The organism is Bradyrhizobium sp. WCU1 (genome assembly GCF_053474805.1).
The window spans coordinates 5,440,529-5,885,041 of record NZ_CM130280.1; the positions used below are offsets into that span (position 1 = coordinate 5,440,529).

General features: G+C 63.6%; 464 protein-coding genes, 1 tRNA gene, 2 other RNA genes and 5 pseudogenes (2 of these 472 only partly in view). 300 read left to right on the forward strand and 172 right to left on the reverse strand.

The annotated features are described in order from the left end of the window. The 4 genes from ACTUWL_RS25120 to ACTUWL_RS25135 form a co-directional block, all read left to right on the forward strand. A protein-coding gene (locus ACTUWL_RS25120) for a response regulator (RefSeq protein WP_035650273.1) crosses the window boundary here: on the forward strand, positions 1 to 359 show its 3' portion. It extends 25 nt beyond the left edge of the window; 359 of the gene's 384 nt are visible here — the last part of the coding sequence; its start codon lies off the left edge, out of view; its stop codon occupies positions 357 to 359. Positions 360 to 508: 149 nt separating this feature from the next. Further along, a complete protein-coding gene (locus tag ACTUWL_RS25125) occupies positions 509 to 703 on the forward strand; it encodes a hypothetical protein (RefSeq protein ID WP_021077265.1) in 195 nt (64 codons plus the stop codon). Positions 704 to 794: 91 nt separating this feature from the next. Beyond that, positions 795 to 1,499 carry an SDR family oxidoreductase gene (locus tag ACTUWL_RS25130; protein WP_021077264.1) on the forward strand — a complete coding sequence of 235 codons (705 nt, stop codon included), beginning with the start codon at positions 795 to 797 and terminating at the stop codon, positions 1,497 to 1,499. 379 nt (positions 1,500 to 1,878) lie between these two features. Beyond that, positions 1,879 to 4,551, forward strand: coding sequence for a flavin-containing monooxygenase (locus ACTUWL_RS25135; protein ID WP_021077263.1), 2,673 nt, complete (start codon positions 1,879 to 1,881; stop codon positions 4,549 to 4,551). A 169-nt stretch (positions 4,552 to 4,720) separates the two neighbouring features. Here the strand turns inward: ACTUWL_RS25135 and ACTUWL_RS25140 are convergent, their stop codons facing one another. The 3 genes from ACTUWL_RS25140 to ACTUWL_RS25150 all read right to left on the reverse strand — a co-directional run bounded on the left by ACTUWL_RS25140 (position 4,721) and on the right by ACTUWL_RS25150 (position 6,780). Next, positions 4,721 to 5,014, reverse strand: a complete 294-nt coding sequence (locus tag ACTUWL_RS25140; RefSeq protein WP_021077262.1) for a hypothetical protein — start codon at positions 5,012 to 5,014, stop codon at positions 4,721 to 4,723. Between the two features lie 157 nt (positions 5,015 to 5,171). Continuing rightward, entirely contained in the window at positions 5,172 to 6,014 is an 843-nt protein-coding gene (locus ACTUWL_RS25145) for a GNAT family N-acetyltransferase (RefSeq protein ID WP_021077261.1), read from the reverse strand. Positions 6,015 to 6,135: 121 nt separating this feature from the next. Then, positions 6,136 to 6,780: a TetR/AcrR family transcriptional regulator gene (locus ACTUWL_RS25150; RefSeq protein ID WP_021077260.1), complete on the reverse strand. Its 645-nt coding sequence runs from the start codon at positions 6,778 to 6,780 to the stop codon at positions 6,136 to 6,138. Between the two features lie 242 nt (positions 6,781 to 7,022). Between ACTUWL_RS25150 and ACTUWL_RS25155 the strand changes: the two genes are divergently transcribed. From ACTUWL_RS25155 to ACTUWL_RS25170, 4 genes are all read left to right on the forward strand, one after another. After that, on the forward strand, positions 7,023 to 8,255 hold the full coding sequence (locus ACTUWL_RS25155; protein ID WP_021077259.1) for an HlyD family secretion protein: 1,233 nt from the start codon (positions 7,023 to 7,025) through the stop codon (positions 8,253 to 8,255). A gap of 48 nt (positions 8,256 to 8,303) precedes the next feature. After that, positions 8,304 to 9,893 carry a DHA2 family efflux MFS transporter permease subunit gene (locus ACTUWL_RS25160; protein ID WP_021077258.1) on the forward strand — a complete coding sequence of 530 codons (1,590 nt, stop codon included), beginning with the start codon at positions 8,304 to 8,306 and terminating at the stop codon, positions 9,891 to 9,893. Between the two features lie 354 nt (positions 9,894 to 10,247). After that, complete coding sequence (locus tag ACTUWL_RS25165) at positions 10,248 to 11,951, forward strand: ABC transporter ATP-binding protein (RefSeq protein ID WP_021077257.1); 1,704 nt, start codon at positions 10,248 to 10,250, stop codon at positions 11,949 to 11,951. An 84-nt stretch (positions 11,952 to 12,035) separates the two neighbouring features. Next, on the forward strand, positions 12,036 to 13,421 hold the full coding sequence (locus ACTUWL_RS25170) for an MATE family efflux transporter (RefSeq protein ID WP_021077256.1): 1,386 nt from the start codon (positions 12,036 to 12,038) through the stop codon (positions 13,419 to 13,421). Between the two features lie 30 nt (positions 13,422 to 13,451). On the opposite strand, the gene ACTUWL_RS25175 is transcribed toward ACTUWL_RS25170, so the two are convergent. After that, positions 13,452 to 14,195, reverse strand: coding sequence for a sulfite exporter TauE/SafE family protein (locus ACTUWL_RS25175; RefSeq protein ID WP_021077255.1), 744 nt, complete (start codon positions 14,193 to 14,195; stop codon positions 13,452 to 13,454). A gap of 107 nt (positions 14,196 to 14,302) precedes the next feature. Between ACTUWL_RS25175 and ACTUWL_RS25180 the strand changes: the two genes are divergently transcribed. The 3 genes from ACTUWL_RS25180 (at position 14,303) to ACTUWL_RS25190 (ending at position 17,693) form a co-directional block, all read left to right on the forward strand. Beyond that, positions 14,303 to 15,043 carry an alpha/beta fold hydrolase gene (locus ACTUWL_RS25180; protein WP_021077254.1) on the forward strand — a complete coding sequence of 247 codons (741 nt, stop codon included), beginning with the start codon at positions 14,303 to 14,305 and terminating at the stop codon, positions 15,041 to 15,043. Positions 15,044 to 15,214: 171 nt separating this feature from the next. Further along, complete coding sequence (locus ACTUWL_RS25185) at positions 15,215 to 16,234, forward strand: patatin-like phospholipase family protein (RefSeq protein WP_021077253.1); 1,020 nt, start codon at positions 15,215 to 15,217, stop codon at positions 16,232 to 16,234. A gap of 4 nt (positions 16,235 to 16,238) precedes the next feature. Next, positions 16,239 to 17,693, forward strand: a complete 1,455-nt coding sequence (locus tag ACTUWL_RS25190; RefSeq protein WP_021077252.1) for a GntP family permease — start codon at positions 16,239 to 16,241, stop codon at positions 17,691 to 17,693. Positions 17,694 to 17,888: 195 nt separating this feature from the next. Here the strand turns inward: ACTUWL_RS25190 and ACTUWL_RS25195 are convergent, their stop codons facing one another. From ACTUWL_RS25195 to rnpB, 3 genes are all read right to left on the reverse strand, one after another. Then, positions 17,889 to 18,416: a hypothetical protein gene (locus tag ACTUWL_RS25195; protein WP_021077251.1), complete on the reverse strand. Its 528-nt coding sequence runs from the start codon at positions 18,414 to 18,416 to the stop codon at positions 17,889 to 17,891. A gap of 68 nt (positions 18,417 to 18,484) precedes the next feature. Next, positions 18,485 to 18,664 (reverse strand): hypothetical protein, encoded by a 180-nt coding sequence (locus ACTUWL_RS25200; RefSeq protein ID WP_021077250.1) that lies wholly within the window; start codon positions 18,662 to 18,664, stop codon positions 18,485 to 18,487. A gap of 103 nt (positions 18,665 to 18,767) precedes the next feature. Further along, an RNA gene (gene rnpB / locus ACTUWL_RS25205) (RNase P RNA component class A) lies at positions 18,768 to 19,182 on the reverse strand. A 147-nt stretch (positions 19,183 to 19,329) separates the two neighbouring features. Between rnpB and ACTUWL_RS25210 the strand changes: the two genes are divergently transcribed. Next, positions 19,330 to 19,689, forward strand: coding sequence for a YciI family protein (locus ACTUWL_RS25210; protein WP_021077249.1), 360 nt, complete (start codon positions 19,330 to 19,332; stop codon positions 19,687 to 19,689). 68 nt (positions 19,690 to 19,757) lie between these two features. Further along, complete coding sequence (locus tag ACTUWL_RS25215) at positions 19,758 to 20,993, forward strand: RNA polymerase sigma factor (protein ID WP_035650295.1); 1,236 nt, start codon at positions 19,758 to 19,760, stop codon at positions 20,991 to 20,993. Positions 20,994 to 21,064: 71 nt separating this feature from the next. Here the strand turns inward: ACTUWL_RS25215 and ACTUWL_RS25220 are convergent, their stop codons facing one another. Further along, on the reverse strand, positions 21,065 to 21,937 hold the full coding sequence (locus ACTUWL_RS25220; RefSeq protein ID WP_021077247.1) for an N-acetylmuramoyl-L-alanine amidase: 873 nt from the start codon (positions 21,935 to 21,937) through the stop codon (positions 21,065 to 21,067). Positions 21,938 to 22,422: 485 nt separating this feature from the next. Between ACTUWL_RS25220 and rsmH the strand changes: the two genes are divergently transcribed. From rsmH to ligA, 21 genes and pseudogenes are all read left to right on the forward strand, one after another. Beyond that, complete coding sequence (gene rsmH / locus ACTUWL_RS25225; protein ID WP_021077246.1) at positions 22,423 to 23,418, forward strand: 16S rRNA (cytosine(1402)-N(4))-methyltransferase RsmH; 996 nt, start codon at positions 22,423 to 22,425, stop codon at positions 23,416 to 23,418. Between the two features lie 2 nt (positions 23,419 to 23,420). Continuing rightward, complete coding sequence (ftsL, locus tag ACTUWL_RS25230) at positions 23,421 to 23,870, forward strand: cell division protein FtsL (RefSeq protein WP_021077245.1); 450 nt, start codon at positions 23,421 to 23,423, stop codon at positions 23,868 to 23,870. Between the two features lie 11 nt (positions 23,871 to 23,881). Continuing rightward, positions 23,882 to 25,639: a peptidoglycan D,D-transpeptidase FtsI family protein gene (locus ACTUWL_RS25235; RefSeq protein ID WP_035650265.1), complete on the forward strand. Its 1,758-nt coding sequence runs from the start codon at positions 23,882 to 23,884 to the stop codon at positions 25,637 to 25,639. Between the two features lie 49 nt (positions 25,640 to 25,688). Then, positions 25,689 to 27,158, forward strand: coding sequence for a UDP-N-acetylmuramoyl-L-alanyl-D-glutamate--2,6-diaminopimelate ligase (locus tag ACTUWL_RS25240; protein ID WP_021077243.1), 1,470 nt, complete (start codon positions 25,689 to 25,691; stop codon positions 27,156 to 27,158). Beyond that, the gene (locus ACTUWL_RS25245; RefSeq protein WP_021077242.1) at positions 27,155 to 28,588 is read left to right on the forward strand and encodes a UDP-N-acetylmuramoylalanyl-D-glutamyl-2,6-diaminopimelate--D-alanyl-D-alanine ligase; all 1,434 of its coding nucleotides are present in this window, start codon (positions 27,155 to 27,157) and stop codon (positions 28,586 to 28,588) included. The genes ACTUWL_RS25240 and ACTUWL_RS25245 overlap by 4 nt, the downstream gene beginning before the upstream one ends. A 10-nt stretch (positions 28,589 to 28,598) precedes the next feature. Continuing rightward, positions 28,599 to 29,705: a phospho-N-acetylmuramoyl-pentapeptide-transferase gene (gene mraY / locus ACTUWL_RS25250; protein ID WP_021077241.1), complete on the forward strand. Its 1,107-nt coding sequence runs from the start codon at positions 28,599 to 28,601 to the stop codon at positions 29,703 to 29,705. An 8-nt stretch (positions 29,706 to 29,713) separates the two neighbouring features. Continuing rightward, positions 29,714 to 31,114: a UDP-N-acetylmuramoyl-L-alanine--D-glutamate ligase gene (gene murD / locus ACTUWL_RS25255; protein WP_021077240.1), complete on the forward strand. Its 1,401-nt coding sequence runs from the start codon at positions 29,714 to 29,716 to the stop codon at positions 31,112 to 31,114. A 390-nt stretch (positions 31,115 to 31,504) separates the two neighbouring features. Then, entirely contained in the window at positions 31,505 to 32,656 is a 1,152-nt protein-coding gene (ftsW, locus tag ACTUWL_RS25260) for a putative lipid II flippase FtsW (RefSeq protein ID WP_021077239.1), read from the forward strand. A 35-nt stretch (positions 32,657 to 32,691) separates the two neighbouring features. Beyond that, entirely contained in the window at positions 32,692 to 33,792 is a 1,101-nt protein-coding gene (gene murG, locus ACTUWL_RS25265) for an undecaprenyldiphospho-muramoylpentapeptide beta-N-acetylglucosaminyltransferase (RefSeq protein ID WP_021077238.1), read from the forward strand. Between the two features lie 9 nt (positions 33,793 to 33,801). Beyond that, positions 33,802 to 34,491 (forward strand): hypothetical protein, encoded by a 690-nt coding sequence (locus tag ACTUWL_RS25270; RefSeq protein WP_021077237.1) that lies wholly within the window; start codon positions 33,802 to 33,804, stop codon positions 34,489 to 34,491. A gap of 24 nt (positions 34,492 to 34,515) precedes the next feature. Further along, complete coding sequence (murC, locus tag ACTUWL_RS25275) at positions 34,516 to 35,919, forward strand: UDP-N-acetylmuramate--L-alanine ligase (RefSeq protein ID WP_021077236.1); 1,404 nt, start codon at positions 34,516 to 34,518, stop codon at positions 35,917 to 35,919. Positions 35,920 to 36,190: 271 nt separating this feature from the next. Then, entirely contained in the window at positions 36,191 to 37,108 is a 918-nt protein-coding gene (gene murB / locus ACTUWL_RS25280; RefSeq protein WP_021077235.1) for a UDP-N-acetylmuramate dehydrogenase, read from the forward strand. Continuing rightward, complete coding sequence (locus ACTUWL_RS25285; protein WP_021077234.1) at positions 37,108 to 38,094, forward strand: D-alanine--D-alanine ligase family protein; 987 nt, start codon at positions 37,108 to 37,110, stop codon at positions 38,092 to 38,094. The genes murB and ACTUWL_RS25285 overlap by 1 nt, the downstream gene beginning before the upstream one ends. Positions 38,095 to 38,219: 125 nt before the next feature. Beyond that, positions 38,220 to 38,487: pseudogene (locus ACTUWL_RS25290) on the forward strand (hypothetical protein); the annotation flags it as partial. After that, positions 38,427 to 39,434, forward strand: coding sequence for a cell division protein FtsQ/DivIB (locus ACTUWL_RS25295; RefSeq protein WP_035650259.1), 1,008 nt, complete (start codon positions 38,427 to 38,429; stop codon positions 39,432 to 39,434). The pseudogene ACTUWL_RS25290 and the gene ACTUWL_RS25295, both read left to right, overlap by 61 nt. Continuing rightward, on the forward strand, positions 39,431 to 40,747 hold the full coding sequence (ftsA, locus tag ACTUWL_RS25300; RefSeq protein WP_021077232.1) for a cell division protein FtsA: 1,317 nt from the start codon (positions 39,431 to 39,433) through the stop codon (positions 40,745 to 40,747). Before ACTUWL_RS25295 ends, ftsA begins: the two co-directional genes overlap by 4 nt. A gap of 89 nt (positions 40,748 to 40,836) precedes the next feature. Continuing rightward, positions 40,837 to 42,618, forward strand: coding sequence for a cell division protein FtsZ (ftsZ, locus tag ACTUWL_RS25305; RefSeq protein ID WP_021077231.1), 1,782 nt, complete (start codon positions 40,837 to 40,839; stop codon positions 42,616 to 42,618). Between the two features lie 349 nt (positions 42,619 to 42,967). Then, positions 42,968 to 43,930 carry a UDP-3-O-acyl-N-acetylglucosamine deacetylase gene (gene lpxC, locus ACTUWL_RS25310; RefSeq protein WP_021077230.1) on the forward strand — a complete coding sequence of 321 codons (963 nt, stop codon included), beginning with the start codon at positions 42,968 to 42,970 and terminating at the stop codon, positions 43,928 to 43,930. A 318-nt stretch (positions 43,931 to 44,248) separates the two neighbouring features. Beyond that, a complete protein-coding gene (locus ACTUWL_RS25315; protein WP_021077229.1) occupies positions 44,249 to 45,157 on the forward strand; it encodes an outer membrane protein assembly factor BamD in 909 nt (302 codons plus the stop codon). Positions 45,158 to 45,170: 13 nt separating this feature from the next. Next, positions 45,171 to 46,841, forward strand: coding sequence for a DNA repair protein RecN (gene recN, locus ACTUWL_RS25320; RefSeq protein ID WP_021077228.1), 1,671 nt, complete (start codon positions 45,171 to 45,173; stop codon positions 46,839 to 46,841). 7 nt (positions 46,842 to 46,848) lie between these two features. Then, the gene (gene ligA, locus ACTUWL_RS25325) at positions 46,849 to 49,002 is read left to right on the forward strand and encodes an NAD-dependent DNA ligase LigA (protein WP_021077227.1); all 2,154 of its coding nucleotides are present in this window, start codon (positions 46,849 to 46,851) and stop codon (positions 49,000 to 49,002) included. Positions 49,003 to 49,072: 70 nt separating this feature from the next. On the opposite strand, the gene ACTUWL_RS25330 is transcribed toward ligA, so the two are convergent. Next, positions 49,073 to 50,365, reverse strand: a complete 1,293-nt coding sequence (locus ACTUWL_RS25330; RefSeq protein ID WP_021077226.1) for a multidrug effflux MFS transporter — start codon at positions 50,363 to 50,365, stop codon at positions 49,073 to 49,075. Between the two features lie 279 nt (positions 50,366 to 50,644). Then, entirely contained in the window at positions 50,645 to 52,474 is a 1,830-nt protein-coding gene (locus tag ACTUWL_RS25335) for an aminopeptidase P family protein (protein WP_021077225.1), read from the reverse strand. Positions 52,475 to 52,661: 187 nt separating this feature from the next. On the opposite strand from ACTUWL_RS25335, the gene ACTUWL_RS25340 reads away from it, so the two are divergent. Continuing rightward, positions 52,662 to 52,847, forward strand: a complete 186-nt coding sequence (locus tag ACTUWL_RS25340; protein WP_021077224.1) for a hypothetical protein — start codon at positions 52,662 to 52,664, stop codon at positions 52,845 to 52,847. Between the two features lie 18 nt (positions 52,848 to 52,865). On the opposite strand, the gene ACTUWL_RS25345 is transcribed toward ACTUWL_RS25340, so the two are convergent. After that, the gene (locus tag ACTUWL_RS25345; protein WP_021077223.1) at positions 52,866 to 53,372 is read right to left on the reverse strand and encodes a hypothetical protein; all 507 of its coding nucleotides are present in this window, start codon (positions 53,370 to 53,372) and stop codon (positions 52,866 to 52,868) included. Further along, positions 53,369 to 54,253 carry a 50S ribosomal protein L11 methyltransferase gene (locus ACTUWL_RS25350; RefSeq protein ID WP_021077222.1) on the reverse strand — a complete coding sequence of 295 codons (885 nt, stop codon included), beginning with the start codon at positions 54,251 to 54,253 and terminating at the stop codon, positions 53,369 to 53,371. Before ACTUWL_RS25350 ends, ACTUWL_RS25345 begins: the two co-directional genes overlap by 4 nt. Before the next feature lie 144 nt (positions 54,254 to 54,397). Between ACTUWL_RS25350 and ACTUWL_RS25355 the strand changes: the two genes are divergently transcribed. Then, positions 54,398 to 54,562 (forward strand): Flp family type IVb pilin, encoded by a 165-nt coding sequence (locus ACTUWL_RS25355; protein ID WP_021077221.1) that lies wholly within the window; start codon positions 54,398 to 54,400, stop codon positions 54,560 to 54,562. Between the two features lie 251 nt (positions 54,563 to 54,813). Here the strand turns inward: ACTUWL_RS25355 and ACTUWL_RS25360 are convergent, their stop codons facing one another. Continuing rightward, positions 54,814 to 56,415 (reverse strand): phytoene desaturase family protein, encoded by a 1,602-nt coding sequence (locus ACTUWL_RS25360; protein ID WP_021077220.1) that lies wholly within the window; start codon positions 56,413 to 56,415, stop codon positions 54,814 to 54,816. A 241-nt stretch (positions 56,416 to 56,656) separates the two neighbouring features. Here ACTUWL_RS25360 and ACTUWL_RS25365 point away from each other — a divergent pair, with 241 nt between their 5' ends. After that, positions 56,657 to 58,921 carry a spermidine synthase gene (locus ACTUWL_RS25365; protein ID WP_021077219.1) on the forward strand — a complete coding sequence of 755 codons (2,265 nt, stop codon included), beginning with the start codon at positions 56,657 to 56,659 and terminating at the stop codon, positions 58,919 to 58,921. A gap of 53 nt (positions 58,922 to 58,974) precedes the next feature. Further along, on the forward strand, positions 58,975 to 59,472 hold the full coding sequence (locus ACTUWL_RS25370; RefSeq protein WP_106940285.1) for a DUF308 domain-containing protein: 498 nt from the start codon (positions 58,975 to 58,977) through the stop codon (positions 59,470 to 59,472). A 48-nt stretch (positions 59,473 to 59,520) separates the two neighbouring features. Here the strand turns inward: ACTUWL_RS25370 and ACTUWL_RS25375 are convergent, their stop codons facing one another. Both ACTUWL_RS25375 and ACTUWL_RS25380 read right to left on the reverse strand, forming a co-directional pair. Next, positions 59,521 to 60,366: an alpha/beta hydrolase gene (locus ACTUWL_RS25375; protein ID WP_021077217.1), complete on the reverse strand. Its 846-nt coding sequence runs from the start codon at positions 60,364 to 60,366 to the stop codon at positions 59,521 to 59,523. Between the two features lie 260 nt (positions 60,367 to 60,626). Beyond that, positions 60,627 to 61,418: a L,D-transpeptidase gene (locus tag ACTUWL_RS25380; RefSeq protein ID WP_021077216.1), complete on the reverse strand. Its 792-nt coding sequence runs from the start codon at positions 61,416 to 61,418 to the stop codon at positions 60,627 to 60,629. 287 nt (positions 61,419 to 61,705) lie between these two features. Between ACTUWL_RS25380 and ACTUWL_RS25385 the strand changes: the two genes are divergently transcribed. Beyond that, positions 61,706 to 62,035: a hypothetical protein gene (locus tag ACTUWL_RS25385; RefSeq protein ID WP_021077215.1), complete on the forward strand. Its 330-nt coding sequence runs from the start codon at positions 61,706 to 61,708 to the stop codon at positions 62,033 to 62,035. 103 nt (positions 62,036 to 62,138) lie between these two features. Here the strand turns inward: ACTUWL_RS25385 and ACTUWL_RS25390 are convergent, their stop codons facing one another. The 5 genes from ACTUWL_RS25390 to ACTUWL_RS25410 all read right to left on the reverse strand — a co-directional run bounded on the left by ACTUWL_RS25390 (position 62,139) and on the right by ACTUWL_RS25410 (position 67,625). Beyond that, positions 62,139 to 62,900, reverse strand: a complete 762-nt coding sequence (locus ACTUWL_RS25390; RefSeq protein WP_021077214.1) for an ABC transporter permease — start codon at positions 62,898 to 62,900, stop codon at positions 62,139 to 62,141. After that, positions 62,897 to 63,820, reverse strand: a complete 924-nt coding sequence (locus tag ACTUWL_RS25395) for an ABC transporter ATP-binding protein (protein WP_021077213.1) — start codon at positions 63,818 to 63,820, stop codon at positions 62,897 to 62,899. Before ACTUWL_RS25395 ends, ACTUWL_RS25390 begins: the two co-directional genes overlap by 4 nt. A 152-nt stretch (positions 63,821 to 63,972) precedes the next feature. After that, positions 63,973 to 64,635: an OmpA family protein gene (locus tag ACTUWL_RS25400; protein WP_021077212.1), complete on the reverse strand. Its 663-nt coding sequence runs from the start codon at positions 64,633 to 64,635 to the stop codon at positions 63,973 to 63,975. Continuing rightward, positions 64,635 to 65,048 (reverse strand): hypothetical protein, encoded by a 414-nt coding sequence (locus ACTUWL_RS25405; protein WP_021077211.1) that lies wholly within the window; start codon positions 65,046 to 65,048, stop codon positions 64,635 to 64,637. Before ACTUWL_RS25405 ends, ACTUWL_RS25400 begins: the two co-directional genes overlap by 1 nt. A 63-nt stretch (positions 65,049 to 65,111) precedes the next feature. Then, positions 65,112 to 67,625 carry an ATP-dependent helicase gene (locus ACTUWL_RS25410; protein ID WP_021077210.1) on the reverse strand — a complete coding sequence of 838 codons (2,514 nt, stop codon included), beginning with the start codon at positions 67,623 to 67,625 and terminating at the stop codon, positions 65,112 to 65,114. A 281-nt stretch (positions 67,626 to 67,906) separates the two neighbouring features. On the opposite strand from ACTUWL_RS25410, the gene ACTUWL_RS25415 reads away from it, so the two are divergent. After that, complete coding sequence (locus ACTUWL_RS25415) at positions 67,907 to 68,080, forward strand: DUF1328 domain-containing protein (protein ID WP_021077209.1); 174 nt, start codon at positions 67,907 to 67,909, stop codon at positions 68,078 to 68,080. Between the two features lie 10 nt (positions 68,081 to 68,090). Here the strand turns inward: ACTUWL_RS25415 and ACTUWL_RS25420 are convergent, their stop codons facing one another. Then, entirely contained in the window at positions 68,091 to 68,606 is a 516-nt protein-coding gene (locus ACTUWL_RS25420; protein WP_021077208.1) for a thioesterase family protein, read from the reverse strand. Positions 68,607 to 68,739: 133 nt separating this feature from the next. Between ACTUWL_RS25420 and ACTUWL_RS25425 the strand changes: the two genes are divergently transcribed. Further along, entirely contained in the window at positions 68,740 to 70,164 is a 1,425-nt protein-coding gene (locus ACTUWL_RS25425) for an FAD-binding oxidoreductase (protein ID WP_021077207.1), read from the forward strand. Positions 70,165 to 70,612: 448 nt separating this feature from the next. Beyond that, the gene (locus ACTUWL_RS25430) at positions 70,613 to 70,786 is read left to right on the forward strand and encodes a hypothetical protein (RefSeq protein ID WP_021077206.1); all 174 of its coding nucleotides are present in this window, start codon (positions 70,613 to 70,615) and stop codon (positions 70,784 to 70,786) included. A 256-nt stretch (positions 70,787 to 71,042) separates the two neighbouring features. Here the strand turns inward: ACTUWL_RS25430 and ACTUWL_RS25435 are convergent, their stop codons facing one another. From ACTUWL_RS25435 to ACTUWL_RS25480, 10 genes are all read right to left on the reverse strand, one after another. Then, positions 71,043 to 72,731: a SulP family inorganic anion transporter gene (locus tag ACTUWL_RS25435; protein ID WP_021077205.1), complete on the reverse strand. Its 1,689-nt coding sequence runs from the start codon at positions 72,729 to 72,731 to the stop codon at positions 71,043 to 71,045. Between the two features lie 97 nt (positions 72,732 to 72,828). Further along, complete coding sequence (locus tag ACTUWL_RS25440; RefSeq protein WP_021077204.1) at positions 72,829 to 73,818, reverse strand: 50S ribosomal protein L27; 990 nt, start codon at positions 73,816 to 73,818, stop codon at positions 72,829 to 72,831. Beyond that, the gene (locus ACTUWL_RS25445; protein ID WP_021077203.1) at positions 73,815 to 74,591 is read right to left on the reverse strand and encodes a creatininase family protein; all 777 of its coding nucleotides are present in this window, start codon (positions 74,589 to 74,591) and stop codon (positions 73,815 to 73,817) included. The genes ACTUWL_RS25440 and ACTUWL_RS25445 overlap by 4 nt, the downstream gene beginning before the upstream one ends. A gap of 9 nt (positions 74,592 to 74,600) precedes the next feature. Beyond that, positions 74,601 to 75,386: an HvfC/BufC N-terminal domain-containing protein gene (locus ACTUWL_RS25450; RefSeq protein ID WP_021077202.1), complete on the reverse strand. Its 786-nt coding sequence runs from the start codon at positions 75,384 to 75,386 to the stop codon at positions 74,601 to 74,603. Continuing rightward, entirely contained in the window at positions 75,383 to 76,282 is a 900-nt protein-coding gene (bufB, locus tag ACTUWL_RS25455) for an MNIO family bufferin maturase (protein WP_021077201.1), read from the reverse strand. Before bufB ends, ACTUWL_RS25450 begins: the two co-directional genes overlap by 4 nt. Before the next feature lie 104 nt (positions 76,283 to 76,386). Further along, positions 76,387 to 76,644 carry a BufA2 family periplasmic bufferin-type metallophore gene (gene bufA2 / locus ACTUWL_RS25460; protein ID WP_021077200.1) on the reverse strand — a complete coding sequence of 86 codons (258 nt, stop codon included), beginning with the start codon at positions 76,642 to 76,644 and terminating at the stop codon, positions 76,387 to 76,389. 184 nt (positions 76,645 to 76,828) lie between these two features. Next, entirely contained in the window at positions 76,829 to 77,092 is a 264-nt protein-coding gene (gene bufA2, locus ACTUWL_RS25465) for a BufA2 family periplasmic bufferin-type metallophore (protein ID WP_021077199.1), read from the reverse strand. Between the two features lie 321 nt (positions 77,093 to 77,413). Beyond that, positions 77,414 to 79,204 (reverse strand): thioredoxin domain-containing protein, encoded by a 1,791-nt coding sequence (locus ACTUWL_RS25470; RefSeq protein ID WP_021077198.1) that lies wholly within the window; start codon positions 79,202 to 79,204, stop codon positions 77,414 to 77,416. Between the two features lie 89 nt (positions 79,205 to 79,293). After that, on the reverse strand, positions 79,294 to 79,758 hold the full coding sequence (locus tag ACTUWL_RS25475; protein ID WP_021077197.1) for a DoxX family protein: 465 nt from the start codon (positions 79,756 to 79,758) through the stop codon (positions 79,294 to 79,296). A gap of 135 nt (positions 79,759 to 79,893) precedes the next feature. Beyond that, positions 79,894 to 80,625 carry a cytochrome c biogenesis CcdA family protein gene (locus tag ACTUWL_RS25480; RefSeq protein ID WP_021077196.1) on the reverse strand — a complete coding sequence of 244 codons (732 nt, stop codon included), beginning with the start codon at positions 80,623 to 80,625 and terminating at the stop codon, positions 79,894 to 79,896. 190 nt (positions 80,626 to 80,815) lie between these two features. Between ACTUWL_RS25480 and ACTUWL_RS25485 the strand changes: the two genes are divergently transcribed. Further along, entirely contained in the window at positions 80,816 to 82,861 is a 2,046-nt protein-coding gene (locus tag ACTUWL_RS25485; RefSeq protein ID WP_021077195.1) for an adenylate/guanylate cyclase domain-containing protein, read from the forward strand. 45 nt (positions 82,862 to 82,906) lie between these two features. Here ACTUWL_RS25485 and ACTUWL_RS25490 read toward each other — a convergent pair whose 3' ends face one another. Further along, the gene (locus ACTUWL_RS25490) at positions 82,907 to 83,653 is read right to left on the reverse strand and encodes a FadR/GntR family transcriptional regulator (RefSeq protein WP_021077194.1); all 747 of its coding nucleotides are present in this window, start codon (positions 83,651 to 83,653) and stop codon (positions 82,907 to 82,909) included. Positions 83,654 to 83,808: 155 nt separating this feature from the next. Between ACTUWL_RS25490 and ACTUWL_RS25495 the strand changes: the two genes are divergently transcribed. From ACTUWL_RS25495 to ACTUWL_RS25530, 8 genes are all read left to right on the forward strand, one after another. Beyond that, the gene (locus ACTUWL_RS25495; RefSeq protein WP_021077193.1) at positions 83,809 to 84,840 is read left to right on the forward strand and encodes a TRAP transporter substrate-binding protein; all 1,032 of its coding nucleotides are present in this window, start codon (positions 83,809 to 83,811) and stop codon (positions 84,838 to 84,840) included. Between the two features lie 8 nt (positions 84,841 to 84,848). Beyond that, a complete protein-coding gene (locus ACTUWL_RS25500) occupies positions 84,849 to 86,705 on the forward strand; it encodes a TRAP transporter large permease (RefSeq protein WP_021077192.1) in 1,857 nt (618 codons plus the stop codon). 10 nt (positions 86,706 to 86,715) lie between these two features. Then, positions 86,716 to 87,699, forward strand: a complete 984-nt coding sequence (locus ACTUWL_RS25505; RefSeq protein ID WP_021077191.1) for an NAD(P)-dependent oxidoreductase — start codon at positions 86,716 to 86,718, stop codon at positions 87,697 to 87,699. A 163-nt stretch (positions 87,700 to 87,862) separates the two neighbouring features. After that, complete coding sequence (locus tag ACTUWL_RS25510) at positions 87,863 to 89,059, forward strand: ABC transporter substrate-binding protein (RefSeq protein WP_021077190.1); 1,197 nt, start codon at positions 87,863 to 87,865, stop codon at positions 89,057 to 89,059. 19 nt (positions 89,060 to 89,078) lie between these two features. After that, the gene (locus tag ACTUWL_RS25515; RefSeq protein ID WP_021077189.1) at positions 89,079 to 89,936 is read left to right on the forward strand and encodes a branched-chain amino acid ABC transporter permease; all 858 of its coding nucleotides are present in this window, start codon (positions 89,079 to 89,081) and stop codon (positions 89,934 to 89,936) included. Then, a complete protein-coding gene (locus ACTUWL_RS25520; RefSeq protein ID WP_021077188.1) occupies positions 89,936 to 91,735 on the forward strand; it encodes a branched-chain amino acid ABC transporter ATP-binding protein/permease in 1,800 nt (599 codons plus the stop codon). Before ACTUWL_RS25515 ends, ACTUWL_RS25520 begins: the two co-directional genes overlap by 1 nt. After that, complete coding sequence (locus tag ACTUWL_RS25525) at positions 91,716 to 92,462, forward strand: ABC transporter ATP-binding protein (RefSeq protein ID WP_021077187.1); 747 nt, start codon at positions 91,716 to 91,718, stop codon at positions 92,460 to 92,462. The genes ACTUWL_RS25520 and ACTUWL_RS25525 overlap by 20 nt, the downstream gene beginning before the upstream one ends. A gap of 50 nt (positions 92,463 to 92,512) precedes the next feature. Further along, positions 92,513 to 93,805: an MFS transporter gene (locus ACTUWL_RS25530; protein WP_021077186.1), complete on the forward strand. Its 1,293-nt coding sequence runs from the start codon at positions 92,513 to 92,515 to the stop codon at positions 93,803 to 93,805. Between the two features lie 65 nt (positions 93,806 to 93,870). On the opposite strand, the gene ACTUWL_RS25535 is transcribed toward ACTUWL_RS25530, so the two are convergent. Continuing rightward, positions 93,871 to 94,482 carry a TetR/AcrR family transcriptional regulator gene (locus tag ACTUWL_RS25535; RefSeq protein ID WP_035650249.1) on the reverse strand — a complete coding sequence of 204 codons (612 nt, stop codon included), beginning with the start codon at positions 94,480 to 94,482 and terminating at the stop codon, positions 93,871 to 93,873. A gap of 148 nt (positions 94,483 to 94,630) precedes the next feature. On the opposite strand from ACTUWL_RS25535, the gene ACTUWL_RS25540 reads away from it, so the two are divergent. Both ACTUWL_RS25540 and ACTUWL_RS25545 read left to right on the forward strand, forming a co-directional pair. Next, positions 94,631 to 95,863 carry a cytochrome P450 gene (locus tag ACTUWL_RS25540; RefSeq protein ID WP_168471130.1) on the forward strand — a complete coding sequence of 411 codons (1,233 nt, stop codon included), beginning with the start codon at positions 94,631 to 94,633 and terminating at the stop codon, positions 95,861 to 95,863. Between the two features lie 209 nt (positions 95,864 to 96,072). Beyond that, the gene (locus ACTUWL_RS25545; RefSeq protein ID WP_021077183.1) at positions 96,073 to 99,795 is read left to right on the forward strand and encodes an AsmA family protein; all 3,723 of its coding nucleotides are present in this window, start codon (positions 96,073 to 96,075) and stop codon (positions 99,793 to 99,795) included. A gap of 65 nt (positions 99,796 to 99,860) precedes the next feature. On the opposite strand, the gene ACTUWL_RS25550 is transcribed toward ACTUWL_RS25545, so the two are convergent. The 6 genes from ACTUWL_RS25550 to ssrA all read right to left on the reverse strand — a co-directional run bounded on the left by ACTUWL_RS25550 (position 99,861) and on the right by ssrA (position 103,641). Further along, entirely contained in the window at positions 99,861 to 100,214 is a 354-nt protein-coding gene (locus tag ACTUWL_RS25550; RefSeq protein ID WP_021077182.1) for a VOC family protein, read from the reverse strand. Positions 100,215 to 100,270: 56 nt separating this feature from the next. Beyond that, a complete protein-coding gene (locus ACTUWL_RS25555) occupies positions 100,271 to 100,546 on the reverse strand; it encodes a ribbon-helix-helix domain-containing protein (RefSeq protein WP_021077181.1) in 276 nt (91 codons plus the stop codon). After that, entirely contained in the window at positions 100,543 to 100,746 is a 204-nt protein-coding gene (locus tag ACTUWL_RS25560; RefSeq protein ID WP_021077180.1) for a DUF4169 family protein, read from the reverse strand. The genes ACTUWL_RS25555 and ACTUWL_RS25560 overlap by 4 nt, the downstream gene beginning before the upstream one ends. A 276-nt stretch (positions 100,747 to 101,022) precedes the next feature. Further along, complete coding sequence (gene fumC, locus ACTUWL_RS25565) at positions 101,023 to 102,438, reverse strand: class II fumarate hydratase (RefSeq protein ID WP_021077179.1); 1,416 nt, start codon at positions 102,436 to 102,438, stop codon at positions 101,023 to 101,025. Between the two features lie 175 nt (positions 102,439 to 102,613). Beyond that, a complete protein-coding gene (locus ACTUWL_RS25570) occupies positions 102,614 to 103,135 on the reverse strand; it encodes an SspB family protein (protein WP_021077178.1) in 522 nt (173 codons plus the stop codon). A 144-nt stretch (positions 103,136 to 103,279) separates the two neighbouring features. Continuing rightward, positions 103,280 to 103,641: a transfer-messenger RNA gene (gene ssrA, locus ACTUWL_RS25575) on the reverse strand. A gap of 77 nt (positions 103,642 to 103,718) precedes the next feature. Here ssrA and ACTUWL_RS25580 point away from each other — a divergent pair. The 12 genes from ACTUWL_RS25580 to ACTUWL_RS25635 all read left to right on the forward strand — a co-directional run bounded on the left by ACTUWL_RS25580 (position 103,719) and on the right by ACTUWL_RS25635 (position 114,211). Continuing rightward, on the forward strand, positions 103,719 to 104,330 hold the full coding sequence (locus ACTUWL_RS25580; RefSeq protein WP_021077177.1) for a chromate transporter: 612 nt from the start codon (positions 103,719 to 103,721) through the stop codon (positions 104,328 to 104,330). Further along, the gene (locus ACTUWL_RS25585) at positions 104,327 to 104,860 is read left to right on the forward strand and encodes a chromate transporter (protein WP_021077176.1); all 534 of its coding nucleotides are present in this window, start codon (positions 104,327 to 104,329) and stop codon (positions 104,858 to 104,860) included. The genes ACTUWL_RS25580 and ACTUWL_RS25585 overlap by 4 nt, the downstream gene beginning before the upstream one ends. A gap of 92 nt (positions 104,861 to 104,952) precedes the next feature. Next, a complete protein-coding gene (locus ACTUWL_RS25590; protein WP_021077175.1) occupies positions 104,953 to 105,453 on the forward strand; it encodes a tripartite tricarboxylate transporter TctB family protein in 501 nt (166 codons plus the stop codon). Between the two features lie 7 nt (positions 105,454 to 105,460). Next, positions 105,461 to 106,975: a tripartite tricarboxylate transporter permease gene (locus tag ACTUWL_RS25595; protein ID WP_021077174.1), complete on the forward strand. Its 1,515-nt coding sequence runs from the start codon at positions 105,461 to 105,463 to the stop codon at positions 106,973 to 106,975. Positions 106,976 to 107,109: 134 nt separating this feature from the next. Next, positions 107,110 to 108,090, forward strand: a complete 981-nt coding sequence (locus ACTUWL_RS25600) for a tripartite tricarboxylate transporter substrate binding protein BugD (protein ID WP_021077173.1) — start codon at positions 107,110 to 107,112, stop codon at positions 108,088 to 108,090. A gap of 174 nt (positions 108,091 to 108,264) precedes the next feature. Next, positions 108,265 to 109,059, forward strand: coding sequence for a thymidylate synthase (locus tag ACTUWL_RS25605; protein WP_021077172.1), 795 nt, complete (start codon positions 108,265 to 108,267; stop codon positions 109,057 to 109,059). Continuing rightward, complete coding sequence (locus ACTUWL_RS25610) at positions 109,059 to 109,544, forward strand: GNAT family N-acetyltransferase (RefSeq protein ID WP_021077171.1); 486 nt, start codon at positions 109,059 to 109,061, stop codon at positions 109,542 to 109,544. The genes ACTUWL_RS25605 and ACTUWL_RS25610 overlap by 1 nt, the downstream gene beginning before the upstream one ends. Beyond that, positions 109,544 to 110,056: a dihydrofolate reductase gene (locus ACTUWL_RS25615; RefSeq protein ID WP_021077170.1), complete on the forward strand. Its 513-nt coding sequence runs from the start codon at positions 109,544 to 109,546 to the stop codon at positions 110,054 to 110,056. Before ACTUWL_RS25610 ends, ACTUWL_RS25615 begins: the two co-directional genes overlap by 1 nt. Before the next feature lie 144 nt (positions 110,057 to 110,200). After that, positions 110,201 to 111,346: an FtsH protease activity modulator HflK gene (gene hflK, locus ACTUWL_RS25620; RefSeq protein WP_021077169.1), complete on the forward strand. Its 1,146-nt coding sequence runs from the start codon at positions 110,201 to 110,203 to the stop codon at positions 111,344 to 111,346. Then, entirely contained in the window at positions 111,343 to 112,242 is a 900-nt protein-coding gene (gene hflC, locus ACTUWL_RS25625) for a protease modulator HflC (protein ID WP_021077168.1), read from the forward strand. The genes hflK and hflC overlap by 4 nt, the downstream gene beginning before the upstream one ends. A gap of 81 nt (positions 112,243 to 112,323) precedes the next feature. Further along, positions 112,324 to 112,524 carry a DUF2065 domain-containing protein gene (locus ACTUWL_RS25630; RefSeq protein ID WP_021077167.1) on the forward strand — a complete coding sequence of 67 codons (201 nt, stop codon included), beginning with the start codon at positions 112,324 to 112,326 and terminating at the stop codon, positions 112,522 to 112,524. A 187-nt stretch (positions 112,525 to 112,711) separates the two neighbouring features. After that, a complete protein-coding gene (locus ACTUWL_RS25635) occupies positions 112,712 to 114,211 on the forward strand; it encodes a Do family serine endopeptidase (protein WP_021077166.1) in 1,500 nt (499 codons plus the stop codon). A gap of 223 nt (positions 114,212 to 114,434) precedes the next feature. Here the strand turns inward: ACTUWL_RS25635 and serB are convergent, their stop codons facing one another. Further along, positions 114,435 to 115,340, reverse strand: coding sequence for a phosphoserine phosphatase SerB (gene serB / locus ACTUWL_RS25640; RefSeq protein ID WP_021077165.1), 906 nt, complete (start codon positions 115,338 to 115,340; stop codon positions 114,435 to 114,437). On the opposite strand from serB, the gene miaA reads away from it, so the two are divergent. The 8 genes from miaA (at position 115,339) to ilvC (ending at position 123,367) form a co-directional block, all read left to right on the forward strand. Then, a complete protein-coding gene (gene miaA / locus ACTUWL_RS25645; protein WP_035650246.1) occupies positions 115,339 to 116,268 on the forward strand; it encodes a tRNA (adenosine(37)-N6)-dimethylallyltransferase MiaA in 930 nt (309 codons plus the stop codon). The two genes, serB and miaA, sit on opposite strands and share 2 nt — an antisense overlap. A gap of 362 nt (positions 116,269 to 116,630) precedes the next feature. Next, a complete protein-coding gene (locus ACTUWL_RS25650) occupies positions 116,631 to 118,406 on the forward strand; it encodes an acetolactate synthase 3 large subunit (RefSeq protein ID WP_021077163.1) in 1,776 nt (591 codons plus the stop codon). A 14-nt stretch (positions 118,407 to 118,420) separates the two neighbouring features. After that, a complete protein-coding gene (locus tag ACTUWL_RS25655; RefSeq protein WP_021077162.1) occupies positions 118,421 to 119,407 on the forward strand; it encodes a threonine dehydratase in 987 nt (328 codons plus the stop codon). Positions 119,408 to 119,428: 21 nt separating this feature from the next. Beyond that, positions 119,429 to 119,971, forward strand: a complete 543-nt coding sequence (gene ilvN / locus ACTUWL_RS25660; protein WP_021077161.1) for an acetolactate synthase small subunit — start codon at positions 119,429 to 119,431, stop codon at positions 119,969 to 119,971. A gap of 3 nt (positions 119,972 to 119,974) precedes the next feature. Then, positions 119,975 to 120,670: a class I SAM-dependent methyltransferase gene (locus tag ACTUWL_RS25665; protein WP_021077160.1), complete on the forward strand. Its 696-nt coding sequence runs from the start codon at positions 119,975 to 119,977 to the stop codon at positions 120,668 to 120,670. Positions 120,671 to 120,705: 35 nt separating this feature from the next. After that, positions 120,706 to 121,581 (forward strand): EamA family transporter, encoded by an 876-nt coding sequence (locus tag ACTUWL_RS25670; RefSeq protein ID WP_021077159.1) that lies wholly within the window; start codon positions 120,706 to 120,708, stop codon positions 121,579 to 121,581. 7 nt (positions 121,582 to 121,588) lie between these two features. Next, complete coding sequence (locus ACTUWL_RS25675) at positions 121,589 to 122,197, forward strand: LysE family translocator (protein ID WP_021077158.1); 609 nt, start codon at positions 121,589 to 121,591, stop codon at positions 122,195 to 122,197. Positions 122,198 to 122,347: 150 nt separating this feature from the next. Next, positions 122,348 to 123,367 (forward strand): ketol-acid reductoisomerase, encoded by a 1,020-nt coding sequence (gene ilvC / locus ACTUWL_RS25680; protein WP_021077157.1) that lies wholly within the window; start codon positions 122,348 to 122,350, stop codon positions 123,365 to 123,367. A gap of 122 nt (positions 123,368 to 123,489) precedes the next feature. Here the strand turns inward: ilvC and ACTUWL_RS25685 are convergent, their stop codons facing one another. Both ACTUWL_RS25685 and ACTUWL_RS25690 read right to left on the reverse strand, forming a co-directional pair. Next, positions 123,490 to 124,596, reverse strand: a complete 1,107-nt coding sequence (locus ACTUWL_RS25685; protein WP_021077156.1) for a DUF2336 domain-containing protein — start codon at positions 124,594 to 124,596, stop codon at positions 123,490 to 123,492. A 190-nt stretch (positions 124,597 to 124,786) separates the two neighbouring features. Continuing rightward, positions 124,787 to 125,806: an adenylate/guanylate cyclase domain-containing protein gene (locus ACTUWL_RS25690; RefSeq protein ID WP_021077155.1), complete on the reverse strand. Its 1,020-nt coding sequence runs from the start codon at positions 125,804 to 125,806 to the stop codon at positions 124,787 to 124,789. Positions 125,807 to 126,023: 217 nt separating this feature from the next. Here ACTUWL_RS25690 and ACTUWL_RS25695 point away from each other — a divergent pair, with 217 nt between their 5' ends. Further along, positions 126,024 to 126,257 (forward strand): hypothetical protein, encoded by a 234-nt coding sequence (locus ACTUWL_RS25695; RefSeq protein WP_021077154.1) that lies wholly within the window; start codon positions 126,024 to 126,026, stop codon positions 126,255 to 126,257. 12 nt (positions 126,258 to 126,269) lie between these two features. On the opposite strand, the gene ACTUWL_RS25700 is transcribed toward ACTUWL_RS25695, so the two are convergent. After that, positions 126,270 to 126,890, reverse strand: coding sequence for a hypothetical protein (locus ACTUWL_RS25700; RefSeq protein ID WP_021077153.1), 621 nt, complete (start codon positions 126,888 to 126,890; stop codon positions 126,270 to 126,272). Positions 126,891 to 127,061: 171 nt separating this feature from the next. On the opposite strand from ACTUWL_RS25700, the gene ACTUWL_RS25705 reads away from it, so the two are divergent. Both ACTUWL_RS25705 and ACTUWL_RS25710 read left to right on the forward strand, forming a co-directional pair. Beyond that, positions 127,062 to 127,772 (forward strand): TetR/AcrR family transcriptional regulator, encoded by a 711-nt coding sequence (locus tag ACTUWL_RS25705; protein WP_021077152.1) that lies wholly within the window; start codon positions 127,062 to 127,064, stop codon positions 127,770 to 127,772. Positions 127,773 to 127,942: 170 nt separating this feature from the next. Continuing rightward, entirely contained in the window at positions 127,943 to 129,655 is a 1,713-nt protein-coding gene (locus ACTUWL_RS25710; protein ID WP_021077151.1) for a sulfatase-like hydrolase/transferase, read from the forward strand. 94 nt (positions 129,656 to 129,749) lie between these two features. Here ACTUWL_RS25710 and ACTUWL_RS25715 read toward each other — a convergent pair whose 3' ends face one another. The 3 genes from ACTUWL_RS25715 to ACTUWL_RS25725 all read right to left on the reverse strand — a co-directional run bounded on the left by ACTUWL_RS25715 (position 129,750) and on the right by ACTUWL_RS25725 (position 132,473). Next, on the reverse strand, positions 129,750 to 131,300 hold the full coding sequence (locus tag ACTUWL_RS25715) for an ABC transporter permease/substrate-binding protein (protein ID WP_021077150.1): 1,551 nt from the start codon (positions 131,298 to 131,300) through the stop codon (positions 129,750 to 129,752). Next, positions 131,297 to 132,085 (reverse strand): ATP-binding cassette domain-containing protein, encoded by a 789-nt coding sequence (locus ACTUWL_RS25720; RefSeq protein WP_021077149.1) that lies wholly within the window; start codon positions 132,083 to 132,085, stop codon positions 131,297 to 131,299. Before ACTUWL_RS25720 ends, ACTUWL_RS25715 begins: the two co-directional genes overlap by 4 nt. Positions 132,086 to 132,257: 172 nt before the next feature. Further along, positions 132,258 to 132,473: a hypothetical protein gene (locus ACTUWL_RS25725; RefSeq protein WP_021077148.1), complete on the reverse strand. Its 216-nt coding sequence runs from the start codon at positions 132,471 to 132,473 to the stop codon at positions 132,258 to 132,260. A gap of 228 nt (positions 132,474 to 132,701) precedes the next feature. Here ACTUWL_RS25725 and ACTUWL_RS25730 point away from each other — a divergent pair, with 228 nt between their 5' ends. From ACTUWL_RS25730 to ACTUWL_RS25750, 5 genes are all read left to right on the forward strand, one after another. After that, entirely contained in the window at positions 132,702 to 133,538 is an 837-nt protein-coding gene (locus ACTUWL_RS25730; RefSeq protein WP_021077147.1) for a hypothetical protein, read from the forward strand. 129 nt (positions 133,539 to 133,667) lie between these two features. Further along, positions 133,668 to 134,378: a hypothetical protein gene (locus ACTUWL_RS25735; RefSeq protein ID WP_021077146.1), complete on the forward strand. Its 711-nt coding sequence runs from the start codon at positions 133,668 to 133,670 to the stop codon at positions 134,376 to 134,378. Between the two features lie 41 nt (positions 134,379 to 134,419). Beyond that, positions 134,420 to 134,692 carry a DUF3551 domain-containing protein gene (locus ACTUWL_RS25740; protein ID WP_021077145.1) on the forward strand — a complete coding sequence of 91 codons (273 nt, stop codon included), beginning with the start codon at positions 134,420 to 134,422 and terminating at the stop codon, positions 134,690 to 134,692. A gap of 218 nt (positions 134,693 to 134,910) precedes the next feature. Then, entirely contained in the window at positions 134,911 to 135,180 is a 270-nt protein-coding gene (locus ACTUWL_RS25745; RefSeq protein ID WP_021077144.1) for a DUF3551 domain-containing protein, read from the forward strand. 583 nt (positions 135,181 to 135,763) lie between these two features. Further along, on the forward strand, positions 135,764 to 139,531 hold the full coding sequence (locus ACTUWL_RS25750) for a C2 family cysteine protease (protein ID WP_106940279.1): 3,768 nt from the start codon (positions 135,764 to 135,766) through the stop codon (positions 139,529 to 139,531). Between the two features lie 426 nt (positions 139,532 to 139,957). Here the strand turns inward: ACTUWL_RS25750 and ACTUWL_RS25755 are convergent, their stop codons facing one another. Both ACTUWL_RS25755 and ACTUWL_RS25760 read right to left on the reverse strand, forming a co-directional pair. Further along, complete coding sequence (locus tag ACTUWL_RS25755) at positions 139,958 to 140,338, reverse strand: DUF1330 domain-containing protein (protein WP_021077140.1); 381 nt, start codon at positions 140,336 to 140,338, stop codon at positions 139,958 to 139,960. 305 nt (positions 140,339 to 140,643) lie between these two features. Then, positions 140,644 to 141,567, reverse strand: coding sequence for a ketopantoate reductase family protein (locus ACTUWL_RS25760; RefSeq protein WP_021077139.1), 924 nt, complete (start codon positions 141,565 to 141,567; stop codon positions 140,644 to 140,646). Between the two features lie 205 nt (positions 141,568 to 141,772). On the opposite strand from ACTUWL_RS25760, the gene ACTUWL_RS25765 reads away from it, so the two are divergent. After that, entirely contained in the window at positions 141,773 to 142,588 is an 816-nt protein-coding gene (locus ACTUWL_RS25765; RefSeq protein WP_021077138.1) for an ABC transporter ATP-binding protein, read from the forward strand. Next, a complete protein-coding gene (locus ACTUWL_RS25770; RefSeq protein WP_021077137.1) occupies positions 142,588 to 143,373 on the forward strand; it encodes an ABC transporter permease in 786 nt (261 codons plus the stop codon). Before ACTUWL_RS25765 ends, ACTUWL_RS25770 begins: the two co-directional genes overlap by 1 nt. A gap of 5 nt (positions 143,374 to 143,378) precedes the next feature. Here ACTUWL_RS25770 and ACTUWL_RS25775 read toward each other — a convergent pair whose 3' ends face one another. Then, the gene (locus ACTUWL_RS25775) at positions 143,379 to 143,960 is read right to left on the reverse strand and encodes a GNAT family N-acetyltransferase (RefSeq protein ID WP_035650240.1); all 582 of its coding nucleotides are present in this window, start codon (positions 143,958 to 143,960) and stop codon (positions 143,379 to 143,381) included. 57 nt (positions 143,961 to 144,017) lie between these two features. Then, positions 144,018 to 144,866, reverse strand: coding sequence for a helix-turn-helix transcriptional regulator (locus tag ACTUWL_RS25780; protein ID WP_021077135.1), 849 nt, complete (start codon positions 144,864 to 144,866; stop codon positions 144,018 to 144,020). Positions 144,867 to 144,957: 91 nt separating this feature from the next. On the opposite strand from ACTUWL_RS25780, the gene ACTUWL_RS25785 reads away from it, so the two are divergent. Together ACTUWL_RS25785 and ACTUWL_RS25790 are read left to right on the forward strand one after the other, a co-directional pair. Then, positions 144,958 to 145,851 carry an SDR family oxidoreductase gene (locus ACTUWL_RS25785; protein WP_021077134.1) on the forward strand — a complete coding sequence of 298 codons (894 nt, stop codon included), beginning with the start codon at positions 144,958 to 144,960 and terminating at the stop codon, positions 145,849 to 145,851. Positions 145,852 to 145,867: 16 nt separating this feature from the next. Beyond that, complete coding sequence (locus ACTUWL_RS25790) at positions 145,868 to 146,590, forward strand: SDR family oxidoreductase (protein ID WP_021077133.1); 723 nt, start codon at positions 145,868 to 145,870, stop codon at positions 146,588 to 146,590. Between the two features lie 6 nt (positions 146,591 to 146,596). Here ACTUWL_RS25790 and ACTUWL_RS25795 read toward each other — a convergent pair whose 3' ends face one another. After that, positions 146,597 to 147,922, reverse strand: coding sequence for a 4Fe-4S binding protein (locus tag ACTUWL_RS25795; RefSeq protein ID WP_021077132.1), 1,326 nt, complete (start codon positions 147,920 to 147,922; stop codon positions 146,597 to 146,599). 349 nt (positions 147,923 to 148,271) lie between these two features. After that, a complete protein-coding gene (locus tag ACTUWL_RS25800) occupies positions 148,272 to 148,721 on the reverse strand; it encodes a cupin domain-containing protein (protein ID WP_021077131.1) in 450 nt (149 codons plus the stop codon). A gap of 156 nt (positions 148,722 to 148,877) precedes the next feature. On the opposite strand from ACTUWL_RS25800, the gene ACTUWL_RS25805 reads away from it, so the two are divergent. The 8 genes from ACTUWL_RS25805 (at position 148,878) to ACTUWL_RS25840 (ending at position 156,700) form a co-directional block, all read left to right on the forward strand. After that, the gene (locus ACTUWL_RS25805) at positions 148,878 to 149,903 is read left to right on the forward strand and encodes an ABC transporter substrate-binding protein (RefSeq protein WP_021077130.1); all 1,026 of its coding nucleotides are present in this window, start codon (positions 148,878 to 148,880) and stop codon (positions 149,901 to 149,903) included. Positions 149,904 to 149,945: 42 nt separating this feature from the next. Further along, positions 149,946 to 150,647 carry an NUDIX hydrolase gene (locus tag ACTUWL_RS25810; protein ID WP_021077129.1) on the forward strand — a complete coding sequence of 234 codons (702 nt, stop codon included), beginning with the start codon at positions 149,946 to 149,948 and terminating at the stop codon, positions 150,645 to 150,647. 331 nt (positions 150,648 to 150,978) lie between these two features. Next, a complete protein-coding gene (locus tag ACTUWL_RS25815; RefSeq protein ID WP_021077128.1) occupies positions 150,979 to 151,752 on the forward strand; it encodes an ABC transporter ATP-binding protein in 774 nt (257 codons plus the stop codon). 5 nt (positions 151,753 to 151,757) lie between these two features. After that, positions 151,758 to 152,462 (forward strand): ABC transporter ATP-binding protein, encoded by a 705-nt coding sequence (locus ACTUWL_RS25820; RefSeq protein WP_035650238.1) that lies wholly within the window; start codon positions 151,758 to 151,760, stop codon positions 152,460 to 152,462. Positions 152,463 to 152,649: 187 nt separating this feature from the next. Beyond that, entirely contained in the window at positions 152,650 to 153,531 is an 882-nt protein-coding gene (locus tag ACTUWL_RS25825) for a branched-chain amino acid ABC transporter permease (RefSeq protein WP_021077126.1), read from the forward strand. Next, positions 153,528 to 154,538, forward strand: a complete 1,011-nt coding sequence (locus ACTUWL_RS25830; protein WP_021077125.1) for a branched-chain amino acid ABC transporter permease — start codon at positions 153,528 to 153,530, stop codon at positions 154,536 to 154,538. The genes ACTUWL_RS25825 and ACTUWL_RS25830 overlap by 4 nt, the downstream gene beginning before the upstream one ends. Continuing rightward, entirely contained in the window at positions 154,504 to 155,439 is a 936-nt protein-coding gene (locus ACTUWL_RS25835; RefSeq protein ID WP_021077124.1) for a polyphosphate kinase 2 family protein, read from the forward strand. Before ACTUWL_RS25830 ends, ACTUWL_RS25835 begins: the two co-directional genes overlap by 35 nt. A gap of 178 nt (positions 155,440 to 155,617) precedes the next feature. Then, complete coding sequence (locus ACTUWL_RS25840) at positions 155,618 to 156,700, forward strand: ISAs1 family transposase (RefSeq protein ID WP_106940577.1); 1,083 nt, start codon at positions 155,618 to 155,620, stop codon at positions 156,698 to 156,700. 195 nt (positions 156,701 to 156,895) lie between these two features. On the opposite strand, the gene ACTUWL_RS25845 is transcribed toward ACTUWL_RS25840, so the two are convergent. The 3 genes from ACTUWL_RS25845 to ACTUWL_RS25855 form a co-directional block, all read right to left on the reverse strand. Continuing rightward, positions 156,896 to 159,103, reverse strand: a complete 2,208-nt coding sequence (locus tag ACTUWL_RS25845; protein ID WP_021082501.1) for a spermine/spermidine synthase domain-containing protein — start codon at positions 159,101 to 159,103, stop codon at positions 156,896 to 156,898. Between the two features lie 413 nt (positions 159,104 to 159,516). Beyond that, positions 159,517 to 160,599 carry an ISAs1 family transposase gene (locus ACTUWL_RS25850; RefSeq protein ID WP_106940577.1) on the reverse strand — a complete coding sequence of 361 codons (1,083 nt, stop codon included), beginning with the start codon at positions 160,597 to 160,599 and terminating at the stop codon, positions 159,517 to 159,519. A gap of 172 nt (positions 160,600 to 160,771) precedes the next feature. Next, a complete protein-coding gene (locus tag ACTUWL_RS25855; protein ID WP_106940158.1) occupies positions 160,772 to 161,137 on the reverse strand; it encodes a nuclear transport factor 2 family protein in 366 nt (121 codons plus the stop codon). A 745-nt stretch (positions 161,138 to 161,882) separates the two neighbouring features. Between ACTUWL_RS25855 and ACTUWL_RS25860 the strand changes: the two genes are divergently transcribed. Together ACTUWL_RS25860 and ACTUWL_RS25865 are read left to right on the forward strand one after the other, a co-directional pair. Continuing rightward, the gene (locus ACTUWL_RS25860) at positions 161,883 to 163,442 is read left to right on the forward strand and encodes a 2-isopropylmalate synthase (protein ID WP_021078992.1); all 1,560 of its coding nucleotides are present in this window, start codon (positions 161,883 to 161,885) and stop codon (positions 163,440 to 163,442) included. 190 nt (positions 163,443 to 163,632) lie between these two features. After that, complete coding sequence (locus tag ACTUWL_RS25865) at positions 163,633 to 163,821, forward strand: hypothetical protein (protein ID WP_021078991.1); 189 nt, start codon at positions 163,633 to 163,635, stop codon at positions 163,819 to 163,821. 12 nt (positions 163,822 to 163,833) lie between these two features. On the opposite strand, the gene mobA is transcribed toward ACTUWL_RS25865, so the two are convergent. Both mobA and ACTUWL_RS25875 read right to left on the reverse strand, forming a co-directional pair. Beyond that, positions 163,834 to 164,451 (reverse strand): molybdenum cofactor guanylyltransferase MobA, encoded by a 618-nt coding sequence (mobA, locus tag ACTUWL_RS25870; protein ID WP_021078990.1) that lies wholly within the window; start codon positions 164,449 to 164,451, stop codon positions 163,834 to 163,836. Beyond that, the gene (locus ACTUWL_RS25875; protein WP_021078989.1) at positions 164,444 to 165,328 is read right to left on the reverse strand and encodes a formate dehydrogenase accessory sulfurtransferase FdhD; all 885 of its coding nucleotides are present in this window, start codon (positions 165,326 to 165,328) and stop codon (positions 164,444 to 164,446) included. Before ACTUWL_RS25875 ends, mobA begins: the two co-directional genes overlap by 8 nt. 184 nt (positions 165,329 to 165,512) lie before the next feature. Here ACTUWL_RS25875 and ACTUWL_RS25880 point away from each other — a divergent pair, with 184 nt between their 5' ends. The 5 genes from ACTUWL_RS25880 (at position 165,513) to ACTUWL_RS25900 (ending at position 173,053) form a co-directional block, all read left to right on the forward strand. Continuing rightward, positions 165,513 to 166,766: a molybdopterin molybdotransferase MoeA gene (locus ACTUWL_RS25880; protein WP_021078988.1), complete on the forward strand. Its 1,254-nt coding sequence runs from the start codon at positions 165,513 to 165,515 to the stop codon at positions 166,764 to 166,766. Between the two features lie 200 nt (positions 166,767 to 166,966). Beyond that, the gene (locus ACTUWL_RS25885; protein ID WP_021078987.1) at positions 166,967 to 168,679 is read left to right on the forward strand and encodes an NADH-ubiquinone oxidoreductase-F iron-sulfur binding region domain-containing protein; all 1,713 of its coding nucleotides are present in this window, start codon (positions 166,967 to 166,969) and stop codon (positions 168,677 to 168,679) included. Between the two features lie 36 nt (positions 168,680 to 168,715). Then, positions 168,716 to 171,502: a formate dehydrogenase subunit alpha gene (fdhF, locus tag ACTUWL_RS25890; protein WP_021078986.1), complete on the forward strand. Its 2,787-nt coding sequence runs from the start codon at positions 168,716 to 168,718 to the stop codon at positions 171,500 to 171,502. A gap of 34 nt (positions 171,503 to 171,536) precedes the next feature. After that, the gene (locus tag ACTUWL_RS25895; protein ID WP_021078985.1) at positions 171,537 to 172,331 is read left to right on the forward strand and encodes a dienelactone hydrolase family protein; all 795 of its coding nucleotides are present in this window, start codon (positions 171,537 to 171,539) and stop codon (positions 172,329 to 172,331) included. 17 nt (positions 172,332 to 172,348) lie between these two features. Then, a complete protein-coding gene (locus ACTUWL_RS25900; RefSeq protein ID WP_021078984.1) occupies positions 172,349 to 173,053 on the forward strand; it encodes a substrate-binding domain-containing protein in 705 nt (234 codons plus the stop codon). 53 nt (positions 173,054 to 173,106) lie between these two features. On the opposite strand, the gene ACTUWL_RS25905 is transcribed toward ACTUWL_RS25900, so the two are convergent. Beyond that, positions 173,107 to 173,628, reverse strand: coding sequence for a hypothetical protein (locus ACTUWL_RS25905; RefSeq protein ID WP_021078983.1), 522 nt, complete (start codon positions 173,626 to 173,628; stop codon positions 173,107 to 173,109). Positions 173,629 to 173,716: 88 nt separating this feature from the next. Between ACTUWL_RS25905 and ACTUWL_RS25910 the strand changes: the two genes are divergently transcribed. The 8 genes from ACTUWL_RS25910 to ACTUWL_RS25945 all read left to right on the forward strand — a co-directional run bounded on the left by ACTUWL_RS25910 (position 173,717) and on the right by ACTUWL_RS25945 (position 180,109). Further along, on the forward strand, positions 173,717 to 174,304 hold the full coding sequence (locus ACTUWL_RS25910) for an exopolysaccharide biosynthesis protein (RefSeq protein ID WP_021078982.1): 588 nt from the start codon (positions 173,717 to 173,719) through the stop codon (positions 174,302 to 174,304). Between the two features lie 113 nt (positions 174,305 to 174,417). Continuing rightward, positions 174,418 to 175,629 carry an ABC transporter substrate-binding protein gene (locus ACTUWL_RS25915; protein WP_021078981.1) on the forward strand — a complete coding sequence of 404 codons (1,212 nt, stop codon included), beginning with the start codon at positions 174,418 to 174,420 and terminating at the stop codon, positions 175,627 to 175,629. 149 nt (positions 175,630 to 175,778) lie between these two features. Continuing rightward, positions 175,779 to 176,006 carry a hypothetical protein gene (locus ACTUWL_RS25920; protein WP_146160353.1) on the forward strand — a complete coding sequence of 76 codons (228 nt, stop codon included), beginning with the start codon at positions 175,779 to 175,781 and terminating at the stop codon, positions 176,004 to 176,006. 58 nt (positions 176,007 to 176,064) lie between these two features. After that, positions 176,065 to 177,069 (forward strand): TRAP transporter substrate-binding protein, encoded by a 1,005-nt coding sequence (locus ACTUWL_RS25925; protein WP_021078980.1) that lies wholly within the window; start codon positions 176,065 to 176,067, stop codon positions 177,067 to 177,069. A 201-nt stretch (positions 177,070 to 177,270) separates the two neighbouring features. Next, positions 177,271 to 177,843, forward strand: coding sequence for a TRAP transporter small permease (locus ACTUWL_RS25930; protein WP_021078979.1), 573 nt, complete (start codon positions 177,271 to 177,273; stop codon positions 177,841 to 177,843). Then, on the forward strand, positions 177,843 to 179,126 hold the full coding sequence (locus tag ACTUWL_RS25935; RefSeq protein WP_021078978.1) for a TRAP transporter large permease: 1,284 nt from the start codon (positions 177,843 to 177,845) through the stop codon (positions 179,124 to 179,126). The genes ACTUWL_RS25930 and ACTUWL_RS25935 overlap by 1 nt, the downstream gene beginning before the upstream one ends. Before the next feature lie 148 nt (positions 179,127 to 179,274). After that, on the forward strand, positions 179,275 to 179,856 hold the full coding sequence (locus ACTUWL_RS25940) for a Spy/CpxP family protein refolding chaperone (protein ID WP_021078977.1): 582 nt from the start codon (positions 179,275 to 179,277) through the stop codon (positions 179,854 to 179,856). A 177-nt stretch (positions 179,857 to 180,033) separates the two neighbouring features. After that, positions 180,034 to 180,109, forward strand: a tRNA-Lys gene (locus ACTUWL_RS25945). Between the two features lie 39 nt (positions 180,110 to 180,148). On the opposite strand, the gene ACTUWL_RS25950 is transcribed toward ACTUWL_RS25945, so the two are convergent. The 24 genes from ACTUWL_RS25950 to ACTUWL_RS26065 form a co-directional block, all read right to left on the reverse strand. Beyond that, the gene (locus tag ACTUWL_RS25950; RefSeq protein ID WP_063739361.1) at positions 180,149 to 181,276 is read right to left on the reverse strand and encodes a tyrosine-type recombinase/integrase; all 1,128 of its coding nucleotides are present in this window, start codon (positions 181,274 to 181,276) and stop codon (positions 180,149 to 180,151) included. Between the two features lie 275 nt (positions 181,277 to 181,551). Beyond that, positions 181,552 to 181,857 (reverse strand): hypothetical protein, encoded by a 306-nt coding sequence (locus tag ACTUWL_RS25955; RefSeq protein WP_030529752.1) that lies wholly within the window; start codon positions 181,855 to 181,857, stop codon positions 181,552 to 181,554. Continuing rightward, positions 181,854 to 182,114, reverse strand: a complete 261-nt coding sequence (locus ACTUWL_RS25960) for a hypothetical protein (protein WP_030529751.1) — start codon at positions 182,112 to 182,114, stop codon at positions 181,854 to 181,856. The genes ACTUWL_RS25955 and ACTUWL_RS25960 overlap by 4 nt, the downstream gene beginning before the upstream one ends. Then, complete coding sequence (locus ACTUWL_RS25965) at positions 182,111 to 182,254, reverse strand: hypothetical protein (protein WP_157852804.1); 144 nt, start codon at positions 182,252 to 182,254, stop codon at positions 182,111 to 182,113. The genes ACTUWL_RS25960 and ACTUWL_RS25965 overlap by 4 nt, the downstream gene beginning before the upstream one ends. Continuing rightward, the gene (locus ACTUWL_RS25970; RefSeq protein ID WP_112921572.1) at positions 182,254 to 184,044 is read right to left on the reverse strand and encodes a hypothetical protein; all 1,791 of its coding nucleotides are present in this window, start codon (positions 184,042 to 184,044) and stop codon (positions 182,254 to 182,256) included. Before ACTUWL_RS25970 ends, ACTUWL_RS25965 begins: the two co-directional genes overlap by 1 nt. A 190-nt stretch (positions 184,045 to 184,234) precedes the next feature. Beyond that, positions 184,235 to 184,426: a hypothetical protein gene (locus ACTUWL_RS25975; RefSeq protein WP_030529749.1), complete on the reverse strand. Its 192-nt coding sequence runs from the start codon at positions 184,424 to 184,426 to the stop codon at positions 184,235 to 184,237. A gap of 21 nt (positions 184,427 to 184,447) precedes the next feature. Continuing rightward, positions 184,448 to 184,945 (reverse strand): RNA polymerase sigma factor, encoded by a 498-nt coding sequence (locus ACTUWL_RS25980; protein ID WP_030529748.1) that lies wholly within the window; start codon positions 184,943 to 184,945, stop codon positions 184,448 to 184,450. Positions 184,946 to 184,949: 4 nt separating this feature from the next. Beyond that, complete coding sequence (locus tag ACTUWL_RS25985; protein WP_078625693.1) at positions 184,950 to 187,238, reverse strand: DNA polymerase; 2,289 nt, start codon at positions 187,236 to 187,238, stop codon at positions 184,950 to 184,952. Further along, on the reverse strand, positions 187,228 to 187,815 hold the full coding sequence (locus ACTUWL_RS25990) for an SAM-dependent DNA methyltransferase (RefSeq protein WP_112921570.1): 588 nt from the start codon (positions 187,813 to 187,815) through the stop codon (positions 187,228 to 187,230). The genes ACTUWL_RS25985 and ACTUWL_RS25990 overlap by 11 nt, the downstream gene beginning before the upstream one ends. A gap of 166 nt (positions 187,816 to 187,981) precedes the next feature. Beyond that, positions 187,982 to 188,311 carry a hypothetical protein gene (locus ACTUWL_RS25995; RefSeq protein ID WP_030529779.1) on the reverse strand — a complete coding sequence of 110 codons (330 nt, stop codon included), beginning with the start codon at positions 188,309 to 188,311 and terminating at the stop codon, positions 187,982 to 187,984. Beyond that, on the reverse strand, positions 188,304 to 188,534 hold the full coding sequence (locus ACTUWL_RS26000; protein WP_030529778.1) for a hypothetical protein: 231 nt from the start codon (positions 188,532 to 188,534) through the stop codon (positions 188,304 to 188,306). The genes ACTUWL_RS25995 and ACTUWL_RS26000 overlap by 8 nt, the downstream gene beginning before the upstream one ends. Beyond that, positions 188,534 to 189,193, reverse strand: a complete 660-nt coding sequence (locus tag ACTUWL_RS26005; RefSeq protein WP_031028000.1) for an ssDNA-binding protein — start codon at positions 189,191 to 189,193, stop codon at positions 188,534 to 188,536. Before ACTUWL_RS26005 ends, ACTUWL_RS26000 begins: the two co-directional genes overlap by 1 nt. Positions 189,194 to 189,305: 112 nt before the next feature. Then, entirely contained in the window at positions 189,306 to 189,542 is a 237-nt protein-coding gene (locus ACTUWL_RS26010) for a hypothetical protein (protein ID WP_096766524.1), read from the reverse strand. Continuing rightward, entirely contained in the window at positions 189,535 to 190,761 is a 1,227-nt protein-coding gene (locus ACTUWL_RS26015) for a DUF2800 domain-containing protein (RefSeq protein WP_448212339.1), read from the reverse strand. Before ACTUWL_RS26015 ends, ACTUWL_RS26010 begins: the two co-directional genes overlap by 8 nt. Positions 190,762 to 190,826: 65 nt before the next feature. Then, positions 190,827 to 191,099 carry a hypothetical protein gene (locus ACTUWL_RS26020; protein WP_096772443.1) on the reverse strand — a complete coding sequence of 91 codons (273 nt, stop codon included), beginning with the start codon at positions 191,097 to 191,099 and terminating at the stop codon, positions 190,827 to 190,829. Next, complete coding sequence (locus ACTUWL_RS26025; RefSeq protein WP_030529775.1) at positions 191,096 to 191,527, reverse strand: hypothetical protein; 432 nt, start codon at positions 191,525 to 191,527, stop codon at positions 191,096 to 191,098. The genes ACTUWL_RS26020 and ACTUWL_RS26025 overlap by 4 nt, the downstream gene beginning before the upstream one ends. Then, on the reverse strand, positions 191,527 to 191,817 hold the full coding sequence (locus ACTUWL_RS26030) for a hypothetical protein (protein ID WP_030529774.1): 291 nt from the start codon (positions 191,815 to 191,817) through the stop codon (positions 191,527 to 191,529). The genes ACTUWL_RS26025 and ACTUWL_RS26030 overlap by 1 nt, the downstream gene beginning before the upstream one ends. A gap of 26 nt (positions 191,818 to 191,843) precedes the next feature. After that, positions 191,844 to 192,161: a hypothetical protein gene (locus ACTUWL_RS26035; protein ID WP_112921569.1), complete on the reverse strand. Its 318-nt coding sequence runs from the start codon at positions 192,159 to 192,161 to the stop codon at positions 191,844 to 191,846. Between the two features lie 71 nt (positions 192,162 to 192,232). Next, the gene (locus ACTUWL_RS26040; protein ID WP_030529772.1) at positions 192,233 to 192,748 is read right to left on the reverse strand and encodes a hypothetical protein; all 516 of its coding nucleotides are present in this window, start codon (positions 192,746 to 192,748) and stop codon (positions 192,233 to 192,235) included. A 51-nt stretch (positions 192,749 to 192,799) separates the two neighbouring features. Continuing rightward, positions 192,800 to 193,324 (reverse strand): hypothetical protein, encoded by a 525-nt coding sequence (locus ACTUWL_RS26045; RefSeq protein ID WP_030529771.1) that lies wholly within the window; start codon positions 193,322 to 193,324, stop codon positions 192,800 to 192,802. Between the two features lie 50 nt (positions 193,325 to 193,374). Beyond that, positions 193,375 to 194,616 carry an SNF2-related protein gene (locus tag ACTUWL_RS26050; RefSeq protein ID WP_157852807.1) on the reverse strand — a complete coding sequence of 414 codons (1,242 nt, stop codon included), beginning with the start codon at positions 194,614 to 194,616 and terminating at the stop codon, positions 193,375 to 193,377. Between the two features lie 149 nt (positions 194,617 to 194,765). Continuing rightward, entirely contained in the window at positions 194,766 to 195,152 is a 387-nt protein-coding gene (locus ACTUWL_RS26055) for a hypothetical protein (protein WP_096772449.1), read from the reverse strand. Beyond that, entirely contained in the window at positions 195,145 to 195,660 is a 516-nt protein-coding gene (locus ACTUWL_RS26060; RefSeq protein ID WP_030529768.1) for a hypothetical protein, read from the reverse strand. The genes ACTUWL_RS26055 and ACTUWL_RS26060 overlap by 8 nt, the downstream gene beginning before the upstream one ends. 17 nt (positions 195,661 to 195,677) lie before the next feature. Next, positions 195,678 to 196,151, reverse strand: a complete 474-nt coding sequence (locus ACTUWL_RS26065; protein WP_030529767.1) for a hypothetical protein — start codon at positions 196,149 to 196,151, stop codon at positions 195,678 to 195,680. A 187-nt stretch (positions 196,152 to 196,338) separates the two neighbouring features. Between ACTUWL_RS26065 and ACTUWL_RS26070 the strand changes: the two genes are divergently transcribed. From ACTUWL_RS26070 to ACTUWL_RS26170, 21 genes are all read left to right on the forward strand, one after another. Then, complete coding sequence (locus tag ACTUWL_RS26070) at positions 196,339 to 197,556, forward strand: DUF932 domain-containing protein (protein ID WP_050513936.1); 1,218 nt, start codon at positions 196,339 to 196,341, stop codon at positions 197,554 to 197,556. A gap of 84 nt (positions 197,557 to 197,640) precedes the next feature. Beyond that, a complete protein-coding gene (locus tag ACTUWL_RS26075) occupies positions 197,641 to 198,045 on the forward strand; it encodes a hypothetical protein (protein WP_030529765.1) in 405 nt (134 codons plus the stop codon). A 74-nt stretch (positions 198,046 to 198,119) separates the two neighbouring features. Beyond that, complete coding sequence (locus ACTUWL_RS26080) at positions 198,120 to 198,455, forward strand: hypothetical protein (RefSeq protein WP_030529764.1); 336 nt, start codon at positions 198,120 to 198,122, stop codon at positions 198,453 to 198,455. A 1-nt stretch (position 198,456) separates the two neighbouring features. Next, on the forward strand, positions 198,457 to 198,600 hold the full coding sequence (locus tag ACTUWL_RS26085) for a hypothetical protein (RefSeq protein WP_157577736.1): 144 nt from the start codon (positions 198,457 to 198,459) through the stop codon (positions 198,598 to 198,600). Positions 198,601 to 198,688: 88 nt separating this feature from the next. Then, complete coding sequence (locus tag ACTUWL_RS26090) at positions 198,689 to 199,165, forward strand: hypothetical protein (RefSeq protein ID WP_030529811.1); 477 nt, start codon at positions 198,689 to 198,691, stop codon at positions 199,163 to 199,165. Between the two features lie 3 nt (positions 199,166 to 199,168). Beyond that, positions 199,169 to 199,435 carry a hypothetical protein gene (locus ACTUWL_RS26095; protein ID WP_030529812.1) on the forward strand — a complete coding sequence of 89 codons (267 nt, stop codon included), beginning with the start codon at positions 199,169 to 199,171 and terminating at the stop codon, positions 199,433 to 199,435. Further along, positions 199,432 to 199,851 (forward strand): hypothetical protein, encoded by a 420-nt coding sequence (locus ACTUWL_RS26100; RefSeq protein WP_031027990.1) that lies wholly within the window; start codon positions 199,432 to 199,434, stop codon positions 199,849 to 199,851. The genes ACTUWL_RS26095 and ACTUWL_RS26100 overlap by 4 nt, the downstream gene beginning before the upstream one ends. A gap of 9 nt (positions 199,852 to 199,860) precedes the next feature. After that, positions 199,861 to 200,487: a hypothetical protein gene (locus tag ACTUWL_RS26105; protein ID WP_031027988.1), complete on the forward strand. Its 627-nt coding sequence runs from the start codon at positions 199,861 to 199,863 to the stop codon at positions 200,485 to 200,487. A gap of 188 nt (positions 200,488 to 200,675) precedes the next feature. Continuing rightward, a complete protein-coding gene (locus ACTUWL_RS26110) occupies positions 200,676 to 202,991 on the forward strand; it encodes an AAA family ATPase (RefSeq protein WP_031027987.1) in 2,316 nt (771 codons plus the stop codon). Positions 202,992 to 203,000: 9 nt separating this feature from the next. Further along, on the forward strand, positions 203,001 to 203,270 hold the full coding sequence (locus ACTUWL_RS26115) for a hypothetical protein (RefSeq protein ID WP_096772853.1): 270 nt from the start codon (positions 203,001 to 203,003) through the stop codon (positions 203,268 to 203,270). A 120-nt stretch (positions 203,271 to 203,390) separates the two neighbouring features. After that, positions 203,391 to 203,690: a hypothetical protein gene (locus ACTUWL_RS26120; RefSeq protein ID WP_096772854.1), complete on the forward strand. Its 300-nt coding sequence runs from the start codon at positions 203,391 to 203,393 to the stop codon at positions 203,688 to 203,690. A gap of 11 nt (positions 203,691 to 203,701) precedes the next feature. Then, entirely contained in the window at positions 203,702 to 204,214 is a 513-nt protein-coding gene (locus ACTUWL_RS26125; protein ID WP_030529698.1) for a hypothetical protein, read from the forward strand. A gap of 11 nt (positions 204,215 to 204,225) precedes the next feature. Beyond that, a complete protein-coding gene (locus ACTUWL_RS26130) occupies positions 204,226 to 204,432 on the forward strand; it encodes a hypothetical protein (protein WP_030529699.1) in 207 nt (68 codons plus the stop codon). A gap of 710 nt (positions 204,433 to 205,142) precedes the next feature. Further along, on the forward strand, positions 205,143 to 205,478 hold the full coding sequence (locus ACTUWL_RS26135; protein ID WP_112921568.1) for a hypothetical protein: 336 nt from the start codon (positions 205,143 to 205,145) through the stop codon (positions 205,476 to 205,478). After that, positions 205,478 to 206,122 (forward strand): hypothetical protein, encoded by a 645-nt coding sequence (locus ACTUWL_RS26140; protein ID WP_030529701.1) that lies wholly within the window; start codon positions 205,478 to 205,480, stop codon positions 206,120 to 206,122. Before ACTUWL_RS26135 ends, ACTUWL_RS26140 begins: the two co-directional genes overlap by 1 nt. Next, on the forward strand, positions 206,122 to 206,253 hold the full coding sequence (locus ACTUWL_RS26145; RefSeq protein ID WP_257797618.1) for a hypothetical protein: 132 nt from the start codon (positions 206,122 to 206,124) through the stop codon (positions 206,251 to 206,253). The genes ACTUWL_RS26140 and ACTUWL_RS26145 overlap by 1 nt, the downstream gene beginning before the upstream one ends. Positions 206,254 to 206,267: 14 nt before the next feature. Further along, a complete protein-coding gene (locus tag ACTUWL_RS26150) occupies positions 206,268 to 206,411 on the forward strand; it encodes a hypothetical protein (protein ID WP_152922249.1) in 144 nt (47 codons plus the stop codon). A 3-nt stretch (positions 206,412 to 206,414) separates the two neighbouring features. Beyond that, positions 206,415 to 206,963, forward strand: coding sequence for a hypothetical protein (locus tag ACTUWL_RS26155; protein ID WP_050513935.1), 549 nt, complete (start codon positions 206,415 to 206,417; stop codon positions 206,961 to 206,963). A gap of 210 nt (positions 206,964 to 207,173) precedes the next feature. Continuing rightward, on the forward strand, positions 207,174 to 207,359 hold the full coding sequence (locus tag ACTUWL_RS26160; RefSeq protein ID WP_030529703.1) for a hypothetical protein: 186 nt from the start codon (positions 207,174 to 207,176) through the stop codon (positions 207,357 to 207,359). A gap of 67 nt (positions 207,360 to 207,426) precedes the next feature. After that, entirely contained in the window at positions 207,427 to 208,038 is a 612-nt protein-coding gene (locus ACTUWL_RS26165; RefSeq protein ID WP_159183298.1) for a hypothetical protein, read from the forward strand. 12 nt (positions 208,039 to 208,050) lie between these two features. Next, positions 208,051 to 208,698 (forward strand): hypothetical protein, encoded by a 648-nt coding sequence (locus ACTUWL_RS26170; RefSeq protein ID WP_030529705.1) that lies wholly within the window; start codon positions 208,051 to 208,053, stop codon positions 208,696 to 208,698. 1,048 nt (positions 208,699 to 209,746) lie between these two features. Here the strand turns inward: ACTUWL_RS26170 and ACTUWL_RS26175 are convergent. The 7 genes from ACTUWL_RS26175 to ACTUWL_RS26205 form a co-directional block, all read right to left on the reverse strand. Next, positions 209,747 to 209,929 (reverse strand): hypothetical protein, encoded by a 183-nt coding sequence (locus tag ACTUWL_RS26175; RefSeq protein WP_112921567.1) that lies wholly within the window; start codon positions 209,927 to 209,929, stop codon positions 209,747 to 209,749. 78 nt (positions 209,930 to 210,007) lie between these two features. Then, a complete protein-coding gene (locus ACTUWL_RS26180; protein ID WP_112921566.1) occupies positions 210,008 to 210,280 on the reverse strand; it encodes a hypothetical protein in 273 nt (90 codons plus the stop codon). Positions 210,281 to 210,283: 3 nt separating this feature from the next. Then, entirely contained in the window at positions 210,284 to 210,526 is a 243-nt protein-coding gene (locus ACTUWL_RS26185) for a hypothetical protein (protein ID WP_030529706.1), read from the reverse strand. 4 nt (positions 210,527 to 210,530) lie between these two features. Then, entirely contained in the window at positions 210,531 to 210,923 is a 393-nt protein-coding gene (locus ACTUWL_RS26190; RefSeq protein WP_096766528.1) for a hypothetical protein, read from the reverse strand. Between the two features lie 355 nt (positions 210,924 to 211,278). Further along, on the reverse strand, positions 211,279 to 211,716 hold the full coding sequence (locus ACTUWL_RS26195; protein ID WP_050513934.1) for a hypothetical protein: 438 nt from the start codon (positions 211,714 to 211,716) through the stop codon (positions 211,279 to 211,281). Between the two features lie 4 nt (positions 211,717 to 211,720). Next, positions 211,721 to 212,131 carry a hypothetical protein gene (locus ACTUWL_RS26200; RefSeq protein WP_096772439.1) on the reverse strand — a complete coding sequence of 137 codons (411 nt, stop codon included), beginning with the start codon at positions 212,129 to 212,131 and terminating at the stop codon, positions 211,721 to 211,723. A 353-nt stretch (positions 212,132 to 212,484) separates the two neighbouring features. After that, positions 212,485 to 212,742, reverse strand: coding sequence for a hypothetical protein (locus ACTUWL_RS26205; RefSeq protein ID WP_124777247.1), 258 nt, complete (start codon positions 212,740 to 212,742; stop codon positions 212,485 to 212,487). Between the two features lie 509 nt (positions 212,743 to 213,251). Here ACTUWL_RS26205 and ACTUWL_RS26210 point away from each other — a divergent pair. The 34 genes from ACTUWL_RS26210 (at position 213,252) to ACTUWL_RS26375 (ending at position 241,860) form a co-directional block, all read left to right on the forward strand. Then, positions 213,252 to 213,635: a hypothetical protein gene (locus ACTUWL_RS26210; protein WP_096772437.1), complete on the forward strand. Its 384-nt coding sequence runs from the start codon at positions 213,252 to 213,254 to the stop codon at positions 213,633 to 213,635. Beyond that, positions 213,628 to 214,269, forward strand: coding sequence for a hypothetical protein (locus tag ACTUWL_RS26215; RefSeq protein ID WP_030529709.1), 642 nt, complete (start codon positions 213,628 to 213,630; stop codon positions 214,267 to 214,269). The genes ACTUWL_RS26210 and ACTUWL_RS26215 overlap by 8 nt, the downstream gene beginning before the upstream one ends. Continuing rightward, positions 214,259 to 216,118 carry a phage terminase large subunit family protein gene (locus tag ACTUWL_RS26220; protein WP_211992265.1) on the forward strand — a complete coding sequence of 620 codons (1,860 nt, stop codon included), beginning with the start codon at positions 214,259 to 214,261 and terminating at the stop codon, positions 216,116 to 216,118. Before ACTUWL_RS26215 ends, ACTUWL_RS26220 begins: the two co-directional genes overlap by 11 nt. 18 nt (positions 216,119 to 216,136) lie before the next feature. Continuing rightward, entirely contained in the window at positions 216,137 to 216,448 is a 312-nt protein-coding gene (locus ACTUWL_RS26225; RefSeq protein ID WP_096766529.1) for a hypothetical protein, read from the forward strand. Beyond that, the gene (locus ACTUWL_RS26230) at positions 216,442 to 218,055 is read left to right on the forward strand and encodes a phage portal protein (protein WP_157852806.1); all 1,614 of its coding nucleotides are present in this window, start codon (positions 216,442 to 216,444) and stop codon (positions 218,053 to 218,055) included. The genes ACTUWL_RS26225 and ACTUWL_RS26230 overlap by 7 nt, the downstream gene beginning before the upstream one ends. Then, the gene (locus ACTUWL_RS26235; RefSeq protein WP_050513933.1) at positions 218,055 to 219,398 is read left to right on the forward strand and encodes a S49 family peptidase; all 1,344 of its coding nucleotides are present in this window, start codon (positions 218,055 to 218,057) and stop codon (positions 219,396 to 219,398) included. The genes ACTUWL_RS26230 and ACTUWL_RS26235 overlap by 1 nt, the downstream gene beginning before the upstream one ends. Positions 219,399 to 219,426: 28 nt before the next feature. Beyond that, on the forward strand, positions 219,427 to 219,834 hold the full coding sequence (locus ACTUWL_RS26240; RefSeq protein WP_050513932.1) for a head decoration protein: 408 nt from the start codon (positions 219,427 to 219,429) through the stop codon (positions 219,832 to 219,834). Positions 219,835 to 219,889: 55 nt separating this feature from the next. Next, positions 219,890 to 220,975, forward strand: a complete 1,086-nt coding sequence (locus tag ACTUWL_RS26245) for a major capsid protein (RefSeq protein ID WP_448212357.1) — start codon at positions 219,890 to 219,892, stop codon at positions 220,973 to 220,975. A gap of 81 nt (positions 220,976 to 221,056) precedes the next feature. Beyond that, on the forward strand, positions 221,057 to 221,341 hold the full coding sequence (locus ACTUWL_RS26250; RefSeq protein WP_030529715.1) for a hypothetical protein: 285 nt from the start codon (positions 221,057 to 221,059) through the stop codon (positions 221,339 to 221,341). Positions 221,342 to 221,402: 61 nt separating this feature from the next. Next, entirely contained in the window at positions 221,403 to 221,645 is a 243-nt protein-coding gene (locus tag ACTUWL_RS26255) for a hypothetical protein (RefSeq protein WP_030529716.1), read from the forward strand. Between the two features lie 3 nt (positions 221,646 to 221,648). Beyond that, positions 221,649 to 222,086 (forward strand): hypothetical protein, encoded by a 438-nt coding sequence (locus ACTUWL_RS26260; protein WP_096766521.1) that lies wholly within the window; start codon positions 221,649 to 221,651, stop codon positions 222,084 to 222,086. Further along, positions 222,064 to 222,456, forward strand: a complete 393-nt coding sequence (locus ACTUWL_RS26265) for a head-tail joining protein (RefSeq protein WP_030529718.1) — start codon at positions 222,064 to 222,066, stop codon at positions 222,454 to 222,456. The genes ACTUWL_RS26260 and ACTUWL_RS26265 overlap by 23 nt, the downstream gene beginning before the upstream one ends. Beyond that, entirely contained in the window at positions 222,453 to 223,298 is an 846-nt protein-coding gene (locus tag ACTUWL_RS26270) for a hypothetical protein (protein WP_030529719.1), read from the forward strand. Before ACTUWL_RS26265 ends, ACTUWL_RS26270 begins: the two co-directional genes overlap by 4 nt. Positions 223,299 to 223,366: 68 nt before the next feature. Beyond that, positions 223,367 to 223,483, forward strand: a complete 117-nt coding sequence (locus ACTUWL_RS26275) for a DUF2635 domain-containing protein (RefSeq protein WP_448212361.1) — start codon at positions 223,367 to 223,369, stop codon at positions 223,481 to 223,483. Positions 223,484 to 223,505: 22 nt separating this feature from the next. Next, entirely contained in the window at positions 223,506 to 224,984 is a 1,479-nt protein-coding gene (locus tag ACTUWL_RS26280; RefSeq protein WP_030529721.1) for a phage tail sheath subtilisin-like domain-containing protein, read from the forward strand. Between the two features lie 91 nt (positions 224,985 to 225,075). Continuing rightward, positions 225,076 to 225,453, forward strand: coding sequence for a phage tail tube protein (locus ACTUWL_RS26285; protein WP_030529722.1), 378 nt, complete (start codon positions 225,076 to 225,078; stop codon positions 225,451 to 225,453). Positions 225,454 to 225,463: 10 nt separating this feature from the next. Next, the gene (locus ACTUWL_RS26290; protein WP_030529723.1) at positions 225,464 to 225,760 is read left to right on the forward strand and encodes a phage tail assembly protein; all 297 of its coding nucleotides are present in this window, start codon (positions 225,464 to 225,466) and stop codon (positions 225,758 to 225,760) included. A 140-nt stretch (positions 225,761 to 225,900) separates the two neighbouring features. Continuing rightward, positions 225,901 to 228,198 carry a phage tail tape measure protein gene (locus ACTUWL_RS26295; protein ID WP_030529724.1) on the forward strand — a complete coding sequence of 766 codons (2,298 nt, stop codon included), beginning with the start codon at positions 225,901 to 225,903 and terminating at the stop codon, positions 228,196 to 228,198. Next, positions 228,199 to 229,557, forward strand: coding sequence for a DNA circularization N-terminal domain-containing protein (locus ACTUWL_RS26300; protein ID WP_030529725.1), 1,359 nt, complete (start codon positions 228,199 to 228,201; stop codon positions 229,555 to 229,557). Between the two features lie 36 nt (positions 229,558 to 229,593). Beyond that, the gene (locus tag ACTUWL_RS26305; protein WP_030529726.1) at positions 229,594 to 230,676 is read left to right on the forward strand and encodes a phage baseplate assembly protein; all 1,083 of its coding nucleotides are present in this window, start codon (positions 229,594 to 229,596) and stop codon (positions 230,674 to 230,676) included. Position 230,677: 1 nt separating this feature from the next. Next, on the forward strand, positions 230,678 to 231,178 hold the full coding sequence (locus ACTUWL_RS26310) for a phage baseplate assembly protein (RefSeq protein ID WP_030529727.1): 501 nt from the start codon (positions 230,678 to 230,680) through the stop codon (positions 231,176 to 231,178). 7 nt (positions 231,179 to 231,185) lie between these two features. Beyond that, positions 231,186 to 231,725 carry a phage GP46 family protein gene (locus tag ACTUWL_RS26315; protein ID WP_050513931.1) on the forward strand — a complete coding sequence of 180 codons (540 nt, stop codon included), beginning with the start codon at positions 231,186 to 231,188 and terminating at the stop codon, positions 231,723 to 231,725. Continuing rightward, on the forward strand, positions 231,725 to 232,819 hold the full coding sequence (locus ACTUWL_RS26320) for a baseplate J/gp47 family protein (protein WP_050513930.1): 1,095 nt from the start codon (positions 231,725 to 231,727) through the stop codon (positions 232,817 to 232,819). The genes ACTUWL_RS26315 and ACTUWL_RS26320 overlap by 1 nt, the downstream gene beginning before the upstream one ends. 8 nt (positions 232,820 to 232,827) lie before the next feature. Further along, complete coding sequence (locus tag ACTUWL_RS26325) at positions 232,828 to 233,928, forward strand: hypothetical protein (protein ID WP_112921574.1); 1,101 nt, start codon at positions 232,828 to 232,830, stop codon at positions 233,926 to 233,928. Beyond that, a complete protein-coding gene (locus ACTUWL_RS26330; RefSeq protein WP_448212367.1) occupies positions 233,925 to 235,403 on the forward strand; it encodes a hypothetical protein in 1,479 nt (492 codons plus the stop codon). Before ACTUWL_RS26325 ends, ACTUWL_RS26330 begins: the two co-directional genes overlap by 4 nt. A 42-nt stretch (positions 235,404 to 235,445) precedes the next feature. Beyond that, positions 235,446 to 236,522: a hypothetical protein gene (locus tag ACTUWL_RS26335; RefSeq protein WP_448212369.1), complete on the forward strand. Its 1,077-nt coding sequence runs from the start codon at positions 235,446 to 235,448 to the stop codon at positions 236,520 to 236,522. After that, entirely contained in the window at positions 236,519 to 237,028 is a 510-nt protein-coding gene (locus ACTUWL_RS26340) for a hypothetical protein (RefSeq protein WP_211961912.1), read from the forward strand. The genes ACTUWL_RS26335 and ACTUWL_RS26340 overlap by 4 nt, the downstream gene beginning before the upstream one ends. Positions 237,029 to 237,100: 72 nt before the next feature. Continuing rightward, positions 237,101 to 237,325 carry a DUF7940 domain-containing protein gene (locus ACTUWL_RS26345; protein WP_030529760.1) on the forward strand — a complete coding sequence of 75 codons (225 nt, stop codon included), beginning with the start codon at positions 237,101 to 237,103 and terminating at the stop codon, positions 237,323 to 237,325. 1 nt (position 237,326) lies between these two features. Further along, positions 237,327 to 237,851: a lysozyme gene (locus tag ACTUWL_RS26350; protein ID WP_050513929.1), complete on the forward strand. Its 525-nt coding sequence runs from the start codon at positions 237,327 to 237,329 to the stop codon at positions 237,849 to 237,851. Then, positions 237,848 to 238,354: a hypothetical protein gene (locus ACTUWL_RS26355; protein ID WP_030529758.1), complete on the forward strand. Its 507-nt coding sequence runs from the start codon at positions 237,848 to 237,850 to the stop codon at positions 238,352 to 238,354. Before ACTUWL_RS26350 ends, ACTUWL_RS26355 begins: the two co-directional genes overlap by 4 nt. A gap of 315 nt (positions 238,355 to 238,669) precedes the next feature. Further along, entirely contained in the window at positions 238,670 to 239,995 is a 1,326-nt protein-coding gene (locus ACTUWL_RS26360) for a hypothetical protein (RefSeq protein WP_030529757.1), read from the forward strand. A gap of 13 nt (positions 239,996 to 240,008) precedes the next feature. Beyond that, positions 240,009 to 240,524, forward strand: coding sequence for a TIGR02594 family protein (locus ACTUWL_RS26365; protein ID WP_078625696.1), 516 nt, complete (start codon positions 240,009 to 240,011; stop codon positions 240,522 to 240,524). Positions 240,525 to 240,765: 241 nt separating this feature from the next. Further along, entirely contained in the window at positions 240,766 to 241,179 is a 414-nt protein-coding gene (locus ACTUWL_RS26370; RefSeq protein WP_030529756.1) for a helix-turn-helix domain-containing protein, read from the forward strand. A gap of 297 nt (positions 241,180 to 241,476) precedes the next feature. Next, a complete protein-coding gene (locus ACTUWL_RS26375; RefSeq protein WP_096772425.1) occupies positions 241,477 to 241,860 on the forward strand; it encodes a hypothetical protein in 384 nt (127 codons plus the stop codon). Here ACTUWL_RS26375 and ACTUWL_RS26380 read toward each other — a convergent pair. The 3 genes from ACTUWL_RS26380 to ACTUWL_RS26390 form a co-directional block, all read right to left on the reverse strand. Beyond that, positions 241,857 to 242,054, reverse strand: coding sequence for a hypothetical protein (locus tag ACTUWL_RS26380; protein ID WP_030529755.1), 198 nt, complete (start codon positions 242,052 to 242,054; stop codon positions 241,857 to 241,859). The genes ACTUWL_RS26375 and ACTUWL_RS26380 overlap by 4 nt on opposite strands. 150 nt (positions 242,055 to 242,204) lie before the next feature. After that, positions 242,205 to 242,384: a hypothetical protein gene (locus ACTUWL_RS26385; RefSeq protein ID WP_096772426.1), complete on the reverse strand. Its 180-nt coding sequence runs from the start codon at positions 242,382 to 242,384 to the stop codon at positions 242,205 to 242,207. Next, entirely contained in the window at positions 242,375 to 242,851 is a 477-nt protein-coding gene (locus tag ACTUWL_RS26390; protein ID WP_030529754.1) for a hypothetical protein, read from the reverse strand. Before ACTUWL_RS26390 ends, ACTUWL_RS26385 begins: the two co-directional genes overlap by 10 nt. A gap of 808 nt (positions 242,852 to 243,659) precedes the next feature. Between ACTUWL_RS26390 and ACTUWL_RS26395 the strand changes: the two genes are divergently transcribed. The 24 genes and pseudogenes from ACTUWL_RS26395 to ACTUWL_RS26510 form a co-directional block, all read left to right on the forward strand. Further along, entirely contained in the window at positions 243,660 to 245,360 is a 1,701-nt protein-coding gene (locus ACTUWL_RS26395) for a putative bifunctional diguanylate cyclase/phosphodiesterase (protein ID WP_021078976.1), read from the forward strand. After that, positions 245,350 to 246,504, forward strand: a complete 1,155-nt coding sequence (locus ACTUWL_RS26400; RefSeq protein WP_021078975.1) for a DUF2336 domain-containing protein — start codon at positions 245,350 to 245,352, stop codon at positions 246,502 to 246,504. Before ACTUWL_RS26395 ends, ACTUWL_RS26400 begins: the two co-directional genes overlap by 11 nt. Before the next feature lie 193 nt (positions 246,505 to 246,697). Beyond that, positions 246,698 to 248,140 (forward strand): sigma-54 dependent transcriptional regulator, encoded by a 1,443-nt coding sequence (locus ACTUWL_RS26405; RefSeq protein WP_021078974.1) that lies wholly within the window; start codon positions 246,698 to 246,700, stop codon positions 248,138 to 248,140. A gap of 8 nt (positions 248,141 to 248,148) precedes the next feature. Further along, positions 248,149 to 248,394: a hypothetical protein gene (locus ACTUWL_RS26410; RefSeq protein ID WP_021078973.1), complete on the forward strand. Its 246-nt coding sequence runs from the start codon at positions 248,149 to 248,151 to the stop codon at positions 248,392 to 248,394. A gap of 339 nt (positions 248,395 to 248,733) precedes the next feature. Next, on the forward strand, positions 248,734 to 249,696 hold the full coding sequence (locus tag ACTUWL_RS26415) for an NADH-quinone oxidoreductase subunit B family protein (protein ID WP_021078972.1): 963 nt from the start codon (positions 248,734 to 248,736) through the stop codon (positions 249,694 to 249,696). A 64-nt stretch (positions 249,697 to 249,760) separates the two neighbouring features. Continuing rightward, the gene (locus ACTUWL_RS26420; RefSeq protein WP_021078971.1) at positions 249,761 to 251,359 is read left to right on the forward strand and encodes a nickel-dependent hydrogenase large subunit; all 1,599 of its coding nucleotides are present in this window, start codon (positions 249,761 to 249,763) and stop codon (positions 251,357 to 251,359) included. Between the two features lie 115 nt (positions 251,360 to 251,474). Next, on the forward strand, positions 251,475 to 251,765 hold the full coding sequence (locus ACTUWL_RS26425) for a hypothetical protein (RefSeq protein WP_373010381.1): 291 nt from the start codon (positions 251,475 to 251,477) through the stop codon (positions 251,763 to 251,765). Positions 251,766 to 251,803: 38 nt separating this feature from the next. Next, positions 251,804 to 252,112 carry a hypothetical protein gene (locus ACTUWL_RS26430; protein ID WP_021078969.1) on the forward strand — a complete coding sequence of 103 codons (309 nt, stop codon included), beginning with the start codon at positions 251,804 to 251,806 and terminating at the stop codon, positions 252,110 to 252,112. A 78-nt stretch (positions 252,113 to 252,190) separates the two neighbouring features. Further along, complete coding sequence (locus ACTUWL_RS26435; RefSeq protein ID WP_021078968.1) at positions 252,191 to 252,679, forward strand: hydrogenase maturation protease; 489 nt, start codon at positions 252,191 to 252,193, stop codon at positions 252,677 to 252,679. Further along, positions 252,676 to 252,996, forward strand: a complete 321-nt coding sequence (locus tag ACTUWL_RS26440) for a hypothetical protein (RefSeq protein WP_021078967.1) — start codon at positions 252,676 to 252,678, stop codon at positions 252,994 to 252,996. Before ACTUWL_RS26435 ends, ACTUWL_RS26440 begins: the two co-directional genes overlap by 4 nt. Positions 252,997 to 253,092: 96 nt before the next feature. After that, on the forward strand, positions 253,093 to 254,127 hold the full coding sequence (locus tag ACTUWL_RS26445) for a hypothetical protein (protein ID WP_106940166.1): 1,035 nt from the start codon (positions 253,093 to 253,095) through the stop codon (positions 254,125 to 254,127). Then, positions 254,124 to 254,333 carry a hypothetical protein gene (locus ACTUWL_RS26450; RefSeq protein WP_021078965.1) on the forward strand — a complete coding sequence of 70 codons (210 nt, stop codon included), beginning with the start codon at positions 254,124 to 254,126 and terminating at the stop codon, positions 254,331 to 254,333. The genes ACTUWL_RS26445 and ACTUWL_RS26450 overlap by 4 nt, the downstream gene beginning before the upstream one ends. Positions 254,334 to 254,354: 21 nt before the next feature. Next, a complete protein-coding gene (locus ACTUWL_RS26455; protein ID WP_291731710.1) occupies positions 254,355 to 254,570 on the forward strand; it encodes a hypothetical protein in 216 nt (71 codons plus the stop codon). Next, positions 254,492 to 255,469, forward strand: a complete 978-nt coding sequence (locus ACTUWL_RS26460) for a NifU family protein (protein WP_307756274.1) — start codon at positions 254,492 to 254,494, stop codon at positions 255,467 to 255,469. Before ACTUWL_RS26455 ends, ACTUWL_RS26460 begins: the two co-directional genes overlap by 79 nt. A gap of 2 nt (positions 255,470 to 255,471) precedes the next feature. Further along, on the forward strand, positions 255,472 to 256,674 hold the full coding sequence (locus ACTUWL_RS26465) for an NHL repeat-containing protein (RefSeq protein WP_021078962.1): 1,203 nt from the start codon (positions 255,472 to 255,474) through the stop codon (positions 256,672 to 256,674). After that, positions 256,671 to 259,142 carry a carbamoyltransferase HypF gene (hypF, locus tag ACTUWL_RS26470; protein WP_021078961.1) on the forward strand — a complete coding sequence of 824 codons (2,472 nt, stop codon included), beginning with the start codon at positions 256,671 to 256,673 and terminating at the stop codon, positions 259,140 to 259,142. The genes ACTUWL_RS26465 and hypF overlap by 4 nt, the downstream gene beginning before the upstream one ends. Beyond that, positions 259,112 to 259,393: a HypC/HybG/HupF family hydrogenase formation chaperone gene (locus tag ACTUWL_RS26475; RefSeq protein ID WP_021078960.1), complete on the forward strand. Its 282-nt coding sequence runs from the start codon at positions 259,112 to 259,114 to the stop codon at positions 259,391 to 259,393. Before hypF ends, ACTUWL_RS26475 begins: the two co-directional genes overlap by 31 nt. Positions 259,394 to 259,405: 12 nt before the next feature. Continuing rightward, positions 259,406 to 260,098: a D-sedoheptulose-7-phosphate isomerase gene (locus ACTUWL_RS26480; RefSeq protein ID WP_021078959.1), complete on the forward strand. Its 693-nt coding sequence runs from the start codon at positions 259,406 to 259,408 to the stop codon at positions 260,096 to 260,098. Beyond that, on the forward strand, positions 260,095 to 261,228 hold the full coding sequence (hypD, locus tag ACTUWL_RS26485; RefSeq protein ID WP_021078958.1) for a hydrogenase formation protein HypD: 1,134 nt from the start codon (positions 260,095 to 260,097) through the stop codon (positions 261,226 to 261,228). The genes ACTUWL_RS26480 and hypD overlap by 4 nt, the downstream gene beginning before the upstream one ends. Further along, complete coding sequence (gene hypE / locus ACTUWL_RS26490) at positions 261,225 to 262,292, forward strand: hydrogenase expression/formation protein HypE (protein ID WP_021078957.1); 1,068 nt, start codon at positions 261,225 to 261,227, stop codon at positions 262,290 to 262,292. The genes hypD and hypE overlap by 4 nt, the downstream gene beginning before the upstream one ends. Before the next feature lie 10 nt (positions 262,293 to 262,302). Next, on the forward strand, positions 262,303 to 262,644 hold the full coding sequence (locus ACTUWL_RS26495) for a hydrogenase maturation nickel metallochaperone HypA/HybF (protein ID WP_021078956.1): 342 nt from the start codon (positions 262,303 to 262,305) through the stop codon (positions 262,642 to 262,644). Next, the gene (hypB, locus tag ACTUWL_RS26500) at positions 262,644 to 263,687 is read left to right on the forward strand and encodes a hydrogenase nickel incorporation protein HypB (RefSeq protein WP_035651366.1); all 1,044 of its coding nucleotides are present in this window, start codon (positions 262,644 to 262,646) and stop codon (positions 263,685 to 263,687) included. Before ACTUWL_RS26495 ends, hypB begins: the two co-directional genes overlap by 1 nt. Before the next feature lie 34 nt (positions 263,688 to 263,721). Next, a complete protein-coding gene (locus tag ACTUWL_RS26505; RefSeq protein WP_021078953.1) occupies positions 263,722 to 264,420 on the forward strand; it encodes a HoxN/HupN/NixA family nickel/cobalt transporter in 699 nt (232 codons plus the stop codon). A gap of 8 nt (positions 264,421 to 264,428) precedes the next feature. Next, positions 264,429 to 264,779 (forward strand): annotated as a pseudogene (locus ACTUWL_RS26510) (TonB-dependent receptor); the annotation flags it as partial. A 137-nt stretch (positions 264,780 to 264,916) separates the two neighbouring features. Here ACTUWL_RS26510 and ACTUWL_RS26515 read toward each other — a convergent pair. Continuing rightward, positions 264,917 to 265,762, reverse strand: a complete 846-nt coding sequence (locus ACTUWL_RS26515; protein ID WP_021078951.1) for a fumarylacetoacetate hydrolase family protein — start codon at positions 265,760 to 265,762, stop codon at positions 264,917 to 264,919. A gap of 21 nt (positions 265,763 to 265,783) precedes the next feature. After that, positions 265,784 to 267,298, reverse strand: a complete 1,515-nt coding sequence (gene mhpA, locus ACTUWL_RS26520; RefSeq protein WP_021078950.1) for a bifunctional 3-(3-hydroxy-phenyl)propionate/3-hydroxycinnamic acid hydroxylase MhpA — start codon at positions 267,296 to 267,298, stop codon at positions 265,784 to 265,786. A 247-nt stretch (positions 267,299 to 267,545) separates the two neighbouring features. Between mhpA and ACTUWL_RS26525 the strand changes: the two genes are divergently transcribed. Beyond that, on the forward strand, positions 267,546 to 268,655 hold the full coding sequence (locus ACTUWL_RS26525) for an ABC transporter substrate-binding protein (protein WP_291731690.1): 1,110 nt from the start codon (positions 267,546 to 267,548) through the stop codon (positions 268,653 to 268,655). A 27-nt stretch (positions 268,656 to 268,682) separates the two neighbouring features. Then, positions 268,683 to 269,864: a cytochrome P450 gene (locus ACTUWL_RS26530; RefSeq protein ID WP_021078948.1), complete on the forward strand. Its 1,182-nt coding sequence runs from the start codon at positions 268,683 to 268,685 to the stop codon at positions 269,862 to 269,864. Here ACTUWL_RS26530 and ACTUWL_RS26535 read toward each other — a convergent pair. Next, positions 269,861 to 270,652, reverse strand: coding sequence for a DNA-binding transcriptional regulator (locus ACTUWL_RS26535; RefSeq protein WP_021078947.1), 792 nt, complete (start codon positions 270,650 to 270,652; stop codon positions 269,861 to 269,863). The two genes, ACTUWL_RS26530 and ACTUWL_RS26535, sit on opposite strands and share 4 nt — an antisense overlap. Positions 270,653 to 270,813: 161 nt before the next feature. On the opposite strand from ACTUWL_RS26535, the gene ACTUWL_RS26540 reads away from it, so the two are divergent. Next, a complete protein-coding gene (locus ACTUWL_RS26540) occupies positions 270,814 to 271,797 on the forward strand; it encodes a VOC family protein (RefSeq protein ID WP_021078946.1) in 984 nt (327 codons plus the stop codon). Positions 271,798 to 271,920: 123 nt separating this feature from the next. Here ACTUWL_RS26540 and ACTUWL_RS26545 read toward each other — a convergent pair whose 3' ends face one another. The 4 genes from ACTUWL_RS26545 to ACTUWL_RS26560 all read right to left on the reverse strand — a co-directional run bounded on the left by ACTUWL_RS26545 (position 271,921) and on the right by ACTUWL_RS26560 (position 276,832). After that, the gene (locus tag ACTUWL_RS26545; protein ID WP_021078945.1) at positions 271,921 to 272,925 is read right to left on the reverse strand and encodes a Csu type fimbrial protein; all 1,005 of its coding nucleotides are present in this window, start codon (positions 272,923 to 272,925) and stop codon (positions 271,921 to 271,923) included. Positions 272,926 to 273,010: 85 nt separating this feature from the next. Beyond that, a complete protein-coding gene (locus tag ACTUWL_RS26550) occupies positions 273,011 to 275,416 on the reverse strand; it encodes a fimbria/pilus outer membrane usher protein (protein WP_158267763.1) in 2,406 nt (801 codons plus the stop codon). Between the two features lie 40 nt (positions 275,417 to 275,456). Then, positions 275,457 to 276,257, reverse strand: coding sequence for a fimbrial biogenesis chaperone (locus tag ACTUWL_RS26555; protein WP_106940164.1), 801 nt, complete (start codon positions 276,255 to 276,257; stop codon positions 275,457 to 275,459). Between the two features lie 23 nt (positions 276,258 to 276,280). Next, positions 276,281 to 276,832 (reverse strand): Csu type fimbrial protein, encoded by a 552-nt coding sequence (locus tag ACTUWL_RS26560; protein WP_021078942.1) that lies wholly within the window; start codon positions 276,830 to 276,832, stop codon positions 276,281 to 276,283. Between the two features lie 1,021 nt (positions 276,833 to 277,853). Here ACTUWL_RS26560 and ACTUWL_RS26565 point away from each other — a divergent pair. From ACTUWL_RS26565 to ACTUWL_RS26585, 5 genes and pseudogenes are all read left to right on the forward strand, one after another. After that, positions 277,854 to 278,117 (forward strand): annotated as a pseudogene (locus ACTUWL_RS26565) (helix-turn-helix domain-containing protein); the annotation flags it as partial. 233 nt (positions 278,118 to 278,350) lie between these two features. Beyond that, complete coding sequence (locus ACTUWL_RS26570; RefSeq protein ID WP_021078940.1) at positions 278,351 to 279,601, forward strand: acetyl-CoA C-acetyltransferase; 1,251 nt, start codon at positions 278,351 to 278,353, stop codon at positions 279,599 to 279,601. Between the two features lie 18 nt (positions 279,602 to 279,619). Further along, entirely contained in the window at positions 279,620 to 280,402 is a 783-nt protein-coding gene (locus ACTUWL_RS26575; RefSeq protein ID WP_021078939.1) for an SDR family NAD(P)-dependent oxidoreductase, read from the forward strand. A gap of 80 nt (positions 280,403 to 280,482) precedes the next feature. Next, positions 280,483 to 281,250: a crotonase/enoyl-CoA hydratase family protein gene (locus tag ACTUWL_RS26580; protein WP_021078938.1), complete on the forward strand. Its 768-nt coding sequence runs from the start codon at positions 280,483 to 280,485 to the stop codon at positions 281,248 to 281,250. Positions 281,251 to 281,351: 101 nt separating this feature from the next. Beyond that, the gene (locus ACTUWL_RS26585; RefSeq protein ID WP_021078937.1) at positions 281,352 to 282,512 is read left to right on the forward strand and encodes an acyl-CoA dehydrogenase family protein; all 1,161 of its coding nucleotides are present in this window, start codon (positions 281,352 to 281,354) and stop codon (positions 282,510 to 282,512) included. A gap of 36 nt (positions 282,513 to 282,548) precedes the next feature. Here ACTUWL_RS26585 and ACTUWL_RS26590 read toward each other — a convergent pair whose 3' ends face one another. Beyond that, positions 282,549 to 283,226, reverse strand: a complete 678-nt coding sequence (locus ACTUWL_RS26590; protein ID WP_021078936.1) for a GntR family transcriptional regulator — start codon at positions 283,224 to 283,226, stop codon at positions 282,549 to 282,551. 222 nt (positions 283,227 to 283,448) lie between these two features. Between ACTUWL_RS26590 and ACTUWL_RS26595 the strand changes: the two genes are divergently transcribed. The 4 genes from ACTUWL_RS26595 (at position 283,449) to ACTUWL_RS26610 (ending at position 289,858) form a co-directional block, all read left to right on the forward strand. After that, positions 283,449 to 286,772 carry a molybdopterin-dependent oxidoreductase gene (locus tag ACTUWL_RS26595; protein WP_448212388.1) on the forward strand — a complete coding sequence of 1,108 codons (3,324 nt, stop codon included), beginning with the start codon at positions 283,449 to 283,451 and terminating at the stop codon, positions 286,770 to 286,772. Between the two features lie 51 nt (positions 286,773 to 286,823). Then, positions 286,824 to 288,278 carry a short-chain fatty acid transporter gene (locus ACTUWL_RS26600; RefSeq protein WP_021078934.1) on the forward strand — a complete coding sequence of 485 codons (1,455 nt, stop codon included), beginning with the start codon at positions 286,824 to 286,826 and terminating at the stop codon, positions 288,276 to 288,278. A gap of 364 nt (positions 288,279 to 288,642) precedes the next feature. Then, entirely contained in the window at positions 288,643 to 288,894 is a 252-nt protein-coding gene (locus ACTUWL_RS26605; protein WP_021078933.1) for a hypothetical protein, read from the forward strand. Between the two features lie 10 nt (positions 288,895 to 288,904). After that, positions 288,905 to 289,858, forward strand: a complete 954-nt coding sequence (locus ACTUWL_RS26610; RefSeq protein WP_021078932.1) for an aliphatic sulfonate ABC transporter substrate-binding protein — start codon at positions 288,905 to 288,907, stop codon at positions 289,856 to 289,858. A 96-nt stretch (positions 289,859 to 289,954) separates the two neighbouring features. Here ACTUWL_RS26610 and ACTUWL_RS26615 read toward each other — a convergent pair whose 3' ends face one another. Then, the gene (locus ACTUWL_RS26615) at positions 289,955 to 290,371 is read right to left on the reverse strand and encodes a hypothetical protein (RefSeq protein WP_307756288.1); all 417 of its coding nucleotides are present in this window, start codon (positions 290,369 to 290,371) and stop codon (positions 289,955 to 289,957) included. Between the two features lie 363 nt (positions 290,372 to 290,734). On the opposite strand from ACTUWL_RS26615, the gene ACTUWL_RS26620 reads away from it, so the two are divergent. Then, on the forward strand, positions 290,735 to 293,788 hold the full coding sequence (locus ACTUWL_RS26620; protein ID WP_021078930.1) for an ATP-binding protein: 3,054 nt from the start codon (positions 290,735 to 290,737) through the stop codon (positions 293,786 to 293,788). Here ACTUWL_RS26620 and ACTUWL_RS26625 read toward each other — a convergent pair. From ACTUWL_RS26625 to ACTUWL_RS26635, 3 genes are all read right to left on the reverse strand, one after another. Beyond that, positions 293,785 to 294,510 (reverse strand): formyltransferase family protein, encoded by a 726-nt coding sequence (locus ACTUWL_RS26625; protein WP_035651356.1) that lies wholly within the window; start codon positions 294,508 to 294,510, stop codon positions 293,785 to 293,787. The genes ACTUWL_RS26620 and ACTUWL_RS26625 overlap by 4 nt on opposite strands. Before the next feature lie 32 nt (positions 294,511 to 294,542). After that, complete coding sequence (locus ACTUWL_RS26630; protein ID WP_448212392.1) at positions 294,543 to 295,823, reverse strand: hypothetical protein; 1,281 nt, start codon at positions 295,821 to 295,823, stop codon at positions 294,543 to 294,545. Positions 295,824 to 295,959: 136 nt separating this feature from the next. Continuing rightward, the gene (locus ACTUWL_RS26635) at positions 295,960 to 298,305 is read right to left on the reverse strand and encodes a type I pantothenate kinase (protein ID WP_021078927.1); all 2,346 of its coding nucleotides are present in this window, start codon (positions 298,303 to 298,305) and stop codon (positions 295,960 to 295,962) included. A 667-nt stretch (positions 298,306 to 298,972) separates the two neighbouring features. On the opposite strand from ACTUWL_RS26635, the gene ACTUWL_RS26640 reads away from it, so the two are divergent. From ACTUWL_RS26640 to ACTUWL_RS26690, 11 genes are all read left to right on the forward strand, one after another. Beyond that, a complete protein-coding gene (locus tag ACTUWL_RS26640; protein WP_021078926.1) occupies positions 298,973 to 299,674 on the forward strand; it encodes an RNA polymerase sigma factor in 702 nt (233 codons plus the stop codon). Positions 299,675 to 299,814: 140 nt separating this feature from the next. Beyond that, positions 299,815 to 300,639, forward strand: a complete 825-nt coding sequence (locus tag ACTUWL_RS26645; RefSeq protein ID WP_021078925.1) for a flagellin — start codon at positions 299,815 to 299,817, stop codon at positions 300,637 to 300,639. A 63-nt stretch (positions 300,640 to 300,702) separates the two neighbouring features. Then, the gene (fliD, locus tag ACTUWL_RS26650; protein WP_021078924.1) at positions 300,703 to 302,409 is read left to right on the forward strand and encodes a flagellar filament capping protein FliD; all 1,707 of its coding nucleotides are present in this window, start codon (positions 300,703 to 300,705) and stop codon (positions 302,407 to 302,409) included. Then, positions 302,409 to 302,852, forward strand: coding sequence for a flagellar export chaperone FliS (locus ACTUWL_RS26655; RefSeq protein WP_021078923.1), 444 nt, complete (start codon positions 302,409 to 302,411; stop codon positions 302,850 to 302,852). Before fliD ends, ACTUWL_RS26655 begins: the two co-directional genes overlap by 1 nt. Positions 302,853 to 302,955: 103 nt before the next feature. Beyond that, positions 302,956 to 303,507, forward strand: coding sequence for a hypothetical protein (locus ACTUWL_RS26660; protein WP_307756286.1), 552 nt, complete (start codon positions 302,956 to 302,958; stop codon positions 303,505 to 303,507). Positions 303,508 to 303,743: 236 nt separating this feature from the next. Further along, a complete protein-coding gene (locus ACTUWL_RS26665; RefSeq protein WP_035651351.1) occupies positions 303,744 to 304,412 on the forward strand; it encodes a flagellar hook assembly protein FlgD in 669 nt (222 codons plus the stop codon). Positions 304,413 to 304,431: 19 nt separating this feature from the next. Further along, positions 304,432 to 305,739, forward strand: coding sequence for a flagellar hook protein FlgE (gene flgE, locus ACTUWL_RS26670; RefSeq protein ID WP_021078920.1), 1,308 nt, complete (start codon positions 304,432 to 304,434; stop codon positions 305,737 to 305,739). Further along, entirely contained in the window at positions 305,736 to 305,993 is a 258-nt protein-coding gene (locus ACTUWL_RS26675; RefSeq protein ID WP_021078919.1) for a hypothetical protein, read from the forward strand. The genes flgE and ACTUWL_RS26675 overlap by 4 nt, the downstream gene beginning before the upstream one ends. A 19-nt stretch (positions 305,994 to 306,012) precedes the next feature. Next, positions 306,013 to 306,468 carry a hypothetical protein gene (locus tag ACTUWL_RS26680; protein ID WP_021078918.1) on the forward strand — a complete coding sequence of 152 codons (456 nt, stop codon included), beginning with the start codon at positions 306,013 to 306,015 and terminating at the stop codon, positions 306,466 to 306,468. A 27-nt stretch (positions 306,469 to 306,495) separates the two neighbouring features. Then, the gene (gene flgK, locus ACTUWL_RS26685) at positions 306,496 to 308,274 is read left to right on the forward strand and encodes a flagellar hook-associated protein FlgK (RefSeq protein ID WP_021078917.1); all 1,779 of its coding nucleotides are present in this window, start codon (positions 306,496 to 306,498) and stop codon (positions 308,272 to 308,274) included. Positions 308,275 to 308,284: 10 nt separating this feature from the next. Further along, on the forward strand, positions 308,285 to 309,193 hold the full coding sequence (locus ACTUWL_RS26690) for a flagellin (protein WP_021078916.1): 909 nt from the start codon (positions 308,285 to 308,287) through the stop codon (positions 309,191 to 309,193). Between the two features lie 18 nt (positions 309,194 to 309,211). Here ACTUWL_RS26690 and ACTUWL_RS26695 read toward each other — a convergent pair whose 3' ends face one another. From ACTUWL_RS26695 to ACTUWL_RS26705, 3 genes are all read right to left on the reverse strand, one after another. Then, positions 309,212 to 310,138, reverse strand: coding sequence for a substrate-binding periplasmic protein (locus ACTUWL_RS26695; RefSeq protein ID WP_021078915.1), 927 nt, complete (start codon positions 310,136 to 310,138; stop codon positions 309,212 to 309,214). Beyond that, positions 310,135 to 310,428, reverse strand: coding sequence for a c-type cytochrome (locus tag ACTUWL_RS26700; RefSeq protein ID WP_291735351.1), 294 nt, complete (start codon positions 310,426 to 310,428; stop codon positions 310,135 to 310,137). Before ACTUWL_RS26700 ends, ACTUWL_RS26695 begins: the two co-directional genes overlap by 4 nt. Positions 310,429 to 310,498: 70 nt before the next feature. Beyond that, complete coding sequence (locus tag ACTUWL_RS26705) at positions 310,499 to 312,163, reverse strand: methanol/ethanol family PQQ-dependent dehydrogenase (protein WP_021078913.1); 1,665 nt, start codon at positions 312,161 to 312,163, stop codon at positions 310,499 to 310,501. Between the two features lie 258 nt (positions 312,164 to 312,421). Here ACTUWL_RS26705 and ACTUWL_RS26710 point away from each other — a divergent pair, with 258 nt between their 5' ends. The 4 genes from ACTUWL_RS26710 (at position 312,422) to ACTUWL_RS26725 (ending at position 314,662) form a co-directional block, all read left to right on the forward strand. Then, the gene (locus ACTUWL_RS26710) at positions 312,422 to 312,724 is read left to right on the forward strand and encodes an EF-hand domain-containing protein (protein ID WP_021078912.1); all 303 of its coding nucleotides are present in this window, start codon (positions 312,422 to 312,424) and stop codon (positions 312,722 to 312,724) included. A 331-nt stretch (positions 312,725 to 313,055) separates the two neighbouring features. Further along, entirely contained in the window at positions 313,056 to 313,136 is an 81-nt protein-coding gene (gene pqqA / locus ACTUWL_RS26715; protein ID WP_012029362.1) for a pyrroloquinoline quinone precursor peptide PqqA, read from the forward strand. 316 nt (positions 313,137 to 313,452) lie between these two features. Beyond that, positions 313,453 to 314,307 carry a hypothetical protein gene (locus ACTUWL_RS26720; protein ID WP_021078911.1) on the forward strand — a complete coding sequence of 285 codons (855 nt, stop codon included), beginning with the start codon at positions 313,453 to 313,455 and terminating at the stop codon, positions 314,305 to 314,307. Positions 314,308 to 314,425: 118 nt separating this feature from the next. Beyond that, complete coding sequence (locus ACTUWL_RS26725; RefSeq protein ID WP_021078910.1) at positions 314,426 to 314,662, forward strand: hypothetical protein; 237 nt, start codon at positions 314,426 to 314,428, stop codon at positions 314,660 to 314,662. Positions 314,663 to 314,665: 3 nt separating this feature from the next. Here the strand turns inward: ACTUWL_RS26725 and ACTUWL_RS26730 are convergent, their stop codons facing one another. Genes ACTUWL_RS26730 through ACTUWL_RS26745 form a run of 4 tightly spaced genes read right to left on the reverse strand, consistent with a single transcriptional unit; the run spans position 314,666 to position 317,433 of the window. Then, positions 314,666 to 315,019: a hypothetical protein gene (locus tag ACTUWL_RS26730; protein WP_021078909.1), complete on the reverse strand. Its 354-nt coding sequence runs from the start codon at positions 315,017 to 315,019 to the stop codon at positions 314,666 to 314,668. A gap of 41 nt (positions 315,020 to 315,060) precedes the next feature. Further along, complete coding sequence (locus ACTUWL_RS26735; protein ID WP_021078908.1) at positions 315,061 to 315,771, reverse strand: ABC transporter ATP-binding protein; 711 nt, start codon at positions 315,769 to 315,771, stop codon at positions 315,061 to 315,063. Next, entirely contained in the window at positions 315,761 to 316,498 is a 738-nt protein-coding gene (locus ACTUWL_RS26740) for an ABC transporter permease (RefSeq protein WP_021078907.1), read from the reverse strand. The genes ACTUWL_RS26735 and ACTUWL_RS26740 overlap by 11 nt, the downstream gene beginning before the upstream one ends. A gap of 2 nt (positions 316,499 to 316,500) precedes the next feature. Next, positions 316,501 to 317,433: an ABC transporter substrate-binding protein gene (locus tag ACTUWL_RS26745; RefSeq protein ID WP_291735345.1), complete on the reverse strand. Its 933-nt coding sequence runs from the start codon at positions 317,431 to 317,433 to the stop codon at positions 316,501 to 316,503. 149 nt (positions 317,434 to 317,582) lie between these two features. Here ACTUWL_RS26745 and ACTUWL_RS26750 point away from each other — a divergent pair, with 149 nt between their 5' ends. Further along, positions 317,583 to 317,939, forward strand: a complete 357-nt coding sequence (locus ACTUWL_RS26750) for a hypothetical protein (RefSeq protein WP_021078905.1) — start codon at positions 317,583 to 317,585, stop codon at positions 317,937 to 317,939. Positions 317,940 to 317,964: 25 nt separating this feature from the next. Here ACTUWL_RS26750 and ACTUWL_RS26755 read toward each other — a convergent pair whose 3' ends face one another. Continuing rightward, the gene (locus ACTUWL_RS26755; RefSeq protein ID WP_021078904.1) at positions 317,965 to 318,789 is read right to left on the reverse strand and encodes a quinoprotein dehydrogenase-associated SoxYZ-like carrier; all 825 of its coding nucleotides are present in this window, start codon (positions 318,787 to 318,789) and stop codon (positions 317,965 to 317,967) included. Positions 318,790 to 318,832: 43 nt separating this feature from the next. Beyond that, positions 318,833 to 319,723 (reverse strand): quinoprotein relay system zinc metallohydrolase 2, encoded by an 891-nt coding sequence (locus ACTUWL_RS26760; protein WP_373010461.1) that lies wholly within the window; start codon positions 319,721 to 319,723, stop codon positions 318,833 to 318,835. Between the two features lie 203 nt (positions 319,724 to 319,926). On the opposite strand from ACTUWL_RS26760, the gene ACTUWL_RS26765 reads away from it, so the two are divergent. Beyond that, complete coding sequence (locus tag ACTUWL_RS26765) at positions 319,927 to 320,808, forward strand: substrate-binding domain-containing protein (protein WP_021078902.1); 882 nt, start codon at positions 319,927 to 319,929, stop codon at positions 320,806 to 320,808. Continuing rightward, positions 320,805 to 321,359 carry a PQQ-dependent catabolism-associated CXXCW motif protein gene (locus ACTUWL_RS26770; protein WP_021078901.1) on the forward strand — a complete coding sequence of 185 codons (555 nt, stop codon included), beginning with the start codon at positions 320,805 to 320,807 and terminating at the stop codon, positions 321,357 to 321,359. The genes ACTUWL_RS26765 and ACTUWL_RS26770 overlap by 4 nt, the downstream gene beginning before the upstream one ends. Positions 321,360 to 321,383: 24 nt before the next feature. Here the strand turns inward: ACTUWL_RS26770 and ACTUWL_RS26775 are convergent, their stop codons facing one another. From ACTUWL_RS26775 to ACTUWL_RS26800, 6 genes are all read right to left on the reverse strand, one after another. Beyond that, the gene (locus ACTUWL_RS26775) at positions 321,384 to 321,680 is read right to left on the reverse strand and encodes a copper-binding protein (protein WP_021078900.1); all 297 of its coding nucleotides are present in this window, start codon (positions 321,678 to 321,680) and stop codon (positions 321,384 to 321,386) included. Between the two features lie 125 nt (positions 321,681 to 321,805). Next, positions 321,806 to 322,384 carry a hypothetical protein gene (locus ACTUWL_RS26780; protein WP_035651336.1) on the reverse strand — a complete coding sequence of 193 codons (579 nt, stop codon included), beginning with the start codon at positions 322,382 to 322,384 and terminating at the stop codon, positions 321,806 to 321,808. Positions 322,385 to 322,419: 35 nt separating this feature from the next. After that, positions 322,420 to 323,268 (reverse strand): ABC transporter permease, encoded by an 849-nt coding sequence (locus ACTUWL_RS26785; protein ID WP_021078898.1) that lies wholly within the window; start codon positions 323,266 to 323,268, stop codon positions 322,420 to 322,422. Continuing rightward, on the reverse strand, positions 323,265 to 324,080 hold the full coding sequence (locus tag ACTUWL_RS26790) for an ABC transporter ATP-binding protein (protein ID WP_021078897.1): 816 nt from the start codon (positions 324,078 to 324,080) through the stop codon (positions 323,265 to 323,267). The genes ACTUWL_RS26785 and ACTUWL_RS26790 overlap by 4 nt, the downstream gene beginning before the upstream one ends. Next, positions 324,077 to 325,054, reverse strand: coding sequence for a YVTN family beta-propeller repeat protein (locus ACTUWL_RS26795; protein ID WP_035651334.1), 978 nt, complete (start codon positions 325,052 to 325,054; stop codon positions 324,077 to 324,079). The genes ACTUWL_RS26790 and ACTUWL_RS26795 overlap by 4 nt, the downstream gene beginning before the upstream one ends. A gap of 5 nt (positions 325,055 to 325,059) precedes the next feature. Further along, complete coding sequence (locus ACTUWL_RS26800) at positions 325,060 to 326,241, reverse strand: ABC transporter substrate-binding protein (RefSeq protein WP_021078895.1); 1,182 nt, start codon at positions 326,239 to 326,241, stop codon at positions 325,060 to 325,062. A 177-nt stretch (positions 326,242 to 326,418) separates the two neighbouring features. Here ACTUWL_RS26800 and ACTUWL_RS26805 point away from each other — a divergent pair, with 177 nt between their 5' ends. Then, entirely contained in the window at positions 326,419 to 326,898 is a 480-nt protein-coding gene (locus ACTUWL_RS26805) for a DUF3280 domain-containing protein (protein ID WP_035651400.1), read from the forward strand. A gap of 150 nt (positions 326,899 to 327,048) precedes the next feature. Here the strand turns inward: ACTUWL_RS26805 and fghA are convergent, their stop codons facing one another. Then, on the reverse strand, positions 327,049 to 327,888 hold the full coding sequence (gene fghA, locus ACTUWL_RS26810) for an S-formylglutathione hydrolase (RefSeq protein ID WP_021078893.1): 840 nt from the start codon (positions 327,886 to 327,888) through the stop codon (positions 327,049 to 327,051). A 30-nt stretch (positions 327,889 to 327,918) separates the two neighbouring features. Next, complete coding sequence (locus ACTUWL_RS26815) at positions 327,919 to 328,539, reverse strand: response regulator transcription factor (protein ID WP_021078892.1); 621 nt, start codon at positions 328,537 to 328,539, stop codon at positions 327,919 to 327,921. Positions 328,540 to 328,720: 181 nt separating this feature from the next. Between ACTUWL_RS26815 and ACTUWL_RS26820 the strand changes: the two genes are divergently transcribed. Beyond that, positions 328,721 to 330,094, forward strand: a complete 1,374-nt coding sequence (locus ACTUWL_RS26820; RefSeq protein ID WP_021078891.1) for a histidine kinase — start codon at positions 328,721 to 328,723, stop codon at positions 330,092 to 330,094. Here ACTUWL_RS26820 and ACTUWL_RS26825 read toward each other — a convergent pair. Both ACTUWL_RS26825 and ACTUWL_RS26830 read right to left on the reverse strand, forming a co-directional pair. Further along, the gene (locus ACTUWL_RS26825; RefSeq protein WP_021078890.1) at positions 330,075 to 330,488 is read right to left on the reverse strand and encodes a YkvA family protein; all 414 of its coding nucleotides are present in this window, start codon (positions 330,486 to 330,488) and stop codon (positions 330,075 to 330,077) included. The two genes, ACTUWL_RS26820 and ACTUWL_RS26825, sit on opposite strands and share 20 nt — an antisense overlap. 30 nt (positions 330,489 to 330,518) lie before the next feature. Further along, the gene (locus ACTUWL_RS26830; RefSeq protein WP_035651394.1) at positions 330,519 to 331,493 is read right to left on the reverse strand and encodes a helix-turn-helix domain-containing protein; all 975 of its coding nucleotides are present in this window, start codon (positions 331,491 to 331,493) and stop codon (positions 330,519 to 330,521) included. A gap of 420 nt (positions 331,494 to 331,913) precedes the next feature. Between ACTUWL_RS26830 and xoxF5 the strand changes: the two genes are divergently transcribed. The 7 genes from xoxF5 to ACTUWL_RS26865 all read left to right on the forward strand — a co-directional run bounded on the left by xoxF5 (position 331,914) and on the right by ACTUWL_RS26865 (position 340,130). After that, on the forward strand, positions 331,914 to 333,719 hold the full coding sequence (gene xoxF5 / locus ACTUWL_RS26835; RefSeq protein WP_021078888.1) for a lanthanide-dependent methanol dehydrogenase XoxF5: 1,806 nt from the start codon (positions 331,914 to 331,916) through the stop codon (positions 333,717 to 333,719). Positions 333,720 to 333,843: 124 nt separating this feature from the next. Further along, entirely contained in the window at positions 333,844 to 334,326 is a 483-nt protein-coding gene (locus ACTUWL_RS26840) for a c-type cytochrome, methanol metabolism-related (protein ID WP_035651332.1), read from the forward strand. A gap of 50 nt (positions 334,327 to 334,376) precedes the next feature. After that, the gene (locus ACTUWL_RS26845) at positions 334,377 to 335,486 is read left to right on the forward strand and encodes an S-(hydroxymethyl)glutathione dehydrogenase/class III alcohol dehydrogenase (RefSeq protein ID WP_021078886.1); all 1,110 of its coding nucleotides are present in this window, start codon (positions 334,377 to 334,379) and stop codon (positions 335,484 to 335,486) included. Positions 335,487 to 335,519: 33 nt separating this feature from the next. Further along, entirely contained in the window at positions 335,520 to 336,083 is a 564-nt protein-coding gene (gene gfa, locus ACTUWL_RS26850; RefSeq protein ID WP_021078885.1) for an S-(hydroxymethyl)glutathione synthase, read from the forward strand. Between the two features lie 109 nt (positions 336,084 to 336,192). Next, positions 336,193 to 337,146 carry a hypothetical protein gene (locus ACTUWL_RS26855; RefSeq protein WP_021078884.1) on the forward strand — a complete coding sequence of 318 codons (954 nt, stop codon included), beginning with the start codon at positions 336,193 to 336,195 and terminating at the stop codon, positions 337,144 to 337,146. 75 nt (positions 337,147 to 337,221) lie between these two features. After that, positions 337,222 to 338,364, forward strand: coding sequence for an epoxide hydrolase family protein (locus ACTUWL_RS26860; protein WP_021078883.1), 1,143 nt, complete (start codon positions 337,222 to 337,224; stop codon positions 338,362 to 338,364). Between the two features lie 44 nt (positions 338,365 to 338,408). Then, positions 338,409 to 340,130 (forward strand): metallophosphoesterase family protein, encoded by a 1,722-nt coding sequence (locus ACTUWL_RS26865; RefSeq protein WP_021078882.1) that lies wholly within the window; start codon positions 338,409 to 338,411, stop codon positions 340,128 to 340,130. A gap of 97 nt (positions 340,131 to 340,227) precedes the next feature. On the opposite strand, the gene ACTUWL_RS26870 is transcribed toward ACTUWL_RS26865, so the two are convergent. From ACTUWL_RS26870 to ACTUWL_RS26950, 17 genes are all read right to left on the reverse strand, one after another. After that, the gene (locus tag ACTUWL_RS26870; RefSeq protein ID WP_021078881.1) at positions 340,228 to 341,265 is read right to left on the reverse strand and encodes an AI-2E family transporter; all 1,038 of its coding nucleotides are present in this window, start codon (positions 341,263 to 341,265) and stop codon (positions 340,228 to 340,230) included. A gap of 57 nt (positions 341,266 to 341,322) precedes the next feature. Continuing rightward, complete coding sequence (locus ACTUWL_RS26875) at positions 341,323 to 342,336, reverse strand: ABC transporter ATP-binding protein (RefSeq protein WP_021078880.1); 1,014 nt, start codon at positions 342,334 to 342,336, stop codon at positions 341,323 to 341,325. Next, on the reverse strand, positions 342,329 to 343,309 hold the full coding sequence (locus ACTUWL_RS26880) for an ABC transporter ATP-binding protein (protein WP_106940152.1): 981 nt from the start codon (positions 343,307 to 343,309) through the stop codon (positions 342,329 to 342,331). The genes ACTUWL_RS26875 and ACTUWL_RS26880 overlap by 8 nt, the downstream gene beginning before the upstream one ends. After that, the gene (locus ACTUWL_RS26885; protein WP_021080306.1) at positions 343,306 to 344,127 is read right to left on the reverse strand and encodes an ABC transporter permease; all 822 of its coding nucleotides are present in this window, start codon (positions 344,125 to 344,127) and stop codon (positions 343,306 to 343,308) included. Before ACTUWL_RS26885 ends, ACTUWL_RS26880 begins: the two co-directional genes overlap by 4 nt. A gap of 67 nt (positions 344,128 to 344,194) precedes the next feature. Continuing rightward, a complete protein-coding gene (locus ACTUWL_RS26890; protein ID WP_021080307.1) occupies positions 344,195 to 345,130 on the reverse strand; it encodes an ABC transporter permease in 936 nt (311 codons plus the stop codon). A gap of 56 nt (positions 345,131 to 345,186) precedes the next feature. Continuing rightward, positions 345,187 to 346,776 (reverse strand): ABC transporter substrate-binding protein, encoded by a 1,590-nt coding sequence (locus tag ACTUWL_RS26895; RefSeq protein ID WP_106940161.1) that lies wholly within the window; start codon positions 346,774 to 346,776, stop codon positions 345,187 to 345,189. Positions 346,777 to 347,097: 321 nt separating this feature from the next. Beyond that, positions 347,098 to 347,562, reverse strand: coding sequence for a GNAT family N-acetyltransferase (locus ACTUWL_RS26900; RefSeq protein ID WP_021080309.1), 465 nt, complete (start codon positions 347,560 to 347,562; stop codon positions 347,098 to 347,100). 278 nt (positions 347,563 to 347,840) lie between these two features. Continuing rightward, entirely contained in the window at positions 347,841 to 348,815 is a 975-nt protein-coding gene (locus ACTUWL_RS26905; RefSeq protein WP_021080310.1) for an efflux RND transporter periplasmic adaptor subunit, read from the reverse strand. Beyond that, the gene (locus tag ACTUWL_RS26910) at positions 348,812 to 349,021 is read right to left on the reverse strand and encodes a DUF1656 domain-containing protein (RefSeq protein WP_021080311.1); all 210 of its coding nucleotides are present in this window, start codon (positions 349,019 to 349,021) and stop codon (positions 348,812 to 348,814) included. The genes ACTUWL_RS26905 and ACTUWL_RS26910 overlap by 4 nt, the downstream gene beginning before the upstream one ends. Beyond that, on the reverse strand, positions 349,018 to 351,072 hold the full coding sequence (locus ACTUWL_RS26915) for an FUSC family protein (protein WP_021080312.1): 2,055 nt from the start codon (positions 351,070 to 351,072) through the stop codon (positions 349,018 to 349,020). Before ACTUWL_RS26915 ends, ACTUWL_RS26910 begins: the two co-directional genes overlap by 4 nt. 56 nt (positions 351,073 to 351,128) lie before the next feature. Then, positions 351,129 to 352,451: an epoxide hydrolase family protein gene (locus tag ACTUWL_RS26920; protein WP_021080313.1), complete on the reverse strand. Its 1,323-nt coding sequence runs from the start codon at positions 352,449 to 352,451 to the stop codon at positions 351,129 to 351,131. Beyond that, a complete protein-coding gene (locus tag ACTUWL_RS26925; protein ID WP_021080314.1) occupies positions 352,432 to 352,617 on the reverse strand; it encodes a hypothetical protein in 186 nt (61 codons plus the stop codon). The genes ACTUWL_RS26920 and ACTUWL_RS26925 overlap by 20 nt, the downstream gene beginning before the upstream one ends. Further along, positions 352,614 to 353,402, reverse strand: coding sequence for an ATP-binding protein (locus ACTUWL_RS26930; protein WP_021080315.1), 789 nt, complete (start codon positions 353,400 to 353,402; stop codon positions 352,614 to 352,616). Before ACTUWL_RS26930 ends, ACTUWL_RS26925 begins: the two co-directional genes overlap by 4 nt. Positions 353,403 to 353,802: 400 nt before the next feature. Then, on the reverse strand, positions 353,803 to 354,801 hold the full coding sequence (locus ACTUWL_RS26935; RefSeq protein WP_021080316.1) for a helix-turn-helix domain-containing protein: 999 nt from the start codon (positions 354,799 to 354,801) through the stop codon (positions 353,803 to 353,805). A gap of 68 nt (positions 354,802 to 354,869) precedes the next feature. After that, entirely contained in the window at positions 354,870 to 355,007 is a 138-nt protein-coding gene (locus ACTUWL_RS26940; protein WP_021080317.1) for a hypothetical protein, read from the reverse strand. A gap of 132 nt (positions 355,008 to 355,139) precedes the next feature. Then, positions 355,140 to 355,616: a hypothetical protein gene (locus ACTUWL_RS26945; RefSeq protein WP_021080318.1), complete on the reverse strand. Its 477-nt coding sequence runs from the start codon at positions 355,614 to 355,616 to the stop codon at positions 355,140 to 355,142. Between the two features lie 47 nt (positions 355,617 to 355,663). Continuing rightward, on the reverse strand, positions 355,664 to 355,990 hold the full coding sequence (locus ACTUWL_RS26950) for a hypothetical protein (protein WP_021080319.1): 327 nt from the start codon (positions 355,988 to 355,990) through the stop codon (positions 355,664 to 355,666). A 113-nt stretch (positions 355,991 to 356,103) separates the two neighbouring features. Between ACTUWL_RS26950 and ACTUWL_RS26955 the strand changes: the two genes are divergently transcribed. Continuing rightward, the gene (locus tag ACTUWL_RS26955) at positions 356,104 to 357,036 is read left to right on the forward strand and encodes a LysR family transcriptional regulator (protein ID WP_021080320.1); all 933 of its coding nucleotides are present in this window, start codon (positions 356,104 to 356,106) and stop codon (positions 357,034 to 357,036) included. Positions 357,037 to 357,257: 221 nt separating this feature from the next. Here the strand turns inward: ACTUWL_RS26955 and ACTUWL_RS26960 are convergent, their stop codons facing one another. After that, positions 357,258 to 358,052: a class II aldolase/adducin family protein gene (locus ACTUWL_RS26960; RefSeq protein WP_021080321.1), complete on the reverse strand. Its 795-nt coding sequence runs from the start codon at positions 358,050 to 358,052 to the stop codon at positions 357,258 to 357,260. A 187-nt stretch (positions 358,053 to 358,239) separates the two neighbouring features. Here ACTUWL_RS26960 and ACTUWL_RS26965 point away from each other — a divergent pair, with 187 nt between their 5' ends. Next, positions 358,240 to 359,736: a M81 family metallopeptidase gene (locus tag ACTUWL_RS26965; protein WP_021080322.1), complete on the forward strand. Its 1,497-nt coding sequence runs from the start codon at positions 358,240 to 358,242 to the stop codon at positions 359,734 to 359,736. Further along, complete coding sequence (locus tag ACTUWL_RS26970; RefSeq protein WP_021080323.1) at positions 359,733 to 360,743, forward strand: glutathione S-transferase C-terminal domain-containing protein; 1,011 nt, start codon at positions 359,733 to 359,735, stop codon at positions 360,741 to 360,743. The genes ACTUWL_RS26965 and ACTUWL_RS26970 overlap by 4 nt, the downstream gene beginning before the upstream one ends. Before the next feature lie 39 nt (positions 360,744 to 360,782). Here the strand turns inward: ACTUWL_RS26970 and ACTUWL_RS26975 are convergent, their stop codons facing one another. The 5 genes from ACTUWL_RS26975 to ACTUWL_RS26995 form a co-directional block, all read right to left on the reverse strand. Further along, the gene (locus ACTUWL_RS26975) at positions 360,783 to 361,412 is read right to left on the reverse strand and encodes a 2-hydroxychromene-2-carboxylate isomerase (protein WP_021080324.1); all 630 of its coding nucleotides are present in this window, start codon (positions 361,410 to 361,412) and stop codon (positions 360,783 to 360,785) included. Between the two features lie 505 nt (positions 361,413 to 361,917). Then, the gene (locus tag ACTUWL_RS26980; protein WP_021080325.1) at positions 361,918 to 363,840 is read right to left on the reverse strand and encodes a flavin-containing monooxygenase; all 1,923 of its coding nucleotides are present in this window, start codon (positions 363,838 to 363,840) and stop codon (positions 361,918 to 361,920) included. Between the two features lie 9 nt (positions 363,841 to 363,849). Continuing rightward, on the reverse strand, positions 363,850 to 364,623 hold the full coding sequence (locus ACTUWL_RS26985; RefSeq protein WP_021080326.1) for an SDR family NAD(P)-dependent oxidoreductase: 774 nt from the start codon (positions 364,621 to 364,623) through the stop codon (positions 363,850 to 363,852). Beyond that, positions 364,620 to 365,261, reverse strand: a complete 642-nt coding sequence (locus ACTUWL_RS26990) for a TetR/AcrR family transcriptional regulator (protein WP_021080327.1) — start codon at positions 365,259 to 365,261, stop codon at positions 364,620 to 364,622. Before ACTUWL_RS26990 ends, ACTUWL_RS26985 begins: the two co-directional genes overlap by 4 nt. Next, complete coding sequence (locus ACTUWL_RS26995) at positions 365,258 to 366,754, reverse strand: AMP-binding protein (RefSeq protein ID WP_021080328.1); 1,497 nt, start codon at positions 366,752 to 366,754, stop codon at positions 365,258 to 365,260. Before ACTUWL_RS26995 ends, ACTUWL_RS26990 begins: the two co-directional genes overlap by 4 nt. A gap of 170 nt (positions 366,755 to 366,924) precedes the next feature. Between ACTUWL_RS26995 and ACTUWL_RS27000 the strand changes: the two genes are divergently transcribed. From ACTUWL_RS27000 to ACTUWL_RS27040, 9 genes are all read left to right on the forward strand, one after another. After that, positions 366,925 to 368,184 (forward strand): ABC transporter substrate-binding protein, encoded by a 1,260-nt coding sequence (locus ACTUWL_RS27000; RefSeq protein WP_021080329.1) that lies wholly within the window; start codon positions 366,925 to 366,927, stop codon positions 368,182 to 368,184. Between the two features lie 96 nt (positions 368,185 to 368,280). Beyond that, positions 368,281 to 369,183, forward strand: a complete 903-nt coding sequence (locus ACTUWL_RS27005) for a branched-chain amino acid ABC transporter permease (protein ID WP_035652286.1) — start codon at positions 368,281 to 368,283, stop codon at positions 369,181 to 369,183. Continuing rightward, positions 369,180 to 370,199 (forward strand): branched-chain amino acid ABC transporter permease, encoded by a 1,020-nt coding sequence (locus ACTUWL_RS27010; protein ID WP_021080331.1) that lies wholly within the window; start codon positions 369,180 to 369,182, stop codon positions 370,197 to 370,199. Before ACTUWL_RS27005 ends, ACTUWL_RS27010 begins: the two co-directional genes overlap by 4 nt. 2 nt (positions 370,200 to 370,201) lie before the next feature. Further along, positions 370,202 to 370,960: an ABC transporter ATP-binding protein gene (locus tag ACTUWL_RS27015; protein ID WP_021080332.1), complete on the forward strand. Its 759-nt coding sequence runs from the start codon at positions 370,202 to 370,204 to the stop codon at positions 370,958 to 370,960. Next, positions 370,957 to 371,673 (forward strand): ABC transporter ATP-binding protein, encoded by a 717-nt coding sequence (locus tag ACTUWL_RS27020; protein ID WP_021080333.1) that lies wholly within the window; start codon positions 370,957 to 370,959, stop codon positions 371,671 to 371,673. The genes ACTUWL_RS27015 and ACTUWL_RS27020 overlap by 4 nt, the downstream gene beginning before the upstream one ends. Positions 371,674 to 371,700: 27 nt before the next feature. Beyond that, positions 371,701 to 372,927: a CaiB/BaiF CoA transferase family protein gene (locus ACTUWL_RS27025; RefSeq protein WP_021080334.1), complete on the forward strand. Its 1,227-nt coding sequence runs from the start codon at positions 371,701 to 371,703 to the stop codon at positions 372,925 to 372,927. Continuing rightward, positions 372,924 to 373,700 carry an enoyl-CoA hydratase/isomerase family protein gene (locus ACTUWL_RS27030; RefSeq protein ID WP_021080335.1) on the forward strand — a complete coding sequence of 259 codons (777 nt, stop codon included), beginning with the start codon at positions 372,924 to 372,926 and terminating at the stop codon, positions 373,698 to 373,700. The genes ACTUWL_RS27025 and ACTUWL_RS27030 overlap by 4 nt, the downstream gene beginning before the upstream one ends. Further along, complete coding sequence (locus tag ACTUWL_RS27035) at positions 373,701 to 374,156, forward strand: MaoC family dehydratase (RefSeq protein WP_021080336.1); 456 nt, start codon at positions 373,701 to 373,703, stop codon at positions 374,154 to 374,156. Positions 374,157 to 374,159: 3 nt separating this feature from the next. Next, positions 374,160 to 375,014: an HpcH/HpaI aldolase/citrate lyase family protein gene (locus ACTUWL_RS27040; protein WP_021080337.1), complete on the forward strand. Its 855-nt coding sequence runs from the start codon at positions 374,160 to 374,162 to the stop codon at positions 375,012 to 375,014. Here the strand turns inward: ACTUWL_RS27040 and ACTUWL_RS27045 are convergent, their stop codons facing one another. The 8 genes from ACTUWL_RS27045 to ACTUWL_RS27080 form a co-directional block, all read right to left on the reverse strand. Further along, the gene (locus tag ACTUWL_RS27045) at positions 375,015 to 376,214 is read right to left on the reverse strand and encodes a CaiB/BaiF CoA transferase family protein (RefSeq protein WP_021080338.1); all 1,200 of its coding nucleotides are present in this window, start codon (positions 376,212 to 376,214) and stop codon (positions 375,015 to 375,017) included. A gap of 35 nt (positions 376,215 to 376,249) precedes the next feature. Further along, a complete protein-coding gene (locus ACTUWL_RS27050) occupies positions 376,250 to 377,287 on the reverse strand; it encodes a TRAP transporter substrate-binding protein (RefSeq protein ID WP_021080339.1) in 1,038 nt (345 codons plus the stop codon). A gap of 40 nt (positions 377,288 to 377,327) precedes the next feature. After that, complete coding sequence (locus tag ACTUWL_RS27055) at positions 377,328 to 378,617, reverse strand: TRAP transporter large permease (protein ID WP_021080340.1); 1,290 nt, start codon at positions 378,615 to 378,617, stop codon at positions 377,328 to 377,330. Next, positions 378,614 to 379,174, reverse strand: a complete 561-nt coding sequence (locus ACTUWL_RS27060; protein WP_021080341.1) for a TRAP transporter small permease — start codon at positions 379,172 to 379,174, stop codon at positions 378,614 to 378,616. Before ACTUWL_RS27060 ends, ACTUWL_RS27055 begins: the two co-directional genes overlap by 4 nt. 17 nt (positions 379,175 to 379,191) lie before the next feature. Continuing rightward, positions 379,192 to 380,223 carry a TRAP transporter substrate-binding protein gene (locus tag ACTUWL_RS27065; protein WP_021080342.1) on the reverse strand — a complete coding sequence of 344 codons (1,032 nt, stop codon included), beginning with the start codon at positions 380,221 to 380,223 and terminating at the stop codon, positions 379,192 to 379,194. After that, positions 380,199 to 380,348: a hypothetical protein gene (locus ACTUWL_RS27070; protein WP_158267762.1), complete on the reverse strand. Its 150-nt coding sequence runs from the start codon at positions 380,346 to 380,348 to the stop codon at positions 380,199 to 380,201. Before ACTUWL_RS27070 ends, ACTUWL_RS27065 begins: the two co-directional genes overlap by 25 nt. A gap of 85 nt (positions 380,349 to 380,433) precedes the next feature. Beyond that, positions 380,434 to 382,026, reverse strand: a complete 1,593-nt coding sequence (locus ACTUWL_RS27075; protein WP_021080343.1) for an ATP-binding protein — start codon at positions 382,024 to 382,026, stop codon at positions 380,434 to 380,436. Then, complete coding sequence (locus tag ACTUWL_RS27080) at positions 382,023 to 382,727, reverse strand: response regulator transcription factor (RefSeq protein ID WP_035652297.1); 705 nt, start codon at positions 382,725 to 382,727, stop codon at positions 382,023 to 382,025. The genes ACTUWL_RS27075 and ACTUWL_RS27080 overlap by 4 nt, the downstream gene beginning before the upstream one ends. 319 nt (positions 382,728 to 383,046) lie before the next feature. On the opposite strand from ACTUWL_RS27080, the gene ACTUWL_RS27085 reads away from it, so the two are divergent. Then, positions 383,047 to 384,351 (forward strand): glycoside hydrolase family 3 N-terminal domain-containing protein, encoded by a 1,305-nt coding sequence (locus ACTUWL_RS27085; protein ID WP_021080345.1) that lies wholly within the window; start codon positions 383,047 to 383,049, stop codon positions 384,349 to 384,351. 38 nt (positions 384,352 to 384,389) lie between these two features. Here ACTUWL_RS27085 and ACTUWL_RS27090 read toward each other — a convergent pair whose 3' ends face one another. The 3 genes from ACTUWL_RS27090 to ACTUWL_RS27100 all read right to left on the reverse strand — a co-directional run bounded on the left by ACTUWL_RS27090 (position 384,390) and on the right by ACTUWL_RS27100 (position 386,781). Then, a complete protein-coding gene (locus ACTUWL_RS27090; protein WP_021080346.1) occupies positions 384,390 to 385,544 on the reverse strand; it encodes an OpgC domain-containing protein in 1,155 nt (384 codons plus the stop codon). 166 nt (positions 385,545 to 385,710) lie between these two features. Continuing rightward, complete coding sequence (locus ACTUWL_RS27095) at positions 385,711 to 385,986, reverse strand: hypothetical protein (RefSeq protein WP_021080347.1); 276 nt, start codon at positions 385,984 to 385,986, stop codon at positions 385,711 to 385,713. Positions 385,987 to 386,145: 159 nt separating this feature from the next. Continuing rightward, positions 386,146 to 386,781: a LexA family transcriptional regulator gene (locus tag ACTUWL_RS27100; RefSeq protein ID WP_021080348.1), complete on the reverse strand. Its 636-nt coding sequence runs from the start codon at positions 386,779 to 386,781 to the stop codon at positions 386,146 to 386,148. A 127-nt stretch (positions 386,782 to 386,908) separates the two neighbouring features. Here ACTUWL_RS27100 and ACTUWL_RS27105 point away from each other — a divergent pair, with 127 nt between their 5' ends. From ACTUWL_RS27105 to ACTUWL_RS27120, 4 genes are all read left to right on the forward strand, one after another. Beyond that, the gene (locus ACTUWL_RS27105; protein ID WP_106940151.1) at positions 386,909 to 387,469 is read left to right on the forward strand and encodes a GcrA family cell cycle regulator; all 561 of its coding nucleotides are present in this window, start codon (positions 386,909 to 386,911) and stop codon (positions 387,467 to 387,469) included. Positions 387,470 to 387,561: 92 nt separating this feature from the next. Further along, complete coding sequence (locus ACTUWL_RS27110) at positions 387,562 to 388,134, forward strand: DUF6456 domain-containing protein (RefSeq protein WP_021080350.1); 573 nt, start codon at positions 387,562 to 387,564, stop codon at positions 388,132 to 388,134. Between the two features lie 357 nt (positions 388,135 to 388,491). Beyond that, positions 388,492 to 388,914, forward strand: coding sequence for a GFA family protein (locus tag ACTUWL_RS27115; protein ID WP_021080351.1), 423 nt, complete (start codon positions 388,492 to 388,494; stop codon positions 388,912 to 388,914). A gap of 305 nt (positions 388,915 to 389,219) precedes the next feature. Next, complete coding sequence (locus tag ACTUWL_RS27120) at positions 389,220 to 390,482, forward strand: CaiB/BaiF CoA transferase family protein (RefSeq protein ID WP_035652206.1); 1,263 nt, start codon at positions 389,220 to 389,222, stop codon at positions 390,480 to 390,482. Positions 390,483 to 390,628: 146 nt separating this feature from the next. Here the strand turns inward: ACTUWL_RS27120 and ACTUWL_RS27125 are convergent, their stop codons facing one another. Continuing rightward, positions 390,629 to 390,814, reverse strand: coding sequence for a hypothetical protein (locus ACTUWL_RS27125; RefSeq protein WP_021080353.1), 186 nt, complete (start codon positions 390,812 to 390,814; stop codon positions 390,629 to 390,631). Between the two features lie 25 nt (positions 390,815 to 390,839). On the opposite strand from ACTUWL_RS27125, the pseudogene ACTUWL_RS27130 reads away from it, so the two are divergent. Then, positions 390,840 to 391,023, forward strand: a pseudogene (locus ACTUWL_RS27130) (hypothetical protein). Positions 391,024 to 391,045: 22 nt separating this feature from the next. Here ACTUWL_RS27130 and ACTUWL_RS27135 read toward each other — a convergent pair. From ACTUWL_RS27135 to ACTUWL_RS27150, 4 genes are read right to left on the reverse strand one after another with little or no spacing between them, the layout of a single operon-like run. Further along, positions 391,046 to 391,366 carry a cupin domain-containing protein gene (locus ACTUWL_RS27135; RefSeq protein WP_021080354.1) on the reverse strand — a complete coding sequence of 107 codons (321 nt, stop codon included), beginning with the start codon at positions 391,364 to 391,366 and terminating at the stop codon, positions 391,046 to 391,048. Next, complete coding sequence (locus tag ACTUWL_RS27140; RefSeq protein ID WP_299113703.1) at positions 391,363 to 392,103, reverse strand: YqcI/YcgG family protein; 741 nt, start codon at positions 392,101 to 392,103, stop codon at positions 391,363 to 391,365. Before ACTUWL_RS27140 ends, ACTUWL_RS27135 begins: the two co-directional genes overlap by 4 nt. A gap of 40 nt (positions 392,104 to 392,143) precedes the next feature. After that, complete coding sequence (locus ACTUWL_RS27145; RefSeq protein WP_021080356.1) at positions 392,144 to 393,436, reverse strand: MFS transporter; 1,293 nt, start codon at positions 393,434 to 393,436, stop codon at positions 392,144 to 392,146. Continuing rightward, positions 393,436 to 394,149: a hypothetical protein gene (locus ACTUWL_RS27150; RefSeq protein ID WP_021080357.1), complete on the reverse strand. Its 714-nt coding sequence runs from the start codon at positions 394,147 to 394,149 to the stop codon at positions 393,436 to 393,438. Before ACTUWL_RS27150 ends, ACTUWL_RS27145 begins: the two co-directional genes overlap by 1 nt. Positions 394,150 to 394,212: 63 nt before the next feature. On the opposite strand from ACTUWL_RS27150, the gene ACTUWL_RS27155 reads away from it, so the two are divergent. From ACTUWL_RS27155 to ACTUWL_RS27165, 3 genes are all read left to right on the forward strand, one after another. Next, on the forward strand, positions 394,213 to 395,232 hold the full coding sequence (locus ACTUWL_RS27155; protein WP_021080358.1) for a GlxA family transcriptional regulator: 1,020 nt from the start codon (positions 394,213 to 394,215) through the stop codon (positions 395,230 to 395,232). A gap of 150 nt (positions 395,233 to 395,382) precedes the next feature. Further along, positions 395,383 to 396,516, forward strand: coding sequence for an alpha-hydroxy acid oxidase (locus tag ACTUWL_RS27160; RefSeq protein ID WP_021080359.1), 1,134 nt, complete (start codon positions 395,383 to 395,385; stop codon positions 396,514 to 396,516). Positions 396,517 to 396,659: 143 nt separating this feature from the next. Next, the gene (locus tag ACTUWL_RS27165; protein ID WP_035652208.1) at positions 396,660 to 396,863 is read left to right on the forward strand and encodes a hypothetical protein; all 204 of its coding nucleotides are present in this window, start codon (positions 396,660 to 396,662) and stop codon (positions 396,861 to 396,863) included. A gap of 13 nt (positions 396,864 to 396,876) precedes the next feature. Here the strand turns inward: ACTUWL_RS27165 and ACTUWL_RS27170 are convergent, their stop codons facing one another. After that, the gene (locus ACTUWL_RS27170) at positions 396,877 to 397,062 is read right to left on the reverse strand and encodes a hypothetical protein (protein WP_035652212.1); all 186 of its coding nucleotides are present in this window, start codon (positions 397,060 to 397,062) and stop codon (positions 396,877 to 396,879) included. A gap of 195 nt (positions 397,063 to 397,257) precedes the next feature. Between ACTUWL_RS27170 and ACTUWL_RS27175 the strand changes: the two genes are divergently transcribed. Further along, complete coding sequence (locus ACTUWL_RS27175; protein WP_021080362.1) at positions 397,258 to 397,611, forward strand: phasin; 354 nt, start codon at positions 397,258 to 397,260, stop codon at positions 397,609 to 397,611. Between the two features lie 29 nt (positions 397,612 to 397,640). On the opposite strand, the gene ACTUWL_RS27180 is transcribed toward ACTUWL_RS27175, so the two are convergent. Further along, entirely contained in the window at positions 397,641 to 397,901 is a 261-nt protein-coding gene (locus ACTUWL_RS27180) for a hypothetical protein (protein WP_021080363.1), read from the reverse strand. Between the two features lie 200 nt (positions 397,902 to 398,101). Between ACTUWL_RS27180 and ACTUWL_RS27185 the strand changes: the two genes are divergently transcribed. Next, positions 398,102 to 398,404: a hypothetical protein gene (locus tag ACTUWL_RS27185; protein ID WP_035652307.1), complete on the forward strand. Its 303-nt coding sequence runs from the start codon at positions 398,102 to 398,104 to the stop codon at positions 398,402 to 398,404. A 94-nt stretch (positions 398,405 to 398,498) separates the two neighbouring features. Here the strand turns inward: ACTUWL_RS27185 and ACTUWL_RS27190 are convergent, their stop codons facing one another. Beyond that, the gene (locus ACTUWL_RS27190) at positions 398,499 to 398,684 is read right to left on the reverse strand and encodes a hypothetical protein (protein ID WP_021080365.1); all 186 of its coding nucleotides are present in this window, start codon (positions 398,682 to 398,684) and stop codon (positions 398,499 to 398,501) included. Positions 398,685 to 399,144: 460 nt separating this feature from the next. On the opposite strand from ACTUWL_RS27190, the gene ACTUWL_RS27195 reads away from it, so the two are divergent. From ACTUWL_RS27195 to ACTUWL_RS27230, 8 genes are all read left to right on the forward strand, one after another. After that, on the forward strand, positions 399,145 to 399,483 hold the full coding sequence (locus ACTUWL_RS27195; protein ID WP_035652214.1) for a hypothetical protein: 339 nt from the start codon (positions 399,145 to 399,147) through the stop codon (positions 399,481 to 399,483). A gap of 253 nt (positions 399,484 to 399,736) precedes the next feature. Continuing rightward, positions 399,737 to 400,099: a hypothetical protein gene (locus tag ACTUWL_RS27200; RefSeq protein ID WP_021080366.1), complete on the forward strand. Its 363-nt coding sequence runs from the start codon at positions 399,737 to 399,739 to the stop codon at positions 400,097 to 400,099. A gap of 48 nt (positions 400,100 to 400,147) precedes the next feature. Then, complete coding sequence (locus ACTUWL_RS27205; RefSeq protein WP_021080367.1) at positions 400,148 to 401,377, forward strand: hypothetical protein; 1,230 nt, start codon at positions 400,148 to 400,150, stop codon at positions 401,375 to 401,377. 606 nt (positions 401,378 to 401,983) lie between these two features. Beyond that, entirely contained in the window at positions 401,984 to 402,145 is a 162-nt protein-coding gene (locus ACTUWL_RS27210; RefSeq protein ID WP_021080368.1) for a hypothetical protein, read from the forward strand. Between the two features lies 1 nt (position 402,146). Next, a complete protein-coding gene (locus tag ACTUWL_RS27215) occupies positions 402,147 to 402,401 on the forward strand; it encodes a hypothetical protein (RefSeq protein WP_021080369.1) in 255 nt (84 codons plus the stop codon). 467 nt (positions 402,402 to 402,868) lie between these two features. Next, the gene (locus tag ACTUWL_RS27220) at positions 402,869 to 403,120 is read left to right on the forward strand and encodes a hypothetical protein (RefSeq protein ID WP_035652220.1); all 252 of its coding nucleotides are present in this window, start codon (positions 402,869 to 402,871) and stop codon (positions 403,118 to 403,120) included. 216 nt (positions 403,121 to 403,336) lie between these two features. Further along, the gene (locus ACTUWL_RS27225) at positions 403,337 to 404,113 is read left to right on the forward strand and encodes a hypothetical protein (RefSeq protein ID WP_021080370.1); all 777 of its coding nucleotides are present in this window, start codon (positions 403,337 to 403,339) and stop codon (positions 404,111 to 404,113) included. Positions 404,114 to 404,180: 67 nt separating this feature from the next. Continuing rightward, entirely contained in the window at positions 404,181 to 405,467 is a 1,287-nt protein-coding gene (locus tag ACTUWL_RS27230) for a PBSX family phage terminase large subunit (protein WP_021080371.1), read from the forward strand. A gap of 41 nt (positions 405,468 to 405,508) precedes the next feature. Here ACTUWL_RS27230 and ACTUWL_RS27235 read toward each other — a convergent pair whose 3' ends face one another. Then, positions 405,509 to 406,372: a hypothetical protein gene (locus tag ACTUWL_RS27235; RefSeq protein WP_021080372.1), complete on the reverse strand. Its 864-nt coding sequence runs from the start codon at positions 406,370 to 406,372 to the stop codon at positions 405,509 to 405,511. Between the two features lie 129 nt (positions 406,373 to 406,501). Between ACTUWL_RS27235 and ACTUWL_RS27240 the strand changes: the two genes are divergently transcribed. After that, positions 406,502 to 407,431 (forward strand): M23 family metallopeptidase, encoded by a 930-nt coding sequence (locus ACTUWL_RS27240; protein WP_106940150.1) that lies wholly within the window; start codon positions 406,502 to 406,504, stop codon positions 407,429 to 407,431. Positions 407,432 to 407,607: 176 nt separating this feature from the next. On the opposite strand, the gene ACTUWL_RS27245 is transcribed toward ACTUWL_RS27240, so the two are convergent. Continuing rightward, entirely contained in the window at positions 407,608 to 408,024 is a 417-nt protein-coding gene (locus ACTUWL_RS27245) for a hypothetical protein (protein ID WP_035652222.1), read from the reverse strand. 413 nt (positions 408,025 to 408,437) lie between these two features. Here ACTUWL_RS27245 and ACTUWL_RS27250 point away from each other — a divergent pair, with 413 nt between their 5' ends. Beyond that, positions 408,438 to 409,010, forward strand: a complete 573-nt coding sequence (locus tag ACTUWL_RS27250; RefSeq protein ID WP_021080374.1) for a portal protein — start codon at positions 408,438 to 408,440, stop codon at positions 409,008 to 409,010. Between the two features lie 92 nt (positions 409,011 to 409,102). After that, on the forward strand, positions 409,103 to 410,113 hold the full coding sequence (locus ACTUWL_RS27255; RefSeq protein ID WP_021080375.1) for a hypothetical protein: 1,011 nt from the start codon (positions 409,103 to 409,105) through the stop codon (positions 410,111 to 410,113). Between the two features lie 17 nt (positions 410,114 to 410,130). Here ACTUWL_RS27255 and ACTUWL_RS27260 read toward each other — a convergent pair whose 3' ends face one another. Together ACTUWL_RS27260 and ACTUWL_RS27265 are read right to left on the reverse strand one after the other, a co-directional pair. Continuing rightward, complete coding sequence (locus ACTUWL_RS27260; RefSeq protein WP_146160351.1) at positions 410,131 to 410,445, reverse strand: hypothetical protein; 315 nt, start codon at positions 410,443 to 410,445, stop codon at positions 410,131 to 410,133. 292 nt (positions 410,446 to 410,737) lie between these two features. Then, positions 410,738 to 410,968, reverse strand: coding sequence for a hypothetical protein (locus ACTUWL_RS27265; RefSeq protein ID WP_021080376.1), 231 nt, complete (start codon positions 410,966 to 410,968; stop codon positions 410,738 to 410,740). A gap of 857 nt (positions 410,969 to 411,825) precedes the next feature. On the opposite strand from ACTUWL_RS27265, the gene ACTUWL_RS27270 reads away from it, so the two are divergent. The 28 genes from ACTUWL_RS27270 (at position 411,826) to ACTUWL_RS27405 (ending at position 434,520) form a co-directional block, all read left to right on the forward strand. Continuing rightward, a complete protein-coding gene (locus tag ACTUWL_RS27270) occupies positions 411,826 to 412,194 on the forward strand; it encodes a hypothetical protein (protein ID WP_021080377.1) in 369 nt (122 codons plus the stop codon). Positions 412,195 to 413,200: 1,006 nt separating this feature from the next. Next, complete coding sequence (locus ACTUWL_RS27275; RefSeq protein ID WP_146160350.1) at positions 413,201 to 414,856, forward strand: portal protein; 1,656 nt, start codon at positions 413,201 to 413,203, stop codon at positions 414,854 to 414,856. Beyond that, positions 414,849 to 415,739: a NucA/NucB deoxyribonuclease domain-containing protein gene (locus tag ACTUWL_RS27280; protein WP_021080381.1), complete on the forward strand. Its 891-nt coding sequence runs from the start codon at positions 414,849 to 414,851 to the stop codon at positions 415,737 to 415,739. Before ACTUWL_RS27275 ends, ACTUWL_RS27280 begins: the two co-directional genes overlap by 8 nt. Positions 415,740 to 415,780: 41 nt before the next feature. After that, positions 415,781 to 416,260, forward strand: coding sequence for a competence protein ComJ (gene comJ, locus ACTUWL_RS27285; protein WP_021080382.1), 480 nt, complete (start codon positions 415,781 to 415,783; stop codon positions 416,258 to 416,260). A gap of 161 nt (positions 416,261 to 416,421) precedes the next feature. Then, on the forward strand, positions 416,422 to 416,775 hold the full coding sequence (locus tag ACTUWL_RS27290; protein WP_035652231.1) for a portal protein: 354 nt from the start codon (positions 416,422 to 416,424) through the stop codon (positions 416,773 to 416,775). Positions 416,776 to 417,001: 226 nt separating this feature from the next. Then, positions 417,002 to 417,553 (forward strand): hypothetical protein, encoded by a 552-nt coding sequence (locus ACTUWL_RS27295; protein ID WP_106940148.1) that lies wholly within the window; start codon positions 417,002 to 417,004, stop codon positions 417,551 to 417,553. A gap of 52 nt (positions 417,554 to 417,605) precedes the next feature. Next, entirely contained in the window at positions 417,606 to 417,911 is a 306-nt protein-coding gene (locus ACTUWL_RS27300; protein ID WP_021080384.1) for a hypothetical protein, read from the forward strand. Positions 417,912 to 417,979: 68 nt separating this feature from the next. Further along, on the forward strand, positions 417,980 to 418,414 hold the full coding sequence (locus ACTUWL_RS27305; RefSeq protein WP_021080385.1) for a hypothetical protein: 435 nt from the start codon (positions 417,980 to 417,982) through the stop codon (positions 418,412 to 418,414). Positions 418,415 to 418,918: 504 nt separating this feature from the next. Beyond that, positions 418,919 to 419,881 carry a DUF5309 domain-containing protein gene (locus ACTUWL_RS27310; protein ID WP_021080386.1) on the forward strand — a complete coding sequence of 321 codons (963 nt, stop codon included), beginning with the start codon at positions 418,919 to 418,921 and terminating at the stop codon, positions 419,879 to 419,881. Between the two features lie 77 nt (positions 419,882 to 419,958). After that, positions 419,959 to 420,321: a hypothetical protein gene (locus ACTUWL_RS27315; RefSeq protein ID WP_021080387.1), complete on the forward strand. Its 363-nt coding sequence runs from the start codon at positions 419,959 to 419,961 to the stop codon at positions 420,319 to 420,321. Beyond that, positions 420,321 to 420,632 (forward strand): hypothetical protein, encoded by a 312-nt coding sequence (locus ACTUWL_RS27320; protein ID WP_021080388.1) that lies wholly within the window; start codon positions 420,321 to 420,323, stop codon positions 420,630 to 420,632. The genes ACTUWL_RS27315 and ACTUWL_RS27320 overlap by 1 nt, the downstream gene beginning before the upstream one ends. Further along, on the forward strand, positions 420,632 to 420,964 hold the full coding sequence (locus tag ACTUWL_RS27325) for a hypothetical protein (RefSeq protein WP_021080389.1): 333 nt from the start codon (positions 420,632 to 420,634) through the stop codon (positions 420,962 to 420,964). Before ACTUWL_RS27320 ends, ACTUWL_RS27325 begins: the two co-directional genes overlap by 1 nt. Beyond that, positions 420,961 to 421,614 (forward strand): phage adaptor protein, encoded by a 654-nt coding sequence (locus ACTUWL_RS27330; RefSeq protein WP_035652314.1) that lies wholly within the window; start codon positions 420,961 to 420,963, stop codon positions 421,612 to 421,614. The genes ACTUWL_RS27325 and ACTUWL_RS27330 overlap by 4 nt, the downstream gene beginning before the upstream one ends. Positions 421,615 to 421,627: 13 nt before the next feature. Continuing rightward, on the forward strand, positions 421,628 to 422,059 hold the full coding sequence (locus ACTUWL_RS27335) for a hypothetical protein (RefSeq protein ID WP_021080391.1): 432 nt from the start codon (positions 421,628 to 421,630) through the stop codon (positions 422,057 to 422,059). Position 422,060: 1 nt separating this feature from the next. Next, complete coding sequence (locus ACTUWL_RS27340; RefSeq protein WP_021080392.1) at positions 422,061 to 422,879, forward strand: hypothetical protein; 819 nt, start codon at positions 422,061 to 422,063, stop codon at positions 422,877 to 422,879. A 105-nt stretch (positions 422,880 to 422,984) separates the two neighbouring features. Further along, positions 422,985 to 423,548 (forward strand): hypothetical protein, encoded by a 564-nt coding sequence (locus tag ACTUWL_RS27345; protein WP_021080393.1) that lies wholly within the window; start codon positions 422,985 to 422,987, stop codon positions 423,546 to 423,548. Between the two features lie 207 nt (positions 423,549 to 423,755). After that, on the forward strand, positions 423,756 to 425,231 hold the full coding sequence (locus tag ACTUWL_RS27350; protein WP_021080394.1) for a hypothetical protein: 1,476 nt from the start codon (positions 423,756 to 423,758) through the stop codon (positions 425,229 to 425,231). Further along, positions 425,228 to 425,542, forward strand: a complete 315-nt coding sequence (locus tag ACTUWL_RS27355; protein WP_021080395.1) for a hypothetical protein — start codon at positions 425,228 to 425,230, stop codon at positions 425,540 to 425,542. Before ACTUWL_RS27350 ends, ACTUWL_RS27355 begins: the two co-directional genes overlap by 4 nt. Positions 425,543 to 426,515: 973 nt before the next feature. Further along, entirely contained in the window at positions 426,516 to 427,100 is a 585-nt protein-coding gene (locus ACTUWL_RS27360) for a tetratricopeptide repeat protein (protein ID WP_146160349.1), read from the forward strand. A 153-nt stretch (positions 427,101 to 427,253) separates the two neighbouring features. Then, positions 427,254 to 427,610 (forward strand): hypothetical protein, encoded by a 357-nt coding sequence (locus ACTUWL_RS27365; RefSeq protein ID WP_299106099.1) that lies wholly within the window; start codon positions 427,254 to 427,256, stop codon positions 427,608 to 427,610. Between the two features lie 68 nt (positions 427,611 to 427,678). After that, a complete protein-coding gene (locus ACTUWL_RS27370; protein ID WP_021080398.1) occupies positions 427,679 to 428,071 on the forward strand; it encodes a hypothetical protein in 393 nt (130 codons plus the stop codon). A gap of 67 nt (positions 428,072 to 428,138) precedes the next feature. Continuing rightward, positions 428,139 to 428,525, forward strand: coding sequence for a hypothetical protein (locus ACTUWL_RS27375; protein ID WP_021080399.1), 387 nt, complete (start codon positions 428,139 to 428,141; stop codon positions 428,523 to 428,525). A 78-nt stretch (positions 428,526 to 428,603) separates the two neighbouring features. Beyond that, on the forward strand, positions 428,604 to 428,984 hold the full coding sequence (locus ACTUWL_RS27380; protein ID WP_035652239.1) for a hypothetical protein: 381 nt from the start codon (positions 428,604 to 428,606) through the stop codon (positions 428,982 to 428,984). Between the two features lie 646 nt (positions 428,985 to 429,630). Next, positions 429,631 to 430,632: a tail fiber domain-containing protein gene (locus tag ACTUWL_RS27385; protein WP_299106106.1), complete on the forward strand. Its 1,002-nt coding sequence runs from the start codon at positions 429,631 to 429,633 to the stop codon at positions 430,630 to 430,632. A gap of 564 nt (positions 430,633 to 431,196) precedes the next feature. Then, positions 431,197 to 432,390 (forward strand): hypothetical protein, encoded by a 1,194-nt coding sequence (locus ACTUWL_RS27390; RefSeq protein WP_021080402.1) that lies wholly within the window; start codon positions 431,197 to 431,199, stop codon positions 432,388 to 432,390. Between the two features lie 160 nt (positions 432,391 to 432,550). Then, positions 432,551 to 432,814: a hypothetical protein gene (locus ACTUWL_RS27395; protein ID WP_021080403.1), complete on the forward strand. Its 264-nt coding sequence runs from the start codon at positions 432,551 to 432,553 to the stop codon at positions 432,812 to 432,814. 8 nt (positions 432,815 to 432,822) lie between these two features. Next, positions 432,823 to 433,329: a hypothetical protein gene (locus tag ACTUWL_RS27400; protein WP_035652242.1), complete on the forward strand. Its 507-nt coding sequence runs from the start codon at positions 432,823 to 432,825 to the stop codon at positions 433,327 to 433,329. A 201-nt stretch (positions 433,330 to 433,530) separates the two neighbouring features. After that, positions 433,531 to 434,520 (forward strand): phage tail protein, encoded by a 990-nt coding sequence (locus ACTUWL_RS27405; protein ID WP_021080404.1) that lies wholly within the window; start codon positions 433,531 to 433,533, stop codon positions 434,518 to 434,520. Here the strand turns inward: ACTUWL_RS27405 and ACTUWL_RS27410 are convergent. Further along, complete coding sequence (locus ACTUWL_RS27410) at positions 434,517 to 435,149, reverse strand: SGNH/GDSL hydrolase family protein (RefSeq protein WP_021080405.1); 633 nt, start codon at positions 435,147 to 435,149, stop codon at positions 434,517 to 434,519. The two genes, ACTUWL_RS27405 and ACTUWL_RS27410, sit on opposite strands and share 4 nt — an antisense overlap. A gap of 132 nt (positions 435,150 to 435,281) precedes the next feature. On the opposite strand from ACTUWL_RS27410, the gene ACTUWL_RS27415 reads away from it, so the two are divergent. From ACTUWL_RS27415 to ACTUWL_RS27450, 8 genes and pseudogenes are all read left to right on the forward strand, one after another. Continuing rightward, positions 435,282 to 435,986, forward strand: coding sequence for a thioredoxin reductase (locus ACTUWL_RS27415; RefSeq protein ID WP_021080406.1), 705 nt, complete (start codon positions 435,282 to 435,284; stop codon positions 435,984 to 435,986). Positions 435,987 to 435,988: 2 nt separating this feature from the next. After that, positions 435,989 to 436,345, forward strand: coding sequence for a hypothetical protein (locus ACTUWL_RS27420; protein WP_035652326.1), 357 nt, complete (start codon positions 435,989 to 435,991; stop codon positions 436,343 to 436,345). A gap of 9 nt (positions 436,346 to 436,354) precedes the next feature. Then, positions 436,355 to 436,732 carry a hypothetical protein gene (locus ACTUWL_RS27425; RefSeq protein ID WP_307756260.1) on the forward strand — a complete coding sequence of 126 codons (378 nt, stop codon included), beginning with the start codon at positions 436,355 to 436,357 and terminating at the stop codon, positions 436,730 to 436,732. A 4-nt stretch (positions 436,733 to 436,736) separates the two neighbouring features. Next, positions 436,737 to 437,030 (forward strand): hypothetical protein, encoded by a 294-nt coding sequence (locus ACTUWL_RS27430; protein ID WP_021080409.1) that lies wholly within the window; start codon positions 436,737 to 436,739, stop codon positions 437,028 to 437,030. A gap of 83 nt (positions 437,031 to 437,113) precedes the next feature. Further along, complete coding sequence (locus ACTUWL_RS27435; protein ID WP_021080410.1) at positions 437,114 to 437,560, forward strand: GNAT family N-acetyltransferase; 447 nt, start codon at positions 437,114 to 437,116, stop codon at positions 437,558 to 437,560. A gap of 300 nt (positions 437,561 to 437,860) precedes the next feature. Then, a pseudogene (locus ACTUWL_RS27440) lies at positions 437,861 to 439,082 on the forward strand (acyl-CoA dehydrogenase family protein). Positions 439,083 to 439,092: 10 nt separating this feature from the next. Next, positions 439,093 to 439,647: a flavin reductase family protein gene (locus ACTUWL_RS27445; protein ID WP_021080413.1), complete on the forward strand. Its 555-nt coding sequence runs from the start codon at positions 439,093 to 439,095 to the stop codon at positions 439,645 to 439,647. Next, positions 439,644 to 440,330: a TetR/AcrR family transcriptional regulator gene (locus ACTUWL_RS27450; protein ID WP_021080414.1), complete on the forward strand. Its 687-nt coding sequence runs from the start codon at positions 439,644 to 439,646 to the stop codon at positions 440,328 to 440,330. Before ACTUWL_RS27445 ends, ACTUWL_RS27450 begins: the two co-directional genes overlap by 4 nt. A gap of 6 nt (positions 440,331 to 440,336) precedes the next feature. Here the strand turns inward: ACTUWL_RS27450 and ACTUWL_RS27455 are convergent, their stop codons facing one another. Continuing rightward, positions 440,337 to 441,212: a polysaccharide deacetylase family protein gene (locus ACTUWL_RS27455; RefSeq protein WP_021080415.1), complete on the reverse strand. Its 876-nt coding sequence runs from the start codon at positions 441,210 to 441,212 to the stop codon at positions 440,337 to 440,339. Between the two features lie 12 nt (positions 441,213 to 441,224). Continuing rightward, on the reverse strand, positions 441,225 to 442,322 hold the full coding sequence (locus ACTUWL_RS27460) for an LLM class flavin-dependent oxidoreductase (protein ID WP_021080416.1): 1,098 nt from the start codon (positions 442,320 to 442,322) through the stop codon (positions 441,225 to 441,227). A 168-nt stretch (positions 442,323 to 442,490) separates the two neighbouring features. Between ACTUWL_RS27460 and ACTUWL_RS27465 the strand changes: the two genes are divergently transcribed. The 3 genes in view from ACTUWL_RS27465 to ACTUWL_RS27475 are tightly spaced (each overlapping or abutting the next) and all read left to right on the forward strand, a layout consistent with a single transcriptional unit that may run on beyond the window. Beyond that, complete coding sequence (locus tag ACTUWL_RS27465) at positions 442,491 to 443,372, forward strand: FAD binding domain-containing protein (RefSeq protein WP_021080417.1); 882 nt, start codon at positions 442,491 to 442,493, stop codon at positions 443,370 to 443,372. Next, entirely contained in the window at positions 443,369 to 443,854 is a 486-nt protein-coding gene (locus ACTUWL_RS27470) for a (2Fe-2S)-binding protein (protein WP_021080418.1), read from the forward strand. Before ACTUWL_RS27465 ends, ACTUWL_RS27470 begins: the two co-directional genes overlap by 4 nt. Further along, positions 443,851 to 444,513, forward strand: the 5' end (the start) of a protein-coding gene (locus tag ACTUWL_RS27475; RefSeq protein ID WP_021080419.1) for a xanthine dehydrogenase family protein molybdopterin-binding subunit. Its footprint extends 1,728 nt past the window's final position; only the first 663 of its 2,391 coding nucleotides appear in the window; it begins with the start codon at positions 443,851 to 443,853; the stop codon falls past the right edge of the window. Before ACTUWL_RS27470 ends, ACTUWL_RS27475 begins: the two co-directional genes overlap by 4 nt.

A 444,513-nucleotide genomic window follows, 5' to 3' on the forward strand; every position in this document is an offset into this window, starting at 1 on the left:
TCATCGAAGACGATCGTGATCTTCAGATGATGGTGGAAGACGCCCTGAAGGACGGCGGCTACGAGCCGGCGATCGCAGGCTCGGGCGAGGAAGCGTTGACGTTGCTGAAGGCATTCCGCACCAAGTACAGCGCGCTGGTTACCGACATCCGCCTGCTCGGCCGGCTCGACGGCTGGCGTGTCGCGCGTGGTGCCCGCGAGATCGATCCATCGTTCCCGGTGCTCTACATCACCGGCGGTGGCGGCGACGAGTGGCCGACCAGGGGCGTGCCGGACAGCGTGCTGCTGAACAAGCCGTTCTCGCCCGATGAGCTGGTTGCGGCCATCGCGAAGCTGCTCAAGAACGGCGCGCCGGCCTGACGGCTGATTCGATCGGCCCGTGACGCGGCCGCTACTTATTCCGCGCTTATAAGAAGTCGAAGCAGACCTTCTCGAATTCATACATCCTCAAGCTCATCTTCGCGCTCGGGCATCGCTGCGGCGGAGTTCGCAACGGCCGGAGAACGAAGATGACGACCTATCGCGCATATATCGTTGGGCAACACAGCCGATCCATCGGCGTGGTCAACATGGATTGCGCCGACGACGACCAGGCCATCACGTCGGCCGGCCGTCTCGTCGACGCCCACGACATCGAGCTGTGGCAGATGGACCGGCCGGTGGCCAGGTTCGACGCCGGATCGAAACAGGTGTTCAGGAAGTAGTGCGCCATCGTGCGGCAGGCCGGGTGTCGCGCTGCCTGATCCCAGATGATAGACCTTGCGTCAACTTCGTCATCAAATGGGAAATCAGATCATGGCTTTGGAGAAGGTCGCACTCGTCACCGCGGGCGGCAGCGGCATGGGCGCAGCGGCGGCGCGGCGTTTGGCTGCGGATGGCTTTCGCGTCGCGATCCTGTCGTCGTCCGGCAAGGGCGAGGCGCTGGCGAGTGAACTCGGTGGCCTCGGCTTCACCGGCTCGAACCGCTCGAACGACGACCTGAAGCGCGCCGTCGACGGCGTGATGGCGCGCTGGGGCCGCATCGATGCGCTGGTCAACAGCGCCGGTCACGGCCCGCGCGCCGGCGTGCTCGAACTGACCGATGAGCAGTGGCACACCGGCCTCGACGTCTATCTGATGAACGTGATCCGTCCGACGCGCCTGGTCGCACCTCACATGCAGGCGCAGAAGTCCGGCGCGATCGTCAACATCTCCACCGCCTGGGCCTTCGAGCCGAGCGCGATGTTTCCGACGTCAGCGGTGTTCCGCGCCGGGCTCGCCGCGTTCACAAAGCTGTTCACCGACAGCTACGCCGCCAGCAATGTCCGCATGAACAATGTGCTGCCGGGCTGGATCGACAGCCTGCCGGCGACCGAGGAGCGGCGCGACGCCGTGCCGATGAAGCGCTACGGCAAGGCGGAGGAGATCGCGGCAACCATCGCCTTCCTCGTCTCCGACGGCGCCGGCTACATCACCGGCCAGAACATCCGCGTCGATGGCGGTCTGATGCGGTCGATCTGAGGGCGTGTGCCCAACCCGTCATCTAGAGCAAGTGAGTTTTTGATCACGACCGGCACTGAATATTCGGTGTCGTGCCGGCGAAGGCCGGGATCCATAACCACCGATGGTCATTGTTGCGCGCCGGTGGAACGACGCGTCTCGCCCACAACATCCGCGACGGAGTATGGGTCCCGGCTTTCGCCGGGACGACGTTGTAGTGTGTGACGCCGTTTATTGCGCTCCCCACATCCTTCGTCGCCACTTGCGTCCACACGCTGCGCATCCTGCTACAGGCCGCGGGCGTCACAATTGCGGCGACCTCAGATTGCGTTTGTCGTGATGACAAACTGAAAGGGCAGGGCTAGCCTTCCGTCAAATCAAAACATACGGGAGGAATGGCATGCCAGACGCAGCAGTTGCAGCACGCGCTTCGGACTCCACCCACAGCGGAACCACGCAGCAAGTCGACGTCGCGGTGGTCGGCGCCGGTTTCGCCGGTCTCTATCTGCTGCACCGCTTGCGCAAGGCGGGCTTCTCGGCGGTGGCGCTTGAAGAAGGCGGCGACGTCGGCGGCACCTGGTACTGGAACCGGTATCCAGGCGCGCGCTGCGACATCCAGACCATCGACTACAGCTACACCTTCGATCCCGAGCTCGATCGAGCGTGGACCTGGTCGGAGAAATACGCCACCCAGCCGGAGATCCTGCGCTATCTCGGCTTCGTTGCCGACCGCTACGACCTGCGTCGCGATATCAGGTTCGGCACCAAGGTGACGCAGGCGACCTGGGATGATGCGACGTCGCGCTGGCTGATCTCGACCAATAACGGCGCCAATGTCTCGTGCCGCTACTACATCATGGCGACCGGCTGCCTGTCGTCGCCGAAGCCGCCGGAGATCGACGGCGTCAAAGATTTCAAGGGCGAGATCTACTTCACCGGCCGCTGGCCGCATCAGGGCGTCGATCTCAAGGGCAAGCGCGTCGCCGTGATCGGCACCGGATCGTCGGGCATCCAGTCGATCCCTCTGATCGCCGAGCAGGCCGCGCAACTCACCGTGTTCCAGCGCACGCCGAATTTCGCATTGCCTGCCGGCAACGGTCCGGTGCCGGATGATCGCAAGGCGTTCTTCGAGAGCGATCGCGCAGCCTACCGCGAGCAGGCGCGCTGGTCGATGGCCGGCGTGCCCTATCCGCAGCAGACCGTGGTGAGCTGGCAATTGAGCGACGCCGAGCGCCGTGAGCGGTTCGAGAAGGCGTGGGCGGCGGGTGACCTCGTCCACATCTTGAGCCAGCTCTGGGCCGACCAGGCGGTCGATGTCGACGGCAACAAGGTGGTCGCCGATCTGATCCGCGAGAAGATCGGTGCCGTGGTCAAGGATCCGGAGATCGCCGCCGCGCTGGCCCCGCACGATCATCCGTTCGGCGCCAAGCGTCCCTGCCTCGATACCAATTACTATGCGACCTACAATCGCCCGAACGTCACGCTGGTCAATTTGCGCCAGGAGCCGATCAAGGCGATCACGGCGAGCGGCATCTCGACCGACAAGCGCAGCTTCGATGTCGATGTCATCGTCTTCGCCACCGGTTTCGACGCGATGACCGGCGCGATCATGGCGGTGCATCCGATCTCCGGCCGCGGCGGCAAGTCGCTGTCGGACGTCTGGGCGCACGGACCGCAGACCTATCTCGGCGTCACCGTCGCGGGCTTCCCCAATCTGTTCATGATCACCGGCCCCGGCAGCCCATCGGTGCTGTCGAACATGGCGGTCTCGATCGAGCAGCATGTCGACTGGGTGGTCGAACGCATCGCCGCGCTGCGCGACGCCGGCTTCACTACGATGGAGGCGACCGACACCGCGCAGGCCGGCTGGGAACGCCACATGGCCGACTGCGCGACGCTGACGCTGCACCGGCTCGCCAACACCTGGTACACGGGCGCCAACGTGCCCGGCAAGCCGCAGGGCGTGATGCCCTATACCGGCGGCGTCGGCCCGTATCGCAGCATCTGCAACGAGGTGGTCGGCCGCGGCATGCTCGGCTTCAGGCTCACCGGTCCCGGCGTTGCCGAGCAGTGCAATGACGGCGAGGTGGTGCGGTTGCAGCCGGACGTGCGGCTTGTGCTCGGCATGCTGGCGGAGATGAACCTGCCGCCGATCGAGACGATGGGCGCGCAGGGCGCGCGCGATTTCCTCACCGAGTTCAACAAGGGCCGTCCTGCAGGACGACCGGTCGGCGAGGTCGGCACCGGCATGCTGCAGGGCGCGGACGGGCCGCTGCCTTACAAGCTGTACCGGCCGGCGACGGCCGGGCCGCATCCGATCGTGGTGTACTTCCACGGCGGCGGCTGGGTGCTCGGCGACGAGCTGTCGGATGATCCGTTCTGCCGCGATCTGTGCCGGCGCACCGGCATGATCATCGTCAGCGTCGGCTATCGCCACGCACCCGAGCATCGCTTCCCGGCCGCGGCCGAGGACGGCTATGCGGCGACGCGCTGGATCGCCGCCCACGCCGACGAGCTCGGCGGCAGGCCCGGGCCGGTGCTGGTCGCGGGCTGGAGCGCCGGCGGCAACATCGCGGCCGTTACCTGCCAGCTCGCGCGCGATCGCGGCGGACCCGAGATCTCAGGCCAGCTGTTGATCTGCCCGGTCACCGACTCGACCTTCGACCGCCAGTCCTATGTCGACAACGCAGCCGGATATTTCCTGACTCGGGGGCTGATGTTCTGGTTCTGGGACCTGTACTGCTCTCCGGCCGACCGCACCGATCCGCGCGTCGCGCCGCTGCGCGGCAAGCTCGAAGGCCTGCCCCCGGCATTCATTGCGACGGCGGAGTTCGACCCGCTGCGCGACGAGGGCAATGCCTATGGCGACGCGCTCGCGAAAGCCGGCGTCAAGGTCGAGCAACTCAAGGGCAACGGCCACTTCCACTCGTCGTTCGTGATGGTCGACGTCATCATCACCGGCGTCGCCGGCCGCGTGAAGATGGCGAAGGCGCTGCGCCGCTTCGCCGGACTGCCGGAGGAGGTGGAGCAGGACAACGTCGCCACGCCGCAAGTCAACGCGGCGGCGAATTAGAGCATGATCCGGAAAAGTGCGAAGCGGTTTTCCGAAAAGATCATGCTCAAACAAGGAGCTAAAGCGCGATGACGATTCAACCCAATCTCATCGCGCTTTAGGGAACGCAAATCCCCGCGGTTGACCCGCGGGGATTTCGCACGTCTTGCTTCAATCAGAGCCGGGAGCCCTACAGGAAGGCGAGGTGCTCCACCTTGTTGACGACGTCGTCGAGCGTCTGCTTGGTAGCCGCGGTATCGCCGCCGGCCATGAACACCTGCCAGAACTGCCGATCGACATTGTGCAGATGCAGGATGGACACGCGAACGCCGTTCTTGTTGCCGGCGACCTCCGACTGGGTGTTGACGACGTCGGTGAAGCCGCTCTGCTTCAGCGTGTTGGCGACGACGCCCTTGAGTTCGCCGACATTGGCGAGCGCCTCGCTGAGGCTCATGCTGCGGAAATTGAAGAACAGGAACGCCATATGACACCTCCTTGCGGACGAGCACAGTGCGCGGAAGTGCGCCGGGCTGGCTCCTTCGCTCAACCAGAAGTATATTGCGTTGTCGAATAACCGCGTTATGAGCGGCTTCACAGGAACCGTGTTTGCGATCCTGCGTCATTTGAACGCACAGGCGGCGCTAGCCGAGCTCGAAAGTCGTGACGCCGAACACGCGGTCGATCCGCAAGGGAGGAATCGCGCCGGTGTACATCCGCGCAGTCTCGAACACCGGTGACAGCCCAAGGCCTTGCGCGAGCGCAACGGCATCACGATTGATCGCGGGGACATCGAGGAATATCTCGCCGCCGCCCGCGCTCGCGAGCAATGCGGAGAGAATGCTTTCGGCGCCGGCGCGATTGTCGGCGACAAGCGGACCAATTTTGTGGCCGCTCCGGCACGGACGGATCACGCCCCAGCCGGCGAGCCTGCCGTCGCGTATCAACGCGCGCCCGACATGTCCCGAATTGTTGATCCAGGCGCGCAGGAAGGCCGGGCGCGGGGCCGGAAACACCGTGGCGTCGTCGGCCTCGATCTGCGCCAGGGGCAAATCGGTGAGCGCGACGATGTTGGGGTTTGCTGCCGACGGTGCGGCAACCGTGCCGCCGTAGCGCACATTGGCGTAAGCCAGCGCGAAGCCTGACTTCTGGTAGTTCGCCTGCTGCGCCACCACGCCGTCGAGCCCGATCACGCGCGGACGCGCATGCGCGATGGCCGCATTCCAGATCTTCAGGCCATGGCCGCGGCCGCGCAGATCCGGGCGCACGATGTAGAAGCCGAGAAAGGCAAACTGCGCGCCGTAATTGACACAGGAGATCACGGCCGCTGGCTCGCCGTCGAGCTCGCCGATGAAGAAGCCCTGCGGGTCTTCGGCGGCAAAGCAGGGCGCATCCGCGAGACCGGGATTCCATCCCTCCGCCGCGGCCCAGTCGACCGCCAGTGCGATCTCGTCAGGCCGCATGTTTCGGATGGTGAGGTCGTTCATGGCAGATGATCACCTCGAATTGGCGTCGGGCTCGGCCATGGTAGCGCGCCTTTAGGTCCCCGTCATTGCGAGCCATCGGGCGCGCGTTCGCACGACCCGTTGGCTCGCAATGACGAAGAGATCAGTTCGCTTGCTTCGGCCGGTACGCTGCGAAGAACACGCGCGTCGCGCTGTCGACGACGGTCGCGATCCGCTCCGGTGAGGGCGACGGATTGGCCTGGAAGATGAATGCCTGGAACAGCGTCGCCTGGCACATCTGCATGAACTGCCAGGCCGCGAGCTGGGTGTCGTCCATCACGAGTTCGCCGAGCGCGGCGCGCGCCTCCAGATAGGCGGCGAAGCGGTCGACGGTGTGGGCGATCACATGGGTGTAGAACCGGCTGCCGAGCTCGGGCATCCGCTCGGCGATCGCCATCACGGTGCGGATCGCCGAGCCGCCGCCGGGCCGGCACAGCAAGGCGATATAGGCGCGGCCGAACTCGGGGAGGGTGGTGTCGACGTCGCGCGCCGGGTCGAAGTTGAAGGAGACCTTGCCCTGTTCGAGCTTTTCCTCCTCGACGATCGCCGCGAACAGCCCGGCCTTGTCGGGGAAGTACACGTAGAGCGTGCCCTTGGAGACGGCGGCGGCGCGGGCGATCTCGCCCATGCTGGCACCGTCGAAGCCGAGCTCCAGGAATACCTTGCGGGCGCCGTCCAGGATCTGGCGGCGTTTCGAAGATTCCTCCTCGCCGACGGCTTGGAGCGAGGTTCGGGGGGCTGCAACCATTGATTTAGCTTCTCGCGAAAGAACTCAACCCGGAATGAACCAACGGGACAATCGAACCATTATAAACCGCCGGGTAGGAATATAGATTGACCGAACCGTTCGGTCAATGGTATTGGAAGGAGTGGCGATGCGCCGCACGGCCCGTATTCCGCCATCGCGGGCCTCAAGATTTTTTGTGGGGAGCCTCGGTTATGGCCGCAGCACGAGATCAGGCTGCACGCATTGTTCGTTCCGAGCCTGAGATGGCCGGGGACGCGATGGCGCGCGACGCATCGGCCGATCTCGGCGAGCAGGCGAGGGCCGACGAAGCCAAGAGCCCGGCTGAAGCGCCACCCGCTGCTGCGCCCGAGCAGCCGGCGGCTTCGCCCGCCACCGCTGCGCCGAAATCCGGCAAGCGCCGATTCGTGTTGATGGGCATTGTCGGCCTGCTCGCGCTCGCCGCCGCAAGCTATGCCGCCTATTACCTGATGGTCGGGCGCTTCTACATCTCGACCGACGATGCCTATGTCCGCGCCAACAACACCATGCTCGGCGCGCGCGTCGCGGGCCATATCGCGGCGATCCTGCCCGGCGACAATGCGCTGGTGCGGGCCGGCGATGTGATCTTCCGGATCGATGACGGCGACTATCGCATCGCGGTCGATGCCGCGCGCACGCGGATCGCGACCCAGCAGGCAACGATCGAGCGCATCGGTCGCCAGGTCGCGGCGGCCGAAAGCTCGGTCGAGCAGGCGCAGGCGCAGCTCGTCTCCGCCCAGGCCGGTTTGAAGCGCGCCGATCTCGATTACGATCGCCAGCAGGCGCTGAGCACCAAGGGCTTTGCCTCGCGCGCCACCTTCGAAGTCTCCGAAGCGGGCCGTGATCAAGGCGCGGCCGCGGTGCGGTCGGCGCAGGCTGCCTACGACGCCGCAAAGAGCAACGTCGATGTCACCAAGGCGCAGCAGGCCGAGGCCCGCGCCCAGCTCGCCGAATTGCAGACCCAGCTCGCCAAGGCCGAGCGCGATCTCGAATTCACCAAGGTGCGCGCGCCGGTCGACGGCACCTTCTCCAACCGGTTGGTCAACACCGGCGATTACATCAATGTCGGGCAGCGGCTCGGCAATGTGGTGCCGCTCGCCGGCGTCTTCATCGACGCCAACTACAAGGAGACCCAGCTCAAGCGCATCCGCACCGGACAGCGGGTGACGATCAAGGTCGACGCCTACGGCTTCCGCAAGTTCACCGGCATCGTCGACAGCATCTCGCCGGCGGCGGGCTCGGTGTTCACCCTGCTGCCGCCCGACAACGCGACCGGCAATTTCACCAAGATCGTGCAGCGCCTGCCGGTCCGCATCCGCGTGCCTGACAGCGTCGCCAAACAGGGCCTGCTGCGCGCCGGCATGTCGGTCTACACCACGGTCGACACCAGCGAGGGCGCGGCCGATGCCGACGCCGATACCGACCTCGACTCGCCGATGATGATCCATCCGCAATGATGCCTTGACGCTTCGGACGCAGTCCGAGGCTCGGAGCCTGATGAGCCCATGGCCGACGCGACCACTGCCTCGCCCTCGATGATGACCGGCGCTTCGGATTCCGAGCGCATCCAGCCAAAGCGGCTGTTTGCCTTCATCATCATGGTGTTCGGTATGTTCATGGCGATCCTGGACATCCAGGTCGTCTCGGCCTCGCTCACCGAGATCCAGGCCGGCCTGTCGGCGTCGTCGACCGAAGTGTCGTGGGTGCAGACCGCCTATCTGATCGCGGAGGTGATCGCGATCCCGCTGTCCGGCTTCCTGTCGCGCGCGCTCGGCACCCGGCTGCTGTTTGCAATCTCGGCGTTCGGCTTCACGGCATCGAGCCTGCTGTGCGGCTTTGCCTCCTCGATCGAGCAGATGATCCTGTGGCGCGCGCTGCAGGGCTTCCTCGGCGCCGGCATGATCCCGACGGTGTTCGCCTCCGCCTACACCATCTTCCCGCGCTCCAAGTTCTATATCGTGGCGCCGGTCATCGGGCTGGTCGCGACGCTGGCGCCGACCGTGGGCCCGACCGTCGGCGGCTACATCACCGACCTGATGTCGTGGCACTGGCTGTTCTTCATCAACATCGTGCCCGGTGTCATCATCACCGTCGGCGTGCTGGCGTTGGTCGATTTCGATCAGCCCAACTTCGCGCTGCTCGACCGCTTCGACTGGTGGGGCCTGATCTTCATGGGCGGCTTCCTCGGCTCGCTCGAATATGTGCTGGAGGAAGGCCCGCAATATGAATGGCTGCAGGACACCTCGGTGGCGATCTGCGCCGCGATCTGCTTCGTCTCGGCGATCGCCTTCTTCTGGCGGGTGCTGACCGCGGAGGAGCCGATCGTCGATCTCTACGCCTTCTCCAACCGCAACTTCGCGGTCGGCTGCGTGCTGCAGTTCTGCATCGGTGTCGGGCTCTACGGCCTCACCTACGTCTATCCGCGCTATCTCGCCGAGATCCGCGGCTACAGCGCGCTGATGATCGGCGAGACCATGTTCATCTCCGGCATGACCATGTTCTTCATGGCGCCGGTGGTCGGCCGGCTGATGCAGAAGGTCGACCTGCGCTACATCATCGCTTTCGGCCTCGTCACCTTCGCGCTCGGCTCCTGGCAGATGACCTGGATTACCCGCGAGTACGATTTCTACGAGCTGCTGCTGCCGCAGATCCTGCGCGGCATCGGCATGATGTGCGCGATGGTGCCGACCAACAACATCGCGCTCGCGACGCTGCAGCCGGACCGCGTCAAGAATGCGTCGGGCCTGTTCAACCTGATGCGCAACCTCGGCGGCGCGGTCGGGCTCGCCGTCATCAACGAGGTGCTCAACGATCGTACCGATCTGCACATCTCGCGGCTGCAGGATCGCGTGACCTGGGGCAATACGATGGCGGTGGAGACCCTCAACAACTTCGCCCAGCGCCTGCAGGGCATGGGCGACTCCACCTTGATGGCGATGAAGCAGCTCTCGCAGCTCGTGCACCGCCAGGCCGCGGTGATGGGTTATGGCGACGCCTTCTTCATGCTGTCGCTGTTCTACGTCGCGCTCAGCCTCCTGGTGCTGTTCGTCAACAAGCCGCCGTCGATGGCCGCCGGCGGCGGCGACGCGCATTGAGTGGATCGCGGCGTGCACCCGTTGGCGTGAATAGCCGACATCGTCGACACATTGACGCACTCACGCGGATGTCATCTTGCCAATCGCGCATGATGCATTTATAAGCAGCGCCATCGTTTCACGAACCGGGGAGATGCACATGATGTCGTTTGTTTCGCAGACCGTGCGCCCGCGTTCGTTGCTGCTGGGCGCTCTCGCGCATTAGGTCCCGGCGCTGATCGGGCTCGATGCCCGATCATCCAAACTTCCCAACACATTACCGATTGTTTTCAGCGACGCCTGCGGCCGGATTCTGTCCGCGCGTTGCCCCAGATGGAGCCGGCTTGCGCTGCAAAAGCGTGGCCGGAATGGACCATGACCACTCAAACGACCAAGCGACCGGCGGCGATCCGGATCGTGCTGCCATTCGTGTTCCGCCATTGGCTGGAACAGCCGTTCCGCGCCTCCGCCGTGACCGCGGGCTTCCTCGGCGCGACCGCTGCCGACCTGTTCATGCCGGTATTTTCAGGCCATCTGGTCGACGCGCTGACCGCGGGCGCCACCGATGCGATGGCGCGCCATGCGGCGATGCTGGCGTTCGGCGCCATCGTCGGCCTCGGCGCGCTGTCGCTGCTGACCGACTGGCACGCCAATTCGTTCGCGGGCTCCACCGTGCGCAAGATCACACGCGGCATGTGGGCGCTCGATCTGTTGAACGACACCATCCTGATGGCGTTGCTGCCGTCGCTCATCGTGCTGGTCGGCTCGATGATCCTGCTCGGCATGCATTGGCCGCAGCTCGGCGCGGTGATCGCGGTCGGTTCGGTGATCTATGTCGCGATGACCATGCTGTTCCAGGTGTATTACGTCGCGCCGGCCGCGCGCGTCTCCAATGCCTGGGACACCAAGGTCGGCGGCACGTTGGCCGACGCCTTGACCTGCAACGCGGTGGTGAAGTCGTTCGGCGCCGAGGCGCGCGAGGATGGCAGGCTCGACGGCGTCATCAGCCGCTGGCGCCGGCGGGTGCGGCGGACCTGGTTCCGCTACAACCACACCTCGACGGCGCAGCTCGTGGTGCTGCTGTGCTTCCGCGCGTCGGTGATCGGCGGCGCAATCCTGCTGTGGGCGCAAGGCCACGCCACGCCGGGTGACGTCACCTATGTGCTGACCAGCTACTACATCATCCACGCCTACCTGCGGGATGTCGGCATGCACATCAACAACCTGCAGCGTTCGGTGAACGACATGGAGGAGCTGGTGCAGATCCATGGCGAGCCGCTCGGCATCGTCGATGCTGACGATGCCGGGACGATCGACATCCAGGGCGGCCGCATCGTGTTCGACGACGTCACGTTCCACTATGGCGGCCATCGCCGGCCGCTCTATGACGGGCTGTCGGTCGACATCGATGCCGGCGAGCGCGTCGGTCTGGTCGGGCGCTCCGGCTCCGGCAAGACGACCTTCGTCAAGCTGGTGCAGCGGCTGTACGACGTCTCCGGCGGAAAGATCCTGATCGACGGTCAGGACATCGCCAAGGCGACGCAGCAATCGCTGCGCAGTCAGATTGCGATCGTGCAGCAGGAGCCGATCCTGTTCCATCGCACGCTGGCGGAGAACATCGCCTATGGCCGGCCGGGCGCCAGCATGGCGGCGATCGAGCAGGCGGCGCGGCTTGCCAATGCGCACGACTTCATCATGCGGCTGCCGAAGGATTACGGCACGCTGGTGGGCGAGCGCGGCGTCAAGCTGTCGGGCGGCGAGCGGCAGCGCGTGGCGCTGGCGCGCGCCTTCCTGGCGGATGCGCCGATCCTGATCCTGGACGAGGCGACCTCGAGCCTGGATTCGGAGTCCGAGGCGCTGATCCAGCAGGCGATGGAGCGGCTGATGAAGGGCCGGACCTCGATCGTGATCGCACACCGGCTGTCGACGGTGCGCAGCATGGATCGCATCCTGGTGTTCGATCGCGGCCAGATCGTCGAGCAGGGCACGCACGAGGTGCTTGCCGCGCGGCCGGGCGGCATCTACCGCGGCCTGTTCGAGCGCCAGGCGACCGAGTTCGGCGAGGTCGCGGCGGAATGATGCAAGGGCGCGTGGCTGATGGGCTCATGTTCTTCAGCCACGCGCCGGAATTGATACGAGAATCGATTTGAGATTGGAATTGTAATGAAAGACCTCACGCGAGGCTCCATCGTGAGCCACATATTGACCATGGCGCCTCCGATCGTGGTTGGCATGATCACGATCATGATCTGTCAATTGGTCGACCTCTATTTTGTCGCGGGTCTCGGCGATGCCGCCGTGGCGGGCGTGGCGGCAGCCGGCAATGCGGGTTTTCTCGTCAACGCGCTGATGCAAGTGCTGGGCGTCGGCACCGTCGCACTGATCGCGCATGCCGTGGGCCGCACCGATCGCGCCGATGCCAATCTTGTGTTCAATCAGTCGATCGTGCTGTCGGTGCTGTGCGGGCTGTTGACGCTGGTCGCGGGCGTCGTGCTGTCGCGCCCTTACATGCGCGCGGTCGCGGCCGACCAGGCCACCGTTGACGCGGGCACCACCTATCTGCTGTGGTTCATGCCGGCGCTGGCGCTGCAGTTCCTCATTCAGGTGATGGCGTCAGCGCTGCGGGCGACCGGCATCGTGCGGCCCAGCATGCTGGTGCAGGCGGTCGCGGTCATCATCAACATCGCGCTGGCGCCGGTGCTGATCGCGGGCTGGGGCACCGGTCATGCGTTCGGCGTTGCCGGGGCTGGTCTGGCAAGTTCGATCGCCGTCCTCATCGGCGTGCTGATGTTGTTCGCGTATTTCCGCAAGCTGGAGCGCTATGTCGGGTTCGATCCCGCGCAGTGGCGCCCGCAACTCCGCCAGTGGACGCGCATCTTCAATGTCGGCCTGCCTGCCGGCGGCGAGTTCGCGCTGATCTTTGCCTGGATGGGCGTGATCTATTACGTGCTGCGCGATTTCGGCCCGGCGGCCCAGGCCGGCTTCGGCATCGGGACGCGCGTGCTCGGTCTGATCCAGATGCCGGCATTGGCGGTCGCGCTCGCTGCCGGCCCGATCGCCGGTCAGAATTTCGGCGCAGGCAATGCCGGGCGCGTGCGGGAGACCTTCATCAAGGCGGTGTCGATCGGCACCGTCGTCATGATCGCGATCACGATCCTCGCGCAGTGGAAGCCGGGGCTGTTGCTCGACGGCTTCTCGAACGATCGCGAGACCATGGCGGTCGCCGCCCAGTTCCTGCACTTCGTGTCCATGAATCTGGTGGCGCAGGGGCTGGTCTTTACCTGCAACAGCATGTTCCAGGGCCTCGGCAACACCCGCCCGGTGCTGCTGAGCTCGTTCGTGCGCCTCTTCGCCTATGCGGTGCCGGTGATCTGGCTCTCGACGCGTGCCGGCTTCCGGATCGAGCACGTGTGGTACCTGTCGATCGTGTCGACGTGGCTGCAGGCCGGTCTGAGCTTGTGGTTGCTGCGTCGCGAACTCAGCAAGCGTCTCGCGCCGCCGGCGCGGGAAGCCACTCCGGAGCGCGCTGGTCTCGAGCCGGTCGGATGACCGGCTCAGCCAATCTGCGACGGCGGCTGATTATCGCGGCGCCAGCCCGTTCCACACCAGCGCCACGCCGGACAGGAACAGCAGCACCAGCACGACGTCGGAGAAATTGCGGTCGCTGAGCGCGTGATAGAGCCGCGAGCCGAGCCAGGCGCCGAGCAGCGTTCCCGGAAATGCGCAGGCCGTCAGCCAGATCAGTTCCGTCGTCACCAGCCCGCTTGCGATCTGGATCAGCAGCGCGGCGGCGAGGATCGTGAAGTTGAAGATCTGGAACACGCCGCGGCGCTGCTGCTTGCCCCAGCCGCGCACGCTCGCCCACAGGATCGGCAGCGGGCCGGACAATCCGGCGAGGCCGCCGAGGATGCCGCCGGCAAATCCGATCGCGCCGTCGGCCCATGTGCCGCCAAACGAAATCGACATCGGCTTGCGTTGCAGGAACAGCAAGGTCGGAAACACCAGCAGGAAGACGCCGATCGTCAGCTTGAAGACGTCGGGGTCGGCGCGGGCGATCAGCAAAATGCCGATCGGCACGCCGGCGAGGCCGCAGATGACGAACGGCCAGACCAGGCGAAAGTCGATCGTCTTCCAGATCGACGGCAGCGTCGAAACCTGCGCGATCACCGAGCAGACCAGCACCAGCGGCACCGCAAGTGTCGGCGGCAGCACATAGAGCCAGATGCCGAGTGCCATCAGCGCGGTACCGAAGCCGGCGAGACCGGAGACGAAACCGCCGGCAAGCGCGCCGAAGAACAGTATGGCGTAGCTCGCCGTGGTCATTCCTCATCTCGTTCTTATGATCGTTGCCGGGACGTTTACACGACGGTGGCTGTGGGTACACTTCAAAATCGCGGCTCATCAACGATAATCGGAATGGAAGCGTGCCCATGACTGCAAGTGTGTCGACTGCGAACCCGCCAAAAACCTTTCTGGTCTGTCACGGCGCCTGGTCGGCGGGATGGGCGTGGAAGAAGATGCATCCCTTGATGCAGGCCGCCGGGCACCGGCTGATCACGCCGAGCTACACCGGACTCGGCGAGCGCGCGCACCTTGCGCATCAGGCGCTCGACCTGGAAGCGCATATCCAGGACGTGCTCAACGTCATTTCATACGAAGACCTGCGCGACATCGTGCTGGTCGGCCATTCCTATGGCGGCATGGTCGCGACCGGCGTCGCCGACCGGGTGCGCGAGCGTATCGCGCAGATGATCTATATCGACGCCTTCGTGCCGCGTGACGGCCAGTCGCTGTTCGATCTCAACGAAGCGGCCATCGAGACCATGCGTGAACTCGCGAGCGACGGCGACGGCTGGCGCATTCCGCCGATGCCGACGCCGCCGGACACGTCTCCCGCAGATGTCGAATGGCTGACCGCGCGCAGGGTCGACATGCCGATCAAATGCTTCGAGCAGAAGCTGCAGTTGAAGCGCGGCGAGACCGACCTGCCGCGCAGTTATATCTATGCCACCCGTGCCACGCAGGCCGACACGTTCGGCCAGTTTGCCAGGCGAACGAAGCACGAGTCCGGCTGGCGCTACTTCGAGATCGACGCCAGCCACTCGCCGAACGTCACCGCGCCGGAGGCGCTGATGGCGATGCTCGAGGAGATCACGGCCCAGGCTGGGTAGCAGCAGGTCTACCGACGCCGTATCCGTGTGTCGCTTTTTTGAACAATGTCGGGCAAAGCTGATGTCACGAACCATCGTTTGACGTCAACGGCGACGGCAACTTGATCTCGCTTGTTCAGGCGATCTGCGACATAATCCGAGCGCGGCGTGAAACGATGTGGGCGTGGACCGATGAACCGAAGCCCCGTACTCGTGGACTTGGCGCTTCAAGGTGGCGGATCGCATGGCGCGTTCACGTGGGGCGTCCTGGACCGGCTGCTGGAAGAGCCGTGGTTTCAGATCGCGGGCATTTCCGGAACATCGGCCGGCGCAATGAATGCCGCCGTGCTGGCGGATGGCTGGGCCGCGGCCGGCGCCACCGGCGCGCGCGAGGCCCTCGAAAAATACTGGCGCAGCGTTTCGCGTGCCGCCGCGTTCAGTCCGCTGCAACGCTCGCCGCTCGACCGCCTGATGGGACGATGGTCGCTCGACAACTCTCCGGCCTATTTCTTCACCGATTTGATATCGCGGGTGCTCTCGCCTTACGATCTCAATCCTCTCGGCTTCAATCCGCTACGCCGGATCCTGGCAGAGAGCATCGATTTCGAGCGCCTCGCGCGCGCACCGATCAAGCTGTTCGTGACCGCCACGCGCGTGCGGACGGGGCGCGGACGAATCTTTCGTAATGCGGAGATTACCGCCGATGTCCTGCTCGCGTCGGCCTGCCTGCCGACGATGTTTCGGGCCGTCGAGATCGACGGTGAGCCATATTGGGACGGCGGCTATGCCGGAAACCCGACGATCACGCCGCTGGTCCGTGAGACCGACGCGCGGGACACCATCGTCGTCCAGATCAATCCGACCGAGCGGCCGGAGGAGCCGCGCTCCGCCGCTGATATCCTCAACCGCCTCAACGAAATCTCGTTCAATTCGCCACTGGCAAAGGAGCTGCGGATGATCGCGCTGCTCCGTCAGGTCGCCGATCCCGGCACCGGCGAGGGGGCGCGCTGGGCGCAGATGAAGACACATCGGATCAAGAGCGACTTGCTCGCGACGTTCGGTTCGTCGTCCAAGCTCAATGCAGAATGGGCATTCGTCGCCAAGCTGCAGGAGGAAGGACGGCGCGCCGCCGGCGAATTCCTCGATGCGCACGGCGTGGATATTGGCCAGCGTTCGACGGCCGATCTCGACATCCTGCTGACGGAGTGCTGAGGCGATGGGGCTTCTCGGCATTCTCGTCGGGCTCGGCCTGCTGGTCTGTCTCGCGTTCCGCGGCTGGAGTGTCCTCTTGCTGGCGCCGCTCTGTGGGCTGGTGGCCGCGGCATTCGGCGGTCAGCCCTTGCTCGCGAGCTGGACGCAGACCTTCATGACCAGCGCGGCGGAATTTCTCGCGCAGTTCTTTCCGATTTTTCTGCTCGGGGCCGTGTTCGGCAAGCTGATGGACGACAGCGGCGCGGTGGCAGCGGTCGCAGGCTTCATGACCGAGCGGTTGGGCGAGCGCCGAGTCATCCTTGCGGTCGTGCTTGCCGGTGCATTGGTCACCTATGGCGGCGTCAGCCTGTTCGTGGCGTTCTTTGTCATCGTGCCGATGGCCCAATCGCTGTTTCGCACGGCGGGGATTCCGCGCCGCCTGGTGCCGGCGGCGGTCATCCTCGGAACTTCGACCTTCACGATGTCGGCGCTGCCGGGCACGCCGTCGATCCAGAATGCGATCCCCATGCCGTTCTTCGGCACGACGCCGTTCGCGGCGCCCGGCCTAGGCATCGTGGCCGCGATCGTCATGCTCGGCATCGGGCTGTGGTGGTTGCTGCGGGCGGAGAAGACGGCCCGCCGCGCAAACGAGGGCTATGGCGCCGAGCCGCCGCCGGCGTCCGGCGACGCAGCCGATGATGAGCTGGTGCGCGAGCGGGCGACGACGGCGCGGGAATTCGACCCGGCGGAGATACGCCACGGGCATCGCAGCGAAGCGGCCGTCCCGATCTTCAACGCCGTGCTGCCCCTGATCGTCGTCGTCGCCGTCAACCTGGCGATGTCGCTTCTCATCCTGCCGCGGCTTGATTTCGCATTCCTGGCCGAGCAGCGCTGGGGAAGCACGTCGCTGCCGGCGGTCGCCGGCGTTTGGTCGGTCGTCGTCGCGCTGGCGGCCGCGATTGCAACCGTCATCCTGTGCAACTGGACGAGACTGGCCGCGCTGCGGCGAACCATGGACGCCGGCGCCAATGCGTCCGTCCTGCCGGCGTTGAGCGTTGCGAGCCTGGTTGGTTTCGGCGCGGTTATCGCGTCGCTGCCCGCCTTCGGCGCGGTGCGCGACTGGGTGCTGGGAATCGAAGGCGGCCCGCTGGTGTCACTTGCGGTGGCGACGAACATGCTTGCCGCGCTGACGGGATCGGCCTCCGGCGGCTTGACGATCGCACTCGATGCGCTGGGGCCGACATATATGGAACTTGCCGCGCAGACAGGCATCGAGCCCGGCCTTTTGCACCGTGTGGCGGTGATTGGCTCCGGAACTTTGGACATCCTGCCGCACAATGGCGCGGTTGTCAGCCTGCTCGCGATCTGCGGCCTTACGCATCGCGACAGCTATCTCGACATCGTCATGGTCGGGATCATGAACTCCGTCATCGCACTCATCGCGGTGATCGCAATCGGCACCGCGTTCGGGTCGTTTTGACGCGCCGACCGCCGCGCAGATGGGCCTGGCGACGCAGGACGGCGACGGCTGGCGCTCTTTCGAGATCGACGCCAGCCACTCGCCGAACGTCACCGCGCCCGAGGCGCTGATGGCCAACGCTGCAGGAGATCGTGTCCTGACGAGCCGCAATTTTGGGAGCGATGCCAGGCACCGCCCGGAACCAACAAGACGGCGTCAAGCACCACGCGCGTCGCGCACGGCTTGGGCGACTTTGGTCGCCTGCGACACCCGTCCGATCTTCGTGCCTGCAATGATCTTTCGTCGGCGTTCACTTGGCTTCGGCGCCATGCCTTCGCTCGCGGTGGCACCGGCCGGGGGACGCGTCGTGAAGTTCGCGGCCCGGTGCAGCGCGAGGGCCTTACGGGCGGCTTCGACATGCGCCGTCCGGGTCGCCAGATTGTGCTGGCGCCTGAGCTCCGTGTTCACCCGCTTCAGCGCCGCCGCAAATACTTGCTTCCGTTCCGAAGCATGCGCGGCGGTTCCCGGAAAGCTCGTCCCGCGCGCCTCGGTCTTGCCGCGGCTCTCACGCTGCTTGTGGCGGCCGACCGTTCGCTCCTTGTCGCGCATCTTGCGCAAGCGGGGTCGCATCGCCTCGAGCTCAGCCACCTCGACGCCGTAGATGGCGGGGTGATGTGTCAGGCGGATGGCCTCGTATTCCTCGTGGCTGAGAATGCTGCGTTCGAACTTGCAGGCGACAGACATTACCATTCCTCCTCTTGATTTTCTTGAATCTCGGGCAGACGGACACGTCCAGTTCCAGCGAGTGGCTGTTACTTTTCTGCTTCGTCGTCCTTGAGGCGAATTCCCTCGGTCCGCAGAGCCGCGAAGAGAGTCGCGATGTCTTCGGGCTCCATACTGTTCGGGCACAGGCCGTTGAGTTGTTCGGTCGTGATCGTGCCGGTGCTCTTGGCGACGTCTCGGGCCTTCGCCATGATCTTCTGAAGATCCATCTGCGATCCTCCGCGAAGCGGGTAGTCTAGCAGATGAGGCGCGATTGTGGTGCCGGATATGGCGAGGGGCCCGGCGTGTTGCGCCGGGCCCCTCATACTCCAAAGTATCAGCCGGCCTGTAAGCCGGGTTCTGTAGGGCACCGTTCTTTCGAATGGTACGTGACGGCCATTCCTCTGGGACAAGGTTTGCACCTTGCCTCGAGCAACCTACCCGGACAGCGGGCCTGACATCGCCCTGCGGTGTTATCGCGCATGCGCGAACTAACCGCGTTGCCGTCCCTATTCGGTTTTGCTCCCGGTGTGGTTTGCCATGCCGTCTCCGTTGCCGGACACGCGGTGCGCTCTTACCGCACCTTTTCACCCTTACTTCCTCCGAGGAGGGAGCGGTTCGTTCTCTGTGGCACTTTCCCTGGGGTTGCCCCCGCCGGACGTTATCCGGCACCGTATGTCGATGGAGCCCGGACTTTCCTCCCCCGCGGCCTTTCGGCACCAGCGGGAGCGGCCGTCCGGCCGACTGACGTCCATGGCATGGGCGTTTCGGGCGGTCCCGTCAAGCCGGATTAGCCCCGCCAGGGCCGCCAAAATAATTTATCCTGAACAGTCGTCCCGCCTGCCGCCCGTTCGACTGGGTGTCGGCGATCCAGCCGATCAAGAGGAGAGATGAGATGCAGTACCTGTTGCTGATCTACCGGAGCGACGCGGAATATGGCCGTATGAATGCCGACGACCGCAAGGCGGTGACGGCGGAGTACGGCGCTTACACCCAGTCCATCATCCAGAGCGGGCACTTCAAGGCTGGCGACGGGCTGCAGCCGGTGTCGACGGCGACCACGGTGCGGGTCCGCGATGGCAAGACGCTGACGACCGACGGGCCGTTCGCCGAAACGCGCGAACAACTCGGCGGCTACTATCTGGTCGAGGCCAAGGATCTCGACACTGCGCTCGGCCTCGCGGCGCGGATTCCCGGTGCCAAGACCGGCTCGATCGAAGTCAGGCCTGTCATGATCTACGACAACCCGCGATAGCGCCGTCATCTCCGATGAACACGGCGGTCGCGTCGCCGGGCGCGGCCGCCGAGCAACGATCGATGGTCATGACCCCGAGCCAGATCGAAAAAGTGTTTCGCGACGAGGCGGGCCGGGCGCTCGCCACGCTGATCCGCCTCGTCGGCGATTTCGATCTGGCCGAGGATGCGCTGCAGGATGCCTTCGCGGTCGCGCTGCAGCGCTGGCCGATCGGTGAATTCCCCGCCAATCCGCGCGCCTGGCTGGTCAATGTCGGACGCAACAAGGCGATCGACCGCGTCCGCCGCGCGGTGACGTTTCGCGGCAAGCAGCAGGAGTTGACGCATCAATTGTTGCTGGATGCGGAGCCATCGTCCGAGCCGGCCGATGCGACGCTCGACGACGATATGCTGCGGCTGATCTTCACCTGCTGCCACCCATCCTTTGCCGCCGAGGTGCAGGTTGCGCTGACCTTGCGCACGGTGTGCGGGCTGACGACGGCGCAGGTCGCGCGCGCCTTCCTGGTGAGCGAAGACACGATGGCGCAGCGCCTGCTGCGCGCCAAGCAGAAGATCAAGCTCGCCGGCATTCCCTATGAGGTGCCGGAGCGCGAGGCGCTGGAGCCGCGGCTGTCAGGCGTGCTCGCGGTGATCTATCTCGTCTTCACCGAAGGCTACGCCGCGACCGCCGGGGAGGACCTGATGCGGCCCGATCTTGCGCGCGAGGCGATCCGGCTGGCGCGGCTGCTCGATGGATTGATTCCGGCGCGGGGCGAGATCAAGGGCCTGTTGGCGCTGATGCTGCTGCATGATGCGCGCCGCGCCGGCCGCCAGACCGCCGGCGGCGACATCGTGCTGCTCGAGGAGCAGGACCGTTCGCTGTGGGATGTAGAGCAGATCGCCGACGGTGTCAGGCTGGTCGAGGCGGCGCTGCAGCTGCCGGGCCGGCCGCAATCCTATGCGGTGCAGGCCGCGATTGCCGCACTGCATGCGCGTGCGCCAAGTTACAAGGACACCGACTGGCCGCAGATCGCCGGCCTCTATGAGGTGCTGCTCCGCATCAGCCCATCGCCGGTGATCGAGCTCAATCACGCCGCTGCGGTGTCGATGGTCGACGGTCCGGCGCGCGCGCTCGATCTGATCGATGCGCTGGATGCGCGCGGCACCTTGAAGGGATATGACCAGCTGCCCGCGGTGCGCGCCGACCTGCTGCGCCGCCTCGGCCGCAAGGACGAAGCGCGGCAGGCGTATCTCGCGGCCACCGCGGCGACGCAACTCGAGCCGCTGCGGCGGCTCTATGCACGCCGGATCGCCGAGCTGGGGTGATCGTCGCGTCACTCTCCGTCATAGCTTCGCCGCTTCGCTGGCAATGACGATGGAGCGCGCGATCGCTGGTGCTACTTCGCCTTCGCCGCGACTTGCGCCGCCGCATCCGGCGGCAGGCTCTCGAGCAGCGCGTGCAGCGTCGCCATGGTGGAGCGGTCGGCGATCCCGTCGACGCGCTCGGGGCGGAAATGACGCTGGAAGGCGGTGACGACCTCCATGGTGGGGCCATCGAACTTGCCGTTGGTCGGGATGTTGTAGCCGTAACGGCGGAACGCAGCCTGCATGTTGGAGACGTTGTCGCTGATCGCACCGAGCTGCAGCGCGTCGCCACGCACGATCGGCGCCGGCTGCACCCAGTGCCCGACGCCGGAATTAGCCAGCGAGTGCCACGGGAATTTCTCGCCGGGATCCTTCTTGCGCCCCGGCGCCACGTCGGAATGGCCGAGCACGCGATGCGGCGCCACCCTGCGGCGAAGCATGATGCCGCGGCACAGCGCGATGACGGCCGCGATCTGGCGCAGCGGGAAGTCGGGATAGCCCCAATCGTGGCCGCGATTGATGATCTCGACGCCGATCGAGCAGGAATTGATGTCCTCCTCGCCGGCCCAGGCGGAGACGCCGGCGTGCCAGGCGCGCTTGCTCTCCGGCACGCATTGCACGATGCGGCCGTCCTCGAGCACGATGTAATGCGCCGAGACCTCGGTGCCGGCGGTGCAGAGCTGGGCGATTGCGCCCTCGACATCGGGCATGCCGGTGTAGTGCAGCAGGATCATGTCGGGCTGCCGGTCGCCCGCGCGGTCGCCGAAATTGACCGACGGGATGACGTCGGAGGCGATCGAGGAATCCGGCGTGAACGTCTTCACGTCGGCCACGCCCTTCGGAACAGGAAGGACGCGCTGACGCTTCGAATCAGCGTTGCCGGACGAGGACGAACCAGAAGCCATACGAATCACTCAAACCCAAACTTGGAGTACGCATTTTGACATATCGATAAACAAATAGGCGTTTACTATTCCTTTACCGTGCAGGGCCGCGCAATCGGCCTCTCGGGTTCCATCGGCTGCAGGTTGCCCGCGCGCTGGATGCCCGGAGCGAACGCCGAGGCTATCACTCGAAAGCCGATCAAAGTCGCGCGATTCCGCTAACCGATCATCAACGTTTTCTTAACGTTAAGTGCCGTTACTGAGAGGTGAAGTGCCGAACCGGTCTCGGGGGACGGCCAAGGTCCGCTGTTGCGCGAAATCCCATGGAAACCCTCCCAATTCCGGTCGGATATCAGGATTTGCGGCCGAGGACGGGAGTTGGCGCTGGGATCACGCAGCGGCTTTTTCACCGGAATGGTCGGGTAAGGCGCGAGGATTCGAGACGCAATGAGTCGGCGCGCAGCCAGCTTGCATGCCAGTTACGCGGCCCCGTCCGGGGGCGGCGCATGAGCGAGCGTGCGCCCCGCCACATTTCGGTGCTGGGCCGCGAGGCGGTCGCGTATCTCGCGCCGCGCGCCGACGGCGTCTATGTCGACGCCACCTTCGGCGCCGGCGGCTACAGCCGCATGATCCTCGATCTCGCAGGAACCCGCGTCATCGGCATCGACCGCGACCGCACCGCGATCGCGGGCGGTTTCGACCTGGTCGACGGTGCAGGCGGCCGCCTGACGCTGGTCGAGGCGCGCTTCTCTGATCTTGCCGAGGTCTGCGCCGCGCAGGGCGCAGAGACGGTCGACGGCGTCGTGATGGATGTCGGCGTCTCCTCGATGCAGCTCGACCAGGCCGAGCGCGGATTCTCCTTCCGCCTGGGCGGCCCGCTCGACATGCGAATGGGGCAGAACGGCCCGACCGCGGCGGACGTGGTGGCCACCGCGACCGAAAAGCAGCTCGCCGACATCATCTACATCTTCGGCGAGGAGCGCCATTCGCGCGGCGTCGCACGCGCCATCGTCGCCGCGCGCAGGGATGCGCCGATCACGACGACGGACGCGCTGGCCGACATTGTCGCGAAAGTCGTGCGCGCCAAGCCGAACGAGATCCATCCGGCGACGCGGACCTTTCAGGCGCTGCGCATCTTCGTCAATGAAGAACTCGACGAGCTCTATCTGGCGCTCGCGGCGGCCGAGCGCGTGCTGAAGCCCGGCGGCCGGCTCGCCGTGGTCTCGTTCCATTCGCTTGAAGACCGTATCGTCAAGAATTTCCTCAGCGAGCGCGGCAAGGTTTCGGCCGGGTCGCGGCATCTGCCCGAGGTCGCACAGGCGGCGCCGAGCTTTCAGATCCTGACCAAGCGTCCGGTGGTGCCCGGCGAGGCCGAGATCGCGGCCAATCCGCGCGCGCGTTCCGCAAAACTGCGCGCAGCCGAACGCACCGCGACGCCGGCGCATGCGGACGACGACTTGCCGTCCTGGCCGCGCCTCGCCGACCTGAAGCGAGGAGGCTGACGATGCGCCTCCTTCATCTCCTCGTCATCGGCATGCTGATCTTCGCGGCGTCCTACGTCTACCGCATCAAGATGGAATCGACCGCGCGCGTCGAACGCGTGCTGCAGCTCAATGCCGAGATCCGCGAGCAGCGCAACGCGATCGCCACCCTGCGCGCCGAATGGGCCAAGCTCGATGCGCCGCTCAGGTTGCAGGGACTGGCCGAGCGGCATCTGCCGCTGAAGCCGGTCAACGCCAACCAGTATGATTCCCTGAAGAACCTGCCGGAGCGGCCGCCGAGCTTCACGCGGCCCGGTTCGCGCGATCCGATCGGCGCGATGATCGACACCATCGAGGCCGCCGTCGCGCCCGACAGCACGACCGGATCGATCGACAAGGCGGCGGCCGACCAGCCAGCCGCCGACCAGCCCGCGTCCGATGAGTCCGGGCAGGGCGGCGGAGACCAGCAATGACCGGACCAGCCATGATCGATCCGGCGCCCGCCAACAAACCGGCAGCGAAATCCGCCGAGCCGCTGCGCCAGCGGCTGATCCGCTCGCTGTTGTACGGCAGCAATGTCGACCGTGCCGCCAAGGCGCGCGCGCGCGTCGGTCTTGCGATCCTCGCTTTCGCCGCGGTCTATTGCGTGCTGGCCGGGCGGCTCATGCTGTTCGCGGTCGGCGCCGACAGCCATGGTGCGCGGCGCACCGCCTCGCAGGACGCGATCGCGACCGCCAGGCCCGACATCACCGATCGCAACGGCGCGATCCTCGCGACCGACGTCAAGGCGCCGAGCCTGTTCGCCGAGCCGCGCCGGCTGATCGACAAGGACGAGGCGATCGAGCTCTTGACCGGGGCCTTGCCCGATCTGGACACCAGCGAGGTGCGCGACCGCCTGTCGTCGCGCAAGGGCTTCGTCTGGCTGAAGCGCGAGATCACACCGAAGCAGCAGCTCGACATCCACCGCCTCGGTCTTCCCGGCGTCGGCTTCCTGCGCGAGAACAAGCGCGTCTACCCGACCGGCAACGAGGTCGCCCACCTGATCGGCCTCGTTAACATCGACAACCAGGGCATCGCCGGCATGGAGAAGTGGCTGGACAATAACGGTCTGGCCGATCTGCACCGCGCGGGCTTCGCCACCGACCGGCTGCAGAAGCCGGTCGAATTGTCGATCGACCTCCGCGTCGAGCACGCGCTGCGCGACGAACTGATCAAGGCCAAGGAGAAATTCAAGGCCAAGGCGGCCTCGGGTCTCGTCTCCAACGTGCGCACCGGCGAGATCGTCGCGATGGTGTCGCTGCCGGATTTCGATCCGAACAATCCGAAGGAGGCGCACGATCCGGACCGTATCAACCGACTGACCACCGGCGTCTACGAGATGGGCTCGACCTTCAAGGCGTTCACGCTGGCGATGGCGCTCGACTCCGGCCGGTTCGACCTCAACTCGATGTGGGATGCGCGCGGTCCGCTGCACTACGGCAAGTTTGCGATCCATGACGATCACAACATGGGCCGCATGATCAACATGAAGGAGGTGTTCTACTATTCCTCCAACATCGGCGCCGGGCGCATCGCGCTGGCGATGGGGGTCGACGCGCACAAGGCCTTCCTGCGCAAGATGGGGCAGCTCGAGCGACTGCGCACCGAACTACCGGAGAGCGCCTCGCCGATCGTGCCGAAGAAGTGGGGCGAATTGAATACGGTGACGATCTCGTTCGGCCATGGCATCGCGGTGGCGCCGTTGCAGGCGGTGATGGGGATCGACGCGCTGGTCAATGGCGGCTATCTGATCCCGCCGACCTTCCTGAAGCGCAGCGAGCAGGAGGCGATGGCGCTGGCCAGACGCGTCATCAAGCCCGAGACCTCGGACAAGATGCGTTATCTGATGCGGCTGAACGCCGAGATCGGCACCGCGAAGAAGGCCGACGTCAAGGGCTACTATATCGGCGGCAAGACCGGCACCGCGGAGAAGGTGATCAACGGCCGCTACGCCAAGAAGCGCGTGTTGAACGCCTTCACCGCGATCCTGCCCGCCGACAATCCGAAATACCAGCTGCTGATCATGCTCGACGAGCCGCAGCCCCTGAAGGAAACCTATGGTTTCATAACCTCGGGCTGGAACGCGGTGCCGACCGGTGGCAATGTGATCGCCCGAATTGCGCCGCTTTTGGGCGTCGAACCGCGCTTCGACCTGCCGCCGTCCGACCGCCTTATTCTTGCGGCATCGAGAGCAACCCAGTAAGGCGTATAAACACGCGGCGCCAGAACGGCGCCGGCCAGACTGGAAGATCATGAGACTTCGCGACCTCTTCAGCGCCGATGCCACGATCGATCCAAAGGGCGATCCAAGTGCCGATGCCACGGTCGTCGGCGGGCTTGCGGTCGACAGCCGTGCGGTGAAGCCGGGTGATCTGTTCTTCGCGCTGTCGGGCAGCAAGACCGATGGCGCGCGCTTCGTCGATGCGGCGATCGCCGCAGGCGCGGTTGCGATTGCCGGCGACCATCGGCCGCAGGGCACGCCTCGCGTTCCATTCGTCGTCACGCCCAATCCGCGCCGCGCGCTGGCGCTCGCCGCCGCCACGTTCTATCCGCGCCAGCCCGCGACGATCGCGGCGGTGACCGGGACCAGCGGCAAGACCTCGGTCGCCGCCTTCACGCGCCAGATCTGGCAGCGGCTCGGTCACTCCTCCGCAAGCATCGGCACCATCGGTCTCGTCTCCGACAAGCGCACTGTTTACGGCTCGCTGACCACGCCGGATCCGATCGCGCTGCATCGCCAGCTCGACGAGATCGCGGGCGACGGCGTCACCCATCTGGCGTTCGAGGCCTCCTCGCACGGGCTCGACCAGTATCGTCTCGACGGCGTGCGCATCCAGGCCGGCGGCTTCACCAATCTGTCGCGCGACCACATGGATTATCATCCCGACGTCGCGCATTACCTGAATGCCAAGCTCCGGCTGTTCCGCGATCTCGTCGTCGACGGCGGCGCGGCAGTGATCTCGGCCGATCATGATTGCTCGCCCGAGGTGATCGACGCGGCGCGGACGCGCGGCCTGCGCATCATCACCGTCGGCCGCAACGCGGACGCGGGCGAGGGCATCAGGCTCGCCGACGCCGCGATCGAAGGCTTTGCCCAGAGGCTCGCGATCGCGCATCGCGGACGCAATTATGCGATCCGGCTGCCGCTGGTCGGGGAATTCCAGATCGAGAACGCGCTGGTCGCGGCAGGTCTCGCGATCGGCACCGGCAGCGCTGCCGATGACGTGTTCGGCTGCCTCGAACATCTCGAAGGCGCCAAGGGCCGGCTGGAACTGGTCGGCGAGCACAATGGCGCGCCGATCTTCGTCGACTACGCGCATAAGCCCGATGCGCTCGCCAAGGCGCTGCAGGCGCTGCGGCCCTATGCCAAGCGCAGGCTGGTCGTGATCTTCGGTGCCGGCGGCGACCGCGATGCGGGAAAACGTCCGATCATGGGCGCGATCGCCGCCGAGAATGCCGATCAAATCATCGTCACCGACGACAACCCGCGCAGCGAGAGGCCCGAGGCGATCCGTGCTGCGATCATGGCGACCGCAAAAGGCGCGCGCGAGATCGGGGACCGTGCCGAAGCGATCCGCGCCGGGATCGCCGGCCTCGCGCCGGGCGATGCGCTGGTCGTGGCCGGCAAGGGCCATGAGGTTGGGCAGATCGTCGGCGGCACCACGCTGCCGTTCAGCGATCATGAAGCGGTCGCAAAAGCATTGGCCGAGGAGGGCGCATGAGCACGATGTTGTGGACCTCGGATGCGATGGCGACCGCGATGCGCGCCGCGACGCAAGGCGCGTTGCCGGACGGCGTCACCGGTCTCTCGATCGACAGCCGCACCATTGCAAAGGGCGAGGCCTATTTCGCCATCAAGGGTGACGTCCATGATGGACACGCCTTCGTCGAGGCGGCGCTGAAGGCCGGCGCCGGCCTTGCCGTGGTCGAAGCCGCGCAACGCGAAAAATTTCCCGCCGAGGCGCCGCTCCTGGTGGTCGACGACGTGCTCGCCGGCCTCGTCGAACTCGCGCATGCCTCGCGCGCGCGGCTCAATGCGAAGATCATCGCGGTAACTGGCTCGGTCGGCAAGACCTCGACCAAGGAGGCGCTGCGTCGCGTGCTATCGGCACAGGGCGAGACCCATGCCTCGGTCGCATCGTTCAACAATCACTGGGGCGTGCCGTTGTCGTTGGCGCGCTGCCCGGCGAGCACGCGCTTTGCGGTGTTCGAGATCGGCATGAACCATGCCGGCGAGATCACTCCGCTGGTGAAGATGGTGCGGCCGCACGTCGCCATCATCACCACGATCGAGCCGGTGCATCTGGAATTCTTCGCCGGCATCGAGGCGATCGCCGACGCCAAGGCGGAGATCTTTTCCGGACTCGAGCCGGACGGTGCCGTTGTGCTCAACCGCGACAACGGACAATTCGCGCGGCTGCAGAAGCAGGCGAAGAAGGCCGGCATCTCGCGCATCGTCTCGTTCGGTGCCGACAAGCGTGCCGAAGCGCGGCTGATCGACCTCTCGCTGCACGCGACCTGCTCGGCGGTGCATGCGGATATCCTGGATCACGACATCACCTACAAGATCGGCATGCCCGGCCGCCACATGGCGATGAACTCGCTCGCGGTGCTCGCGGGGGCCGCGCTGCTCGGCGCCGATATCGCGCGTGCGGCGCTGTCGCTGTCGCAACTCGAGGCGCCGACCGGCCGCGGTCTTCGTCGCACGCTCGAGGTCGGCCATGGCGAGGCGACGCTGATCGACGAGAGCTACAACGCCAACCCGGCCTCGATGGGCGCCGCGCTCAACGTGCTCGGCCAGGCCCCGACCGGGGCGCATGGTCGGCGCATCGCGGTGCTCGGCGACATGCTCGAACTCGGGCCGACCGGGCCCGAGCTGCATCGTAACCTCAACGAGGCCGTGACCGCCAACCGCATCGACCTCGTATATTGTTGTGGTCCGCTGATGCGGAATTTGTGGGATGCCCTTTCCACCGGCAAGCGGGGAGGCTATGCCGAGAGCTCGGCGGCACTCGAGGCGCAGGCCGTCGCCGCGGTCCGTGCCGGCGACGTGATCATGGTGAAGGGCTCGCTGGGATCGAAGATGAAGCGCATTGTCAGCGCGCTGGAAAAGCGCTTCCCCGACAAACCCGCGCACGAAGAAGCGGTATAGGACCCTTTGAATGTTCTACTGGTTGATCGAGCTGTCCAACACCGTTCCGGGGTTTGGCGCATTCCGTAGCGCCCTGAACGTGTTCCGCTACATCACTTTCCGCACCGGCGGCGCAATGGTGACCGGCGCGCTGTTCGTGTTCCTGTTCGGGCCCTGGATCATCGATCATTTGAGGCTGCGGCAGGGCAAGGGCCAGCCGATCCGCACCGACGGCCCGCAGTCGCATCTGATCTCCAAGAAGGGCACGCCCACCATGGGCGGGCTGATGATCCTGTCCGGGCTCGTGGTGTCGACGCTGCTCTGGGCCAATCCACTCAATCCCTATGTCTGGATCGTGCTGGCGGTGACGCTCGGCTTCGGCTTCGTCGGCTTCTATGACGACTATCTGAAGGTCACAAAGCAGTCACATAGCGGCTTCGCCGGCAAGCTCCGCCTGCTGATCGAGGCGGTGATCGGCCTCGCCGCCACCTACGCGCTGGTCCGGCTCGGGCGCGACGTGTCCTCGACCTCGCTCGTGATTCCGTTCTTCAAGGACCTCGTGATCAATTTCGGCTGGTTCTTCGTGATCTTCGGTGCCTTCGTCATGGTCGGCGCCGGCAATGCGGTGAACCTGACCGACGGCCTCGACGGTCTCGCCATCGTGCCGGTCATGATCGCGGCGGCAAGCTTCGGCATGATCTCGTATCTCACCGGCAACGCGGTGTTCTCGGAATATCTGCAGATCAATTACGTCGCCGGCACCGGCGAACTGGCGGTGCTATGCGGCGCGGTGCTTGGCGCGGGCCTGGGCTTCCTCTGGTTCAACGCGCCGCCGGCCTCGATCTTCATGGGTGACACCGGCTCGCTTGCGCTCGGCGGCATGCTGGGGGCCACCGCGGTCGCGGTGAAGCACGAGATCGTGCTCGCTGTGATCGGCGGCCTGTTCGTGCTGGAGGCGGTCTCGGTGATCGTGCAGGTCACCTCGTTCAAGCTCACGGGAAAACGCGTGTTCCGGATGGCGCCGCTGCATCATCATTTCGAGCAGAAGGGCTGGACCGAGCCGCAGATCGTGATCCGGTTCTGGATCATCTCGGTGATGCTGGCGCTCGCCGGTCTCTCCACCCTCAAGCTGCGCTGAGCCCCGCCATGATCCCGGTCACCTCCTTCGCAGGCAAGACGGTCGCGGTGTTCGGGCTCGGCGGCTCGGGGCTCGCGAGCTGCCACGCGCTGAAGGCCGGTGGTGCGGAGGTGATCGCGGCCGACGACAATGCCGACAATGTCGCGAGGGCGGCGCAGGCCGGCTTCACCACTGCCGACCTGCGTACCGTATCATGGGTGAATTTCGCCGCGCTGATCCTGACCCCCGGTGCGCCGCTGACCCATCCGGCGCCGCACTGGAGCGTGCTGAAAGCGCGCGAGGCCGGCGTCGAGGTGATCGGCGACGTCGAATTGTTCTGCCGCGAGCGGCGCCGTCACGCGCCGAACGCGCCGTTCGTCGCCATCACCGGCACCAACGGCAAGTCGACCACGACCGCGCTGATCGCGCATCTGATGAAGGTTGCCGGCTACGACACCCAGATGGGTGGCAATATCGGCACTGCGATCCTGTCGCTGGAGCCGCCGCGGATGGGCCGGGTCCATGTCGTCGAGATGTCGTCCTATCAGATTGATCTCACCCCGTCGCTCGATCCCTCGGTCGGCATCCTGATCAATATCAGCGAAGACCACATCGATCGCCACGGCACGCTGGAGCATTACGCCGCGGTCAAGGAGCGGCTGGTCGCCGGCGTGCAGCAGGGCGGCGCTGCAATTGTCGGTGTCGACGACATCTGGTGCCGTAACATCGCCGACCGGCTCGATCGTGCCGGCAACCGCGTGGTCCGCATCTCGGTGAAGAACCCGCTGCCCGACGGCCTCTATGTCGAGCACGAGACCATCGTGCGTGCGCAGGGTGCGGCACGCAGCGAGATCGCGCGTCTCGGCGGCATCGGCTCGCTGCGCGGCCTGCACAATGCGCAGAACGCCGCATGTGCTTCGGCCTGCGCGCTGGCGATGGACGTCGCCAGCGACGTCCTGCAGAACGGCCTGCGCAGCTTCCCGGGCCTCGCGCACCGCATGGAGCAGGTCGGTCGCCGCGGCCACGTGCTGTTCGTCAACGACTCCAAGGGCACCAATGCCGATGCGGCGGCGCATGCGCTCTCGTCGTTCGCCGACATCTACTGGATCGCCGGCGGCAAGCCGAAGGCCGGCGGCATCACGGGGCTGACCGAATACTTCCCGCGCATCCGCAAGGCCTATCTGATCGGCGAGGCGGCGGCCGAATTCTCCGGCACGCTCGGCGCGCACGTGCCGCACGAGATGTCCGGCACGCTCGAGGTCGCGATCTCAAGCGCCGCGCGCGATGCCGAGGTGTCCGGGCTGAGTGAGGCCGTCGTGCTGCTGTCGCCGGCCTGCGCCTCGTTCGACCAGTATCGCAATTTCGAAATCCGCGGCAACGCCTTTCGCGACATCGTCCAGGCGCTGCCCGGCGTCAAGCCGGTGGTGTAGGCACAACCTCTCCGTCATTCCGGGGCGCGCGAAGCGCGAGCCCGGAATCCATCGGGCCAATGCTAGATGGATGAATGGAATCCGGGCTCAGCCCTGCGGGCTGCCCCGGAATGACGACGGGCCCGAGTTATGGGATGGGTTTCGCAACACGTTCGGTGTCGTCCTGGCGAAAGCCAGGACCCATTACCCCAAATCTCAATTGTTGCGCGACGCCGGGGCCGCGATCCCGTTCATTACTGAGTGCGGTGGTTATGGGTCCTGGCTTTCGCCAGGACGACAGTGTGCTTGAGGCGACAAATCCACCTCCCTCAAAAGTTACCCAACCCGTTAACCCCTTGGAAACCATCCTGCGCCACGAATGGACGTTATCTCTGCCATCTGGGGACGCCCATGCTCGCCCGTGACCAACGCACCCCGTTCTCGGACTGGTGGTGGACCGTCGACAAGCTGCTGCTTGTCGCGATCGCCGCGTTGATGCTGGCCGGCGTCATCCTGTCGCTGGCGGCGAGCCCGCCGGTCGCGACCCGGATCGGGCTCGATCCGTTCCACTTCTTCAACCGCCACGTCATGTTCCTGGTGCCGTCGCTGATCGTGCTGATCGGGGTGTCGTTCATGACGCCGCGGCAGATCCGGCGCACCGCGCTGATCGTGTTCGCGGTCGCGATCGCGCTGATCGTGCTGACGCTGCTGATCGGGCCCGAGGTCAAGGGCTCGCGGCGCTGGATCACGCTGCTCGGGGTCAACATCCAGGCCTCCGAAGCCGCCAAGCCCGCTTTCGTGATCGTTGCGGCATGGCTGTTTGCGGAATCGACCAAGCGGCCGGAGATGCCGGCGACCTCGATGGCACTGGTGCTGCTGCTGACGCTGGTGACGCTGCTGGTGATGGAGCCCGACTTCGGTCAGACCATGCTGATCCTCACCGTGTGGGGCGCGCTGTTCTTCATCGCGGGCATGCGGATGATCTGGGTGTTCGGGCTCGCCGGCGCCGCCGGCGCCGGCCTGTTCGGCGCCTATCTGCTGGTGCCGCACGTCGCCGGCCGCATCAAGCGCTTCATGAATCCGGCCTCCGGCGACACCTTCCAGGTCGACACCGCGATGGAAGCCTTCTGGAACGGCGGCTGGTTCGGCCTCGGTCCGGGCGAGGGCATCGCCAAGCGTAGCCTGCCGGACAGTCACACCGACTTCGTGTTCGCGGTCGCGGCGGAAGAGTTCGGCATCATCCTCTGTTTGATGCTGGTCGCGCTGTTCGGCTTCATCGTGATCCGCACGCTGACGCGGGCCTATGCCACCGAGGACATGTTCTCGCGCTTTGCCGCTTCTGGGCTTGCGATCCTGTTCGGCGTGCAGGCGACGATCAACATGGCGGTCAATCTGCAACTGATCCCGGCCAAGGGCATGACGCTGCCGTTCATCTCCTATGGTGGCTCGTCGTTCGTCTCGCTCGCCTACGGCGTCGGCATGATGCTGGCGCTGACCCGGCAGCGGCCGCGGACCGAGATCGAATCGATGGAGGGCGCCAGCGCGCAGCGCGCCTACGCGTAGGTGACTGTGACTGCGGCGTCAGTTATCTGGAAGCTATGGACAATCCGCCCCTGATTCTGCTGGCGGCCGGCGGAACCGGCGGCCATCTGTTCCCGGCCGAAGCGCTCGCCGTGGAACTGATCAGGCGTGGCCTGCGGGTCCGGCTCGCGACCGACGGCCGCGCGCTGCGCTATTCCGGCCTGTTCGGCAAGGAGAGCATCGAGCTGGTGCCGAGCGCGACCGTGCGCAGCCGCAACCCGATCTCGCTCGCACAAACCGTGCTGATGCTCGGCTACGGCACGCTGGTCGCCGCCAATGTGATGCGCCGGCTGAAGCCTGCGGCCGTGGTCGGCTTCGGCGGCTATCCCACCTTGCCACCGCTGGTGGCGGCGCGGATGCTCGGCGTTCCCGGGATCATCCATGATGCCAATGCGGTGCTCGGCCGCGCCAACCGCTTCCTCTCCGGCCGCGTCAACGCGATCGCGACCTCGCTGCCCGGCGTGCTCGATCGCGATCCGGCCCTCGCCGGCAAGGCCACCACCGTCGGCACGCCGATGCGCCCGGCGATCCTTGCCGCGGCTGCGGTGAAATACACACCGCCCGAAGTGAACGGGCCGCTGCGCCTGCTCGTGGTCGGCGGCAGCCAGGGCGCGCGGGTGATGAGCGACATCGTGCCGCCGGCGATCGAGCAGCTCGATCCCGCGCTGTGGAGTCGCCTGATCGTCACCCAGCAGGTGCGTGAAGAGGACATGGAGCGGGTGCGCGCGGTCTACGACCGGCTCAAGATCAACGCCGAGCTGGCGCCGTTCTTCGCCGACCTGCCGGCACGGCTGGCCTCGAGCCAGCTGGTGATCTCGCGTTCCGGCGCCGGCACCGTGGCCGAGCTCGCCGCGATCGGCCGGCCCTCGATCCTGGTGCCGCTGCCGGGCGCGATCGATCAGGACCAGTTCGCCAATGCCGGCGTGCTGTCGCAGGCAGGCGGCGCGCTGCGCATCACGCAGGGCGACTTCACGCCGGAGCGGCTGGCGGCCGAGATCTCGGCCTTCGCCGCCGAGCCCTCGAGACTGACCGCGATGGCGGACGCCGCGCGCAGTGTCGGCCGGCTCGATGCCGCCGAGCGGCTGGCTGATCTGGTGGCGAAGGTAGCTGCGTTGTAAAAGGGGCGCATGACGGTCAACGCTACAGAAGTTGAAGCTGTTCTTGGGCCGCTCCGCGGTTTCCATTCCTATGATAACCGGATGATTTCACTGAGGTCGATTGGGTCTCCGGACAACCCGTTCGCACCGCCGGAGCTTCGAAAAGCGTGGGCCGCCACCCAATGGACGGATACAGGAACCGCGCCTGTGTCAGATTGGCTGGGCAATGTCGAAGGCAGTTCGTCGCACGCGGAAACCATTCAACGAATGCGCGTGGCCGCGTTCGTTGCTTTCACGGATATGGTCCCTGTGTTGGCTGCGGACCATCCATGGTGTCTCCTCAATCACCAAGCCGCGGGGCATGCGTGCAGGCAGCAGCGGCTTGTTGGCCGACGCGTTTTGCTCAAGCCTGAGGTGGAGTTCAAGTGCCTTGAAATCGCGACCTCTTATTACAATACGCAACTTGGATGGGATCTGCCGTTCCTTTCCGACTTGATGAAATACAGATCGCAGCTGCAAGAGATCGGGCTTGATTGCAATAGCTCCGGAACTTTCAAATGGCTCATGGAGGGATTTTATCCGATTGACTTGTCTCAACCGGTTATAGATCAGGTGTGCCTTCAGCCCTTTTCGTTGGAAAGTCTTCTGGGAAGCCCGCGACCATATGGAAGCATCGAGCACTATGCGATTCTTGTTGTCATTGCGCCAAACAGCGATTGAAGCGCTCCAAGAGGAACGACGATCATGAGACTGCCGCGCGAGATCGGACCCATTCACTTCGTCGGGATCGGCGGCATCGGCATGAGCGGTATCGCCGAGGTGCTGATCAATCTCGGCTACACCGTGCAGGGCTCGGACGCGTCCGACAATTACAATCTCGACCGGCTGCGCAAGAAGGGCGCCAAGGTTTCGGTCGGCCACACCGCGGAGAACGTGGACGGCGCCGACGTCGTCGTGGTCTCGACTGCGATCAAGCGCGACAATCCCGAGCTGATGGCGGCGCGTGAGCGGCGCATTCCGGTGGTGCGGCGCGCCGAGATGCTGGCCGAATTGATGCGGCTGAAGAGCTGCGTTGCGATCGCCGGCACCCATGGCAAGACCACCACGACCACGATGGTCGCGACCTTGCTTGACGCCGGGGGGCTCGATCCGACCGTGATCAATGGCGGCATCATCAATGCCTACGGCTCAAACGCGCGGCTCGGGGCCGGCGACTGGATGGTGGTCGAGGCCGACGAGAGCGACGGCACCTTCCTGAAGCTGCCGTCCGACGTGGTCATCGTCACCAACATCGATCCCGAGCATCTCGATCACTTCAAGACCTTCGAGGCGATCCAGGATGCGTTCCGCAATTTCGTCGAGAATGTTCCGTTCTACGGCTTTGCCGTGATGTGCACCGATCACCCGGTGGTACAAACCCTGGTCGGCAAGATCGAGGATCGCCGCATCATCACCTATGGTCAGAATCCGCAGGCCGATGCGCAGCTGCTGGATCTGACGCCGATGGGTGGCGGCTCGAAATTCAAGGTGGCGATCCGCGATCGCAAGACCGGCGCGACGCATGAGATCGAGGACATCATGCTGCCGATGCCCGGGCGCCACAACGCATCCAATGCGACTGCGGCGATCGCGGTCGCGCATCAGCTCGGCGTGTCCGACGACGTGATCCGCCAGGCGATGGCCGGCTTCGGTGGCGTCAAGCGGCGTTTCACCAAGACCGGCGAGACCAATGGCATCACCGTGATCGACGATTACGGCCATCATCCGGTCGAGATCGCAGCCGTGCTGAAGGCGGCGCGGGAATCCACCGACGGCAAGATCATTGCCGTGGTGCAGCCGCATCGCTACACCCGCCTGCAGTCGCTGTTCGAGGAATTCTGCACCTGCTTCAACGACGCCGATGCGGTCGTGGTCGCCGAGGTCTATCCGGCCGGCGAGGCGCCGATCGCAGGTGTCGACCGCGACCATTTCGCCGCCGGCCTGCGCGCCCACGGCCATCGCAACGTGGTGCCGCTGCCGAACCCGGGCGAACTTGCAAAGATCGTTCACGGCCTCGCCAAGTCCGGCGACCTCGTCGTATGCCTCGGCGCCGGCAACATCACGCAATGGGCCTATGCACTGCCCGGCGAATTGAAGGCGCTGGGGTGATGACGGTCGTCGCCCTTTACGAACACCGCCCGTGCGGCTCACCCCTCTCCCTAACCCTCCCCCGCAAGGGGGGAGGGAACCCATCCGCTGGTACGTCCCTAACTCACTCAACGAGTCAGAGCGGAAGCATGATACGGGGTGAGGCGAGCACGCTCATCCGGCTCCCTCCCCCCTTGCGGGGGAGGGGTGGGGAGAGGGGTGAGCCCCAGGCGCTGACGGAAATCGCAGCACGCTGCGCTCTCAATCCAGCTCTTGCATTAATTGCCGCATCATGACCTTCCCCGACATCACGCCCGACCTGAAAGCCGCGATGCCGGAGCTGCGCGGGCGGCTGCTGGCCAACCAGTCGCTGGCCGAGCTGACCTGGTTTCGTGTCGGCGGCCCGGCGCAGGTGCTGTTCACGCCTGCCGATGAAGCCGATCTCGCCTACTTCCTGAAGCGCCTGCCGCGGGAGCTGCCGGTCTATGTCGTCGGCGTCGGCTCCAACCTGATCGTGCGCGACGGCGGCATGCCCGGCGTGGTGATCCGGCTGGCGCCGCGCGCATTCGGCGAGACCAGTGCTGACGGTGATGTCGTCACCGCCGGTGCCGCGGCACTCGACAAGCGCGTCGCCGAGACGGCGGCTGCGGCAAATATCGGCGGCATGGAATTCTTCTTCGGCATCCCCGGTACGATCGGCGGTGCACTGCGCATGAATGCCGGCGCCAATGGCGGCGAGACCAAGGATGTGTTGGTGGAGGCGACCGGCGTCAGTCGCGACGGCACCAGGCACACGTTCGGCAATGCCGAGATGAAGTTCGTCTATCGCAACAGCGGCGTCGATGCGTCCGTTATCTTCACCTCGGCGCGCTTCCGCGGCCGGATCACCGATGCGGATGCGATCCGCGCCCGCATGAACGAGGTGCAGACCCATCGCGAGACCGCGCAGCCGATCCGCGAAAAGACCGGCGGCTCGACCTTCAAGAATCCGCCCGGCAACAGCGCCTGGAAGCTGATCGACGCCGCGGGTTGCCGCGGCCTCAAGGTCGGCGGCGCGCAGGTCTCGGAGATGCACTGCAATTTCCTGATCAACACCGGCAACGCCACCGGGCACGATATCGAGACGCTCGGCGAGACGGTGCGTGAACGGGTCAAGCAGACCAGCGGGATTGAGCTGCACTGGGAAATCAAGCGGATCGGGACAAGCTGATGACGGTGACCATTCTGTTCGGCGGCACCAACAAGGAGCGGCTGGTTTCGGTGGCGAGCGCGCAGGCGCTGCATCGCGCGCTGCCGGGCGCGGAACTCTGGTTCTGGGACGTCGACGACACCGTGCATGCGGTGACGTCCGAACAGCTGCTCGGCCACGCGCGGCCGTTCGAGGTTGATTTCAGGCCGCCCGGTCATGGCATCGCGCTCGACCAGGCGCTCGACAAGGCAAGCGCCGAGCAGCGCGTGCTGGTGCTCGGCCTGCACGGCGGCCGCGCCGAGAATGGCGAATTGCAGGCGATGTGCGAGATGCGCGGCGTCGCGTTCACCGGCTCCGGCTCGGCGTCGTCGCACCTGGCGTTCGACAAGCCGTCGGCGAAGCGTTTTGCCGCGATCGCAGGCATCAACGCGCCGCAGGGCATCAGCGTCGAGCAGATCGACGACGCCTTCGCGAAGCACGGCAAACTGATCGCAAAGCCCGCCAAGGACGGATCGAGCTACGGGCTGATCTTCGTCAACGCGCAGCAGGACCTCGTCGCGGTCCGCAACGCGGCCAAGCATGAAGACTATCTGATCGAGCCCTTCGTCTCGGGCGTGGAGGCGACCTGCGGCGTGCTCGAGCAATCCGACGGCTCAGTGTTCGCGCTGCCGCCGATCGAGATCGTGCCGGCGGAGGGAGGCTTCGACTACACAGCCAAATACCTTTTGAAGTCGACTCAGGAGATCTGTCCCGGCCGGTTCGCGCCCGAGGTCAGCGCCGCGATCATGGACCATGCGTTGCGGGCGCACCGCGCGCTGTCCTGCACCGGCTACTCGCGGAGCGACTTCATCGTGTCGGCTAATGGCCCGGTCTACCTCGAGACCAACACGCTGCCCGGGCTGACCGCGGCATCACTTTACCCTAAGGCCTTGAAAGCACAGGGGATCGGGTTTGCCGACTTCCTGGGCGACCAGATCGAGCTCGGCCGCCGCCGCGCCAGACGTTAAGGCCGGACGGGTGGGGAACCCGCACGACTCGGTACGATGGAACCCGGCGCTGTTGCAAAAATGCTGACGGGTTCGCGGCAAAGTACTCAAAGCGTTGATCAAAATTCACTCCAGGCCGAACTCATTTACCGTTTGTTTACCAGGAAGCCCGAAGGTTAACGCTGGCGGCGCATGTAGCGCTTGGCTGCCGGGGCGTGAGCTGTCGCGGATTACCGCTTCGAGGATCGCAACCAGGGAACAGGGGGCCACTCTAATCCCACCGGTCTAGCCGAGACGTGATTTGTGCCGGGATCCGCAGGGTTTGCGGGCACAACACGTGACGAGTTCGTGCAATGGATGGTGCAGGACGCCTCACCCGATCGGTGCGATCGCTGGGGCCCCAAGCTGACCTGAGAGCAGCCGCTATTGGAGCGGCAGTGCTGCTGCGCGAGTATGTCGGCGCCCATCTCGCTCGCCGCCGGCAGCGTCCCGCCAAGCGGCCGCAGTTGATCGATCGCGAGCCGCCGAACCGCTACATCCAGATGGTCGAGCACTATCTGCCGCGCCGCATCGGGCTGGTCGCGACGCTCGCGATCCTGTTCGGCAGCGTCGGCTTCGGCATCGTCCGGGGCGGCCATGTCGAGGAATTCACCACGGCGCTCAGCGACACCCGCAACGCGCTGGCGAATTCCGCGGGCTTCCGCATCACCACCGTCGGCATCAACGGCCGCAAGCAGCTGAGCCAGGACGAGGTGCTCGCGATCGGCGGCGTCAATGGCCGCTCCTCGCTGCTGTTCCTCGACGCCGATACCGTGCGCGCCAAGCTGAAGGCCAATCCCTGGATCGCGGATGCCACGATCCTGAAACTCTATCCGGGCCGGCTGCAGATCGACATCGTCGAGCGCACCGCCTTCGCGCTGTGGCAACAGAACGGCCGCCTGTCGGTGATCGCCTCCGACGGCGCCGTGCTCGAGCCCTACGTCACGCGCCGCTTCCTCAACCTGCCGCTGGTGGTAGGCAAGGGCGCCGACACGCGCGCCCAGGACTTCCTGGCGCTGCTCGACCGTTATCCGCAGGTGCGTGCGGTGACCAAGGCCGCGATCTTCGTCGGTGAGCGGCGCTGGAACCTGCGCCTCAAGGACGGCCTCGACGTCCGCCTGCCGGAGAACGATGTCGGCAACGCACTCGCCGCGCTCTCCAAGCTCGACAAGGACGACAAGCTGTTCTCGCGCGACATCGTCGCCGTCGACATGCGGCTGCCCGATCGGCTGATCGTGCAATTGTCCGAGGAAGCCGGCAAGGCGCGCGACGAACTGTTCAAGGACAAGAAGTCCAAGAAGAAGGCCGGTGACAGCGCATGACCGGCCTCGATCGCAATCTGACCCCGAAGACCCGTCCGATGCCGAAGCGCACCGCGATGGTGGCTTCGCTCGACGTCGGCTCCAGCAAGATCGCCTGCATGATCGCGCGGCTCAAGCCGTCGCCGCCGAACGAGGCGCTGCGCGGCCGCACCCATGCGGTCGAATTGATCGGCTACAGCCAGATCCAGTCGCGCGGCGTCAAGGCCGGCTCCGTCGTCGACCTCGCCGAATGCGAGAAGGCGGTGCGCCATGCCGTGGCGCTGGCCGAGCGCATGGCCAAGGTCCGTGTCGAATCCGTTCTGCTGTCGGTCTCCGGCGGCAGGCAGCATGGCCAGCTGGTCGAGGCCGCGGCCGATATCCGCGGCGGCTCGGTGACCGCTGACGACATCAGCCGCGTCACCTCCGCCGGCATGCGTCACGCCGCCGGCGCCGGCCGCACCGTGCTGCACGCGCTGCCGGTCGGCTACGCGCTCGACGGCGTCAAGGGCATCCGCGATCCCAGGGGCATGGTGGCGCGCCAGTTCGGCGTCGACATGAACGTGGTGACGTCGGATGCGACGGTCGCCAAGAACCTGATGCTGGTGGTCGAGCGCTGCCATCTCAACGTCGAAGCCATGGCGTCGAGCCCCTATGTCGCGGGTCTGTCGGTGCTGACCGACGACGAGGCCGACCTCGGTGCTGCCGTCGTCGAGATGGGCGCGGGCTCGACCACGATCGCGACCTATTCCGGCGGCCGCCTCGTGCACGCATCCGGATTTGCGCTCGGCGGGCAACACATCACGATGGATCTTGCGCGCGGCATCGGCGCGTGCATTGCGGATGCCGAGCGAATCAAGACTTTATACGGCACGGTGCTGACCGGCGGATCGGATTCGCGCGAGCTGATGTCCGTTCCCACTGCAGGCGATGATCGGGAGACCCCGCAAATCGTGTCTCGCGCCACGATCGCGAACATTGTCCGGCATCGCGCCGAGGAGATTTTCGAAATGATCCGTGACCGGCTCGCGGATTCCCCCTTTGCGGCAGAGCCGAGGGCGCGCGTCGTGCTGAGCGGCGGCGCGTCGCAGCTCACCGGCACCGTCGAGCTTGCTACCCGGATCCTGAACCGTCAGGTGCGCATCGGCCGCCCGCTCGGCTTCGGCCGGCTGCCGAACGAGGCGAAGGGCGCCTCGTTCTCTGTGCCGACGGGCCTCCTGGTTTATCCGCAATACGCTCACCTTGAACATGTCGAACCGCGGCGCACGCGGCAGCTTAGGACAGGGACGGACGGTTACTTCGGAAAGGTCGGACGATGGCTTCGCGAGGGCTTCTGATGACCGCCCCCCGGCTCACTGCATTTTCACCAGCTCCCGCGGCCAGCGGCCGGGACGAACCAACGCGCGCATAATCGAGAGAGGCAACCATGGCACTCAATCTGACACCCCCTGACATCAGCGAGCTGAAACCGCGGATCACCGTCTTCGGCGTCGGCGGCGCGGGTGGTAATGCCGTCAACAACATGATCACCGCCGGGTTGCAGGGCGTCGACTTCGTCGTCGCCAACACCGACGCGCAGGCGCTGACGATGTCGAAAGCGCAGCGCATCATCCAGATGGGTACCCAGGTCACCCAGGGCCTCGGCGCCGGTTCGCAGCCCGATGTCGGTGCAGCGGCCGCGCAGGAGGTGATGGACGAGCTTCGCGATCATCTCACCGGCGCGAACATGGTGTTCGTCACCGCCGGCATGGGCGGCGGCACCGGCACGGGCGCTGCGCCGGTGATCGCCAAGGCTGCCCGCGAGATGGGGATCCTCACCGTCGGCGTGGTGACCAAGCCGTTCCACTTCGAAGGCCAGCGCCGCATGCGCACCGCCGAGCACGGCATCTCCGAGCTCCACAAGGTGGTCGACACCCTGCTGATCATTCCGAACCAGAACCTGTTCCGGGTCGCCAATGAGAAGACCACCTTCGCCGACGCGTTCGCGATGGCCGACCAGGTGCTGTACTCGGGCGTCGCCTGCATCACCGACCTGATGGTCAAGGAAGGCCTGATCAATCTCGACTTCGCCGACGTCCGCGCCGTGATGCGGGAAATGGGCAAGGCGATGATGGGCACCGGCGAGGCCACCGGCGAGAAGCGCGCGCTGACCGCCGCCGAAGCTGCGATCGCCAACCCGCTGATCGACGATTCGTCGATGAAGGGCGCCCGCGGCCTGCTGATTTCGATCACCGGCGGCAAGGACCTCACTCTGTTCGAGGTCGACGAAGCCGCAACCCGCATCCGTGAAGAGGTCGATGCCGACGCCAACATCATCGTCGGCGCCACCTTCGACGAATCGCTCGACGGCATCATTCGTGTCTCGGTGGTCGCGACCGGCATCGAGCAGGCCGCGATTGCGTCCCGTGCCCAGGCCCCCGCGCAGCAACAGGGCGGTTCGCCGGAGAGCCGGCTCGCCGATCTGACCGCACGCCTGCGTGCCGACAACCAGCGTATGGCCGAGCGCGCCCAGAAGCTCGAGCCGCCGACCGGCGTGACGGTCGCTCCGATTGCTGCTGCGACCCAGGCGCGCCCGGCGGTGGAACGTGCCGCACTCGCGGCGATCGCCGCGGCGGTTGCCCCTGACAGCGCACCGGCCGCCCAGGCGCCGATGCAGCCAGCCTCCTACGGTGACGTCACGGTGCGGCCGATCGCTCAGAAGCCGACATTGTTCCCGGATCACGAAGCGGCCAGGGCCGAGCAGCACGAGCCGATGCCGCCCGAGACCTTCATCCCGCAGGCGGCGGAGCGGTCGCCGGTGCGGGCACCGCGGATGCCGAAGTTCGAGGATCTGCCGATGCCGGCGCAGGCCGAGATTCGCCAGGCCAGCGGTGACGGTGAGGCGGAGCATCCGCAGAAGACCCGGCTGTCGCTGCTGCAGCGGCTCGCCAATGTCGGCCTCGGCCGCCGCGACGAAGAGACCGAGCCGCCGATCGCTGCCCGCGCCTCCGGTCCGGCGATGCCGACGATGCCCCCGCTGCCCGAGCGCAAGCCGGCCCGCAGCGTTGCCCAGCAGATCTCGGCGAACGAGCAGCCGGTATCGGAGTATGCAAAGCGACCGGCCCCTCAGGGATTGGATGCTCACGGCCGTCAGGCGCCTGTTGCTCCGGCGCCACAGGGCGACGACCATCTTGATATCCCGGCCTTCCTGCGCCGGCAGGCAAACTGAAGTTTGTTACAACCTTGACGACGAAGAAGGCCTCGGCGGGGAACCGCCGGGGCCTTCTGCCTTAGACGGGCATGCAGTTGTGCTTGGCCAGCAAGCAACTGATTTTAAATCATTAATTATTCTTTCGGTGGTCAGATAGCCACTCGCCGAGGGCCGTTTTCGCTGCCGCAATTTGGTTAAGCTTGGGCGCGAATGCGGCAGAGATGGGGTAACAATCGGTAAAGAAGCGTGAGTTGGCGCGGTTTAGGAAATCACTATGGTCTGCCGTGACTTGGGGAGCTCAAGCGAGTCGGCCTTGGGGAAGTTTGGCCACTTGAATTGAGCGAAGTCGGGTAGTGGGCATTATCGAATGAAGTTCAGCCGTCAAACAACGCTTCGGTCGCAAGCCACCGTGACTGGCGTAGGCGTTCATTCCGGTCTTCCTGTTAGTCTCACGCTGGGACCTGCACCTGTCGATGCGGGTTTTATTTTTGTCCGCACCGGTCTCGATGGTGCAGACCGCGAAGTCACCGCCACTGCCGATGCTGTGATCGCGACCGAATTCGCGACGGTGCTGGGTGACCGCGAAGGGCCGCTGGTCTCGACCGCGGAGCACGTTCTGGCCGCGCTGCGCGGCATGGGCGTTGACAACGCCACGATCGAAATCGATGGGTCGGAAGTTCCGATCATGGACGGCAGCGCTGCGGCGTTTGTTGCGGCCATCGACCAGGCCGGCATTGTGACCCAGCCCGCCGTCCGCCGCTTCATCCAGGTGCTGAAGCCGGTGCAGGTCAAGATCGGCGATGCGATGGGCGAGCTTCGTCCGTTCGCCGGCGGGTTCCGCGCCGAAGTCGAGATCGACTTCGCCAACAAGGTGATCGGTCACCAGACCTACTCCTTCGATCTTTCGCCAGAAGGTTTCCGCCGCGACGTTGCGCGGGCCCGGACCTTCGGCTGCATGAATGACGTGGCACGGCTGTGGGGCGCTGGCTTCGCGCTCGGCGCATCCTTCGACAACACCGTGGTGTTCGACGAGGCCCGCCTGCTCAACGTCGAGGGGCTGCGCTACGCCAACGAGTGCGCCCGCCACAAGGTGCTCGACGTGATCGGCGATCTCGCGCTGGCCGGCCTTCCGCTGCTCGGCAGCTATCGTTCGGTGCGGGGCGGTCACAAGCTCAACAATGCGGTGCTGAAGGCGCTGCTCGCTGACCGCAGCGCCTGGCGCGTGGTCGAATCGGAGACGGCGCGGCGGCCGGTCCGCGGACATGTCGAGGCCGGTGCCGGCATGGCGGGCGGCCTCGTCGCCCCGGCCTACGGCCCGGACGTGTCCTGATCGCCCAAGTCCTGATCGCCCAAGTCCTGATCGCCCAAGTCCTGATCGCCCAAGTCCTGATCGCCCAAGTCCTGATCGCCTAGGCGGTCGGCCCAATTTCCGTAATAACCACAGCAGACTGTGAGCTTCGTCGGGTCGCCTTATTCCCGGCGGAATGGCTCCGTATTCGGTTGGTCCACGGTCATTTTTCGGTTAAACAGGCCGGCGGCTGCCTTGATACGGCGCCAACGGCACGAGAGATATGACACCCATGACCGCGGTTCATGGGTGAAGTGGGGTCGCCGTTAACCGCATCAAAGGCGTCAGGTTTTACAATTCATGTCGGCAATGCGTATGGCGCTCGAACCACGCTCTTCTTCTGACGTCTCCGGCCTGACCAAGGCCGCGCGCACGCTGCGTTTTGCTGCGGGCCTGATCGTGCTGGCCCTGCCGCTCTCAGGCTGCGGCACCGGCGCGCTGTGGGACAAGTTCATGGCCAAGGACGATACGTTCGTCGATGAGCCCGCGGACAAGCTCTACAATGAGGGCTTGTACATGATGAACGAGAAGAAGGACCTGAAGGCGGCCTCGAAGAAGTTCGAGGAAGTCGACCGTCAGCATCCCTATTCGGACTGGGCCCGCAAGTCGCTGCTGATGTCGGCCTATTCGTACTACCAGGCCGGCGACTACGACAGCTGCATCGGCTCGGCGACCCGTTACGTCACGCTGCATCCCGGCAGCCCCGACGCGTCCTACGCCCAGTACCTGATCGCGGCATCGCATTTCGACCAGATCCCGGACATCTCGCGTGACCAGAGCCGCACCGAGAAGGCGATCGCGGCGCTCGAAGAGGTGGTGCGGAAATATCCGACCTCCGAATACGCCACCCAGGCCAAGAACAAGATCCAGGCTGCGCGCGACCAACTCGCCGGCAAGGAGATGGCGGTCGGACGCTATTACATCGAGAAGCGCGACTTCACCGCCGCGATCAACCGCTTCAAGACCGTGGTCACCCAGTATCAGACCACCCGTCACGTCGAAGAGGCGCTCTACCGGCTCACCGAGGCCTATATGGCGATCGGTATCGCCGGCGAGGCGCAGACCGCAGCCGCGGTTCTCGGCCACAATTTTCCGGACAGCCGCTGGTACAAGGACGCGTATAATCTAGTAAAGTCCGGCGGTCTCGAGCCGAGCGAGAATCAGGGATCCTGGATCAGCAGGACCTTCAAGAAGATAGGTCTCGGCTAGGAATTGTCCTCGCATGCTGGCCCGTCTGTCGATCCGTGACATCGTCCTGATCGAGCGGCTCGATATCGAATTTTCCCGTGGCCTGGCGGTGCTGACCGGTGAAACCGGCGCCGGCAAATCGATCCTGCTCGATGCCTTTGCGTTGGCGCTTGGCGGCCGCGGCGATGCCGGCCTGGTGCGCCATGGCGCCGAGCAGGGGCAGGTCACCGCGATGTTCGATGTCCCCAAGGGGCATCCGGCGGCCAAAATCCTCGCCGAGAACGGCCTCGACGACACCGGTGAGATGATCCTGCGCCGCGTGCAGCTCGCCGATGGCCGCACCCGCGCCTTCATCAACGATCAGGCGATCAGCGTGCAGACCCTGAAGGCGGTCGGCGCCGTTCTGGTCGAAATCCACGGCCAGCACGATGAGCGCGCGCTGGTCGACGCCTCCACCCACCGCCAGCTGCTCGACGCCTTCGCCGGCCACGAGAAGGACGTCGTGACGCTGGAAGCGCTATGGGATATCAGGCGGACCGCCGGTGCCGCGCTCGATGAGCACCGCGCCGGGATGGAGCGCGCCGCGCGTGAGGCCGACTATCTGCGCCATGCCTCGCAGGAATTGAAGACGCTGGCGCCGAAGGAGGGCGAGGAGACCGAACTCGCCAACCGCCGCACCACCATGATGCAGGGTGAGAAGGTCGCGACCGATCTGCGCGAGGCGCAGGAGGCTATCGGCGGACCGCATTCGCCGGTGTCGGCGCTGTCGGCCGCGGTGCGCCGGCTGGAGCGGCGCGCCGCCAATGCGCCCGGACTGATCGAGCCGGCCGTGAAAGCAATCGACATCGCGATCAATGCGCTGGAGGAAGCCGATCAGCATCTGCACGCTGCGCTGGCGGCGACTGATTTCGATCCGGCCGAGCTCGAGCGGATCGAGGAGCGGCTGTTCGCGCTGCGCGCCGCCTCGCGCAAATACTCGACGCCGGTGGATCTGCTGGCCGCGCTGGCGGCGCAATACGCCAATGACGTCGCGCTGATCGATGCCGGCGCCGATCAGCTCAAAAAGCTGGAGGCGGCCGCCACTGAGGCCGACAAGCGTTATGCTGCTGCGGCCGCAAAACTATCGGCGGCGCGCAGCAAGGCGGCCGAGAAGCTCAACAAGGCGGTCAATGCCGAGCTCGCGCCGCTCAAGCTCGAGCGCGCGAAATTCATGACCCAGGTCGAGGCCAATGCCGCCGCGCCCGGGCCTGAGGGCATCGACCGCGTCGAGTTCTGGGTCCAGACCAATCCGGGCACCAAGCCGGGACCGATGATGAAGGTCGCCTCCGGTGGCGAGCTGTCGCGCTTCCTGCTGGCGCTGAAGGTCGTGCTGGCCGATCGCGGCTCGGCGCCGACTTTGGTGTTCGACGAAATCGACACCGGTGTCGGCGGCGCGGTGGCGGACGCGATCGGCTCGCGGCTGTCGCGCCTCGCCGGCAAGGTACAGGTGATGGCGGTGACCCATGCGCCGCAGGTCGCGGCCCGCGCCAGCCAGCATCTGTTGATCTCCAAGGATGCGCTCGACAAGGGCAAGCGCGTAGCCACCCGCGTCAACGCGCTCGCTGCCGACCATCGCCGTGAAGAGATCGCGCGCATGCTGGCCGGCGCCGAGATCACCGCCGAGGCGAGGGCCGCGGCGGAACGGCTGCTCCGGGCGGCGAGCTAGTTCGCCGATGGCCACCAAGGCGAAGAAAGCGCTGGTCGACGTCGACAAGCTCACCAAGGCGCAAGCCAAGGTCGAGCACATGCGGCTTTCGCTCGAGATCGAGGGACACAACGAGCGCTACTATCAGAAGGACGCGCCGACCGTATCGGACGCGGCCTACGACGCCCTGCGGCGCCGCTTGGAAGCGGTCGAGGCGAAGTTTCCCGACCTCGTCACCACGGACTCACCGACGCAAACTGTCGGTGCTGCGCCGGCCCGCGGCTTTGCCAAGGTGCAGCACGTCGTTCCGATGCTGTCGCTCGGCAACGCATTTAGCGACGAAGATGTCACCGAGTTCGTCGAGCGCATTAGGCGCTTTCTCAAGCTCGATGCCGATCACATTCCGGCGCTGGTCGCCGAGCCGAAGATCGACGGTCTGTCGCTCTCGCTGCGCTATGAAAACGGCGAGCTGGTCCGCGCAGCGACCCGTGGTGACGGCTTCACTGGCGAGGATGTCACTGCCAATGTCCGGACCATCAAGGACATTCCGCACAGCCTGAAGGGCCGCAATTTCCCGGCCGCCTGCGAGATGCGCGGCGAAGTCTACATGCTCAAGAAGGACTTCCTCGAGCTGAACAAGAAGCAGGCTGCGGCCGACGACACGATCTTTGCCAATCCGCGCAATTCGGCGGCGGGTTCGCTGCGCCAGAAGGATGTCTCGATCACCGCGTCACGGCCGCTGAAATTCTTCGCCTATACGTGGGGCGAGATGAGCGAGCCGCCTGCCGACACCCAGCACGGCATGCTGGAGTGGATGCACAAGGCAGGCTTCGTGGTCAATCCATTGATCACGCTCTGCCACAGCGTCGACGATGTCTTGAAATTCTACAACAAGATCGGCGAGGAGCGGGCATCGCTCGGCTACGACATCGACGGCGTCGTCTACAAGGTCGACCGCCTCGACTGGCAGGAGCGGCTCGGCTTCGTGTCGCGCAGCCCGCGCTGGGCCATCGCACACAAATTCGCCGCCGAACAGGCAACGACTGTTCTCAAGGGGATCGATATCCAGGTGGGGCGCACCGGCGCGATGACGCCGGTCGCGCGGCTGGAGCCGGTCACGGTCGGTGGCGTCGTGGTGTCGAATGCGACGCTGCATAACGAAGATTACATCAAAGGGATCGGCAACGACGGAAATCCGATCCGGGACGGCGTCGATCTGCGTATCGACGACACCGTCGTGGTGCAGCGCGCCGGCGACGTCATCCCGCAGGTCGTCGGCGTCGTTCTGGACAAGCGGCCGAAGAGTGCAAAGCCGTACAAGTTTCCCGACACCTGCCCGGTATGCGGCAGCCATGCGATCCGCGAGGAAGGCGAGGCGGTGCGTCGCTGCACCGGCGCGCTGATCTGTCCGGCGCAGGCGGTCGAGCGGCTGAAGCATTTCGTGTCGCGTCTCGCCTTCGATATCGATGGTCTCGGCGAGAAGCAGATCCAGGAATTCTACGAGGATGGGCTGGTGAAGTCGCCGGTCGACATCTTCACCCTTCGCGAGCGGGACGCGCGTTCGACCTCGAAATTGATGGAGCGCGAAGGCTACGGCGAGACCTCGGTGCGCAACCTGTTCGACGCGATCGACGCGCGCCGCAATATCGAGCTGCACCGCTTGATCTTTGCGCTCGGCATTCGCCATGTCGGCGAGGGCAACGCCAAGCTGCTGGCGCGGCACTACCACACGATCGAGAATTTCCGTGAGGCGATGCTGGCCGCAGCCAAGGGCAGCCAGGACGAAGAGAACACCACCGAAGCCTACCAGGACCTCAACGACATCGACGGCATCGGCGAGATCGTTGCGGACGCAGTGGTCGAGTTCTTTGCCGAGCCGCGCAACGTCAAGGCGCTCGGCGAATTGCTGCGCCAGATCGAGGTGAAGCCTGCCGAGCAGCCGCGCAAGAGCTCGCCGGTCTCGGACAAGACCGTGGTGTTCACCGGGTCGCTGACCAAATTCACCCGTGACGAAGCCAAGGCGATGGCCGAGCGTCTCGGCGCCAAGGTTGCCGGCTCGGTGTCGAAAAAGACCGACTACGTCGTCGCCGGCGAGGAAGCCGGGTCGAAGTTGACCAAGGCGCGCGAGCTCGGCGTTGCGGTGCTGACCGAAGACGAGTGGCTGAAGCTGATCGAGGAGTAAGGCGCGGCTCTGCCGCACTTGCCGCTGTCGCGGGGGGATGACGAGGGAGGGCGTGGCGCGATTGCGCCAGTCACATCATCCCCTGCTCATCTTCCTCGGCCTGCGCGATCAACTCCTCGCTCACCACCACGTTGCGCCGCGGCACCACGAAGATCATGGTGCAGGCGCAGGCGATCGAGATCGCAAAGAGCGCCGATGTCAACGGCAATGTGGTGGTCGAATGGCCGCCGAGATAGGCGCCGAATTGCGAGATCAGCGAGCCGATGCCCTGTTGCAGGAAGCCCATGGCGCCGGAGGCGGTGCCGGCGGCTTCGGGCCGGATGCTGATGGCGCCGGCGGCCGAATTGGCCATCACGAAGGCATTGGCGATCATCACGATCATCTGGGTGCCGAACAGCCAGAGCGGCGCCTGGTTTACCCCAGTGAAACTCCAGATCAGGTTCAACAGGCTGCCGCCGAGCTGCAGCGCGAGGCCGAACCAGATCAGCCTCTCCAATGAGTGCCGCGGCGCGAAGCGCACGCACAAGAGATTGCCGACGAAGTAGCCGAACCCGGTCATCGCGAACCATGCGCCATACTCGGCGCTGCTGCGGCCCATCTGGGTGACCACGATGTAGGGGCCGCCGCCGGCGAAGGCGAAGATGATCTGCGACGCCAGCACCTGGCACAGGAGATAGCCGACGAACGCGCGGCTTCGGATCAGCTTGCCGAGGTCGTTGCGGAAGCTCGAGCTGTCGGCGCGGTCGCGGCGGGTTTCGGGCAGTGCCAGCGCGATGAAGATGGTCACGGTCAGCGACGCCGCGGTGATGAGATAGAGGATCGCGCGCCAGCCGAAAGCGGTCTCCAGCAGACCGCCGGTCAGCGGGCTCACCATCTGCGCGATCATCAGCGCGGCGACCACGAGGCTGATCATGGCGCCGACCCGCTCGCGCGGATAGAGATCGCGGATGATGGCGCGACTGATCACCATGCCGCTGGCGCCGCCGAGCGCCTGGAAGAAGCGCGCCGCGATCAGTTGCGGCAGGGTTTCGGCGAACAGCGAGCCGATGCCGGCCACGACCATCAGGCCGAGGCCCGCGAGCAGCACCGGCCGGCGGCCGAACTTGTCGGACAGCGGCCCCATGATCAGCTGCGACAGCGCGATGCCGACCATGTAGAGCGACACGGTCATCTGCGCGATGGAAATGTCGCGGCCGAAATCGGTCGCCAGCACCGGCAGCGCCGGCACCAGCATATAGAGCGAGATCGGCGCGACGCCCGTCATCACGACGAGCATCAGCAGCATGACCTTCGAGGTCGCGATGTTGTTGTCTTTGATGTTGTCTTGCGCCGCGCCGCGCGGCTTGCCCATCACGCCGTGCATTCAGGTCCGTTTCCGCATTGTGGAACGACTGTAGCGTGGCCGTTCGCGCGGAATACGGGTGTTTCGGCATACGCCCATGCATTTCGGGTGACGCCGCGGCGATGTTTCGTCCCGCGCAACAAGCACACCGTCGTCCCCGCGAAGGCCGGGACCCATAACCACAGGCGTGCATTGCTGAAGCGCGCTGTGGCCCCAGCGTCATGCAACGGCAGATAGCTGTGGCTATGGGTCCCGGCCTTCGCCGGGACGACGTCGAACATGTGGATGCTCGCGTGCCAGCTACCTCAGCGGCGCCGTAGCCTCGTCGAGCCACAGCTTGGTGGCGTTGTCGTCGAGATGCGGGCGCACCGTGCGTGCGACGCGGGCATGGTAATCGTTGAGCCAGTTCAACTCGCCTTCGCTCAGCATGCTCACCTCGATCAGGCGGCGATCGATCGGCGCCAAGGTCAGCGTCTCGAAGGCGTTGACCGGCTTCTCGGCGCCGGCAATGTCGGTGCCGATCACGAGTTCGAGGTTCTCGATCCGGATGCCGTAGGCGTCGGTCTTGTAGTAGCCGGGCTCGTTGGACAGGATCATGCCGCGCTTCAGCGGCGTGGTGCCGAGCTTGGAGATTCGCGCCGGCCCTTCATGGACGCTGAGATAGCTGCCGACGCCGTGGCCGGTGCCGTGCTCGAAATCGATCCCGGCCTGCCAGAGATATTGCCGCGCGAAGCTGTCCAGCTGCGCGCCGGTGGTGCCGTCGGGGAAGATCGCGCGAGCGATCGCGATATGGCCGCGCAGCACGCGGGTGAAGCGATCGCGCATCTCTGCGGTCGGGCTGCCGATCGCGATGGTGCGGGTGACGTCGGTGGTGCCGTCCTGATATTGCGCGCCGGAATCGATCAGCAGGAGATCGCCGGGCACGATGCGGCGGTTGGTCTTGCGCGTCACGCGATAATGCACGATGGCGCCGTTCGGCCCGGTGCCGGCGATGGTCGGGAACGAGACGTCCTTCAGCGCGCCGGTCTGGCGGCGGAACGTCTCCAAGGCCTCGACGGTGTCGATCTCGGTGAGGTGGCCTGCGGGCGCCTCGCGGTCGATCCAGGCAAGGAAGCGCGTCAGCGCCACGGCGTCGCGCTGGTGCGCGGTGCGGGTGCCTTCGATCTCGGTGAGGTTCTTGACCGCCTTGAGCAGGCTGACCGGATCGTTGCCGCGCACCGGCTTGCCGCCGGCGCCCGCGATCAGGCGGCTCAGGGCGTCCGCCGCGGTCGCGCCGTCGAGCGCGATCGAGGCGCCGCGCTTGGCAAGCTCGCTGAGCTTCGCGGTCAGCGCCGCCGGTTCCTCGACATCGGCGGATTGCTCGAGATGGTCGCGCGCAGAGTTGGACAGCTTGCGGTGATCGATGAACACCAGCGGCCGGCCTTCCTTCGGCACCAGCGCGTAGGACAGCGGCAGCGGCGTATGGGAGACGTCGGCGCCACGGATGTTGAAGGTCCAGGCCACCGCGTGGCTGTCGGAGAGCACCAGCGCATCGACGCCGAGCTTGTTGATCTCGAGCCGGATGCGCTTCAGCTTCTCGGCCTCGATCTCGCCGGAGAATTGCGCGCCGTGGATCGAAACCGGGCCGAGCGGCGGTGCCGGCCGCTCGTGCCAGATCGTATCGACCGGGTTGCCGTCGACGGCGACCAGCTCGGCACCGGCCTTGGTGCAGGCCGCCGTCAGCCGTTCAACTGCCGCAGAAGTGTGCAGCCACGGGTCAAATCCTAGGCGGTCGCCGGCCGATAGATGCCTCGTCAGCCAGTGCTCCGGCGGCGGCTCGACCAGCGGCTCGACCTGCCAGGCCTTGGCGTCGACTTGCTTGCCGGCCTGCAGCGTGTAGCGGCCGTCGACGAACAGGGCGGCTTCCTTGGCCAGCACGATCGCGAGCCCGGCCGATCCGGTGAAGCCGGTCAGCCAGGCGAGCCGTTCCTCCGACGCTGCGACGTACTCGTTCTGCTGCTGGTCGGCGCGTGGAACCACGAATCCGGTCAGCTTGTGCCGCGCCAGTTCCTCACGCAGCGCGCTTAGCCGTGCGGCCAGCGCAACGCCGCCTTCGGGTTCTTCGAAAGTCTGGAAATGGGCTTCGAACATCGCCTTTGCACTCTCTCCGGATGCAGCATGATCTTCGCGCCGACGCGCTGGGGCATGACCACATTTTCAGCATTACTTATGCTTGAATCATGGCATAGTGGAAGTGACCGGACGATGTCCACCGTCGCCGGTCAAGCGTACGGGGAGTGTCCAGGAGTGTCTCAACTCAACGGTGAGGAGATGCACGATGCCTGCATTCACGTTTGAGAAGATTTCGCCGCCGGTCCGCCGCGGCCCGATCGCACCGATCGAGCAGAAGCAACGTGGCGTCATCGTCCAGATGCTCGACCGTTTTGTCGAGGCGCGTGCGCGGCGCGCGGCCGCTCGGGACAAGGTCGGGACGACCAGCCGCGATTCAGTCACGCCGAAGTAGCCAGCCTGCAGAACGCGTTTATTGATCGAGGTCCGAGGCCTTGGCCACGGTCGCGTTGACCACCTTGGTGCCATCGAGCTCGCGCACGATCCGCTCATCGGGGCCGACGATACCGAGATCGAATTCGCACTCCGGCGTCAGCAGCGTCATGCGCTGGCCGACGATGACGACGACGGTCATGTCGAGCGTCTCGCCTGAGACCGCCCATTCTCTCAACTCGCTCCGAAACGGCTCCCTGCGCCAGGCGTCCGGGAATCCCGGATCGCACCGGACCTCGAGACCGTCTTCGGAGGTGGTGAGCACAAGTTTCGATCTCGAGGGCTTCCAGTGCTCCTCCAGCAGTTCGTTGACCAGCCAGACGCAACTGAACGAGCGGCATTCCACCGGCCGGTCCGGATAGATCCGGCAGCCGCGCCCCGGCTCGCAATGCGGACACCATGCGCTGGCCGGCTTCGCCAGCTCTTCGATCGCCATCACCTTGCAGCAGAGCGTGCAGTCGCCGCACTGTCTGCCGGGGGCGGTCATTTGACCCTGCGTAACAGCAGGCTGCTCCAGCCCTCGATCTTCAGATGCCGCAGCGGCACCAGCCCGCGGGCGCGGTAGGCGGCGATCACCGCCGGCGCCTGGTGGGTCAGCAGGCCCGATAGAATGACCTGCGCCGACGACGCGAGGTGCTGCGCCATCGGTCCCGCCAGCTGGCGCAGCGGGTTGGCGAGGATGTTGGCGAGCACCAGATCGAACGGCCCGTCCGCGGCAAAGCGCGGTGCGGCAAAGCCGGTGGCACGGATCACGTCCACCAGATGCCCTGCGCCGTTCAGCCAGGCGTTCTCCTCGGCGACCTTGACCGACGGCGGGTCGATGTCGCTCGCCAGCACCTTGCCGTGCAGCGCCTTGGCGGCGGCAATCCCGAGCACGCCGGTGCCGGTGCCGAGATCGAGCACCCGGCGCGGCTGATAGGCCTTCAGCACGTGGTCGAGCAGCAGCAGGCAGCCGCGCGTGGTGCCGTGATGACCGGTGCCGAAGGCCAGCGCCGCCTCGATCTCGATCCCGAGCTTGTTGGGGGGGATCCTGTGCCGGTCATGCTGACCGTGGACGACAAAACGGCCGGCCGCGACCGGGACCAGGTCCTCCAAGCTGGCCTTGACCCAGTCCTTTGCCTCGATGGTGTCAAAGACCAAAGTCGATGCGATGTCCGGCCGCACGACCTGGCCGACCAACTCGCGCAGCAAGGCCTGGTCGGGCGGTTCAGCAAAATGGACCGTGACGTCCCAGCGGCCATCCGGCCGCTCGAAGGCCGCAAATGCCGCCTGATCCTCGAAGAAGAGCTCGGAAAGCGCATCGACGACGCGCTTTGCGGTCGTCTCGTCTGACAGGGTGACGCTGGCGCGGTGTGTGGATGGGGTCATTGCAGGCCGTTAGCGCGATTTTTGCTAAAAGTTCAACCGGATTTCAATCGAGTTTCGCGAGAACTGATAGGGTCCCGATTCAAACAACCTTAGGTACCGCAGTATCCCTCGTCCCAGGGCATCACAACCAAGCGCAGGGCTGCAATGAGGGCTATTCTTGTTAGGCATTTGGACGACGACTCCGGCGCAACCGCCATCGAATACGGGCTGATCGCGACCGGCATCGCCCTCGCCATCATCGCTGCGGTGAATGGCATCGGCACGAATTTGAGCGGAACGTCCAGCACGATCGCAGGTTCGCTCGAGTAATTCGCAGGCGGCGTTCTCAAGCAAGCACCGGGCAGTGACGCCCGGTGTTTTTCTTTAACAGGTTGTCCACCGGGTTTTGCGCAGCTTATCGACAAGTCATCAAGCGCGTCGTCCCGCGGTTATCGGCCTCTGTTCCACAGGCTGTCCACCGGGATGTCCACCGGCTTTGCCGCCATGGGACACCAGATCTGACCACGGTCGATCCACAGCTTCTCGACAGATATGTCCACAGTCTGACGGCGCGGTCCGCGTCAGGCGAACAGCGCGCGATGGTCGGCCAGGATGGCCCGCGCGGCGTTGTGGCCGGGCGCGCCGGTGACCCCGCCGCCCGGATGGGCGCCGGAACCGCAATGGTAGAGGCCGCGGAGCGGCCCGCGGTAGTCGGCATGGCCGAGCATGGGCCGCGCCGAGAACAACTGGTTCAGCGTCAGCGCGCCGTGAAAGATGTCGCCGCCGAGAAGGCCGAACTGCCGTTCGAGATCGAGCGGCGACAGGATCTGGCGGCCGATCACGGAGCCCGCGAAGCCGGGCGCGTAGCGGTCGACGGTTGCGATCATCAGATCGGCGGCCTCGTCTCGATGGTCGTCCCATGATTTGCCGCCGGGCAGTTGCGGCGCGACGTGCTGGCAGAACAGGCTCGCGACATGCTGGCCCGGCGGGCTCAGGCTGTCGTCGAGCGTCGATGGGATCAGCAGCTCGACGACCGGCGCGCGGCTCCAGCCGAATTCGCGCGCATCGCGCCAGGCGCGATCCATGTAGCCGAGGCTGGGCGCGATGATGATCCCCGCGGTGAGGTGATCGCCGGGGCCTGGGAGCGCGGTGAACGAGGGCAGGGCGCTCAGCGCCACGTTCATCCTGAACGTGCCGGACCCGTTCTGCCATCGCGAGATGCGGGTGCGGAATTCGCCCGCCAATGCGCCCTCCGGCACCAGGCGCGTGTAGAGCAGTTTCGGGTTGACGTTGGAGACGACATATTTGGCGCGAACCGTCTCGCCGCTGTCGAGGATAACGCCCGTGGCGCGATCATTTTCGACGATCACCTCGCGGACGGGGGCATCGGTTTCGATCTCGACGCCGTGGCTGCGCGCGGCACGTGCCATCGCCTGGGTGATCGCGCCCATGCCGCCGATCGCGTGGCCCCAGACCCCCTTCTTGCCGTTCACCTCGCCGAACGCATGATGCAGCATCACATAGGCCGAGCCGGCGGCGTAGGGGCTCGCATAGTTGCCGACAATGGCATCGAAGCCGAACAGCGCCTTGACGAGGTCGTTATCGAAACGCTCGTCGAGCATCTCGCCGGCCGAGCGCGTGAACAGGTCGAGCAGATTGCGCTGCTGCTCCAGCGACAGCCGCCGCAGGATGTTGGCGGTGCCGAGCGCGTTGAAGACTTCGCTGATTGCGCCGATGCCAAAGCCCTCGACGAGGTTCGGCGGCGCGCGCAGCACGAACTGCCGCAGCACGTCGGCGATGGCTTCGAGTTCCCCCGAGAACGCGCCGATGGCGGCGGCATCGTGCGGACTCAGTTTCGCGACCGACTGCTGGGTGCGGCCTTCGCCGGTCAGCAGATGGCTGCCGTCGGGCGCGGGGAGGAAGTTCTGCGCGCGGCGCTCGACGATCCGCAAACCGTGATCGGCAAGTTTCAGGTCGGAAATGATTTGCGGGTTGAGCAGGCTCACCGTGTAGGCGGCGACCGAATTGCGGAAGCCCGGGCAAAACTCTTCGGTGACGGCGGCGCCGCCGACCACCTTGCGGCGCTCGACGACCTTCACCCGCAGCCCTGCCATCGCGAGATAGGCCGCGCAGGTGAGGCCGTTATGCCCCGCACCGATGATGACGACGTCTGTTTTGTTCATGTCCGCTTCAACAAGCAGTGATTAGAGCATGATCCGCAAAAGCGGAAACCGGATTATCGAAACGATAGCGCCCTCAAACCCGAAAGATCCAATGTGCTGTGGCGCTGCAGCGCCGCGTCGTCAAGTCCACGTGACCGCGGTTTCTTGTCCGTGATACTGCCTTATGCTCAATTCAAATCCCCGGTGCGGTGGCGCCGGGCCGTCCGCCTCCGGCGCCCGCCGGGTCCATGCCGGAGCCTTCATGACGTCTGAGCCGTCCGCCTCGCGAAACCGGCTGGTGCTGGTTGTCTACACCGCCGCGATCTTCGTCAGCGCGCTATTGCTGTTCTCGGTGCAGCCGCTGTTCACCAAGATGGTGCTGCCGCGGCTCGGCGGCTCGCCGGCGGTGTGGTCGGTGGCGATGGTGTTCTTCCAGTCGCTGCTGCTCGCAGGCTACGCCTATGCGCATCTGTTGATGAAGCTGAAGCGCCGTGTCGTGCCGATCGCGGTGCATCTGGTGCTGCTCGTCGTCGCGCTGCTGACCTTGCCGCTCTCGATCAGGAGCGGCTGGGGCGAGCCGCCGACCTCGGGCTATGCGGTGTGGCTGCTCGGCCTGTTCGCGGTCTCGATCGGCCTGCCGTTCTTCGCGCTTGCCGCCAACAATCCACTGCTGCAGGCCTGGTTCGTGCGCACCGGCCACCCCAGCGGGCCCGACCCGTACTTCCTCTATGCGTCCTCGAACATCGGCAGCTTCCTGGCGCTGTTGTCCTATCCGGTGCTGCTCGAGCCGATGTTCACGTTGCGCACCCAGAACCTGATCTGGACCGGCGGCTATGGCCTGCTGATTCTTTTGATCGCAGGTTGCGGCGTGCTGTTGTTGCGGTCGCCGGCCAATGCAGGCGTGCTCAACATGCAGGTTGATGACGCCGATGCGCCGGCACCGTCCTGGGGCCTGCGGGCGCGCTGGATCTTCCTTGCCGCGGTGCCATCGGGCCTCCTGATCGCAGTGACGGCGCATATCTCGACCGACGTCGCGGCGGCGCCATTGCTCTGGGTGTTGCCGCTGTCGTTATATCTTTTGACCTGGGTGCTGGTGTTCCAGTCGCGGCCGCTGCTGCCGCACAAATGGATGCTGTTGGCACAGCCGCTGGCGATCGCCGGCGTCGTGATCCTGCTCGCGGTCGGTGGCGAGCAGAATCTGCTGCTGACGCTCGGCGGCCATCAGCTCTGCTTCTTCATCATCGCGATGGCCTGTCATGGCGAGCTCGCGCGCACCCGTCCCGCCGCGAAATACCTCACCGGCTTCTACGTCGCGCTGTCGTTCGGCGGCATGGTCGGCGGCCTGTTCGCGGGGCTGATCGCGCCGTTCACCTTCTCATGGATCGCTGAATATCCGATCCTGCTGGCGCTGGCGGCGCTGTGCCGTCCGCCCGGGGGCGCGGAGCGGCTGCCGCGCTGGAGCGCCTGGTACTGGCCGTTCCTCGCGGTGCTGGCGGTCGCGCTGATCGCGCCGAGCTATTCGGCCGGCGACATCTTCAACTGGTTCGACGACCACCGGGTGTGGGTGATCGGCGCGGTCGGCGTGCTCTCGGCGCTGCTCGCGCTTGCGCTGAACGCAAATCGCCGGAAGATATTCGCAACCGTCGTGGTCGCGCTGGTGGTGCTGCGCGCCTATCCGTCCGACGACGGCCGCGTCGAGACCGTGCGCAGCTTCTTCGGCGTGCACAAGATCGTGGTGACGCCGAACGGGCAGTATCACGTGCTGATGCACGGCACCACGATCCACGGCGCCGAGAAGTTCAAGAACGACGACGGCACGCCGGTGACCGGGCGGCCCGAACCGATCAGCTACTACCACAAGGACGGCGGCATCGGGCGGGCGATCACGGCGATCCGCGAGCGCAAGGGTGCGCCGCTGAAAGTCGCGGTAATCGGGCTCGGCTCGGGCACGCTGACCTGCGCCTCGCAGCCGGGCGAGGACTGGAAATTCTTCGAGATCGACCAGTCGATGGTCGATACCGCGCGCGACCCGAAATACTTCACCTACATCCAGAATTGCGAGCCGAACCTGAAGCCGGTGATCGGCGACGCGCGGCTGACCTTCGCCAAGGAGCCGGACGGCGTCTACGATCTCATCATCGTCGACGCCTATTCGTCGGACGCGATCCCGATCCATCTCGCGACAGAAGAGGCGATGGCGATCTACAAGGAGAAGCTGGCGCCGCAGGGCGCGGTCGTGATGCACGTCTCGAACCGCCATCTCGAATTGGCCAGTGTCGTGGTCGGCATCGCCGATGCCAACGACATGAAGAGCTGGGTCTACAGCGAGGATTCCGGCCGCGACAACGAGTACATCTTCTCGACCTCGGTCGTGGTCTCGGCGCGCGATGAAGCGGACGTCGGCAGGCTCGCCTCGTCAGATGTCTGGACCGAGACCGATGCCAACGAGAAGCAGCGGGTCTGGACCGACGACTATTCGAACGTGCTGGGCGCAGTCTACCGGCGCCTGCGCGACGGCGAGCAGTAGGCGCTAAAGCGCGATGAGATTGGGTCGAATCGTCATCGCGCTTTGGGCGCGCGATCTTCTCGATCGCCTGGGTTGCCGCCGCGGTTCTGTTCAGCCGGCACGCCGGCATCGCCGCGTTCCTGCTCGTGATCTACCCGGCATGGGACGCAACCGCCAATCTGGCTGATGCGCGGGTCAACGGCGGGTTGATCGCCAACCCATCTCAAGCGTTGAATGTCGCGGTCAGTGCAATCACGGCGCTCGCCGTGATTGCGGCGATCGGCCGCGACACCTATGCCGTTCTGGCGGTGTTCGGGGTTTGGGCGATCCTCGCGGGTGTGCTGCAACTCGCCACCGGCGTCAGGCGCTGGCGTCAGGTTGGCGCGCAATGGGCGATGATCCTGAGCGGCGCGCAGTCGGCGCTTGCCGGCGGCTACATGATCAGCCGATCGATCGGCACCGTAGCGCCGACGATTCTCGACGTCGCTCCCTATGCGGGCTTCGGGGCGTTCTATTTCCTGCTTTCGGCGATCTGGCTCGTTGCCAGGGCGCAACGCAGCGCGCGTGCGTAGGCGTTGCCCGGCATCACCGGCGAGCGCACGTCGACGTCAGCGCGATCGCTATTTTCTTTCCGGTGCCGTCGCCGCGGAGGCGGGCGTCGAAGCGGCGAGCAGCGGCATCGTCGGCGTGGTCTCGCCGGCATCCTCGTCGAGGAATTGCTCGACGCCGGCCTGGATCGACGACTTTGCGCTGTCGGGGCCGCGGTCGCTGAGGTCGTTGTGGTGGAATTGGGTCCGGACCACCTTGATGCCGAGCCTGGCGCAGGTCTCGTCGTCAGGTACGACGCCCGGATCGGCCTTGAACACCGGATCCCTGGAACGGAACGACAGGATCTTGATCTTGCTGTCGGTGATGAAGGGAACGCGCAGATTGTCCAGCGTCACGACCTTCTTGACCAGGTCGGGATGCTGCTTGGCGAAGAACATCGAGATGTCGCCGCCGTTCGAGTGACCGATCAGCGTCAGCGCGCGATAGTTTGCGTTCGGATACAGCTTCTTCAGCTCGTCGATCGCATACATGATGTTGAAGACGCCGCGATTATATTGCATGCGACGGCCGACATATTCCTCGCCGACCTTGGTCACCATCGGGGCGTCGGAGTCGAGGTCGTGCTGAATGCTGACCACGAGGTAGCCGCGCGAGGCGAACACGTTGGTGAGGAACGAGTACTCGGTGTTCTTGACGGTGTTGCCGTGGCTGAGGATCGCGACCGGCAGCTCGATCATCTCGGCCATGGCCTGCATCTGCCGGTCGCGACGGACCGCGACTTCGACCGTGACGTTGCGGTCGTCGCGCAGCACGTCGTGGAACGTCAGCGTCGCGTGACGGATCGCCCATCTGTCCGTCGTGAAATAGCCGGCCATCGCCACGATGCACAGGCAAAGGACAACGAAGCCCCGTTTCATTTCCGACCTCTGATACTGCCTTCGTGACGCGCGCCTCTCGCTCTGATTTCAGCGGGCATTCCGCGTGAATCGGCCTTCCGAGGCCAGGCGGGCGACGATTGCCGCCGAATATCGGGCTAATCTTACAATCAGATGACGGCGCGACGACGGGCCACGGGGCACGGCCGCACGGGCCTTTCCAGGCCTTCACAAGCGGGTGAGGGGGCCTCGGGAACCGACGGCGCAGGGTGACGGCGCCACCGACGGATCAGGGGCCGGTCTCAGTCCTGATAGCTGTTGCCGTAGAAATCGCGCTGCCGCGGATAGTTCGGCCGCGGCTGATAGTAGACCTGTGGCGCCGGCGCGTAGCCCTGGTTGCCGTAGTATTGCTGCTGGCCATAGGCCTGCGCGCCGTAGGCACGGCGCGCCGACGGCGGCGCCGGGTAGCGCTGGGCGGTCGAGCTGCCGTCGGCCGGATAGATGTAACCGTCGTCGACGCGAGCCTGCGCCGGATATTCGCGCGGCTGCGGGGTCAGGACGACGGGGTCGCCGGCGGCGGCAGTGCCATACTGCTCGTCTTGCTGCGGCGCGCGGCGGGCGACCGCGGTGCCGTTGCGCCCGCGCGGATTGCGCGCCAGCGCGACCTGGGACGAGCCGGTCAGCGTCACCGTGGTGTTGAGCACACCTTCTTTCTGGACCAGCGCGTAGAGCGTCGAGGCGTTGTCGCGCGACAGCCGCACGCAGCCGTGCGAGGCCGGCGTGCCGAGACGGCTCACTGAATCGGTGCCGTGAATCGCGTGGCCGATCTTGGTGAAGAAGATCGAGTGCGGCATCGGCGCGTCGTCGAATTCCTTGGAGTAGTGATCCTCTTCCATCCGGAAGGCGCGGAAGGTGCCGTTCGGCGTTTCGCGCGAGGGTATGCCGCTTGAGACCGGCCAGTGATAGCGCGCGACGCCATCGACCGCGACGGTCATCTGCTGGTTGTCCTTGTCAATGGTGATATCGACCTTGGCCTGCGCGGCGCCGGCGGTGACCAGCATTACGGACGTAAACGCAATGAGGAACGAACGCATTTTATTACCTTGGCCTCCAGGCCTGTCGCAGCAGCGGCTCTCCGTCCCCGGCAACCAATATGCACGGAATCCGAACTTGGTTCCAGTCGCGGACTTCGCGCATCGTTAATCCCGCGCGCGGCGCAAACAAGGCCGAAGCCGGGCGGGCCCGTCACGACGTGCTGACTTTTTCGCGAGCAGGGTGCGACGACAGCCCCGATGAACCGCCGAACGCAACCATTTGGCCGCATGGGCGTTTCACAATCCCGCCCCGACGACGCATTCGCGTCGCACTTTAAGGAACCCAGATGAACAACAGCAAAGTTAAGACCGCGGCCGTCCACCCAGCGGGCCTCTCCGCGCGGCTCCTGCTTGCAGCCGCTGGCCTCGCTTTGACGCTGGCCGCTGTCCCCCATGCGGGCCATGCCCAGGGCATCGTCCGCGGGGCCCACGAGGGCGCCTACGAGGGCAACCGGGTCGCCGGTCCGGTGGGCGGCGTGGTTGGCGGCGCCGTCGGCGCCGGCGTCGGTGGCGCCATGGGCGCGGTCAAGGGCGTGTTCGGCATCCCGGATCGCGGCTACCGCCGCGGCCATCGCTGCCGCGGCTATTACCGCCACGGCCATTTCCATTGCTATTGAGCTGGTGCGTAGCCCGGATGGAGCGCAAGCGAAATCCGGGGCCTCTGGTGCCAAACCGCGAGGCTGTCCCGGATTGCGCTGCGCTTCATCCGGGCTACGGGTCTCAGTTCTTCAGCCGATATCCGGTCCTGAAGATCCAGGCCACGATCACCATGCAGGCGATCAGGAACGCTGCGGTCATGCCGAGGCTCAGCCCGACGCTGACATCGGCGATCTCGTAGAAACTCCAGCGGAAGCCGGAGATCAGATAGACCACCGGGTTGAACAGCGTGATGGTGCGCCAGCCCGACGGCAGCATGTTCACCGAGTAGAAGCTGCCGCCGAGGAAGGTCAGCGGCGTCACCACCAGCATCGGGATCATCTGCAGCTTCTCGAAGCCGTCGGCCCAGATGCCGATGATGAAGCCGAACAGGCTGAAGGTGACCGCGGTCAGCACCAGGAATGTCAGCATCCAGACCGGATGCTGGATATGCAGCGGTACGAACAGTCCGGCGGTCGCCAGGATGATCAGGCCGAGAATGATCGACTTGGTGGCGGCCGCGCCGACATAGCCGATCACGATCTCGAAATACGAGATCGGCGCCGACAGGATCTCGTAGATTGTGCCGGCGAATTTCGGGAAGTAGATGCCGAACGAGGCGTTGGAGATGCTCTGTGTCAGCACCGACAGCATCACGAGGCCGGGCACGATGAAGGTGCCGTAGCTGACGCCCTCGACCTCGGTGATGCGCGAGCCGATCGCAGCGCCGAACACCACGAAATACAGCGAGGTCGAGACCACGGGCGAGACGATGCTCTGCAGCAGCGTGCGCCAGGTGCGCGCCATTTCGAACAGATAGATCGCCCGGATCGCGCGATAGTTCATGGCGCCCTCACGATGCTGACGAAGATGTCTTCGAGGGAGCTCTGCCTGGTGTCGAGGTCGGAGATGCGGATGCCGGCGTTGCGGAGATCGTTGAGCAGGCTGGTGATCCCGGTGCGATCGCCCTTGGTGTCGTAGTCGTAGGTCACTGCGTGGCCGTCGTCGGACAGTTCGAGATTGTAGGCGGCGAGCGCCGGCGGAATGGCGTCGAGCTTGTTCTGCAATTGCAGCGTCAGCTCCTTCTTGCCGAGCTTCTGCATCAAGGTCGCCTTGTCCTCGATCAGGATGATCTCGCCCTTGTTGATGACGCCGATGCGGTCGGCCATCTCCTCGGCTTCCTCGATGTAGTGCGTGGTCAGGATGATGGTGACGCCGGACGCCTGCAGCGTGCGGACCACCTCCCACATGCCCTTGCGCAACTCGACGTCGACGCCTGCGGTCGGCTCGTCGAGGAACAGGATCTGCGGCTCGTGCGACAGCGCCTTCGCGATCATCACGCGGCGCTTCATGCCGCCGGACAGCGTGATGATCTTGTTGTCCTTCTTGTCCCACAGCGACAGGTCGCGCAGCACCTTCTCGATATGAGCGGGGTTCTTCGGCTTGCCGAACAGGCCGCGGCTGAAGCTGACGGTCGCCCATACCGATTCGAACGCGTCGGTGTGCAGTTCCTGTGGAACCAGCCCGATCATCGACCTTGCCGCGCGATAATCCCTGATGATGTCGTGGCCGCCGATCCTGATCGTGCCCTGGCTCGGATTGGCGATGCCGCAGATGATGCTGATCAGCGTGGTCTTGCCGGCGCCGTTCGGCCCGAGCAGCGCGAAGATCTCGCCGCGGTTGATATCGAGATTGATGCCCTTCAGCGCCTTGAAGCCGGAGCCGTAGGTCTTCGAGAGATTGGAAACGGAGATGATCGGCGACATGAAAGCGTCGGAGGCGTGAGGGAGGGATGGCCGACGCGGATCGGGGCCGGCGGGGCGGAGTGAGGGTCAAGCGCAGATAGGGACGTATAATCCGTTCTGCAATCACCCGGCCGGACAGAAAATTCGTGCTGTGGTGTGGCGGAAAAGTCGCCTCAACGCTTCTTCATTGATTTCGGCGGCTTCTTGGCCGCCGCCGCCGGGGCTGGGTGCGCGGCGGGCTCGTCAGCGACCTTCGCGACCAGCATGATCTGCACCTGGTTGTTGACTGGCGCATTGATGCGGGTGGGATCGAGCAACTGCTCTTCGCCAAGCCCGACCGATTGCAGGCGCTTGGGCGCGATCTTGAAGGTGTTGACCAGAATGTCGCGGATCGCGTCGGCCCGCCGCTGGCTCAGGATCACGTTGTTCTCGCGCCGGCCGGTCGATTCGATGTGACCGACGATCAGGAAGGTGTACGGCAATAGCGAGGCGTGCGTCAGCGCATCGGCGATACGCCCGACGGTCTGATAGGAATTCGGCAGCACGATCGGCGTGTCGACGTCGAACTGGATGTCGGCATTGAATGCCGGCAGGTTGTTCAGGTCGGGGGCGATCGGTGGCCGCTTCGACGGCGGCGGCTCGTTCTTCGAACGCGAGCGTGATCGTTCGAGCACCTGCTGGCGCAGCGCGGGAACGTCGATCTCGGCAGCCGTCTCGAAATGATCCAGCTTGGCGATGACGTCATCGCGCGTGATCGCGGTCTGCGCATGCGCGAGCGGCATCGCCAGCAAGACCAGCGTGCCGAGCAGGCCGAGATCGCGCAGGCCTCGGCGCATCACTGATACCCCGCGTCATTGATCGCCTGGGCGCAATTGCGGCTGAGGCCCTTGGCGGCGACCAGGCAGGGCACCGATTTGCTGGTCTCCTTGGTCGAGCCGCCGCACACCTTGACGATCTCGCGGGTGCAGGCATTGGCAACCGTCACGCGCGCCGCGATCCGCTTCTGGATCGCATCGAGGGTGGAGAAGTAGCTCTCCTTGCAGGTCGGCGAGATCACGTCGCGGTTGCGCGACAGGCATTCCTTAAGGCGGTTGGAGTCGAGGTTGACGCCGCGGCAGTTGGCGGTGATGTCTGCGCCGCAGGCCTTGGCGAGTGCGGCTGCCGAATCGCCAAAGCTGAGCGTCTCCGCGACCGCCAGCGACGGCGCAGTGAGCGCGACGACAAAAAGGAAAAACCCACCCCGGACCATGGGGCCATCTCAACCCGTGAATTCAACTGGGGTCAAGGGCTACGAACAGAGAAGGCCGTTCTGTCACGCCCGCTCCACAAAGCTGTCGACCACCTTCTTCTCGCCGGCCTTTTCGAAGGCGATGGTCAGCTTGTTGCCGTCGATCTTCACCACATGGCCGTAGCCGAATTTCTGGTGAAACACCCGATCGTCCAGCGAAAATTCCGACGTCGTGCCGGTGGACTTCGCCACCAGCTCGCCCTCGATCACCATTGGGCCGCGCTTGGTGCGGCTGAAGCTATCAGACGAAAAAGATGATTGCCGCTCCTCGAAGCCGCCGCCACGGCCCCCGCCACCGCGGCCGCGGTTGGCCTGGGCGCGCTGCCAGCCCGGGGTGGAATAGCTCGAGCCGAATGATTCGAGGTTGTCGAAGCGCGAGGCGCCGTAGCCACCGCTGCCGCCCCAGCCCGATCCACCCTTGGATTCGGTGATCTCGACATTGTGCGCCGGCAGCTCGTCGAGGAAGCGGGAAGGGATCGTGGTCGACCAGGTGCCATGGATGCGGCGGTTGGTGGCGAAATAGATTTTTGCGCGGCGGCGGGCGCGGGTCAGCCCGACATGGGCGAGGCGGCGCTCTTCCTCGAGCCCGGCGCGGCCCTGTTCGTCCAGCGTGCGCTGACTCGGGAACAGGCCCTCCTCCCAGCCCGGCAGGAACACGTTGTCGAATTCGAGGCCCTTGGCCGAATGCAGCGTCATCAGCGACACCGCCTCGTCGCCGGCCTCGCCGTCGCGGTCCATCACCAGCGAGATATGTTCGAGAAACCCTTGCAGGTTCTCGAATTCCTCCATCGAGCGCACCAGTTCCTTGAGGTTGTCGAGCCGGCCCGCGGCGTCCGCCGAGCGGTCCTTCTGCCACATCTCGGTGTAGCCGCTCTCGTCGAGCACGATCTCGGCGAGCTCGGTGTGCGAGGTGACCTCGCGCTGGGCGCGCCAGCGGTCGAACTGCATGACGAGGCCGCGCAGCGAGCCCCGCGCCTTCGGCTTCAGCTCGTCGGTCTCGACCACGGCGCGCGCCGCCTCGAACAGCGGAATCCGGCGCTTGCGGGCATGGTCATGCAGCAGCTGCACGGTGGCGTCGCCGAGGCCGCGCTTCGGCACGTTGACGATGCGCTCAAAGGCGAGATCGTCGGCCGGCGAATTGATGGTGCGCAAATACGCCAGCGCGTCGCGGATTTCGGCGCGCTCATAGAATCTGGGGCCGCCGATCACGCGGTAGGGCAGGCCGAGCGTGACGAAGCGGTCCTCGAACTCGCGCATCTGGAACGAGGCGCGGACCAGGATGGCAACGTCGTTGAGGTTCTCGCCGGCGCGCTGCAGCTCCTCGAGCTCCTCGCCGATCGCCCGCGCTTCCTCTTCCGAATCCCAGGAGCCGGTGACGGTGACCTTCTCGCCGTCGACGTCCTCGGTGCGCAGCGTCTTGCCGAGCCGGCCTTCATTGTGCGCGATCAGATGCGAGGCCGCGGCGAGGATGTGGCCGGTCGAGCGGTAGTTGCGCTCGAGCCGGATCACCTTGGCGCCGGGGAAATCGTGCTCGAAGCGCAGGATGTTGTCGACCTCGGCGCCGCGCCAGCCATAGATCGACTGATCGTCGTCGCCGACGCAGCAGATGTTGCGCGGCGGTGCGGACGGCGGAGCCGGCGCCGGTTGCGCGGTGGCGTCTTCCTTCGCCGGTTCAGCATCGGTCGCGCCGGGAATGATTGCCGAGATCGGAAGACCCTGCCGCGCAGGCGCCTGCGACAGCAGCCGCAGCCACAGATATTGCGCGACGTTGGTGTCCTGATATTCGTCGACCAGGATGAACTTGAAGCGGTTCTGGTACTGTCGCAGCACGTCGGGGTTCTCGCGGAACAGCCGGATGTTCTCGAGCAGCAGGTCGCCGAAATCGGCGGCGTTGAGGATCTTCAGCCGCTCCTGATAGGTCGCGTAGATCTTGCCGCCCTTGCCGTTGCCGAACGAGGCGGCCTCGCCCGCCGGCACCTGCGACGGCGACAACCCGCGATTCTTCCAGCTGTCGATCAGCCCGGCCAGCATCCGCGCCGGCCAGCGCTTGTCGTCGATGTTCTCGGCCTGCAGCAATTGCTTCAAGAGCCGCACCTGGTCGTCGACGTCGAGCACGGTGAAATTGGATTTGAGCTGCACCAGCTCGGCATGGATGCGCAGGATGCGGCCGCCGATCGAGTGGAAGGTGCCGAGCCACGGCATGCCCTCGACCGCCTGGCCGAGCATCTGGCCGAGCCGCAGCTTCATCTCGCGCGCCGCCTTGTTGGTGAAGGTGACCGACAGGATTTCCTGCGGGCGCGCGCGGCCCTGGCTCAGGATATGCGCGATGCGCGTGGTCAACACGCGCGTCTTGCCGGTGCCGGCGCCGGCGAGCACCAATACGGGACCGTCGAGCGTCTCGACCGCCTCGCGCTGCTCGGGGTTGAGGCCGTTGAGATATTGCGGACCGGCGGCCGCCCGCGCACGCGCGGCGATGCCGCCAGCCGCAGGCTGGTGCTCGGGAACGCCGTGATGGGGCAATTTGCTCGGCTCGGTCATTGGCGAATCGTCTCGGCCCCACGATGGCACCGTGGGACGGTGAAGGGGAGCTTTCTTAGCAGGGATTGAAGGCCATATAGGGCCTGATCGGCCGTTTTGACAGGTTTTATCCCCGACGGCAGTCACGGTTTTGGCAGCAGTCCAGTGTGAGCTTGGTTCCTGAAATCGGCGAAAATTTCGCGGTTTCACCCTCAGGAACCAGCGTTCCGCTGCCGATTTGTTTCCTCAAGCTATGGCGCCGGGCGAAAGGCGGCGCGAGGAAACCAAGCAGAGGTTTGATCATGCTGAGCTGGGTCGTCACATTCCTGGTCATCGCCCTGATCGCGGGCATCTTGGGCTTCGGCGGCATCGCCGGCGCCTCGATCGAAATCGCCAAGGCGATCTTCTTCATCGCCATCATCCTTTTCCTGGTGTCGGCGGTGGTCGGATTGGCGCGCGGCCGCACGCGAGTGTAGCCAAGGCTGGCTATTTTCTCGAGGGCATCGCCACGTTGCGGCCGATGCCCTCGGGGTGCGGCACGCCGGCATAGCTGTCCACGATCGCCTTGACGCGGGCGCGGATGTCAGGCGGAAATGCCGCTACCTTGCGCGCCTCCATGTCGATGTGCAGCGTGAGGTTTTCCGAGGTCGCCGACAGCCAGCCCTCGGTGGCATGGCGCAGCTCCTCGAATGTGTGCAGCCGTTTTTCGTCGGCGCCGAGCAGGAAGACCGAAACCTGCACGGGATCGCCGAGATGGATTTCCCGCAAGTAGCGCACGTGGCATTCGGCGGTGAAGGTCGAGCAGTGCCGTGCCTTCATGTAGACCGGCCCGATGCCGAGTTGCAGCCACATCTCGTCGATGGCGCGGTCGAACATCACATTGTAATAGGCCATGTTGAGATGGCCGTTATAGTCGATCCATTGCGGCTCGATCTGCATCACGGACGATCTGAACGGGGCTGGTGGAAGCGGCATCTCGCTCGTGGCAGTCTCTGACGTCATCTTCCATCCCCGGTTCGTTGCCTTGCGAGCATGAGCTTTTCTGTGACTCCGGCGGCCACTTTTTCAAGTCAGGCTCTCTTGACCCCTTATACAAGCTTTGCCACGGTCGGCTAAAGCCGGGAGGAAATTTGACGTGGCGACAACGATTTCGAGCAATGTGACGCGACCTGAACCTGAGGCCCTGAAGCGCGCGATCGATGCGCTGGCGGCGCGGTTCGGCAACCGGCTCGTCACGTCGCAGGCGGTGCGCGAGCAGCACGCCCATACCACCACGTGGCTGCCGAACCAGCCGCCGGACGCGGTCGTGATGGCGCAGGAAACCGCCGACATCCAGGACGTGGTGCGGATCTGCGCCGCCAATCGCGTGCCGGTGATCGCGTTCGGCACCGGAACCTCGCTCGAAGGCCAGGTCAACGCGCCGGCGGGCGGCGTCTGCATCGATCTGCGCGACATGAACAAGGTGCTCGAGGTGCATGCCGAGGACCTCGACTGCGTGATCCAGCCCGGCGTGACGCGGAAGGCGCTGAACGAGCATCTGCGCGACCAGGGCCTGTTCTTCCCGATCGATCCCGGCGCCGATGCCTCGCTCGGCGGCATGACCTCGACCCGTGCCTCCGGCACCAACGCGGTGCGCTACGGCACCATGCGCGAGAACGTGCTGGCGCTGAAGGTGGTGCGCGGCGACGGCGAGATCATCACGACCGGCACCCGCGCCAAGAAGTCGTCGGCCGGCTATGATCTCACGCATCTGTTCGTCGGCGCCGAGGGCACGCTCGGCATCATCTCGGAACTGACCATCCGCCTGCGCGGCATTCCCGACACGATCGCGGCCGCCGCGTGTTCGTTCGAGACCGTACGCGGCGCCTGCCAGGCCACGATCCTCGCGATCCAGACCGGCATCCCGGTCGCCCGGATCGAGTTGCTCAACGCCGCGCAGGTGAAGGCCTGCAACAGCTACTCGAAGCTGTCGCTGCCCGAGACGCCGCTGCTGCTGCTCGAATTCCACGGCAGCGAGGTCGAGGTTGCCGAGCAGTCGAAGAATTTCCGCGACATCGCCGCGGAATGCGGTGGTGGCGACTTCACCTGGACCACCAAGCCGGAGGACCGCACCAGACTGTGGCAGGCCCGGCATGACGCCTACTGGTCCGTCAAGGCGCTGCGCCCCGGCGACAGCATCGGCGTCGTCGCCACCGACGTCTGCGTGCCGATCTCGCGGCTGGCCGATTGCGTCACCGAGACCGAAGAGGATTTGAAGCGGCTCAATCTGCTGTCGCCGATCGTCGGCCATGTCGGCGACGGCAATTTCCACTGCTCGATGCTCTGCGACGTCAACGACACGGGCGAGATGGCGCGCGGTGAGGAGTTCATGCATCGGCTGGTCGAACGTGCGCAGGCGATGGGCGGCACCTGCACCGGCGAGCACGGCATCGGGCAGGGCAAGCAGAAATATCTGAAGGCCGAGCTCGGTCCCGAGGCGCTCGATGCGATGCGGGCGCTGAAGCTCGCGCTCGATCCGCAAAACATTTTCAATCCCGGAAAGATCGTTCCTGCGGCGTGAGGCGTCGTCACGCCGCAGAGGATTCGTCAGCGTCCGTGTGCGGAACTTTTTTGCCCCGCGTGTGACGCAGTGTAAACTTGGCTTCTTGCTTCGCACGTCTATTTCGCGGAGCGGGCGGCGCGGTGTGGCTCTAGCGCCATAGCTCGCCGCTTGCTCGGCATCGCGCAGACTCCGCCATTCACAGGTTGCACCAGGGCCAGTTATGCTTGCCGCGCTTTCGAGGCACGGCAATGTGGTTGTTCAACAAGGTCAAGCGCACGGATATCTGGGACGATCCCGTCGCCCAGCCGCTCGGCGACATTGAGGCTGCGCAGCGGATCCGTGCGATCTGCCACATGCGGCCGGCTGCGCCGAGGCGATCGGCTCGCCCGGCAAGCGTTCACCAAAGCAGCGGCAGATCGAGCGCGATCGCTATGAGCGCGCCGCCAAGGTCGCGATGGAGACCGCGATGAAGATCTCCGACGAACTGGTGCGGGACTCCGCGGTGCGCGAGATCGTTGGTCTGTGCATGAAGGCCAACAACATCAAGACGGGACGAGCGCTGTTCCGTGCCATCCACGCGGGCTCGATCAAGGCGGAGCTGCTGAAGGAGCATCCGACGCTGCAGAGTGAGCAGGCTTGAGTCGCTCGACCCGAGCGGAAATCGGGCTCGATCGGTCTTGCAGCACGTCCGGCGCGCCTCTCCCGGGGGGCCTTGTCGAAATATCGAAAACAACCCCATGCAAAGCAGTCGGCGGCGGCCGGCGTTCGACCAAACGACGTTCGATCAAGCCACTTGACACGTCGGGCAACTCACGGATACTTTTCCAATATTCCGAAATCAGCGGCCTGAAGCCCGGACGGTGCGGAGCTCAATTCGGGCTACGACGTCATCAAATCTACGTCTGCCCGCCCAGCGCACGCACCGCCTCGTCGACGCTGTGGAAGACGTGGTCCCGTTGCAGCACCTCATAGAGATCGAAGCGCTCGAACGCGTCCTGCGCCCGGGTGGATTCCAGCCGTGCCACGGCCACCGTCACACCGTCATCACGGCATTCGCGAAACAGATCGCGCAGCGCCTGCGCCGCGGTGAAGTCGATCTCGACCATGCCGCTGGCCTCGATCACCAGCAGCCGCGGCTTTTGTGCCGCCGCGCCGATGGTCTTGAGCACGCCGCTGTAGAAGCCTTCAGCGTTGAGGAACGACAGCGGTGCCTGCAGGCCGACGACCGCGATGCCTGCCTTGCGCTCGCCTGACGTGTGCGGGCCCGTCGGCCACCAGATCGTGGTGCCGGGGACGTGGACGAATTCCACCAGCCGGCCCTGCGTCGTGGTCCAGATGCCGTGCAACAGCGATAGCGCGATGCCGACTGCGACGCCTTGCTCGATCGGCAGCACGATGATCGCGGCGGCCGTCGCCACCACCAGCAGGAATTCGTAGAACGACTGGCTGAAGATCAAGACGATCTGCGCCACGCGGATGATGCGCAGCGCCACGAACAGCAGCACGCCGCCGAGCGCGGCGTCCGGCACGTGCTGCAGCAGCGTTGCCCCGAAGGCGAGCAGTGCGAGCACGATGGCCGCGGCAAACAGCCCTGACAGCTGCGTGCGACCGCCGGTTTCGGACACGATGCCGGTCCGCGGCGGACTGGCATTGACCGGAAACGCGCCGAACAGTCCAGCCAGAACACTGCCGGCACCGGCGCCGAGGAAGTCGCGATCGACGTCGGCCGGCTTGTCCGGATCGGATAGAAACGAGCGCGTCGTCGCCGCAGTCTGCACCATCACGACGACGGCGATCAGGATCGCGAGCGACAGCAGCTTGATCCATCGCTCCGGTGCGATGTCCGGAAATGACGGCTTGGGCAGCGTGCCCGGCACGGTGCCGACCACCTTGACGCCCTTGCTTTCGAGATGGCCGGCGACGACAGCGATGGTGGCGACGACAAGCCCGATCAGCGCACCCGGAATCCGCGCGCTGATCTTCTCCGATCCGGCGACCAGCGCTAGCACGCCGAGCCCGATCGCCAGCGTGTAGACATTGGTCTGGTCGATCTTCCCGGCGAGCACTCCGAGCTTGTAGAGCGTCGGCCCGTCCGGCGTGGTCAGGCCGAGCACGCCGGGCAGTTGCGAGACCAGGATGTGGACGGATATGCCGGCGAGGAAGCCGACCATCACCGGCGTCGAGAGCAGATTGGCAATCCAGCCGAGCTTGAACAGGCTGCCGGCGATCATGATCACGCCGACCAGCAGCGCCAGCGCCGTCGCGAACGCCTGATAGTCGGGCGAACCTGCTGTCGCCATCAGCGCCAGTCCGCCGGCGAAGATCGGCGTGATCGTGGAGTCTGCGCCGCAGGACAGGAAGCGGTTGGCGCCGAACATCGCAAAGCCGAGCGAGCCCGCCATGAAGGCGAAGAAGCCGATCTGCGGCGAGAACCCGCCGAGCCGCGCAGTCGCCATCTGTTCCGGGATCGCGATCGCGGCCAGCGTCAGCCCGGCGATCAGGTCGCCGGGCAGGTCGCTCGGTTTGAACGCCCTGAGCGAACGGAAGATCGGCCAATGGGCGGATGTCGGATCAGCTTCGGGCATCGGTCTCCCACGCGGGCTGCGGCGATTCGCGATAGTCCGCCATCGCGCTGCCAAAAGCCAGCGGAGTTGGGCCGTGTGCTGCCGCGACGAACAGCGGCTAGTGCGGACGCGCTTCTGTAATTGCCTTTCGGATCGCCGCCAGCGGCGCGCCGTCGTCGAATGTGACGCCGTTGCCCTGCAGCGTGACGCCGAGATCGCGCCACAGGGCGGCGAGGTCGGGTGTCACCGGCTTTGATCCCCATGCGCTGTGCAGCCGTTCCAGCACGTCGACGCCGACGGCCTTGTCGGCGGTCGCGAGCACCCGCCCGATCGGCCAGTCCTTTTCGTGATTGCCGCCGGCGGCGAGCACGCCGCGCATGGCATCCTGCAGCCCGAATTTGTTGCCGGTGCGTTTGCGGATCTCGACGTCGGCGAACAGGCAGAACATCGCGCCGCCCCAGTATTTGCGGCCCCAGGTGTCGGTATTGTCGAGGCCCTGGTCACCGGCCTGCGGCAGGCCCTTGGGCATGTCGCGCATCATTGCCTGCCAGATCTCCTGCGCGGTGAGGTCGCCGGCCTGCACGCGGGCGACCGGTTCGACATAGACCGCGAGCCCCTCCGAGAGCCAGGCATAGCGGTCGTCGAGGTCGGGCAGCGCGGTGTGCACCATCTCGTGCACGATCACCCAGTCGCGCTTGAGGTCGTCGGCGCCGGCGTCGCGGCCGATCGGCAAGCGGATCGCGGCGCCGCGATAGCCCCACGTGGTGCCGCCGCGAACCCGCGAACCGTCGACCGGCACGATCAGCAGTCGCAACGAGCTGACGGGAAACCGGCCGTAATAGATCGAGACCGCGCGGGCGGACGCCCTGACCCAGTCGAATATCCTGTCCTTCGGCAGCGCCATATCGCCGGGCGCAAAGGCGACGTGGATGGTGCCGCCGGGCACATCGAGATCGGTCTTCGGCAGCCGGTCGAAGGCGTCGTAAGGCATGCCCTCGCCGCGCATGAACTCGGACTGTGCCTTGATATGACAGGACGCGATGCCGATGAGGATCGCAGCGATAAGCATCGCCCCGGCGATCACGCGATATGTCGAGATGCCGTTCATCGCGACGTGCCGGGCTGCGGTCGCATGGCGTTCTTGCCAAGCGCCACGGACACCTGCTCGTCGAGATCGTCGAGAATGGCCGCGAGCAGCGCCGCGCCCTTGGCTGGTGTCGCGAGCGTCGGATCGCCGTAGCTGCCGGACCGGCTGTAATTCGGCGAATTGCCGTCCGATGGCGTCAGGCGGCCGGGCACCTCCTGCCGCAGCACCGGGCTGGCTTCGGCGCGTTCCGGCTCGACCAGGTCCGGCGCCAGCGCGAGCATCAGGGACGTCTCCAATTCGTCGGCATGGCTGCCATGGCGTTGCTCGGCGATCTGCCCGGCGACGCGGCTGAAGCGCGGGCCCTGGTAGAGCCGCAGATGCGTCACCCTGGCCGGGTCGAAGCGCGCCAGCGCGCGTTCGACCGGAGCCAGTGTGCTGATTCCGGTGTCGAGCACGAACAATGTGCCGATACCGCCGTCGAGGATGCCTGCAGCGATCTCGTGCACCACGGCTTCGAATGTCGAGGCCGACAGGCTGGCGCTGCCGGCATATTCGACGAAAGCGGGGTAGTAGCCGTAGGTGACGGTAGGCCAGATCAGCGCATCGATGCGTTCGGCCAGTTGCGCCGCGAACCACTCGGCCTGCACCCGATCGGTGTTGAGCGGCAGATGAAAACCGTGCTGCTTGGCGGCGGCACCGATCGGCAGGATCGCCGGTCGACCAGCCGCAATGTGCCGCGCGACCTTGTCCCAGCTGAGGCGTTCGATGAATTGGCTGACGATGTCGGCGCTCATGCCGCGCCCCTATTCGCGAATGGATGCCGCCGTCAGCAGTCCCGCCGTGATCCAGCCGTGCAGATAGCCGGCGCCGCGCGCCGCGGCGTTATCGGGATCGTCATAGGTCGCGAGCATCTCGCAGAGCACGCCGAACGGAATGCCGGCGGAGGCTTCGTCCCACATCATCGCTTCCTCGGTCGGCAGCTCGCGGAACATCGGCGTGGCGTCCTGCCGCCAGATCAGGACGCGCGCAGGCCCGGCTAGCGTCTCCACTTCGGGCGGCGCCTCATCGTTCTTCAATGCCATCCAGAGCGCGACGGCATTGGTCGACAGGTCGATCCGGGCAGCGCTCGGATGCGGTTGGAACACCAGGTCGTTCCACGTCTCGGGCGCGAAGCCGGCCATGGCCTCCAGAGCAAGCACGGCGCCCTCGGCGGCGTCGAACGCGTCGTTCAAAGCCTTCTCCAGCGCGGCAAGGTCGGCGAGCACGGGATGGTTGCTGTACGGCTCCGTGGACTTCAGGAAGCCCGGCAGCCCTTGCGAGAACCAACGGAGGTTCGGATGCTCGGACGGCCTTGCCTTGACGTAGGCATGGCCCATGTCGTCGAACATCTCGTCGCCGAGAAAGCGATGCAGCAGCTCGTGATCATTGCGCATCGCCTCCACCAGCCGCGAGCCATAGGCGTAGCGGTAAACACCGAGCAGCGTCTCGCGATTCTCCCGCGGGCTGTCGAGGATTTCGGACAAGACGCTCCCGTCATCGGTCAGGATGGCGCGCTGAAAGTCGCTCTGCTGGCGCGCGAATTCGCTCATTGCGCCGGCGCTCTCGCGGGCAGGATTTGCTCCGCGATCTCGCGGGTCCGCTTGACCTCGAGCAGCAATTCGTCGAGCGGCGGGATGTTGTCGTCGCGTTCGATCATGGTCGAGACGTGCCCGAACCGCTTCAAGGCTGCAACATAGAGGTCCCAGACATCCTCGCACACCGGATGGTCGTGCGTATCGATGATGTGCGTCCCCATATGGCTGTGGCCGGCCATGTGGAATTGCACTACGCGATCGGGTGGAATGCCGTTGAGGAAGGCCATCGGGTCGTAGCCATGGTTGAAGGCGCTGACATAGACATTGTTGATGTCGAACAGCAGCCAGCAGCCGGAGCGGCGCGACAGCTCGGAGAGGAATTCCCACTCCGTCATCTCGGAATTGTTGAACTGCACATAGGTCGAGACATTCTCGAGCACGATGGCGCGGCCGAGGAAATCCTGCACCAGCTGCACGCGGCTCACGACATGATCGAGCGCTTCCCGCGTGTAGGGGATCGGCAGCAGATCGTGCAGGTTCTTGCCGTGCACACCGGTCCAGCACAGATGGTCCGACAGCCATTTCGGCTGGACGCGCCGTGCGAGGTCCTTCAGGCCCTGCAGATAGTCGAAGTTGGGTGGCGCGGTCGAGGCGATCGACAATGAAACCCCGTGCATCACCACGGGATAGCGCTCGCAGATCCGGTCGAGGATGCGCAGCGGCTGGCCGCCCGGCAACATGTAGTTTTCGCTGATCACCTCGAACCAGTCGATCGGCGGATCGCCGTTGAGGATCTCGTCATAATGCTGCGCGCGCAGGCCGAGGCCGAAGCCGAGGAAGGGCGGCTTGGCCGATTGCAGCGGGCGCTCTGCGAGCACCGACTTGTCCGGTGATCGGCTCGCAACGTTCATGGCCGCTCCGCGCTTCCGGCGCCGGGATCGTGGCGCCCAACTTCAGAAAACTATCATGGAAACGAGGCCCGGCCTACACCGGGCCCCCGCGTGGTCTGATCCGTTCACCCGGCCTTGAACTTGCCCTTCGCCGCGGTGCAGTCGGCCTTCGTCATCTCCGCAAAGCCCTGACCCTTGCAGGCGTTCTGACCCTTGCAAGCGTGATTGCCGCCCTTGCAGGCACTCTGGCCCTTGCATGCATTGGCGCCAACGCATTTGCCTTCGCTGGCAGCGTAGGACTGCGTCGACACCACGGCTCCGGCCAGGAAAAGCGTCGCAGCGGCGGCGGCAAGCGTGGCACCCGACTTGGTTGTAAGCTTCATGTGCGTCTCCTTGTGCAAGATGGTTGAAGGTGCGCCGCCTGCGGACCGTGTGAGTTGGCCGAAGGCTGCACCCAAAGATAGCTACGGATATGGTCCGCTTTGGTTACCCATGCTGGAATCATTAATCCGCGTCGTGCGGTGGAAAGGCCCGGCGCAGTCGCCGGGCCCTCTTGGGACGATGCGATCAGCCCTTGACGAACTTGCCGCCCATCGCGTTGCACTGCTTTTCGGAGCTCAGCGAGAAGCCGGTGCCCTTGCAGGCGTTCAGGCCCTTGCAGGAGTTGGCGCCGCCCTTGCAGGCGCTCTGGCCCTTGCAGGCATTGCCGGCCATGCACTTGCCCGTGGCGGCATTTGCGGCCGTCGAGGTGGTCGAAACCACGGAGCCGGCGAGGAACAGGGTGGCCGCGGCGACGGCAAGCGTTGCGCCGGACTTCGAACTCAACTTCATGACGATCTCCTCGATGATTGTTTGAAAACAATGAACGTGGCGCCGTGAGCATCCGACGATCGTTCGATCCCGGACCGCACAACGGATGGACATTCGGAGAACAATCAGATCGCAGGGGCGTCCGCGGCGCGGTGCTTCCCGCGATTTGAGTGCTCGTCCAGGATCAGCTACGGGGTATCAGGCGATTTGGTTACAGCGTTTCAAAAGAAAATTTTGTTTGGTCCTGGTTGGACGCCCGGTCCATATCAAACACCATCGGCCAAAGAGTATTTCGTTGCGCCGAGCCGATCGGCCTGCTGCACTGCACAGTCGGTATTTTAATCAGTTTTGCGCGGCGCGCGCCGGCTTCAGCTTCGCCATCTGTGCCACGTTCGCCTGTAATTCCTCGGCGCTGAACGCCGGGAACGAGCAGATGCGGTTGCCGCAGGCAAAGGCCGCGGGCTCGCCGAGGTCGGGATAGTCGACGTCGGGATTGGGCAGCCTGCCTTCGCGCGGATCGAGCCATTCGAGCCTTTTGTAGCGGGCGGGCAGGGCGCGGGCGATCGCATGCAGACGTTGGGCGCGGGCGTCGTCCTTGTGTCCGACGATTGTAATGTGCGTCGGCTCGGTGGCCAGCTCTTCATCGGCGAGCAGCACGCCAGGCATCGGCCGCGGCATCTCTGCCGATGCGGCACCGAGATAGCGCATCGCATGCGCCGCCTGTTCGCGCGTGCCTTCGTTGCCCGTGTAGCGATTGAGCATGTTCATGAAGCGCGCGACCTGGATCTGGTCGTCGATCAGTTTTGCAGGTTTTGCGAACACACCGGCCGTTCCCTCCGACGTTTTCGAGGTGAAGAAGCCGCCGGTTTCGTCGCGGAAGGTCGCGACAAAGTCGCCGGCCTTTGCCGCGGACGCCAGCCAGTCGCGATCGCCGGTCGCGGCGTAGAGATCGAGCAGCGCCTGTCCCATCGCCACGGTGTCGCCGAGGAACGGGCCGCCGCGATCCTTGTCGCCATGGCGGAAGCCGCGGTCCGGCAGCGCCCGATTGGCGAGCACCCATTTCGCGGCGCGCTCGGCGATCGCCAGCGCCTTGGGATCGGCGCTCGCGTCGTAATAGGCGACGAGGCCCGAGATCGCCCAGCCGTTCTCGCGTGCATAGAGGTTCGTGTCGATGCGGGGCAGGCCGAGCTTGCGGCGCGCGGCATCCGGCAGCGCATAATAGGTATGGCCGTCGACGTCGTGATTGAGATCGGCGTCCTGGCTGACATAGAAAGCGCCGTCGGGGCTGAGCAGCACTTCCGTGAGGTAACGCTCGACATCGCGCGCCGCCGCGAGATATTTCGGGTCCTTCCATTGCGCATAGGCCTGGCTGTATTGCCGGAGATATTGCGCCTGGAACGAGATGATCTTCTCGAAATGCGGATGGCTCCACGAGCCGGCCTCGGAATACTGGAACACGCCGCCCCACACCGGATCGATCAGCGCGATCGCGGCATCCAGCGTCCGTCTGGCGCGCGTCGTCGCGGCGGCATCGCCGGCTTCGGCCCGGCTGATCGCAAGGTCGAGGCTGTCGGCGTCGATATATTTCTGGTTCTCGCCCCAGCCGCCGAGCGTCTCGTCGTAGGATTCGTCGAAGGTCTTGGTCAGTTCGGCGCGTTGCGCCTTGCCGAGAAAGGCCGACGCGGCGGGCTTGATCGCGAAGGCCTCGCCGACCGACGGGCCCGGCGAGGGATCGTCGATGATCGCCTTGAGCAGCGACTGCATCCGCTCCGGCTCGATATAGCCCCTGATCTTGGCGATCTCGCTGCCGTCAGGCGCGAACACGATGGTCGCAGGCCAGCCCCAATCGCCGTAGCGGCTGGAGAGGTCCGGATTGGCGTCCTGGTCGACGCGGACCGGGAGATATTTCGCCGCCAGCAGCTCCTGCACCTTGGGGTCGGCGTAGGTCGTTTTCTCCATCACGTGGCACCAGTGGCACCACACCGCTTCGAGATCGAGGATGACGAAGCGCTTCTCGGTCGTGGCGCGTGCGAACAGATCGTGGCTCCAGCCGCTCCATGCCGGACTGTCGGCCGCCCATGCAGGCGATGCGGCCAATACGGCGAGAACGGCGGCGAGGCGGACGAATGACATGGCGGGCCCTCGGTGAGCGCTTGGTTGTGCCAGCTACGCGTCGATTGAGACCGGGGCTCGCCACGTCACGGGATTGTGAGGGACGCCTCTCAGGTCGGCTCCTTCCGGCCCGCCGTCAGGTTGACCAGCAGGCGGTCGAGCGAGGCGGCGCCGGGACCGGCAATCGCGAGCCACATGAAGGCGGCGAAATAGGTCGCTTCCTCGAACCCGAGCAGCGTCTCCAGCGAGTCGACGTCACCCCATTTCGCGGACTTGATCGCGACGATCATGACAACCGCGAGCATCGCCGCCGGGATGCGGGTGAACAGGCCCAGGATCAGCATCACGCCGCCGAAGCATTCGACGCCGGATACGAAGGGGGTGAGGATGGTCGGGAAGGGAATGCCCCAGCCCGCGAAGTTCTCGGTGACCTGGGCGAGGTTGGTGAACTTGCCCCAGCCGGCCAGCATGAAGGTGTAGCCGACGATGATCCGCATGAGCAGTGGACCGGCCCAGGCAAAGTGCGAGGCGATCCGCGCCGGCAGCAGGATCAGCAGGTTGACGATGAAATTCATGCGAAACCCCTCCCGAATATCTCGCTGTGCCGTCTGCGCAGGCGGTCAGGACGAACGGCGTCAAATGGCACGAACCAAAAGTTACGGCCGCGTCTTGGCAGGAGTTTCGCGGGGAGAGGCCAGGTTGTTACGCCGCTAGCCGATATTTTGCAGCGCCGGGAAGGTTTCCAGCAGCCAGACGCTGACGCCCGACACCGCGCCGGTCAGGAAGCCGATGCCGGTGACCACCATCAGCACCCCCATCACGCGCTCGACGGTGTCGAGATGGCGCTTCATGCGCGCGAACAGCGAGGAGAACTGCTCGACCAGGAAGGCTGCGAGCAGGAAGGGGATGCCGAGCCCGGCGGAATAGACTGCGAGCAGGCCGGCACCCTTGGTCACCGTGGCCTGGGAGGCGGCGATCGAGAGGATCGCGGCGAGGATCGGCCCGATGCACGGCGTCCAGCCGAAAGCGAATGCCAGGCCCATCACATAGGCGCCCCACAACCCGACCGGCTTGGGCGCGGTCAGCCGCCCCTCGCGCATCAACAGGCCGATCCGGGTGATGCCGAGGAAGTGCAGGCCCATGATGATGATGACGATGCCGGCCAGGATCGAGAGCTCGGCCGACCAAGCACGCACCAGCCCGCCGACGATGGAGGCGCTGGCGCCGAGTGCGACGAACACGGTGGAGAAGCCGAGCACGAACATCAGCGCCGCGGTCATCACCGCGCGCTTGGAAGCCGCGGTGGCGCCGTCCTGGTTGACCTGCTCGATGGTCGCGCCGGTCAGATAGATCAGGTAGGGCGGCACCAGCGGCAGCACGCAGGGCGACAGGAAGCTGACCAGGCCGGCGATCAAGGCGGCCGGAATCGTGATGTCGTGCATCAAGGAACCTTCGAAGATGGCTGTCCTGTCTTGGCGTGTACGCTGCCAACAATCCAGAAGTTTCGTCGCAGATGCATTCAACTATGGTCACAGGCCCGTGTCCGGGGGCTGCATTGCGTTCAGCGCTGGTGAAACAAGCGCGGATATGTTCCGTAATGCGGTACAGCAACCGCTGATCCGGACCTCATCGATGCGCATTGGCATCCGCAGCGCCATCTCCGCCCTGGTCCTGACCTCGATCCTGGTCAGCGCCGTCGGCGTGCATCTGTTGTGGTGGCGCACCGCACAACGGGTCAGCCAGACGCTGGCCGACACGATCAACGACCAGATCGTCTCCGCGGTCGGCGACGAGTTGCAGTCGATCACGACCGAAGCGCGCTCGTCGATGACGGCGGTGCGGACGCTGTTGACCGAGAAGGTGCTGGATGCGAGCGACGTGCGCAAGCGGCAGTTCGTGTTCCTGTCGCAATTGCAGTCGCAACCGACCATCTCGTGGGTCGCGTTCGGCTGGCCGGACGGCTCGTTTTTCGGCGCCCACAAGCTCGGCGACGCCGGCGTCGAGATGCTGACCATCTCGCCCGACCGCAAGCTGCGGGCCGATCAATACGATTATGCCGGCATCGACATCAAGCCGAAGGGCAGCACCGTCGAGGACGGCAAATACCTGGTCACGGAGCAGCCCTGGTTTCGCGATGCGATCGCAGCCCGCGACCAGCAATGGTCGACGCTGACGACGCTGCCCCGCGGCGAGCGGCTGGCCGCGATGCTGGCGGTGCCGATCGACGTCGACGGCGAGCGCACCGGCGTGCTCGCGATCATCATCGAACTGACCCGGGTCTCGAACTTCCTGTCGCAACTCACGGTCGGCAAGTCCGCGGGCGCCTTCCTGCTCGATCGCGACGGCGGCGTCATCGCGTCGCCGGATCAGGACGCCGACGAGCTGAATGCGCTGAAGACCGACCACCCGCTGCTGCCGGTCGCGGTCGCGGCGATCAGGCAGGCCGGCAAGGCCTACGATCCCGGCGAGGGCGAAGCGTTCCGTTCCCAGGTGACGCGGGACGGGCAGGCCTATCAGGCGGTGCTGACGCCGATCTCGTTTCCGGGCTGGTCGCTGGTGACGGTGGTGCCGGAATCCGAATTCCTCGGCCCGGTGCGGATGACCATCCGCAGCCTGCTGATCGGGCTCGCGGCGCTGATCGCGGCCGCGGGGCTGTTGTCGGCCTGGCTGGCGCAGCGCCTGATCGCGGCGCCCCTGATCAAGGTGGTCGGCGAGATCAGGCATGTCGAGCGCTTCGACCTCGACAAGGTCGCGCGACATCCGTCGCGCCTTGCCGAGATCGAGAACCTGTCGGGTGCGATCGGCGACATGGCGCAGGGGCTCGCCGCGTTCCGCAAATACATCCCGGCCGATCTGGTGCGGCGGCTGGTCAGCGACGGCAATGGCGCGCGGCTCGGCGGCGCGGTGCGGCCGATGAGCGTGATGTTCGTCGACCTTGCGGGTTTCACCGGCATGTCGGAGCGGCTCGGCGATCGCATCATCCCCTTGCTGTCGCGCTACTTCGACATCGTCTCTGCGGCGATCCAGCAGGAGAGCGGCACGATCGACAAGTTCATCGGTGACGCCGTGATGGCGTTCTGGGGTGCGCCGGCGGCCAATCCGGATCATGCCACGGATTGCTGCCGGGCGGCGCTTGCCTGCCAGCGCGCGGTCGCGCAGGCCGGCCTTGTCGACGACAGCGGAGAGGCGGTCAGCATCCGCATCGGCATCAATTCCGGCGACATGCTGGTCGGCAATATCGGCTCAGAGGTGCGGCTCAACTACACCGTGATCGGCGACGCCGTGAACATCGCAAGCCGCCTCGAGGGCACCAACAAGGTCTATGGATCGACCATCATCATCGGTCCGGAGACACGGCGTCTGGCCGGTGACCGCATCGTCGTCCGCGAGCTCGACCGTCTCGCCGTCTACGGCCGCGCTGGCGGGCTCGAGATCTACGAATTGCTCGCAATGGCCGACGAGGGCGCGATCGCGCGCGACTGGATCGCGTCCTATGAGGCCGGGCTTTCGGCCTGGCGCGCCGGTGATTTCACCGCAGCGATCGCTGCGTTCGAGAGGACCCTGAAACTCCGCGGTACGGACGTGGCCTCGACGCAGATGATCGCGCGGTGCCAACACCAGCTCGACAATCCGGCCGGCGGGGACTGGGACGGCACCACGGTGGCGCGCTCGAAATAGCAGCGTCGCTTCAAGAACGACGATGGGGAGAGAGTTTCGCTGCCATCACCGCTTGCGCGCAGGCCTCCTCGCCGTCGTCTCGAACTCCCGTCCCCGAATCCGCACCAGATCGTCGGCGGAATGCGCCAGCAGCACCACCGTGGCGGCGCGCGCGGCCTCGGCATCGCCGGCGGCGATCGCGTCGAGCACTGCGCGGTGTTCGATCAGCGCGCGCGGGCGATGCGAGCCGGGAGCTGCGATCGTAAAACTCTGGCGCAGGGTGATCTCGAACATCTGTGCGATCGGCCAGAAGAACTCGTTGCGGGTCGCGAAATAGATCGCCTGGTGGAAGGCGATGTCGGCGGTGACGAAGTCCTCATTTGTCTTCGCCGCGTCCATGCCGTCGCACCCGGCCCGGATGCGGGCGATGTCGTCGTCCCCCGCATGGGCCGCCGCCAGCGCCGCGGCGGCCGGCTCGACCGCGGAGCGCAGCTGGAACAGTTTTGCCAGATAGCGATCGATCTCCGTGGTCTCGAGGCGCCAGCGCAGCACGTCGGGATCGAGCTGATTCCACTGCTCGGGCGGCCGCACCCGTGTGCCGACCTTGGGCCGGGACTCGATCAGGCCCTTGCCGGTCAAGGTGCGGATCGCCTCGCGCACCACCGTGCGGCTGACGTCCATCATCTCGCAGATCTGAATTTCGGGGGGCAGCGTCTCGCCGACGCCGATCTCGCCGCGCACGATGCTGCCGCCGACGCGGTCGGCGACCTGGCTGTGCACGCTCCGACGCAACGCGTTGGATGTCTGGAACATCGGGTGCCTCGCTGGGGTTGGTGCCGGCGCCGAGCCGGCTCTTGCACAACTGCATTTCATTTGTCATACATTATGACAAATGGTCTGCCAAGCTGGCGCCAGCCAGCGTCGCGGCCGACACAATAAACGATCCGTTCCTGGGGAGGAGCTTCATCATGACGTCGATGCGCGTGAGCCGCCGTATTCTGTTGCGGTCATCGGCCGCTGCCGCAGCGTGGCTTGTCGCTGCGCCCGCCATCATCGGCCGCGCCGACGCCGCGACCATGAAAATGCGGTGCTCGTCGTCGCTGCCGAACGACCCCAAATACGCCAACGGCCGCGTCTACTACGACAACCTCGTCAAGACCCTGAAGGCCAACGGGCTCGGCGAGCAGATCGACGTCACCTTCTTTCCCGACAACCAGCTCGGCCAGGAGATCGATGTCATCAACTCGGTGAAGCTCGGGGTGATCGACCTGATGGTCTCGGGCTCGTCGATCTCGGCCAACCTCGTGCCGCTGGTCGGCACTTTCGACCTCGGCTACCTCTTCACCAGCTACCAGCAGCAGACCAAGGCGTTCGATGCCGGCGCGGCGAAGCCGATCGAGGATGCACTGCTGAAGGGCGCCGGCATCCACATCATCGGCTGGGCCTATAATTTCGGCGCGCGCAGCGTGCTGGCCAAGAAGCCGGTGAAGACGCCGGAAGATCTCGCCGGCTTGAAGATCCGGACGCTGCCCAACCCGATCATCACCGAATGCCTTCGGTTGATGGGGGCCGCGGCGACGCCGCTGGCGTTCGGCGAGATCTACACCGCATTGCAGGCGGGGGTGCTCGACGGCCTCGAGCACGATCCGCCGACCATCCTGGCCAGCAAGTTCTACGAGACCGCGAAACATTACGCGCTGACCCAGCACATCTTCTCGCCGCTCGCGGTCTATTTCAGCGACACCACCTTCAATCGCATGGCCCCCAAGCTGCGCGAAGGCTTTCTCGATGCGGCAAAGCAGGCCGCGGCGGACACCCGCGTGCATGGGCTCGCGGTGGAGAAGGAGGCGCTGGCGAGCCTGGTGGAGAAGGGCGTCACGGTGGTCGAGTGCGACAAGGAAGCGTTCCGCAAGCGCGTGCTGCCGCAGACCGACAATTTCATCAAGGCGCGGCCCGAGGCCAAGGCTGTCGTCGATCTGATCCGCGCCACCCAGGCCTGAGGTCGGCCATGTCGGTCGCCGCGATTGCGACGAGAAGCAGCCCCGATCGGATCACGGCGCCGCTGCTCGCCGTCAGTGACGCCATCGCCGCGATCCTGCTCGCCGCCGATCTCCTGGTGGTCTGCGTCTCGGTGCTGGCCCGCTTCCTGTTCAACGCGCCGGTCGAATGGTCCGACGACGTCGCCCGCGGCCTGATGGTCGGGTCGAGCTTCTTCGGCGCGGCCAGCGCGCTCGCACGCAGCGAGAATCTCGGCGTCGCCTTCTTCGTCGACATGCTGCCGCAAGCGGTGCGGCGGGTCGTCGACGCGGCCGGTGCACTGCTCGTCACCATCATCGCCGGCACCGTCGCGTTCAACGCCGTCAAGATGGGCTGGCTGACCACCGGGCAAACGTCCGGCTCCGGGCTGCCGCTGGAGTGGACGTTCTATCCGATGGGCATCGGTGCGGCGTTCATGACGGTGTTCGCCTTCGAGACGTTCTGCGGCCGGCCGTTGCGCGACATGCTGGCCGGCATCGTCGCCACGGCCGTCGTCGCCGGCATTTATCTCGCCTGGGATGCGTTTGCGCCGTCATCTGTGCCATCGTCGCAGACGCTGATGCTGATCGGCTTCTTCCTCACCTTGTTCGGCGGACTGCCGATCGGCTTTGCGCTGGCGCTGGCAGCATTGATCTTCATCTGGGTCGAGGGCACGCTGCCCGGCGTGATCTTCGCCCAGCAGATGGCGCGCGGCATCGACAATTTCGTGCTGCTGGCGATCCCGTTCTTCATCCTGGTCGGCTACCTGATGGAAGCCAACGGCATGTCGGTGCGGTTGATCGAGCTGTTGCAGCGCGCGGTCGGGCGGATGCGCGGCGGGCTCAATGTCGTGATGGTGATGTCGATGGTGCTGTTCTCCGGCATCTCGGGCTCCAAGATGGCCGACGTCGCAGCCGTCGGCTCGGTGCTGATCCCGGCGGCGCGCCGCTCGCGGCAGAACCCGGGCGGCGCGGTGGCGCTGCTCGCCGCTTCCGCTGTGATGGCGGAGACCATTCCGCCGTGCATCAACCTGATCATCCTCGGCTTCGTCGCCAATCTGTCGATCGGCGGCCTGTTCGTCGCCGGCATGCTGCCGGCCGCGCTGATGGCGCTGGCGCTGATCGCGGTGTCGATCATCTTCGGCAAGCGCCCTGAGGCGAGCGGCGACGCCGAGCCGCGGGCGACGGTCTCGGGCCTGTGGACCGGCGCGATCGCCTCGTTCGGGCTGATCTTCATGATCTTCTTCGGCTTCAAGAGCGGCTTTGCCACCGCGACCGAGATCTCGGCCTTCGCCGCGGTCTACGCCATTGCGGTCGGCAGCCTGCTGTTCCGCGAGCTCGGCATGAAGAGCCTCGCGCATTGCTTCGTGCAATCGGCCGTGCGATCCGGGCTGGTGCTGTTCATCGTCGCTGCCGCGCAGTCGCTCGCCTTCATCCTGACGCTGCAGCAGGTGCCGCACGCGGTCGGCGAGCTCATGCTGGCGATCTCGGGCAGCCATGGCGTCTGGCTGTTCATGCTGCTGTCGATCCTGGTGCTGGTGGTGATGGGCTCGGTGCTGGAAGGCGCCGCGGCGCTGATCATCTTCGGGCCGCTGCTGTTGCCGGTCGCCGTCAAGCTTGGCATCGATCCCTTGCATTTCGGCGTCGTGCTGGTCATCGCGATGGGGCTCGGGCTGTTTGCCCCGCCGCTTGGTCTTGGGCTCTACGGCGCCTGCCTGATCGGCAATGTGCCGATCGAGCAGACCATCAAGCCGATCGCACTCTATCTCGGCCTGCTGTTGCTGTGCCTGCTGGTGATCGCGTTCGTGCCCGCCATCAGCACGGCGCTGCCGCATGCGTTGGGCTATTAGGGAGACGATCGTGAAGGTGCTTCTCGCCCACACCCCGCAGATGCGCCGCGACTATTACGGCGAGCGCAGCCTGAACGGCCTGCGCGCGGTCGCCGACGTCAGGCTGCACGACGGGGACGAGGCGCTCGACGCGGCGGCATTGGTCGAGGCTGCGGCCGATGTCGATATCATCGTCGCCGATCGCATGACCCAGGGACCCGGCGAGATCTTTCCCCGGCTTCCGAAACTGCGCGCCTTCGTGCGCTGTGCGGTCGATATCCGCAACATCGACGTTGCGGCAGCATCGGCCGCCGGCGTGCTGGTGACGCAGGCGAGCGCCGGCTTCATTCAGTCGGTCGCCGAGCTTGCGCTCGGCTTCATGGTCGATCTGTCGCGCGGCGTCTCCCGCGCCACCGCCGCGTATCACGCGGGCGGGGCGCCCGAAGTCGTGATGGGCCGCCAGCTGGCGGGCAGCACGATCGGCATCATCGGTTATGGCAGCATCGGGCGTTATCTTGCAGGGATCGCCAGGGTGCTCGACATGAACGTGCTGGTCGCCGATCCCTTTGCGACCATTGATGACCCCGCGATCGCGCATCTTCCGCTCGACGACCTGCTGGCGCGCGCCGACTATGTCGTCTGCCTTGCGATCGCCAATGCGCAGACCGAGAACCTGATCGGGAAGGCCGCCTTGGCGCGGATGCAGAAACACGCGTTCTTCATCAACCTGTCGCGCGGCAATCTCGTCGACGAGGTGGCGCTGGCGGCTGCGTTGCGCGCTGGCGGCATTGCCGGCGCCGCACTGGATGTCGGCCGCGCGCCCGACCAGATGCCGTCGCCGGAACTCGCGGAGCTGCGCAATGTGATCGCAACGCCGCATGTCGGCGGCCTGACGCCGCAGGCGATCGAGCATCAGTCGTCGGAGACCGTGCGCCAGGTGGCGAAGATCGCCGCGGGCGAGGTGCCCGTCGGCGCCGTGAATGCCGAGCACTGGACGCGGCGGCCGCGGCTATGAAAGTTCAACAAGGCGCAATGCCGTCCGCGGGGCTGGACAAGAGCTTCGCATCCAGCCCAAACTTGAGCTTGCAATAACCGCGGCCATGAGCGCGCGGACAATCAAGCAATGGACGTCCCGCAGCAAACGACGGGCGCCGAGAGGGAAACAGGGAGTGCATCACATGGCCATGTCACGCCGTGACGTCTTGTTGGGCAGCGCCGGCGCATTGGGCGCCGCATCATTTTCCTTCCCGGCGCCTGCCATCGCACAATCGGAGCCGATCAAGATCGGCTGTCTCGCGGCGATCACCGGCCCGAGCTCGGCGCCGACCGTCGGCTTCAACCGCGGCGTGAATTTCGCGGTCGATGCCATCAACGGCGCCGGCGGCGTCAAGGGCCGCAAGATCGAGCTTGTCATGCGCGACACCCAGGGCGATCCGACCAAGGCAGTCAACGCCACGCAGGAGCTGATCAGCCAGGCCAAGGTCCATGCGATCTGGGGGCCGCTGAATTCCGGCGAAGCGTTGGCGACGACCCCGATCATGGCGCGCGCCAAAATGCCCGACCTGCACCCCTGCGTGGTCGAGACCCTGATCGATCCGGTGAAGTACCCCAATGCGTTTCGCATCGCGCCGTCGAACAGTCAGTGGGACGATGCCGTGCGCAATTATTGCCTCAAGATCCTCAAGGCCAGGAAGGTTGCCGTGATCGGCGACACCACCGGCTATGGCGTCACCGCGGTCGGTGCCTCCGTCGCGGCGTTCAAGAAGGACGGCGCTGAAGTCGTGTATCAGGCCAATGTCGATTCCACGCAGCCCGACATGACGCCGGACATGCTGCGCGCCAAGAACGCCGGCGCCGAGGCGATCGTGGTGTGGAGCGTCTCGACCGGGATGGAGGCACGGATGTTCAACACCCGCGCCGCGATGAACTGGGACGTTCCGTTCGTCGGCCATCCCTCGATGGCATCGGGCGAACTCGCGAGCCTGGTCGCCAAGCCGGAGAACTGGAAGAAGGTCTATGCGATCGGCTACAAGAGCTGCAGCTATGACAGCGCCGGCAAGCTGCCGCCGAAGAGCGAGGACCTGGTCGCGCGGCTGACCAAGGCCAATGTCGCGCTGAACGATACGCTGCTGTGGTGGATTGCTGGCGGTATCGATTGCATCGAATTGATCGCCAAGGCGGTCGCGGAGAGCGGCTCGACCGATAGCGCCGGGATCATCAAATACTGGAACTCGCTGTCGACCTATCCCGGCTATTTCGGCAATTATCGCTTCTCTCCGACCGAGCATAACGGCTATCTGACCGAAGAGATCGTGATGTCGGAATCGAGCACCGCGAAGAACGGCACCTTCGCGCTGGCGCCGGGGTATACATAGACGGGTGAGGGCGTAGCCGATGCTGGCCTCGATCCTCGCATCCGGTCTCGCGGCGGGCGCGATCTACGCGCTGGTCGGCGTCACCTACAACACGATGTTCTCGACCTCGCGGGTGATGAGCTTCACCGCCGGCCAGCTCGCGATGCTGGGCGGCGTGTTCGGCTCGATGTTCACGCTGAAGCTCGGCCTGCCGATCGCCATAGGCTTTGTGCTGACGTTGCTCTGCTGCGCGGTGATCGGGATCATCACCGAATTCGTCGCGGTGCGGCCGGTGCTCAAGAGCCTCGACCAGCATCTTTACGTGCTCTCGACCCTGGCGGTCGCGCTGATGATTCAGCAGGTCACCGCGATCAAATGGGGCACCGAGCCGCAGCCGTTCCCGCGCATCGCAGGATTCGGCGAGGGCGTGCTGGATGAAAAGTTCTGGCTGCCGGTGGCAGCCTGCGCGGTCACCATTATCGGCCTCGAATATCTCTACCGCCGCACCCTGGTCGGCCGCGCCTTCCTCGCCATCGCGGAGGACAATTTTGCGGCGCGGGCGCTTGGCCTGCCGGAGCGCAACCTGCGCGTCGCGAGCTACGCGCTCGCCGGCGTGGTCGGCGGCATCGCCGGATTTTCGGGCGGACAGCTGCTGCTGGCCTTCTTCGCCAACGGCGCGTTGCTCAATTTCTATGGCTTCGTGCCGGTGGCGCTCGGCGGGCTCGGCAACAACAGGGGCGCGATCATTGGCGGATTGGCGCTCGGCCTTTTCCAGCAGGCCGCGAACTTCCTGGTCGGCGGCATCTTCTCCTCGGTCGCGGTGTTCACGCTGTTCATCGTGGTGCTGCTCGCGGCTCCTCAGGGGCTGTTCGGCAGCTCGACCGCGCGGAGAGTGTGATGACGGCGGTCGCCACCACTCAGCCACAGACCGGAAGCGGCGCATGGCGTGCGACGCTGCCGCACGTTCTGCCATTCGTCGGCATTTTGCTGGCCGCTGTGCTGCTGCCCTTCGTCAGCAATGACTACTGGGTGCTGATCGGCACCCGGATGGCGATCTACTGGGTGCTGGTGTCGGGACTGAATCTGGTGGTCGGCTTTGCCGGTCATCTCGCGATCGGCTATGTCGCGCTGCTGACGCTCGGTGCCTACGCGACCAGCGTGCTGGTCGCTGGCAATGTGATGCCGGCGCTTCCGGTGTTCGCCGCATTGCCGGTCGCCGGCCTGATCGGCGCGGTGTTCGGCGTGGTCGTCGGCCTGCCGGCCTTGCGCCTGCGCACCTTCTATTTCGCGATGTCGACGCTCGGCTTTGCGACCATCGTGACCCAGATCGCGCTGGCCTGGCAGAGCGTGACCGGTGGCGGCATCGGCATCGCCGGTCCCGAATTCCCGGCGCCGTTCAACACGCCGTGGGGGTTCTACGCTCTCTGCACCGGCTTTGCGGTCGGCACCACCTGGTTGAGCGCCAATGTCGCACGCAGCCGGTTCGGCCGCGCCCTGATCGCGGTGCGCGACGCCGAGGTCGCGGCCGAGGCCAGCGGCATCTCCAAGCCGGACATGCTGATCGCGATCTTCCTGTTCGCGGGTGCGCTGGCGGCGATCGCCGGCGGTCTGTTCGCGTCCCTGCAGACTTACATCACGCCCGACGCGTTCACGTTCGATCTCTCGGTGCTGTTCTTCATCGCGATCCTGATCGGCGGCCGTGGCTCGATCCTCGGGCCGATGCTCGGCACCATCATCCTGACCATCCTGCCCGAGATCGCCGCGCCGCTCGCGGCCTGGTCGACCTTCCTTTACGCGGTGCTGCTGCTCTTGATCGTGCTGGTGATGCCGGGCGGCATCGCGGCGCTGCTCGACTTCCGCAACCGCCGTCCGCTCGCCAGCAATCGGGCGATCGTGCCGCGCCCGGCCGCGCTCGCCGACATCGTGCGGCGGCGCGACGGCGGCAAGGCGTTGCAGCTGCGCGGCATCGCACTCAGCTTCGGCAATGTGAGGGCAATCGACGGCCTCGACCTCGATGTCGCGCCGGGCCAGATCCACGGCCTGATCGGACCGAACGGCAGCGGCAAGACCACCACGCTGAACGTGATCTCGGGCTACTACGCCGCCAAGGCCGGCACCATGACCCTCGGCGACGAGATGTTGCCCGCGGGGCAGCCGGTCAAGCGCGCAGCCAGCGGCATCGCGCGCACCTTCCAGACGCCGCGCGTGATCGGCGAAGCCTCGGTGCTGGAGAACGTCATGATCGGCGGCTCGATCGAGGGCAGGGCCAATTTCGTCGAGGCGATGCTCGCGCTGCCGCGCAACGGCGCCGACGAGCGACTGCTCGCCGCCAAGGCGCGCGCGCTGCTCGGCGTCGTCGGCCTCGAGGCGCTCGCCGATGTGCGCGCCGACCGCCTGCAGCACAGCGAGCTGCGCTTCATCGAGATCGCGCGCGCCCTGATGCTCGATCCCGACTTCCTGCTGCTCGACGAGCCCGCAGCCGGCCTCTCCAACGACGAGATCGCGCGGCTCGCGACCCTGATCAAGGCGATCTGCGGCCGCGGCACCGGAGTGCTGCTGGTCGAGCACCATGCCGATCTGATCTTCGATATCTGCCACCAGGTCACCGTGCTCAATCTCGGCCGCACCCTGGCGGCGGGAACGCCGGCGGAGATCCGCGTCCACAAGGAGGTGGTCAGTGCCTACCTCGGTGGTTGAACCCCTGCTCAACGTGAGCGCGCTGGAATCCGGCTACGGCAAGATCCGCGTGCTGCACGGCATCGACATGACGATTGCGGCCGGCGAGGTCGTGGCGCTGCTCGGTCCCAACGGCGCCGGCAAGACCACGCTGCTGCGCGCCATGTCGGGATTGTTGCCGGTCAATGCCGGGCAGGTCCGGTTCGGCGGCCACGACATGACCAACGCCACGCCGCGCGATGCCGCGCGCGCCGGGCTCGTGCATGTGATCGAGGGCCATCGCGTGTTCACGCAGATCTCGGTCGCCGACAATCTGCTGCTCGCCGGCTACGACCTGCCGCGTGCCGAGCGCGTCGTGCGCGTCGAGGAAGCCTTGTCGTTCTTCCCCGAGATCGCCGAGAAGCGGCATGAGCGCGGCGGCGCGCTGTCGGGCGGGCAGCAGCAGATGTTGACGGTGGCGCAGGGCCTGGTCCGCCGGCCGCGGCTCCTGATGCTCGATGAGCCCTCGGCGGGATTGTCGCCGGTGCTGGTTGATCGCGTCCTCAACGTCATCGGGCGGCTGCGCGCGCAGGGCACCTCCGTGCTGCTGGTTGAACAGCTGCTCGAGAAGGCGCTGGCATGTGCGGATCGTGTTTACGCGCTGGTGCAGGGAGCAATCGCGCTGGAGGCCCCGACCAGCGAAAGCGATCTCGCGCACCGGCTCGAGCGCGCCTATTTCGGCCATGCAAGCCACGCGCTGGGTGGCTGATGGATATCGCGGGCATCGACAGTTCAATTCAGGTCTGACACAAGGTGGTCATGCGGCTTCCATTCTTCTACGGCTGGGTGATCGTCGCGGTGACGTTCGTCGCCATGGCGATCGGGGTCAACGCGCGAACGGCGTTCTCGCTGTTCTATCCGCCGATCATCTCCGAGTTCGGCTGGGAGCGCGGCATCACGGCCGGCGCATTCTCGTTCGGCTTTGTCGCGTCTGCGATCGCAAGCCCGCTGATCGGCCGCCTGATGGACCGCAGCGGTCCGCGCGCGGTGATGGAGCTTGGCGTGCTTCTGATGGGATCGGGCCTGTTGCTGGCGCCGCTGACCACCCAGCCCTGGCACCTCTATCTTACCATCGGCGTGCTGGTCGGTTCCGGCAGCGTCTGCCTCGGCTATTCCGGCCAATCGCTGTTCGTGCCGAACTGGTTCATTCGCCGCCGCGGGCTGGCGATCGGACTCGCCTTCGCCGGCGTCGGCATCGGCTCGGTGACGCTGCTGCCGTGGGTGCAGCACATGATCGAGCACGCCGGCTGGCGCACCGCCTGCACCGCGATGGGGATCGTGGTGCTGGTCGTGCTCGCGCCGATCAATCTGTTGCTGCACAAGCGGCCGGAAGACATCGGCCTGCAGCCGGACGGCGATGCGGCGCCGACCGCCACATCGGCGAAACCGGCATCGAACATCGTCGATCCGGCCTGGGCCGGCATCGACTGGACGCTGCCGCGCGCGCTGCGGACCGCGCGGTTCTGGTGGATCGCGACCGGCTATTTCTGCGGCCTGTACATCTGGTACGCGGTGCAGGTGCACCAGACCAAATTCCTGCTCGACATCGGCTTCAGCTCCAATGTCGGCGTCTGGGCGCTCGGCGTCGTCAGCTTGCTCGGGATTCCCGGCCAGATCTGGCTCGGGCACCTGTCCGATCGCATCGGTCGTGAATGGGTGTGGGCGATCTCGTGTTTCGGCTTCGTGATCTGCTTTGCCGCGCTCGCTGCACTGACATACTGGCCGAGCATGGCGCTGATCTATCTGATGGTCTTCACCCAGGGTGCGCTCGGCTATGGCCTGACATCGGTGATGGGGCCGGTGGTGCTCGAAATCTTCCAGGGCAAGCATTACGGCAGCATCTTCGGCACCGTGATGCTGGCCGCGCTCGCCGGCGGCGCCGCGGGCCCCTGGATCACCGGCCAGCTCTATGATCTCTCGGGCAGCTACACCAGCGCCTTCCTGCTCGGGATTGCCGTCAGCCTGCTGTCGGCATTCGCGATCTGGCAGGCGTCGCCTCGCAAGGTCCGCGCCGTCGCCGGACAGATGCACAAGGTCGCCAGCGCCGTCTAAAGCATGATCCGGAAAACTGCGAGGCGGTTTTCCGAAACGATCATGCTACGAGCTAAAGCGCAAGATCAGGTGGATGACACGCCGATCGCGCGTTGCAGGTCGGTGATCGCGCGCAGGCAACTGTCGGCGGGTGTGGTCTCCGGATCGATCAGCCGGTGCAGGCGGAAACCGTCTTCCAGCGCCAGCACGATCGCACCGGTCCAGTCCGGGTTGAGCCTGGCGTTCCTGCCGCTATTCTTCTGCGCGGTCTCGACGATGTCGGCGATCAGCTTGCGCCGCGCGCGCAGCCGCTTGGCGAGCTCGGGACGGCGCTTCTCGGCGCGCGCCACGAACAGGATCATCTCCATGTGCAGGAGAGGCGAACGGCCGAGCGGATCCTGCCGGCTGCGATCCGCGGTGCGCAGCGCTTCCAGGAAGTCGGACAGGTTGCTGTGCTTGGCAAGCAGATCGAGATTGCGCCGGATCGATTGCTCGACGTGGTCCTCGAGCATCGCGATGATCAGCTCGTCCTTGCTCTTGAAGTTCGAATAGAACGCGCCGCGGGAAAAGCCCGCCGCCGCCGCGATCGTCTCGATGCTGGCGCCGCCGATGCCCTGTTCCTCGAACACCCGCGCTGCCGCCTCGAACAGCTTCTCGCAGGTGTCGTCCCGTGTCGGTCTGGTTCGAACCCTTGACATCGGCGCAGTTTAGGGCAGAATGCAACTCGATACAAGAGTGTATCGAGTTGCAGAACCAGAACAGCCGCACCGTAATCGTGCGGCCTTGAGGATGACACCAAGGCGCGCCAGGGTGGAGGCACCGGGGCCGCGAGCGAACGAGGTCACCATGAACGAGCAAGTTCAGCCGGCGAGCGGCGAGCCGCTTTTCAATCCGCTGGCACCCGAATTCATTCGCAATCCCTATCCGTATTACGAGCGGCTGCGCCGGCTCGATCCGATGCATGTCAATGCGCACGGCGCCTTCGTCGCCAGCCGGCACGCCGAGGCCAGTCTCGTGCTGCGCGACAAGCGGTTCGGCAAGGATTACGTCGATCGTACGATCCGCCGCTACGGCCCGAAGATCATGGAGGAGCCGGTCTTCCGCAGCATGAGCCACTGGATGCTGCAGCAGGACCCGCCGGATCACACCCGCCTGCGCGGCCTCGTCGTCAAGGCGTTCACCGCACGCCGGGTCGAGGATATGCGTCCGCGCATCCAGCAGATCGTCGACGAGACGCTCGACCGCATCATTCCGCAAGGGCGGATGGACCTGATCGACGATTTCGCGTTCCGCCTGCCGGTCACCATCATCTGCGACATGCTCGGCATCCCCGAGGAGCAGCGTGAGGCCTTCTATACCGGCTCGCGCGACGGCGGACGCCTGCTCGATCCGGTGCCGCTGTCGGCGGAGGAGATCAAGAAGGGCAATGCCGGCAACGTGATGGCCGCAATGTACTTCCACCAGCTGTTCGAGCTGCGCCGCAGGCAGCCCGGCGACGACCTCACCACCCAGCTGGTGCAGGCCGAGGAGGACGGCCAGAAGCTCACCAACGAGGAACTGACCGCCAACATCATCCTGCTGTTCGGCGCGGGCCATGAGACGACCGTCAACCTGATCGGCAACGGGCTGCTTGCGCTCTATCGCAACCCGGATCAGCTCGCGCTGCTGAAGGCCAATCCCGGCCTGATCACCAACGCGATCGAGGAGTTCCTGCGCTACGATTCCTCGGTGCAACTGACCGGCCGCGTCGCGCTTGAAGACATCGAGGATCTCGGCGGCAAGCGCATCCCGAAGGGGGAGAGCGTGCTGTGCCTGCTGGGCTCGGCCAATCACGACGAGGCTGTCTATCCCGACCATCCCGAAAAGCTCGACATCCAGCGGCCGAACGTGAAGCCGCTGTCGTTCGGCGGAGGCATCCATTTCTGTCTCGGCGCCCAGCTGGCGCGAATCGAGGCCGAGATCGCGATCTCGACCCTGCTGCGGCGGATCCCCGACCTGCGGCTCGATGACGCGGAAAATCCGGAGTGGCGGCCGACGTTTGTGCTGCGCGGGCTGAAGCGGCTCCCTGCGAGCTGGTGACATCCCGGTTGAGCGGCAGGGCAGCGCCCCTGCCGCGACGGCCGGCGCACGCAGGCTTGAGCGGAAATCCGTAGTCCACCCGACGTCGCAGCGGTAAAGCCGCTGTGACTTCGCCATACTTGTCTCTATATTTGGGTTGCTCCGGCCAAGGGTTGGCAAAGCGTTCAGCATGAGGAGGCTGCCGCGGAGCGGGCTCAAAGGGAGACACCGTGCAGACGACGCTGCTCGGCCTGGCAATCGCCTTCATTCTTGCACTGGTCGCTGCGCTGGTCGGTCCGTATTTCGTTGACTGGAACCAGTTCAGGCCGCAGTTCGAGGCGGAGGCGTCCAAGATCATCGGCGCGCCGGTTCGCGTCGCCGGCAATCTTGACGCGCGTCTGCTGCCCGCGCCATCGCTGCGGTTGAAATCCGTCACCGTCGGCAGCGCCAACGACCTCGGCAAGGTCCGCGCCGCCGATCTCGACGTCGAGTTCAGCCTGAGCTCCCTGATGCGCGGCGAGGTGCGCGCCAACGAGCTCACCATCAACGGCCTGTCGCTCGATCTCGGGCTCGATCCGAAGGGGCGGATCGACTGGTCGCCGTCGAGCGGGACCTTCAACCTGGCTTCGCTGGCGATCGACCGCCTCAATCTGACCGGCCGCGTCGCGCTGCACGATGCCGCGAGCCGCAGCACGCTCGAGCTGAACGACATTGCTTTCAGCGGCGATGTCCGCTCGCTGGCCGGCGCGATCCGCGGTGACGGCAATTTCATGTTCGACGGCAACCGCTACCCGTTCCGGATCTCGTCGGGGCAAAGCGCTGACGGCAGCGGCACCCGCCTGCACTTCAACATCGATCCCGGGCAGCGGCCGGTGTCGGCCGATCTCGACGGCATCCTGACCTTCGAGGCCCGCGCGCCGCGGTTCGACGGCACAGTGACGTTGGCGGGCACGCCGGGCCAGCGCGGCGGCAGCGACATGCCGTCGTGGCGGATCGCCGCCAAGGTCAAGTCGGACTATTCCGCGGCGCGGCTCGACCAGATCGAGGTCAGCTACGGCGCCGAGGACCGTGCTCTGAAACTCGCGGGCAATGGCGACCTCCGGTTCGGTACCTCGCCGTTGCTGCGCGCCTCCCTTGCGGCGCGGCAGCTCGATGGCGACAGGTTCGCCGCCAAAGATGGCACCAAGGATGGCGGCAACGGCAATGTCGAGCCGGTGCAGGTGCTGCCGGCGATGCGTGCGGTGCTGTCGGGCCTTCCGCAAAGCCCGATTCCGGCGCAGGTCGAGCTCACGTCCGAGCAGGTCATGCTCGGTGGCCGCCCATTACAGGACATCTCGGCTGAGCTGCAATCGGATGCGAAATCATGGATCGTGCGCCGGTTGGAGTTTCGCGCGCCGGGATCCACCCGGGTCTCGCTGAGCGGCGCCAGCGCGCAAGCCGGGGCCGCTAACAGCTTCAAGACCGCGCTCAACATCGAATCGTCCGATCCCGATACGCTGATGACCTGGCTGCAGGGGCGGAGCGACATCGCCTATCGCAGCCAGAAACCGCTGCGCCTGCGCGGCGACGTCACGGTGTCGCCATCAGGCTTTTCGATCGACGCGATGAAGGCGGAAGTCGAGGGCGGCGCGCTCGAGGGCCGCATCGCGGTCGCGCATCGCGAGGCGGCGAGCGGATCGAAGGTCGAGGCGCAGTTGAAGGCGGAGCGGCTGGATCTCGATGCGACCGCAGCCGTCATCCGCTCACTGGCTGGTCCGCAAGCCGAATGGCCCGATGAGGCGCAGCTGTCGCTGGACGTCGCGCGCGCAATCTCCTCGGGGCAGGAATTGCGACCGCTGCTGGCGAAGATTGTCTACAACCCGAAGAGTATCGTGCTCGAGCGCGTCAAGATCGGCCAGCCCGACAACGTCACGCTGGACGGCAGCGGCAATTTCGACCGTGCGAATTCGACCGGCAAGCTCACGCTCGACGCGACCGCTGCCTCGCTCGCCCGGCTGACTGCCGTCGTTCAGCCCTTCGCGCCGGCGCTCGCCGCGCGGCTCGGCGTGCTTCGTGCGGATGCCGGCCCGGTCCGCGCCAGGCTTGTGCTCGATCTCGGCAAGGGCAAGACCGCCGATCGCGGCAACGCGCGCGCGACGCTCGATCTCGATACGCCGCCGCTCAAGGGCAATACGGTGATCTCGGCGACGCCGCCGCTCGCTGCGATCCGTGCGCTGGATGTCGACGCACTTCGCCGCAGCGACATGACAGCCGAGGCGAAAATCTCCGCCGGCGAGGGCGGTGCGCTGCTGGCGCTGCTCGGCCTTGACGGTGCGGTCGCAGCCGGCGCCGGCGCGACCCAGTTCGAGGTCACCGTGAGCGGCGCGTGGCAAGCGCCGCTGCGGCTGAAGGCGAGACTCTGGGGCGCGGGGCTCGACGCCGATGCGGAGGGGACGGCGGAGCCTTGGACCAAGGACGGGGCCAGCGAGAACAAATCCAGCGTCAGCCTCCGCGTCCGCAGCGCCGACATCAGTCCGCTGCTCAATCTGAAATCATCCGATCCCGCCGCGAACATCCGCCTGTCGTCGAAGCTCACGCTCGCGGGCGACAAACTGACCTTCGACGATCTCGACAGCATCGTCGCCGGTTCGCGGCTGCGCGGCCGTCTGGCGCTGACACTCGGCGATCAGAAGAGCCTCGAAGGCGAAGTCGGCCTCGATCAAATCGAGCTGGCGCCGATCTTTGCGGCTGCGATCGGTAGCGCGGGTCACGATGCGACGGAGCCGCTCGGCCAGGGGCTGACAAGCGCCTGGCGCGGCAAGGTCACCTTCGAAGCGCTGCATGGTCGGCTGCCGGGCGGCGCGGAGCTGCAGCCGGTCAGCGGCACCATCAGGTCGGACGGGCAGGCCCTGACCTTCGACGGCATCAAGGGCAAGATCGGCGGCGGCGAGGCGACTGCCTCCATCGACGCGCGGCAGGGCGTCAACGGGCTCGCGCTGAACGCCAATGTGCAGCTGTCGGGTGTCGACGCTTCGGCCTTGCGCTACCGCAATCTGGCGATGCCGAGGGCACGCGCTTCGATGCAGATGACGTTGTTGACGCAGGGCCGCAGCGCCTCGGCGCTATCAGGTGCGCTGTCCGGCAGCGGCACTGTGACGCTCGACGGGCTGAACCTTCCGGGGCTCGATCCGCGTGCGTTCGACGTCGCGATCCGCGCCAGCGATTCCGGTCAGGCCACCGACGATACGCGGTTGCGGCAGATCGTCGAACCGGCGCTCGCGGCGGGTCCGCTATCGGTCGCTTCGGCGCAAATTCCCTTCAACATCCGTGACGGCCGCATCCGGGTCGGTGCCACCACGCTCGCGGCCAATGGTGCCAACGTCATCCTGTCCGGCGGCTATGACATTCCGGCCGACCAGGCCGACATTCGCGCCGCGCTGGCATCGACCCAGGTCGGCACCGCGAACAGCCGCCCGGAGATCCAGCTGCTCGCCGTCGGCACGCCCGACGGATTGTCGCGCAGCATCGACATTGCGGCGTTGTCGTCGTGGCTCGCGGTGCGCGCGATCGATCGGGAGACCAGGCGGCTCGATGCGATCGAGCGCGGCGAACCCGTGCCGCCGCCGACCCCGGCGGCCCTGCCGCCTTCCGCCGAGCCGACGCCCGACGTGCCCGGCGCAAATTCAGCGGCGATACCACCGGCGGACGTGCCGGTGCCCGGGCGCGATCCGCGCCGCGTGGCCCCAAAGCCGAAGATCGTGGCGCCGCGACCGCCGATCGTTCCGCCGGTTGCAACCGCACCGGCCGTCGTGCCGCCCGCGCCGGTGGCGAGCCAGCCGCAGGTGGCGCCATTGCCGCCGCCGATCGAGGTCAAGCCGGCGCCCGGCGCGGCGAGGCCAAGGCCGCTGCGCCCGCCATTGTCGCTGACGCCGCAGGTCGCCAATCCGCCCCCGCGACCGGCGATGCAGAACTAATCCGCGTTTTCAAGCGAAGTGGGCACTGGTTCGCGCGAAGGAGACGCGTCAAACGACGCGCTGGATCAGGATTGGTGCTGGAGGATGTTGATCAGCCGGCCGAAGGGATCGCGGACGAAGAAGCGCCGCACGCCCCACGGCTCGTCCGCCGGTCCGTATTCGATCGCGATGCGGGCTGCCGTCATCCGGCGCATGGCTTCATCGAGGTCGTCGACCTCGATCGAGAGATCGGGTACCGGCGTGCCGGAGCCGCCTTCGGAAGCGAAGCTGATTTGAACCTGCATCGTTTCGGATGAGCCGTAAGTCGCAACCCAACCGAAATCCATCAACGGCTCGAGGCCAAGCACGTCGCGATAGAACGACTTCGCCGCCGCGATGTCGGATGCGGCAATGTTCGCGACGATGCGATTGACCTTCATGCTGAAGTCCGCGCGGCGGAACGGCCGTCTGCTCAATCGACGGCCGGTGAAGGCCGTCAGGCCTGCTGGCGCGTGTCGACCTGCTGCGGCCTGACATCCGTCGGCACCGCCGGGGTAGCGCGCGAACGGAAATAGTCGAGCACGAAAAGCCGGATCGCGGAGGACAGATTGCCCTGCTGGCGGTTGCTGTCGATCTCGCCGACCAATTCGGACAGCGTCATGTTCCGCAGACCGGAAATCTCCTTCATGCCGTTCCAGAAGGCTTCTTCGAGGCTGACGCTGGTCTTGTGACCGGCCACGACGATCGAACGCTTGACGACGGGAGACTTCATGATGCGTCACCACTTTCGATACGCTGCTGATCGATGCGGTGCTGATCCAGCACTCGCGCGTTGCGCTCGCCGAGAAATTCGTCACGCGCTCGTTCGGATTTGGTGCGACCGAATAGCGCACGATTGGCTTCGGCCTGCTTGGCTGCTTGTTCGCGCTCGCCGCGCTTCTTGAATCGTTTCAGGTTGACCACGTCGCCCATGCTCGTCGTCCTCATCGTCCCCAAAGCGGAATTGGTGATGCATCGTGACGAAAGCAAGAGCGATCGCGCTGCGCGCCCGGCTCGATACCCATCCCGAATCCCCGTTTGATGCTTCTGATAGCATCAAAGAATCCGTTTCGCTCTGCGAAAACTAGACGTCTGTACCATGCGCCAGCGCAGAGCTGATAGGCAAACAGCCTTAGTCTTTAGGCGTTATGATCCATAATTATATCACGCGCGCTGACCGTAATTATCCGGACATTGCGCGCCCGTGGCTCAGCCTGGGTGTGTCATTTTGTCCGGCTGCACGAGGCGATCAAATTCATCGGCAGACACAAATCCAAGCCGCAAAGCCTCTTCCTTCAGCGTCGTTCCGCGGGTGTGCGCCGACTTCGCGACCTTGGCTGCGTTGTCGTAACCGATCTTCGGCGCGAGCGCGGTCACCAGCATCAGCGAGCGCTGCATCAACTCGTTGATGCGCTTTTCGTCGGCGCGTATGCCGACAACGCAATGCTCGGTAAATGAGCGGACAACGTCAGACAGCAGCTGAATGGAATTTATCATACAATATGCCATGACGGGCTTGTAGACGTTGAGCTCGAAATGACCCTGGCTGCCGGCGACGGTGATCGTGGTCTGATTGCCGAACACCTGGCAGCAGACCATGGTCATGGCTTCGCACTGGGTCGGGTTGACCTTGCCCGGCATGATCGACGAGCCCGGCTCGTTCTCCGGCAGGATCAGTTCGCCGAGACCCGAGCGCGGGCCCGAGCCGAGGAAGCGGATGTCGTTGGCGATCTTGAACAGGCCGGTCGCCACCGAGTTGATCGCGCCATGCACCAGCACATACGCGTCGTTCGAAGCCAGCGCCTCGAACTTGTTCGCGGCGCTGGTGAACGGCAGCCTGGTGATCTCGGCGACATGCCTGGCGAAGAGATTGGCGAATTCCGGCTTCGAGTTGAGGCCGGTGCCGACGGCAGTGCCGCCCTGCGCCAGCGGGAACAGCTCCTTCACCGCGACGCGCAGCCGCGCGATGCCGCTCTCAACCTGCGCGGCGTAGCCGGAGAACTCCTGGCCGAGCGTCAGCGGTGTCGCGTCCTGGGTATGCGTCCGTCCGATCTTCACGATCTTGGCAAACGCCTCCTGCTTCGCGTGCAACGCCTGATGCAATTCGGCGAGGGCCGGGATCAGGTCGGCGATGATGCGGTCCGCTGCCGCGATATGCATCGCGGTCGGAAACGAGTCGTTCGACGACTGGCTCATGTTGACGTGATCATTCGGATGAATCGGCTGCTTGGCGCCGAGCTCGCCGCCGAGCATCTGGTTGGCGCGGTTGGCGATCACCTCGTTCACGTTCATGTTGGTCTGCGTGCCGGAGCCGGTCTGATAGACGACCAGCGGAAAATGATCGTCGAGCTTGCCGTCGATCACTTCCCTGGCAGCACTGACGATGGCGTCGGCGCGGCGTGCGTCGAGCTGGCCGAGCTCGCGATTGGTTTCGGCTGCCGCGAGCTTGACGATGGCGAGCGCATGGATGATCGCGATCGGCATCCGATCGTGGCCGATCTTGAAATTCTGCCGCGAGCGCTCGGTCTGCGCGCCCCAGTAGCGGTCGGCGGCGACGTCGATCGGACCGAAGCTGTCGGTCTCGCTCCGGGTGGCGGCGTTGGATGGTGTGGTCGATTGAGCCATGGATGCTCTCCGTTGCGTCATCAGCACGTGGTCCGGCATGGCGCCGGTCTTCCAGCGTGACGACGCGAAGGCGTCCACGCGGAGACACGTTCATGCGGAAGATAGTACGGGATGACGATCTGTCATCCCGATCCTCACATGCATCCTACAAGGTGAAGAGAGATCCGCGTTTAGATTATTTCTTGCGGAAACGGTCCAGCCGCACCACCTCGGCGCCTTCGCTGGGCTTCGCGGGCTCCTGCTCGGTCTCGGCCGTCTCGGGCTCGACCACGGCCCGGGCAGCCGGCGCGGGAGGGGGGGCGGCCACTGCCGGTGCGGCAGGCGCTTCCTCGGACAGCGCGTCCGAGACGTCGAACCGCAGGTCGAACGGCGCGGACGGATCGAGGAAACGCGTCACCGCGGCAAACGGCACGTTGAGCCGCTCGGGAATCCCGCCGAACGACAGGCCGACCTCGAAGCGGTCCTCGGTCACCACCAGATCCCAGAACTGGTGCTGCAGGATGATGGTCATCTCCTCCGGATACTGCGCGAGCAGCCGCGGTGACAGCTTCACGCCGTCGCCGTGCGAGAGGAAGGTGATGTAGAAATGATGCTCACCCGGCAGGCCGTGTTCGGCCGCATCCGACAGGACCCGGCGCAGCACCCCGCGCAGCGCATCGCGCGCCAGCACGTCATATCGGATGTGATCGGTCGCCATGGTGATCCTGTCGCTTCGAAAATAGCCGGTGAGGCTCGCCGGATGATCCGACTCGCCCGCTTTGCCCCCATGCTACCCCGCCGGGAGCCGGAAATCAGCAGGGCCGATGGCTGAAATGCGGGCGGACGCCCGATCGAGGAATAAAGTGGAGGCTTCTGTTGCCAGGTGCCTCCGAACCCCGCCTAACGGAGCTTAACCCGTTAGGACTTTAAGATGGTCTTTCAAACTGCGTTACGCAGCCTGAGCAACCGGAGCAAAGTTGTCGTTGGCAACTATTGCATTAGCCCGATAACGGCGGAACCATACCGAGAAAAAACACGCCCTTTACGCCCTCGTCGATCCTATTTCGCCCCCGCCAAAAGCCACCGAAGGGGGCTTAGATGGGTTTTGGTGGAGGCGCCGGGTACCGCCCCCGGGTCCGAATGGTTTATTGCGACGGCCATTTATTTCCATAGCCGGCGAACCGGCACCCCCAATATAGCGGCAAAGCCGTAGAAAAACAGAGCCGATTCAGACCCTTTCCGCTGTGAAAACACACCAATTTGGGTTGGCCGGCGTCCCGGAGCCGTTCTAGATTTTGGCCATGCCCCCGGAATCCCCGCCGGTTGCCGCCCCGGCGCCGGATGTCTCCGCGCCGTCTCCACCCCACCAGCCCGGGCTTCTCGAGCTGTTCCTGGCGTTTGCCAAGATGTCGCTGGCCGGCTTTGGCGGGGTCCTGGTCTGGGCCCGGCGGGCGATCGTCGAACAGCACCGTTGGATGACGGCGGAGGAGTTCAACGAGACCTTCGCGCTGTGCCATTTCCTGCCAGGTCCGAACATCGTCAACCTGTCGGTCGTGTTCGGTTCGCGCTTTCGCGGCGTCGCCGGCGCCTTCGCGGCCTTCGCCGGGCTGGTCGGGCCGCCGATGGTGATCGCGACCATCCTTGCCGCGCTCTACGCCCGCTACGGCGATGTCGACATACTGCGCCGGACGCTTGCCGGCGTGGCCTGTGCCGCGGTCGGGCTGCTGTTCGCCGTCGTCCTCAAGATGATGCTGCCGCTGTTGCAGCGGCGTGATGTCACAGGCCTCGTCATCCTGGCCGCGGTCTTCGTCGCGATCGGTCTGATCCGCTGGCCGCTGCAGATCGTGCTGCTGGTGGCGATCCCGCTCAGCCTCGCGATCACGATCGTGACCCGGCGCATGGTGAAGTCATGAATAGGGAGTCCAACCCGGTCGCGGCGCTGGTATGGACCTTCGGTTTGATGTCGCTGTTCGCGGTCGGCGGGGCCAATTCGGCGATCCCCGAAATGCACCGCGCCGCGGTCGACGTACATCACTGGTTGACCGACAAGCAGTTCGCCGACGTGTTCGCGATCTCGCAGCTCTCGCCGGGACCGAACGTGCTGATCGTGACGCTGATAGGTTATTCTGTCGCAGGCGTTGCCGGGGCGTTGGCTGCGACGGTTGCGATGTGCGGACCGACCGCGCTGCTTGCCTATTATGTCAGCCGTTTCCTCGATCGCTCGCGCGACGCGCGCTGGCCGGCGATCATCCAGGCGGCATTGGTTCCGCTGTCGATCGGCCTGATGGCTGCATCCGGCCTGATCGTGGCGCAGACATCAGACCAAAGTTGGATCGCGGTCCTGATCACCATTGTCGCAGCCACGCTTGCTTTTGCGACGCGGATCAATCCTTTGTGGATGTTGCTCGCCGGAGGTCTCTTGGGTTTTGCTGGCGTTGTCTGACGAAAATCGCTAGCAAGGCTTTCGGTCAACGCACCACAAGCCAAGCCATTCAATCAAAACGGGCGGACAGCCTGACGGGGGGAAGCGAAGTCATGAGCGATACGCCGAGCGAGGCGCCGGTCAAATCGATCTTGCCGAAATGGGTGCGCGGCCCGCAGGACTTTGTCGGCGGGCTCGCCATGGTGGCCGTTGCGCTGTTTGCCTTGTGGGCTTCGAGCGACTTGCAGGGCATGCACGGATTTTCGTTCGGTGCCGGAACCGCGCCGCGGATGTTCGCCGTGCTGCTGCTGTTGCTCGGCGGCGCCGTGGCGCTGGTCGGAATTCTGAAAGACGGCCCGCAGATCGCGGCCTATTCTTGGCGCGGGCCGTTGTTCGTGTCGGCGGCAATCGTGTTCTTCGCCGTCGCGATCCGTCCGCTCGGGCTCGTCGTCTCCGCCTTTGCCGCCTTCCTGATCGCGGCGCTCGGCTCGCATGAGACGAGGTGGCTCGAAGCCATCATCGTCGGTGGCTGCCTGACGCTCGGCTGCGCGCTGTTGTTTCCTTATGTGCTGGGACTTCCGATGCCGATGTTCCCGCGTTTCCTGATCCAGTGAGGGCGTGATGGAACTGTTTGCCAACCTCGCCCACGGTTTCGCTGTCGCATTCTCTCCGATCAACCTTCTGATGTGCCTGATCGGTGCGCTGGTCGGCACGCTGGTCGGCGTCTTGCCGGGCATCGGCACCATCGCCACCGTCGCGATGCTGCTGCCGATCACCTTCGGCCTGCCGCCGGTCGGCGCGCTGATCATGCTCGCCGGCATCTATTACGGTGCGCAATATGGCGGGTCGACCACCTCGATCCTGGTCAATATTCCCGGCGAGGCGACCTCCGTGGTCACCGCGCTCGACGGCCACCAGATGGCCAAGCAGGGCCGCGCCGGTCCGGCGCTCGCGATCGCCGCGATCGGCTCGTTCTTCGCCGGCTGCGTCGCCACCGTGCTGATCGCCGTGCTCGGCGCGCCGCTGACCAAGCTCGCGCTGGCATTCGGACCGGCCGAATATTTCTCGCTGATGGTGCTCGGCCTGATCTTCGCGGTGGTGCTCGCCAAGGGCTCGGTGCTGAAGGCGATCGCGATGATCGTGTTCGGCCTGTTGCTGTCGATGGTCGGCTCCGACATCGAGACCGGTGCCTCGCGCATGGCCTTCAACATTCCCGAGCTTGCCGACGGCCTCGGCTTTGCCACCGTGGCGATGGGCGTGTTCGGCTTCGCTGAGATCATCCGCAACCTCGACCATGGCGCGGAGATGGACCGCAATCTGGTGCAGCAGAAGATCACCGGCCTGATGCCGACCAGGAAGGACCTCGTGGACTCCACGCCGGCGATCCTGCGCGGCACCGTGCTCGGCTCGATCCTCGGCATCCTGCCGGGCGGCGGCGCGGTGATCGCGTCGTTCGCGGCCTATACGCTGGAAAAGAAGCTGGCGAAGGATCCGTCGCGGTTCGGCCGCGGCGCGATCGAGGGCGTGGCATCGCCGGAAAGCGCCAACAACGCTGCGGCGCAGACCTCGTTCATCCCGCTGCTCACGCTCGGCATCCCGCCGAATGCGGTGATGGCGCTGATGGTCGGCGCGATGACCATTCATGGCATCGTGCCGGGTCCGCAGGTGATGCAGAAGCAGCCCGACCTGGTCTGGGGCATGATCGCCTCGATGTGGATCGGCAATCTGATGCTGATCATCATCAACCTGCCGCTGGTTGGCATCTGGGTCCGTCTGCTGCGCGTGCCGTACCGGCTGATGTTCCCCTCGATCGTGGTGTTCTGCGCGATCGGCATCTACTCGGTGAACAACGCGCCGGTCGATGTCGTCCTCGCAGGCGCGTTCGGCCTGGTCGGCTACTGGCTGATCAAGCACGATTTCGAGCCGGCGCCGCTGCTGCTCGGCATGGTGCTCGGTCCGCTGATGGAGGAGAACCTGCGCCGTGCGCTCTTAATCTCGCGCGGTGACTGGAGCGTGTTCCTGTCGCGGCCGCTTTCGGCGGTGCTGCTGGCGATTGCGGCAGCTCTGCTGGTGCTTGCCGTGCTGCCCACCTTGCGGGCGAAGCGCGACGAGGTGTTCGTGGAGTCGGAGGGCTGATCACTCTCTAAGCCCTGCGTCGGCGCGCCGCAGGCGGAAGTCGAATCGACTCGCGATGTCGTCTCATGAAATGAAAATGCCGGCCGATTTGGCCGGCATTTTTATTGGTCAAAACGTTCCCGGGAGGAATTGAGATGATGTCCATTCGCTCGCTTGCGGGCGCATGCCTTTCGGCATGTGTGGCGCTCGGCGCATTCGCCGTGCCGGCGTCGGCGCAGAACTATCCGACGCGCACCATCACCATGATCGTGCCGTTCGCAGCCGGCGGTCCGACCGACGTCATCTCACGCATCGTCACCGCGCATATGGCGCAGACGCTCGGCCAGAGCATCGTCATCGAAAACGTGGTTGGCGCCGGCGGCACCACGGCGACCACGCGCGCGGCGCGCGCCGCCAATGACGGCTACACGCTGGTCACCGGACACATGGGCACCCATGCCGCGTCCGTGCCGCTCTATCCGAAGCTTGCCTATCATCCGGAGAAGGATTTCGAGCCCGTGGCGCTGCTTGCGGGCACGCCGATCCTGATCCTCGCCCGCAAGGATTTCCCGCCGAAGGATCTGAAGGAGTTCATCGCCTACGTGAAGGCCAATGCCGAGAAGGTCAACGCCGCGCATGCCGGCATCGGCTCGGTCTCGCACGCCTCCTGCGAGTTGCTCAACTCGATCCTCGACGTCAAGCCGGTCGGCGTGCCCTTCAACGGCACCGGACCCGCGATGAACGCGCTGGTCGCCGGCCAGGTCGATTACATGTGCGACCAGATCGTCAACGCGGTGCCGCAGATCAACGCCGGCACCATCAAGGCCTATGCGGTCGCGACCCCCGAGCGCAATCCATCGCTGCCCGACGTCCCGACCACGACCGAGGCCGGCCTGCCGGCGTTCCAGGCTCAGGCCTGGAACGCGATCTTTGCGCCGAAGGGAACTTCGCCCGCCATCATCGCCACGCTGAACGCGGCGGCGATCAAGGCGCTGGACGACGAGAACGTCCGCAAGCGCCTGCTCGAACTCGGCAGCGTGATCCCGGTACCCGCCAACCGCAGCCCGGAGGCGCTGGCGACGCTCGTGAAGAACGAGATCGCGAAATGGACCCCGGTGCTCAAGCCGGCAAGTTAATCCAGCGCGGTCAAATGGATAGGGCAGGGCGGAACGCGGGTTCCGTCCCTTGTCGTTTGGCGCAAGGGTGCTCACTTTTCGGGGTATAATCGGTCTAATCAGCCGAATCGGCGTGTCGGCCGGCGGCGGTGGCCGCTACATTCGCCGCTCTCTCGAAAGCCCGAAACAGACGTCATGAACCAGTATCACGATCTGCTCGAACGTATCCTCGCCGACGGCGCCGAGAAGCATGACCGCACCGGCACCGGTACGCTGTCGATCTTCGGCCATCAGATGCGCTTCAATCTCTCGGCCGGATTCCCGATGCTGACGACCAAACGGCTGCCGCTGAAGGCGATCGTGCACGAGCTGCTCTGGTTCCTCGCCGGCGACACCAACATCAAATATCTCAACGACAACGGCGTCACGATCTGGGATGAATGGGCCGACGCCAATGGCGATCTCGGCCCGGTCTATGGCTCGCAGTGGCGCTCCTGGCCCGCGCCCGATGGCCGCAGCATCGACCAGATCAGCAACGTGATCGAGATGATCAAGCGCAATCCGGACTCGCGGCGGCTGATCGTCAGCGCCTGGAATCCGGCCGAGGTGGACAAGATGGCGCTGCCGCCGTGCCACTGCCTGTTCCAGTTCTATGTCGCCAACGGAAAATTGTCCTGCCAGCTCTATCAGCGCTCCGGCGACGTGTTCCTCGGCGTGCCCTTCAACATCGCCTCCTATGCGCTGCTGACCATGATGGTCGCGCAGGTGACCGGGCTGAAGCCCGGCGATTTCGTGCACTCGCTCGGCGATGCGCATCTCTATTCGAACCACCTCGAGCAGGCGCGCCTGCAACTGACGCGGCCGACGCGGCCGCTGCCGACGATGGCGATCAATCCCGATGTGAAAGACATCTTCGCGTTCCGCTTTGAGGATTTCAAACTCGAAGGCTACGACCCGCATCCGCACATCAAGGCCGAAGTCGCGGTCTGATGTCGCTCGTGATCCGCCGCGCGCGGCCCGATGAGGCCGGACTGGTGTACTCGCTGGTCCGCGAGCTTGCCGCGTACGAGAAGCTCCTGCACGAGGTCCACGCCAGCGAGGCCGATATCGCCGAGGCGCTGTTCGGCGAAAGCCCGCGGCTGTTCTGCGACATCGCGGAATGGAACGGCGAGCCCGCCGGCTTCGCGGTCTGGTTCGTCAATTTCTCGACCTTCGCCGGCCGCCACGGCATCTACCTCGAAGATCTCTTCGTGCGTCCGGCGCTGCGCGGCAAGGGGATCGGCAAGGCGCTGCTGGTGCACCTGGCGAAGCACTGCCTCGCCAATGGGTGGGCGCGCCTGCAATGGGCGGTGCTCGACTGGAACGCGCCGTCGATCGCATTCTACAAATCACTCGGAGCCGAGATGGTGGACGAATGGACGATCTGTCGCGTCTCCGGTCCTGCGCTGTCGGCGCTCGCCGAAGGAGCGCGCTGATGGAGATCGTGCTCCTCGCTGCGGTCGCCGAGAACGGCGTGATCGGGAGCGGCAACGCAATTCCGTGGCGGCTGAAATCCGATCAGCAGCGCCTCAAGGCGATGACGCTGAACAAGCCCATCGTGATGGGGCGCAAGACGTTCGAGTCGCTGCGCCGGCCGCTGCCGGGACGCACCAACATCGTGGTGACGCGCGATCCGAACTACCGCGCGCGCGGCGCCATCGTCACGACGTCGTTGGAAAACGCCCGCGCAATTGCGCTTGGTGATGCGCTGCGGCGTTTCGCCACTGAAATTGCAATCATCGGCGGCGCCGAGATCTATGCGCAGTGGATGGGCATCGCCGATCGCCTTGAGATTACCGAGGTCCATGCCCGGCCGGACGGCGATACACGGTTCGACACAATCGATGCGAGGGAGTGGGATGAGGTCGCGCGCGTGCGGAATCCGGCAGGTCCGGACGACAATGCCGACTTCTCCTATGTGACATATCGTCGGCGCGGCCGCGGTTAACCAATGTTTGCATTGACAATTGTGGCCCGGCGCATAGCTCGTCGGCTCAGGAAGCTTGCGTTGTAAGGGCCCTGGCGGTCCCCTATAACCGGGCCGGACATTCGAGCCCGGGCGTCCCGTCCGGACTTGCCGAGGAGATGTTTGATGCCGTGGAAAAATCAAGGCGGGGGGCCATGGGGCTCGGGTCCGAAGGGACCGTGGGGCACCGGTCCACAGTCGGCCGGGCCAAGGCCGCCGGATCTTGAGGATCTGCTGCGGCGCGGCCAGGACCGGCTGCAGCAATGGCTGCCCGGCGGGCATTTCAGCGGCATGGGAATCGCGCTGGTGCTGGTCGCCGCGCTGGCGATCTGGTTTGCCACCGGCATCTTCCGCGTCCAGTCCGAAGAGCTCGGCGTCGTCATGCGCTTCGGCAAGTATGATCGCGATGCGCAACCGGGCCTGCGCTATCACCTGCCATATCCGATCGAGACGGTGCTGCTGCCGAAGGCGCTGCGCGTCAACACGATCTCGATCGGCATGACCCTGATCGACGATCCCGCACGGCGCGGCCGCACCATGCGCGACGTGCCGGAAGAGAGCCTGATGCTGACCGGCGACGAAAACATCGTCGATGTCGACTTCACCGTATTGTGGCGGATCAAGCCGGGCGGGGCCGGCGCCTATCTGTTCAACATCCAAAATCCCGAAGGCACCGTGAAGGCGGTTGCCGAAAGCGCGATGCGCGAGGTGATCGGCCGCTCGCAGATCCAGCCGATCCTGACCGGGGCGCGCAACGTCACCGAGCAGAACGTGCAGGAGCTGATGCAGAAGACGCTGGATTCCTACAACGCCGGCATCCAGATCACGCAGGTGCAGATGCAGAAGGTCGATCCGCCGGCGCAGGTGATCGACGCGTTCCGCGACGTGCAGGCGGCGCGCGCCGACCTCGAGCGCAAGCAGAACGAGGCGCAGACCTATGCCAACCGGATCGTGCCGGAAGCACGCGGCCGTGCCGCGCAGATCCAGCAGGCCGCCGAGGGCTACAAGGAGCAGGCGGTCGCCGAGGCCAAGGGCCAGAGCGCGCGCTTCCTCAAAGTCTATGAAGAGTACAAGAAGGCACCCGACGTGACGCGCGAGCGCATCTATCTGGAGACCATGGAACGCGTGCTCGGTGGCTCCGAGAAGCTGGTTTATGACGGCGGCCAGGGCCAGAACATCGTACCCTACCTTCCGTTGGGTGAGCTGACGCCGCGGCGTCAGCCGACGGTAGCGCCGGCCACGACCGGCCAGCAGCAGGGAGCCACCCGATGAGGTCCCCTGTCACCGGCATCCTGTCCCTGATCGTTCTCTTCATCGTTCTCGCCGTCGGCTACAGCTCGGTGTTCACCGTGCAGCAGACCGAGCAGACCATCGTCCTGCGGTTTGGCGAGCCGGTCGACGTCGTCACCGAGCCCGGCCTGCACTTCAAGGCGCCGTGGAATTCGGTGATCAACGTCGACAAGCGCATCCTCGACCTGGAAAACCCGTCGCAGGAAGTGATCGCCTCCGACCAGAAGCGGCTCGTGGTCGATGCCTTCGCGCGCTATCGCATCAAGAATGCGCTGCGCTACTACACCAGCGTCGGCTCGATCCAGGCCGCCAATCTGCAGCTGACCACGCTGCTCAACGCGGCGCTGCGCCGCGTGCTCGGCGAGGTCAACTTCATCGCGGTGGTGCGTGACGAGCGCGAGAAGCTGATGTCGCGGATTCGCGAGCAGCTCGACAAGGAAGCCGACGGCTACGGCATCGAGGTCGTCGACGTCCGGATTCGCCGCGCCGATCTGCCGGAGCAGAACAGCCAAGCGGTCTACGACCGGATGAAGACCGAGCGTCAGCGCGAGGCGGCGGAGTTCCGGGCCCAGGGCGACCAGAAGGCGCAGGAAATCCGCTCCAAGGCCGACCGCGAAGCGACCGTGATCGTCGCCGAGGCGAACTCCGCCGCGGATCAGACCCGCGGTGCGGGCGATGCCGAGCGCAACCGCCTGTTCGCCGAGGCCTATGGCAAGGACAAGGACTTCTTCGCGTTCTATCGCTCGATGACGGCCTATGAGAACGGCCTCAAGTCCAGCGACACGCGGTTCCTGTTGCGGCCGGACTCGGAATTCTTCAAGTACTTCGGCAGCGCGAACGGCAAGCCGGCCGAGGCGGCGGCTGCGCCGAAACAGTAAATTCACGACAGAACGGCGGCGCGGACAACGTGCCGCCGTCACTTAAATAACAACAATCATCGAGCGGGAGGTTGCGATCCGATGAGGTCAATAGCGTTCGGCGACTTCCTCATCGGTCTGGGAATCCTGTTCGTGCTCGAAGGCATCCTGTTCGCGGCAAGCCCCGCCTGGATGCGCCGGGCGATGAAGAGCGCGCTGGCGACGCCGGACAACATCCTGCGCGTCGTCGGCATCGGTTCGGCGGTCGCGGGACTCGTCCTGATCTGGGCGGTGCGGCGCTGAGCATTGCCTGTTCCAAGCGCGTAGGTCGCGCCGGAATGAACATAATCGTGAGCCTCACGCAGCCGGTTTTTCTCCGAAATGCCCGGCTGAGATGCTTGCGCCAAATGCCTGTTCGGGCGCACTCTGCGACCACGGGCGCACACTGCGACCAGCAAATTTGAACCCGTTTGCCTGGAGAAACTCCGACATGATCGCTGCCAGACCAGCCCTGAGCCGTCGCCTCCGCATGATGGGAGCCGCGATCTCGATCGGTGCTGCGAGCATGCTGAGCTCCGCGCCGGCCTTCGCACGCGGTCCCGACGGCATCGCCGACATTGCCGAGAAGGTGATCGACGCCGTCGTCAACATCTCGACCTCGCAGACGATCGAGGCCAACAAGGGCGGCGCGATGCCGCAGCTGCCGCCGGGCTCGCCGTTCGAGGAATTCTTCGACGACTTCTTCAAGAACCGCCGCGGGCCGCCCGGCAAGGGCGGCGACAAGAGCGGCGAGTTCCAGCCGCGCAAGACCAATTCGCTCGGCTCGGGCTTCATCGTCGACACCGCCGGCATCGTCGTCACCAACAACCACGTCATCGCCGATGCCGACGAGATCAACGTCATCCTCAACGACGGCACCAAGATCAAGGCCGAGCTGGTCGGCGTCGACAAGAAGACCGATCTCGCGGTGTTGAAGTTCAAACCGCCGAAGCCGCTCACCGCGGTCAAGTTCGGCGACAGCGACAAGATCCGCCTCGGCGACTGGGTGGTCGCGATCGGCAACCCGTTCAGCCTCGGCGGCACCGTGACCGCGGGCATCGTCTCGGCCAAGAACCGCGACATCAGCCAGGGTCCGTATGACAGCTATATCCAGACCGACGCCGCCATCAATCGCGGCAATTCCGGCGGTCCGTTGTTCAACCTCGACGGCGAGGTGATCGGCGTCAACACGCTGATCATCTCGCCCACCGGCGGCTCGATCGGTCTCGGTTTCGCGGTGCCGTCGAAGACGGTGGCCGGCGTCGTCGACCAGCTGCAGAAGTTCGGCGAACTGCGCCGCGGCTGGCTCGGTGTGCGGATCCAGCAGGTCACCGACGAGATCGCCGACAGCCTCAACATCAAGCCGGCGCGCGGCGCGCTGGTTGCCGGCGTCGATGACAAGGGCCCGGCCAAGCCGGCGGGCATCGAGCCCGGCGACGTCGTCGTCAAGTTCGACGGCAAGGACGTCAAGGACCCCAAGGATCTGTCGCGGATCGTGGCCGATACCGCGGTCGGCAAGGAAGTCGACGTCGTCATCATCCGCAAGGGCAATGAGGAGACCCGCAAGGTCACGCTCGGCCGGCTCGAGGACAACGACAAGGTTCAGCAGGCCAACGCCAAGCCGAAGGACGACACGGCCGAGAAGCCGGTGACCCAGAAGGCGCTCGGCCTCGACCTCGCGGCGCTGAGCAAGGACCTGCGCACCAAGTACAAGATCAAGGACAGCGTGAAGGGTGTCGTCGTCACCGGCGTCGACAATGCCTCCGATGCCGCCGAGAAGCGGCTGTCGGCCGGCGACGTCATCGTCGAGGTGGCGCAGGAGGCGGTCTCCAGTGCCGCCGACATCAAGAAGCGCGTCGACCAGCTGAAAAAGGACGGCAAGAAGTCCGTGCTGCTGCTGGTCTCCAACGGCGACGGCGAACTGCGCTTCGTGGCGCTCGGCGTGCAGTAACGTCGGCCTGACGCCTCACCCACAACTGTCATCCCCCGCGAAAGCGGGGGATGACGCCGTGTTGCTTGACGTCTTGAATTGCGAACCATCCTGATCGTCGTCCCGGCGAAGGCCGGGACGCATAACCACAGGCGGTGATTGTTGCGCGATGGTGGAATGATGAGTCCCGTTCACGGCACCCGCCGCGGAGTATGGGTCCCGGCCTTCGCCGGGACGACTCTACCTATCCCTCGACGAACTCGTCCCGCCGATAACCCTGCGCGTACAGCAGCGCGGTGAGATCGCCGTGGTCGATCCGCACTGCGGCTGCGGCTGCGACCGCAGGCTTGGCGTGATAGGCAACGCCGAGGCCGGCGGCCTGGATCATGCCGAGGTCGTTGGCGCCGTCACCCACCACCAGCGTGTCGATGTCGTCGAGATCGAAGGATTCGGTGAGTTCGACCAGGGTGGCGAGCTTGGTGGCGCGGCCGAGGATAGGCTCGATCACTTCGCCGGTCAGCTTGCCGTTCTCGATCTGCAGCTGGTTGGCGCGGTTCTCCTGGAAGCCGACCTTGGCCGCGACCACGTTGGTGAACAAAGTGAAGCCGCCGGAGATGAGGCAGGTGTAGGCGCCCTGCGCGCGCATGGTCATGACCAGATCACGGCCGCCCGGCGTCAACGTGATGCGCTTGTCGAGCACCTCGTCGACCACGCTGACCGGCAGGCCCTTGAGCAGCGCCACCCGTTCGCGCAGCGCCGATTCAAACTCGATTTCGCCGCGCATCGCGCGCTCGGTAATGGCGGCGACGTGGGATTTCAGCCCGGCGAAGTCGGCGAGTTCGTCGATGCACTCCTGGCCGATCATGGTCGAATCCATGTCGGCCAGAAAAAGCTTCTTGCGCCGGCCGATCCGGGGCTGCACGACAATGTCGATCGGCAGGTCGCCGCGGGCCTGGCGCAGTTGCAGCTCGATCGCCTTGATGTCGTCCCGGCTGGCGTTCTCGCGCTCGAAGGGAATGTCGACGGCGACCTCGTTGAACAGCCACTGCGCCGGGCCGGGTGAGGGCAGCACGGCCCGCGCACCGTCGACGATGGTGGAATCGAGCGCGGGGCTTGCAGGATTGCAGATCAGCGTGGCAACGAGGGACATGCAGGCGCATTCGGGATTGTTGGACAAGGCAGTGCTTATCGCAGGGCCGACCGCCAGCGGCAAGTCGGCCCTGGCGCTCGCGCTCGCGCAGCGGACCGGCGGGATCGTGATCAACACCGATTCCATGCAGGTCTATCGCGATCTCCGGATCATCACCGCGCGGCCGACTGTGAGCGAGGAGGCGCTGGTTCCGCACCGGCTCTACGGCCATGTCGACGCCGGCGTGAATTTCTCCGCCGGCGCCTGGGTGGCGGATGCGGCCAAGATGCTCGGTGAGGCCTGTGAGCAGGGGCGGCTGCCGATCTTCGTCGGCGGCTCGGGCCTCTATTTCAAGGCGCTGACGCGCGGCCTGTCGGCGGTGCCGCCGATCCCGCCCGCGGTGCGCGAGGGCGTGCGCGCGAGGCTGGAGCAACATGGCGTCGAGGCGCTGCATGCCGAGCTTGCAGGGCGCGACCCGATGTCGGCCGAACGGCTGAAGCCGCGCGATCGCAGCCGCATCGCGCGGGCGCTCGAGGTCGTCGAGGCCACCGGCCGCCCGCTGCCGGACTGGCATCGCGACGGCCTGCCGCCGCTGCTGCCGCAGGGCGAATTCCACGCGCTGTTTCTCGCGCCGGAACGCGAGCAGCTTTATGCGCGGATCGACGCCCGGTTCGGCGCGATGCTCGATACGGGTGCGCTCGATGAGGTCGCGGCATTGGCGGCGCGCGGGCTCGATCCGTTGCTGCCGGCGATGAAGGCCCATGGCGTGCCGGCGCTGATCCGGCACCTCAAGGAGGAGATCAGCCGGCAGGAGGCCGCCGAGATCGGCCGGGCCGACACCCGCCACTACGCCAAGCGCCAGTTCACCTGGTTTCGCCACCAGCTTCCGGAATTCGAATGGGTGGCGCCGGAGGCGGCGAGGGGATGGCTGGAGAGCCGGATTCCGTAGCCCGGATGGCCCTCGCCGCCGCACGCCCGTCAGCCATGCGCGTTGCGCCGCGCAAAAACACTCGCCGAACGGCCGGAACCCCGTTACAGTTCAAAAATCGCGAAAATGGCTGGCTTGCCTTGACATTCAGGGTCTGGCCGCTATGTTCGCGCAACCTTTGGGAAGACTGGGTCGTCTCGTGCGCAACATTATTACCAAACTCCTTATCGCCGTCGTACCCAGGCACACCGCCGGGGATGGCTAGCGGCCATCCAAATTCGGGCGGTGTGCATGGGGCCTCTGGGGCCCCTTTTTATTGCCCGAAGCAGAACTGACGAGAACCGACAAAAGCCGCGCAAAAACAAGCGCATCCGGAGCGAACCATGACCGACAAGAGCCACGATCCCAATCAGATGACCGGCGCCGCGATGATCGTGCGCGCGCTCATCGATCACGGCGTGCAGCATGTCTTCGGCTATCCCGGCGGCGCGGTGCTTCCGATCTATGACGAGATTTTCCAGCAGAGCGAGGTCGAGCACATCCTGGTCCGCCACGAGCAGGGCGCCGGCCATGCCGCGGAAGGCTATGCCCGCTCGACCGGCAAGCCCGGCGTGGTGCTGGTGACTTCGGGTCCGGGGGCCACCAACATGGTGACGCCGCTGACCGACGCGCTGATGGATTCGATCCCGCTGGTCTGCATCACCGGCCAGGTGCCGACCCATCTGATTGGCAACGACGCCTTCCAGGAATGCGACACCGTCGGCATCACGCGGCCCGCCACCAAGCACAACTGGCTGGTGCGCGACGTCAACGACCTCGCCAGGGTGCTGCACGAGGCCTTCTATGTCGCCACCACCGGCCGGCCCGGCCCGGTCGTGGTCGACGTGCCGAAGGACGTGCAATTTGCCACCGGCACCTATCATCCGCCGCGCAAGTCGGACGTGCACATCTCCTATACGCCGCGCGTGAAGGGCGATGCGACCCAGATCCGCAAGGCGGTGGCGATGCTCGCCAATGCCAAGCGTCCCGTGATCTATTCCGGCGGCGGCGTGATCAATTCAGGCCCCGAGGCCTCGCAACTGCTGCGCCAACTGGTGGAGGCGACCGGCTTCCCGATCACCTCGACCCTGATGGGATTGGGCGCCTATCCGGCGTCAGGTCCGAACTGGCTCGGCATGCTGGGCATGCACGGCACCTACGAGGCCAACATGACGATGCATGATTGCGACGTCATGCTGTGCGTCGGCGCGCGCTTCGACGACCGCATCACCGGCCGCACCGACGCGTTCTCGCCGGGCTCGAAGAAGATCCACATCGACATCGACCCGTCCTCGATCAACAAGAACATCCGCGTCGACGTGCCGATCATCGGCGACTGCGGCAACGTGCTCGGCGATCTCCTGCAGGTGTTCAAGGCGGAGGCGAAGAAGCCCGACATCAAGGCGTGGTGGCAGCAGATCGCGCAATGGCGCGCGCGCAACTCGCTGTCCTACCGCAAGAACAACGATATCATCCTGCCGCAATACGCGATCCAGCGCCTGTTCGAACTGACCCGCGGCAAGGACACCTACATCACGACCGAGGTCGGTCAGCACCAGATGTGGGCCGCGCAGTTCTTCGGCTTCGAGGAGCCGCACCGCTGGATGACGTCGGGCGGGCTCGGCACCATGGGCTATGGTCTGCCGGCCGCGGTCGGTGTGCAGGTCGCGCATCCGGACAGCCTGGTGATCGACATCGCCGGCGACGCCTCGGTGCAGATGACGATCCAGGAGATGTCGACGGCGGTTCAGTTCGAGCTGCCGATCAAGATCTTCATCCTGAACAACCAGTACATGGGCATGGTGCGGCAGTGGCAGCAGCTGCTGCACGGCAACCGCCTGTCGCATTCGTACTCGGAAGCGCTGCCGGACTTCGTCAAGCTCGCGGACGCCTATGGCTGCGTCGGCCTGCAGGCGACCAAGCCCTCCGATCTCGACGGCGCGATCAAGGAGATGATCGCGATCAAGCGCCCGGTGCTGTTCGACTGCCGCGTCGCCGCGCTCGAGAACTGCTTCCCGATGATCCCGTCGGGCAAGGCGCATAACGAGATGCTGCTGCCGGAAGAGGCCACCGATGAGGCCACCGCGAAGGCCTTCTCCGGCGGCAAGGCGCTGGTGTGAGGTGAGGGCGGATCATGTTTGACCTCAACGAGCTCGAGCGTGCGCACGGGATCGTCGGCACCGCGGTGCCGGCGACGCCGGCGTACGCCTGGCCGCTGCTGGCCGAGCGGCTCGGCACCGAGGTCGTGGTCAAGCATGAGAACCACACGCCGACCGGCGCCTTCAAGGTGCGCGGCGGCTTGGTCTATCTCGAGCGGCTGAAGCGCGAGCGGCCGGACGTGCCCGGCATCATCTCGGCGACGCGCGGCAATCACGGCCAGAGCCTGGCCTTTGCCGCGAGCCGCCATGGCGTGCGCGCGGTGATCTATGTGCCGCGCGGCAACTCGGTCGAGAAGAACCGCGCCATGCACGCGTTCGGCGCCGAGCTCGTCGAGCACGGCGAGGACTTCCAGGCCGCGCGGGAAGAGGCCGAGCGCCGCGCCCAGTTCGCAGGCCTGCATATGGTGCCGTCGTTCCATCCGGACCTGGTGCTGGGCGTCGCGACGTACGCGCTCGAAATGTTCCGGTCGGCGCCCGATCTCGACATCCTCTATGTGCCGATCGGGCAGGGCTCCGGCATCTCCGGCTGCATCATGGCGCGCGACCTGCTCGGGCTGAAGACCGAGATCGTGGGCGTGCAGTCGACCGAGGCGCCGTCCTACGCGCTGTCGTTTGCGGCCGGAAGGATCGTGACCACCGCGACCAGCAACACGCTGGCTGACGGCATGGCGACGCGGATTCCGGACGCGGATGCGTTCGCGCTGATCCGGAAGGGCGCATCGCGCATCGTGCAGGTCACCGACGACGAGGTCGCCCAGGCGATCCGCGCCTACTGGACCGATACCCACAATCTTGCCGAGGGCGCAGGCGCCGCGGCGCTCGCAGCCGCGCTGCAGGAGAAGAGCAAGCTCGCCGGCAAGCGGGTCGGCTTGATCCTGAGCGGCGGCAATATCGATTTCGATCTGTTCCGGACCTGGATCGGGACGGATGCTGCGCCGGCCGCCCAGCGGGCGGTGGCGTGAAAAGAATGTAAGGGGACGACCATGAACCAGCCCGCATCCGCCTACTTCCTCGAAGAGCGTCACGATCCCAACGAGACCCACACGCTGTCCGTGATCGTGCAGAACGAGCCCGGCGTGCTCGCGCGCGTGATCGGGCTGTTCTCCGGCCGCGGCTACAACATCGAAAGCCTCACCGTCTCGGAGACCGAGAACCAGAAACATCTCTCGCGGATCACGATCGTCACCACGGGCACGCCGATGGTGATCCAGCAGATCAAGCATCAGCTCGACCGCATGATCCCGGTCTACCGCGTCGTCGACATGACGCTGACCGGCAGCTCGATCGAGCGCGAGCTTGCGATGGTCAAGGTGCGGGGCGGCGGCGATCACCGCGTCGAGGCGCTGCGGCTGGCGGATGCGTTCCGCGCCCGGGTGATCGACGCCACGACCGAGAGCTTCGTATTCGAGATCACGGGCAACTCGTCCAAGATCAGTCAGTTCATCGACCTGATGCGCCCGTTGGGCCTGGTCGAGGTGTCACGAACCGGGGTGGCCGCGATCACGCGTGGGCCGGAAGGGATGTGAGTCATGTTGGCGCGCGACTGGTACTACACGCAACGGCGGCAGGTCGGTCTCGATACCGCGGTTGCCTCGATCTATGACGTCAGCGAGGACAGCGATGTCCGTGCCCGCCAGGCGCTGACCAGGCTCGGCGTCAAGCCGGGCTGGCGGATCGCCGATATCGGCTGCGGCAACGGCGTGCTCGCGACCGAGGCGGCGCTGATGGGCGCCGAGGTCGACGCCATCGACATCTCGCCGGCGATGATCGGGCTTGCCGAAATCTATGCGCGCGACCGCAAGGCGAAGATCCGGACCCAGCCGGCCGGGCTGTTGTCGTTTGCCTATCAGCCGAATTCATACGATCTCATCGTCAGTGAGTTCACACTGCATCATCTGCCTGACTTCTGGAAGGCGGTGGCGTTGTCGCGGATCTTCAACGCGCTGAAGCCCGGCGCGAATTTCTATCTGCGCGACATGGTGTTCGTCAGCATGCCCGACGGTGTCGATCGCGATGTCGAGGGCTGGGCGGATTTCTCGATCAAGAACCACGATTTCGAGCGCGAAAGCGTGATGACCCATATGCGCGACGAATACTCGACCTTCGGCTGGGTGATGGAGCGCATGCTGACCGAGACCGGTTTCACCCTGGTCGCGGCCGACTATCACGCGCCGCTGCACGGCACCTATCTGCTGCGCAAACCGAAGCCGGACGAACAGATCTAGATCCCGACCGAAACGGAAGCAAAAGAAGAAGAACAATGAAGCCGGCTGATGTTGGCATCGCCGTCATGGTCGCGGTGATCTGGGGGCTTGCGTTCGTCGCAAGCCGGATCGCGCTCGATGAGTTCTCGCCGGAACTCATGACGACGCTGCGCTTCGCCATCGCCGCGCTGCCCTGCCTGTTCCTGCGCAAGCCGGATGTACCCTGGCCGCTCTTGATCGCGATCAGCTCCACGCTGTTCCTCGGCCAGTTCCTCGCGCAGGCTTTCGCGATCGCGCATGGCGTCCCGGTCGGCCTTTCCAGCGTGGTGGTGCAGAGCCAGGCGCTGTTCACCATTGCGTTCGCCGCGATCGCCTTCGGCGAGATGCCGACGCGGCCGCAGGCGATCGGCGTCGCGATCGCCGCGCTCGGCCTGCTGATGATCTGCGGCACGGTCGGCTATGATTTCAGCGTCAACGCCTTCGCCATTCTGATGATCTGTCCGGTCAGCTTTGCGATCGGCAATCTGCTGCTGCGGCAGGCGCGCGCCGCGCCGATGTTCGACCTGTTCGCCTGGCTGTGCCTGTGCGCCGCGGTGCCGCTGGCGGTGCTGACCCTGATCAGCAACGGACCGCAGGCGACCTGGCAGGCGCTGAGCCACATGTCGCTGACCGGGTTCGTCTGCGTGCTCTGCCTCGGCGGCATTTCGACCAGCATCGCCTACTGGCTGTGGGGCCGGCTGCTCCGGGATCACCCCGCCGCGCAGGTGGTGCCGTTCGCGTTGCTGGTGCCGTTCGTCGGCTCCGCCGCCTCCAGCATCGTGTTCGGGGAGAGGTTCGGGCCGCTGCGGCTCGCCGGCATGGTCACGGTCATCGGCGGCATTGCCGTGATGCTGCTGTCGAAGCGTCCCAAAGCTCTGCCGAAAGTCGCGTGAGGCCACCATGTCGAACTCGCTGCTGTTCGCCTCTGTCGTGTTTGCGGTCGTGATGTTCTTCACCCCGGGGCCCAACAACATCATGCTGCTGTCGTCGGGGCTGACCTACGGCTTCCGCCGCACGGTGCCGCACATCGCCGGCATCACGGTCGGTTTCGCCTTCATGGTCGGCGCGGTCGGCGTCGGGCTCGGCGCCGTGTTCATCGCCTATCCGGTGCTGCAGACCATCCTGAAATATGGCGGTGTCGCCTATCTGGTCTATCTCGCGGCCGTCATCGCCATGGACGAGCCGCCCTCGGCGGACAAGGACGATGGGCCCGGCCGCGGCCCGATGACGTTCTGGGGCGCGGCCATGTTCCAATGGATCAACGCCAAGGGCTGGGTGATGGTGATCGGCACCATCACGGCCTATGCGGCAATTGCCGCCTTCCCCTGGAACATCGCGATCCAGGTCGGCTTCAGCCTGATCCTGGGGACGGTGTCCTGCATCGTCTGGGCGCTGTTCGGCACCGCGCTGCGTCCGATCCTGACCTCGCCGCGGGCGATCCGTGTCTTCAACGTGGCGATGGCCATCCTGCTCTTGGCCTCGCTCTACCCGGTCTTCATGGACGCATGATGCCGCACCGCGCCATGCGAGATGAGGGTTTCCCCTGAGGGGAAAAATGCTCTAGACAACGCCGGAAATTCGCGGGCGCCCGGCGGTTCTGTCCTTCCGAAAGCCTGACCCATCGGCCGATTTTGGCCCCCTTCAAACGAGGAAACCACGATGCGAGTTTACTACGATCGCGATGCCGACCTGAACCTGATCAAGGGCAAGAAGGTCGCCATCGTTGGCTACGGCAGCCAGGGCCACGCCCATGCGCTGAACCTGAAGGATTCCGGCGTCAAGGACGTCGCGATCGCGCTGCGCAAGGGTTCGGCCTCGGCCAAGAAGGCCGAGAACGCCGGCTTCAAAGTGATGGAAGTCGCCGAAGCCGCGAAGTGGGCCGACCTGGTCATGATGCTGACCCCGGACGAACTGCAGGGCGACATCTATCGCGAGCACCTGCACGACAACATGAAGAAGGGCGCGGCGCTGGTGTTCGCTCACGGCCTCAACGTGCACTTCAACCTGCTCGATCCGCGCGCCGACCTCGACGTGCTGATGATCGCGCCGAAGGGCCCCGGCCACACCGTGCGCTCGGAGTATCAGCGCGGCGGCGGCGTGCCCTGCCTGATCGCGATCGCCAAGGACTCCTCGGGCAACGCCCATGACCTCGGCCTGTCCTACGCCTCGGCGATCGGCGGCGGCCGCGCCGGCATCATCGAGACCACCTTCAAGGAAGAGTGCGAGACCGACCTGTTCGGCGAGCAGGTGGTGCTCTGCGGCGGCCTGGTCGAACTGATCAAGGGCGGCTACGAGACGCTGGTCGAAGCCGGCTACGCGCCCGAGATGGCCTATTTCGAGTGCCTGCATGAAGTGAAGCTGATCGTCGACCTGATCTATGAAGGCGGTATCGCCAACATGAACTACTCGATCTCCAACACCGCCGAATACGGCGAGTACGTCACCGGTCCGCGCATCGTCACGGCCGAGACCAAGGCCGAGATGAAGCGCGTGCTCGCCGACATCCAGGGCGGCAAGTTCGCCCGCGACTGGATGCTGGAGAACAAGGTCAACCAGACCTCGTTCAAGGCGACCCGCGCCAAGCTCGCCCAGCACCCGATCGAGGAAGTCGGCGCCAAGCTGCGCGACATGATGCCCTGGATCAAGAAGGGCGCGCTGGTCGACAAGAGCAAGAACTAAGTGCGGTCTTGCGGGGTGGGTTACGCCTGCGGCTAACCCACCCTGCGCATCGACGATAAAAAAGGGTGGGCAGTCAAACTGCCCACCCTTTTTCCTTGTCTGCGAATAACGCCGGCGGCCGGTTAGCCCGCCGTGATCGGCTGCTTCTCGATCCTGTTGTGCAGTTGCCAGAACCGCACCGTGCGCTGGGCGGTCTCCAGCGACAGCCGCCGGTAGTCGCGTTGCGCGATCTCCAGCGTCGCGTGGTCGATGGCATGCGGCAGCGGCCGCTTGCGCAGGATGGCCTCGACCGTCGGCCAGTTCAGCTTTGCCGAGCGGCACGGGATCAGCAGCAGGTCGGAGCGCAGCCCGAGCATCAGCCGCTCGATCATCGCGATCGGCATGTCGTTGAGCACGGCGAGCGCGACCGTGACCTCGTCGAACTTGCCGTCCTCGGCGAATTTGTAGACGGCCGCATCATCGAGCTCGTTCAGCTGCTTCATCAGCTTCACAAGCTCTTCGGCGATGCCGTAGTTGCGGCGCGGGGCGGCGGCCTCTTCCTGCGCGATGTCGTTCAGCACCTGGCTGATCTCCTCGCGCGCGCGGGGCGAGGCGATCGCGAGCAGGCGGGCGCGCACGGTGTCCTTGGCGCGCTGCAGCAGGTCGCGCAACAGCTTGGCCGGAATGTCGATGCGCAGGCCGAGGATCTCGACCAGTTCGTCGTCGCCTTCGGCGCGGGCGACGATCGTGGAGTAGCCGTTGTCGGAGAACTCAGCGCCGGCGTTCTTGGCGAGGCGCCGGATCACCCGGTCCTCGCCGCGGTCGATGATCACGTCGGTGACGAACGCGGGCAGATTTTCCCGCGCCGAGATCGCGAACAGATGATCCTGTCCCTTGCTGCTGGCGATCTCGCGCAGTGCGGCGTTTGAGAGGCGGCTGGAGTGGGTCAGCACCTCGCCGGCGACGCCGATATCCTCGTCCCAGGCAAGATGGTGAATCACATCAAACGGCGCATAGTCGAGCGGTGCGAGCCGCTTGCTGAGCTCGGCCCGCGCACGCGTCTCGACGCGCGCCACCAGCAGGCAGAGCACGTCGTCGAACACCTTGACCTGTTCATCGTTGAGGCGGTCGCCATCGTTCAGGAACAGATCGGTGACCTGCCGCAGCGTCTGCACGCGCTTGGCCGATGTCCCGTCCCGGACCGCATCCTCGAGTTCGGCAATAATCGATTGTGACGCCTGTTGCGCCATCGATGGGCAACCTTGTTTTCTTTGATAACAACAGACTGCACGATATCGATAGCCACCTTACACCTGCGTTAAGGTGGAACCCGGTGCAAATACGGGGTGCGTCGCATCCTTAACGGGCCGCGACCAGATTTGATTAAATTCGTGCTTTCGGCCCAACGGAAGCCGGTGCCGGTGCGCTGTAAGGAATTGTTTAGGACGTTGCGCGGCGCGCGACGGCGAATATGTCGATCGAAGCTGCGCGCCCGCGCAGCTGCGTCGAGCCGAGCGGCTCGATGGCAAGATCCGGCTGTGACGGCAGCAGGCGGAGCAGTTCGCCCGATACCAGCAGCGGCCGGCCGGCCTCCTTGCAATGCGCCTGCAGCCGCGCCGTGACGTTCACGGTGTCGCCGAAATAGGCGATCTGTCGCCGCGAGTCCCCGCATTCGGCGATGACGACCGGCCCGGCATGCATCCCGGCCCGAAACGCCGGCACCACGCCGAACGCCTTGCGATAATGATCGGCCCGCTTGGCAAGGCGGTCCTCGATCGCGAACACGCAGTCGAGGTAGCGCCGCGATCCCTTGTCCGTATCGGCCGGCCAGGTCACGATGACCTCGTCGCCGACATAGGCGTGAACCTCGCCGCCGTGCAACACGATGGGTGCATCGATGTCAGAGAAGAAGCGCGTCAACAGCTCCTGCACGCGCAGCTCGCCCATCTGTTCCGCCAGCGTCGTCGAGCCGACTAGGTCGAGAAACAGCAGCACACGTTCCTCGCGCACCGGCTGGCGATAGCGTCCAAGCGCGACGTTGAGCAGCGTTCGCCCGCCGATCATCCGCACCAGCTCGTAGATCGCTGTGATCGGGATCGACAGCAGCAGGGCGACGCCGATGATCTTCAGGAAGGTTTTGCGGAAAAATTTCGTGTCGATCCCGTGCTCGTTGAGCACGACCTCCAGCACAATCGCGGCAACCGCGACGATGACGGCAAGGATAACGGAGCGGACAAGCAACTCGACGATGAGCGGCCGTTGCCGCAGCCAGCCGCCACGCGCGGCCAGATAAAGGTGCGTGGCCCAGACGATCAGGGTGATGGCGGCGCCCTCAATGGCGCTTCGCACGTAGTTCGCGACCGACGCCTCGTAGGGCCGATCGAAGGCATAGCGAAACAGCCCGCCGACGAGCAGGCCGACCACGGCCAGAATGATCATAGGCGTCAGGTTGCGCCGCATGGTGCCTCCACGCCCATGAAATATCCTGCGCGGATCGGGAAGGCCAGCCGGGGTGCGGCCTGAATGGATCCAATACCGTGACGTCAACTGCCTGTATTACGACCTCGGCGAAGGCTCGATGCCGGCGAATGCATGCGCGGCATGACGGAAGCCCGCGCCAAGGAACTGGAGAATCTCGGCCATCAGTGGGCCATTTTCCGGAGTCAGGACCGCGGTCATGACCGACGGAAAGAGCCAGCACGAATTGACCCGACTTGCCGAGGAGGCGCTGCGCGCCCAGCCCGGCTGCGAGACCGCGCGCGTGCCGGCGGTCACGGCGCTCCCCGACGCGCAGATCGGGCGCAACTGGGAGATTCCGAACGTCGTGCTCGGCGACAGCCTGATCAGCGACGTCGATCGCGCGGTGCTGTCGGTGCATCGCCGGCTCGGCCGCAAGTTTCATTTGGTGTGAGGCGGCGCGATCTCAGCCCGCCTGCGCCTGATGTGGCGCGGGCCGCGCGGCCATGCTGATCATCCTGAGCGCGAACACCGCGGCGAGTGGCACGAGGAACAGCGCGTAGAGCGGCATCTCCGGGATCCGCTTGCCGAACGAGATCGTGAACTGCAGCAGCAGATAATAGCCGCCGATCAGATGCAGCCTGCGCCAGGCGCGTGTACCGAGCAGCGCGGCCGTGCGATCGAATGAGGTCACGGTCAGCGCGATGATGACGAGATAGCCGATGCCGCCGAAGATGGTGGAGACCGCCGAAGTCGCGGCTGCGAAGCCGGCCCGATCGAGCATCGCGAACGCGGTGATTGCGACCGCATGGATGGCGTGCGACGCCGCAAAGGTGACGCCGAGATAACGGCGGTTGCGGCGCTGCCAGTGGGTCCAGGCGTTCGGCCACAGCCGCACCAGCGCCGCTGCGGAGAAGGCGAGGCAGAACAACAGCAGCGAGGTCCGCGCCGTGAAGCGGATCACCATCCGCAGGCCCTCGACCTCGAACTGCCGCATCGCGGCGATCCAGATCGAAAGCCCGATCAGGGTGAGAGTGAGCACGCCGAACAGCCGCCAGCCCTCGAACCAGTTCCGACGCGCCGCCATATCCTGCCTCCCGATGTTGATGTAATCACCAGTTACATCTCGCGATCGCGCGCGGTCAATCCGTGTAATCGGTGCTTACATTCACAAGCGGGTGATGCTAGGGAGCATGACCCGGAAAAGTGCGAAGCGGTTTTCCGAAAAGGTCATGCTCAAACAAAGAGCCAAAGCGCGATGCGTCGCTCCGTCAAAAGCCCGCCTTCGGGACGCCGACCCGCCAAGCCGCGTCCGGCCGCCGCGGCGCGGGCGCCGGCGGCCAAGCCCTACCACCACGGCGACTTGCGCCGGGTCCTGATCGATGCCGCGATGCAGCTGGCCGGCGAGGGCGGGCCGGACGCGGTCAGCGTCCGCGAAGCCGCTCGCCGCGCCGGGGTTTCGCCGGCGGCGCCGTTCCGGCATTTCCCGAGCCGCGATGCCCTGATGAATGCGGTGGCCGAGGAGGCGCAGCGCCGTTTCCGTGCCGAGATCGAGGCGGCGCTGACTGACGCACCGCCGGGCGATCCGCTCGGCCGTTTCCGCTGCCTCGGGATTGCCTATCTGCGCTGGGCCATGAAGAACCCGACCCATTTCGAGATCATCTCCAGCCGCCGCTTCTTCGACCATGACCGCTCGGCCGGCGTTTCCAGCGACAATGCGGAGTTGATCGGCCTGACCGAGCGCATGCTGGCGGAGGCATCTGCCGCCGGACAACTCCGGGCGCTTGACCTGAAGCAGGTCCAGATCGCCGGCCGCGCGCTGGTCTATGGTTTTGCGCGGATGCACATCGACGGCCATTTGCCGCGCTGGGGCGTCGGCGAAGCGGAGGCCGGGCGGATGGCCGCCGACATCCTCGACCTCTTCATCGCGGGCATCACGGCGCCCGCTGCGGCTGAGGCAAAGGTCTAGGCCGCAGGGTCGCTGTCTGCCGGCGCACCCGGGCGGGCAAATTCATTGCGCGTTCATGACGATTCAATTACGATTTTATGACACGGCGCAGATACCGGCTGTGCGGTGTGCCTCCTGGCCTCTGCCAGTCAAGGCCGTGACATTGCGCCGGATAGTATTGCGTCCCGCCCATGGCGCCCGCGCCTCAGCAAAATTCGTCGGTTGCCGCACTGGCCGGCGGTCTCGCCGCGATCGGCGTCTGGCGGCTGATGGCGGTCGCCGCGCCGCATCTCGGCGCGCTGATCCTGATGCTGCGGACCGAGACCGATTTCGGCTCGCGGCTGTGCTTCCTGCTGACCTGGGGAATCCTGAACTTCCTGTTCATCACGCTGCTGCGCAGGCCGGCGCTGTCGGGCGCACTGTCGCTGACGCTGGTCGTGGTGCTGGTGCTGCTGTCGCGCTTCAAGCACGACGTGGTGCAGATGACCGCGAACTTCGTCGACCTGATGGTGATCGATCGCGACACCGCGGCGTTCCTGCTCACGATCTTTCCGAACCTGCGCTGGTCGATCATCGGCGCCGGCCTGGTCACGCTGCCCTTGATGTACGCGCTGTGGTGGCTCGATCCGTTCCGCATCCGCCGCCTGCCGGCCGCGGCTGCCTGTCTTGCCTGCACGGCGGCGCTCTCGGGCTATGCCTTCGCCTGGCCGGATGAAGCCTGGCGCGGCTATTACGACGACGGCTACCTGTCGAAGTTCGCACGCTCCGGTGTGACCGCCGTATCGGACTTCGTCGCCTATGGCTTCATGGAGTCGGATCCCTCGGCGAGCGACCAGCTCAAGATACCTACGGTCGATGCCTGCCATCCCGCCGGGCGGCGGCCGAACATCATCATGATCCATGATGAATCGAGCTTCGACATCCGTACCGCACCGGGCGTCAAGGTCCCGTCCGGCTATGGCAGCCAGTTCAAATCCTATGACGGCGTCGAACGCAAATTCCTCGCCGAGAGCAATGGCGGGCCGAGCTGGTTCACCGAGTACAACGTACTCGCGGGATTGTCCTCGCGCTCGTTCGGCCGGTTCGCCTATTTCGTCACCCGCATCGCCTCGGGCCGGGTCGAGCGTGGCCTGCCGCTGGCACTGCGCCGCTGCGGCTACGATACACTGTCGCTGTATCCGGCGTTCGGCGCCTTCATGAGTGCGCGCAGCTTCCAGACCACGACCGGCATCCAGCGTTTCTACGACGCGCATGATCTGCACGCGAAGGACGTCGAGCCCGACAGCTTCTTCTACGACAAGGCGCTGAAGCTGATGGCCGAGCAGAAGACGCTCAGTGCGCCGCTGTTCACCTTCGTCTATCTCGCCGCCAATCACTTCCCGTGGGAGACGAAATTTCGTCCCGAGCTGCTGCCGGCATGGAAACGGCCGGGCAACGCGCCGTCGGTCGACGAATATCTGCGCCGGCAGGCGATGAGCGCGGGCGACTATGCCGGCTTTGTCGCCGCGCTGAAGAAGAAGTTCCCGGCGCAGCCGTTCCTGATCGTGCGCTACGGCGATCACCAGCCGGAGTTCTCGCCGCAGCTGCTCGATCCCGAGCTCGACGAGGCCGGCATCGGCAAGAAGCTGATGGACTACGATCCGCGCTACTACGCGACATATTACGCGATCGATGCCGTCAACTTCGAACCGGTGAAGAGCCCGGCGGTGATGGACACGATCGATGCCGCCTATCTGCCGCTGGTGATCCAGGAAGCCGCGGGCATTCCGCTGGATCCCTCGTTCGAGGAGCAGAAGGCGATCATGCTTCGCTGCAACGGCGCGTTCTACTCCTGCAAGGATGGCGCAGAAGCGCGCCGCTTCAACCGCCTGTTGATCGACGCGGGGATCATCAAGGGATTGTAGAGGTGTAGGATGGGTAGAGCGCAGCGAAACCCATCGCCTTGGTAGCTACGGGAGAGAGGATGGGTTTCGCTGCGCTCTACTCATCCTACGCAATCTATTTCGGCCCGACTTTCTCCCACAGCCAGCGCGCCACGGCTTCGGGCGATGACGATGCGTCATTGCCCGACGCGCGCAGGTTTGCCTCGCGCATTGCCGCGATGTCGATCCTGCCGAGCAGCGGCCGCAGCGCCGCCTTGAGAGCCTCGTCGTCACGCCGCTTCGGCGACAGCAGAACGATGGCGTCATAGGGTGGGATGGCGTGCCTGTTGTCATCGAGCGTCACCAAGCCATATTTCGCGATCAGGCCGTCGCTGGTGTAGCCCGCGATGACGTCGACTTCGCCGGAGGCGGCCGCGGCATACATGAAGTCCGGCTGCATCGTTCGCTGGGCGCGGAATGACAGCCCATAGGACTTCTGGATGCCGGCCCATTCCGGCCGCGAGAAGAATTCATAGTCGCCGGCGATCGACATCGTCGCGGCATGCGAGGCGAGGTCGGCGATGGTATGGATGCCGAGCTGATCGGCGCGCGCCTTCGGCATGACAAGCGCATAGGCATTCTCGAAGCCGAGTTCGCCGAACAGGGTGATGTCCTGCTTGCCCAGCGTCGTCTTCAGTTCGCTCAGCAGTTCGGCGCGGGGCCTGATCTCGCTGTGGTGGAACTGGTTGGCCCACAGCGTGCCGGAATAGTCGACATAGACGTCGATGTCGCCGGCTGCGAGCGCATCGAAGATCACGTTGGAGCCGAGGCCGGCGCGGGTCGTCGTCGGCAGGCCGGCCGCTTGCAGCCGCTGCGCTATCAGCGCCGACAGCACATATTGCTCGGTGAAGGTCTTGGCGCCGACCACATAGCGGGCCTGTGGACGCGCGATCGCCGGCACCAGCGTCGCCGCGATCAGCGCCGCGATGCCGAGTCCGCCGAGCGCGGTCCGGGTTCGGCTGCGACTGCGCAGGCCGCTTTCGATCAGCGCCAGCAACTGGTCAACGACCAGCGCGAGCACGGCGGCGGCAAAGCAGCCGAACAGCACGAACACCCAGTTCTGGGTTTGCAGGCCGGCGAAGATGTAATTGCCGAGGCTGGTCTGGCCGATCGGCGTCGACAGCGTCGCGGTGCCGATCACCCACACCGCGGCGGTGCGGATCCCCGCCATCATCACCGGCAGCGCCAGCGGCAGCTCGACCATGGTGAGCGATTGGCGCGGCGTCATGCCGACGCCCTCGGCGGCCTCCAGCACCGCCGGATCGACGCCGGAGAGCCCGGTGATGGTGTTGCGCAACACCGGCAGCATCGAATAGAGCGCGAGCGCCAGCACCGCGGGCAGGAAGCCGAAGGCGGAGAAGCTGAAGCCGAGCCACGCTGCGGTCAGTGCGGCGAGCGCCAGCAGCAGCGGATAGAACAGCGCGAGCAGCGCGAGGCCCGGTACGGTCTGCACGATGCTGGCAAGCCCGAGCAGTGCACCGCGCAGCAGCGGCCGGTTGCGGGCGATGATCGCAAGCGGCAGGCTGATCAAAAGCCCGAGCGCCAGCGCGGCGACGCTGACCCGGACATGGTTGCCGAGATAGTCGGGCAGATGCGCAAGCGCCTCGCTCCAGCGTGGATCGCTCATGCCGTGGCGTCCCGCGGCAGCAATGCGCCGAGGCGTTCCGCCTGTCGCCGCGGCGTGCGCAAGAGTTCGCCGACATAGGCGTCGGTGCTCGCCGCGAGCTCCGCAGCAGTGCCGAGCGCGAGCAACCTGCCGCGGTGCATGACCGCCACGCGGTCGGCGAGCAGCAGCGCCTCGGTCATGTCGTGGGTGATCATGATCGTGGTGAGCCCAAGCGCGCGGTGAAGCGTTCGATAGTCGTCTCCGAGCGCGTCGCGGGTCAAGGGATCGAGCGCGCCGAACGGCTCGTCCATCAGCACGATACGCGGCTTCGCAGCCAGCGCACGCGCGACGCCGACACGCTGGCGCTGGCCGCCGGAGAGCTCGTGCGGCAGGCGGTCGCGATGCTGTGCGCGATCGAGCCGCACGAGATCGAGCAACTCGTCGACCCGTGCGGAGATCTCCGCCTGCGGCCAGCCGAGCAGCTTCGGCGTGATGCCGATATTGCCGGCGACGGAAAGGTGCGGAAACAGCCCGCCGCTCTGGAAGACATAGCCGATGCGGCGCCGCAGCAGGATCGGGTCGATGCGGCTGACATCCTCACCCTCGACCGCGATCCTGCCGCGGTCGGCTTCGATCAGGCGGTTGGCCAGCCTGAGCAGCGTCGTCTTGCCGGAGCCCGAGCCGCCGACAACAGCCAGGAATTCACCCTCGGCCACGTCAAGCGAGACGTCGTCGACCGCCACCACGCGTCCATCGTCAAAACTCTTGCCGACATGCGCGTAGGCAATCAGCGGCGTTGCGGGCATTCTCTGGCCATTCCTGGGCGACCTCACGTGTCTTTCACCATCGCGGACGACAGTGATAGCCCATAAAATGGACTTTGACTTGTGGTGCACGCGCCTGCATCACGCGGTTTCGCAGGCTGTTCCAGTCGGGCAGATGAAACCGGTCAGCCCCTTCGGGGGCTGTGAGCACACATCACACTTCGTTCTTGGGGACGTATTTGCCCATGATGCACTTGTAGCTCTGCAAGCGCCAATCGTGATACGGCCCCTTGGCGAGCCAATCGGCGATGCCGATTTGGGCATTCACGGCGCATGCGCCCATGGTGATGCCGGATTGGTCGCTGTTGGTGACGACCTTTTCCATGCAGAGCTGAGCATTGCAGAGGATGGCGACGAGCGTAACGAGCATGATGGTGTTTATCCGTAGGATTAACCCGGTCTGAACCGAATCATGCACGGTTCATGCCATTATCAGCGACTTTGGTGCCGCAGCCGGCAAGACCGGAAAAGTACGGCTGAATGAATCGCGCGCCCGCCAGCGCATAGCCGCACGCCCGCAGATACGCTATAGTTGCCACCCAACTACGACGTGAGATCGGGACGAGTGAGGAACGTTGCGCGGTCGGGGGCTGCATCGATGATGACGTTACCTGAGTTGGCAGCGGGTGCTTTGGAGAAGTTTCTCGCCACCCATGTCAGCCGCACCTTCGGGGCCTCGCAGGCGCGCTTTGGCGAACTCCTGCCGGCCGCCGCGCGCATCGCGCTGGAATGCATCGGCAACAGCGATGCGCTCTACCACAATGTCGAGCACACGATGCTGGTCACGCTGGCCGGGCACGACATCATCCGCGGCCGCGCGCTGCACACCCACGTCACCGCGGAGGATTACACCCACACGATCATCGCCTGCCTGACGCACGACATCGGCTATGTGCGCGGCCTGCTGAAGGGCGATGGACCGGATGGCTACGTCATCGATGCCGCGGGCAACAAGGTCGTGCTGCCGCGAGGCTCGTCGGATGCCGGCCTGATGCCGTATCACGTCGACCGCTCGAAGCTCTATGTGCTCGACAGGCTCGAGGCCGTGCTGCCGCTCGATCGCGAGCGCGTCGCGCGCAACATCGAGGGCACACGGTTTCCATCGCCCGAAGGCCAGCACTATGACGACGAGGCGGCGATCGTCCGGGCAGCCGATTTCATCGGGCAACTCGGCGATCCCAACTACATCAGGAAGGCCAACGCGCTCTATCACGAGTTCGAGGAAGTCGGTATCAACCGCCAGCTCGGCTATGAATCGCCGGCCGACATCGTCGACCGCTATCCGCAATTCTACTGGAATATGGTTGCGCCGCACATCCAGGGCGCCATCAATTGCCTGAACATGACGGCAAGCGGTCGTCAGTGGATCGCGAATCTTTACAGCAACGTCTTCCGCGCGGAGCGCGAGGTCACTCTGTCCGGCCCGCAAATCTGACGCAAGCCACGAGCGCCGCGGCCTTTCCGCATGGTTTGCCCTGCGTTTCCCGGGCGATTGCTTGCGGGGCCTCCACATTTGGGCCCGCTTCTTCGTTGCACAGTCCGTGGAAATCGGCGACCCTGCGCCATGGGCCTCTCCAACGACCGCGTTCTCGACCGTTTCAGCATGATCTCCCGTTTCGCTCAATTGATTGCGGTTTCCATTGTCTGCTGGCCGGCGCTCGCTGTCGCCGCGGGCCCGGTCTATGACGTCGACCTTTATGCGTTGATGTCGGGCACCTGCCGCAATGTCAGCATTGCCGGCCGCAGCTACACCTGCAAGGCGGTGGCCTATTTCCACACGCTGCGCGGCCGCTCCGAATTCACCGTGGTGCTCGACGATCCCGCCGACAAGAGCCACATCGTCTCGTTCTCCGGCGAGAGCACCGAGCGCACCCAGGACAATCTGTTCGAGCTCGCGGTCGATCGCATGTTGCTGAAGTCGAGCGACCGCCCGCGTGTCGATGGACTGCCGGTGCCGCTGGTCGAGATGTCGACCGGCTCCTGCCGCCAGGTCGGAAGCTTCATCACGCGGCAGGTGTCGACCGTTGCCTGCGCTGCCACCGACCAGAACGGCAAGAAATACGAGCTGAGCTTCGAGTCGGATGGCTCACCGATGACCTTGCGGCGGTTGCGGCAATCAGCATTGCCGTCGGAACGGCAGCGGGCGCGCCAGATCGCGCAGCTCGAATGCCGTCTCAAGGCACGCGCCGCACAGGTGCTGCCGCGGGACACAACGGCTTTCATGATCCGCTGTCTGGGTGAGGACGACGGCAAGCCGGCCGGCGAACAGCGCTAGCCACGCCCCGGCGTTCGAGACCCAAGCTTGAGGAGCATTCGATGCGCTTGAAATTCACCATCATCGCCGCCGTCGGCGTCTGCCTCGCCGGGCCCGCCGCCGCGCAAATGTACGATCCGAACTATCCGGTTTGCATGGAGGTCTATGGCGGCCGGCTGACGCCCGAGTACATCGATTGCAGCTTCACGTCGCTTCCGCAGTGTCAGGCAACAGCCTCGGGACGATCGGCGACGTGTTCGGTCAATCCCTTCTACAAGGGCCCGAAAACGCAGCCCAGAGAGCGGAGCAAGCGACACCGCCAACCTGCCACCTAGAGCATGATCCGGAAAAGTGCGAAGCGGTTTTCCGAAAAGATCATGCTCAAACAGCGAGCTCAAGCGCCATGACGATTCAACCTGATCTCATCGCGCTGTAGCGCTTGCGCATCGGCACGTCGTTTGCCCGTGATGATCTGCATGGCCGTCGCGCCGGCAGTGATGTTGACTAACTCCGGCAGTTGTGAGGAACCTCCCGCCACGACAAGGACAGACCGATGCGCCTGAAACTGTTCGCGATCGCCGGATTTGCGGTCGCCCTGGCCGGACCTGCCGCCGGTCAGGCCTACGATCCGAACTATCCGGTATGCATGCACGTCTTTCAGGGCAAGTTCGGCGGGAGCTACATCGATTGCAGCTTCACTTCGATCCCGCAGTGCCAGGCGTCAGCGTCGGGCCGGGGTGCGATGTGCTCGGAGAATCCCTTCTTCGCGCCGCCGCCGCCACCGAAGCGCTCGGCTCACCGCGGACGGCATCACACGCGCTGACGCGGGAGCACCGGGCAGGTCGAACGCCTGCCGCCAGACCGGTACCTTCATCGCGTCGTAGGTGAACAGCCAGCCGTAGCGTTCGCGCACGCGGTCCGGCCGCCATTCGTGCGAGACATAGGCCTCGGCGCCTTCGGCGTCGGCCGGCGCCGGATTATGGAAGCGCCTGGCGCTCCCGGCCGACTTCGCCATGGTCGCATTGGTCCGCGTCAGCCGCGCGGCCTGATAGCGCTGCAGCGCTTCATCGGAAGGAAGCCTTCAGGGCATCGCGCCAGCCGTCCCCGAACGCGTGCGCGCGGGCCAAGGCGGTAACCAGGAACCTGACATCGGGTGTCGCCCCTACCGCTATGCTGGGCGGCGGGCGCGGTAGCAGGCAGACGTTAACGAATCTTCACGAGAATACGGGTTCCCTTCGTTGACGGCTGCATCCGGCGAGATCGACAGGTGCCTCGAATTCGGCCACAACTAACGCGATAGTTACGTAGTCCATTGCTGGATTCGTCTCGATGGGACGCATGCGACCTTGCCAGGACCGGCCTGGTCGACAGCAATCTTAGCCCGTCAAGACCTGCGAAGGAATTCCATGACTGCAAGCTGGATCAATTCCCTGGTCGACAGCGGCGTCAAGTCCGACATGCTCAACTTTGCTGCGGACGGGGTTTTCACTTACGCCGAAGCCTATGACTTGCTGGCCAACGTCGCTAATCGCGGCAGCGTGACCGCGAATGAGCTGAACTCGCTGCAGGTGATTGCGGCCAATCTGAACAGCGGGCTGTCCACATCGGACTATGTCTCCCATCTTTTCGGCCAGCTCGTTGACGGTAATCCGGCGAACGCCACCTTGACGGGGGGCAGTACGGTCCATGTCACGCTCGGCAATCTGCAGGTCGGCACGACGTCGACGCAGATGTCCGAGCTGCTCGGGAAGTGGTTCCTGGGAACCGATCTCCCGGATCCGACTTTGCCGCCGGATGCGAACGGCTGGACATTGCAGGGCTACAGCGCGGTTGTCGGACCGTTGTATTCCTCGGCGGGCGCAGCCACCGTCAACGACATCTGTCAGGGAGCCGACGGCGATTGCGAACTGATGTCAGGATTGATCGACGTCGTCGTCTTTCATCCGCAGGTCCTGAGTTCCATGTTCGTCGACAATGGAAACGGCACCTATGGCGTGCGCTTCTATGTCGGGGGGCAGGAGACGTGGGAAACCGTCAACGACATGTTTCCAACGGTCAATGGGACCGAACTCGACTACGGTCACAACTACAATGAGCAACCCACCGCGATGTGGGTTGCCCTGGTGGAGAAGGCGTATGCGCAACTCAGCGCAACGGGACAGATCGGGCACCCGGCGGTCAACAGCTACAACAACATCTCTGCGGATCCTCCGACCGATGTCCTGGAGAATCTGACTGACGCAACCAGCGTCAGCTATTACATGAGCAGCGCGTCCAATTGGTATAGCAACAAGTCCGTCTATATCGCTGCGCTCGCCAGCTACGACGACGTCATCCTCGAGATTCCTTCGACATCGCCGTACACCTATGACAGCGCCGGAAATATCCAGCTGGTCCCGGATCACGCTTTCGGAGTCGTCGGCTATGACAGTGCGACCGGCAATTTCATCGTTCGCAATCCGTGGGGAAACAGCTATCCCGGTCAAAACTGGGATGTGCAATTCGAAGTATCGCTCACCCAGATCGCCAGTGAGGGCGGCGACTTCGTCATCGATAATTCCGGCGCCGTCGACGTCGCGCCAACGGTGGTCGCCTCCAACATAACCGGCCGGGTGCAAACCTCGCTTCCGGCATCGTCCATGTTCTATGTGACGAGCGGTACTTTGCCGGTGATCGAGTATGCGCTTTGGGACTCCACCGGTAACGGCCACTTCACTGTAGGCGGGGTGGCGCAGGCGAACGGGGTTGAGGTCGACGTCGCTGCTTCACAATGGTCCAACATTGCCTACCAGTTCGGTCCCGCGAGCGACCAGCTGTGGGTGCGGGCGTTCAACGGCGTGTCCTGGAGCACATGGGCCCAATTTGCGGCAATCCCGGAAGGGCCCGTGGTGACGGTCGCAGACGTGACGGCATGGCACGGCCAGAGCTTTGCCGTGTCGTCGCTGTTCACCTATTACGACCCGTTCGGCTTCGCGGCCGCCCAATACGACGTCTGGGACGCCGGCACCGGTGGCGGCCACTTCGTTTTGAACGGAGTGGCGCTTGCCGCCAACCAGCACAATTACGTCACGGCCGCGCAGCTGTCGTCATTGACCTATCAATCGGGCTCGGGCTCGGACACGCTCTGGATCCGGGCCAACGACTCGACGGTGTGGGGACAGTGGTCGAACGCTTTCACAGTCACGGCTCCGGTCGACAACGGCCCCGTTGAGACGGTGTCGGACGTCGCCGCGTTCCATGGCCAGAGCTATGCAGCCTCGTCGCTGTTCACCTACAGCGATCCGTTCAGCAGTCCTGCAACACAATACGACGTCTGGAACACGGGTACAGGAGGCGGGCACTTCGTCCTGAACGGCGTGGCGCTGTCGGCCAAACAGGACAATTACATCACGGCCGCCCAGCTCGCCTCGCTCAGCTACCAATCCGGCTCCGGGATCGACACGCTCTGGATCCGCGCCAATGACGGCACCGTGTGGGGAGCGTGGTCGAGCGCCTTCACCGTCGCAGCTCCGGTCGACAACGGGCCCGTCGAGACGGTGTCGAACATCGTCGCGCCCCACGGCCAGAGCTATGCGGCCTCGTCGCTGTTTACCTACAGTGATCCGTTCAGCAGCCCCGCCGTCGAGTACGATGTCTGGGATACCGGCACCGTCGGTGGGCACTTCGTCCTGAACGGCGTGGCGCTGCCGGCCAACCAGGACAATTACATCACTGCCGCCCAGCTGGCCTCGCTCAACTACCAGTCCGGCTCGGGGACCGACACACTTTGGATCCGCGCCAATGACGGCACGGTTTGGGGGGCCTGGTCCAACCCCTTCACCGTTCAAGCCCCGGTCGATAGCGGACCCGTCGAGGCGGTGTCGAACATTACCGCGCCCCACGGTCAGAGTTATGCGGCCTCGTCGCTGTTCACTTACAGCGATCCGTTCAACAGCCTGGCCGTCGAATATGATGTCTGGGATACCGGCACCGTCGGTGGGCACTTCGTTCTGAACGGAGCGGCACTTTCGGCCACGCAGGACAATTACATCACGGCCGCCCAGCTGGCCTCGCTCAGCTATCAATCCGGCTCCGGCGTCGACACGCTCTGGATCCGCGCCAATGACGGCACGGTGTGGGGGGCGTGGTCGAGCGCCTTCACCGTCAATGCTCCGATCGACAGCGGGCCCGTCGAGGCGGTGTCGAACATCATCGCGCCCCACGGCCAGAGCTATGCGGCCTCGTCGCTGTTCACCTACAGCGATCCGTTCAGCAGCGCTGCGAGCCAATATGACGTCTGGAACACGGGTACGGGAGGCGGGCACTTCGTTCTGAACGGGGCGGTGCTGTCGACCAACCAGGACAATTACGTCACGGCTGCCCAGTTGGCGTCGCTGAGCTATCAATCCGGTTCGGGAGCGGACACGCTGTGGGTCCGCGCGAATGACGGCACCGTCTGGGGAGCATGGTCGAGTGCCTTCACCGTGACCGCGCCGGTCGATAGCGGTCCGGTCGTCACCCCGACCAATTCAAGCACGCTGTCCGTTCAAGGCCAGACCTTCGCTGTGTCCTCGCTGTTCAGCTATTCGGATCCGTTCGGCAGTTCCGCGACATCGTATGATGTCTGGAATAGCGGCGGCGGGAGCGGCTACTTCACGCTGAACGGTGTCACGCTCGGAGCAAATCAGGACGACATCGTCTCGGCCTCGCAGCTCTCGCAACTTGCGTATCACGTCGGATCGGGCACCGACACGCTGTGGATCAAGGCCAATGACGGGACCGTCTGGGGCGCCTGGTCCAGCGCCTTCACGATCAGCGATCCCTCGATCATTCCGGCCGGACAGACCCTCGAGCTTGCGTCCGCGAGCGCGGCTCAGATCTCCTTTGCATCGGACACCGGGACGCTGAGGCTCGACGACCCCGCCGGCTTCTCCGGCACCGTCGCCGGCATGTCGGGCGCCGACGCGATCGATCTCGCCAACATCAATTTTGCGGCCGGGCAAACCGTGGGCTTTGCCGGCAACAGCGCCGGCGGATCGGTCACGGTCTCGGACGGCATCCACACCGCCAGCATCGCCCTGCTCGGAAACTACATGGCATCCACCTTCGTCGCCGCGAGCGATGGACATGGCGGCACGGCAATCACGGTGCATTCCGACCAGGTCGCCACGCTTGCCCCGCCCCAGCATGCGTGAGCGGAGCTGCGGCTCCATTCGCGCGGCCGTGACACGGAGAGGCGCCTGCCTGCGCCATCGTCCAGCGTCGACAGGCGCCTTGCTTCCGGGATTAGAGCGTGATCCGGAAAAGTGCGAGGCGGTTTTCCTAAAAGTTCATGCTCGAACAAGCAGCCAAAGCGAGATGACGATTCAACCCAATCTCATCGCGGGCTACAGCGGGATGAGTTTTGATTAACTCGGCCTGGCGCGCCCTCGGTTCACGTCTCCCCGCCGGGGCGAGGTCGGATTGCGCCCGGCGATGCGAAGCATCGTCCAGAGCAATCCAGGTGAGGGCTTCTTGCTCCCTCGATAGACCGTAATCCCTCACCCGATTTGCTGCGCAAATCGATCTCTCCAAAGGGAGAGGTTCGTGGCCCAACTGATTCAACCTAACTTTATCGCGCTTTAGTTGGCCAAACCTTCGGTGGCGTAAGATCTGGCCTTGATCGCCTTGCTCCGCTCTGCGCTCAGTGCCTTCCACTCGGCCGAACTGCGCGAAGCCTGAGCCTTTGCAAGGCTGTCATAGACGGTGATGGTCACGCGCTTGGGCGCCTCTCCCTCGAACGCGACGGTGGTTCCGCCGCGAGCGAGGTATGTTCCGCCGGTCGACTTGATCACCTCCGTGACTTTGGGGATATAGGCATTCTGCGCGTCCTGATCGAGGACCTCCACCTCGGTGACGACATAGGCCTTCGGGGTGGATTGTGCGTGAAGTCCTTCGATTGCGACGGCGCCGATCGCAACGCCGGCCAGCATGGACAAGGCAACGGTGGTTTCTGCTCTCACTGTCATTCTCCCTGTGATCAATGTTTAGGTCATGCGTGTCGCATGTGGATGCCCACATTCGCTGCCGCGTGAATACGGGAGTCGAAAACAATGGTTGCCGATGGAATAGGCTGCCAACCGTCGCAAGCGGAGAGTTCGGCATGTCTCCGCCTTATTGCAGCTCTCGGTCAGCCAAACGCTGACCGCAAGGGCAGCCTACACGGTTATCCGATCAACACCTATGGCTGTTTCGGGCCGGCAGGTCACATTCCGGCTGACCCTGCGTCGCGCCCAACGCAGCATCGCGCGTTCGCGCGGCGGCCTGCTTACGACGGCGCGCCCATCGCATAGGGCTTCAGCACGGCATACAGCATGGCGTGGGTCGGCGTCGGCACGCCGAGCTTGCGGCCGAGTTCGACCACCTTGCCGTTCAGCCAGGGCAGCTCGAGCCGGTTGCCGCGTTCCAGATCAAGCGCCATCGACGCCTTCATCGCCGGCGGCGCGTGTCCGATGAAGTCGAGCACCTTCGCCAGCGCATCTTTTGGCAGCTCGATGCCGCTGGCGTGGGCAACTGCGATGGTCTCCTCGCAGGCGGAGACGAACAACGGACGCAGGTCGGGATCGTCGCGCAGCCTGCCGATCGGCAGCCGGGTGACCGCGGTCATGCCGGCATTGGTGGCGAGGCCGATGAACTTCATCCACAGCTCGGTGTTGATTGCCTCGCTGAGCGTCGCATCGAAGCCGGCTTTCAGGCAGAGCTCGAGCAGTGCCTTGCCGCGCGGCGTGATGCGGCCGTCGAGTTCGCCGAAGATCATGCGCATGAAGGTGCCGACCTGGTTGATCACGCCGGGCTTGATGATCGAGGCCGAAATCTGCGCCACGCCGCCCATCACGGCGTCGCGGCCCAGGATCGGGATCAGCCGGTCGGGCGCGTCGATGCCGTTCTGCAGCGGGATCACCGCGGTGTCGGGGCCGACCATCGGCCTGATGTGCGCCCCGGCGCTCTCGACGTCCCACAGCTTGACGCAGAACAGCACGATATCGACCGGGCCGACGCTTGCGGGGTCGTCGGTCGCCTGGGTCGGGACCAGATGGGTCTCGCCGCGGCCGCCCTGGACCTTCAGGCCTTCGCTGCGCATGGCGGCGAGGTGGGTGCCGCGCGCGATAAAGGTAACGTCGGCTCCAGCATGCGCCAGCGCCGCGCCAAAGCCGCCCCCGACGCCTCCGGCGCCTACCACTGCGATCCGCATCTATCATCTCCCTGTCCGTCGCTTTGGACCGCAGCCTCGACGAAGTCGGCGCGACAGGCAACCCGGTTGCGCAGTGCGCAACCTCGTCGGCCTGAAAACCGCGTGACCGCGGTCCTCTCAGCGCCTCCTGCGCCATCTTCCTGCGTTGAACTTGGCTGCCCGAACCGCTAAGCCATTTCGGAAAGTTCGGGGAGGAATCGTGGCAATGGCGGAGCCGACGGCGGTCGCACTTGACGGTGCGACGGTGGCGTTTCGGTTGGCGGATGGGCGGGTTTATACCGCGGTCGAGCAGGCCGATCTTTCGGTTGATCATGGCGAGTTCGTCGCCATTGTCGGCCCGACCGGATGCGGGAAGTCGACGCTGCTCAACGTCACTGCGGGGCTGCTGAAACCGGCCGCAGGAACGGCGCGGATCTTCGACAAGCCGCTGAACGGCCTGAACCGTGACGCCGGCTACCTGTTCCAGGCCGACGCGCTGTTTCCGTGGAAGACCGCGATCGACAATGTCGCGATCGGGCTCGAGATCCGCGGTACGCCGCGCGCTGATGCGCTGGCGCGCGCGCAGCAATGGCTGGCCTCGGTCGGGCTCGGCGCCTTCGCTAGCCGCTATCCGCATATGCTGTCGGGCGGCCAGCGCAAGCGCGTCGCGCTGGCGCAGGTGCTGATCCGCGATCCGAAGATCCTCTTGATGGACGAGCCGTTCGGTCCGCTTGACGCCCAGACGCGGCAGATCATGGGCAATCTACTGCTCGAATTGTGGACCGCCGACCGCAAGGCGGTGCTGTTCGTCACCCACGACCTCGAGGAGGCGATCGCGCTCGCCGACCGCGTCGTGATCATGTCGGCCGGCCCGTCGGCGCGCATCATCGGCGACTGGCGCATCACGCTGCCGCGGCCGCGCGACATTGCCGAGATCAGGATGGAGAAGGATTTCCATGCCCTGCACCGCGAGATCTGGGGCGTGCTGAAGGACGAGGTGATGAAGGGCTATGCCCAGTCGACGCAGGCGGGAGCCGCCTGATGTCGCGCATCACGTTGCTGGCGCTGCAGGTCCTGGTTGCGGTCGTCACGCTGGCGCTGTGGCAGGTCTTCGCCACCGTGCCGGTGTTCGGCAAGGTGCTGCTGCCGTCGTTCTTCTTCTCCAACCCGGTCGACGTCTTCAGCCAGATTGTGAAGTGGTTCTCGACCGGAGTGATCTGGAAGCACCTTGCGATCACGCTGTGGGAATCCATCCTTGCCTTCGTGATCGGCTCGGCCGGCGGCATCCTGGTCGGCTTCTGGTTCGCGCGGCAGCCGCGCGTCGCCGCCGTGTTCGATCCCTATGTGAAGATGGTCAACGCACTGCCGCGCGTGGTGCTGGCGCCGATCTTCGCGCTGTGGTTCGGGCTCGGCGTCTGGTCCAAGGTCGCGCTCGGCGTGACCCTGGTGTTCTTCATCGTGTTCTTCAACGTCTATCAAGGCGTCAAGGAAGTGCCGGCCACGGTGCTCGACAATGGCCGCATGCTCGGCATGAACGAGCGGCAGCTGATGCGCCACGTCTATTGGCCGTCGGCATTGTCATGGATGTTCTCCTCGCTGCACACCTCGGTCGGCTTTGCCGTGGTCGGCGCGGTGGTCGGCGAATATCTCGGCTCCGCCGCCGGCCTCGGCTATCTGATCCAGCAGGCCGAAGGCGTGTTCGACGTCGCCGGCGTGTTCGCCGGCATGTTCGTGCTGTCGGCTTTCGTGATCCTGATCGACATGGCGGTGACCGCGGTCGAGAAGCGGCTCTTGGTGTGGCGCCCGACGGCGGCGGCGCGGGACTAGATATTTCAGCTTGTCGCGCCGGGCCGCTGCGTCGGCCCTGTCGAGATAAGCCAATCGTTTCGTGCCAGGCGATAGAGCGCCTGTCGTCGGAGCGGATCGGATTCGCTGACACGCGGATGATTGAAATCGTCAGCCTCGTCGTGGGACATCCCCAATTTCGACATGACGCGAAGAGAGCGCGTGTTGTGAACGCTCGCATGCGCGACAATCTCGGGCAAAGCCAGTTCTCGGAAACCAAATTCGAGCGCCTTGCGACCGGCTTCCGTGGCGAGTCCCTGTTCCCAGAATTCACGAGCCAGGCGCCAGCCAATCTCCACGGCAGGCGTGAAGTGAGCCCGGAAGTTGACGACCAGCAACCCGACTGCGCCGACGAACACTCCGGAGGAGCTCAATTCCGTGGCCCACATGCAGAATCCGTGGGTCGATTGATGCTCGATCTGGAAATCGACCCAGGCATCGCTTGCCTCTCGTGTCGGAAGAGGACGCAGATGCTGCATCACGGCAGGGTCCGCGGACATTCCGGCAAATGGGGCCTTGTCGGCCTCTTGCCATGTCCGCAGCGTCAGTCGGTGCGCGTGCAGTCTGATTCGTTCGACTCAAACGACAGTCGTATTCCAGTTCGGGCCTGTCCCTTGCGCTGGCGATCACGCGTGTTCGTGCGCCGGCGACGCCTCCATCAGCCCGCGGATCTTCTCTTTCACCTCGGGGTCGACAGGATTGTAGACGATCATGCTGAGGTCGGAGCGGCCATCGACCGCGAATGCCGAATACTCGAACCTGACCGGGCCGAGGATCGGGTGCCGGAGCTGCTTGATAGCCTCGCCATGGGCGCGCACGTCGTTGTCGCGCCACAGCGCCGCGAATTCCGGACTGAGCCGGCAGAGCTCGTCGACGAACGGCTGCACCTCGGCGGCAGCCCCTGCGCGTGCCGCGTCCACCCTGAACGCACCGACGACGAAGCGCGCCACGCTGGCCCAATCGTGTTGCGCGGCGCGGACGCGCGGATCGAGGAACATGAAGCGCAGCACGTTGCGTTCGCGTGGCGGCAGCGCCCCGTAGTCGGTCAGCATCACGGTCGCCGCCCGGTTCCAGGCGACGACGTCCCATGTCGCGGTCCTGATGATGGCGGGATGCGGCTCCAGCAGGTCGAGCACGCGTTGCAGCCGCGGCGTGACGCCTTCGCTTCGGTGATAGCGCACCTCGGGGGCCCGGCCGAGGCCGAGCAGGAACAGATGCTCGCGCTCGACATCGGTCAGCATCAGCGCACGCGCGATGCGGTCGAGCACGTCGGCCGACGGCGCGCCGCCGCGGCCCTGTTCGAGCCACGTGTACCAGGTCGCGCTGATGTTGGCGCGCTGCGCCACTTCCTCGCGGCGCAGGCCCGGCGTCCGCCGCCGCTCCGGCGGAAAGCCGAACGTCGCAGGATCGAGCTTGCTGCGACGGTCCTTCAGGTAGGCACCGAGAAGGTTCTCGTGTGCGAGCGGTTCGCTCATCCTGTTAGCCATTATACCATGATAAGGTCACTACTTTACCACGATAGCGCGGCGTCCCAATTCTGTCTCCAGCAAAACCTGGAGATTGCTTATGCGTGTGTTCGTTACTGGAGCCACCGGTTGGGTCGGCTCGGCCGTCACCAATGATCTGATCGCCGCCGGCCACAAGGTGCTCGGCATGACCCGTTCGGACAAGGGCGCGGAAGCGCTCGCCGCCGCCGGTGCCGAGGTTCACTACGGAACGTTGGAAGATCTCGATAGCTTGAAACGCGGCGCGGCGCAGGCGGACGCCGTGATCCACTGCGCCTTCAACCACGACTTTTCGAAATTCGCGCAGAACTCCGAGGATGACCGGCGTGCGATCGAGACGTTCGGCGCCGTGCTTGAGGGATCAAACCGGCAGCTGATCACGACGTCTGGTGTCGCGACCGTGGCGCAGGGCCGCGTCGCCACCGAGGCGGACGCGCCGCATCCGCCGTCGCCCGCTTTGCCGCGCATGACCGAAGCGGCCACGACCGCGGTTGCGGCGCGCGGCGTGCGCGCCGGCGTGGTCCGGCTGGCGCCGTCGGTGCATGGCCATGGCGATCACGGCTTCGTGCCGCGCCTCATCGCGATTGCGCGCGACAAGGGCGTCTCGGCCTATGTCGGCGAAGGGCTCAATCGCTGGCCGGGCGTGCATCGCCTCGATGCGGCCCGGCTCTATCGTCTCGCGCTCGAGCGCGGCGTCGAAGGCGGTCCCTTCCATGCCATCGCCGACGAGGGCGTGCCGTTCAAGGCGATCGCCGAGGTGATCGCGCGGCGCCTGGACATTCCGCTGGTGTCGAAGTCGCCGGAGGAGGCACTGGAGCATTTCGGTTTCCTCGGCCGGTTTACCGGCGCCGACATGCCGGCCTCCAGTGCGCGGACGCGTGCGCGGCTCGACTGGCAGCCGCAGCAGCCCGGGCTGCTCGCCGACATGGATCATCCCGCCTATTTTGCGCTGTAGCGCCGGAGACGAGACCATGACCAACGCAATGTCGCTTGCCGGCAAGCGCGTGATCGCGATCGGGGGATCGTCCGGGATCGGCTTTGCCGTCGCCGCGCTCGCGCAGCAGCAGGGGGCGGACGTGGTGATCGCCTCCAGCAATCAGGCCAACGTCGATGCGGCGGTCGCGCGGCTGCCGGGAACATCGGGCAGCGCCGTCGATCTGCGCGACGAAGCCGGCGTGTCGCGCTTCTTCGATCAGGTCGGCGGCTTCGATCACCTCGCGATCACGGCGGGCGATCAGGGCCTGCCTGCGTTCGGCACAGTGCGCGATCTCGATCTCGCGGTTGCGCGGGAAGCTCTCGCCCTCCGCTTCTGGGGCTCGCTTGCGGCGGTCAAGCACGCCAGCCGTGCGATCGCCGCGAACGGATCGATCACGCTGACCGGCGGCCTGCTGGCCCATCGCCCGCAGAAGGGCATGCCGTTCGTGACCGCGGCTGCGGGCGCGATGGAGAGCCTGGCCCGCGGCCTTGCCGTCGATCTCGCGCCGGTCCGCGTCAATGCGGTGTGCCCCGGGCTCATCCTCACCGAGCGCGTCAGGCAGATGCCGGAGGAGCGGGTGCGCGGTTATGTGGCAGGCCTGCCGCTGCCGCGCGCCGCATCGCCGGACGAGGCGGCTACCACCTATGTCTATGTGATGCTGAACAGCTACGTGACCGGGCAGGTTCTTGCAGTGGATGGCGGTGGCCTGCTGGTGTGAGCAGGCTCAGAGCGGGAAGCACCGCATATAGGCCGCGAACAGCTTTTCATCGCTGTGGCTCACCAGGCCTGCGTCGATCGCCTCTGCAAGATCGAGGTCGCGGTTCTGCACGCGCAGCCATGCCTGGGTGTCGGCGGTGATGCTCAAGGCCGCCTCTCCGACGTGACGTCCCGGCACCACCTGCAGATCCCGGCCCTTGATCGCGACCGTCATGTCGAGCGCGCTCGCCCCGGTGAAGCGCAGATGCGTCACGAAATCGAGGCCCCGCGCCCGGCCGCGCTGGAATCCGAGCGACAGCGAGAAGATGTAGGCCTGGATGCTGCCGGTATGGCGGCCGGAGCTGACATGCTGCATCTTCTTGTGCGGAAAGCGCCGCGTCACGGTGTCCTCGGCGTCGGTATCCGGGATCACGTAGACGAACTCGTCCTTGTCGATCAGCGGCTGCACCACGTCGGAAAAATGCGCGTCGCGATCGCTGAGGAAGGGGCCGATCACGTCTTCGCCGGCCGGGCACGCCGAGATGCAATAGGCCGCCTTGTAGCCCGGCTTGAACGACAGCGATTGCCAGATGTTGAGCGTCTCGGTGCGCGGCACGCGGGCGCGATAATCCCTGGCATCCTTTGCGTCCGCGACCTTCTCGACCCACTGCGTGAAGTTGCCGAGGAAGTCGTGATAATTGTGGGTGTGGCAGGACAGGAAATCGAAGCCGCCGTCCGGCTTGATGGCGCCGACCGGACAGGCGGCGACGCACAGTTTGCATTCCAGGCACGGATTGTAGTCGATTTGCTGGTCGTAGGCGTCGACCTCGCAGCCGAGCAGCACGGTGCCGAGCAGCACGAAGCTGCCGAATTTCGGGTGAATCACGCTGCGATGGATTCCCATCCGGCCGAGCCCGGCTTCGACCGCGATCGGCTTGTGCTGGACCATCATGATCCTCGGCAGGTCCATCTCCATCGGGAAAGCGGCGACTGAATTGCAGGCCGGGATACCGTGCTCGTCGAGCGCGCGAACGATGGCGCGGGCGGTCTCGTTGACGTGATCGTAGGTCGAGTGGAATTCCTCGTTGGCGACCGAACGCGACGGCGAGCGCACCGGCTCGCGGTTCATGTGGCAGGCGATCGCGAGCAGGGAACGCGTCCGGCCATAGACCTTGCGGATGAAGTCGCGCTGCGGCGCGATCGCAGCGCGGTCGAACTCGATGATGCCGACATCGTCGGCGCCGCATTCCCGCGCGATCCGCTTGAGCAGGTCCGAAGACACCGGGGCGTCGTAGACCGGTTGGCTGCTGCGCGCACGCACGGCCCTGACCGTGGGGTGATCATCCAGGCTCATGGTCCTGATCTCCATGAAATGACAATCGTCATATTATGGAGTGGCGAGAGGCGAGGCAAGTGAATTATCTGTCGATCGTCATGCAATGGAACTGCATCCTGAAAGCGACGAGATTTGCAAGAGCCCGGATGACGCTCATGCACCGCCAACGAAGTGAGCTACGTCATCCCCGCGCAAAGGCTTCGCCTTTGTCGCTGGAGGAGCGCGGAACGCGCGTCTCGAAGGATGGACGGCCCACAGTCGGGCCGTCGACCCTTCGAGACGGCCGCTCCGCGGTCTCCTCAGGGTGACGGTCACAAGTTCGGCAGGAAATCCGTTCCTCGCAATGACGGTAGAAAGACCGCCGTTCTCAATCCAGCAGCTTGGTATCGTCAGGCGCCTGCGGCGGCGTCTTGATCGCGATCGCCTTGAACGGGCGGCCGTTCGGCTTGGTGCCGCCATGCGGGGTGCCTTTCGGGATCACGATCAGGTCGCCCGGCTTCACCGGCACTTCCTTGTCGCCGAGCCAGACCGTGCCGGTGCCCTCGAGGATGAACTGCATCTCGTTGGTGTTGGGATGCATGTGCTTCGGCACATTGCCGTCCTGGATCGAGACGGTGGCGCCGTCGGCGGAAACGAACGTCCTGGAGCGGAAGCCCGTCTTGTTGGCGTCGCCGAGCTTGTCGCCCTCCATCTCGCCGGTGTGGATGATTTGCGCGGTGATGCTCTCGGCCGCGAGCGCCGGCCGCAGCAGATGGATGACGCCACAGCCGGCGGCGAAGGCGGTGGCGAGCGACAGCGCGGTTGCAATGCGATTCATGAAGGCCTCCCTTGGTGTTTCCTTGAAGTATTCTTGGTGTTCTCCTGTATTTCGCGATGCTATGCCGTGGCCACAGGCTTGGCCAGCACCTGGAAAGTCGCCTTCTCAAGGCGCGCCTGCTCCTCTATCTTGCCGGCCAATCGAACGGAGGACGTCATGAAGAAACTGCTTGGCACACTTGCCGGAACGCTGCTGGCGCTGACCCTGTCCACGGGCCTTGCCGCGGCGCAAAGCAAGATCACCATCGCGGTCGGGGGCGGCGCCTGCCTGTGCTACCTGCCCACCGTGCTGGCCAAGCAGCTTGGCGAATATGACAAGGCCGGGCTTGCGGTCGAACTGGTCGACCTCAAGGGTGGCTCGGACGCGCTGAAGGCCGTGCTCGGCGGCAGCGCCGACGTCGTCTCCGGCTATTTCGACCATTGCGTCAATATTGCCGCCAAGAAGCAGGAGATGCAGGCCTTCGTGGTCTATGACCGCTATCCCGGCCTCGTGCTGGTCGTGTCACCGAAGCACACCGGCGAGATCAGCTCGGTTAAGGATCTCGTCGGCAAGAAGGTCGGCGTCAGCGCGCCGGGCTCCTCGACCGACTTCTTCCTGAAATATCTGTTGAAGAAGAACGGCCTCGATCCGGCCGGCACCGCCGTGATCGGCGTCGGCCTCGGCGCCACCGCGGTGGCCGCGATGGAGCAGGGCCAGATCGACGCCGCCGTGATGCTCGATCCCTCCGTCACGGTGCTGCAAGGCAGCTACAAGGACCTCAAGATCCTCAGCGACACCCGCACCCAGCACGACACGCTTGCGGTGTTCGGCGGCGAGTATCCGGGCGGCGCGCTCTATTCGACCACCGCCTGGGTCAACGGCCATGAGAAGGAAGTGCAGGCGTTGACCAATGCGATCATGGCGACGCTCGGCTGGATCCACTCGCATTCCGCCGAAGACATCATGGCCAAGATGCCGGAAGACCTCGTCGGCAAGAACAAGGAGCAATATCTGGCCGCGCTGAAGAACACGATCCCGATGTACTCGGAAACCGGCAAGATGGACCCGAAGGGCGCCGAAGCCGTTCTCGCGGTGTTCAGCGAGGGCTCGCCCGAGGTCGCGAAGGCCGGCATCGACGTCACCAAGACCTACACCAACAGGTTCGTCGATCAGGTGAAGAAGACGACCGGAAGCGCGAAGTAATTTGCACGAAGATCATGCCGGAATGAGTGCGTGGTGAGCGACATGCAGTCTCCGCTGATTTGCCGCGTCACCGCGCTGGACCTCGCGCTGCAGCGGCGTCCCTGGCCGTTCGCGGACCAGCGGCGCGCCGAGATCGACACGCATTTCGCCGAGCAGCAGCGGCTGAACCCGAACCTGTGGAACGGCCGCGTCCTGCTCGGGCGCGATCCGGTGTTTGCCGGTGAGCGGCTCAGCGCGAGCTATTTCGAGACCGACTTCGCAAGCTTCCTCGCCTGGCGTGATTGGGGCTTTCCGGACAAGGAGGTCTTCAACGGCTTCGGCATGGGCGCGCTGCTCTCGAGCGACGGCGCCTTCGTGTGCGGGGTGATGGGCGAGCGGACTGCGAATGCCGGACGGATCTATTTTCCCTCCGGTACGCCCGATCTCGACGACATCAGGGGCGAGACGGTGGATATCGCCGGCAGCGTGATGCGCGAGCTCGAGGAGGAGACCGGGCTCAAGCCGTCGGATTGCCGCGGCGACGCCGACTGGCACTGCATCTACACCGGGGTTGCGCTCGCGATGATGCGGATTCTGCGCGTCGACATGCCTGCTGACGCGCTGCGGACAAAGATCGAGTCCAACCTCGCACGCCAGGAAAATCCCGAGCTTGTCGGCATCCATCTGGTGCGCAGCCGCGCCGATCTCACCGCGGCAATGCCGCGCTTCGTCACCGCGTTCATCGAGACGCAATTGTCGGAGTAATGGTGATCACTCGGCCGCTTCAACGATCATCTCGACCTCCACGGCATTATTGAACGGAAGTCCGCCATCCCGACAGCGGATCGCGCGTGCTTGCCCGGGAGGGCAAGGTGGATGCGGCTCTGTACGTAAGCACCTGGCGCCGTACGTCCGCAGCCATCGCGCTTGACATCATCCGCCGCTCCCCCTGTGATAGGGCGGCAAGACAACAAAAAATGCAGTGCACAATCTCCGGGAGGGATTCATGCGGGTCACCAAGGCTGCGCGTCGGCGTGTTGCGACACGTCGGCATCGCCGATAGGCGCCGGCTCATCGCGCTGCGAAAGGGATCGCCGTGCTCGCCGTCGAAGGCCTGGTCAAGCGGTTTGGCGGCTTTCGAGCCGTCAACAACGTGTCGTTCCGCGTCGAGCAGGGCGAGATCCTCGGCCTGATCGGCCCGAACGGTTCGGGCAAGAGCACGATCTTCAACATGCTGTCGGGCACCTTGCCGCCGACCTCGGGCTCGATCCTGTTCGACGGCCGCGAGATCGCGGGGCTCGCGCCGCACCGGATCATCGTCGGCGGCATCGGCCGTACCTTCCAGATCCCGCGGCCGTTCCATCGCCTCAGCATTTTCGAGAATGTCGCGCTCGCCGGCTTCTACGGCCAGGGCCGCCACAGCCGCAGCAAGGCGGAGGCGGCGGCCGAGCGGGCGCTTGCGATGGTCGGCCTGCCGACCGATCGGCACAGCAGCGTCGAGGGTCTGGGCGCCGCCGGCCTGAAGAAGCTCGAGCTGGCAAAGGCGCTCGCCACTGGGCCGAAACTCCTGCTCGCCGACGAAAGTCTCGGCGGGCTCGACGAGGCCGAGATGGACCAGGCTGCCGACATGCTGCGCCGGATCCGCGACGAGCTCGGCATCACCATCATCTGGGTCGAGCACATCATGGGCGTGTTGATGCGCGTGGTCGACCGCGTCATGGTGCTCGATCACGGCGAGAAGATCGCCGAAGGCCTGCCGGCCGACATCGCCGGCGATGCCCGCGTGATCGAGGTCTATCTCGGCACCGATGCGGATGCGAGCCTTGCGGCGGCGGCCGCGGCGCAGGCGCGCCGCCGGATCGGGGCGTGAGCCGCATGCTGGAGCTGAAATCGATCGATGCGGGCTATGGCAGCTTCCAGGCTTTGTTCGACGTCAACCTTGACGTCAGGGCGGGCGAGGCGGTCGGCGTGATCGGCCCGAACGGCGCCGGCAAGACCACCCTGATGCGCGTGATCTCCGGCCTGATCCGCCCGGTCAGGGGCTCCATCACGATGCAGGGCACCGACGTCGTCGCGACGCCTGCGCATCGCATCGTCAGTCTCGGCATCGCGCATGTGCCTGAAAATCGCCGGCTGTTTCCGCGGCTCACGGTGGCCGACAATCTGAAGATGGGCGCCTACATGCAAGGCGCCCGCGCGCATTACGCCGAGCGGCTCGACTTCGTGTTCGAGCTGTTCCCGCGCCTCAAGGAGCGCCTGCAGCAGATGGCCGGCACCATGTCGGGCGGCGAGCAGCAGATGTGCGCGATCGGCCGCGCGCTGATGTCGAACCCGAAACTGCTGCTGCTCGACGAGCCGTCGGCCGGCCTCGCGCCGGTCGTGGTGCAGCAGGTGTTCGAGCTGGTCAAGCGCATCCGCGCCGCAGGGCTGACGGTGTTGATCGTCGAGCAGAACGTGCAGCAGGTGCTGCGCGTGGTCGACCGCGCCTATCTGCTGGAGGCCGGCACGATCCGCGCCGCCGGCACGGCGGCGGAACTCGCGGCAAGTGACACCATCAAGCAGGCGTATTTGGGGGTGTAGGACGTGCTGACAATATCGGAAAGTGTTGCGGCATCGGCGGTTCACCTCTCCCCCTGTGGGAGAGGTCGGATCGCATCGCCAGATGCGATCCGGGTGAGGGGGCACGCTCTCTCGTGGGACCTGTTGCCCTCACCCGGCGCTCCGCGCCGACCTCTCCCCGACGGGGAGAGGTAAGAGAGAGGCAGCCATGCAATCCTTCCTCGACATCTTCGACATCTACCTGCTGGAGGCCGTCATCAACGGCATTCTGCTCGGCGGCGTGCTGGCGCTGCTCGCGCTCGGGCTCAACCTCATCTTCGGCGTCATCGACGTCACCTGGATCTGCTATGCGGAGCTCGTGATGATCGGGATGTACGGCATGTACTATCTCGTACAGGTGTTCCATCTGCCATACTGGGCCGCCGCGCCGCTCGTCATCCTCTTGGTGGCGTTGCTCGGCGCCGCGCTGCATTTCCTCGTCATTGCGCCCTTGCTGACCGCGCCGCCGATCAACCAGCTGCTCGCCACCGGCGGCGTGCTGTTCATCCTGCAAAGCTTTGCCACCGTCGCCTTCGGCATCGACTTCAAGAATCTCGGCATCCGCCTGCCGGTGCTGGCGCTCGGCGAGATGAATTTCAGCTACGCCCGGCTGCTGTCGTTTGCCGCGGCGCTGGCCGGCATGATCGGCGTCTATCTGTTCCTGACCCGCACCTTCACCGGCACCGCGATCCGCGCCATCGCACAGGACCGTCAGATCATGCCACTGATGGGCGTCGATCCCAAGCGCATCTATCTCGTCACCTCGGCGATCGGCGGCGGGCTCGCCGGCCTCGCGGCCTGCCTTCTGGTGCTGCAATACGACGTGCATCCGTTCGTCGGCCTGTCGTTCGGGCCGATCACCTTCCTGATCTGCGTGCTCGGCGGCCTCGGCAATTTCATCGGCGGGTTCGTCGCCGCCTTCGTGTTCGCCGAGATCATCTCGCTCGGCGGCCTGTTCTCCGATCTCGAATGGGGCTACGTGCTGGCCTTCGCCTTCTTCATCGTCATGATGTTCATCCGGCCTGCGGGCCTGCTCGCGAGGCGCTCGTGAGCAGGCAGGCTGCCGGCTGGATCATTGCACTCCTCGTGCTCGTCGCGCTGCCCTTCGTGCACCGCGATCCCTATCATTTGCATCTCCTGGTGCTGATCCTGATCTGGTCGTTCGCCTACACCTCGTGGTCGATCATGGGCCGCTTCGGCCTGGTCTCGCTCGGCCATGGCGGCTTCATGGGGATCGGCGCCTATGTCACCGCGTTGCTCTGGAACCATCTCGGGCTGTCGCCCTGGATCGGGATTCCCCTGAGCATGGCGACCGCGGGCGGGCTCGCGCTCGTCGTCGCCTATCCCTGCTTCCGCTTCCGCATCACGGGGCACTATTTCGTGCTGGTGACGCTCGCGCTGTCGGGCATCGTGTTGCAGGTCATCACCGCGACCCGCGATTATACCGGCGGCTCGCTCGGCTACACGCCGCAACGCGCGCCGAGCGGCAAGGGGCTGTTCGCGCTGCAATTCGACGACAAGATCACCTGGTACCTGATCGCGCTTGCGGTCTGGGCCTTCGGCCTCGTGATCTGGCGCGCGATCGACCGCAGCATGATCCGCCACGCCATGGAGGCGATCTCGGAGGATGAGGACGCGGCTGCCGCGGCCGGCGTCAATGTCACCGCCGAAAAGCTCAAGATCACGCTGATCAGCGCGCTGATGACCGCGCTTTCGGGGGCGCTGTATTGCCAGTACCAGATGTTCATCTCGCCCGACACGGTGAGCGGGATTGCGGTCTCCCTGCAGATGGTGTTCGCGGCGATCGTCGGCGGCGTCTATGTCGCGCTCGGGCCGACGGTCGGCGCCGTCATCACCATCGTGCTGGCCGAGGTGCTGCGGATCTCGTTCGGCACCAAGGCGGTCGGCTGGGACAACCTGGTCTATGGCGTCCTGCTGGTGCTGTTCATCATCTTCCTGCCCAAGGGCATTCTTGGTAGCGTGATCGACCGGATCAAATCGCCACGCAAGCCGCCGAGAGGTCATGAACAACAAACCGTCCCCATCGCTCGCCGATGAACTGAAACCCTTCGTTGCGCCGTTCCGTTTCGACGGGAGTGGCGAATTTCACCTCAAGTCGTACCCGACCGCCGAGAAGGGCGGCATCGACAAGGACGCCGGCGGCAAGATCATCGAGGCCAACCGCAAGCGGCTCAACGATTTCCAGGAGAAGCTCTACGCCCAGGACCGCTGGTCGCTGTTGCTGATCTTCCAGGGCATGGATGCCGCCGGCAAGGATTCAGCGATCAAGAGCGTGTTCGAGGGCGTCAATCCGCAGGGCTGCGAGGTCTCCTCCTTCAAGCAGCCCTCGACCCGCGAGCTCGACCACGACTACATGTGGCGCGCGATGATCGCGCTGCCGGAGCGGGGCCGCATCGGCATCTTCAATCGCTCCTATTATGAGGAGTGCCTCGTGGTGCGGGTGCATCCCGAGGTGCTGGACAAGCAGAAGATACCGAAGAAGCTGGTGACCAAGAACATCTGGCGCGAGCGCTTCGAGGACATCTCCGCGATCGAGCGCTATCTGTCGCGCAACGGCACCATGATCCTGAAGTTCTTCCTGCACGTCTCCAAGGAGGAGCAGCGCCGGCGCTTCCTCGACCGGCTCGAGGAGCCGGCCAAGTACTGGAAGTTCTCGATGGCCGACATTTCCGAGCGGCAGCTTTGGGCCAAATACCAGGCCGCCTACCAGGACATGATCCACCACACCGCGACCAGGGACGCGCCCTGGCACATCGTGCCGGCCGACCACAAATGGTTCGCCCGTGCCGTGATCGGCTCGACCATCGTGAGCGCGCTCGACCGGCTCGATCTGAAATTCCCCGTGGTCGGCAAGGCCGATCTGAGCGAGTTCAAGCACATCCGCGCGGCGCTGGAAGCCGAAGGCAAGGGCGGCGCGGCGGAGAAGAAGGCGAAGTAGGACGTGAAAAGCGGCGGCGTTTTTCTCGCGCTCGTGCCCCGCCACGTAAGGTAAGCACACTCGTCCGGCTCCCTCCCCCCTTGCGGGGTAGGGGAATCGCATATGGCGATGGAGGGGTGTTGCCAAGCGGTTGGAACTGGATTCTTTGGGTGTCTCTCGCTTCCCGAGGGAGACCAGAATGCGCCAACTCAAGCGCCTGCTTCGACCACTCAAGGACCCCCGCGCCAGCAACGTGCGGCACGATCTGGTGGAGATCATCGTCATCGCCTTGGCGGCGACACTGGCCGGCGCCAAGACCTGCACCGAGTTCGAGTTCTTCGGCAAAGGCCGAGAGGAGCTGTTGCAGCGGTTCCTGGAGCTCAGATCCGGCATCCCCAGCCACGATACGTTCAGCAACGTCTTCCGTGCTCTGGACCCGAAGGGGTTGGAAGCGATTTTGCGCAAGCTCAGCAAGGGCTTCGGCATCAAGGGCGTGGTCAGCATCGACGGCAAGGCGTTGCGCGGCGCCTTCATGCGTGGGCGGCAATCCACACCGCTGCATATGGTCAATGTCTGGGCGGCAGGCACACGCATGGCGCTGGCTCAAAGGAAGGCCCCCAATCGCAACGAGGTTGCCGGCGTTCTCGAAGTCCTCGCCTCGCTCGATCTGGACGGCGCTCTTGTCACTGCCGACGCCTTGCATTGCCGGCCCGATGTCGCGCAAGCCATCCGCGACCGGAAGGGCCACTACGTTCTGGCCATCAAGAGCAATCGCGGCCGGCTCTTCAAGGCCGCCAAGGCGTTGCTCGACACCGCCCGACGGCCTGCGCGAGCAAGCCAGCGAAGAACCGCCGCCCACGATCGCATCGAGCGCCGGCAAGCCATCATCGTGCCGGCACCGCAATTGGCGAAGCAACATGGCTTCCCCGCTATCGTCGCGGTCGGCCGCATCGACAGCTGGCGCGCAACTGCCGGCAAGCCTGCCAAGCGGACGGCCCGATACTTTCTGGCTTCGCGGCGGCTGCCAGCCAAGAAGCTGCTCGACGTCGTCCGCGCCCACTGGAGCATCGAGAACAACCTGCACTGGGTTCTCGACGTTCTGTTCGACGAGGACGCTTGCCGCAGCCGCAAGGACCACGCCCCGGAGAACCTTGCCGTCATCCGCAAGCTCGCCATCAACGCCCTGCAAGCCACGCCAGGTCCAGCGCGAACCAGCCACAAAATGCTCCAGGCAAGATGGAGCAACGACTTCCTTCTCACCGTCCTGGCCCATATGCGATAGCCCTACCTTGCGGGGGAGGGTGGGGAGAGGGGTGGCCCCGGGCGAGATCATCGAGGCGAAGTGTTGCCTTTGCAATCTTGATCGCGTCGTCGAAAGACAAATCGAGAGAGTCCCCGTGTGGTACCCCTCTCCCTAACCCTACCCCGCAAGGGGGGAGGGAACCCTTCTGCTGTTGCGTCCCTTACTCGCCCCACGCTAGCCCTTGCGCGAGGGCATCCAGGCGGACAAGAGGTAAAAGCCGATCGCCACGATCAGGAGATAGCGGAAGCCGAGCAGGGTCGAGCACGACTCGGCGAGGCCGCCGATCACGGAGCCCGCGATGTTGGATCCGAACGCCTGGTCGGGATTGGCCTCGTCGCGGAAGGTGCGGGCGAAGATCACGCCGGCGAAGAACATCGGGCCGAGCGCCAGCGCGCACGGGATCACGTAGCGCCAGACAATGCCGCCGCTCAGGAAGGTGTCGAGCGGCACCAGCACCGAGACCGCGAGCAGCAGCAGCAGCCCGGCATAGTGCCGCACCAGCCGGGTGGACGGCACCTTGATCACATACAGATTGGCGGCGAGGATCAGCAGCAGCGCGGTGAAGAACACCGCCGAGTTGACCAGCCAGGTGCTGCCGAACAGCAGTGCCATCTGCACCACCGCCTTGGTCTCGAGCAGCATGAAGGCCGCGCCGAGGAAGAACATCCGGTTGTTCGGCCGCCAGGCGCCCTTCGGCTTGAACAGATAGACGAGGCCGAGCCCGAGCACGCCGAGCAGGATCATCGAGCGAACGGTGAGGTCGGGGATCAGCCGCCCGCTGACATAGAGGAACGGCCAGTCGTCGCTGGTCGATTGCCTGGCGCCTTCATTGTCGACCACCAATTTCGCCGGCGCCAGCGGCACCCAGTCGCCGCGCTGCGTGGTTGCCTTGTCTTTGGCTTTCTCCTGCGGCTTGTCGAAACCGTCGACCGCGAGGTTCTCCGGCGGAATGCTGTTCAGCCAGAACTTGCCGCGGTCGCGGAACGCGGTGGAGATGCGGGGATTGCAGCCCGCGATGATGGTGGTGAAGCCGACCGCTTCCGATGACGTCAGGGTTTCCTTGTAGGGCAGCGGCAGCACCAGCGGATCGCAGCCGAACACCTGCTTGGCCATCTCGGCGACGCGCTGCACGATCCAGCCCTGGCGGTAGTAGTTGTACATCACGAAGATGCCGTCCTGCTTCAGCACACGGCGGACGTCCTGGAACGCCTGTTCGGTGAACAGGTAGCTTTCGAGACGGATGTTGGCATAACCGCTGTGCAGGATCAGCGAGTCGACCAGCGCATACACCACGAGATCGTATTTGCGTTCGGTGGTGCGCAGGAAATGCCGGCCGTCGTCGAGATGCGGCACCACCCGCGGGTCCTGATAGGGCTTGTCGGGATGGTTGTGGATGCCGATGTCCTGGATCGCGGGATCGATCTCGACCGCATCGACGCGCTCCACGCCGAAGCGCAAGGCGTGCGCCAGGTCGTTGCCGGAGCCGGCGCCGATGATCATGACGTCCTTGAACGGCGCGCCGCCGCTGTGCTGCTGCAGCAAATGGATCAGCGAATAGGACGAGCCGCGTTCGCTGAACGGCATCATTTCCTGATGGCCGATGCTGTTGACGGTGATTTCGCCGCTCTTCTTGTTGAGGTCGACGGCGTAGTAAGGCGACCAGCGGATGTCATGGTTGCCGGAACGATCGGTGTAGAATCCGGTAAATCCGACCACGAAGATGATCGTCACGAGGCGCAGCAGCGACAGCGCCTTGTCCTGATAGAGCAGATAGGCGATGCCGGCGCAGCTGATGCCGAACCAGACCACCGGCGGCGCCTGTGCGAACGACAGCAGCGAGAACCCCACGATGCCCGCCAGGCTGCCGCCGATATTGAGCGAATAGCCGGCGACGCGGTTCGGGTAGGCATCGAAGGCGCGGCCGAGCGTCTGGCCGAGGCCGACGAACATCAGCGCGATCAGCACGAAGAACAGCCCGGCGATCGCCTCGATCGGCACCACGAATTTGGCGAGATCCGGGTTGCGATATTCGGTGCCGAAGAACACCTCCTGCGGCGAGGCCTGATGGCCGACGTCGACTGCGAACTCGCCCCACTGGAAATACAGCACCATGATCGTGGCCACGGCGGCGAAGGTCACGAGCGCGAGCCCCGGAAACAGCGCAAGCCAGTTGGTGGTCCGCCGCGCGGCAAGGCAGCCGCAGGACATGCCAAGGAAGGCCGCCAGCAGCACGATATTGGTGAAGAATTGCAGGAAGACGACCTTGGCCGAGAACCAGCGGATGCAGGCCAGCTCGAGGAACAGGATCAGGAAGCCGACGAGGAAGAGATTGAAGCCGGCTTGTCGCTGATTGGGCCCTTCGGCCACGTTCGTCGCGGGCATGATCGCTATATCTCCTTAACCAAACAGGTCGCGCCCTAACATCCGGCCGCCGCCGGCACCCTAAAGGCAACCCGTTGAGCAAAGATTGACTTCGGCGGCCGCGCACGCGCGATGGTTGTCGCCGGTCGAGATCATGCCTGATGTCATGGTGTAGGAAGGGTTTTCGCGGTGCGCGTCCCGGCGCACGTGTGACTACGCCGCTCAGCGTGTTCAGTCTGCCTGCGAACGTGAGGTGAGCACCCTCGGCGGCTCCCTCCCCCCTTGCGGGGGAGGGTGGGGAGAGGGGTGAGCCCCGGGCGAAGGTCATCGAGGCGAAGCGTTGCGTCTGCAATCTTGATCGTGCGTCGTTGCAAAAAGTCGAGAGAGTCTCCGTGTGGCCACCCCTCTCCCTAACCCTCCCCCGCAAGGTAGGGCTATCGCATATGGGCCAGGACGGTGAGAAGGAAGTCGTTGCTCCATCTTGCCTGGAGCATTTTGTGGCTGGTTCGCGCTGGACCTGGCGTGGCTTGCAGGGCGTTGATGGCGAGCTTGCGGATGACGGCAAGGTTCTCCGGGGCGTGGTCCTTGCGGCTGCGGCAAGCGTCCTCGTCGAACAGAACGTCGAGAACCCAGTGCAGGTTGTTCTCGATGCTCCAGTGGGCGCGGACGACGTCGAGCAGCTTCTTGGCTGGCAGCCGCCGCGAAGCCAGAAAGTATCGGGCCGTCCGCTTGGCAGGCTTGCCGGCAGTTGCGCGCCAGCTGTCGATGCGGCCGACCGCGACGATAGCGGGGAAGCCATGTTGCTTCGCCAATTGCGGTGCCGGCACGATGATGGCTTGCCGGCGCTCGATGCGATCGTGGGCGGCGGTTCTTCGCTGGCTTGCTCGCGCAGGCCGTCGGGCGGTGTCGAGCAACGCCTTGGCGGCCTTGAAGAGCCGGCCGCGATTGCTCTTGATGGCCAGAACGTAGTGGCCCTTCCGGTCGCGGATGGCTTGCGCGACATCGGGCCGGCAATGCAAGGCGTCGGCAGTGACAAGAGCGCCGTCCAGATCGAGCGAGGCGAGGACTTCGAGAACGCCGGCAACCTCGTTGCGATTGGGGGCCTTCCTTTGAGCCAGCGCCATGCGTGTGCCTGCCGCCCAGACATTGACCATATGCAGCGGTGTGGATTGCCGCCCACGCATGAAGGCGCCGCGCAACGCCTTGCCGTCGATGCTGACCACGCCCTTGATGCCGAAGCCCTTGCTGAGCTTGCGCAAAATCGCTTCCAACCCCTTCGGGTCCAGAGCACGGAAGACGTTGCTGAACGTATCGTGGCTGGGGATGCCGGATCTGAGCTCCAGGAACCGCTGCAACAGCTCCTCTCGGCCTTTGCCGAAGAACTCGAACTCGGTGCAGGTCTTGGCGCCGGCCAGTGTCGCCGCCAAGGCGATGACGATGATCTCCACCAGATCGTGCCGCACGTTGCTGGCGCGGGGGTCCTTGAGTGGTCGAAGCAGGCGCTTGAGTTGGCGCATTCTGGTCTCCCTCGGGAAGCGAGAGACACCCAAAGAATCCAGTTCCAACCGCTTGGCAACACCCCTCCATCGCCATATGCGATTCCCCTACCCCGCAAGGGGGGAGGGAACCCGCCCGCTGGTGCGTCCCTTACGTGTGCATGCAACTGCGCCGGAGCGCGCCCAGCACGCTTCACGCCGCAGCTTCTCCGAACACCATCTGCCAGCCCTTGCGCGTGTCCATGTATTCGCGCACCTGCTTGATGCGGCCGACCTCGACCTCGACCACGAAGCAGTAGTCGTTGTCGTAAGTCCGGCCGCCGGGCAGCGTGGCGCGCATGCGTTCCTCGACGATGACGCTGTCGCCGTCGGCATGAACCGCGCGGAACGCGATGTCGATCTCGGAGAACGGGCGGTGCATCTCGGTCGAGATGAAGCGGGCGATCGCCTCCGCGCCGATCATGTGATCGGTGTGATCGAGCGCGATATCTCCGGGGCTGATTGATCGGTTCGATCCAGGTCGGCGCGGCGGGACGTGCTGGCCGGAATCGGACCTCATCACCGCCGGCCCCTTTGCCGGATCGCGCGACGCGCCAGTGTCCGACCATGCTTCGAGGTCTGCAATGCGGCGCGGCTGCGGCGCAACCCGCGCTATATCGCTGGCCGATGTGAGGTGAGCCCACCGGTTGGGCTCGGCTCGCCTTGCTGGGGTCCGATGCGAGGCGCTTGAATGATTTCGGAATATTAGAAATGTAGCCGTGAGTTGCCCGACGCGTCAAGTGCCTTGTCCAACGCCGGCGGCCGCCCGCTCCCCTTTGCATGGGGTTGTTTTGCGAGATTTGGCCAAGCGTGGCTGCGGCGGTCGCCCGAGGGGAGGAGAGCCCCCCGCTTTCGCGTCCCTGATGCGCCAAGCTGTCTCGCCACGTTAGGTCAATCCCCCTGACCATCTTTACCCATTGCGGCGGCTTGCCATAATCGTCTAGAACGACGGCGCAAAGCGCGTCCCGGCAACCAACCGTCAATGGTTTTGACCGAGGGTTTTGGCGCTCAACAGGGTCTGGCAATGCTGATTCGCGGCCAAATCGATGGGATTTCGGGGGAGGTGGCCCAGGCTACCGCCACGATCCCGGCCGCGCGGCCCACCCTGCTTATTGGCGGCCTGCTTCTTACCTGCCCCTGAGGGCCGGCTGGGCATCTGTGCCTGGGCACTCAGGGGTTTGTACGAGATCACCGGACCCTGATAATCGCCCAACCAATCGCTCAAGCAGCAATGACGGGCGCAAAAGCTCAAAGGAATTTCTGACATGGCCACCGCTGATAAGTCCGAAAAGGACCGCGTCATCATTTTCGACACCACCTTGCGCGACGGCGAGCAGTGCCCCGGCGCCACCATGACCTTCGAGGAGAAGCTCGAGGTCGCCGAACTGCTGGACGACATGGGCGTCGACGTCATCGAGGCCGGCTTCCCGATCACCTCGGAAGGCGACTTCCAGGCGGTCAGCGAGATCGCCCGCCGCTCCAAGAACTCGGTGATCGCGGGCCTGTCCCGCGCCCATCCGGCCGACATCGACCGCTGCGCCGAAGCCGTCAAGTTCGCCCGCCGCGGCCGCGTCCACACCGTGATCGCGACCTCGCCGCTGCATATGCGCGTGAAGTTGAACAAGACCCCCGAGCAGGTCATCGAGACCTCGGTCGCGATGGTCGCCCGCGCCCGCAACCAGATCGACGACGTCGAATGGTCGGCCGAGGACGGCACCCGCAGCGAGATGGACTATCTGTGCCGGATCGTCGAAGCCGTGATCAAGGCCGGCGCCACCACGGTGAACATCCCCGACACCGTCGGCTACACGGTGCCGGAGGAATACACCCACTTCATGCGGACGCTGATCGAGCGGGTGCCGAACTCCGACAAGGCGATCTTCTCGGTGCATTGCCACAACGACCTCGGCATGGCGGTCGCCAACTCGCTGGCCGGCATCGTCGGCGGCGCGCGGCAGGTCGAGTGCACCGTCAACGGCATCGGCGAGCGCGCCGGCAACGCCGCGCTGGAAGAGATCGTGATGGCGATCAACGTGCGCAACGACAAGTTTCCGTACTGGAACAAGATCGACACCACGCAGCTGACCCGCGCCTCCAAGGTGGTATCGGCCGCGACCTCGTTCCCGGTGCAGTACAACAAGGCGATCGTCGGCCGTAACGCCTTCGCCCATGAGAGCGGCATCCATCAGGACGGCGTGCTGAAGGACGCCTCGACCTACGAGATCATGCGGCCCGAGATGGTCGGCCTGAAGCAGTCCTCGCTGGTGCTGGGCAAGCATTCCGGCCGCCATGCCTTCATCCACAAGCTGGAGGAGATGGGCTACAAGCTTGGCGCCAACCAGCTGGAGGATGCCTTTACGCGGATGAAGGCGCTGGCCGACCGCAAGAAGGACATCTACGACGAGGACATCGAGGCGCTGGTCGACCAGGAGATGGCGGCCGCCCACGACCGCATCAAGCTGACCTCGCTGACCGTGATCGCCGGCACCCATGGCCCGCAGCGCGCGACCATGAAGCTCGACGTCGACGGCCAGATCAAGATCGAAGAGGCCGAGGGCAACGGCCCGGTCGATGCCGTCTTCAACTGCATCAAGCGCCTGGTGCCGCACGAGGCCAAGCTGGAGCTGTATCAGGTCCACGCGGTGACCGAAGGCACCGACGCGCAGGCCGAGGTCTCGGTGCGCCTGGCGCATGAAGGCCGCTCGATGACCGCGCGCGCGGCCGATCCGGACACGCTGGTCGCGTCCGCCAAGGCCTATCTCGGCGCGCTGAACAAGATCGTGATGAAGCGCCAGCGCGACGAGCCGGCGGCCGCCGCGAGCTGACGGACAGGCACGATCGGCAAGTTGAGACGCGGCGCTTCGGCGCCGCGTTTTGTTTGGAGGGATTGCAGGGCGGATTGACGAACGCAGCGGCTTCTCCAGTCGTCCACCCGCGATGATGTGACCCACGTCACGGTAGCTCAAATCCAATCGACGTAAGCCTCCGCCGCAGTCTCAAACAGGAGCAACGGCGATGGCGAATCTCAACGCAACCGAACTGAGCCTCGATCAGCTGGATGACGTCGCGGGCGGCATGAAGTGGGACCAGAATCATGTCAGCGAGAACGTGATTGACGCAAGAGGTGGATCCACCACGGCATGGGGATGGACCTTTACATATGACGCCGGCGGCAACCTCAGCGGTGTGAGCTTCACCGGCTAGGCACGCAGCCGCCTATCCGCCGTCCAGCGCGGCGAGACGATCGGCTTCCGCGATGTCTTCAACGGTGTTGGCGTTGAAGAACGGATCCAGCGGCTCGGTCGGCCATTCGACCGTTGCCAGCGGATAGCGCGCGGTCCAGCGATCGATCTTGCGCACATCCTCCTCGACCAGCGCATGGCGCAATTCGTTCCGCAGGCGCACGCTCCAGAGGCCGATCACCGGATGGGTCTGGCCGCCGGATGAGGCGACTGCGAGCTCGGCATTCTCGGCGGCGCGCGCCTGCTCCAGGCGTGCGACGAGATCGCGCGGAAGAAACGGACAGTCGCCCGCCGCGCTCAGCACCCATTTCGCATCCGGCCGGTTGGCCGCGGTCCAGTCGAGTGCGGCGAGGATGCCGGCGAGGGGACCGGGAAAATCGACGACATCGTCGGCTACGACCGGAAAGCCGAACGCGGCGAACCGCGCGGGATCGCCATTGGCGTTGATGATCAGCCCGCTGCATTGCGGCGCGAGTCGGTCGATCACCCGTTGCAGGATGGTGCGGCCCGCGATCTGGCGCATCGGCTTGTCGCCGCCGCCCATCCGCCGCGCGAGGCCGCCGGCCAGCAGCACGCCGGGAATGTCAGTCATTGTCGGTCTCGCCCTTGCGCTTGTGACGCATCGATTCCTCTTCGACATAGTCGAGGTTCTGGTCGTAGACGATCCGCTCCTGGCCGGACAGCGCGATGAAGCGCTTGCCGCGCGCGCGCCCGACCAGCGTCAATCCGACCTGCCGCGCCAGATCGACGCCCCATGCCGTGAACCCGGAGCGCGAGACCAGGATCGGGATGCCCATCCGGACCGTCTTGATCACCATCTCCGAGGTCAGCCGCCCGGTGGTGTAGAGGATCTTGTCGGCCGGATCGACATTGTGGCGGTAGATCCAGCCCGCGATCTTGTCGACGGCGTTGTGCCGGCCGACGTCCTCGGTGTAGCACACCGGCGTGCTCTCCTTGCACAGCACGCAGCCGTGGATGGCGCCCGCTTCCAGATACAGCGACGGCATCGTGTTGATGGTGTGCGTCATCCGGTAGAGCCAGGACGTTCGCAGTTCGGCCTTCGGCAGCGCGACCTTCTCGACGGCTTCGAGCAGGTCGCCGAACGCCGTTCCCTGGGCGCAGCCCGAGGTCTGCGTGCGCTTCTTCAGCTTCGCCTCGAAATTGGTGTGGTGCGCGGTGCGCACCACGACGACCTCGAGATCGTCGTCATATTCGACCTCGGTGACGACGTCGTCATATTTGAGCATGTTCTGGTTCAGCAGATATCCGAGCGCGAGGTATTCGGGATAGTCGTTGATCGTCATCATCGTGACGATCTCCTGCGCGTTGAGGTATAGCGTGAGCGGCCGCTCGACCGGCACCTTGATCTCGGTCCGCGCGCCGGTCTGGTCGACGCCGACCACGCGCTCCGTCAGCCGCGGATCGTCCGGGTCTGGAACAATGATGGGAGCGGTGGTTTTCGTGGTCACAGGTCGCAGTCCCGATGGGTTCACACGGCAATGGAGCTGGGGATATAAGCACGATCGGAGATGGACTGGCCACTTTCCGCCGCTCCGCCGGAACTGCCACTGATGGTCCGGCTTTAGAGATCACGCCGCAATTGGCGATCCGGCTTGAACACATCCTGTCGATGGCCGAGGATTGAGAGAGACGATGGCGCAGCTTTCCGACGACTGCTTCGCATTCGGCGGGCCGATGATGTCGGTCGACGAGGCCGTCGCGATCATCGCCGCGCGCGTCAAGCCGGTCGGCGAGACCGAGGCCGTTGCGCTGGTGGATGCCGACGGACGTATCCTGGCCGGCGACATTGCCGCGCCTCTGCCGCTGCCGCCATTCATGAACTCCGCCGTCGACGGTTATGCGGTATCGGGTGCGGACCTGCCGACGGATGGCGAGCGCGCATTTCCGGTCGCCGGACGCGTGCAGGCGGGTGCGCCGGCACAGCCCGCACGGCCCGGCCAGGCGGTGCGGATCTTCACTGGCGCGCCGATGCCCGGCGGCACCGATACCGTGTTCATGCAGGAGGACGTGCGGATCGACGACGCCGGCAATGTGATCCTGCCGCCCGGCCTGAAGCCCGGCGCCAATGTGCGGCCGGCCGGCGAGGACATTGCGCGCGGTGCTGTCGCGTTGGCATCGGGCCGGCGCCTGCGCCCGCAGGACATCGCCGTCGCCGCGGCGTTCGGGTTGAGCACGCTCGATGTGGTGCGAAGGCTGCGGGTCGGGGTGTTCTCCACCGGAGACGAGCTGGCCGCGCCGGGGAGTGCGCGTGCCGAAGCGCAGCTCTATGATTCCAACCGCTTCATGCTGATGGCGATGTTACGGCGGCTCGGCTGCGAGGTCGGCGATCTCGGCATCCTGCGCGACGAGCGGGCCGAACTCGCTGCGGCGCTCAAGCAGGTCGCACGCAGCTTTGACCTGATCCTGACCACCGGCGGCGTCTCGACCGGCGAAGAGGACCACGTCAAGGCCGGCATCGAGCAGGCCGGCTCGCTGGTGCTGTGGCGGATGGCGATCAAGCCGGGCCGTCCGGTGGCGATGGGCATCATCGACGGCACGCCGCTGATCGGCTTGCCCGGCAATCCCGTGGCGAGCTTCGTCACCTTTGTCCATGTAGTGCGGCCGACCGTGCTGGCGCTCTCGGGCGCGGTGCCGGCTCCGCTGCTGCCGCTGCCGATCCGCGCCGCCTTCAGCTACAAGAAGAAGAGCGGCAGGCGCGAATATGTCCGCGTTTCGCTGCGGCGGGCGGCGGATGGTGCGCTGGAGGCGACCAAGTTTCCTCGCGAAGGGGCCGGCCTGCTGTCGTCGCTGGTCGAGACGGATGGACTGGTCGAACTCGGCGAGACCGTCGTGCGGGTCGAGCCGGGCGATACCGTCGGCTTCCTCGGCTACGCCGATCTGCTGTGACGCGGTCGAGATCGCGCGGGTCGGGCGATCGCGCGATTGGAAAATCAGATCGCTCGATAGGCAAACATTAACAACGACCTGCGCGGCAACCCGACGCCGCTGGAGGCGTTCTAAATATGCTTGCCTGTGGCATGCCAGAGAATAGAGTTGGTGCAACAAGCGCGGTTTGTGCAAGAGCCAGAGGTTCCAAGGCGGGTTTCATGAGCGGAGACGACGTTCACAAGGTTCGCGCGTTCGAGCATCCCGGAGCCGGCCGAAAGCGGGCGAAAGCCACGCCCAAGGGACGCCAGGTCGACCCTGCCGCCGCGCATGAGATCGAGGCGCTGCTCTCTGACCGGCCGCGCCGGCGCGACCTCCTGATCGAGTACCTGCATCTGATCCAGGACAAGTACCATCAGATCTCGGCGGCGCATCTGGCCGCGCTCGCCGACGAGATGAAGCTGTCATTCGCCGAAGTGTTCGAGACCGCGACCTTCTACGCGCATTTCGACATCGTGAAGGAGGGCGAGCCTGACATCGCGCCGCTCACTGTGCGCGTCTGCGATTCGCTGACCTGCGCGATGCTCGGCGGCGAGCAGCTGTTGAAGGATCTTCAGTCCCGCGCCGGCCCCGGCATCCGCGTGGTGCGTGCACCGTGCGTCGGCCGCTGCGACACCGCGCCTGCTGCAGAGGTCGGCCACAACTTCGTCGATCATGCGACCGTCACCAATGTGCTCGCGGCGGCGAAGAGCGGCGATACCCATGTGCATCTGCCGCCCTACGTCGACTACGACGCCTATGTTACGGGCGGCGGATACCAACTGCTGGCGCGGCTGCGCTCAGGCGTGCTGCCGCGCGAAGACCTGCTGAAGGCGCTCGACGATGCCTCGCTGCGCGGTCTCGGCGGCGCCGGTTTCCCGACCGGCCGCAAATGGCGCGCCGTGCTCGGCGAACCCGGGCCGCGGCTGATGGCCGTCAACGGCGACGAGGGCGAGCCCGGCACCTTCAAGGACCGCTATTATCTCGAGACCGATCCGCATCGCTTCCTCGAGGGCATGCTGATCGGCGCGCACGTGGTGGAGGCGCCGGACGTCTACATCTATATCCGCGACGAATACCCGGCCTGCCGCGAGATCCTCGAGCGCGAGATCGCAAAGCTTCCGCCCGGTGGTCCGACCCTGCATCTGCGGCGCGGCGCCGGCGCCTATATCTGCGGCGAGGAATCCTCGCTGCTGGAATCGATCGAGGGCAAGCGCGGCCTGCCGCGGCACAAGCCGCCATATCCGTTCCAGGTCGGGCTGTTCGGCCTGCCGACGCTGATCAACAACATCGAGACGTTGTGGTGGGTGCGCGACATCGTCGAGAAGGGCGCCGACTGGTGGAAGAGCCACGGCCGCAACGAACGCCACGGCCTGCGCAGCTTCTCGGTGTCTGGACGCGTCAAGGATCCCGGCGTCAAGCTCGCGCCCGCCGGCATCACCTTGCGCGAACTGATCGACGAGTTCTGCGGCGGCATGGCCGACGGCCACACCTTGCAGGCCTATCTGCCGGGCGGTGCATCCGGCGGCATCCTGCCGGCCTCGATGGATGACATCCCGCTCGATTTCGGCACGCTGGAGAAATACGGCTGCTTCATCGGTTCGGCCGCCGTCGTCGTGCTCTCGCAGGCTGATGACGTCAGGGAGGCCGCGCTGAACCTGATGAAGTTCTTCGAGGATGAGAGCTGCGGGCAATGCACGCCCTGCCGCGCCGGGACCGAGAAGGCGGCGCTGCTGATGCAGCGACCGGTCTGGGACAAGGAACTGCTCGACCAGTTGAGCCAGGCGATGCGCGATGCGTCGATTTGCGGCCTCGGTCAGGCCGCCTCCAATCCGCTGACATCAGTGATCAAGTATTTTCCGGACGGCTTTCGTCCGCAGCAAGCCGCCGAATAGGCGGGCCGGGCAGGGCGAATTTCGACGAGGATTCGAATGAGCAACCATCAGAACTCCGGCCAGACGATCAAGTTCGAGCTCGACGGGCAGCAAGTCGAAGCGCGGGCCGGCGAAACCATCTGGCAGGTCGCCAAGCGTCAGGGCACCGAGATCCCGCATCTCTGCTATTCGCCCGCGCCTGATTATCGGCCGGACGGCAATTGCCGCGCCTGCATGGTCGAGATCGAGGGCGAGCGCGTGCTGGCAGCGTCTTGCAAGCGCACGCCTGCGGTCGGCATGAAGGTGAAGTCGGCGAGCCAACGCGCGGTCGCGGCGCAGAAGATGGTGATGGAGTTGCTCGTCGCCGATCAGCCGGCGCGCGAGACTTCGCACGATCCGGACTCGAAATTCTGGCACTGGGCCGAGAAGACCGGCGTCACCGAAAGCCGATTCCCGGCGGCCGAGCGTTGGCAGGCCGACACCAGCCACCCGGCGATGCGCGTCAATCTCGATGCCTGCATCCAGTGCGGGCTGTGCGTGCGGGCGTGCCGTGAGGTGCAGGTCAACGACGTGATCGGCATGGCTTATCGCAATCACGATTCGAAGATCGTGTTCGACTTCGACGATCCGATGGGCGAATCGACCTGCGTCGCCTGCGGCGAGTGCGTGCAGGCCTGTCCGACCGGCGCGCTGATGCCGGCCGTGATGCTCGACGACAAGCAGACCCGCGTCACCTGGCCCGACCGCAAGGTGGACTCGTTGTGCCCGTATTGCGGCGTCGGATGCCAGGTCACCTACGAGGTCAAGGACGAGAAGGTGATCTACGCGGAAGGCCGCGATGGGCCTGCCAATCACAACCGGCTCTGCGTCAAGGGCCGCTTCGGCTTCGACTACATCCATCACCCCAATCGCCTGACCAAGCCGCTGGTACGGCTGCCCGGCGTCAAGAAGGACGCCAACGACCAGGTCGATCCGGCCAATCCCTACACCCATTTCCGCGAAGCATCGTGGGAAGAAGCGCTCGATCTTGCCGCCGCGGGTTTGCTAAAAATCCGCGACGAGAAGGGTGCCAAGGCACTCGCCGGGTTCGGTTCGGCCAAGGGCTCCAATGAAGAGGCCTATCTGTTCCAGAAGCTGGTGCGCACCGGCTTCGGCTCCAACAATGTCGACCACTGCACGCGGCTGTGCCACGCCTCGTCGGTGGCGGCGCTGTTCGAAGGACTGAGCTCTGGCGCGGTGTCGGCGCCGTTTGCAGCCGCCGCTGATGCCGAGGTGATCTGGGTGATCGGCGCCAATCCGACCGTGAACCATCCGGTCGCCGCGACCTTCATCAAGAACGCCGCCAAGCGCGGCGCCAAGTTGTACGTGATGGACCCGCGACGGCAGACGCTGTCGCGCCATGCCACGCAGCACCTCGCCTTCAAGCCCGGCAGCGACGTCGCGATGCTGAACGCGATGATCCACACCATCATCACTGAAGGTCTCACCGACGAGCAGTACATCGCCGGCTACACCGAGGGCTATGACGACCTCAAGGCGAAAATCCAGGAGTTCACACCGGAGCGCATGGCGCCGATCTGCGGTATTCCCGCCGAGACGCTGCGCGAGGTCGCGCGCGCCTATGCCGGCGCCAAATCGTCGATCATCTTCTGGGGCATGGGCATCAGCCAGCACGTCCACGGCACCGACAATGCGCGCTGCCTGATCGCGCTGGCGCTGATCACCGGCCAGGTCGGCCGCCCCGGCACCGGGCTGCATCCGCTGCGCGGCCAGAACAACGTGCAGGGCGCCTCCGACGCCGGCCTGATCCCGATGTTCCTGCCGGACTATCAGCCGGTCGGCCGCGACGACATGCGCGGTGCCTTCGAGAGACTGTGGGGGCAGCAGCTCGATCCGGTGCGCGGGCTGACCGTCGTCGAGATCATGAACGCGATCCACGCCGGTGAAATCCACGGCATGTATGTCGAGGGCGAAAATCCAGCGATGTCCGATCCGGATCTGCAGCACGCGCGACAGGCGCTCGCCAAGCTCGATCACCTCGTCGTGCAGGACCTGTTCGTCACCGAGACCGCGTTCCACGCCGACGTCATCCTGCCGGCCTCGGCGTTCGCCGAAAAGTCCGGCTCCTTCACCAACACCGACCGCCGCGTGCAGCTGGCGCGCGAGGTGATCAAGCCGCCGGGCGATGCGCGGCAGGATCTCTGGATCATCCAGGAGATCGGCAAGCGGATGGGACTGCCCTGGAATTATGCCGGGCCAGGCGAGGTCTTCACCGAGATGGCCGAGCTGATGCCGTCGCTGAAGAACATCACCTGGGAGCGGCTGGTTCGCGAGGGCGCGGTGACCTATCCAGTCGACGATCCCGACAAGCCGGGCAACGAGATCATCTTCACGACCGGCTTCCCGACCGCAAGCGGTCGCGGCAAGATCGTGCCGGCCAAGGTGATCCCGCCGGACGAGCTGCCCGACGACGAGTATCCGATGGTGCTGTCGACCGGGCGTGTTCTCGAACATTGGCACACCGGCTCGATGACGCGTCGCGCGCAGGTGCTCGACCAGATCGAGCCCGAGGCGGTCGCGTTCATGACGCCGAAGGACATGCGCAAGAAGGGGCTCGTGCCCGGCGACTTCATTCGCCTGGAAACCCGCCGTGGCGCGGTCGAGGTCAAGGTGCGCGCCGACCGCGACGTGCCCGAGAACATGGTGTTCATGCCGTTCTGCTACGCGGAGGCGGCGGCGAACCTCTTGACCAACCCGGCGCTCGATCCGTTCGGCAAGATTCCCGAATTCAAGTTCTGCGCGGTCCGCGCCGAGAAGATCGATATCCGGACGGCGGCGGAGTAGCCATCCGGGATATGCAAGGTAAAGGGAGATCGGTATGCGAACGAACATCTTGGGAGCCCTTTGCGCCATCGCAATGATGGCGAGCGCGCAAGCGGCGGTGAAGGAAGAGCCGGTCACCTACACCGACGGCGAGACCACGATGAAGGGCTTCGTGGTCTATGACGACGCGACGCAGGCCAAGCGGCCCGGCATCGTCATGGTGCACGAATGGTGGGGCATCACCCCGCATATCCACAACGAGGCGAAGAAGTTCGCGGAGCAGGGCTATGTCGCCTTCATCGCGGACATGTATGGCGACGCCAAGACCGCCGACAATCCTAAGGATGCAGGCGCGCTGTCCGGCTCGGTGATGAAGGACCCGAAGGTGATGGAGCAGCGCTTCAACGCCGCGCGCGAGCAACTCGCCAAGCAGCCTTCCGTCAATCCGCAGCGGATCGGGGCCGTCGGCTACTGCTTCGGCGGCGCGGTCGTGCTGAACATGGCGCGCACCGGCGCTGATCTTGCGGCCGTTGCCGGCTTCCACGCATCTCTCGGCCTCAATACTCCCGCGCCGGCGCCGGGCACCGTCAAGGCGAAGATCCTGATCCTGAACGGTGCCGACGACCCGTTCGTGAAGCGCGAGCAATACGATGCGCTGAAGAAGGATTTCGACGCGGCGAAGGCCGATTACCGGATCATCGAATATCCCGGCGCCGTGCACGCGTTCACCAACCCCGAGGCCACCGAGCTCGGCAAGAAGTTCAACCTGCCGCTCCGATACGACGCCAAGGCCGATCAGGAATCCAAGGCCGAAGCAGCCAAGCTGTTCGCCGCGAACCTGCAGAAATAGCCGGACCGGCCGCCCGCATGATCAAGGTCATCATTTCGGGCGGCTTCGCTGCGGTCTACCGCGAGGTGCTGCCTGAATTCGAGCGCAGCACCGGCATCAAGGTGGAAACCGGATCAGGAGCGTCGGAGGGTATTGGTCCGAAGACCATCAGGCACCAGCTTGCGCACGGCGCCAAAGCGGACGTCGTGATCCTGTCGCGCGAGGGCCTGCGCGGGCTGCACGAAGATGGCCGGATTCGTGCGGGATCCGAATCGGGCCTCGCGACGGCGCCGCTGGCTGCCGCAGTTCGCGCCGGCTCGCCCAAGCCCGACATCGGCAATGCTGCCGCGCTCAGGCAAGCCTTGATCGACGCCGGCCGGGTGGTGGCGCCAAGCAGCACCAGCGGACGATTTGTTCGCGACCAGGTCGTCCCGAAGCTGAACCTGCCGGACACGGTGACGCTCACCCTCGAGGCGCGCGGCACCGAGGCGGCCGAAGCGCTGCGCGCGGGCAGGGCTGATCTCTCGATCGGGCCGACCAGCGAGTTGGTGCAGGAGACCGGCATCGAGGTCGTGGGTCTGCTGCCTGCTGATCTTCAGCTTGTCCAAACCTTCACTGCCGCAATCGTCGGCGACTCGACAGCCCCTGAAGCGGCCGGGCGCCTGATCGAGTTTCTTTCCTCGGATACCGACCTGCTGCTCGCGGCCATCAGGCGGGCAGGCATGGAGCGGCCCCGCGACTAGACCGCCGCCGCGGACAGGCCTGCATCGATCATGAACTGATGCGAGACGCCGGCTCAGCGACCGCCGGGTGCGACGTTGAGCGGCGCACCCCCGGTCGAAATCGGACCAGATGGTTTGGGCGCTCGAACTGGCGGCTTTCGCGGCTTCGCCGCAGCCTGCGCGACCGGTGCATGCGGCTGCTCGGTGATCGCCGCTGCCGGCACCGGAGCCGAACCCGGGCGCTGCAGCGCGTCGACCTTCGACGTCAGGGCCGCCAGCTGGTCGACGATGGTCTTCAACTGGTCCTGCTGGTCGGCCATCGACTTGCTGAGTGCCCCGATGTCATCCTCGAGCTTCTGCTGGGTCGCGAGCAGATCCGGCAACGTCTCCTTGTCGCCTGCGGCCGTCTTGTCGCTGGCCGCCGTGTTGCCGAGCGACGGAACCAGCGGTGCGATCTGGGGCCAAGCGTAGACGCCCCCGGCACCGGCGCAGGCGAGGACGACGACCAGCAGGAACCACGGCCAGCGGCGGCGAGCGGCAGGAATCGGGCTTGTCGGCGCATGGTGGTGCCATGCCTGATCGGAATCATTGGTCACCTATGCTTCCTAATCCGCTTCGGCAGCAGTTGCAATCGAGGCCGAGTCTGACCACTTTGCAGGCATGTCCCCCTCGTCCGGAGCCCCATTGGCCCCCACGCACACGTCCCAGCTTCTTGAGGAACTCGTCGCTCAAGCACCGGACGGCCCCGTCGACCTCGAATGGCTCCTCAGCAACCTGGACAAGCGGTCCTTCGGCCTGCTCCTGTTGCTTTTGGGGCTCCTGGTGATCATTCCCGGCGTCGCGACGATCGCGACGCTGGCGCTGCTGTTTCCGGCGGTCGAGATGATGCTTGGCCGCAGCGCGCCGGCGTTTCCGCGATTCGTCTCGAAGCGGCAGTTCGATTTCAAGCGCTTCAAGCGGTTCACCGTCTTTGTCCGCCCGATGCTGCAGGCGATCGAACGCATCAGCCGGCCGCGCTGGGACGCGCGTCGCGACGTGATCGACCGCCTCGTCGGTCTGGTGGTGTTCCTGCTGGCCTTCTCGGCAGGCTGGCCGCTGCCGCTGGTCAACGTCATTCCGGGAATGGTGGTCGTGCTGATTGCGATCGCCTATCTGCAGGAGGACGGCCTGCTGCTCACGATCGCGATGGCGGCGGCGCTGCTTTGCCTGCTCGGGCTCGGATGGACGCTCTGGGCATCGTTCGGAGCGGTGATGAGCTGGTTGGGGTTGTAACCTTCGACGTCGGTCGATGCAGATTTCCGCCCCCAGGGGTCGACATCGCGCGCGGGCATGATCATTATCTCGCCGGACGTCGCGGCAAACAGCGACGCGAATGGGGAGAACAAATGCGTTGCATCACGCTCGCGGCAATCGCCGCGTTCAGCCTTGTGTCCACGTCGGCGGTACTTGCCGCCGACAAGAAATACGATCCTGGCGCCAGCGATACCGAAATCAAGATCGGGCAGACCATGCCCTACAGCGGTCCGGCTTCGGCCTATGGCACGCAGGGTAGGGCGGAGGCCGCCTTCTGGAAGATGATCAACAGCCAGGGCGGCATCAACGGCCGCAAGATCACGCTGCTGAGCATGGACGACGGCTACAGCCCGCCGAAGACGGTGGAGCAGACCCGCAAGCTGGTGGAGCAGGACGAGATCCTCGCCGACATCGGCTCTCTGGGCACGCCGACCAATTCATCGATTCAAAAATATCTGAACAGCAAGAAGATCCCGCATCTCCTGATCTCCACAGGGGCCTCGAAGTGGAACGATCCGAAGGAGTTTCCCTGGACCACGCCGTTCTATCCACCCTATGCGCAGGAAGCGAAGATCTACGGCAAGTACATCCTCAAGGAGCTGCCGAGCGCGAAGATCGGCGTGATCTATCAGAATGACGATTTCGGCAAGGACTATCTCAGGGGTTTCAAGGAGGCGCTCGGCGACAAGGCCGGTCTCATCGTCAAGGAGCTCAGCTACGAGGTGACCGATCCCACGATCGATTCCCAAATCGTCAATCTGAAGGCCGCGGGCGCCGACGTGCTGATGACGATCACGACGCCGAAATTCGGCGCGCAGGCGATCCGCAAGGTTGCCGATCTCGGCTGGAAGCCGACGCACTTCATCGTGTCGGTTGCGAGCTCGATCGGCGGTGTGCTCGAGCCTGCGGGCCTCGAAGCATCCACCGGACTGATGACGGCGCTGGCGACCAAGGTGGTGGGCGATCCGGCCTGGGATACCGACAAGGGCGTGCAGGACTATCTCGCCTTCATGAAGCAGTGGTATCCCGAGGGCAATCCGATCGATGGCAGCAACCAGATCGGTTATCTCTCCGCGCAGTTCACGGCCATCATCCTGAAGAACTGCGGCGACGAGCTGACGCGCGAAAACCTGCTGAAGCAGGCCACCAACATCAGCAAGGTCTCGCTGCCGCTTTTGCTTCCCGGCATCACGGTCTCGGTGTCGCCGACCGACTATTCCACCTTCGACACGTTCAAGCTCGCGAAGTTCGACGGCAAGACCTGGAAGTTCTTCGGCGAGAACATCAGCACGGCGTCGCGCTGAGGACCAGCGAGACGTGGCCATGCCGGTCGGCATCCCCTGGGCGCAGCAAACTGTCTGCACCTAGGCCCGAGCGTCTCGTCGTGGCAGTTGCGATGGTGGCTGCCACGGCCGCTGGTGGCCCAGAGCTGATATCGCAAAGGCGCGGTTCGATGTCGACGATCGATCCGCTTCAGGCACCAACATTCGCGCCCGGCGAACCCGCCATTGCCCAACCTCGCATTGACCACGCGGACGTGGCCGGGCACTGCGTGCGGGCAGTGTCGTTGAACGGTCGCAAGAGCCGACGGGAATACCGCCGTATCGAATTTTGCAGTGCAGCAATGGCGCAATCGGCCCCTGCTAAAGGGGCAATGGCAATCGTCGTTGCTTCTCTGTAATGGTGCGACCGGATGTCTCGGGGCCGGTCTCGTGCCCCGCAATTACGCGGGAGGAAACATGCGTAAATTCATTTTGGCTGCGGCGTCGATCGCGGCCTTGAGCTTTGTCGGGCAGGCGTCGGCGCAGTCGCCGATCGTCCTCAAATTCAGCCACGTGGTGGCCTCGGATACGCCGAAGGGCAAGGCGGCGGACAAGTTCAAGGAGCTCGCCGAGAAGTATACCGGCGGCAAGGTGAAGGTCGAGGTCTATCCGAACTCGACGCTCTACAAGGACAAGGAAGAACTCGAGGCATTGCAGCTCGGCGCGGTGCAGATGCTGGCGCCGTCGAACTCGAAGTTCGGCCCGATTGGCATCAAGGAATTCGAAGTCTTCGATCTGCCCTACATCCTCCCCGACCTGAAATCGCTGCGCAAGGTGACCGACGGTCCGCTCGGCGCCCAGCTGCTCAAGAAGCTCGACTCCAAGGGCATGACCGGCCTCGCTTATTGGGACAACGGCTTCAAGCAGATGAGCGCGAACAAGAAGCTGGTCGCGCCTTCCGACTACAAGGGGCTCAAATTCCGCATCCAGTCGTCGAAGGTGCTGGAGGCCCAGTTCCGCGCGCTCGGTTCGATACCGCAGGTGATGGCGTTCTCGGACGTCTACCAGGCGCTGCAGACTGGCGTGGTCGATGGCCAGGAGAATACCTGGTCGAACATCTACACCCAGAAAATGCATGAGGTGCAGAAGTACGCCACCGTCACCAATCACGGCTACATCGGCTATGTCGTGGTCGTGAACAAGAAGTTCTGGGACGGCCTGCCGGGTGATGTCCGCGACGAGCTCTCCAAGGCGATGAAGGAAGCCACCGACTACGGCAACAACCAGTCGGCCAAGGAAAACGACGACGCGCTCGCCGAGATCAAGAAGGCCGGCAAGACCGAGATCGTGACCTTGACGCCGGAGCAGGACGAAGCGATGCGCAAGGCGATGCTGCCGGTCTACAAGGACGTCGCCTCGCGCGTCGGCCAGCCGCTGATCGACGAATTCCTGAAAGAGACGGGCCGCAGCCCGATGAACTAAGGCGTGCTTCACCTCGCCCCGCTTGCGGGGAGAGGTCGAAATTCAAGCGGAGCTTGAATGTCGGGTGAGGGGGAGGCTCCGCGAGCGCAATGATCAACTTGCGCGCGGATGGAGCCCCTCACCCCAACCTTCTCCCTGTAAGAACGGGGGGAGGGAGATCAAGTGCTCTGGCCGCGGGGGCGGCCATGACAGGGGAGATCTATGCTGCTGAAGATTCTGGACCGGCTCGAGGAAATCATCATCGCGAGCCTGATGGGCGCCGCGACCCTGCTGACTTTCGTCACGGTCGTGCACCGATTCCTGGTCGACGTTCCCGTGCTCTATCCGTACTTGTTCGGCATCAATCTCGCCTGGTCGCAGGAACTCTGCATCTACATGTTCATCTGGATGGCGAAGTTCGGCGCCGCCTATGGCGTGCGCACCGGCATCCATGTCGGCGTCGACGTGCTGATCAATCGCTTCAATGACACCTGGCGCAAGCGCACCATTACCTTCGGCCTGCTCGGCGGCGCGCTGTTCACCGCGATCGTCGGCACCATGGGCGCCAAATTCGTCTACGAGCTGATGCACACCGACCAGGTCTCGCCCGACATGGAGATCCCGAGCTGGATCGTCTACGCCTGCATCCCGCTCGGCTCTTACCTGATGTGCTTCCGCTTCCTGCAGGTGTGCTGGAATTACTGGTGGACCGACGAGCTGCCGCACCATGACGCCTCCCATGTCGACGGCGTCGAGACCAGCAAGACCGCGCCCGTCGCGCTTGGAGAAGCGTGATGAGCGCCGCACTTATCTTCGGACTGCTGTTTGCCCTGATGCTGACGGGCATGCCGATCTCGATTTCGCTCGGCCTGACCGTGCTCACCTTCCTGTTCACGATGACCGAGGTGCCGATCGAGAGCGTCGGCCTGAAGCTGTTTTCGGGTCTCGACAATTTCGGCATCATGGCGATCCCGTTCTTCATCCTGGCCGGCACCTTCCTGACCCGCGGCGGCGTCGCGCGGCGCATGATCGCATTCACGACCTCGCTGGTCGGGCATCTGCCCGGCGGCCTCGGGCTTGCCGGCGTCGCAGCCTGCGCGATGTTCGCGGCGATCTCCGGCTCGAGCGTCGCAACCGTGGTTGCGATTGGCTCGATCATGATGCCGGCGATGGTCGATCACGGCTATCCGAAGCGGTTCGGCGTCGGCGTGATCTCGACCTCGGGCGCGCTCGGCATCCTGGTGCCGCCCTCGATCATCCTGGTGCTCTACGGCGTCTCCACCAACACCTCGATCGGTGCGCTGTTCATGGCCGGCATCGTGCCGGGCGTGCTGCTCGCGCTGATGCTGGCCGCGGTGACCTTCTTCGTCGCCCAGCGCAACGGTTATCCGAAGATGCCGCGGGCGACCATCGGCCAGCAGTTCACGGCATTCCGCGAAAGCATCTGGGGCCTGCTGCTGATCGCGATCGTGCTCGGCGGCATTTATGGCGGCGTCTTCACGCCGACCGAAGCCGCCGCGGTCGCCGCGACCTACGCCTTCTTCATCACCGTGTTCGTCTACAAGGAGCTGAAGCTCTCAGAGGTGCCGAAGGTGCTGCTGCAAGCGGCGAGCATGAGCTCGATGCTGCTCTACATCATCACCAACGCGGTGCTGTTCTCGTTCCTGATGACGCATGAGCAGATCCCGCAGGAGATGGCGGCCTGGATCATCGACAAGAACTTCTCGGTGTGGATGTTCCTGCTGGTCGTCAACGTCATCCTGCTGCTCGCCGGCAACGTGATGGATCCGTCGTCGATCCTGTTGATCATGGCGCCGATCCTGTTTCCGCTGGCGACCAAGCTCGGTGTGCATCCGGTGCATCTCGGCATCCTGATGATCGTCAACACCGAGGTCGGGCTGTGCCATCCGCCTGTTGGCCTCAACCTCTACATCGCGAGCAGTATCGCCAAGATGGGCATCAGCGAGATCACGATCGCGGTGCTGCCGTGGCTGTGCGCGATGCTGGTTTTCCTCGGCCTGATCACCTACGTGCCGGAGATCTCGCTGTGGCTGCCGCGGCTATTGGGAATGATCTGAACCAAGGCGCAACATTTGCGCTTTGGATGTTTCTGGCGGGCAATGAAGCGGATTACATCTTGGTAAGAGAGGTCTCTCTGTCTAATCCGTAAGTTGAAGGCTGTCGCGGGCGGTATCATCCTAAAAGCAACCCTTGAAGGAGGTTTGCATGAGGAACGTTCTGCTCGCCGGCATCGCAGCGCTCACGGTAGCCGGTTCGACCGCGGTCTATGCCCAGCATCGCCCCTGGTTCCATGGCCATACGCAGATGAGTCAAGAGGATCGGGCCGCCTTTCTCGACGCGCGCATCGCAGCCGTGCATGCCGGGCTGAAGCTGACCGCCGATCAGGAGAAGCTGTGGCCGCCGGTGGAAGCCGCGGTGCGCGACTTCGCCAAGATGCGGCTCGATCGCGCCAATGCGCGGATGACCGCGGAGAAGACCGATGCCGACAAGGCCGCGAGGCCGGATGATCCGGTCACTCGCCTGCGCGAGCGTGCCGACAACATGGCGGCGACCGCCACCTCGCTGAAGAAGATCGCCGATGCCGCCGACCCGCTCTACAAGACGCTCGACGACAACCAGAAGCGGCGGCTGACCATGCTCACTCACATGGAGGGGCGCGGCTTCGGTTCCGAGGGCTGGCGGCGCCATCGGCTCGAGCGCGACATGGACCGCTGGGAGCGCGGCGGCCGCGACCACCATTTCAACCGCGATGACGGCCCCGATCAGGAGCGCTCCGGCAGGCTCTGAATGCCAGCTGCCCGGCATCCTCGCCAAGCCCATGAAAGGCCGCCGGAATCCAGCGGCCTTTCGGCTGGCGGCAGGGTTGGTAAAAGTCGGGAAAACTTGCGCGAGCTTGCTGGACATCGCGGAATCGCTTTGCTAAACGACGGCCTCTCTTGCGAGGGTCATTTCCGGACAAGTTCCGGGCGCATAGCTCAGTTGGTAGAGCAGCTGACTCTTAATCAGCGGGTCCCAGGTTCGAGCCCTGGTGCGCCCACCAATCAAATCAATAGGTTGGCAGCCCTTCGCGAGATCAAAACTAGAACCTGTCAGCGGGTCTTTGAACAGTCTTTGACGTAAACGAGCCCGGTTCGTTCCCCTCGACCTTACAAGCTCCTGACGCAAACATGCCAGCGAGCTTCGCCATCGCGCTCTCCGCCAGGCGCAGATCGCGCCCGAGGTAGTGCCGGTCCAGAATGTGCTCCACGTCCTTCAGGCTGTGGCCGGTGAACGTGGCGATCTCCGGCACTGTGCATTCGGCGAGCGCCAGGCGCACCACCGCTGAGCCGCGCAGATCGTGGAACGTCAAGTCCTCGTTGATCCCCACGTCGATCAGGGCGTCGCCCCAGGACGACCGGAAGCCGTCCTCTGTCCACGGCTTGGCCCGAGAGTTGGTCAGCACCAGCGGCCCGACCCGCTTCATGGAGTCGAGGTAGGTCTTGAGCACGGGGCTGACAGGGATGGTGACCCGCTTGGCCTTGGCGACCTTGCCGTGGCGTATGGTCTTGCGCTGCGTGAGCCTGATGTAGGTTCCGTCGTAATCCGACCAGCGCAGGCGGATCAGATCGCCCTCCCGCTGGCCGGTCCAGATCGCGAGCATGAGCGCGTCGACGATCCGCTCCGGGGCTTTCTCGATCATGAGCCCGAGCTGCGCTTCGGACCATATCTTGTCGAGGCGATCCCCGCCCTCGTAGAGACGGCCGCCGCGCTCGCAGGGATTGACGCTGATGCGTCCGCGATCCTTGGCGACGGAGAAGATGCGGGCGAGCACGGTCCACGCATAGTCGGCCTTGCGAGGCTTGTCTGCGAACCCATCGCGCCAGGTCTTGAAGACGCCACGCGCGCCCTTCTGTTCGACGGCCGCAATCGGCATCGTGCCGAACTCTTGCTCGATGAGGGCGATGTAACGGAGGTAGTCTTTCTTCGTCTTGTCGCTGAGCACTCGGTACTCGGACGACGCTTTGAACTCGACGATGAGCGCGAAGACCGTGGCGTCTGACACGGTCTTCTTGCTCGCTATGTGCTCGTTGAACTCGGTGATGAATGCGGGCGTGCCGTACTTCGCCTTGATGCGGGGGCCGCCCTTCCACGCGTAGTAGTACCGACGCTTCTTGCCGCCGCCGATCTTGGCGTCGGACCAGAACAGGCCGAACAGGTCTACGCGCATCACGCTCTCCTAGCTGACAGCCCTCCGCCTGGAAGCCTGCCAGTCTGCGAGGGGATCGCCCGAGACGGTCTTTTCGGTAGGCAGACCGGAAGCCCGGTCCAGATACCAATCAATCGCCTTGCGGTCCCACCGCTGCGTGCCGGGGATCGCCCCCGGCACAATACCCCTCTTGACCCAGGTGTCGAAGGCGTCGGTGCTGCACCCGCAATAGGCTGCCGCGTGTTCCTTCGTCAGGCCGCGAGGGGCGATCTGGTCGGCGGGTAATATCACAGACCTTACAGTCTGTCCACAGGGATCGACGCCACGAACGACTTGGCCCGGCCGTAGAAGTATGCCCGTTGCTTGCACCGTTCGATATGCGAGTCCCGAGAGGGCGACGGCGGTTCGTTCAGCATATTGTCGACCGCCCTGCCTGCGATGTCCTCGGCGCTCGCCAGCGCGTCGTAGGCGTCGTCGAGAGCCTTCCGGCGCACCGCCACCAGGCGCAGGCGGCGCTTGGCGTGAAGGTCCCAGGCCACGATGCAGAGCAGGGCGGCCACGCTACCGTAGGTCAGGATGAGAGCCTGATCGTAGAAGTTCATGCCGCCAGCCTTTCCTGCTCGACCGTACCGGCCCCGCTGCGCGGATTGTTGTCGGGGGTGGGGTAGGCCTTCGCCAGGACGTTGACGCCTCGCACCCATGCGGCGTTGAGCTGCTTCATGGTCTCGGTGCTCGGGCACTTCACCAGCTCGACGATCAGGCCGCCGATCTCGTCGGCGATGTCCTTCAACATCTTGCGGATCAGGATGTCGGGACAGGCCTTCGAGGCTTCCCGCAGTTCGAAGAGAAACGACTTCATTGACCAAACCCAATAAGGTTAGCGACGACGATGAGAATCTTGACCGCGATCATCAGGCCGCATCCGAGGGAGACACCGCCTACGATGCCAATGGCGGTCCCCTTCAGGATCGCCACGGCGCATTGCTTGAAGCTCCGCATCAGTCTGTCTCCACGCGTTTGAAGTAGACGCGGTAGACCGAGAAGCGGGTCTTGACGATCACGTCGCCGTGTTGGTCGAAGAACATCTCTTCGATGCGGCTTGTGGTGATCGGCTCGCCGTCGATGAAGCGACCCTTGGTGTCGCCGTAGACAGGGCCTTTGACGCAAGGCGCATGCGTCGGATCGCTGGCCGTATCGTTGTAGAAGACCGCTTCCTTGATAGTGCCGTGGACCTGCATAGGTTCCTTTCCGAGAGGCTTGCGATTCTCCGCCCACACGAACTTGTTCTCCGTGGGGCTGAGCGACTTCGAGTTCTGATCGCCAAGCGTCTCGGCGACGAGAGCCCACATGGGGTGATGGTGGGAGCCCGCGCCGAGCCTCCACTGCGTCGTGTTCTGATTGACGAACTCGCGGAAGAGGCGCAGCGCGGTTGTCGGGTCGATGGCGGCCATCAGAACTTCTTCCCGTTGGCAGCCAGGCGCTTCCGGCTTGTGGTCCGCGCGATGCTTGTTGTACTCGCGCTTCTCGGCGACAGCGGTCCACAGGTCGTAGCCGTGCTGCTTCGCGTACCCTTCGATCAACGCGATGGCGTGGATCAGCCGCAACGCGCGATCGCGATTCGACATTGCCCGGTTGACGTTCGTCACCATGCGGCTGATGCGGAGCAACGCCTGACCCTTGTTGGCCGGGAGATCGTCGACAGGGGTCTTGAAGTTGAACGACGACGAGAGCGGAATGCTACCGAGGATGTCCCCGATGCGAATGACAGCGTCGGCCAACTCGACTTCCGCCATCTTCCGCTTCGGCAGATGGTCGTCCATCAAGTTCTTGCGCTCACCTTCCATACACTCCGCCAGCTCGGACACGACGAGCATGAGCATCTCGCCCATGTTGCGGTTGAGCTTTTCGCCGGTCGCCGGATCGTGCCACCAGTGCGCGTTGGCCGCATGGACTTCCTGCGCCCATGCGTTCAGGCTTGCAGGACGGCCCTGCTCGAAGCGACGAAAGTCCCATCCCCCGCTCTCGCCCTTGTTGTAGTCGTCGTTTTCGAGAACAGCGTATCCGTTGTGGAAGCCGACGATGTTGTACGTCTTGCCGACCGTTAGACGACGGTTACCCTCGATGCAGCGAGCGGGGCCAAGCTTCAGCGCGCCCTTCTTCCGATTCCACACGTCAAGCGCCTTCTCGGCCTGTGCGCGCGTCACGAACATCGACGCCGAGGGCGGAACGTCGCCAGCCGTGAACAGGTCATCGTCCTCGTTGACACGCGGGTCGATGTACGGCGTGCCGATCCACGGACGCTGCTCCTGCATGCGGGGCAGGGCGCGCGACGACGGACGCATCTGTTCGCCGTACAGTTCGCGCGGCGCGAGCGGCTTGGCGTCTGCGGGCAGAACGTCCTCGTTGAAGGACGCCTCGCGGTCGCGCAGCGCGTTCGCGACCTCGGACGGTTCGAGGCGTTGCGGCAACTCGGCCAGTTTCTTGCGGGCGAACTCCGCGACGGCCGGGAGGTCTTCCGGCTTCACGTCGGTCAGCCGGTTGGCCTTTCCGTGGACCCTGACGGCCGTGACAACGTGGAGCCTGTCGGGGTACGCGTCGCGCAGCTTCACCAAGAGCGCCTTGACCTCAGAGTGCGTCAAGGTGGGAGGCGCAGGCGGAGCGCCGGTCTTCGCAAAGGCGATCAGATCGGCACGGAGCTGCGCCGCCATCGCAGTTTCGATAGCCTCGCGCGTCGCACGATAGCTGCCGCCGAAGTCCTTCGGGATGAGAAACAGAACAGTGGGGGTCATGGTAGGTGACAATCCTTACAGGCCAGACGCAGAAAGATAGGACCGGAGGGCGATGGTCCCGTGTGATGACGTTCCGAGGTAGGCGTCGAAGAACCAACCGCGCTCGCGCGCTATCGACACCCACGCCTCTCGAAAGATGTAGTTGAAGCGCATGCGAGCGATTTGCATGGCCCGCCCTTTGGCCTTGTCTTCAGGTGACATCGTAGGCTCCCTTGTACGGATAGAGGATCGCGAGTTCGGAGACGGTGAGCTTCCCGATCTTCTCGGTCAGCTCATGTTCTTGCAGCGGCACAGGCGGCCTGCCTGCGGCGCTGAACGGCTTTTCGTGCCAGACCTGGGGCTCCGGTCCTTTCAGGCCTTGCACATAGACGAACGTAGACATGGGGGTCCTCCTGTTTGAAGTTCACAACGCTCCGGCGAGCGCTTCACGGGCGCGATGGACGCGAGACTTGACCGTCCCCATCGCGACGCCGGTTATCTCCTGCATCTCCTGATACGTGCAGCCGATCCCTGCGAGCACAACGGCATCCGCCTGCGCGTCGGGGAGATCGAGCAAAGCATCCCACGCCTCGGCCAGGATCATCGCGCGCTCCGGGTTCTCCGGCGCAACGATATGGTCCGCGTAATCCAGCTCGCCCGTATAGGTCAGCCGTTGCAGGCGCGGGCCACCGCCCTTCTGCTTGCGGTAGCCCTTGTTGAACCGATCACGGATCAGGTTCTTCAGGATCGTCATCAACCAGCCTTCCAGATTGCGGCCGTCGAAGCGCTTCCGGTTGGCGAGCGCGTTGACCATCGTCTGCGAGACCAGATCGTCCGCGTCGTCGGCATGGCCGATGTTTTTGAGCGCGTAGTTCTTGAGCAAGCGCCGCGATGCCCACACGCCCTGTTCGAATTGATCCATGCCGTCATTCCTTCTTGTAGCGATCATCGGACCAACCGCTGGCCGCGATGGGGAGCCCGAGCCGGTTGCCTTTCGGCAGAGCCCACACAGGCGGGGTGGTGAAGATTTCGTGGAACTCGTCCTCGCTGCCGAAGTCCTCGTCGGTCTCGGCAACGCCTTCGTCGTGGACGCTCAGCACGTTCTCGTAGCCTGCGGCTTCGGTGTTCATGATCGCGTTCGCCATCACGTCGCGAGCTGCGGCCTGCGTGACGTTCTCCGCGCCGAGCCCGCCGTAGTAGTGCTGGTCGGACCACTTGCGGGTGAAGCTGTCGTTCGCCTTGAAGATCAGCGTGCGCTTCGACTTGCCCCACGGGGTCGGCTTCCACTCGACACGCGGATACGGATAGAAGATCGAACGGCCACTCGGCAGCTTGCAGCGGAGGAACGAGCCGGTCATGTTGAACGTGATGAACTCGCCCGCCTTGAACTTCTGGCCGGGGTTCTCCACCGCGTTGATCGCCGCCTCTTCGAGGTCGTACCAGAACTGCACGATCTCCGGATTGTTCTCGCGCCAGGTGAGCTTGACCATCTCGGCCGCGAGCCAGGCCTTCTTCTTGATGCCCGACTTCCGGCCGCGATCCTTCCAGCCTTCGAGCGCGCGATCCCGGTTGTCCGGCGACGTGACGGCCCACACCGTGTCGAAGATGAGCGCCAGGTCGACGCGGTAGACCTTCGCCATGTTGGCGAACGCCGACGCGCCACCGCCGAAGCCGAGCGCGAGCACGGCGACCTTGCCGACCTGGCGCTGATCCTTGCTGACCTCTGCGACCGGGATGTTGTAAATCTGCGAGGCCGCGACCTTGTAGTTGTCGGGGCCGTTACCCTTATCGAACTCGAAGAACGCCGCGATAGCTTCGTGCGCGCCAGCCAGCCAGGGCAGGGTGCGGGCCTCGATGCCGGTCAAGTCACGCGAGCGCAGCACCCGGCCCTCGGGGGCCATGAGCATGCCGCGCAGACAGTCGGCGACCACCGAGATCGGCGGCCCGAAGATCGCAGCAATGTCCTGCCGGGACCAACCGGCCTTGATGCACTTGATGGCGAACGGAACGTCGGTCTTCAGCGCGGGGTCGGGACGCGGCAAGTTCTGCAACTGCACGCCACGCGCGGCCCATCGGCCGGTCTGTGTCGCGCCGTGGTATTGCAGCGAGCCCTTGATCTTGCCGTCCTTGCAGACGCGCTCCGTGAAGGCCTTCAGCTTGGCGATGGACGCCTTACCGGCTTCTAGCCTGATCTCGACCGCACGGCGCGCATCGTCCGGCAGGTCGTCCCGGCCGAGCAGCTTTTCGAGCGTTTCCTTCGAGCAGTTCTCAATCTGATGGTCTGACAGCTCATCGGCCAGACGGGCGTTGACGAACTCTTTGAGCTGCTTGACCGCGCCGAGCGTCGAGACGCGCAGTTCGGTGACCTGGCGCAGCTCGAACTCAAGGGCTTCCTTTTCCTCGTTGCAGATTTTCTCGGCCTTGGCGACCAAGTCCATGTCGACCATGATGCCACGGTCGTTGATGATCTGATCGAGGAACCAAAGCTCCTGCTCGCGCGAGATGAGCTTGGTGACGCGATGCCCGATGCCCTGCTCGACGCGAACGTCTTGCAGACAGTAGTCGTAGATGATCTTGAACTTGTCCGGCGCGTTCTCCGGGGTGAAGCGCGTTTCCGGGTTCTTCTTCGACGGCTTACGCGGCTTGCAGAGCTGCTTGATGACGCGCGAGCCGACATCGTCCTTGCGGATCGGCAGGCCGAAAGCCGGAGCGGCGTGCTCCAACTTCGCGGGCATGTTCATCGCCATCGCGCGGACCATGATGCAACGGTACTGGCGCAGGTCAGGGACCGGCCAGCCGTACTTCGGGCCTGCGACGTACAGCCAGATCAGCCGTTCGAAGTTGGCGTTCCAGGCGTGGACTTCGCCGCCAGCCTTGACGTGGTCGACGATGTCCTGGGGGCAGGGCTCGTCAGGAAACCAGAGCTGCGGTTCATCGTCGCCGAACGCATAGGCGGCGCAAAGAATCTCCGTGCTCTTGTGCTCGGCGTACTTGTGCGCGCCGACATCGGGCAGGTCGATCTCGCTGTACGTTTCCCAATCGAGATGCAGTTCGGCAGGCTTGTGGATCGCCGTGCGACGAGTGACGGGGCCATAGCCGAAGCGCTCGCGCAGAGAGGGGGGAACGTCGATCCCCATCTCGCGCATCATATCGGCGGCGCTGTCGTAGCCGAGCACTTCCCAATCGGCGAATTTGTCTAGGGCTTCATGCCGCATCGTAGCGCCCCGGATGTTTCTCGGTGCTGGTGAGCGGTTGGAAGCCACGGATCGGCGGCAGAAGCGTCGTCCAGATGTACCAGCTACAGTTCATGGTCGGACGGCCTTCGCCGGTCACGTCGAGCCGCCAGGTGAGCGGCAGGATCAACGAGGGCTTGTGCATCGCGAACAGCTCGACGCGGTTCTTGGCGTGGTACAGGCCGCTCGGCAGGAGCATCGCAATGTGGTCGATCCCCAGGATGGTCTGCGCGTGAACGAGGAACTCGTCCGACAGCGAGAAGGGAGGGTTGGTGATGATCGACGGAGCGAGCGGGCGATCCTGCGACAGGAAGTTCACGCCGATCCGGCCGTAGCCACGATCCGTCAGGTTAGACGAGAAGACGTTGAAGCCCGCAGCCAAGAGCTGCTTCGAGATATGACCGGCTCCGCAGGCGTTCTCCCACACGTCGTTCGGCCAGCCGATCTCGCGCAGGGTGGGGATCAAGGCGCGCGTCGTCCCCTCCGCAGTCGGAAAGAACTCATCGCCCTTCTCGCGCTTGCCGTTGCCGCCGTTCATAGCTGCGCCGATATTCTTCACTGTGTCTCCATTGTCGGTGATGCGAAAACGGGCGGGGTACTATCCCCCGCCCGCTGCGCTTCTTAGGCGCTTCGCATGCGGCCCTCCTGCGTTGGTGGAACATCGCTGTCCATTAGTGCAGTGGTCGAAATGTAAGCTGACGCACCTTACACGTCAACTAAATTCCCTAGCCGAGGGGGTCGTCCTCAGCCAGCTCCGAAGTCGCGGTGTTGAAGCCAAACAGTTGCTCATAGAGCGACATGTTGGTGTCGTGCGCCGCCTGCTCGTCGAGAGCTGCCGCTTCGTTCATGCGGATTTTCACCAGGGCGGCGACCTGCTTGAAGTCGACGCCGGTCTCGTCCGAACGACCCTTGATCTCGGTCTTCAGGTCGGCCTTCGAGTCGGTGTATTCCGCCTTCACGTCAGCGAAGCCCTGCTCGATGTTGAAGAGCCGCTCGACGTAGCTCTTCATGACATCGGTGTCGACGTTGTCGGCGTTGTTGGGTTCGTCACTCACGGTGTGTAGCCTCGCGCATGATGGCGATTGCGAAGTCGACCGCCTCGTCCCGATCCATGCCGATAACGTCCCCGTCGTTGACGCTGAACGTGAGCCAGTAGTGCTCACGCGCATTCACTGCGGGGTCCACCGAAGCGATGAGGGTGTCGCCACCCCCATCCTTGAACTTCAGCGTGCGCAGATCGGGGATGCCCCGGTCGTTCTTGAACTTGATCTTCGCCATCAGTCCAGCGCGTCCTCGTCTTCGTCCTCGTCGTCGACCGCGCTGAAGGCTTCGCCCTTCGAACCGCCGCCCTTCGAGATCGAGTCGTCGTTGCCGAGCAACTGAACGGCGTCGACGTAGAACTTGACGCCCTTGTTGTCGTCGCGGTTGTACGCCTTCGGCTGAAGCATCAGGCGACCCCAACGGCCGCTGTACGCCTCGGTCTGGATGTCGTCGAGATCGAGAACCTCACCGGCGCTGTTGCGCACGACCGGACGCTTCGAATAGGCGTTCGGGCGAATGAGCTTCCAGCCTTCCAGATCGACCGGCTCACCCTTCGACGTGATGTCGGCCAGGTTGATGTCGGCGTCGAGGAACGGGAAGTTCAGCTTGTGGTCGGACCACTTGGTGAAGTCGGACAGGACCGACGACTCGATGATCTTGCCCTTCTTGTTCTTGAACTTCTCGGCCACCGCCAGGTCGAGGATGACCTTCTCGATGGGCGCGTGGTTCACATGGGGCGCGAAGATCATCGACGCGGCGAACTGGCCTTCGTCATCCGGCTTGGCATCGCGGGCACGGAATTTCTTCGCGAGCGCCACGAACACCAGGCGTCCCTTCGGAGACATCCAGCGGTCTTCGCTCTCGATGTAGTGCCACTTCTTCAGGTCGGTAGTCATAGAAAGGTTACCCTCCTAGGTCTCAGGTCGTCAGGTGACAGACCTTACTCGTCACGCAAACGTCGCCGCTTTCCCCCACTCAAGGGGCGGGTGCAGGCGAAACCCAATTCAACTATGCCTCGGCGCGTTCAATTTTTGCGCGAGACAGATCGGCGTAGTATTTGAAGAGACTATGCGGCTGTCGGGAGGCTTCTACCTGTTGCCACAATATGCAGTGAGAGACCTCAACACGTCGGCTGTTGCCGGTGCGCCAGCACTTCAAGTGGATGCCGATATCGGTCAACTGGAAGTCGGTATAAATCCCGACGCCAAGCAACGCGCGGAAACTGTCGAATAGGGTCTCACTCATCGTCGTCCTCCACCGCACCGAACGCGTCGCCTGTGCTCAGCTTCGCCTGCTCGCGTGCGTCCTCAATGGGCGCGAGCACGTAGCCGCTCGATTCCTTCTTCCAGAACTTGTCGGGGCTGTCCGCCTTGCCGAACAGCTCGGCGAACTTCTTCTTGCCGACAGCCTTTTCGAGCTGCGTGAGCGTGAGCAGTTTGGGGTCCTTCAGGTAGTCGTCTTCGGTGAACCCTTCGAGATCGAGGATCGCGATGATCTCATCGTCGCCGATGGTGAACTTGCGATACGCTCGCTTGTCGACCAGCTTGTTGCCATCGGGGATGCGGCCGTCGAGCGCCTCGGCGTGGGCGTGCTGAAGCACGCGACGGATGTACCCTTCGTACACCCTGGCTTCGCGAACGATGCGCCCGAGCTGCGCAGACGTTAGGTCTTTCAGTGAGGGCAAGTGCTTCTCCGTGACTTCTTCGCCAGGCTTCAGCTTCTTCACGCCGAGGCCGTCGCGAACGAAGTCGCGGAGCGCCTCGCAGCCGTGAGCGGCCGGGCAGAATTTGCAGTGCTCGCCCGCGACGAGCGGGGCATTGGGGTCGTCCGTTGCCTGGGCGGCGACAGCCAGCTCAGACTCGAACTCGTAGAGGTCGAACAGATCAATCGTCTCTTCGCGAACCGCTCCGTCCTTGTGGTAGGCGCGCGGCTGGATGATGACGCTGGTGATCTTCTCGACGCCTTCCTTCTCGAACATCCGCGCTGCGCCGACCGCGTAGGTGCGGACCTGCGGGTTGTTCTTGACCTCGACGACGTGACCGCTGCCATACTTGTAGTCGAGCACGATCAGGTGCTTCGTTCGGCGCTTGTAGATCAGGATGTCGCCGGTCCCGAAGAGCTTCGGGTGTATCCAGCTCATGTCGAGCTTCGTTTCCAGCAACAGCTCGTCGCCGTCGACGCGGCTCAGATACTTCTCAATGGTCTCGATGGTCAGCTCGCAGCCCTCGACCATCTCTTCGTCGATCTCGAAGTAGCGCTCGCGGTCGATCTCGACGTTGTCCCCACTGCGCAGGAACTTCAGCTCGTCGCCAGTGGCCTGGAGGTCGACCAGGCCGCCGATCCAATCGCGCGGATCGTGGCCGTTGGTGATGATGAACTCGTTGAACTCATGCGCGGCCGTCCCTTCGAGGGCGAACACCGTGCTCTTGTTCTCCTGGCCCTCGGACATGCCGACAGAGCCCACGCAGACCATCCAACGGGATGCTGCGGAAGGTCCGAGCTTGCTATGTGCTCTGCCGGAATGCTGTTTCAACTCAGTGCCTCTTCGTCTTCCGCGCTAAGCGCGGGGTCGTGCCATTGCTGGTCGGACTTGCCTGGGAAGATAAAACCGCAGGGGCATATCTCCGGCCGCTTAGGTTGGTGGAGTGCGGGCCAGCCGCACGCGAGCGTCTGGGCCTCGCGCTCGTAGAACTCGCGTGCGGTGATCTCTTCGACGAGCGGGCCATCGGGCAGATCACCTTCAGTGAACCCCCTGCGACCCGACTCGCCGTCTTCCCAAAAGCGTCGGACGCCGTTGCTCACGGCTCGATGACGTTGGGCTTGCAGCTCTCGGCGTAGGGCTGCGTCTCCACGTTGCGAGACGAACGGAACGTGCTCTCGCCGTTGCGGATGCGCCGGACGATCTCCTGGCGGATGTAGGCCGCCGCGACGACGAGGTTCGCAACGTCCGATCCGTAGTCGCGGAAGCCGCCCCAATCCTTGGGGAAGACGGCCTGCTCGGCGAGCTTCAGCGCTTCCTCGCGCGTCCAGATATGCCCCTGGCGCGTCGCCAGATAGATGAAGTCGAGCTGCGCGACACCGGCCTGCAAGAGCTGGCCTTGCGAGATGTCGGCGCGGTCGTTCGTGTCGCCCCACATGCGGTCCTGGCGGCCGATCTCGGCGGCGATCAGGTTGTCCGCCTGCATCTGCGGCGTGGTGGTGATCGCGTCGTCCATGTTGATCCCGTACATCAGGCGGCCTTCACGTAGACGGCGGTCTTGCGGCCGTGGCTCTTCTTGGAGACCATCGCCGTGTACTCGCCGGTCGGCTTGATGAAGCCCTCGCTCACCGCCTTGCTCACCAGGCCGCCCCACGCGTTGGGGTGGCTCGGCTCTTCGTCGACGAGCGCGCGGATGTCCTCGCCCGTGCCGCGCCAGTCGGCGGGCAGGTTCTTGACGACGTACAGCGCGCCTTCCTTCCAGGCGGCGTTGTTATCGAGGGTGCGGTTGATGCCCTCGTTCTTCAGTTCTTGAGCGTTCATGCTCTCGGCTCCGTGGGTGGTGGGGATCAGGCGGCGCGCACGGCGGGCATCTGCCGCCGCAGATCGCGGATGATGCGGTTCACGACGCGCGAGCGCGGCGCGGGGACGCGGCTGTAGAAGTCGAGCATCGCGGCGGTTGCGACGGTCGGCTGCGCCAGGACGCCAGCGGCGACGAGCGCCCTGGCGGCTTCCTCGCGTGCCGAGTTCGCCATGACAGCGCGCTCGTTGAGCTTGGCCTTGTCATTGGCGGCGACGGCAAACATGCCGTTGCGCCACTTCTTCAGCCAGCCTTCACGGCGGGCGTTGTTGCGGCGAGCGCCGCGATAGCTATCTGCGTTACGCATGGGGGGGGCTCCGTGAAGGTGAGGGGACGCCCCGCCCTGTGAAGAAGGGCCGGGGCGTCATGGTGAAGGGATCAGGCCAGCAGCTTGCGGCAGGCGGCGGCGATGGCGGGCAGGAGGGCCTCGTCGACATCGCTGAGCTTCTTCGCCTTGCCGTGCTCGGCGACGAGCTTCGACACGATGGTCGCGTCCTGCGGGTGCTTGCCGCGCACTTCGACGAGCAGCTTCTTCACGTCGTCGTGCGTGAGCGCTTCGGCTTCGTCACCGTCGCTGCCTTCGTCGAGCGGATCGGTCTCGTCGGTCTCGGCCTTGGCGGCTTCCTCGGCGGCCTTCGCGGCAGCTTCTTCCTCGGCCTTCTTCTTCGCAGCGGCCTTCTCGGCGGCCTTCTTCTCGGCTGCGGTCGGGGCCTTGGTCTCGGTCTTGTCCTTCTCGCCAGCGGGCGGAACGACGACGGCGTCGCTGCGGAGGCGGGCCTGCTCAGCTCCGCTCAGCACCGCCTTGGTGCTGGTGGTGCCGAGCCAGGCGGCGACGTTGGCTTTCAGCTCGTCGGGGGTAGCGCCGCCGAAGGTCATCTGGAACGGGAACGGCATGTAGTCGTAGTCTCCTGTGGGGGTTGATAGGTGACGCGCCTTACACTGAGGTCAAGCGCGCTTGGGGTAATCGTCGTCTTCACCGCAGCCCTGTCCGCCGCGACCCACTGAGACGAATTGCTTCCAGTGGATCAAGCCGCGCTTGCAGGCGAAGTGCCAGGACTTGGCGAACTTCGGACCAGTGATGAAGATCGTGATGGTGCGGTTGCCCGCTACTTCGAGGCGGTGAAACATGTCGGCGCTGCGCCAGACGATGCCGCCTCGGCGAACCGTCCGGGCTTTGTGCAGCTCCGGACGGTTCGCACCTTCCGACGTGCGCGTGTAGAACTCGCGCAACGCGCCGGAGACCAGGATCGAGACAGACCACCACGGGTGCGAATGCAGGATGCGGTCGTCGTCGTGGTGGTAGAGATGCAGGTAGACGTTGAAGAACCTGTTGCGCTTGATCGCGTGCCAGCGCTCCATGTAGGGAATGCCGCGCTCGTCGCGCCCGATCTGAACGTCGGGCTTGCGCCGCTGCATGACGCTCCACACTTTGGCGCAGAGAATGTCAGTGATGAAACCGGGAAGCCGCATCGGTGTCTCCGTGTTGGTGTCTGTGTAATCTCACAGACCTTACAAGTTCGTCAATTAAATAGCCGTCGCGTATCGGACAGTTTGCGTTCGCACGCTGCGATGATCTGCTCGTCGAGCGATCCCACCAGCACAACGAAGCGCGTGAACTTCGGCTCGGGCGAGTTCATGTTGAAGATACGCGAGCGCGCTTGCTCGTTCTCGTCCCCCACCCATGACTGCTCCACGAACATCACGTCGTCGGCCGCGCTGAAGTCGAGACCGACACCCATAGCCGTGAGCTGACCGACGACCACCCGGCACTCCGGATCGGTCTGGAAGCGCTGCTTGATGCGTTGCTTCCGCGCGTCCGTGGTGCGGCCGTCGAACGCCTCCACGCCGAACTCTTTCAAGCCCTGGCGGATCGCGTCGATCACGTCGTGATGGTAGGCGAACAGGACGATCTTCGCCTTGGGATCGCCGCGCAGCTCTTCGGTGACGAGGTCGATCACGCCGGGCACCTTCGCCAGGCCGAACGTTCGGCGCAGACCGGCGACGTGCTTCTCCTGCTTCGCGAGCGCCTTGAGCGGGTTCGCAGACTGCAAGGCTTCGGCGACCAGCCGCCCTTGCTCGGACTGCATCAGCGCGTCGAGTTCTTTCTTTTCCTTCTGGCCTGCGCGCACGAACACCTTGGTAGGCGGGAGCATGTCGCGGCCGAAGACGCTCTGGCGCGTGCGCCGAATCACGAAGCCTGCAAGCTTCTGCTTCAGCTCTTTGTAGTTCTTTGAGCCAGCGATCTTCACGCCGAACGGCGTGTTGACCATGCGGCAGTATTTGTCGCGGAAGGCGGACCAGCTCAGCGGCTTGCCGCGCCCGTTGTCGATCAGCTCCGGGGCGAGCGCGCGGAGCATCGGCCACAGCTCAGTGGGATTGTTCGGCATCGGCGTGCCGGTCAGGCAGAAGACGTTGGTCGCATACTCGGCCAGGCCGCCGATCTTGTCGCACAGCGTGCCGTAGACGGCCTTCGTGCGCTGCGCCGCGCGATCCTTGGCGTAGTGCGATTCGTCGACGATCAGCACGTACTTCTTGCCGCGCACGACCTTCAGGACGTTCGGCGCTTTGTTGTAGCTGACGATGATGGCCCACCACCCCGCCTTGCGAAACTCCAAGATGGCTTCGCGCCAGCTTTCCTTCACGGCGGCCGGACACACGATAACGACCAGCTTGGCCTCAACCAAGTCTGCGCCACGGATCGCGACGTTGGTCTTACCGACGCGAGGCTCATGGCCGATCAGCGTGGCGAAGCGACCCGCCACGTAGTTGCCGTCCTCGATCTGGTATGGACGAAGCTCTCTACCCATTCACCACTTTCCGAGATAGTGCCCGACAGCCAGGACGGCGAGCAGCACGATCCACCCGCTCGGCACCGCCAGGTAGCCGAGCGCTACAATGTTCTCGCGGATGCTCACGCTCTGCCTTCGCAATAATAGTCGTGCATCGGCACGGGGCTGTGGCCGCTGCCCATACCGTGGTGCTCGACAAGGTCGCCACAACAGCAAGTCGTGCGGCAGTCGGCGTCGGCCGGGCAGTCCAATAGTGACACGTCGAAGTACAGCTCGAACGCTCCGGCGATGGTCAACGCAGGGCCTCGCTTCCAACAGACGAAGCCGCGACGCTTGAGCGCCGCGAACTGTCCGCCGATCTGATGACCACCAGGGGCCAACATCTCGTAGTATTGAGCGCCGTGTTGACCGACGCGCTCGACCACGCGTATCCCTCCGCGCGCCACGGCGAGAAGAGCGATGCGTTGCTTTTCGGTCAGCGGTCGGGCTACCAGCTTGCTCTCAGTCATTGTGCAGCACGATCTTTGTGCCGAACCCACCCGAGGCCGGACGCCAACCCATGTAGAACTCGACCGCGCCGTTGTAGGAGATGAAGGGCAGGGGTCCTGCGAACTTCAACATCGCCCACACCCACGGGATGTAGAACACGGGGTGGAAGGACGTGAGCACGATCCACAGCATCGCCATGAGCAACGCGGGCCAGCTAATCTGCGGCCATAGCAGCGCCCACTTCCAGCCGGTCTTCGGCGGCGTAGCGTCGCGCCAGGTGGTGAGCAGGACGGGGGCGGTGCCCTCGACGCGGTAGTTGTTGTCCTCGACGCCGAGGACGTAGCCGACGAAGTTCATCAGCGGGTTGCGACAGATGAACCAGTAGAAGCGGCGGAGCCAGATGTTCGTCACTTCCGGCAGGTACGGCTCGCCGTTGTTCACGTCGGGGACGTTCCAGCCATCGGGACCGACCAGCCACCAGAGCGGGTTGATCTTCTTCCAGAACGAGACCGGCGTGCGGTCAGTCATCACAATGGTTTCGGTAGTCACAGCTTAGTCTCCAATCCGCATTTGAGGATCGCGATGGCATCGGCCTCGTCGTCGCTCTGGGGGTTGTGGCCCCAACGCTTGACGGCCTCGATCATCTTGTCCTTGGTGGCCTGGGGTCCGCCGCCCTTGCCGGTGGCGAACTTCTTGATCTCCTGAACGCTGAGGCCGATGTACGGAACGCCGTATTCGTCGCAGACCTCATGCAGCTTGTTCAGGAATGCGCCGTAGACGTGGGCCGCTGTCGTGCCCTTGTGGCGCAGAATCTTTTCGTAGAAGACCATGTTGAGCCCGAGCACGCAGTGCTCGCGCAGCTTCACTTCGAACTTCTGGTAGCGGACGGGCGGCGCATCAAACCGGGTGATGTCGAAGTCCCATGCGCCTGATAAGAAGACCCCTCCGCTCCCAGGGAACAGGTCGGTGCGCGCCCACCCCATGTACGTGCCGAGGTCGAGCCCAAGATAAGCTTTCATATTTCCCCACTGCTTTGACGATTGGACCGATCCATATGGTCGGCGTGTTAGTTCTGTCAACTTTTTCTCCTACCAAAAATAACTTCGTGAGGGGATTGCGTTTGCTAGAATCGTCAGGTAGAACTCCTACCAAGCTCCTGACACACACACAGCGGGAGCCCCAACGCAACCGAAAGGACTAAACGCCATGAATACCGTTGTTTCTCTCGCTCAGACTGTCGACGCTCAGCCGATCAACGCGGGCCGCGTCGACGTTTCCAAGGGCACCACCATCATGGACGCCTCCATGAACTGGATGCGTCGCCCGGCCGACGAGCGCTTCCTGTCTCTCCGTGATATGTGGAGGCACGCGAGGTCTCAGTCCCTTGTTTCCCGCGAGAAGGTCGTAGCGGTCAAGAACGTCGAGCTGCTTACGCCCGAAGTGCAGACTCGTGACGACTTCAACAAGCTCCGCGTCGGTTTGAACGTCGGCGATGGCTTCGAGAGCTTCAACTTCTCGCACTGGTCGTTCGGCCAGCTCTCGCAGCTCGCGGGTGCTCCGCCGTCCTATCTGCGCACGCTTCCGTCGCCCATCGTCGCCGACGCCGTGATGTACGGCCTCCGCAACAACCGCTCCAATCCCGAGGCTAAGTTCTACACGTCGGACAAGCAGTTATTAGCGGCTACCGGCCCCGACTATGGCCGTATCCCGAACCACGAAGTGATCGAAGCCGTGGGCAAGATCGCCGGTGACGGCGTCTCGAACGACGCGGCCTGGCGCGTGCCCGGCATGATGTCATGGTCGACCATGATGTACGACCCCTTCCACCCGGTCACCACGGACACGACCACGCTCTTCATGAGCGACCGCGACATGTTCATCTTCCTCACCGATCCGCATCGCCCCATCGTCGTCGGCAAGACGAAGGACGGCATGGACGACGTGATGTATCGCGGCTTCATCATCTCGCAGTCCGAGGTCGGCAAGTCGTCGCTCTGGCTCAAGGCCTTCCTCTTCCGTGGCGTGTGCTGCAACCGCATCATCTGGGGCGCGGACAACATCGAAACCGTCCGCATCTCGCATACCAAGGGCGCACCGGAGCGATGGATTCGCCAAGTCGAGCCCGCCCTGATCGAGTACGCCAAGGCGTCAGACGCGAAGATTGTACAGACCGTACAGAACGCCAAGGCCGCGCAGATCGCGCAGGACGACGACGAGATGGTAGACTGGCTCAACAATCGCGGCCTCTCGCGCAGCCGTGCTCGCTCCGTCCTCGAAGCCGTAGAGAGGGAAGAGGGCCGCAAGGCGCGCACGATCTGGGACGTGACCCAAGGCGTCACCGCCATCGCTCGGGAGCTTCCCAATACTGATGACCGCGTCGAACTCGAAACCCTCGGTGGCAAGCTTTTCGGCCTCGCCGCCTAGCACCTTGACGCTGATCTTGTGAGTCGAAATACCTAACTCGACTCACAGGACTCACAATCGACTCACAAAGCGAAAGTCACGCCGATGCCCAATGTCAAAGCCATCCTGATCGACCCCTTCGCCTGTAAGATCGAACACGTCGAGGTCGACGGGGACGATATCAACACCTACTACCGCGTGCTGTCGCATGAGAGCATGCCGGTCACCACGTTCACCACGGCCTACGCGGGCGTCCTCAAGGGGCGCGATGCGATCTTCGTCGACGACGAGGGCATCATGAAGAACGCGGAGCGCTGGTTTCACATGGCGACAGGCCACCAGCCGTTCGCTGGCAAAGGCCTGATCGTCGGCGCAGATCGTCGCGGCAACGCGGCCGATGCGGAGAGCGACATCGACACCATCCGCGCAGTCACCGTCTTCGCGCAGCCCTTCCAGAGCCGGTTGTTCGTCACGACCATGCCCTGGCAGCCGCCGAAGCCGCAGCCGTAACGTCTATCGGCCGTCAGAGAACGGGGCGCTCTGACGGCTGCCATTCCCTCACGCCACCAAAAGGACGGACTACTATGCTCGAAGCCAATACCATTCTCGGAAACAACGCCATCATTCTGACCGCGCTGAAGAAGACGCTGTTGGCGGCTGGCGAGCCCCTCTGTGCCGCGCTCGTCGCAGTCGGGGCGCGGAGCGATACCGAGGTCAAACAGCTCAGTGACGCCAATGTCGAGAGCGACATCGTGAAAGCGATGCTCTTCGACCAGGCATTCATCATCGCCGCCCTGGCTATGTTCGCCGACAACGAGACCGACAGCACGTTGCTCAGGCTCATCGGGCAGTCGACCAAGGGCATCGCGAACGAGATCGGCAAGTCTGCCAAGACCACCGACACCGCCGAAGCCGCGTAACATGGGGATCATCGACTTCCTCGACGCCCACTTCATCGGCCTCAGCGTGGTCTTCTTGACCGCGTGGACGATCACCTGGGTCGGCCGAACTGTGGTGGCGAGCACCACGACCACGACGATCTCTCGCGTAATCAGCACCAACTGATTCAACAACTACCGCACGGGTGATCCCATCTCCCGTCACCCGTGCGCCCGCGCTGTAACCTCCGTCACCTTACAAGGATCGCATCACCATGAAGAAGCAGAACGCCAAGAAGCAGAAGGTCGACCACGTCGGCAAGATGCTCAAGGACAAGGCCGACCAGAAGGCGCAGATCGCAGCGCGCGTCGCGCCCGAAGCGCCGAAGAAGAACGAGGTCAAGAAGGTCTATGCGCTCGGGTCTCCCGGCCATAACCGCAAGGTGCTCGGTGTGACGCTGACCGAAGTCAAGCGCCGCATCAATGAAGAGACGGCCATCGTCAAGGTCGCACTCGACGCGAACGGTGACCCGACCGGCGAAAGCTCGACCTTCAACTATCGCGACACCGCCGCCTGCACCAAGCGCCGCCGCGAATACACGCGCCGCAACCTGATCGGCCGCAGCTCGAAGACGGCGAAGCAGCGTCGCAAGAACAACCACGTCTCGGCGGTCGGCACCAGGGGCACCAAGCCGTCGAAGAAGAACAGCGCGAAGGGTGCCCCCTCCACGTCGGCGAAGAAGGCGGCCTGATCCATGCGCCAGTACACACGCGAAGTGAGCACCGATCTCGGTGCCAAGATCACCATCCGCATCGAAGCGGACAACAACCAGGCCGTCGTCCTGAAGGACGATGATCTCGGGTACTCGACCACGCTCGACCCGAAAGCCGCCAACCAGCTCGGGCAACACCTGATCCAAGCTGCGCGGATCGCCGCCATCAACGTCCTCGATCCTCCGGCACAGCGCACCGTCCGCGACGGCGCTGGCATGTTGGACGTGCGCCTGGGGACCGATCAATGATGATGATCGACCGCAAGACCTTCGACGCACTCGCGGCGCTGACGGCCCACCCCAAGGCGTTCTTCAGCCTCCAACAGTTGCTCGACCACCTGGCCGCGCATCCCGACGAGAACCCGCTGGTCTACGCGAACGCGGTCAAGCTGCAACTCGACGTTCAGGCCGCGCTCGAAACGTACCTCGAAGGGCGCAAGCAGCTCGGCCTGCGCAACGTCATGGAAGGTCTCGTCGTCGGAGCCGGTGCGCTCGCTATGGCGGTCGGCCGGACCACCCAGGACGTGCCCATGCCGGACCAAGACGTTGCCGCGTCGCTGGCCCACCACTGCGTCACCTGCTTCGGGCAGAACCTTCACGTTTCGTGGAAGGCCCCGCAGTGGTCGACGAGACCCACCCACGAACCTCCGCACTCCACCAACTGAAAGCATCCCATGTCTCTCCACCCTTCCGATCAATACACCCAAGACCTGAAGACGCGCCGCATGTTCGCCTCGATCACCGAGAACATGCAGAACATGGAGAAGCAGGTCGGCGATCTGCTCGCTCTCGCGTCCGGCATGCGCAACACTCTCGGCACCGCCGCGCTGTTGCTCGCGCAGATCGAAGCGAACTACGTGAACGGTTGCGCCGAACGTCGCAGGGTCGACGCGTTGGCGATGGAGTTGCAGACGCGGCTCGCCGATCTCACCGGCAAGACGGCCGCCGCGCTCGTTACGGGTTACGCCGAACACAAGTCGTTCAGCGATAGGCTCTCAGGCGTTCAGACACAGGCGGACAGGATCGCGAACGACCGCTTCGTCAAAGACGACGAGAAGGGCGGCCCGTTGCCCGGCGTCGAATATGTGGGCCTCGAATGGTTCATGACCAAGCTGTCGATGTCGCGCAAGGTCGTCGAGAACCGGATCACCAACGGCGCGCTGCCGGAGCACGATGCGGTCGACGACACCGGCCAGGGCAGGCCGAAGTTCCTGTGGGCGAAGCACAACGCGCTCGCAGCGGTGGCAAGATATAGAGAGAAGCCGACCAACGAGAGGGGACGGGCGGCGGCTCACGTCTAAGCGGGGCTATTTAATTGACAGGCTTGTAAGGCGCGTGAGATGACATGCACCTTACGACCCCCAATCTAACTGATCGGCCGTATCTAGGAACCAACCCAGATACGGCCGATCTGCCGAAAGGGACCGCTGCCAACGCCAATCAGCAATGCGGTCGGCGACTCAATAACATCCGCGTCACGGGAAGGCTAATGGTAAATCAGGACGATGCGCGCCGCGTACAGAACAAGCACAACGCGATGTTGCTCGCGCGCAACGGCATCCCCGTGTTCCCGTCCAGTGGAAAGGTGCCGCTGGTCAAGCTCTACAATCGCAGAGACACCGAGATAAAACCCGAGGATCGCGAAGCCGCTATCGAGCAGGCACGCGAGGAAGGGAACAAGCAGCTCACAGTCTTCGTCGGCGCGACGACCGATCCCGACATCGTCAAGCGCATGTGGCGTCACCCGAACCAAGATGCGGTTCCGTCCGTAGCGTGCGGGCCTGCGCGCCTGGTCGTGATCGACGCCGACACCAAGTTCAACGGTCCCGAGCTGATCGGCAAGCTCTTCGACGAGCACGGCGGCGTGCCCGAAGGCACGCAGATCATCACGACACAATCGGGTGGCCGCCACTACATCTTCAGCGATCCCGACAACGCCTTCACGAATAGCGCTGGCGCGCTCAAGAAGCAGTACGGCTGCGACGTGCGAGGGCGCGGCGGTCAGTTCGTTGCGCCTGGCTCGCTCCGTGAGGACGGCAAGCGCTACGGAGACCAGGCCGCGCTCAAGGCGTTCATCGAAGCCTACACCAACGGCACGATCCCGCCGCTCCCTGATTACATCGTCGAGCTGATCGGCACGTCCTCGGCGGAAGTGGGGGAAGATATCCCCATCTCCAAAGAGCGCGAGATCATCAAGCAGATCGACGAGGCGGACATTCCCGAATGGGAAGAGCTGTGCGCGCCGCTCGGCGAGTATGACTTCGACAAGCTGCAAGCCGAGAACAGCGAGTTCAAGTCGCTCTACAACGAGCCCGGCGACGACTGCTCCGACAACCGCTTCAAGGCTGCGCGCCACGTCATGCGCGAGTGGCCGCAGATGCCGCCCGAACACCTGGCGTCGTTCTTCCTGGCCTTCGAGGGTGCTGGCGAGTTCGTCGACAGCAAGCCGCGCTCCGGCGAATACGACAACCGGCAGACCGCTCGCGAGTGGCTGAAGAACCAGGGTCTCAGCAAGGCGTCGACCGGCGAGGCGTTCGGCGCTGTCGTCGACGATGACGAAGACTCCGAGTACGAGCGCGAGGTCGCCGCAGAGAAGGAAGCCGAGAAGGCCGCCAAGCCGAAGGGCACGCTGCGCCGCATGTCTGGTGTCGCGATCTACGCCGATCCGAACTGGATGGTCGAGAATATCTGCACGCGCGGTATGGTCGGCATGCTTCATGCTCCGTCGAATGCCGGTAAGACGTTCAGTGCATTCCACATGGGCGGCAAGCTCTCCGAAGGGTGGGAGTGGTTCGGCCGCAACGTCGAACAGTGCGGCGTTCTCTACTGCGTCGGCGAAGGCCACGGCGGCATCAATCGCCGCGCGCTCGCCTGGTCGAACCGCTACAAGCCCAAGCACGATGCGCTCATCTTCCGCGACGGCGTTCCGAACTTCGCGCTCGATCCGAAGGGCGCGCGTAGGGCGTTGCGCAAGGCCGTCAAGGAAGCGAACGCGATGCTTGAAGGCGAGGGGCTTTCAGTCGGTCTGTTGTTCCTCGACACGTTCGCGAAGGCCGTAGCGGGTGCCGAGGAAAGCTCGGCGCGCGAGATGCAGCCGATCCTCGATATGCTCCGCGAGCTGGCCGTCGAGTTAGACATCTGCATCATCATCGTTCACCACTCCGGCAAGGACACGTCGCTCGGTGCGCGCGGCAGCTCGGCGATCTTCGCCGATGTCGACTTCAACCTTGAGATCGTCAACGCCGACCAGGCCAAGAAGAAGCACGGGCTCTCGCTCAAGCATAAGAGCCACTCGGCGATCATCATGCCGAAGATGCGCGACTCGGGGAAGTCAGGCCGCTTCGAGTTCAAGCTTGAAGAGGTCGAGCTAGGCAAGAACAAGTGGGGCAACCCCGTTACATCAATGGTCGTGGTCGAGGTCGAGGACAAGCCGTCCGAGGGCTCCGCGTTCGGCGTCGTCGACGAAGAGGCCCCCACAACCAAGGACGAGTTGACGCCCGAAGTGAATCGCTCCGACGACAACAGCCGCTTGAAGCTCTGCGCGAAGATCATCAAGGCCGTGCAGAAGATCGGCAAGCTCGTCGGCAAAGAGGTCCACGCCGACGCCGAGATGGTGCGCCTCGAAGTGAAGGCGATGCAGGACATCTACGACGAGGCCGGGCCGGACAACTACGCCAGGGCGTTCAAGCGCCGTGTGTTCGGCGGCGACGAGGTCAAGCGCTTCGTGCCCGAGGCGAACGGATCGCTGCATTACGTGACGCAACGAGGCAAGCCGAGCATGCTTGTGTTCAAACCCCGATCATAGGAGACCACCGTGAACGAATATCAACGTCGACTGAAGCAGGATATCGTCAGCCTGCCGCGCAACTCGCTCAACGCCGCGCTCAACGATCCGGTCCTCCGGGTGTTCTGGATATTCTACGCGGTGATCGCGGTCATCGTTCTGACTGCGGAGCCCTTGATAGCGTTCTGCACCAAGGACGACAAACGGCCGCCGCCTGAAGTGGTTTGTCCGCCGTATTGGAAGTGCAACGGGCCGCCTGGCACTCGCGCGGCGAACTGTGAGTGTTGGGACAAATACTAAAACGATAGCCGCCCTTCGGGGCGGCTTTTTCGTATGCGTCTCGCGATGGTGATATTGAACCCGTGAGTTGCCCGACGTGTCAAGAGGCGTAACCCCTTGACGGGTGTGAGGCGGTAAGGTATGTCATCTGACATTGCCAACCCGAAAGGACAAACGCCAATGACGACATGCCGCTTCTGCGAAAAGTGGAAAGGCCCGATGGTTAAATACGGGACGCGCCACTACGCTCACCCCCGCTGCTATTTGGAGAACGGAAAGCGCCTCGCCGATCTTCACGCGTGGCAGATCGAAGAGTTTCCCGTAAAGGTGCTCTCCGACTTCGGTCATCTCGACATCAAAACCCTGAAGTTCACCGATCCGGACATTCAGGCCAAGATGGACGGCGTCGAAAGCCGCCCCTCCATGATAATCTTCGATTAAGGGAGACACCAATGAACGCCACCGTCACCGCGCTCCCGAAGCCCGCCAGACGGCCGAAGGCCGACAAGCCTGCGCCTTCCACCCCTCCCGTCCGCAGCGCCGCCTGGAAGCGCAAGCTCACCCGCCAGCGCTACACGTCCTATGGCACCGCAGGCGTCGCCCTGGTGCTGATGGGACTCTCGCTCTCCCATCTTGCGGCCGGGATCGGCGCGCTCACCCACAGCGATCCTGCGCACGCCTGGGCTATGGCCGTCGGCATCGACCTCGGCTTCATCGCGCTCGAACTCGGCCAGCTCTGCACGACGACCGAATCGCTCCGCAAGGCGATCATGACGTGGGCAGGCCCCACTATCATCGGCACCCTCATCGTGTCCGCCTGCATGAACGCCTACGCGTTCGCCAGCGTCGCGACCGGCTGGCCGGTGATCGCCTCGGCCTGCATCCTGGGGCTCTCGATCCCCATGCTCATCTACGTGCTCACGCGGGTCTCCGTGGCCCTGTGGGTCGACGCCACGCGCTCTTGAGGGAGGACAACATGGAGACCACTGTCTACCTGCGCCGGGAGCCTGGCAGCGAAGGCAACAACGTCGTCGCGTACCGCGATGAGGCCTGCACAGACCGGATCGGTCATTGGATGTGGTGGCAGGTCCACAAGCCCACCGCCCGAACCACCCACGTCACGCTGAGCGGCAAGCGCCACAAGGTGGCTTGGGCCGAGCGCCTGACCGCCGACAAGGCCTGACCGATGGCGCTCCTGGCTCTCTTCGCCCTCGGCCTCGCCATCCCTGGCGCGCTCGCGATCTGGTGCTTCATCCAGCTCGCCAAGGCCTGAACGACCTTCCGATGACCTTCCATTAGACCCTCCAATCCGGAAGGTTTAGTGGAAGGTCGGAAGGTCGTCATTTCGTTTAACGTATTGATAAACAACAAAAAAAGCACTTTGACCTTCCGGCCTTCCGGTGGAAGGTTTGGAAGGTTACCGATATCGGAAGGTCAAAATCGGCGCGAGCGGAAGGTTTACAATCGCGGCAACGTATTGATCTGAAAGCATAATCGGTCGATGACCTTCCGACTTTAAACCTTCCGTACCTTCCGATCTGAAACCTTCAAACCTTCCGACCTTCCGGCCCTTCCCCCTTTAGGGGGAGGGCGGAGGGTAGGTTTGATGGAGGGTCTGACCGTCTGAGCGGCGGAGGGTCTCCCCGATCTGATCGTGCTCTCCGTTGCTGTGGGGCCGTGGAGCCCTGATGCCGAGGCCAGGCGTTGAGCCGGGGCGGCTGGTGGTCCTGGGAGGCCGGTCAGGCGGTCAGGCTCTCAGCGGGTGGCTGTGAGGCGGTCAGGCGTTCGGCCTCTCAGTCGGTCAGTCGTTCAGCCAGGGAGGGAGATTTAATTGACGGTGTGAGGAATGGGAGGTTACAGACCTACCGTACCCCCAACATCGAGGCAATCCGTTTGTCCATCCAATTCACCACACCGAAAGGGAACCCGGTCGTGATCCGGCGACCCGAGCTGATCGTGTCTATGGTCGGCTACGAGCGGTCAGATCGCGAGACCGGCGAGATGCGGCAGAACACCGCCATCACCTTCGAGAACCGTGAGGTCGTCTTCGTGAGCGGCAGCGCGGACGTGATCGAAGCGGCGCTCGAAGAGCACGCACGCGTTGCGCGCCTCAACTCGGAATACTGCGACCGCTGCCCCGCCCTGGCGAACGCGTCCGAAGAGCTGAAGCAGTACGAGGCGGTCGTGGACGCCGCCGAGCCCCCGGCAGACACGGACAATCGCCTCTGATGACCGATCCGATGCGCGCCGTGCTCGACGGCACCGATCCCGACTCCGTGCTGGTCCGCGTCCGCACCGCCGAGGGCGTCGCCCTGGCGACCCGCAAGGACTACGGCCGTCCCATCGACTATCTGCGCTATCGCGTGAAGGACAAGATCAGCGACGCGCAGTTCATGGCGGCCGAATACTACGCTGGCGACTACTTCGCGATCTCGCCGGTCGGCTCGAACACGATGGCGACGATCAATCACCTGATGATGGCCGTGCCTCTCTCGCCGGAGGATCGCCGCATGCTCGACCAAGAGGGCATCAACGGCGGACGCATGCACTCGAAGGGCGATTGCGGCGGAGCGCCGAAGGACCCGAGCGACCGCATGCTGAACGCGGCGTTCGCGCTGAAGCGTGTCGACGATCAACTCGACCGCGTCCAACGCGAGCTGCTCCGCGATCTGCTCATCCGCGAACACACGGTCGGCACCATTGCGCAGCGATGGCGATGGTCGCCCGAGCAGGCTGGCATCATGGTCCGCTACGCGCTGCATCGCCTGGTCGACGTGTACGAGAACATCAACCCCGACTTCGCGCTGTATCTGCGGCAAGAGCGCGAACGCAAGAACGAAGGCCGCGCCAACCGCAAGGGACGCCGACGCTGATGCGCTGGTCTGGATACGCCCGCGATCTCGACGACATGGTCGCCACGCAGCGCTTTGTCAAAACGGTCGCGTTCGCCGCAGGACTGATCGTTCTTCAAGTCCTGCTCTTCGCCCTCTGCTTCATCCACTAACCCGGAGACCACCATTGAAGACACTCGACGAGCTGTTCTGCACGATCATGTCGATCCCCTTTGTCGACACGAACATCAAGACTCGAGCAGGCTATCTGCGGACCCAGGTCTGCAAGCAGGGTCGCGGATACGACCTCTACCGCATGTTCGGATTCTGATCCATGCTTTTCCCGTACCGCATGATGGTGGTCGGTCATGGCCGACACGGCAAAGACACTGCCGCTGAAATTCTGCGCGATCACTATGGCGCGACGTTCGTCTCGTCGAGCTGGTTCATGGCAGAGCGTGTCGTGTTTCCGTACTTCTGCGAGAAGTACCCCGGCAAGTATGCCTCGGCGCAAGAGTGCTACGATGACCGCGCGAACGAGCGCTCGACGTGGTTCAATCTGATCGCCGAGAGCAATGCGGCCGATCTCACGAAGTTGGGTCGCGCGATCTTCGCGAAGTACGATCTCTACGTCGGCAACAGGAACGCCCGCGAGTTTCACGCCCTGCGGAACGCCAGCGTGTTCGACATCTCGATTTGGATCGACGCGTGCGAGCGCCTCGAATACCGCGAGCCCCGCACGTCCCTCACAATCGAGCCCTGGATGTGCGATTACGTGGTCGACAACAACGGCACCCAGGCCGATCTCAAGCGGAACCTGGCCTCGCTGATGCACGGATTGCGGACCAAGTCCTTGATCCAAAAGGGATTGTCAGCAGCGTGACCTGACAAGCCGGCCGAGGGAAGTTTGTGAGGGGAAAAAGTTGACGTTGGGATGTCAACTGCCTATTTTCCCCATACGGACAAATGGGCGAGGGGCCGGAACGAGAGTTACCCGGCATCGCCTAGTCTGAACCGACCCCGGCCTTGGCCGACATTCCGAACCCCGGCGCTTCAGTGCGTCGGGGTTTCGCGTTTCCACTAGGAGCCCGTCATGGGATGCAACTGCGGAAAGCGCCGCGATCTCACGGCGCAGGCGATCAAGAACGTTCGCACCGGCAACTTCGACGCCGCTCGTCAGAACGCGCAACGCTTCGTGAAGACGTTGCAGCTCGACGCGCGCAACATCGCGCGCAGCGTGGGGCGCTCGACGCTGATGAAGCGCCCGCCTTCAAGGTGAGATGATGGCCGGTACGCAAACGAACTACACCGGCCCCACGAAGATATACCGCGCGTCACAGGGGCCGATGCCCGCGTCGGCATACACGCAGTCACATGGCGGCGTGATCTATGTCGACTTGACCGACGCGATGAAGCGCCTCACCGTGGCGTTCAACGTGTACGGCGACGAGGTCAAACACCGCGCGCTCTACAACGCGATCAACAAGCTCGGCGACAAGCTGCTCACGGCTGTTCGTCGCGACCTCGTCCAAACGACGGGTGCGAAGTACGGACGCGTGATGAAAGCGGTTCACGCAGATCGCGCGCATCCCAATCGCCTGTTCTATCGCATCGTTGCGAGCGACAAGGCGATGAAGGTGAGCGACTTCGCGCGGTCGCTGACGCCAGGCAAGAAGAACCCGAGCGCCAAGCCTTGGAATCGCTCGCAGCGCTTCAAGGGTGCGTTCGTTATCCGCTTCAAGAACGGTGCCACCGAGATCGTCAAGCGTATCGGGAAGCACAACAAGAGCGGCAAGATCAGAACATTGTGGGGTCCGATCATCCCGAAGGAAATGATCCGGCCCGGCAACCCGAGCACGTACCACATTGCTTCGGCGATCCCGACGCAGTTGGGGCCGGTGCTCATGCACGAACTCGAACAAGCCGTGATCCGCGCGAAAGCGGCGAGCGGCACATAACCGGAGACCCCCATGAACATCCCGCATCTGGTATTCGTCGGCGCTGACAAAGGTGGCGTCGGCAAGACCATGCTGAGCCGCGCACTGCTCGGCTACTACGGTGCCAACGGCATCGACTTCCGCGCGTTCGACACGCAATCCCCGAGCGGCGGCCTGCAACGTTTCTTTCCTGGCCGCGCGCAGATCGTGGACATCACCAAGTCGACCGATCAGGTCAAGGTGTTCGACGACCTGGCATCGACCCAGGTGACCGTCGTCGACGTGTGCGCCGGTCTGTTGTCGCCCACGCTGAAGACGCTCGACGTTGTCGGCTTCTTCGACGCGGCGAAGCAGAACAAGCTGCGCATCACTGTGCTGCATGTCGTCGGTCCTGCGACGCAATCGCTCGACGAGATCAAGCCCGTGATGGCAGCGCTCGCAGGATCGAAGCACGTTGTGCTCGCGAACCATATCGACGACACCGCGTACGATGTACCGGCTGGCGCGCTCAACATTCCCCGGCTGGATGGGGAAGCGGCGAAGGCCGTCGACGCGGTCGCGCAACCGTTCCACGACTTCATCGGAAGCCAGGCGTCCTTCGTGCTGCGCGGCTACACGCGAAGCTGGTTGAAGGACGTGTTCGCGCAGTTCGACGCTGCGCAGCTCAACAACCTGGCCTGATACACAGACAAGAGCCCCTCATGCCTCTGACCATAAAGGCGTTGCCGTAGACCACGGCCGCGTGCGTCACGTGTGTTCAGGGCCATCCACTATGCGCTAGGTCAGCGCCGTGTCGCGGATGGGCGCTATTCGGGGAATAGCAGGCAAGGTGAGGGCACCCGCCATATGAAGGTCGGTGCGGCCTCGCCATCCCCGTGCAATTCGATACCCCCTCTGAACGACTTTTCTCAGAACGAGAAAACGAAAATTCGCAGAACGAAAAACCAAAAATTCACGTTCTGCGAAACGAGCTGAGTGGCATGGATCAAGGGCGAGAGAACTGCGCTCACAGGGATCATCAGCTCATACCCCAAACGAGCTGTGCATCACCGTTATGAACGATGCGCTTCACGATCCATGCCGCTCACCCAAACAGCACGCGTTGAGGCGCGTGGAGCCAAGCGATTGGCTCGCCAGGATACGAGCAGACGGGGGTCATGCTCTCCTGGCTCTGTGCGACCCGCGACGATGAGTAGATACGGCGCTGGCGGGAGCGACGTGTCGAATACCCCGTCGCGGGTCGCAACCCGTCCGCTCGCGCGAGCACGCGCACGCACGCGCGGAAAAATTTTTTTTCGAGAGCATGTTGGTTTTGGAGATCGCCAAAATCGCAGTTGGGCGGATTGATGACAGTGCGATCTCGTCAGTGCTCAAAAGCCACAATCGCCGAGGTATGCGCGGCCACTCGGCCGAAAACGCGGTGTGGCATTTCGATAAAAGTGCAACATGCCTCTAGGATCGCATTAGGCGCGCGCCCATGCGCTCAATCCGTCGCCCGGTATTTCGTACCATTGGGGCGGGTTGAGCGAATGAGCGGCGCGGAATTGGACGAAAAAAAAACGCCGCTAAGGATCAACTCCCTAGCGGCGTTTTCGGCTTAAACCCTAGCGTCGCAACGCTAGGGCAAAGCTATGGCGGTTCGTCGCACGAATCGCCCGCGCCGTTATCGGCGCATGGCAAGCAAGCGAGGGCAAAGCACGTCATAGCAAAATCGCGGTTTGTCATCTCGTTAGGCCTTCTTCGCTTCTACCGCGCCAGTAATGCGCTTGTCAGAGTGATATCGCGACTCGCCATGCGTCATAACGTCAACCGGCTGTAGCGCGAGCGTTGAAACACGATTGGCAATCTCGCGCAAACCGATTGCGCCGATATGGTCGGCCAATCGGCCATCAATGTAAACAGTGGGATTCATGGCGTTAGTACCTTTCGACTTGGACTCATCAGTGGCCGCGTAACGGCCAGACCGCGCTACCTGGCGCGCGGTTTCGTCCTAGTAGTAGCAATGGCGGAAAACGTAATTCCCGTTGTCGTCGCCCGTGAGATAGCCTCTAACGCGACAACCCGCGACGCTACAGACAGCCGGAATGGAAAAATACGTGTCGGGCTCCCCCGTGACGTAAACAGTGCGGCGCATGTCGCCCGCCATGTTATCGAGTCGGCAGTTCTCGACCTTCGCCAATGTGGGGCCACCCATCCACACCGCAAACCACGCGGTTGATCCATCGGGCATATGTTCCGATTTGTCGGCGCGATACTTTTGCATTGGTCAATCCCTCTCGATTAGCGCGGTATAGGTTCGGCAATCGCTCGCGAGAACGCCGAACTGCGCCGCGTCATGCCAGCGCATGAATCCCGCGTCGTCGCAGCTAACGATTGAACCGCCTAACCACGCGGCGAACTTGTCCGCTTGTGCAATTTCGGAATCTTCCATTCCGGAAGCGTCGCCATTGATGAAATACGACGCCCAATAGCTAGGCGCGGTCCCCGTGACAGTGTCGAAGGTTGCCATTGGCTCAACCCTTCGCTTTCTTGACGCGCGCATAGTCGCCCGCGCTCTTAAAGTATGTGCCGTGATAGGTTGCGCCGTTGATCGCGCGAACGGTTACCGGGACACGCTTTCCGCCAAAGTTGTCGCGGTACTCTCGACCAAACGACGCGGAGCCAAGCCTTTCCCCGTTCCACGTTGTGGCGGTATTGGTCTTTGCGTTGATATAGAGGAAATACCGTTCCGGTATGTCCCGCATAAACTCGAATAGCTCGACCTGGCCGCGCTCGTCATTGGTCGGCGGGTTGATATGGGGCGGCAGTTCGGAGGGATGATAGCTATTCGTTTTGCGTGCTTTCATCCACGCGTGCAAAGCCTCATCCCTGGCGCGGATGTCGGCGGCTTGTTCTGGCGTTAGCATTGGCGTTAGTACCTTTCGTTGGACTCATCAGTGGCCGCGTAACGGCCAGACCGCGCTAGGCGCGGTTTCGTCCTAGCGTTGCGATTCCAAGAATTTCGCTATGGTGTACGGTTCAACCGTCACTTTGACGTGGAGGCTGTAATCGTCATCAGCCCAAACCGTTGCGCAGTATCCGTAGATTGAGAGATAGCCCGGAGCAGTCATGTTACTTTCAACGTGACGCTTGATTACCTCCACGCCTCTATCAACAGTGAAAGCGAAGCTAGGATTGAGACGAGTCAAGAGGTCTGCGACCTCGCGCACATTGCTGTGATTCCAATTGAGTGCAGGCATTGGCGTGTTTTCCTTTCTAGGGTTAGCGGTGGTAAATCCAACCGCGATAGACTTCGCAGTAAGCTTCGCTGAACGTCTTAGCGGCCTTGTGGAGCGCGTCGCCCGCGTCGCCTAAACCACGGTCCCAATAGCCAACGCCGTGGCCTTGACGCGAAAACCAAAAGTCATGGCCCGCCTGCTCTTCGGAGTAGCCATGCGACTCGGCCAAGCGGTCGAGCCATTGCCGGACGAAACAGCCATCCGGCATGATGAAACCGAGAAACGAGTCGCAATCGCTCGCAATGTCGCGGATTGCTTCGCGCGTGAGTCTCTCGACTCCCAAATCATTCAACCGCGACTCGTTGTCGTCGCCCGTGTCGCCATTGGTGAAAAACACGGCTTCTACGTATGCCTTCGCGAACGTTGAAAGCTTGTCGTAAGCACGCGGCGCGGGGGTATCGTTCAAGACAAATTCAGGCATTGGCTCAACCTTCCAACTTGGCGCGAAGGTCGGCCATTTCGTTTGCGTGGTTACGTTCTGCGCGCTCGATTGCCGCGCGAGTGATCGCCTTAGCATCAAGCGTGTTCAAGCAATCCCACATATCTTTAGTGGCTTGCTCTGATGTGCGGCGCGCGTGTTCTAGATCGCAACGCGAAACCACAGTTCCGAACACGTCAAATATGACGTAGCGAAAGCCTCGCTTGCGATTCTCAAAGTCGAGTGCATCGCTTGTGACGATTGCGAAAAGCAAACCGTTGTCGACGACTCGCGCGGAGATGACGCGCGACTTGTGGAATCGCAAATTATCGTCATCCACGTAATGTGTGCGACCGCAAAGGTTGCGTTGCGCGTTGGTCTTTGGATCATGCGATTCAGTGCGGAAAAGCGTAGTCATGGCGTTGTTTCCTTTCGACTTGGACTCATCAGTGGCCGCGTGACGGCCAGACCGCGCTAGGCGCGGTTTCGTCCTATTTGTCAGGTGACACATACGACACGCTAGGCGTGCGAAAGCCTTTCACGTTGTGCGAAGTGTAGGAGTCGCGTCGGTTCATTTCACAACCGATAGCGGCAAAGGCGATAACGATACCGATTGAAACTGCGACGCAAACCGCGTCGCGCAGTGCTGCAAGGTATGCGCGGACCATTAGCGTGCCCTCGCGATGCAGAACGAAAAGCAAAACCGGCCAATGCGGATAAACCGCAAGCCGCCGACTCGTTTTGTGCTGAAATTGATTGCGTTCATGGTGTTCACGCTACCGGACGGGATTGGTCGGCGGAAACATTGCACGAAACGACGCGGTAGAAGTCTCGGCTGTAGCGCGGGCGATCATTTCCGCGCACCGAAGAAAAGGCGAGGCGACGATACATTGCGTCGAAAGCTTCGCTAGGGTCGCGTAGCCAAAGGCGGGCGATCCAATCGCACCCATTGAGCGTGCAACGAAAGCGAATGTCATAGGCCTTGCGACGCGGTGGCGTTGGCATTGGGCGAAAATTCAATTCGGTCATTGGCGTTTGTCCTTTCGAGCGTGTCGCCCCCGCGTGTGCGGTGGCAGGTGTGTAAGGTAGCACACCTAACGCATACAGCAAGCGTCTAGTTCGCCCCTAATGCCTGTATTCGTTGGCTTTCTTGCGTGTTGCGCGCTCGCTTAGCGCGCTCCGACATGCCACGCGCGCCAGCGTCGCGCCTTACGAGGCATGCAATGCGCGCATGCAAAGCAAGCCGCGTGCCACGCTCCGCGCTATCGCGCTGTAATAGAGCGTGATGAGCAAGAAACACCGCGATATCAGAGACTTGCTCGCGTTTGTAACAAACCGTGATCTCGGCCGCGCCGACCCACCCCCTGGGGTGTGGGTCCCTGTCGCCACACCCCCTCCCACCGGGGGCAGTCGCCGCCCCCGAAAGTCGGCAACGTTTTAGCGAATTTGCTCACTCTTGATCGCACGGGTCGCCCCCGCGAGCTATGCGCCTCACGCGTGAGAAACGTCACCTAACACCCCCTTTGGAGCCCCCGAACATGGCAAACACGTCGCATTCGCCTCGTCGCCGGGGCGGTGTTGACGCTTGCGTCAACGAACTACCGAAGACCATCAAGATCGGTGCCTACGATTGGACGATCTGCATCCGAGATGGAGCGGACGACAAGTACGGTCAAGCCGATTTCGAGTACAGCCAGATCAACATCTGGCCGAGAAACCTAACGAGCCCCGGTCACGGCGTCGGAATAGTGCTGCATGAATGCCTGCACGTCATATTCGACAACCACGGGCTCGGCAGACTGAAGCGGGATAAAGAGGATCGTGAAGAGCAGATCGTTCTCGGCTTCGAGGCGGGCCTGGTCTCGCTGTTCCGCGACAATCCGAAGCTGCTCGTCTGGATGAGGCGGTGGCTTCATGGCTGAACAGTACCCGCGAAAGCTCCCCGCAAAGCAGCTCGCGATACTGTTTGGTGTGAGTGAACAACGAATCTCGCAGCTCAAGCGCAAAGGGAAGCTAAACCCCGACAGCGCGAACCTCTACGACGTGCAAGAGGCCAAGCAGTTGCGCGGTTTCCAGATGAGCGAGCACGGCGTACGCGTCGTCGCACAAACATACGGCAACGGCACCGGCAAGATCGCGCCGCCGAAGGTGACGCCGATGAATGCCGACGTGGTTCTCTCCCCCGAGGATCGCGAGGCACTCGGTATCGAGCCCAATGAGCAGATCGCGCCGTCGCCAAACAGTCACTTCGTGGCGGCAAGCCGCATCACGGAGCTGCGCGAGCAGAAGATCAAGGCCGAGATCGAGCGTATCGAGACGCGGGCCAAGAGAGAACGGGGCGAGCTGGTCGAAAGAGCGAAGGTGCAATCGTCGTTCATTGAGGCCGGAGCGCGGATCGCGGCGATCCTTCAGAACTTGCCTGCCGAGATCGCTTCGATCTTTGCGGACCCCGACAAGAAAGCCGAGGTCCGGCTGAAGGTGCAAACGCGCGTCGATCAGGCGCAGCACACGCTCTACACGTCAATGCGCGACTACGGAGAAGATGATGCTGGCTGACCCATTATTCGCAGGGCTGGCCGAAGGATTGAAGCCGAAGCCTCGGCTGAAGCTGTCTGAGTGGGCGGAAGCGAACCTAGTGCTGCCGCCTGAACGATCCGCGAGCCCCGGCCCATATCGCATCGGCGACGCGGTCTTCCAACGCGGCATGATGGACGCGATCACCGATCCCGACAATGAGGACATCGTCTTCATCACGTCGTCCCAGGTCGGCAAGACGACCATCCTTGTCGCGGCGCAAGGCTACTACTGCGAGGCGGAGCCGTGCGCGCAGCTCTCGGCGTGGCCTACGCAAGACCTGGCCGACAAGTACCAAGAAGAGTCGTTCGATACCACGGTGAGAGATTCGCCGAAGTGGAGAGCGGCGATGACTGGCAGCACCGAATATAAGGGCGGCCAGATCAATTTCGTCGGCGCGAACACGCCGAACAAGCTCGCGATGCGGCCCATCCGTGTCGTTACGGGCGACGAGATCGACCGATGGCCCCTCAGCTCGTCGAAGGAAGGTTCGCCGGTCGAACTCGCCAAGAAGCGACGCACGACATACCACAACCGCAAAGGCCTGTGGGTGTCGACGCCGGTTCACGAAGACACCAGCGTCATCGTCCAGCTCTTCAAAGAGACGCGGCAACACTACTTCCTCGTTACCTGCCCCGATTGCTCCGCCAAGCAAGTGCTGAAGTGGGACAACATCGTCTACAAGAAGGGGCAGGAGGAAGACGCGCTCTATCACTGCGACGACTGCGGTGCGCTGTGGACCGAGATGACAAAGCGCCGTCTCGTTCGCGAGGGCGAATGGCATCAAGTCGGCACCGTGATCGGCACGCAGAAGGATGGCACGCCGATCCGACTGGCGACCCCGTTCAAATGCTTCAAGGTAGACGCTGGCGTGACGCCTGCGCGCGAGAAGATCGGTTTCTGGATCAACGAGCTGTATTCGCCGTGGGTCTCGATGCGAGAGATCGCGAAGGCCTGGTCAGACTCGGAGGGCAACCCCGAGAAAGAACAGACCTTCTACAACACGCGTCTCGGTCTTCCGTATCGCGGCGACATTTCGAGCTTCGCGGACCCTGAGAACTTGAAGTCGAGGCGTGAGAAGTATGATCCTGAGATCGTGCCGAAGCGCGCGGCGCTGCTCACAGCGGCCGTCGACGTGCAGGACGACCGCCTCGAAGTGCTGGTCGTGGCCTGGGGCAAGGGCGATGAGTGCTGGCTTCTGAAGCATCACGTCATCCAGCTCGGCCCGAACACGGACGAAGCGTGGGACGAACTCGCGAAGTTCCTCGAAAGCGGCTTCAAGCACGAAGGCGCGGCAGGGGAGACGCTCGGCATCTTCTCCGCCACTATCGACTCGGGCTCGGGCGCGCACACGCAGAAGGTCTACGACTTCAGCAACAAATGGCTGTTGGTCGGACGACGCTGGTACGCGCACAAGGGCGTGCCCGGCGACAAGAAGCCAGTCTGGATTAAGTCGGAGCAGCGCTTCAAGGACAAGACGAAGCTGTTTCTCGTCGGCACCTACGACGCGAAGGCGACCATCTACACGCGATACGCAAACGCGAAGGTGGGGCCTGGCTACGTGCATATCCATGAGGGCATCTCGGACGACAAGATCGACCAGATGACCGCTGAGCGCGCGGAGACGGACTACAAAGATGGTTTCCCCGTTCGAACGTGGACGAAGCCTCGGCATCGTCGAAACGAGATGCTCGATCTCATGGTCTACAACTACGCGGTTCGGTGTTCGGTGAACATCGACATGGATCATTGGATCAAGCGGCTCAACACCCCCAAAGAACAACAGCCGAAGCAGCTCAACGCTGCCGACATCGGCAAGCTGTTCAAATAGCTCCCTCGGAGGGCAGACATGGCTAACACACCGGGTGCCTGCCCTCCGGGGCAGGCGCAGAGCTTCAACGCGGACCTACCCGACTGCGTGGCGCAGGTCTCCGCGATCTATCAGGCGTACGTCGCTGTCGTGGCCGGAAAGAGCCGCGTCGTCGTGCGCTTCAACGACCGATGGACTGAGTACGCAAGGCCCGACGCGCCTGCGCTGCTCATGCTCTATCAGACACTCTACGCACAATGCCCTGGCGCGCAAGCAGCCGGGCTGCCGGACCTCAACCCGAACCTTCGAGTTCAGCGCGGACGACCGGCGAGGGGACATATCCGATGGTAGAACTGGTGCTAGAAGACGGTGGTCGCCTAGACCACGAACATCTGCGCCCCGGCTTCGGCTTCAGCTACTCGCCGAGCCTCACTTCGGCCGACGTGGTCGCCTGGCGCAGCAAAGACCGAACGGCTGCCGCAGCGCGCGATGCGTCGCGTACTAACCCGTATGGCGCGAGCGCAAAGCGGGCGACCGTCGACAGCGTCGTCGGTCTGAATTTCAAGCTTCAGTACATGCCGAACGCCGAGCTGCTCGGCGTGAGCGAGGAAGAGGCCCTCGAATACGCCGACATGGTCGAGAACATGTGGGATGTAGCGGCCAACTCATCGCTGTTCCATCTCGACGCGCAGCGCATGCAGACCTTCTCCGGCCTGATGCGGACGGCCTACGCTGGCTACTACATCGACGGCGAAGTGCTTGCCACCATAGAGTGGAAAGAGGCGTTCAACGGCGACCGCACCTGTCTGCATCTGCTCGACCCGCAACGGCTGTCTGACCCGCGAGGCGCTATCGACTACACCGGCAAGCGCCGGATGGGCGTCGACCGCGACAAGCACGGTGCGCCGACAGCCTACAACATCCGCGAATGCACGATAAGCGACGTGGCGATCTGGGGGCCTGCGGGCTCACAGTTCGCCTGGCGCAAGGTGCCTCGCTACACGCCGTGGGGACGGCTGAACGTCATCCACTTCTTCGAGCACGACGCGCCGGACATGACGCGAGGCATGACCTCGTTCACGACCGCGTTGCTGCCGATGCGGCTGCTTCAGGACTACAACATCACCGAACTGGAAAGCGCGGCGATCCGCGCGACCTATGCGGCGGTGATTGAAAGCGATCTGAAGTACGAAGACGCGATGAAGGTCATCGGTGCCGAGCACCGGAAGGCTATCGAGGAAAACCCCGTCCTCGACTTCACGCTCCGCATGATGGCGGACAAGGCCGACTTCTACAAAGGCCAGGAGTTCAAGTTCGGCAAGAGCAAAGTCGCTCACCTGCTACCGAATGAGAAACTGCACATGGTGCAGGGTAATCAGTCGGTCTCGGCGCTGAAGGACTTCAACTCCGTCAACCTCTACACGCTCGCTTCGGCGCTCGGTGTCGACTACGCAACGCTGACGAAGGACTTCTCATCGACGAACTACAGCGGCGCTCGCGCGGCGTTGTTCGACGTGTGGCGGTCCTACGAAGTGCGGCGCTCGGCGTTCATCGACGCCGTCCCGGTGCCGTTCTTCGGGGCCTGGCTGGAAGAGCAGATCGCGCTTCGCGGCACGATCCCGATGCTCGGCAAGAAGTCGTTCTACGAAGTGCGTGACGCGATCTGCCGTTGCACGTTCGAGACGTGGTCGAAGCCGCGCCTTGACCCGCTGAAGGAAAACCAGGCGGATCAGGTGCTCTACGACATGGGCGCGCTCGATCTCAAGAGCATCTGCGCGGCCGATGGCCGTGACTACCGCAAGGTGCTGGTGCAGCGCGCCGCAGAGAAGGCACTTCTGAACAAGCTCGGGCTGAAGCCCGAAGACATCAACCCCGAACTGAACGCCAACAAGATCAAAGCGAACGCCGCAAAGGGCGAAAACGCAGGTCAAGAAGGCGGAGGAACAGGAGAAGCATAGTGACGCATCTCGCGCATATCGCGACGCGCCTGTTCAACACGCCGCTACTGCTCACCCCTGAGTACGCCAGCGTCGTGACGAGCGTGCTGTCGGATCGCGTCGGCGTGGTGCCGTTCGCTGCCGACGAGGTCGTGCAGAGTTACGTGCGGCCCAAGAGCCGGGCGGTGATGAACCGACGCTCCGGCATCGTGACGTTCCCCGTGGTGGGTGGGCTCATCCATCGCGGCGACATGGAGGCATCGAGCAGCGGCGGCGACATGATGTCGTACACGCGCTTGCACAACCAGCTCGAAACGCTCTTCGAGGACGACAAGGTTCGCGGCATCCTGCTCGACATCGACAGCGGCGGCGGTGAAGCGGCCGGTCTATCCGAGCTGGTGAGCTGGCTGCCGAAAGCCTCGAAGCAAGCTGGCAAGCCAGTGTGGGGCATCGCGAACACCACGGCGGGCAGCGCGGCATACTGGCTTGCCTCCGCTACGGATCGCCTCTTCGCTGCGCCGACCGCATCGCGGATCGGCTCAGTAGGCGTCTACGTGCAACACGTCGACGTGTCGAAGCAGGTGGAGAAGAAAGGCGTCGTCGTCTCGTTCATCTATGCAGGCGACCACAAGATTGACGGCAACCCGTTCGCGGCGTTGTCCGACGAGGTACGCGCTTCGATCCAAACGAGCGTGGACAGACTTTACGGCGAGTTCGTCAGCGCCGTGGCGAGCAATCGCGACCTAGACGAGAAAGCGGTTCGAGCGACGCAGGCGAGGGTCTACGGACCCGAGGAAGCCTACGAGCTTGGACTTGTCGACGGTGTTGGTGGCTTGGGCAGTGTTCTAGCTGCTTTCACCGATCACCTTAACCGCCCCTCAGTGGGCTACACCCCTCATGGAGATTCCATGTCCAAAGAACTGATCTACGATCAGGCCGCGCTTGATCGCGCGCAGGCGGCAGGTGTTGCGACCGGCAAGGCCGAGAGCGCTTCCGCTATCGAGTCCCTTCAGAAGCAGCTCGCCGACGCCGCCAACGAACGCAAGGCGCTGCTCGCGGCATTCGCCGAGGTCGCTGGCGACAGCCCGAAGGTCGCGGTGTTCGTCGAAGCGCTGAACGACGGCGTCGCCCCGGCGACCGCCTCGAAGTTCGCCGCGAAGATCGAAGCGCCGAAGGCGGCTCCGGCTGCCGAGACGAAGACGGCCACGCAGGTCGACGCTGACCGGCTGATGCAGCGTCATGCGCCGAACGTGTCGGACGACGGTGACAGCGAAGCGAACGCCGATCCGAAGGCCGCGCGCTTGGCCGAGATCAGCGGCTCGATGAAGGCGTTCAACGCCTCGCGCGGCTTCAAGGCCAAGTAACCAACCCCTTCACCGATAGGAGGACAGCATGGCTGTCGACAACTGGAATCTTCCGTATCCCGTGCGGACGGGCGACGCTGACAGCGTCGCGACGCACGTCAACCTTGAAATGCCGGGCTCGCGTCCGAAGTTTCAGAACTTCACCCTGACCGCTGGTCAGGTCTACGCCAAGGGCTCCGTGCTCGGCCAGGTGGCGGCGAACAGCAAGCTCAAGCTTGCGGCCGCTGCGGCTGGCGACGGATCGCAGAACCCCATCGCCGTCCTGAACACCGATGTCGACGCCACGGCGGGCGATGTCACGTTCGACGTGATGGTGAGCGGAGCTGTCCTGAACCCGAACGCGCTCGTTCTCGGTGTGGGCACCACTCTCGCCGTCGCGCAAGCCGCGCTGAACGGTCGCGGCTTCGCGTTCCGGACGCCGGGCTTCTCCGGCTAATCGCCTTTTCGTTCGTCATCCTAAGCAGACGCGGCCGTCCCTCGGGGCGGCCGTTTTGCTTTCCAGCTCCCAAAGGGACTACCACATGACTATCCAACTCTCGCGCTACGAAACGTGGGAACTCGACGCAATGGTCGAGCAGTTGGAGCGCCCCAATCCGTGGCTGCTCCGCACGTTCTTCGGCCGTTCGAAGTTCTTCGACACCAAGCAGATCGAGTTCGACATCGTTGATCGCGGTCGCCGCATGGCTCCGTTCGTCGCGCCCACCGTTGCGGGCAAGCCGATGGTCCGCGAGGGCTACCGGACCCGCACGCTCACCCCGGCCTACATCAAGCCGACTGCGCTGGTTCGTCCCGGCGAAGCGTTCACCCGCCTGCCGGGCGAGGGCGCTTACGGCGGCGTGATGACGCCGAAGCAGCGTTTCGACAAGATCGTCGCGGAGTACCTCGCGCTGCATGAGGACATGATCGACAACCGCTTGGAGTGGATGGCCGCGCAGACTCTCGTCAACGGCGCGATCACCATCTCGGGCGAGTCGTATCCGACCGTCACCGTCGATTTCGGCCGCGATCCGTCGCTGCACGTCACCCTCACGGGTGGGGCAACCTGGGACCAGTCGACCTCGGCCCCGCTCGAAGACATCGAGAACGCGTCGCTGAACGTTCGCCAGATCAGCAAGGGCGCAATCGTGACCGATCTGGTCATGAGCGGCTCCGCGTGGAATCTTCTGAAGCGCAATCAGGAGATCACCGACCTGATCGACATCCGCTTCCGGCGCGACCTGAACGGCGCTACCTCCATCGACGGTGGCCCGCGCACGAACCTGAACGAGCCGGTTTACGTCGGCACGCTTCAGGGCCGGATCGACATGTGGGTGTACGACTCGTACTACCTCGACGACAACGGCGCTTCGCAGCCCTACATCCCGGCGAACACCGTGATCGGCATCGCGACCGGCGCGCTGGAAGGCACGCAGTATTACGGCGCGATCCTCGATCTCGACGCCGAGATTCAGGCGCGTCGGTCCTTCAGCAAGTCGAAGGTGCTGTTCAACCCGTCCGGTCTCGAACTGGTCACGCAGTCGGGTCCGCTGCTCGCGCCTCGGCGTCCCAACGCGATGTTCGTGCTGACCGTCAAGTAAGGTCAGGCAGCTCACTCGCCTTACGCCTCGCTCTCGTTTGAGGGCGAGGCGTTCCTTTTATCCCCCGCTAGGAGAACTCCGATGGTTAAGGTTGTCACCACCAAGAGCGTGACCTTCACGACCCCTGTGCTTGACGCTAAGGGCAAGCCGCAGATGACCAAGCTCAAGTACAACAAGCGTGAGATCGAAGCTCCGCTTGTCGACCACCAACGTCACTTGGCTGGCACGGTGATCGAGGTCGACAAGGAATTTGCCGCCGATCTGATCGCGCGCAAACTGGCACGCGTGCCGGATGTCGCTCTCGATGACGTGGTCGATCCGATCAAGCAGACCGAGACCCAGGCACAGGCCGACCCCCTCGCTTAACGCGCGGGGCTTCGGTCCCCGTCTAGCTCGGTAGGACACCATGTCTAACACGATTGCATCAATGACGGTTGACGATCTCAAGACGACCCTTCGCGATGTCATTCGCGAAGAACTGAGCGCAGTCGGTATTCTGGCGACAACTGCCGAGCAACGCGTGAAGACGCAGAGCGATTTCGACTTCCTGCGTCGGGTTCATTCCATGTGGGAAAGCTCGGTCAACAAAGTCGGAACGGCTGTTGTGCTCGCCGTCATGGGGCTCGCGGCAACGCTGGTTGGCCTCGGGTCCATCAAGTTCGGGAAGTAAGCCATGCTCGTCTATTCTACACAGGTACAGCCGGATTGCCGGTCTGTGGTCGTTCCGGCCTGCGAGCCGGACGTAAATGCGGAGCAGGGTGCCGACATTCCGGCGCTCGCCTGTTTCCAGCTCCGGCTCCGCGACACCATCGACTACAAGGTCGACTTCTCGCAGTGGCTTCAGGCCAACGGCAACGCGCAGCTCAACGCGGCGAACTTTGCAGCGGCGTCGAACAGCCCGTCGACGCCGAGCATCACAGGCCAATCCTTCAGCCCGGCCGGTAAGACGGTCGTCGTTTTGAAGGCCGCCGACAATGCCAAGGTCGGCGACGCTTACTGGCTCGACGTGACCGCGACCGTTGCGGCCGTCGTGGCTGCGAGCGCGGCCGATGTCGCCATCCCTGCACGCACCATCGTACGGCGCATCCATGTCGTCGTGGCCAGCGGTTAGTTTCTTCGACGACGAAGCGGAAAGCACCAGGGGCATCATCGAAGAGCACGGAGAGAAGTTCACGCTGCAACCGTACAAATCGGGCGGCGTGAACTTCCCGCGCGTGATCGACCTCTCGCGCCAGGGTTACGACTTCATGGCGGTCTTTGAGCAGACCCCGCGAGAGGTCAGCCTCGGCATGGAGGAAGTGAAGGTCTCCACGCGCTCGCCGTGTCTTACGGCGCTTGTCTGCGACGTGCCGGGCCTCGTCCAAGGTGATCGAGTGCTCCGCGCTCTCAATGGTGAGCTGTTCGAGGTCACCGACGTAAAGCCGGATGGGCTGAGCGGCGTCGAGATTCACGTCGTCCAACTAGGGAGAGCAAAGCTATGAGCCTGTCGCGCTTGATGCTGCGCGCCCTGGCGTGCGTCGCCTTGCAGAAGCAACCGAGCGACGCCGTCGCGCCGACGATGGCAGAAGACCGTGTGTTCGACAGCCGGATCGACCCGTTCGTCTTCAAGGACTACAGCAAGCCGATGCCCGGCATCATCGTCTACACGGACGACGACACGGGCGATCTCATCAATCGAGGCAGCGGCTCCGGACCCTACCGGCGATGGGTCGATCTGCGCGTCGAGATCGTGATCGGTAGCTTCGACACGGAGATCATCGACAACGTCCAGAACGTTGTCTTCGACACGCCGATGACCGATGCCGAACTCGAAGCGCAGTTGGACCTCTTCGAGGCGCAGGTGAAGTGGGCGCTGTGGCAACTGCCGGGGCGATCCTACTCGGATGCTCTGCGAGCCTTCGTGGTTCGCATCGAGAGCATCCAATCGCACGCAACGCGCGATGAGGCCAACAACAAGTTCGCGTCGCGCCGTATCCACTTCAAGTGCGAGATACCGGACGACTGCCCGCCAACAGCCTACGGGCTGATGCCGAACGAGAAAATCCCCGAGCTGATCCCGTTCTGTGACGATCTCTCGAAATTCCCGGCACCGTGGATCGTGCCGATGCTGCAAGCCATGTGCAGCTCGCCGAGCATGCAGAACGTGCTCAACGTGCTCGGTGGCAACAAGAACCCGACTGTCTACCTCCCGCTGCTCCGCCAGATCGGGATCAAGGTCGACGCCATTGGCCCCGAAGCAGACCCGAATCTTCTGGCTGCGCAGGGCAAGAAGCATGGCCCCGATGGGCGCATCGAGGTCGACAACACATTGGAGCTTCCATGACGCAAGCTGTGACTGTGCGCCCCGTTCAGGGGCGTTTGATCTTGATGCCCGAAAGGGATTTCCAGCCCGTGCCCGCTGAGGGCGTGCTGGTCGAGCGCAACGCGTTCTATGCGCGTGCAATCAAGCAGGGCGATCTCGAAGTCGTGCCGGATGCTCCGGCCGCGACGCCGGTCCCCGCCGTTTAAACCGAACTAATTGAGGGGCTAGATGCCTATCCAGTTCAACCAAATCCCCGGCAACATCCGGGTCCCCTTCGTTCGCTTCGAAGTGAACGCGGGGCAGGCTCCGTACTCTTCGATCCAGCGCCTTGTGCTGATCGGTCAGAAGACCGCTGCGGGCTCCGCCGTCGCCGACGAACCGCTGCTCGTCACCCAGAACGAAGACGCGTTCTTCGGTACCGGCTCGATGCTGGCGGCGATGTATAAGATCGCCCGCGCGAATGCTCCGCTTCAGGAGATTTGGGCGATCCCGCTGGCAGACGCCACGGGCGGCGCGACCGCCGCGACTGGTAGCGTGACGGTCTCGACCGCCCCGACTTCTTCGGTCAGCATCGTGCTCTACATCGGCGGTTACCGCATCTCCGTGCCGGTCAACGCGCTGATGACCTCGGCGAACTGTGCCACCGCAATCGCTGCGGCGATCAACGCGTGCCCCGGTATCGTCGTGTCCGCTGCGGTCGACGGCACCACCGCGTCGAAGGTGAACATCACCGCTCTGAACAAGGGCAGTCTCGGCAACGGCATTCGCATCGAGACCAATCTGAATGCTGGCGACGGCAACGCCGCTGACGTTCTGACCACGATTGTCCAGCTCACGGGCGGCAACGGCGATCCCGATATCACCAACGCTATCGCCAACATGGGCGACGAGCAGTGGGATTGGATCGTGATGCCCTACTGCATCGGCGCGACGCTGACGCAGATGGAGGCCTGGCTGGATGCGCGTTGGGGTCCGATGTCGCAGATGTACGGTCACCAGATCACGTCGATGTCCGGCACCGCTGGCACCGTGCAGACGTTCACGTCGGCGCGCAACTCCTGGCACACGTCGATCATGCCGGTCTACAATGCGCCGCAGCCGACCTATCTGTGGGCCGCCGCTGTGGGTGCGCAGACCGCGCAGCACTTCCAGGCTCCGCCCGAGCTGTCGCGTCCGCTTCAGACCGTCGAACTCATCGGCATCCTCCCGCCGAAGTCCATCGGCGATCAGTGGAGCACGTTGCAGCGCCAGAGCTTCTACTTCAGCGGCGCGTCGGGTTATCGCGTGCAGGACGGTGCGGTCCAGATCGACCGGCTCATCACCACCTACCAGCGCAACGCCTGGGGTTCGCCCGACCAGTCGTGGCTCAACGTCAACACCATCGCTCAGCTCACGTACGGCCTGCGCTACATCATGGCCTACATGACGCAGACGTATCCGCGTGCGGCGCTGGTCGACAAGAACCCGAACAACCTTCAGGGCTTCGCCACGGCGGACGACCTGAAGAACGCGTTCATCCATGCGTACAAGCTGCTCGAAGACGACGGTGTGTTCGAGAACTCGGACCTGTTCGCGCAGTTGCTCATCGTCGAGCGCAACGCCGACAATCCGGATCGCGTGGACACGTTCCTGCCGCTGGATCACGTCAACCAGTTGCGCGTCCTGGCGGTGAACGCCACGTCGTACCCGCAGTTCCCGACTGCCTAAGCGGTCAGGTCTGTAAGCTCACACTCATCGCAATCCGCGAAAACGCCGTCCTTCGGGGCGGCGTTTCGCTTTGCGTCAAAGGAACCACACTATGGTTGATTGCTGCTACGCGGCGGGCGGTCTCGTCCGCATCACCGCCAACGGCGCGCAATGGTCGGCGCGGTCGTCGGTCACTGTCGAGCCGACCAACTTCGAGCGCACGGTCGCATCCAATCAGGATGGCACCATCTATACGACCACGAAGCCCGTGCCCGCGAGCGCGGAGATCGTGCTGTCGGATAGCTGCGACATGGACCTCGACGCGGTCATGTCGTGCCCGCTCGATGTCACCATCGAACTGACCCAGGTTCGACGCCGCTACATGTTCACCAAAGCCGTCGTTGTGGGGCGACCGAAGATCGACACCGAGACCGGCGCGATCTCCGGCCTGACCATCACGTCCGGCAACGTGACACAGACCAAGTTCTGAGGACTGACCGATGGCCCGCAACATCAAGCTCAGCAAGCCGCTGAAGACCCACGACGGCGAAGTCATGGAGTTGAAGCTTCGTGATCTCACCGCTCGCGACATCGCAACGATGCGCGAGTCTCCATACAAGGTCATTCAGCGCAAAGACGACGGCACCGTCGAGCTGGAAATTCGCTACGACAAAATGATGGCGTATCTGTCGCTGCTTTCCGGCGTCGACGATCTCATCCTCGGTGATCTGTCCGGCACCGATTTCCAGAGCGCCTGCAACGTCGTCGGCGAGGTCTGGAACGGCCTGGGGGAATAGCCGGTCGTGCCAACTATCTGGTCGTGATGCGCGTCGATACTCCGACGAACATCATGACCATGACCCCCGCAGAACTCCGCTATTGGTACGACATAACGAAGCGGAACGAGAAGTTGATGGCTGAAACGAGGTAAGCCGACATGCAGACTTTCCAGACCGCCGCCGTGGTCGGCCTGATCGACAATATGTCGGGGCCTCTGAAGCAGTTATCCAACCAGGCGAAGCAGGCCGCGAAGCAAATAGAGCTGATGAAGCTCGACGCTTCCGGCCTGAACCAGTACAATCGCGGACTAGTCGACGCGAACTCCCAGGCGAGGCAGCACCTTTCGCATCTCCACTCCATCAAGGCGGCGTGGCGTGAGGTCGGCGGCATCGTTGCGGGGGTCGCGTCGAGCTACGCGCTGCACAAGGCGGCGGACGCCGTCAAGAATTACATCCCGCTCGAACGCGAGAATCGCTACATGCGAGCGGTCGGCGTCCAGCGCGACGAGAACGGGAAGATCAGCGGCTACGGGTATAGCCAGTCTGAGATGGCTGGCCTGCTCGCGCAACAGCGGCGCGGCGCGTTCGATTACGGCGAAAGCCCGATTGACGTAGCTCACGCGCAGATGGCGTTCGCGCAGCGGCAAATCTCGGCGCGTACCTCGCAGATCATGACCGACCAAGCGCTCATCCTGTCGAAGGCGCTCGGCACGTCGGTCAAAGACGCGGCGGTGATCCTCGAAGGCTCGATCTTCGCGAAGGGTCACTCGCACGAATTAGAGGGCGATCCGTCGAAGGCCAAAGCCATCGCCAAGCGGTATGCCGACATCGCCGCCGTCATGTCTAAGTCCGGCGCGATGACTGCCGAGGACATCACGCAGTTCGGCAAGTATGCCTACTCGGGCGCGAGCGCGGCAGGCATCTCGGACACCACGGTCGCCGCCATCGGTATGGCGTTGAAACGCGCGAACATGCCGGGCCAAGAGTCCGGTACGATGGTTCGGCAGTTGGCGTCGCGTGTTCTGTCGCCGACGCGAGAAGGCCGCCAGTCGGCTATCGCGAACGGTATCGACATCGACTCGTTCAGCACGCACGGCCATCTCGACGCCGAGGGCCTGAGCGGCCTGGTGCGCGAACGGTTCGGCAAGACCATCAAGGGTGCGACGCAGAAGGCGATCAACGATGAGCTGACCAACGAGGACAGCGACATCGCGGGCAACAAGGGCAAGTTCGTCGAGTTCATCACGAACAAGCTCGAAAAAGAGATGGACATCACGAAGCCTCGCGACCGCGAACGTCTGGCGAAGGCTGCCGGTGACTACTGGCAGTACAAGCGCGAGGGCGTCAACGGCGACGCGTTGGTCGATGCGCTCATCAAGAAGAGTGGCTTGCTCGGTCTTCTGCAATATCTTGGCGTGAAGCAGGGCGCTCGCGGCATGGTGCTGACGGGCGACATCAACACGTACGAAGAGAACAAGAAGGCCGTCGAGCACGGCGTCGAAGTCGGCCGCGCCGAAGAAGTCGCCAAACAGCGTATGGAAGGCCTGGCCTTCGCCGTCGACAAGCTGAAAGCATCGTTCGAGCAGACCTCCAACAGTTTCGTCAAGGCGAACGAAGGATGGCTGGCAGCCGCAGCAAACGGCGGCTCGAAGATACTTCAGTTCCTCGATAGCCTTGAAGAGGGCAAGAAGCAGCGCCTCACGCTGGAAGCGGGCTTCATCACGCTCGTCGGCGCGACCGCTGGCGTCGTGAGGGCGTTCCAGTTGGCGCAATCGACGCTCAACGCCATAGCGGCCAAGAACGGCGTGCAGGGCTTGCCCGGCGCACCGGGAGCACCGGGCGCACCGGGCGACAAGGCGTCGAAGGCGTTCAAGTTCCTGACCTACGCGCCCATCGTCGGCGAGGCGGCCTACAGCTATCTCCAATGGTTGACCGAGAACAACCAGAAGAACGTCGACGCGCAGACCAAGAACCCGTCGCCGAACATCGTGAATATGGGTCGGATCGGAAGTCGCCTCGGCGACCGAGGCCCGATCTCGATCACCGATGGATTCGGGGCCAGCGCGTACGGCGGCAACGAATACCTCGACGACCTGGCGCTCTGGCGTCGCAAGGACGGCACAGAGGACTTCCTGCGCAGCGGCGGCAACCAGCCGAACCAGTACGGCGGCCGAGGTCGCGGTGATGGGGCCGGGTGGACGGATTCGATCCACGCCGTGCCGAAGTCTGATGGCTTCAAGGATGTCAACGTCCAGGGCACCGTGACCGGCGCGGCCGAGCTGCACAACATGATGCAGATCGAAGTAAGGCCGTCGCAATACTTCGAGGGCCTCATCAAGCGAGCCGAGAGCGTAGCGACGATGTCGCTCAACGGATCGCTCGGTACCAGCATGCAAGGCCCCGGCGACAACGGCACCAAACCCGCAGCGGCAAACGCTCTTACCGGGACGAAGTAAATGACCTGTCTCTGCATTGACGACCTGCGCCCCGCCTCGTTTCGGGGCGTAGGTTTCTTCGTGGCGTCCGACCAGGGCGAATACGGGCGGCGCGGCCCGGTCCATGAGTACCCGAACCGCGACAACCCGTACTTCGAAGACCTCGGGGAGAAGGCGCGCAAGTTCACCGTCAACGGCTACCTGTTCGGCGACGATTGGGTGTCGAAGAAGGACGCAATCGTTGCCGCCTGCACTGCGCGCGGCCCGGCGATCCTACAGCTCCCGACCGAGGGAGCCACGATGGTTGCGTGCCAAAACCTGTCGGTCTCGCGCACGAAAGACGAGTGCGGCTACTACGCTCTGAAGTTCCAGTTCGTCGTCGCGAGCTTCTCCGCGCCTGGCGCTATAGCAGCCGAGTTCGAGAGCCTGATCGGCAGCATCTTCAGCGCTGCGATCCCGACGTTCACGACGTTCTTCGACAACACGTACGTTCCGCGCAACACGCTGAACTTCGTGTCCGAGAACATGACGGATCGCATCTCGCAGTACAGCTCCGACGTGGTCTCGGCTATCGAGGGCATGCCGACGAACAACCCGACGCTGGCTACCGACGTGGTCCAGGCGGGTGTCAGCATCTTCCAGAACGCCGCGACCTATGCGCAGCCCGGCACTGATAGTGGTGCTGTGCTCGCTCAACAGACGATACCTGCGCAGACCATCGCGGCCATAGCGAACGATACGGGCGTTACGAAGATCGGCGACAGCGGCGTCACGATCCAGACCGGCGCGGCTGCCATCGTTCCAATGATCGCCTACACGATCAACGGCATCGGGAACGCACTGACGAGCGACGTGGTCATTCCGACCTTGACGAGCTTCGCGACGTGGAGCGTCAACGAGGTCAGCCTGGCAGACTTGCAGGCGCAGGTCGACGCGTTAGATACGCCGACCGCCGCGCCGATCAGCGCGTCTGACACGGCCGACGCCGTCAATAGCACCGTGTTCTGTGGTGTGGTCCGGTCGTTCGCCTTGATGAAGCTCGCGCAGGCGATCTGCGCCAAGACGTTCTTGACGCGGAAGGAAGCCATCCAGGCACGCGCCACCGTCGTCGAGCTGTTCAACGCGCAGATCGAGCAGTTCGCGGAAGACGAGATCGTCAACATCATGCTCACCGCTCGCGACTACGCCGTGCGGTCGATTACGCAGAAGATGGCGACCATCGTGCCGGTCATCACGATCACGGCCCCGCAGTCCCGGCCGTCGCTCTATTGGGCGGCGCGTCTCTACGAAGATGTCTACCGAGCCGAAGAGCTGGCCGACCGTAACGAGGTCGCGTCACCAGCCTTCATGCCTGGCACATTCGAGGCGCTCGCGCGGTAACCGTGCGGGCGTCCTCGCCAGAGGATCAGCCCGTACATGTCCGACGAAAAAACGACAGTCACGCTCATTGCGGGCGGGGCGCGCTACTCCGCGTTCACGCGGGCAGCCGTGTCCTACTCCGCCAACCAGGCCGTGCGCGCCTTCGCCTTCACGGTGACCGACGCCACGGACGCGATGGACGAGCAGTGGAATTTCATGCCGGGCACGCCCGTAACCGTGCTCGCCAACGGTCAGCTCCTAGTGACTGGCTACATCAACCGGATGGTGCCGAGCTTCGACGCGAACAACCACACCGTCGAGATTTCGGGCACGTCCAAGGGCCGCGACAGCGTCAAGAGCGCGGCCGAGCACGATAAAGGCGAGTGGCGCAACAAGACGCCGCTTCAGATCGCGCAAGAGCTGGATAAGCAGGGAGTGGGGTTCACTTCCGATATCCAACAGAAGCCCTTCGAGTATGCGCGCTTGCACCCGAACGAAACGGTCTTCGAGGCCGTAGAGCGCATGACGCGCCGCCAGCCGATGCTTCTTCAAGGCATGCCGGACGGCTCGATCAAGATGACGAAGGGCGGCTCGGCCGGATCGAACTCTCCGCTGATGGAGGGCATCAACATCCTGGCTGGCAGCGCCGCATTCGACGATGGCGACCAGCACAGCGAATACAAGGTCAAGGGGCAGCGCGTCTACGGGACCGACAAGAAGTCGCTTCAGATCGTTGCCACGGAGAAGGACCCGTCTGTCAAGCGCCATCTCCCCAAGCACATTCACCAAGAGTCTGACATCGACGAGCAGACCGCGAAGGATCGCGCCCGCCATCACAAGAACCGCCAGCAAGGCGAGAGCGTCACGGCGCAGATCAAGTCGCAGTCGTGGTTCGATCTCGGCGGTCAACTCTGGAAGGCAAACGGCCTTGTCTACGTTCAGTCACGCGTCCTGAAGCTCAGCCAACAGATGCTCATCAAGAGCGTCTCGCTCACGCAAGATGAGAGCGGATCGTTCGCGACCCTCTCGCTCGTTCTGCCGCAGGCGTTCGACGGCGAGGGCACCGGCATGGGCGGAGGCGGCGCAGGCTCCGGCGCGCAATCCCCGTGGAAAGACTTCGCGCAACCTACGGACCTCTGACATGGAAGACTACTACACTCACCGCAACTCCGGTCATCGGTATCTGATCCGGAAGGTCGACGACGAGGGCGACATTCAGCTCATCGACGCGGATGGCCTGGCCGACGAACAGCACACCAAGATCATGCGGGTGTATCCACATGGCTTCAGCTCGAACTCGCCTGAAGAATCTCACATGCTCGCTCTTGGCCTTGGTGGTCGGCGCGATCTTCTTGTTGCGTTGGGCGGCGAGCACCCGAAGTACCGGCCGCGCAAACTGCCGACAGGCAACGCGGTCCTCTACGACGACAAGGGCAACGTAGTCTGGTCGAAGGGCAAGGACGGTCTGTCCGTCAATGCGAAGACCGGCACGGTGGAGATTCGCTCCCAGGACAACAAGATCACGGTCAAGCCTGGTGACGGCCAGAAGGTCTTCCTCGGCGGCGACGGCTCGGATGGCTCGTACGCAAAGGTCATGACCGAGAGCGGCCCGTCGATCAACGTGTACGCCAAGATCGGATAGGCCACACATGGACATCCGCATGAGAGAAACAGAGGGCTACGGCGATCAGCCGTTCCTTCTGTGGGACACCTATTGGAACTCAGACGATCTCAGTACGTGGTACGCGGACTGGAAGCTGGCAGGGCCGAACGCCCCGCTCAATGCCTACGGGCTGGCTGCCGATCATGCGCTCAACACGGCGATCCTGATTTCCCTTTTCACCTGGCGTCGAGCCGAAGTCTACGACCAGCTCCCCTCGGGCACCGATCCGAAGGGCTGGTGGGGCGACAACATTGATCTCGACGAGAACGAAACGAAGCTCGGTTCGCGCCTCTGGTTGCTGTACCGCTCGCCGCTCAACACCGAAACGGCCAGGAAGGCAGAGGACTACGCTTACGAAGCGTTGCAACCGCTGATCGACCAAGGGGCTGTTGCGAAGTTCGTCTGTAGCGCGACTGTCGATGTCGTGCCCGGCCATCTCGTCTTGGACGTGAAAGCCTACAGCCAAAGCGGCCAGCTCATCTACGACCAGAAGTTCGACCGCATCTGGCGGCAGGAGTTTCCGTAATGGCATTCTACATGCCCGACATCAAGGCGATGGTGGTGCGCGCTCGCAACGCGTTCAGGGCGGAGACGCCCGGCACTGACGCCTTCATCTGGCCGAACAACATCTACGTCAGCGCCAAGGTAATCGGCGGCGCGGTGTGGGAAGTGTTCGGCCGCCTCAAATGGATGGACCGGCAACGGTTCGCCATGACCGCCACGGGCGACGAGCTGGAACGTCATGGTGCCGATTATGGCATCTCACGCAAGCCCGCATCGTACTCGCAGGGCAATGTGGTCGTGGTGGCTGACACCTGGCCGCTGACAGTCGCACAGGGGACAGTCTTCACGCGCAGCGATGGCGTTCAGTTCACGTCGACGCTCGCGAAAGACATCGGAAAATATTCGCTGAGCGCGACCATTCCAGTCGTGTGCAACGTGGCAGGTAAGTCAGGCAACACAACTTACGGCGCACCGCTCTCGACGAACATCGCGCATCTCACGGCCGTCAACGTTGACGATGTCGGTCTCGGCCAGGGCGCGGATCAGGAGACGGACGATCAGCTCCGCGAGCGCATCCTGGCGCGCAAGCGATACCCTCCGCATGGTGGGGCCGACTTCGATTACATCGCGTGGGCGAAGGAACTGCCAGGCGTTACGCGGGCGTTCGTGAAGGCCAATGCCTTCGGCCGTGGCACGGTCGGCATTTGGTTCTTGATGGACGACACGTACGTTGCTGGCATTCCGCAGGCGGCGGACGTTGCGGCCGTGCAGGCGCATATCGACGGGCTGAAGCCGACCACGGCGATCCCTATCGTTCAAGCGCCGGTCGCGGACTGCATCGACATCGTCATCCAAGACCTGAAGCCCGACACGCAGGCCGTTCGCGAAGCGGTGGCCGCCGAACTACAAACGATGTTCCGGCGCGAGACGGTGCCGAGCATCCCTGGCGATCTCTTCACGCTCTCGCGGTCGTGGATCGAACAGGCGGTCAGCAATGCGACCGGCGAGCGTAGCAACACGGTGTTCGCCCCGTCGACTGACATCACGTTCGGCCCCGGCATCATGCCGTGCCTGCGGAGCGTGACCTTCACCAAGAGCAGCAACACTAGCAGCTAGGATACACCATGCCTGTGCTTTCATGCCCGCAGGGGCCACAGGACCCGCATTGGTGTCCGCAGAACACCGACGACGCCTTGCCCGCCGTGCTTGGTCTCATGCCGCCTGGTCCGGCCTGGGATGGCGCGGCGGTTGAGGGTACGGTCCAGAACTCCTATTGGAGAGCATACGCTAACGTGCTCTCCTACACCTACCAACGGCTCTGCAAGTACGTCGACGAGTTCTTCTGCAAGACGGTCAACGAGTCGCTCGATCAGTGGATCGCAGAGTACGGGTTAGACGACGAGTGCGATCCGTACGGCCATAACCTGTGCATCAAGGTCGCGGCGCAAGGCGGCGCTACGTGCGATTATTTCGTGCAGATGGCGCAGCTCTCGGGCTGGTCGATCACCTGCGAAGACACGACGGATATCCCCGAGCCCATCGCCGGATGCTTCGAGGTCGGATGCACGCCTCTCGGTCCCACGCCGACGTATGCCGGTTATGGCAGCATGATCGGATACGGTCAGCGGCAGCCCTGCGATTACGGCGAAGTCGTCCACCATCCCGATCCGGATAAGTGGGAGAACGGCTACACCAACGGGGCGTCGTGCCTGGTGCCTGGTAGCAATCTCGGCCAGGGGCCGGACACTGACGAGTCGTGTTGCTTCATCTGCGGCTACTACGATTTCAACCCGCCCGACAACGTCGCACCGTCCAGCACGTACTGCCAGGACGAGGCGCTGCGCTTCGACTTCGAGTGCCCGCGCACCGACGTTCCGTCCGATGGCGTCATCACACCCAAGCTGCACACCGCTGGCGCGTATGACGACAACGGAAACTACAGTGAGTGGGGGCACGCGTTCGTGTGGACGGTGACTGTCGACCTGGCGGCCTCGCAAGCGGCGCAAGCCGCGCAAGCAGCCGCAGCGCCGAACACCGATCCGGGCAGTCAGGCCGGTTGTCTGATGGCGGGCAACATCACCTTCCCGAATGCCGATGGTGAGATCGGCGGAACACCCATCTGCAACGATAACACGGTCGGCGACACGCCGACGTTCGTGCTGTGCTTTCTCAACCGCATCAAGCCCGCACACACCGTGTTGAACGTGGAAATTCTTCAGCCATGAGTCTTTTCGGACCTCAGAACGCCAACGCTGCGACTGCATTGCCTGATGGCACGCAGCGCCAGCGCTACGGCGCGCAACAGACGTATGTGAAGGACGCGTCAGCGCCCGGTATGTCAGACGGTACGGTGCTCGATGCGGCTTTCTACAACCGCATCATCTCCAATCTTGAGTACGTCGTATCCCAGGGTGGCGCAGCGGGCTTGCCTCCTGGCAGCGTGAACGCCCTGCACCAAGGCATTCTCGGCGTAATCGGGGAGGGTGCGCCAGGAAACCTTCAGACGGTCGCGCAGCTCGCGGCTGCCATCAACGACGATCCCCAGGTGTGGACGACGCTTACCGGCCAGATCAATGCTTGCGTCCGGTTCGACAAGAATCAGACGTTGTCTCCCTCGCAGGTTTTGCAGTTCCAGCAGAACGTAAAGCTGATGAACGTGGCGTTCACTGGCAACTATGCCGACCTGAACGGCAAGCCAGCGTTGGGTTCGGCCGCGTTCCTGAATGTCGGTACTGGTGCCAACCAGATCGTGCAGCTTGGCTCGGATAGCAAACTCCCTGCTATCGACGGGTCTAAGCTGACTGGCATCGCATCGACGCAAGTCTCGGGGCTCGGAACGGCTGCGACGAAGAACGTAGGCGTGGCGGCTGGCAACGTCGTTCAGCTCGACGCCACGACTGGTAAGCTGCCCGCTGTCGACGGTTCGCAGCTCACCAACATCCGCGTGGCGGGAGTCGTGCAGCCGGTGCTCGGGCAGTGCCGTCTCTCGCTCAACGGCGGCAATCTCTCGCTCAACCGTTTTCGAGGCAAGTATCTGACGGTAGCGGGCACACCCTGCATCATTCCGTCAGCGGGTGTCACGCTCGCGGCGACCGGGCTGACCGCTGGAACGCTTTACTACATCTACGCCACGCAAAGCGGCGGCACAGTCAACGCTCTCGTAGCGTCGACGAACGGACACTCTACCGACACCACAGCCGGTAACGAGGGCGTTGAGATCATGACCGGCGACAACACGAAGACCCTTGTCGGCATGGCCCGCCCCATCGCTGGTCCTGCGTGGACGGACACTAGCTCCCAACGTTTTGTTCGGTCGTGGTTCAATCGACCGCCGCTGCGGATGACGGGGGCGCAGACAGGCAGCAGTGTGGGGCTCAACGCTACGCCGCAAGAGCTGGCTGGGCCGTCGCGCTGTGAGTTTTTGGCGTGGGCAGATGAGGGCGGAGATTTCAGCGTATCGGGGGGCTACTACTCGTCGACCGCTGGTTTGATCGCTTCGCTGCTTGTGTTTCTCGACAACTCGCAGACCGGCTACGCGTCAACGGCTAACACAGACGGCAGCGGCCGTGTGCTGCCTCTTTCGACGCGCGTAGCGCTGAGTCCGTTCACGGAAGGATACCACTACGTCACGCCAGCGGGTTCGGTCAGCTCGGGCTCGGCGTTCGCCTACAACGTTTGGGTAGCGGGCTCGGTTCATTAAGACCGCGCCTCCCCAAAACAATTCCCCAGGAGACACCATCACATGACTGGTACAGCGTTTGGGCCGCAAGGCCCGAACTATTCGACCGCGCGCCCGCCTGCCGACCCGAAGGCCAGTGCGGGCACTGATACGTGGTTCAAGAACTGTTCGGCCGCTGGCGCGAAGGACGGCACGTTCGCGACGGCCGACTTCTTCAACGTCTTCATCGGCAACCTCCGCTACCTTGTGCGCCAAGCAGGCGTCACGCTCGACGACGCCACGGACACGATGGTCTATCAGGCCGTGCTGTCCATGATCCAAGCGAACATGGGCGGCGGTGGAGGCGGCACGCCGACTGTTGGCACGGTGCCGTATGGCAACCCGACGCTTTACGTTCGGACGGACGGCAACGACGCAACGGCTGACGGCTCCGCGAATACGTCCGCCAAGGCGTTCGCTACGATCCAGGCCGCGCTCAATTACGCGCAGAACATCTGGTCGCTCGGCGGCAAAATCCTGAATATTCAGCTCGGCAACCCCGGAACGTATGTCGGGTTTGTCACCGTCGTCGCCCCGATGACCGGCGTCAACATCGTTGGTGATCCGGCGAACCAGTCGGCCTACGTCATCCAGGCCCCGCCGACGCTCACCGGCTACTCCGCGCTCGTTTACGCGGGTGGTGCTGCTCTGAACTTGCGTGGTCTCACCGTCTATACCACGCGCACCGACATGCAGTTGATCCAGGCTGCGTACACCGGCACGATCTCGATGAGCAACGTGACGGCGCAGTTCGGTGCTACCTCGCCGAACTATCATATCAACGGCGTCAGCGGCGGCTCGGTCAATATCAACGGCAACGTCAACATTCAGGGCAACAGTGCCTCGGCGCTCTCGGCGCAGGTTGGCGGAAGCGTTTCGGTGCAGACAAGTTGCACGGTGACGTTGGTCGGCACCCCGGCGTTCTCGGTCGGCACCATATGCGCCGGAGCGGTTGGCTCGGTCTATCTGGTCGGCGGCTTCAGCGGAACGGCGACCGGCCCTGCCTACTACGGTTATCAGAGCGGTGCGTTCCTCACGGGCGGCAAGACAATCCCCGGCAGCACCGCTGGCGTTCTCGCTTCAGGAGCTACCTTCTCATGACCTTGTTTTCTACCCCTTTCAACCCGATGAACTGGTACTTCCTGTCGGAAGACGGTCGCATCTACAGCACCGCTACGATGTCACTCGTCGCGGCGAGCGACGCCGCCTTCCAGGCGTGGCAGTCGATGGGGCTGGTGCCGTCGCCCTGGCCGGGTAACGGCGCGGCCAACCAGACGGAGGACACGATCCGCGCGCAGCTCGTCCCGTACGGCTGGCCCTGCGGCGACATCTCGCTCCGTCAGTTCTTACAACAGCTCGCCATCGCGGGGATCATCACGCAGGACGAAGCGCTCGCGGTCTATGACAACCGGCGCACGCTGCCCGCGAAGATCGAGACGGTGGTTGCGGCGATGTCGGCGAACGACGCGTTCGATGCCCGCATGCACCTGCTCGGCGGACAGACCGTGGAGCGCAATCATCCGATGGTGAAGATTTTCGGCACGTCACAGAACATGACGCCGCTGGATATCGACGCGTTCTTCCGGGCCGCAGGGGCGCTGCACTAACAGCCTCTCAGCTCTATCAGTCGCAGAAACGGCCGTCCCTCGGGGCGGCCGTTCTGCATTCAAGGATCACCCATGTTCAAGCAAATAGAAGCTCGGCTCGTCGCCGACTGGCGATGGGTGGTGAAGCGCTCTTGGTCTGTGCGCTTCCTCGGCCTGTCGTGTCTGTTCGAAGGCGCGAACGCAGTGCTGCCGAGATACGAGACCTTCTTCAACTACAACCTTTTCTCGGTGCTCACGCTCGTCTGCACGGTGGGCGCACTCGCATCGAGATTCATCGCCCAAGAAAAGGAAGACTGACATGGCACCCACAAAGCGCCAACTCGTCGGGGGCATGTCGGTCGCCGCACTGATCGCCGCCGCTATCCCCATCGCCATCCCGAGCGTGCAGAAGCACGAAGGCGTCTGGTACACCGCGAAGATCGACCAGATCGGAACGGGCAAGCCGGTCACCTGGTGCTACGGCGAGACTGAAGGCCCCGTGAAAGTGGGGCAGCGTTTCACTCCGCGAGAGTGTACGCAGATGCTCTCGAAGAAGCTCGTCCGCTATGCCAATAGCGCCGTGTCGTGCATCTACGTGCCGATCTCGGCCAAGATGCTCGCCTCGTTCATCGACTTCAACTACAACGTCGGCGAATATCGGTTCTGCCATTCGAGCACCGTCGAGCTTCTGAACAAGCGCGAGTACGAGGCTGCCTGCGAAGGCATGCGTAAGTACACCCTCTCTGGGGGCCGCTTCCGTCAAGGCCTGCTCAACCGGCGCATCGACGAGATCGCGCTGTGCAGTGACGGCATTCCCGCAGCGAAGGCCGGGAGGATCGAATGATCCCGGCCTGGCTGACCTGGCAAGCCATCAGCCTGATCGGCGGTAAGCTCTGGAAGGGCTTCTGCGACTTCATCTCCACGCCAGTAGGCGCGGCGCTCGTCGCCGGGTTCTGCCTGTTCTGGATCGGCGTCTGGCATGAACACGGCAATCTCGTCGAGGCCGTGAAGGCGAAGGACGCCGCGTGGCAAAGGAAGTGGGACGACGCCGAGAAGCAAGCTGAGCTGGATCGCCAGAAGCGCGACGCGCTCATCCAAGCTGACATGCAGGCGAAAGCCGACAAGAGCTTGTCCGAGGTCAGCTCCCGCAAAGATCAACTCGAACAGATGGTCAAGGACTATGAGGACCAACAGCTTCTACAGGCCGCGACGGGCAAGCCTGCCTGTCCTCCTGAGTACACTGACGACTCTGACGCTCGGTGGCTGCGTGACATCGAGCGACACAAGGACGCTAAGTCCAAAGCAGGCAGTCGACCTGCCCTCCGAATGCGAACGATTGATCGTTGACGTTCCGATCCCTGGTGTCGTCGACGCACACGGCAAGCCGATCATGAGGCGCGTCGTTCTGAGGCGAACTCAAGCCGCGATGGTCGAGCAGCACGAATACAACGCTGCGGCCCGTGAGTGCTTCGCCGATCAGCGTAACGCCTATCAGTCGAAGTGATCCGGCGCAGACGGGATACCTGCCGGAGACCCCGAGGCGGCCCGCAGTCCTGACCGGCTGCGGGCCTCTTTTCGTGTGGACTGCCATTTAATTGACGGAACCGATAGGTCTGTGAGATAGCAGACCTTACAGTCCCGAACCCATGAGGACCACCCCCTTTGACCGTTAACCTGAAACGGCGGAACGAGATTTTCGCCAAGTACGTCGAGCTGAAGGACTTGCAGGCAACAGCCGACGCGATGGGTCTGACGCGCGATCACGTCCGCAAGATGCTCAAGGCCGCAGGCGTCGTCACCAAGGCCGTGTCAGCCGCCGAGGCTGTCCCTGTCGACTCCTTGCTGCCGCTCACGCCCCCGCCTGCGCCCGAGCCCGTCCGGCTCGACCTGGCGGAGAAGCACCGTTTCGAGCAGAACGAGAAGGCCCTGAAGCGCCAGCTCAAAGACCTGACTGCCCGTCTGGTCGCCGCTGAGGATCACCGCGCCTCGATCCTCGGCTTATCGTTCGAGCCGGTCGAGCCGATATGCAAGCCCTGGGTCTTCCAGCAAGGCGAGCGTGGCCGACAGGCTGCCATCCTGCATCTGTCCGACACCCATGACGGCGAGGTCGTGAACCTCGAAGAGATGATGGGCGTCAACATGTTCGACCGTGACATCGCGCGGAAGCGCTTCGGCCGGTTGTTCGAGACGGCCTCGATCCTGACGACCTCATCCTGGCCGCGCTCAGACGGAGCGCCTTTCAGAATCTATCTGTTGCTCGGCGGCGATCTCATCAGCGGCCACGGTCTGCATCCCGAGCTGGCGGAGACCGACTACGGCACCGCGTACGAACAGTGCAAAGCGGCCTCGCAGAACATCGCGAGCGGCGCGCTCCGTTGGTCGCTCGAACTGAAAGAGCATTGGGGCCACGATGTCGAGATCATCGTCATCGGCGTGCCCGGCAATCACGGCCGCTCGACGCCTGGCAAGCCGCGCGCAAAGCTCGCAGCCCTTCAGTCGTATGACACGCTCGTCTTCGACTTCGTCGAGATGTCGCTGAAGAACTATCCGAACTTCAAGTTCTATTCGACCAGGGCGTTCGACGCGTACTTCGACATCGTCGGGTGGCCGACGCTGCTCACGCACGGCGACCGCATGAGCGCAGGCGGGGGCACCGGCTTCATCGGCCCCGCAGCGAACATCGTGAAGGGCCACAAGAAGGTGATGCTGACCGAGGCGCAACAGCGCAGGCCGGTCAAGTTCATCTTCAGCGGACACTTCCACACGCGGCTCGTTACGCCGTGGGGCTTTGCGAACGGATCGCTGATCGGCTTCAGCGAGTTCGCCAAGAGCATTCGCGCCGACGCGGAGCCCGCGTCTCAGAACTTCGTCGTTCTGCATGAGCGCCTCGGGCTGCTCCGTGAACAGCCCATCATCGTGGGTCGGCCCGAAGAGGGCTCGATCTACTCACCCACAGGCGGCCTGATCCTTCCGTCGCCTGATCTCTGACCCAGGAGACGTTATGCGCAAGCTGATCGGCGCGGCGCTTGCCGCGCTGTGCCTCTTCGCGACTTCCGCCGAAGCGCGACCCCATCACAGGAGCCATCATGCTCGACATCATACCGTTGCTCGCCACGACGTACGTGTCGCCCGTTCAACCGATTCCATTTTCAGTCTATTTGGTCACGGCGGCAGTTCGCTCGTTGCTGAAGCTCGCAGCCAGGTAGGCAACGGCGCGATCTACGGCCGGGCCAATCTCTGGTGCGCTCGCTTCGTCAACTACGTGCTGAGGGCCACCGGCCACACCGGCACGAACTCCGACCTGGCGTTCTCGTTCGCACGCTACGGCCGCCGCGTATCTGGGCCGCAACCCGGCGCAATCGCCGTGATGGCCCGTAGGGGTGGCGGCCACGTTGGGATCGTCTCGGGCGTAGACCAGGCAGGCAACCCGATCCTCGTCTCTGGGAACAACCAGGGCAGGGTCCGCGAGACGGTCTACCCGGCAAGACGCATCGCAATGTACGTGGTTCCAGACTGACAGCCTCAACGGCTCCCAGGCGGTAACCCAAAAGTCTATTAGGCCCTCCCGAGCAGTCGGGAGGGCCTTTTTCCGTATTTGTTCTACTCCCGCCTAGCTCGGAAACCGTGTTAGGTTTCGGTCGTGTTTGACACCTAACAGGCCTCCGTAGTATTACGGCCCCTGTGAGAACTTGCATTTCGAGAATAAACAAAGCGCCGCATTTAGGCGAAGAGACAGGAGACGTATTGTGCGTAGAGGTATGACGGCCGCAGACAAAGAGCGGATAGCGCAGTTCGGCAAGAAGGTCGAACGGCTGATGTTGGGCAAGGGGTGGAGCGGCGCTGACCTGGCGCGCGAGATGGAGCGGCATGCCCCGAAGGGCGTGACCATCGGCAGGCATATTCCCACGGCCTATATCCGTGGTGAGAACGAGCCGACCCAACGCAACCTGATGCTGATCGCCAAGGCGCTCGGCGTGAAGCCTGAAGAGCTGATCGCCCCTGCGCCTGGTGAGGGCGGATCGGTCCCGCAGTTCGCGCAGGCTACCAGCACGCTCGACGGGAAGACGCGCATCGTTGTCGACGCCGAGGTCGACGCCGAGACGGGGTTGCAAATCCTTCAGCTCGTACGCAAAGCGCAACAACAGTCGTCGACGAAGCGCTCTGCGTCGTGAAGGGTATTCTAATATTGATGGGGGTTGTGCTGCTCACGGCGTTCGTGGGGATGAACGTTGTTGCGGCTGCGGGATGGCTTAGCGGGTGGTTGTTTGGATCGTAGCGCCCATTGATTGATGCACGACGGCAACACGCGGCGGCTTTGAGCCGCCGTTTCTTTTTCCTGTTAACTACCCGTAATTGTTCTGTGTTGCGAAACATCCGACAAGCTGATTTACATTTCGTCACTTTAGGAGGCGCGCAAATGCACCGACCGGAGTTCCAAAAACAAGAATCCTAGTGTGGAAAACAGAGTGATGGCCGAAGTAGTTCTTTTCCCTCTCAACGCCAATGATCCCAACGTCGATCCTTCGCTGATCGACCCACCCTCTTTGCTCGCGGAATCTTCCAAAGCACGCGAGATCATCCTTGAATTAGAACATGAACTGAACGACGCGAAGTGCGTAATTGCGGATCAGGCCATCGCACTCACCAAGAACAGCTCCCGACGAAGAGGCGCGAAGCTTCTTCTGGCAGCCATCGCCGCGTTCTTGATCGGGTGGGTTATCGACCCGCCCGCGCCGATCCACAGGCTGATATATGGCGACAAAGCCATAGCGACGGAACTAAGCTATCGGTTCCCGCACGCCTGCACCTTTACCTGCTCCATCCCTCCCAAGACCGACGCCCGAGACATCTAAAAGAACGCGCTGTCGTCGTAGCTGTGGGTCACCACGGCTTGATGCTCATCGCCTTCAGCGAATACGACCGTGTCGCCCGGCATGACCTCCGCGACGGCACGGTGATCCCAGAACCGATGGACGAAGTCCGGTCGGCCGAACGTCTTAACGGCGTTCAGATATCGGTCGTCCTTGAAGCGCACGAAGTGCAGCATCGGCTTCTTCCCTGCAAGATGACCCGCGTGCGTGCCCCAGGCTGATCCAGCCGCCGCAGTGCTGGCATCTGTCCCTAGAGCTGCCAGGGCAAGGCCAGCGAGGCTCGCTCGAAGGCGACAGGATGGCCTGCGTGATGTTCTCGACCATTTTCATCGTCCACCCCCGTAGCGCTCCAACCATTCCTCGTAGGACATCTCGCGTATGTCCATGATCTGCCGCAGCGCCAGCTCGGCGAACGCCTCGTAGATGCGCTGCTTGGCTTCACGCCCGGCGCGCTCGTAGGCTTCCAGCTCTTCGAGCTTCCGGATCACGGGGTTGGTCACTTCCACTCCGGCCCCTCCGGCCTCGGCATATCCTCGATCTCGTATAGGGCCGCCAGCTCGCGCTCAGTGAAGCGGTGCTTGGCGCTCGGCCGCGCAACGTACGTCACGCTCTCTTCGACCCCTACGTGGTTCAGGTACTTCCACAGGAGCGTCTTGTAGTCGACGGCACCCAGGGCCGCCTCGATCTTCCCGGCGAGCGACAGGCAGGCGTTGGCCGACAGGTAGGGCATACCGCGCTCTTGCTTCCAACGCTCGACGATCTCGACCGCAACGGCGCGCAGCGCGGGGTCTGAGCTACGTTCCGCCTCAGTCTTGCCGTCGCCGGGCCAACGGTATGCGGCGGCGTGCAGGACACGCTTGCGCAAGGTCTCATCGGTCTCGCCGGGCCTGCGCGGCATCGTGCCGACGTGCAAGGCCCACTGGTCGAGGTCCAGCCCGGTAGCAATATTCGCATCTACTTTCGGTCGTTCCATCTGTCATTCCCCTCGACTCAGCTATATGCCGCTCAGCGGCCGGTAGACGCTCGTCACCTATCATACCTTACAGGCCGAGCAAAGCGTTTTCTTTGATTTCCGATCCTAAGCCATTGGTGGAATTGTGGTGGGGTCCTCGGGGTCTTTGAGACCAACCCCATTGAAAACATTGAATAAGCTTCGGACTCTTAATCAGCGGGTCCCAGGTTCGAGCCCTGGTGCGCCCACCATTGGAAAATTGTTGTTTTCCAAGACCTTCGAGAGAGAGACGCTGAGAAAAAGTGGGTCTCGTGCGGCGCTTTTGTGCCGGCGGATTCGGCCAGGTTACTGTTCGGCTCTCCCTTGTTTTCTGTATCTTCACCCCATTCGATACAGTGCGGGGATCCGATGCAAAGGTCGAATACGTTCGCGTCGTAGAATTGGATATTTGAGCGGCCAAACGGACGTTTTGGTCGGCTCGTCGGCGCAGGCCTTCACTTAGATAATGGGTGGCTCGATTGTGCTCTCGACGATTTGTCGACAAGACCAAGTTACATGTTGCGAGAGCCAAGGAGTCGAAAGCACACAAACGGACGACATCCGCTGAATCTGCGGCTATGGGACGTGTCTGCCTACTGGGGAGCGGGCGGAGAGCCCGACATCAATGCCTGGCCGCGTTGGAGGAGTTTTCCATTCCTGGCGGGAACAAGCGATTTTGATATCCCTATTGACGTAAGCAGCAGCAGACTCTTATCAGCCGTTAACCAAGCGCCGCTGCGACAACCTCCGCTTAACTTGAAGTTGAGCCTTCGCGGCCAATTTTGCCGCAATGTCTGATCCGAACGATCAAATTGAAGGTTTCTTCCTGGCGCATGACGCGTTCCAGACGCTATTCAATCGTGCCCCATTGCCGATGTGGGTCTATGATCGCGAAAACCTCAAATTTCTCGCCGTGAATGATGCCGCGGTGCTGCTGTATGGACACAGCCGCGAACAGTTTCTGGCAAAGACCATATTCGACATTCGACCGGCCGAAGATCGGGACGAACTGAAGGAAATCATCGATCTCGGCGGATATGAGTTCGAGGACCGGAGCTGGCGCCACCGTAAAGCGAACGGAGTGACGATCGACGCCAACGTCTATACGCAGGCGGTGACCTATGAGGGGCGGGCGGGCGCCCTTGTTACGATGGTTGACGTCACCAAACGGCGCCAATCCGAAGCGCGCATCAGCCATATGGCGCACCACGACGCCATGACCGGTCTTGCGAACCGATCCTTACTGCAGTTGGAGATCAATCATGCTCTGGCACGTGTGCGATATGGGGTGCGCCACGCGCTGTTGTGCATCGATTTGGACCGCTTCAAGGACGTCAACGACTCGCTGGGCCACGCGCTCGGCGACGAATTGCTGAGGGTCGTGTCGGCGAAGCTCCGTGGCTCGGTCCGCGAGGGCGATACCGTTGCACGGCTCGGCGGTGACGAGTTCGCGATCATGCAATGCGGGATCGACGGTCCCGACGATGCCAGTGCACTTGCCGACCGCATCGTCCAGATGATAGCCGAACCGATCGAGATCAGTGGACACGTCCTGAGGGTTTCCGCGAGCATCGGCATTGCCTTGGCGCCCGATCACGCCAGTGACGCCGCGACCATCCTGAGGGCGGCGGACGTCGCACTCTACCAGGCCAAAGGTGCCGGCCGCGACGGGTATTGCTTCTTCGATCAGGAAATGAGCGAGAGCGCCAAGGCGCGCCGAGAACTCGAGCGCGATTTGCGGCACGCCATCGAGCATGGCGAACTGGAGCTCCATTACCAGCCAATCATCGACACCGTCAGTTCGCGGATATGCGGCGCCGAGGCACTGCTGCGGTGGCGGCATCCCGTCAAGGGCATGATCTATCCCGATCGATTCATTCCACTCGCCGAGGAGACCGGTCTGATCATGTCGATTGGGGAGTGGGTACTGCGAACCGCCTGCGTCGATGCGGCGAGCTTGCCCGCCCACGTCAAGGTTGCGGTCAACCTGTCCACCCGGCAATTCAGCAACAGCGATCTCGCTGACGTGGTGATATACGCGCTCGCGCATTCCGGGCTCTCGCCCGAACGGCTGGAACTCGAAATCACCGAAACGTCGCTCATCGAGTCGCCGGAAGAATGCCTGCGTACGCTCGCCCAGCTCAAGAACCTCGGCATCACAATCGCACTCGACGATTTCGGGACGGGCTATTCGTCCTTCAGCCAGTTGACGATGTTCCCGTTCGACAAGATCAAGATCGACAAGTCCTTTACCCAGAACATGACCACCCGCGCCGACTGCGCGGCAATCGTTCAGTCCACCCTGGTTCTTGCGCAGGGGCTCGGAATGCACACTACCGCCGAGGGCGTCGAAACCGACGAGCAGTACCGCCTGCTCCGGTTGGCCGGTGCAACTTCGTTGCAGGGCTATCTGTTCAGCCGCGCCCGGCCGCTTTGCGAGATTGACTTCGACGTGACCCACGAGCGCCAGGGCATTGAAGATGCCGCATAGGGGGCGACACGGGAACGACGGCATCAACCGGTCACCGTTACACAATCGCGCCGATGCAGCCGGCCACCAGTCGCTGCTCGACCAACTGGAAACTGCCTTCGCGAGCCGGGACATCGGCGCTCGCGTCGGAATCCTGCAGCGGGTGACAGATCTGTTCGTTGCCGGTGCCAAACGCTTCGACGTTGAGCAAGTGGCGCTTTTCGACGACGTCATGTGCAGGTTGATAGACGAAATCGATCATACCGCGTGCGCGGCGTTCGGGCTGCGACTTTCCACGATCGCGAACGCGCCCCCACTGGTCAGTCGCACGCTAGCGCTGCACGATTCGATTGAGGTGGCCGGGCCATTGCTGTCGCGCTCGGAAAGTCTCGACGATAAGACCCTGGTTACGGGAGCAAGGACCAAGGGACAGGCGCATTTGCTGGCGATTTCGCGACGCAAATTGCTGAACGAGGACGTTACCGATGTTCTGGTGGAGCGCGGCGACCATGACGTCGTCGTCAGCACGGCGGCGAACCTCGGCGCAAGATTCTCCGAGTTCGGTTATTCGACCCTGGTGTCGCGCTCAAAAACCGACGATGAACTCGCACTCGCGGTCTGGTCTCGTCCTGAAATCCCGCGGGAACACCTGCTCGCATTGTTCGCCGCCGCGTCCGAGGCGGTTCGGCGTCAGTTCGAGGCGGCGGATCGCAAGAAGGCAGGCCTGATTCAGGGAATGCTCAAGCAGGCCTCGGATCAGATTCAAGCGAAGACCCGTGAATTGTCTTCCGATTTTGCGTCGGCCGACGCCCACGTCCGACTGCTGAACCAGTCCGGTGGGTTGAATGAGCACCGCCTGCGCGAGTTTGCTTCGGCCGGGCGGTTCGACGAGACAGCCATCGCACTGTCGTTGATGTGCGCTGTGCCCCTTGGCGCGGTTGAGCGCGCGCTGGTCCATGATGGGGCAGATCAGATATTGATGCTGGCAAAGTCCATTGAATTGTCGTGGAGCGCGACCAGGGCCGTCTTGACGCTGCAGGCCTCTACCAAACGTACCCCGCTCGGGGAAGTCGATAAATTCCTCGTCCCCTTCAACAAGCTGAAGCCGGAGACCGCCCGCACCGCCATCCAGTTCTACCGGTTGCGGGAACGCGCAGCGAAATAGGCCGCCGCGGATGGTGCCAAGATGATGCCTATCCGGCCGGCTGCCGATGATGTGACAATGCCTCCGCTTCTTGCTGTCTGAAAGCCTGGACCTTTCGCTTCAGGCCTGGCGGCGATCGGCCGGCGCGGACAAAGCGATTGAACGCCTCCCGCAAGGCTGCTAAGTAAGTTTTCAAATTGACAAAGAAGAATACATGGATGCGCTCGGAACGGTTTTGATCGTTGCGCGAGGCGGGCCGCAATGGTCCGCCACGGCCGACGTGCTGTCGGACGAATATGACTATCGGGTGCTGACGGCCCGCTCCGCCGAGGACGCGGCGAGCGCGCTATCGGACGCGCATGTCGATATCGTGCTGGCCGAGCACGGCGCCAGCGGCGACGGACTGGAGTTTCTTGCCAATCTCCGCATCTCCCATCCCGATATCATTCGCGTCCTGGCGCTCGAGGCAAAGACCGTGCTGACCAAGCAGGCGATCTCGCCGGCGGCGATCTATCAGTTCGTTCGCAAGCCGCTCGACGCCAAGCAGATCGGGCTCGTGGTGGAGCGGGGTCTGGAATCCCGCGAACTGGCGAGACGTCATCGCCTGCTGTCACGCGAATTCAAGTTTTCCGCCGATTCCATCCAGATTCATGCACGCCATGGCATGCCGTTGCAGGCGGAAAGCCAGCGATTCGAGAAGCTCGTCTATGTCAGCGAGAAGCTGACCGAGCTATGCGAACTCGCGCGCAAGGCAGCGCGTACCGAACTGCCGATCCTGATTCAGGGTGAGACCGGCACCGGCAAGGAGTTGCTCGCCCGCGCGATTCACTACAACTCGAATCGCCGTGCGAGCCCGCTGATGGTCCAGAATTGCGGGGGAATGTCGGACGAGTTGCTGCAATCGGAATTGTTCGGGCACAAGCGCGGCGCCTACACCGGTGCGATTTCCGATCGACTCGGCCTGTTTCGCGCCGGCGACGGCGGGACGGTTTTTCTCGACGAGATATCGGAAGTGTCGCCGTCCTTCCAAGTCAGCCTGCTGCGTTTTCTCCAGGAGGGCGAGATCAAGCCGCTCGGCTCCGACAAGATCGAATCGAGCAATGTCCGGATTATCGCGGCGTCGAACCGCCCGCTTCGTGCGCTGGTGGCGGCCGGAAAATTTCGCCAGGATCTCTATTTCCGTCTCAAAGGGTTCGAACTCGAAGTGCCGCCGCTGCGTGACCGGCCTGATGACGTCCCTGCGTTGGCGGAATTCTTTGCCGCAAAGCATAGCAATGCGATCGGCCGCAAGATTCTGGGGATATCGGCGGGAGCGCTGGAGAAATTTGTCGGCTTCGACTTCCCGGGCAACGTCCGCGAACTCGAAAATGAAATCCGCCGAATGGTGGCGCTGGCCGAAGACGGCGAATATCTGACGACTAAAAATATGTCCCCCGCGATTCTGTCGGCGCCGCCGCGCCCGCGGCCAGATCGAGCCGGTTATTTGGCACAGGGGACAACGCTGAAGGAGAAGGTCGAGGGTCTCGAGAAACACATCCTTGAGGAAACCTTGACGCGCCACCGCTGGAATCAAAGCCGAGCAGCAAACGAACTTGGATTGTCGCGCGTCGGCTTGGCGAACAAGATCAAGCGCTACGGTCTCGACCATCCTCATTGAGGTGTCTCATGCCGGATGACAGTGATTCTGACGGCGATCACCCAGAGGCTGAAATCGTCCGCTTTCCGCAATCCCGCGCGCAGCCTCCGGGGAGCAATGCTCCCTTCAGGGAGTTGGGGCTCAGCAGCCTGTCCAAGAAGCTGGGCCTGCCCGAGCGCCAGGCCACCGGCCATTGGTGCAGCCGCTGCCACGGGATCTGGTACGGATATCTGCTCGAGGTGAGCTGTCCGGTTTGTGGCAACCGTCACGGCTAGAGCATTTTCGATTCTGATGGAATCAGAACAGAAGCTCCGGCTCGTAGGATGGACGGGTTTTCTTCGCACGAACCAGCAGCCACTTCGTTCGAAAACGCTATGGGCGTTCGATCGGCTCGTCGCGCGGCGGTCGGCTTTTTGAAAACCATCTTGTCATTGCGAAGATAGTTTGCAGCGTCGGCGCTCGTGAAAATGCGTCAGTGCTATTGCATCATTCCGCGCAAGTCATTGCTTTGACTTGGACATCCCATTCGATAGCGACGCGGCACGCGACTTGCAAATTTCGCTAGCGCGAGACGGCGCCAGCGCGCGCCTTTTGAACAGACTTGGGAGGGAATGATGGCCAATCTGCTGTGGCTTCAAGGCGGCGCGTGCTCCGGCAATACGATGTCGTTCCTCAATGCCGAAGAGCCGAGTGCGTGCGATCTCGTTACCGATTTCGGCATCAACGTGCTCTGGCATCCGTCGCTTGGCATGGAGCTCGGCGACAATCTGAAGAAGCTGCTGAACTCGCTCACGTCGGGCCAGCTGCCGCTCGATATCTTTGTGTTCGAGGGCACGGTCGTGAATGCACCGAACGGAACGGGCGAATGGAATCGCTTCGCCGGCCGGCCGATGAAGGATTGGGTCGCCGACCTGGCTAAGGTCGCGTCCTACACGGTGGCAATCGGCGACTGCGCGACCTGGGGCGGGATTCCGGCAACGGCACCAAACCCGTCGGAAAGCGAGGGACTGCAGTTTCTCAAGCGCAAGCACGGCGGCTTCCTGGGCACCGGCTACAAGTCGAAGGCGGGCTTGCCCGTCATCAACGTACCCGGATGCCCGGCGCACCCCGACTGGATCACGCAGATCGTCGTGGCGGTCGCGACCGGGCGCGGCGGCGATCTCTCACTCGACGAATTCCAGCGGCCGAAGACCTTCTTCACCAGCTTCACGCAGACCGGCTGCACGCGCAACATGCACTTCGCCTACAAGGTTTCGGCGACCGAGTACGGTCAGCGGAAGGGCTGTCTGTTCTATGATCTGGGCTGCCGCGGTCCGATGACGCATTCGCCCTGCAACCGCATTCTCTGGAATCGCCAGTCGTCGAAGACGCGGGCGGGGATGCCGTGCATGGGCTGCACCGAGCCCGAGTTCCCGTTCTTCGAGTTGATGCCGGGTACCGTTTTCAAGACGCAGACCGTGATGGGCGTACCGAAGGACATGCCGACCGGCGTCGACAAGGCCGGCTACATCAAACTTACCGCAGCAGCGAAAGCGGCATCTCCAGCCTGGGCCGAAGAAGACATCTTCGTCGTTTGACGGGTGTTCGTCGGACGGATCGCGAGAACATCTTCACACCCCAGATTAAACAGGATGAACTCAAATGCCATCAGCTGTTCAAACTCTCGATATCTCACCCGTCGGCCGCGTCGAGGGCGATCTCGACGTTCGTGTCGACATCCAGGACGGCGTCGTCGTCGACGCCTGGACTCAGGCCGAACTGTTTCGGGGCTTCGAGGTGATCCTGCGCGACAAGGATCCGCAGGCAGGCCTCGTGGTGACGCCGCGCGCTTGCGGCATCTGCGGTGCGTCGCACCTGACTTGTGCCGCATGGGCGCTCGATACCGCGTGGCAAACCGAGGTGCCCCGCAATGCGATTCTGGCACGTAATCTCGGCCAGATCGTCGAGAGCCTGCAGAGCCTGCCGCGTCATCACTATGGGCTCTTCATGATCGACTACACCAACAAGAACTACGCGAAGTCGAAATTCTACCAAGAGGCGGTCAAGCGGTGGGCGCCGTTCACCGGCACCAATTACGAGATCGGCGTCACCATCTCCGGAAAGCCGGTCGAGATCTACGCGCTGCTCGGCGGCCAATGGCCGCATTCCAGCTACATGGTGCCCGGGGGCGTGATGTGCGCGCCGACCCTCACCGACGTTACCCGCGCATGGTCGATCCTGGAATATTTCCGCCGCGACTGGATGGAGAAGATCTGGCTCGGCTGCTCGCTCGAACGCTACGAAGAAATCAAGTCCTATGACGATTTCAAGGCCTGGCTTGACGAGAAGCCCGAGCATGCCAATTCCGATCTAGGCATGTTCTGGCGCATGAGCGAGGATTGCGGCATGGACAAGTTCGGCCACGGTCATGGCCGGTTCATTTCCTGGGGATATCTGCCGCACGAGGACAAGTACCAGAAGCCGACGATCGACGGCCGCAACGCTGCGCTGATTATGAAGAGCGGGGTCTATGACGGTAAGACCGACCAGTTCAAGCTGATGGATCAAAAGTACACCCGCGAGGACACCATGCACGCCTGGTATGACGAGCCCGGCGGCCTGCATCCGTTTGACCGCACCACCGTCCCGACGCAGAAGAACACCGTCGACATGTCGGGCAAATACTCTTGGGCGACTGCAGTTCGGCACGAAGAAAACGGCCGGCTCGAGGCCGGCCCTCTGGCGCGGCAGTTGGTCGCCGGCGGCAAACACGGCGAATCCTGGCAGCACCACGATCCGGTGGTACTCGACATGTACAAAAAGCTGGGCGGCGCCAGCGTAATGCTCCGCCACTTCGCGCGGATGCACGAGGGCGTCAAGCTGTATCGCCAGGCCGAGCACGCGCTGCGCGAGTTCAAGCTGAACGACCCATGGTACATCAAGCCGACCGAGCGGGACGGCCGTGGTTGGGGGGCTACGGAGGCGATCCGCGGGGCGCTCTGTCATTGGATCGAGGTCAAGGACGGCAAGATCAAGAACTATCAGATCATCGCGCCGACGACGTGGAATGTCGGACCGAGATCGGCCGACGGCGTTCGCGGCCCGATGGAGCAGGCCTTGATCGGCTCGCCGATTAAGGATGTCCATGATCCGGTCGAGGTGGGGCACGTCTGCCGCTCCTACGATTCCTGTCTGGTATGCACCGTTCACGCCCATGACGCGAAGACCGGAGAGGAGTTGGCCCGGTTCAGAACCGCCTGATGACTCAAAGGCGGGCAAAGTGGAGTACGTCATGATTGATATCGGGGCGCGCTGCCCTGATAGTGTCGAACGGATATCCTGAAAGGCAGCATCGATGGGGTCCGATAACGGGGCGGTGCTCAAGGCGATTGCCGATATGCTCGGGAAGGGGCTCGAAACGCAGGTCGAGCCCTTTCCGGAGACCGAAAAGGAGTTCGCCGATATCCTGAACCAGTTGCGCCAGCTCGATCCGAAGGATCTGAAGAGCAAACTGGTTGTCGGCGGCTTCCTGGATCATCCGTACGGGCCGGACAGGCAACGCTGCCTCGAATGCATGTATTACCTGGTGCATCGGAGGTGGTGCGATCTGCCCGAACTCGCCGTTCCGGTCGAACCGGAATGGTGGTGTCGCTTGTGGCGAATCTAGCTGCCTCGAAACATCGGTCGGGATGCGAGGAATGAGCTATGAGCAGCGAGGGCTTGCGCGCCGAAATCAAATTCCTGCTCGAAAGCGGTCTCAAGACCGAGGTTTTTCCGCGCGCCGATACCCACGAGGAGGTGCAGTCGATCGTTGGCCGACTGAAATCGGCCGGCGACGACCTCAAATCCAAGCTCGTGATCAGCGGCTTTACGCTTCATGCGATCACGCATGGCGACATCGAGCAGCCCTGTGAGACCTGCATGTACTACAAGGTCCATCAGCGCTTCTGTGAATTGCCAGAGCTCAACCTCCCGGTCGAGCCCGGGTGGTCGTGCAGACTCTGGCGGATCTGACCGGGTGGCTCAAGGCAGTTTACCGGGCTGCGTCCGGATGCGCCGGATCACCAACACGTCGAGCCCAGGGTAGCTGTCGTGATCGCTGTAATCGGATGCGGAAACTCCAATCGCCTGGATGACGGTGCCGGCATCGAGGTGTTGCATCGGCTGCGGGCGCGCGGCATCGGCACGGATGAGCAGCGCGTCCGTCTGCTCGCCGCCGGGACGGACGGCATGGCAACAATGTTCGCTGCGCGCGGCTGCCGGAGCCTGATCATCGTCGACGCATGTCGCTCGGGCTCCGACCCGGGGGCGGTCTTCGAGGTGCCGGGCGACGAGTTGGAGCAGCCCTACCAGCCGTCACTCAATCTGCATGATTTTCGCTGGGATCACGCCCTGTACGCCGGTAGGCAGATCTTTCGTGAGCAATTCCCTTCCGACGTGGTGGTGCTGCTCATCGAGGTGCAGACAACCGAGCTTGGGATCGGTCTCTCGGAACGGGTTGCGTCCGCGGTTGCCAGAGTGACGGATCGCGTTGAGGTGCTGATCAGATCGCGCCTTGTTGTGCAGGGTGAAACCGGATGAACGCCGGATCGGCCGTCACCCTGAAGCGCGGCGCGCTTTATCTGGGCTGCGACGTCTGCGACCGCTATTTCGCCGGGCTCGAGGCGGTCATTCTGCTGCGCCGCGGTCAGGATCTCTGCATTCTGCCAGTCAAGCATGCGGCTGCCGGGGGCTATCTCCTCAAGCTGCGCAACAAGGCCGGTGATCGTGTCGTGCACGCGCCGGACTTCTTCCGCGAACACGGCATCGACGACAACGCAGTGCTCGACCTTTCCGTGGTCTGGTCGACGGAGCAGGCGGCCCTGGTATCGGCTGGCGTCTTCGGACTGCAAACTTAGTTTTCAATTCGTATAACATGTAGACATCGAGCGGAAGCCAGCGCTAAAGTGACTTCCAAGCAGAACGTGCGTGAGACGCACGACAGGGAGGAGCCGGTGGCCGCGAGCCTCATCGCAGACGAAATCCGTGCCGCGCTCTCGGCCGCAGATGATGCGGATGCGACGCCGGCCGAACGCGCGGAGATGCTGATGGAGATCGCGATGGGGCTGCAGCAGCAGCCGAAGTCACCCGATCAGTTGCAGTCCGCAATCGCGCTGTATGACAAAGCCCTCACGGTTTGCCCGCAAGACATGCACCTATTGCGCGCGCGCATTCTGGCACGCAAGGCCACCGCACTGCAGGCGATCCCGGAACAAGGTACGACGGCGCTCGAGCAGGCACGCGCAACGTTCGAAAACGCGATGCCGTCGCTGATCGAGTCCGGCAAGCCGGAAGAGATCGCCGAGGCCGAAATGAATCTCGGCCTGGTGATTCAAAATCTTGCCGGCGCCGGCCGGGCGCGGATCACCGACGCGATTTCGGCCTATCAGCGTGCACTGCGTGTCTTCACCAAAAGCCAATACCCGCGTGAATTCGTCATTCTGCAGAGCAATCTCGCGACCGCCTTCCTATCGATGCCGATGACGGACGAGCGCGGAAAGATGCGCGAAGCGCTTGCCGTGCAGGCCTTCGAAGAGGGCCTCAAGGTCGTCAATCTGATCGATTATCCGACCGAATATGCGATGTTGCAGAACAACCTCGGCAACGCGCTGCAATACGTCTCGTCGAGCCATACGCTGGAAAACAATCTTCGCGCGCTCGACGCCTATGACGAGGCGCTGAAGGTCCGCACGCGCGAGACCACGCCGCTGGAATACGCCAACACGATCTCCAACAAAGCCAATTGCCTGTGGAATTTGCCGGACGATCCGGCAAATCCGGATGTCGGCAACCGCGCCAACCTCACCCTGGCGAATGCCTATTACCGCGAGGCGCGCGCCGTCTTTGTCGAGCACGGCGACCTCGAGAAGGCGCGCATCGTCACCGAGGCCGTCGATCAGACCCAGCGCGAGTTGCTGATGTTGCCGGCGACGAACGGTCGCGGTGCGCAGCAATCCTTGAACTCATCAACAGGAGTCTCGAAGCAATGATGCCTACACTGACGCCTCTGGCGATGGTCTTAGCCCTCATCGCGAGCGCGCTCGCGTCGGTTGCCGGCGGCGCCGCCGGCGGCATGCTCGTCGGCGGCAAGGTCCTGGGAAATGAACTCGCAGCGATGATGGGAGGGTTTTACGGGCCGCTTGCCGGGGTCGCGGGCATCGTGATCGGCATCATCGTTCTCGCAATCATCGGCTGAGGAGTTTCCTCGATGTGGGAAATGACGAAAAACTCCATCGTGTTGTTCTTCCGCGGCAAGTTGTTCGCTGATCCACGCATGGTCACCAGGCAATTGGCGATCGGCATCGTCGTCACCGCGATCCTGTTTGTCGGCCTCGCCAAGGCCGGCGCACCACTGTGGCTGGCCGCGCTGGTGGCGGCGCTGCTCGGCGGCGGCTTGCAGCCCTACCTGTTCAAGGATCTGAGATACCTCTGAGGACATCGAAGACAACCGGTGAGTTCAGGATGAACGTCCACGACATGGCCTCGACGATGCGTACCGACCTCACCGGGTTTCTTGGCGACGTCGAGCGTCTTGAGACCATCTTCGCGACTTGGGACGAGAACCAGCAGGCCGCGGTCGGCGCCTACAAGCTTGCGATCGAACAGTTGCACGGCGAGGCGCTGCGGCGGCTGATCCGGAGCCTGAAGACAGACCCGGCTGCGCTTGTTGCTATGAAGAATGCGCTGGCCGACGAAATCGTCTACGCGGTGCTGCGGCGGCATGAGATCGTCAAGCCGAGCCTGAACGAGCGCGTCGAAGCGGCGCTTGACGGTGTCCGCCCGATGCTTGCGTCGCACGGTGGCGATGTCGAACTCGTCAAGGTCAGGCCGCCCGTCGTCGAGGTGCGCTTCATCGGTGCCTGCGACGGATGCCCGGCCTCCGCGCTGACGTTTCACGCCGGGGTCAAGAAAGCGGTTCAGGAAGGCTGCCCGGAGATCACCGAGATCATCCAGGTGAAGGGACTGGGCGGCCCGGAAGAAAACGGCGTTCGCTTCGTCAGTCCGTTCGCCCTCGGAGCCAAGGGCGATTGGATCGCCGCCGGCTTGCTGTCGGAGATTCCCGATGGCGGAATCCGCTCAACCACCCTTGGCGGTGAAAGAGTCCTGCTGTCGCGCAATGGTGCGACCGTCACCTGCTTCCAGGACGCGTGTGCGCATCTCGGTTTCCCGATCCATGACGGAGAGATCGAGAACGGCATAATCACCTGTCCGCATCACGGCTTTCAATACGATCTCGCCAGCGGGGAGTGCCTGACCGCACCGGAGGTGCAGTTGCAATCGCACGCTGTGCGCGTGATCGGCGCACGAATCGAAGTGAGGATTTCGAAATAGCCATGCAGGTCTCGTTCGCACCGAACAGATTGCAAAAGGCCCCGCTCCGGGCCGGCGACAACCATGTGGCGCGGCCGTTGCTGTCGCTGCGCGGCGCGCACGTGGTGCTCGGCGGCGAGGCGTTGGCGAATGGGCTGGCGAAATCGATCGTCCCGGGCGCCGACACCCTGTTCGGACCGCGCGGCGCGTGCCTGGCGAACGAGCACGGCCCGCTGTTCGTCTGCGATACGGGGCATCACCGGCTGATGATCTGGCGCAAGCCGCCATCCGGCGATCAGGCTGGCGCCGACCTTGTGATCGGCCAGCCGGATTTCTCGCGCGAGGGACGCAACGCCAAGGGCGAGGTTGGCGCTGCCACGCTCAATATGCCGACCGGAGTTGCGGCCCGCGACGGCATATTGGCGGTCGCCGATGCCTGGAACCATCGCGTCCTGATCTGGCATGGCTATCCCGCAACCTCGAATCAACCTGCCGACGTTGTGCTGGGCCATGCCGACTTTAGCGGACATGTTGCCAATCGCGGCGCCGGCGTGCCGACCGCCGCGACCCTGAACTGGTGCTATGGCGTCGCGATTGCCGACGGGAAGCTCATCGTTGCCGATACCGGCAATCGCCGCGTGTTGGTCTGGAACGCGATTCCGTCGGTGAACGGTGCTGCGGCCGATCTGGTCCTCGGTCAGCGCGATTTCATCACACGCGACGACAACGCCGGCGAAGCCGGCGGTGCGCTCGGCATGCGCTGGCCGCACGGCATCGCGGTCGCGGGTGGCATGCTGTTCATTTCCGACGCCGGCAACAACCGGGTGATGGCATGGAGACATTTTCCCGGCGCGAACGGCAGCGCATGCGATTTCGTGATCGGGCAAGCCGACTTCATGGGGCTCGATCACAACCGCGCCTTCTACCATCCGAACTCAAGCGCACTGAACATGCCGTACGGTCTGACCGTCCATGACGGCATGCTTGTGGTGGCGGATACCGCAAATTCCCGCCTGTTGGGCTTCGAGCTCGATGGTCTCGGGATGGACTCGCCAGCTATCGCGCTGGCCGGGCAACGGCTGTTTTCGGAAAAGGGCGACAATCGCTGGCGCGCCGCCGGCCGCGACAGCGTGTGCTGGCCGTATGGTGCTGCGGCCTGCGGCAATCTGCTGGTCGTGGCCGACGCCGGCAATAATCGCATTCTACTTTGGGAGGCTGCGCCGTGAGCCGCCGTGCCAACATCGCCGCAGCAGACGGCCGTCTCGCCGTCGAGATCAGGGTGCGGGGCCGCGTGCAGGGCGTTGGCTTCCGGCCGACCGTCTGGCGCTACGCGCGCGACCTGGACCTTTCCGGTGAGGTGCTCAACGATTCCAGCGGCGTGCTGATCCGCGTCTTCGGCAGCGCGTCGGCGGTTGAGGCGTTGATCGCGCGGATCCGGCGCGATCCGCCGCCGCTCGCCCGCATCGACGCGATTGACACGCAACCCTATTTCGGCGAACTCGCGGCCGCGTTCACCATTGCCGGCAGCCTTGGAGGCCGTGTCCATACCCAGGTTGCGCCGGACGCGGCGATCTGCGCGGCCTGCGCCGAGGAAGTCGCCAGTCCGTTCGAGCGGCGCTACCGCTATCCGTTCACCAATTGCACCCATTGCGGGCCGCGGCTCAGCATTGTCGGCGGCGTTCCCTACGACCGCGCCAACACCAGCATGGCGCCATTCGACCTGTGTCCGGCCTGCCGCGCCGAATATGATAGCCCGGCCGATCGGCGCTTCCACGCTGAAGCCATTGCCTGTCACGTTTGCGGCCCGAAGGCGAGGCTGGTCCGGTTCGACGGCAGCGCGTTCGGCTTCGACCAGTTTTCAATGATGGACGATGTCGACGCTGCCTGCGGCTTGATGAAGAATGGCGAGATCGTCGCCATCAAGGGCATCGGTGGCTATCAGCTCGCATGCGACGCCACCAAGGCCGATGTGGTGGCGCGGCTGCGGCAGCTCAAGCACCGCGACGCCAAACCGTTCGCGCTGATGGCGCGGGATCTCGACGTGATCAGGCGGTATTGCAGCGTCGGTGCAGCGGAGCAGGCGCTGCTTGCCGGGCCGTCGGCGCCAATCGTGCTGCTGCGCGCCGATGGCATCGAGAAGCTGCCCGAAGTCGTCGCGCCAGGCCTCGCGACGCTCGGCTTCATGCTGCCGACTACGCCAATGCACCTCCTGATGCTACGGCGGATGAACAGACCGGTGGTGATGACCAGCGGCAATCTGTCGGACGAGCCGCAGGTGATCTCCGACCAGGAAGCGGCCGAGCGGCTCCGCGGCGTTGCCACCTACGTACTGACCCACAATCGCGAGATCGCCAATCGGATCGACGATTCGGTGGCGTGCGTCGTTGCCGGGCGGGTGCGCGTGCTGCGCCGGGCCAGGGGGTACGCGCCCGAGCCGATCACTCTGCCGAGGGGCTTCGAAGCCGCGCCTGAATTGGTGGCGACGGGTGGTGAGCTGAAGTCGACGTTCTGTCTGGTGAAGGACGGGGCGGCGATCCTGTCGCAGCATCAGGGCGATCTCGAGTATGTCAGGACCTTCGACGATTATCGGAACAATCTCGCACTGTATCAAAAGCTGTTCGACCATGCGGCCACAGCCTTGGCCGGCGATCTGCATCCGGAATATCTGTCCTCGAAACTCGCGCGCGAGCGTGCAGCTACCGATGGGCTGCCTTTGCTGGAAGTGCAGCATCACCACGCCCACGTCGCGGCTTGCCTCGCCGAGAACGGTCATCCGCTCGACGGGCCGGCGGTGCTCGGCATCGTGCTCGATGGGTTGGGATGGGGTGGCGACGACACGCTATGGGGCGGCGAATTCCTGCTCGCCGACTACCGCAATTATCAACGTCTCGGAACCTTCAAGCCGGTCGCGATGCCGGGCGGTGCGCAGGCGGCCCGTGAACCCTGGCGAAATCTCTATGCCCATCTCATGGCCGAGATGGCGTGGCCCGCCTTCACGATGAACTTCGAAGACCTCGACGTACACGCCTATCTCGCGAGCAAGCCGCGGGCAACGCTCGACACGATGATCAAAAACGGCATCAATGCGCCGCTTGCTTCGTCCTGCGGGCGGCTGTTCGACGCAGTTGCTGCCGCGCTGAATATCTGCCGCGAGCGGCAGGGCTATGAAGGCGAAGCCGCCGCGCGCCTGGAAGCCATAGTCGACGAAGACACGCTGCGCAACGAGGACGATACCCTCGGCTATCCCATGAGCATCCCCAACCTGCGTGGCTCCGGCTTGCCCTATATCGAGCCGCTGGCGATGTGGAACGCGGTCCTCGGCGATCTCATCCTGAAGACGCCGGCGCCCGTGATGGCAGCGCGGTTCCACAAGGGCTTGGCGAGATCCATCGTCGCGATGACGCGAAGGCTCGCCAGCGGAGAGGATGAAACTGGTCCCCGGCGTTTCGCGACGGTCGCGCTGTCCGGCGGCTGTTTCCAGAACCGCATCCTGTTCGAGGAGGTCAGCCGTCGCCTCGAAAGCCACGACTTCACCGTACTATCGCATGCGCAGGTGCCCGCCAATGACGGTGGCCTGGCGCTCGGGCAGGCCGCAATCGGCGCTGCCCATCTCATCAGTTCAAGCAACAACCTTATAAAAAACCACCCGGAAGGAAACGCGCCATGTGTCTCGGCATTCCCGGACGGATCGTAAAAATCGACGACGCCACAAGGAAGCTCGCAACCGTCGATGTCGGTGGCGTCAAGCGGCAGGTTAATATTGCATGCATCGTCAGTGACGAGCATCCGGTGGACGCCTGCGTAGGCGACTGGGTGCTCGTCCACGTCGGCTTCGCGATGAGCCGGATCAACGAGCAGGAAGCGGCGCTGACTTTGCAGATCCTGACCGAACTTGGCGAGGCGCAGGCCGAGATCGAAGCGATGCGGTTGTCGGCGGCCGAATAGGAGGCTTTGACCATGTCAAACGATGCTGACCTCCAGGCGCTCTATCCTTTCCTGCACGGCCAGCCCCAAGCGCCGGCGCGGCTCGACGAGATGCTGTTGCATTCGGTCGAGGAGAAGGCCCGCGATTCCCGCAACACCAATGCGCGCTTCTTCGGAGAGCATGCGCCCATCCTCGTTGCGGCCGCCAAGGCGCTGGCCAACGTTTATCGCGGTGGGGGACGCATGTTTTCGATGGGCAATGGCGGCTCGAGTTGCGATGCCTCTCACGTCGCGGTGGAATTCGTGCATCCGATCACGGCCGGACGTCCAGCGCTTGCGGCCACTAATCTGGTGGCGGATCTCGCGATGATCTCGGCGGTCGGCAACGATCTCGGCTTCGAGCACGTCTTCGTCCGTCAGTTGCTGGCGCAGGCGAGGGCAGGAGATGCGCTGATCGGCATTTCCACCAGCGGAAATTCTGCGAATCTGATGTCGGCGTTCGCCAAGGCAAAGGAAATGGGCCTCGTCACCATCGGGCTCGCCGGCGGCGATGGCGGAAAGATGAAGTCGTCGGGTGCGGTCGACTTCTGTCTGGTCGTTCCGACCACGTCGATCCACCGTGTCCAGGAATGTCACGTCGCGGCCTATCACATCCTGTGGGACCTGGTTCACACGCTGCTGGCCGACGACCGCGGCTCGGCAGCCACCAAGGGAGCCGCCGCATGAAGTATCTCGACGAATTTCGTGACAGCGGCAAGGCGCGGGTCTTGATCAAGGAGATCGAGGCGCTGGTCGCGACCATGCGGATGCCAGCGGAGCGGCCGCTCTACATCATGGAAGTCTGCGGCGGTCATACCCATTCGATCTTCCGCTACGGCCTCGAAGGGATGCTGCCCAAGGAGATCGGGTTGATCCACGGACCGGGCTGCCCGGTCTGTGTGCTGCCGATGGGCCGCGTCGACGACTGCGTGTCGATCGCCGAACATCCGAACGTCATCTTCACCACGTTCGGTGATGCGATGCGGGTGCCCGGCTCGAAGAAGAGTCTGCTGCAGGCCAAGGCCGAGGGCGCCGATGTGCGGATGGTGTACTCGCCGATGGACGCGCTGGCGCTGGCGCGCAACAATCCGGACCGCGAGGTGGTGTTCTTCGGGCTCGGCTTCGAGACCACGATGCCGTCGACTGCGTTGACAATCCTTCAGGCGGAAGCAGAAGGCATTGGCAATTTTTCGGTGTACTGCAATCACATTACGATCGTGCCGACCATCAAGGCGATTCTCGACAGCCCGGGCCTGCAGCTCGATGGCTTCCTCGGGCCCGGTCACGTCTCGATGGTGATTGGCACCGCGCCTTACGAGTTCATCGCAAAATTCTACCGGAAGCCGATGGTGATTGCCGGCTTCGAACCGCTCGACATCCTGCAATCGATCTGGATGGTGTTGAAACAGATCAAGGACGGTCGGACCGATATCGAGAACCAGTATGCGCGCATTGTGCCTGATGGCGGCAATGCCCCGGCGTTGCGGGCCGTCTCGCGGGTCTACGAGCTGCGCGAGTTCTTCGAGTGGCGTGGGCTCGGCTCGATCGATCATTCGGGCGTCAGGCTGCGCAAGGCCTATGCGCATTTCGACGCCGAGCAGAAATTCGCAATCCCGAACGCGAAGATCGCGGATCCGAAGTCGTGCCAATGCGGTGAAGTGCTGAAGGGCGTGATCAAACCCTGGCAATGCAAGGTATTCGGCTCGGCCTGCACGCCTGAAACGCCGCTCGGCGCGCTGATGGTGTCCTCGGAGGGGGCTTGTGCGGCGTACTACCAGTATGGCGGGGTCGAGCGCTACAAGGAGGAGGCGGTATGAACGTCGCACCGTTTATCCGTTCCCGCCGGCGCGGCAAGGTCAACGTCGACACGGTGACGCTTGCGCATGGCGGCGGCGGCAAGGCGATGAAGGACCTGATCGACGACGTGTTCGTCGCCGCATTCGACAATCGCGCGCTGGCACCGCTGGAAGACCAAGCCCGGATCGACCTCGCCGGGCTTGCAAGCCACGGCGACAGGCTGGCGTTCACGACGGATTCATTTGTGGTCGATCCGCTGTTCTTTCCCGGCGGCGATATCGGCGAGCTCGCGGTGTGTGGAACGGTCAACGATCTCGCGGTCGGCGGGGCGACTCCGCTTTATCTGTCCTGCGCCGTCATCGTTGAAGAGGGGACGCGCGTCGATGTGCTGCGCCGGGTTGCTTTCTCGATGGCGAGGACGGCAATGCAGGCCGGCGTACAGATTGTCACCGGCGACACCAAGGTGGTGCAGCGCGGGGCGTGCGACAAACTGTTCATCACTACGACGGGAATCGGCATGATTCGAAAAGGGGTCGCGCTCGGCGTCGATATGGCCATGCCGGGCGACGTCGTGCTCGTCAACGGACTGCTCGGTGATCATGGCGCGGCGATCCTGTGCGCGCGCGGCGATATGGCGCTCGACACTTTGATCGAAAGCGATTGCGCCTGCCTGCATGGCCTGATCGACAGGTTGCTGACGGCCGCGCCCGGCATCCGCTTTCTGCGCGATGCGACGCGGGGCGGGCTTGCGACCGTCCTTAACGAGATCGCCGATGCTTCGCGGGTCGCGATCGAGATCGACGAGGTCGGCACGCCGATCCGCGAGGAAGTCAAGGCATTCTGCGAGATCCTGGGGCTTGATCCGCTCTATCTCGCCAATGAAGGCAAGATCGTGGTGATCGCGCCGCCGGAGCAGGCCGACGCAGCGCTGGCGGCGATGCGAGCGCATCCGCTCGGTGCGTGCTCTGCGATCATTGGGCGCATCGATCATGGGGAGCCGGGCCGCGTCACTATGCGGACCGTGTTCGGAGGGCGGCGAATCGTCGACATGCTGGTTGGCGAGCAGTTGCCCCGGATCTGCTGAGGGTATCGCCATGCATGAACTCGGCATCAGCAGGAACATCGTCGCCATCGTCGGCGATGCCGCAAAAGGGCGCCGCGTCCGGCGTGTGACGCTCGAGATCGGAAAATTGTCGGGCGTGATGGCAGACGCGATCGTGTTCTGCTTCGAGACCGTTGCACAGGGAACGGCGCTCGAAGGCGCAACGCTTGAGATCAGGCAGGTCGAGGGCAGAGCGCGTTGCAACGGCTGCGGCGTCGAATTCGTCACCGAAACGCTGTTTGCTTCCTGCCCCTGCGGTTCAAACCGGCTGACACGATTGCAGGGTGAGGAATTGAACATCAAGAGCATGGAACTCGAAGCGGGGATCGCCTGATGTGCGGACATTGCGGGTGCGGAGACAAGACCGGAGCCACCATCCACAACCTTCAGACCGGGGAGACGATGACGATGGGCGCGCATTCACACGATCACGGACATCACCATGAGCATGACCACGTTCACGCTGATGGCACCCGGCACAGCCACCATCATGACCATGGCCACGATCATCAGCACGGTCACTCCTACCGGCATGATCACGTCCACGCCGACGGGACCCGCCATAGCCATGCCCACGGCGAACATGATCACAGCCATGCTCACGAGCACGATCATGCTCATGCCGATGGCACGAGGCACAGCCACGCCCACGATGACGGGCATCATGACCACGGCCACGATCACGACCATCACTCGCATGCAGACGACAGTGTCGTTGAACTCGAGACGCGCATCCTCGCCAAGAACGATGCGCTGGCGGCGAAGAACAGGGCCTGGTTCGCAGGCCGGGAAATTCTCGCGCTGAACCTGGTCAGTTCGCCGGGAGCCGGCAAGACCACGCTGCTGGAGCGAACGATTCGCGATCTCCAGGGTGAGCTCAAGCTCTATGTGATCGAGGGGGACCAGGCGACCGTGAACGATGGCGAGCGGATTCGGGCTGCGGGTGCGCCTGCCGTGCAGGTCAATACCGGCGCTGGATGCCATCTCGAGGCCGACATGGTGGCACGTGGCCTCGCGGCGTTGAGGCCTGCGTCAGGCTCCGTCGTCATGATCGAGAACGTCGGAAACCTCGTCTGCCCGGCGATGTTCGATCTCGGCGAGCGAGCCAAGATCGTCATTCTCTCAGTGACTGAAGGAGAGGACAAGCCGCTGAAATATCCGCATATGTTCCGCGCGGCCGAGCTCATGATCCTCAACAAAACCGATCTGTTGCCTCACGTCGATTTCGACGTGGCCCGTGCCATCGCCAACGCCCGCGAGGTCAATCCGGATATCAGGGTGTTTCAGGTGTCCGCACGGAGCGGCGAGGGTCTGCTGGACTGGTATGGCTGGCTGCGCGGCGAACTCGTGAAGAGCCGCGAATCCGCGTTCGCCTGAGGGGACTTGTCCATCAAACGAAATCGGAGAGCGCATGTTCGGGGTCCTTGGACTCGGTTTCTTGCTCGGAATGCAGCATGCGCTCGAAGCCGATCATATCGCGGCGGTGTCGAGCATTGCTGCCCGGCGGACCGATGTCAGTGATATCGTCAAGCACGGTCTGACGTGGGGACTTGGCCACACGCTGACCTTGTTCGTCTTTGCCGGTGCCGCGATCGTGATTGGTCACGCAATTCCGGAGCAATTGGCGCGCCCGCTCGAGACTGCGGTGGGCGTGATGCTGGTCGGCCTGGGTGCCCACGTTCTTTGGCGACTGTGGTGCGACGGCGTGCATTTTCACCAGCACGGCCATGACGACGGTACGGAACACTTCCATGTCCACAGCCACGTCAATGAACCGATCCCCCATCAGAAGAGTTCGCACGAACATCAGCATGGTTTCCGCTGGCGCTCGCTGCTGGTCGGCTTGATGCATGGGATGGCTGGTTCGGCTGCGCTTCTCGTCCTTGCAATCGCGCAGGCGAAAGATCCCGTCTACGGGATTTTCTACGTTCTGCTGTTTGGCATCGGTTCGATGCTCGGGATGGGCGCCTTGTCGACTCTCATCGCGGTACCGCTTGCGGTTTCCGCACGGTCGCTGACCTGGGCCAATCGTAGCCTGCAATGTCTGGTAGGCGCGGTCACCATCGGGATTGGTGCGATGACGATCTACTCAACGGCGTCGGTAGGATGAATTGCGTCAATGCCTATGTGGTGAAGAGCCAGCTCGACCTGTTCAACGACTTCACCTGTTTCCTGACCAATCCGGTGCTTGGCGATCAATTCCATCAGCATGACGACCGCGTGATGCTTGGCGTCAACGCCTCGCGCACGTTGCTCGGCTCCTTCGCTGGCCTTTCGATGGAGACGACTTTCGGGATGCAGACGCGCTACGACGATATCGCACTGGCCCTGACCGATGCCTGGCAGCGCAGCGTCCTTGCCAATGTCAGGAGTGACAAGGTCAGCGAAGCATCGGTCGGCGTCTATGCGCGGAACACGGTGCGCTGGGCCGACCGGCTGCGCACCACGGTCGGCCTGCGCGGAGATTTCTAGCGCATCGTCGATCGATGATCGGATATTACTGATCATGTGACTCCTCTAAGGCACGTGCCTGACTACGCCGCTTGGTGATCGGGGGTACAACCCGCTCCGGATCGGGACCGGAGCGAGTCAGCCAGGCCGGTGCTTTACTCAGCGATCACGGAGTTCTGGAGGACGCCGATCCCGGAGATTTCGACCTCGACAGTGTCACCGGGCTTCATCCATAGCGGCGGCGTGCGCTTCAAACCGACACCGCCGGGCGTGCCCGTGACGATGACGTCACCGGGGACCAGCGGGCAGATCGTAGAGATGTAGGTGATCAGCTCGGGGATTCCGGTGATCAACAGATCGGTCGTCGTGTGCTGCACGACGGTGCCGTTGAGGCGGGTCTGCAACGTGAGCTTTGACGGATCGGGGATTTCGTCCCTCGTCACCAGCCAAGGGCCGAAGCTGCCGCTGTTGGCAAAGGTCTTGCCGGAAAGAAACTGGCTGGTATGCCGCTGCCAGTCGCGGACGCTGCCCTCGTTGTAGCAGGCGTAGCCTGCGACATGGTCGAGCGCTTGGCCGGCCGGGATGTGGCGTCCTTCCTTGCCGATCACCAGCGCGAGCTCGCCCTCATAGTCGAAATTGTCGCTGACCTTCGGCCTGACGATCGGCTGCATGTGGCCGACCTGGCTGCAGGCGAAGCGCGCGAACAGCGCCGGCTTCTCGGTGACGGTGCGGCCGGTCTCGGCGACATGGTCCCGGTAGTTAAGACCGACACAGATGATCTTGCCGGGGTCCGGGATGACCGGCGCGAAGGCGATCTTGTCGATCGCGCGGTCGGCCGCGTTGGCTGCGACCAATGCGGTCGCTTCGGCGACGCGGTTGGTCTCGAGCAACTGCCGTAGCGAGGCGCATTCGGGCATGCGCGCACCGAGATCGACGACGCCGTTGTCCTTGACGGCGCCAAAGGAGGCACGGCCGTCGGCGACGAAAGAAAGCAGCTTCATAAGATATCCTAGCGAATGTGTTCAGGCCGCGGACGGCACGTGGGTGGGATGGTTGATGGCGGCGGCGAGCCGTTCGAGTTCCGCGTCGTTTCGGGCGGTACCGAGTACGTAGCGGTCAGGCCGGACGAGAGCGGCTTTGAGGCCGTTGTCGCGCAACCAAGTGCCGACGCCCGCGGTCGTGTCGCCAGTGATGATCGACACGCCGGCATCGCCGAACGCGCGTTGCAACGGGGACGGGATGACGCCGGCGGCCTCGGTGAGCAGGACGTAGGCGTAGCCGATGGCGTCGTCGCTGCGACGGCCGTCGGGCATAGTGAATTGCGGCGCGAGATGCCCGGCCAAAGGCAGATCCGACGGCGCAAGGCCGGGGCCGAGCAGGGGCTTCTTCACCTCGAGCTTGACTGGCGCCTTCTCGCGAGCCCGGCCGGCGGCGAGGCCGGCTTCGACTGCCTTGGTGTTGATCAAGCCGCCGAGCCGGATGGCGAGCTCGACGAATTCGCGGACATGCGGCTGGCGCTCGCTCTGATAGGTATCGAGCAGGCGGCCGTCGGCATGGCGGCCAAGGATCGCGCTGAGCTTCCAGGCGAGGTTTGCGGCGTCGCGGATGCCGGCGCACATTCCCTGACCCAGGAAGGGCGGGGTCTGGTGGGCTGAATCACCTGCGAGCAGCAGGCGGCCGTCGCGCCATTTCTGCGCGATGGTGGAATGGAAGGTGTAGACAGCGGCGCGCTCAAGCTCGGCATCCTCGGGCGTGATCCAGCGCGACAGCAGCTCCCAGACCTTCGCCGGCTGGGTGACCTCTTGTGAAACCTCGTCGGGCAGAACCGTGATCTCCCAGCGGCGGCGCGTGCCGGTGCCGCGCACATAGGTGGCGGGCCGCCGGGGATCACAATGCTGCAGGCTGTAATCGCCGAGATCGTCGCGAGCTCGCTTCAGCAGAACGTCGACCACGAGCCAGCGTTCGTGGAAACCCAGATCGTCCATGCCGGAGCCGATGAAGCGGCGCACCAGCGAGCGGGCGCCGTCGCAGCCGATCACATACCCAGCGCGCACCTCGGCGAGCTGCCCGTTGGAGAGGTCTTCGTAGCGCACGCGCACGCCGGTCTCGTCCTGGTCGAGAGCGAACACGTCGCATCGGTTGCGCATCGTCACGTGCGGCCAACGCTGCAGGCCGCCGATCAGCACCTCCTCAAGATCGGGCTGATGAAAGCGATAGCTGAGATTCCAGCCCTGCGGGGTGAGCGTCAGCGGACGCGACCAATCCAGCAGCATGCGGCCGTTGGCGTCGAGAAAGAGCATGCCGGGGCTGAGGATCACCTGCGGCAGGATCGCATCGGCCAGACCGATGGTCTGGAACACGCGCATGCATTCGTCGTCGAAGTGTACAGCGCGCGGGAGATGGTGGGCGCGGGCTTCGCGCTCCAGCACTAGCGTCCGCACGCCGCATAGGCCGAGCAGATTGGCGAGCGTGGCCCCGACGGGCCCGCGGCCGACGATCACGACATCATAGCTCTGGGAAGCGGATCCATCCTGCATGACGCCATCTGTTTCTCAGCCGCGCTCCACTTTCAACATCGAGTCGCCAACTGTCCGCGCAGCGGACGAGGCTGCGCTGCTCGGTGGCTTGTCCGCCAGCCGGACAGCTTCGCGATAATGCTACTCGCGGGCAATCCGGTTTCGCTAGGGAGGAAGCAAAGCCAATAAGGCCGGTCTGCCGAGGCAGTCCAAGGCGGAGGAAACGACGATGCTGCGATCCGTGCTGAGTGCATGTCTTGTTGCGCAATTGTTCGCTGCGCCGAGCTTTGCCGCCGACATCAACGTCGGGATCCTTTTGTCCGCGACGGGCCCCGCCGCAGCCATCGGCAACGCCGAGCGCAACGGCACGGCCTTCGGTCCCGCCGAGATCGCAGGGAAGAAGGTCAACTATCTATTCCTCGATGAAGCTTCTGACGCTACGGCCGCCGTGTCGGCGCTGCGCAAGCTGCATGAGGAGAGCAAGATAGACCTGCTGATCGGGCCGACCACCACGCCGGGCTCCTTCGCGGTCATCGAGCCGGCGGTCGAGTACGAGACGCCTATGATCACGCTCGCGCCAGTCAATGCGCTCGTCGCACCGATCGACGCCAGGCGGCGTTGGGTGTTCAAGACCACAACCAACGACGATCACGAAGCAACGCCGCTGTTCGCGAACATGAAGAAGTCCGGGGTGAAGAAGCTGGCCCTGATCGGTTTTGGCGACTCCTATGGCGACGCCTGGAGCAAGGTCAGCGCCGACATGGCCAAGGCCGCCGGCATCGAGCTCGTCGCGAACGAGAAGTACGCCCGGACCGACACGACGGTGGTGGGACAGATATTGAAGATCCTCGCAGCCGGTCCGGATGCCGTTCTGATCGCGGCCTCGGGTGCGCCGGCGGCGCTTCCGCTATTGCAATTGCGCGAGAAGGGGTACGATGGTCAGATCTACGGCACGCTCGGCGCGACATTCGGCGATTTCAAGAAGCTCACAGGTGCCCAAGGCGACGGCATCTTCGTTCCACTGAGCCCCGCCGTCGGGGCCGCGTCCTTCCCCGACGAATATCCCGCGAAGAAGTCCGCACTGGAGTTCATCCAGCGCTACGAAGCGAAGTTCGGGCCGGGAAGCCGCAACATCTTCGCGGGAACGGCCTACGATGCCTTGCTGTTGCTCGAGAAGGCCGCCCCGATCGCTCTGAAGACCGCCGAGCCGGGTACGCCCGAGTTCAGACAGGCCCTGAGAGGCGCGATCGAATCCTTGAAGGGCGTTGCCGGGTCACGAGGCGTCTACAATTACGGACCCGACGACCACACGGGGTTGGACCAGAGTGCTTTGGTTCTGGGCAAGCTCGAAAAGGGCGAGTGGGTCGCGGTGCGCTGACACCAGCATCCAAGCGGACGGAACATCATGAGCATAGCCGATCTGGACGCGCCCACCTACGACGTCGATCTCTACAGCGACGAGGTTCTTCGCGACCCCTATCCTCACTATCGAGCTATCAGGGCGCGCGGCGCCGCCGTCTGGCTTCCTCGACACGATCTCTATGCCGTGGGTCGCTTCGATGACGTCCGAGCAGCGTTGAGGAATCCGACCGTCTTCTCGTCCGCGGAGGGCGTCGCAGCCAACGGCACCGTCAACGAAATGGCGCGGGGCACGACTCTTGCGAGCGACGCCCCCTTGCATGACCGGCTCCGGGCGATCATCGGCGCTCCTCTTTCGCCCCGAGCTCTCGAAGAGATCGGTCCACAGATCCGGGCGGAAGCAAGACGGCTCGTTGATGACCTCGTCGAGCAGGAGCAATTCGACGCGGTGACGGATCTGGCGCAACACTTGCCGCTCACGATCGTGTCCAAGTTGGTCGGCCTCGAAGACTACGGCCGGGGCAGCATGCTCAGGTGGGCGTCGGCCACGTTCAACGTGCTGGGCACGATGAACGAACGTGGCTGCGCCGCCATGACGGATTTTCGCGAGATGCGCTCCTACCTGAGCGTTCCGGATATGCGCGAACGGTTGCTGCCCGGGAGCTGGGGCAGGCGCATTTTCGAGGCCGCCGATCGTGGCGAGGTCGAGCCGGAGCGTTGTCCCGTCCTGATGCGGGACTATCTCGGGCCCAGCCTGGACACGACGATCTTCGCGACGGCTAATCTGATCCTGTTGTTCGGCAGACATCCGGATCAATGGGAGCTTGTCCGCAATGATCCTAAGCTGATCCCGAATGCCATCAACGAAGCCCTCCGCCTGGAGTCTCCGATCCGGGGCTTCACGCGTCATGCTGCCTCGAACGCTGCCCTCGGCGATGCGCTTGTTCCAGCAGGAAGCCGGGTGCTGCTGCTGTATGCGTCGGCCAACCGTGACGAGCGCAAATGGCAAGATCCGGAGAAGTTCGATGTGCGCCGGCGCGCCAACGACCATCTTGGTTTCGGAAACGGCACGCACATGTGCGCCGGCCTGCATCTCGCCCGTCTCGAAATGACGGCTCTTCTCGAAGTCCTCGTCGAGAAGGTGCGCAGCTTCGATATCGGTGAACCCGTGCTCGCCCTGAACAACGTGCTGCGTGGCCTGGCTTCTCTACCCGTAAGGGTGAATTAGCCGTCGATCGTGATTGCGGCCGCAGCTTGGCGCATTGGCATCACGAACTGCGAAACCGCGTCCTCTAGAGAAAGGGCGGAACGGATCCATATGATCGAAATGCAGCCGAAGACGGCCTCGTCCCGGACGATCGGCACCGCGATCGATGCCGTCTTGGGATTGTATTCTCCCTCGTTGCGGACTCCGTAACCCCGCTCACGGGTCTCCGCGATCATGCGTTCGAGCCAGTCGCCGCCGAGGAAGGGGCGGTCATCCGCCTCATCGATCCGCCGCAAATGATTGACGATCAAGTTTCGCTCGCGCTCCGCCGAGGCCGCCAGATAGGCTCGACCGGCCGATGTCCGAAGGATGGGTAGGCGTTTGCCGATCATCCCGCGGTCGATCGACATTGGACTGCGAGAATGGGTGGTCTCCTGGACCACCATCGCGGCGTTCTCATAGGTGGAAAGGTCGACGGGCCAGACGAGAGTCTTGCTCAACTCGTTGAGGTAGGGCGCCGCCGCCTGGCAGATGACGACGCTGGGATTGTAGCCGTCCCCGAGGCTGGAGGCCAACCGAGTCACGCGATAGCGGTCGTCGCTCGCCGAACGAGCGATATAGCCGAGTTCCTCCAAGGTCTCGAGCAGCCGGTAGACGGTCGGCCGGGGAAGATCGAGCGCGCGCGCCACGTCTGCGGCCCTCACGCCGCCGGACCTGTTGACCTCGGTGAGGACGTCCAGCCCGCGCTTGAAGGCGCGGACCCCCGCCGAGGCTTTCGGCCGTCCGTCGCTCGTCCGCTCCTTGGACATTTCTATTTTCGTCCTTGTGCCGCCGGGTACGCAGGCTCACGATGCTGCAAATGCGATGCGGCCGCAAGGCTTTGGGCACGATCGCGCCGCGTCGGCATCAAACTCCGGCGAAGGGGCCGCGCGCGACCAACGCGTGCGAAGAACACACTTAAGGAACCTGTATGGAGATTTCCGCACTCGGCTACATCGGCATAGGCTCCTCGCAGCTGGAGCAGTGGAGCCACATGGCGACGAAGCTGCTCGGCATGCAGCAGATCGATCGCGGCGGAAAGACGCGGGCTTTCCGGATGGACGACCGCAGGCAACGTCTGATCGTCGACGGCGGCAACGACTCCGGTCTTGCGGTGATGGGCTGGGAAGTTCCGACCCCAGCGGAGCTTGATCGTCTCGCCGCCAGGTTGGAAAGCCATGGTGTCGTAGTCACGCGCGGATCGCGCGCGCTGGCCGATGAACGGCACGTTCGCGACTTGATCCAGTTCGCCGACCCCGCTGGCAACCGGCTTGAGGCGTTCTGCGAGCCGTCCCTCGCGACGGATCCGTTCCGACCGGGGAGGCCGATCTCCGGCTTCCGCACCGGCGCCCTCGGAATGGGACACGTCGTCCTGAACGTCGAGGACGTCGATCTTCTGCTGCCGTTCTATCGCGACGTGCTCGGCTTCCACGTGTCCGATTTCGGGCTCAAGCCCTACAGCCTGTATTTTTTCCATGTGAACGGACGCCATCACAGCTTTGCGATGGTGGGCTCCGGCCGGAAAGCGCTGCACCACTTCATGGTCGAACTCGGCACCCTCGACGACGTTGGTCAATGCTACGATCTTGCGCAGCTGGATGACGGGCGGGTCGCCTATACCTTGGGACGACACACCAACGATCACATGACGTCGTTTTACGTAAACACGCCGTCGGGCTTCTTCATCGAATACGGTTGGGGAGCTCGCGTCATCGACCCGGTTACCTGGCAACCGCATGAGACGTTTGATGGGCCATCGCTCTGGGGGCATGAGCGGCTCTATATGCCCGATGAACAGCGCAAGCGCCTACGTGACATGCGGATCGATGCGGCGCAGCGCGGCGTACGCGTGCCGGATCCAGTCGTGCCGCCTCTGAACTGCGCGTGGCTCGATGCCGTAGTTGCTCGGGAATAGCCTCCGCGCTGGCATCGGTACAACCTCGGTCGTTCATGCACGCCGGCTATCGCCGTTCTCGCCGCGCCCATTCCCACGGTGCGCGAACCAGGCCCAGCTACTCCATCCGGAAAACCAGGCTGGCTAGAAGGTCACGGTGACGACGATGGTGTCCGCGTAGCTTCCGGCGGGTGGTGAGGTCTGCGGCGGAACGCGCCCATAGACTGAAACATTCTGGTTCAACGCTGTTCCTGTACCAAGGACACAGGTACTGGCACCAGAAGTGCAGGTCGTGGCGGATGTCGTACTTGTCCAGGCGCTGGTCCGGGCCGCGTCGGTATAGAGATTGTATGTGATGAAGCTCGAACCTGCCTGCATGCGCCGCTGGCTGCCGCTTGGGTTCACTCCGTTATCGAGACCGATCGAGTACGGGGTCGTATTGGTGCACTTCACTGAAATCGTTCCAACGCCGTCAATGTTTGACGTCAACAGCGAAGCGTTGCCGAAATTGAGTGGGGTTGTCGAAACAATGCAATTTCCGGCGATTGTCGCCGTCCAGGGCGAGGCGCCGGCATTTGTCGTCGTTCCCGGATTCGATGAGCAATTCGGGCTTGCCAGAAGATAGGCCGCGTAGGCGACGACCGGAGACGTCGTGCTCCAGACGTAGGTTCCGGGTATCGTTGCCTGCTGATTGGCCAGGAAGCGCCCATAGACAGTCAGACTTTGTTGCGCGGGTCCGCCCAAAAGTGGAAGACTCAGATTGATGCTGACGCCGCCGGAGCCATACGCGGTGGTTCCGTATCCCCAGGATCCCCAGACCTGCGTGCGCCCTGAATCCGAATACAGCTCGTGGATTGCCGCATTCGCGCCACTTCCCAGCGATCGAACCGAATTGCTGCTGTTGGGCGCCCCCTGGTTGAATTGCACACACGCATTGACCGTGCAGCCGAGGGCACAGCCGCTGCACGTCACGGTAAAGGTCGAGGTCGTATCGACGGCGCCGCCGGCCAGAATGTCGACCGATCCGTAGTTGCCCGACGCCGAGGTAACGGAGCAGCTTTGGGCGTGAGCCGAAAATGATGCCGCAAGCTGCAGGAGCAGGGCCAAGAACAGGGCCAAGAGCAGGGTTCGCTTCAAGCCGATGACCACGATCTCAATCTCACAATGCGAGTTAATCGGAACTGATTATAGGCGGTTAAATTGCGGAGCCGCTGTTCGCGGATGAACGACTGCATTATCGGCACACCACTCCGGGGATCCGGACCTGTTCGCCGGGCTTCGGGACAAACCCAAACGTTGTACGGCAGCGCATTTCGGCCAGGTCGATCTCGACTTCGTTCGTTGACGACAGTCCCTTGATGTAGGCCTGTCCGTCATAGCCGACGACAAACTCTCCTCCACCGGTCATGCGGCCGACGGCGCCGGCCGGCAGAACACGATTGTCAGGTCCAACAAAGGTAACCAGCGCGGCCGTCGTCTCCTTGCGGACATCGAATCTGACGAGTATCCCGGCGCGATCGGCGGGAGCTGCGATGTCATGCGTCGTTGCCGCTTCGTTGTCGACTGGAAGGTTCGTCGGATCGATCGCGATCTTGTTGTTTTGGTAGGACCGAAGCGTCGGTATCAGCAACATGCCGCGGGAATCGGTGACGCCCGCCCGGCGGTTCTCGTTGAGGACCTCGACATCCGGCACGCCGGTCGTGACCACCGCGAAGCTGTCGTCGATCCAGTTCGAAAGGAAAACGCCGCCTCCCATGGTCGTGATCGAACCGCGCAATTCCAGCGATCCCACCGCGCCGGATCCGGCCTGACTTGCGCCGGCCTGGACGGTGCCGTAGCTCGACCTGTAGGAAGCTGTGGCCTCCCGGTAACTTGCCGAGCCTTCGGAATCGTGCACGCGCCAGCCATAACTGCCGGGCTCCGGCCCAAGCGACTTGACGGCATCGACGCTACCGACTGTACCGCTCCGTCCGCTTGAAACCCCGCTCGTGATCGAAGCAGAGTCGCCAAGGGGCATGCTCAAACCGGCAAACATGCCGGTATTCTTCTTGGTACCGAAATCGTGGAAGACGGTGGTGAATATCGACGCATTGTACGGCAACGAACGCGAGTAGGAAGCCGTCACAATATTCGAACGATTGCCCGAGGCATCGCGCAGATCGACAAAGCTTGCACTGAGGCTGGCCCTGGAGTCGAACGGCATCGGGGTGCTGAAAGTGATCCGATCGAGTGCGACCGGCGCACGGGCGCTGCCATAGATGCCCGTCACATAGGCAAACGAGTTCGACAGCGAAGCGACGCCGCCGGGCAGGTAGTTAAACAGACCGTTCAGGTTCTGCAGGCCGCCGTTGAACGTCACGATGTTCTGCAATCGCGCAGTGGCCGAGGCAAGGTCGTCATAGGTGCCGAAGGTGTGTTGCGAGCTGGCCGAAATGCTCACGTCGAACAGCCGGGTCTCGTAGGATGCATAGGTCTGCATGCCGCGGTTCGTGCCGCTGCCGCTGCCGCTGCCGGCCAGGGCCACGGCCGCAACACCCATCGTCCCGGTCCTCAGGACACCACCGATCCCGCCGTTGATGACGCCGGCTCCGCCTTCGGCGTGTGCCTCTGCCGTCAACCCGTCGTAGATGCCGCGCCGCAGGGTCGCGGATCCGACTGGCGAGCCAACATAGACGTCGCTGCTCGAACCGTAGGACAGGCGCGGCAATCCGGCCTCCACCGACCAGTTGCTTAGCCCGGGCGCAAGCAGGTTCGCGTTCGCATAAAACGGCGCCGAGGTCCGGGTTTCGTGACCTGCCGAATCCCGCACCACGAGCTGCGTCGTGCCGGCGCCCGAAATCAGCGGAACGTTGTTCACGCTGAAAGGGCCGGACGCGACATCCTGAGAAAATGTCCTGATGTTGTTGACATAGACATCGACGGTCGACGGCACTGCCGCGCTACCACCGATCGTCGCGAGCGGCGCGGTAATGAGATCGGGCCGCAGGGTAAAATCGCGTTGGGCCTGCAAGCCGCCGATCCTGACCGGACGCGACCAGGCGAGTCCGCCGTTGATCGTATCCCCTGCGACGTAGCTGATCATCCGGTCCTGGTCGGAATACTGGAAAGACGAATTCAGCCTCGTCGCCTGCGCAGGCTGCTGCGGACCACTGCGGATGATCGCCGACTGTTCGGCGGTGCCGTAAGGCGAGAACGCGCGGGCATCGAGCAAGAGCGATGTGTTGGCGAGCCCGATCGATCTCGACGTCGAGATGTTGCTGGTTGAAGTCAGCAGATCATAATTCAGCACCGCGCCAGGATCGGCCTGCGCCCTCGGCACGTTGCCACTGGAGCCGCCTGCGTCAAGCAGCTGCGGCTTGCGCCCGGCTTCGTCGACGATGATGAATATCCGCTGTGTTCTCTCCTCGTATCGATACTTCAGGGTCGGGATATCATCGAGCGCGATGATCTCGTCCGGTCGAAGCGGCCGGCGCGGACGCAGTCCGAGGCTCTCCAATTCGTCCAGCGTTCCTCCGATGCGACCGTTATCGAACCGGACGAACGATCCGATCGTTCGGGCAGGCACCGAGTTGATCACGACGTCGAGTTGCAGGTTTGTCTGGTTTTCGCCCGCGCGAGCACGCCCGGCATAGAGGATCATGCCGAGTAGTGCTGCGATGGACACAACTGCTGAGCCCCTTCTACCGACGAGCCAGCGACTCAATAACCGCATGAGTCGGGCCCTTGTCCGTTTCGGCCGTGACAGAGATGGATCCGCCGGATCCAAAACCCTGAGGATATTTCAGCGTGGTCCAACTCATGGAGGACCGCCCGAGCACGTAGCCGAGCAGGCCGTTGCCAAAGGACAGGGTGGCTCCCGTGGAATCCTTGAGCCGCAGGTTTGCGATTCGTAGCCGCTCGTCGCCGGCATTGCGGGTTACGACGGTCAGTTTACCGGCTTCGGTGCGGAACGCCCAGGAGACCTCTGGCCGGCTGATCTCGCGGCCGCGAAAAAACGCCGGGATCGACTGTCGTACCAGGAGATTGACGGTACCTCTTTGCCTGCCGACTGCTCGCGGTAGTTGGTCGACGATGACACGATAGCTTTCTTCGCCCTGGATCGGTTGCTTCGACACCCGCACGACTCGCACGACGTAGTCGGAATGAGGGGCCATCCTGACGGCTGGCGGCGATGCCACCACGTCCGTTGTCGGTTCAAGGCTCTCCTTGCCTTCCGACTGCGACCAACGAAGCACGCGGGTCTGGACCTCGACCTCGGCATCGTCATCATTGCGCAGCGTCAGGGACGCCGCCGCGGCCGGGGCATTCAGTTCCAGGAGGACGGGTTCAACGCGAAGCGCTGTGGCATGCGCAGCGCCCATGCATGCCAGGCTTACGGCAAATGCGGCCAGCAAATTTGAATTGTGATGCATCGCAATACCGATCGATTTCGAAAATTGAGCCGGAAGGCAATTCGTCGATACGCGAACGCAACGGAACATCGGCCGCTGCTGCGGCCTTTTCCTCAGTACGTGATGGTCATGACCACCGTGTCCGTGTAGGTGCCGGTGTTCGGCGCGGTGCCGGTAGCAGGAACGTTACCGTAGATGTTGATCGTCTGCGCCGATCCGTTGCCGGTGCCGAGAAAGCAGCCGTTCGTGGTCGTGCAGGTTGTGCTGCTGGTGGCCGTGGTCCAGGGATTGGTATGGGCCGCATCAGTAAAGAGATTGTAGCTGATGAAATTTCCGGCGTTCGCCATCCGCCGCTGGCTGCCGGACGCGTTTGCTCCATTATCCATGGCGATGGAGTAGGGGCTGCCATTGGTGCAGGTGACCGAGACTGTTGTGCTGCCGGATTGCAGGGTGGTCGCAAGCGTTGTTCCGGCGACGCTCCCGAAATTGAGTGTTGCAGCGTTGATTGTGCAGGATGCGGTAATGGTGATCTGCACGGTCAAATTCGCGGTCGACGTGCCGGCCTGGGCGGAGCTTTGACAACCGGATGCCAGGGCTACGAAGAGCACGACCGCTCGGATTCGCGCGGCCTGCCCGACTTGTCGCTTCCCACCGTTGTAGCGCATGCGAATCTTTCAACAGTGATCGAGAATCTTGCTGGTCGCGTTCCCGGTCCGCGAGCTTCCCAGGCGTCCTTCAAACGACTCGTTCTAGTGGCCGGTTGTGCCTTTTCGACTCGGACAAGCGGACCGTCGTCGTGAACAAAAACATCAAACTTTGGTAAACTTTGAATGAGCAAAGACTTAGCGGCGCCTGATCGAACTATCGGAATTTATCGCCCCATCAAAAACCGATATAATGCGGTGTCGCGATGCGGGTGCGCGCGAGGATACGCATGTCGTGCAATTGCGGTCCGAGCGGACGGGCCGGCCGTTCGCTCCCGGCTCTGGGCTTCCGGCTCGCGCTTGCCATACGATGCGGCTGCCGAATCCGTTTGTGATCCCGCTCGGATGCGACGACGCAAGGTTATCTCGCACAGCACACCAGCTACATGAGTGGGAACGAGGGCGCCAACTCCGGTCGCGACTAGGCGCTCGCCGATTTCCGCGCGCTCGCGCCGGCCACACGATTGCCGTTCATCGAGCAGGTGTACTCCAGGCGCGGTGTCGGTCTGCCCGGTCAGGTTGGGCGTCTGGTTTTCGGCGCCGAGCGATACGCGGTGCAAGCAGCAGAGTTCGCGGGAACGTCGAACGCTGATCCGGCCGCAACTGGATCGGTAGCTGGCTGCCGGATGCCCGAGGTGCCATCCGGGCGCGGGGCGCCCTGCGACAACCGCAGTTGACAGGGGGAGGCGCCCACTTTAATCACCTGACTAATTAATCAATTAATTAAGGTCTGAATCCTAGGGAAAGAATCCGCCTGATGCCGGCCGGCCATCGATACCAGAAGCTGCTTGCCCCGCGGTCGCGGCTTCACCGGTCTGGAAGACCAGGCGCCGCCTGCGGTCAGCTCCTTTCTGCAGGTCCGCTCGCGCGAGCGCCGCGTGGTGTTGCACGCGCGACAGCGACGTCGCGGATCGGCTCGTCCCGCCCAAACCAGGGCGGACTTCATTCACCCGTACGCAAAATGAGGAGTGAGGCGTAAACGATGGGACGTCGATCTGAGGTACTGATGGCGCAAGAGACCGCCGGCACGGACAACCGGCGCGTGATCCAGGTGGTGTCGCGCGCATTCGACATCGTGCGTTGCTTCGAAGGCCGAAGCATACGCCTTGGCAATCGCGAAATCGCCGATCGTTGCGGTCTTCCCCGATCGACGGTTTCCCGTCTCACGCTGACCCTCACCCAGATCGGCCAGTTGATCTACCTGCCGCAAGAGCAGAAATATGCTCTCGGTCCGCACGCTGCCGCACCCGGCGCGCCGTTGTTCGCGCAAGGGGGCGACAAGCCAGCCTGTGCCGACGAGCGGGAGCTCCGCACGGTGCCGCGCTTCGAGTATTTCGAAGATCAGCGCAACGCGATTGCCGAGCCGTGACGCCACACCGCTGACGACCCATCTCATTCCGAAGCGGCAGACGCAGCGGAACGGTTGGGACGTCGGCACGAGTCAATTTGAGCGAGACATCTGAAACGAGGGGGAAACGCATGCCTGAAGCATACATCATCGACGCCGTCCGCACGCCGCGTGGGATCGGCAAGCCGGGCAAGGGCGCGCTGTCGCACCTGCATCCGCAGCATCTGGCGGCCACCGTGCTCGCCGCGCTCAAGGCGCGCAACAAGCTCGATACGTCGACCGTCGACGACATCATCTGGTCGACGTCGACCCAGGAAGGCAAGCAGGGCGGCGATCTCGGCCGCATGTCGGCGCTCGCGGCCGGCTACGACATCAATGCCAGCGGCACGACGCTGGATCGTTTCTGCGGCGGCGGCATCACCTCGGTGAACCTGGCGGCAGCCTCTGTGATGTCGGGGATGGAAGATTGCGTCATCGCCGGCGGCACCGAGATGATGAGCTATCAGCAGACCCTCGCTGCCGAGCGCTCCAAGGCCGGCCAGCCGGCGCGGATGATGGGTTCCGGCAACCCGGCGCTGGACGAGATTCATCCCCAGTCGCACCAGGGCGTGTGCGGCGACGCCATTGCCACGCGCGAGGGGATCAGCCGCGAGGCCTGCGATGCCCTGGCGCTGACCAGCCAGCAGCGCGCCAAGCGGGCAATCGATGAAGGCCGCTTCGCCAAGTCGGTGATCCCGGTCCTCAACGAGGATGGCAGCATCGCCCTCGGCCGTGAGGAATTCCCGCGCCCCGAGACCACCGCCGAAGGCCTGGCTTCGCTGAAGCCGAGCTTCGAGCAGCTTGCCGATTTCGATCTCGGCAACGGCACGACCTTCAAGAAGCAGATCCAGCGCCGCTACCCGGGCCTCGAGTGGAAGGGCGTGCATCATGCCGGCAACAGCTCCGGCGTGGTGGACGGCGCCGCCGCGGTGCTGATCACGTCGAAGGAATATGCCGAGAAGCACGGCCTCAAGCCGCGCGGCCGCATCGTGGCCTATGCCAACCAGGGTGATGACCCGACCTTGATGCTCAACGCGCCGGTCCCGGCGGCCAAGAAGGTTCTCGCCAAGGCCGGCCTGACCAAGAACGACATCGACGTCTGGGAGATCAACGAGGCGTTCGCGGTCGTCGCCGAGAAGTTCATCCGCGACCTCGACCTCGATCGCGAGAAGGTCAATATCAATGGAGGCTCGATCGCGCTCGGCCACCCGATCGGCGCGACCGGGTCGATCCTGATCGGCACCGCGCTCGACGAGCTCGAGCGCAGCGGCGGACGCTATGGTCTGGTCACCATGTGTGCCGCCGGCGGCATGGCGCCCGCCATCATCATCGAACGCCTCTGATCGCGAAAGGATAACGCAATGAAACTCGATTCATCGGTCGCCGCCGTCGTCACCGGCGGCGCGTCGGGCCTCGGCGCGGCTACCTCGCGCGCGCTTGCCGCGCACGGCGTGAAGGTCGCGATCTTCGACTTCAACGAAGAGAAGGGTGAAGCCATCGCCAAGGAAATCGGCGGTGTGTTCTGCAAGGTTGACGTCACCTCCGACGAGCAGGTCGATGCCGGCTTCGCCAAGGCGCGCGCGGCGCATGGCCAGGAGCGTATCCTGGTGAACTGCGCCGGCACCGGCAATGCGGTGAAGACTGCGGGCCGGGACAAGAAGACCGGCGAACCCACGCACTTCCCGATCGACGCCTTCAATCGCATCATCCAGATCAACCTCGTCGGCACCTTCCGCTGCATCGCCAAGTCGGCGCAGGGCATGCTGTCGCTGGCTCCGCTGGAGCACGGCGAGCGCGGCGCGGTCGTGAACACGGCGTCGGTTGCTGCCGAGGACGGTCAGATGGGGCAGGCGGCGTATTCCGCCTCGAAGGCCGGTGTCGTCGGCATGACCCTGCCGATCGCGCGCGACCTGATGGCCGAGGGCATCCGCGTCAACACCATCCTGCCGGGCATCTTCAACACGCCGCTGCTGCAGGGCGCTCCTGAGAACGTCAAGGCTGCGCTCAGCGCGTCGGTGCCGTTCCCGAAGCGTCTCGGCATGCCGGAAGAATACGCGCATCTGGCGTTGACGATGATCACCAATGGCTACTTCAACGGTGAAGACGTCCGTCTCGACGGCGCCATCCGCATGGCGCCGCGCTAGAGCATGATCCGGAAAAGTGCGAAGCGGTTTTCCGAAAAGATCATGCTCAAACGATAAGCACGGCAACAGGAGACGAAACGATGTCCGAAGAAACTCCGGTCCTCACTGAGGTCCGCGGACCTATCCTGATCATCACGCTGAACCGGCCGGAGGCCAAGAACGCCGCCAACCTCGCGCTCTCCAAGGGCGTGGCTGCGGCGATCGACCGGCTCGATGCCGACGATACGCTCAGCGTCGGCATCATCACTGGCGCCGGCGGCACGTTCTGCTCGGGCATGGACCTCAAGGGGTTCCTGAAGGGCGAGCGACCGTCGATCCCAGGCCGCGGTTTCGCCGGCCTCACCGAGGCGCCGCCGAAGAAGCCGCTGATCGCGGCGGTCGATGGCTACGCGCTCGCCGGCGGGATGGAGATCGCGCTGTCGTGCGACATGATCGTCGCTAACCGCAACGCCAAGTTCGGAATCCCCGAGGTGAAGCGCGGGCTGGCGGCCGCGGCCGGTGGCCTGATCCGCATGCCGCGGCAGATGCCGATCCGTGTGGCGATGGAGTTCGCGCTGACGGGCGAGTTCTTCGGCGCCGAGCGTGCTCACCAACTCGGCATCATCAACCGCGTCACCGATGGCCCGGCGCTCGACGCCGCGCTCGAGCTTGCGGCAGCGATCGGTGCCAACGGCCCGCTGGCCGTCAAGGCGTCCAAGCAGGTGGTCGTCGAATCCCGTCTCTGGCCCGAAGACCAGATGTGGAAGAAGCAGCAGGAGATCGTCGGTCCGGTCTTCGTGTCCGAGGATGCCCGCGAGGGCGCGGCTGCCTTTGCAGAAAAACGCGCTCCGAACTGGAAGGGCAAGTAGAGCATCGACTGTTTCGATGACGGAGCGTCGGTTTTGTTGAAGCAGAACCGACGCTCCATTTTTTCGTCAGTGCCTCGCCGCAGAGCGTGATTGGGTGAACGATGCGCAGCTTTACCGAAGACCAGGTCATCTTCCGCGATTCCTACCGCAAGTTTCTCGCCAGCGAGATCGCGCCCCATATGGAAGAGTGGCGAGAGGCCGGCATCGTCGACCGCAATGCGTTCAAGAAGGCCGGCGACCTCGGCTTCCTGATGATCTGGCCTGAAGAGAAATACGGCGGCATGGGCGACGAGGACTTCCGCTACGAGCAGATCATCATCGAGGAGACCGCGCGCTCGGGCTGCAAGGGCTGGTTCAACACGCTGCACAGCCGCCTGGTCGGCTCCTATTTCAAGCGTTTCGGCACCGAGGAGCAGCGCGATCGCTTCCTGCCCAAATGCGTCAGCGGCGAGACCATCCTGGCGATTGCGACGACCGAGCCCGGAGCGGGCTCAGACCTCGCGGGCATGCGGACGACGGCCGAGGACAAGGGCGATCACTTCCTGCTCAATGGCTCGAAGACCTACATCTCCAACGGCATCAATTCCGACGTCGTGATCGTCGCGGCCAAGCTCGCAAGTGCCGAGAAGAAGCACGCCATGGTGCTCTTGATCGTCGAGCGCGGCATGGACGGTTTTGAGCGCGGCCGCAATCTCAAGAAGATGGGCATGCCGGCGCAGGACACCGCCGAGCTGTTCTTCCAGAATGTGAAGGTGCCCAAAGGCAACGTGCTGGGCGAGCCGGGCAGGGGCTTCTACTATCTCATGGAAGGCCTTGCCGAGGAGCGGCTGATCTCCGCGGTCGGATCGATCGCCAATGCCCGTAAGGCATTCGACATCACGCGCGCTTACGTGATGGACCGCAAGCTGTTCGGCCGGCCGCTCGCCGAGCAGCAGAACACCCAGTTCCGCATGGCGGAGATGGATGCCGAGATCGATCTCGTCCAGGTCTATGTCGATCACTGCGTCGTCGAGCACAATGCCGGACGCCTGACCAGCAACATGGGCGCCAAGGCTAAGATGATGTCGTCGGAAGTCGAGTGGAAGATGCTCGACCTCGGCGTGCAGCTGCACGGCGGCGCCGGCTATATGGACGAATATCCGATCAGCCGGATGTTCACCGATGCGCGCGTCAACCGGATCCTGGCAGGAAGCTCGGAAGTGATGCGGCTGATCATCGGCCGCGACGTCTTCTCGGAACAGTACAAGAGCATTCTCGATTAGCCGCTCACCGCGGCCAGCCGTCTATCTTGCTCGTGGCTACCCACGCGCCTGCCGCAGCGGCTCGCGCGCGTGCTCCTTGGAGCGCATCAATGCGTCGACGAAGATCGGCTCCCAGGAGCGGATGTGGCTACGAAGCAAGGCCGGCAGCGCCTCGGTCTCGCCGGCGAGCGCGAGTTCGATCAGCCGGTAGTGCTCGGGCACCGAGGCCAGCTGTCGCTCGTGGCCGGCGCGGGAGCTGATGCCATAGAGCCGCATCTTGTCGCGCAGGCCCATCACCATCTCGGTCAAGAGCTCGTTGCCGGCGGCGGCGATGAACTCGCGATGATAGGCGCGGTCGGCCTCAAGATAGAGCTGGACGTCGTCGGTCTCGACGGCTTTGGCGATCTGGTCGGCCCAGCCACGCACCGCCGGTAAATCCTTTGGCGGATTGGCGGCGACCAGCACGGCGGCGTGCAGCTCCAGCACCTCGCGCATGTCGAACAGGTTGCGCAGCTCGGTCAGCGTCGGCTCGACGACCTTGAAGCCGCGGTTGCGCATCGGCTCGACCAGGCCACCACGGCTGAGCTCGAGCAGCGCTTCGCGCACAGGCGTCGAGGAGACGCCGAGGCTCGCGGCGAGGCTCGGCACCGAATACATCGTGCCGGGCAGGCTCTGGCCGGAAATGATTTCGGCACGCACCCGCTGCAGCACCTGTTCTCGCAAATTTTGGTCCATGGGTGGTCGCAGCCGCTTCTCGCTGGGAACTTCGATTCGTCCGCTGATTATTACTTAGCCTTGACGGGCGCGGTAGCGTATGACGTAAATGTGTAACGCATTACCAAAATGCGTCACAAGGGCTGACTTGACGATGAGGCGGCGGTGAAACAGCGGATATCCGGCTATTGCACGCTTTGTCGTTCGCGCTGCGGTGCCGTCACCGTCGTCGAGGACGGACGCTTGGTCAGCGTAGAGGTATTAAATAACCATCCGACTGGCGGCGCGCTGTGCGCCAAAGGCCGCGCCGCTCCGGAAATCGTCGCCAGCCCGCGCCGGCTGACCGTCCCGCTCAAGCGGACGCGTCCGCGCGGTGCCGCCGACCCGGGCTGGGTCGAGGTGTCCTGGGACGAGGCGCTGACCGAGATTGCCAACCGGCTCGGCGCGATCCGCGCCGAGAGCGGCGCCGAGGCGGTGGCGTTCGGTGTCACCACGCCGAGCGGCACGCCGATGGTCGACAGCTTCGAGTGGGTCGAGCGCTTCATCCGCGGCTTCGGCAGCCCGAACCTGATCTACTCCGTCGAGATCTGCGGCTGGCACAAGGATTTTGCGCACGCGCTGACCTTCGGTCGCGGCATCGGCTTTCCCGATTACGACAATGCCGATGCGATCATCCTGTGGGGCCACAACCCCGCGCGCACCTGGCTCGCCCAGGCGACGCGGATCGCCGACGCGCGGCGGCGCGGCGCCAAGGTCGTCGTCATCGATCCCAAGCCGAACGGCTCCGGTCAGCAGGCCGACCTCTGGCTTCGCATCCGCCCGGGCGCCGATGGCGCGCTGGCGATGGGCGCGATCCGCCATCTCATCGCGACCGGCAGCTTCGATGCTGACTTCGTCGACGCATGGACCAATGGATCGCTGCTGGTCGATCGCGCGACCGGGCGTTTCCTGCGCGCCGATGCATTGTGGCCGGATGGCGCGGCGGACGTTTTCGTTCGCCTCGATGCGTCGGGCTCGCCGGTGCCTTGTGATACCCGTTACACGCAGCAGAGCGGTGGCCGGTTGCGCGGCGTGCTGTCGGTCCGTGCACGCGATGGCCGCATGATCTCGGCCGCAACCGCGTTCGAATTGCTCGTCGAGCGGGCTGCACCGTACACGCCGGCGCGCGTGGCGGAGCTGACCTGGCTACCCATCGCGGACATCGAGGCGTTCAACGCGCTGCTCGCGACGCGGCCGCGGCTCGCCTATCATTCCTGGACCGGCGTCGGCCAGCACACCAATGCGACCGCGATCGAGCGCACGATCGCCTCACTCTACGCACTGACCGGCGCTTGCGACCGGCCCGGCGGCAATCGCTGGCCGGTTCCGCCGCCGACGCGTGCGCTCAACGACTACAACATCCTGCCGCCGGAGCAGCAGGCCAAAGCGCTCGGCATCGCCGAACTGCCGCTCGGGCCGCCCGCAAAGGGCTGGATCACGGCGCGCGATTTCAGCCGGGCGGTGCTCGAGGGCGAGCCTTACCGCGTGCGCGCGCTGGTCGCGTTCGGCACCAACTTCGTCGTCTCGCAGGGCCATTCCGAGCGCAACAAGGCCGCGCTGAACGCGCTGGAATTCCAGGTTCATATCGACATGTTCATGAACCCGACCGCGGAGAGCGCCGATTTCGTGCTGCCGGCGAGCACGCCGTGGGAGCGCGACGCGCTCAAGATCGGGTTCGAGATCACGCAGGCGGCGGTCGAGACCGTGCAGTTTCGCCCGCGCATGGTCGAGCCGGTCGGCGAGGTGAAGGCCGATTACGAGATTGCCGCCGCGCTTGCGCTGAAGCTCGGCATGCACGAGCTGTTCTTCGGCGGCGACATCGAGGCCGGCTGGAACTATCAGCTGGCGCCGCTCGGCGTCGGTGTCGAGGACCTGCGTGGTCATCCCGAAGGACGACGCTTCCCGCAGGCCTTCCGCGACGAGAAGTACGCCGTCACCCGCGAGGACGGCACGGCGGCGGGCTTCGCGACGCCGACGCGGCGTGTCGAGATCTATTCGGAACTGATGCTGGGACACGGGCATGATCCGTTGCCCGATCACGTCGAACCGGTCGGCAGCCCGCTCACGACGGCCGCGGACGATCGCTTTCCGCTCGTGCTGTCCACCGCCAAGAGCGGCTGGTTCATTCACTCCTCCTGGCGGCATGTCGCGTCGCTGCGGCGGAAGTCGCCCGACCCGGCCGTCGAGATCAGCCCGCAGCTCGCCGCGCAGCGCGGGCTGGTCGAAGGTGACTGGGCCGTGGTGGAGACACAGGGCGGCGGGGTGCGGCTGAAGGTGCGCCTCAACGCGGCGCTCGACGAGCGCGTCGTCGTCGCCGAGTTCGGCTGGTGGGAGGATTGTCCGCCGCTCGGCCGCGATCGCTCGGCTGCGGCAGGCGCCCTCACGCGCAACATCAACGCGGTGCTGCATGACGACGCGCGCGATCCGGTCAGCGGCTCGGTGCCGCTGCGCGCCATCGTCTGCGATATCCGGCGTGACGGCGTTGCCAGCCGCGGCGTCTGGAGCGGCCAGAGGCGGTTCGTGGTCGGCGCGCGCCGGGCCGAGGCCGATAACGTCGTCGCCCTCAGCCTGCTGCCGCTTGACGGCGGTCCGCTGCCCGACTTCCTGCCAGGGCAGCACGTGATGACCGCATTGCCGGGCGCAACGGAGGCGCGCGCTTATTCGCTGACCGGGCCGAGCGATCTGCCGCAGTCGTTGTCGATTGCGGTGAAGGGACGTTTCTTCGACGAAGTAAAGTGCGGCGATGCGCCGTTCTTCATGCCGGATCGCTTGCATGGCCTTGCCGTCGGCGACGAGGTTCTGCTGGAGCCGCCGGGCGGCGTCTTCACCCCGCCCCTGAAAGGGCTGCGGCCGCTGGTCTTCCTCGCTGCCGGCATCGGCATCACGCCGTTCATCAGCCATCTCGAGACGCTGCAACGCATTGCGCAACAGGATCGCGTCGCCGAGATCCTGCTGCTCCATGGCTGCCGCAGCAGCCACGAGCATCCGTTCGCGCAACGGCTTGCGGAATTGGAAGTCGGCATTCCGGAGCTGACGCGCTTGACATTCTATTCGGCGCCCTTAGCGCAGGATCAGATCGGCTCGCCTGCGTTGCGCAAGGGGCGGATCGATCTCGAACAGATCAAGCCGCTGCTGGCGCGCCGGCCGCTGGTCTACATCTGCGGCTCGCCGGATTTCGTCGCGGCGCAGATCGAGGCCGCAGCGGTACTCGGCATTCCGCGGTTCGACATTTTTGCCGAAAGCTTCGTGTCGCCGCCGGCGGTGCCGAGCAACCTCGCGCCGCGCACCATCCGGCTCGCCAACAGCAAGCAGAGCTTTTCGTGGGGACCGGAGCAGGGCACGCTGCTCGACGCGGCGAGCGCGGCGGGCGTCGCGCTGCCGAGTGGCTGCCGGGTCGGGCAGTGCGAGAGCTGCGCGGTCGAGGTCGTCGATGGGGAGTTCACCCATCTCGGCCCGGTTGACGGCGGCGAGGGACGTTGCCTCGCCTGCCAGGCCGTGCCGCTTACCGACCTCACGCTCGCCCTTTGATGACCAAACACGATTGACGGCCAACCGCATCACCGGAAGGGGATCAGATTGATGACGAATGCAACGCACGACCAGACCTTGAGCCTGCGGAAGCCCGTCGCGGATAACATCATGGCGCGATTTTCGCAGGCTCTGGTGGCGTTCGCGGAGCGCTGGTTTCCGGATGCGTATGTCTTCGTCCTGATCGCCGTGATTGCGGTTGCCGCGGGCGCGATCCTGCATGGCGGTTCGCCGCTCGCCGTCAGCCGCGCCTTTGGCGACGGGTTCTGGAATCTGATTCCCTTCACGATGCAGATGGCGCTGGTCGCGATCGGCGGCTATGTCGTGGCGATGTCGCCGCCGGTGGCGGCCGTGCTGGCGCGGCTCGCGAGCGTGCCGAAGACCGGACGCGGCGCGGTGGTCTTCGTCGGCGTGCTCAGCATTGTCCTCTCGCTGCTGAACTGGGGCCTCAGCCTGATCTTCTCCGGCCTGCTGGTGCGGGAGATCGCGCGACGCACCGACATCAGGCTCGACTATCGGGCCGCCGGCGCGGCCGGTTATCTCGGGCTCGGCTGCGGCTTCACCCTCGGCATCACGTCATCGGCCGCGCAGCTCCAGGCCAACGCCGGCAGCATTCCGGCGTCGCTGCTGCCGATCACCGGCGTGATCGGCTTCTCGGAGACCATCCTGACCTGGCAGAACATGGTCACCGTGGTGATGGTGACGGTCGTCTCGGCCGCGATCTGCTATTTCACGACGCCCGCGCCCGAACAGGCGAAGACGGCGGAAGATCTCGACGTCGCGCTCGGCGATGATCGCATCGAGCCGAGGAAGCCGGCGCGTCCGGGCGACTGGCTCGAGTTCAGTCCGCTGCTGACGATCCTGATCGCGCTGCTTGCCGCCGGCTGGCTGTGGCAGACCTTCCAGTCGGGTAACCCGCTGATCACGCTGTCCGGACTCAACACCTACAATTTCGTCTTCCTCATTCTCGGTATCGTGCTGCACTGGCGGCCGCGCAGCCTGATCGAGTCGTTCTCCAAGGCGATGCCGAGCGTCTCCGGCGTACTGCTGCAGTTTCCGTTCTATGCCGGCATCGCGCAGATCCTGACCAAGGTGCCGAACAGCAGCGGCACCACGCTATCGGACACCATCGCGCACTGGTTCGTCGGCGCCTCCAGCAACTCGACCGTGTTCTCGTTCCTGGTCGGAATCTACTCCGCGCTGCTCGGCTTCTTCGTGCCGTCGGCCGGCGGCAAGTGGATCATCGAGGCGCCCTATATCATGAAGGCGGCCAACGACATCGGTGCGCATCTCGGCTGGACCGTGATGGTCTACAACATCGCCGAAACGCTGCCGAACTTCATCAATCCGTTCTGGATGCTGCCGCTGCTCGGCATCCTCGGCCTGAAGTCGAAGGATCTGATCGGCTATACGTCGGTACAGTTCTTCATCCACTTCCCGATCGTGATGCTGCTGGCGGCGATCCTGATGGCGACCTTCACCTATCATCCGCCGATCCTGCCCTGAGCGATCGTGGCCGGGCACCGGGACACGGTGGCCGGCCACTTTCCGCCAGTTCAGGCCGGCCGCGTCCGACGTCACCAAAACTGTGCTGTTTTTCCACCCGCCGCGAATAAGGCATCGCGCCGGGCCACGATCTTTGGTCAGTCATTTCATTGACCGCGGTGCGGTTCGGTCGGATATTGATGCGTATCCGCGTCGTTCAAGGTCACCGCAATGAGACATAACCACCGCAGCTTGATGTGCGACATGCGACGCCGCATGCAGCATCGCTGTGTCTCGGCGGCGACCGGCGTCTGTTGTTGATCGCTTCATAATCCAGAGCACCCGACAGTCAGACAGGAGCGCCGTCTTCGGCGCGTGAGCACGCATGTCCCAAGCCCAGATCTCCCAAGCCCAAAGCCCTCAACCGCAAGCCTACGTCATCGAAGTCTCGGATCGAACCGCGGGGATCGTCGTCGGCGACAGCCGTGGCTTCTGCTTCTTCTCGTCTGACCGCGCCTTCGACGGTCTCGACGGCGACTATTTCGGTTCCGCGCGCGCGGCGGAGCGCGCGGTGAGGGCGCTTTTGCAGCGCCGCCAGGTCCGCGCCAAGTCGTCATCGATCTCCAGCACGCCATGAAAGGGCAATCATGAATACGAGACGCACCATCCTTGCAGCCGCGCTGGCATTGTCCGCATTTGCGGTCGCGCCGGCCCACGCCGAAGACAAGCCGACCGAGATTCGCATCGGCACGCAAAAGGGCGGCTTGTTTCCGGCCGTCCGCCAGCGTCACACCGTCGAGGACGCGTTCAAGCCGCTCGGCATCGAGGTGAAGTGGATCGACTTTCAGTTCGGGCCGCCGCTGCTCGAGGCGATCAATGTCGGCAGCGTCGATTTCGGTTTCGTCGGCGACACGCCGCCGATCTTCGCACAAGCCGGCGCGGCCAAGGTCACGTACGTGGCGGCGGTGACGTCTGACGGCAACACCCAGGCGATCATCGTGCCGGCGGACTCCCCGATCAAAACGCTCGCCGACCTCAAGGGCAAGCGCGTCGCGTTCGGCAAGGGCTCGAGTGCGCACAACCTGCTCGTTGCGGCGCTCGACAAGGCCGGCCTTTCCTGGAGCGACATCACGCCGACACCACTGGCGCCGGCGGACGCTACCGTCGCCTTCTCCCGGGGCATCGTCGACGCGTGGTCGATCTGGGATCCTTACCTCGCCTTGGCGGAGATCAAGGACAAGGTGCGTGTGATCGCCTTCGACAAGGACGTGCACAAGCCGAATGCGTTCTACATCGCGGGGTCGGACTTTGTGGCAAAGTATCCGTCCACCGTCGCGAAGCTGAATTCCATTTTCGCGGCCGAAGGCAAATGGGCTGCCGATCATCGCGAGGAGGTGGCTCGGGCGCAGGCCGAGGCGACCGGCGTCGACATCGAGGCCATCAGGCGCTTCGTCGCGCGCTCGAATTACCAGGTGGTGCCGGTCGATGCGGAGATTGTCAGGAGCCAGCAGGCGATTGCCGATCGCTTCAAGGCCATCGGGCTGATTCCGCGGCCGATCAATGTGTCCGACATCGTCTGGAAATGGACGCCAGGCTCCTGAACGTCCTTCGGGCATTGGCGAGCGCAGGCCTCGCTTGCGGCGGTCGTCGCTCGGGCTCGATACGCCCGAGCGAGCGACGCGCGGCCCGTGCCCGGATCAGGCCGGGCAGACCATCGTCAACAGGAGAAGCGTCGGGGGCTGATCGTCGCCATTTGCATGTTCCCAGACCAGCAGGATGTCGTGCCGATCGGCGTTCGGCGCGTTCTTGTCCTGCTCCTTGACGTCAATCTTGATCGGGATCGGGGGTTCGGAGTTGAAGCACTTGCGCACGCTGGCATCCAGCAGGGCGCATTTCGTTAGCGGAACGACACCGGGCTCGTCCTTGGAGAGGGCTGCAGTGCTTGCCTGCGTGGCGAGATCCAGCCGCGCCTTGCCCATCTCCCGCTGCCACCGCTTGCCGCTTCCGCCCGGCCACTGGTCCCGGGGCGACAGGATCGGCTGGTACTGGCCATATTCCAGCGTCTCGATGTCGATGTGATCCGACGCCTTAAGTATTGCGACGCTCTTGATCATGTTCTGCAAAGGATAGTAGTGCGCGTTGATGTGATCTTTAAATTGCTGATTGTTGAATACTCTTCCGCCCATAAGATTGCCCTTTCATTGCAACTTTGGATTGCTCTGGCTATACGCAAGTTATGCAACGCTGGTACGTCGAACGAATAGGTCTTGCAGCTCCAGTTCCGCCGTCCGATTTCGGTCGTGCTTCGACCTACCACTCAAGACTGTATCTCGTCCAGTTCAACAACTTCCCGGATTGGCGCGGATGCGGGCGGGCTGCACGTCCGGATTGATAAGCATGTCCCGATGGGTAATCTCTACTCTAGGCTGCTCACCGGGGGAGCCGGCGATACCGCAGTAGCCTTTGAGAGCAGGGGAATGCTTTGCTTTGCATGCCAGTCGACGATCGGAGCGGACGACAATTGGTGCGCCAAATGCGGTGCTGCTGTAGCTAAGCGCGTGGACCCCGATAGCGAACAACGATTTGTGACGATCCTTCGCGCCGACGTGGTCGACTCGACGGGGCTCGTCGCGGATTTGGACCCCGAAGCGGCCGTCTCGCGCCTGGAGCCGGCCCTGATCGCGATGCGAGGCGCCGTACGCCAGTTTGGCGGCATCGTCAGCAAGGAGCTCGGCGATGGGCTCGCCGCGGTATTTGGCGCGCCGGTCGCTGACGACAACCATGCGCCGCTCGCCTGCCATGCGGCGATCGAGTTGGTCCGACGAGTCGCGGGTTTGGGCGACCCGGGGCTCCAGGTTCGGGTCGGGCTCCATTCGGGGCGCGTGGTCGCCTACATGGTCGCGAGCGAGTACTCCAAGGTTTACGAGATCGGGGGGGCCGCGCAGCACCTTGCGGCACGGCTTGAGGCGGTCGCCGAACCGAACCAGATCTACGCGTCCGAGGCCTGCCAGAACCTTGCCGAAGGCAACGTGCAGTTTGAATATCTGGGTCGGAGGCAGCTCAAGGGATTTAGCGAGCCCTTACCCATCTACCGCGTTGCAAGCGCAACGGATGTCTCCAGCTGGCGGGTACGCAGGGCCCGAAGCGTTGCGCGATTCGTCAACCGGTCGAAGGAAACGGCGCTGCTCAGGCAGTTGGCGCGCGACGCTGACCCCAACCGGCAAACGGCACTCTTGGTTGGCGATCCCGGCATCGGGAAATCGCGGCTGGTGCATGAGTTCGTTGACCAACTCACCCGGGAGGGTTGGCTGCCGATCCATGCCGAATGCAGCCCGAACCTTCAAGGCGCGCCGTTCAGCACGCTCAAGGCACTGATGCTCTCGATCCTGGAGGGAGCCTCAACGGACACGGACAGCCTGGCGAATCTGACAGGGATTCAACGTTCGGCCATCGACGCGGTGCTTGACCGACCGATATCGGATTCGGAATGGGGCGAGCTGGAGCCGCACGCGCGCGGCCGTGCGATCAGCGAAGCATGCTGTGCGATTGTCGAAGGCCTGGTCGTCCGCCGGCGTGCGGTGATCCTCATCGAGGATCTGCACTGGATTGATCGCGCCAGCGAGACCGTTATGGCTGCACTCGCTTCGCTGAGGGCACCCGGCCTGCTGGTGTTGCTGACCAGCCGGCCCAACGGAATTCCGGATTGGGTTGCGCGCAGCAACGCCGAAATCACGGCGTTGCGTTCGCTCGGGGAGGATGCGGGACGCGAGATGCTGGACGACATCCTGGGCGCGTCCGCGAACATGGCTGATCTGAAGAGCCGCGTCGTTCTCCATACGGCCAGCGTACCTCTCTTCATTGAAGAGGTTTGTCGCAGCCTCAAGGACAGTGGAGTCCTCCGGGGACATTGGGGCGACCTGGCGCTCGCGCGCCCGGTCGGCGATCTCGGAATTCCGAGCAGCATTCAAGGCGTCATCGCCACGCGTCTGGATCGCGTATCGAAGGAAGAGCGCTCGCTGTTGCAGATTGCGGCGGCGTTGGGACCGTCTTCGACGGAATCCCTGCTGCGTGAGGTGGCCGGCCTGCCGCAAGAGGCTTTTCAGCGCTGCCTGACGGCGCTCGATCGCGCCGAGTTTCTCGTGAGGATCGATCTCGAGCAGGACAGCTTGCTCGAATTCCCGCACGAGATGGTTCGCCAGGTAACCTACGACTCGATGGTCGAAAAGCTGCGAGAGAGCGTCCATGCCCGTATTCTTGCGACGCTGGAAGACAACGGCAGTTCCTACGATGAGCCTAACAAGCTCTGCTATCACGCAATGCGGGCGAAGGATTGGCAGAAGGCCTTCGCTTACGGCAGAACTGCCGCGCGCAAGAGCCTGGCACGATCGGCATTTGCCGATGCGATCAACTACTTCGAGATCGCAATGGCCGCGCTCGACAAAACGCCGTTCGCCCGCTCGCGCGAAGCGGATGCGATCGACCTTCGTATCGAGGCGCGCACGGCGTTCATGAGCGCCGGCAAGGTCGCCGAATGGTTCGACCTTGGAAGGGATGCGGAGGGACGTGCCAACGCAGTCGACGATATCGGGCGAAAAGTCGCGGCGATGGCGGTCAGGTCGGGAGCCCAGAACTTTTACGGCACGCCGATAGAGGCAATCGAAACCGGCGAGGAGGTTGCTCGCCTGGCCGGGGAATGGGGCAATCCCGGTTGGCTCAACCTGGCTCAGTATAGCCTGGGCCAGGCCTATTTCATCGCCGGCCGGTTCCGCGAGGCCGAGCAGATGCTGGGAGAGGCGTGCCTCCGCCTTTCCGGGCCGGATGCCAGCGCGCCGCCAGGGACCACACCGAGAACACTGCTGTTGCTGTGTTGCATGATGAAGAGCGTAACCCACACGACGCTGGGAGAGATCGACAGCGGTATCGAATTTCACGAGCGCGCGGCAGCGATCGCCAATGAGAGCAATCGACCGTTTGATCGCGTCGCCGCGGGATACAGTGGCGGCTTCCTGATGCTCGGGCAGGGCAACCCCGCGCGAGCAGCTGATATCCTGGAGGAGGCTTTCGCGCTCACGCAGAAGTATGGAATTCGGCTCTTCGTGCCGGTTGTCGCGTGCCATCTCGGTATCGCATATCTGGAGCAGGGGCGTCTCGATCAAGCGCGGCTGACGCTTATTGAAGCCCGGGAGGAAGCCAGATCGGTCGGTTACACCTCGATTGTGCTGCGAACCTCGATCTACCTGGCGCTCGCTGTCAGCCGGCTTGGCGATCCGCAGGCTGCGCTGAACACGTTGAGAGAGGCGCGCAACACTGCGCGGCAGCAGGGCTTCTCCGGCCTGGAAGCCGAGGCGCTGTTCAGCGAGGCAACTATATCGCCTGCCACGAATGCGGACGAGACGAATTTGGTTCTCAACCAGCTGCGCGCGGCAATCGCGATTGCATCGGACAATGGCGCGAAGCCGCTGCTGCACCGGGCCGAAGCGCTGCTAAACGAAATGCTCGCCGATTCTCAGGGAAGCTTCTGGCGGCGCTAGGAAGCTGCGGCGAGCGGCGGCGAGAACACCTGCGGTGCCTCGGGCTCCAGCGTGGCGGTCGTCGCCAGCTGAAAGCGGATACCGTGCACGGAAACGGTCAACGGGATCGTGCGGAAGTCGTCGTGGAAGGCGCGGATCCGGCGGGCGAGCTCGGCCGGGCTGATGCCGGTGGGCAGCTCGCACATGTCGCGGTACATCTGCCTGGTGCTCTTGATGCCGCACCAGGCGATGTCCAATTCCCTGAGCGGTGAGGGCTCGCGGGCAAGCTCGCGCGACATCCGCCAGAAAAGATGCGCAAGCCGAACATAGGCAATCTGCTCGAGCCCGCGCACGCTGATCTTATCGGGAACGATGAAGGACTCGACCCCGACGATGGGACCGGAATCGACACGCGCGGCCATCACATGGGCCGTCGCACCGAACATGCGGGCGCCGTCATAGAGCGCGAAATGCGCCGGCGCCCAGCCGGGATATTGCGGCGGGCCGGGGTGAAAATTGTAGGCGCCGTGGCCAAGCGCCGCCAGAATGCTTTCAGGCACGATGACGCTGGTGGTGAATGCGAGCAGCCGGGCCCCGCGCAACACCTCAGGCTCGATCGCCGCGAGGTCCTCGGCCGTCACCGCGCAGCGGAACGACAGCGCCGGATTGTGCGCCTTCAACAGTTCGGTGAGCGCGAATTGCTGGCTGGCGACGCCGGTGAGAAGGATGATGGTCTTCATGATGTCGGTATCCTTCTCTTACTCTTGTCCTGATGTCAGCCGCGTTGCCCGGCCATGACGACGACGCTGCCGGCGTCGCGGGATTGGCCCACGGTGCGGAACAGGTCGGCCGGCAAAGTCTGCCACGGCGCAATCTCGATGATCCGGTTGTTCGTGCTGGCGGCGGCCGATTTGGCCGAGCCAATATCGTCCTGCCAGGGGCAGAGCGCGAGCTCCAGCCGGCCGAACCCGCCGCAATCGGCAGCGAACGCGTCGGTGATTGCCTCAATACTGGCAGCCATCTCGCGCGCGTCGCTGGTCGCGATGTCGCGCATGATCACGGTGATCGCGTCATTCGAGGCTGCCTGCGACTTGACCACGATCATGGCGTCGCGACCGCCGCTGCGGCTGGCGCGCCGCGCCGGGCGCATCGCGACGCCGAATTCGGCGTCGGGTCCGAGATCGCTGTTGTCGGTGGGCAGGTTGTGGATGATCGTCGTATGGCGAGGCGTGCCGGCGTCCTCCGCGGGGGCATGATACGAGCGCGGCAGCCAGACGGTGTCGAGCGCCATCTGCGACGAGGTCAGGCTCCAGGCCTGGTCGAGCAGGTAGCCCTCCCAGACCGCGGGATAGGCGGTCGCGATGTGATGCCAGTTGCGCAGCAGCGCCTCGGCGGCCGGGGAACGACCGACATACAGAGTGCGCGCCGACATCTCCCACCGGTTCCACTTGTGGAGCGCGATGTCGCAATCGAGGAATGACGGTAGCAGCGGCGGCTCGCTGAGCGTTGCATCGGCCTCGATGAAGAGCAGCGGCTCGCGATGCTCTTCCCACATTCGCAGCATGAAGCCGGACTTCTCGGATGGACGCATGTGCTCGCCGTCGGCAGTGTCGATCGGCACGATGTCGCAGGCGATCTCGAATTCAGCCAGCTTCTCCCGGAGCGCGCGGGCAGGATCGTCGCCGCGGGCGCGGGGATAGCACGAGACCACGCGCAGCGCTGCGTCGGATCGCGCGCCCTCCGCCGGTGCGATGGGACGCCAGTTGAGGCCTCCCCACCACATCTCGTGCGGGCCGTCGAAGCTCGGCCCGATCGTCCCGAAGTCGGTCAGCTTGGACTTCAGGAAATCGAACGCGGGATTCTCGCCGAACGGGATAACGATCGCGCAGTCGGTGCGGAGCGACCGGTAAAGCAATTCAGCAGCGGGGCCGCTCGGCGGTTCGGCGAGGACGATGACGCCATGGTCGCGCCCCGGCTCGGAACCAGCCGGATGGACGGTCGCGCCTCCGAGCCGGTCGGATAGCCAGGCGACCCGCCGGCGCTGCGCAGCGCTCATCCGGATGCCGCTCTCCGCCAGCAATTGATCAAAATTCGTCTGCAAGCCGTCCGCTTGCACCGTGTCAGCCGAAGTCATGCCCGCGCTACCCCTCGTTAACCTTCTACGGGCGGGGCGGCCAGATCAGGCGGACAAATCACTCGGCGCTGGTCGCTTTCGCATCGTTGGCGTTGCGCCAGCTCAGCGTGGCCGCGGGCGCCCGGTTATCGTCGCGGTCCTCGACGGCGAGGATGCGGTCGTGGTCGAGTGCGGTCAGCGCGATCGTGTAGATCGCAACATCGGCTTCGAAGCCGTCGACCGGGATCAGCAGCATGCCGTCGTCGGTGTCGGCACGGAACTGACGGCCGCGCCTCTCGAGGCCGGCATCGATCAGCCGTGCCTCCGCGACCGTCTTCAGGTTCGAGCTCTCAGCAGCCTTCGCGGCGCTCTCGCCGTACTGCACCGTGATGCCGTGGAGCATTCCGTGACGGGTGAGCTTTGCCAGCGGCAGTGCAATGGTCGCGACCGCCATGCGCCGCGACAGCGGAATCCGCAGGCGGAGGTCGCCGAGCCCGGTGTGATAGACGCTGACGGGTTCGAGCGCTGCCTGGCCGTCGTGCCCGAACAGGCCGACCTGCAAGGTGCCGCATTGCGCCTCGCCGAACACGTTCGCAGGCAGGCGGTTGGCGCCGAACAGCGTGTAGAGATAGGCGTGCGACGGCGACAGCGCGGCAAAGCTTCCGGCCAGCCACATCGGCGGCGCCGGTGCAGTGCATGCCGTGGATAGGCCGCGGGCAATGATGCAGTCATTGATGAGGTTGGCGTCGAGCAGCGGCGCCAGCGCCTGCGTGCCGAGGTTGACGTCATGCCTGATACCGCCGAGCAGCACGAGTTCGTCATCGTCGGGCAGCAGCAGCAGGCGTCCGAGCACGGCGGTGGCCCATCGTGCCGCAACAGCGGGGTCCGCATCGGGCTGCAATGCGTAGCGCGGGGCCAAATCGCGGGCGCGCGATGCATAGGCCAGCGCTCCGGATTGCACTTCGTTTGCCAGCGCCAGCTGGGCGGCCGGACGCTGATCGCCCTCGCGCAACACTTCGCCGCCGCGATAATCGCGCGCCGATCCTTCGTCAGAGCAGCAAAGCTGCTCCAGCAACGCGACGTTGCGGATCAGCATGCGCTTGACGTGCGGTGTGACGATGCGATCCGAGATCAGGCCTTCCGCGGTGTCGTCGTCGGCGACGTCGTCGAAGGCATCGTCAAGCGTCAGCAGATAGACGCCGTGCAGGCGAGTGCGAATGCCTTCGCGATCGAAGATCCGCCGCAGCGACTTCTGCACGCTCGCGGAATAGCCGAGGTCGACGAGGATCAGGTCGGTGCAGTCGTCGAAATTCGCGATCTTGGCGCGAATGTAGGCCAGCAGGCGGCTGCGGATACCGGCGGCGATATCGGTGATTTCGCGCGGATCCATCAGATCGGGCAGCGCGTCGGCGAGTTCGCGGCCGCTCGCAATGCCGTCGGGATACTGCGCGAAGAAATTCATCACCGCGGGTGGCTGCACCTTGACGATATCGACGAAGGTCGGCGCGTCGATCTTGACGACCCGGCTCAATAGCTCACTGAGAGGTTCGAGCGTGTCGGCGGAGCCGACCAGGCTGACACGGCGATTGATCTCGAGATAGGCGCCGGTTTCGTCGTGACTTGCCTGCCAGACGCGATAGGGCAGCAGACCGTCGCGGCCAAGGAATCCGATCGCAACGCGTGCGCCCTCGCGCGCCAGCGCCGTCCGCCGCGCTTCGATGAATGCGTCGAACGCCGCCATGACAGGGCCGAGCACGGTCACGCCGAGGTTGAAGGCCGGAGACTGCTCTGCGCTCCGGGCCGTCACCGCGCGCCGTAGCGTGCGCGCGCCGCAATCGAGTCGCGACGGCTGATCGGGGCACAGCAGTTCGAAGATCGACGTCTCTCGCTGGAGCTTCGATGCCAGCGCCGCGCTGGCCTGCGGATAATAGCGCGGGCGGATGCCGTGACGGCGGGCGCCTTTGATATCCGCGTTGTGATTGTCACCGACATGGAACGAGCTCGCGGCGTCGATGCCCTGCTCGGCGAGATAGGCCCCGAACAGCGCCTCGCTCTTGCTGCTGCCGTGATCGCAGGATGCGTAGAGGAAATCCCAGGTCAGTCCGGGGCTGCAGGACCGCAGCAGCTGCGCGAGCTGGTCGGTATTCCAATAGGTGTCGGAGATGAATCCGGTGCGAAAACCGCCGCGCTTCATGTCGATATATTGCTCGAGCATTTCCGGATTGACGCGGCACAGCTCGAGCTCGGCGTCGAATTCGATCCGTGCGAGATCCTGCAACGCATCGCGGTTCAGGCCGAACAACCTGAACGGAAAGTACTTGTAGATGTCGGCGATGCGCACTTCGGTGGTGGCGCTGCGCTCCAGCGCCAGCTTGCGCGCGCGTGCCTCTGCCTGGATTCGATGCTGAACGAAACTGACGGACATGCTCGGAAATTTTTCAGCAATGCGCGAAAGCTGAAAAACCCTTTCAAATACGCCATCTGGCGTCGTGCAGGCACGCAACAGAAATGTATCGAAAACATCGAATGAACATGCAGAAATATTCTGCGCTCGACGCGTTGCGTCGACCGTCATGATCGTCATGCGCAAAATTCCCGCCGGTCCTCATGCGTTGAACGCCTGCGTGAGACAAATCAGGCGCGATCATTCAAAAAAGTTGATGCGGGATTCGAAAACGCGCGCTTCGCGACTGACAGATTCAAAAAATCCGATAACGTCGAAATAGTGATTCGGAAAAAATTGCCTAGTCGAATTCATCGAATGCAAGATGGCGACCAACGGCGATGGATCACCCGCATGCTCCGCGCATGCATGTGTTCGCGTGGCGTTAGTTGATGTGACAACAGCGTTTTCCGACGCGACGAATTCTTCCGCGGGCATGCGAGGCGATGCTGAACGACTGCTCCATTCTCCGTAGAATTGCCGGCTGCGCCTCCGCGCAGCGGCAGCTTTTGCCGGGCAGTCGGCAAAATAATCCAGCTAAGCATTTGAAAAATAACAAAAAAAGTTCGCCTGGTTTACTCCAGCCCTCCGTTCAACGCTCAGAAGCCGTATGGGATGTGTGCCAGCGGCGTTGGTTGGAGAGCGGCGGATGAGTTACGCGCTTGATGTGACGGCAGCGGTCGAGGTGGAGGCCACGGCGGCCGCGGCTGCGCCGGTCGAAGCGGCTGCTCCCTGGAGCAACGTCCCCACCGTTGCCGATGCAGGCCCGCTCGACACCGTCGAGATCCAGGACGAGGACAAGGAACTGCTCGACCGCCTCGCCGCCGGCGACGAGGCGGCGTTTCGTGCTCTCGTCGAACGTCATGTCGATCGCGCCTACGCGATCGCACTGCGCATCGTCGGCAACGCCGCAGACGCCGAAGACGTGGTGCAGGACACGATGCTGAAGGTGTGGACGCATCGCGGCCGCTGGCAGCATGGCCGCGCCAAGTTCTCAACCTGGCTCTATCGCGTCGTCAGCAACCGCTGCATCGATCTGCGTCGCAAGCCGCGCACCGAGAATGTCGATGTCGTGCCCGAGGTCGCCGACACGCAGCTCGATGCGAGCACTGTGATCGAGCGCAATGAAATCGGCAATCTGCTGGAGGTCGCGATGCAGCGGCTGCCCGAGCAGCAGCGCGTCGCGGTGATCCTCTCGTATCACGAGAACATGAGCAACGGCGAGATCGCCGAGGTGATGGACACGACCGTAGCCGCAGTGGAGTCGCTGCTGAAGCGCGGGCGACAACAGCTTCGCGAGATGCTGAAGCGGCACGAGCGTGACCTGCGCGGCGCGTTTACCGACTGCTAACCATAAATTCCGGCTTCTGAAGATTTCGCGCCTGACCACCGACGGCCGACCCGTTTGATCGGGCGGACGGGGGCTGGAACCGCGTCACCTCACTTTCTCACGATGCGGCATGCCATGCCCCATCAGCACAGGAGCTACTCATGCCCGCAATTTCCACCAACACCGCCGCCAACTCCGCGGTCCGCTACCTCAACATCAATTCGATGCAGGAAACCAGCGCGCTGTCGAAGCTGTCGAGCGGCTCGCGCATCACCTCGGCGTCCGACGACGCCGCCGGCCTCGCGATCTCGACCCGCATTTCCTCCGACATCACGACGCTGCAGCAGGCCGCCACCAACGCGGCGCAGGCGACCTCGATCCTGCAGACCGCCGACGGCGGCGCCTCCAACATCTCGGACATCCTGGCCCGCATGAAGTCGCTGGCCTCCGAGTCCGCCTCCGGCACCGTCGCCGATTCCAGCCGTGCCTACATCAACTCGGAATTCACGCAGCTCAAGGGCGAAATCGACTCGATCGCTACCGGCACCCGCTACAGCAGCCAGAGCCTGCTGGATGGTTCGAGCGTGTTCTCCTCGGGCGTCGCGGTGCTGGTCGGCTCGACCTCGGCGGACACCATCACCATCACGCTGACCAACCTCACCGCGTCCTCGCTCGGCGTCACCTCGCTCGACGTTTCGACGCTGTCGGCTGCCACCAGCGCGATGTCGGCCCTCGACAGCGCCATCGACAGCGTGTCGTCCGCCCGTGCCGAGATCGGTGCCCAGGAATCGCGCTTCAACTTCAGCGCCGACTCGATTTCGACCCAGACCCAGAACCTGCAGTCCGCCAATTCGGCGATCAAGGACGTCGATATCGCCGCCGAGCAGGCGACGCTGTCTTCGGCCGAAGTGAAGACCCAGGCCGCGGTTTCGGCGGAAACGGCGGCAAACCAGATGCCGCAGTACCTGCTGAAGCTGCTCGGCTAGTTTGAACGGCTGATCGGGCCGGCATGATGCCGGCCCGATTCTTGTTGCGGCGGAAGTGTCGACATGACGGTTAGCAGCGCGACCTCGGGCACCTCGAGCACGTCAAGCACGACGTCGGCGAGCTCCGCCAGCACGGTGACAACGACCGGCACCACTAATTCGGCCAGTATCGACTGGACCGCGCTGATCAACGCCGAGGTCAACGCCAAGCTCGCGCAGGCGACCAACATCACGACATCGATCACTGCGAACCAGGCCAAGATCACCGCCTACCAATCCCTGCAGACCGAGCTGTCGACGCTGGCCAGCGGCCTGTCGTCGCTCAGCACCTCGATCATCAACTCGATCGCCACCAATGCGTTCGCCACGCGCTCGGCGACGATTTCCTCCACCGGCGACGTCAGCGCCTCCTCGGCACTCAACATGAGCGTCAACAGCGGCTCGGCGACCGGCAATCACACGCTCCAGATCACCCAGCTCGCGACCGCGCAGAAGGTGATCGGCTCGACGCAATCGAGCACGTCGACGGCGCTGGGCCTCTCCGGCACGTTTTCGCTGGGGCTGGCCGGCGGCAGCAGCGCCGCGATCTCGATCACCAGCGGCATGTCGATGCAGGATGTCGCCGACACCATCAATGCCCAGACCTCGACCACCAACGTCCAGGCCTCGATCGTCCAGGTGTCGAGCGGGTCCTATGAGATGGTGCTGACGGGGACCCAGGATGCCGCCAACATCACCTATTCGTCGACCTCGGGCGACGACATCATGAACAAGCTCGGCGTCACCGACACGACGGGGGCCTTCACCAATGTGCTGCAGAAGGCGCAGTCCGCGCAATTCAGCCTCGACGGCATCGCGCTTACCCGCAACACCAACGATATTTCCGACGTGCTCTCCGGCGTCACCTTCGATCTGCTGCAGCCGACGCCGAGCGGCACCAGCCTGAACATCAGCATCCAGACCGACACCAGCCAGATCACCACGGCGCTGCAGACCTTCGTCACCAACTACAATGCGTTTCGCGACCAGGTGATCGCACAGTCCGCGCAGAACTCCGACGGCACGGCCGCATCGAGCGCCGTGCTGTTCGGCGACAGCACGATGCGCGATATCATGACCCAGCTCCAGCAGGTGCTGAGCGGGACCGTGAACGGCATGACGATGGCCGATCTCGGCCTGTCGTTCAACGAGAACAACGAGCTGCAGCTCGACACCGGCACGCTGTCGACCGTGCTGACGCAGAATCTCGCCGGTGTCACCAAGCTGCTGTCGGCGCAGACCACGACCTCGTCGAGCCAGTTGAACGTCGTCAACACCGGCACGTCGCCGCAATCCTTCACGCTCGACGTGACGGTGGATTCGACCGGGACGCTGAACGGCGCGTCCGTCGGCGGCGACAGTTCCGGCTTTTCGGTCGTCGGCAACACCATTATCGGCAACTCGGGCACGATCTACGCCGGGATGGCGTTCACCTACACCGGTTCGACCTCGCAATCGATCACCGTGTCGTCGACATCAGGCCTTGCATCGCAGATCTACCAGCTCGCGCACACCAATGCCGGGACCAGCGGCCAGCTGCAGACGCTGATCACCAATCTGCAGTCGCGCGACACCGACCTGCAATCCCAGGTCAGCGACATCCAGAGCAATGCGGCGACGTTCAAGGCGCAGCTGCAGCTTCAATTCGCCAATTACCAGGCCGCCATCGAAAGCGCGAACAACACGCTGGGCTACCTGAGCGCCCTCCTGAACGCATCATCGAGTAAATAATGACCCAGAATGCAATGGCCTACCACGCCAACAATGCCTACCGATCCGCCGCGGTGGCGGTGCCGCCGTTGAAGGCGGTGGTGATGCTGTGCGACGGCGCCATCACGTTTCTGCAGAAGGCGCTGGATGCGCACGAGGCGAAGCGCTTCGAGGAAGGCCACGCCCATCTGACGCGGGCGACCGCGATCCTGCGTGGACTGAGCCACAATCTCGACGTCACCCGCGGCGGGGCGATGGCCGATCGCCTGTTCCGGACCTACAATGCCCTGATCATGGCATGCCTGCGCTCCTATGGGCGACCGCAGGCCAAGGAGAATTTCCGGCGCATCATCGCCAGCCTGACGGAGCTTCGCGACGCCTGGAAGTTCGTCGAGGCAACCGCCGGCAAGGCCGCCAAGGCCAAGACATCCGAGAAGACGCTCGAATCAGCCGCCGGCCGCTGAGCGCGGGACGGCACGAATCGCCCGGCGAAGCGGCCTTTCCGGGCGGGGGGCAGGGCGCCCGGGCGGGCGTCCTGATGGGGAAAATGGCCGCCCGGTGAGCACCATGCTGGACCTGACGCTGCGGCGGCGGAAATTGATTTCCGCCGTCCCGCGAATGCTTTATGACGGCCTTGGCGACGAGGCTGGATCTGCACGCGGGATGGACGTTGCGACATTCGAAGACCTGATCGACCGGCTGGGGGAGGACCTATCCCGCTGGCCCGATGATCAGCGTCTTGCCGCCGTCCAGCTGCTGGCTTCTTCGGCCGAAGCGCGGACGCTCTATGAGCAGGCGAGCGCAGTGCGCCGGGCGCTCGCGGCGCCACCGGTTCGTGCCCCCAAGGGCCTTGCCGACCGCATCGTGACCGCGGCGGCGCAACTGCCCCAAAGGGAACTGCCGCAAGAGGACCTGCCGCAAGAGGATCTGCCGCAAGCGTCGGGCTCGGAGCCGGCTTCGCCCGACGCGCAGCCAAACGATGCGCAAGGGCCAGGCGAATCCGCCCAGCAAGGCAAGGTGCTGCCGGCCCTGTTGCTGGCGCTGTGCCTGCTGCCCGCGCTGGCGCCGCCGGCATTGATGCTCGGCGAACCGGATCTGCTGCTCAGCCTCTCGCTCTAAGCTTCCGCATCGCCTTTGCGGCACGCCGCGCCTTCGCGTGGCGCGTTGGCCTGCATGCATTTGGACGCCTCGGGACCGCGGCCGATCGGCAGATTCTGCCGATTAATCAAGTGATTCCGCACGGATGAATCCGCGCCTGAATTCGGCGCGTCATCCGTTTTATCTGCGAACGACTTCACGATCCCAATGTTTCAACGCGTTCCGTCGCCTTAGCCAGCGGCGAAGAGAGCCTTGTCATGACCGTTTCCTCGGCAACCTCTGCTGCAACCTCCGCCGCCTCGGGCTCGTCGAGTTCGTCGACGAGCGCGTCGATGGGGATGAGCTCGACCGATTTCCTCAACCTGCTCGTCAGCGAGCTGCAGAACCAGGATCCGCTGAACGCCACCAGCACGACCGACTTCATCAACCAGCTCACCTCCTACGCCAACTTCACCGAACAGCAGTCGACCAACGCCAGCATGACGTCGCTCGCGAACTCGTTCTCGAGCCTCGTGACGCTCAACTCGGTCAACTACATCGGCCACACCGTCGAGGCGAAGACGAACACGGCGGAGCTCACCAACGGCTCGGCGACCTTCGGCTACTCGCTCACCTCGGCCGCTTCCAACGTCGCGATCAAGATCCAGGATTCCTCCGGCAATACGGTGTGGAGCGGCAAGGGGACCGGAAATGCCGGCTCCAACACCTTCGCCTGGAATGGTCAGACCACGAGCGGCACCCAGCTCAGCAATGGCGGCCAGTACACGATCCAGGTGAACGCGACCGACGCGGCCGGGAACTCGCTGCTCAGCTACACCACGATGACTGGAACGGTGACCGGGATCGATGCCTCCGGCTCGACGCCCTCGTTGCTCGTGAACGGCGTCCCGGTCAGCGCCGCCAACATCATCGGCGTCACGTCCTGATTGCTTCCGGAGTATTATCATGAGTCTCACTGGTGCACTTTCCTCGGCGATCTCGGCGCTCAACGCGCAGAGCCAGTCGCTGGCAATGATTTCCGATAATATTTCGAACGCCGACACCACGGGCTACAAGACCACGTCGGCGATGTTCAACGATCTGGTGACGGCGTCGAGCAGCGCCACCTCATACACATCCGGCGGCGTCAATGTATCCGGCCGCGCCAACATCACCCAGCAGGGATTGCTCGCCGCGACCACCAACGCCACCGACGTCGCGATCCAGGGCAGCGGCTTCTTCGTCACCACCAATGCGACGACCGGCGGCACCACCTCCTACACCCGCAACGGCGCGTTCACGACGGACAACTCGGGATATCTCGTCAACAACGGCAATTACCTCGAGGGGTGGCGCACCGACGCTCAAGGCAACATCATCGGTAATGCCTCCGCCTCCAGCCTGGCGCCGATCAACACGCAAGCGGTCGCCACCAGTGGCAGCGCCACCACAAAGACGACATTTGCCTTGAACCTGCCGTCTGATGCGGCAGTTACGGCAACACCCCCCACCGCCGCCGCTCCCGCGTTCACCAGCTCGATGACGGTCTACGATTCGCTGGGAACCGCGAGTTCGGTCGAGGTCACCTGGGCGAAGACCGGCACCAACACTTGGACGGCCTCGTTTGGCCAGCCGAAACTGGCGTCGGACCCCACCAAGACCACAGCCGCTCCGATCACCGATACTGTATCGATCACCTTCAACCCCGACGGGTCGCTGGCCTCGACGACGCCGGCCAATCCGAGCATCAGCATAACCGGCTGGACCGATGGCGCGGCCGACAGTTCCGGCACCAGCGCCATTGCGCTCGATTTCGGCACGGCCGGCAAGACCGACGGATTGACGCAATACTCGTCGGGGCAAACGACACCCGCGATCAATCTTACCAGCATCAACTCGGACGGCCTGCCTTACGGCAAGCTGAGCAGCATCGCGATCGGCAAGGGCGGCGTGGTCGACGCCACCTACTCCAACGGGCAGACCATCGCGATCTACAAGATCGCGGTCGCGACCTTCAGCGACCCCAACGGTTTGACCGCGGCAAGCGACGGCATGTACTCGGCGACGGCGGCCTCCGGCAACGCCACGCTACAGACCTCGGGCAACAACGGTGCGGGCACGATCTACGGCAGCGAGCTGGAATCGAGCACCACCGATACCAGCGGCCAGTTCTCCAACATGATCTCGGCCCAGCAGGCCTATTCGGCTGCGTCGCAGGTGATCACCACCGTCAACAAGATGTTCGATACGCTGATCTCGGCGGTGTCGCGATGATGGCAAACGCAAGCCGCGAAGATGCCCTGTTGCGAAAGCTGCGGCGCCTGACCGCGCGAGCCGCCAGCGTCAGGGCCGGCGATCGGGCGCAGCTCATTGCGCTGCTCGACGATATCGGAACCTTACGCGATCTGCTGATGCGCGAATGCGTACGGCTCGACCAGGAATTCAACCGGGCTTCGGCCCGGGTAACGGCCATCACCGCATATGGGCGCAGCGCACAATCGGTTCGCGCCCTGCGTCGCGGACACTAGCTTGAACGGGAGCGATGACATGACACCGGAACGCAACATCAAGATCAATCCCGCGGGCAATGACGAGCGCGCCAGGTCGTTGATCACGCTGATCGACAATCTGATCGCGATCGTGAACGAGGAGAATGTCGAGCTCGCCAAGGGGCTACCGGCCTCGCGGCTGAAGCAGGTCGACGAGAAGAACCGGCTTGCCTCCTTGTTCGAGCAGTGCGTGGCGGAAGCCGTCGGCAAGGCCGCAAACCTCAACGTCCAGGATCGCGTGCTGCGGGAGCAGCTGCTGGATCGGATCCTGAAGCTCCGGGTCGCGATGGACGAGAATGTGATGCGGCTGCGCGCGGCGATCGATGCCAGCAACCGCAGGATCGAGGCGATCATGCAGGCGATCCGCGAGCAGATCGCCAACGTATCGCCCTACGGCGCCGGCGGCCGTCGCGTCACGTCCGCGATGTCCTATGGCACCAACGTGCGGGCCTGATCGGGCCGGCGCCGGAGGGAGTGGGTCGTGTCGTCGCTCGATATTGCACGAAGCATCGCATTCAGCGGGCTGTCCGCCACGCAGGTGCAGATCAGCATCGCCTCGGCGAATATCTCCAATGCCGACACCAAGGGCTATACCGAGAAGACCGCCAACCAGAGCAGCAACGTCACTGCAGGCGTCGGCACCGGTGTCACGATCACCGGGATCAGCAGCGCGGTCGACAAGCTGCTCTTGAAGTCGCTGGTCGGAGCCGATTCCGATCTCGGTGCCGCCAACACCAACAACAGCTATCTGACCGAGCTGCAGCAGCTCTACGGCAGCACGTCGAGTGGAGGCAGTTCGACGACGGGCACCTCGCTCGCCAACACGCTCGCAGCATTCGAATCGGCGCTGTCGTCGCTGGCGAGCACGCCGAGCAGCGCGTCGCTGCAGTCGAACGCCGTCAGCGCGCTCAGCGCGGTGACGACGCAGCTGCAGCAGACCTCGACGGGTATCCAGAAGCTGCGTGCCAATGCCGACCAGGACATCGCCTCGTCGGTCAGCGACATCAATTCCGATCTGCAGCAGATCTCCGACCTCAACAAGCAGATCAAGCAGGAGGCGGCCGCGGGCCAGCCCACTGCCGACCTCGAGGACCAGCGCAACAGTGCGCTGCAGGACCTCGCGTCGCAAATGAATGTGAGCTATTTCACCACATCGAGCGGCGATCTGCAGATCTATACCGGCTCGGGGCAGGCGCTGGTCGACAGCACGGCCCATCCCCTAAGCTTCACCCCGACGTCCAATGTGACGGCATCGACGACGTATGTCGCGGGCTCGCCGACGAGCGGCTTCAGTGGCATCACCGTCAACGGGGTCGACATCACTTCGCAGATCTCCTCCGGCAAGGTCAGCGCGTTGGTCAACCTGCGTGATCAGACGCTGCCGGCCGCGCAGTCGCAGCTCGACGAGCTCGCCCAGCAGCTGACCGCCAGCGTCAACGCGGTATCGAACCAGGGCACATCGGTGCCGCCCCCGGCCAGCCTGACCGGAACTGCCACCGTGAGCAACGCGACGCCGCTCTCGGCGACCGGCACGGTGCGGATCGCGGTCGCGGACAAGAGCGGCAACCTCGTCTCCTACCAGGACCTCAATCTGGCGTCCTATACGACAGTCGGCGCGCTCGCCACAGCGATCAACGGAATCTCGGGCGTGTCCGCGTCGGTCGATGCCAACGGACACCTGACGATCTCTGCCTCTGGATCGGGCAACGGCATTGCCATCAACGAGATGACGAGCTCGGTCGGCAGCTCGGCGGAGGGATTCTCGGATTACTTCGGGCTCAACGACCTGATCACCGGCACCAGCGCTTCGAATATTGCGGTACGTAGCGATATCCTCAACGGCACGGCGGCGCTGCCGACGTCGACGCTCGACGCGTCGTCAACCCTGGCGGTTGGAAGCTCGGTGCTGTCGGCGGGCTCGGCGACCGTCGTGAATGCACTCTCGAGCGCGCTGACGGGGTCGACCAATTTCGCCATGGCGGGCGGGCTCGGCGCCACCACCGGCTCCTTCACCGACTACGCGGCAGCGATCGTTGCCAACGTCGCTGGCAAGGCCGCTCAGGCGTCGTCGACCTACACCGCCAAGCAGACCGCGCAGTCGACTTATGCGAGCTCGATGTCGTCGCAATCCGGCGTCAACATCGACCAGGAAAGCGCGAACCTGAGTGCATTGCAGAACAAATACGCTGCCGCGTCCCAGATCATCACGTCCATTAACGCCATGTTCTCGGCGTTGATGACCGCGATGACCACAGCGTGAGGCCATCGTCATGATGATGCGTGTTGCTACCTTTGCGCTGTCGGATCAGATGGTCACCGGTGCGCTGCGCCTACAGGCCGCAATGGCCAATGAACAGGTGCAGGAGTCCTCCGGACTGCAATCCGAGGACTTCGGCGGCTACGGCTCCAACGCCGGGCGCGTGATCAATCTGCAGGTGTCGGTGACGCGTGCCCAGACCTATATCGATGCCAGCAATCTCGCCGACAACAAGGTGCAGGCGATGTATTCGGCGGTCGGCTCGGTGACCGATATCATTACACAGCTTCGCACCCAACTCAGCGCGGCGACCACCGGCAGCAGCACGGCGACGGCGTCGGTGATCAACTATGCCCAGCAGGCGATATCGCAGATGCAGGGCCTGCTCAACACCCAGTATGACGGTGAGTATGTCTTCAGCGGCGCCCGCACCGACACCGCGCCCGTTGATCTGTCGAGCTATGACACCGGCACCGGATCGTTGACGACGTCTGACACCAGCTACTACAAGGGCGACAGCGAGATCGCCTCGGTGCGGGTTTCGGACAGTCAGTCCGTTTCCTACGGCGTCACCGCCGACAATCCGGCCTTCGAGCAGGTCATGCGGTTGTTGAAATACGTCGGCAACAGCACGACGTTGACGTCGAGCAATATCTCGCAGGCGCTCGACCTTGCCAGCAATGCGCTGGATGCGACATCCACGGTGCAGGCAAAGCTTTCGACGGCCGCGTCGCAGATCGAGACCGCCAGCACCAGCCAGAGCGATTACCAGAATTTCGCGAAAACCCTGTCGACCAACCTCACCAGCGTCGACGTCGCTGCGGTGACGGCGCAGTTGTCGACCTATCAGGCGCAACTGACGGCGTCCTATTCGGCGATCGCCAAGATCCAGAGCATGAACCTGGCCAACTATCTGAAATAGCGGGCCGCCGCGAGCGGCTCAGCGGTTCAGGATCTTGAGCCAGACATCGCCGAGGATGATCGGCTCGCGCGGGGCGAGCCAGGTGAGGCCGGCGGTTCTGCCGAGCTCGGCGATGGTGCCTTTGGCTTGCAGATCGGCGAGCACCTTGTTGACGGCGTCCAGCAGCGCCTTGTCGGTCTCGAGTGCGACGTAACCGCGGTTGGCGCCGATCGGATAATAATAGCCCGACGCTGTGATCTTGGTATCCGGACGGCTCGCGCGGTAGGCGTCGAACCGGCGGAGGTCGAGCAACGTGGCGTCGAATTCGCCGCGCTCGAGCTCTCCGAGCAGGTCGCTGCGGCCGGGAACGAGGTGGGTGATGTCGTCGATCAGCCTTCCCTTGTCGAAGTTCATCAGGACGGCATCGCCCAGCGTGCCGCTTTCGATCGTCAGGCGAAGGCCGGCGAGATCGCCGATATCGGTGATCTTGCGGTCTTTGGCCTTGGGACCGAGCACGACGGTCATCGGCGAATAGATATAGGGCTGGCTCGGCACCAGCACCCCGATCGGGATCCGGCGGCGGCGATCGTCGCGGGTGGCGCCGTCAAAGTCCGGCAGCTTGGCCGTCGTGACGCCGGGCGCCTTCAGCGAATCCGTCGTGAGGGCATAGCCGCCGACCAGCGAGCAGCGCCCGTCCGAGAGCAAGGCATTAGCTTCCAGCGCCGGACTGGAATCCTCGTCGAGCTTGCTCTCGAACCATTGGATATTGAGCGGACGTCCGAGCCGCTCGGCAATCGCTTGCGCGAGCGCGACGTCGAAGCCGGCATCCGGCTTGCCGCGATGATGCGCCGACAAGGGTGGCAGGTCCTCGTCGAGGCATACTCTGAGCGGTTCGTTGCCGGCATGCGTTGCCGCCGTCATGCCGAGAAGCAGCGCGGTCGCGGCAGTCGCCAGGAGGGCCTTCATTGGGGCCTCCGGCTCAGCAGGAAGGCCCAAACGTCGGCGATCTCCTGTTCGCTCAGGATATCGGCCCAGGGCGGCATCTTGCCGTTCTTGCCTTGCTTCACGGTGGTCACGAAGCGAGTCTTGTCGCCGGCGAACGCGCGCAGGTCCGGCGTGATCGTACCGGAGTTGACCATGTTGGGCCCATGGCAATGCGAGCAGTTCTTGGCGTAGGTGACCTTGCCCTGGTCGGACTGACCTTCGAGGTCGATTGCACTGGCTTGCTGTGCGGCCGCCGGGATCAAGGTGATCAAGGCTGCCGCGACGGCGGCGAAGATCGCCGCCGTCAACAGGGGTACTCTTTCAGTCACGTGTGCTCCGCGCTCAGTTCTTGACCGCGAAAACCCACAGCGAGCCGCCGGGCGGCACCTTGGCCAACCGCTCGTCGCCCGAGAACAGCGAATACACGCCGCCATAGCCTGAGTTGACGGCGACATACTGCACGCCGTCCTGCTGCCAGGTGATTGGTTGTCCCTCGATGCCCGAGCCGGTCTGGAACTGCCAGAGCTTCTTGCCGGTGTCGGCGTCGAACGCCTCGAATTCGCCGGTCAACTGACCGGAGAACACCACGCCGCCGGCGGTGGAGAGCACGCCCGAGAAGCGCGGAATATCGCTCGGCGCTTCCCACTTCGCCTTGCCGGTCATCGGATCGATGGCCTTGAGATGGCCGCGCGGTCCGGTGCCCCATTCCCAGGGATCGGTGAGGTCCATGCCGACATACCATTCGCCCTGCTTGAACGTCGCCGGCTCGGACTTGTACTTGCCGCCGAAAGCGAGCGTGTTGGCGTAGGCGAGGCCGGTCTGCGGATTGAACGACATCGGCTCCCAGTTCTTGCCGCCGAGGATCGACGGATAGACCGTGACCTTCTTGCCGTCACGCGCGTCCTTGACGATGTCGGTCTCGATCGGGCGGCCGGTCTTCATGTCGACGCCGGTCGCCCAGTTGACGTTCACATAGGGATTGGCCGCCAGCAGCTTCCCGTTGGTGCGGTCGAGCACGTAGAAGAAGCCGTTGCGGTTGGCATCCATCAGCACCTTGGTCGGCTTGCCCTCGACGTTCATGTCGGCGAGCACCATCTCGGCCACCGAGTCGTAGTCGAACGGGTTGTTCGGCGAGAACTGGTAGTGCCACTTGATCTTGCCGGTCTTCGGATCGAGCGCGAGCACCGAGCAGGTGTAGAGATTGTCGCCGGGGCGCACGGCGGCATTGAATGGTCCGGGATTGCCGATGCCCCAATACACCGTGTTCAGTTCGGCGTCGTAGGAGCCGGTGATCCAGGTCGAACCGCCGCCGAGCTTCCAGGTATCGCCCTTCCAGGTGTCGCCGCCGGGCTCGTCCGGTGTCGGGATCGTGTAGGTGCGCCAGAGCTTCTTGCCGGTCGCGGGATCCCAGCCGTCGATGAAACCGCGGGTACCGAACTCGGCGCCCGAGATGCCGGTGATCACGACGCCGTCGGCGACCAGCGGCGCCACCGTCATCGAGTAGCCTTCCTTGATGTCCGCAGCCTTCTCGCGCCACAGCTCCTTGCCGGTCTTGGCATCGAGCGCGATCACATTGGCGTCGAGGGTGGTGCGGAACAGCTTGCCGTCATAGAGAGCGGCGCCGCGATTGATGATGCCGCAGCAGACGATGCGCGGCGTCTCGGCGGGATATTCGACCTTGGTCTTCCAGATCTGCTTGCCGGTCTTGGCGTCGATCGCGATCGTGGCGTTGTGCGTGGTGACGTAAAGGACGCCCTGGTAGACGAGTGGCTGCGATTCCTCGCTGCGGTCGTCGTTCAAACTGTAGTTCCAGACCGGCACCAGATTCTTGACGGTGTCCTTGTTGATCTGGTTCAGCGTCGAGAAGCGCTGAAGATTGTAACCCATTCCGTAATTGAGAACGTTCGATGTATCAGTCGCACCCTTGACCAACTGCTCGTTGGTTTGAGCGCTTGCACCATAGGATGCAAGAATTACGAGGCTTGCGGCCAGCGCAATGCGTCTCATCATATCCTCCCAATGAACCTTGCTCTGCACGCCTATTCCTGACGTTGCGGACGGAACCATCGGCCTGAAACCAAAACGGGTCAATACGAAAACGTGAACGAACCCCAGCCACGGCAGCAGGCCGGTCGAAGGCGTCAGCTTTTCCGCTGATGCGTCCGTGGCTTACCGTAGTGCGGAATACGCAATGCCAAGCGCGGTTCGCACTTGTGCCGCAGCGCGAACGGTTCGATCAGCTCGACGGCGCATGGGGACAGGCACTTGGACGCGGCTTGGTTCCCCGCTTGTCCGGCGGCACATTGCAATTGTCGATACGTCGACCTGTTCGCGAAGCTCGATCCCGATCATGACGGCACGCTCGGTGTGCGCGAATTACGCGGGCGGCTGACCGCGAAGGAGCTCAAGACGGCGGATCCGGATCACGACGGCACCCTGACGCTCGACGAGTACCTCGCGCTCGTCGAGCAGCGTTTCAGGGCCGCCGGTCCCGACAATGACGGAACACCGGATGCGAAAGAGTTCAAATCGCGCGCCGGTCGGGCACTGTTGCGCCTGCTCAAATAGGCTCGTTCTGCCGGGCGAATTCCGGATATTGACGCTGGATTCCGCGCATAACAAATAAAGTTGCGATTTCGCTCCCGGGCAAGACTTGGCCGACGCAATCCGGTCTGCTTATGCGCGCGTCGTCCTCCGGCAGCCGGAAAATGCCTGACAGATCAGTGTCGGAATTTCCCAGCCGTTTCGAAGCCGGGCTGATGCCCGCGAGCCGTCGTCCGTGTCGGCATGTCCAGCAGCGAAGTCGGGTCCTTATCCGGCCGGCTTGCGCCCTGGAAGCGCCAGCCCTAGCTTGCCGTGCGGCGCGAGGCTTGCGCCAACCTGTACTTGGGAGAAGGAAATGGCCTGGAAAGCACCGAAGATCGTCGAAGTGCCGGTCGGCATGGAAATCAACATGTACGCCTGCGCAGCGCGCAAGTGATCTAAGACAAGTGATCTAAGACAAGTGATCTAAGACAAGTGATCTAAGACAAGTGATCTAAGACAAGTGATCTAAGACAAGTGATCTAAGACAAGTCATGCGAGACAGCCCGCCCGACTCGTGCAGCTTGCTGTATCGAGCCGGGCAGGCGCCTTTCGCGGCCGCGATGCCGCCGCCCGGATAGCTTCCCCCGCATCCTTCCCACGAAACACTGACACCGCGTGCGCGATTGGCAGGCCGTGCTGCTTTGCCCTACAGTGCGGCCTGAGGCGGTGGTCCGGGGTCGATGGGTCTGGAAATCAAACGAGGGCGTTGGGTGGGGGCGCTGTGCGCTGCGGTCGCCGGCGTTGCAGCGGTGCTGCCGCTCGCTGCCTACGCGGAAGGATTTGATACCGAGCACATCTTCGGCTTCATGATCGGCTCCGATGTCGGGGAGGTCGGCGAGCGGGAATTCCAGAGCCAGACCACCGGCCGCTTCGCCAAGGACGGCGGCCGCTACCGCGCGCTCAACCAGGAAATGGAGCTCGAGCTCGTTCCGGCACCGAACTTTCGTGTCGAGCTCGGCACTTCGTTCGGCGCGTACGACATCAACGGCGTCCCGGGCTTTGACGATCGCCGTCAATCGGCGTGGCAGGGCGTCTCGGTCGATTTCCGCTATCGCTTCCTCGGTCGCGAGGCCGCGCCCTTCGGCATGACGGTCGCGCTGGCGACGCGTGCCAACCGCATCGACGAAACGACCGCCGCGGCGGTCCGCAGCTACGGCACCGAACTCATAGTGGCGTTCGACCGCGAGGTGATCCCGAATCTTGCGGTTGCGGCCCTCAACGTCAGCTATGAGCCGGAATGGACACGCATGCCGCGCACCGGTGCGGCGGAGCAGGACGCCACGGTCGGCGTCGCGTTCGGGCTGATGGCCAAGGTGAAGCCGGATGTCCTGATCGGCGGCGAAGTGCGCTATTTGAGGAAGTATGACGGGATCGGCCTCGATGAATTGTCCGGGCAGGCGCTATTCGTCGGCCCAACCGCCTATTTCCAGCTCTCCGAGCGCACGCGCCTGACCGCGACCTGGAGCGTGCAGGCCTGGGGACAGCGGGCCGGGAGCAATGCCGCGCTCGACCTGGTCAATTTCGAGCGCCAACAGGCGCGGCTGGTGTATGGTCTGAATTTCTAGGACGCAAAGGCCTCGAGACCGGGTTCTCGCGTCGTTTCACGGGGCTGTGAAACTTGCGATCGGCTGACTCCGTATTCCGTCGTGTTATCTTTTTCATGGGCACGCTTAGGGATCGCGCATGAACCCGATTGATCTGATCGTCACCGTATGTGCCGTGCTGTCGCCCGCCACCTGCGAGGAGCAGCATCTGGTGTTCAACTGGAATGGCTCGCTGCAGCAATGCGCCATGGCTGCGCCGCCTTACATCGCGCAATGGGTCGGCGAGCATCCGAAATGGACCGCGGTGCGATGGCGCTGCGAATATCCGCACAGCAATGATCGCGCGAGCACGGACGGCAAGCCGCCGGCGGGCTAACCCCTATTTGTTGCAGTCCTTCAGGTCCTTGTCGGAGACCGAAAACACGGCATCGGCCTTGATCTCGATGTCGCGGACGAAGCACTGCCTGGCGCCGCTGTAGCCGACCTTGGCATCGTAACGGCCGGGCTCGACGCCGGTGATGCGCAGGCGCTCGTCGTGGTCGACTTCCTTGTCCTTGTCGTTCAGCGTCTGGTTGGGGCCCCATTCATTCTTGCCGGCCGGCGACAGCTCGAAGCTCGAAATCGTGGCGCTGGTCAGATTCCATAGCCGGATGCCTTTGCCCTTGCTTTGGGCGAGCACGGTCGCCGGCAGCACCAGCAAGGCGACACCAACAGCAATCAACGCGCGCAACATCAAACCTCTCCCTGCAGCTTTCATCCAAGGATGACGGCGTCTCACATATTTGCAAGGTCCAACTGCGAGAGCCGTCGCTTGATCTCGCCGATCTCCGGCTCACCTCGCATTGCACGCGGCGCGGCTATGGTTTCGACGTGAAGGATTCGGGCGGGCCGCGGCGACAGGAAGAACAGGCGGTCGCCGAGGCGGACGGCGTCGTCGAGATCGTGGGTGACAAGGAGCGTCATCATCGTCCGGCTCGCCACCAGGGTCGCGACCTGGTCGCGCAGCCTGCCCGCGAGGGCATTGTCGAGCGAGGCCAGCGGCTCGTCGAGGATCAGGAAGTCCGGCTCGATGGCGAAGGCGCGGGCAAGCGCGACGCGGCGTGCGAGGCCGAGCGACAACTCGCCCGGAAAGTGGTTGCGATGCGCGCTCAGTTCGAGCACCTCGAACAGCGCCGACAGCTTGCCGTCGTCGGCGCCAGGTGCGGCCAGGCGCACGTTCTCCTCGACCGTGCGCCAGGGCAGCAGCCGCGGCTCCTGGAACACCATGCCGAGGCGCATGCCCGGCGAGCGCGCGACATGGCCCCGGTAGTTGCCGTCGAGCCCGGCGAGAATCCGGAGCAGGGTGCTCTTGCCGCAGCCCGATGGGCCGAACAGCACGCCCACCTCGCCGGCGTTCAACGTGAAGGTGACGTTGTCGAGCACGTCGTGCCGCTTCCCGGCCGCGCTCTCAAAACTCTTGCCGGTGATATTGACCTCAAGCTGCACGGAGCCGCCACCGCGTTAGCCTGGTTTCAAACGGCTGCACCATCACCGTCTCGATGACCAGCACGACACCGGCAAAGCTCAGCGAGTAGGCGAGCAGCAGGGGAATGTCGAACAGCTGGAAGGCGACGCCGATCTCGAAGCCGACACCGTTCGGCCGGCCGAGATATTCGGCGACCAGCACGATCTTCCAGACCAGCGAGAGCCCGGAGCGCGCCGCGGCAGCGATATAGGGCGCAAGCTGCGGCAGGATCACATGCCGGAACGCGCGGCCGCGCGGCAAGGCGAACGCCGTCGCCATCTCGTCGAGCGCAGGATCGAGCGCGCGAGCACCCTCGCGCAACGTGACGACGGCGGTCGGCAGCTTGTTGATGGCGATGGCCGCGATCGCCGCGACCTCGGTCAGCCCGGCCCAGATATAGGCCAGCACGATGACGACGAGCGCCGGCAAATTGAGCAGCAGGATCAGCCAGGGATCGCCAAGGCGATTGGCGAGCGAGACGCGGCCCATCAGGTAGCCGATCGCCGAGCCGAGCGCCATCGCCAGCGTGAAGGCCAGCGCGACGCGGGCCAGCGTTGCGCCGAGGTTGACGAACAGCGCGCCCGATCGGGCCTCGGCAATGAGCACCGACAGCACCGCCGGCGGTGCCGGCAGCTTCGCATCGCCGATCACGAGCGAGGCAATCCACCAGGTCGCGATGAACAGCGCGAATGACAGCAGGCGCAGCACCGCTAGTCTCCCGGGATCGCTTGATAGAAGGTGCCGGGATCGAGCTCGGTCGCAGTGCCGACCAGATCGCGGCCGCCGAGCTGCGCCAGCACCCGGTAGAGCACGCGGGCATCAGCCTCTTCGTCAACGATCGGACGGCGCGGGATGCCTTCGCGGTAGCGGTCGCGATAGGCCTGCAACGTCGCCGGATCTTGCGCGCCGGTGAGTGGCGCGATCGCATCCCATTCGGCGTCCGACGTCGCCAGAACCTCTTTCGCAGCGCGCGTCACCGCGATGAAGCGGGCCACCAGGTCCTTGTTGGCGCCAGCCCAGGCCTCGTCGAACACATAGCCGATCATCGCGATGCGGCCCTTGCTGCCGAGCTTCTGCAGGATCTCTTCCATGCCGGCGAGGCGGCGAAAGCCCTTGGCCTCGAGCGCCGCGCAGAAATTCCAGTAGTTGAGCGTCGCGTCCATCTCGCCGCCGAGGGTCTTGGCGGCGAGCAGCGGCGGCGCACCGTAGACGATGGTCGCCTGCGACTTCAGGTCGACGCCGTCCTGCTTCAAGGCGGCCTGCAGCAGCAGCCAGTTCTTGTCGATCGCGCCGCCGGCGACCGCAAGCTTGCGCCCCTTGAGGTCAGCGAGCGTCCTGACCGGTGAGGCAGCCGGCACCATCACCGCGCCCAGCGCGCTCGAATACGGATAGAACTGCAGCTTGGCACCGAGCGAGCGCTCGCGCGACACCCAGGGCCAGTCGGACACCATCACGTCGGCCGTGCCGGAGCGCAGCGCGATCTTGCCGGCCTCGGGGCTGGCGAGCTCGACGACGTCGATCGACAGGTTGGCCTTCTTGTCGAGACCATGGGAGCGAATGACCGCCAGTTCCCAGGCGAACGTTCCGGTCTTCTGCGCTGCAACGCGGATGGTCTCCGCATTGCACGAGGTGCCGAACTGCATGACCGCCAGAACTGCCGCAGCCAACACCGTGCGTACAGACATGATCATCGCTTCTTGAGCCACTTCCCCGAATGTCTTCTTTTCTGATCGACACCCATAGCATAGCTTGCGGGAAGAGAAGAGGAAGCACGACCATGGCAGGAGCTGGCATGCTACGACCGATTGTCGCCGTCCCGGCCATGCTCCTGGCAGTGCTCGCCGGGACTTCCGTGGGCGCGCGGGCCCAGGAGATCAATGACTACCCGACCTCGGCGCGGGCAGAATATGTGTTCGGCTGCATGAAGGCCAATGGCGAATCCCGGCAATCGATCGAGCAATGTTCCTGCTCGATCGACGTCGTCGCCTCCATCATCCCCTATGATCGCTACGTCACCGCCGAAACGGTGCTGAGCATGGCGCAGGTGCGCGGCAATCTGGGCGGCCAGTTCCGCTCATCCGAGCAGGCCGCCAACGCACTCAACGACCTCAGGCGCGCCCAGGCCGAAGCTGAAGTCCGCTGTTTCTAGTCTTGACCGCGAGTTCGCGGACCCTTCAGGTCCCGGGATTCTCGATCTTCCATTCGTGCTCGAAGACGTGCCCGTCGGTGTCCTTGGCTTCGGCGCGGAAGCGCCTGGCGCCGTTCGAGACGTAGGTGAAGCGGATGTTGGGATCCTCGGAAATCGAGATTCCGCCCTCCATCGCCAGCACCGGACTGTCGTCCTGCCAGATGTGCAGCTCGTTGACGAAGAAGGCCGGGATATAGAGCTGCGTGACCTGGTCCATCTGCAGGCCTGAATTGTTCGGATGCCCGATCATGATCTGGGCTTCGCGCGTGCTTGTCGCCGCTCCCTGTTCGGCCTTCGTGAATTGGCGATAGCGCATCTGGCCGAGACGGTTCTTGGCTTCCTCGACATTCTTGCCGGCCGGCGCCGAGCAGCCGCCGGATGCCTTGACATAGACCTTGCTGACATAGAGCTTGCCGTCGCTGAGCTCCGCGACGGCATGCACGTTGGTGTAGTTGTTGACGCGGACTCGCGTCGAGATCTCGGTAACGTTGGCGTCCGGGGCCAGCGTGAATTTCGCAGCCATCGGCGCCGGGTTCTCATCGATCACGAGCGTGATGGCGACGACGCGGCGGCTGTCGCCGGGCGATAGCTTGGTGCGCAGTGTCACCGGAACGATCGCCGCATCCTCGGCGCGCGCCGGCATCTCGATGCCGATGACATCATTGCCGTCATTCATCGGACGGTTGCTGAAGATGTCCTGGACGAGACCCGGCCAGGGATCATAGGTCTCCGCCGCGGGCGCAGCCGGTGTGCCCAGCGCGATCGCAACGAGGCTGGCGATGCAAAACAGGCGGGCGCGATGTCCGGTCATGTTCGCGGAATCCTATGCATCCAGCTCATTATAGGACCAACAGCTACTCCCATTCAATTTCCGAGAATGCTGCAGTTGCGTTGCGGGCGTTGTAATCGTCGAACAATTGCCAGCGCGGACGCTCGGCTGCCGCGGCGTGCTCCGCCGCAGCCGTGATCGGCTTGCCGCTTTTGACCAGTGCACGAATGTCCGCGGCCAGCGTCTCGAGATAACGCCGCTCATCGGCGAGCGCCGCAGGCCACGCGCTCACGGGCCCGTGACCGGGAACCACGCGCTCGGCGGGAATTGCGGCGAGCTGGTCGAGCGCGCGCAGCCAGCCCTTGAGGCTGCCGTCGACCACGGGAATATGCTCGAGAAACACCATGTCGCCGGCGAGCAGGGTGCCGCTGCGTTCGTCGAATACGGTGAGGTCGTTGTCGCTGTGGGCGGGCGGCCAGGCCTTCAGGGTGAGGCTCCGTCCGCCGAGGTCGAGCTTGAGCGTGTCCTCGACCAGCACGGTCGGTGGAATGATCCGCACCTCGTCGATCAAGGCATCGCCCATGGTGCGCCGAAACCCGTCGAGATAGAACTGCCCGCGCGCCGCCAGCGCGCGGGGCAGGGCCTTGTGGCCGACAAAGCTGGTCCCGTCAGCCACGAACGCCGCGTTGCCGAAGCTGTGGTCCGGATGCGCGTGGGTGTTGATCACGTAGCGGATCGGCTTGTCGCTATGGCTGCGCACCGCGGCGAGCAATTGCCGCCCTTCGCGGACGCTGCCGCCGGTGTCGATGACGGCGACGGCGCTATCGCCGATCACGAACCCCACATTGGCGATGGCGCCCTCGTTCTCGCGCGTCATCAATGCAGTGACGCCGGTGTGAACGAATATTCCGGGGGCGACTTCGCTCACAGGCAATTCCGCCTCTTGCGCCCGCGCTATGGTCGGCGCCCAAAGCATCAGGAGCAGCGCAAGCACCGAACCGCCATGAGCCATGTTTCCGCCTCAGTTTCTCCGGGACGCGCGAACGATGTCGTCTCACGTCCGTTTGCGCTGCAACAAGCAACGCGGCGCCGTCGCAATCATTATCCCTGTTGCACGTCATGGCGCGCCGGGCAATTGCTTGACCACGGTGACCTGTCCGCTCGAGAGGAGACCGCGTCATGAGAGTTGTCGGATGCCGTCCTGTCCTGTTCGCGCTTGTCGGTTTCATCGCCTGTCTCGCCGGCCGCGACATCGCGCGTGCACAGGTCAATGAGCAGGGCGAGCTCTCCATCGAGCTGGTCGATCCCAAGGTGCTCCGCATCTGTGCCGATCCGCGCAACCTGCCGTTCTCGAACGACAAGGGCGAAGGCTTTGAGAACAAGATCGGCGAGCTGTTCGCTGAGAAGCTGCAGAAGAAGCTCGACTACATGTATTTCCCGCAGGCGACCGGCTTCGTGCGGGTCACCCTCGGCTCGCATCGCTGCGACGTGATCATGGGATTCCCGCAAGGCGATGATCTCGCACAAGGCACCAACCCATATTACCGCACGGCTTACGCGATCGTCGCCAAGCCGGGCAGCGGATTGGATGAGGTCACGACGCTCGAGGATGAGCGGCTGAAGGGCAAGCATATCGGCATCGTCGCCGGAACGCCGCCCGCGACCAACATGGCCATCAACGGGCTGATGGGCAATGCGAAGCCATATCCGCTGATGATCGACACGCGCTACGATTCGTCGGCTGAGGCGATGATGAACGATCTCGACAAGGGCGAGATCGATGCCGGCATCCTGTGGGGGCCGATGGCGGGCTATTATGCCAAGAAGGCGAACCCGCCGCTGCATGTCACGCCGCTGGTCAAGGAGACCACGGGCCCGAAGCTGGTGTATCGCATCGGCATGGGTGTGCGCGGGTCCGATCAGAACTGGAAGCGGCAGCTCAATCGCCTGATCCAGGAGAACCAGCCCGCGATCAACAAGATCCTGCTCGACTTCGGCGTTCCGCTGCTCGACGAGAACGACCGTCCGATCGGGCCGGAGAGCGCAACCAAGTCGCCATGATCAGGTTCGCGGCCATCCTGGCGGTGCTGGTGGTCGCCGCTTCGCCTGTCCGCGCGCAGGACCAGCCTGCGGAGCCCGAAGGGTATCGCACCGAGGACTACCGCGCACCGGTGCCGGCCACGCTCGCCGGCGCACGCGTGCTCACGACGGATGACGCGGCAGCGATCTGGCGCGACAAGTCCGGTGCCTTCGTCGACGTGCTGCCACGCGCGCCGAAGCCAACCCTGCCCGCCGGCACGGTGTGGCGCGAGCGGCCGCATCTCAACATTCCCGGCAGCATCTGGCTGCCCGACACCGGCTACGGCAAGCTCGCCGCATCGACCGAGGGCTATCTGCAACGCGGCCTGGCCCGCGCCTCCGGCGACGACAAGGCCAAATTGCTCGTGATCTACTGCCAGGAGAATTGCTGGATGTCGTGGAACGCGGCCAAGCGCGTGCTGTCCTACGGCTACCGCAACGTGGCGTGGTATCCGGAAGGAACCGACGGCTGGGGACGCGCCAAATTGCCGCTGGCGGAATCGGAGCCCGAGCCGCGCGAGGGCGAGCATTGAGCCCGTCCTCACGCGTCGTGCCGGTTATTTCTGCTTGTCGAGCTTGTTGATGGTCTTGCCGCCATCGCTGTCTGAGGTGGTGAACGTTACCTTGTCGCCGGCGTGGAAGTCCTCCAGGGACTGACCCTTGGATACCTTGTATTCCAGCATCGCGCCGCCGGCCGCGCCCACCGTTCCGCTTTGCGTCTGCTGGAGCGAGATGGTTCCATTCAATCGGTCAATCTTGGTGACAATTCCAGTCAACGGTTGCTGGGCGAAAGCCGCTGAGGTGATCAGGCTCGCGGCGGCGAGGCTGGTCATGACGATCTTGGCTGCTCTCATCGAGGTCTCCCAACTTCAGATATAGTTGGAGACAACGAACGGGTAGCGCGGTTGGTTCCGGACCGGCGCGGTCAAGAAGCGGCTGGGAACAGGTCAATGATTGCCGGGGCGATCGGGCGGAGGCCTCAATCCAGTTCCTGCTGGATGGTGCGGCTGAGCGCAAACAGCCGTTGATCGATGGTGGTCGGCACCTCGCAGACGAATTTCACCACCCGCCCGCGGTCCTCGAAGATGCGCGTCTCCCAGACCAATTGGTTGCCGAGCTCGTCGACTTTGGCCTGATCCGGCGGCGTGGCGTCCTGCAATGCCTGCAGCTTGATCGTATCGTCGCGAATCTTCTCCGCGGCCTCGCGCTGCTTGCGCATCACGCGTTCGAGTCCATTCATCACCGAGGCCCGCTGCCCATTGAGCGTATCGAACAGGCCCGCGAACAGCAATTTTCCCGCATTGGCCTTGTCGGCTGCGGCGGACTGCAGGAACTCGGCGATCTGCTTCTGCGCATCCTCGAGCGGAATACGGCGCGCCGCGAGCTTGGTCGCGAGTGCGCTGACCTTCGGGTCGTCCCTCCACTTGGTCTCGGCATCCCCGAGCGGCGGTCCGGCCCACACCGCGGCGAGCGATATCTCCGGCACCTTGGCCTGTTGGCAGGGCCAGTCCGGGTAACGCGGATCCGCGGCCGTTGCGACCTGGCTCGACAGCACCATTGCGAGCAGTGCGCCACGTCCTGTTCGCCAGCCTGTCACGCCTCGCCTCCGCCGGGTCCGCGGCGCACCAGGCCGCGCGACGGATCGTAAGCCAGGATCGCGCCGATCATGAATACCACCGTGCAGCCGCCGACCACCGCGAGCGAAACCCAGTTCATCTTGCCGTAGAGCGCAAACCGGATCAGCTCCACGGCGTGCGTGAAAGGATTGCACTGGCAGACATAGTACAGCATCGGGCTGCCTTCCTGCACGCGCCAGAGCGGGTAGAGGGCCGACGATGCGAAGAACATCGGGAAGATGACAAAGTTCATCACCCCGGCGAAATTCTCCAGCTGCTTGATGCTGGCCGAGATCAGCATCCCCAGCGCGCCGAGCATCAGTCCCGACAGCACCAGCGCCGGCAGCACGGTGAGGTAGCCGATGGTCGGCGGCGTGATATCCCAGAACCACGCGATCAGCAGGAAGGCGTAGACCTGCAGCAGCGACACCGCGGTGCCGGCGAGCAGCTTGCAGAACAACAGATAGCCGCGCGGCAGTGGGCTGACCAGCAGCGTGCGCATGTTGCCCATCTCGCGGTCATAGACCATCGACAGCGAGGATTGCATGCCGTTGAACAGCTGGATCATCGCCATCAGGCCGGGCGCGATATAGACCTCGTAGAGGATGTAGGTCTCGTAGGGCGGGATGATCGAGATGCCGAGCACCTGGCGGAAGCCGGCCGCGAAGATGAACAGCCAGACCAGCGGCCTGACCAGTGCCGAGACGAAGCGCTCGCGCTGATGCAGGAAGCGCAGCGCCTCGCGCCACACGATGCCGTTCAGGCAGACGATGTATTCCGACACCGAGAAGCCGCGTCGCTCGGGCGTAGCCGTCGTGCTGCTCATGTTGGCGGTTTTCCGGTGAGGGTTGCCGTTCCGGTCAGGCGCATGAACGCGGTGTTGACGTCCTGGGCGCCGGCATCCGCGATGACGCGCGACATCGGGCCGTGCGCCAGCATCCGGCCCTGGTGCAGTACCACGAGGTCGTCGCCCGGCATGATCTCGTCGAACAGATGGGTTGCCCAGAGCACGCCGATGCCCTGCTCGGTGACCAGCTGGCGGACATGGTCGAGAATGTCGGCGCGCGCCTTGACGTCGAGCCCGACGGTGGCTTCGTCGAGCAGCAGCAGCCGCGGACGGTGCAGCAATGCGCGGGCGATCTCGAGCCGCCGCATCTGGCCGCCCGAGAGGTCACGCACCTTGCTGCCGGCGCGGTCGGCAAGGCCGATACGGCCGAGCACCTCGGCGCTGCGCTGCCGCGCCTCGCGCCGCGAGATGCCGTGCAGCGCGGCGTGATAGAGCAGGTTCTGCGTCAGCGAAAGGTCGAGATCGAGCGTGCGCGGCTGGAACACCACGCCCATCAGCCGCAACGCTTCACCGGGCGTCCGGCTGATGTCGTGACCGAAGATCTTGATCTGGCCGTTCTGGATGCCGAACAGCCGCGTCACCAGCGAGAACAGCGTGCTCTTGCCCGCGCCGTTGAGGCCGAGCAGCGCGGTGAAGCTCGCGGGCCGAACCGTGAAATTGACATCGATCAGCGCGCGGCGCGGACCGTAGCTGTGACTGACATTGCCGATCGACAGCGCCGGCTGCACCGCCGCTACGGTGCCTGCATCCGGCGAAGGCTGGCTCGCGATATGGGTGTCGGTTGCGGTCATGGCTGCGCGATCGTGATCCCCCACGGAAGCTCACCGACCTGAATGGTCTTGATCACCTTCTGGGCCGCGACGTCGATCACCGAGACGTCGTTCGAAACGCCGTTGGTGACCATCAGATATTTCTCGTCCGGGGTGAAATCCATGTGCCAGACCCGCTGGCCGACAAGGAGATATTTGAGCACCTTGTGGGTCGCACCATCGACCACCGCGACGCGGTTGGCGGGGCCGAGGGCGACGAACGCGGTCTTGCCGTCCTTGGTCATGCCGATGCCGACCGGCTGGATCGCCTCGTTACGCAGGCCGGGAATCTCGAAGGTGATCTTGCCGGTTACCTCGCGCTTGACCGGATCGATGATCGACACCGTGCCGCCGATCTCGGAGGAGATCCACAATTCGGAGCCGTCGCGCTTGAACTGGGCAAAGCGCGGCCGCGAATCGACCAGCACATTGGCGACGATCTGGCGCGTCGTGGTGTCGATGAAATGCGCCATGTTGGTGGTCTCAGACGTGTTGATCAGGATCTTGCCGTCGGGGCTGATGGTCATGCCCTCGGGCTCGACACCGACCTGGATGTCGCCAAGCCGGGCGCGCTTCTCGAGATCGATCACGGTGACCGTGTTGTCGTTCTCGTTGGCGACATACATGGTCTTGCCGGCGGCATCCTGGGTGAACAATTCGGGGTCGGGGCCGGAGGGCAGGGTGTCGACGATCTCCTGGGTCTTGGTGTCGATCACCTGGATGGTGTCGTCGTCGCCGACCGCGACCATCACGAACTTGCCGTCGCGCGAGAACTCGATGCCGCGCGGCCGCTGGCCGACCTTGATGGTCTTTGTCACCGTCCAGCTAGTGGTGTCGATCACGGTAACCGTGTTGCCTTTCTCATTCGAGACATAGGCAACAAAAGCGGACGCCGGTGTCGCGGCAAGCCAAACGAGCATCCCGGTCAACAGACGGCGGCGCCACATGCGTTTCATCTCCCTCACTGCAGCTTGCACTTCGTTTCAGGCCGGTCAACTCCGAGGGTGTCGAGTTCGGAGACCTGATGCAGGAAACCTTCCTGCGGCGAGACCGAAACGACCATACGACCGTCGGCCAGCAGGATCGGCTGGCGCAGCTGCAGATTCCAGTCGCGCAAGGTCAGTCGCGTGCCCTTGAAGGCGGCGATCGAGAAATCCTTGCTCTTGAGGAAAGCGATGACCTTCTTGGAATCCCCCGAATTGGTGCGGGACGTGGCTTCCCCGATCATGCGCGCGGCGGTCCAGGCCTGCATATCGAGCGCCGTCATGCGGCGCATGTTCAGCTTGACGAAGCGGTTCTGGATCTGGACCGCACCCCACTGGTCATGTGCCGCGTCCCAGCTGGTCGGCACCAGCCCCGCCGAGCCCGCCACGGGTCGCGGGTCCCAGGTCCGGTAGGGCAGATAGTTCGCGAACACCTCGCTCTCGTCGGCAGCGACGAGCACGTCGTAGGCCGGTGCCTGCTGCGTGAATACCGGCATCTGGCGCTGGATCAGCGTTACGCCGGAGTCGGTGCGGCGCGCGCCGCCGGTGTCCTCGAAGGTTCGCTCCTGGACGATCTTGGCGCCGAAACGGATGGCGGCGCGGCGCAGCGCATCGGCGTAGAGCTTGTCCTGGTCGTGCGAGCCTGCCACCAGCAGCCAGCGCTTCCACTGCTTCCACACCAGGTATTGGCCGAGCGCGTCCGCCAGCATCGAGCGGGTCGGCGCGACATGGATAATGTTGGCGCGGCAGTCCTGCTCGCGCAGCCGGTCGTCGATCGCACCGGCATTCAGCAGCACGGTGCCGCGATCGCGCAGCGCATCGGCGACCTTGAGCAGTGCGTCGGCGGGCAGGTCGGTGATGATGTAGTCGTTGCGGCCGGCGAGATCGGTTGCGACCCTGGCGACATCGTCGCTGTCCTTGACCTTGACCTCGTCGAGCGTGAAGCGCTGGTTGAGGAATTTGCCGGTCGTATTGTTGTCCTCGATCGCAAGCCGCGCGCCGGCGATGCCGTCATTGTCGGCCGGTTGCTCGACCAGCGAGAGCGTCGATTTGACGCCGGCATGGCCGAGATAGCCGATATGGATCTCGACGGGATCAGCCGCCAGCGCTCCGGTCGCCATCATGCTGAGCGCGATCGTGCCGATCAACCATCGGAACATAACTCCTCCCGCAGTCCTTGTTCATTCGGGCATGGCATTGTCGCACCATGCGTTGACGTGCAAGATGACCGAATTGGCCTGGCTTGCAACCCCGCTTTTTGTCGTTGCCAGGTACCAAATTTCGATTGGTTCACAATCATGAGAACAGCGTTCGCGTTGGTCGTATCGTTGCTGGCGATGTCGGCGGGGGCGGTGCGAGCCGAACCGCCCAAGCTCGCGGTGTTCGATCTCGAGTTGATCGACACCAGCCTGCAGGGAGAGATGAACGGGCCGCGCACCGACGAGCAGGCGCGGCTGCTCCGGGCCGGCGACCAGGTGCGCAAGGAGCTCGCGGACTCCGGCAAGTTCCGCGTGCTCGATATCGCGCCCGTCAATGCTGCGGCGCACGGCAGCAATCTTCAGGCCTGCGGCGGATGCGACGTGAAGCTGGCCGGCGAGCTCGGGGCCGACCTCGCGATGACCGGCGTGGTACAGAAGGTCTCCAACCTCATCCTCAACATCAATCTGTACCTGCGGGACGTGCATACCGGGCAGTTGGTGGCCGCGGCGAGTGCCGACATGCGCGGCAACACCGACGAATCCTGGTCGCGCGCCACCGCCTATCTCGTGCGCAACCGTCTGCTCGCGCCGAACTACGGCGCCCCGCAGGCACGATGAGCGACGGATGCTTGGATGATTTCTGAATATTAGAAATATACCCCTGAGTTGCCCGACGTGTCAAGTCGTCTGGTCGAACACCGGAACCGGCCCCTTTGCATGGGGTTGTTTTCGACATTTTTGTATCACGCCGCTTTGGCGCGGGAAGGATCACGCTTTCAGCCGCGCGGCGTGCCAGCGCAGATGATCGGCCATGAAGGTCGAGATGAAGTAGTAGCTGTGGTCGTAGCCCGGCTGACGCCGCAAGGTGAGGGGAATGTCGGCCTTCTCGCAGGCAGCTTTCAGGAGCTCGGGCCGTAGCTGTTCGGTGAGGAAGCCGTCGGCGTCGCCGTAATCGACCAGCAGATCGGAGAAGCGGGCGCCGTCTTCGATCAGCGCGACCGCATCATGCTTGCGCCACGCCTGCTTGTTGCCGCTGAGATAGCCGCCGAGCGCCTTGTTGCCCCACGGCACCTGCGACGGCGCCACGATCGGCGCGAATGCGCTGGCCGCGCGATAGCGGTTGGGATGGCGCAGCGCCACCGTCAGCGCGCCGTGGCCGCCCATGGAATGACCGAGGATCGATTGTCGGGTCGTATCGACCGGGAATTGCTCGGCGATCAGCTTCGGCAATTCCTCGGTGACGTAGCTCCACATCCGGTAATTGGTCGCAAACGGCTGCTCGGTCGCATCGACATAGAAGCCGGCGCCGAGGCCGAAATCATATGCGTTGGCGGGATCGCCGGGGACGCCTTCGCCGCGCGGGCTGGTATCGGGCGCAACGAAGATCAGGCCGAGCTCCGCGCAGGCCTCGCGGAATTCACCCTTCTCGGTGACGTTTGCGTGCGTGCAGGTCAGGCCCGACAGGTAGGTGACGACAGGCAATTTGGCGCCGGCTGCATGCTCCGGGATGAACACCGAGAAGGTCATGTCGGTCCTGGTCTCGCGGCTCGGATGCCGGTAGACGCCCTGCGTGCCGCCATGCGACTTGTTCTGGGAAACCGTCTGCATCGTCGTATTCCTCTGTGTTGGCGCGCGGCGTCAGCCGACACCGCTCTCGATCGCGAGGCGCACCAGCTCGGCCGAGGTGCGCACGCCAAGCTTCTGGCGCATGATCGATGACGTGTTCGCGACCGTCTTGTATGACGAATGCACCAGCCAGGCGATCTCCGACAGGCTCTTGCCGGAACTGAGCAGGCGCAGGATCTCCATCTCGCGCGACGTGAGTTTGGAGAGCGGATTTTGCGCAAAGCCCGGCCGGGCAAAGGCGACATTGCGGGCGATCGCCGGCGGCAGATAGACGCCGCCATTGCCGACCTCGCGCACCGCCTCGACCAGATCATTGGGGTCGCCGGTCTTCGAGACGTAGCCCTTGGCGCCGATGTCGATGGCACGGGCGGCGAACACCGGGTCGTCGTTCATGCTGAACATGATGAGGCGCGCGGAGGCATCACGGGTCAGGATGCGCCGGGCCAGCTCGAAGCCGGAGACGGTGGGCAGGTTGATGTCGATCACGCAGAGATCAGGCTTCTCCGCGACGAACGCGCGCTCGCCGCTCTCGGCATCCGATGCTTCGAGCAGGATGATCTCGGGATCGTCGGCGAACACGGTGCGACAGCCGGAGGCAACGATGGGATGATCATCAACGATCAGAATGCGCATGGCGTTGTTCCGGCGACCTGCTTCGATTCACGTGTCGTCACGTCGGCTTGCACGAAGAACACCTCGGTTCCGACCGGTTGTGCACCTCGCACGGGATTGCGATAGGGTGCGATTAGATAGCCGGGCAAATTTGGCTGTCAACGATCCTCTCGGAGGAGGGATCGCGGTCGGGGGCAACGTCATGTGGCAAAAGCTATCCTTGCGCGCACGGATCAACCTGCTGTTGGCGCTGATATTGGCGCTTGGATTGAGCATCAATATCGCGCGCCTGGTGCTGGAGGCGGGACCTCGCGTACAGGCAGAAGACCAAAGTGTTATCAGGCTGGCGCGCGAGTTTGTTACGACCATCGTGGCTGGTCTCGACGAGGCGCCGGATCCGGATGCGCGGCTCGACCGGATCGTGCAGGACCTGAGCCGGCTGCGTCACGTCAGCATCACGCGGCAGGATGACGCGACCGCAAAGTCTCCCGAGCGAGCTGAGGAGCCCACCGATCCGCGCGCTCCGCCGGAGTGGTTCGTCGCGCTGGTTCATCCCGAGCAGACCTCGGTGCGGGTGCCGATCTCGGTCCACGGCAAGCCGCAATCGCTTGTCATCACCTCGCATCCCGACGACGAAATCGCCGAGATCTGGGACGGCATCGTCACCCAGCTCGAAGTCGGCTCCGCGATCGCGCTCGCGCTTTTCTTGGTCACCATGCTTGTTGTCGGCCGTGCATTGGCGCCGTTGGAGGCATTGTCGCAGGCCATGATCGGCATCGAGGCCGGGGATTACGACGCGCGGGTCGAGCCCGGCGGCTCGCCTGAATTGGCGGCGATATGTGCCAAACTGAACCATTTGGCGGCGACGCTCGGCGAGGCCGTGGACAGCAAACGGCAGCTCGCCGAACGTGCCGTCTCGCTGCAGGATTCCGAGCGCAAGGAGATCGCGCGCGAGCTGCACGATGAGTTCGGGCCCTATCTGTTTGCGCTGCGCGCACATGCCGGCGCGCTGACCCGACTGTCGGAGGTGGACAAGGCTGACCCTGCGGCATTGCGCAAGCACGGCAACGCCATCCTCGAGCAGGTCAATGCGCTCCAGCAGTTTACCCGCCGCATCCTGGAGCGATTGCGGCCGGTAGGGTTGGCCGAGCTCGGGCTTGCGGAAGCGCTTGGCGCGCTGGTGCGGTTGTGGAGCGAGACGCACCCGGAGGTGGAGATCGACAGCCGAATTTCGCCTGATCTCGGTGATACCGGCGAGATGGCCGATCTGACGATCTATCGCATCGTTCAGGAAGCCCTCACCAACGTGTTCCGTCACGCCGGCGCGACGGCGGTCGATATCACGATCGAGCCCGCGGAGCGGCAGACCGGCCTGCGCGGCAGCCGCGGCTGCGCGCTGGTGCGGGTTCGCGACAATGGCCGCGGGCTGCTAAGGGATCACAGGCTTGGGCGCGGTTTGACCGGCATGCAGGAACGGATCCTCGCGCTCGGCGGCTCGCTCAAGATCAACTCCACCGATGATGGCGTGACGGTCGAAGCGCTGGTGCCGAAGGCTGCTACCGCGGCCAGTATTTGAAAGCGGCCCACGCCAGTGCCAATGCGCCGGCGATCCAGAGCACGATGATTGCGATCATTCCCGCCCGACTGGTCGGGCGCTGCAATACCGCGCTGGCATTGGCGCGGCATTCCGCCATCACGTCATCTGGAATGAGCGAGATGGCAAGCCAGATGCCAAACGGCAGCAGGATCAGATCGTCGAGATAGCCGATGATCGGGATGAAATCCGGAATTAGGTCGATCGGCGAGAGCGCATAGGCTGCGATGGCGATCGCGAGGGCCTTTGCGTACCACGGTACGCGCGGGTCACGCGATGCGAAATAGAGCGCAACGCTGTCGCGTTTGAGGTTGCGCGCCCAAGCCTTGATTGAGGAGAAAGCTTTGATCGAGGAGAGTTTGAGGGCGGACAGCATGGCGTGACGCCTGCACGCCGGGCAGCAGCACTATTCCAGCACCACATCCGCCGGCAGGCCGCCGTGCAGACCCTTGTGGACCGAGGAGGGCGCGATGCCGAAATACTTTCGGAACACGCGGCTGAAATGCGAGGAACTCGAAAAGCCCCAGGAGAATGCGACGTCGGTGATGGTCTTGCCGTTCTGGGATTCCAGCTCCTGACGGCAGTTCTGCAACCGGGCCTTCCAGATGTAATCGCTGACCGTCATGCCGCGATCGCTGAACAGCATGTGCAGATACCGTTTGGAGCAGCCGAGCGCCGCGGAAATGCGGTCGATGCACAGATCTGGATCGCGCAGATGCTCGCGGATGAAGCCCTGGGCCCGCACATAGGTGGCCTCGGCACTGCCGCGGTCGAACATGGCGCCGGTCTCGCGCAGCGGCAACAGCAGCAGGTCGATCAGCGCATCGGCGACGCCGACCGCATTCACCGGGGTCAGCGTCGGCGCCTCGCCGAACGCGGCATGGACGAAATCATAGGCGATGCGGCCGGTGCCGTTGCGCGCCGAGAGCTTGCACGGCGCCATCTTGGAGAGCTGGAAGCCGCGCTCCTTGAGCAGGTCCTTTGGAACGATGACGACCTCATGGCGCGTCAGGGACGGGCTGATGATGGTATGCGGACAGGACACGTCGTAGGCGAAGCAGTCGCCCGGCATGATGTCGAAGTGCAAGCCGTCCTGCTCGAAATGCGACACGCCGTGGGTCTGGAAGACGATCTTGATGTAGGGATGCTCGCTCAGCTTGATGCGCGAGATGGTATGCGCGATCCGGTGCTGGCTTGCCTCGATCTGGCACAGCTTCAAGCGCGAGACCGTCGTGAAATTGATCCGGCCCTCGAGCGAGGACCCCTCGAGCGCGTCGACGTCGAACTGACCGCAGAGGTCAGTGAGCGCATCCGACCAGCGCTGGATCTGCCGCTTGGGCGTCAATCCGTTCGTGCTGAGTGAATGGACTGTATCGGACATCTTTCCAGCCACCGATTCGATCCCCAACGTGACCGCCAACCGCGTTTGAGTCTGGCCCGGATGATGCGCCTTCTCCCTGATTCTGAATAGTTTAGGGAGGCGGCGGGATTTCTTCCCGGTTACGGCCGGGCGATCCTCCGACTTAGTTCTGGACTCGTCAAGCGCAACCTTAGCACGCGTCGATCTGGCGCTCGAATTGCAGCGGCCCGCATTGATGCCCTGCAACATGAAGCAACCTGTCCTGCCAATTCGGGGCGGGCCTGCAAAAATCTGTCGCAGCTTCGCTTTTGAGCAAACGGCTCTTCTCTATTGGGCAAGTCAGCAGGGCTCGATCGGACTACGACTGGGGAACCAAAATGGAAGAAGTGGGGCCGTTTCGGCGGAAACCCTTGAGCTCTTGAACCTGGGAGGAAATCCACGATGCGCAAGATGCTTTACGCGACCGGTCTTGGGGCAATGGCGGTGTTTGCCGTCGGTGCTGCCAGCGCCAATGACGAACTCCACAAGATGTCGCAGAACCCGAAGGACTGGGTGATGCCGACCGGCGACTACACCAATCAGCGTTACTCGAAGCTGAATCAGATCAACGCCTCGAACGTCGGAAAGTTGCAGGTCGCCTGGACGTTTTCGACCGGCGTGCTGCGCGGCCACGAAGGCGGCCCGCTGATCATCGGCAACATGATGTACGTGCATACCCCGTTCCCCAACAAGGTCTACGCTATTGACCTTTCGAAGGACAACCAGATCGTCTGGAAATACGAGCCGAAGCAGGATCCGAACGTCATTCCGGTGATGTGCTGCGACACGGTCAATCGCGGCGTCGCCTATGGTGACGGCAAGATCTTCCTGCACCAGGCCGACACCACACTGGTCGCGCTCGATGCCAAGACCGGCAAGGTCGAATGGTCGGTGAAGAACGGCGATCCCAGCAAGGGTTCGACCGGCACCTCGGCACCGATGGTGATCAAGGACAAGGTGCTGATCGGCATCTCCGGCGGCGAGTTCGGCGTTCAGGCCCACATGAGCGCCTACGACATCAAGACCGGCAAGCTGGTCTGGCGCGGATTCTCGGAAGGTCCGGATGACCAGATCCTGGTCGACGACAAGACCACGGAACTCGGCAAGCCGGTCGGCAAGGACTCGAGCCTGAAGACGTGGCAAGGCGATCAGTGGAAGATCGGCGGCGGCGCGACCTGGGGCTGGATCTCGTACGATCCCGAACTTAACCTCGTCTACTACGGATCGGGCAACCCCTCGACCTGGAATCCGAAGCAGCGTCCCGGCGACAACAAGTGGTCGATGACGATCTGGGCGCGCAACCCGGATACCGGCGTTGCCAAGTGGGTCTATCAGATGACGCCCCACGACGAATGGGACTATGACGGCGTCAATGAGATGATCCTCTCGGATCAGTCGATCGACGGCAAGGCGCGCAAGCTGCTGACGCACTTCGATCGTAACGGCCTCGGTTATACGCTCGATCGCGCCACCGGCGAACTGCTGGTCGCCGACAAGTATGATCCGAAGGTGAACTGGACCTCCGGCGTCGACATGAACAAGAGCTCGCCGACCTATGGTCGTCCGAAGGTTCTCGACGCAGCGTCGACCGACAAGGCCGGCGAGGACCACAACGTCAAGGGCATCTGCCCGGCGGCGCTGGGTTCGAAGGACGAGCAGCCGGCAGCCTACTCGCCGGACACGCAACTGTTCTACGTGCCGACCAACCACGTCTGCATGGACTACGAGCCGTTCAAGGTGAGCTACACCGCAGGTCAGCCCTATGTCGGCGCGACGCTGTCGATGTATCCGCCTCCCGGTGAGACCAACATGGGCAACTTCATCGCCTGGGACGGCAAGACCGGCAAGATCGTCTGGTCGAACAAGGAGCAGTTCTCGGTCTGGTCCGGTGCGCTCGCGACCGGCGGCGGCGTTGTGTTCTACGGCACGCTGGAAGGCTATCTGAAGGCAGTCGACGCCAAGACGGGCAAGGAGCTCTACAAGTTTAAGACCCCGTCCGGCATCATCGGCAACGTCACCACCTATGAGAACAACGGCAAGCAGTACGTCGCCGTTCTGTCGGGTGTTGGCGGTTGGGCAGGCATCGGCCTCGCGGCCGGTCTGACCGATCCGACGGCCGGTCTCGGTGCAGTCGGCGGCTATGCGGCGCTGAGCAACTACACCGCGCTCGGCGGAACGCTCACCGTGTTCTCGCTGCCGCAGCAGTGAGCTGAGCAACCCTCGTTCCGGCGCATGGGGCGATCTCCATGCGCCGGTCCGTTGTCAATCCGCACGCGAGGATATGCTTTTGCGTAAGATCTGGTTTGTGACTGCTGCGATCTTGGTCGTGGCAATGGGAGGAGTTGCCTTTGCCGAAGCTCCCGGCGACCCGACAGCGGTCAAATCCGAGGACGGCAAGTATCTCGATAAAGACGGCAACCCGACCTACAAGATTGAGGCTGACGGGACCGTGGATTGGTACACCTACTCCGGATATCGGCGCTACCATTCGGAATGCCACGTTTGCCACGGGCCGGATGGCATGGGTTCGACGTACGCGCCTGCGCTGAAGGACTCGCTGAAGAGCATGAACTATGCCGATTTTCTCGGCGTGGTCGCGAGCGGACGCAAGAACGTCTCGACGTCGCAGGAGAACGTCATGCCCGCGTTCGGCGACAATCCGAACGTTGCTTGCTACATGGACGACCTCTATGTGTACCTGCGCGCTCGTTCCAATGATGCGGTTGGGCGCGTACGGCCGGCCAAGCACGAAGACAAATCGGAAGCCTACGGCAAGGCGGAAGACGCCTGCATGGGCCACAACGACAAGAAGTGAGCGTGACCGGCGCGAATGACAAACCTGTTTGATGTTTTGTGGAGACCAAGATGAAGACCCGCGCCGCAGTCGCATTCGAAGCCAAGAAGCCGCTTGAGATCGTCGAGCTCGACCTGGAAGGCCCGAAGGCCGGCGAGGTCCTGGTCGAGATCAAGGCGACGGGCATCTGTCACACCGATGCCTATACGCTCGACGGCTTCGACAGCGAAGGCATCTTCCCCTCGATCCTCGGGCATGAAGGTGCCGGCATCGTCCGCGAAGTCGGCGCCGGTGTGACGTCGGTCAAGCCGGGCGATCACGTGATCCCGCTCTACACGCCGGAATGCCGCCAGTGCAAAAGCTGCCTGAGCCAGAAGACCAATCTCTGCACCGCGATCCGCGCCACCCAGGGCAAGGGCGTGATGCCCGACGGCACCTCGCGCTTCAGCTACAAGGGCAAGACGGTCTTCCACTACATGGGCTGCTCGACCTTCTCGAACTTCACCGTACTGCCCGAGATCGCGGTGGCCAAGATTCGCGAGGACGCGCCGTTCGACAAGAGCTGCTACATCGGCTGCGGCGTCACCACCGGCGTTGGCGCGGTGGTCAACACCGCCAAGGTGACGCCGGGCTCCAACGTCGTCGTGTTCGGTCTCGGCGGCATCGGCCTCAACGTGATCCAGGGCGCCAAGATGGTCGGCGCCGACAAGATCATCGGTGTCGACATCAATGACGCGAAGGATGCCTGGGGCCGCCAGTTCGGCATGACGCATTTCGTCAACCCGACCAAGATGCAGGGTGACATCGTCCAGCATCTGGTCGGCCTGACCGACGGCGGCGCCGACTACACCTTCGACTGCACCGGCAACACCAATGTGATGCGCCAGGCGCTGGAAGCCTGCCATCGCGGCTGGGGCGTCTCGGTCGTGATCGGCGTTGCGGAATCCGGCAAGGAGATCGCGACCCGGCCGTTCCAGCTCGTCACCGGGCGGGTCTGGAAGGGCACCGCGTTCGGCGGCGCGCGCGGTCGCACCGACGTGCCGAAGATCGTCGACTGGTACATGAACGGAAAGATCCAGATCGATCCGATGATCACCCATGTGCTCAAGCTCGACGAGATCAACAAGGGCTTCGACCTGATGCACGAGGGCAAGTCGATCCGTTCGGTCGTCGTATTCTGAAATCAAAACACCAAGCACTAGGAGGATAGACCAATGACTGTTCATATCCACCCGTCGGTCGACAATGGCGTCAAACAAGGCTCAGGCAGTTTTGCCGGCGGCACGCTCGTCTGCAAATGCGCGGACAAGAAGGTCAAGGTCGGGATCAAGGGCGATGTCGCCCACAACCATGCCTGCGGCTGCACCAAGTGCTGGAAGCCTTCGGGCGCCACCTTCTCGGTGGTCGCAGTCGTGCCGCGCGAGAACGTCACCGTGCTGGAGAACGGCGACAAGCTGAAGATCGTGGATGCCGCCGCGGTGATCCAGCGCCATGCATGCACCGGATGCGGCACCCACATGTACGGCCGGATCGAGAACAAGGGCCATCCGTTCTATGGCCTCGACTTCATCCATCCCGAGCTGTTCCAGGAGCAAGGCTCGGCGGCACCGGGATTTGCCGCCTTCGTGTCGTCGGTGATCGAGTCCGGCGTCAAGCCGGCCGATATGGCCGGGATCCGGTCGCGCCTGAAGGAGCTTGGGCTCGAGCCCTATGACTGCCTGTCGCCGGCGTTGATGGACGCGATCGCCACCCACGTCGCGAAATCCAAAGCCGCCTGATAGGGGCGGCCTGACGAGATTCGGCGCCGGCAGAGGGCCTGCCGGCGGCGGATATGCTGGTAGTACCCGTGACCTTGAACCTTGCATGCCCTGCGGGCGACCACAGGGCATGCATTTTATTTGCCGCCTTGCCCTCGTCCTCTTCCCGATCCTGACCCTGTCGCCGGCCAGTGCCGCGTCGCCGGAAGATCGCTACATCGCGACGCGTGACGCCGCGATCGCCAAATTCGCCAAGCTGTCGAACGACAACAAGATCAACGAGACCGTCGACAAGGCCGAGGCGGCCGCGCGCGACGAGCTCAAGGGGCAGCTGGTCGCGATCCTGTCCCAGCCCGCCCGGCCGGGCTTTGCGCCCGCCCAGCTCAATCTCGACACTCTATATAGGGGCGACATGGGGTTCGGCATGCTGGACGGCCTGCGCTTCGACGCCGATACCGGCAGGGACGGCGCCAAGATCGGCGAGAAGCGCGCCGACGGCAGCTTCGTCGAGCCGAAAGCCCATATCATCGTCACGTCAGAATCCCTGTTCACCCGCTGGCTGCACGAGCACAAGACCTGGTGGGACAAGGGCAGCAAGAACGTGCCGCAGCAGATCGAACCGGCGCTGAAGTTCGAGGGCCTCTATACCCAGGCGATCTCGACCGATGCGGCCGTGATCAACTTCAACGAACTGCCGGTCGCCAAGCCGGCGTCGGCCACGGTTACCTACGGTTTTCTGGCCGGCCGCACCCAGGACTCGACGCCCGAGGCCGCCGACGAGGTTTTCGTCGCAGCGCTCGCCGACGGCAAGGTCTACATCGCCTATGGCGAGATCGAGCCCACCGTGCAGGTGCCGGCCTGCACCGCGATCCGCACCGACTATAACAGGAAGGCCGATGCGGCGGCCGAGAAGCTCGAGCGCAAGCAGATCAGCAAGGCAGCCTATGACAAGCTCGGCGACCTGCATCAGCAAGGCGAGGACGCATTCAAGCGGTGCTTCGTCCAGCAGGCGCCACAGCAGCCGGCCTTCGCCGCGGCCACCAAACAGGCCCAGTCGCTTCTGGAGACGGCGATCGGCAAATAGCGTCAGCCGGTAGTTTGATCGGCTGATGTTCTGATCCTATCTTTCCCGGACAGCTCTGCACGCCGGGGAGACGCCATGAATACCGCCATCAGCCCGTTTCGTATCGCCGTCAGCGACGATGTCCTTGAGGACCTGCGCACCCGGCTACGCCGGACCCGCTGGCCGGAAGCCGAACTGGTCGACGATTGGAGCCAGGGCGCGCCGCTGCAATGGATCAAGGACGTCTGCCAGTATTGGGCCGAGACCTATGATTGGCGGCAGCGCGAGGCGCGGCTCAATCGGTTCAGCCAGTTCACCACCGAGATCGACGGGCTCGACATCCATTTCATCCATGTTCGCTCGAAGCATCCGGAGGCGCGGCCCCTGATCATCACGCATGGTTGGCCGGGATCGGTGGTCGAATTTCACAAGGTGATCGAACCGCTGACCGATCCAACGGCGCATGGCGGCAGTGCCGCGGATGCGTTCCATGTGGTGTGCCCATCATTGCCGGGCTTCGGCTTCTCGGCCAAGCCTACTGAGACAGGCTGGGGCGTCGACCGGATCGCCAGCGCCTGGGCCGTCCTGATGCAGCGGCTCGGCTACACCAGCTATTTCGCGCAAGGGGGCGATTGGGGCTCGGCGGTCACGACCGCGATCGGCGGCCAGGACGCGGCGCATTGCGGCGGCATCCACATCACGCTTGCGATGTCGACGCGGCCCAATGTCGAGGGGCAGCCGACGCCGGAGGAGACACGTGCGCTCAACGGCATCAAATATTATGCCGACTGGGATTCCGGCTATTCGAAGCAGCAGTCCACCCGGCCGCAGACGCTCGGCTATGGCCTGACGGATTCACCGAGCGGGCAGGCGGCATGGATCCTGGAGAAGTTCTGGGCCTGGACCGATTGCGACGGGCATCCGGAAAACATCCTCAGCCGCGACGAGCTGCTCGACAACGTGATGCTGTACTGGGTCACCGAGACGGCGACATCGTCAGCGCGGCTGTATTGGGAAAGCTTTGGGCCGGGCAAGCGAACCCCGCACAAGGTCAGTGTGCCGACCGGGGTTGCCGTGTTTCCCAAGGAGATCGTCACGCCGGTCCGCAAATGGATGGAGACCAACTTCACCAACATCCAGCACTGGAGCGAGATGCCGAAGGGCGGGCATTTTTCGGCGTTCGAGCAGCCCGAGCTGTTCGTCGGCGAGGTGCGGGAGTTTTTCGGGAAGCTGCGTTAGCTGCGTTTGTGTCAGAATGCGCTGCGCAACGGAGGGACGTCGGCGTGCTGCTTGATCCCCGCGACGGCGACTTTGAGGACAATGCCGCCAGTCCCGAACAACGTTCGTTGTTCGCGATCGTGGGCAGCCTTCTGGTTGAGATAAGCCCGGCGAAGCTGCTATTCGCCTGGACGGTTTCCCTTCTGCTTCCCGGCCTGCTGCTCGGCCTTGCGCCGCTGGTCGCGTCCGCCTGGATCTCGAGCCTTTCGCAACACGTTCTGGCGTTGTCCGAAGTGGGGGCAGTGCTGGCGTTGGTCGTGATCGCGGCGTTAGGGTGGCTCGGCGGGCGACCGCTGTTTCAAATCGCAGAAACAAACTTCTGGTCGTTGAATGCGCTCGCGGTGCAACCGAGCTACACCTTCACGCGCGAGGCGCTGGGCCATCTGGCGGAACTGCTCTGGCGAACCGGCGCAACTCCTGCTTCTCGCATAAGGCTGCGCCGCATTTGCTCAATCGGCGCCGGCATGCTGCTCTCCGCAGGTGCGGCATTGCTCGCGGTCCTGGCCTGGCCTGCTTCGCAATGGACTGCGACCGTCAATGACCTCGTTCTGATCCATCGTCTTGTAGTGCCGACGTTCGCGAACGCCGTGGTGCTGGTGTCCGGCTATCTTGCAGTCGCATCACTGGCCTGGAGTGTGGCCGACGCCAGCATGGATCAACCGGCCGACCTTGCTGCCTTCGACGGGACGCCGCCCGGAGGCCGCTGCTGGCGCCTCGCGCATTTGTCTGACCTTCACGTGGTCGGCGAGCGATACGGCTTCCGCATCGAAAGCGGGACGGCCGGTCCGCGGGGAAACCGACGCTTCCATCGCGTGCTGGCTCGCCTCGCGGAAATCCACGCCGTCGATCCGCTCGACCATGTGCTGATCAGCGGCGATATGACGGATGCCGGCCGGACCGGCGAATGGGCGGAATTTCTCGATGCATTGGCGGGGCATCCTGAGCTTGCAGCACGCATCATCATGCTGCCGGGCAATCATGACGTTAACGTCGTGGACCGCGCCAATCCCGCGCGCCTCGACCTGCCGTTCAGCCCAGGCAAGCGGCTACGGCAGATGCGCACCCTGTCGGCGATTGCGGCCGTTCAGGGCGATCGCGTGCGCGTCATCGACGGTTCCGGCAAACCATCGGCTACGCTGAACCAGGCGCTGGAACCTTACCAGGACCGGATAACGCAATTTGCGCAGCACGGAGGTGTGCGACGTGCAATGGCGGTCCGCGGCTTGTTCGACGACCAATTCCCAATGGTCCTGCCGCCGGACCAGGATGGCGGCCTCGGGATCGCCATTCTCAACTCCAACGCAGAAACCCACTTTTCCTTCACCAACGCGCTCGGTTTGGTTTCGGAAGCCCAAACACGGCGATTGGAGGCCGCAATCCGTCATCTCCCGACGTCATGCTGGATTATCGCGCTGCATCATCACCTGATGGAGTATCCGATGCCGGTCAAGACGTTTGCCGAACGCATCGGGACGGCCCTGATCAACGGCAGTTGGTTTGTACGCAGGTTGCAAAAGTTCTCCGATCGCTCGGTCGTGATGCACGGTCACCGGCATATCGATTGGATCGGTACATGCGGTGCGTCGAAGATCGTCTCTGCCCCGTCGCCGGTGATGGGGGCGGCCGATGACGCCGTCACTTATTTCTATATCCACAGAATGGTGGTCGGGCCGGACCGGAAGCTCCGCCTCGCCGAGCCCGAGCGGGTGGAAATTGCCGGAAGCTAAAGCGCGATGATATTTGGTTGAATCGTCATCGCGTTTTAGCTCTTTGTTTGAGCATGATCTTTTCGGAAAGCCGCTTCGCACTTTTCCGGATCATGCTTTAGGACGTTTCCGGCCTGTCTTCGTGCGTTCCGCCGAACAAATCAGCGATCCATGCAGCCGACGGACTCTCGGCGCAGAAGGTCAGAATGGCGAGCGTGATTGGCACGCCGATGAAAGTCCCGAACAGGCCCCAAAGCGAGCTCCAGAAGAAGATCGCAAACAGCACCAGGAATGGCGAGATCGACAACGTCGAGCCAGCCACCCGCGGTTCGATATAGCTGCCTACCACGAACTGGATGACGTTGAGACAGGCGAATACGCCAAACACCGCGGGCCAACTGTCGAACTGCGTCATGGCCAGCAGCGTGGGGAACAGTGTCGCGATGAAAGGGCCGATGAAAGGAATGTAGTTGAGGACAAAGGCGATGACGCCCCATTCGAACGCGAATGGCAGTCCGGTCACGGCGGCAAACAGGCCGACCAGGAGACCCGTGACCGCGCTCATCTGCGTCCGCACCAGCATATATTTACGAAACTTGGCGGCCGTAGCCTTGCTGCCCTCGAGCAAGACGCGCGCGGCTGTGCGATTCTCCAGTCGCTGGATGCGTCGACCAGCGTCTTCGACCTCGAGGAGTCCCAGCACGACATAGACCAGCACGATGAGCCAGAAACTCAACGTGGTGTTGACACGGCCGGTGACGTATTGCGTGACGCGCAGCAGCCAGCCGACATTGAAATGCTCCGCCCAAAGGCCTGCGAACGAGATGCCGTGGCCGTCCAGCCATATCACCGCGGCGTCGTAGAAGGCTTGATATCGCACCGCATCCGCAATCAGGGAGCGCCCGACACGGCTGAATCCCCACGCCGCGAGCGAGGCAAACGCGACGCAGGCAGTGGTCGTAACGACGACGGTGATGGCAAGCGCGAGGAGTTTCGGCAGCCACGACTGTAGCCGCTTCTGAACGGGCCAGACGATCGCAATGATGAACAGGGCGGCCGCAAGCGGGGCCAGCACGCTGCGCGCCTGAGCCACCGCCGCAGTGACCAGTACCGCGGCAATGATGCCGGTCGTGATCTTCAACCCGCCCGTCGCCATCCGGCAACCTTAGTGGAAAACGCGTCCCGCAGGCAAATCGAGGCTCGGGCGCGCCATTCAGCTTGGAAGCCGACCGGCAATCTCGTCCGCCCGCCAACATCGCACCGCGTGCCCGTCCGGACGCGTCTCGAGCGAAGGCCCGGGTTCGCGATGACACGCTGTTTCGGCGTAACGACAGCGCGGACTGAATGCGCATCCGTCCGGCGGATCAAGCGGATTGGGAAGCTCGCCCCTCGCCGTCGCCAACGGTGCGCGGCGCAGCGGATCGGGAATCGCAGCGATCAGGGTTTGCGTATAGGGGTGCGCCGGCCGTTCGAAGATGTCGCGCCAGCCGCCCGTCTCCACGATGCGGCCGAGATACATCACCGCGACCCTGTCGCTCATGTGCTCGACCACGCCGAGGTCGTGGCTGATCATGATGTAGGACAGGCCGAGGCTTTCCTTCAGCTCCAGCAGCAGGTTGATGATCTGGGCACGGATCGAGACATCGAGCGCTGAGACCGGTTCGTCGCAGATGACGATCTTCGGATTGAGGATCAGCGCGCGGGCGATGCCGATGCGCTGGCGCTGACCGCCCGAGAATTCATGCGGGTAGCGGCCGGCCTGCTCGGGCCGCAGGCCGACATGCCTGAGCATCTCGGCAACGCGCCCGTCGATCTCGCTTTGGGCCGTCACGCCGTGCAGGCGCAGCGGATCTTCAAGCGTACGGCGAACCGTCTGGCGCGGATTGAGCGAAGCGTAGGGATCCTGGAACACCATCTGGGCGATACGGGCCAATCGCTTTCGATCGACCGATTGCTGTTCCGTCACGACGTGGCCGTCCAGCACGATCCGGCCGCGCGTCGGTGTCAGAAGCCCAAGCAGCGAAAGGGCGACGGTGGACTTGCCGCAGCCGGATTCGCCGACGAGACCGAGGCACTCGCCGCGCTTGAGCTCGAGATCGATGCCGTCGACCGCGCGCAGCAGCCGCCGGCCGCTGCCGAGCAGGCCGCCGCCAAGCGGAAAATGAACCGCGAGATCCTCAACGCTGAGGATGACGTCGTCGCCGGGATTCGCCGTGGGTTCAGGCATGATGGTGGCACCTGACGAGCCCGCCAGCATCCAGCCATGTCGTCTCGGGCACGGTGGTCCGGCAGATCTCGGTGGCCAGCGCGCAGCGCGGATTGAAGCGGCAACCGGCCGGGAAGTCCGCGATCGCCGGTACGACGCCGGCGATTTCCCTGAGCCGCGCCCGGCCAAGTGCCGCGCGGCTTCCCAGCCGCGGCAGCGAGTCGACCAGGCCTTGGGTGTAGGGATGCGCGCCGGCGCGGAAGATGTCGTCCGAGCGGCGTTCCTCGACAATGCGACCGGCATACATCACGCCGACGCGGCGGCAGACATTGGCGACCAGGCCGAGATCATGGCTGATCATCAGGATCGCGGTGCCCCGCTCGGCGCACAGATTGCGCATCAGCTCGATGATCTCGGCCTGCACCGTCACGTCGAGTGCGGTGGTCGGCTCGTCGGCGATCAGAAGATCCGGATCGCAGGCAAGGGCGATGGCGATCATGACGCGCTGGCGCATGCCGCCGGAAAGCTGGTGCGGGTAATCCTTCACCCGCCGCTCCGGCGCGGGGACGCGGACATTCGCCAGCGCCTCGACCGCGAGCTGGTTGGCCTCGCGCCAGCTCTTGCCCTTGTGCAGCACGAACATTTCCGCGATCTGCCGGCCGACCGGCGAGACCGGATTGAGCGCGGTCATCGGCTCCTGGAAGATCATCGCGATGCGGTTGCCGCGCAGTGCGCGCTGTTCGGCCGCGGACAGTCCCTGGATTTCGCGGCCCTCGAAGCGGATGGCGCCGGCGGCGATCGAGAGCGGCCGGCGCAGCAGGCCGATCAGGGCAAGCGCCGTAATGCTCTTGCCGCAGCCGGACTCGCCGACCAGGCCGAATGTCTCGCCGCGATCGATGCGGAACGAAACGCCCTCGACCGCTGCGACATGGCTGCCGCCGTCAGCGAGATCGATGCGCAGGTCCTGGACTTCGATCAGCGGAGCCGTGGTCATGCACGCCGGCTCCGCGACTGGGGATCGAGCACGTCACGCAAGCCGTCGCCAAGCAAATTGAGGCCGAGCACCGTCAGGAAGATCGCAAGCCCGGGGAAGACCGACAGCCAGGGCGCCGTGGTGATCTGGTCGCGGGCCTCCGACAGCATGCTGCCCCAGCTTGGATAGGGCGGACGGATGCCGAGGCCGAGGAACGAGAGCGAGGCTTCGGCCAGCACGGCGCCACCCATGCCGAGCGTGCCGATGACGATGATGGGACCGACCATGTTCGGCAGCAGCTGCGTGATCATGATGCGCAAATCTCCATAGCCGAGCACTCTTGCTGCCTGCACATAGCCCTGGCTCTTGAGCGACAGTGTCGAGGCCCGTGCGATCCGGCAGGTGAAAGACCAGTTGGTCAAGCCGAGCGCGATCAGGAGGCTGGTCAGGCCGGGTCCGAGCACCGCCATGATGGCGAGTGCGAAGATCAGCGACGGGATCGCCAGCATGACATTGGTCAGCCCGTTGACGAAATCGTCCCACCAGCCGCCCCAATAGCCTGCGGTCAGACCGAGCGTCACGCCGATGATGCTGTTGACGAGCTGCGAGACGATGCCGACCGTCAGCGAGATGCGGGCGCCGTGCACGACGCGGGAATAGATGTCCCGCCCCTGCGCATCGGTGCCGAACCACCAGATCCAGCTCGGCGGTTCCTCCGCGTTCATGAGATTGGCGCCCATGACCGGATCGGTATGTGCCAGCCAGGGCGCGAACAGGCCGACGAAGACCGCCAGCGCGAACAGCACCCCGCCGATGATCGCGCTGGTTCCAAGCTTCATCGCGGCCGCTCCGCGGTGGCGGCCTGCACGGCCGATCGTGCACGGGCACAATGAAACCGGCTGCCGCTCATGCGTATCGGATCCTGGGATCGATCACGCCGTAGAGCAGGTCAACCAGCGTGTTGACGGCGAGAAAGAACAGCACCACCACGAGAATGGTGCCCTGTACGGTAGGAATGTCACGCTGCAGCACGCTGTCGACCAGCAACGAGCCGATGCCCGGCCAGGAAAACAATTTCTCGACGACCACCGCCTGGCCCATCACCACCCCGAATTGCAGGCCGATCGCCGTCAGAATGATGACGAGGGCGTTGCGCATCACGTGCCAGGTCACGACCCGGGTCTCGCTCATGCCCTTCGAGCGCGCGGTGCGGACAAAATCCGCAGTCATGATCTCGAGCACCGCGGCACGGGTCGTTCGCGCCAGCAGCGCCATCGGCGAGACGCCGAGGGTCACGGCAGGCAGCAGCAGAAATTTGAGCCCGCCATCGCCATAGCCGAAGCTCGGCAGCCAGCCGAGCTTCAATGCGAACAGATACATCAGCAATAACCCGAGCCAGAATTTGGCCATCGAGAGGCCGGACACCGCCAGCACCATCGAGAGCGTGTCGACGAGGCTGCCTGGCTTCAGCGCCGCGATGAAGCCGAGCGGTACGCCGACCACAACGGCGAATGCCAGGGCTGCGAATATCAGTTGCAGCGTCGGCCACATCCGTTTGGCGATCATGATCGTGACCGGCTCGCGGGTCCGGAACGAGGTCCCGAAATCACCGGTCGCGAGCTTGGCGATATAGGCGCCGAAACGCACGTAAACGGGATCGTCGAGGCCGAGCTGTTTCTTCATGCGTTCCACGACTTGCGGGTCCGTCGGACCTCGACCATCGTCGCCCATGCTCGACACGATGCTGCCCGGAACGACGCTGAACAGCACGAAGATCAGCAGCACGACGGCCAGCACGGTCGGAATGGTTTGCAGGACCCGACGGATCGCGAACGACAGCATGGGACGCTTTCCTCACTCCCTCGATCGTTTGTCGCGATGGAGGAGCACGGCACCTGTCACTTCGCGGGTGAGGTCTCGTCGACCCAGAGGTCTTCGACGTTTTGATGGGTCAGTTCGGTTGCGTCCAGCTGAATTCCCTTGAGCCAGGGCTGCACCGCCATGACGGCCTTGTTGTAGTTGAAGAACCAGATCGGCGCTTCGTCGAAAAGCAGCGCATTGGCCTTTTGCAGCAGCTGCACGCGTTTTTCGGCGTCGTCGGTCTGCCCGGCTTCATCGATCGTCTTGTCGAACTCCGCGTTCTTGAAGTTCGCATAGTTGCAGGCCGATTGCGGCGTCGCCGAGTGGAAGCATTTCAACGCGGCCTGCGGATCCGGACCGGTCGCCTGGGAATAGATGAAGGCCTGGAAGTCGCCCTTGCGGATGACCTCCGCCAGCACCGCGGTCTCGACCTGCTTGACCTTCACCTTGATGCCCACCTTGTCCAGCATCGGGATCGCGGCTTCGACGATCGGCAGCCCCCAGCTTTCATTTTGGCTGGTGGTCCATTCGAACTCAAAGCCCGTGGGATAACCCGCATCTGCGAGCAATTGCTTCGCCTTCGCGGGATCGTAGGGGTAGGGCTTCATGGCCTTGTCGTAGGCGGGCGAGGTCAAAGGCAGCCAGCTCGTGGCGCGATAGGCCTTGCCCTTGACCAGCTTGCTGATGATCAGATTGGCATCGATCGCGTAGTTGACAGCCTGCCGAACCCGCTTGTCGGCGAACGGCTTGAACGCCGGATTCATCCCCATATAGCGCGTGAAGACCTCGGCGACCTCGACGATGGTGCCCTTGAGGTCGGGGTCGGCCTGATAGGCGACATACTGTGCCGGCCCCAGCACCGAGGTGTCGATCTCCTTGTTGCGGAAGGCGACGTCGCGGGCCGCGGCTTCGCCCATCAGCGAGATCACGAGCTTGTCGGCATAGGGCTTGCCGGGCTTGTAGAAACGGTCCCAGCGTTCCAGCACGATGCGCGATCCCGGCACGTGCTCGACAAACTTGAACGGACCAAGACCGATCGGCTTCTGGAGGAAGCTTTCCTTGCCGCCCTCGTCGGCGGGATAGATCGAGGTCAGCGCGGTGAAGAAATAGAAGGCCGGATCGACTTTCTCTGTCAGCTTCATTTCGAGGGTGAAGTCGTCGACTTTCTTCAGGCCGGAGATCTCCTTGGCCTGGCCCTTCTCGACCTCGGCCGCGCCCTCGATGATGCGGACGAAGCGGGCGCCGGGATAGGCCTTGGTGCCGTCCATGATGCGATTATAGGACCAGATGACGTCGTCCGCCGTCATCTTGCGGCCGTTGTGGAAATAGGCGTCGTCGCGCAGCTTGAAGGTGTGGACGAGGCCCCCGCCCGAGACGACGACCTCCTTGGCAAGTTCCAGGACCGGCTTGCCCTCGGTCGAGTCCCAGATGTAGAGCGATCGGTGCAGGCCCTTGGCGTAGATTTCGTCCTGCGCGCGGGGTGTCGTGTGGATGTCCATGCTGGTGAAGCTGGAGCCATAGGGCGCCGTCATGCGAATGGTGCCGCCCTTGCGCGGCGTCTCGGCCGCCGCCGTGGCGGCGAGTGCGAGACCCAGGCCGGCCGCGATCGCAATCATCTTGAACATCATGTTTCCCCAACGATGCAGAAGCATTCCGATCAGCGAGTTGACCATCGGCAGCACGTCAAGCGCAAGGTCCTCGTGTCGGGTCAATGGCGACCGGCACCAAATATTTGTGCTGCCTCGATCTGAGGGGTGGATTCATAAACGCGCAGCGCGCGGCGTGCATCCGGTCCGGGGTGGTGTCGAGCGGCGTGCAACTTTTGCTTGTATGTAAGGGATTGCGATTGAACGGATTTCAGGTTCCGTCCTGAATTCGCGAAGGCAGGGTTTTCTTCTGATGAGGCTGGTAGGTCGGGTCGGGCGAAGCGAGACCCGCGATCATGTGAATTACAGCAGTCCCCGATAGATCCCCGGCGCGGAGTCGTCGATGGCCACCGCGCCGACGGCTTTCGCATAGAAGTCCGCCGGTCCGACGCCGCCGACGATGGCGTAGCCGAAGCCCTGGTGCCTCATGTCCTCGAGACAGGCGAACAGCAGCGCCTTGCCGATCCCGTTCTGCTGCGACTTCGGTGCGACACCGGTCGGACCGAAGAAGTTGCGACAGGCCGCGTCGTAGCAGGCGAATCCCATGATCGCCTTTTGCTGGATCGCGATAAAGCAGGAAACCGGCTGGCGGCTGAACGCGACCTCGGTTTCGCTGGCCCAAGCCTCACTGAAGGTCTCCCGCACCCAGGCTGTGACCTTGTGCTTCTCGGGGGCGAGCGCACGGCGCATCACAATTCCGGCCTGCTGCAGCCGATCGTAGGCGGGCCGGGAGTCGGGCAGGGCGTAGAGCTTGACGAGCATGTCCATCCGGCGACCTTAGTTGAAGACGCGCCCCCTGGGCAAATCGCGCGAGGATAAGCTCTTGCACGCCCGCGGCTCTCTAAGTACATGTACCTCGCGTATGTGGGAAATATGCCCACAACATGGATAATCGGTTGCCGGACGTAACGGTCGCAGCGCAGAACATCAACACTGGCCAGGCGGTTGTCTTCATTGTCCCGCTCAACGGCTTCGCCGCGGCGCTGGAGCGCACCATTCAACTTGGCAGCCGACGTGCGCGCTGCGAGGCCGCAAGTGGCGTGCGATCAGCCACATCGCGGCGGAACTCGGAAGGCGGCCTGCACCGCCCGGCATAAGCTCGGGCGCGAGGCGCCGTGCTCGCCCCGCGCCTCGCGCGGGTCGCCGTGCAATGGAGATCCGAGCACCTCGACGGTCGCGGTGGCTCCCGCAACGAGCTGGCTTCGCGCGGCGGGATCGAGCGCGATCCGGACCGGAACGCGTTGCGCCAACCGCACCCAGTTGAAGGTGGGATTGACGTTGGCCAACAAGGTCGCGCCGGCGCTGCGATCGCGATCCTCGATGCCGGCCGCGACGCTGTCTACCCTCCCGTGCAGCACGTGGTCACTACCCAGCAGTCGAACACTGACGGCGTCGCCGAGATGGATGCGTGGCAGCTTGATCTCCTCGAAATAGCCCTCGACGCGCAGCGTGTCGGAATCGAGCAGCGCCATGACGCCCTTGCCGGTGGTGAGATAGGTCCCCGGACGCAGCTCGTTGTTGGTGACGACGCCGCTGACGGCGGCACGCACCTCGCTGCGCTCGAGATTGAGCTTGGCCAGATCGAGGTCGGCGACGGCCCGGTCATGGGCGGCTTGCGCCTCGCCCTGGGCGGCGATCACTTGATCCAGGCGTTGCTTGGAAACGACCACGTCGGGCGTCAGCGCGCTGTAGCGCTTCAGGTCCGCGTTGGCCTCATCGAGTTGGGCGCCCTTGCCCAGCAGCACCGCCTCGGCCTGCTTCAGTGCGATCTCGTAACGCGCTCGGTCGATCCGGAACAGCACGTCGCCGCGCTGGACCGGTTGGTTGTCCTTGACGAGCACGTCGGTGACGAAGCCGGATACGTCGGGGGCAACCGGAACGACGTCAGCCCGCACATGGCCGTCGCGCGTCCAGGGCTCGTTCATGTAGTAATCCCAGAGCTTGTAGCCGGCCCAGACCGCGACCAGAACCACGAGTGTGGTGGGTGAGACGCGACGCAGCGCGTTGAGAACGGATTTCATGAGATCAACTCCCTGGAGATGAAGATCAGGCCGGCGACCAGACAGACGTAAAGCGCGAAATTGAACAGCGCGCCGTGCCAGACGTGGCGATAGAGACCAGCCTGTGCGAACAGTGTGCTCGCCACGCGCGTGAGCATGTATGCGACGACGCCCCACAGCAGGAAGCTTGGAACGATCACGCCAAACAGGTCGAACTCGTATCTCATGCCGCGATACCCTCTTGATTTGACAAGCGCGGCTGATAGGACCTGGCGCCGGGAAACAAGCCGGCGCGGATTCCGGCAAGGCCGATCAGCGCGTCGTTACGACTCTTGCTCGCGGGCTCCCGCAACGTCGACGCGATCGCGTTGTCGAGCCGGCCGACCAGCTCATCCGGCAGCCGCCCGGCCGTGTGGTTCCGGGCAGCCGATGCAAGACGGTCGAACAGCGCGTCGATGCCGGCGACGGCAGCGCGTGACAGACCGAGGCTCGCGTGCCTGACGTCGATGACGTTCAGCGCCGTCCGCAACTGCAGAAGGTTGGCGGCGTCACTCTGCGCCTCTGCCGGCACCACGGCGATACGAGCCGCAAGCAGGGCGAGACGATGCTGTATCAGACCGCCGATCACGGCGCGATCGCGCGGCGCGCTGCGCGCGGCCACGGCAGCAAGCGTGCGCCAGTTGCTTCGCACCAGGCGGCTCGCGATCCAAGCCGCGCCCAGCGTGCGAACGATGCCGCACGTCGCGGCCGTGAGCGCGACGCCCACCACGAGCGACAGGCTGGCGTTGGCGAACGAGCCGAAATCAGCCGAGTAGGATGACTGCAATGCAAGCTGCACCGACGTGAAGATGGCAAGCCAGGAGCCAGCGGACCCGGTCGCCGGCCGCGCCGTCATCCAGCCGAACAGCAGGAAGGTCGGCGCGAGTGCGACGACCAGCAGCTCGAACGTGGTGACGCGCGGCAGAATGCCAAATGCATATATGCCGGTGACGGCGATGACGACCAGGATCACGCCGAAGAACCTGCGAAAAGCCGGCAACGGATCGTCCAGGCCGGCGAGAAACGACCCTACGAGGGCTGCAAACAGAGCCGCCGATGCGCCATCGGTCCAGCCGGTCGCGATCCAGAATGTGCAGCAGGCGAGAACGGACAGCGTGGTTGCCGCGGCGGCCCATAGCGCAAGCCCGTGGTCGCGGTGCCGGGCGGCCGGTGCCGCAGGATCGAGCGTCACGGCGAGCGCAAGCGAGCCCGGATCGCGGCCATCGGCGATCGCCTCGTGCAGCAGGCGGCAATCCCGCATGAGGTCGACGAGGTTGCGCAATCGAAGGGCGAGGCCGGCCGCCGAGATATCGATCCAGCCCGCGTCGGCGCCGAGTTGTGGTGCGACGTCACCAAGTGTTGCACGCAATCCGTCGGCCTGTCGTCCGTCCTGGTCGCCGTTCGCGAGCCAGCCTGCGATCCTCTGGATGACATCGGCGATGGCCGCTGGCACACCGCCGTGAGCGTTGAGCGCGTTCCGCCGGGCCTCGATCGACGCCAGCAGCGGGTGCAGTAACAGCATCGGTTGGCGGAGCAGCTCGAGGCCGCGCGCGGTGTTCGCCGATGTCACGGTCTCGAAGCCGAGATGCCGGCTCAACTGGTCGATCTCGGCGGCGGCAGCGGCAAGCCGCATGCGTTCGCCATCGTGCTCCTGGTCGCTGCCCTGGCCGGTGAAGACGTCCACCGTGAGCCGGCGCGTGTTGGCGAGCCAGGCGTCCGCGCGCGCCGCGATCGTGTCGGCGACGGTGCTCGGCAGCACGATCCTTGATGCGATGCTCGCGCAGGCGATGCCGAGCAGGATTTCCTGCACGCGAGCGGCGACGATGTCGAATGTCGATTCGGGCGTCGAAAGGATCGGGAAGCCGAGCAGGGCGACGGTGTAGCCGGACAGCAGGAGCATGTAACTGCGCGGGGTGCCGTCGATCAGCGAGAAGTACAGGAACATGCCGACCCACAGTGCGATGGCAAGGCTGAGCAGCCCAGGTGCGTTGACGAGATTCGGGATCAGCACGATCGTCCCAGTGGCGCCGATCAGCGTTCCCAGCGCGCGGTAGACCGCCTTCGACGACGTCGCTCCTGTCAGCTGGTTGGAGGTGATGTAGACGGACGCCATCGCCCAGTAGGGGCGTGGCATGTCAAGCAGCAGCGCAATCGAGAGCGCCACCATGGCCGCGGCAAACGTCCGCACCGCGAAGACGGAAGCGGAATGCCGCGACAGAAATGAATGCGACTGGTCCATCGTAAGTCCGACAGGAATGGCGGTGCGCACATTCGCGCGCACCGCCGGTTGCATGACTAGGCGTTGCGCAGCGGGCGGAAGGCGGTGCGCATTTCGGCGACAAACAGCTCGGGCTGCTCCCACGCCGCGAAGTGCCCGCCCTTGTCGAGCTTGTTGTAGTGGATCAGCTTCGGATAGGCCTGCTCCGCCCAGCTCCGGGGTGCCGTGTAGATTTCGTCAGGGAATGCGCTGACGGCGACCGGGATCTTGACGCCGCGCACATCGAAGAAGCCGCCCGTCGATACCTGATGGGTGTCCCAGTAGAGCCGAGCCGAGGAGATCGCGGTGTTGGTCAGCCAATACAGCGTGGCGTTGTCGAGCACGTCGTCGCGCGACAGCCCTTCCGTCTCGCCGTCGAAGACGCGGGCGATCATCTCCTGGCTGCGCGCGTCGTGATCGAGCATCCAAGCCGCGAGGCCGACCGGCGAATCGACGAGCCCGTACAGGGTCTGCGGGCGATTGGCCATCTCGATCGCGTAGCCGAGGCCCTTGTCGTAGAAGAGGCGCAGCTGATCCCAGGCACGGCGCTCGTCGGTCGTGAGAGTGGCCGGCGGCGCCGAATTGAACGCCAGCGCCCTTGAGACGTCGGCCGGCACGGTGGCCGGCATGTTCGTGTGAATGCCGAGCAGCTCGACCGGCTCCTGCAAGGCGAGCGTCTCGGAGACGGCGTTGCCCCAATCACCACCCTGCGCCACGAACTGCTTGTAGCCAAGGCGCCGCATCAGGGTGGTCCAGGCCCGCGCGATACGAACCGGGGTCCAGCCCGGTGCAGTCGGCTTTCCGGAGAAGCCGTGACCCGGCAGCGACGGAATCACGAGGTCGAACGCATCCGCGGCGCTGCCACCATGTGCGGTCGGGTTGGTCAGCGGATCGATGATCTTGATCTGCTCGATGATCGAGCCCGGCCAGCCGTGCGTCACGATCATCGGCAGCGCGTTCGGATGCCTGGAGCGAACGTGAATGAAGTGAACGTCGAGTCCGTCGATCTCGGTGATGAACTGCGGAAGGCCGTTGAGCCGCGCCTCGACGTTTCTCCAGCTGTAGCCGTTCTGCCAATATTGAGCGAGCTGCTGCACCGTCTTGAGCTGCACGCCCTGAGATGGATCGGCGACGGTCTCTTTGTCGGGCCATCGCGTCGCGGCAACACGCCGGCGCAGGTCGATCAGCAGCTCTTCTGGTACATCGATGCGGAAGGGACGGACGGCCTCGCCGGCAGCCGCGGTGCGGATTCCCGGTGGAAGCACGGTTGCCGCGCCGAAGGCGGCGACCCCCATCGCGGCGGTGCTCAAAATTCGGCGGCGACGCAGGTCGATGATTTCGTCAGTTGTGCTGGTGGTCATGGCTCTCTCCTTGTGCATTGTTGGCTTCGACTGAGATGAGAATTCGCGTGAAAGCACTGGCGACGCGTGTGGGGCGTCCGGTGGGTTCCGGCCGCAGCGTTGCCAGGAACATCGCAAAGCAAAGCGCGCCGGTCGCGAACAGAAGGAGGCTGAAGATGCTCTTCATGGCGGCTCCAGTGCAGCTTCCGTCGTGGCGGGGACATCGCTGCGCAGGCCGTCCGGCACGGCAACAACAGGGGCGCGCGCCGATCGCGGCCGCATTCGCGGTGGCACTGCTTGACGTAGGCTGTGCAGGCGCCGCCGCGCGACGACGCGGTTGGCGCGCAGTTCGCGTGCGCCGAGCGGAAACACGACGAGGAACGACGAGAACTGCGGACCGAAGCCATACTCGATCCGGCCGCCGAGGCCGCGGGCCAGATCGCTGACCATCTTCAGACCGCGCCCCGACCGCAAGCGCTCCGAGTGCGAGCCATTGTCCGCGACGATGCAATTGACGACCGTTCCGACGACGGAGAGCCTGATCTTGATCGCTCCCTCCCGGCCTTCGAAATGCGCATGTTGCGCGGCATTGGTCACGAGCTCACGGACAACGAGGGCGAGGCGCCAGCAGCGCTCCGCCTCGAGTGGCAGGCTGTCGGCGCTCAGCGCGAGACGAATCCCGATCGGCTCCAGCGAGGATCGGCTGAGGCCGAGAGCGAGCTTGCGGATCGATTCGGCGGCGTCCACCAATCGGTCGCGGTCCGGCATCGCCAGTGCGCGATGAACGCTCGCATGCTGCTGGAGCAGTTCGATGACGCCGGCAAGTGCGCGCTTGACGGCAGGGTTGTCCGTGCGCAGCACTGCGGCGGAGACCGTGTTGATCGACGAGACGAGGTCGCCGTGGATGCGGTGCGTGAGTGCACGCAGCAGCGTCTGGTCATCGAGCTCGTGAGTAGGTGCAACGCTGGGCACGCGGGCCTCCTGGCATTCGCTGGATGTGCGGCTTTCCGGCCTGACCCGAATTATGGGGAGTCCGGCCTCCCATTGTTTCGCCTAGATTGCCGTGATGTTGTCGTTGCTTGCTGTCGACGAAGTTCGAAGCGCTCGGTCAATCTGTGGATCAGGAGCGACACCATGCTGAGGCCCGCGCTCACGAGCATGGTGAACGATCGAAAATGGATCAGGTCCATGGCTGCACATCTCCTATGCCGATGCGCAAGCGAGCACGATGGCGCGCGCATCGCTGCTGCCGCGTGCGCGCCTCGCTCCTTGCTGCAGATGAGAATATCGAGGTGTGCGGCCGATCGCTTTGTGTCGAATGCCGTCGTTTTTTATAGGTTGCTGAAGGTCGCGGAGAGCGCGACCGTCAGCATTACGCCAGGATCGGAATCGCGTTCCGAATGTCGGCCAGCGACAACGCCGGCTGCGATCCGGACCCGCGGCGATACTGGCCCGGCGCTACGCCGGCCGCCTGCTTGAACGCGCGGTTGAAATTGGCCTGGCTGGAGAAGCCGAGCGCCAGCGCAATGTCCACCAGTGGCCGATCGCCCTGGATCAGAAGGGCTTTCGCACGCTCGAGCCGTCGTGCGGCAACGTAACGGTGAGGAGGTTGGCCGACGGCCTGTTTGAAGCCGCGAGCGAAGTGAAATCGACTGAGAAAGGCAATCGATGCCATGCGATCGAGCGTGAGATTGCCTTCGAGGTTTGCTTCGATGTAGTCCAGCACGCGGAAAAGCCGACGCCGGTCCAGCCCTTCTCGTGCCGAGGCGGCGGCGGACCGTGCGGCCGAACTGCTGGTGTACTTTTGAACAAGCCGTATCGCCATGCCGCTTGCTAATGATTCCACCAGCAGCTTGCCGGCGGAGGTTTCGCTCCGCAGCTCCGATGCGATGGCGCGTGCCATCTCACCCAGCAGGGGATCCTCGAAGGCGCTGTCGTATCGCAACGCGCCGAGTACCGAAGCGTCGACCTCGACGCCGAGCTTGCCTGGGGAGAACTGGCTTGGCGGAAGGTAGATGTGAGCGATCTCCGGCAGGTCGCCGCCGATATCGATGGAGCCTTCCCGCCAGCGCGCGGGCGTGAGCCAAATCGTATCGCGGCGGGTGATGGTTCGATCCGACACGCCGCTAGCCTGACGCGTGACCGGAAATCCATTGCCGTGGACATCGACACATATCTCCGTGTCGGATTGCGTCCCGGTCCACGGGACCACGCTCTTGCCATGCGCCCGCACCTCCGCCGACAGGCCCGACCAGCCTCGATCGATCGAAGACGACAGCAGTTTTGTCGGGCCGCGGCCCTGCCAGAAGTCGCAGTAAGGCCGCGGTTCGTGCCGGCTCTCGGTGACGAGATGCGCGCTGTGCGTCGACATGGAGCGGTCCTTGTTACTCTGACGTCGATCTGTGTCTGTCGGCGTGCATGGCGCCGGCCGGTCGTCGTTCAGTCGCGCCGCGAGGCCAGCCTTGTCGTCCTGCGCGCCTCGGCCTTGGGTTGGAAGAACAGGCCGGGCAGCACGGAGACCAGTCCGAAGGTCATTCCGAGGAATGCCAGGAAGGTGTCGAGATAATTCAGATCCATTGCACTTGCCTCCATCTTGGCTTGCGCGGGCTCGGCCCGGTGCAATCCGTCCAATGAGCTTAGGTATGATCCGACACAAAGATCGGTACAATAGAAACATTGATCTCGGTGCAATTCTTCCAATGCTCTGCGCTAGGCGGCGGCAATCCCGCTCCGTCGAAGCGCATCCGCGTGTCGCTGCTCGATGGCTTTGACGGAGTTTTCGAACGCCTTCTCCAGCACGCTTCTGCCGACGGTGCGGAGCACGAGGCCGAGCAGCCATCCCCTGAGGTTCTTGCCGTCGCGCACCACGACCACTTCGATGTCGGTGGTGCCATCGGGCCGGCGCGTGAAGTTGTAGGTGTGGCCGGACGCGCCGCCCCATACATTGGAGTCGGTCGTCGTCAGGATGACATGGTTGGGATCGGACCAGTCGTAGCGCAGACGTTCCCAGATGCCGCCCGAGCCTTCCGTCACGTCGGCGGCCGAAGGGCCGCGATGATGCACCTTGAGATAGGCGTCGGCGCTGTTGCTGAAGAGTTTGGAGCGGCCCGGGCCGAAGTCGGTGAGGCCGGCGACGTACTGCTCGGCTGTCAGGCTGGTTGTTCGATGAAGGCGGATCGTCGACATCTGTGGTTCCTGCACAAGTGACGGAAAGACGGGTGGCGGTGTCGGAACTAGTTGGAGACCGGGCCTGACGTGCGGACGGTCAAGCCTTCGCCGTTCCGGCTGATCTCCAGCGCGCCTCTCTCGTTCGGCGTCGAGAGCAGGGCACGCTGACCGGGCGCCAGCACTGATACGAAGCGGACCGGCGTCCCGGCCTCGCCCTGCGCGAGGGTGGTCACCACGCGATATCCGTCGGGCTCGACGGTGTAGTAGACGACGCCTGCGAGATCGCCGAGATGGACGCTGTGGCCTTCGATCGGCTTGAGCGAGCTTGCGTGCACGGCTCCCAGCGAGGCCAGGGTGAACGCGGCGGCGAGGACTGTGCTGCGGATCGACATGGGATCCTCCGTTGGCTTGGGTGTGGACTTGGGCGGCGGGCGGTTGCCCGACGGCTCCCTTGTCGGAGGACATGGTCAGGCTATGATCATCGATCAAACAGATGGGATCGATAATGGCCATCGATATCGCTAATCTAGGTCGTATCGACTTGAATCTGCTGGTTCATCTTGATGCGCTGCTGACCGAACGGAGCGTGACCAAGGCTGCGGCCTGCGTCGGCATTGGGCAATCCGCGATGAGCCACAACCTTGCCCGCTTGCGCGAGCTGTTCGGTGACGAGCTTCTCACGCGTGGGGCCGATGGCATGCGTCTGACGCCGCGTGCTGTAATCCTGCGCGAGCCAGTGCGGAGCGCGCTGGCGCAGGTCGAGGCCGTGGTGTTGCGCGATCAGACTTTCGAGCCGGCCACGGCGGTGCGGACCTTCAGGCTTGGACTATCGGACAGTATGGAAATCCTGATCATGCCCGCGCTGCTGGCGCGCATGCGCGAGATCGCACCTGGCGTTCACTTCCGGATTCACAACGTCGACGCGTCCCGGCTGCTCGATGACCTCGACGCCGACGAGCTGGATCTCGCAGTCGCCCATGGGCCGCTCCCGCAGGGACAATTGCATCACAAGCAACGCACGCTGCTGACCGAGCGCTTCGTGTGCATGTTCAATGCAGAGAAAACCGGTATCACGTCGCCGATCTCGCTCGAGGACTACGTAAGGCTGCCTCACGTGCTGACCAGCTTGCGGCCTGCCCGCACCGTGCGCGGGATCGTGGACGAGGCGCTCGACAAGCTCGGCCTGCGGCGCACCGTTGCGCTGACCACGCCGCGTTTTCTCACCGTTCCGCATCTGGTGGCGCAGGCGCCTGTTATCGTCACGATGGGGGCACGGCTGGCCACGCGGTTCTCGGCCGAACTCGGGCTCAGCCTCAGCCCGCCTCCGGTGGAGCTGAGCGAGATGCCGGTGACGTTGCTGTGGCACGCCTCCTACGACCACGATCCGGCCCATGCCTGGTTGCGAAACCAGGTGGCCCAGCTGGCTGCCGAGCTGTGAGCCGGTACGGCGATGCTGCGAGAAAGCGGGCGTATGACTCGCAGGCCGCGCCACATGCTCGCAGCCGTCCCGGCGAAGGCTGGGACCCATTACCCCAAATGCAAATTGTCACCTGATGCTGGAACGCCGGGTCCCGCCTACAACGGCTGCTGCGGCGTATGGGTCCCGGCCTTCGCCGGGACGACAGGGTTATTCAACATCGCCCTTCGTCTTCAACCGCCTCAATCCCGATACGAAGGATCGGCCCGATCCAGCTTGCGCAGCAGCGCCGGCCAAGCGAGTTCGCCGTTACGTGCAGCGCGGCCGGGCTTCGGCAGCATCCGCTCATAGGTGTCTTCGAGGATGTTTTGCGGCGGATAGATCAGCTTGGTGTTGCAGGACAACGCCATCACCTGGGTCTGGCAGGCGCGCTCGAGGCGGAACAGCACGTTGAAGGCGGCGGGTACGGTGCGGCCGACCACCAGGAGACCGTGATTGCGTAGGATCATCGCTTCGTTGTCGCCGAGGTCGCGGACCAGCCGCTCGCGTTCGTCGACATTGTCGGCGATGCCTTCGAAGTCGTGATAGGCGATGTGCAGGAAGCGCATCGAGGTCTGCGCCAGCGGCAGCAGGCCGCATTCCATTGCGGAGACTGCCATGCCGGCCGGCGTATGGGTGTGCGCAACGCAGTCCATGTCGTGCTTGGCCATGTGGATCGCGCTGTGAATGACGAAGCCGGCAACGTTGACGTCATAGTCGGTGGCGTTGAGCAGCGTGTTGCCCTCGACGTCGACCTTGATCAGGCTGGAGGCGTCGATCTCCTCATACAGCATGCCGTAGGCATTGATCAGGAACTGGTCGGTGGTGCCGGGCACGCGGCAGGAGATGTGGTTTGCGATCATCTCGGTCATGCCGTACATCGCCGTGAGCCGATAGCAGGCGGCCAGATCGACGCGGGCCTGCCACTCCTCGGCGCTCACCTGCTCGCGAACGGATTTCACGACCTTGATCGCGGGCGAGCTGACGGGGGGATTCATGGCGTTCTCTCCTTGAGATGTCTGCGAGGCAGGGGCCCGACTATTTGGCGGGACCTTAGCAGAATCGGCGCGGCGGCAAGCCGTGACGCGTCTGCTTATTTGCAGGTCTGGCGGGCAAAAACCGAATGCGGATTGGCGCGCGGCGCCATCGATGCCACACTGCGGAAAACAGCCGAGGCGCATCAAAATGAGCGATCGCAAGATACGTATCGCCGTCCTGCATTTTTCCCACGAAACCGTCTCGTTCCTGCCGAACGAGACCACGCTCGACGACTTTATCTATCCAGGCTCGCCGGCCAAGGGCGAGGCGCTGCTGCAGTTCGATCCCAAGAACTACATGGGCGGCTTCGTGCAGGTTGCGCGCGAGTTCTCCGAGGTCGAGCTGGTCGGCATCGAATCGCCGCTCTGGCCCAAGACCTACACCGGATCGGGCTGGATCACCCAGGAGGCTTATCGGACCTTTACCGGCAAGATGATTGCCGGGCTCAAGGAGGAGGGGCCGTTCGACGGCGTCTATCTGTGCCTGCATGGCGCCATGGCGGTGCGCGACGTGCCGCGGCCGGAGGCTGATCTGGCGCGACAGGTCCGCGAGGTGGTTGGCCGCTCGGCATTCATCGCCGCAACCTTCGATCCTCACGGCAACGAGGACGAGGCGTTCCTCGAACAGGCCGACATGGCGTTCGCCGTCAAATATTTCCCGCACTATGATGCGCATCTGCAGGGCGAGCGCGCGGCACGCATGCTGGTGCGGGCGATCCGCGGCGACTACAAGCCGGCGCACAGGACCATCAAGGTTCCGGTGATCTCACCTACCGTTCTGCAATGGACCGGGGCGCGCCCGTGGATGGATCTCGTGCAGCGCGCGCTGGTGTGGGAGGCCCGCGAGGTCGATGTCTACGTCAACATCTTCTTCGGCTTTCCATTCGCCGATGTTCCTGATGTCGGCATGACCGTGCAGGTCCTGACCAACGACAACCCGAAGCTCGCCGAGCAAATCGCGCGCGATCTCGCCGGCACGATCTGGCGGCTGCGTGAGGCCCTGCTGCAATCGACGAAGCTCCACAGCATCACCAAGGGCGTCGCGCTGGCGAAGCAGGCCACGGCCGACCGCAACACGCCGGTGGTGCTCGCCGATCACAGCGACCGTTCGGGATCGGCGACCTGGCTGCTACGCGAGATCATCGCGCAGGACCTCGCCAATACAGTGATTGCGACCATCGCGGATGGCAAAGCGACGGCGAGCCTAAAGGCTGCCGGTGCCAAGGCCGGCGATAACTTCGACATGGAGATCGGCGGCCTCGCCGACGAGTCGGCTGGCGATCCGGTACGGATCCAGGGCACCATCTCGGCGGCGGCCGAGGGCTACGGACAGTTCTGGGTCTGCGTGCGCTTTGGCCGCAACAATGTGCTGATCCTGTCCACCTATCTGGTGCAGATCATGGAGCCGTTTTCGCTGAAGGCGCTGGTGCCTGACATCGGTGCGTTCGACGTGATGGCCATCAAGTCGCGGGTCCACTTCCGGCGCGGCTTCGACGACAATGGCTTCGCCAAGACGATCCTGCTGGTCGAGCCGGAGCAGCCATTCCTCGGCACCACGCGTCTCGACAAGCTGCCTTACAGGAATGTCGATCTCACGCGGTACTATCCCTACGGCAATCCAGCATTTCCGGAGGCGTCGTCATGACCGGAGGCCGCTACCGCCTGATCGGTTCGACCGCGTCGCCCTATGCGATCAAGCTGCGCGCACTGATGCGCTACCGGCGGATCCCGCACGACTGGGTGATCATGACCAAGGCGCTGCGCGCGGCCACCGCGCATCTGAAACCGATGCTGATCCCGGTGCTGCAATATCCCGACGGCAGCTTTCGCGGCGAGACCACGACGCTCGCCTATGATCTGGAAGCGCGCCATCAGGGCCGCTCGGTGATACCCGAGGACAAGGCCGTCGCATTCGTCTGCGATCTGCTCGAGGACCTCGCCGATGAATGGGCGGTGAAGCCGTTGTTTCTCTATCGCTGGTGGGACCCGGAAGACCAGGCCTACGTCTCGCGCTGGGCCGGTGAGGAATGGTCGACGTCGGAAGCTGAGACCGGCAGCCGCGAGGAGATCGAGGAGTTCCGGCAGCGCCAGATCTCGCGCATGGTCATTCTCGGCGCGACGGATGAGAACAGGCCGCTGCTCGAGGAGAGCTATCGGCGGACGCTGGCAGCGTTCGAGGCCCATGTCGGCATGACGAACTATCTGTTCGGCAACCGGCCGTCGCTGGCGGATTTCGCCTGGTTTGGCCAGCTCAGCGAGATGGCGACCGACCCGACCCCGATGCGCATCATGCGCGAACGCGCGCCGCTCACCGATCACTGGGTGCGACGGCTCGACGACGCGTCCGGCGTCGAGGGCGGTTGGTACTCGCGCGAGCAGGCGCTCGGCGGGTTCGCCGAGGCGTTGCTGCGGATCGCAGGCGAACTCTACCTGCCATTCCTGGCCGCCAATGCAGATGCGTTCGCGAAGGGCCTTGAGCGCCTCGAGATCAACGTCTGGGGCCTGCCTTATGCGCTGGCGCCGTTCAAGTATCAGGTGAAGTGCCTGCTGCAGTTGCGCGAGAAGTTCGCCGCGCTCGATACCGGCGATCGCATTGCGGTGAAGCCCGTGCTGGAACGCACCGGATGTTGGGCCATCCTGGATGGAGGCTGATCGACCGCGGAGGGCACGCAGGTTCAAAACAGCGTGAGCTTAAGTTCGGTGTCTGCTCCCGAGCGCGAGTGCGATCGATCCCGGATTTCTGATCCGTTCGATCAGCAGGTCGATGCGGTCGCCGCCCCAGAACAGTTCCCCGTTGAACACCATGCTGGGAACGCCAAACACGCCGAGCGCTTCGGCCTCGTCGATGATGCGATCGTGCTCGGCGCGGGCAGGGCCGTTGACATAGGCCTCGAACGCGTCGGCAGAACCGCCGATCGCGGCAATCACGCCGGCAATCTCCGACAATTCGTCGATCTCCAGTTCATGGTTCCAGAACCTCTGGAAAACCGTGTCGTGATAGGGCCGGAACAGCCCATGGCGCTGCGCGAACAGCATCCCGGCGCTTGAATAGAAGGCATCGTAGATCCGGCGCGGGCCCTTCATGGTCAGTCCCTGCGCATTGGCGAACCGCCGCGCATCCATGTAGGAGTAGCGCACCTTGCGCCAGAAATGCGGCGTGCGCCCTTCGACCGTGCCCATGAATTCGGGAATGCGCAGCGTGTAGGGCAGCCATTCCAGTTCGACGCCGCAGATGTTCTCGAGCTCGAACAGCCGCTTGTTGGCGACATAAGCGTAAGGAGATTTGTAGTCGGTGTAGATCCTGACCTTCGGCTTTTCCATCAGCGTTCCTCACCCCGTCAGGACAATTGTTCCTGATCCAGTGCGATCGCGCAATGCGACGTGATGAAGGGGATGCGCCGCGCAAACGAATGGACCCCGGTGCATTCAAGCATCGCGGGGTCCTGCCACTTCGTTTTAGCGAAGGATATCTGGTATAGACCAGTGGTGTTTCGGGATCCAAGAGCGCTTGGCCTTTGCGCTCTCGTCCTGCGGATATGTTCAGATTGTCGGCAGCGCACGCGGCTAGCAGCTGCTATCGCCTCAACGTGCACCGAGACCTTGCCGCTGAGCAAGGTCGCTGGCTTTCGCCGGTGGCGTCATGCTCCTCTCCAAGGGTGGGCCGACGGACATCTGTCCGCTTCTGCTGCCTGGCGGCCGATCCCATAATCGTCCGCCAATTCCTGCGACGCGAGGAGCAGGCGCTCCAGCACCCCAACAGGTGCAGTCAGCCAAATGCTGCGGCAGTTGTGGCCTGCTGTCAAGTTAACGCGTAAGAGAATTCAGGTCAGGTTTCCTGTCGCGCCTTGGTTTTTCGATACTGCGTGAAGTCGGGATCATGCGTCATTTTCCAGTAATCGACGAACCGCCACGGCATCGCCGAGAACACCCGGCCGCGACTGTTGCGGTAGTAGGTCGTCATGCCCGGATGCGTCCAGATCAATTGCTCATGCTCGGCATCGACATTGCGGATGTATTCGTCATGCGCGGCGGGATCGACGTCGATCGCCGCGATGTCGTTCTCGATCATCTCGACCAGACAGGCAGAGATGTAGCGGCTCTGGCACTCCGACTGGAAGATCACGCTGCCGCCATGCGCGGGTCCCGAGTTCGGGCCTAGCATCAGAAACAGGTTAGGGAAGTCGGGCACGGTGAGACCGAGATAGGCGGTCGGATTGTCATGGCTCCAGACCTGCTTCAGGTTCTTGCCCTCGCGTCCGGTGATGTTGAGACGCGCCGCCATCTCGGAGACCTTGAAGCCGGTCGAGATCACGATGATCTCGTGCTGCCGCGTTGTGCCGTCGGCGGTGACGATCCCGTTGGCTGCAAAGCGGTCGATCTTGTCGGTGACCAGCTCGACATTCGGCTTGGTCAGTGTCTTGAACCAGTTGTTATCGAGCAGGATGCGCTTGCCGTAGGGCGGATAGGTCGGCATGCACTTCTCGATCAAATCGGGACGATCCTTCAGCTCGGAGAGGATGAAGTCGGCTAGTTCCTGGCGATGCCGGTCGTTGCCCTTGTTGACGGCGCGATCTGGATGTGGCCAGGCCGGATCCTTGCGCAGGAACGGCAGCAGCCCGTCGCCGTAGCGCCAGAACATGTTGAAGCGATACCACTGCACATAAAACGGCAGATGCGCCAGCAGCCACTGCGCGCCTTCGCTGATCGGATCGGAATAGCCCTTCACCGGCCGCGCCCACTGCGCGGTACGCTGGTAGACGGTGACCGAGGCGACACGGTCCGCGATCGAAGGCACCAGCTGCATCGCGGTGGCGCCGGTGCCGATCACGGCGACATGCTTGCCATCGAGCTTGATGTCGTCGGACCACAGCGCCGAGTGGACCTTGAGACCGCCGAAATCCTCGTCGTCATTGAAGCGGGCGGGCTGGGGATCGTTGAGCTGGCCGATCGCGCTGACCAGCACGGTGGATTCGAAGGTCTGTTCACCGTTCGCCGTCCTCAGCGTCGAGATCCAGCGGCGGTTGCCTTCGTCCCAGTGTGAAGCGACCAGCTCGGTCGAGAGGCGGACGTGCCTGCGGATGTCGTGTTCGCGCACGACCTTGAGCAGATAATCCAGCAATTCCTGGCGCTGCGCGAAATAGCGGGTCCATGGATTGCGGGCGCCGAAGGAAAACGAATACGAGTGGTTCGGCGTATCGACGCCGCAGCCGGGATAGCGGTTGACGTACCAGGTGCCGCCGATCTCGTCCTGCTTCTCGACGATCGTGTAGGGAATGCCGAGTCGCCCGAGCGCAACGCCGAGCGCGATCGCGCAGACCCCGGCGCCGACGATCAGCACATGCTGCCGCGCCAATCTCTCGTCGGAGGGGCGCGCACGCCAGCGTGCATCGCGGGGAACGAAGCCCATCTCCTCCCGCATCAGCGGTGCATATTCCGGTGCGACGTTCTCGCCCAGCGTCGCGCGCATCATCCGCAGCATCAGCTCATTGCCGGGATCGGTGATGACGGGCTTCGGCGCACCGTTCGCGAACAAGTTCAGGACCGCCGCGCGGATCTCGTCCTGGATCTCTTTCGGCACGCCGGCGTCCGGGTCGGGGATCAGGCGGACGTCGCGCTTCGGCTTGTAGGGCGGCTCGAGCCACTTCTCGTCACCGGTCATGTGCACCAGCACCATCAGCAGCACGCGGATATCGCCCTCGGCGATGGCGGAGGACAGGTCGAGGCGTTGGCGCGGAAGCTCGATATTCATGCGTTGTCCTCAGCTGCGTGGAGCTTCGGGCAGGCCGCCATAGGCCGCCCATGTGGTACCCGCGATGTAGCCGGCATCGACCGGGAGGTTGATGCCGGTCACGCCGCTGCTCTGCGGCGAGAGCAGCCAGGCGATCGCCTGCGCCACTTCCATCGGCTCGACCAGCCGGTTCATCGCCGTCGGGCTGGCGAGCAGGTCCTTGTTCAGGGCGCCCGACGCGATGCCGGCTTCGAGCGCGGCCGTGCGGGTGAAGCCGGGGGACACCGCATTGACGCGGACGCCGGTCCGGCCCCATTCGGCGGCGAGCGTCTGGGTGATCTGGATGACGCCGGCCTTCGCCGCGGTATAGGCGTGGATCGGCCCCGACGTCATGCCGGCCACCGAAGCGACGTTGACGATCGCGCCGCGTCGCCGCTTCGCCATGCCGATGCCGACGCTGCGCGCGACCAGGAAGGTGCCGCGCAGGTCGATATTGACTTCGCGGTCCCATTGCTCCATCCGCACCCGCTCGATCGTATGCATCTTGCCGAACACGCCTGCTGCGTTGACGAGACCGGAGATCGGTCCGTGCGCCTTCTCGATGTCGGTGATTCCAGCGACGACGGCGCTCTCGCTTGCGACGTCGAATGGCGCGGGCCAAAGAATAGCGCTGGTCCCCTCCAATGGCTCGGGCGCGATGTCAACGATGACGACGCGATGCCCCTGATCGGCAAGCAGCGTTGCGGTTGCAGCGCCGATGCCGCGGCTGCCGCCGGTGATGAGGATGGTGCCGTCAGCGCTCATCGCTTCTTCCCTACGTTGCTGTTGAACAGGCCATGCGTGACCAGCTTCTGGTAGGCCGTGATGACATAGTCGGGCACGGCGGTAACGCCTTGCTCGGAGTAGGAATAGCGCCGGCTGAGATAGCCGCGCGCGCCCATCAGGACCTGGACGACGGCCTCGAATTCCTCGTCGCTGAATGTGTTGGTAGCGCCGGCAGCGCGCGCACGCTGGAGGATCCGGACATAGGCATTCGAGATGTTGTCAAAGTGCTTCTGGTACCCGGTCGGTGCGAAGAACTCGGCTTCATTGAGGATGCGCAGGAACTCCGGCACCTCGCGGATGAAATCAAAGAAGGCGCTGAAGCGCTCGATCTCCTGCCGGGCTTCGCTGGCGGTGCCGGTGCGCGCATGGATGAAGCGGACCATGTCGAGGCCGATCTTCGGCAGCAGCTGATCGAGCAGCTCCTGCCGGTTTTCGAAATGATTGTAGAAGGTGCCCTGCGCGACGCCGGCGGCTTCGGTGATACGGGCAACCGAGGCTTCGGCATAGCCGTATTTGCCGACCACCTTGGTCGCGGCGTCGAAAATCTTCTGCTTGGTCCAGGCGTTGCGCTCGACCCGGTTGAGCTTCGTCACCTTGGCGGATGTCGCTTGTGTCATGCGGTGGCCTCGAGTTCGGCGCGGAGCACGCGTTTGAGAACCTTGCCGGATGGATTGCGCGGCAGGCTGTCGCGGAGGATGAGTTGCCTCGGCACCTTGAAGGCAGCGAGTCGTGCGCGGCAGAAATCGATCAGATCAGACAGATCGAGCCTGGCATCGTCGGCCAGAACCACGATGGCGACCGGCTTCTCGCCCCAGCGTTCGTCCGGCAAGCCGATCACCGCGACCTCGCGCACTACAGGCATTTCGTAGATGACGCGCTCGACCTCGGAGGAGGCGATGTTCTCGCCGCCGGAGATGATCATGTCCTTCTTGCGATCGGTCAGATAGAGGAAGCCGTCTTCATCGAGATAGCCGATGTCGCCGGTGCGGAACCAGTCGCCGAAGAAGGCGGACGCGGTCTTCTCGGGATCTTTCCAGTAACCCTGCGTCACCTTCGGACCGCGCAGGCAGATCTCGCCATTGCGGCCGGCCGGCAGGCGCTTGCCGGCGTCGTCGCGGATTTCGATCTCGACATGGGCGATGGCGCGGCCGGTCGAACCGATCTTCTCGATCTCGCGGCCGGCATCCATGAAAGTGTCGCCGCCGCAGCTTTCGGTGAGGCCGTAGGCATCGATGTAGCGCGCATTCCTGAAATAGTCCGAGAAGGCGCGGATGCGGACCTCAGGCGTCTTCTCGCCGCCGCCGATCGCCCATTGCAGGCTGGCGACATCGTAGCGTTCGCGGTTTGGGCAGGTGAGCAGCGCCGTTGTCATGACCGGCGCAAACCACGCGGCGTTCAGTTTCTCGCGCTCGATCGCGGCGAGCGCCGGTTCGGGCTCGAAGTTGCGATGAATGCACAGCATGCCGCCATGCCAGAGTACGGCGATGCCTGGCAGGTCGAGCGCGCCGACATGGTAGAGCGGGCCGACCACGAGCAGCCGCGTCTCGGAGTTAAGCCCGAGCACCAGCGTCTGGTCGGCGGATTTCCAGTAAATGTTCTCGTAGGTGAGCATCACGCCCTTGGGGCGATCAGTCGTGCCCGAGGTGTACATCAGCCGCATTAAATCGCGTGGCTGCCGCACATGGATCGGTGCCGGCGCGATGTCGGGCGCGAGGTTGGTGACGCTGGACTGCGCGACTTCACCCAGCAGCACCACCGGCGCGCCGCCGGTTACGATCGCGGCAAATTCCTCGTCGGCGACCAGCAGCCGCGCGCCGGAATTGCCGACGATGTAGCCGACCTCATCGGCCGACAGCCGATAGTTGATCGGCAGGAACACCGCGCCGATATGGCTTGTTGCAAACACCAGCTCGAGAAAGGAGGTGCTGTTCTTCATCAGCACCGCGACGACATCGCCCGGCGCAATCCCGCATGACACGAGCCAGCTGCCGACCTGGCGGATGCGCAGGTCAAAATCCGCATAAGAGACGTTCTCGCCGCGATATTTCAGCGCACAGCGATCCGGAGTCCGCCTGGCATGGAATGCGATGAAGCTGGAAAGATTGATCATTTGCGTCCGTCGGGCCGATTCCGGCGCCGGTTTTCTCCCTGGATGAATTATGACTCGTAATTCATCTTTGGCTTGACGTCACCCCCCTTGCTCTGAAAACATCGCGGTCACGGAGACGGCACGATCTCCGACAGGGATTTTGGGAACGCGAACCCGATAGGGAGGGGAATATGAACAGGACCCGGAAACCGGGCATCAGCCGGCGCGCGACGCTTGCGTTCATGGGCGCCGGTGCGGCGACCTTTGCTGCGCCATGGGTGGCGCGCGCGCAGGCCAAGACGATCAAGATCGGCATGCCGACGATTCTGTCGGGGCGCGTCGCGCAGCTCGGCACATCCTCGCGCAACGCGGTGATGCTGGAAGTCGAGAAGGTCAATGCGGCCGGCGGCCTTGCCGGACGGCAGATCGAGATGGTGATCCGCGATTCCAAAGGGCAGCCGCAAGAAGCCGCGCGGATCGCGCGCGAGCTCGTCAACACCGACGGCTGCGAGATGCTGCTCGACGGCGAGGCGTCATCGGGATCGTTCGCAGTTCACGAGGTCGCGCGTGATCTCGGCGTGCTCTGCATCCATACCTGCTCGGAAGCATCGTCGCTGACGGCTGATCCGAAGCAGCACATTCCGAACGCCTTCCGCTGCGTGCGGCAGGGCATCCACGACTCGATCATCGGTGCGGGTTACGCGGCAGGCATCGCCAAGGCCAAGGGGCTGAAGAAGTGGGCGACCTGCTCGCCCGACTATGCCTATGGCCGCGATACCACCGGCGAGTTCGTGCTGTACCTGAAGAAGTTCGCGCCTGACGTCGAGATCATCAGCGAGTCCTGGCCGAAGCTGTTCCAGCCCGACTACACCGAGGTCGTGACCAAGATCCTGCAGGCCAAGCCGCAGGCGATGTATTCGTGCCTGTGGGGCGGCGATCTCACCTCCTACATCGATCAGGCCAACATCTACGCGCTGTTCACCCAGATGGAGGTGTTCGCGGTCAACATGGCCGACTACACCGCGCTCACGGTGGTGAAGAACCTGCCCAAGGGCATCCATTCCGGCGACCGCTACATCAAGACCTTCCCGCCGACGCCGGAGAATGCCGCCTGGGGCGATGCCTACAAGTCGAAGTACAACGAATACCCGACCAACTGGTCGTGGCAGAACGCGACCGCGGTCATGTTCCTCAATGAGGCGGCCAAGAAGGCCAATTCGACCGACGGCAAGAAGCTCGCCGAGGTCCTGACCGGACTGACCATCAAGTGCCCGTTCGGCGCCGATGGCACCGTCACCATGCGCGCCGACGACCGCACGCTGGTTGGCTACGCGATCGGCTGGGGCACCACGATCCCGCAGGAGCCCTACGTGCTCGATATGAAGGCCGGTGACTGGAAGACCATCTTCGAACTCGAAGCCGAGTGGAAGAAGAGTAAGGGCTACACCTGACCCGCATGCGGGGCGGAGGCGCACTCGACTGCCTCCGCCTCCCATTTGATGTTTGTCGCGCGCCGGCGTTGCGGCCCGCCGTAATGGATGATTCCCGTGGACCTCGACGCGCTTGCCAGTTGCTTCGTCAGCCCCGCTTGCCTGGTGACCCAGACCACCAGCGGGCTGATCATCGGCATGCTGCTGTTTCTCGTCGCCGTCGGGCTGACCCTGATTTTCGGCGTGCTCAAGGTGGTCAATTTCAGCCACGGCGCCTTCTATATGTTCGGCGCCTATTTCGCGATGACGGCCTATCAGCTCACCGGCAGCTTCGCGCTGTCGATCCTGGCTGGCGCCGCCGGCACCGCGATCCTCGGCCTGATCTTCGAGCGCGTATTCATGAGCCGGGTCTACGGCCGCGACGTGTTGATGCAGTTGTTGGTCTGCTACGCCTTCGTGCTGATCTTCGACGACGTCGTCCGCATGATCTGGGGACCTGAATTCAAGTCGATGGGCATGCCGGCCGCGTTCCAGGTTCCGCCGCTCTTCATCGCCGGCGGCGTGGTGCCGCCGTATTACCTGTTGCTGATCGGCGTGGCGCTCGCAGCGGCCGCGGTTCTCGGACTGGGACTGGCGCGTTCCCGGATCGGCAAGGTGATCCGCGCGGCGGCGCATAATCCCGGCATGGTCTCGGCACTCGGCATCAACACCGGGCTGATCTACGGCGGCGTGTTCGCGCTCGGCGGCATGCTGGCGGGGTTGGCCGGAGCTCTGGCCGCGCCGGTGCGTTCGCTGACGCCGGGCATGGGTTTCTCGGTTCTGATCGAGTCCTTCATCGTCACCGTGATCGGCGGCATGGGCTCGATCCTGGGCGCCCTGATCGGTGCGCTGCTGATCGGCTTGATCCGCTCGTTCGGCTCGCTCGGCTTTCCGCTGTTCACCGAGGGGCTGATGTACCTCTTCATGGTGATTGTGCTGGTGTCGCGTCCGACCGGCCTGTTCGGCAAGGAGGTCGCATGACCGAGTTGCAGGCCGGAGAGGGCGCGCAGCCCCTCAAGGTGCCTCGGATCGACGCCAGGCCGCAGCGCTATCGCGACGTGCTGATCGCGCTGATCGCCTTTGCCCTGCTGGCGCTGCTGCCAATGGTGTTCAGCAGCAAACAGCTGCTCGATTTCGTGATCCGCTGCGCGGCCTACGGACTGTTCGCGACGTCGCTCAATCTCCTGGTCGGCTACACCGGACTGATCTCGTTCGGGCACGGCATGTTCTTCGGCCTCGGCGCCTATGGCTTCGGCCTGATGATGCAGAAGACCGGCGTCCCGATCCCGGTGGCTTTCGTCGCGACGCTGGCGATGACCTTCTTGGTCGCCGTCGTCATCGGCGCGATCTGCGTGCGGCTGAAGGAGATCTACTTCGCCTTCGTCACGCTCGCGTTCCAGATGCTGATCCACTCGACCATCCTGTCATGGCAATCGCTGACCGGTGGCGACCAGGGCCTGCGCGGCGGCATCCCGCGGCCGCCGTTTCTCGGCATCGACCTGTCCAACCATCTGCATCTCTACATCACGAGCTGCGCGCTACTGGTGATCGGGCTGCTGCTGATGCGCCAGATCGCGCAGTCGCCGTTCGGCTACACGCTGCGCATGATCCGCGACAACGCCACGCGGGCGAGCTTCATCGGCATCGATGTCTGGCGCGCGAAGTTGACGATCTTTGTGCTGGCGGCGTTGTTCGCCGCGACCGGCGGCATGATCATGGCGCTGTTCGTCTCCGGCGCCTATCCCGAATTCGCCTACTGGACGGTCTCCGGTGAAGGTATCTTCATCAACATGCTCGGCGGCGTGACCACCTTCCTCGGGCCAATGGTCGGCACGGTGCTGCTCTTGATCCTCAACGACACCGTCACGCGCTTGACCGAGTATCACGGCATCGTGCTCGGCATTGTGATCCTGTTCTTTGCCATCGGCTTGCGGAAGGGCCTGATGGACTTTGTCGTCGAGCGGCTCGCGCAGCGTCGCGGAGAGGGGCGCGGTTAGCCATGCTGGAGATTCGGGCCCTCTCGAAATCCTTTGGCGGCGTCAAGGCGACCGACAACGTCTCGCTCGACTTTGCCGATGGTTCGCTCACCGCCGTGATCGGCCCCAACGGCGCCGGCAAGAGCACCTTCTTCAACCTGATCACGGGGGCGCTGCGGCCGGACGCCGGGCAGATCCTGCTCAATGGCATCGACTTGGCGGGCAAGGCGCCGCCGGAGATCGTGCGCCATGGCATCGGCCGCGCCTTCCAGGTTGCGAGCATCTTCCCGTCGCTGACGGTCGAGGAGACGATGCTGGCCGCGGTCTGTGCCGATCAGCGCCGCGCCGGCGTCATGCATCGCCGCTTCCCTCTGGCCGAGACGCGCGACCGCGCCGAGCATGCGATGGAGCTGCTTGGCCTTGCCGGCAAGCGCAACATGACCGCGGCGACACTGTCGCATGGCGACCAGAAGCTGCTCGATATCGCGCTCGCGCTGGTGCTCGAGCCCAAGGTTCTGCTGCTCGACGAGCCGACCGCGGGCATGGGTACCGAGGAACGCTGGCGCATGATCGACAAGGTGCGCGAGCTCTGGGAGAAGCAGAAGATCACGGTCGTGTTCATCGAGCACGACATGGACATCGTGTTCAAGATAGCGCCGAAAATCGTCGTGCTGTGCTACGGCCGGATCCTGGCGACCGGGACGCCGGACGTGATCCGCAGCAATGAAGCAGTGATCGAGGCCTATCTCGGCAGTGACGACCATGCGGGAGTGGTGGCATGAGCGCGCAGCCGGTGGTGCAGGTCGAGAACCTCAACGTCTATTACGGCACCAGCCAGATCCTGTTCGGCGTCGACCTCTCCGTACGGAAGGGCGAGACCATGGCGCTGCTCGGCCGCAACGGCGCCGGCAAGTCGACCACGATGAAGGCCATCATGGGCCTTGCACCGGCGCGCCGAGGCAAGGTGAGCCTCCGTGGCCAGGTGGTGTCGGGGATGCGGCCGCATCATATCGCGCGGGCCGGGCTCGGCTTCGTGCCGGAGGATCGCCAGATCTTTCCCGAGCACACGGTCGAGGACAATCTCGTGATCGGCCAGAAGAAGGGGCCTGACGGCGAGGATGAATGGTCGATCCGGCGTGTCTACGACGTGTTTCCACTGCTGGAGCCGCTGCGGCATCGGATTGCGGGAAGGCTGTCCGGCGGCGAGCAGCAAATGCTGGCGATCGCCCGCACGCTGATGGGCAATCCGGTGCTGTTGCTGCTGGACGAGCCGAGCGAGGGGCTGGCGCCGATCATCGTGCAGCGCATCGGCGAGCTGCTGCGGCAGCTCCGTGGCACCGGTGCCACAGTATTGATCGCCGAGCAGAACATGCATTTTTGCCTTGGCCTTGCGAGCCACGCGACGGTTATCGACAAGGGGCAGATCGTCTACACATCCTCCATCGAAGAGCTGAAGGCCAACGACAACATCCGGCAGCGCTATCTGGCGTTGTAGGGCTCTTAGTAAGACGTGGGAGGATAAATGGCGGGCGAACGCAAGTTGACGCCGACGCATGAGGCGCCGTATCGCGGGCTGAAGGTGCTCGATTTCGGGCAGGGGATCGCCTCGCCCTATTGCGCGATGCTGCTCGGGGTCTATGGCGCCGACGTCATCAAGGTCGAGCCGCCCGAGGGGGACTGGTCGCGCTATCTCGGCACGACCTACGGCAATCACACGACGCTGTCGGCAGTGTACAACCGCGGAAAGCGCAGCCTGTGCCTCGACTTGAAGCACAAGGACGGGATCGCGGTCGCCCAGCGGCTGGCACGCGAGGCCGACGTGCTCATCGAGGGATTCCGACCTGGCGTCGCCGAGCGGCTCGGGCTCGGCTATGAGAGCCTGTCGCGCGACAATAAGGGTCTGGTCTATCTGTCGGTCAGCGGCTTCGGGCAGAGTGGGCCGTACTCGAAGCGACCGGGCTCGGATTCGGTCGCGCAGGCCTTTTCCGGGCTGGTCTCGGTCAATGTCGGCACCGATGGCGTGCCGCATCGGGTCGGTACGACCATTTCCGACGTCGTCACCGGCGTCTACGCATTCCAGGCCATCGCGACGACTCTGTTCGCGCGCGCGACGGTCGGCACCGGCCGCTGGATCGACGTCAATCTCTGCCAGTCGACGTCCGCGCTGCTGGGGCACAAGGTCGCCGAGTTCATCCTCGAGGGCGGCACGCCGCGGGCGCTGAATGTGCCGGCCGGCACCTACCAGACGCAGGACGGCTGGATGATGGTGACGTTGGTGAACGAGCCGCAATACAAGCGGCTGTGCAGTGCAATCGCGCGCGAGGATCTCGCAAGCGATCCGCGCTTCGCCGACTTTGCCCGGCGCGCCGACGCGGCGGACACGCTGATCCCGCAGCTGCGCGAGGTGTTCCTGACCCAGCCGACGGATGCCTGGCTCAAGGCGCTGCACGCGGCCGATATCATCGCAGAGCGGATTCTCAACCCCGGCGAATGGCTGCGCAATCCGCACGTCGAGGCGACCAGGGCGTCGGTGTGCCAGGATACGCCCGGTGTCGGCGCGGTCTATTCGCCGCGGACGCCGGGGATCGCGAGCCTGTCCGAGGATGATCTTTGTCCCGCGCCGGACGTCGGAGAGGACAGCCGTGCTGTGCTGATGGAAGCTGGACTTGACTCCGCGGAGATCGACGGCTTGCTGATGTCGGGCGCGGTGCGGCAGGCCAGGGCGATGACAGGAGGCAAAACATCATGAGCACGGACCTCGTTGGTTACTCGGTCAGCAACCGGATCGCGGAGATCGTGCTGGATCGCGCGCCGGTCAACGCGCTCAGCATCCCCTTGATCGATGCGTTGCTGGCGGCGCTGGCGAAGGCGCGCGATGACGACGCGGTGCGCGCCGTCATCATCAGCAGCGCCCACAAGGTGTTTTGCGCCGGCCTCGACCTCGACATCGTCAGGGGCAAGCCGGCGATCGAGACCAAAAAGTTCCTCGAGCGGCTGTATTTCGCGCTGAACGATACGCAGTACCGCATGGGCAAGCCGACGATCGCAGCGATCGACGGTGCGGTGCGGGCCGGCGGCATGACGATCGCGATCTCCTGCGACATGATCGTCGCGGGCGACGGCTCGACCTTCGGCTATCCCGAGATCGACGTCGGCCTGATCCCGGCGATCCATTTCGTGCAGTTACCGCGACTGGTCGGCAAGCACCAGGCGTTCGGCCCCCTGTTCCTCGGCGAGCCCTTCGATGCCGCGACCGCCCATCGAATGGGCCTGCTCAGCGAGGTGGTGCCGAAGGGGACGGCGCTGGAGCGTGCTCGCGAGATCGCAGGGAAGCTGGCAACGAAATCGCCGATCGTGATGAAGATCGGCCGCGATGCCTTCATGCGCGCGGTCGACGCCGATTTCCGCCGTTCGGTGGAGAACACGGCGGAAAGCTTCGTGGTGGTCGCCTCGACGGAGGACTGCCAGGAAGGGCTGAATGCGTTCGTCGAGAAGCGGACGCCAAATTACAAGGGACGGTAAATGGCTGGATTGTATTTCGAAGAGTTCGAGGTCGGGCAGGAATTCCATCACGAGTTCAGCCGCACCGTGACGGAGATGGACAACACCATGTTCAGCCTCCTGACCATGAACCCGCAGCCGCTGCACCTCGACGCGCATTTCTCCGAGAAGACCGAATTCGGCCAGCGGCTGTTCAACAGCCTCTACACGCTCGGCATCATGATCGGAATGAGTGTTTACGACACGACGCTCGGCACGACGGTCGGCAATCTCGGCATGACCGACGTCAAGTTTCCGAAGCCGGTGTTTCATGGCGATACCTTGAAAGCGCATACCAAGATCATCGGCAAGCGCGCCAGCAAGTCGCGACCGACCCAGGGCATCGTCGAATTCGAGCATACCATGACCAACCAACGCGGCGAGGTGGTGGCGAGCTGCCGACGCACCGGGCTGATGCACTGCAAGCCGAAGGCGTAAACGATGCGATCTTTTCTGTTCGTTCCCGGCGACAGCACCCGGAAGTTTGAGAGCGCGAAGAAGACCGCGGCCGATGCGTTGATCCTCGATCTCGAGGATTCCATCGCGCCCGACCAGAAGGTGGTTGCGCGCGGGATCACGCGCGAGATGCTCGATGCACGCAATCCGGAGCAGAAGCTCTATATCCGCGTCAACGCGCTCGATACCGACCTGACGCTCGGCGACCTCGCCGCCGTGATGCCCGGCAAGCCCGATGGTATCGTGTTGCCGAAATGCGCCGGCGCTGCCGATGTCAACAAGCTCGCGCTCTACCTCGACGCGTTCGAGGCGGCCTCCGGCATCGCGCAAGGCACGACGCGGATCATCACGGTCGCGACCGAGACGGCACGGGCGGTCCTGAAAATCCTCGACTTCGAGAATATGAGCCCGCGGCTCTGGGGCATGATGTGGGGCGCAGAAGACCTCGCGGCTTCGCTTGGCGCAACCCGCAACAGGACCGACGGCCGCTACCATTCGCCCTTCATCCTGGCCCGCGATCTTTGCTTGATCGGCGCGGCCGCGGCCGCCGTGGTCGCGATCGACACCATCGCCACCGATATCAACGATCTCGACGCGTTGAAGACCGAGGCGATCGCCGCGCGGCAAGACGGCTTTCTGGCCAAGGCCGTGATCCATCCCAAGCACGTCGACGTCGTCAATGCGGCCTTCATGCCGACCGACGAGGAGATCGCATGGTCGGAGCGGGTGATCGCTGCATTCGCCGATAATCCATCTGGAGTCGCCAAGATGGACGGCAAGATGCTGGACAAGCCGCATCTGCGCGCCGCCGAGAAGATCTTGGCGTCACGTAGGAAATAGTCAGCGGTCTGGTTCGATCAGCGCGCCCTCCTTGAGGAGGGCGGCAATCTCCGCATCCGCAAGTCCTGCCTCGTGCAGGATCTCCCGGCCATGCTCGCCAAGGTTCGGCGGATAGGTCCGGATCGACGGCGGCGTCTTGCTCCAGGTAGCGGCCGGACCCGCGACCCGTAGCGTGCCTTCGGTTGGGTGTTCCAGCGACTGGATCAATCCGACCTCAGCCAGATGCGGATCGTCGATCAAGCTGTCGAGATCGTGCAGCGGCGCGTGCGGAATGTCAGCCTCCGCGAAGAAGTGCATCCATTCGGCGGTGCTGCGGGTCTTCATCATCTGCGAGAACCAGTCGTAGACGAAATCGTAGTTCCGCGTGCGCGCCGAGATGCTGTTCAGCCGCGGGTCGCGGTCGGCCTCGTCGGCGAGGCCGATCTTGGCGAAAAATGCGTTCCATTGCTTGTCGGAATAGACCAGCGCGCAGATGTAGCCGTCGCTGGTCTGGTAGGGCCGGCGGTCGGGCGACAGCAGACGGGAGTAGCCGGGCGGTCCGATCGGCGGATCGAAGCTGCGGCCGGCCATGTGATCGCCGAGCACGAACTGCGCCATGGTCTCGAACATCGGGATTTCGATGGCTTGTCCTTCGCCGGTGCGCTCACGATGGAACAGTGCCGCCAGGATGGCATGGACCGCGTTGAGGCCGACGATGCGGTCGGCCATGGTGGCCGGCGAGTAGCGCGGCTCGCCGGTGATCCGGCCGGTGAGCGCGGGCAGCGCCGTCAGTCCCTGGATCAGGTCGTCATAGGCGGGCCGTCCAGCATAGGGCCCAGTCTCGCCGAAGCCGTGCAGGCTGGCGTAGACGATCCGTGGGTTGGCTGCGAGAAGATCGCTGGCGCCAAGCTTCAGCCGCGCCATCGCCGCAGGACGGACGTTGTGGACAAACACGTCGGCCGCTGCAGCAAGCCGCAGCAGCACCGCGCGGCCGCTCGCCTTCTTCAAGTCCAGCGCGATCGAGCGCTTGTTGCGGTTGCCCTGCAGGTACATCGCGCCCATCCCGGGATGGCGCATCGGGGCGGCGTGGCGCATCACGTCGCCATCAGGGCTCTCGACCTTGATCACGTCGGCGCCGTAGTCGCCGAGGATCATCGTCGCGTAGGGTCCCATCATGACGCTGGTGAGGTCGATGATCCTGACGCCGGCGAGTGGGCCCACCGGCGCAAATGATCCGTCCCTCGTCGAAGCCCCGCTCAATGGGCGGCCGCCAGCGCTTCGGTGAAGGCCTTGAACACGTCGCTGCCCGGCTTGCCGCGCTTGTCGACGTCCTTCACCCAGTCCTGCGCTACCGACTTGAAGGCAGTATCGAACACCTTCTTGTCGTCGGCGCCGAAGCTGATGACCTTCATGCCTTGCGACTTGATCTTTTCGGCTGCCGCCTTCTCGCCGTCCTCGAACCGCTTGCAGGCCTCGCGGGTGGTCTGCTCGCCGGCTTCGACGAGCGCCTTGCGGACGTTCTCGGGCAGCGACTTGAACTTCAGCTCACCGATCGAATAAGTGAAGATCGCCGTGCCGAAGTTCAGTCCCTCGGTGCCGGATTTCAGCAACTTGCCGAAGTCGTAGGACGCCGAGCTCTGATAGGAGAAGATCAACCCGTCGAGCGTGCCGCGGGTCAGCGATTCATAGATTTCCGGCGCGGCCATCCGCACCGGTACGCCGCCGATCGAGCGCATCATCAGATCCATCGCGCCGCCGGTGGTGCGGATCTTGAGGCCTTCGAGGTCCTTTGCGGCCTTGATCTCACGGCTGGTCGCAAGCTGCACCTGATACGCCGGCAGCGCCAGCGTCACCAGCGGCCGAAGCTGGTTGGGTGCGAACTCCCTGGTCTCCAGGATGCCGCCATTGTGCGAGACCTTGTAGAAGGCAAGCGAGCCCTGGCATTCATTGTCGAAGATGCCGGGCAACTCGGCGACCGCCGTCAGAGGAAATTTGTCGGACGAATAGGACGGCACGATGTAGGAGACGTCGGCGACGCCGAGCGCGGTGAGCTGGGCCATGTCCTTGGCCTTGCCGAGCTGCTCGGCCGGGAAATGCTGGAAGGTGACTTGACCATTGGTCAGCTTGGTCACGAGCTCTGAGAACGGCTTGCCGACGAGCTCATGGATCACGTGACCGGAGGGCAGGCTGTCGGCAAGACGCAGCGTGATCTTCTCCTGGGCAGAAGCCGTTGATGTGGAAGCGGCCAGCAAGACCGTGCCGACGCCGGCGAGCAAACGAGAATAGAGATTCATTGGGGTCTCCCAGACATGGCCATCTCAACCGACGGCTTCTTCAATGCTGCATGTGGTTCGGCAGCCAGAGGATGATCTCCGGAAATGCCACGAAAATGGCGATGGCGATCAGGTGCGCGATGAAATGCGGGAAGGTGCCGTGGAATACCTCACCCACAGGGCGATGTGCGTAGCGCGCCACGATGAAGCAGTTCAATCCGATCGGCGGCGTGATCATGCCGACCTCGGCGGTCACGATCTTGATGACACCGAACCAGATCGGGTCGAAGCCCAGCGACTTGATCAGCGGCAGCACGATCGGAACCGTCAGCACCAGGATCGCGATCTGATCCATGAACGAGCCGAGCACGATATAGCCGCACAGGATCAGCGTGATGATGATCCAGCGCGAGACGTCGAGCCCGCCGACCCAGCCGACGATATTCTGCGTGACCTGCGTCAGAGTGAAGAAATAACCGAAGATATGCGCGCACATGATGATCAGCACGATCATGCAAGTGCCCTGGGCAGCGTGGCGTAGCGTCGTATAGAGTGACGTCAGGTTGATCTTGCGCTTCCAGCAGGCGAGGCAGAAGGCGCCGAATGCACCGAAGGCCGAAGCTTCGGTCGGGGTCGCGATTCCGAGATAGATCGTGCCTGTGACGATCGAGAACAGCACCACCATCGGGCTGACCTGCCACAGCAGGCTGAACCGCTCCGACCACGTCACCGCCGAGATCGTCGGCGCGCGTGAGGGATCGAGCAACACCAGAATGTAGATCGTCGACATGATGATGATGGTGACGAAGATCGCCGGGATGATGCCGCTGATCAGGAGCTTTCCGATGTTGACCTCGGCCAACAGGCCGAAGATGACCAGTGCCACCGAGGTCGGCAGCAGCATCGCGAGCGTGCCCGAGATCGCGACGACGCCGGCCGCCATTTTCGGCTCGTAGCCCTGGCGGATCATGGCGGGCAGGCTGGTCGAGGACAGTGTTGCGGCGGAAGCCGTGCTGGTGCCGCAGATCGAGCCGAACCCTGCGCCGGCCAGTGCGGTCGCCATGCCGAGGCCGCCGGGTATGCGTCCAACCCAGGCCGCCGCGGTCTTGAACAGATCGTCGGCGACGCCCGACAGCAGCACGAGATCCGCCATCAGCAGGAACATCGGGATGGTGATCAGCTCGTAGGAGGTGACGGCCGATAGCGGCGTCGTCTGCAATACGCCGAGCAGGATCGGTAGGCCGCCGGTGAGATAGAGGCCGAGTCCGCCGGAGAATGCCATGGCGAACGCGACCGGGGTTCCGATCGCCAGCAGGAAGAACAGCAGCGCGAGAATAAAAGTCGGGATCATTCGAAACCTCCGGCAGCCTTCTCCGAATGGCCGGAGATGGCCGGCAGCGGCAGCAGATTTTCGCCGGTCAGCAGGCTTGCGATATTGGCGATGAGATGAACGGCAAGGCGCAGCGCGAGGATGCCGGCGCCGATCGGCACGAAAATCGAGGATGCCCAGGTCGGCCACGGGATCGCGCCCGCCATCACGTCGCTGGAGACATAGTTGTCAAGCGCCCGCTGGTAGCCGAGCCAGGTGATCGGAACGAAGATCGCCAGGCCAACGATGTTTGAGATGATGACGCAAAGGCGTTGGAGGATCACGGAGAAGCGCGGCAGCAGGATATCGACGCTGATATGGCCGCCGACCGCATAAGTGCCGGAGAGCGACAGAAAGAACACGCCGGCCATCACGTAGAGCGAGATCAGGTCGTAGGCCCAGGAGAACGGCCGGTTGAAGACGTAGCGCATCACGACGTCGGAAAACACGATGATCATGATTGCGAACATCAAGGCCGCGGCAATGGCCGAGGTCACCTTCTCGATGGCGGCCAGGGCCTTCAGGCTTGTCTTGATCAATTTGGGCTCCGTCTGCGTTACTTGGCCGGCACCGCCGCAACGGCGGTGCTGAATTCCGTCAGCGCATCACTGCCGTGCTTGCCGCGCGCATCGAGCCCGTCGGCCCACGCCTTGCCGACTCCCTTCGTCAGGTCCTTGAGCTTTGCGACGACATCGGATTGCAAGGTGTCGAAATGGACGCCGGCGGCCTCCATCGACTTCATGGTCTCGCTGTCCTGCTTCTGTACTTCCTTGCAGGCAGACGGCAGGATTTCCTCAGCGGCATCGACCATTGCCTTCTGGATATCCGGTGACAGTTTCTTCCAGGCGGTCTCGCTGATCGAATAGGCGACCACGAAGCTTGCGAAGCCAAAGCCGTCGGTGGAATGCTTCACCAGCTTGTCGGCGCCATAGGCGACGACGCTTTCGAGCGGAAACAGCAGGCCGTCCATCGTGCCGCGTGACAGCGACTCATAGGCATCGGGCGCCGCCATGCGCACAGGCACCGCGCCGATTGCGCGCAGGGTGAGATCCTGTGCGCCGCCGGTCGACCGCAGCTTCAGTCCGTTGATGTCAGCTGTATCCTTGACCGGCTGCTTCACGGTCAGGATGCGATAGGGCGGCAGGCTCACCGCGAGCAGCAGGTGGATGCCGTTCGCGGTATAATCCTGCTGCGCGATCACGCCGCTCCGTGCGGTCTTCCAATAGGCGAGCGTGCCCTGGCAGGAATGCTCGAACACGCCGGGGAGCATCGCGACTTCGGAGACCGGCATCTTGTCGGAGACGTAAGCGGGCGCGACATAGCCGATGTCGGCGACGCCGGTTTGCGTCAGCTTGAGCATGTCGGCGGCCTTGCCGAGCTGCTGCGCCGGATAGTGCTCGAACGTCACCGCATTGTTGGTGCGCTTCTGGACCTCGGCCATCCAAGGCTCGAGCACGAGGCGGACGAGATAGTGCCCTTTCGGAAAGGAGTCGGCGACCCGCAGCTTGATCGGTTCCGCCGCTGCCGCCAGATTGACCGATGCGATGAGGAAGCCGTAACCGGCTAATATGCGCCGAAGCCCGCCCATATCTCCTGCCCCTGAATATCACTGTTGTTTTGAGCAGCTGCGCATAAACGAAATTGCGCGTCAAGCATGGCCCGCTCAGCATGATGAAAGCCGATCCTGAGAAAGCCCCGGATCTCGACATCCATTTTGTCCATCACGCGGGAAATTTCGAGCGTGCGGTCGACAGCTCGGCACGGTGCCTACTGTTATCGTCGCGCAGTCCGAGACCGGTCAGACCGCGGGAAACTCCAGCTCGAAGGCGACACCCCGGTGGGACGGCAGGAGACGGATCGTGCCGCCATGAGTCACCATGACGGCTTGGGCGATGGCGAGCCCCATGCCGGTGCCGCCGCTGTCGCGGCGGGTGGTGAAGAAGGCATTGAAGATCTTGTCGCTGTTGGCATCGGAGATCGGGTCGCCATCGTTGCTCACGGTCGCCCGGACGGTTGCGACGTCGGCGGTCGCCTCGAGCTGCACCGACCCGGCATTGTGACGGAACGCGTTGTCGGCCAGATGAGCCAGCACGATCAGCGCCTTCTCGGCGGACATCCCGATCGAGCGGTCGAGGCAGCCCTTGGCCACGATCGTCCGCCCGGGAAAGCGGCTCCTCAAATTCGCGATGACGCTCGAGAGCGAGGTCTGCTCATTCTGCGGCGCGCTCTCGGCGCGGGCCAGCTCGCGCAGCCGTTGGCTCATCGCATCGAGCCGCTCGACGTCGCCAAGGATGTTGGAGATGAAGCTCCGTTGCTCGGACCGGGTCAGCGTATCCGATTTGCTTTGCAGCGAATCCTGCACCAGCTCGGCGGCCCCCCGGATCGCCGTCAACGGAGATTTCAACTCGTGCGTCAGGTGGGCCGAGAAGGTTGCGATGTAGTCGGAGCGGCGTGACAGCTGCTGGGCCATGTCGAGGAAGCTGTCGGAGAGTTGGGCGAGCTCGCGGGTGCCATAATGTTGCAGCGGCTGAAATGCATTGCGGTCGCCGCGGCCGATTCGCGCGGCGCGCTCGACGAGCTCGCGCATCGGCCGGGTGACGGTGTGTGAGAACATCAGTCCGATCGCAATCGTCGTCAGCAGCACGGCCAATGTGGCGAGCACGAACTTGCCGCGTTCCTGATAGAGATGATCGAAGATGTTGCTCGGCGTCCGTGACGTATAGATCACGCCGGCGACGTGGTCGTTGACGATCACGGGCATCGCGGAAAAGACATGGACACCGACGCCACGGCTGATCGAGTAGATCGGCGGCGGGGGTTTGTCCGGCACGCGGATGCGGAGCGCGGCGCTGTACTGGCCCTGCAGGGCCGCGGCCACCTCCTCGATATGGGCAAGCGATTGTCCGACCTCCTGCCGTCCAGCAATCACCACGCCCTGCGGATCGAGGATGCGGAAACCCGCCAGGGTGACTTTCTGGGTCTCCAGGATGATCGGCATGAGCCGGGCGCCGATCTCGACATAGCCGGGATCCGCGGGTTTCGGTGCCGGCAGCGCATCGGGCCGTCGCCGCAACAGGTCGTTGCCGGCGAGATCGAGCGCGGGCCGGATCGGCGTCACCTGATCGCCGGGATCAGGCAGCGTCTCCGGCGGCACTGCCGCGCCGAGCGGAATGCCGTTGTCGAGCCGTGCCTGTACGTCCCGCGCATAGATTGCGGCCAGTACGCGGCTCTGCGCGATCAACTCGGCCTGGGTCTGGTGGATCAGCTGGTTGTCGTAGAGACGGAAGAAGAACAGCCCCATCAGCGGCAGGACCGCGACCAAAGCGAGCACCGTGAAGATCACGAAACCGAGCGACGGTCGCCACTTCTGATCGGCGCGGTGAGACGTCATGCCTGCGGCTCGCAGCGGCCGAGCTTGAAGCCCACGCCGTGCACGGTCTCGATGACATTGTCGCATTTGGCGGCCGCAAGCTTGGCCCTGATATTGCGGATATGGCTGTCGATCGTGCGATCGGAGACCTGGATGTTGAGCTGGTAGGCCGCGCTCATGATCTGCTCGCGGTTGAACACCGCCATGGGGCGGGTCAGGAAGGCGCGCAGGATTCCGAACTCGATCGCGGTGAGATGCAGCGCCGCGCCTGCGAACGTTGCGACGTGCTGCTCGGGATCGAGCGAGAGCTGCCCTCGCGAGAGCACGGTCGCCTCCGGCATTGCGCACGCCGCGCGCGGCGTCAACCGCCGCAGGATGACGTTGATCCGCGCGACCAGTTCGCGAGGACTGAACGGCTTGGTCACATAGTCGTCGCCGCCAATCTCGAGGCCGAGCACCCGATCGATCTCCTCGTCACGGGCGGAGAGGAACAGGATCGGCACGTCGGATGATTTGCGAATCTCACGGCAGACGTCGAGGCCGTCGAACTCCGGCATGCCGATATCGAGCACGATCAGGTCCGGTCTTTCTCCGGCGAAGCGGGCCAATGCGTCCTTGCCGTCGCGGGCCTCGATCACGCTCATGCCGGCCTTCCTGAGAGCGACGCGGATGACTTCGCGGATATGCGGGTCATCGTCGACGACGAGAATACGGTGGGTCAACGGGATCTCCGAATGCGGCGTTCTGGCCACGCCTCGCTCTCGCTTGAGCCAATTGTTCTACAAGGCAACTGCGGCGGGAGACAAGAACCGAACGGCTTCATGTCAGCGGGCTCGTGCGGGTTAGTCCATCGCGGGTGGATTGCTTCAGCCCCGCAATCTGGAGAGGTTGAGCCGTGCATGCGCAGGGCCCGAGAACGCGGTGAGCAGGAGTTCAGGATTTTTATGCAGATTGCGTGCAGGGGCGGCTTGTCGGCTCGCGCTGGTGAATCTCGTCTGATACGGACGAAGCCGATCAGCCTCTTCAGTCGCACGTGGTCCCATGCAAGTCGGCAAGTGTATCGGAATAGTCCTGCTCTGGATCGCAGGGCTGGTCTTCGTCTTCGCGGGCATCAACACCAACGATCCGTATCTGGTTCCGCTGCGCGGGCCGGGCAACCTTCTCCTCGCGGTCGCAAGCATCGCCGTCGCGTATATCCTGATCCGCCGCGTCGCGTGGCGCAGGCGGAGTTGGGCAGGCAGGCTTCTGGTCGTCCTGTGGAGCCTGCCGCCGCTTGCGATGCTGGCCGCACATGGCGTGTTCGAGGTGCGGAAGCACCGCGTTCTCCAGGCGGACCCGGTGCTTACCCGGTCGCTTGGGCGGCATTTTATCGTCGGTTATCGCTCGTTTGACGAGGTCGTACCACTTGTGGAGAGGGGGTTCATTGCCGGCATCTATGTCACCCGGCGCAATGTCGCGGGCCGGGCGGCTGAGCCGTTGAAGGCGGAAATCGCGGCGCTCCAGGCCAGGCGGCATGCCGCGGGGCTGCCGCCGCTGATGGTCGCGACGGATCAGGAAGGCGGCATCGTCTCGCACCTCGCGCCGCCGCTGACGCGGCTGCCCGCGCTTGCCTCGTTGGCGGAGCTGGCGCCGGATGAGCGAAAGGCAAAAGCCGAGGAGTTCGGGCGTATCCATGGACGCGAACTGGCATCGCTTGGTATCAACCTCAATTTCGCCCCGGTGCTCGACCTTCGGCCGGAAGCCAAGCGCAATCAGCTCGATTTCAACACACTGACCAATCAGCGTGCGATCTCCGATGATCCGGCCAAGGTGAGCGCGGTCGCTGGCGCCTACATCCATGGCCTCGAATCCGCTGGCGTCAGTGCGACCGTGAAGCACTTTCCCGGATTGGGCCGCGTGCGCGCCGACACGCACCATTTTGATGCCGATCTCGATACGCCGGTCGGCGAACTCGAGGCCACCGACTGGCGTCCGTTCCGCGATGTGCTGTCGACGAGCGGCGCGCGCCTGATGGTCGGGCATGTGGCGGTGAGTGCGCTCGACCCCGGACGGCCGGCGTCGCATTCCAAGGCCGTCGTCGACGGACTGATCCGGAAGACCTGGAACTACCAAGGTATCGTTGTGACGGATGATCTGGTAATGGGCGCGATCTATCAGCACGACGTCTGCACGGCGGTCGTGGAGGCATTGAACGCGGGCGTCGATCTCTTGCTGGTTGCCTATGACGGGTTGCAATTCTACCGTCTGTTCGCTTGCGCAACCGATGCAGCGGAGCGAGGGGGCCTCGACACCGCAATGTTGCGCGACAGCGAGACGCGGCTAAGGCGCGCGCAGCTGATCGACTAAAGCGCGATGAGACCAGGTTGAGGCGTCATCGCGCGGGCTCAGGAATGAGCGCCGACGGCCGATTTGTTGTCCTGCTGCTTGGACCACGAGACGTAGTAGGCAACGGCCGTCATCGCCGCGATGCCGCCGAGGCTGACCCCGATCTGCCGCGCCAGCGAATACGGGCCGGTGATCAGAATCAAGTGCGCGGCGAAAGAGAGGAACACGCCTGCACAGAACACGGCCAGCCATTCCTCGCCACATTTGATGATCGGCTGCAGGGCGTAAGATCGCAGGTATCCCCAATCGCGCGGGACCAACCAGGTGAACAGGAACGTCAGGGTCAGGAAATGCAGGATGCGATGAGGCGCGACATCTTCGCGGTCGTTCTGCAGCAGCACGTCGCTCAATCCGCTGGGCATCATCTGGGCGAGTGCCGGGATTTCGCTGCTGGAAACAATCGTCAGCGCGAACAGCAGATAGAGCAGCGCCGTCGCGCGTAGCGCGGAATTGGCCTGCATCGCGCGGATCGCAGGAGCATAGCGCGTGCCGATCAGCGCGAGCCAACCGCCCATCACGAACAGCAATTGCCAGCAGAACGGATTGAGATACCAGGCCCCATACGGATAGGATGTCAGGTTCCAGTCGAGTACGCGGGCGGCCGCGTAAAGTGCGACGGACGCGAGAAGCGTCGCGTTCGGGACGTACAGCAGTCCGAAGATGACGATCGGCTGGAATGCCATTAGCGCGATGATGAGTTGCAGCACGTCGAGATTGAGCGGCTTGGCTTGCAGGAACAAGCCGTAGATCAGCGTCCGGACCGGGTGGTCGATGAAGCCGGTGATGTTGAATTCGCTGATGATCTCGGGCGCTGCGGTGCGTGCGGCGACATAGCTGATCAACTCGACATAGATCACGAACAGGACGATGTAGGCGGCATAGAGCTGCCATACCCGCTTGAAGATGCGGGTTGCCGCCACCAGGAATCCGCGCTCCAGCGCCATCTGGGCGTAGAAGAGCGTCACCGCATAACCGCCGATGAATACAAAAAGGTCGGTCGCGCCGCTAAAGCCGAAATTGCGCATGGTCAGCGCGCTGACGAAGTTATGCGGAATGTGGTCGAGGAACAGAAACCAGTTTGCGATGCCAAGCAGCAGCGCGATCCGGAGATTGCCGTCGGCTCTCGCGATCTCGGCGTTGGTTGTCGAACTCATCTGAAGCTGAAATCTTGCCGGCCCGAGAAAACGATTCGCCAATCTAAAGGGAACCCAGGCCTGGTCCGAATAGACTCTGCGTGAACCCTATCTAGTCGGTTTCGGGTTCCGGCCAAGTGGTCGGCTCAAGAAAGATCACGTTTTCGCAATTGCCATGTGAACGCTGTCACACCGGCTCGTGCTTGCGCCGGTCGCGGACGTGATCAAGCGTATTGGCTTGCAGCTCGGCGCCGGTCAGCGGGATTTCGGGCAGGGCGGCCTCCGAAAGGATATCGTCTGTGACATCCTCGACCGAACACCCGTCAATCTCGTGAATGAAGCTGATATTTGCATATTCTCCCGACGCGATCCGCGAGACGACCTCGCGCCGCGTCAGTTCGGGATCGACGATCGCCTCGCGGCCACGCCGGCCATAGTCGATCATCACGACGAAATATTGCATTGCCCGAGAGGCCGGTGTGTTGACTGTTACCACCCATTGTTTCCGATAATCGGAATTTTGTCAAGATAAATTGACGATAATCAGAATTCGCGCCGCTCGCGGCGAGACCGATCCGGTGCGATCGCGTCCGAATCGGTCAGGCCGGCAGCTGCAGCGTTGCTATTTCTCGGACGATCGGCCGCCCTTGGGGCCCGACTTGCGCCCTTTCGCCGCCGTCTTGCCGCGCAGCCGCTCGATCTGGCCGCGGGGCAAGGTGACGCAGATTTCGCCGATCCATTCGAGCTTAACGCCGTTGATCGGCTTGGCATTGAAGCTCTTCAGGTTGACCGTGCCGGAAGAACTGCCGCGTTCGATCGTCTTCAGATAACGCTCGCCGCTCTTCAGCCGGACCGCAGCCTCCTCTCCGTAGAAGCTCGACAGTGGATAGCGCTGCTCGCGATAGACCACGATGACATCGCCGTTCTCGTATTTCGGCAGCATCGAATCGCCGGAAACCTCGAAAGCAACGGTCTCCTCCGTCATCGGGAACGGAAGTTCGATCTCCCCGAGACCCTCCGGCGGCACCTGTTCCAGCTCCGGCTGGATCGAAGCGCCGGCGCCGACCCGGCCCACGATCGGCACCGAGTTCAGCTCCAGATACTCCATGATCGGGGCGATCTCCGATGCCTTGATCAATCGTATTCCCGACAGGATTTCGGACACCGCCCCGGCCCGAACCCCCATCGCGCGGGCCAGCCCGCCCTTGCTCTTACCCGTCTTTTCCAGTGCTCGTTCAATCAGTGCCGCGTCCAACATGTTCCATCCTCTCCAAACCCGGATACATTACTACCGTTACGATTATCAGAAATCAAGCTTGACTTTTTGTTCGGAATATCGGAAGTTGTGCGAGGCGCCGGCGGAATGACAGAAATGGGAATTTGGAATGGAAACGATGAACTGGCTGCCGGAGCATTCGGCAGCCTTGAAGGACCTGCGCGCCCGCGGCTTGTCCTATTCGGAAATTGCTGACACGATCAACGCAACCTTCAATACGGCCTATACCCGCAACGCGGCGCTCAGCCGGGCGCAGCGGATGGGAATGGCGGGCCTCGATCGGCCCGAGCCGTCCCTGCCGGGACATCTTGAAGCACCCAAGCCGCCCCTGCCGGAGCTCCCGCGAATCGGCCGAGCGCGCGAGGGGCAGGCCGAGTCGACGCCCGATCCGCTCCGTTGGCCGAAAATCTTCATCGAAACGGTGGAGATGCCGCAACTTCGCTGCGCGGCGGTCGCGCCACGGCACCTTTCGCTGCTCGATCTCGAACGCGGAGATTGCCGCTATCCCTATGGCGGGGATACCGACGGCGAAGCCATGACCTTCTGTGGTCATCCGCGCCGGCCGGGTTCGAGCTATTGCACGGCGCATTTTCACTTGAGCCGCGATCCTGAGGCCTCGGCGCGGCCGGTGCTGAACGACGCCTGGCTTCGAGCCGTCGGGGCCACCTGAGGCCGCTTGTCCGACCGACGGATGCCGGTCCTGCAACCGCAACCGCGCGGAAGGCTCCGCGCGCTCTCGTGACACGTTTTTGGAGGTTGCCAATGCCGCGCGCAAAACGCCGGAAACCATACGATCCCGCAACACATGACCGTCGCTCGCAGGATCTGCCCATTAATGCCCAGGTTGCGACCATTGCGGTCGACGATCCCCTGGCACTCGAACCGGGTGAGAAGATCATCACGTTTCGCTCGATCCGCAACGATCCGCTCGGCCGGTTGCATGCACATCGGCAGATCGACGACACACAGTATCGCAGCGGCCGGGCCTTCCAGGGCGACTGGGAGAAGGCTGAGCGTGGCCCTCGCGCGATGGATACGACGCGTGAATACGTTGACGGCGGTCAGCAACGCGAGCCGATTACCGAGGGGCAGCGCCAGGCGACCTTGCGCCTGAATCGTGCCGAACATGAGCTTGGCGCCGACGGTTCGGCGCTGGTGCACGACGTCCTGATCCTCGGCATGACCATGGAGCAGGTCGGGCAGCGACGCGGATTGCGTACGCAGCGCTGGCAGGACTATTTTGCGCGGCGCCTCAAGGAATGCCTGGATCGGCTGGCGCTGACGTACGGACTTGCGACCGCGAACCGGGTTCCCGGAAAGCACCGTCAAGGCTGACTTGAGGTGACTTACTCACGTGCCGGTTGCCGCGCAGCATCCGGCACGGCAACGGCTCATCGCATTGCGGCACTGTGCGTTGCCTCACCCCGAGTGCCCCCTTTGGGTGACGTGCTCGGCTGGCGGAAGATGGTCGACAGCGGCGTTGACTCTCATGTAACTTCGCGCGCGTCGACGACCTGCCTGCATTCGAGCGCTGCGTAATTGCCTCTGTGTGGGGAAAGGTCCGGTACGTCCACAACGGAGTTCGCAGCGGCTACGCCCGCCTACATCTCATCCCGCATCGCGAACATCACGAGTAACGTGGGTCGATGCTGGCGCGGAGTCCGATCAATTCACGAAAGGGAGAACCGACCGATGAATCACACTGGAAACTGCTTTTGTGGCGCCGTCGAGCTCAAGGTTACGGGGGAGCCTGAGGCGATGGGCTACTGCCATTGCCGTTCATGCCGCTCCTGGTCCGGTGGTCCGGTGAATGCGTTCAGCCTCTGGAAGCCAGAAGCGGTCGAGGTCACCAAGGGCGCCGACCACGTCGCGACATTCGAGAAGACCGCGATGAGCCAGCGCAAATATTGCGCCAAGTGCGGCGGTCACCTGATGACCAACCACCCGACGCTTGGACTCGTCGACGTGTTCACGGCGACGATCCCGACGCTGAAGTTTAGCCCTGGCGTTCACGTCAACTACTCAGAGGCGGTGCTGTCGATACGCGATGGCTTGCCGAAGCTGAAGGACTTTCCGGCTGAGTTCGGCGGCTCCGGCGAAATGATCGCCGAATAACGCGACAACTCTCGATGAGGACAGGCGGGTGGCAACAGAACGTTGCTGCCGGCCTGTATCCATTCTTCCGCTTGCCGGACGCACCGATCGATATCCAGTATCCGGGCGGCTTACTTGCCTCTCGGTTCGTCCGATCGTGTCGGCGCTGCGGACCTTCATGCCGACGACAGCCATGTCAGGCGAACGTCCCGCCCTGCAAAATCCGGGTTTGGTCTTGGTGATGGGCTTCCGCTAAAAGGCGTGCAGTGCCGGTCCTGGCAGGGGCCGTCGTATTTCGCCTGACAAAATAACAGAGGAAGCGTCGGATCATGACCAAACCAGAATTGCCGGGACGAGAGCCGCGTGGGGAGGGCGTTCCGACGGCGCTCGATGGCCTGCTGGTTGTCGACTTCACCCGCGTTGTCGCCGGCCCGGCCTGCACTCAGACGCTGGCCGACTTCGGGGCCGAGGTCATCAAGATCGAGAATCCGGATGGCGGCGACGATACGCGCGCCTACGAGCACGCCGAAATCGGCGGGGAGAGCGCCGCGTATCTGAGCCTCAACCGCAACAAGCGCGGCATTGCGCTCGATTTCAACAATGAGGCTGCGCTCGAAATCGCGCGCGCGCTGATCGCCAAGGCTGACGTCGTGGTGGAGAATTTCTCCGGCGGCGTCATGAAGAAATTTGGTCTCGACTATGCGTCGGTGGCGCCGACCAATCCGCGGCTGGTTTATTGCTCGATCTCAGCCTACGGCCGCAAGGGCGATTTCGCGCTGCGTCCGGGGTTCGATCCGATCACGCAGGCCGAAAGCGGCTTCATGTCGCTGAACGGCTTTCCGGATGGCGAACCGGTGCGTACCGGGCCGCCGATTGTGGACATGGCAACCGGCATGTCGGCCTGCAATGCCATTCTGCTGGCGTTGATCGCACGGGACCGGCTCGGTCGCGGGCAGCAGGTCGAGGTCGCGTTGATCGACACTGCGGTGTCGATGACCGGCTTCTACGGCATGGCCTATCTCATCAATGGCACCAACCCCGGCCGTTTTGGCAACTCTCCGAACGGTTCGCCGACCGTCGGCGTCTACCGGGCCTCCGATGGCCCACTCTACATGGCCTGTGCCAATGACCGGCTCTATCGCCGGCTCGTCACCGACGTGCTTGAACGCCCGGATCTCGTCACCGACCCCGAGTTTTCTCACCGCAAGGCGCGGTCCGCCAACAAGGAAAAGCTGCGCGCCATCATTGCCAGCGTGTTTGCGAGCGATACGCTCGAGCACTGGATGGCGAAGATGAAGAAGGCCAACATCCCGGTCGGCTATCTGCGCACGGTTGAGGAAGGGTTCAACGCGCCCGAAGTGCGCGATCGTCATCGCCTCAGCAAGATCGCACATCCAACCGCCGGCTCGGTTCCGAACATCGAGTCGCCGGTCAATATGAGCCTGACGCCGACGGTCGATCCCGTTGCGGCGCCGCTGCTCGGTCAGCATACAAGGGATGTCTTGATCAAGACGCTCGGCTATGACGACCGGCGCATTGACGCGTTGGCAGAGGCAGGTGCGTTCGGCAGGGCCGGCAACACTGGCTAGCGGGTCGATCTGCACCAGAGATAAAGCACGAATAGAACAACCCGAGCGCAGGCGAGAGCAAAGCCTCTCGCCTCGGATGATGTCGTTCAAACGTCGCCGGCCGCGCGACGGCGCCTCGGAGTCGGAACGGGCGAGAATCCGCAACCTCAGTTCGGCTTGCTGCGCAGGTTGTTCCTTGGCATACTTTCAGCCTCTTCGGGTTCCGCCCGGTCGATCTCGAGGCGGGCCATCCGGAGTATCAAGGTTGCCGTGGTCAGGCCGAGGCGTTCGGCCTCCTGTGCTGCGGTGTCGACCTTCTGGGCCAAGCCTTCACGCTTACCTGGGTATGCCATTCGTAATCCTCACTTAAGGTGCGAGATGAAAAATCCCGCATATGTTGCGGAGCTGCAGAACAAGCTCGGAGCTCCATCGAGCGAAACACTGGAAGGCTTGCGGACTGCTGAAGGCCTTCCTTCGATTGGCGCCCGACCGGCGCTGCGAGGTCATCGAGCTGGTCGAACGTTTGGCGGTTGAGCCGCCGCGCGATCCTTCACTGTCCTGAGGTGTTCGCGTTTCCCTGGATGTCAGTTGTTCATCGGCTTTGCGGGCGGCTGCGTCGCGATGACGTAGATCGCACCGCCCTCAAGCGCTTCGGATTGATGTCGGGTACCAGCAGGCAGAAAGATGGTGTCGCCGGCACCGACGACCCGCTCACCGCCGTCCCAGATGAAGTTCAGCCGGCCGCTGATGATCATCAGGATTTCATCGACCGGATGGGTGTGGAAGTGATGCACCTTGCCGGCCGCATCGTGCTGCAGCTCGACGGAACCCTGGGCCGGGAGCAGGTTCAGGATATCCGGGTCGATGGCAAATTCGGTCTTCGTGCCTGCGATGATCTGGGTCATGCCGCCTGTTCCTTGTTCGCGATCGATGGCGTCTTGTTCTGCGCGAGCTTGGCATAGGGGCAGCCGCCGCTCGCATTATTGTCGTCGTGCAGGAAGTACTGCAGATATTCGCGGCCGTCGGTCGCGCCGTAGCGGCCGAGAAGCGGAGAGGGGCTCGCGCTGTCGTACGGGATCAGGCGTTTGCGCACCTCGGCGAAGGCGGCGTTGGCCGCCTTTTCGGTCCCGAGGATCTTCTCGAACACCCAGCGCGGCTGGAATGTGAGCATGAAGGCGCTGGATCGGCGGCTCTGGCGCATCACATGGGCGGGCGTCGTGCAAACGACGAAGATCGGCTCGCCCGCAAACGAGAATTCCCACATCGGGTGGTCGATCTGTTCCGGAATATCGCTCGGCCACGGATTCTTGTCCAAGCGCGCGAGCTGGTCGAGCGTCAGCCACATCTTGCGATAATAGGCGTCGAGCGTCTGCACCGGGCGGGGCCGCGTGAACACGATCAACGATGTGTTGGGGCCGAACGAGCGCGCCTCCGAAACATATTGTGCGAGCTGTTCGCCGAGCACCGCGACATCATACGGATCGAGGAAGAGGTAGCGCAGCTGATCCTGGCGATGCCCGGTCACTCCGAACACGCAAGGAAACGGCCTTGCTTCGCTGCTCATCTGCGCTTCAAACTCCGAGAACATCACGCTCTGCCAGCTGCTGACCGGAAAGTTCGACGCAACGTCGCCTTTTCTCAAGAACAAGCGCTCCATAACACCCCCTACAGACATAACGATACTAACGAGCTATCAACTTGCTTCTCATCAGCAGCGGCCCGGCAATGCCCGGCAGCGACATCAGAAGCAGAATGACGATCAAGGCGCTGTAGCCGCCGTCACCGATCGCGGCCGTGTTGTGCACGGCATCGGTGCCGGAGGCGTTGCTGGCGGTAAGCATCGCAAAGCCGATGATCGGCTGCGAGATACCGGCGAAGATCCCGGCGGCGGTGGTGTTCACGGAAGCACCGACGCCGATCAAGTCGGAGGTGTAGAGCTTCTTGACGCATTTCAGCACCAGCGGGACCGTGCCGCCGGCAACGAGGCCCAAGACCGTGAACACGACGGTGACGTAAGCGAGGCCGAATGTCTCGGCGATCGGCGGCAGCAGCATCGCGATCAGCAGCATGCGCAGCACGCAGATGCCGATCAGCGCGCGGTCGAGCGCCGTCGCGGCACGATCGGCGGCGTGACCGAGGAAGATCGAGCCGAGCGCATTACCGATCATGAAGGCGAGCAGCGGCGTTCCGGCAGCCGTTGGGGAGATATGGAAGAGGTGGGCGACCATCGGAATGCCCCAGACGCCCGACAGCGTCGTCACGACCGCGAAGTGCGACGCAAACGTCATTGCGCAACCCCAGTTCGCGATATGAGCCAGCGATTGCCGCGCAGCGATCACGACGCTCTTCAGCGTCTTGTTGCTATGCGAGGCCGGATCGGGCTTGAGCGTGACCTTGGCGAAGGCGAGGTTGGCGAGGCCGATGCAGGCGATGAACAGGAAGCAGGCGCGCCAGCCGAACCCCGAGACGGCGGCCGCGAGCGGTGTGGTGGCAATCACGCCGCCGACATAGCCGGAGACTTGCGAAATGCCCGACATCATGCCGAACCGCTCGTCCGCAAAGCTCTGCGCGACAAGCTTCAAGAGTGCGGTGAAGACCAGCGCATCGCCGCAGGCGACGATCAGGCGCGCCGCAAACACGTCGAGCAGGTTCGGCGCCAGTGCAAATGCCGCGCTGCCGAGCGATGAAGCGACCATGCTGACGAGGACGACACGCTTGACACCGTAGCGATCGACCAGGAGTCCGGCCGGAATCTGCATCAGGGTGTAGCCCCAGAAGTAGCTCGAGGCGAGCATCGCAACACCGGCCGCGTCGGTGTTGAAGTCGTGCATGAAGCTGAGGCTGACCGATTGCGGCGACACGCGCTGCAGGAAGGCTATGGCATAGGCGATGGCGACGGCTGCCCAGGCGAGATAGGCGCGATCGGTGAAGCGCGTCGTCGGGACGTAAACAGCTTGTTGTCCGAGCATCGACATCACACCCTCGCGTAACCCACCGAGAAAAGAGCATCCGCTGAATTCGGAATCTTTCGCGACATCGCGGCGTCGACCAGCGACGCAGTGCCATGATAGGCCTGCCGATGGTGCTTAATGTGGCCGTAAGCGCCACGCATGATCATGTCGGGCAATTCGAGTGGCTTGCCGGGATAAAGCGACGTGCACATTTCGACACAGGCGGCCTGCAGCGCCGGGTCCTGCGCGTCATCGAGCAAAGATGGAGACACTTTTTCGCAAATCTTAGCGTTCGCTGCCCACACGATCGGATTGCGGGTCCGCCAGCCGTAGAGCACGTTGCCGTCGGCCCGCTCGGCGGCGCCCGAACATTTCAGGACTTCGGCGGTGAAGAAGCCGTACAATCCGCGGCCCTGATGCGCCGGGAGCACTTCCGTGCCGCTACGATAAATTCCAAGTCCGGCGGACATCTGCAGGATGCGGTAGACCGAGAAGGCCACGAGCCCGGAGCCGTCATAGACGAGGACCAGGCTGTACTTCCGGTCGAACGGCGAGGAGGTTGCTGTCCAATGCGGCTCGGTGGCCTGCCAGTTGACGGCAATGATACCGTTCATGGCGTCCATCAGCGGCTGACGGTCGCAGGCTTCGATCCGGGAGGCGTCGGGCAGGCTGTAAATCGCGTAATCCGTCCAAGGCGATTTGATCGCCTCGTATCCACTGCCCAGATTTCGCGACATGGCAGAACTCCAGAATTCTATCGCGAGCTATACAGGGCGGCCTCGAATGGCTTAAAGGACAATATGCCCTCGAAAACTGCCAAACCGCCCCGGCCTGAGCCGCGCGACAGGAAAGCGACGCGGCGGATCGCGATCGTTGCCTTTCCGGGCGTGACATTGCTCGACATCTCGGGGCCGGCTCAGGTGTTCGCGGAGCTCGAGGCCATCGAACTCCCTGGACCGGACTACTCGCTGTCCTACCTGTCGACGTCAGGCGGCCTGGTGCCGACCGATGTCGGGATGATGATCGACACGGCGCCGATCACCAGTATCGCGCCTGCCGAAGTCGACACGCTGGTCATCCCCGGCGGGCCAGGCATCTGGAAGATCCGCAACGACGCCGCGTTGATGGACTGGATTGCGCAGGCACTGCCGGAGGCGCGCCGTATCGCATCGGTCTGCCTCGGCGCATTCGCACTGGCCTGGACCGGAATTCTCGACGGCAAGCGTGCTGCAACGCACTGGCGCTATTGTCCTCGCTTGCAGGACAGCTTTCCCAGCATCCGCGTCGAGCCCAACGCGATTTTCGTCAAGGATGGACATGTCTGGTCGTCGGCGGGCGTCAGCGCCGGGATCGACCTGGCGCTCGCCATGATCGAGGAGGATTTCGGCCACACCATCGCGCTCGACGTCGCGCGCAGACTTGTGGTGTTCCTGAAGCGGCCGGGCGGTCAGAGCCAGTTCTCGACCGTCCTTGCGGCCCAGGCGTCCGACGTCGAGGGACGCTTCAGTGCGCTGCATGCCTGGATCATCGAGAACATCACGAGCGACCTCAAGGTCGAGACCCTTGCGGAAAAGGCCGGGATGACGCCACGCACCTTTGCCCGGACCTATGTCAGCCGAACGGGCATGACACCCGCCAGCGGTGTCGAAGCGCTGCGCGTCGAGACCGCGCGCTTGCTGCTCGAAAGCCGCCAGATCGGCGGCGTGGTCGAGGTCGCCAAACGCGCCGGGTTTGGCGATGATGAGCGGATGCGGCGAGCCTTCCTGCGCCACCTCGGCGTGTCGCCGACCGAGTACCGAAACCGGTTTTCGGGCAGCTAGCTCGGTTCGGTGGTAACCGCGTCGCCGAGGAAGCTGATCTATCTCACAAGCGAATAGCTGGCCTTCGCTGGCCGGATTCGCGGGTCAAGGCGGTAGCTTTTCCGGTTTGTCTGCGGCTAATGTGCCGGCCAAATCGGGAGAAGAAACACCATGAACGACGGGACCTCCATTCGGCAGGCGCGCAATGTCGAACTCGGCGCCAGCGGCGAGGAATTCCAGAACCTGCACGAATTCGCGCAAAAGGCCCGCGCCAAGCTCAATCAGAACGCCTGGGACTACATCGTCGGCGCTTCGGAGACAGAGACCACGATGCGCCGCAACAGGATGGCGCTGGATGAGATCGCGTTCCGGCCACGCGTCCTTCGCAACGTCATCAACGTCGATCCCTCCACAGAGTTATTCGGCCGCAAGCTTCGGCTTCCCGTGATGATCGCGCCGGTCGGTGCGCTCGAGATCTTCGATCCCGACGCCGGCGCTGCCGTCGCGCGCGGCGCTGGAACGTTCGGCGCGGCGCACATGCTGAGCTCGGTGTCGGAACCCGGGTTGGAGAATACCGCCAAGGCGGCGCCCGACGCCTTGCGTATCTTCCAGCTCTATGTGCGCGGCGACGATGCGTTCGTCGAGGATACGGTTAGCCGCGCCATCGACAATGGTTACGCCGCGTTCTGCCTCACCGTGGACACCGCCCATTACAGCCGGCGCGAGCGCGACATCGCCAAACGCTATGTCCGGGAAAGCCGTATCCGCGCCACTGGCGGCGATTTCCAGAAAGGGCTGGAATGGCGGACGGTGAAGTTGATCAAGGACAAGTTCAAGATTCCGCTCATTCTGAAGGGTATTGCTACTGCCGAGGACGCAAGGATCGCCCTCGATCACGGGGTCGACTGGATCTACGTCTCAAATCATGGCGGACGGCAGCTCGATCACGGCCGCGGGTCCATGCATGTGCTGCCCGAGATCGTTCAAGCCGTGGCCGGCCGTGCCAAGATCATGGTGGATGGTTCGATCTGCCGTGGCACCGACATCGTCAAGGCCATCGTCTCGGGGGCCGACCTTGTCGGGATCGGCCGTCTGCAATGCTGGGCGCTCGCCGCGGCCGGCGAGGCCGGCATCGTTCGGATGCTTGAATTGCTGGAGGACGAGGTGATGCGCTGCCTCGGTCTGCTTGGCGCCACCAGTTTCGCCGAGCTGGACAAGTCCTATCTGCACCCGGCAACGCCGACCAATCTGCCGAGTGTGTTCAGCGCATTCCCGCTGCTCGATATTGACCCCTACCGTTACTGAGCCGCTGCGAGAGGCGATTGGAGCGATAACGCGATCGGGGTGCAGGCATCCTGATCGCAGCAGCGGGCCATCAATCTGTGGTGTCCATGAAGCCGCCGCGGCAAAGACAAAGTCTGATCCCAATGCCGCACTAGTCGAGGCGAATGGCAGATAATCCATTCGCTGAATTTTCACTCGAGCGCGCGATCGGCTTGCGCTGGACCCTTCGGGATATCCAGGCCCGCAGGCTCAAATTGTCACCAGTCAGCGACGAGGATCTGCGTGTCCTCATCGGGCTCGGCTTGATCGAATTGCATGATGGCGAGCCCGAACTGACGGAGGCGGGGGCCGCGGTGCTGAACGACTGAACGGGCCGGCAGCCTAGCGGGCGTTCAGGAAGCTTTCACCGGAATTGCAGGGCGTGCACTGATAAGTCAGCACGTCGTAGACTTGGTCACGCGGCTCGATCAAGGCGAGCCGCATTTGCGTGCCGCACTTCATGCACGGCATCTCTATGCTGGTCTTGAAGCGAGTGCAGGTCGGTGTCGGACGAAGGGCGCGCAGCATCGGATCCCCTTAATTCCCCAAGAGACGCGAACGCGACCAACGGCGAAGGCCGAATCACTATGCCACAGTGCTGACAAGATTGGAATCGGCTGAGGCGCGGTCCGACCCGGACTGGGTAATTATTCCTCGACGCCGGCGCTGACGGCGTCGCGATCTATGCTAACCTCGGCAACGCTTATTTCAGGGGACGCGATCATGATTGAACCGAAGCTTGAAGTTCCCGCCGAGTTGCGCGATCTCGCGGAGAAGACCATCGACCAGGCCGAACAGGCCTTCAGCCTGTTCTTTGATGCCGCGAGCAAGTCGATGACGGCGATGCCAGGGACGGGGACCGAGATTTCCAAACAGGCGCTGTCGTTCACCGAGCAGAACATGAAGGCCGCGTTCGAGCATGCGCGCAAACTGGTGCACGCGACCGATCTGCAGGAGGCGATGCGGATCCAGTCGGAATTCCTGCGCAGCCAGTTCACCAATGCCGGAGAACATATGCGGCAGATCAGCGGAAGCGTGATGTCCGCGACCAAGGACGCCACGAAGGGCAAGTTCTAGGGCGGACGGCCTTCACGGCGCGTCGGCGTCTAGCGTCGGCGCGCTGCAGCAACACCGAGCAGAAACGCGACGAACAGGCTGGCGAGCGGCGCTTCGCGCGTCACCGCACTGACCGTGGCGAGGACCCCGCCCGGCCGGCGCGAGGTCGCGATCGCGTCGCTGAGGCGATCGGCCGCCGCTCGAAGTCCGTCCGACACCTCCGTGATGGTGCGCGAAACGTCCGTCGCGGCGTCGATCGCGCGCTCACCGAGCGTGGGCTGAAGTGGGGATTCGGGCGGTTCGGTGCTCATGTGGCGTGCTGCTGTTTGACTGTCGGTCAGGTGTCTTTGGCCGCTGCGCGATCGCGTGTTCTGAACGGTGGGTCGCGGCCACATATATAAAGTTCAGTAGTTGTGGATTGGTTCCATCGGCACGTCTCGCTTTCTCATCGGGGAACTGGAAACTTGCGCGCAGGTCGCGGTTTGTCTCCATGGAGGAGACAACGATGACAATGCATGCGCATGGCATGGCGGACGGCCGTTCGGCCGAGCATCGAAACCGGCACGGCGGCGCGCCGCTGCTGGTTGCGGCCGTGGTTGCGATCCTCGGCGTGTCGGGCATGCTGATCGTCGACCACGGTCCGTGGAGCAAGCCGAAGGTGCAGCCGGCCGCGACCGCAAACTATTCAACGACCGGCGAGGCGGCGCGTGCGGCTGGCGCAAGGGTGATGCCGACCGAGCCAAGGGCCCCGATCGAACCAGCTCCACCAGGTCCCAAGCCCGCACAACCGGCTAACCCGATCGCTGCGCAGTAATGCGAGGCGCCGACGCACCCGGCGCAAAGTGCGGGAATTGACTCGTCGGGCAAATCAGCGGCGACAAAATTATCGTCGGCGACGTCGCTGGTGATCAGCGCACGCTGACCAGCATACCCCACGCGGCGGCGAATCCCGCACCGACGAGAACCAGCACCGGGCTGTCGCAGAAGAGGCCGCCATACTGGCACATGGTGGTACCGAGCGAACCGATCTGATGATGGCCGGCGGCATAGAACAGGCCGGACAGCACCGCGAGCACGGCAGCAACGAAATACATCGACGCTTCCTCCTTGCAATCGAACTGCGGCGCGGGTCGATCGACGCGAGCCAAAACTGTCCTGATGTCGATCCAATGATAAGCTGCTTTGTCCCCTTGACGCGTCGGGCAACTCAGCGGCACACTGACATCATCGCAACGAGGATAAGGCGATCCCCGCCGGCTCGTATTGCGATACCCGGATCAAACTCAGACTTTCGATCAACTCGGTTTCTCACTGCCGAAGCTGACGCATCACATTTTACCGATCGTATTCAGCTCGAAAAAGGGTTTGACACGTCGGGCAACTCAGGGGCATAATCCGAAAATCAGAAATTGTTGAGCCCGCGCGGAGCAATCCGCGACGGGCTTTTTGTTTGCCGTTTCGCCAATCGGACGGCGGCCGCAATGTCACGACGCCACATCCTCCCAGACCGTCGCCTGAGCGTCGCAAGCGTGCCGCCGTCCGAACTCAATTGAAATGAACAACGAATTGGCCGGTGCGCGCGAACGCGCCGGTCCTGCGGCGCGGCGTAAGCCGGCGCCGCCCGCGGCCCCGCTCGTCAGGGATAAGGTTCGCGCCCCAAAGATCGTCGCCCGAGCGCGGTCTGCCGCACATTTCATTCGATGGCCAAACCGTGTGCCGCCGGCCATCATCGAGACTCGCAGCGCAACCCCGGCTGCACACGCCTGCGTCGCCAATGCCATCCTCGACTGCGGCTGGGGCAAAGCGCCGCAGGCGATTGAGGATGGCGACGGTGGGCTAGAACTTGTGCATCGCATCGAGCGGATCATCGTGCCCGAGGAGGTTGAGACCTGACGGAGGTCGCAAGCCGTCCAAATGTCGGCGGTCCGCCCGGTGCGGCACTTCAACAGACAGATGTTCTGACGAATACGTCGTCTGAAAATCGCTTTTCAAGATTCGTAGGGCATTCTGCACAAAGAATCCTGAAGCCGTGCGCAAAGAATGTTCGAGTCGAAATGAACGATGCCTGATATCTTAGGTGAGCAGCCAAAAAGCCAAACACGCCCTTGCCGAACCGGACAGGCGGCGACCTAGCTAGAGCGCTTCTGTGGAAAACGTCGCCGACCAGATCTTCGACGCACTACCGCTGATCAATCACATCGCCACGATTGCCGCTATCGGGTTCGTGCTTCCAACGTATTTTCTTCGCCTTCGACCTGCGACTTACAGACTGGTTTTGTCCTTGGGCATCGCTTTCGCTCTTGCCCGACTGGCGGCGGAGATCACGGTTGCAGTCTTCATTGCTCCGTATCTGCTGGTTTTGGTCTTTCCACCGTTCACGGTCGTGCTGATTGCGATACTGCTCCGGATCGCGCGCGTGAACCGCGTGAGTCTGTGGAGCACGGTAGTCCTGGTGTGCGTCATTATCGATTGGGCGCAACTTGCCGGTCAGGTCTGGTTACATTCATAAATTGTCACCAACCGATCCCGCTGGCTGATATCCAAAAAGAGGCCGTCCATGAATGCTCTTCCGTCATACGGCAAGAAAATCCTGGCTGACGTTCAGTCGATGACGCCACAGATCAACGCTGCGGCGGCAAGGTACGGAGTGCCCGCCGAAGCCATTGCGGGAAGTCTGGCTCAGGAGCTACTCGATCGAACGGCAAGCTACGAGAATCAGGCAAGGGCAGTTGGTTCATCTCTCAATGCATATCGACTTCTCGCCGACGCATTTGCGGAGGGCGTAATAACGAACCCTCTCGACCCGAAGCGCGGCGCGTCGGACCATATCCTCAGCCGATACAATGTCGCTCCAAATGCGATAACGGTCGGATCGGATTATCAGAAAAAATGGGAGAACCCTCTGCTTACCGACTTTGGCGCGGCGGGAGTGAAATTCCACAACGCCATTCAAGCGATTCTGAAAAATCCAGACGATCCCGCCTTTGCGCCTTATCGGAACAATCTGTTTTCCGCAGGCGTCGCCTTACAGAACGGCAGCGACAAAGCTCTATTGGCATCATCGATGGCCGCATATTTGCGGCATGGCCTTGGTGTTTACCAAGCCAACATGAGTGTCAGTGGAGATCCTGATACGGGCTTGAGTGCTTGGAATAACCTAAATCCGGCGCTGCAACAGGCGTTGCTTGTGCAATTTTACAAGCAGGGCCCGACTCCGGAGCGGGTGCTAAGAAGCAAATCGAATGCTGCGGAGCGCGGTGCTCCCTATGTTCCGCAGATTGGCGCAGATGGTGCGGGCGCGACATATCTGGCAAACCAAGCCGCAGTGGCTCGGGCGTTGGCTGACGCGCCGACAGACTTTGCAGGGCGCTGGAATGCGATGCCAGCAACTGCTTCGACCGACGTCGCTGCGCCGTCCGTCGCTGCGGCACCAGACGACTGTTTGCGGGACGATGTCGCCAAGAGGGCTACTATTCGACATCTCGCACGTGTACCGGCCACAGGCGAGGGGCAATCTGCATTCGATGCTGGAGCGCCGCCTGTACCGTTCGCTCCCGCTTCGACAATACGTCCTGGCCGGTCTGCTGCGTTCGATGAACGGTTTCCTGCATCCACTCCGCCGAAAGATGCGTCCTCAACTTCGATGACACAGCTGAGCCCGTTCAGTGGACAGCCCATGCGATATCTGCCGCCGTCGGTGTTTGACTTTCCGGACAGTTCCGACGTTCCGGAGACGGATTTCAATGATTGGCTCGCCGGCCTGATCCGGCCACGTTCTCGCCGGTAACCGTGCACGGGCAACCATCGCTGCAAGGCGGCAACTCGACATGTGGTCTCGCCTTATCGGCAGATGCCTCGTCGATCTTGAAAATTCCCACCGCAAAAGTGCACGAGCCGCTGTAGCAGCTGACGCGTCGCATTTTTACCGATCGCATTCAGTTTGCAAAAGCGATTGACTCGTCGGGCAACTCAGGTGCATAATCTGAAAATCAGAAATTGTTGAGCCCGCGCGGAGCCATCCGCGGCGGGCTTTTTGTTTGCCGTGTCACCCATCGGACGGCGGCCGCAACGTCACGACGCCACATCCTCCCAGCCCGTCGCCTGAGCGTCGACAGCGCGCCGTCGTCCGAACCCATTGCGACAAGCACGAGATTGGCCGGCGCGCGCGAACGCGCCGGTCCTGCGGCGCGGCGAAAGCCGGCGCCGCCCGCGGCCCCACTCGTCAGGGATAAGGTTCGCGCCCCAAAGATCGCCGCCCGCTGCGCGATCTGCCGCACATTTCTTTCCGTGGCCGCATCGCGCGCTGGCGGCCGATCAATGAGGTTTGCATGACTGCTTATCTGATATCGCTTGCGGTCGTGAGTCTGATCGCCATTGCATTGCTGGAGGCGGCATGAGCGCCGAGATCATCCAGTTCATCCCGCGACCGCGCCAGGATCGCGTCCAGACGGACTTTCCCACAATCGCATTTCGTTCGGCGTCGCCCGATCCCGATACGGATCACGCGGACACGGCTCCGAGTGAATATCTCCCGTCCGATTGGCAGGAGAAGTAGGGTGGCGAAGACGATTACACAGATCCGCTCGCTTGCGAGGAGCCATACGAGAAGCGCGATCAACGTGTTGGTCGGTGTGATGCGATCGACCAGCGCAACCCCGGCTGCCCGGGTCTCCGCCGCCAATGCCATCCTCGATCGCGGCTGGGGCAAAGCGCCGCAGGCGATCGAGAACGGCGACGGCGCGCTCGAGCTTGTGCACCGCATTGAACGGATCATCGTCGAGCCTGAGGTGGTTGAAGGGGAAGAGACTTGAGCGCCGCCGGGCGTCGCGACTGGGCCGTGTCGCTTTGTCGAAGCTCACCCCGGCACGTTCAATCACATCTGTGAGAGGTCGGACGACTTCGCCGACGCTCGCCGGGTTCCAACGGAGCCGCTCTACCTGCGTGCTCGACAGCATGCTATCAATCACGACGTGTTCAGGCGGAGTAGCCGCCACGGCGCGGGCCAATGTGGGTCATTGAGAATCTTGTTGGGCTGTTCCTCTCCTTTGTTGTGGATGTGATCGGATACACCGCAGCTCGGCTCATTTTGCCCGCCGTCTCCTTGGGACATATACAGTCGCGGCGTACAGCCGTGACGAAGAAGAGTTCGGTTGGCTTGGCGGCCGGCGTGACGGCCCTGGACGGTTGATGCTTGGGGCAGGCATCGCGAGCGGAACAGGGCTTCTGATTCGCGCGCTTTATCTGGCTGCGGTATAATGGTTCGTTGGGTGATGTAGCGATGGCTCTGGTAATAGTTGCGATCTTCGATCTGATTTGGCTTGGGGCCGGCTATGCCGTCGCTCGGCTAGTCTTGCCTCTTGTCTCGTTCGGCAAAGTCCGGGCTGCTCCATTCGAATCTGATGGATTCAATTGGTTCGGCTGGAGGCGCAATGAAGTCGGTTGCCTGGAAATCAAGGCCACGCTCGCTGCTTTGGTCGGCTTGTTGATCTGCTGCGCCGGCCTTGCGGTAGCTCTGTATTTTTCCCATTGATCAGTGCGCATTTTGGCGAATGGATCGCGTGGGCCGTCGTCCGCAGAAGCCGCCGCACGTAGGTTCGCAGCCTCCGTCCTGACTGCGTAACTCGAGGCTCCGACGATTTTCGAACGAGTGGCCAACTTCCAATAGAGCGTACTCAGCAGATCGCGCATGCGCGAGCCAGTTCGATTGGCTTCACGCTGATACTTCAGATTTCTATGGAGATCGAATATGTCCAAATTGCCTGCCAAGATGGGCAGAGGAGCGTCGACATGGTTGGCGGCTCAAGCCATTGCCAATGAAATCATGAAGGTGAGTACCAACCGCGATGAACCGTATGTCGATCGAATCAAGCGGGAGTTCAATCTTCACGATTATTCTCAGGCGCGGGCTCTCTATGACTCCGATCCGTCATATTGGGAGGGGCTCTATGGCAACGATCCACTGAACTCCAGCCATCATCCCGCCTTCCCGCCGTCTAGTTTGTTACCACGCGTCGGGACAGCGCGGGATCCGCGCTACAACTATCTCAATCCGGAGCCAACGAATGCCGGCGCATTCGGTCGTTTCGGTACCGGCCGGCAATTTTCGCCTGGATCAGCGTCGTCGTCGCAACCGCTCTACGAGACGCAATCATTCGTCGCACCACCTGACAGTCCTTGGCAGGCTTCGAGGAGCGATGGACCGCCTCCTCGTCGTCTCGTTCGTGTCCCGGTCTCAGGCGAGGAGCAAAATGCGTTCGAGGCTGGAGCGCCGGCTGTGCCGTTCGCTCCGCGAGGCTCGATGCCTCGCCCCGGCCCGCTCGCTTCGTTCGAAGAGCGCTTTCCAGCGTCCGCTCCGCCGGCGGGTACGCCTTCGGACGCGATGAGGCCGCTGAGCCCTTTCAGCGGACAGCCCATGCGATTTCTGCCTCCGTCGGTCTTTGGCTTTCCTGAAGAGTCCGAGGTTCCGGAGACGAATTTCGACGATTGGCTTGCCGGCCGGATCCGGCCGCGTCCTCGTCAGTGACGGTTCACGGCCGACGATCGTCGAGGACACCGCCCGGCGCAGACCCGTTTGCCTATCGAGAGCAGCCTTGTCGATCCTGAGAATTCCAACCGCAAAAGTGTTCGAGCCGTTGTTGCAGCCCGCGCGCTACAAGGGGGCATTTGGCGGCAGGGGCTCCGGCAAATCTCACTTCTTTGGCGAGCTTCTGGTCGAGATGTGCCAGGCCGAACGCGGCACGCTCGCGGTCTGCATTCGCGAGGCGCAGCGGACGCTCGCGCAATCTTCCAAGCGATTGATCGAGGGCAAGATTGCGTCTCTCGGCATCGGTGCGGGCTTCAAGCTCTATTCCGACAAGATCGCCGCGCCCGGCGATGGCGTGATCATCTTCCGGGGCATGAAGGATCATACGGCCGACTCGATCAAAAGCCTCGAGGGGTTCAAGGTCGCGTGGGTTGACGAGGCGCAGTCCCTCAGCGCGCATAGTCTGGCTCTGCTGCGGCCGACAATCCGCGCGCCGGGTTCGGAGCTATGGGCGAGCTGGAATCCACGACGCAAGTCGGATGCGATCGATGATTTCTTGCGCGGCCGCAAGCCGCCGGGATCGATTGTCATCAACGCGAGCTGGCGCGACAATCCGTGGTTTCCACCCGTGCTCGACGAGGAGCGACGCACCGACCTTTCGCTCTACCCCGGCCGTTACGATCACATCTGGGAAGGCGGATACGTGCAAGCATTCGAAGGCGCTTACTTCGCGGAGTTGCTCGGCCAGGCGCGCAAGGACGGACGGATCGGCAAGGTCGCCGCAGACCCGCTACTGCCGCTACGGGCCTTCATCGACATCGGCGGTGCTGGTGCGACGGCCGACGCATTCACGATCTGGATCGTCCAATGGGCCGGCAGCGAGATCAAGGTGCTCGATTACTACGAGTCGGCCGGCCAGGTACTGGCGTATCACGTCAACTGGCTGCGCTCGCGTGGCTATCAAAACGCGATCCTCTATCTGCCGCACGACGGCATGGCAACCAACAACGTCACGGGAAAACGCTACGAGGACCATCTCCGCGACGCCGGCTTTGCCGTCGAGCCGCCGGTGAAGAACCAGGGCCGCGGCGCCGTGATGATGCGGATCGAGGCGCTGCGCAGACTCGGACCGCAGATCTGGTGGAACGAGGACACGACCGAAGCGGGGCGCGACGCAATCGGCTTCTATCACGAGCGCAAGGACGAACTGCGCAATGTCGGCCTCGGCCCCGAGCACGACTGGTCGAGCCACGCCGCCGACGCGCTCGGCCTGATGGCGATCTGCTACGAAGCGCCGGGGAGGGCAGGGAGTTTCAATCGAGTGATCAAGTACCGGGAGCAGGGGTGGGTGTAAGTCGTGGTACGAGGCGCCATCAGACCGGATCCGGAGATCAGTTACTTCCTTTGCTTTGAAGTGGCGTCGTAGATTCGCTGCACCGCTTCCGGGCAGTATGCAAGTGGACTGCCATCGTCCTTGAATTCCCTGTTCGAGCTTTTCCGCAGGAGCAGGGCTTTGTCATCGATCCGTTTCAAGATCACGGTTTCTGAACTTGGTGGCGTGTTGCAGGCGACGAAAACCTGGATGTTGTCCGGATTGTCTCGGATGGAGGTCACGCCGCACTTGTCGGTGCCGCTCGCAATTGATCGCTGATCGAGATCGATGGTGGTGGTTCCTGACTGCAGACAGCGCTCGCTGAAATCAGTGCCAGGGGTCGCATAGACGCCAGGCTTCGGTCGCCAAGGATGTTGCATCGCGCTTTGCTCGGCGGCCTTCCTTTCGTCTTGTGCTTTGTTGTCGGCATACAGGCGCTGAGCCCCCGGGGGGCAATAGTCGGCCCTCCATGCCGGTCCTTTGAATTTTCCATTAAGTGTTTTCCGGACCGAGATCGCCTTCCCGTCAACCTGTCTGACCAGCATGGTCTCCCGGAATTTCCTGTCCTCAGCGTTGCGGCCCCGCGAGCCGAGAGTTTCCGCGAGGTTGTAATCGTCGCAGCTCATGTCAAGTTTGACGGTACCATCGGCCATGTCGGAAACCGTTCTGACCCTGCAGCCCCATTCGTTTCCGCCGACTGAGTTTCGCGAAAGCTCGATAATGAAGTCACCGTACTCCAAACATTGCGCCTCGAAATCCTTGCCGGGACTGGCGTAAAGGCCATCGGCTGGACGCCACTTCTCGACGGTCAATTTGGTCGTGTTCTGCGCCGAGACATCGGTGATTTGGCCGGCAACGCAGGCGAGCGCCAAGGCGGCGTATGTCATGCGCGAACCCGACGTCGATCTTGCATCTGGTCCGAGTCTCTCACGCACGGTGCCTGCTCCGTCAAATCGAAGAGTTGTCGGACCGAAGATACCTGATCAATTCAAGGTTGATCAATAGAATAACCGATTATGGAGTTCGATATGTCATGGCAAGATACGATGCGAAGAACATTGCCTCCACTGGTTGGGATCGACCCTCATGTCACTAGCCGATATGGTGAGGTAAAGCAGCGACCACCGGGCTCAACGAACCCGCACCGAGGCGTCGATTTCAACTACAACGTCCCGGGGCAATTTGGCCCCAATCTAATCAATCCGGCATTGCGTTCGCCGGTGGCGGGTGTCGTTACGCAGGCAGGCGGAGGTCGGTATGGAACGATAGCCATCCGAGATGCAGATGGCTTCTCTCACGAAATTCTGCATAGCCATTCACAGTACGTCTCCGTTGGCGATCCGGTCGCTGCAGGCCAATTTATTGGAACCATGGGCAATACGGGCGCATCAAGCGATCCCAAAAAGGCAAATCACGTCCACTACCAACTTCGAGACCCCGCGGGTCGTGTGATCGACCCGAGCGCCTTCTGGGATCAACACGCACCGTTTGACCCCAACCCGGCACCGCCAGCCCACGTCGACGACTACCGGCGTTACCTGGGAGCAGCCGGTAGATCCGCCGCGGATCGAGATGCCCCGGGCGCCGGCTCCGACGATAACAGGGACGTTCGTCGCCTTGTGCGGATGTCACCGCAGACCGCGGCGATCCTTTCCGACCAAATGACAAGACCAGCCACAATGCCCAACGAGCTTCCCGACGACCAGCCCGCCTCGTTCGAAAGCCGCTTCGGGGATTGGACGTCTTCGGGGCCGACAGCCGCACCACGTGGCCCCTATCAAGCGATATCACCGAACGTCTACTCGCAATCCGGGATCGTCTCTGGCGATCCGACGCCGGATTATCCGTTTCCGATGTCGATCCGAGGCGTTGTAAACGAGGCCGGCGCGCCAGGTGAATGGGCTAACGGCAAGTTGCGGTCACCTAACTGGAAGAGAACACAGTAGTTCAATGTTGGCCCGGAGCATGGCTGGGTCGAGCCGCCGCCCCGCCGGCTCGACTGTCCTGATTTCGACCTGCCCGAGGCGCCGGGCTGGGCAGGAAATATCAACCGAGGGATCAGGTATCGCGGGACCAGCCGTCAGCCCGCCGTCGTTTGATCAGTTCGCCGGAGAAGCGGCGCTTACTGAGGTTTCTTTCGAGCGTTGACGTACGCTTTCTGAGTTGCCGCAGGACAATATGCAAACTGTGCGCCCGGGCGCCCAAATTTTCCGTTCTGAGTCTCACGAAGAAAGAGCGTCGTCTCGTTGATCTTCTTGAGCTGGATGATTTCGGTGTGAGGCGTCGGCCTCTCGATGTCAGTGCAGGTCAGGTCAAGCCGCAATTCACCCGGCGCCGTATCCGTCGTCCGGTTGATCTTGCATTCTTCTTCGCCGCCGTTGATACTATTGTTTTTCCAATCGATACTGGTGTCACCAAATTCCAGGCATCGGTCGTTAAATCCTCGTCCAGTCACGGCGTAGACACCATCCTTCGGACGCCAAGCGTCCATCGCGGGCTTTGCGGGTTCTTGCGCAGAGACCGTCTCAGCCGCAATCACCAGGACCCGCGATGCCGAAGGTGAACCGTATCGCCGAGCGGCCGGTCGATGGTTTGATGTTTGGAGATTGACGTCGAGATTGCATTGGTCCTCGCACCGCGGGTTCGATGTTGCGCAATATATCGCGCTAGCTCCGGGTTCTGCAATTATCGGCCCGAAACATGCCGCGGTTGACAGTTCATTACGTTATTCCAAGTTGTCATGCTTATCTCCGGGGTGGTTGATGCGACAAAATGGCCGTCAAGATCGTGGCCACCGATGCGAGCCGGGCAATCGTCGGAGTTGGTTGTTTGCGGATGCGCCTCTGCGAACGAGTAGGCAATCAAGCTGCTTTGGCGTGCGTCCTGACCGGCGCAACTGCCTGTCAGAATAGCGATCTCAGACGTCACATTCCCATACCCAGGTTTTCAATCATGGCAAAAATGTCGACTTCCGACCTCAAGGCAATGCTCGCCTCCGAAAAGGCCGACGCGCTCGCGGCGCTGTCCGCGGCGCGGCTCGCGGAGGAGCGGGCGGATGCAATGGACTACTATCTCGGCGACATGCGCAAGGACATGCCGGCGCAGGACGGCCGCTCGCGCGCCGTCTCGACGGACGTCGCCGACACCATCGAAGGGCTGATGCCTTCGCTGATGGACATCTTCGCTGGCTCCGACGAGGTGGTGCGCTTCGAGCCTGTCGGCCCCGAGGACGAGGCCGCCGCGCAGCAGGAGACCGATTACGTCAATCACGTCTTCATGCAGCAAAACCCCGGCTTCATGACGCTCTATTCTTTCGTTAAGGACGCGCTGTTGTCGAAGGTCGGCGTCGTCAAAGTGTGGTGGGAGGAGCGCGAGGAAGAGAGCCGCGAGACCTACTATGATCTCACCGACGACCAGTTCGCGCTGCTGGCGCAGGCGGTGACGGAGTCGAACGGCGCGATGAAGATCATCGAGCATACCGCGCACGATCTTGCCGGCGAGACCCAGACCGAAGCGACGAGCTGACATTGCCGTCCCCTGTCGACGCCTGATCTCGGATGGGTCGTCGCCGGGGCGCGATGAAGGCAGGAACATCACGATGGAGGGAGATCGCAGCAATGGGCGCAATCAATTTTCGCGACGGGTACGAATTCGACCCCGGTACTTACGCCACCGGCGGTGGCCTGTCCGGCCTGCTGCGGCGTGCGATGCAACAGCGGAATTTGCTGCAGATGGAGGGTGATTCTGGCGAACCGCCGAACGCCGTGCCCAACTACGGCCGCGATATTTTCAGTAGCGCGCAGGGCGGGCTGCTTCGCAGACTCCAGGCGTTGAAAATGGAGCAGGACCAGGACCAGTCGATTCCAGGCTCTGGCGAAGGAACGCTTCGTATGCCGCGTGATCCAAGCTTCAGGCAGCTTTCGCGACTTCCAAACAACGTTCAACCGCAGGTGCCCGACGATCCAGCGTCACGGGCGACACCTCCACCTTCGATTCCACAATCTGAGAGCGATCAGGCGCTGCAAGCGCGAGAGGTGGCTGCGGCGCGAGTGGCTCGCGGCGTGAGAAGTGCGGTTCGAGCGAATGCGCCGGCACCGGATCCGCTTGATATCGCGAAGTCAGCAGGGATTGGAGCCGTCAACGGTGCTATCGGTATCGCCGGCTTGCCCGGCGATGTGCTTACCGGTTTTGGTCATTTTCCGAAGAACGCCGTTCCGAACCTGTGGAGACGGAGTAACGATCTTCCGCCGCTCCCCGACGATGCACCCGATTACTTCGAGTCGTGGAATGCAGACGCCTGGCGGCATTCGCTCGAAAACCTTGTCGGCGAATTGTATCAGCCGAAGACTGCGGCCGGACGTTACGCGGAAACGATTGGCGAAATGGTACCGACCTTGGTCGGCGGAGAAGGGCTCGTCGCCGCACGCAACCTGGCGAAGTCGGGCGCAGTTCTACGTCGGCTGCCCGCGACATTGTCCAAACATGCCGTGCTGCCAGGCGTGGCGGTTCAGGCGATGGAGGATGCCTATCCGGAGAGTTCCGCGGGGCAGGCTTTGCAGAAAGGCTGGCCCTGGCTGCGCCGCGGTGTTCCGTTGGCGCTCGCAATTCGGGGAAATCGTGGAAAGTGAAAATCTCGTCCCTCGCTTCACTTTCGGAATGCGAGCAGGACCTCCACCAGGAAATTCACGATATTGCCTGCGATTGAACTGCGTTTCAAATCGGGCTGAGGACTTGGAAATTGTATTTCGATCAACACGAATATCAGCCAGCCCGCCTGAATCAATCTCCAAGAGCCATCTTTGTCTTCTCCCAGGAGCGGATTGGGAATCGCCAACAAACATGGCCAAGCCAGAAAGCATATCCAAAACAATACCGAAAGCACAAGGCGAGCAATCGAGCGCTTCTCATCGTCAGGCGGTGGTAGTGCTTCGTTTGTCATGATCTGCGCAGATGCGGACATTTTGTCACATCTAGCTTCCTTTCGTCTGCATCGAGCAGTTCGACCGGTTGTGCCTATCGATACCTTTCTTGATAAAAATATTGATTGCTACCAGAAGTTTCAACCCACTTGTCTTTGCTGCGAGCCCCGTTGGTCATGACTTTTGTCTCCAACGGTCCGCCACGCGCGGTGCGGTTTGCATTGGGATGGCGGACTCAAGTCTCGCTCGGGATTTCGCCGTAAGCGCTCCGATCCTCTCGGGCTTCCGGTCAATTTCCGATCTCTGGTATCCTCGGGCGTCGATCGCTCACTCTCAGTTCTTGAAATAGTACACCGCGTATATCAGCAGCACGCTGCCTGCTGCCAACCACATATACAATATCCGTTCGTTGCGGATCGCCCGCGCGAGATGTTCGCGGCCGTCCTCGGTGAGGCGCGCTGGATCGATTTGTGTCGGACGGACGCCGCGGAAATCACCGAGGTTGAAGATGCGTCCGAACACTCGCATGGCGACAGCGATGCCGGGGCCAAACGAAAAGCGCATCAATCAGCCAGAGCCCGCCCTTGCGCACCACCGCCGCTTGCGATGATCGCACGTCTTGCGGCCGCATCTGTTCGTCTGGCGAGATGTGGCGGACAATCCTTCTCTCATCTCTCACATTCAATGAAGCGAGAAGATACAAACCACAAAGCCATATCGCGATGAGGCCGCTTAGCAGGTAACTCATGGTCGTCTCGCCATTTGAGTTTCTCTCGATGCCGGCAACGCTATGGATCGGGGCATCCCGGGCGTCGCTCTGGCGTGCCGGTTCGATCGTAGAGATATTCGCTATCACGGTAACGTTCAAACCGGAGCATATGAATGACAGTCAACGAAAGGAAGGTCCGGTAGCCAGATGGCGTGTCCGTCTGTCTGCCTGTTCCGTTCGGAAGGGTCGGTGGAACGTACTACTGGAGCCCGGGCGCAGGCCGATGCCCCACACTTTACCGTAACGCGAAGCTTTGGTCTGCCGGGCGCCGGCGCGACTGTGGTCTTCCGCAGGCAGGGAATGACACGCTTGGTCCAGGCATCAGCGGAAATGTATCGACGGTTTTTCCGTGTACGTATCGGTGTCGGATCGGTCGGCGCTGCCAGCGAATCGCCGGTCAGCTATCTGGGCCGGAGCGAGCGAGGTCCGTTCCGCGAGAGCATGGGGGATTGGCCTACGTCAACCGCGCCCGTCGAGCCTTGGAGTCCAGCAGGGGCGGCATCGCGGCCGCGACCGGGTGGCTTGTGCGGTTTGATGCTGGATTATCCGCGCGACAACCGTCGACGGGTCGCTGACGTCTGCCGTGGGATGGCGAAGCGCCCGGAATTCGGTGCATAGTGTCGACTGTCGTCGAAATGTCCGGGGAATTGCCATGTCCGCCGTCTTCTTTGTCATCACCGCGATCGCCGTGATCTGGTCGGCCGTCAAAACCGAAGTTATTCACCGCGAGCTTGTCGATTCATTTCCTCCCCAGTTTCAGGACGACCTCATGTCGAGATACGCGCTCCACACCTATGCTCTCGCGTCGTCGACGCCACTATCTCAGCAAGCTGAATACATGAAGACGCTGTACGGCGGGTGTGCGGCAGCCCTGAGCGGTTCGCTCGGATTCTTCGCGGCAGGAAACCCTGTATTCGGATGCCTCGTTCTGATCGGGTTCTTCTGGGCCTCTTATCAGACATTCAAATCCCGGAAGATCTATCAAGCGAACTGCGCGCTGGCAGACGGTCAGGCGGGATAAGGAGCAGATATGACAGCAGGTACTTATGGTGGAGGAACGTTTGGCAGCAAGTGGGGTGTTGGAGGTGGTGCATATATCGACAATCGTGGCAGGCTCTATCCTCAGTTTTACGTTGGAACGCCTCGCTTAGGACTGTCTGCGGGATATACTTCAGATCTTGAAGGATTGCTGACGGGACCGTCTGCATCCGGCGGCGTCGGATTCGGGCCAGTTCGCGGGAATATCGGGACGAGCGGTGGTGCCACCGGTGTTGGCTTTGGTACGCCTGGTTACGGCATAACATATGGCTTTGGGCCCTACGAGCTGTCCGATGATTATTCGCAGCCCTGGAAGAGGCCACTGATCCGCGATTCTGCCGCAGCTGCGGGAATCCCTACCAGAAGCAATGTCTGGGAATACGACTACCCGGACGCTAGCACAGGGCGGTCTACGTCATTTGACGCTGCAGGGGCTTCCGCGCCAGTCCGTTCGCCTCGTGAAATCGCAGACTTTCTTGCTCGGTTCTTCGTTTCTCCGCAGCCTGATGGAGTGGGGCGAACCAGCACATTCGTGCGCGACTCCGCCGCGGGGGCCGGTGTACCCAGTCGCAATAACGTCTTTGAGTATGGATATCCGGAGCCCGCGTCGGGGTCGCCTCCCCTGAACGAGGCGCCGGCGCATGGCGGCGTGCATCCTGGTGCGAGCGGCGGCCTTCTGGGGCAGATTGCTGCGTTAGGTGACAACGCCCGGAATCGAGAATGGTCGGCACCCGCGATCGAGCCGCGGCGACCGGCCGAGGTGTTCAGCGAAGGTGCGCCTCCCGTCCGTTTTCTCGATCGAGTTTCCGGACCGTTGCAGCGTGACCTTGGTGACCCGCGGATTTCCGATCCGTCATCGTACGATCTGAACGATCTTCTGCAAGATTACGTGCGCAGCAGCTTCGTGCGCAGATAGACGCGCGGCGTTTGCTCCTGCGCGTGTCGCGCGCCTAAGCCGCCGCCAACCTCCATCAGATGAGCTCAACAAAATGGCTGTTCCCTTGCTTCCGGGGCCGGCGGCGATGCCGCTTGCCTCGATCGTGACGCACGACGTCACCATCGTCACCACGCGAAAGCTCGCGCAGGCGAGGGTGATGGGCGTGCCGCCGGAAGAATTCGGCATCGAACGCGGCGCACGCAGCATCCGCGATTGCAATTACTGCTTCCACGAAGTGGTTACCAAGACGGAAGCGCAGCTCATTGCCGAAGGCTTCGATGCCGCGCAGATCAAGTCGCTGAATGACTATACAGGCTACGCCAATATCGAGACGCTGGCGCGCGACACCGCCGACGAGCATTTCGGCACCGGCGCCGGCGGTGCCAATTCGGCGGCGCGGCAGGTGCGGATCACCGAGCACTACGTGCGGATGGACTATGAAGATAACGGCCGTCCGTGCCTTTACCAAGTGATCACCGGCGGCGAACAAAGCGAGATCCTGCGCAAAGACGGCCGTGACTGCATCACGCCGTTCGACACCATTCCGTTCGCGTCGACGACGCCGGTGCCGATGACGCACCGCTTCTTCGGCCGCTCGATCGCCGACCTGGTGATGCCGCTGCAGCGCGAGAAGACCGCATTGAAGCGCGGCGCGCTGGACAATCTCTATCTGCACAACAATCCGCGCGTCGAGGTCGCCGAGAGTAATGCCGGGCCCAACACGCTCGACGATCTGCTGGTCTCGCGGCCTGGCGGCGTCGTGCGCACCAAGACGGCAGGCGGCTTGAACTGGCAGGTGGTGCCCGACATCACCACGTCGATCTATCCGATGATGCAGTATCTTGACGCCGAGCTCGAGAGCCGCACCGGCCTCAGCCGACAGTCGCAGGGCATCGACGCCGACGCGCTGCAGAACCAGTCGGCGACCGCGGTGGCCCAGGTGTTCTCGGCCTCGCAGATGCGGATCAAGCTGATCGCACGGATCATGGCGGAAGGCGTGCGCGACATGTTTGCGCTGCTGCACGGCACGATCCGCAAGCACGGCCAGCAGCAACAAACCGTGCGGCTGCGCAACGCCTGGGTCACGGTCGATCCACGCAACTGGAAGACCCGCGACGACATGACCATCAATGTCGGCCTCGGCACCGGCGGCAAGGCACAGCAATTCGCACAGGTGATGGCGCTTGCCAATGTGCAGAAGGAGCTGATCGGCGGCGGCAAGGTCAACATGGTCGGCGACCGGGAGCTTTACAACACCGCCGTCGAGCTGACCCGGATCATGGGGCACAAGAACCCGGGCCGGTTCTTCAACGATCCGACCGCCGTCAATCCGCAGACCGGCCAGTTGTTGTATCCGCCGCCGGCGCCGCCAGCGCCGCCGCCAGATCCGCGGGTCTTTGCGCTGCAGGCCAAGGCGCAGGCGGATCAGCTTGCCGTCGCGCATCGTGCTCAGGTCGAGCAGCAGAAGGCCCAGGCCGATGCGATCCACCAAAAACTCAAGGCCGAGGCCGAGATCGAGCTGGCCAAGATCAAGGCCGAACTCGACGCCCAGATCAAGGTGTTCGACGCGCATCTGAAGGCCGCGACAGAAGCGCGAAAATCAGAGCGCGCCTCGGTGCCGGGCGCACGGAAGGCGAGGGACGGCCACCATTATGTTTCGGACCCGAAGCGGCCCGGCAAATTCCTGATGGTCGTTCATCATGTCTGAATTCTCTCTGGTGCCCGTCGAGCATCAACCGGAGTTCGGAGATGTTTCATTCATTCCGGTTGATCACGACCCGTTCAGCCTGGACGATTTGAGTCAGGCTGCTGGAACGCAAGCCCAAAGCCAACCTCAGCCACGTCCGACCGGCGCTGTCGCCCCGAATGTCAGTGCATCAATCGCGCCGCCAGCAAGGCCAAGTGTACCCTATGATCAAGATTCCGTGGACAATGGTGTCGCGGGTCAAATCGCCGCACAGAATTCGACGTCAGCGGCGATATCTCCTCCCAGCGGTTCGAACGGCGATTGGTCGACGTACAATCGGCCGACCGGCGAATTGAAGACGGCGAAGTACACGCCCACGCAACGCATTGGCTATCTCGCAGCCGACGCGCTGATAGCGCTTGGCATGCAGCCCTACACCGCCAACGATCTGGCCTCGCGCATTGGCAATGTGCTTGGGTTAACGCCGTTTGGCGTTGTCGGCTCTGCGCTCGACCTTATCGATGCGAAACGTCGCGACGATCTCCCGAGGGCCGCGGCGGCGGCAACCGGAATGATACCGGGCGCAAAGCGGCTGGGTGCGCTAAAGGCCGCAAATATTGCGAAGGAGATAACTCTTTCGCGCTCGATTCACGGTGAGGCAGCCGCGCATGCGGCCGATGCCATTAATGCAGGTCACCCAAGCGTCCTGACGATTAATCGCCCTGGCAGCCGCGCGAACAGACGGGCAGCGACTGGCAAGCTGGATAAGGTTGCTGGCAAGGACCTAGACGAGTACCCTGGTGCGATGTTTCGAGAAGGCGGTGCTGAGGCTGACGTTCGGGCGATCAATCGAAATCACAACCGGTCGGGCGGTGCTTCTGTCGGCAATTCAGGTCGTGGATAGCCCAACGGGGCGCGAATCAAGATCAACATTGGAGATTGACGATGGCAGTCACGATCGGTTTCCAGCTCTCCTATGGGCAACTTTCAGTGTTCGCGAGCGCGCTGAAGGATCCATATAATGACTGGACTGATCAACATATCTCGCAGGGCTTCACTTGGCGGCCTGGCAGCGTGTCGTTCAGCTCTATGGTCGGGTCCGGTCGACACTCGGTCGATATCCATGTGGTGAACCACGCCGCTCCCGTTCACCCCAATGCGGTACGCGCAGTAGAGGTCCCCTTCGAGGTTCCCGCTGACGGGGCCATAGAAGTCGGAAGTATTTCGGAGACCGTTCCGCTGGAGCTGCCGGCCGGATCGTTTCTGCTACGCTGCGAGTTCTTCCAACCGTCTGGCACCCATGAAGACGAGCGAGTGCGACTAACCTTTGCGAAGAAGGACGCTCCTCGCTTCGCGGTTGTTCGCGCAGATCCGGAACTGTCGATCGGTGATGAATTGCTAAAGACGGCTCGGCCAGCCATTTAGTGGAGCGGTTGCCGGCACCAATGCGAAATCAGCAGGGCATAGCTTCGACGTCGCCGAAAGCCGTTTGATGCTGCAACGACAAGGTTCAGCGCCGCAATGCCAATCTAGCGGCTCTTGCGGGTCGGTTAACGTGCACTTCGCTAGCACAGCAGACGGTGCGGTTGGGTAACGCCTGGATCACGGTCGATCCGCGCAACTGGAAGACCCGCGATGACATGACGATCAATGTCGGCCTCGGCACCGGCGGCAAGGCGCAACAATTCGCGCAGGTGACAGCGCTTGCCAATGTGCAGAAGGAGCTGATTAGTTGCGGCAAGGCCAACATGGTCGGAGACCGCGAACTGTACAACACGGCCGTCGAGTTGACCCGGATCATGGGGCACAAGAACCCGAGCCGGTTCTTCAACGATCCGACCGCGGTCAATCCGCAGACCGGGCAGCTATTGTATCCGCCGCCGGCGCCGCCATCACCGGCGCCCGATCCACGGGTGCTGGCACTGCAGACCAAGGCGTAGGCCGATGCGATCCATCAAAAGCTCAAGGCCGAAGCCGAGATCGAGCTGGCCAAGATCTAGGCCGAGCTCGACGCCCAGATCAAGGTGTTCGATGCACATCTAAAGGCTGCGACGGAGGCGCGGAGATCGGAACGTGCTTCCTTGCCCGGTGCGCGAAGGGCGAGGGACGGTCACCACTATGTTCCGGATCCGAAGCGACCGGGCAAATTCCTGATGGTCGTTCATCGTGTCTGATTTTTCGCTGGTGCCCGTCGACCATCAACCGGACTTCACAGATGTATCCTTAATCCCTGTGGACCACGACCCGTTCAGCGTCGATGAGGCGCCCCAACAGGCCGGACGACAGCTGGACAATCCGCCCCAACCGCTTGCGACGGGCACAGGTCTGCCCGATGTCGGGCCGCCGGCCATTGATGACGGGGGGCAGTTCTCCCCCGGAATCCCATTCGTCAACAAGGCGGCCGAAATTGCCAGCAAGGTTGCCTATGCCAAGATGGTCCAAGCTGCGACGTTACCGCAACGAGCGATAGACGCCTCCAAAGAGGATGTGCAGCACTACGGCGAAGTAGCGTCCACGTCAATCCGGGCCGCGATCGCGGTGCAGGCAACGAACGCGGATCGAAGTCGCGATCGCCGCCCGCCGGCGCAACAACAGCACGCGCAGAACACTACCATCCATCGCTACGCCAAGACGCGAGAGAGCGAACTGGCCACAGCTAAGGCCGGGCTGAAAGCCACGATCGGCGCTGCTCGATGCGGATCCGAAAGCGGAGAATGAAGCAAAGCGCAGCATCCGTCGAACACGGTCCCTTCTCTGGAGAACCCCAGCAATGACGAATACTGATGAATCGAGACTTGACCAGGCCGTAGGCCGCGCGGTCAGGGCCGAACGCCTGCTCGCCGACGAATTGCTCGCCGAAGCATTCGCGAGCCTCGAGCATGCGTATACAGCTGCTTGGCGGTCGACGACGATCGACGACGCGTCCGGCCGTGAAAAGCTGTTCCTCGCCATCAACGTGGTCGGCAAGGTGCGCGATCACCTTACCGCTGCGGTCACAAACGGCAGACTGGCGAAGGCTGAACTGAAGGAGCTGGCGCAGACGGCGGAGCGGAGGAAGCGGTTCGGTATCCTGTAGGACCGCTTGACAACGTTCCCGTTATGTTCAATTCTGGGTTGCTTGGTGTTTCTCGTGCGAGCCTCAGGATGATCCTCTCGACATCGCAATGGTGGGCAGCCTTCATCCTGGACGTCGTGATTAAGACCGCGCTCATCTATTGGTCGGCTGCTCTCATTACTCTGGGCATGATAGCAGCCGGTGGCTTCGAGCCGGTGATCGCTTGCCTTGTCTTGGCGGCGTCGCTTTCGAGTCTTCATTTTCTCTGCCTTTTCCTCGGTGGCAGATTTGTGGAGTCGCTTGAGGAGGCAAACATTCGGCGCAGCCGTCTCCTCAGGTTCGTCCTTGTGCTGATCTCCGCCAACGTCTTTTTCATCGCGAGTTTAGTTGCGCTCCTTTCCGTCTCAGGCGGTGTTTACAATAGCGTCCTCGTGGGCATGATCGTGGCTGCCACCAATCTGGTGCCCGTTCTGTTCGTCGCGGTGACCAGCGGCCTTTTGAGCCTCATCAAGCTTTCGGCCTGATCGACTGCTGTCGATCTCCCGTGGCAGTCATCATTGCCCGCGTACGCGCATCTGCAATTCCGTCACAGTGCGAGCGTCCAATGGATCTGAGCATACAATCGATCTTATCGACGCCGCCAGCCGCACCCATCCGCCATCTGGGCAGTACGCGTGTCAGATATTGAAAATCGATGGAGGTCGCCGAGGCGGTTGCTTCTCAAGTCGATGAAGAAAACCCAACATACGAGTTGACACGTCGGGCAACTCACTAGCATAATCTCACCATCAAGAGTTTTGAGCCCGCGCCGGAAACGTCGCGGGTTTTTTCGTGACGCCGACCCTGTGCGACACGCAGGCGCCACGGCGGAGACAAGGGCGGGCCGAACCGGAAGCAAGCTTCCGCGCCATCGCGCAGCCCGAGCGCTCACCACCCAAGACCATCACGTCCGCACATCAGGATGACGAACGCGTCCGCCAACCGGCGGCGCGGTCGCATGCGTTGTCGGACAGCACAAGGACCAACACATGGCTCTGCCTACCAACACGGTGACGACATATCAGGCGATCGGCAACCGTGAAGACCTCAGTGATATGATCTATCGCATCGATCCGACCGACACGCCGTTCATGAGCGGCGTCGACAAGGAAAAGGCCTCCGCCGTCAACCACGAGTGGCAGACCCAGGCGCTGGCGCCGGCCTCGAACGCTAACGCTCAGCTCGAAGGTGACGATCCCACCGCCAACGCGCTGGTACCGACCGTGCGGCTCGGCAACCTCTGCCAGATCTCCTACAAAATGGCGCAGGTGTCGGGGACCCAGCAGGCGGTGGACCATGCCGGCCGCGACAACGAGCTCGCTTACCAGGAGATGCTGCGTGGCCTCGAGCTGAAACGCGACATCGAGACGATCCTCGTCGGTAGCAGCCAGGCGAAGGCTGCCGGCTCGACCAGCGCACCGCGCAAGACGGCGTCGGTGCTGTCGTGGATCGTGAGCAATACGTCGAAGGGAACGGCCGGCGGCGGCGCCGATCCGGCTGCGGCCGACGGCACCGGTACGCGCACCGACGGCACCCAGCTGGCGTTCACGGAAGTGCGGCTGAAGACCGTGCTGTCGTCGATCTGGACCAATGGCGGCAAGCCCGGCACCATCATGACCGGCGCCTTCAATAAGCAGGTCTTCTCCACCTTCACCGGCCGCTCCACTGCGATCGAGGAAGCCAAGTCGAAGAAGATCGTGGCGTCGGTCGACGCCTACGAATCCGACTTCGGCAAGCTGAAGGTCATCGCCAATCGCTTCCAGCGTCCGCGCGACGTTCTGGTGCTTGAAATGGACAAGTGGGCCGTCGCCTATCTCAACGGCCGCAACATGATCTCGATCCCGCTGGCAAAGACCGGCGACTCCGACCGGCGTCAGGTGCTCGCCGAGTACGCGTTGGTCGCGCGTAACGAGAAGGCCTCCGGCGGTGTGTTCGACAACACCACGTCCTAGCCGGGTCATCGCGATCCGCGGGCAACCTTGGTTGCCCGCTTTCCCTTGTCCGCTTTCCTTTGCATCAGGAGGCCTTTATGCCACTTCCCGGTAATCACACTCTCAATACCGAGCATCTGACGGCCTATACGCCGTCATGCGGTGCGTCTCCCGCTGCCGCCTACATTCGTATTCCCTTTCGTTGCCGCGTGCTGAAGGCGACAGGAGTACTCGGCGGCGCGATCACCACGACCGATGGCAGCGTTACGGTCACCGCCAACGGCAACACACTGGCGACCTTCACGGTACCTCAAGCCGGATCGGCCGCGGGGCTGCTGTTCTCGGCGGTGCCGCCTTCGCCGACCTATCTGAACGAAGACGATGTCGTCGTGCTGACGCCGTCGGGTGCGTCCGGGGCCGCCGTTCCCATGTACTTCTCTCTCTCGGTGAGGACGGCCTGATGTCATTCTTTCCCAAGCAGCCGGCGTCGCGCCTCGGCGTCACCCAGACGATTGCTTACGATTCGAGTGTCGGCGCGGCGAACGCGTTCGGTACAGAGACCTATCAGCTGCGCCTGGTCGCCAACTCCGCTTGTTGCTATCGGATCGGCGACGGCACTCAGACCGCGACGATCGCGGATAGTTATCTCCCGGCGAACGTCGTCGAATACGTCATCGTCAGTCCCGGACAGCAGATCGCAGCGATCAAGGCGGCAACCAATGGCCTGGTCACAGCAACTGCCGGAACTCTCTGGATCGCGGAGATGTCGTGATGGACGGCGTCCTGATCAGGCCACATTTCGACGGCAACGGGCGCGACCTTGCGATCGAGCACCTGCAGGATGTCGAGCCGATCCTGCAATGGAATCATGAGGCGCGGCGCGACCAGCAGCGCAACGAATGGGGCCGCCACGTCGCGCGGATCCCGAACGTGATCTACGTCAAGTGGCTCAACGAAGAGCACGCCAAGGGCAACACCTCGGTGCGGATGTTTTCGCCCGAGTTCGACGGCATCGTACAGCGCAAGCTCGACGATCCCGAATGGGCCTACTTGCGGACCGATCGACCGAAGCTGCAGTCCGGATGGACAACGGGGGCGACGTGACACAGATCGTGGATTATGCCTCGCTGCAGTCGGCGGTCACGGAGTATCTGGCGCGCGATCAGGATACGGTTCTGATCGCGCGGATTCCGACCTTCATCCAGCTCTCCGAGGCGAAGCTCAATCGAGAGTTGTTTGTTCGCCAGATGGAACAGCGCGCGATCGCCGTGATCGATCTCACCTCCAACCAGCCCGAGTTCATTGCGTTGCCGTCGGATTTCCAGTCGATGCGCCGGATTCGGCTGTCGGGTGTGTCGGGGATGCCCAGTCTCGAGTTCAAGTCAGGCAAGCAGCTTGACGAATATCGGTTCGGCATCTCCGACGTTGCAGGACAGCCGCGCTACTTCACAATCTTCGGCAACGAGATCGAAATCGCACCGACGCCCGACAAGGCCTACACGATTGAAATGGTCTATCGGCGGGTAGTCCCGCCGCTCGCCAGCAATGATCCGAACTGGCTGCTGTCGGCGGCGCCGGACTTGTATCTCTACGGCGCGCTGCTGGAAGCCGCACCCTACCTGAAGGATGACGGGCGCATCCAGACCTGGGCGCTCGGCTTCTCGGCCGCACTCAGCAGTCTCAACAATCTGGGGCTGACCTCGACCTTCAACGCCGGGCCGATGACGGTTCGCGCTTCCGGTCAGATCATCTAGGAAAATCCATACAATGGCTGCCTTCAACAAGTTCAACTGTTTCGTGCAGGACGTGGCCAACGCGCTGCATGACATGAAGACCGGAACCGCGCAGGTCTACAAGGTGTATCTCACCAACGCGCTGCCTGCCGCGACCAACACCGTCTACAATGTGCCTGCCGATCTTTCCGCCGGCAACGGTTACGTGGTGGGTGGAACGTCAATCGGCACGATCGCGGGATCACAAACCTCCGGCACGTTCAGGTTCTTCGGCGCAACGAATCCGGCTTGGACCGCGGCCGGTGGATCGATCGGCCCGTTTCAATATGCTGTCCTTTACAACTCGACGTCTCCAACGAGGCCTTTGATCGGGTGGTGGGACTACGGCACGGGCCTGATGCTCACCAACGGCAACACGTTCACGGTCGCTCTCGACCAGATTAACGGCATTCTGACGATTACGTAACATGGCAGCATTTCTTGACACGTGCAGATTTTCGCCGTCGACCGGCGGCACCACCGACTGGTTGGTCGCGGGGCCCGTCGGCGGATATCTGGCGCCCGCGGCGGCCGGAGCAGTCAATGGCCGGACCTACAAGTACCGCGCGGAGAGCGCGGATCTCTCCCAATGGGAGCTCGGCGAAGGAACCTGGAACGCCTCTACCGGTGTCCTTTCTCGAACCACGATCCTGTTCAACTCATCAGGAACGACCTCGAAGATCAATTTCACTGTATCGCCGCAAGTAGCGATCGTGGCCCTGAGAGAAGATCTGATCTCGATCGAGGAAGCGAACAATTTCACCGCGGCACAACGCGCCCAGGCTCGGACCAACATCCGGGCCAACCCTTCAGAAAGCGGTGTTTTCATCGTCGACCGAAACGGCACTGATCAGACCGGACTAACGGCAGCGGCATATAACAAGATCACGTGGACGAACAAGCCGGTCGATAACGAAACCTGGTTCGACACCTCGACCGGGAGATACACCCCGCAGACTGCCGGCACCTATCTCTTTGTCCTGGATTGCTCGACTGCAACAGGTACGTCTCTAACCGAAAGCTGTCAGCCGTCGCTTTACAAGAACGGCGCACGCATCAAAAACGGCGCCTATACGGCAGTTTCGAACGGAATGTCGGCCGATGCCAACAAGCTGCTTGTTTGCGCCGTCCCGATGAACGGAAGCACCGACTACGTCGAGGCTTATGTCTATTTGCCGAACGGGGTCACGACATTATTCGGCGCTGCGGCAAGCACCCATTTTCAAGGCTTCAGAATTGGCGCCTGATGCACCAGCTGGATCCTCGGTGCGAAGTTTTGGGCAACATGACGAGGTTCATCGTCGAGGTGCGGGGCACCGCCGCGCAATTTCGAGCATCAGGGGGGTCTAGCAATGTCGATACTCGGGTTCGATGCGATCGGACGCCTCGCTCTGGGACAGATGCGCGTAAGTGGCTCGAACGTTGTGGCCGGTGGCGCGGGATCATACGTCATCGGAGGAAATGGGGCGATCTTCGGCCTTCGTACGACGGGGGTGGCGACAAACTACGCACTTGCCGGCAATGCCGCCGCGTTTATCCCGACGCTGAGTGGGAGCGCGGGAAGCTATCATGAGAGTGGCGACGCCGCTCTCTTCTCCATAAGTGCAGTGTCAATCGGGACGAACTATTCCATCGTTGGAAATCCCGTGAAGACGGCGATGGCGCTCAGCGTTGCCGTAGGAAGCTACATCATTGTTTATAACCGGGTGGCGGGAACTGCTGCACTGAACGCCGGGATCGCCGCTTACCAGGTGACCGGCAGCGCTGCGGCGCTGAGTCGAGATTACGTGAATTGGTGGCCCACCCAACCCATCGCAAGCAACTGGACCGGTGAGATTGCTCCGTCCCCTGAGTGGACGATCAGCATATCGGTCTCGCCTGCCTGGACCGCGGGCGTTCCGGCGGTCTCGGCCTAGACGCTCTAGGCTGTTCCAGCGTGCGCCTGGATCGTTGATTCCGAGCGGGCAAGCCGGAATCCAAATGTGCACGAGTGCGGCTTTGCGCGAAGCGCCCCCGCCGGACGCCGCCGGTCATGGCCGGCGGGGTTGCGGCGCGGTGTCGCGCCGGAGCCGGTGATGCGGTCCGCCACGCCTGCGGCCGAATTCTCTGGAGATGATTGAAATATGCCCTTACTTGCCACTGGCGAGTATCGCCCCGATGTCAGCGACTATGAAGGTCAGGCCACGCGAAACATCCTGAACGTGATCCCGCGTGGTGACGGCTACGGACCGTTCCCGAGCCTGTCGGCTTACGCGGCACCGTTACCAGCTGCTTGCCGTGGCGCTTTCTACGCGCTGAAGTCAGACGGCACGGTGGTTACATTCGCAGGAACCAGCGACAGGCTGTTCAAGCTGAACAATACCGATTTTACATGGACCGACGTGTCGTCGGGGGGCGGAACGTACAGCGTGCTGAGCGCCAACGCGCAGTGGCAGTTCGCGCAGACCGGCAATTTTGTCTTCGCCACGCAAGCCAACGCAACGTTGCAGATGTTCGACCTGTCGTCAGCGTCGACGTTCGGTAATGCACTCGGCTCGCCGCCGCAGGCAGCCTATATCGGGGTCGTCGGCAGGTTTTTGGTGCTATCCGGGCTGCTCTCGAACCCTTATCGAATTCAGTGGTCGGGGCTGAATAACTTTAATGCGGCCGACAGCTGGATCAGCGGCATCAAGTCGTCAGACTTTCAGGACTTTCCCGATGGCGGCATCGTTCGCGGCGTCGCCGGCGGCGAGGCAGGGATCATCTTTCAGGACCAGGCGATCCGGCGGATGTCCTATGTTCCGGGTTCGCCGATCGTATTCCAGATCGATCGCATCACGCAGGACAAGGGCCTCTACGCGCCGTACTCGATCATCCGGGCCGGAGAGCGCATCTTTTTCTACGCAGGCCAGGGATTCCACAAGATCGAGCCGGGCGGCGTGCCGGAGCAGATCGGCCGCGAAAAGGTCGACCGAACGTTCCTGGCGGATCTCGACAAGGGCAATCTGCAACTCTTCATGGGTGCCGCCGATCCGCGCAGCACCCGGGTGTACTGGGCCTACAAATCGGTCTCCGGCGCCGTCGGAACCACCTATGACAAGCTGCTCGGCTACGACTTTCTGCTTGATCGATTTTTCCCGGTCTCGATGGCGGGTGAGTATCTGCTGGGCGTCTCGCAGACCGGCCTGACGCTGGAGAACCTCGACACCATCTCGTCCTCGATCGATGCGATGACATTGAGTCTCGATGCCTATGCCACGGCCGTTCAGCCCGAAATCGCACAGTTCAACAATGCGCATGTGCTCGGCTTCTTCCGCGGTCAGAATCTGGAAGCGACGCTGGAAAGCGCGGAGCAGGGGAACGACGAGAACCGGATCACGATTCGCGGCTTCCGGCCGATCACCGATGCGTCGACGCTCTATGGCTCCGTCTCGACCCGAGATACGCCATCCGCCGCTGCGGTCCCGGGTACCGAAGTGCTCGTGAATGCCAGGACCGGACGCTGCGACATGATGCAGGATACACGCTACTCGCGCTTCAAGGTGCGGATTCCCGCGGCGACGCAATGGAGCTTCTGCGCAGGCGTGGTACCGGATGTGATCGCGAGCGGTGCGCTATGACGGCGTATGTTCCGGGCATCACCGAAACGGATCTGAAGAAGATCGTGCTCGCTATCCAGGGTCTCGCCGCCGGCCGATCGAACGCGGTCGGGACAGTGACGCTCGCGACGGGCGTGTCGACGACGACGGTGTCGACACCGAATGCGGCATCAGGTTCGACGCCGATCCTGACGCCGGCATCGCCAAGCGCCGCGACGGAGCTCGGCAACGGCACGATTTACGTCAGCGCGGTAGCCAACGGGTCGTTCACGATCACGCATGTGAATTCGACGACGCCGGGGCGGACATTCTTTTATGCGGTGCTTGGTTAGTCATCACAGAGACTAGCGCATCGCGTTTGAGCGCTGGCTGCTCTCAGAAAGCCCGCATTCCGGACGGCCGCCGCCCGGCCGCACCGCGTTGCGTCTTGTGACCATGCTCTCTCTTCTAGCAAGGAAGTTTTCAATGGCTCCTCGATTTCCAGGATTTAGATTTGTTCCGTACGGAATGCCCAATCCGTTTCCCTCGCCGCCCGTTCAATCTGATTCTGGTGGGGAGCAGCCGCCTCGCCCGCCAAGTCCGCTTAGTGGACTGCTTGGTCTGATTCTGAAGTACGAGCAATGGCGGCAATCAATCCTACGCGATGAAAACAAAAATCTATCAACGCCAGCCGATCCACAGGGAGGGCAGCCTGAAAATAAGCCGAACCACGGGTTTAGTTCGGGACCGCATGATCCAGATGCTAGGCTACTGATGCGCATTCCGCCTGACGGTGATGCTGCGAGCCCTCCCGTCTTGGGTGATCGAGAGCGTTTGCCGAACGTTGCGGCGCCGTCGTTGGCTCCATATGGTAAATCGCGCAGACGAAGCGCCGCTAGCCGCGCGACCAGCACTGGAGCCGGCGGTAGCGGCGGCAGCAACAGCCGCGGAAATGATGGCGGTGACTTTTGCACTGAGAGACGGGGTGAGGAAACAAGTAGATGCTGGCAGACGTGGCAGGAGCGTCGTGATAGCGGACAAGTTGGATATCCGTGGGACGATTTCCTTCAGGGTTGCAAGGATCGGGCATGGGAAAGGTATTTCGCGTGCAACAAGAATGGGAGACGACCTGCACTAGATGAGCCCAACGAATGGAATGAGCAGGATGAAGAGAATTGGTTCAATGACCAGCGCTAGGAACAAGGATTGCGCTCGGTGAACCAGCAATGATATCCTTCGCAGAAGTCTAGTAGCGTTCCCTGCGGAAACCATGATTCGACTCGGCTGTAAGGTGTAGCCATAGCGTCGTTCGGTACAGCAAAGGAATTGGGGGATTGGATCAGGGAGCTCCGAAGTCAGAGTTCGCTGCATTCGACGATTTGTATTGTCAAAGATCGCGCGTCGAGTGCGTGCGATAGTGATCGTCGCTTTATTCTCAATGAGTTGGTCTGGCTCCTGCGCGAAGCCGAGCGGGATGACGAAGCGCTGGAGGTCCTAGATGAGGTTATGCGGCGCTATTCGGATGATGTTCGCTGTGCGATGAGCAAAGCCAACATTTGCCTCTACTCGCTCGATCGACCTGAGGAAGCCTTAAAGTGGATCGATGTTGCGCTGGAGCGTGCCTATCGGACTAAGTGTTGGCGCAGAGAAGCGCTTGGCCAGAAGGCTCGGATACTGTTGATGCTCGGGCGAGGTAGCGAGCTATCAGATGTCCTCGAAGATATCATGTCGCTGCAGATTGTGCGTGGTGTTCCCGACATTGGGCGCGAGCGCGATTTCGTGGACGGTGCGCCACCGGGATTCATTCGGAAGAACGTCCTCGAACGATACAATGAATTCCGTCCAAAGCGAGCATGCGATGGCAGTCCGGACGAACTGCCTCCGTTCAAGCCAGCTAACGATATGATGTGACTTGCTCGCGTTCGCGAGATTAGTTGTGAATGCGTGAGGTGGTCGATGAGTGCTCGCTTAACCTCCGCACTAATCTGCGTTGCGCCCACGAAGGTGCATGAGTTCTGGCCGCATATCGCTAAACTGCTGAGGGAGGCCTGTCGACGGACTACATTGAACGCGTTTGGCGATATCGCCGCCGATGTTCTATCGGGGCGCAGTCTTTTGTGGTTCGCGTGGAATGGAAATGCGATCGAGGCGGCTGCTACGACAGTCCTCATCAATTCCGATATCGGCAAGGTCTGCATCATCACCGCGTGCGGCGGGTCCGGGATGAAGCGCTGGCTGCCGCTGCTCGACGGGATCGAAGCCTACGCAAGGGATGAAGGCTGCACGCGCGTGCGGATCTACGGTCGCAAAGGTTGGCTGCGTGTGCTCGACGGCTATCGTGAGAAGCATGTAATCATGGACAAGGAGATCACGGTCTTGAGGCCGGATTGTCCAGGCTTGAGCGATGCTAACGGGGATTGACATTGTTCACTGTTTGTTCAATGGTAGGCGACTACTAAGCTTGTGGTTGCATGCGCAGGTTAGGTTGGATGCGGTTTCTTCTGGCGTGGGTTTTCGTCATGTTGTCCTGGCCGTCGTATGGCGCCAGTGAGGAGTTTCCGCCTCCGCTTCGCGGACTGTGGGGGGAAGCCAAGGAGACATGCGAATATTGGAAAACGCAAACTGCAGCAGATGTTCACGGCGACCACCGGTGGCTGAAGATATCTGCCAAGGGTGTGTTCGGCTCCACGGAGGGCCGCTTTTTGAAGGAGGTCGCCGGCCAGGCTCCGGCCGCTTCGACCGCCGAGGTGTCAGCCGAAATGCAGACCCTGGATGCAAAAGGGGCGATCGTTCTGCTGACGCTTTCCGCCCACGGTCAGCTTCGCGAGATCTTGCTCGGTGAAGGCCGACGCGAAATCGGAACATATCAGCGATGTTCATGATCGCGCTCGCGCAGCTTTTGCCGATTGATCATCTCTGTCCGGTCTGATCCTTCTGACAGGCGCCGTCATGCGAACCATCTTGTTGTGTTTCTTGCTCTTGCTGCCCGGTGCATCTGTCGCCGTCGCGGCTGATGAGATTCCGAATGAAATGCGGGGCTTCTGGGTTGCCAAGAAATCGACCTGCAATATCCTGAAGAGCAGAGGGCCCGGATCGCTTCGCGCAGACGAGCGCTGGCTGAAGATAACTGCAACCGATGTCCTCGGTTCGACGCAGGGACGGTTTTTCGGTGAGTTACCGATCGACAGCCTGAGTTTTCTTTCGACGCGGCTGTCGGTTGCTATCCAGACGTTTTCGGACAATCACCTTATGTCGGAATTGGCATTGACGCGTGACGATCGGCTCGTCGAACGAATCATCCAGGCGCGTGGCGTTGCTACATATTTGAGATGCTGACCGGTGGAATCTGAAATGATCTCCAGCAGAGCGGTCGAGACATTGGCAAAGCGGTCGAGACGTCGCGAGGTATGTTGAATGCGAATTGCTTTGGTATCCGCTTTTTTCTTGATTTTTTGCTCACCAATCTTGGCCGCCGCTGAGGCCGAATTCCCGTCGGAATTCCGTGGATTTTGGGTAGGTGATCAAGCGACCTGCGATGCGTTGAAAAAGGCCTCTCCTGCAGACCTTCATGACGGTCAGCGATGGCTGAAGATCGCGGCAACAGACATCCTCGGTACGACGCAAGGACGCTTGTTGCGGGAGCTTCCAGCCCCTCGCGCACCGGTGAAGAGGACATTCGAGTTTCAGATTGCCGATGACATGGGGCTGATTGCTCAATTGAGTTTTGTCGACAGGGGGCTCAGCGAGACAGTTACAGGCGGTCATGCGCGCCGATGGTATTTCAAGTGTTTCTGACGGTGCCACAATGCACGCTCGAGCGCGCTTTCGACTAGTTGCGATCCGATAACCGATAGTCTCGCAGAGGTCATCGAGAGGTGACTTCCATGCCAATTGTTCAGACACGCGACCGCTGCCGGCCGGCGGGCGACCCGCGTCCTATTGTCCGCTACCTGTCCTGTTATTTTCACGGAGCCACTCATGAGCAGCCGCGACCGTATCGATGTTGAGATGTCTCCAGACTATGACGCCCGGAGGTTGCTTTGTTCGTTTCAGGCAATGATGGAGCAGGCGGGAGACTAGAACGGTGCTAACCGCGGGCGCGTCATCGCCGCCAGGACGCAGAGCTGGCGTTCCAGCGGTACCGAATTCTCCGGTAGCAGCAAGTGGTCTCGCGAGCGAGCAGGCGCCCGCCGAGCGGTCACTTTTGGGGCTGGTGAGCAGGGAGCCGGTGCAATTCCTGCCGGTACCTATCTTCGACACACGTCGATAGATCAATCCAACCGCCGGTCGTCGCAAAGCGTGCCGGACGCCTGCATCCGATGCAGTGCGACTGCATTTGCTTGTCAATCAAACCATGAAAGGAAGGCATCCGATGGGTGGCCAATCTTCATCGACCCAAACGCAGCAGTCGCAAACCGCTCCATGGGCAGCGGCACAGCCGATGTTGCAGAACATTCTGAGCCAACTTGGCACAGGACTGAACAACACGGGGGCGACGGCAGCGGAAACCGGCGCACTCAACACGCTACAGAGCAACGCCGCGCTGGGCAATCCGTACGCGGGTCAGATCGGTGGATATGCGCAGTCGCTGTTGAACGGCGGCAGTGCGAATGCGCAGGCCGGAAACGTGCAGGACAATCTTGCGACGTTGCAACGACAGCTCACGCCTTATGCCAATGGCAGCATGATCGGAAACAATCCGGCACTGACGGCGCAATTGGCGCAGATCCGGAGCGATGTCGGCAACAGCATCAACTCGCAGTTCGCCGCGGCGGGGCGTGACCTCAGCGGAGCCAACCAGATGGCCTATGGGCGCGGGGTTGCCGCCGCGGAGGCCCCGGTGATAGCCGCGCAATACAACCAGGATGTCGCCAACCAGCTCAATGCGGCGAATGCGCTCTACGGAGCCGGCAACACCACTGCGAATACGCTCAGCGGTATGCAACAGAACTATCTCACCAACCAGGGCCAAGGCGTGACCGCGGCACAATCTGCGCTCGATGCGCAGAACTACGGCGCCAACGCAACGCTCGCGGCGGAGGCGCAGCGGCGCGGCATTCCGGTGCAAGCGTTGAGCCTGCTCGCGCAGATCGGCGTACCGATCGCGCAACTCGGCCAGCAGAGCAACGGGACGACGAATACCACTCAGCAATTGTCCGGAGCGCAGCAGTTCGGGGCGATTGCTAACGGCATCGGCAGCCTGTTCAAGTTCATGCCGTCTGACATGCGGCTGAAGGAAGATATAGCTGCCGTCGGCGCGCTGTTCGATGGGACGCCGGTCTACGGCTATCGCTACAAGGGAGCGCCCGCTTACCACATCGGCCTGATGGCGCAGGATGTGGAGCTGACTGCGCCGCATGCTGTCCTGGAGATCAACGGCTACAAGGCGGTCGACTATCGCGCCGCGACCGAGAGCTCCCGCAAGCTCGGCGAGGCACGCTAATGGGATTGCTTGACGACTACCTGAACTTTGATCCAGGGCATTTTGAACCAGGTGGAGGATTGTATGGGCGGCTGCTCTCCCTGCAGCCGCAGCTGAGCTTCGACCAGCCCGCGCCAGGATCTCCGTTTCCGCCCGTTCCCGTCGCGGCGAGTCCCGGTCTGCCGGCAAACAATCGCGAAACAGCCCTGGTCGATGGAGCGCCAGTACCCGCTTCACCTCAGACGGCGCCCTCAAGCTGGCCGCGTGACGATGGACAGACGCTCAACATGCGAATTGGGGACTATTGGATGCCGCAATTCGGCCGCGCGGAGCCTCCTGCGCCGGCTACCGCGCCGACATTCGGCGATCGATTGAACGCCGGTTTTCAGAGCTGGGCACATACCCCGTTAGGCAATCCATTCGCAGCGCTCGCCAACGGCATTACGGGCTTTAACACCGGTCAGCGTTCGGTTGGCTGGACTGGCCAACCCACCCCTGAGACTCCCGACGATCAAGGCACGTCGACGCCGGGGATCATGCCTGGTCGAGGCCCAGCCGCTTACCTGCGAAGGAGAGGTCTGAACAATGTCCGATGAATCAAGCAACGATCTGACTGGTGCGGCGCACGATCTCGCAATCGCCGGTTACAAGGCGATGCCGGACCGGAAGTCGGACGAACAAGGGGCGATCGGCAGCGACACTGCGTCCCTTCGTGAAGCCGCGGAAAAGATCTCCGAGCAATCTGGGGACGTGGTTGTCAGGCAGTATCGTGACGCGGAGGGCAAACCCGCCGCGGCGAATGAAGCCGTAACCCTAAGCCGTGCGAGCCGTGACTACGCGGCCGCGGTTGCGGCCGAGAAGCTGATCGCCGACAGCGAAGGTGCCGACCGATTGGCCGAACGGGTGGACGCGTTGCGTGCGGAGGCGCTCGCAAAGAACCCGGAAGCGGCCGAATTCTACGGTTTCGAGCTGCCCGACGCGGACCTGGATGGTGTCGAGCTAAACAAGGACCACGCGGGGACGGAAGGCGCCGAAGCCGGTTTCGGCGGGGGTCTCGATCCCGCCTTGGCGAAGGCGCTGGAGCATCCCCAGGTACGTCAGGCGATCGATGAGGAGATTGCAGAGACGCACAAGGTCCGGCAGGGCTATCTCGATGCCCTGACCGGCGCGACGCAGATCGCGCAAGCAAGCTTCATCAACCAGTTCCCTGAGCTCGTCGGCATTCCGTTTGAAAACTTGCCTGGCGTCCTCGAACAGTTGTCGCGGCAGGATCCCGCGAAATTCGCACATGTTCAGAGCGCGATCGCGGCAACGGACCAGCTCCTTGCGCAACATCGGCAGGAGAGCCAACGGCAGACTGAAGCCGCGCATCGCGCCTTTCGCGCTCACGCGAAATCAGAGGACGCGCGCTTCGACGCCATGCTCAAGGGAGAACCCGTCGAGACCCAGCGCGCCGTGATGCAGGAGATCATCGCGTCGGCCAGGGCGAGTGGAATCGAGGCTTCCGAGCTGACGCATTTGCTCAACACCGAACCGCTGATGCGCAACGCCGCCTTCCAGCGAATGATGTATGATGCGGGAAAGTATCGTCTCATGATGAAGGCGAAGGATTCCGTCACGACCAGGCCACTGCCGCCGGTGCAGCGACCTGGCTCCGCGGCGTCACGCGGCGAGCGTGAGAACGCGGATCTTCGGACCCTCAACGCGAGGCTTTCGAGCACCGGCGACATCAAGGACGCCGTAGCGCTTTATCATGCGCGGAAGGCCATCAGGCGCTGATGCGTTAGACTCGGAAGCTATTTGTGCTGCCTGGTTAGCGGATGAGTCATGCGGCAACCGCCGGTTGGCTCCCCGGTCCCTTCCTGCTCTCGACGACGTTCGGCGGCTAGCTAACTCGATGGATGTTCACCAATTCAGTTCTCTTCAATTGGGTTTTGAAATGACAGACGACCGTAATCTTCTCGAGTACGCAGAATCCATCACGGAAAAGGCCTGTGGCCAGCCTGCTACCATTGACGATATCGCCGACAACTTTGCGCTCTATGGCCTGAACAAGCGCGTGGTCGCCCTGGATGGGCTCGAAGCCGAGCTCGACGGAGAGATCGGTTCAGGCTCGCATAGTCTTAGGCGTCATGTGCGCCTCCAGGAGCTGCGGCGGAGAATGACAAGCCTCCACCACGCATTGCGCAGGGCGAAGCGCTGAAGCAGACGATGGGTAACCCCGTGCTGGCAGCGCTCGCGCAGGCTCGTTTGCAGGCTGCGCCGACATTTGTCCGCTGGTGCGCGTTGCGTGGCGTGACCCCATGTCCGGCCGTGCCCGACGCCGTTGCCCGGTTCGTGGCCGACTGCGCGTCCCTCGGTATCGAGCGGCTCTGGCCGGCCGTGCAGGAGATCTCGAAGATGCACGTATCGGCGGGTCTCGCCGACCCGACGCTCGGAGGACCGGTAGCCTCCGCCATCGCCCAGATTTCCGGCATCGAACCGCCGAGATCCTGGCCGGACGATCGCAAGAGGCGCTTTCGGTTACTGCCTTACGATCTGCAGATATTCGTCGCCGCCCATGAGACACGTCGCGACAAGGCGTTGCGGCGCGCTCAGAACGCAGCGGCGTTAGCGCTGCGGCAACTTGAAGCGCTGCAGCGAACACCTCGCACAGAGTTAGAAGGGATCCAGGATGAGACCAGCACGCACACCACCCCTCGAAAGCCGCATCAATGAACTTCGTGTCGAAATTGAAGCCATCATCGATGCACGGGCACGGGCCGTAGCCGCGGAAAGCCCCGGCGTGCCAGTGGGCGTGATCCGCAACCTCCTGATCGCGCGAGCTCCGGCTTGTCCGTGCACACAATATCTCCAACTCGGTCGCGCGGAATAGCGGCGTGACGTCCGCCCATCGACGAATTCATCAAGGAAGGTATCATGACTCTCTTTAAGTGGTCGCGCGTGGCGGCCTCGGATGCGACCGCCGACAGCTCAATCAATTGGCAGGAGGGGCAGGCTCCGTCGAGCGTCAATGACTCTGCCCGTGCGATGATGGCGGCGACCGCGAAGTATCGCGACGATATCGCCGGCGCGATCGTTACGAGTGGATCTAGCACCTCGTACGCGCTGTCCAGCTATCAGCAATTCGACAGCTTCACGAGCCTAAACGGCGCGATGATTGCGTTCACGCCACATATCACCAACGGAGGGATAACCGTCATCAACGTGGATGGGCTCGGCAACCGTCCGCTGAGAACCGCGCCTGGCGTCGAGTTGCAAGCCGGCGTTATTATCCAAGGTACGCCCTATGCTGCTACCTACAATAACTCCGATGCAGCATGGTACCTGCATGGCTTCTTTGGCAATCCGTACAATGTACCGCTTGCGGCCGGAATGGACTATTGGGCACCCACCGCTCCGAACAGCTCGTTTGTCTTTCCGATCGGACAGGCGATTTCGCGTGTGACTTATGCGACGCTGTTTTCCTTCATTGGAACGCTTTACGGGAGCGGTGACGGCTCGACCACATTCAACCTGCCCGACAAGCGTGGGCGGGCATCCGTGGCGGCCGATGGAGGAACTGGCCGAATTTCCGGCCTAGTATTTAACTCGTTGGTTGCTGGTGGAGTAGGCGGTTCTCAAACGCAGACGCTCAGTGTTGTAAACCTGCCGCCCTATACTCCATCTGGATATGTAAGCAGTGTAATTTCTACAAACGTGAACCGTACCGGAATTGGTTACTCAGGAGGCGGAAACCAGGCATGGATGACGGTTCCAGACGGATTCACATACAATCTTGGCGCTGGCACAATGAGCGGAATTGCCGTGTCAAGCGCTTTCGTCGGTGTTGCGCAGGGCGGTATTAACCAACCGTTTTCAACAGTTCAACCCTCGATTGTCTGCAACTACATTATGCGGATCGTCTAGCTGTTTAGATCTGTAACTGCCGCAATGATTGCCGTCCTCCAAGCGGCGTATCCGGAGGCGCTCAAGTGAACGTCATTCGGAAATGTTGATCCCGCCGGCACGTTAAGCTCGATAAAGCGGATGCATTCGCTTGCGGCGGCTGCTTTGATCTCGGCGTTCTTTTCGTTGGCTCCGTCCTGCGGCGTTACCCCAACCGCAAGCAGAAGTGCAGACGTTCCCCTCAGCTTTTGTAACAGCGAGCGATAGCCAGTGCGAATGGTGCCTAGTTGATTGTTTGTCCCGAGTTCAATGACGATGACGGATGGCTTGTGATCGTCTAGGAGCGAAAGCGCTATCGAATTGAAGTCATCAACGGTTGCTCCCGCTATCCCGGCGTTGACCACCGGGCGGCCGGCGATCGCTTCGGGAAGGCGCGCCATTTCCGTGATGCTGTCACCCATGAATACGATCGGGCGGTCCAAGCCGCTTAAGGCATACCGGATCGCCGTTTTTCGGACGTCCTGATGGTCATGGAACGTGTGGCGGGTTACTTCGCCGAAGCGTTTTCGCATGCGCTGCAGTTCCGAGAAGCTCGCGCCGAACGCGACAAACAGAACTGCAGATACCAACCAGGGCAGGGCACGCTTCATTTCGTGCACTGCTTAGCACCACAACCCACGATAGACAATCTTGAGAAACTGAAAAGTCCTCCAGTAAAATAATACCATAATCGAATTGTTAGCTCATGCCGATCTCCTAGCGCCTGCTCCATTGGAGATATTATGACCGAACTCGTTGCCCTAAAGGTCGCGAATGCGAGCCGCTGGGCGAGGGCCCAGTTAACACGAAGCTCTTTGTCAGTTGCGAGGCGACTTGTCGCACCGCACGCCAAGGCTCGCTACCAAACTGTATCAGCCAGGACCGGCGTCCCCTGGTTCTTCATTGCGGTTGTCCATGAGCGCGAAGCCTCCCAGAACTGGAACACGCAGCTTGGGCAGGGTGATCCGCTCGGAAGCGTCTCTGTTCACGTGCCGAAGGGAAGGGGCCCTTTTAGGACCTGGGAAGACGGTGCCTATGATGCGCTAGTCAACTGCGCGCCCTTCGCCGCTCGCAACCAGGATTGGTCGATCGGCGGCACGCTGACCATGCTCGAGCGATACAACGGGCTCGGCTACGCTGCTCGGGGACGGCCGTCGCCCTACATCTGGTCCGGCACGGATCAGTACGTGTCGGGCAAATACGTTCGGGACGGGGTCTACGACGCCAACGTCGTGGATCAGCAGTTGGGCTGCGCCGGATTGTTGGCGGCGATGATGCATCTCGACCCGACCATCACCTTCTCGGGGGCGAAGATCATCCCTGCACCAAGGTCGCCTTCGCCGCCTCGGAAACCACCTCCGGTCACCCCATCGATCTGCACTCCTGCCAAAGGCTCCCTCGGAGCCTTTTTTGTTGACCTCTTCAAATTTCTCTTCGGAAAGAAATGACCATGCTTTGGCTTTTCCTCACCTTGCCCGGACTGCTTTGCGCCTACCTCATCGTCCTGCGGCCGATCCTGCACGCAATTCCAGCCCTCAAGTCGTTTTACGTCGAGGCCGATACGTTCTGGGGCAAGGCCTGGGCGCTGACCGGACGATCGGTGACCGTGGTTTGGGGCCTGTTGCTGACCGGTATTGGAACCGTCTTCCAGTGGCTTGATCCGATCGCGTCGGCTCTCGGCGATCCAGACCTCAAGTCCCAAGTCATGGAAGCGCTGAAGAACAATCCCCAATATCTCGCCTACACCATGATCGGGATCTCGACGATCACGATCGTCGCCCGGTTGCGGTCGATGGGAAAGAGCTGATTGATGTGGATGGCTATTCTTTCCTTCCTTGGGGGCCCCGTCATCAAGGGGCTCATCGATGCGTATCAGGCCAAGCTGAAGGCCGGCAACATTGACAGCAAGATCGCTGCCGATCTTGCTGCAAGCGAGATCGCCGCACAGACGGCCGAAATGCAGATACACAATCAACTGAAGATCGCCGAGATCGGTCACGCCTTGGAGCCGGAGAAATTGGCCTTCTATGTCACTTTGGTATTCTTTGCCAAATGCGTCATCTGGGACAAGGTTCTCGGGCTTGGGACGACGCCGCAGCTCACCGGAGATGTCAGCACCTGGGCCGGCATGATCATGGGTTTCTACTTTGGAAAGCGTACGTTTGAGAATGTCGCGCGCATCATACGACGGTGATCCAATGCACGAGGCGGATATCAAAGCGATCGTGATGGAGACACTGATTGAACAAGATCGAGTGCGCCGAAGCGATATCGACGCCGTGGTGGTCAAGACCATCGCGACTGTCTTGACTTCGTTCGGCTTTGAAGAGGGAGATCGACGCGAGCTGCGCGCCGATTTCCAACACCTGCGGCGATGGCGACGAAGCGTCGAGCAGGCGCAGAGTTATACGTTTAAGGCGGTGATCACCGTCATTGCCACGGGTTTTCTCGGAGCGGTTTGGCTGGGCATCAAAGCCACTCTCGGAAAGTAACCTTCCTCGCCCCGCGCGAGTTGACACGTTCAGGTCGTAGATCTGGGCACCTTGGCCGGTCATGAAACTCTTGAGGTGCGGCAATGTATCGGATTCGCGAAGTCGATTCGCATGATGACGAGGTCTCGGACTCACTCACCGAGCTTCATCAGCTGATATTCTGTGACGGGACCCGTGTGCCGGATTTTGAGCATGGGCATTGGTGGATGGCTTTCCGTGAAACGAAGCCAATCGCGTTTGCTGGCGTTATTCCCTCGACTCATGTTGCCAACGCTGGATATCTTTGCCGAGTCGGCGTTGCGATGCCGCATTGCGGCCACGGCCTTCAAGTGCGCCTTACTCGGGCACTGGAGGCACGAGCGCGGCGTGCCGGCTGTACAACGATTGTTTCGGATACGACCGATAATGTTTTCTCGGCTAACAATTTTATCCGGCAGGGCTACCGGTTGTTCGAGCCTGTCTCGCCCTGGGCATGGCACCACACGCTGTATTGGCGAAAGGAGCTCGTCCAATTCCGCGCGGCGAGTTGAGCCCCGTCGACAGTTCGACGACTTGGGGCGCCTGGTGGTCGAATGGCCACCGGGCTTCTCTGCGTTGCTGGTTCACAGGTAGCCCTTCGGCAAACCGGCGATTGTTAACCGAAGCCGTCTGTCGCGCACTGACCAGTCACGGCCGTAAGCGCCGCCTCAACGGGGGCAGCGGCGGCAGTTCCGTGTCTTGAATGCGCTGCAGGCGGGGTTACGCGTCTTGATCTCCGGTAATCGCTCGATAAACTGTGCCGACCTTTCCGATCGTGCGAATGCTTTGGAGATCGAACGAAGGAAGAGACCATGGTTGAGGTTGGCCGCGGGCTCGACGCGAAGCTGGCGCCGGATCGGGATGATTATTCGCTGATGGTCGCACGAGCGAAAGCGCTTGTTCCGACCTTGCGTGAACGGGCCGCGCGAACCGAAGAGCTGCGCCGCTTGCCACCTGAGACCGAGCGGGATCTGCACGACAGCGGGCTCTTTCGAATCCTGCAGCACAAGCGCGTCGGGGGAAAGCGAACTCGACTATGTTGCGCTCGTCGATTGCGCCGATGCCCTCGGGCAGGGCGACGCCTCGGTCTCTTGGAATTTTGCCTATCTTGCGAGCCACCACTGGATGCTGGGTATGTTTGCGCCGGCGGCACAGAGCACGGTGTGGGGAGAGGACCCGGATACGCTAATCGCCTCCTCCTTTGTCTTCCCGGCCGGTCGAGCCAGGAAGACGCGTGCCGGATACGTGCTGAGTGGTCATCGGCCCGTCTCGTCGGGGGTCGTAGCATGTGGTTGGAACATGCTGGCGAGCGTGGTTGCCTCGGATGATGAGGCCGACGGTGTCGATTATCGGCTATTCCTGTTGAACAGACGGGACTACGCCGTTGACGATACCTGGAATGCGGCTGGTTTGCGTGGAACGTGATCGAACGATGTGCGAGTGGTCGATGCATTCGTTCCTCAGCATATGACGGTTGCCGTCAGCGATCTTGCGGGTGGTGCAACGCTTGGCAGCATCGCCAATCCGAACGGGCTCTACATGCTTCGGGTCTTCTCGTCGTTTCCTTACGCCTTGTCCGGAGTCGGCCTGGGAAATGCGCAGGCGTGCCTTGACGACTATGTCGAGATCGCGCGATACCGCGCCTCGACATATGACCGTGCCAAGATCGGAGACCTGCAGAGCACACAGATCAAGATCGCTGAAGCGTCGGCGAAGATAGATGCCGCGCGGCTGATCATGCGTACGAACTGTTTGAACGTGCTTGCGGGGGTTCGGCTTGGGGATGTTCCGGGCATTGCTGCGAAAACGAAGCTGCGGCGCGATGGTGCGTTTGCGGTCAATCTCTGCACCGAAGCGGTGTCCCTCTTGTTTGCTGCGAGCGGTGCGCGCAGCCTGTTCACCTCGGGCGCGTTGCAACGTCAATTCCGCGATGCGCATGGGGTGAACTCGCATCTTGCTTTTAATTTCGACGCGGCGGGCACCAATTATGGGCGCGTGGCACTTGGGCTGCCATCCGAAAACCTGACGCTTTGAGGCTGGCCGGATGTCTGACTCACCCAAACATCGACCGGAACCGGCCAGTGAGCTCGCAAGCGACAGTTCGACGATCGATCCTCGTGACTTCCGCAATGCGCTCGGTACATTCGCGACCGGCGTGACGATCGTCACCGCGATGTCGGCCGACGGACGGCCGTACGGGATTACGTGCAATTCCTTCGCGTCGGTATCGCTCAATCCGCCGCTGGTGCTGTGGAGCCTCGGGATGTTTTCGCAGGGGCTGCCGATCTTCCAGAATGCCAGCCATTTCACGGTCAACGTTCTTGACGCCTCGCAGCAGGGGCTGGCGATGCAGTTTGCCAGATCGTCGGGTGACAAGTTTGCGGGTGTGAAGTGGAGTCCCGGCCTCGGGAATGCCCCGGTACTTGCCGACGTCGCCGCAAGTTTACAGTGCCGGGCCACGAACCGCTACTACGGCGGCGATCACGTCATTTTCCTGGGAGCGGTCGAGGCCTACGCCTATGGCCCCAGCAATCCGCTGCTGTTCGCGCGGGGAAGCTTTGGCCGGTCCTTGGCTGACGATGGCAGCGAGCCATCATGAATCGGAAGATGCCCGTCAAACGAGTTCGTGCTAAGCGAAAGCGGCTGTCAGCTGCTGACCGTCGCAGTGAATTCGTCACCAAAGCGACCGAGCTTTTTGCAGAGGAGGGATTTGGCGGCGGCACGCGTGCGCTGGCCCGCAAACTCGGCGTGACCCAGCCGTTGCTTTATCGGTATTTCCCGAGCAAGGACGATCTCATTCGAGAAGTCTACCGCAAGGTCTATCTCGAGCCCCTCGAGATCGGCTGGGAGAAATTGCTGTCGGATCGGTCGCGTCCGCTCCGCGTGCGATTGCAGGAATTCTACGAAGCTTATACGGACGCCATCTTCAATCGAAGATGGCTGAGGATCTATCTTTACTCGGGGCTGAAGGGTCTCGATATCAACCGCTGGTATGTTGGCATGGTCAAGGACAAGATCCTGACCCGCATTCTCAGGGAATGCCGCCACGACGCCGGCCTCGCGACGCAGAACAAGCCGAGCGCTGCCGAGTTGGAGCTCGCTTGGGTGTTTCACGGCGGCATCTTCTACTACGGTGTACGCAAGTACATCTACGAAGCGCCGGTCCTTGATGACAAGTCGCGGATGATCAGTGACGCGCTGGACATCTTCCTTGCGGGATTTGAGCGGATGGCGGAGAGCGCGACCGATCGCCGGCGGGCGCCGATCGAGGTCGTCGGCTGAGCCGGATTACTTCGCTGCCATCTGGTCCCGATACCAATCGCCGATTTCGCTCGCCGTCATCAGTGCCACGCCGTCGTGGCCGACGACGTAATCGAGCAGGGCTTCGAGGTACTTGATTCGATGTGGGACACCTGTGATGTAGGGATGCACCGAGATAGCCATGACGCGGGCATTCTCTGCGCCTTCAAGATACAGCCGATCAAACTGGTCGGTGCAGCGCGTCAGGAACTGTTCCGACGGCAGGTGCTGCAGCGCGTGAATGACAATATCATTGGTCTCGACCGAATATGGAATCGTCGTCACGATTCCGTGCGGCGTAGCGATCTCCTGCGGAAGATCGTCAATCACCCAATCGGCCACGTATTCAATTCCGTTCAGACGGAGGAGATCGAGCGTTTCTTCGGTTTCGGTCAGGCCCGGGCTCTCCCATGATCGCGGTGGCTTGCCGGCAAAACCGGCTATGGTGTCGACCGCACGCTTGATCGCGTCCGCCTGGTTCTCGACCTTGTGCATCGGGCCCTGGACGAAACCGTGTCCCATGAATTCGAAACCCGCCTCGAGCGCTGCGGACGCCACACGCGGATAGCTGTTGCAGACGTTGGCGTTCGCAGCCAGCGTCACCGGTATGTTTCGGTCGGTGAGGGCCTTGAATTGCCGCCAGAAGCCGGCACGCATGCCGTATTCATGCCACGACCAGTTCGGAACGTCTGGTAGCAAGGGCTGGCCCATCGGCGGGCTCAGCACGGTACGTGGCATCGGATTCCCGATGCGCCATTCCTCGACATTGAGGATGACCCAGACGGCAAGTTTTTTGCCACCCGGCAGTGTCAATTTCGGCCGGTCGACCTGTGCTTGGTACGGAACGCGATCGGTGAATGCCATGTCGAGACTCCCTTACGTCGACGAGCTGGCGCCGCCGGCATTGATGCGCGGCAAGACCTTCTCCGCCATCAGGATCATCGATTGGCGGCCGAGCTCGCGGTCCTTCCAGTCCTTGCCGGCATAGAGCAAGGTTCCGAAAGGGCCGGTCTCCTGCTGGAACGATAACAACTGGTCGGCCACACTTTCGGGTGTGCCGTAGATGATCAGCTTGTTGCAGATCGACTCAAGTGTAACCTCCGCGTCAGGTTGTTCCCGCCGCGTCTTGAACAGCTCAAGCCGGCCACTGCGCTTCAGCTTCGTGAACAGCTGGTGATAGTAATACACGTAGGGACCATCGGGCGCCGTGGCGTAGGCCTTCGCCGTAGCTGCGTCCTTTGCCACGAACACGCTCTTGGCTACGCGCCAATTGGCAGGGGCGGCTGCCCGGTTCACACGCTCGCAACCTTCGACGTATTTGGGCCAGTGACTCCGTACCCAGGCCGGCATCAGGAAGTTTGCCGAGATCGGATCCCAGCCGCGTGCCGCGGCCTCCGTAACGCCCTTTGAGAACGGCGCGACCGCCGTCACCACGATCGGCGGGTGAGGGGCTTGCAACGGGCGGGCAACTACGCCCTGGCCAATGTCTTCGATCAGAGTCCTTTTGACCGAGACATTCCAATATTTGCCTTGCAGATCATAGGGCGGCTTGCCGCCCCAGATATCGAGGACCTGATTGATCGCCTCGATGAACATGGCATTGCGGTCGGCGTCGAGATTGCCGAAGATCTCCGCGTCGGACAGCAATCCGCCAGGGCTTATTCCAAATATGAAGCGGCCATCGAGCATATGATCGAGCATGGCCACGGATGCCGCGACCGCCGCCGGATGGCTGTTCGGCAGGTTGATCGTGCCGGTCCCAAGCTTGATCTGCTTGGTCGCCGCTGCGAGCCAGGCAATGAACGCGATGCTGGAGGTGATGTTTTCGGCCTTGTCGGTGGCATGCTCCCCGACATACGCTTCGGTAAAGCCGAGCTCATCCGCCAGCAGGAAGGCTTCCCGATCCTCGCGGAGCGATTGCCGCCAGTCCTTGTCGAGAGGATGGATCGGCATCGTAAAGAAACCGAGCTTCATGATCCTCCTCCTCGTGCGTTGAACTTTAGTTGGTAAGGAACCTGCGGCCTTCACAGGACGAAGACAAGCCCCGCTGCACAAATAATCACTCGATAACCAAGCTTGACCTTTGCACAAGGCGGTTCTCTAATCGGCCGAACCAAAATTGGGCCGGGAGGCCACGCCCATATGAAAGCTGCGGCTTTCGCCTATGCCCGTGCGACCAGCGTCGTAAATGCGCTGGAACTGCTTGCCGCACATGGCGACAGGGCGAAGGTTCTATCGGGCGGCCAGAGCCTGATGCCAGCGATGAATCTCCGGCTGCTGTCCCCGGAGCTACTGGTCGATATCGGCGGCCTCGCCGAGTTGCGCGGCATTGCGTTGAAGGGAGACGTCCTGGTCGTTGGCGCGCTGACCCGGTATGTCGACTTGCTCAGATCGCCGGAGATTGCGCTGCATGCTCCACTGTTGCTGAATGCCGTCAGCCACGTTGCCCATCCCGCCATTCGCAACCGCGGAACGATTGGCGGTAGCCTCGCTCACGCCGATCCCGCGTCGGAGCTGCCGGCCTGTGTTGTTGCGCTTGATGCCGCGATAGTTGCTCGCGGTCCAACGGGCGAGCGGCGGATTGCTGCGACCGAATTTTTCAAGGGAATCTACGAAACGGCGCTGTCGCCGGACGAATTGCTTGTCGCGGTCGAGGTGCCGATCGCGGGCCAGGGCTCGACGTACTTCTTTCAAGAATATGCCCGGCGCCATGGCGACTACGCCGTCGTTGGTCTCGCTGCGCGTGCTGTCGTCGCAGCTGGCCGGTTTTCGGATCTTCGGCTCGGCTTCTTTGCGGTTGGCGAACGGCCTCTGCTGGCAACTGCTGCCGCAAAGCTCATCAATGCATCCGTGACGCCGGCGCTGCTTGCAGAAGCTGCGACGGCGCTGGCCGACGAACTTGAGCCGCAAGAGGATCAACAGGCGAGTCCGGCGATGCGCCGACACCTCGCCACAGTCTTGCTCCGGCGCTGCGTGGCCGCATTGCTGGCGCGGTCCGAGCTGGACGCGGGAGGAGCCAGGTGAGCACTCCGGTGTCGGTTTCGCTTATCGTCAACGGCGAACCCATCGATGCCTTCGTCTTGCCGCGGCTCAATCTTGCGGATTTCCTTCGGGAGAATTTGAAACTGACTGGGACCCACGTTGGTTGCGAGCACGGCGTCTGCGGCGCCTGCACCGTCCGGATCGATGGTGAGATCATTCGCTCCTGTCTGATGTTGACGGTCCAGGCGCAGGGCGCGTCGGTTGAGACGATCGAGGGGCTGTCCGACAGCGGCGAGATCGCCGATCTTCAGGCGGCATTTCGCGAACGCAACGCATTGCAGTGCGGCTACTGTACCCCCGGGATGCTGATGACGGCACAGGACTTGCTGAACCATGTGTCCGTACCTGATCGTCAGGCGATCCGCGAGCACCTGTCCGGCAACTATTGCCGCTGCACCGGCTATCAGGCCATTGTGGACGCTGTCGAGGCGACAGCCAAGACCCGTGCGGCGCGGCGAACATGACCGTAACCGGTGCGCCAACGCAGACACTTTCGGTGCTCGATCGTCCGAATTCCTATATCGGCAAGACGGTGCCGCGGCCGAACCTGGACAGGTTGCTGCAAGGACGCGGGCAGTACGTCAGTGACCTGGAATTGCCGCGGATGGCGCATGTGGTGTTTCTGCGATCGCCGCATGCCCACGCCAGGATCGTGGCGATCGACGCCGACGCGGCACGGCGTATGTCCGGCGTCATTTCCATCGTCACGGGCCCTGAGCTTGAAGCTGTCGTCACGCCTTGGGTCGGTGTCCTCTCGCATCTGAAGGGATTGAAGTCGGCCCCGCAGCACGCGATCGCGGTCGACCGGGTCTGCTGGCAGGGTGAGGCGGTCGCGGCGATTGTCGCTACCAGTCGGGCGGCGGCTGAAGATGCCATGGAGCATGTTGCCGTCGACTACGAGGAACTCGAGGCCGTCACCGACATGCGTACTGCGCTCGATCCAGCAACGCCAGTCATTCACGCGTCTCTTGGTGACAATCTTGCCTTTGAACGGACCTTCAATGCAGGCGATGTCGACCATGCGTTGGCGGAATCGGAGGTGGTCGAGGCCGACTTCATCTTTGGGCGCCACACCGGAGTGACGCTTGAACCGCGGGCTGTTGTTGCCGACTGGAATGCGGCC

Bases quoted from the DNA above. Each gene is read 5' to 3' on its own strand.
- ACTUWL_RS25930 (WP_021078979.1), top strand. From the start codon at position 177,271: ATGCTGCTGAAGATTCTGGACCGGCTCGAGGAAATCATCATCGCGAGC.
- ACTUWL_RS25375 (WP_021077217.1), bottom strand. From the start codon at position 60,366: ATGAAACGGGGCTTCGTTGTCCTTTGCCTGTGCATCGTGGCGATGGCC.
- ACTUWL_RS26775 (WP_021078900.1), bottom strand. From the start codon at position 321,680: ATGAGAGCAGCCAAGATCGTCATGACCAGCCTCGCCGCCGCGAGCCTG.
- ACTUWL_RS26220 (WP_211992265.1), top strand. From the start codon at position 214,259: ATGCTGGCTGACCCATTATTCGCAGGGCTGGCCGAAGGATTGAAGCCG.
- ACTUWL_RS25180 (WP_021077254.1), top strand. From the start codon at position 14,303: ATGACTGCAAGTGTGTCGACTGCGAACCCGCCAAAAACCTTTCTGGTC.
- ACTUWL_RS25710 (WP_021077151.1), top strand. From the start codon at position 127,943: ATGGCGCCCGCGCCTCAGCAAAATTCGTCGGTTGCCGCACTGGCCGGC.
- ACTUWL_RS26215 (WP_030529709.1), top strand. From the start codon at position 213,628: ATGGCTGAACAGTACCCGCGAAAGCTCCCCGCAAAGCAGCTCGCGATA.
- ACTUWL_RS26060 (WP_030529768.1), bottom strand. From the start codon at position 195,660: ATGACTGACCGCACGCCGGTCTCGTTCTGGAAGAAGATCAACCCGCTC.
- ACTUWL_RS26310 (WP_030529727.1), top strand. From the start codon at position 230,678: ATGGAAGACTACTACACTCACCGCAACTCCGGTCATCGGTATCTGATC.
- ACTUWL_RS25705 (WP_021077152.1), top strand. From the start codon at position 127,062: ATGCGTCGCTCCGTCAAAAGCCCGCCTTCGGGACGCCGACCCGCCAAG.
- ACTUWL_RS25975 (WP_030529749.1), bottom strand. From the start codon at position 184,426: ATGTCTACGTTCGTCTATGTGCAAGGCCTGAAAGGACCGGAGCCCCAG.
- ACTUWL_RS25745 (WP_021077144.1), top strand. From the start codon at position 134,911: ATGCGCCTGAAACTGTTCGCGATCGCCGGATTTGCGGTCGCCCTGGCC.
- ACTUWL_RS27405 (WP_021080404.1), top strand. From the start codon at position 433,531: ATGACTCTCTTTAAGTGGTCGCGCGTGGCGGCCTCGGATGCGACCGCC.
- hflC (WP_021077168.1), top strand. From the start codon at position 111,343: ATGAGGTCCCCTGTCACCGGCATCCTGTCCCTGATCGTTCTCTTCATC.
- ACTUWL_RS25685 (WP_021077156.1), bottom strand. From the start codon at position 124,596: ATGGCGCAACAGGCGTCACAATCGATTATTGCCGAACTCGAGGATGCG.
- ACTUWL_RS27135 (WP_021080354.1), bottom strand. From the start codon at position 391,366: ATGACCCAGATCATCGCAGGCACGAAGACCGAATTTGCCATCGACCCG.
- ACTUWL_RS27465 (WP_021080417.1), top strand. From the start codon at position 442,491: ATGAAAGCTGCGGCTTTCGCCTATGCCCGTGCGACCAGCGTCGTAAAT.
- ACTUWL_RS26025 (WP_030529775.1), bottom strand. From the start codon at position 191,527: ATGTACGGGATCAACATGGACGACGCGATCACCACCACGCCGCAGATG.
- ACTUWL_RS26605 (WP_021078933.1), top strand. From the start codon at position 288,643: ATGTCCCAAGCCCAGATCTCCCAAGCCCAAAGCCCTCAACCGCAAGCC.
- ACTUWL_RS25965 (WP_157852804.1), bottom strand. From the start codon at position 182,254: ATGCGGAGCTTCAAGCAATGCGCCGTGGCGATCCTGAAGGGGACCGCC.
- ACTUWL_RS25860 (WP_021078992.1), top strand. From the start codon at position 161,883: ATGGCCACCGCTGATAAGTCCGAAAAGGACCGCGTCATCATTTTCGAC.
- ACTUWL_RS25845 (WP_021082501.1), bottom strand. From the start codon at position 159,103: ATGCCCGCGACGAACGTGGCCGAAGGGCCCAATCAGCGACAAGCCGGC.
- bufB (WP_021077201.1), bottom strand. From the start codon at position 76,282: ATGAACGTTGCGAGCCGATCACCGGACAAGTCGGTGCTCGCAGAGCGC.
- ilvN (WP_021077161.1), top strand. From the start codon at position 119,429: ATGAACCAGCCCGCATCCGCCTACTTCCTCGAAGAGCGTCACGATCCC.
- ACTUWL_RS25630 (WP_021077167.1), top strand. From the start codon at position 112,324: ATGAGGTCAATAGCGTTCGGCGACTTCCTCATCGGTCTGGGAATCCTG.
- ACTUWL_RS26340 (WP_211961912.1), top strand. From the start codon at position 236,519: ATGACCTTGTTTTCTACCCCTTTCAACCCGATGAACTGGTACTTCCTG.
- ACTUWL_RS27025 (WP_021080334.1), top strand. From the start codon at position 371,701: ATGGCGGGCGAACGCAAGTTGACGCCGACGCATGAGGCGCCGTATCGC.
- ACTUWL_RS25195 (WP_021077251.1), bottom strand. From the start codon at position 18,416: ATGTCTGTCGCCTGCAAGTTCGAACGCAGCATTCTCAGCCACGAGGAA.
- ACTUWL_RS26145 (WP_257797618.1), top strand. From the start codon at position 206,122: ATGCGCTGGTCTGGATACGCCCGCGATCTCGACGACATGGTCGCCACG.
- ACTUWL_RS26800 (WP_021078895.1), bottom strand. From the start codon at position 326,241: ATGTTCCGATGGTTGATCGGCACGATCGCGCTCAGCATGATGGCGACC.
- ACTUWL_RS27385 (WP_299106106.1), top strand. From the start codon at position 429,631: ATGTTGCAGAACATTCTGAGCCAACTTGGCACAGGACTGAACAACACG.
- ACTUWL_RS26690 (WP_021078916.1), top strand. From the start codon at position 308,285: ATGATGATGCGTGTTGCTACCTTTGCGCTGTCGGATCAGATGGTCACC.
- ACTUWL_RS26000 (WP_030529778.1), bottom strand. From the start codon at position 188,534: ATGGCGAAGATCAAGTTCAAGAACGACCGGGGCATCCCCGATCTGCGC.
- ACTUWL_RS26950 (WP_021080319.1), bottom strand. From the start codon at position 355,990: ATGTCGATCCGCAGCACAGTCCTCGCCGCCGCGTTCACCCTGGCCTCG.
- ACTUWL_RS25580 (WP_021077177.1), top strand. From the start codon at position 103,719: ATGCCCCCGGAATCCCCGCCGGTTGCCGCCCCGGCGCCGGATGTCTCC.
- ACTUWL_RS25510 (WP_021077190.1), top strand. From the start codon at position 87,863: ATGGCCATGTCACGCCGTGACGTCTTGTTGGGCAGCGCCGGCGCATTG.
- ACTUWL_RS26010 (WP_096766524.1), bottom strand. From the start codon at position 189,542: ATGAGTGAGACCCTATTCGACAGTTTCCGCGCGTTGCTTGGCGTCGGG.
- ACTUWL_RS27280 (WP_021080381.1), top strand. From the start codon at position 414,849: ATGTCTGAATTCTCTCTGGTGCCCGTCGAGCATCAACCGGAGTTCGGA.
- ACTUWL_RS25420 (WP_021077208.1), bottom strand. From the start codon at position 68,606: ATGACGTCAGAGACTGCCACGAGCGAGATGCCGCTTCCACCAGCCCCG.
- ACTUWL_RS26410 (WP_021078973.1), top strand. From the start codon at position 248,149: ATGCCGGATGACAGTGATTCTGACGGCGATCACCCAGAGGCTGAAATC.
- ACTUWL_RS25445 (WP_021077203.1), bottom strand. From the start codon at position 74,591: ATGAGCGCCGACATCGTCAGCCAATTCATCGAACGCCTCAGCTGGGAC.
- ACTUWL_RS25535 (WP_035650249.1), bottom strand. From the start codon at position 94,482: ATGTCAAGGGTTCGAACCAGACCGACACGGGACGACACCTGCGAGAAG.
- ACTUWL_RS25600 (WP_021077173.1), top strand. From the start codon at position 107,110: ATGATGTCCATTCGCTCGCTTGCGGGCGCATGCCTTTCGGCATGTGTG.
- ACTUWL_RS26070 (WP_050513936.1), top strand. From the start codon at position 196,339: ATGAATACCGTTGTTTCTCTCGCTCAGACTGTCGACGCTCAGCCGATC.
- ACTUWL_RS26965 (WP_021080322.1), top strand. From the start codon at position 358,240: ATGAGCGATCGCAAGATACGTATCGCCGTCCTGCATTTTTCCCACGAA.
- ACTUWL_RS25740 (WP_021077145.1), top strand. From the start codon at position 134,420: ATGCGCTTGAAATTCACCATCATCGCCGCCGTCGGCGTCTGCCTCGCC.
- ACTUWL_RS26970 (WP_021080323.1), top strand. From the start codon at position 359,733: ATGACCGGAGGCCGCTACCGCCTGATCGGTTCGACCGCGTCGCCCTAT.
- ACTUWL_RS27425 (WP_307756260.1), top strand. From the start codon at position 436,355: ATGGCTATTCTTTCCTTCCTTGGGGGCCCCGTCATCAAGGGGCTCATC.
- ACTUWL_RS26125 (WP_030529698.1), top strand. From the start codon at position 203,702: ATGAACGCCACCGTCACCGCGCTCCCGAAGCCCGCCAGACGGCCGAAG.
- mhpA (WP_021078950.1), bottom strand. From the start codon at position 267,298: ATGCAGGATGGATCCGCTTCCCAGAGCTATGATGTCGTGATCGTCGGC.
- ACTUWL_RS26655 (WP_021078923.1), top strand. From the start codon at position 302,409: ATGACCCAGAATGCAATGGCCTACCACGCCAACAATGCCTACCGATCC.
- pqqA (WP_012029362.1), top strand. From the start codon at position 313,056: ATGGCCTGGAAAGCACCGAAGATCGTCGAAGTGCCGGTCGGCATGGAA.
- ACTUWL_RS27400 (WP_035652242.1), top strand. From the start codon at position 432,823: ATGGGTAACCCCGTGCTGGCAGCGCTCGCGCAGGCTCGTTTGCAGGCT.
- ACTUWL_RS25555 (WP_021077181.1), bottom strand. From the start codon at position 100,546: ATGAAGTCTCCCGTCGTCAAGCGTTCGATCGTCGTGGCCGGTCACAAG.
- ACTUWL_RS25200 (WP_021077250.1), bottom strand. From the start codon at position 18,664: ATGGATCTTCAGAAGATCATGGCGAAGGCCCGAGACGTCGCCAAGAGC.
- ACTUWL_RS25475 (WP_021077197.1), bottom strand. From the start codon at position 79,758: ATGAATTTCATCGTCAACCTGCTGATCCTGCTGCCGGCGCGGATCGCC.
- ACTUWL_RS26845 (WP_021078886.1), top strand. From the start codon at position 334,377: ATGAAGACCCGCGCCGCAGTCGCATTCGAAGCCAAGAAGCCGCTTGAG.
- ACTUWL_RS26095 (WP_030529812.1), top strand. From the start codon at position 199,169: ATGCGCCAGTACACACGCGAAGTGAGCACCGATCTCGGTGCCAAGATC.
- ACTUWL_RS26285 (WP_030529722.1), top strand. From the start codon at position 225,076: ATGGTTGATTGCTGCTACGCGGCGGGCGGTCTCGTCCGCATCACCGCC.
- ACTUWL_RS26375 (WP_096772425.1), top strand. From the start codon at position 241,477: ATGGCCGAAGTAGTTCTTTTCCCTCTCAACGCCAATGATCCCAACGTC.
- ACTUWL_RS25145 (WP_021077261.1), bottom strand. From the start codon at position 6,014: ATGAACGACCTCACCATCCGAAACATGCGGCCTGACGAGATCGCACTG.
- ACTUWL_RS26280 (WP_030529721.1), top strand. From the start codon at position 223,506: ATGCCTATCCAGTTCAACCAAATCCCCGGCAACATCCGGGTCCCCTTC.
- ACTUWL_RS26355 (WP_030529758.1), top strand. From the start codon at position 237,848: ATGATCCCGGCCTGGCTGACCTGGCAAGCCATCAGCCTGATCGGCGGT.
- ACTUWL_RS27000 (WP_021080329.1), top strand. From the start codon at position 366,925: ATGAACAGGACCCGGAAACCGGGCATCAGCCGGCGCGCGACGCTTGCG.
- ACTUWL_RS26350 (WP_050513929.1), top strand. From the start codon at position 237,327: ATGGCACCCACAAAGCGCCAACTCGTCGGGGGCATGTCGGTCGCCGCA.
- ACTUWL_RS25235 (WP_035650265.1), top strand. From the start codon at position 23,882: ATGATCGATCCGGCGCCCGCCAACAAACCGGCAGCGAAATCCGCCGAG.
- ACTUWL_RS26035 (WP_112921569.1), bottom strand. From the start codon at position 192,161: ATGCGTAACGCAGATAGCTATCGCGGCGCTCGCCGCAACAACGCCCGC.
- ACTUWL_RS26695 (WP_021078915.1), bottom strand. From the start codon at position 310,138: ATGAAGGCCCTCCTGGCGACTGCCGCGACCGCGCTGCTTCTCGGCATG.
- ACTUWL_RS27335 (WP_021080391.1), top strand. From the start codon at position 421,628: ATGGCTGCCTTCAACAAGTTCAACTGTTTCGTGCAGGACGTGGCCAAC.
- ACTUWL_RS26665 (WP_035651351.1), top strand. From the start codon at position 303,744: ATGACCGTTTCCTCGGCAACCTCTGCTGCAACCTCCGCCGCCTCGGGC.
- hypE (WP_021078957.1), top strand. From the start codon at position 261,225: ATGAACGTCGCACCGTTTATCCGTTCCCGCCGGCGCGGCAAGGTCAAC.
- ACTUWL_RS25655 (WP_021077162.1), top strand. From the start codon at position 118,421: ATGTTTGACCTCAACGAGCTCGAGCGTGCGCACGGGATCGTCGGCACC.
- ACTUWL_RS26795 (WP_035651334.1), bottom strand. From the start codon at position 325,054: ATGAAACGCATGTGGCGCCGCCGTCTGTTGACCGGGATGCTCGTTTGG.
- ACTUWL_RS25865 (WP_021078991.1), top strand. From the start codon at position 163,633: ATGGCGAATCTCAACGCAACCGAACTGAGCCTCGATCAGCTGGATGAC.
- ACTUWL_RS26635 (WP_021078927.1), bottom strand. From the start codon at position 298,305: ATGTCCGTCAGTTTCGTTCAGCATCGAATCCAGGCAGAGGCACGCGCG.
- ACTUWL_RS26200 (WP_096772439.1), bottom strand. From the start codon at position 212,131: ATGACTACGCTTTTCCGCACTGAATCGCATGATCCAAAGACCAACGCG.
- ACTUWL_RS26305 (WP_030529726.1), top strand. From the start codon at position 229,594: ATGTCCGACGAAAAAACGACAGTCACGCTCATTGCGGGCGGGGCGCGC.
- ACTUWL_RS25790 (WP_021077133.1), top strand. From the start codon at position 145,868: ATGACCAACGCAATGTCGCTTGCCGGCAAGCGCGTGATCGCGATCGGG.
- ACTUWL_RS25650 (WP_021077163.1), top strand. From the start codon at position 116,631: ATGACCGACAAGAGCCACGATCCCAATCAGATGACCGGCGCCGCGATG.
- ACTUWL_RS26995 (WP_021080328.1), bottom strand. From the start codon at position 366,754: ATGATCAATCTTTCCAGCTTCATCGCATTCCATGCCAGGCGGACTCCG.
- ACTUWL_RS25140 (WP_021077262.1), bottom strand. From the start codon at position 5,014: ATGGCGTTCCTGTTCTTCAATTTCCGCAGCATGAGCCTCAGCGAGGCG.
- ACTUWL_RS26760 (WP_373010461.1), bottom strand. From the start codon at position 319,723: ATGCTTTGGGCGCCGACCATAGCGCGGGCGCAAGAGGCGGAATTGCCT.
- ACTUWL_RS26370 (WP_030529756.1), top strand. From the start codon at position 240,766: ATGACGGCCGCAGACAAAGAGCGGATAGCGCAGTTCGGCAAGAAGGTC.
- ACTUWL_RS26890 (WP_021080307.1), bottom strand. From the start codon at position 345,130: ATGCTGTCGTTCGCGATCCGTCGGGTCCTGCAAACCATTCCGACCGTG.
- mraY (WP_021077241.1), top strand. From the start codon at position 28,599: ATGTTCTACTGGTTGATCGAGCTGTCCAACACCGTTCCGGGGTTTGGC.
- ftsA (WP_021077232.1), top strand. From the start codon at position 39,431: ATGACCGGCCTCGATCGCAATCTGACCCCGAAGACCCGTCCGATGCCG.
- ACTUWL_RS25355 (WP_021077221.1), top strand. From the start codon at position 54,398: ATGAGGGCTATTCTTGTTAGGCATTTGGACGACGACTCCGGCGCAACC.
- ACTUWL_RS26515 (WP_021078951.1), bottom strand. From the start codon at position 265,762: ATGAAGCTGCTTTCTTTCGTCGCCGACGGCCGTGCCTCCTTTGGCGCC.
- ACTUWL_RS26905 (WP_021080310.1), bottom strand. From the start codon at position 348,815: ATGAAATCCGTTCTCAACGCGCTGCGTCGCGTCTCACCCACCACACTC.
- ACTUWL_RS26630 (WP_448212392.1), bottom strand. From the start codon at position 295,823: ATGAGCGCTGCGCAGCGCCGGCGGGTCGCCTGGCTATCCGACCGGCTC.
- ACTUWL_RS26900 (WP_021080309.1), bottom strand. From the start codon at position 347,562: ATGGACATGCTCGTCAAGCTCTACGCCCTGCCCGACTCCCGGCCCGCC.
- ACTUWL_RS27185 (WP_035652307.1), top strand. From the start codon at position 398,102: ATGCATGCGCATGGCATGGCGGACGGCCGTTCGGCCGAGCATCGAAAC.
- ACTUWL_RS26505 (WP_021078953.1), top strand. From the start codon at position 263,722: ATGTTCGGGGTCCTTGGACTCGGTTTCTTGCTCGGAATGCAGCATGCG.
- ACTUWL_RS25880 (WP_021078988.1), top strand. From the start codon at position 165,513: ATGGCGCAGCTTTCCGACGACTGCTTCGCATTCGGCGGGCCGATGATG.
- ACTUWL_RS27415 (WP_021080406.1), top strand. From the start codon at position 435,282: ATGACCGAACTCGTTGCCCTAAAGGTCGCGAATGCGAGCCGCTGGGCG.
- ACTUWL_RS26955 (WP_021080320.1), top strand. From the start codon at position 356,104: ATGGCCATCGATATCGCTAATCTAGGTCGTATCGACTTGAATCTGCTG.
- ACTUWL_RS27445 (WP_021080413.1), top strand. From the start codon at position 439,093: ATGTCTGACTCACCCAAACATCGACCGGAACCGGCCAGTGAGCTCGCA.
- ACTUWL_RS25210 (WP_021077249.1), top strand. From the start codon at position 19,330: ATGCAGTACCTGTTGCTGATCTACCGGAGCGACGCGGAATATGGCCGT.
- ACTUWL_RS25450 (WP_021077202.1), bottom strand. From the start codon at position 75,386: ATGAGCGAATTCGCGCGCCAGCAGAGCGACTTTCAGCGCGCCATCCTG.
- ACTUWL_RS27370 (WP_021080398.1), top strand. From the start codon at position 427,679: ATGCGGTTTCTTCTGGCGTGGGTTTTCGTCATGTTGTCCTGGCCGTCG.
- ACTUWL_RS26195 (WP_050513934.1), bottom strand. From the start codon at position 211,716: ATGCCTGAATTTGTCTTGAACGATACCCCCGCGCCGCGTGCTTACGAC.
- ACTUWL_RS26455 (WP_291731710.1), top strand. From the start codon at position 254,355: ATGACGAAAAACTCCATCGTGTTGTTCTTCCGCGGCAAGTTGTTCGCT.
- ACTUWL_RS26980 (WP_021080325.1), bottom strand. From the start codon at position 363,840: ATGAATATCGAGCTTCCGCGCCAACGCCTCGACCTGTCCTCCGCCATC.
- ACTUWL_RS26585 (WP_021078937.1), top strand. From the start codon at position 281,352: ATGCGCAGCTTTACCGAAGACCAGGTCATCTTCCGCGATTCCTACCGC.
- ACTUWL_RS25395 (WP_021077213.1), bottom strand. From the start codon at position 63,820: ATGTCGCCGATCATCTCCGTTTCCAATCTCTCGAAGACCTACGGCTCC.
- ACTUWL_RS27310 (WP_021080386.1), top strand. From the start codon at position 418,919: ATGGCTCTGCCTACCAACACGGTGACGACATATCAGGCGATCGGCAAC.
- ACTUWL_RS25850 (WP_106940577.1), bottom strand. From the start codon at position 160,599: ATGCGCCAACTCAAGCGCCTGCTTCGACCACTCAAGGACCCCCGCGCC.
- ACTUWL_RS27155 (WP_021080358.1), top strand. From the start codon at position 394,213: ATGCCCTCGAAAACTGCCAAACCGCCCCGGCCTGAGCCGCGCGACAGG.
- ACTUWL_RS26745 (WP_291735345.1), bottom strand. From the start codon at position 317,433: ATGCAGTTCGGCACCTCGTGCAATGCGGAGACCATCCGCGTTGCAGCG.
- ACTUWL_RS27380 (WP_035652239.1), top strand. From the start codon at position 428,604: ATGCGAATTGCTTTGGTATCCGCTTTTTTCTTGATTTTTTGCTCACCA.
- ACTUWL_RS25330 (WP_021077226.1), bottom strand. From the start codon at position 50,365: ATGCACGGCGTGATGGGCAAGCCGCGCGGCGCGGCGCAAGACAACATC.
- ACTUWL_RS26415 (WP_021078972.1), top strand. From the start codon at position 248,734: ATGGCCAATCTGCTGTGGCTTCAAGGCGGCGCGTGCTCCGGCAATACG.
- ACTUWL_RS27085 (WP_021080345.1), top strand. From the start codon at position 383,047: ATGCAAGTCGGCAAGTGTATCGGAATAGTCCTGCTCTGGATCGCAGGG.
- ACTUWL_RS27040 (WP_021080337.1), top strand. From the start codon at position 374,160: ATGCGATCTTTTCTGTTCGTTCCCGGCGACAGCACCCGGAAGTTTGAG.
- ACTUWL_RS27015 (WP_021080332.1), top strand. From the start codon at position 370,202: ATGCTGGAGATTCGGGCCCTCTCGAAATCCTTTGGCGGCGTCAAGGCG.
- ACTUWL_RS25670 (WP_021077159.1), top strand. From the start codon at position 120,706: ATGAAGCCGGCTGATGTTGGCATCGCCGTCATGGTCGCGGTGATCTGG.
- ACTUWL_RS26830 (WP_035651394.1), bottom strand. From the start codon at position 331,493: ATGTCCGATACAGTCCATTCACTCAGCACGAACGGATTGACGCCCAAG.
- ACTUWL_RS27170 (WP_035652212.1), bottom strand. From the start codon at position 397,062: ATGCTGCGCGCCCTTCGTCCGACACCGACCTGCACTCGCTTCAAGACC.
- ACTUWL_RS25735 (WP_021077146.1), top strand. From the start codon at position 133,668: ATGGGCCTCTCCAACGACCGCGTTCTCGACCGTTTCAGCATGATCTCC.
- ACTUWL_RS26265 (WP_030529718.1), top strand. From the start codon at position 222,064: ATGTCGTCGTGGCCAGCGGTTAGTTTCTTCGACGACGAAGCGGAAAGC.
- ACTUWL_RS26190 (WP_096766528.1), bottom strand. From the start codon at position 210,923: ATGCTAACGCCAGAACAAGCCGCCGACATCCGCGCCAGGGATGAGGCT.
- ACTUWL_RS27240 (WP_106940150.1), top strand. From the start codon at position 406,502: ATGGAGTTCGATATGTCATGGCAAGATACGATGCGAAGAACATTGCCT.
- ACTUWL_RS27420 (WP_035652326.1), top strand. From the start codon at position 435,989: ATGCTTTGGCTTTTCCTCACCTTGCCCGGACTGCTTTGCGCCTACCTC.
- ACTUWL_RS25125 (WP_021077265.1), top strand. From the start codon at position 509: ATGACGACCTATCGCGCATATATCGTTGGGCAACACAGCCGATCCATC.
- ACTUWL_RS25430 (WP_021077206.1), top strand. From the start codon at position 70,613: ATGAAGATCTCCGACGAACTGGTGCGGGACTCCGCGGTGCGCGAGATC.
- murC (WP_021077236.1), top strand. From the start codon at position 34,516: ATGAGACTGCCGCGCGAGATCGGACCCATTCACTTCGTCGGGATCGGC.
- ACTUWL_RS26185 (WP_030529706.1), bottom strand. From the start codon at position 210,526: ATGGCAACCTTCGACACTGTCACGGGGACCGCGCCTAGCTATTGGGCG.
- ACTUWL_RS26230 (WP_157852806.1), top strand. From the start codon at position 216,442: ATGGTAGAACTGGTGCTAGAAGACGGTGGTCGCCTAGACCACGAACAT.
- xoxF5 (WP_021078888.1), top strand. From the start codon at position 331,914: ATGCGCAAGATGCTTTACGCGACCGGTCTTGGGGCAATGGCGGTGTTT.
- ACTUWL_RS26615 (WP_307756288.1), bottom strand. From the start codon at position 290,371: ATGATCAAGAGCGTCGCAATACTTAAGGCGTCGGATCACATCGACATC.
- ACTUWL_RS25245 (WP_021077242.1), top strand. From the start codon at position 27,155: ATGAGCACGATGTTGTGGACCTCGGATGCGATGGCGACCGCGATGCGC.
- ACTUWL_RS25130 (WP_021077264.1), top strand. From the start codon at position 795: ATGGCTTTGGAGAAGGTCGCACTCGTCACCGCGGGCGGCAGCGGCATG.
- ACTUWL_RS27390 (WP_021080402.1), top strand. From the start codon at position 431,197: ATGTCCGATGAATCAAGCAACGATCTGACTGGTGCGGCGCACGATCTC.
- ACTUWL_RS26750 (WP_021078905.1), top strand. From the start codon at position 317,583: ATGCTACGACCGATTGTCGCCGTCCCGGCCATGCTCCTGGCAGTGCTC.
- ACTUWL_RS27270 (WP_021080377.1), top strand. From the start codon at position 411,826: ATGTCCGCCGTCTTCTTTGTCATCACCGCGATCGCCGTGATCTGGTCG.
- flgE (WP_021078920.1), top strand. From the start codon at position 304,432: ATGAGTCTCACTGGTGCACTTTCCTCGGCGATCTCGGCGCTCAACGCG.
- ACTUWL_RS26590 (WP_021078936.1), bottom strand. From the start codon at position 283,226: ATGGACCAAAATTTGCGAGAACAGGTGCTGCAGCGGGTGCGTGCCGAA.
- ACTUWL_RS26100 (WP_031027990.1), top strand. From the start codon at position 199,432: ATGATGATGATCGACCGCAAGACCTTCGACGCACTCGCGGCGCTGACG.
- miaA (WP_035650246.1), top strand. From the start codon at position 115,339: ATGCAGGCGCATTCGGGATTGTTGGACAAGGCAGTGCTTATCGCAGGG.
- ACTUWL_RS26295 (WP_030529724.1), top strand. From the start codon at position 225,901: ATGCAGACTTTCCAGACCGCCGCCGTGGTCGGCCTGATCGACAATATG.
- ACTUWL_RS27150 (WP_021080357.1), bottom strand. From the start codon at position 394,149: ATGTCGCGAAATCTGGGCAGTGGATACGAGGCGATCAAATCGCCTTGG.
- hypB (WP_035651366.1), top strand. From the start codon at position 262,644: ATGTGCGGACATTGCGGGTGCGGAGACAAGACCGGAGCCACCATCCAC.
- ACTUWL_RS25530 (WP_021077186.1), top strand. From the start codon at position 92,513: ATGCGGCTTCCATTCTTCTACGGCTGGGTGATCGTCGCGGTGACGTTC.
- ACTUWL_RS27395 (WP_021080403.1), top strand. From the start codon at position 432,551: ATGACAGACGACCGTAATCTTCTCGAGTACGCAGAATCCATCACGGAA.
- ACTUWL_RS26335 (WP_448212369.1), top strand. From the start codon at position 235,446: ATGACTGGTACAGCGTTTGGGCCGCAAGGCCCGAACTATTCGACCGCG.
- ACTUWL_RS27260 (WP_146160351.1), bottom strand. From the start codon at position 410,445: ATGTCCGCATCTGCGCAGATCATGACAAACGAAGCACTACCACCGCCT.
- ACTUWL_RS25800 (WP_021077131.1), bottom strand. From the start codon at position 148,721: ATGAATCGCATTGCAACCGCGCTGTCGCTCGCCACCGCCTTCGCCGCC.
- ACTUWL_RS27010 (WP_021080331.1), top strand. From the start codon at position 369,180: ATGACCGAGTTGCAGGCCGGAGAGGGCGCGCAGCCCCTCAAGGTGCCT.
- ACTUWL_RS27110 (WP_021080350.1), top strand. From the start codon at position 387,562: ATGCCGCGCGCAAAACGCCGGAAACCATACGATCCCGCAACACATGAC.
- ACTUWL_RS25785 (WP_021077134.1), top strand. From the start codon at position 144,958: ATGCGTGTGTTCGTTACTGGAGCCACCGGTTGGGTCGGCTCGGCCGTC.
- ACTUWL_RS25345 (WP_021077223.1), bottom strand. From the start codon at position 53,372: ATGACCGCCCCCGGCAGACAGTGCGGCGACTGCACGCTCTGCTGCAAG.
- ACTUWL_RS27250 (WP_021080374.1), top strand. From the start codon at position 408,438: ATGGCAAAAATGTCGACTTCCGACCTCAAGGCAATGCTCGCCTCCGAA.
- ACTUWL_RS26990 (WP_021080327.1), bottom strand. From the start codon at position 365,261: ATGACACAAGCGACATCCGCCAAGGTGACGAAGCTCAACCGGGTCGAG.
- ACTUWL_RS26770 (WP_021078901.1), top strand. From the start codon at position 320,805: ATGATCAGGTTCGCGGCCATCCTGGCGGTGCTGGTGGTCGCCGCTTCG.
- bufA2 (WP_021077199.1), bottom strand. From the start codon at position 77,092: ATGAAGTTGAGTTCGAAGTCCGGCGCAACGCTTGCCGTCGCCGCGGCC.
- ACTUWL_RS25590 (WP_021077175.1), top strand. From the start codon at position 104,953: ATGAGCGATACGCCGAGCGAGGCGCCGGTCAAATCGATCTTGCCGAAA.
- ACTUWL_RS26780 (WP_035651336.1), bottom strand. From the start codon at position 322,384: ATGGTGCTGTCGAGCCAGGTCGCAACGGCCGCGGATCCGCGTTACCCG.
- ACTUWL_RS26395 (WP_021078976.1), top strand. From the start codon at position 243,660: ATGTCTGATCCGAACGATCAAATTGAAGGTTTCTTCCTGGCGCATGAC.
- hypD (WP_021078958.1), top strand. From the start codon at position 260,095: ATGAAGTATCTCGACGAATTTCGTGACAGCGGCAAGGCGCGGGTCTTG.
- ACTUWL_RS25895 (WP_021078985.1), top strand. From the start codon at position 171,537: ATGCGAACGAACATCTTGGGAGCCCTTTGCGCCATCGCAATGATGGCG.
- ACTUWL_RS27160 (WP_021080359.1), top strand. From the start codon at position 395,383: ATGAACGACGGGACCTCCATTCGGCAGGCGCGCAATGTCGAACTCGGC.
- ACTUWL_RS27030 (WP_021080335.1), top strand. From the start codon at position 372,924: ATGAGCACGGACCTCGTTGGTTACTCGGTCAGCAACCGGATCGCGGAG.
- ACTUWL_RS26530 (WP_021078948.1), top strand. From the start codon at position 268,683: ATGAGCATAGCCGATCTGGACGCGCCCACCTACGACGTCGATCTCTAC.
- ACTUWL_RS26870 (WP_021078881.1), bottom strand. From the start codon at position 341,265: ATGGCGACGGGCGGGTTGAAGATCACGACCGGCATCATTGCCGCGGTA.
- ACTUWL_RS26405 (WP_021078974.1), top strand. From the start codon at position 246,698: ATGGATGCGCTCGGAACGGTTTTGATCGTTGCGCGAGGCGGGCCGCAA.
- ACTUWL_RS26675 (WP_021078919.1), top strand. From the start codon at position 305,736: ATGATGGCAAACGCAAGCCGCGAAGATGCCCTGTTGCGAAAGCTGCGG.
- mobA (WP_021078990.1), bottom strand. From the start codon at position 164,451: ATGACTGACATTCCCGGCGTGCTGCTGGCCGGCGGCCTCGCGCGGCGG.
- ACTUWL_RS25695 (WP_021077154.1), top strand. From the start codon at position 126,024: ATGACCGACGGAAAGAGCCAGCACGAATTGACCCGACTTGCCGAGGAG.
- ACTUWL_RS26975 (WP_021080324.1), bottom strand. From the start codon at position 361,412: ATGGAAAAGCCGAAGGTCAGGATCTACACCGACTACAAATCTCCTTAC.
- ACTUWL_RS26620 (WP_021078930.1), top strand. From the start codon at position 290,735: ATGCTTTGCTTTGCATGCCAGTCGACGATCGGAGCGGACGACAATTGG.
- ACTUWL_RS27265 (WP_021080376.1), bottom strand. From the start codon at position 410,968: ATGCGCTTTTCGTTTGGCCCCGGCATCGCTGTCGCCATGCGAGTGTTC.
- ACTUWL_RS27455 (WP_021080415.1), bottom strand. From the start codon at position 441,212: ATGGCATTCACCGATCGCGTTCCGTACCAAGCACAGGTCGACCGGCCG.
- ACTUWL_RS26260 (WP_096766521.1), top strand. From the start codon at position 221,649: ATGCTCGTCTATTCTACACAGGTACAGCCGGATTGCCGGTCTGTGGTC.
- murG (WP_021077238.1), top strand. From the start codon at position 32,692: ATGGACAATCCGCCCCTGATTCTGCTGGCGGCCGGCGGAACCGGCGGC.
- ACTUWL_RS27075 (WP_021080343.1), bottom strand. From the start codon at position 382,026: ATGACGTCTCACCGCGCCGATCAGAAGTGGCGACCGTCGCTCGGTTTC.
- ACTUWL_RS27090 (WP_021080346.1), bottom strand. From the start codon at position 385,544: ATGAGTTCGACAACCAACGCCGAGATCGCGAGAGCCGACGGCAATCTC.
- ACTUWL_RS26940 (WP_021080317.1), bottom strand. From the start codon at position 355,007: ATGGATCTGAATTATCTCGACACCTTCCTGGCATTCCTCGGAATGACC.
- ACTUWL_RS27145 (WP_021080356.1), bottom strand. From the start codon at position 393,436: ATGTCGATGCTCGGACAACAAGCTGTTTACGTCCCGACGACGCGCTTC.
- ACTUWL_RS25825 (WP_021077126.1), top strand. From the start codon at position 152,650: ATGCAATCCTTCCTCGACATCTTCGACATCTACCTGCTGGAGGCCGTC.
- rsmH (WP_021077246.1), top strand. From the start codon at position 22,423: ATGAGCGAGCGTGCGCCCCGCCACATTTCGGTGCTGGGCCGCGAGGCG.
- ACTUWL_RS26225 (WP_096766529.1), top strand. From the start codon at position 216,137: ATGGCTAACACACCGGGTGCCTGCCCTCCGGGGCAGGCGCAGAGCTTC.
- ACTUWL_RS26290 (WP_030529723.1), top strand. From the start codon at position 225,464: ATGGCCCGCAACATCAAGCTCAGCAAGCCGCTGAAGACCCACGACGGC.
- ACTUWL_RS25350 (WP_021077222.1), bottom strand. From the start codon at position 54,253: ATGACCCCATCCACACACCGCGCCAGCGTCACCCTGTCAGACGAGACG.
- ACTUWL_RS25240 (WP_021077243.1), top strand. From the start codon at position 25,689: ATGAGACTTCGCGACCTCTTCAGCGCCGATGCCACGATCGATCCAAAG.
- ACTUWL_RS26945 (WP_021080318.1), bottom strand. From the start codon at position 355,616: ATGTCGACGATCCGCCTTCATCGAACAACCAGCCTGACAGCCGAGCAG.
- ACTUWL_RS26110 (WP_031027987.1), top strand. From the start codon at position 200,676: ATGGTAAATCAGGACGATGCGCGCCGCGTACAGAACAAGCACAACGCG.
- ACTUWL_RS26315 (WP_050513931.1), top strand. From the start codon at position 231,186: ATGGACATCCGCATGAGAGAAACAGAGGGCTACGGCGATCAGCCGTTC.
- ACTUWL_RS26255 (WP_030529716.1), top strand. From the start codon at position 221,403: ATGACGGTTGACGATCTCAAGACGACCCTTCGCGATGTCATTCGCGAA.
- ACTUWL_RS26825 (WP_021078890.1), bottom strand. From the start codon at position 330,488: ATGCTGTCCGCCCTCAAACTCTCCTCGATCAAAGCTTTCTCCTCAATC.
- ACTUWL_RS26920 (WP_021080313.1), bottom strand. From the start codon at position 352,451: ATGACCACCAGCACAACTGACGAAATCATCGACCTGCGTCGCCGCCGA.
- ACTUWL_RS25950 (WP_063739361.1), bottom strand. From the start codon at position 181,276: ATGCGCGTAGACCTGTTCGGCCTGTTCTGGTCCGACGCCAAGATCGGC.
- ACTUWL_RS25955 (WP_030529752.1), bottom strand. From the start codon at position 181,857: ATGAACTTCTACGATCAGGCTCTCATCCTGACCTACGGTAGCGTGGCC.
- ACTUWL_RS25750 (WP_106940279.1), top strand. From the start codon at position 135,764: ATGACTGCAAGCTGGATCAATTCCCTGGTCGACAGCGGCGTCAAGTCC.
- bufA2 (WP_021077200.1), bottom strand. From the start codon at position 76,644: ATGAAGCTTACAACCAAGTCGGGTGCCACGCTTGCCGCCGCCGCTGCG.
- ACTUWL_RS25490 (WP_021077194.1), bottom strand. From the start codon at position 83,653: ATGTTCCAGACATCCAACGCGTTGCGTCGGAGCGTGCACAGCCAGGTC.
- ACTUWL_RS25795 (WP_021077132.1), bottom strand. From the start codon at position 147,922: ATGAGCCTGGATGATCACCCCACGGTCAGGGCCGTGCGTGCGCGCAGC.
- ACTUWL_RS25485 (WP_021077195.1), top strand. From the start codon at position 80,816: ATGCGCATTGGCATCCGCAGCGCCATCTCCGCCCTGGTCCTGACCTCG.
- ACTUWL_RS27410 (WP_021080405.1), bottom strand. From the start codon at position 435,149: ATGAAGCGTGCCCTGCCCTGGTTGGTATCTGCAGTTCTGTTTGTCGCG.
- ACTUWL_RS26755 (WP_021078904.1), bottom strand. From the start codon at position 318,789: ATGACCGGACATCGCGCCCGCCTGTTTTGCATCGCCAGCCTCGTTGCG.
- ACTUWL_RS25915 (WP_021078981.1), top strand. From the start codon at position 174,418: ATGCGTTGCATCACGCTCGCGGCAATCGCCGCGTTCAGCCTTGTGTCC.
- ACTUWL_RS25635 (WP_021077166.1), top strand. From the start codon at position 112,712: ATGATCGCTGCCAGACCAGCCCTGAGCCGTCGCCTCCGCATGATGGGA.
- ACTUWL_RS25220 (WP_021077247.1), bottom strand. From the start codon at position 21,937: ATGGCTTCTGGTTCGTCCTCGTCCGGCAACGCTGATTCGAAGCGTCAG.
- ACTUWL_RS25765 (WP_021077138.1), top strand. From the start codon at position 141,773: ATGGCGGAGCCGACGGCGGTCGCACTTGACGGTGCGACGGTGGCGTTT.
- ACTUWL_RS25940 (WP_021078977.1), top strand. From the start codon at position 179,275: ATGAGGAACGTTCTGCTCGCCGGCATCGCAGCGCTCACGGTAGCCGGT.
- ACTUWL_RS25835 (WP_021077124.1), top strand. From the start codon at position 154,504: ATGAACAACAAACCGTCCCCATCGCTCGCCGATGAACTGAAACCCTTC.
- ACTUWL_RS26005 (WP_031028000.1), bottom strand. From the start codon at position 189,193: ATGACTACCGACCTGAAGAAGTGGCACTACATCGAGAGCGAAGACCGC.
- ACTUWL_RS27165 (WP_035652208.1), top strand. From the start codon at position 396,660: ATGGCAGATAATCCATTCGCTGAATTTTCACTCGAGCGCGCGATCGGC.
- ACTUWL_RS26785 (WP_021078898.1), bottom strand. From the start codon at position 323,268: ATGAGCAGCACGACGGCTACGCCCGAGCGACGCGGCTTCTCGGTGTCG.
- ACTUWL_RS26210 (WP_096772437.1), top strand. From the start codon at position 213,252: ATGGCAAACACGTCGCATTCGCCTCGTCGCCGGGGCGGTGTTGACGCT.
- ACTUWL_RS26550 (WP_158267763.1), bottom strand. From the start codon at position 275,416: ATGATCCTCTATGCCGGGCGTGCTCGCGCGGGCGAAAACCAGACAAAC.
- ACTUWL_RS26855 (WP_021078884.1), top strand. From the start codon at position 336,193: ATGCATTTTATTTGCCGCCTTGCCCTCGTCCTCTTCCCGATCCTGACC.
- ACTUWL_RS25135 (WP_021077263.1), top strand. From the start codon at position 1,879: ATGCCAGACGCAGCAGTTGCAGCACGCGCTTCGGACTCCACCCACAGC.
- ACTUWL_RS26880 (WP_106940152.1), bottom strand. From the start codon at position 343,309: ATGACCACGGCTCCGCTGATCGAAGTCCAGGACCTGCGCATCGATCTC.
- ACTUWL_RS27255 (WP_021080375.1), top strand. From the start codon at position 409,103: ATGGGCGCAATCAATTTTCGCGACGGGTACGAATTCGACCCCGGTACT.
- ACTUWL_RS26985 (WP_021080326.1), bottom strand. From the start codon at position 364,623: ATGAGCGCTGACGGCACCATCCTCATCACCGGCGGCAGCCGCGGCATC.
- ACTUWL_RS26805 (WP_035651400.1), top strand. From the start codon at position 326,419: ATGTCGGCGGGGGCGGTGCGAGCCGAACCGCCCAAGCTCGCGGTGTTC.
- comJ (WP_021080382.1), top strand. From the start codon at position 415,781: ATGGCAGTCACGATCGGTTTCCAGCTCTCCTATGGGCAACTTTCAGTG.
- ACTUWL_RS26345 (WP_030529760.1), top strand. From the start codon at position 237,101: ATGTTCAAGCAAATAGAAGCTCGGCTCGTCGCCGACTGGCGATGGGTG.
- ACTUWL_RS26250 (WP_030529715.1), top strand. From the start codon at position 221,057: ATGGTTAAGGTTGTCACCACCAAGAGCGTGACCTTCACGACCCCTGTG.
- ACTUWL_RS27345 (WP_021080393.1), top strand. From the start codon at position 422,985: ATGTCGATACTCGGGTTCGATGCGATCGGACGCCTCGCTCTGGGACAG.
- ACTUWL_RS25340 (WP_021077224.1), top strand. From the start codon at position 52,662: ATGCCTGCATTCACGTTTGAGAAGATTTCGCCGCCGGTCCGCCGCGGC.
- ACTUWL_RS26055 (WP_096772449.1), bottom strand. From the start codon at position 195,152: ATGACTGAGAGCAAGCTGGTAGCCCGACCGCTGACCGAAAAGCAACGC.
- ACTUWL_RS26085 (WP_157577736.1), top strand. From the start codon at position 198,457: ATGGGGATCATCGACTTCCTCGACGCCCACTTCATCGGCCTCAGCGTG.
- ACTUWL_RS26180 (WP_112921566.1), bottom strand. From the start codon at position 210,280: ATGCAAAAGTATCGCGCCGACAAATCGGAACATATGCCCGATGGATCA.
- ACTUWL_RS27315 (WP_021080387.1), top strand. From the start codon at position 419,959: ATGCCACTTCCCGGTAATCACACTCTCAATACCGAGCATCTGACGGCC.
- ACTUWL_RS26725 (WP_021078910.1), top strand. From the start codon at position 314,426: ATGAACCCGATTGATCTGATCGTCACCGTATGTGCCGTGCTGTCGCCC.
- ACTUWL_RS26300 (WP_030529725.1), top strand. From the start codon at position 228,199: ATGACCTGTCTCTGCATTGACGACCTGCGCCCCGCCTCGTTTCGGGGC.
- ACTUWL_RS27210 (WP_021080368.1), top strand. From the start codon at position 401,984: ATGAGCGCCGAGATCATCCAGTTCATCCCGCGACCGCGCCAGGATCGC.
- ACTUWL_RS25730 (WP_021077147.1), top strand. From the start codon at position 132,702: ATGATGACGTTACCTGAGTTGGCAGCGGGTGCTTTGGAGAAGTTTCTC.
- ACTUWL_RS25380 (WP_021077216.1), bottom strand. From the start codon at position 61,418: ATGCGTTCGTTCCTCATTGCGTTTACGTCCGTAATGCTGGTCACCGCC.
- ACTUWL_RS25400 (WP_021077212.1), bottom strand. From the start codon at position 64,635: ATGCGCCGAGGCCTGCGCGATCTCGGCCTGCTCGGCACGCTGGTCTTG.
- ACTUWL_RS26205 (WP_124777247.1), bottom strand. From the start codon at position 212,742: ATGACCGAATTGAATTTTCGCCCAATGCCAACGCCACCGCGTCGCAAG.
- ACTUWL_RS25315 (WP_021077229.1), top strand. From the start codon at position 44,249: ATGTCGGCAATGCGTATGGCGCTCGAACCACGCTCTTCTTCTGACGTC.
- ACTUWL_RS26570 (WP_021078940.1), top strand. From the start codon at position 278,351: ATGCCTGAAGCATACATCATCGACGCCGTCCGCACGCCGCGTGGGATC.
- ACTUWL_RS26080 (WP_030529764.1), top strand. From the start codon at position 198,120: ATGCTCGAAGCCAATACCATTCTCGGAAACAACGCCATCATTCTGACC.
- ACTUWL_RS25780 (WP_021077135.1), bottom strand. From the start codon at position 144,866: ATGAGCGAACCGCTCGCACACGAGAACCTTCTCGGTGCCTACCTGAAG.
- gfa (WP_021078885.1), top strand. From the start codon at position 335,520: ATGACTGTTCATATCCACCCGTCGGTCGACAATGGCGTCAAACAAGGC.
- ACTUWL_RS26430 (WP_021078969.1), top strand. From the start codon at position 251,804: ATGAGCAGCGAGGGCTTGCGCGCCGAAATCAAATTCCTGCTCGAAAGC.
- ACTUWL_RS26925 (WP_021080314.1), bottom strand. From the start codon at position 352,617: ATGAAGAGCATCTTCAGCCTCCTTCTGTTCGCGACCGGCGCGCTTTGC.
- ACTUWL_RS26040 (WP_030529772.1), bottom strand. From the start codon at position 192,748: ATGCCGTTCCCGTTCCAGATGACCTTCGGCGGCGCTACCCCCGACGAG.
- ACTUWL_RS27095 (WP_021080347.1), bottom strand. From the start codon at position 385,986: ATGCAATATTTCGTCGTGATGATCGACTATGGCCGGCGTGGCCGCGAG.
- ACTUWL_RS26440 (WP_021078967.1), top strand. From the start codon at position 252,676: ATGAACGCCGGATCGGCCGTCACCCTGAAGCGCGGCGCGCTTTATCTG.
- ACTUWL_RS25160 (WP_021077258.1), top strand. From the start codon at position 8,304: ATGGCCGACGCGACCACTGCCTCGCCCTCGATGATGACCGGCGCTTCG.
- ACTUWL_RS26960 (WP_021080321.1), bottom strand. From the start codon at position 358,052: ATGAATCCCCCCGTCAGCTCGCCCGCGATCAAGGTCGTGAAATCCGTT.
- ACTUWL_RS26175 (WP_112921567.1), bottom strand. From the start codon at position 209,929: ATGAATCCCACTGTTTACATTGATGGCCGATTGGCCGACCATATCGGC.
- ACTUWL_RS25715 (WP_021077150.1), bottom strand. From the start codon at position 131,300: ATGAGCGATCCACGCTGGAGCGAGGCGCTTGCGCATCTGCCCGACTAT.
- ACTUWL_RS26815 (WP_021078892.1), bottom strand. From the start codon at position 328,539: ATGCGCATTCTGATCGTTGATGATCATCCCATCGTTGCCTCCGGCTGT.
- ftsW (WP_021077239.1), top strand. From the start codon at position 31,505: ATGCTCGCCCGTGACCAACGCACCCCGTTCTCGGACTGGTGGTGGACC.
- ACTUWL_RS25500 (WP_021077192.1), top strand. From the start codon at position 84,849: ATGTCGGTCGCCGCGATTGCGACGAGAAGCAGCCCCGATCGGATCACG.
- ACTUWL_RS25925 (WP_021078980.1), top strand. From the start codon at position 176,065: ATGCGTAAATTCATTTTGGCTGCGGCGTCGATCGCGGCCTTGAGCTTT.
- serB (WP_021077165.1), bottom strand. From the start codon at position 115,340: ATGTCCCTCGTTGCCACGCTGATCTGCAATCCTGCAAGCCCCGCGCTC.
- lpxC (WP_021077230.1), top strand. From the start codon at position 42,968: ATGAAGTTCAGCCGTCAAACAACGCTTCGGTCGCAAGCCACCGTGACT.
- ACTUWL_RS25410 (WP_021077210.1), bottom strand. From the start codon at position 67,625: ATGACCGAGCCGAGCAAATTGCCCCATCACGGCGTTCCCGAGCACCAG.
- ACTUWL_RS27450 (WP_021080414.1), top strand. From the start codon at position 439,644: ATGAATCGGAAGATGCCCGTCAAACGAGTTCGTGCTAAGCGAAAGCGG.
- ACTUWL_RS25270 (WP_021077237.1), top strand. From the start codon at position 33,802: ATGACGGTCAACGCTACAGAAGTTGAAGCTGTTCTTGGGCCGCTCCGC.
- ACTUWL_RS26090 (WP_030529811.1), top strand. From the start codon at position 198,689: ATGAAGAAGCAGAACGCCAAGAAGCAGAAGGTCGACCACGTCGGCAAG.
- fumC (WP_021077179.1), bottom strand. From the start codon at position 102,438: ATGGCTCAATCGACCACACCATCCAACGCCGCCACCCGGAGCGAGACC.
- ACTUWL_RS27050 (WP_021080339.1), bottom strand. From the start codon at position 377,287: ATGAATCTCTATTCTCGTTTGCTCGCCGGCGTCGGCACGGTCTTGCTG.
- ACTUWL_RS26045 (WP_030529771.1), bottom strand. From the start codon at position 193,324: ATGCGGCTTCCCGGTTTCATCACTGACATTCTCTGCGCCAAAGTGTGG.
- ACTUWL_RS25675 (WP_021077158.1), top strand. From the start codon at position 121,589: ATGTCGAACTCGCTGCTGTTCGCCTCTGTCGTGTTTGCGGTCGTGATG.
- ACTUWL_RS26875 (WP_021078880.1), bottom strand. From the start codon at position 342,336: ATGCCTGAACCCACGGCGAATCCCGGCGACGACGTCATCCTCAGCGTT.
- ACTUWL_RS25405 (WP_021077211.1), bottom strand. From the start codon at position 65,048: ATGGTCCGGGGTGGGTTTTTCCTTTTTGTCGTCGCGCTCACTGCGCCG.
- ACTUWL_RS25760 (WP_021077139.1), bottom strand. From the start codon at position 141,567: ATGCGGATCGCAGTGGTAGGCGCCGGAGGCGTCGGGGGCGGCTTTGGC.
- ACTUWL_RS25810 (WP_021077129.1), top strand. From the start codon at position 149,946: ATGCAGTCTCCGCTGATTTGCCGCGTCACCGCGCTGGACCTCGCGCTG.
- ACTUWL_RS25170 (WP_021077256.1), top strand. From the start codon at position 12,036: ATGAAAGACCTCACGCGAGGCTCCATCGTGAGCCACATATTGACCATG.
- ACTUWL_RS27340 (WP_021080392.1), top strand. From the start codon at position 422,061: ATGGCAGCATTTCTTGACACGTGCAGATTTTCGCCGTCGACCGGCGGC.
- ACTUWL_RS26330 (WP_448212367.1), top strand. From the start codon at position 233,925: ATGAGTCTTTTCGGACCTCAGAACGCCAACGCTGCGACTGCATTGCCT.
- ACTUWL_RS26495 (WP_021078956.1), top strand. From the start codon at position 262,303: ATGCATGAACTCGGCATCAGCAGGAACATCGTCGCCATCGTCGGCGAT.
- fdhF (WP_021078986.1), top strand. From the start codon at position 168,716: ATGAGCAACCATCAGAACTCCGGCCAGACGATCAAGTTCGAGCTCGAC.
- ACTUWL_RS26240 (WP_050513932.1), top strand. From the start codon at position 219,427: ATGGCTGTCGACAACTGGAATCTTCCGTATCCCGTGCGGACGGGCGAC.
- ACTUWL_RS25920 (WP_146160353.1), top strand. From the start codon at position 175,779: ATGTCGACGATCGATCCGCTTCAGGCACCAACATTCGCGCCCGGCGAA.
- ACTUWL_RS25295 (WP_035650259.1), top strand. From the start codon at position 38,427: ATGGATGGTGCAGGACGCCTCACCCGATCGGTGCGATCGCTGGGGCCC.
- ACTUWL_RS25390 (WP_021077214.1), bottom strand. From the start codon at position 62,900: ATGAACTATCGCGCGATCCGGGCGATCTATCTGTTCGAAATGGCGCGC.
- ACTUWL_RS26610 (WP_021078932.1), top strand. From the start codon at position 288,905: ATGAATACGAGACGCACCATCCTTGCAGCCGCGCTGGCATTGTCCGCA.
- fghA (WP_021078893.1), bottom strand. From the start codon at position 327,888: ATGCAGACGGTTTCCCAGAACAAGTCGCATGGCGGCACGCAGGGCGTC.
- ACTUWL_RS25165 (WP_021077257.1), top strand. From the start codon at position 10,248: ATGACCACTCAAACGACCAAGCGACCGGCGGCGATCCGGATCGTGCTG.
- ACTUWL_RS27065 (WP_021080342.1), bottom strand. From the start codon at position 380,223: ATGGGCGGGCTTCGGCGCATATTAGCCGGTTACGGCTTCCTCATCGCA.
- ACTUWL_RS25385 (WP_021077215.1), top strand. From the start codon at position 61,706: ATGAACAACAGCAAAGTTAAGACCGCGGCCGTCCACCCAGCGGGCCTC.
- ACTUWL_RS25960 (WP_030529751.1), bottom strand. From the start codon at position 182,114: ATGAAGTCGTTTCTCTTCGAACTGCGGGAAGCCTCGAAGGCCTGTCCC.
- ACTUWL_RS25560 (WP_021077180.1), bottom strand. From the start codon at position 100,746: ATGGGCGACGTGGTCAACCTGAAACGATTCAAGAAGCGCGGCGAGCGC.
- ACTUWL_RS25615 (WP_021077170.1), top strand. From the start codon at position 109,544: ATGGAGATCGTGCTCCTCGCTGCGGTCGCCGAGAACGGCGTGATCGGG.
- ACTUWL_RS26535 (WP_021078947.1), bottom strand. From the start codon at position 270,652: ATGTCCAAGGAGCGGACGAGCGACGGACGGCCGAAAGCCTCGGCGGGG.
- ACTUWL_RS27125 (WP_021080353.1), bottom strand. From the start codon at position 390,814: ATGGCATACCCAGGTAAGCGTGAAGGCTTGGCCCAGAAGGTCGACACC.
- murD (WP_021077240.1), top strand. From the start codon at position 29,714: ATGATCCCGGTCACCTCCTTCGCAGGCAAGACGGTCGCGGTGTTCGGG.
- ACTUWL_RS25980 (WP_030529748.1), bottom strand. From the start codon at position 184,945: ATGGATCAATTCGAACAGGGCGTGTGGGCATCGCGGCGCTTGCTCAAG.
- ACTUWL_RS25480 (WP_021077196.1), bottom strand. From the start codon at position 80,625: ATGCACGACATCACGATTCCGGCCGCCTTGATCGCCGGCCTGGTCAGC.
- ACTUWL_RS26130 (WP_030529699.1), top strand. From the start codon at position 204,226: ATGGAGACCACTGTCTACCTGCGCCGGGAGCCTGGCAGCGAAGGCAAC.
- ACTUWL_RS26400 (WP_021078975.1), top strand. From the start codon at position 245,350: ATGCCGCATAGGGGGCGACACGGGAACGACGGCATCAACCGGTCACCG.
- ACTUWL_RS27225 (WP_021080370.1), top strand. From the start codon at position 403,337: ATGTCCAAATTGCCTGCCAAGATGGGCAGAGGAGCGTCGACATGGTTG.
- ACTUWL_RS25820 (WP_035650238.1), top strand. From the start codon at position 151,758: ATGCTGGAGCTGAAATCGATCGATGCGGGCTATGGCAGCTTCCAGGCT.
- ACTUWL_RS25190 (WP_021077252.1), top strand. From the start codon at position 16,239: ATGGGGCTTCTCGGCATTCTCGTCGGGCTCGGCCTGCTGGTCTGTCTC.
- ACTUWL_RS26895 (WP_106940161.1), bottom strand. From the start codon at position 346,776: ATGATGTTCAAGATGATTGCGATCGCGGCCGGCCTGGGTCTCGCACTC.
- fliD (WP_021078924.1), top strand. From the start codon at position 300,703: ATGACGGTTAGCAGCGCGACCTCGGGCACCTCGAGCACGTCAAGCACG.
- ACTUWL_RS25415 (WP_021077209.1), top strand. From the start codon at position 67,907: ATGCTGAGCTGGGTCGTCACATTCCTGGTCATCGCCCTGATCGCGGGC.
- ACTUWL_RS25770 (WP_021077137.1), top strand. From the start codon at position 142,588: ATGTCGCGCATCACGTTGCTGGCGCTGCAGGTCCTGGTTGCGGTCGTC.
- ACTUWL_RS26465 (WP_021078962.1), top strand. From the start codon at position 255,472: ATGCAGGTCTCGTTCGCACCGAACAGATTGCAAAAGGCCCCGCTCCGG.
- ACTUWL_RS25335 (WP_021077225.1), bottom strand. From the start codon at position 52,474: ATGTTCGAAGCCCATTTCCAGACTTTCGAAGAACCCGAAGGCGGCGTT.
- ACTUWL_RS27115 (WP_021080351.1), top strand. From the start codon at position 388,492: ATGAATCACACTGGAAACTGCTTTTGTGGCGCCGTCGAGCTCAAGGTT.
- ACTUWL_RS26165 (WP_159183298.1), top strand. From the start codon at position 207,427: ATGCCCGCGTCGGCATACACGCAGTCACATGGCGGCGTGATCTATGTC.
- ligA (WP_021077227.1), top strand. From the start codon at position 46,849: ATGGCCACCAAGGCGAAGAAAGCGCTGGTCGACGTCGACAAGCTCACC.
- ACTUWL_RS27190 (WP_021080365.1), bottom strand. From the start codon at position 398,684: ATGTATTTCGTTGCTGCCGTGCTCGCGGTGCTGTCCGGCCTGTTCTAT.
- ACTUWL_RS26575 (WP_021078939.1), top strand. From the start codon at position 279,620: ATGAAACTCGATTCATCGGTCGCCGCCGTCGTCACCGGCGGCGCGTCG.
- ACTUWL_RS27460 (WP_021080416.1), bottom strand. From the start codon at position 442,322: ATGAAGCTCGGTTTCTTTACGATGCCGATCCATCCTCTCGACAAGGAC.
- ACTUWL_RS27375 (WP_021080399.1), top strand. From the start codon at position 428,139: ATGCGAACCATCTTGTTGTGTTTCTTGCTCTTGCTGCCCGGTGCATCT.
- ACTUWL_RS25360 (WP_021077220.1), bottom strand. From the start codon at position 56,415: ATGAACAAAACAGACGTCGTCATCATCGGTGCGGGGCATAACGGCCTC.
- ACTUWL_RS26065 (WP_030529767.1), bottom strand. From the start codon at position 196,151: ATGAAAGCTTATCTTGGGCTCGACCTCGGCACGTACATGGGGTGGGCG.
- ACTUWL_RS27205 (WP_021080367.1), top strand. From the start codon at position 400,148: ATGAATGCTCTTCCGTCATACGGCAAGAAAATCCTGGCTGACGTTCAG.
- ACTUWL_RS26320 (WP_050513930.1), top strand. From the start codon at position 231,725: ATGGCATTCTACATGCCCGACATCAAGGCGATGGTGGTGCGCGCTCGC.
- ACTUWL_RS27035 (WP_021080336.1), top strand. From the start codon at position 373,701: ATGGCTGGATTGTATTTCGAAGAGTTCGAGGTCGGGCAGGAATTCCAT.
- ACTUWL_RS25985 (WP_078625693.1), bottom strand. From the start codon at position 187,238: ATGCGGCATGAAGCCCTAGACAAATTCGCCGATTGGGAAGTGCTCGGC.
- ACTUWL_RS25495 (WP_021077193.1), top strand. From the start codon at position 83,809: ATGACGTCGATGCGCGTGAGCCGCCGTATTCTGTTGCGGTCATCGGCC.
- ACTUWL_RS27320 (WP_021080388.1), top strand. From the start codon at position 420,321: ATGTCATTCTTTCCCAAGCAGCCGGCGTCGCGCCTCGGCGTCACCCAG.
- ACTUWL_RS25520 (WP_021077188.1), top strand. From the start codon at position 89,936: ATGACGGCGGTCGCCACCACTCAGCCACAGACCGGAAGCGGCGCATGG.
- ACTUWL_RS25900 (WP_021078984.1), top strand. From the start codon at position 172,349: ATGATCAAGGTCATCATTTCGGGCGGCTTCGCTGCGGTCTACCGCGAG.
- ACTUWL_RS26140 (WP_030529701.1), top strand. From the start codon at position 205,478: ATGACCGATCCGATGCGCGCCGTGCTCGACGGCACCGATCCCGACTCC.
- ACTUWL_RS27195 (WP_035652214.1), top strand. From the start codon at position 399,145: ATGAACAACGAATTGGCCGGTGCGCGCGAACGCGCCGGTCCTGCGGCG.
- ftsL (WP_021077245.1), top strand. From the start codon at position 23,421: ATGCGCCTCCTTCATCTCCTCGTCATCGGCATGCTGATCTTCGCGGCG.
- ACTUWL_RS26105 (WP_031027988.1), top strand. From the start codon at position 199,861: ATGTCTCTCCACCCTTCCGATCAATACACCCAAGACCTGAAGACGCGC.
- ACTUWL_RS25285 (WP_021077234.1), top strand. From the start codon at position 37,108: ATGACGGTGACCATTCTGTTCGGCGGCACCAACAAGGAGCGGCTGGTT.
- ACTUWL_RS25440 (WP_021077204.1), bottom strand. From the start codon at position 73,818: ATGAACGGCATCTCGACATATCGCGTGATCGCCGGGGCGATGCTTATC.
- ACTUWL_RS25690 (WP_021077155.1), bottom strand. From the start codon at position 125,806: ATGCGGCGCAACCTGACGCCTATGATCATTCTGGCCGTGGTCGGCCTG.
- ACTUWL_RS26600 (WP_021078934.1), top strand. From the start codon at position 286,824: ATGACGAATGCAACGCACGACCAGACCTTGAGCCTGCGGAAGCCCGTC.
- ACTUWL_RS26160 (WP_030529703.1), top strand. From the start codon at position 207,174: ATGGGATGCAACTGCGGAAAGCGCCGCGATCTCACGGCGCAGGCGATC.
- ACTUWL_RS25610 (WP_021077171.1), top strand. From the start codon at position 109,059: ATGTCGCTCGTGATCCGCCGCGCGCGGCCCGATGAGGCCGGACTGGTG.
- ACTUWL_RS25665 (WP_021077160.1), top strand. From the start codon at position 119,975: ATGTTGGCGCGCGACTGGTACTACACGCAACGGCGGCAGGTCGGTCTC.
- ACTUWL_RS26840 (WP_035651332.1), top strand. From the start codon at position 333,844: ATGGGAGGAGTTGCCTTTGCCGAAGCTCCCGGCGACCCGACAGCGGTC.
- ACTUWL_RS25585 (WP_021077176.1), top strand. From the start codon at position 104,327: ATGAATAGGGAGTCCAACCCGGTCGCGGCGCTGGTATGGACCTTCGGT.
- ACTUWL_RS27305 (WP_021080385.1), top strand. From the start codon at position 417,980: ATGATCCTCTCGACATCGCAATGGTGGGCAGCCTTCATCCTGGACGTC.
- ACTUWL_RS26390 (WP_030529754.1), bottom strand. From the start codon at position 242,851: ATGGAACGACCGAAAGTAGATGCGAATATTGCTACCGGGCTGGACCTC.
- ACTUWL_RS26155 (WP_050513935.1), top strand. From the start codon at position 206,415: ATGCTTTTCCCGTACCGCATGATGGTGGTCGGTCATGGCCGACACGGC.
- ACTUWL_RS25700 (WP_021077153.1), bottom strand. From the start codon at position 126,890: ATGGCGGCGCGTCGGAACTGGTTCGAGGGCTGGCGGCTGTTCGGCGTG.
- ACTUWL_RS26730 (WP_021078909.1), bottom strand. From the start codon at position 315,019: ATGTTGCGCGCGTTGATTGCTGTTGGTGTCGCCTTGCTGGTGCTGCCG.
- ACTUWL_RS25155 (WP_021077259.1), top strand. From the start codon at position 7,023: ATGGCCGGGGACGCGATGGCGCGCGACGCATCGGCCGATCTCGGCGAG.
- ACTUWL_RS26820 (WP_021078891.1), top strand. From the start codon at position 328,721: ATGTGGCAAAAGCTATCCTTGCGCGCACGGATCAACCTGCTGTTGGCG.
- ACTUWL_RS25470 (WP_021077198.1), bottom strand. From the start codon at position 79,204: ATGTCATTCGTCCGCCTCGCCGCCGTTCTCGCCGTATTGGCCGCATCG.
- ACTUWL_RS27435 (WP_021080410.1), top strand. From the start codon at position 437,114: ATGTATCGGATTCGCGAAGTCGATTCGCATGATGACGAGGTCTCGGAC.
- ACTUWL_RS26560 (WP_021078942.1), bottom strand. From the start codon at position 276,832: ATGCGCTACAACGGTGGGAAGCGACAAGTCGGGCAGGCCGCGCGAATC.
- ACTUWL_RS26120 (WP_096772854.1), top strand. From the start codon at position 203,391: ATGTCATCTGACATTGCCAACCCGAAAGGACAAACGCCAATGACGACA.
- ACTUWL_RS25935 (WP_021078978.1), top strand. From the start codon at position 177,843: ATGAGCGCCGCACTTATCTTCGGACTGCTGTTTGCCCTGATGCTGACG.
- ACTUWL_RS25885 (WP_021078987.1), top strand. From the start codon at position 166,967: ATGAGCGGAGACGACGTTCACAAGGTTCGCGCGTTCGAGCATCCCGGA.
- ACTUWL_RS25175 (WP_021077255.1), bottom strand. From the start codon at position 14,195: ATGACCACGGCGAGCTACGCCATACTGTTCTTCGGCGCGCTTGCCGGC.
- ACTUWL_RS25725 (WP_021077148.1), bottom strand. From the start codon at position 132,473: ATGCTCGTTACGCTCGTCGCCATCCTCTGCAATGCTCAGCTCTGCATG.
- murB (WP_021077235.1), top strand. From the start codon at position 36,191: ATGACCTTCCCCGACATCACGCCCGACCTGAAAGCCGCGATGCCGGAG.
- ACTUWL_RS26365 (WP_078625696.1), top strand. From the start codon at position 240,009: ATGCGCAAGCTGATCGGCGCGGCGCTTGCCGCGCTGTGCCTCTTCGCG.
- ACTUWL_RS27355 (WP_021080395.1), top strand. From the start codon at position 425,228: ATGACGGCGTATGTTCCGGGCATCACCGAAACGGATCTGAAGAAGATC.
- ACTUWL_RS25605 (WP_021077172.1), top strand. From the start codon at position 108,265: ATGAACCAGTATCACGATCTGCTCGAACGTATCCTCGCCGACGGCGCC.
- ACTUWL_RS26475 (WP_021078960.1), top strand. From the start codon at position 259,112: ATGTGTCTCGGCATTCCCGGACGGATCGTAAAAATCGACGACGCCACA.
- ACTUWL_RS27235 (WP_021080372.1), bottom strand. From the start codon at position 406,372: ATGACATACGCCGCCTTGGCGCTCGCCTGCGTTGCCGGCCAAATCACC.
- ACTUWL_RS27300 (WP_021080384.1), top strand. From the start codon at position 417,606: ATGACGAATACTGATGAATCGAGACTTGACCAGGCCGTAGGCCGCGCG.
- ACTUWL_RS25970 (WP_112921572.1), bottom strand. From the start codon at position 184,044: ATGACCCCCACTGTTCTGTTTCTCATCCCGAAGGACTTCGGCGGCAGC.
- hflK (WP_021077169.1), top strand. From the start codon at position 110,201: ATGCCGTGGAAAAATCAAGGCGGGGGGCCATGGGGCTCGGGTCCGAAG.
- ACTUWL_RS26915 (WP_021080312.1), bottom strand. From the start codon at position 351,072: ATGGACCAGTCGCATTCATTTCTGTCGCGGCATTCCGCTTCCGTCTTC.
- ACTUWL_RS26790 (WP_021078897.1), bottom strand. From the start codon at position 324,080: ATGACCGCAACCGACACCCATATCGCGAGCCAGCCTTCGCCGGATGCA.
- ilvC (WP_021077157.1), top strand. From the start codon at position 122,348: ATGCGAGTTTACTACGATCGCGATGCCGACCTGAACCTGATCAAGGGC.
- ACTUWL_RS26075 (WP_030529765.1), top strand. From the start codon at position 197,641: ATGCCCAATGTCAAAGCCATCCTGATCGACCCCTTCGCCTGTAAGATC.
- ACTUWL_RS25150 (WP_021077260.1), bottom strand. From the start codon at position 6,780: ATGGTTGCAGCCCCCCGAACCTCGCTCCAAGCCGTCGGCGAGGAGGAA.
- ACTUWL_RS27175 (WP_021080362.1), top strand. From the start codon at position 397,258: ATGATTGAACCGAAGCTTGAAGTTCCCGCCGAGTTGCGCGATCTCGCG.
- ACTUWL_RS25570 (WP_021077178.1), bottom strand. From the start codon at position 103,135: ATGGCGACCGATCACATCCGATATGACGTGCTGGCGCGCGATGCGCTG.
- ACTUWL_RS27100 (WP_021080348.1), bottom strand. From the start codon at position 386,781: ATGTTGGACGCGGCACTGATTGAACGAGCACTGGAAAAGACGGGTAAG.
- ACTUWL_RS26580 (WP_021078938.1), top strand. From the start codon at position 280,483: ATGTCCGAAGAAACTCCGGTCCTCACTGAGGTCCGCGGACCTATCCTG.
- ACTUWL_RS25215 (WP_035650295.1), top strand. From the start codon at position 19,758: ATGACCCCGAGCCAGATCGAAAAAGTGTTTCGCGACGAGGCGGGCCGG.
- ACTUWL_RS25540 (WP_168471130.1), top strand. From the start codon at position 94,631: ATGAACGAGCAAGTTCAGCCGGCGAGCGGCGAGCCGCTTTTCAATCCG.
- ACTUWL_RS26860 (WP_021078883.1), top strand. From the start codon at position 337,222: ATGAATACCGCCATCAGCCCGTTTCGTATCGCCGTCAGCGACGATGTC.
- ACTUWL_RS25805 (WP_021077130.1), top strand. From the start codon at position 148,878: ATGAAGAAACTGCTTGGCACACTTGCCGGAACGCTGCTGGCGCTGACC.
- ACTUWL_RS27020 (WP_021080333.1), top strand. From the start codon at position 370,957: ATGAGCGCGCAGCCGGTGGTGCAGGTCGAGAACCTCAACGTCTATTAC.
- ACTUWL_RS26935 (WP_021080316.1), bottom strand. From the start codon at position 354,801: ATGTCGACGCACAGCGCGCATCTCGTCACCGAGAGCCGGCACGAACCG.
- ACTUWL_RS26270 (WP_030529719.1), top strand. From the start codon at position 222,453: ATGAGCCTGTCGCGCTTGATGCTGCGCGCCCTGGCGTGCGTCGCCTTG.
- ACTUWL_RS26325 (WP_112921574.1), top strand. From the start codon at position 232,828: ATGCCTGTGCTTTCATGCCCGCAGGGGCCACAGGACCCGCATTGGTGT.
- ACTUWL_RS26555 (WP_106940164.1), bottom strand. From the start codon at position 276,257: ATGTTCCGTTGCGTTCGCGTATCGACGAATTGCCTTCCGGCTCAATTT.
- ACTUWL_RS27220 (WP_035652220.1), top strand. From the start codon at position 402,869: ATGGCTCTGGTAATAGTTGCGATCTTCGATCTGATTTGGCTTGGGGCC.
- ACTUWL_RS25515 (WP_021077189.1), top strand. From the start codon at position 89,079: ATGCTGGCCTCGATCCTCGCATCCGGTCTCGCGGCGGGCGCGATCTAC.
- ACTUWL_RS26645 (WP_021078925.1), top strand. From the start codon at position 299,815: ATGCCCGCAATTTCCACCAACACCGCCGCCAACTCCGCGGTCCGCTAC.
- ACTUWL_RS25595 (WP_021077174.1), top strand. From the start codon at position 105,461: ATGGAACTGTTTGCCAACCTCGCCCACGGTTTCGCTGTCGCATTCTCT.
- ACTUWL_RS27430 (WP_021080409.1), top strand. From the start codon at position 436,737: ATGCACGAGGCGGATATCAAAGCGATCGTGATGGAGACACTGATTGAA.
- ACTUWL_RS26910 (WP_021080311.1), bottom strand. From the start codon at position 349,021: ATGAGATACGAGTTCGACCTGTTTGGCGTGATCGTTCCAAGCTTCCTG.
- ACTUWL_RS26030 (WP_030529774.1), bottom strand. From the start codon at position 191,817: ATGAACGCTCAAGAACTGAAGAACGAGGGCATCAACCGCACCCTCGAT.
- ACTUWL_RS27055 (WP_021080340.1), bottom strand. From the start codon at position 378,617: ATGATCCCGACTTTTATTCTCGCGCTGCTGTTCTTCCTGCTGGCGATC.
- ACTUWL_RS25720 (WP_021077149.1), bottom strand. From the start codon at position 132,085: ATGCCCGCAACGCCGCTGATTGCCTACGCGCATGTCGGCAAGAGTTTT.
- ACTUWL_RS26540 (WP_021078946.1), top strand. From the start codon at position 270,814: ATGGAGATTTCCGCACTCGGCTACATCGGCATAGGCTCCTCGCAGCTG.
- ACTUWL_RS27105 (WP_106940151.1), top strand. From the start codon at position 386,909: ATGGAAACGATGAACTGGCTGCCGGAGCATTCGGCAGCCTTGAAGGAC.
- ACTUWL_RS26765 (WP_021078902.1), top strand. From the start codon at position 319,927: ATGAGAGTTGTCGGATGCCGTCCTGTCCTGTTCGCGCTTGTCGGTTTC.
- ACTUWL_RS26640 (WP_021078926.1), top strand. From the start codon at position 298,973: ATGAGTTACGCGCTTGATGTGACGGCAGCGGTCGAGGTGGAGGCCACG.
- ACTUWL_RS25550 (WP_021077182.1), bottom strand. From the start codon at position 100,214: ATGAAGGTCAATCGCATCGTCGCGAACATTGCCGCATCCGACATCGCG.
- ftsZ (WP_021077231.1), top strand. From the start codon at position 40,837: ATGGCACTCAATCTGACACCCCCTGACATCAGCGAGCTGAAACCGCGG.
- ACTUWL_RS25185 (WP_021077253.1), top strand. From the start codon at position 15,215: ATGAACCGAAGCCCCGTACTCGTGGACTTGGCGCTTCAAGGTGGCGGA.
- ACTUWL_RS27350 (WP_021080394.1), top strand. From the start codon at position 423,756: ATGCCCTTACTTGCCACTGGCGAGTATCGCCCCGATGTCAGCGACTAT.
- ACTUWL_RS26420 (WP_021078971.1), top strand. From the start codon at position 249,761: ATGCCATCAGCTGTTCAAACTCTCGATATCTCACCCGTCGGCCGCGTC.
- ACTUWL_RS25365 (WP_021077219.1), top strand. From the start codon at position 56,657: ATGACGTCTGAGCCGTCCGCCTCGCGAAACCGGCTGGTGCTGGTTGTC.
- ACTUWL_RS26170 (WP_030529705.1), top strand. From the start codon at position 208,051: ATGAACATCCCGCATCTGGTATTCGTCGGCGCTGACAAAGGTGGCGTC.
- recN (WP_021077228.1), top strand. From the start codon at position 45,171: ATGCTGGCCCGTCTGTCGATCCGTGACATCGTCCTGATCGAGCGGCTC.
- ACTUWL_RS25840 (WP_106940577.1), top strand. From the start codon at position 155,618: ATGCGCCAACTCAAGCGCCTGCTTCGACCACTCAAGGACCCCCGCGCC.
- ACTUWL_RS27275 (WP_146160350.1), top strand. From the start codon at position 413,201: ATGGCTGTTCCCTTGCTTCCGGGGCCGGCGGCGATGCCGCTTGCCTCG.
- ACTUWL_RS25435 (WP_021077205.1), bottom strand. From the start codon at position 72,731: ATGCCCGAAGCTGATCCGACATCCGCCCATTGGCCGATCTTCCGTTCG.
- ACTUWL_RS26660 (WP_307756286.1), top strand. From the start codon at position 302,956: ATGCTGGACCTGACGCTGCGGCGGCGGAAATTGATTTCCGCCGTCCCG.
- ACTUWL_RS26885 (WP_021080306.1), bottom strand. From the start codon at position 344,127: ATGAAGCTTGGAACCAGCGCGATCATCGGCGGGGTGCTGTTCGCGCTG.
- ACTUWL_RS26380 (WP_030529755.1), bottom strand. From the start codon at position 242,054: ATGCTGCACTTCGTGCGCTTCAAGGACGACCGATATCTGAACGCCGTT.
- ACTUWL_RS26450 (WP_021078965.1), top strand. From the start codon at position 254,124: ATGATGCCTACACTGACGCCTCTGGCGATGGTCTTAGCCCTCATCGCG.
- ACTUWL_RS27180 (WP_021080363.1), bottom strand. From the start codon at position 397,901: ATGAGCACCGAACCGCCCGAATCCCCACTTCAGCCCACGCTCGGTGAG.
- ACTUWL_RS26680 (WP_021078918.1), top strand. From the start codon at position 306,013: ATGACACCGGAACGCAACATCAAGATCAATCCCGCGGGCAATGACGAG.
- ACTUWL_RS26480 (WP_021078959.1), top strand. From the start codon at position 259,406: ATGTCAAACGATGCTGACCTCCAGGCGCTCTATCCTTTCCTGCACGGC.
- ACTUWL_RS25855 (WP_106940158.1), bottom strand. From the start codon at position 161,137: ATGAGGTCCGATTCCGGCCAGCACGTCCCGCCGCGCCGACCTGGATCG.
- ACTUWL_RS27325 (WP_021080389.1), top strand. From the start codon at position 420,632: ATGGACGGCGTCCTGATCAGGCCACATTTCGACGGCAACGGGCGCGAC.
- ACTUWL_RS26705 (WP_021078913.1), bottom strand. From the start codon at position 312,163: ATGAGACGCATTGCGCTGGCCGCAAGCCTCGTAATTCTTGCATCCTAT.
- ACTUWL_RS27070 (WP_158267762.1), bottom strand. From the start codon at position 380,348: ATGGATGTCGAGATCCGGGGCTTTCTCAGGATCGGCTTTCATCATGCT.